Annotated in this window: 406 protein-coding genes, 10 tRNA genes, 1 rRNA gene, 8 pseudogenes, 1 riboswitch and 1 other annotated feature (1 of these 427 only partly in view); of the genes and pseudogenes, 255 read left to right on the forward strand and 170 right to left on the reverse strand. The window is 59.4% G+C overall.

What is annotated here, in order from left to right:
* Window positions 1-113: ribosomal RNA gene (gene rrf, locus ACJ8J1_RS18720) — 5S ribosomal RNA — on the forward strand; the annotation flags it as partial.
* Window positions 114-291: 178 nt separating this feature from the next.
* On the opposite strand, the gene actP is transcribed toward rrf, so the two are convergent.
* The 3 genes from actP to acs form a co-directional block, all read right to left on the reverse strand.
* Entirely contained in the window at window positions 292-1,944 is a 1,653-nt protein-coding gene (actP, locus tag ACJ8J1_RS18725; RefSeq protein ID WP_004930048.1) for a cation/acetate symporter ActP, read from the reverse strand.
* Window positions 1,941-2,252: a DUF485 domain-containing protein gene (locus ACJ8J1_RS18730; protein ID WP_004930047.1), complete on the reverse strand. Its 312-nt coding sequence runs from the start codon at window positions 2,250-2,252 to the stop codon at window positions 1,941-1,943. Before ACJ8J1_RS18730 ends, actP begins: the two co-directional genes overlap by 4 nt.
* Window positions 2,253-2,343: 91 nt before the next feature.
* The gene (acs, locus tag ACJ8J1_RS18735) at window positions 2,344-4,302 is read right to left on the reverse strand and encodes an acetate--CoA ligase (RefSeq protein WP_033641574.1); all 1,959 of its coding nucleotides are present in this window, start codon (window positions 4,300-4,302) and stop codon (window positions 2,344-2,346) included.
* Window positions 4,303-5,203: 901 nt separating this feature from the next.
* On the opposite strand from acs, the gene gltP reads away from it, so the two are divergent.
* Window positions 5,204-6,520: a glutamate/aspartate:proton symporter GltP gene (gltP, locus tag ACJ8J1_RS18740; protein ID WP_033641576.1), complete on the forward strand. Its 1,317-nt coding sequence runs from the start codon at window positions 5,204-5,206 to the stop codon at window positions 6,518-6,520.
* 275 nt (window positions 6,521-6,795) lie between these two features.
* Window positions 6,796-8,139: a condensation domain-containing protein gene (locus ACJ8J1_RS18745; protein WP_033641577.1), complete on the forward strand. Its 1,344-nt coding sequence runs from the start codon at window positions 6,796-6,798 to the stop codon at window positions 8,137-8,139.
* A 42-nt stretch (window positions 8,140-8,181) separates the two neighbouring features.
* On the opposite strand, the gene ACJ8J1_RS18750 is transcribed toward ACJ8J1_RS18745, so the two are convergent.
* Together ACJ8J1_RS18750 and ACJ8J1_RS18755 are read right to left on the reverse strand one after the other, a co-directional pair.
* Window positions 8,182-11,277 (reverse strand): amino acid adenylation domain-containing protein, encoded by a 3,096-nt coding sequence (locus ACJ8J1_RS18750; protein ID WP_033641578.1) that lies wholly within the window; start codon window positions 11,275-11,277, stop codon window positions 8,182-8,184.
* A 64-nt stretch (window positions 11,278-11,341) separates the two neighbouring features.
* Window positions 11,342-12,952 carry a condensation domain-containing protein gene (locus ACJ8J1_RS18755; RefSeq protein WP_033641580.1) on the reverse strand — a complete coding sequence of 537 codons (1,611 nt, stop codon included), beginning with the start codon at window positions 12,950-12,952 and terminating at the stop codon, window positions 11,342-11,344.
* 535 nt (window positions 12,953-13,487) lie between these two features.
* Here ACJ8J1_RS18755 and ACJ8J1_RS18760 point away from each other — a divergent pair.
* The 3 genes from ACJ8J1_RS18760 to ACJ8J1_RS18770 all read left to right on the forward strand — a co-directional run bounded on the left by ACJ8J1_RS18760 (window position 13,488) and on the right by ACJ8J1_RS18770 (window position 19,849).
* Complete coding sequence (locus ACJ8J1_RS18760) at window positions 13,488-15,581, forward strand: TonB-dependent receptor (protein WP_033641581.1); 2,094 nt, start codon at window positions 13,488-13,490, stop codon at window positions 15,579-15,581.
* A gap of 78 nt (window positions 15,582-15,659) precedes the next feature.
* Window positions 15,660-18,569, forward strand: coding sequence for a condensation domain-containing protein (locus ACJ8J1_RS18765; RefSeq protein ID WP_033641582.1), 2,910 nt, complete (start codon window positions 15,660-15,662; stop codon window positions 18,567-18,569).
* Between the two features lie 47 nt (window positions 18,570-18,616).
* Window positions 18,617-19,849 carry a YncE family protein gene (locus ACJ8J1_RS18770; protein ID WP_033641583.1) on the forward strand — a complete coding sequence of 411 codons (1,233 nt, stop codon included), beginning with the start codon at window positions 18,617-18,619 and terminating at the stop codon, window positions 19,847-19,849.
* A 57-nt stretch (window positions 19,850-19,906) separates the two neighbouring features.
* Here ACJ8J1_RS18770 and ACJ8J1_RS18775 read toward each other — a convergent pair whose 3' ends face one another.
* A complete protein-coding gene (locus ACJ8J1_RS18775; RefSeq protein ID WP_033641584.1) occupies window positions 19,907-22,189 on the reverse strand; it encodes a TonB-dependent siderophore receptor in 2,283 nt (760 codons plus the stop codon).
* A gap of 282 nt (window positions 22,190-22,471) precedes the next feature.
* Here ACJ8J1_RS18775 and fes point away from each other — a divergent pair, with 282 nt between their 5' ends.
* The 11 genes from fes to ACJ8J1_RS18830 all read left to right on the forward strand — a co-directional run bounded on the left by fes (window position 22,472) and on the right by ACJ8J1_RS18830 (window position 36,760).
* The gene (gene fes, locus ACJ8J1_RS18780) at window positions 22,472-23,851 is read left to right on the forward strand and encodes an enterochelin esterase (protein WP_080273360.1); all 1,380 of its coding nucleotides are present in this window, start codon (window positions 22,472-22,474) and stop codon (window positions 23,849-23,851) included.
* Window positions 23,826-24,032 carry an MbtH family protein gene (locus ACJ8J1_RS18785; RefSeq protein ID WP_033644173.1) on the forward strand — a complete coding sequence of 69 codons (207 nt, stop codon included), beginning with the start codon at window positions 23,826-23,828 and terminating at the stop codon, window positions 24,030-24,032. Before fes ends, ACJ8J1_RS18785 begins: the two co-directional genes overlap by 26 nt.
* A 32-nt stretch (window positions 24,033-24,064) precedes the next feature.
* A complete protein-coding gene (locus ACJ8J1_RS18790; RefSeq protein ID WP_033641585.1) occupies window positions 24,065-28,009 on the forward strand; it encodes an enterobactin synthase subunit F in 3,945 nt (1,314 codons plus the stop codon).
* A 176-nt stretch (window positions 28,010-28,185) separates the two neighbouring features.
* Entirely contained in the window at window positions 28,186-29,442 is a 1,257-nt protein-coding gene (gene entS, locus ACJ8J1_RS18795) for an enterobactin transporter EntS (protein WP_033641586.1), read from the forward strand.
* 212 nt (window positions 29,443-29,654) lie between these two features.
* On the forward strand, window positions 29,655-30,860 hold the full coding sequence (locus ACJ8J1_RS18800) for an isochorismate synthase (protein ID WP_046688082.1): 1,206 nt from the start codon (window positions 29,655-29,657) through the stop codon (window positions 30,858-30,860).
* 7 nt (window positions 30,861-30,867) lie between these two features.
* The gene (locus tag ACJ8J1_RS18805; RefSeq protein ID WP_033641588.1) at window positions 30,868-32,496 is read left to right on the forward strand and encodes a (2,3-dihydroxybenzoyl)adenylate synthase; all 1,629 of its coding nucleotides are present in this window, start codon (window positions 30,868-30,870) and stop codon (window positions 32,494-32,496) included.
* Window positions 32,497-32,499: 3 nt separating this feature from the next.
* Window positions 32,500-33,360, forward strand: coding sequence for an isochorismatase (locus tag ACJ8J1_RS18810; protein ID WP_033641590.1), 861 nt, complete (start codon window positions 32,500-32,502; stop codon window positions 33,358-33,360).
* 60 nt (window positions 33,361-33,420) lie between these two features.
* Window positions 33,421-34,485, forward strand: coding sequence for a 7-bladed beta-propeller protein YncE (gene yncE, locus ACJ8J1_RS18815; protein WP_033641591.1), 1,065 nt, complete (start codon window positions 33,421-33,423; stop codon window positions 34,483-34,485).
* Between the two features lie 121 nt (window positions 34,486-34,606).
* Window positions 34,607-35,227, forward strand: a complete 621-nt coding sequence (locus ACJ8J1_RS18820) for a DUF2238 domain-containing protein (protein ID WP_050594393.1) — start codon at window positions 34,607-34,609, stop codon at window positions 35,225-35,227.
* Between the two features lie 326 nt (window positions 35,228-35,553).
* On the forward strand, window positions 35,554-36,288 hold the full coding sequence (locus tag ACJ8J1_RS18825; protein WP_229597883.1) for a winged helix-turn-helix domain-containing protein: 735 nt from the start codon (window positions 35,554-35,556) through the stop codon (window positions 36,286-36,288).
* Window positions 36,269-36,760 carry a hypothetical protein gene (locus ACJ8J1_RS18830; protein ID WP_033641593.1) on the forward strand — a complete coding sequence of 164 codons (492 nt, stop codon included), beginning with the start codon at window positions 36,269-36,271 and terminating at the stop codon, window positions 36,758-36,760. Before ACJ8J1_RS18825 ends, ACJ8J1_RS18830 begins: the two co-directional genes overlap by 20 nt.
* 67 nt (window positions 36,761-36,827) lie before the next feature.
* On the opposite strand, the gene ACJ8J1_RS18835 is transcribed toward ACJ8J1_RS18830, so the two are convergent.
* Window positions 36,828-37,583 (reverse strand): winged helix-turn-helix domain-containing protein, encoded by a 756-nt coding sequence (locus tag ACJ8J1_RS18835; RefSeq protein WP_033641594.1) that lies wholly within the window; start codon window positions 37,581-37,583, stop codon window positions 36,828-36,830.
* A gap of 415 nt (window positions 37,584-37,998) precedes the next feature.
* On the opposite strand from ACJ8J1_RS18835, the gene ACJ8J1_RS18840 reads away from it, so the two are divergent.
* The 10 genes from ACJ8J1_RS18840 (at window position 37,999) to ACJ8J1_RS18885 (ending at window position 46,636) form a co-directional block, all read left to right on the forward strand.
* Window positions 37,999-38,559, forward strand: a complete 561-nt coding sequence (locus tag ACJ8J1_RS18840) for a fimbrial protein (protein WP_033641595.1) — start codon at window positions 37,999-38,001, stop codon at window positions 38,557-38,559.
* Between the two features lie 85 nt (window positions 38,560-38,644).
* Window positions 38,645-39,190, forward strand: a complete 546-nt coding sequence (locus tag ACJ8J1_RS18845; protein WP_033641596.1) for a fimbrial protein — start codon at window positions 38,645-38,647, stop codon at window positions 39,188-39,190.
* 29 nt (window positions 39,191-39,219) lie between these two features.
* Window positions 39,220-41,751: an outer membrane usher protein gene (locus ACJ8J1_RS18850; protein ID WP_050594394.1), complete on the forward strand. Its 2,532-nt coding sequence runs from the start codon at window positions 39,220-39,222 to the stop codon at window positions 41,749-41,751.
* 57 nt (window positions 41,752-41,808) lie between these two features.
* The gene (locus ACJ8J1_RS18855; RefSeq protein WP_033641598.1) at window positions 41,809-42,558 is read left to right on the forward strand and encodes a fimbria/pilus periplasmic chaperone; all 750 of its coding nucleotides are present in this window, start codon (window positions 41,809-41,811) and stop codon (window positions 42,556-42,558) included.
* Between the two features lie 49 nt (window positions 42,559-42,607).
* Window positions 42,608-43,222: a fimbrial protein gene (locus tag ACJ8J1_RS18860; RefSeq protein ID WP_033641599.1), complete on the forward strand. Its 615-nt coding sequence runs from the start codon at window positions 42,608-42,610 to the stop codon at window positions 43,220-43,222.
* Entirely contained in the window at window positions 43,215-43,802 is a 588-nt protein-coding gene (locus ACJ8J1_RS18865; protein ID WP_050594395.1) for a fimbrial protein, read from the forward strand. The genes ACJ8J1_RS18860 and ACJ8J1_RS18865 overlap by 8 nt, the downstream gene beginning before the upstream one ends.
* Window positions 43,803-43,813: 11 nt before the next feature.
* Window positions 43,814-44,341, forward strand: a complete 528-nt coding sequence (locus ACJ8J1_RS18870; protein ID WP_033641600.1) for a fimbrial protein — start codon at window positions 43,814-43,816, stop codon at window positions 44,339-44,341.
* Window positions 44,342-44,567: 226 nt separating this feature from the next.
* On the forward strand, window positions 44,568-45,530 hold the full coding sequence (locus ACJ8J1_RS18875) for an MrpH family fimbial adhesin (protein WP_128868668.1): 963 nt from the start codon (window positions 44,568-44,570) through the stop codon (window positions 45,528-45,530).
* 138 nt (window positions 45,531-45,668) lie between these two features.
* Window positions 45,669-46,214, forward strand: a complete 546-nt coding sequence (locus ACJ8J1_RS18880) for a helix-turn-helix transcriptional regulator (RefSeq protein WP_071845104.1) — start codon at window positions 45,669-45,671, stop codon at window positions 46,212-46,214.
* A 137-nt stretch (window positions 46,215-46,351) separates the two neighbouring features.
* Entirely contained in the window at window positions 46,352-46,636 is a 285-nt protein-coding gene (locus ACJ8J1_RS18885) for a hypothetical protein (RefSeq protein WP_046688092.1), read from the forward strand.
* Between the two features lie 644 nt (window positions 46,637-47,280).
* On the opposite strand, the gene ACJ8J1_RS18890 is transcribed toward ACJ8J1_RS18885, so the two are convergent.
* The 6 genes from ACJ8J1_RS18890 to aspA all read right to left on the reverse strand — a co-directional run bounded on the left by ACJ8J1_RS18890 (window position 47,281) and on the right by aspA (window position 53,252).
* Window positions 47,281-47,356: transfer RNA gene (locus ACJ8J1_RS18890), tRNA-Phe, on the reverse strand.
* 160 nt (window positions 47,357-47,516) lie between these two features.
* Window positions 47,517-48,092, reverse strand: coding sequence for a division control transcriptional repressor DicD (dicD, locus tag ACJ8J1_RS18895; RefSeq protein ID WP_015376374.1), 576 nt, complete (start codon window positions 48,090-48,092; stop codon window positions 47,517-47,519).
* A 42-nt stretch (window positions 48,093-48,134) separates the two neighbouring features.
* The gene (locus tag ACJ8J1_RS18900; protein ID WP_033641605.1) at window positions 48,135-49,856 is read right to left on the reverse strand and encodes a protein-disulfide reductase DsbD; all 1,722 of its coding nucleotides are present in this window, start codon (window positions 49,854-49,856) and stop codon (window positions 48,135-48,137) included.
* On the reverse strand, window positions 49,832-50,155 hold the full coding sequence (gene cutA / locus ACJ8J1_RS18905; protein ID WP_004929657.1) for a divalent cation tolerance protein CutA: 324 nt from the start codon (window positions 50,153-50,155) through the stop codon (window positions 49,832-49,834). Before cutA ends, ACJ8J1_RS18900 begins: the two co-directional genes overlap by 25 nt.
* 109 nt (window positions 50,156-50,264) lie before the next feature.
* Window positions 50,265-51,566: an anaerobic C4-dicarboxylate transporter gene (locus ACJ8J1_RS18910; RefSeq protein WP_033641606.1), complete on the reverse strand. Its 1,302-nt coding sequence runs from the start codon at window positions 51,564-51,566 to the stop codon at window positions 50,265-50,267.
* Between the two features lie 249 nt (window positions 51,567-51,815).
* On the reverse strand, window positions 51,816-53,252 hold the full coding sequence (gene aspA, locus ACJ8J1_RS18915) for an aspartate ammonia-lyase (RefSeq protein WP_004929659.1): 1,437 nt from the start codon (window positions 53,250-53,252) through the stop codon (window positions 51,816-51,818).
* Between the two features lie 369 nt (window positions 53,253-53,621).
* Here aspA and ACJ8J1_RS18920 point away from each other — a divergent pair, with 369 nt between their 5' ends.
* The 5 genes from ACJ8J1_RS18920 (at window position 53,622) to ACJ8J1_RS18940 (ending at window position 58,784) form a co-directional block, all read left to right on the forward strand.
* The gene (locus ACJ8J1_RS18920) at window positions 53,622-54,110 is read left to right on the forward strand and encodes an FxsA family protein (RefSeq protein WP_033641607.1); all 489 of its coding nucleotides are present in this window, start codon (window positions 53,622-53,624) and stop codon (window positions 54,108-54,110) included.
* A gap of 189 nt (window positions 54,111-54,299) precedes the next feature.
* Window positions 54,300-54,593, forward strand: coding sequence for a co-chaperone GroES (locus tag ACJ8J1_RS18925; protein ID WP_004929661.1), 294 nt, complete (start codon window positions 54,300-54,302; stop codon window positions 54,591-54,593).
* 44 nt (window positions 54,594-54,637) lie between these two features.
* A complete protein-coding gene (gene groL / locus ACJ8J1_RS18930; protein ID WP_004929662.1) occupies window positions 54,638-56,284 on the forward strand; it encodes a chaperonin GroEL in 1,647 nt (548 codons plus the stop codon).
* 226 nt (window positions 56,285-56,510) lie between these two features.
* A complete protein-coding gene (locus tag ACJ8J1_RS18935) occupies window positions 56,511-58,136 on the forward strand; it encodes a methyl-accepting chemotaxis protein (protein WP_122004267.1) in 1,626 nt (541 codons plus the stop codon).
* A gap of 303 nt (window positions 58,137-58,439) precedes the next feature.
* The gene (locus tag ACJ8J1_RS18940) at window positions 58,440-58,784 is read left to right on the forward strand and encodes a DUF4156 domain-containing protein (RefSeq protein ID WP_025305007.1); all 345 of its coding nucleotides are present in this window, start codon (window positions 58,440-58,442) and stop codon (window positions 58,782-58,784) included.
* An 87-nt stretch (window positions 58,785-58,871) separates the two neighbouring features.
* On the opposite strand, the gene epmB is transcribed toward ACJ8J1_RS18940, so the two are convergent.
* Window positions 58,872-59,900, reverse strand: a complete 1,029-nt coding sequence (epmB, locus tag ACJ8J1_RS18945) for an EF-P beta-lysylation protein EpmB (RefSeq protein WP_033641609.1) — start codon at window positions 59,898-59,900, stop codon at window positions 58,872-58,874.
* A 42-nt stretch (window positions 59,901-59,942) separates the two neighbouring features.
* Here epmB and efp point away from each other — a divergent pair, with 42 nt between their 5' ends.
* From efp to sugE, 4 genes are all read left to right on the forward strand, one after another.
* Window positions 59,943-60,509 carry an elongation factor P gene (gene efp / locus ACJ8J1_RS18950; protein WP_004929666.1) on the forward strand — a complete coding sequence of 189 codons (567 nt, stop codon included), beginning with the start codon at window positions 59,943-59,945 and terminating at the stop codon, window positions 60,507-60,509.
* A gap of 70 nt (window positions 60,510-60,579) precedes the next feature.
* Window positions 60,580-60,711, forward strand: coding sequence for an entericidin A/B family lipoprotein (locus ACJ8J1_RS18955; protein ID WP_004929667.1), 132 nt, complete (start codon window positions 60,580-60,582; stop codon window positions 60,709-60,711).
* Between the two features lie 120 nt (window positions 60,712-60,831).
* Window positions 60,832-60,963 (forward strand): entericidin A/B family lipoprotein, encoded by a 132-nt coding sequence (locus ACJ8J1_RS18960; RefSeq protein ID WP_004929668.1) that lies wholly within the window; start codon window positions 60,832-60,834, stop codon window positions 60,961-60,963.
* Window positions 60,964-61,155: 192 nt separating this feature from the next.
* Window positions 61,156-61,473 carry a quaternary ammonium compound efflux SMR transporter SugE gene (sugE, locus tag ACJ8J1_RS18965; RefSeq protein ID WP_033641610.1) on the forward strand — a complete coding sequence of 106 codons (318 nt, stop codon included), beginning with the start codon at window positions 61,156-61,158 and terminating at the stop codon, window positions 61,471-61,473.
* Here the strand turns inward: sugE and blc are convergent.
* From blc to frdA, 5 genes are all read right to left on the reverse strand, one after another.
* The gene (gene blc / locus ACJ8J1_RS18970; protein ID WP_033641611.1) at window positions 61,467-62,000 is read right to left on the reverse strand and encodes an outer membrane lipoprotein Blc; all 534 of its coding nucleotides are present in this window, start codon (window positions 61,998-62,000) and stop codon (window positions 61,467-61,469) included. The genes sugE and blc overlap by 7 nt on opposite strands.
* Before the next feature lie 84 nt (window positions 62,001-62,084).
* Window positions 62,085-62,444 (reverse strand): fumarate reductase subunit FrdD, encoded by a 360-nt coding sequence (gene frdD / locus ACJ8J1_RS18975; protein ID WP_033641612.1) that lies wholly within the window; start codon window positions 62,442-62,444, stop codon window positions 62,085-62,087.
* A gap of 12 nt (window positions 62,445-62,456) precedes the next feature.
* A complete protein-coding gene (frdC, locus tag ACJ8J1_RS18980) occupies window positions 62,457-62,849 on the reverse strand; it encodes a fumarate reductase subunit FrdC (protein WP_025305010.1) in 393 nt (130 codons plus the stop codon).
* A 14-nt stretch (window positions 62,850-62,863) separates the two neighbouring features.
* Window positions 62,864-63,598: a succinate dehydrogenase/fumarate reductase iron-sulfur subunit gene (locus ACJ8J1_RS18985; RefSeq protein WP_004929676.1), complete on the reverse strand. Its 735-nt coding sequence runs from the start codon at window positions 63,596-63,598 to the stop codon at window positions 62,864-62,866.
* A complete protein-coding gene (gene frdA / locus ACJ8J1_RS18990; protein ID WP_033641613.1) occupies window positions 63,591-65,387 on the reverse strand; it encodes a fumarate reductase (quinol) flavoprotein subunit in 1,797 nt (598 codons plus the stop codon). Before frdA ends, ACJ8J1_RS18985 begins: the two co-directional genes overlap by 8 nt.
* A gap of 385 nt (window positions 65,388-65,772) precedes the next feature.
* Between frdA and epmA the strand changes: the two genes are divergently transcribed.
* A complete protein-coding gene (epmA, locus tag ACJ8J1_RS18995) occupies window positions 65,773-66,750 on the forward strand; it encodes an elongation factor P--(R)-beta-lysine ligase (RefSeq protein ID WP_004929681.1) in 978 nt (325 codons plus the stop codon).
* A 70-nt stretch (window positions 66,751-66,820) separates the two neighbouring features.
* Here the strand turns inward: epmA and mscM are convergent, their stop codons facing one another.
* The 3 genes from mscM to rsgA form a co-directional block, all read right to left on the reverse strand.
* On the reverse strand, window positions 66,821-70,168 hold the full coding sequence (gene mscM / locus ACJ8J1_RS19000) for a miniconductance mechanosensitive channel MscM (RefSeq protein WP_033641615.1): 3,348 nt from the start codon (window positions 70,166-70,168) through the stop codon (window positions 66,821-66,823).
* Window positions 70,169-70,181: 13 nt separating this feature from the next.
* The gene (asd, locus tag ACJ8J1_RS19005) at window positions 70,182-71,075 is read right to left on the reverse strand and encodes an archaetidylserine decarboxylase (RefSeq protein ID WP_033641616.1); all 894 of its coding nucleotides are present in this window, start codon (window positions 71,073-71,075) and stop codon (window positions 70,182-70,184) included.
* Window positions 71,076-71,151: 76 nt separating this feature from the next.
* Complete coding sequence (rsgA, locus tag ACJ8J1_RS19010) at window positions 71,152-72,201, reverse strand: small ribosomal subunit biogenesis GTPase RsgA (protein WP_033641617.1); 1,050 nt, start codon at window positions 72,199-72,201, stop codon at window positions 71,152-71,154.
* A gap of 245 nt (window positions 72,202-72,446) precedes the next feature.
* On the opposite strand from rsgA, the gene orn reads away from it, so the two are divergent.
* From orn to ACJ8J1_RS19030, 4 genes are all read left to right on the forward strand, one after another.
* On the forward strand, window positions 72,447-72,992 hold the full coding sequence (orn, locus tag ACJ8J1_RS19015; RefSeq protein ID WP_033641618.1) for an oligoribonuclease: 546 nt from the start codon (window positions 72,447-72,449) through the stop codon (window positions 72,990-72,992).
* Between the two features lie 192 nt (window positions 72,993-73,184).
* Window positions 73,185-73,260: transfer RNA gene (locus tag ACJ8J1_RS19020), tRNA-Gly, on the forward strand.
* Window positions 73,261-73,326: 66 nt separating this feature from the next.
* Window positions 73,327-73,402 (forward strand) — tRNA-Gly (locus ACJ8J1_RS19025).
* A gap of 54 nt (window positions 73,403-73,456) precedes the next feature.
* Window positions 73,457-73,532 (forward strand) — tRNA-Gly (locus ACJ8J1_RS19030).
* A 311-nt stretch (window positions 73,533-73,843) separates the two neighbouring features.
* Here the strand turns inward: ACJ8J1_RS19030 and queG are convergent.
* Complete coding sequence (gene queG, locus ACJ8J1_RS19035; RefSeq protein WP_046688096.1) at window positions 73,844-74,983, reverse strand: tRNA epoxyqueuosine(34) reductase QueG; 1,140 nt, start codon at window positions 74,981-74,983, stop codon at window positions 73,844-73,846.
* Between queG and nnr the strand changes: the two genes are divergently transcribed.
* The 16 genes from nnr (at window position 74,982) to ACJ8J1_RS19115 (ending at window position 93,607) form a co-directional block, all read left to right on the forward strand.
* Window positions 74,982-76,496, forward strand: coding sequence for a bifunctional ADP-dependent NAD(P)H-hydrate dehydratase/NAD(P)H-hydrate epimerase (nnr, locus tag ACJ8J1_RS19040; protein WP_033641620.1), 1,515 nt, complete (start codon window positions 74,982-74,984; stop codon window positions 76,494-76,496). The genes queG and nnr overlap by 2 nt on opposite strands.
* A gap of 10 nt (window positions 76,497-76,506) precedes the next feature.
* A complete protein-coding gene (gene tsaE / locus ACJ8J1_RS19045; RefSeq protein WP_025305017.1) occupies window positions 76,507-76,977 on the forward strand; it encodes a tRNA (adenosine(37)-N6)-threonylcarbamoyltransferase complex ATPase subunit type 1 TsaE in 471 nt (156 codons plus the stop codon).
* Window positions 76,978-76,984: 7 nt separating this feature from the next.
* Complete coding sequence (amiB, locus tag ACJ8J1_RS19050; RefSeq protein ID WP_033641621.1) at window positions 76,985-78,781, forward strand: N-acetylmuramoyl-L-alanine amidase AmiB; 1,797 nt, start codon at window positions 76,985-76,987, stop codon at window positions 78,779-78,781.
* A 22-nt stretch (window positions 78,782-78,803) separates the two neighbouring features.
* The gene (gene mutL, locus ACJ8J1_RS19055) at window positions 78,804-80,687 is read left to right on the forward strand and encodes a DNA mismatch repair endonuclease MutL (RefSeq protein WP_033641623.1); all 1,884 of its coding nucleotides are present in this window, start codon (window positions 78,804-78,806) and stop codon (window positions 80,685-80,687) included.
* A complete protein-coding gene (miaA, locus tag ACJ8J1_RS19060) occupies window positions 80,680-81,621 on the forward strand; it encodes a tRNA (adenosine(37)-N6)-dimethylallyltransferase MiaA (protein ID WP_033641624.1) in 942 nt (313 codons plus the stop codon). The genes mutL and miaA overlap by 8 nt, the downstream gene beginning before the upstream one ends.
* Before the next feature lie 114 nt (window positions 81,622-81,735).
* Window positions 81,736-82,044 carry an RNA chaperone Hfq gene (gene hfq, locus ACJ8J1_RS19065; protein ID WP_004933678.1) on the forward strand — a complete coding sequence of 103 codons (309 nt, stop codon included), beginning with the start codon at window positions 81,736-81,738 and terminating at the stop codon, window positions 82,042-82,044.
* Between the two features lie 98 nt (window positions 82,045-82,142).
* Window positions 82,143-83,423, forward strand: a complete 1,281-nt coding sequence (hflX, locus tag ACJ8J1_RS19070; protein ID WP_033641625.1) for a ribosome rescue GTPase HflX — start codon at window positions 82,143-82,145, stop codon at window positions 83,421-83,423.
* Window positions 83,424-83,491: 68 nt separating this feature from the next.
* Window positions 83,492-84,742 carry an FtsH protease activity modulator HflK gene (gene hflK, locus ACJ8J1_RS19075; RefSeq protein ID WP_033641626.1) on the forward strand — a complete coding sequence of 417 codons (1,251 nt, stop codon included), beginning with the start codon at window positions 83,492-83,494 and terminating at the stop codon, window positions 84,740-84,742.
* 3 nt (window positions 84,743-84,745) lie between these two features.
* Complete coding sequence (hflC, locus tag ACJ8J1_RS19080; RefSeq protein ID WP_004933669.1) at window positions 84,746-85,750, forward strand: protease modulator HflC; 1,005 nt, start codon at window positions 84,746-84,748, stop codon at window positions 85,748-85,750.
* A 63-nt stretch (window positions 85,751-85,813) separates the two neighbouring features.
* Entirely contained in the window at window positions 85,814-86,014 is a 201-nt protein-coding gene (locus tag ACJ8J1_RS19085; protein WP_004933666.1) for a DUF2065 domain-containing protein, read from the forward strand.
* Window positions 86,015-86,112: 98 nt separating this feature from the next.
* Window positions 86,113-87,411 carry an adenylosuccinate synthase gene (locus ACJ8J1_RS19090; protein ID WP_025159583.1) on the forward strand — a complete coding sequence of 433 codons (1,299 nt, stop codon included), beginning with the start codon at window positions 86,113-86,115 and terminating at the stop codon, window positions 87,409-87,411.
* Between the two features lie 233 nt (window positions 87,412-87,644).
* Window positions 87,645-88,070, forward strand: coding sequence for a nitric oxide-sensing transcriptional repressor NsrR (gene nsrR, locus ACJ8J1_RS19095; RefSeq protein ID WP_025305023.1), 426 nt, complete (start codon window positions 87,645-87,647; stop codon window positions 88,068-88,070).
* Window positions 88,071-88,129: 59 nt separating this feature from the next.
* The gene (rnr, locus tag ACJ8J1_RS19100) at window positions 88,130-90,604 is read left to right on the forward strand and encodes a ribonuclease R (RefSeq protein ID WP_033641627.1); all 2,475 of its coding nucleotides are present in this window, start codon (window positions 88,130-88,132) and stop codon (window positions 90,602-90,604) included.
* Between the two features lie 61 nt (window positions 90,605-90,665).
* Complete coding sequence (rlmB, locus tag ACJ8J1_RS19105; protein WP_004933653.1) at window positions 90,666-91,397, forward strand: 23S rRNA (guanosine(2251)-2'-O)-methyltransferase RlmB; 732 nt, start codon at window positions 90,666-90,668, stop codon at window positions 91,395-91,397.
* Between the two features lie 116 nt (window positions 91,398-91,513).
* Entirely contained in the window at window positions 91,514-93,142 is a 1,629-nt protein-coding gene (locus tag ACJ8J1_RS19110) for an isovaleryl-CoA dehydrogenase (protein ID WP_033641628.1), read from the forward strand.
* Between the two features lie 66 nt (window positions 93,143-93,208).
* Window positions 93,209-93,607, forward strand: coding sequence for a DUF350 domain-containing protein (locus ACJ8J1_RS19115; protein WP_015376394.1), 399 nt, complete (start codon window positions 93,209-93,211; stop codon window positions 93,605-93,607).
* Here the strand turns inward: ACJ8J1_RS19115 and ACJ8J1_RS19120 are convergent.
* Both ACJ8J1_RS19120 and bsmA read right to left on the reverse strand, forming a co-directional pair.
* Window positions 93,604-93,879, reverse strand: a complete 276-nt coding sequence (locus ACJ8J1_RS19120) for a DUF1471 domain-containing protein (protein WP_025305027.1) — start codon at window positions 93,877-93,879, stop codon at window positions 93,604-93,606. The two genes, ACJ8J1_RS19115 and ACJ8J1_RS19120, sit on opposite strands and share 4 nt — an antisense overlap.
* A 123-nt stretch (window positions 93,880-94,002) precedes the next feature.
* Window positions 94,003-94,311, reverse strand: coding sequence for a biofilm peroxide resistance protein BsmA (gene bsmA / locus ACJ8J1_RS19125; RefSeq protein ID WP_033641629.1), 309 nt, complete (start codon window positions 94,309-94,311; stop codon window positions 94,003-94,005).
* 127 nt (window positions 94,312-94,438) lie between these two features.
* On the opposite strand from bsmA, the gene yjfP reads away from it, so the two are divergent.
* Together yjfP and ACJ8J1_RS19135 are read left to right on the forward strand one after the other, a co-directional pair.
* Window positions 94,439-95,191: an esterase gene (gene yjfP, locus ACJ8J1_RS19130; RefSeq protein WP_033641630.1), complete on the forward strand. Its 753-nt coding sequence runs from the start codon at window positions 94,439-94,441 to the stop codon at window positions 95,189-95,191.
* A gap of 124 nt (window positions 95,192-95,315) precedes the next feature.
* The gene (locus tag ACJ8J1_RS19135) at window positions 95,316-95,690 is read left to right on the forward strand and encodes a hypothetical protein (protein WP_033641632.1); all 375 of its coding nucleotides are present in this window, start codon (window positions 95,316-95,318) and stop codon (window positions 95,688-95,690) included.
* Window positions 95,691-95,789: 99 nt separating this feature from the next.
* Here ACJ8J1_RS19135 and ACJ8J1_RS19140 read toward each other — a convergent pair whose 3' ends face one another.
* Window positions 95,790-96,056: a DUF1471 domain-containing protein gene (locus tag ACJ8J1_RS19140; protein ID WP_033638913.1), complete on the reverse strand. Its 267-nt coding sequence runs from the start codon at window positions 96,054-96,056 to the stop codon at window positions 95,790-95,792.
* Between the two features lie 10 nt (window positions 96,057-96,066).
* Complete coding sequence (locus ACJ8J1_RS19145; protein ID WP_129993662.1) at window positions 96,067-96,273, reverse strand: hypothetical protein; 207 nt, start codon at window positions 96,271-96,273, stop codon at window positions 96,067-96,069.
* 236 nt (window positions 96,274-96,509) lie between these two features.
* On the opposite strand from ACJ8J1_RS19145, the gene rpsF reads away from it, so the two are divergent.
* The 5 genes from rpsF to ACJ8J1_RS19170 all read left to right on the forward strand — a co-directional run bounded on the left by rpsF (window position 96,510) and on the right by ACJ8J1_RS19170 (window position 98,424).
* Window positions 96,510-96,908: a 30S ribosomal protein S6 gene (gene rpsF / locus ACJ8J1_RS19150; protein ID WP_004933634.1), complete on the forward strand. Its 399-nt coding sequence runs from the start codon at window positions 96,510-96,512 to the stop codon at window positions 96,906-96,908.
* Window positions 96,909-96,916: 8 nt separating this feature from the next.
* Window positions 96,917-97,234, forward strand: a complete 318-nt coding sequence (gene priB, locus ACJ8J1_RS19155) for a primosomal replication protein N (protein WP_049233092.1) — start codon at window positions 96,917-96,919, stop codon at window positions 97,232-97,234.
* A 4-nt stretch (window positions 97,235-97,238) separates the two neighbouring features.
* Window positions 97,239-97,466: a 30S ribosomal protein S18 gene (gene rpsR / locus ACJ8J1_RS19160; RefSeq protein WP_000135199.1), complete on the forward strand. Its 228-nt coding sequence runs from the start codon at window positions 97,239-97,241 to the stop codon at window positions 97,464-97,466.
* Between the two features lie 39 nt (window positions 97,467-97,505).
* Complete coding sequence (rplI, locus tag ACJ8J1_RS19165; RefSeq protein ID WP_004933629.1) at window positions 97,506-97,958, forward strand: 50S ribosomal protein L9; 453 nt, start codon at window positions 97,506-97,508, stop codon at window positions 97,956-97,958.
* Between the two features lie 112 nt (window positions 97,959-98,070).
* The gene (locus ACJ8J1_RS19170; RefSeq protein WP_033641634.1) at window positions 98,071-98,424 is read left to right on the forward strand and encodes a DUF488 domain-containing protein; all 354 of its coding nucleotides are present in this window, start codon (window positions 98,071-98,073) and stop codon (window positions 98,422-98,424) included.
* A gap of 3 nt (window positions 98,425-98,427) precedes the next feature.
* On the opposite strand, the gene ACJ8J1_RS19175 is transcribed toward ACJ8J1_RS19170, so the two are convergent.
* Window positions 98,428-99,102: an OapA family protein gene (locus ACJ8J1_RS19175; RefSeq protein ID WP_033641635.1), complete on the reverse strand. Its 675-nt coding sequence runs from the start codon at window positions 99,100-99,102 to the stop codon at window positions 98,428-98,430.
* Window positions 99,103-99,369: 267 nt separating this feature from the next.
* Here ACJ8J1_RS19175 and fklB point away from each other — a divergent pair, with 267 nt between their 5' ends.
* Window positions 99,370-99,990 (forward strand): FKBP-type peptidyl-prolyl cis-trans isomerase, encoded by a 621-nt coding sequence (gene fklB, locus ACJ8J1_RS19180; RefSeq protein WP_004933618.1) that lies wholly within the window; start codon window positions 99,370-99,372, stop codon window positions 99,988-99,990.
* 43 nt (window positions 99,991-100,033) lie between these two features.
* On the opposite strand, the gene ytfE is transcribed toward fklB, so the two are convergent.
* Window positions 100,034-100,699, reverse strand: a complete 666-nt coding sequence (gene ytfE / locus ACJ8J1_RS19185) for an iron-sulfur cluster repair protein YtfE (RefSeq protein WP_033641636.1) — start codon at window positions 100,697-100,699, stop codon at window positions 100,034-100,036.
* 113 nt (window positions 100,700-100,812) lie between these two features.
* Entirely contained in the window at window positions 100,813-102,765 is a 1,953-nt protein-coding gene (locus tag ACJ8J1_RS19190; protein WP_033641637.1) for a bifunctional 2',3'-cyclic-nucleotide 2'-phosphodiesterase/3'-nucleotidase, read from the reverse strand.
* A gap of 255 nt (window positions 102,766-103,020) precedes the next feature.
* Here ACJ8J1_RS19190 and cysQ point away from each other — a divergent pair, with 255 nt between their 5' ends.
* A complete protein-coding gene (cysQ, locus tag ACJ8J1_RS19195) occupies window positions 103,021-103,761 on the forward strand; it encodes a 3'(2'),5'-bisphosphate nucleotidase CysQ (protein ID WP_033644177.1) in 741 nt (246 codons plus the stop codon).
* A gap of 1 nt (window position 103,762) precedes the next feature.
* Here cysQ and ACJ8J1_RS19200 read toward each other — a convergent pair whose 3' ends face one another.
* Complete coding sequence (locus ACJ8J1_RS19200) at window positions 103,763-104,320, reverse strand: YtfJ family protein (RefSeq protein WP_033641638.1); 558 nt, start codon at window positions 104,318-104,320, stop codon at window positions 103,763-103,765.
* A 330-nt stretch (window positions 104,321-104,650) separates the two neighbouring features.
* Here ACJ8J1_RS19200 and ACJ8J1_RS19205 point away from each other — a divergent pair, with 330 nt between their 5' ends.
* Entirely contained in the window at window positions 104,651-104,857 is a 207-nt protein-coding gene (locus ACJ8J1_RS19205) for a DUF1107 domain-containing protein (protein ID WP_033641639.1), read from the forward strand.
* Between the two features lie 69 nt (window positions 104,858-104,926).
* Here ACJ8J1_RS19205 and ACJ8J1_RS19210 read toward each other — a convergent pair whose 3' ends face one another.
* Entirely contained in the window at window positions 104,927-106,258 is a 1,332-nt protein-coding gene (locus ACJ8J1_RS19210; RefSeq protein ID WP_033641641.1) for a hemolysin family protein, read from the reverse strand.
* A 180-nt stretch (window positions 106,259-106,438) separates the two neighbouring features.
* A complete protein-coding gene (gene msrA / locus ACJ8J1_RS19215) occupies window positions 106,439-107,077 on the reverse strand; it encodes a peptide-methionine (S)-S-oxide reductase MsrA (protein WP_089195519.1) in 639 nt (212 codons plus the stop codon).
* Window positions 107,078-107,381: 304 nt separating this feature from the next.
* On the opposite strand from msrA, the gene tamA reads away from it, so the two are divergent.
* From tamA to ACJ8J1_RS19230, 3 genes are read left to right on the forward strand one after another with little or no spacing between them, the layout of a single operon-like run.
* Entirely contained in the window at window positions 107,382-109,100 is a 1,719-nt protein-coding gene (gene tamA / locus ACJ8J1_RS19220) for an autotransporter assembly complex protein TamA (RefSeq protein WP_169539905.1), read from the forward strand.
* A complete protein-coding gene (gene tamB, locus ACJ8J1_RS19225; RefSeq protein ID WP_033641644.1) occupies window positions 109,097-112,915 on the forward strand; it encodes an autotransporter assembly complex protein TamB in 3,819 nt (1,272 codons plus the stop codon). Before tamA ends, tamB begins: the two co-directional genes overlap by 4 nt.
* A 2-nt stretch (window positions 112,916-112,917) precedes the next feature.
* Window positions 112,918-113,265 carry a gamma-glutamylcyclotransferase family protein gene (locus ACJ8J1_RS19230; protein ID WP_025159589.1) on the forward strand — a complete coding sequence of 116 codons (348 nt, stop codon included), beginning with the start codon at window positions 112,918-112,920 and terminating at the stop codon, window positions 113,263-113,265.
* A 53-nt stretch (window positions 113,266-113,318) separates the two neighbouring features.
* Here the strand turns inward: ACJ8J1_RS19230 and ppa are convergent, their stop codons facing one another.
* Entirely contained in the window at window positions 113,319-113,849 is a 531-nt protein-coding gene (gene ppa / locus ACJ8J1_RS19235) for an inorganic diphosphatase (RefSeq protein ID WP_004933594.1), read from the reverse strand.
* A gap of 260 nt (window positions 113,850-114,109) precedes the next feature.
* On the opposite strand from ppa, the gene ACJ8J1_RS19240 reads away from it, so the two are divergent.
* Window positions 114,110-115,663, forward strand: a complete 1,554-nt coding sequence (locus ACJ8J1_RS19240) for a methyl-accepting chemotaxis protein (protein WP_033641645.1) — start codon at window positions 114,110-114,112, stop codon at window positions 115,661-115,663.
* Window positions 115,664-115,708: 45 nt separating this feature from the next.
* Here the strand turns inward: ACJ8J1_RS19240 and fbp are convergent, their stop codons facing one another.
* The gene (gene fbp / locus ACJ8J1_RS19245) at window positions 115,709-116,713 is read right to left on the reverse strand and encodes a class 1 fructose-bisphosphatase (protein ID WP_004933587.1); all 1,005 of its coding nucleotides are present in this window, start codon (window positions 116,711-116,713) and stop codon (window positions 115,709-115,711) included.
* A gap of 169 nt (window positions 116,714-116,882) precedes the next feature.
* Between fbp and mpl the strand changes: the two genes are divergently transcribed.
* Window positions 116,883-118,262 carry a UDP-N-acetylmuramate:L-alanyl-gamma-D-glutamyl-meso-diaminopimelate ligase gene (gene mpl, locus ACJ8J1_RS19250; RefSeq protein WP_033641646.1) on the forward strand — a complete coding sequence of 460 codons (1,380 nt, stop codon included), beginning with the start codon at window positions 116,883-116,885 and terminating at the stop codon, window positions 118,260-118,262.
* 197 nt (window positions 118,263-118,459) lie between these two features.
* Here the strand turns inward: mpl and yhcN (ACJ8J1_RS19255) are convergent, their stop codons facing one another.
* The 3 genes from yhcN (ACJ8J1_RS19255) to argR all read right to left on the reverse strand — a co-directional run bounded on the left by yhcN (ACJ8J1_RS19255) (window position 118,460) and on the right by argR (window position 119,981).
* The gene (yhcN, locus tag ACJ8J1_RS19255; RefSeq protein ID WP_025305042.1) at window positions 118,460-118,723 is read right to left on the reverse strand and encodes a peroxide/acid stress response protein YhcN; all 264 of its coding nucleotides are present in this window, start codon (window positions 118,721-118,723) and stop codon (window positions 118,460-118,462) included.
* Between the two features lie 120 nt (window positions 118,724-118,843).
* Window positions 118,844-119,107: a peroxide/acid stress response protein YhcN gene (gene yhcN, locus ACJ8J1_RS19260; protein ID WP_004933574.1), complete on the reverse strand. Its 264-nt coding sequence runs from the start codon at window positions 119,105-119,107 to the stop codon at window positions 118,844-118,846.
* 403 nt (window positions 119,108-119,510) lie between these two features.
* Entirely contained in the window at window positions 119,511-119,981 is a 471-nt protein-coding gene (argR, locus tag ACJ8J1_RS19265) for a transcriptional regulator ArgR (RefSeq protein ID WP_016929335.1), read from the reverse strand.
* Window positions 119,982-120,445: 464 nt separating this feature from the next.
* Between argR and mdh the strand changes: the two genes are divergently transcribed.
* Window positions 120,446-121,384: a malate dehydrogenase gene (gene mdh / locus ACJ8J1_RS19270; protein ID WP_033636811.1), complete on the forward strand. Its 939-nt coding sequence runs from the start codon at window positions 120,446-120,448 to the stop codon at window positions 121,382-121,384.
* A gap of 66 nt (window positions 121,385-121,450) precedes the next feature.
* Here mdh and ACJ8J1_RS19275 read toward each other — a convergent pair whose 3' ends face one another.
* Window positions 121,451-121,711, reverse strand: a complete 261-nt coding sequence (locus ACJ8J1_RS19275; protein WP_004933567.1) for a helix-turn-helix domain-containing protein — start codon at window positions 121,709-121,711, stop codon at window positions 121,451-121,453.
* A 180-nt stretch (window positions 121,712-121,891) separates the two neighbouring features.
* Between ACJ8J1_RS19275 and ACJ8J1_RS19280 the strand changes: the two genes are divergently transcribed.
* A complete protein-coding gene (locus tag ACJ8J1_RS19280) occupies window positions 121,892-122,248 on the forward strand; it encodes a DNA-binding protein (RefSeq protein WP_033644178.1) in 357 nt (118 codons plus the stop codon).
* A 50-nt stretch (window positions 122,249-122,298) separates the two neighbouring features.
* Here ACJ8J1_RS19280 and ispB read toward each other — a convergent pair whose 3' ends face one another.
* The gene (gene ispB, locus ACJ8J1_RS19285) at window positions 122,299-123,270 is read right to left on the reverse strand and encodes an octaprenyl diphosphate synthase (RefSeq protein WP_033641648.1); all 972 of its coding nucleotides are present in this window, start codon (window positions 123,268-123,270) and stop codon (window positions 122,299-122,301) included.
* 270 nt (window positions 123,271-123,540) lie between these two features.
* Here ispB and rplU point away from each other — a divergent pair, with 270 nt between their 5' ends.
* The 4 genes from rplU to cgtA all read left to right on the forward strand — a co-directional run bounded on the left by rplU (window position 123,541) and on the right by cgtA (window position 126,393).
* The gene (gene rplU, locus ACJ8J1_RS19290; protein WP_004933561.1) at window positions 123,541-123,852 is read left to right on the forward strand and encodes a 50S ribosomal protein L21; all 312 of its coding nucleotides are present in this window, start codon (window positions 123,541-123,543) and stop codon (window positions 123,850-123,852) included.
* 17 nt (window positions 123,853-123,869) lie between these two features.
* On the forward strand, window positions 123,870-124,127 hold the full coding sequence (gene rpmA / locus ACJ8J1_RS19295; protein WP_004933559.1) for a 50S ribosomal protein L27: 258 nt from the start codon (window positions 123,870-123,872) through the stop codon (window positions 124,125-124,127).
* Between the two features lie 105 nt (window positions 124,128-124,232).
* Complete coding sequence (locus ACJ8J1_RS19300) at window positions 124,233-125,204, forward strand: DMT family transporter (protein ID WP_033641649.1); 972 nt, start codon at window positions 124,233-124,235, stop codon at window positions 125,202-125,204.
* A gap of 16 nt (window positions 125,205-125,220) precedes the next feature.
* Window positions 125,221-126,393, forward strand: coding sequence for an Obg family GTPase CgtA (cgtA, locus tag ACJ8J1_RS19305; RefSeq protein WP_033641651.1), 1,173 nt, complete (start codon window positions 125,221-125,223; stop codon window positions 126,391-126,393).
* A gap of 36 nt (window positions 126,394-126,429) precedes the next feature.
* Here the strand turns inward: cgtA and pmrB are convergent, their stop codons facing one another.
* The 3 genes from pmrB to dacB are packed head-to-tail and all read right to left on the reverse strand — an operon-like array spanning window position 126,430 to window position 129,592.
* The gene (gene pmrB / locus ACJ8J1_RS19310) at window positions 126,430-127,491 is read right to left on the reverse strand and encodes a two-component system sensor histidine kinase PmrB (RefSeq protein WP_033641653.1); all 1,062 of its coding nucleotides are present in this window, start codon (window positions 127,489-127,491) and stop codon (window positions 126,430-126,432) included.
* On the reverse strand, window positions 127,488-128,150 hold the full coding sequence (gene pmrA / locus ACJ8J1_RS19315; protein ID WP_033641655.1) for a two-component system response regulator PmrA: 663 nt from the start codon (window positions 128,148-128,150) through the stop codon (window positions 127,488-127,490). Before pmrA ends, pmrB begins: the two co-directional genes overlap by 4 nt.
* Window positions 128,151-128,158: 8 nt before the next feature.
* A complete protein-coding gene (gene dacB / locus ACJ8J1_RS19320; protein WP_025159591.1) occupies window positions 128,159-129,592 on the reverse strand; it encodes a serine-type D-Ala-D-Ala carboxypeptidase in 1,434 nt (477 codons plus the stop codon).
* A gap of 256 nt (window positions 129,593-129,848) precedes the next feature.
* On the opposite strand from dacB, the gene greA reads away from it, so the two are divergent.
* A complete protein-coding gene (gene greA, locus ACJ8J1_RS19325) occupies window positions 129,849-130,325 on the forward strand; it encodes a transcription elongation factor GreA (RefSeq protein ID WP_004933539.1) in 477 nt (158 codons plus the stop codon).
* A 112-nt stretch (window positions 130,326-130,437) separates the two neighbouring features.
* Here greA and yhbY read toward each other — a convergent pair whose 3' ends face one another.
* A complete protein-coding gene (yhbY, locus tag ACJ8J1_RS19330) occupies window positions 130,438-130,731 on the reverse strand; it encodes a ribosome assembly RNA-binding protein YhbY (protein WP_033641656.1) in 294 nt (97 codons plus the stop codon).
* Between the two features lie 143 nt (window positions 130,732-130,874).
* Between yhbY and rlmE the strand changes: the two genes are divergently transcribed.
* The 19 genes from rlmE (at window position 130,875) to yedF (ending at window position 150,437) form a co-directional block, all read left to right on the forward strand.
* Entirely contained in the window at window positions 130,875-131,504 is a 630-nt protein-coding gene (gene rlmE, locus ACJ8J1_RS19335; protein WP_004933533.1) for a 23S rRNA (uridine(2552)-2'-O)-methyltransferase RlmE, read from the forward strand.
* A gap of 56 nt (window positions 131,505-131,560) precedes the next feature.
* Window positions 131,561-133,492 carry an ATP-dependent zinc metalloprotease FtsH gene (ftsH, locus tag ACJ8J1_RS19340; protein ID WP_004933529.1) on the forward strand — a complete coding sequence of 644 codons (1,932 nt, stop codon included), beginning with the start codon at window positions 131,561-131,563 and terminating at the stop codon, window positions 133,490-133,492.
* A 91-nt stretch (window positions 133,493-133,583) separates the two neighbouring features.
* On the forward strand, window positions 133,584-134,420 hold the full coding sequence (folP, locus tag ACJ8J1_RS19345) for a dihydropteroate synthase (protein WP_033641657.1): 837 nt from the start codon (window positions 133,584-133,586) through the stop codon (window positions 134,418-134,420).
* Window positions 134,421-134,424: 4 nt separating this feature from the next.
* Window positions 134,425-135,762 (forward strand): phosphoglucosamine mutase, encoded by a 1,338-nt coding sequence (gene glmM / locus ACJ8J1_RS19350; RefSeq protein WP_033641659.1) that lies wholly within the window; start codon window positions 134,425-134,427, stop codon window positions 135,760-135,762.
* 220 nt (window positions 135,763-135,982) lie between these two features.
* A complete protein-coding gene (secG, locus tag ACJ8J1_RS19355; RefSeq protein WP_004933519.1) occupies window positions 135,983-136,318 on the forward strand; it encodes a preprotein translocase subunit SecG in 336 nt (111 codons plus the stop codon).
* Between the two features lie 70 nt (window positions 136,319-136,388).
* A tRNA-Leu gene (locus ACJ8J1_RS19360) sits at window positions 136,389-136,475 on the forward strand.
* A 60-nt stretch (window positions 136,476-136,535) separates the two neighbouring features.
* A tRNA-Met gene (locus ACJ8J1_RS19365) sits at window positions 136,536-136,612 on the forward strand.
* Window positions 136,613-136,829: 217 nt separating this feature from the next.
* Window positions 136,830-137,282: a ribosome maturation factor RimP gene (rimP, locus tag ACJ8J1_RS19370; RefSeq protein WP_033644179.1), complete on the forward strand. Its 453-nt coding sequence runs from the start codon at window positions 136,830-136,832 to the stop codon at window positions 137,280-137,282.
* Between the two features lie 21 nt (window positions 137,283-137,303).
* A complete protein-coding gene (gene nusA / locus ACJ8J1_RS19375; protein WP_004933514.1) occupies window positions 137,304-138,812 on the forward strand; it encodes a transcription termination factor NusA in 1,509 nt (502 codons plus the stop codon).
* A 23-nt stretch (window positions 138,813-138,835) separates the two neighbouring features.
* Complete coding sequence (infB, locus tag ACJ8J1_RS19380) at window positions 138,836-141,526, forward strand: translation initiation factor IF-2 (protein ID WP_019453339.1); 2,691 nt, start codon at window positions 138,836-138,838, stop codon at window positions 141,524-141,526.
* Window positions 141,527-141,596: 70 nt separating this feature from the next.
* Complete coding sequence (gene rbfA / locus ACJ8J1_RS19385; protein WP_004933508.1) at window positions 141,597-142,007, forward strand: 30S ribosome-binding factor RbfA; 411 nt, start codon at window positions 141,597-141,599, stop codon at window positions 142,005-142,007.
* Window positions 142,007-142,951, forward strand: coding sequence for a tRNA pseudouridine(55) synthase TruB (gene truB / locus ACJ8J1_RS19390; protein WP_033641660.1), 945 nt, complete (start codon window positions 142,007-142,009; stop codon window positions 142,949-142,951). The genes rbfA and truB overlap by 1 nt, the downstream gene beginning before the upstream one ends.
* A gap of 124 nt (window positions 142,952-143,075) precedes the next feature.
* A complete protein-coding gene (gene rpsO, locus ACJ8J1_RS19395; protein ID WP_004933502.1) occupies window positions 143,076-143,345 on the forward strand; it encodes a 30S ribosomal protein S15 in 270 nt (89 codons plus the stop codon).
* Window positions 143,346-143,601: 256 nt separating this feature from the next.
* A complete protein-coding gene (gene pnp / locus ACJ8J1_RS19400) occupies window positions 143,602-145,719 on the forward strand; it encodes a polyribonucleotide nucleotidyltransferase (RefSeq protein WP_016929321.1) in 2,118 nt (705 codons plus the stop codon).
* Window positions 145,720-145,847: 128 nt separating this feature from the next.
* The gene (gene nlpI, locus ACJ8J1_RS19405; protein WP_004933495.1) at window positions 145,848-146,732 is read left to right on the forward strand and encodes a lipoprotein NlpI; all 885 of its coding nucleotides are present in this window, start codon (window positions 145,848-145,850) and stop codon (window positions 146,730-146,732) included.
* A gap of 122 nt (window positions 146,733-146,854) precedes the next feature.
* Window positions 146,855-146,929 carry a protein YrbN gene (yrbN, locus tag ACJ8J1_RS19410; RefSeq protein ID WP_223182019.1) on the forward strand — a complete coding sequence of 25 codons (75 nt, stop codon included), beginning with the start codon at window positions 146,855-146,857 and terminating at the stop codon, window positions 146,927-146,929.
* Window positions 146,919-148,841, forward strand: coding sequence for a DEAD/DEAH family ATP-dependent RNA helicase (locus ACJ8J1_RS19415; protein ID WP_033641661.1), 1,923 nt, complete (start codon window positions 146,919-146,921; stop codon window positions 148,839-148,841). Before yrbN ends, ACJ8J1_RS19415 begins: the two co-directional genes overlap by 11 nt.
* Before the next feature lie 145 nt (window positions 148,842-148,986).
* Window positions 148,987-150,201 (forward strand): selenium metabolism membrane protein YedE/FdhT, encoded by a 1,215-nt coding sequence (gene yedE / locus ACJ8J1_RS19420; protein ID WP_016929320.1) that lies wholly within the window; start codon window positions 148,987-148,989, stop codon window positions 150,199-150,201.
* The gene (gene yedF / locus ACJ8J1_RS19425; protein ID WP_033641662.1) at window positions 150,198-150,437 is read left to right on the forward strand and encodes a sulfurtransferase-like selenium metabolism protein YedF; all 240 of its coding nucleotides are present in this window, start codon (window positions 150,198-150,200) and stop codon (window positions 150,435-150,437) included. Before yedE ends, yedF begins: the two co-directional genes overlap by 4 nt.
* A 37-nt stretch (window positions 150,438-150,474) precedes the next feature.
* Here yedF and ACJ8J1_RS19430 read toward each other — a convergent pair whose 3' ends face one another.
* On the reverse strand, window positions 150,475-151,488 hold the full coding sequence (locus ACJ8J1_RS19430) for a luciferase-like monooxygenase (RefSeq protein ID WP_442520419.1): 1,014 nt from the start codon (window positions 151,486-151,488) through the stop codon (window positions 150,475-150,477).
* A 232-nt stretch (window positions 151,489-151,720) separates the two neighbouring features.
* Here ACJ8J1_RS19430 and ACJ8J1_RS19435 point away from each other — a divergent pair, with 232 nt between their 5' ends.
* The 5 genes from ACJ8J1_RS19435 (at window position 151,721) to ACJ8J1_RS19455 (ending at window position 156,878) form a co-directional block, all read left to right on the forward strand.
* A complete protein-coding gene (locus tag ACJ8J1_RS19435; protein WP_033638900.1) occupies window positions 151,721-152,692 on the forward strand; it encodes an HlyD family secretion protein in 972 nt (323 codons plus the stop codon).
* Window positions 152,674-153,828 carry an ABC transporter permease gene (locus ACJ8J1_RS19440; RefSeq protein ID WP_028127576.1) on the forward strand — a complete coding sequence of 385 codons (1,155 nt, stop codon included), beginning with the start codon at window positions 152,674-152,676 and terminating at the stop codon, window positions 153,826-153,828. Before ACJ8J1_RS19435 ends, ACJ8J1_RS19440 begins: the two co-directional genes overlap by 19 nt.
* The gene (locus ACJ8J1_RS19445; RefSeq protein ID WP_016929316.1) at window positions 153,825-154,964 is read left to right on the forward strand and encodes an ABC transporter permease; all 1,140 of its coding nucleotides are present in this window, start codon (window positions 153,825-153,827) and stop codon (window positions 154,962-154,964) included. Before ACJ8J1_RS19440 ends, ACJ8J1_RS19445 begins: the two co-directional genes overlap by 4 nt.
* A 569-nt stretch (window positions 154,965-155,533) precedes the next feature.
* Window positions 155,534-156,322, forward strand: a complete 789-nt coding sequence (locus ACJ8J1_RS19450) for an alpha/beta hydrolase (protein WP_033641663.1) — start codon at window positions 155,534-155,536, stop codon at window positions 156,320-156,322.
* Between the two features lie 13 nt (window positions 156,323-156,335).
* Window positions 156,336-156,878, forward strand: a complete 543-nt coding sequence (locus ACJ8J1_RS19455; RefSeq protein ID WP_033641664.1) for a chorismate mutase — start codon at window positions 156,336-156,338, stop codon at window positions 156,876-156,878.
* Window positions 156,879-157,006: 128 nt separating this feature from the next.
* On the opposite strand, the gene ACJ8J1_RS19460 is transcribed toward ACJ8J1_RS19455, so the two are convergent.
* Together ACJ8J1_RS19460 and ubiU are read right to left on the reverse strand one after the other, a co-directional pair.
* A complete protein-coding gene (locus ACJ8J1_RS19460; RefSeq protein ID WP_033641665.1) occupies window positions 157,007-157,885 on the reverse strand; it encodes a U32 family peptidase in 879 nt (292 codons plus the stop codon).
* 11 nt (window positions 157,886-157,896) lie between these two features.
* Window positions 157,897-158,892 carry a ubiquinone anaerobic biosynthesis protein UbiU gene (gene ubiU / locus ACJ8J1_RS19465; RefSeq protein WP_033641666.1) on the reverse strand — a complete coding sequence of 332 codons (996 nt, stop codon included), beginning with the start codon at window positions 158,890-158,892 and terminating at the stop codon, window positions 157,897-157,899.
* A gap of 258 nt (window positions 158,893-159,150) precedes the next feature.
* Between ubiU and ubiT the strand changes: the two genes are divergently transcribed.
* Both ubiT and ACJ8J1_RS19475 read left to right on the forward strand, forming a co-directional pair.
* On the forward strand, window positions 159,151-159,672 hold the full coding sequence (ubiT, locus tag ACJ8J1_RS19470; RefSeq protein WP_033644181.1) for a ubiquinone anaerobic biosynthesis accessory factor UbiT: 522 nt from the start codon (window positions 159,151-159,153) through the stop codon (window positions 159,670-159,672).
* Entirely contained in the window at window positions 159,666-160,169 is a 504-nt protein-coding gene (locus ACJ8J1_RS19475; RefSeq protein ID WP_021504238.1) for a GNAT family N-acetyltransferase, read from the forward strand. The genes ubiT and ACJ8J1_RS19475 overlap by 7 nt, the downstream gene beginning before the upstream one ends.
* On the opposite strand, the gene ACJ8J1_RS19480 is transcribed toward ACJ8J1_RS19475, so the two are convergent.
* The 4 genes from ACJ8J1_RS19480 to speFL all read right to left on the reverse strand — a co-directional run bounded on the left by ACJ8J1_RS19480 (window position 160,156) and on the right by speFL (window position 164,469).
* Window positions 160,156-160,461: a GIY-YIG nuclease family protein gene (locus ACJ8J1_RS19480; protein WP_139120340.1), complete on the reverse strand. Its 306-nt coding sequence runs from the start codon at window positions 160,459-160,461 to the stop codon at window positions 160,156-160,158. The genes ACJ8J1_RS19475 and ACJ8J1_RS19480 overlap by 14 nt on opposite strands.
* A gap of 86 nt (window positions 160,462-160,547) precedes the next feature.
* Window positions 160,548-161,864 (reverse strand): putrescine-ornithine antiporter, encoded by a 1,317-nt coding sequence (potE, locus tag ACJ8J1_RS19485; protein ID WP_033648789.1) that lies wholly within the window; start codon window positions 161,862-161,864, stop codon window positions 160,548-160,550.
* 62 nt (window positions 161,865-161,926) lie between these two features.
* Complete coding sequence (gene speF / locus ACJ8J1_RS19490; RefSeq protein WP_016929309.1) at window positions 161,927-164,089, reverse strand: ornithine decarboxylase SpeF; 2,163 nt, start codon at window positions 164,087-164,089, stop codon at window positions 161,927-161,929.
* 275 nt (window positions 164,090-164,364) lie between these two features.
* Entirely contained in the window at window positions 164,365-164,469 is a 105-nt protein-coding gene (gene speFL, locus ACJ8J1_RS19495; RefSeq protein ID WP_004933443.1) for a leader peptide SpeFL, read from the reverse strand.
* 433 nt (window positions 164,470-164,902) lie between these two features.
* Here speFL and ACJ8J1_RS19500 point away from each other — a divergent pair, with 433 nt between their 5' ends.
* Together ACJ8J1_RS19500 and ACJ8J1_RS19505 are read left to right on the forward strand one after the other, a co-directional pair.
* A complete protein-coding gene (locus ACJ8J1_RS19500; RefSeq protein WP_015376428.1) occupies window positions 164,903-165,343 on the forward strand; it encodes a YhbP family protein in 441 nt (146 codons plus the stop codon).
* 30 nt (window positions 165,344-165,373) lie between these two features.
* Window positions 165,374-166,006: an NAD(P)H-binding protein gene (locus tag ACJ8J1_RS19505; protein WP_033641670.1), complete on the forward strand. Its 633-nt coding sequence runs from the start codon at window positions 165,374-165,376 to the stop codon at window positions 166,004-166,006.
* Here the strand turns inward: ACJ8J1_RS19505 and phnP are convergent.
* The 11 genes from phnP to phnF are packed head-to-tail and all read right to left on the reverse strand — an operon-like array spanning window position 165,963 to window position 174,267.
* Window positions 165,963-166,745, reverse strand: a complete 783-nt coding sequence (gene phnP / locus ACJ8J1_RS19510; protein ID WP_033641671.1) for a phosphonate metabolism protein PhnP — start codon at window positions 166,743-166,745, stop codon at window positions 165,963-165,965. The genes ACJ8J1_RS19505 and phnP overlap by 44 nt on opposite strands.
* A gap of 13 nt (window positions 166,746-166,758) precedes the next feature.
* The gene (locus ACJ8J1_RS19515; protein ID WP_015376431.1) at window positions 166,759-167,361 is read right to left on the reverse strand and encodes a DapH/DapD/GlmU-related protein; all 603 of its coding nucleotides are present in this window, start codon (window positions 167,359-167,361) and stop codon (window positions 166,759-166,761) included.
* The gene (gene phnN / locus ACJ8J1_RS19520; RefSeq protein WP_033641672.1) at window positions 167,358-167,927 is read right to left on the reverse strand and encodes a ribose 1,5-bisphosphokinase; all 570 of its coding nucleotides are present in this window, start codon (window positions 167,925-167,927) and stop codon (window positions 167,358-167,360) included. Before phnN ends, ACJ8J1_RS19515 begins: the two co-directional genes overlap by 4 nt.
* Window positions 167,927-169,063, reverse strand: coding sequence for an alpha-D-ribose 1-methylphosphonate 5-triphosphate diphosphatase (phnM, locus tag ACJ8J1_RS19525; protein ID WP_033638888.1), 1,137 nt, complete (start codon window positions 169,061-169,063; stop codon window positions 167,927-167,929). Before phnM ends, phnN begins: the two co-directional genes overlap by 1 nt.
* Window positions 169,063-169,767, reverse strand: a complete 705-nt coding sequence (phnL, locus tag ACJ8J1_RS19530) for a phosphonate C-P lyase system protein PhnL (RefSeq protein ID WP_033641673.1) — start codon at window positions 169,765-169,767, stop codon at window positions 169,063-169,065. Before phnL ends, phnM begins: the two co-directional genes overlap by 1 nt.
* Window positions 169,768-169,783: 16 nt before the next feature.
* On the reverse strand, window positions 169,784-170,572 hold the full coding sequence (gene phnK, locus ACJ8J1_RS19535; RefSeq protein WP_033641674.1) for a phosphonate C-P lyase system protein PhnK: 789 nt from the start codon (window positions 170,570-170,572) through the stop codon (window positions 169,784-169,786).
* Window positions 170,572-171,432 (reverse strand): alpha-D-ribose 1-methylphosphonate 5-phosphate C-P-lyase PhnJ, encoded by an 861-nt coding sequence (locus tag ACJ8J1_RS19540; RefSeq protein ID WP_004933420.1) that lies wholly within the window; start codon window positions 171,430-171,432, stop codon window positions 170,572-170,574. The genes phnK and ACJ8J1_RS19540 overlap by 1 nt, the downstream gene beginning before the upstream one ends.
* Window positions 171,425-172,510, reverse strand: a complete 1,086-nt coding sequence (locus ACJ8J1_RS19545; protein ID WP_033641675.1) for a carbon-phosphorus lyase complex subunit PhnI — start codon at window positions 172,508-172,510, stop codon at window positions 171,425-171,427. The genes ACJ8J1_RS19540 and ACJ8J1_RS19545 overlap by 8 nt, the downstream gene beginning before the upstream one ends.
* Window positions 172,510-173,091, reverse strand: a complete 582-nt coding sequence (gene phnH, locus ACJ8J1_RS19550) for a phosphonate C-P lyase system protein PhnH (RefSeq protein WP_033641676.1) — start codon at window positions 173,089-173,091, stop codon at window positions 172,510-172,512. The genes ACJ8J1_RS19545 and phnH overlap by 1 nt, the downstream gene beginning before the upstream one ends.
* A gap of 3 nt (window positions 173,092-173,094) precedes the next feature.
* Complete coding sequence (gene phnG, locus ACJ8J1_RS19555) at window positions 173,095-173,538, reverse strand: phosphonate C-P lyase system protein PhnG (RefSeq protein ID WP_019453314.1); 444 nt, start codon at window positions 173,536-173,538, stop codon at window positions 173,095-173,097.
* Window positions 173,539-174,267: a phosphonate metabolism transcriptional regulator PhnF gene (phnF, locus tag ACJ8J1_RS19560; protein WP_033641678.1), complete on the reverse strand. Its 729-nt coding sequence runs from the start codon at window positions 174,265-174,267 to the stop codon at window positions 173,539-173,541. It abuts the gene before it with no gap.
* A gap of 227 nt (window positions 174,268-174,494) precedes the next feature.
* Between phnF and ACJ8J1_RS19565 the strand changes: the two genes are divergently transcribed.
* The 4 genes from ACJ8J1_RS19565 (at window position 174,495) to ACJ8J1_RS19580 (ending at window position 177,967) form a co-directional block, all read left to right on the forward strand.
* Complete coding sequence (locus ACJ8J1_RS19565; protein WP_033641679.1) at window positions 174,495-175,550, forward strand: permease; 1,056 nt, start codon at window positions 174,495-174,497, stop codon at window positions 175,548-175,550.
* Window positions 175,551-175,585: 35 nt separating this feature from the next.
* The gene (locus ACJ8J1_RS19570) at window positions 175,586-175,903 is read left to right on the forward strand and encodes a hypothetical protein (RefSeq protein ID WP_103682035.1); all 318 of its coding nucleotides are present in this window, start codon (window positions 175,586-175,588) and stop codon (window positions 175,901-175,903) included.
* An 80-nt stretch (window positions 175,904-175,983) separates the two neighbouring features.
* Window positions 175,984-176,586, forward strand: coding sequence for a hypothetical protein (locus tag ACJ8J1_RS19575; RefSeq protein ID WP_033641681.1), 603 nt, complete (start codon window positions 175,984-175,986; stop codon window positions 176,584-176,586).
* Between the two features lie 400 nt (window positions 176,587-176,986).
* Window positions 176,987-177,967: a DUF4238 domain-containing protein gene (locus ACJ8J1_RS19580; protein WP_060660022.1), complete on the forward strand. Its 981-nt coding sequence runs from the start codon at window positions 176,987-176,989 to the stop codon at window positions 177,965-177,967.
* Window positions 177,968-178,166: 199 nt separating this feature from the next.
* Here ACJ8J1_RS19580 and ACJ8J1_RS19585 read toward each other — a convergent pair whose 3' ends face one another.
* The 3 genes from ACJ8J1_RS19585 to ACJ8J1_RS19595 all read right to left on the reverse strand — a co-directional run bounded on the left by ACJ8J1_RS19585 (window position 178,167) and on the right by ACJ8J1_RS19595 (window position 180,423).
* Window positions 178,167-178,916 carry a hypothetical protein gene (locus tag ACJ8J1_RS19585; protein ID WP_071845103.1) on the reverse strand — a complete coding sequence of 250 codons (750 nt, stop codon included), beginning with the start codon at window positions 178,914-178,916 and terminating at the stop codon, window positions 178,167-178,169.
* Between the two features lie 183 nt (window positions 178,917-179,099).
* The gene (locus ACJ8J1_RS19590; protein WP_146049827.1) at window positions 179,100-179,672 is read right to left on the reverse strand and encodes a tyrosine-type recombinase/integrase; all 573 of its coding nucleotides are present in this window, start codon (window positions 179,670-179,672) and stop codon (window positions 179,100-179,102) included.
* Window positions 179,673-179,874: 202 nt separating this feature from the next.
* Window positions 179,875-180,423: a hypothetical protein gene (locus ACJ8J1_RS19595; protein ID WP_146049828.1), complete on the reverse strand. Its 549-nt coding sequence runs from the start codon at window positions 180,421-180,423 to the stop codon at window positions 179,875-179,877.
* A gap of 3 nt (window positions 180,424-180,426) precedes the next feature.
* Here ACJ8J1_RS19595 and ACJ8J1_RS19600 point away from each other — a divergent pair, with 3 nt between their 5' ends.
* The gene (locus tag ACJ8J1_RS19600) at window positions 180,427-181,467 is read left to right on the forward strand and encodes a hypothetical protein (protein ID WP_146049829.1); all 1,041 of its coding nucleotides are present in this window, start codon (window positions 180,427-180,429) and stop codon (window positions 181,465-181,467) included.
* A gap of 3 nt (window positions 181,468-181,470) precedes the next feature.
* On the forward strand, window positions 181,471-181,851 hold the full coding sequence (locus tag ACJ8J1_RS19605) for an adenylyltransferase/cytidyltransferase family protein (protein WP_071845102.1): 381 nt from the start codon (window positions 181,471-181,473) through the stop codon (window positions 181,849-181,851).
* 278 nt (window positions 181,852-182,129) lie between these two features.
* On the opposite strand, the gene nrdG is transcribed toward ACJ8J1_RS19605, so the two are convergent.
* From nrdG to ACJ8J1_RS19620, 3 genes are all read right to left on the reverse strand, one after another.
* Window positions 182,130-182,594 (reverse strand): anaerobic ribonucleoside-triphosphate reductase-activating protein, encoded by a 465-nt coding sequence (gene nrdG / locus ACJ8J1_RS19610; protein ID WP_033641682.1) that lies wholly within the window; start codon window positions 182,592-182,594, stop codon window positions 182,130-182,132.
* Window positions 182,595-182,761: 167 nt separating this feature from the next.
* Window positions 182,762-184,900 carry an anaerobic ribonucleoside-triphosphate reductase gene (gene nrdD, locus ACJ8J1_RS19615; RefSeq protein WP_442520420.1) on the reverse strand — a complete coding sequence of 713 codons (2,139 nt, stop codon included), beginning with the start codon at window positions 184,898-184,900 and terminating at the stop codon, window positions 182,762-182,764.
* Between the two features lie 244 nt (window positions 184,901-185,144).
* Window positions 185,145-186,059 (reverse strand): LysR family transcriptional regulator, encoded by a 915-nt coding sequence (locus ACJ8J1_RS19620; protein WP_033641684.1) that lies wholly within the window; start codon window positions 186,057-186,059, stop codon window positions 185,145-185,147.
* A gap of 105 nt (window positions 186,060-186,164) precedes the next feature.
* On the opposite strand from ACJ8J1_RS19620, the gene ACJ8J1_RS19625 reads away from it, so the two are divergent.
* On the forward strand, window positions 186,165-186,689 hold the full coding sequence (locus ACJ8J1_RS19625; RefSeq protein ID WP_033641685.1) for an NAD(P)H-dependent oxidoreductase: 525 nt from the start codon (window positions 186,165-186,167) through the stop codon (window positions 186,687-186,689).
* Window positions 186,690-186,717: 28 nt separating this feature from the next.
* Here the strand turns inward: ACJ8J1_RS19625 and treC are convergent, their stop codons facing one another.
* The 3 genes from treC to treR all read right to left on the reverse strand — a co-directional run bounded on the left by treC (window position 186,718) and on the right by treR (window position 190,942).
* Window positions 186,718-188,382 carry an alpha,alpha-phosphotrehalase gene (gene treC, locus ACJ8J1_RS19630; protein ID WP_033641686.1) on the reverse strand — a complete coding sequence of 555 codons (1,665 nt, stop codon included), beginning with the start codon at window positions 188,380-188,382 and terminating at the stop codon, window positions 186,718-186,720.
* Window positions 188,383-188,449: 67 nt separating this feature from the next.
* On the reverse strand, window positions 188,450-189,865 hold the full coding sequence (gene treB, locus ACJ8J1_RS19635; RefSeq protein ID WP_033641687.1) for a PTS trehalose transporter subunit IIBC: 1,416 nt from the start codon (window positions 189,863-189,865) through the stop codon (window positions 188,450-188,452).
* Window positions 189,866-189,994: 129 nt separating this feature from the next.
* Window positions 189,995-190,942: a trehalose operon repressor TreR gene (treR, locus tag ACJ8J1_RS19640; RefSeq protein ID WP_033641688.1), complete on the reverse strand. Its 948-nt coding sequence runs from the start codon at window positions 190,940-190,942 to the stop codon at window positions 189,995-189,997.
* 424 nt (window positions 190,943-191,366) lie between these two features.
* On the opposite strand from treR, the gene mgtA reads away from it, so the two are divergent.
* The 5 genes and pseudogenes from mgtA (at window position 191,367) to ACJ8J1_RS19665 (ending at window position 197,789) form a co-directional block, all read left to right on the forward strand.
* Window positions 191,367-194,075 (forward strand): magnesium-translocating P-type ATPase, encoded by a 2,709-nt coding sequence (gene mgtA, locus ACJ8J1_RS19645; RefSeq protein ID WP_033641689.1) that lies wholly within the window; start codon window positions 191,367-191,369, stop codon window positions 194,073-194,075.
* A gap of 267 nt (window positions 194,076-194,342) precedes the next feature.
* Window positions 194,343-196,744, forward strand: a pseudogene (locus ACJ8J1_RS19650) (beta-N-acetylhexosaminidase).
* Window positions 196,745-196,885: 141 nt separating this feature from the next.
* Window positions 196,886-197,188, forward strand: a complete 303-nt coding sequence (locus tag ACJ8J1_RS19655) for a hypothetical protein (RefSeq protein WP_050594396.1) — start codon at window positions 196,886-196,888, stop codon at window positions 197,186-197,188.
* A complete protein-coding gene (locus ACJ8J1_RS19660) occupies window positions 197,182-197,460 on the forward strand; it encodes a hypothetical protein (protein WP_050594397.1) in 279 nt (92 codons plus the stop codon). Before ACJ8J1_RS19655 ends, ACJ8J1_RS19660 begins: the two co-directional genes overlap by 7 nt.
* Window positions 197,461-197,522: 62 nt before the next feature.
* Entirely contained in the window at window positions 197,523-197,789 is a 267-nt protein-coding gene (locus ACJ8J1_RS19665) for a hypothetical protein (RefSeq protein WP_046688125.1), read from the forward strand.
* 47 nt (window positions 197,790-197,836) lie between these two features.
* On the opposite strand, the gene ridA is transcribed toward ACJ8J1_RS19665, so the two are convergent.
* From ridA to argF, 5 genes are all read right to left on the reverse strand, one after another.
* Window positions 197,837-198,223, reverse strand: coding sequence for a 2-iminobutanoate/2-iminopropanoate deaminase (gene ridA / locus ACJ8J1_RS19670; RefSeq protein ID WP_004933379.1), 387 nt, complete (start codon window positions 198,221-198,223; stop codon window positions 197,837-197,839).
* A 159-nt stretch (window positions 198,224-198,382) separates the two neighbouring features.
* Entirely contained in the window at window positions 198,383-198,847 is a 465-nt protein-coding gene (pyrI, locus tag ACJ8J1_RS19675) for an aspartate carbamoyltransferase regulatory subunit (RefSeq protein WP_033641690.1), read from the reverse strand.
* Window positions 198,848-198,859: 12 nt separating this feature from the next.
* Window positions 198,860-199,795 carry an aspartate carbamoyltransferase gene (gene pyrB, locus ACJ8J1_RS19680; RefSeq protein ID WP_033641691.1) on the reverse strand — a complete coding sequence of 312 codons (936 nt, stop codon included), beginning with the start codon at window positions 199,793-199,795 and terminating at the stop codon, window positions 198,860-198,862.
* Between the two features lie 289 nt (window positions 199,796-200,084).
* The gene (locus ACJ8J1_RS19685) at window positions 200,085-201,653 is read right to left on the reverse strand and encodes an ABC transporter substrate-binding protein (protein WP_033641692.1); all 1,569 of its coding nucleotides are present in this window, start codon (window positions 201,651-201,653) and stop codon (window positions 200,085-200,087) included.
* A 196-nt stretch (window positions 201,654-201,849) separates the two neighbouring features.
* The gene (gene argF / locus ACJ8J1_RS19690; protein ID WP_033641693.1) at window positions 201,850-202,869 is read right to left on the reverse strand and encodes an ornithine carbamoyltransferase; all 1,020 of its coding nucleotides are present in this window, start codon (window positions 202,867-202,869) and stop codon (window positions 201,850-201,852) included.
* A gap of 162 nt (window positions 202,870-203,031) precedes the next feature.
* On the opposite strand from argF, the gene rraB reads away from it, so the two are divergent.
* Together rraB and miaE are read left to right on the forward strand one after the other, a co-directional pair.
* Complete coding sequence (rraB, locus tag ACJ8J1_RS19695; protein WP_025305115.1) at window positions 203,032-203,457, forward strand: ribonuclease E inhibitor RraB; 426 nt, start codon at window positions 203,032-203,034, stop codon at window positions 203,455-203,457.
* 52 nt (window positions 203,458-203,509) lie between these two features.
* On the forward strand, window positions 203,510-204,274 hold the full coding sequence (gene miaE, locus ACJ8J1_RS19700) for a tRNA isopentenyl-2-thiomethyl-A-37 hydroxylase MiaE (protein ID WP_033641694.1): 765 nt from the start codon (window positions 203,510-203,512) through the stop codon (window positions 204,272-204,274).
* Between the two features lie 15 nt (window positions 204,275-204,289).
* Here the strand turns inward: miaE and ACJ8J1_RS19705 are convergent, their stop codons facing one another.
* From ACJ8J1_RS19705 to pepA, 5 genes are all read right to left on the reverse strand, one after another.
* Entirely contained in the window at window positions 204,290-205,897 is a 1,608-nt protein-coding gene (locus ACJ8J1_RS19705) for a GMC family oxidoreductase (RefSeq protein WP_033641695.1), read from the reverse strand.
* Window positions 205,898-206,122: 225 nt separating this feature from the next.
* The gene (locus ACJ8J1_RS19710; protein WP_033636872.1) at window positions 206,123-206,626 is read right to left on the reverse strand and encodes a GNAT family N-acetyltransferase; all 504 of its coding nucleotides are present in this window, start codon (window positions 206,624-206,626) and stop codon (window positions 206,123-206,125) included.
* Window positions 206,627-206,826: 200 nt separating this feature from the next.
* Window positions 206,827-209,703: a valine--tRNA ligase gene (locus tag ACJ8J1_RS19715; protein ID WP_033641696.1), complete on the reverse strand. Its 2,877-nt coding sequence runs from the start codon at window positions 209,701-209,703 to the stop codon at window positions 206,827-206,829.
* Window positions 209,704-209,715: 12 nt separating this feature from the next.
* Window positions 209,716-210,165, reverse strand: coding sequence for a DNA polymerase III subunit chi (locus ACJ8J1_RS19720; RefSeq protein WP_004933353.1), 450 nt, complete (start codon window positions 210,163-210,165; stop codon window positions 209,716-209,718).
* 84 nt (window positions 210,166-210,249) lie between these two features.
* A complete protein-coding gene (gene pepA / locus ACJ8J1_RS19725; RefSeq protein ID WP_004933352.1) occupies window positions 210,250-211,761 on the reverse strand; it encodes a leucyl aminopeptidase in 1,512 nt (503 codons plus the stop codon).
* Between the two features lie 282 nt (window positions 211,762-212,043).
* Between pepA and lptF the strand changes: the two genes are divergently transcribed.
* From lptF to ACJ8J1_RS19760, 7 genes and pseudogenes are all read left to right on the forward strand, one after another.
* Window positions 212,044-213,138, forward strand: coding sequence for an LPS export ABC transporter permease LptF (lptF, locus tag ACJ8J1_RS19730; RefSeq protein WP_033641697.1), 1,095 nt, complete (start codon window positions 212,044-212,046; stop codon window positions 213,136-213,138).
* On the forward strand, window positions 213,138-214,208 hold the full coding sequence (gene lptG / locus ACJ8J1_RS19735; protein WP_033641698.1) for an LPS export ABC transporter permease LptG: 1,071 nt from the start codon (window positions 213,138-213,140) through the stop codon (window positions 214,206-214,208). Before lptF ends, lptG begins: the two co-directional genes overlap by 1 nt.
* Before the next feature lie 151 nt (window positions 214,209-214,359).
* Window positions 214,360-215,079, forward strand: a complete 720-nt coding sequence (locus tag ACJ8J1_RS19740; RefSeq protein ID WP_033641699.1) for a LuxR family transcriptional regulator — start codon at window positions 214,360-214,362, stop codon at window positions 215,077-215,079.
* A gap of 994 nt (window positions 215,080-216,073) precedes the next feature.
* Window positions 216,074-216,158: transfer RNA gene (locus tag ACJ8J1_RS19745), tRNA-Leu, on the forward strand.
* Window positions 216,159-216,425: 267 nt separating this feature from the next.
* Window positions 216,426-217,607, forward strand: a pseudogene (locus ACJ8J1_RS19750) (tyrosine-type recombinase/integrase); the annotation flags it as partial.
* 211 nt (window positions 217,608-217,818) lie between these two features.
* On the forward strand, window positions 217,819-218,724 hold the full coding sequence (locus ACJ8J1_RS19755) for a DUF4747 family protein (RefSeq protein ID WP_181006759.1): 906 nt from the start codon (window positions 217,819-217,821) through the stop codon (window positions 218,722-218,724).
* A 1-nt stretch (window position 218,725) separates the two neighbouring features.
* On the forward strand, window positions 218,726-219,313 hold the full coding sequence (locus tag ACJ8J1_RS19760) for a hypothetical protein (RefSeq protein WP_342185932.1): 588 nt from the start codon (window positions 218,726-218,728) through the stop codon (window positions 219,311-219,313).
* Between the two features lie 64 nt (window positions 219,314-219,377).
* Here ACJ8J1_RS19760 and ACJ8J1_RS19765 read toward each other — a convergent pair.
* From ACJ8J1_RS19765 to ACJ8J1_RS19800, 8 genes and pseudogenes are all read right to left on the reverse strand, one after another.
* Window positions 219,378-220,155, reverse strand: a pseudogene (locus ACJ8J1_RS19765) (HNH endonuclease).
* Between the two features lie 33 nt (window positions 220,156-220,188).
* Window positions 220,189-220,950 (reverse strand): DISARM system phospholipase D-like protein DrmC, encoded by a 762-nt coding sequence (gene drmC / locus ACJ8J1_RS19770; protein ID WP_103681824.1) that lies wholly within the window; start codon window positions 220,948-220,950, stop codon window positions 220,189-220,191.
* A 1-nt stretch (window position 220,951) separates the two neighbouring features.
* On the reverse strand, window positions 220,952-222,814 hold the full coding sequence (drmB, locus tag ACJ8J1_RS19775) for a DUF1998 domain-containing protein (RefSeq protein WP_103681825.1): 1,863 nt from the start codon (window positions 222,812-222,814) through the stop codon (window positions 220,952-220,954).
* Window positions 222,815-222,816: 2 nt separating this feature from the next.
* The gene (gene drmA / locus ACJ8J1_RS19780; RefSeq protein WP_103681826.1) at window positions 222,817-226,815 is read right to left on the reverse strand and encodes a DISARM system helicase DrmA; all 3,999 of its coding nucleotides are present in this window, start codon (window positions 226,813-226,815) and stop codon (window positions 222,817-222,819) included.
* 62 nt (window positions 226,816-226,877) lie between these two features.
* Window positions 226,878-230,936, reverse strand: a complete 4,059-nt coding sequence (locus ACJ8J1_RS19785; protein ID WP_103681827.1) for an Eco57I restriction-modification methylase domain-containing protein — start codon at window positions 230,934-230,936, stop codon at window positions 226,878-226,880.
* Window positions 230,933-234,073, reverse strand: a complete 3,141-nt coding sequence (gene drmD, locus ACJ8J1_RS19790) for a DISARM system SNF2-like helicase DrmD (RefSeq protein WP_103681828.1) — start codon at window positions 234,071-234,073, stop codon at window positions 230,933-230,935. The genes ACJ8J1_RS19785 and drmD overlap by 4 nt, the downstream gene beginning before the upstream one ends.
* A gap of 48 nt (window positions 234,074-234,121) precedes the next feature.
* Complete coding sequence (locus ACJ8J1_RS19795; RefSeq protein ID WP_103681829.1) at window positions 234,122-235,174, reverse strand: DNA cytosine methyltransferase; 1,053 nt, start codon at window positions 235,172-235,174, stop codon at window positions 234,122-234,124.
* Window positions 235,175-235,597: 423 nt separating this feature from the next.
* A pseudogene (locus tag ACJ8J1_RS19800) lies at window positions 235,598-236,107 on the reverse strand (IS3 family transposase); the annotation flags it as partial.
* A 31-nt stretch (window positions 236,108-236,138) separates the two neighbouring features.
* Here ACJ8J1_RS19800 and ACJ8J1_RS19805 point away from each other — a divergent pair.
* From ACJ8J1_RS19805 to ACJ8J1_RS19815, 3 genes and pseudogenes are all read left to right on the forward strand, one after another.
* Window positions 236,139-237,350: pseudogene (locus ACJ8J1_RS19805) on the forward strand (IS3 family transposase); the annotation flags it as partial.
* Complete coding sequence (locus ACJ8J1_RS19810; protein WP_258040516.1) at window positions 237,336-237,497, forward strand: toxin; 162 nt, start codon at window positions 237,336-237,338, stop codon at window positions 237,495-237,497. The pseudogene ACJ8J1_RS19805 and the gene ACJ8J1_RS19810, both read left to right, overlap by 15 nt.
* Window positions 237,498-237,747: 250 nt before the next feature.
* Window positions 237,748-238,611, forward strand: a complete 864-nt coding sequence (locus ACJ8J1_RS19815; protein ID WP_146049810.1) for a hypothetical protein — start codon at window positions 237,748-237,750, stop codon at window positions 238,609-238,611.
* 869 nt (window positions 238,612-239,480) lie between these two features.
* On the opposite strand, the gene ACJ8J1_RS19820 is transcribed toward ACJ8J1_RS19815, so the two are convergent.
* Together ACJ8J1_RS19820 and ACJ8J1_RS19825 are read right to left on the reverse strand one after the other, a co-directional pair.
* A complete protein-coding gene (locus ACJ8J1_RS19820; RefSeq protein ID WP_033641712.1) occupies window positions 239,481-240,242 on the reverse strand; it encodes an HNH endonuclease in 762 nt (253 codons plus the stop codon).
* A 169-nt stretch (window positions 240,243-240,411) separates the two neighbouring features.
* Window positions 240,412-240,729, reverse strand: coding sequence for a hypothetical protein (locus tag ACJ8J1_RS19825; RefSeq protein WP_033641713.1), 318 nt, complete (start codon window positions 240,727-240,729; stop codon window positions 240,412-240,414).
* A 407-nt stretch (window positions 240,730-241,136) separates the two neighbouring features.
* Between ACJ8J1_RS19825 and ACJ8J1_RS19830 the strand changes: the two genes are divergently transcribed.
* The 4 genes and pseudogenes from ACJ8J1_RS19830 (at window position 241,137) to ACJ8J1_RS19845 (ending at window position 243,149) form a co-directional block, all read left to right on the forward strand.
* A complete protein-coding gene (locus ACJ8J1_RS19830; protein ID WP_033644185.1) occupies window positions 241,137-241,550 on the forward strand; it encodes a putative T6SS immunity periplasmic lipoprotein in 414 nt (137 codons plus the stop codon).
* A gap of 149 nt (window positions 241,551-241,699) precedes the next feature.
* Window positions 241,700-242,528: pseudogene (locus ACJ8J1_RS19835) on the forward strand (RNase A-like domain-containing protein).
* A 4-nt stretch (window positions 242,529-242,532) separates the two neighbouring features.
* A complete protein-coding gene (locus ACJ8J1_RS19840) occupies window positions 242,533-242,820 on the forward strand; it encodes a contact-dependent growth inhibition system immunity protein (RefSeq protein ID WP_050594399.1) in 288 nt (95 codons plus the stop codon).
* Complete coding sequence (locus ACJ8J1_RS19845; protein ID WP_033641714.1) at window positions 242,817-243,149, forward strand: contact-dependent growth inhibition system immunity protein; 333 nt, start codon at window positions 242,817-242,819, stop codon at window positions 243,147-243,149. The genes ACJ8J1_RS19840 and ACJ8J1_RS19845 overlap by 4 nt, the downstream gene beginning before the upstream one ends.
* A gap of 22 nt (window positions 243,150-243,171) precedes the next feature.
* Here ACJ8J1_RS19845 and ACJ8J1_RS19850 read toward each other — a convergent pair whose 3' ends face one another.
* A complete protein-coding gene (locus ACJ8J1_RS19850; RefSeq protein WP_033641715.1) occupies window positions 243,172-244,602 on the reverse strand; it encodes a 6-phospho-beta-glucosidase in 1,431 nt (476 codons plus the stop codon).
* Window positions 244,603-244,746: 144 nt separating this feature from the next.
* Window positions 244,747-246,189: a PTS cellobiose/arbutin/salicin transporter subunit IIBC gene (ascF, locus tag ACJ8J1_RS19855; protein ID WP_033641716.1), complete on the reverse strand. Its 1,443-nt coding sequence runs from the start codon at window positions 246,187-246,189 to the stop codon at window positions 244,747-244,749.
* Between the two features lie 284 nt (window positions 246,190-246,473).
* On the opposite strand from ascF, the gene ACJ8J1_RS19860 reads away from it, so the two are divergent.
* Complete coding sequence (locus ACJ8J1_RS19860) at window positions 246,474-247,496, forward strand: LacI family DNA-binding transcriptional regulator (RefSeq protein ID WP_145957376.1); 1,023 nt, start codon at window positions 246,474-246,476, stop codon at window positions 247,494-247,496.
* Between the two features lie 24 nt (window positions 247,497-247,520).
* Here ACJ8J1_RS19860 and ACJ8J1_RS19865 read toward each other — a convergent pair whose 3' ends face one another.
* The 4 genes from ACJ8J1_RS19865 to ACJ8J1_RS19880 form a co-directional block, all read right to left on the reverse strand.
* Window positions 247,521-247,943: a hypothetical protein gene (locus tag ACJ8J1_RS19865; RefSeq protein ID WP_033641718.1), complete on the reverse strand. Its 423-nt coding sequence runs from the start codon at window positions 247,941-247,943 to the stop codon at window positions 247,521-247,523.
* 56 nt (window positions 247,944-247,999) lie between these two features.
* Window positions 248,000-248,962 carry a GTPase gene (yjiA, locus tag ACJ8J1_RS19870; RefSeq protein ID WP_033641719.1) on the reverse strand — a complete coding sequence of 321 codons (963 nt, stop codon included), beginning with the start codon at window positions 248,960-248,962 and terminating at the stop codon, window positions 248,000-248,002.
* Window positions 248,963-248,983: 21 nt separating this feature from the next.
* A complete protein-coding gene (locus ACJ8J1_RS19875; protein ID WP_004953088.1) occupies window positions 248,984-249,187 on the reverse strand; it encodes a YbdD/YjiX family protein in 204 nt (67 codons plus the stop codon).
* Window positions 249,188-249,405: 218 nt separating this feature from the next.
* The gene (locus tag ACJ8J1_RS19880; protein ID WP_033631682.1) at window positions 249,406-251,586 is read right to left on the reverse strand and encodes a carbon starvation CstA family protein; all 2,181 of its coding nucleotides are present in this window, start codon (window positions 251,584-251,586) and stop codon (window positions 249,406-249,408) included.
* A 436-nt stretch (window positions 251,587-252,022) separates the two neighbouring features.
* On the opposite strand from ACJ8J1_RS19880, the gene sfnG reads away from it, so the two are divergent.
* Window positions 252,023-253,117 (forward strand): dimethylsulfone monooxygenase SfnG, encoded by a 1,095-nt coding sequence (sfnG, locus tag ACJ8J1_RS19885; protein ID WP_025305137.1) that lies wholly within the window; start codon window positions 252,023-252,025, stop codon window positions 253,115-253,117.
* Between the two features lie 3 nt (window positions 253,118-253,120).
* Here sfnG and ACJ8J1_RS19890 read toward each other — a convergent pair whose 3' ends face one another.
* The 9 genes from ACJ8J1_RS19890 to ACJ8J1_RS19930 all read right to left on the reverse strand — a co-directional run bounded on the left by ACJ8J1_RS19890 (window position 253,121) and on the right by ACJ8J1_RS19930 (window position 262,817).
* Window positions 253,121-254,005, reverse strand: coding sequence for a LysR family transcriptional regulator (locus ACJ8J1_RS19890; RefSeq protein WP_033641720.1), 885 nt, complete (start codon window positions 254,003-254,005; stop codon window positions 253,121-253,123).
* A 27-nt stretch (window positions 254,006-254,032) separates the two neighbouring features.
* The gene (locus tag ACJ8J1_RS19895) at window positions 254,033-254,725 is read right to left on the reverse strand and encodes an MgtC/SapB family protein (RefSeq protein ID WP_019453282.1); all 693 of its coding nucleotides are present in this window, start codon (window positions 254,723-254,725) and stop codon (window positions 254,033-254,035) included.
* Between the two features lie 111 nt (window positions 254,726-254,836).
* Window positions 254,837-255,616 carry an ABC transporter ATP-binding protein gene (locus ACJ8J1_RS19900; protein ID WP_033641721.1) on the reverse strand — a complete coding sequence of 260 codons (780 nt, stop codon included), beginning with the start codon at window positions 255,614-255,616 and terminating at the stop codon, window positions 254,837-254,839.
* A 585-nt stretch (window positions 255,617-256,201) separates the two neighbouring features.
* Window positions 256,202-257,284: a porin gene (locus ACJ8J1_RS19905; RefSeq protein ID WP_033641722.1), complete on the reverse strand. Its 1,083-nt coding sequence runs from the start codon at window positions 257,282-257,284 to the stop codon at window positions 256,202-256,204.
* Window positions 257,285-257,315: 31 nt separating this feature from the next.
* Entirely contained in the window at window positions 257,316-258,107 is a 792-nt protein-coding gene (locus ACJ8J1_RS19910; protein ID WP_033641723.1) for an ABC transporter ATP-binding protein, read from the reverse strand.
* Window positions 258,108-258,123: 16 nt separating this feature from the next.
* The gene (locus ACJ8J1_RS19915; RefSeq protein ID WP_033641724.1) at window positions 258,124-259,845 is read right to left on the reverse strand and encodes an ABC transporter permease; all 1,722 of its coding nucleotides are present in this window, start codon (window positions 259,843-259,845) and stop codon (window positions 258,124-258,126) included.
* A 482-nt stretch (window positions 259,846-260,327) separates the two neighbouring features.
* Window positions 260,328-261,017: a trehalose-6-phosphate synthase gene (locus ACJ8J1_RS19920; RefSeq protein ID WP_033641725.1), complete on the reverse strand. Its 690-nt coding sequence runs from the start codon at window positions 261,015-261,017 to the stop codon at window positions 260,328-260,330.
* 13 nt (window positions 261,018-261,030) lie between these two features.
* Entirely contained in the window at window positions 261,031-261,414 is a 384-nt protein-coding gene (locus ACJ8J1_RS19925) for a GNAT family N-acetyltransferase (protein ID WP_033641726.1), read from the reverse strand.
* A gap of 32 nt (window positions 261,415-261,446) precedes the next feature.
* The gene (locus ACJ8J1_RS19930; RefSeq protein WP_033641727.1) at window positions 261,447-262,817 is read right to left on the reverse strand and encodes a glutamine synthetase family protein; all 1,371 of its coding nucleotides are present in this window, start codon (window positions 262,815-262,817) and stop codon (window positions 261,447-261,449) included.
* A 236-nt stretch (window positions 262,818-263,053) separates the two neighbouring features.
* Between ACJ8J1_RS19930 and ACJ8J1_RS19935 the strand changes: the two genes are divergently transcribed.
* Window positions 263,054-263,371: a hypothetical protein gene (locus ACJ8J1_RS19935; protein ID WP_033641728.1), complete on the forward strand. Its 318-nt coding sequence runs from the start codon at window positions 263,054-263,056 to the stop codon at window positions 263,369-263,371.
* Here the strand turns inward: ACJ8J1_RS19935 and ACJ8J1_RS19940 are convergent.
* From ACJ8J1_RS19940 to ACJ8J1_RS19960, 5 genes are all read right to left on the reverse strand, one after another.
* The gene (locus ACJ8J1_RS19940; RefSeq protein ID WP_033641729.1) at window positions 263,362-263,757 is read right to left on the reverse strand and encodes a hypothetical protein; all 396 of its coding nucleotides are present in this window, start codon (window positions 263,755-263,757) and stop codon (window positions 263,362-263,364) included. The genes ACJ8J1_RS19935 and ACJ8J1_RS19940 overlap by 10 nt on opposite strands.
* A 13-nt stretch (window positions 263,758-263,770) precedes the next feature.
* Window positions 263,771-264,163 (reverse strand): hypothetical protein, encoded by a 393-nt coding sequence (locus ACJ8J1_RS19945; protein WP_033641730.1) that lies wholly within the window; start codon window positions 264,161-264,163, stop codon window positions 263,771-263,773.
* Between the two features lie 27 nt (window positions 264,164-264,190).
* Window positions 264,191-264,580 (reverse strand): hypothetical protein, encoded by a 390-nt coding sequence (locus tag ACJ8J1_RS19950; protein ID WP_033641731.1) that lies wholly within the window; start codon window positions 264,578-264,580, stop codon window positions 264,191-264,193.
* Window positions 264,580-265,584 (reverse strand): hypothetical protein, encoded by a 1,005-nt coding sequence (locus ACJ8J1_RS19955; protein ID WP_033641732.1) that lies wholly within the window; start codon window positions 265,582-265,584, stop codon window positions 264,580-264,582. Before ACJ8J1_RS19955 ends, ACJ8J1_RS19950 begins: the two co-directional genes overlap by 1 nt.
* 108 nt (window positions 265,585-265,692) lie before the next feature.
* Window positions 265,693-266,592: a LysR family transcriptional regulator gene (locus ACJ8J1_RS19960; protein ID WP_031299795.1), complete on the reverse strand. Its 900-nt coding sequence runs from the start codon at window positions 266,590-266,592 to the stop codon at window positions 265,693-265,695.
* Window positions 266,593-266,760: 168 nt separating this feature from the next.
* Between ACJ8J1_RS19960 and ACJ8J1_RS19965 the strand changes: the two genes are divergently transcribed.
* The 7 genes from ACJ8J1_RS19965 to ACJ8J1_RS19995 all read left to right on the forward strand — a co-directional run bounded on the left by ACJ8J1_RS19965 (window position 266,761) and on the right by ACJ8J1_RS19995 (window position 273,993).
* The gene (locus ACJ8J1_RS19965; protein WP_033641733.1) at window positions 266,761-267,459 is read left to right on the forward strand and encodes a CoA transferase subunit A; all 699 of its coding nucleotides are present in this window, start codon (window positions 266,761-266,763) and stop codon (window positions 267,457-267,459) included.
* 11 nt (window positions 267,460-267,470) lie between these two features.
* Window positions 267,471-268,124, forward strand: coding sequence for a CoA transferase subunit B (locus ACJ8J1_RS19970; protein WP_033641734.1), 654 nt, complete (start codon window positions 267,471-267,473; stop codon window positions 268,122-268,124).
* 14 nt (window positions 268,125-268,138) lie between these two features.
* Window positions 268,139-269,323, forward strand: coding sequence for an acetyl-CoA C-acetyltransferase (locus tag ACJ8J1_RS19975; RefSeq protein WP_033644187.1), 1,185 nt, complete (start codon window positions 268,139-268,141; stop codon window positions 269,321-269,323).
* An 18-nt stretch (window positions 269,324-269,341) separates the two neighbouring features.
* Window positions 269,342-270,265, forward strand: coding sequence for a 3-hydroxyacyl-CoA dehydrogenase family protein (locus ACJ8J1_RS19980; protein ID WP_033641735.1), 924 nt, complete (start codon window positions 269,342-269,344; stop codon window positions 270,263-270,265).
* 45 nt (window positions 270,266-270,310) lie between these two features.
* On the forward strand, window positions 270,311-271,702 hold the full coding sequence (locus tag ACJ8J1_RS19985; protein WP_033641736.1) for a GntP family permease: 1,392 nt from the start codon (window positions 270,311-270,313) through the stop codon (window positions 271,700-271,702).
* Window positions 271,703-271,714: 12 nt separating this feature from the next.
* The gene (locus ACJ8J1_RS19990) at window positions 271,715-272,485 is read left to right on the forward strand and encodes a 3-hydroxybutyrate dehydrogenase (RefSeq protein ID WP_033641737.1); all 771 of its coding nucleotides are present in this window, start codon (window positions 271,715-271,717) and stop codon (window positions 272,483-272,485) included.
* 371 nt (window positions 272,486-272,856) lie between these two features.
* Window positions 272,857-273,993: a porin gene (locus ACJ8J1_RS19995; RefSeq protein ID WP_033641738.1), complete on the forward strand. Its 1,137-nt coding sequence runs from the start codon at window positions 272,857-272,859 to the stop codon at window positions 273,991-273,993.
* A gap of 34 nt (window positions 273,994-274,027) precedes the next feature.
* Here ACJ8J1_RS19995 and ACJ8J1_RS20000 read toward each other — a convergent pair whose 3' ends face one another.
* Complete coding sequence (locus ACJ8J1_RS20000) at window positions 274,028-274,849, reverse strand: AraC family transcriptional regulator (protein WP_050594400.1); 822 nt, start codon at window positions 274,847-274,849, stop codon at window positions 274,028-274,030.
* Between the two features lie 120 nt (window positions 274,850-274,969).
* Between ACJ8J1_RS20000 and ACJ8J1_RS20005 the strand changes: the two genes are divergently transcribed.
* From ACJ8J1_RS20005 to ACJ8J1_RS20015, 3 genes and pseudogenes are all read left to right on the forward strand, one after another.
* The gene (locus tag ACJ8J1_RS20005; RefSeq protein WP_033641739.1) at window positions 274,970-275,347 is read left to right on the forward strand and encodes a hypothetical protein; all 378 of its coding nucleotides are present in this window, start codon (window positions 274,970-274,972) and stop codon (window positions 275,345-275,347) included.
* A 10-nt stretch (window positions 275,348-275,357) separates the two neighbouring features.
* Window positions 275,358-276,233, forward strand: coding sequence for a helix-turn-helix domain-containing protein (locus tag ACJ8J1_RS20010; protein WP_033641740.1), 876 nt, complete (start codon window positions 275,358-275,360; stop codon window positions 276,231-276,233).
* Between the two features lie 233 nt (window positions 276,234-276,466).
* Window positions 276,467-277,384 (forward strand): annotated as a pseudogene (locus ACJ8J1_RS20015) (L,D-transpeptidase family protein); the annotation flags it as partial.
* Window positions 277,385-277,558: 174 nt separating this feature from the next.
* Here ACJ8J1_RS20015 and ACJ8J1_RS20020 read toward each other — a convergent pair.
* Window positions 277,559-277,861 carry a DUF5862 family protein gene (locus ACJ8J1_RS20020; protein ID WP_004933246.1) on the reverse strand — a complete coding sequence of 101 codons (303 nt, stop codon included), beginning with the start codon at window positions 277,859-277,861 and terminating at the stop codon, window positions 277,559-277,561.
* 492 nt (window positions 277,862-278,353) lie between these two features.
* Here ACJ8J1_RS20020 and ACJ8J1_RS20025 point away from each other — a divergent pair, with 492 nt between their 5' ends.
* The 5 genes from ACJ8J1_RS20025 to ACJ8J1_RS20045 are packed head-to-tail and all read left to right on the forward strand — an operon-like array spanning window position 278,354 to window position 283,732.
* Complete coding sequence (locus ACJ8J1_RS20025; protein WP_021504179.1) at window positions 278,354-278,761, forward strand: ExbD/TolR family protein; 408 nt, start codon at window positions 278,354-278,356, stop codon at window positions 278,759-278,761.
* A 1-nt stretch (window position 278,762) separates the two neighbouring features.
* Window positions 278,763-279,509, forward strand: a complete 747-nt coding sequence (locus tag ACJ8J1_RS20030) for an energy transducer TonB (RefSeq protein WP_033641741.1) — start codon at window positions 278,763-278,765, stop codon at window positions 279,507-279,509.
* A 39-nt stretch (window positions 279,510-279,548) separates the two neighbouring features.
* Window positions 279,549-281,792 (forward strand): TonB-dependent receptor family protein, encoded by a 2,244-nt coding sequence (locus ACJ8J1_RS20035; RefSeq protein ID WP_033641742.1) that lies wholly within the window; start codon window positions 279,549-279,551, stop codon window positions 281,790-281,792.
* A 46-nt stretch (window positions 281,793-281,838) separates the two neighbouring features.
* Window positions 281,839-282,489, forward strand: a complete 651-nt coding sequence (locus ACJ8J1_RS20040; protein ID WP_033641743.1) for a MotA/TolQ/ExbB proton channel family protein — start codon at window positions 281,839-281,841, stop codon at window positions 282,487-282,489.
* Window positions 282,482-283,732, forward strand: coding sequence for a phospholipase D-like domain-containing protein (locus ACJ8J1_RS20045; protein ID WP_033641744.1), 1,251 nt, complete (start codon window positions 282,482-282,484; stop codon window positions 283,730-283,732). Before ACJ8J1_RS20040 ends, ACJ8J1_RS20045 begins: the two co-directional genes overlap by 8 nt.
* A gap of 34 nt (window positions 283,733-283,766) precedes the next feature.
* Here ACJ8J1_RS20045 and ACJ8J1_RS20050 read toward each other — a convergent pair whose 3' ends face one another.
* From ACJ8J1_RS20050 to ACJ8J1_RS20065, 4 genes are all read right to left on the reverse strand, one after another.
* The gene (locus ACJ8J1_RS20050; protein ID WP_033641745.1) at window positions 283,767-284,876 is read right to left on the reverse strand and encodes a DmpA family aminopeptidase; all 1,110 of its coding nucleotides are present in this window, start codon (window positions 284,874-284,876) and stop codon (window positions 283,767-283,769) included.
* A 2-nt stretch (window positions 284,877-284,878) separates the two neighbouring features.
* Window positions 284,879-286,255: an APC family permease gene (locus tag ACJ8J1_RS20055; RefSeq protein ID WP_033641746.1), complete on the reverse strand. Its 1,377-nt coding sequence runs from the start codon at window positions 286,253-286,255 to the stop codon at window positions 284,879-284,881.
* Between the two features lie 125 nt (window positions 286,256-286,380).
* On the reverse strand, window positions 286,381-287,889 hold the full coding sequence (locus ACJ8J1_RS20060) for a CoA-acylating methylmalonate-semialdehyde dehydrogenase (protein WP_033641747.1): 1,509 nt from the start codon (window positions 287,887-287,889) through the stop codon (window positions 286,381-286,383).
* A gap of 10 nt (window positions 287,890-287,899) precedes the next feature.
* Entirely contained in the window at window positions 287,900-289,240 is a 1,341-nt protein-coding gene (locus tag ACJ8J1_RS20065) for an aspartate aminotransferase family protein (RefSeq protein WP_033641748.1), read from the reverse strand.
* A 135-nt stretch (window positions 289,241-289,375) separates the two neighbouring features.
* On the opposite strand from ACJ8J1_RS20065, the gene ACJ8J1_RS20070 reads away from it, so the two are divergent.
* A complete protein-coding gene (locus tag ACJ8J1_RS20070) occupies window positions 289,376-290,305 on the forward strand; it encodes a LysR family transcriptional regulator (protein ID WP_033641749.1) in 930 nt (309 codons plus the stop codon).
* Between the two features lie 135 nt (window positions 290,306-290,440).
* On the opposite strand, the gene ACJ8J1_RS20075 is transcribed toward ACJ8J1_RS20070, so the two are convergent.
* A complete protein-coding gene (locus ACJ8J1_RS20075) occupies window positions 290,441-291,568 on the reverse strand; it encodes an iron-containing alcohol dehydrogenase (protein ID WP_033641750.1) in 1,128 nt (375 codons plus the stop codon).
* Window positions 291,569-291,797: 229 nt separating this feature from the next.
* On the opposite strand from ACJ8J1_RS20075, the gene ACJ8J1_RS20080 reads away from it, so the two are divergent.
* The 3 genes from ACJ8J1_RS20080 to ACJ8J1_RS20090 all read left to right on the forward strand — a co-directional run bounded on the left by ACJ8J1_RS20080 (window position 291,798) and on the right by ACJ8J1_RS20090 (window position 294,343).
* On the forward strand, window positions 291,798-292,556 hold the full coding sequence (locus ACJ8J1_RS20080) for a helix-turn-helix transcriptional regulator (protein WP_033641751.1): 759 nt from the start codon (window positions 291,798-291,800) through the stop codon (window positions 292,554-292,556).
* A 101-nt stretch (window positions 292,557-292,657) separates the two neighbouring features.
* The gene (locus tag ACJ8J1_RS20085; protein WP_033641752.1) at window positions 292,658-293,959 is read left to right on the forward strand and encodes an NAD(P)/FAD-dependent oxidoreductase; all 1,302 of its coding nucleotides are present in this window, start codon (window positions 292,658-292,660) and stop codon (window positions 293,957-293,959) included.
* Between the two features lie 18 nt (window positions 293,960-293,977).
* On the forward strand, window positions 293,978-294,343 hold the full coding sequence (locus tag ACJ8J1_RS20090) for a cupin domain-containing protein (protein ID WP_015376517.1): 366 nt from the start codon (window positions 293,978-293,980) through the stop codon (window positions 294,341-294,343).
* 38 nt (window positions 294,344-294,381) lie between these two features.
* On the opposite strand, the gene ACJ8J1_RS20095 is transcribed toward ACJ8J1_RS20090, so the two are convergent.
* The 5 genes from ACJ8J1_RS20095 to ACJ8J1_RS20115 form a co-directional block, all read right to left on the reverse strand.
* Entirely contained in the window at window positions 294,382-295,188 is an 807-nt protein-coding gene (locus ACJ8J1_RS20095; protein ID WP_033641754.1) for an alpha/beta hydrolase, read from the reverse strand.
* Between the two features lie 95 nt (window positions 295,189-295,283).
* The gene (locus ACJ8J1_RS20100; RefSeq protein ID WP_033641755.1) at window positions 295,284-296,396 is read right to left on the reverse strand and encodes a class II histone deacetylase; all 1,113 of its coding nucleotides are present in this window, start codon (window positions 296,394-296,396) and stop codon (window positions 295,284-295,286) included.
* Window positions 296,393-297,580: an MFS transporter gene (locus tag ACJ8J1_RS20105; RefSeq protein WP_033641756.1), complete on the reverse strand. Its 1,188-nt coding sequence runs from the start codon at window positions 297,578-297,580 to the stop codon at window positions 296,393-296,395. The genes ACJ8J1_RS20100 and ACJ8J1_RS20105 overlap by 4 nt, the downstream gene beginning before the upstream one ends.
* 140 nt (window positions 297,581-297,720) lie before the next feature.
* Window positions 297,721-298,368: a helix-turn-helix transcriptional regulator gene (locus tag ACJ8J1_RS20110; protein ID WP_033641757.1), complete on the reverse strand. Its 648-nt coding sequence runs from the start codon at window positions 298,366-298,368 to the stop codon at window positions 297,721-297,723.
* Window positions 298,369-298,696: 328 nt separating this feature from the next.
* Window positions 298,697-298,894, reverse strand: coding sequence for a hypothetical protein (locus ACJ8J1_RS20115; protein ID WP_033641758.1), 198 nt, complete (start codon window positions 298,892-298,894; stop codon window positions 298,697-298,699).
* A gap of 96 nt (window positions 298,895-298,990) precedes the next feature.
* On the opposite strand from ACJ8J1_RS20115, the gene ACJ8J1_RS20120 reads away from it, so the two are divergent.
* The 5 genes from ACJ8J1_RS20120 to ACJ8J1_RS20140 are packed head-to-tail and all read left to right on the forward strand — an operon-like array spanning window position 298,991 to window position 303,429.
* Window positions 298,991-300,484 (forward strand): APC family permease, encoded by a 1,494-nt coding sequence (locus ACJ8J1_RS20120; RefSeq protein ID WP_033641759.1) that lies wholly within the window; start codon window positions 298,991-298,993, stop codon window positions 300,482-300,484.
* The gene (locus ACJ8J1_RS20125; protein ID WP_033641760.1) at window positions 300,459-301,049 is read left to right on the forward strand and encodes a DUF3156 family protein; all 591 of its coding nucleotides are present in this window, start codon (window positions 300,459-300,461) and stop codon (window positions 301,047-301,049) included. Before ACJ8J1_RS20120 ends, ACJ8J1_RS20125 begins: the two co-directional genes overlap by 26 nt.
* Window positions 301,042-301,824, forward strand: coding sequence for an SDR family NAD(P)-dependent oxidoreductase (locus ACJ8J1_RS20130; protein WP_033641761.1), 783 nt, complete (start codon window positions 301,042-301,044; stop codon window positions 301,822-301,824). Before ACJ8J1_RS20125 ends, ACJ8J1_RS20130 begins: the two co-directional genes overlap by 8 nt.
* An 11-nt stretch (window positions 301,825-301,835) precedes the next feature.
* Window positions 301,836-302,633, forward strand: a complete 798-nt coding sequence (locus ACJ8J1_RS20135) for a MoaF C-terminal domain-containing protein (RefSeq protein ID WP_033641762.1) — start codon at window positions 301,836-301,838, stop codon at window positions 302,631-302,633.
* Between the two features lie 4 nt (window positions 302,634-302,637).
* The gene (locus ACJ8J1_RS20140) at window positions 302,638-303,429 is read left to right on the forward strand and encodes an SDR family oxidoreductase (RefSeq protein WP_033641763.1); all 792 of its coding nucleotides are present in this window, start codon (window positions 302,638-302,640) and stop codon (window positions 303,427-303,429) included.
* A gap of 56 nt (window positions 303,430-303,485) precedes the next feature.
* Here ACJ8J1_RS20140 and hpaR read toward each other — a convergent pair whose 3' ends face one another.
* The gene (hpaR, locus tag ACJ8J1_RS20145; RefSeq protein WP_033641764.1) at window positions 303,486-303,938 is read right to left on the reverse strand and encodes a homoprotocatechuate degradation operon regulator HpaR; all 453 of its coding nucleotides are present in this window, start codon (window positions 303,936-303,938) and stop codon (window positions 303,486-303,488) included.
* A 325-nt stretch (window positions 303,939-304,263) separates the two neighbouring features.
* Here hpaR and ACJ8J1_RS20150 point away from each other — a divergent pair, with 325 nt between their 5' ends.
* The 11 genes from ACJ8J1_RS20150 (at window position 304,264) to hpaC (ending at window position 314,923) form a co-directional block, all read left to right on the forward strand.
* Window positions 304,264-304,896, forward strand: coding sequence for a fumarylacetoacetate hydrolase family protein (locus ACJ8J1_RS20150; RefSeq protein ID WP_033641765.1), 633 nt, complete (start codon window positions 304,264-304,266; stop codon window positions 304,894-304,896).
* Window positions 304,893-305,657, forward strand: a complete 765-nt coding sequence (locus ACJ8J1_RS20155) for a fumarylacetoacetate hydrolase family protein (protein ID WP_033641766.1) — start codon at window positions 304,893-304,895, stop codon at window positions 305,655-305,657. Before ACJ8J1_RS20150 ends, ACJ8J1_RS20155 begins: the two co-directional genes overlap by 4 nt.
* The gene (hpaE, locus tag ACJ8J1_RS20160) at window positions 305,654-307,108 is read left to right on the forward strand and encodes a 5-carboxymethyl-2-hydroxymuconate semialdehyde dehydrogenase (RefSeq protein ID WP_033636981.1); all 1,455 of its coding nucleotides are present in this window, start codon (window positions 305,654-305,656) and stop codon (window positions 307,106-307,108) included. Before ACJ8J1_RS20155 ends, hpaE begins: the two co-directional genes overlap by 4 nt.
* A 37-nt stretch (window positions 307,109-307,145) precedes the next feature.
* Window positions 307,146-308,219, forward strand: coding sequence for a 3,4-dihydroxyphenylacetate 2,3-dioxygenase (gene hpaD, locus ACJ8J1_RS20165; RefSeq protein ID WP_087762955.1), 1,074 nt, complete (start codon window positions 307,146-307,148; stop codon window positions 308,217-308,219).
* A 50-nt stretch (window positions 308,220-308,269) separates the two neighbouring features.
* Entirely contained in the window at window positions 308,270-308,656 is a 387-nt protein-coding gene (locus tag ACJ8J1_RS20170; RefSeq protein ID WP_004933172.1) for a 5-carboxymethyl-2-hydroxymuconate Delta-isomerase, read from the forward strand.
* Window positions 308,657-308,670: 14 nt separating this feature from the next.
* Complete coding sequence (gene hpaH / locus ACJ8J1_RS20175; RefSeq protein WP_033641768.1) at window positions 308,671-309,474, forward strand: 2-oxo-hept-4-ene-1,7-dioate hydratase; 804 nt, start codon at window positions 308,671-308,673, stop codon at window positions 309,472-309,474.
* A gap of 76 nt (window positions 309,475-309,550) precedes the next feature.
* Window positions 309,551-310,345: a 4-hydroxy-2-oxoheptanedioate aldolase gene (hpaI, locus tag ACJ8J1_RS20180; protein WP_033641769.1), complete on the forward strand. Its 795-nt coding sequence runs from the start codon at window positions 309,551-309,553 to the stop codon at window positions 310,343-310,345.
* 3 nt (window positions 310,346-310,348) lie between these two features.
* Complete coding sequence (gene hpaX, locus ACJ8J1_RS20185; RefSeq protein WP_021505400.1) at window positions 310,349-311,719, forward strand: 4-hydroxyphenylacetate permease; 1,371 nt, start codon at window positions 310,349-310,351, stop codon at window positions 311,717-311,719.
* A 34-nt stretch (window positions 311,720-311,753) separates the two neighbouring features.
* A complete protein-coding gene (gene hpaA / locus ACJ8J1_RS20190) occupies window positions 311,754-312,650 on the forward strand; it encodes a 4-hydroxyphenylacetate catabolism regulatory protein HpaA (protein WP_004933161.1) in 897 nt (298 codons plus the stop codon).
* 178 nt (window positions 312,651-312,828) lie between these two features.
* Entirely contained in the window at window positions 312,829-314,391 is a 1,563-nt protein-coding gene (hpaB, locus tag ACJ8J1_RS20195) for a 4-hydroxyphenylacetate 3-monooxygenase, oxygenase component (protein WP_004933158.1), read from the forward strand.
* A 16-nt stretch (window positions 314,392-314,407) separates the two neighbouring features.
* The gene (hpaC, locus tag ACJ8J1_RS20200; protein ID WP_016929186.1) at window positions 314,408-314,923 is read left to right on the forward strand and encodes a 4-hydroxyphenylacetate 3-monooxygenase, reductase component; all 516 of its coding nucleotides are present in this window, start codon (window positions 314,408-314,410) and stop codon (window positions 314,921-314,923) included.
* Window positions 314,924-314,957: 34 nt separating this feature from the next.
* On the opposite strand, the gene ampH is transcribed toward hpaC, so the two are convergent.
* Window positions 314,958-316,100 carry a D-alanyl-D-alanine-carboxypeptidase/endopeptidase AmpH gene (gene ampH, locus ACJ8J1_RS20205; protein WP_025305189.1) on the reverse strand — a complete coding sequence of 381 codons (1,143 nt, stop codon included), beginning with the start codon at window positions 316,098-316,100 and terminating at the stop codon, window positions 314,958-314,960.
* Window positions 316,101-316,225: 125 nt separating this feature from the next.
* A complete protein-coding gene (locus ACJ8J1_RS20210) occupies window positions 316,226-316,984 on the reverse strand; it encodes a FadR/GntR family transcriptional regulator (RefSeq protein ID WP_033641770.1) in 759 nt (252 codons plus the stop codon).
* 236 nt (window positions 316,985-317,220) lie between these two features.
* On the opposite strand from ACJ8J1_RS20210, the gene ACJ8J1_RS20215 reads away from it, so the two are divergent.
* Genes ACJ8J1_RS20215 through fucP form a run of 7 tightly spaced genes read left to right on the forward strand, consistent with a single transcriptional unit; the run spans window position 317,221 to window position 323,382 of the window.
* Entirely contained in the window at window positions 317,221-317,961 is a 741-nt protein-coding gene (locus tag ACJ8J1_RS20215; protein WP_033641771.1) for an SDR family oxidoreductase, read from the forward strand.
* A 25-nt stretch (window positions 317,962-317,986) separates the two neighbouring features.
* Window positions 317,987-318,832 carry a fumarylacetoacetate hydrolase family protein gene (locus tag ACJ8J1_RS20220; protein WP_033641772.1) on the forward strand — a complete coding sequence of 282 codons (846 nt, stop codon included), beginning with the start codon at window positions 317,987-317,989 and terminating at the stop codon, window positions 318,830-318,832.
* Window positions 318,833-318,846: 14 nt separating this feature from the next.
* Window positions 318,847-320,124: an L-fuconate dehydratase gene (locus ACJ8J1_RS20225; RefSeq protein WP_033641773.1), complete on the forward strand. Its 1,278-nt coding sequence runs from the start codon at window positions 318,847-318,849 to the stop codon at window positions 320,122-320,124.
* Between the two features lie 14 nt (window positions 320,125-320,138).
* Window positions 320,139-321,002 carry an amidohydrolase family protein gene (locus ACJ8J1_RS20230; RefSeq protein WP_033641774.1) on the forward strand — a complete coding sequence of 288 codons (864 nt, stop codon included), beginning with the start codon at window positions 320,139-320,141 and terminating at the stop codon, window positions 321,000-321,002.
* A complete protein-coding gene (locus ACJ8J1_RS20235; RefSeq protein ID WP_033641775.1) occupies window positions 320,980-321,756 on the forward strand; it encodes an SDR family oxidoreductase in 777 nt (258 codons plus the stop codon). Before ACJ8J1_RS20230 ends, ACJ8J1_RS20235 begins: the two co-directional genes overlap by 23 nt.
* Window positions 321,753-322,112: an L-rhamnose mutarotase gene (locus ACJ8J1_RS20240; RefSeq protein WP_033641776.1), complete on the forward strand. Its 360-nt coding sequence runs from the start codon at window positions 321,753-321,755 to the stop codon at window positions 322,110-322,112. Before ACJ8J1_RS20235 ends, ACJ8J1_RS20240 begins: the two co-directional genes overlap by 4 nt.
* Window positions 322,113-322,152: 40 nt before the next feature.
* Window positions 322,153-323,382, forward strand: coding sequence for an L-fucose:H+ symporter permease (gene fucP, locus ACJ8J1_RS20245; protein WP_033641777.1), 1,230 nt, complete (start codon window positions 322,153-322,155; stop codon window positions 323,380-323,382).
* A 1-nt stretch (window position 323,383) separates the two neighbouring features.
* Here fucP and ACJ8J1_RS20250 read toward each other — a convergent pair whose 3' ends face one another.
* Window positions 323,384-324,586 (reverse strand): MFS transporter, encoded by a 1,203-nt coding sequence (locus ACJ8J1_RS20250; protein ID WP_033641778.1) that lies wholly within the window; start codon window positions 324,584-324,586, stop codon window positions 323,384-323,386.
* Window positions 324,587-324,694: 108 nt separating this feature from the next.
* On the opposite strand from ACJ8J1_RS20250, the gene ACJ8J1_RS20255 reads away from it, so the two are divergent.
* A complete protein-coding gene (locus ACJ8J1_RS20255) occupies window positions 324,695-325,606 on the forward strand; it encodes a LysR family transcriptional regulator (protein ID WP_033641779.1) in 912 nt (303 codons plus the stop codon).
* Window positions 325,607-325,616: 10 nt separating this feature from the next.
* Here the strand turns inward: ACJ8J1_RS20255 and ACJ8J1_RS20260 are convergent, their stop codons facing one another.
* The gene (locus tag ACJ8J1_RS20260) at window positions 325,617-326,813 is read right to left on the reverse strand and encodes an MFS transporter (protein ID WP_033641780.1); all 1,197 of its coding nucleotides are present in this window, start codon (window positions 326,811-326,813) and stop codon (window positions 325,617-325,619) included.
* 136 nt (window positions 326,814-326,949) lie between these two features.
* Between ACJ8J1_RS20260 and ACJ8J1_RS20265 the strand changes: the two are divergent.
* Window positions 326,950-327,535, forward strand: a pseudogene (locus ACJ8J1_RS20265) (TetR/AcrR family transcriptional regulator).
* Between the two features lie 45 nt (window positions 327,536-327,580).
* On the opposite strand, the gene ACJ8J1_RS20270 reads toward ACJ8J1_RS20265, so the two are convergent.
* Window positions 327,581-328,660, reverse strand: a complete 1,080-nt coding sequence (locus ACJ8J1_RS20270) for a GGDEF domain-containing protein (RefSeq protein ID WP_033641782.1) — start codon at window positions 328,658-328,660, stop codon at window positions 327,581-327,583.
* 260 nt (window positions 328,661-328,920) lie between these two features.
* Here ACJ8J1_RS20270 and ACJ8J1_RS20275 point away from each other — a divergent pair, with 260 nt between their 5' ends.
* Window positions 328,921-329,205 (forward strand): DUF1435 domain-containing protein, encoded by a 285-nt coding sequence (locus ACJ8J1_RS20275; RefSeq protein WP_033641783.1) that lies wholly within the window; start codon window positions 328,921-328,923, stop codon window positions 329,203-329,205.
* Window positions 329,206-329,294: 89 nt separating this feature from the next.
* On the opposite strand, the gene ACJ8J1_RS20280 is transcribed toward ACJ8J1_RS20275, so the two are convergent.
* From ACJ8J1_RS20280 to ACJ8J1_RS20295, 4 genes are all read right to left on the reverse strand, one after another.
* Window positions 329,295-329,381 (reverse strand) — tRNA-Leu (locus ACJ8J1_RS20280).
* 42 nt (window positions 329,382-329,423) lie between these two features.
* Window positions 329,424-329,510, reverse strand: a tRNA-Leu gene (locus ACJ8J1_RS20285).
* 36 nt (window positions 329,511-329,546) lie between these two features.
* Window positions 329,547-329,633 (reverse strand) — tRNA-Leu (locus ACJ8J1_RS20290).
* Between the two features lie 72 nt (window positions 329,634-329,705).
* Window positions 329,706-330,650: a LysR family transcriptional regulator gene (locus ACJ8J1_RS20295; protein ID WP_033641784.1), complete on the reverse strand. Its 945-nt coding sequence runs from the start codon at window positions 330,648-330,650 to the stop codon at window positions 329,706-329,708.
* A 118-nt stretch (window positions 330,651-330,768) separates the two neighbouring features.
* Here ACJ8J1_RS20295 and ACJ8J1_RS20300 point away from each other — a divergent pair, with 118 nt between their 5' ends.
* The gene (locus ACJ8J1_RS20300; RefSeq protein WP_033641785.1) at window positions 330,769-331,761 is read left to right on the forward strand and encodes an aldo/keto reductase; all 993 of its coding nucleotides are present in this window, start codon (window positions 330,769-330,771) and stop codon (window positions 331,759-331,761) included.
* Window positions 331,762-331,812: 51 nt separating this feature from the next.
* Here the strand turns inward: ACJ8J1_RS20300 and rsmC are convergent, their stop codons facing one another.
* Entirely contained in the window at window positions 331,813-332,853 is a 1,041-nt protein-coding gene (rsmC, locus tag ACJ8J1_RS20305; protein WP_033641786.1) for a 16S rRNA (guanine(1207)-N(2))-methyltransferase RsmC, read from the reverse strand.
* Window positions 332,854-332,999: 146 nt separating this feature from the next.
* On the opposite strand from rsmC, the gene ACJ8J1_RS20310 reads away from it, so the two are divergent.
* The 13 genes from ACJ8J1_RS20310 to deoD all read left to right on the forward strand — a co-directional run bounded on the left by ACJ8J1_RS20310 (window position 333,000) and on the right by deoD (window position 345,500).
* On the forward strand, window positions 333,000-333,437 hold the full coding sequence (locus ACJ8J1_RS20310; protein WP_033641787.1) for a DNA polymerase III subunit psi: 438 nt from the start codon (window positions 333,000-333,002) through the stop codon (window positions 333,435-333,437).
* The gene (gene rimI, locus ACJ8J1_RS20315; protein ID WP_033641788.1) at window positions 333,382-333,825 is read left to right on the forward strand and encodes a ribosomal protein S18-alanine N-acetyltransferase; all 444 of its coding nucleotides are present in this window, start codon (window positions 333,382-333,384) and stop codon (window positions 333,823-333,825) included. Before ACJ8J1_RS20310 ends, rimI begins: the two co-directional genes overlap by 56 nt.
* Window positions 333,826-333,976: 151 nt before the next feature.
* The gene (prfC, locus tag ACJ8J1_RS20320; protein ID WP_033641789.1) at window positions 333,977-335,566 is read left to right on the forward strand and encodes a peptide chain release factor 3; all 1,590 of its coding nucleotides are present in this window, start codon (window positions 333,977-333,979) and stop codon (window positions 335,564-335,566) included.
* 516 nt (window positions 335,567-336,082) lie between these two features.
* On the forward strand, window positions 336,083-336,697 hold the full coding sequence (gene osmY, locus ACJ8J1_RS20325) for a molecular chaperone OsmY (protein WP_033641790.1): 615 nt from the start codon (window positions 336,083-336,085) through the stop codon (window positions 336,695-336,697).
* Window positions 336,698-336,858: 161 nt separating this feature from the next.
* A complete protein-coding gene (locus tag ACJ8J1_RS20330; RefSeq protein ID WP_004933089.1) occupies window positions 336,859-337,020 on the forward strand; it encodes a DUF1328 domain-containing protein in 162 nt (53 codons plus the stop codon).
* A gap of 68 nt (window positions 337,021-337,088) precedes the next feature.
* Window positions 337,089-337,274: a CsbD family protein gene (locus ACJ8J1_RS20335; protein WP_004933086.1), complete on the forward strand. Its 186-nt coding sequence runs from the start codon at window positions 337,089-337,091 to the stop codon at window positions 337,272-337,274.
* Between the two features lie 10 nt (window positions 337,275-337,284).
* Window positions 337,285-338,403 (forward strand): patatin-like phospholipase family protein, encoded by a 1,119-nt coding sequence (locus tag ACJ8J1_RS20340; RefSeq protein ID WP_033641791.1) that lies wholly within the window; start codon window positions 337,285-337,287, stop codon window positions 338,401-338,403.
* Window positions 338,400-339,182, forward strand: a complete 783-nt coding sequence (locus ACJ8J1_RS20345; RefSeq protein ID WP_033641792.1) for a TatD family hydrolase — start codon at window positions 338,400-338,402, stop codon at window positions 339,180-339,182. Before ACJ8J1_RS20340 ends, ACJ8J1_RS20345 begins: the two co-directional genes overlap by 4 nt.
* Before the next feature lie 184 nt (window positions 339,183-339,366).
* On the forward strand, window positions 339,367-340,644 hold the full coding sequence (locus ACJ8J1_RS20350) for a NupC/NupG family nucleoside CNT transporter (protein ID WP_004933076.1): 1,278 nt from the start codon (window positions 339,367-339,369) through the stop codon (window positions 340,642-340,644).
* Between the two features lie 370 nt (window positions 340,645-341,014).
* Window positions 341,015-341,794 (forward strand): deoxyribose-phosphate aldolase, encoded by a 780-nt coding sequence (deoC, locus tag ACJ8J1_RS20355; protein ID WP_033641793.1) that lies wholly within the window; start codon window positions 341,015-341,017, stop codon window positions 341,792-341,794.
* A gap of 66 nt (window positions 341,795-341,860) precedes the next feature.
* On the forward strand, window positions 341,861-343,186 hold the full coding sequence (deoA, locus tag ACJ8J1_RS20360; RefSeq protein WP_033641794.1) for a thymidine phosphorylase: 1,326 nt from the start codon (window positions 341,861-341,863) through the stop codon (window positions 343,184-343,186).
* A gap of 193 nt (window positions 343,187-343,379) precedes the next feature.
* Window positions 343,380-344,603 carry a phosphopentomutase gene (gene deoB / locus ACJ8J1_RS20365; RefSeq protein ID WP_033641795.1) on the forward strand — a complete coding sequence of 408 codons (1,224 nt, stop codon included), beginning with the start codon at window positions 343,380-343,382 and terminating at the stop codon, window positions 344,601-344,603.
* A gap of 165 nt (window positions 344,604-344,768) precedes the next feature.
* Complete coding sequence (deoD, locus tag ACJ8J1_RS20370; protein WP_004933059.1) at window positions 344,769-345,500, forward strand: purine-nucleoside phosphorylase; 732 nt, start codon at window positions 344,769-344,771, stop codon at window positions 345,498-345,500.
* A 169-nt stretch (window positions 345,501-345,669) separates the two neighbouring features.
* Here deoD and ACJ8J1_RS20375 read toward each other — a convergent pair whose 3' ends face one another.
* Entirely contained in the window at window positions 345,670-346,353 is a 684-nt protein-coding gene (locus ACJ8J1_RS20375; RefSeq protein WP_033641796.1) for a YtjB family periplasmic protein, read from the reverse strand.
* Window positions 346,354-346,463: 110 nt separating this feature from the next.
* Between ACJ8J1_RS20375 and serB the strand changes: the two genes are divergently transcribed.
* The 4 genes from serB to ACJ8J1_RS20395 all read left to right on the forward strand — a co-directional run bounded on the left by serB (window position 346,464) and on the right by ACJ8J1_RS20395 (window position 351,745).
* Entirely contained in the window at window positions 346,464-347,441 is a 978-nt protein-coding gene (gene serB, locus ACJ8J1_RS20380) for a phosphoserine phosphatase (protein ID WP_033641797.1), read from the forward strand.
* Between the two features lie 19 nt (window positions 347,442-347,460).
* A complete protein-coding gene (radA, locus tag ACJ8J1_RS20385) occupies window positions 347,461-348,846 on the forward strand; it encodes a DNA repair protein RadA (protein WP_004933048.1) in 1,386 nt (461 codons plus the stop codon).
* 57 nt (window positions 348,847-348,903) lie between these two features.
* Complete coding sequence (gene nadR, locus ACJ8J1_RS20390; protein ID WP_033641798.1) at window positions 348,904-350,178, forward strand: multifunctional transcriptional regulator/nicotinamide-nucleotide adenylyltransferase/ribosylnicotinamide kinase NadR; 1,275 nt, start codon at window positions 348,904-348,906, stop codon at window positions 350,176-350,178.
* A 133-nt stretch (window positions 350,179-350,311) separates the two neighbouring features.
* A complete protein-coding gene (locus tag ACJ8J1_RS20395) occupies window positions 350,312-351,745 on the forward strand; it encodes a glycosyltransferase family 39 protein (RefSeq protein ID WP_033641799.1) in 1,434 nt (477 codons plus the stop codon).
* Between the two features lie 31 nt (window positions 351,746-351,776).
* On the opposite strand, the gene ACJ8J1_RS20400 is transcribed toward ACJ8J1_RS20395, so the two are convergent.
* Entirely contained in the window at window positions 351,777-352,778 is a 1,002-nt protein-coding gene (locus tag ACJ8J1_RS20400; protein WP_033641800.1) for a zinc-binding alcohol dehydrogenase family protein, read from the reverse strand.
* Between the two features lie 97 nt (window positions 352,779-352,875).
* Between ACJ8J1_RS20400 and ACJ8J1_RS20405 the strand changes: the two genes are divergently transcribed.
* Together ACJ8J1_RS20405 and ACJ8J1_RS20410 are read left to right on the forward strand one after the other, a co-directional pair.
* The gene (locus ACJ8J1_RS20405) at window positions 352,876-353,787 is read left to right on the forward strand and encodes a LysR family transcriptional regulator (protein WP_033641801.1); all 912 of its coding nucleotides are present in this window, start codon (window positions 352,876-352,878) and stop codon (window positions 353,785-353,787) included.
* Between the two features lie 107 nt (window positions 353,788-353,894).
* The gene (locus ACJ8J1_RS20410) at window positions 353,895-354,800 is read left to right on the forward strand and encodes an AraC family transcriptional regulator (protein ID WP_033641802.1); all 906 of its coding nucleotides are present in this window, start codon (window positions 353,895-353,897) and stop codon (window positions 354,798-354,800) included.
* 30 nt (window positions 354,801-354,830) lie between these two features.
* Here the strand turns inward: ACJ8J1_RS20410 and ettA are convergent, their stop codons facing one another.
* From ettA to ACJ8J1_RS20430, 4 genes are all read right to left on the reverse strand, one after another.
* Entirely contained in the window at window positions 354,831-356,498 is a 1,668-nt protein-coding gene (gene ettA / locus ACJ8J1_RS20415) for an energy-dependent translational throttle protein EttA (protein ID WP_025159620.1), read from the reverse strand.
* A gap of 142 nt (window positions 356,499-356,640) precedes the next feature.
* Window positions 356,641-357,138 carry an OmpA family protein gene (locus ACJ8J1_RS20420; protein WP_033641803.1) on the reverse strand — a complete coding sequence of 166 codons (498 nt, stop codon included), beginning with the start codon at window positions 357,136-357,138 and terminating at the stop codon, window positions 356,641-356,643.
* A 38-nt stretch (window positions 357,139-357,176) separates the two neighbouring features.
* The gene (locus tag ACJ8J1_RS20425; RefSeq protein ID WP_033641804.1) at window positions 357,177-358,424 is read right to left on the reverse strand and encodes a diguanylate cyclase domain-containing protein; all 1,248 of its coding nucleotides are present in this window, start codon (window positions 358,422-358,424) and stop codon (window positions 357,177-357,179) included.
* Complete coding sequence (locus tag ACJ8J1_RS20430; RefSeq protein ID WP_033641805.1) at window positions 358,421-359,032, reverse strand: YfiR family protein; 612 nt, start codon at window positions 359,030-359,032, stop codon at window positions 358,421-358,423. Before ACJ8J1_RS20430 ends, ACJ8J1_RS20425 begins: the two co-directional genes overlap by 4 nt.
* A 632-nt stretch (window positions 359,033-359,664) precedes the next feature.
* On the opposite strand from ACJ8J1_RS20430, the gene sltY reads away from it, so the two are divergent.
* Window positions 359,665-361,593, forward strand: coding sequence for a murein transglycosylase (gene sltY / locus ACJ8J1_RS20435; protein WP_033641806.1), 1,929 nt, complete (start codon window positions 359,665-359,667; stop codon window positions 361,591-361,593).
* Window positions 361,594-361,647: 54 nt separating this feature from the next.
* Window positions 361,648-361,977, forward strand: coding sequence for a trp operon repressor (gene trpR, locus ACJ8J1_RS20440; RefSeq protein ID WP_016929152.1), 330 nt, complete (start codon window positions 361,648-361,650; stop codon window positions 361,975-361,977).
* 11 nt (window positions 361,978-361,988) lie between these two features.
* Here the strand turns inward: trpR and yjjX are convergent, their stop codons facing one another.
* Complete coding sequence (gene yjjX, locus ACJ8J1_RS20445) at window positions 361,989-362,507, reverse strand: inosine/xanthosine triphosphatase (RefSeq protein WP_033641807.1); 519 nt, start codon at window positions 362,505-362,507, stop codon at window positions 361,989-361,991.
* 101 nt (window positions 362,508-362,608) lie between these two features.
* Between yjjX and gpmB the strand changes: the two genes are divergently transcribed.
* Window positions 362,609-363,256, forward strand: a complete 648-nt coding sequence (gene gpmB, locus ACJ8J1_RS20450; protein ID WP_025305227.1) for a 2,3-diphosphoglycerate-dependent phosphoglycerate mutase GpmB — start codon at window positions 362,609-362,611, stop codon at window positions 363,254-363,256.
* On the opposite strand, the gene robA is transcribed toward gpmB, so the two are convergent.
* Entirely contained in the window at window positions 363,253-364,122 is an 870-nt protein-coding gene (gene robA / locus ACJ8J1_RS20455; RefSeq protein WP_033641808.1) for an MDR efflux pump AcrAB transcriptional activator RobA, read from the reverse strand. The two genes, gpmB and robA, sit on opposite strands and share 4 nt — an antisense overlap.
* Before the next feature lie 342 nt (window positions 364,123-364,464).
* Between robA and creA the strand changes: the two genes are divergently transcribed.
* Window positions 364,465-364,944: a protein CreA gene (gene creA, locus ACJ8J1_RS20460; RefSeq protein WP_033641809.1), complete on the forward strand. Its 480-nt coding sequence runs from the start codon at window positions 364,465-364,467 to the stop codon at window positions 364,942-364,944.
* A 51-nt stretch (window positions 364,945-364,995) separates the two neighbouring features.
* On the opposite strand, the gene arcA is transcribed toward creA, so the two are convergent.
* The gene (arcA, locus tag ACJ8J1_RS20465; RefSeq protein ID WP_004933003.1) at window positions 364,996-365,712 is read right to left on the reverse strand and encodes a two-component system response regulator ArcA; all 717 of its coding nucleotides are present in this window, start codon (window positions 365,710-365,712) and stop codon (window positions 364,996-364,998) included.
* A 629-nt stretch (window positions 365,713-366,341) separates the two neighbouring features.
* Between arcA and ACJ8J1_RS20470 the strand changes: the two genes are divergently transcribed.
* The 5 genes from ACJ8J1_RS20470 to thrC all read left to right on the forward strand — a co-directional run bounded on the left by ACJ8J1_RS20470 (window position 366,342) and on the right by thrC (window position 372,076).
* Window positions 366,342-367,031: a tRNA/rRNA methyltransferase gene (locus tag ACJ8J1_RS20470; protein WP_033641810.1), complete on the forward strand. Its 690-nt coding sequence runs from the start codon at window positions 366,342-366,344 to the stop codon at window positions 367,029-367,031.
* Between the two features lie 212 nt (window positions 367,032-367,243).
* On the forward strand, window positions 367,244-367,312 hold the full coding sequence (thrL, locus tag ACJ8J1_RS20475) for a thr operon leader peptide (RefSeq protein ID WP_099785730.1): 69 nt from the start codon (window positions 367,244-367,246) through the stop codon (window positions 367,310-367,312).
* Window positions 367,251-367,368: a sequence feature (Thr leader region), on the forward strand. (Overlaps the previous gene by 62 nt.)
* A 24-nt stretch (window positions 367,369-367,392) precedes the next feature.
* Complete coding sequence (gene thrA / locus ACJ8J1_RS20480) at window positions 367,393-369,852, forward strand: bifunctional aspartate kinase/homoserine dehydrogenase I (protein WP_033641811.1); 2,460 nt, start codon at window positions 367,393-367,395, stop codon at window positions 369,850-369,852.
* 1 nt (window position 369,853) lies between these two features.
* Window positions 369,854-370,783, forward strand: coding sequence for a homoserine kinase (gene thrB, locus ACJ8J1_RS20485; protein WP_004932993.1), 930 nt, complete (start codon window positions 369,854-369,856; stop codon window positions 370,781-370,783).
* A gap of 3 nt (window positions 370,784-370,786) precedes the next feature.
* Window positions 370,787-372,076: a threonine synthase gene (gene thrC, locus ACJ8J1_RS20490; RefSeq protein ID WP_033641812.1), complete on the forward strand. Its 1,290-nt coding sequence runs from the start codon at window positions 370,787-370,789 to the stop codon at window positions 372,074-372,076.
* A gap of 47 nt (window positions 372,077-372,123) precedes the next feature.
* Here thrC and yaaA read toward each other — a convergent pair whose 3' ends face one another.
* Both yaaA and ACJ8J1_RS20500 read right to left on the reverse strand, forming a co-directional pair.
* The gene (gene yaaA, locus ACJ8J1_RS20495; protein ID WP_033641813.1) at window positions 372,124-372,900 is read right to left on the reverse strand and encodes a peroxide stress protein YaaA; all 777 of its coding nucleotides are present in this window, start codon (window positions 372,898-372,900) and stop codon (window positions 372,124-372,126) included.
* Between the two features lie 105 nt (window positions 372,901-373,005).
* Window positions 373,006-374,442, reverse strand: coding sequence for an alanine/glycine:cation symporter family protein (locus ACJ8J1_RS20500; protein ID WP_004932985.1), 1,437 nt, complete (start codon window positions 374,440-374,442; stop codon window positions 373,006-373,008).
* A 384-nt stretch (window positions 374,443-374,826) separates the two neighbouring features.
* Here ACJ8J1_RS20500 and tal point away from each other — a divergent pair, with 384 nt between their 5' ends.
* The 3 genes from tal (at window position 374,827) to ACJ8J1_RS20515 (ending at window position 377,951) form a co-directional block, all read left to right on the forward strand.
* Complete coding sequence (tal, locus tag ACJ8J1_RS20505; protein WP_004932982.1) at window positions 374,827-375,780, forward strand: transaldolase; 954 nt, start codon at window positions 374,827-374,829, stop codon at window positions 375,778-375,780.
* Window positions 375,781-375,931: 151 nt separating this feature from the next.
* Window positions 375,932-376,519: a molybdopterin adenylyltransferase gene (gene mog / locus ACJ8J1_RS20510; protein ID WP_015376607.1), complete on the forward strand. Its 588-nt coding sequence runs from the start codon at window positions 375,932-375,934 to the stop codon at window positions 376,517-376,519.
* A gap of 124 nt (window positions 376,520-376,643) precedes the next feature.
* The gene (locus ACJ8J1_RS20515) at window positions 376,644-377,951 is read left to right on the forward strand and encodes an MFS transporter (RefSeq protein WP_033641814.1); all 1,308 of its coding nucleotides are present in this window, start codon (window positions 376,644-376,646) and stop codon (window positions 377,949-377,951) included.
* Window positions 377,952-377,996: 45 nt separating this feature from the next.
* Here the strand turns inward: ACJ8J1_RS20515 and satP are convergent, their stop codons facing one another.
* On the reverse strand, window positions 377,997-378,596 hold the full coding sequence (gene satP / locus ACJ8J1_RS20520) for an acetate uptake transporter (RefSeq protein WP_033644189.1): 600 nt from the start codon (window positions 378,594-378,596) through the stop codon (window positions 377,997-377,999).
* Window positions 378,597-378,921: 325 nt separating this feature from the next.
* Here satP and dnaK point away from each other — a divergent pair, with 325 nt between their 5' ends.
* The 4 genes from dnaK (at window position 378,922) to nhaR (ending at window position 384,560) form a co-directional block, all read left to right on the forward strand.
* The gene (dnaK, locus tag ACJ8J1_RS20525; protein ID WP_033641815.1) at window positions 378,922-380,835 is read left to right on the forward strand and encodes a molecular chaperone DnaK; all 1,914 of its coding nucleotides are present in this window, start codon (window positions 378,922-378,924) and stop codon (window positions 380,833-380,835) included.
* Between the two features lie 106 nt (window positions 380,836-380,941).
* Window positions 380,942-382,066 (forward strand): molecular chaperone DnaJ, encoded by a 1,125-nt coding sequence (dnaJ, locus tag ACJ8J1_RS20530; protein ID WP_004932969.1) that lies wholly within the window; start codon window positions 380,942-380,944, stop codon window positions 382,064-382,066.
* 235 nt (window positions 382,067-382,301) lie between these two features.
* Window positions 382,302-383,468 carry a Na+/H+ antiporter NhaA gene (gene nhaA / locus ACJ8J1_RS20535; protein WP_033641816.1) on the forward strand — a complete coding sequence of 389 codons (1,167 nt, stop codon included), beginning with the start codon at window positions 382,302-382,304 and terminating at the stop codon, window positions 383,466-383,468.
* A 192-nt stretch (window positions 383,469-383,660) separates the two neighbouring features.
* Window positions 383,661-384,560, forward strand: a complete 900-nt coding sequence (gene nhaR / locus ACJ8J1_RS20540; RefSeq protein WP_004932962.1) for a transcriptional activator NhaR — start codon at window positions 383,661-383,663, stop codon at window positions 384,558-384,560.
* Window positions 384,561-384,631: 71 nt separating this feature from the next.
* On the opposite strand, the gene rpsT is transcribed toward nhaR, so the two are convergent.
* The gene (gene rpsT, locus ACJ8J1_RS20545) at window positions 384,632-384,895 is read right to left on the reverse strand and encodes a 30S ribosomal protein S20 (protein WP_004932960.1); all 264 of its coding nucleotides are present in this window, start codon (window positions 384,893-384,895) and stop codon (window positions 384,632-384,634) included.
* Window positions 384,896-385,285: 390 nt separating this feature from the next.
* Between rpsT and ribF the strand changes: the two genes are divergently transcribed.
* From ribF to ispH, 5 genes are all read left to right on the forward strand, one after another.
* A complete protein-coding gene (gene ribF / locus ACJ8J1_RS20550) occupies window positions 385,286-386,224 on the forward strand; it encodes a bifunctional riboflavin kinase/FAD synthetase (RefSeq protein WP_033641817.1) in 939 nt (312 codons plus the stop codon).
* A 156-nt stretch (window positions 386,225-386,380) separates the two neighbouring features.
* Window positions 386,381-389,197: an isoleucine--tRNA ligase gene (ileS, locus tag ACJ8J1_RS20555; protein ID WP_033641818.1), complete on the forward strand. Its 2,817-nt coding sequence runs from the start codon at window positions 386,381-386,383 to the stop codon at window positions 389,195-389,197.
* A gap of 13 nt (window positions 389,198-389,210) precedes the next feature.
* Entirely contained in the window at window positions 389,211-389,720 is a 510-nt protein-coding gene (gene lspA, locus ACJ8J1_RS20560; protein ID WP_025301524.1) for a signal peptidase II, read from the forward strand.
* A 1-nt stretch (window position 389,721) separates the two neighbouring features.
* Entirely contained in the window at window positions 389,722-390,192 is a 471-nt protein-coding gene (gene fkpB / locus ACJ8J1_RS20565; RefSeq protein ID WP_016929135.1) for an FKBP-type peptidyl-prolyl cis-trans isomerase, read from the forward strand.
* Window positions 390,173-391,126, forward strand: coding sequence for a 4-hydroxy-3-methylbut-2-enyl diphosphate reductase (ispH, locus tag ACJ8J1_RS20570; RefSeq protein WP_033641819.1), 954 nt, complete (start codon window positions 390,173-390,175; stop codon window positions 391,124-391,126). The genes fkpB and ispH overlap by 20 nt, the downstream gene beginning before the upstream one ends.
* 272 nt (window positions 391,127-391,398) lie before the next feature.
* On the opposite strand, the gene ACJ8J1_RS20575 is transcribed toward ispH, so the two are convergent.
* Complete coding sequence (locus ACJ8J1_RS20575; protein WP_033641820.1) at window positions 391,399-392,325, reverse strand: LysR family transcriptional regulator; 927 nt, start codon at window positions 392,323-392,325, stop codon at window positions 391,399-391,401.
* A gap of 191 nt (window positions 392,326-392,516) precedes the next feature.
* On the opposite strand from ACJ8J1_RS20575, the gene pvcA reads away from it, so the two are divergent.
* From pvcA to kefC, 8 genes are all read left to right on the forward strand, one after another.
* The gene (pvcA, locus tag ACJ8J1_RS20580; protein WP_033641821.1) at window positions 392,517-393,485 is read left to right on the forward strand and encodes an L-tyrosine isonitrile synthase; all 969 of its coding nucleotides are present in this window, start codon (window positions 392,517-392,519) and stop codon (window positions 393,483-393,485) included.
* 95 nt (window positions 393,486-393,580) lie between these two features.
* Window positions 393,581-394,444, forward strand: coding sequence for a TauD/TfdA dioxygenase family protein (locus tag ACJ8J1_RS20585; RefSeq protein WP_033641822.1), 864 nt, complete (start codon window positions 393,581-393,583; stop codon window positions 394,442-394,444).
* Between the two features lie 25 nt (window positions 394,445-394,469).
* Window positions 394,470-395,729, forward strand: a complete 1,260-nt coding sequence (locus ACJ8J1_RS20590) for a glycosyltransferase (RefSeq protein ID WP_033641823.1) — start codon at window positions 394,470-394,472, stop codon at window positions 395,727-395,729.
* A gap of 263 nt (window positions 395,730-395,992) precedes the next feature.
* On the forward strand, window positions 395,993-396,814 hold the full coding sequence (gene dapB / locus ACJ8J1_RS20595; RefSeq protein ID WP_033641824.1) for a 4-hydroxy-tetrahydrodipicolinate reductase: 822 nt from the start codon (window positions 395,993-395,995) through the stop codon (window positions 396,812-396,814).
* A gap of 470 nt (window positions 396,815-397,284) precedes the next feature.
* Window positions 397,285-398,433: a glutamine-hydrolyzing carbamoyl-phosphate synthase small subunit gene (gene carA, locus ACJ8J1_RS20600; protein ID WP_071883584.1), complete on the forward strand. Its 1,149-nt coding sequence runs from the start codon at window positions 397,285-397,287 to the stop codon at window positions 398,431-398,433.
* Window positions 398,434-398,449: 16 nt separating this feature from the next.
* Window positions 398,450-401,674 carry a carbamoyl-phosphate synthase large subunit gene (carB, locus tag ACJ8J1_RS20605; RefSeq protein WP_025301533.1) on the forward strand — a complete coding sequence of 1,075 codons (3,225 nt, stop codon included), beginning with the start codon at window positions 398,450-398,452 and terminating at the stop codon, window positions 401,672-401,674.
* Window positions 401,675-401,844: 170 nt separating this feature from the next.
* Window positions 401,845-402,402, forward strand: coding sequence for a glutathione-regulated potassium-efflux system oxidoreductase KefF (kefF, locus tag ACJ8J1_RS20610; protein WP_033641826.1), 558 nt, complete (start codon window positions 401,845-401,847; stop codon window positions 402,400-402,402).
* A complete protein-coding gene (gene kefC, locus ACJ8J1_RS20615) occupies window positions 402,395-404,248 on the forward strand; it encodes a glutathione-regulated potassium-efflux system protein KefC (RefSeq protein ID WP_033641827.1) in 1,854 nt (617 codons plus the stop codon). The genes kefF and kefC overlap by 8 nt, the downstream gene beginning before the upstream one ends.
* Before the next feature lie 34 nt (window positions 404,249-404,282).
* On the opposite strand, the gene ACJ8J1_RS20620 is transcribed toward kefC, so the two are convergent.
* The gene (locus ACJ8J1_RS20620) at window positions 404,283-404,897 is read right to left on the reverse strand and encodes a LysE family translocator (RefSeq protein WP_033641828.1); all 615 of its coding nucleotides are present in this window, start codon (window positions 404,895-404,897) and stop codon (window positions 404,283-404,285) included.
* A 128-nt stretch (window positions 404,898-405,025) separates the two neighbouring features.
* Here ACJ8J1_RS20620 and ACJ8J1_RS20625 point away from each other — a divergent pair, with 128 nt between their 5' ends.
* The 4 genes from ACJ8J1_RS20625 to ACJ8J1_RS20640 all read left to right on the forward strand — a co-directional run bounded on the left by ACJ8J1_RS20625 (window position 405,026) and on the right by ACJ8J1_RS20640 (window position 408,983).
* Window positions 405,026-405,826 (forward strand): threonine/serine ThrE exporter family protein, encoded by an 801-nt coding sequence (locus ACJ8J1_RS20625; protein ID WP_033641829.1) that lies wholly within the window; start codon window positions 405,026-405,028, stop codon window positions 405,824-405,826.
* Complete coding sequence (locus tag ACJ8J1_RS20630) at window positions 405,823-406,287, forward strand: threonine/serine exporter (RefSeq protein ID WP_033641830.1); 465 nt, start codon at window positions 405,823-405,825, stop codon at window positions 406,285-406,287. Before ACJ8J1_RS20625 ends, ACJ8J1_RS20630 begins: the two co-directional genes overlap by 4 nt.
* Window positions 406,288-406,430: 143 nt before the next feature.
* A complete protein-coding gene (folA, locus tag ACJ8J1_RS20635; RefSeq protein ID WP_033637073.1) occupies window positions 406,431-406,913 on the forward strand; it encodes a type 3 dihydrofolate reductase in 483 nt (160 codons plus the stop codon).
* Between the two features lie 180 nt (window positions 406,914-407,093).
* Window positions 407,094-408,983, forward strand: coding sequence for a PhoX family protein (locus ACJ8J1_RS20640; protein WP_033641831.1), 1,890 nt, complete (start codon window positions 407,094-407,096; stop codon window positions 408,981-408,983).
* A 46-nt stretch (window positions 408,984-409,029) separates the two neighbouring features.
* Here the strand turns inward: ACJ8J1_RS20640 and apaH are convergent, their stop codons facing one another.
* The 6 genes from apaH to lptD form a co-directional block, all read right to left on the reverse strand.
* On the reverse strand, window positions 409,030-409,881 hold the full coding sequence (gene apaH / locus ACJ8J1_RS20645) for a bis(5'-nucleosyl)-tetraphosphatase (symmetrical) ApaH (protein ID WP_033641832.1): 852 nt from the start codon (window positions 409,879-409,881) through the stop codon (window positions 409,030-409,032).
* A 2-nt stretch (window positions 409,882-409,883) separates the two neighbouring features.
* On the reverse strand, window positions 409,884-410,261 hold the full coding sequence (gene apaG, locus ACJ8J1_RS20650) for a Co2+/Mg2+ efflux protein ApaG (protein ID WP_015376624.1): 378 nt from the start codon (window positions 410,259-410,261) through the stop codon (window positions 409,884-409,886).
* Window positions 410,262-410,273: 12 nt separating this feature from the next.
* Window positions 410,274-411,092 carry a 16S rRNA (adenine(1518)-N(6)/adenine(1519)-N(6))-dimethyltransferase RsmA gene (gene rsmA, locus ACJ8J1_RS20655; protein WP_033641833.1) on the reverse strand — a complete coding sequence of 273 codons (819 nt, stop codon included), beginning with the start codon at window positions 411,090-411,092 and terminating at the stop codon, window positions 410,274-410,276.
* On the reverse strand, window positions 411,085-412,086 hold the full coding sequence (pdxA, locus tag ACJ8J1_RS20660; protein WP_369795897.1) for a 4-hydroxythreonine-4-phosphate dehydrogenase PdxA: 1,002 nt from the start codon (window positions 412,084-412,086) through the stop codon (window positions 411,085-411,087). The genes rsmA and pdxA overlap by 8 nt, the downstream gene beginning before the upstream one ends.
* Window positions 412,064-413,365, reverse strand: coding sequence for a peptidylprolyl isomerase SurA (gene surA, locus ACJ8J1_RS20665; RefSeq protein WP_033641834.1), 1,302 nt, complete (start codon window positions 413,363-413,365; stop codon window positions 412,064-412,066). Before surA ends, pdxA begins: the two co-directional genes overlap by 23 nt.
* 65 nt (window positions 413,366-413,430) lie before the next feature.
* Complete coding sequence (gene lptD / locus ACJ8J1_RS20670; protein ID WP_021505352.1) at window positions 413,431-415,791, reverse strand: LPS assembly protein LptD; 2,361 nt, start codon at window positions 415,789-415,791, stop codon at window positions 413,431-413,433.
* Window positions 415,792-416,019: 228 nt separating this feature from the next.
* On the opposite strand from lptD, the gene djlA reads away from it, so the two are divergent.
* The gene (gene djlA, locus ACJ8J1_RS20675) at window positions 416,020-416,841 is read left to right on the forward strand and encodes a co-chaperone DjlA (RefSeq protein WP_025301546.1); all 822 of its coding nucleotides are present in this window, start codon (window positions 416,020-416,022) and stop codon (window positions 416,839-416,841) included.
* A gap of 143 nt (window positions 416,842-416,984) precedes the next feature.
* Here djlA and rluA read toward each other — a convergent pair whose 3' ends face one another.
* The 3 genes from rluA to ACJ8J1_RS20690 all read right to left on the reverse strand — a co-directional run bounded on the left by rluA (window position 416,985) and on the right by ACJ8J1_RS20690 (window position 423,213).
* Entirely contained in the window at window positions 416,985-417,635 is a 651-nt protein-coding gene (rluA, locus tag ACJ8J1_RS20680; protein ID WP_033641835.1) for a bifunctional tRNA pseudouridine(32) synthase/23S rRNA pseudouridine(746) synthase RluA, read from the reverse strand.
* Between the two features lie 57 nt (window positions 417,636-417,692).
* Window positions 417,693-420,599 (reverse strand): RNA polymerase-associated protein RapA, encoded by a 2,907-nt coding sequence (gene rapA / locus ACJ8J1_RS20685; protein ID WP_047025192.1) that lies wholly within the window; start codon window positions 420,597-420,599, stop codon window positions 417,693-417,695.
* 247 nt (window positions 420,600-420,846) lie between these two features.
* The gene (locus ACJ8J1_RS20690; protein ID WP_033641837.1) at window positions 420,847-423,213 is read right to left on the reverse strand and encodes a DNA polymerase II; all 2,367 of its coding nucleotides are present in this window, start codon (window positions 423,211-423,213) and stop codon (window positions 420,847-420,849) included.
* Window positions 423,214-423,428: 215 nt separating this feature from the next.
* Between ACJ8J1_RS20690 and ACJ8J1_RS20695 the strand changes: the two genes are divergently transcribed.
* Window positions 423,429-424,199, forward strand: a complete 771-nt coding sequence (locus ACJ8J1_RS20695; RefSeq protein ID WP_033641838.1) for a DedA family protein — start codon at window positions 423,429-423,431, stop codon at window positions 424,197-424,199.
* A 27-nt stretch (window positions 424,200-424,226) separates the two neighbouring features.
* Here the strand turns inward: ACJ8J1_RS20695 and ilvN (ACJ8J1_RS20700) are convergent, their stop codons facing one another.
* The 7 genes from ilvN (ACJ8J1_RS20700) to sgrR all read right to left on the reverse strand — a co-directional run bounded on the left by ilvN (ACJ8J1_RS20700) (window position 424,227) and on the right by sgrR (window position 431,667).
* A complete protein-coding gene (gene ilvN, locus ACJ8J1_RS20700) occupies window positions 424,227-424,520 on the reverse strand; it encodes an acetolactate synthase small subunit (RefSeq protein WP_033641839.1) in 294 nt (97 codons plus the stop codon).
* Window positions 424,521-424,523: 3 nt separating this feature from the next.
* The gene (ilvB, locus tag ACJ8J1_RS20705) at window positions 424,524-426,218 is read right to left on the reverse strand and encodes an acetolactate synthase large subunit (protein ID WP_033641840.1); all 1,695 of its coding nucleotides are present in this window, start codon (window positions 426,216-426,218) and stop codon (window positions 424,524-424,526) included.
* A gap of 111 nt (window positions 426,219-426,329) precedes the next feature.
* Complete coding sequence (ivbL, locus tag ACJ8J1_RS20710; protein ID WP_154747116.1) at window positions 426,330-426,443, reverse strand: ilvB operon leader peptide IvbL; 114 nt, start codon at window positions 426,441-426,443, stop codon at window positions 426,330-426,332.
* 88 nt (window positions 426,444-426,531) lie between these two features.
* Window positions 426,532-427,236: a thiamine ABC transporter ATP-binding protein ThiQ gene (gene thiQ, locus ACJ8J1_RS20715; RefSeq protein WP_033641841.1), complete on the reverse strand. Its 705-nt coding sequence runs from the start codon at window positions 427,234-427,236 to the stop codon at window positions 426,532-426,534.
* Window positions 427,223-428,830 (reverse strand): thiamine/thiamine pyrophosphate ABC transporter permease ThiP, encoded by a 1,608-nt coding sequence (thiP, locus tag ACJ8J1_RS20720; protein WP_033641842.1) that lies wholly within the window; start codon window positions 428,828-428,830, stop codon window positions 427,223-427,225. Before thiP ends, thiQ begins: the two co-directional genes overlap by 14 nt.
* Complete coding sequence (gene thiB / locus ACJ8J1_RS20725; RefSeq protein ID WP_033641843.1) at window positions 428,806-429,792, reverse strand: thiamine ABC transporter substrate binding subunit; 987 nt, start codon at window positions 429,790-429,792, stop codon at window positions 428,806-428,808. Before thiB ends, thiP begins: the two co-directional genes overlap by 25 nt.
* A 57-nt stretch (window positions 429,793-429,849) precedes the next feature.
* Window positions 429,850-429,968: riboswitch (TPP riboswitch) on the reverse strand.
* Between the two features lie 37 nt (window positions 429,969-430,005).
* A complete protein-coding gene (gene sgrR, locus ACJ8J1_RS20730) occupies window positions 430,006-431,667 on the reverse strand; it encodes an HTH-type transcriptional regulator SgrR (RefSeq protein WP_033641844.1) in 1,662 nt (553 codons plus the stop codon).
* Window positions 431,668-431,757: 90 nt separating this feature from the next.
* Here sgrR and sgrT point away from each other — a divergent pair, with 90 nt between their 5' ends.
* The 3 genes from sgrT to ACJ8J1_RS20745 all read left to right on the forward strand — a co-directional run bounded on the left by sgrT (window position 431,758) and on the right by ACJ8J1_RS20745 (window position 434,901).
* On the forward strand, window positions 431,758-431,931 hold the full coding sequence (gene sgrT, locus ACJ8J1_RS20735; RefSeq protein ID WP_071845093.1) for a glucose uptake inhibitor SgrT: 174 nt from the start codon (window positions 431,758-431,760) through the stop codon (window positions 431,929-431,931).
* A gap of 156 nt (window positions 431,932-432,087) precedes the next feature.
* A complete protein-coding gene (locus ACJ8J1_RS20740) occupies window positions 432,088-433,284 on the forward strand; it encodes a sugar efflux transporter (protein WP_033641845.1) in 1,197 nt (398 codons plus the stop codon).
* Between the two features lie 144 nt (window positions 433,285-433,428).
* A complete protein-coding gene (locus ACJ8J1_RS20745; protein ID WP_033641846.1) occupies window positions 433,429-434,901 on the forward strand; it encodes a DASS family sodium-coupled anion symporter in 1,473 nt (490 codons plus the stop codon).
* A 37-nt stretch (window positions 434,902-434,938) separates the two neighbouring features.
* On the opposite strand, the gene leuD is transcribed toward ACJ8J1_RS20745, so the two are convergent.
* The 4 genes from leuD to leuA are packed head-to-tail and all read right to left on the reverse strand — an operon-like array spanning window position 434,939 to window position 439,621.
* Window positions 434,939-435,541 carry a 3-isopropylmalate dehydratase small subunit gene (leuD, locus tag ACJ8J1_RS20750; protein WP_025159634.1) on the reverse strand — a complete coding sequence of 201 codons (603 nt, stop codon included), beginning with the start codon at window positions 435,539-435,541 and terminating at the stop codon, window positions 434,939-434,941.
* A gap of 9 nt (window positions 435,542-435,550) precedes the next feature.
* On the reverse strand, window positions 435,551-436,951 hold the full coding sequence (gene leuC / locus ACJ8J1_RS20755; RefSeq protein WP_033641847.1) for a 3-isopropylmalate dehydratase large subunit: 1,401 nt from the start codon (window positions 436,949-436,951) through the stop codon (window positions 435,551-435,553).
* A gap of 1 nt (window position 436,952) precedes the next feature.
* Window positions 436,953-438,044, reverse strand: a complete 1,092-nt coding sequence (gene leuB / locus ACJ8J1_RS20760) for a 3-isopropylmalate dehydrogenase (protein WP_025159635.1) — start codon at window positions 438,042-438,044, stop codon at window positions 436,953-436,955.
* Window positions 438,045-438,046: 2 nt separating this feature from the next.
* Window positions 438,047-439,621: a 2-isopropylmalate synthase gene (leuA, locus tag ACJ8J1_RS20765; protein ID WP_033641848.1), complete on the reverse strand. Its 1,575-nt coding sequence runs from the start codon at window positions 439,619-439,621 to the stop codon at window positions 438,047-438,049.
* 872 nt (window positions 439,622-440,493) lie between these two features.
* Between leuA and leuO the strand changes: the two genes are divergently transcribed.
* The 5 genes from leuO (at window position 440,494) to cra (ending at window position 447,467) form a co-directional block, all read left to right on the forward strand.
* A complete protein-coding gene (gene leuO, locus ACJ8J1_RS20770) occupies window positions 440,494-441,441 on the forward strand; it encodes a transcriptional regulator LeuO (protein ID WP_033641849.1) in 948 nt (315 codons plus the stop codon).
* A 465-nt stretch (window positions 441,442-441,906) separates the two neighbouring features.
* On the forward strand, window positions 441,907-443,715 hold the full coding sequence (locus ACJ8J1_RS20775) for an AMP-dependent synthetase/ligase (RefSeq protein ID WP_033641850.1): 1,809 nt from the start codon (window positions 441,907-441,909) through the stop codon (window positions 443,713-443,715).
* Between the two features lie 316 nt (window positions 443,716-444,031).
* Window positions 444,032-445,750, forward strand: coding sequence for an acetolactate synthase 3 large subunit (gene ilvI / locus ACJ8J1_RS20780; protein ID WP_028127857.1), 1,719 nt, complete (start codon window positions 444,032-444,034; stop codon window positions 445,748-445,750).
* A 2-nt stretch (window positions 445,751-445,752) separates the two neighbouring features.
* Window positions 445,753-446,244, forward strand: a complete 492-nt coding sequence (gene ilvN / locus ACJ8J1_RS20785) for an acetolactate synthase small subunit (RefSeq protein ID WP_004932806.1) — start codon at window positions 445,753-445,755, stop codon at window positions 446,242-446,244.
* A 218-nt stretch (window positions 446,245-446,462) separates the two neighbouring features.
* Window positions 446,463-447,467: a catabolite repressor/activator gene (gene cra, locus ACJ8J1_RS20790; RefSeq protein WP_033641851.1), complete on the forward strand. Its 1,005-nt coding sequence runs from the start codon at window positions 446,463-446,465 to the stop codon at window positions 447,465-447,467.
* A 34-nt stretch (window positions 447,468-447,501) separates the two neighbouring features.
* On the opposite strand, the gene ACJ8J1_RS20795 is transcribed toward cra, so the two are convergent.
* The gene (locus tag ACJ8J1_RS20795; protein ID WP_033641852.1) at window positions 447,502-447,942 is read right to left on the reverse strand and encodes an L-alanine exporter AlaE; all 441 of its coding nucleotides are present in this window, start codon (window positions 447,940-447,942) and stop codon (window positions 447,502-447,504) included.
* Window positions 447,943-448,804: 862 nt separating this feature from the next.
* Between ACJ8J1_RS20795 and mraZ the strand changes: the two genes are divergently transcribed.
* The 9 genes in view from mraZ to ftsW are tightly spaced (at most 42 nt apart) and all read left to right on the forward strand, a layout consistent with a single transcriptional unit that may run on beyond the window.
* Window positions 448,805-449,263 (forward strand): division/cell wall cluster transcriptional repressor MraZ, encoded by a 459-nt coding sequence (mraZ, locus tag ACJ8J1_RS20800; RefSeq protein WP_004932796.1) that lies wholly within the window; start codon window positions 448,805-448,807, stop codon window positions 449,261-449,263.
* A 2-nt stretch (window positions 449,264-449,265) separates the two neighbouring features.
* Window positions 449,266-450,207 (forward strand): 16S rRNA (cytosine(1402)-N(4))-methyltransferase RsmH, encoded by a 942-nt coding sequence (gene rsmH, locus ACJ8J1_RS20805; RefSeq protein ID WP_004932794.1) that lies wholly within the window; start codon window positions 449,266-449,268, stop codon window positions 450,205-450,207.
* Window positions 450,204-450,524 carry a cell division protein FtsL gene (ftsL, locus tag ACJ8J1_RS20810; protein ID WP_015376645.1) on the forward strand — a complete coding sequence of 107 codons (321 nt, stop codon included), beginning with the start codon at window positions 450,204-450,206 and terminating at the stop codon, window positions 450,522-450,524. Before rsmH ends, ftsL begins: the two co-directional genes overlap by 4 nt.
* A gap of 42 nt (window positions 450,525-450,566) precedes the next feature.
* Window positions 450,567-452,330: a peptidoglycan glycosyltransferase FtsI gene (locus tag ACJ8J1_RS20815; protein ID WP_004932790.1), complete on the forward strand. Its 1,764-nt coding sequence runs from the start codon at window positions 450,567-450,569 to the stop codon at window positions 452,328-452,330.
* Complete coding sequence (murE, locus tag ACJ8J1_RS20820; RefSeq protein ID WP_033641853.1) at window positions 452,317-453,804, forward strand: UDP-N-acetylmuramoyl-L-alanyl-D-glutamate--2,6-diaminopimelate ligase; 1,488 nt, start codon at window positions 452,317-452,319, stop codon at window positions 453,802-453,804. The genes ACJ8J1_RS20815 and murE overlap by 14 nt, the downstream gene beginning before the upstream one ends.
* Entirely contained in the window at window positions 453,801-455,162 is a 1,362-nt protein-coding gene (murF, locus tag ACJ8J1_RS20825) for a UDP-N-acetylmuramoyl-tripeptide--D-alanyl-D-alanine ligase (protein ID WP_442520421.1), read from the forward strand. The genes murE and murF overlap by 4 nt, the downstream gene beginning before the upstream one ends.
* Entirely contained in the window at window positions 455,156-456,238 is a 1,083-nt protein-coding gene (gene mraY / locus ACJ8J1_RS20830; RefSeq protein WP_004932782.1) for a phospho-N-acetylmuramoyl-pentapeptide-transferase, read from the forward strand. The genes murF and mraY overlap by 7 nt, the downstream gene beginning before the upstream one ends.
* 2 nt (window positions 456,239-456,240) lie before the next feature.
* The gene (gene murD, locus ACJ8J1_RS20835; protein ID WP_033641855.1) at window positions 456,241-457,560 is read left to right on the forward strand and encodes a UDP-N-acetylmuramoyl-L-alanine--D-glutamate ligase; all 1,320 of its coding nucleotides are present in this window, start codon (window positions 456,241-456,243) and stop codon (window positions 457,558-457,560) included.
* On the forward strand, window positions 457,557-457,614 hold the start of the coding sequence (gene ftsW, locus ACJ8J1_RS20840) for a cell division protein FtsW (protein WP_015376649.1). The gene runs 1,145 nt beyond the window's last position; 58 of the gene's 1,203 nt are visible here — the first part of the coding sequence; it begins with the start codon at window positions 457,557-457,559; its stop codon lies off the right edge, out of view. Before murD ends, ftsW begins: the two co-directional genes overlap by 4 nt.

Raw genomic sequence — 457,614 nt, forward strand, 5'->3', positions numbered from 1 at the left:
GGCGGCAATAGCGCGGTGGTCCCACCTGACCCCATGCCGAACTCAGAAGTGAAACGCCGTAGCGCCGATGGTAGTGTGGGGTCTCCCCATGCGAGAGTAGGACACTGCCAGGCATCAAACAAAGCCGAAAGCCCTGAACTGACGTTCAGGGCTTTTTGCTGTGCGTAAAACGTAAAAAAGCGCAGCTACGCTGCGCTGCTTTCCCCTCCTTATTCTCCGTCAGCGAGCCAGAGAAAAGGCCCCGAAGGGCCTTTGGTTAGGGTGTGTTTGCTTTTTTCACTTATTATTCGGTCAATGCGAGCTGCCCTGAGAAATGCCCAGCCCGGTTTGCGAACGAACAAACTGCGCCCGGAAGCGTTCCCGCTCTTGCTGCCCGGCCAGCGAGCTGTCGGTGATCGAGAACAGCCAGGTGCCGACAAAGGCCACGATCATCGAGAACAGCGCCGGGTATTCGTACGGGTAAATCGGTTTCTCATGGCCGAGGATCTGCACCCAGATCGTCGGGCCGAGGATCATCAGAATCACCGCTGTCAGCAGGCCTAACCAGCCGCCAATCATCGCGCCGCGGGTCGTCAAACGCGACCAGTACATCGACAGGATGATGATAGGGAAGTTACAGCTGGCGGCGATGGAGAACGCCAGCCCGACCATAAAGGCGATATTCTGCTTCTCGAACAAAATCCCCAGGGCAATGGCGACCAGGCCTAATACCACGACGGTGATCTTGGAGACCTTCAGCTCATCGCGCTCGGTCGCCTTGCCGTTTTTAATCACGCTGGCGTACAGATCGTGGGACACGGCCGAGGCGCCGGCCAGCGTCAGGCCCGCCACCACCGCCAGAATGGTGGCGAACGCCACCGCCGAGATAAAGCCGAGGAAGAAGTTGCCGCCAACGGCATTGGCCAGATGCACTGCCGCCATGTTGGTGCCGCCCAGCAACGCGCCGGTGGCATCTTTGAACGCCGGATTGGCGCTGACCAGCAGGATGGCGCCGAAGCCGATGATAAAGGTCAGAATATAGAAGTAACCGATAAAGCCGGTGGCGTAGAACACGCTCTTGCGCGCTTCCTTGGCGTCACTCACGGTGAAGAAACGCATCAAGATGTGCGGCAGACCGGCGGTGCCGAACATCAGCGCCAGGCCAAGCGACAGCGCGGAAATCGGATCGGACACCAGCCCGCCGGGGCTCATGATGGCGATGCCTTTCGGATGCACCTTCACCGCTTCGGCGAACAGGGTATTGAAGTCGAAGTTAACCGACTTCATCACCATCAGCGCCATAAAGCTGGCGCCGGCCAGCAGCAGCACCGCTTTGATGATCTGCACCCAGGTGGTGGCCAGCATGCCGCCGAACAGCACGTACAGCACCATCAGGATACCGACCAGGATCACCGCCACATGGTAGTTGAGCCCGAACAGCAGCTGGATCAGCTTGCCGGCGCCGACCATCTGCGCGATCAGATACAACGCCACCACCACCAACGAGCCGCAGGCCGAGAGGGTGCGGATCGGTTTCTGCTGCAGACGGTAAGAGGCGACATCGGCGAAGGTATAGCGGCCGAGATTGCGCAGGCGTTCCGCGATCAGGAACAGAATGATCGGCCAGCCGATGAGGAAGCCGATGGAGTAGATCAGGCCGTCATAGCCCGAGGTATAGACCAGTGCGGAGATGCCGAGGAACGAGGCGGCGGACATGAAGTCGCCGGCGATCGCCAGCCCGTTTTGCAGACCGGTGATGCGCCCGCCCGCGGTGTAGTAGTCCTGACGGGAACGGGTGCGTTTGGAGGCCCAATAGGTGATGTAGAGCGTGGCGCCGACAAACAGGATAAACATCACGATCGCCTGGATGTTCAGCGGCTGACGATGCACCTCGCCGCCAATGGCGTCGGCGCAGGCCAGGCCCGGCAGCAACAGCAGCGCGGCGGCGGACAATAAGCGCTTCATTGTTTCACCTCGCGCAGAATCTCTGCGGTGAGGCGATCGAATTCGCCGTTGGCGCGGAAGACATAGATCCCGGTCAAGACGAAAGAGATCACGATCAGCCCGACGCCGACCGGGATCCCGCGGGTAATGGTCGATCCGGCGGCGATCGGCGTGCCGAGCCATTGGGGATCGAAGGCGATCAACAAGATAAAGCCGACGTACAGCGCCAGCGTAATCAGCGAAAGCAGCCAGGCGAACCGGCCGCGTTTTCTCACCAGCTCTTTAAAGCGCGGGTTTTCTTCAATCCCTTGATAAATGGTGTCATTCATCAGAGTGTCTCCAGTAGGTATTGATAGAGTACGCCGCGCCAGGGCCGCTCAACGGCGCGTTATCCGAATGAGCGGCCTGAAGCGGCGTAAATTATGACGGCACTTTCATTGATTGTTTTTCTTCCAACAGCTTGTCGACTACAGCCGGATCCGCCAGCGTGGAGGTATCCCCCAGGTTGCTGGTGTCGCCGGCGGCAATTTTGCGCAGGATACGCCGCATGATCTTGCCGGAGCGCGTTTTGGGCAGCGAGTCTGTCCAGTGCAGCACGTCCGGCGTGGCGATCGGCCCTATCTCTTTGCGCACCCAGTTGCGCACTTCGGCATAGAGCTCCGGCGTCGGTTCTTCGCCGTGGTTCAGCGTGATATAGGCGTAGATCGCCTGGCCTTTGATGTTATGAGGAATGCCGACCACCGCCGCTTCGGCGATTTTCGGGTGAGATACCAGCGCGGACTCGATCTCGGCGGTGCCCAAACGGTGGCCGGAGACGTTCAGCACGTCATCGACGCGGCCGGTGATCCAGTAGTAACCGTCCTCGTCGCGGCGGGCGCCGTCGCCGCTGAAATACATGCCTTTGAAGGTCGAGAAGTAGGTTTGCTCGAAGCGGTCATGATCGCCGAACAGGGTGCGCGCCTGGCCCGGCCAGGAATCGACGATCACCAGGTTGCCTTCGCAGGCGCCTTCCTGCGGCGTGCCGACATTATCAACCAGCGCCGGCTGTACGCCGAAGAAAGGCCGCGTGGCGGAACCGGCCTTCAGCTCGGTGGCGCCCGGCAGCGGGGTAATCATGAAGCCGCCGGTTTCAGTTTGCCACCAGGTGTCGACGATCGGGCATTTGGCGTTGCCTATCTTGTTGTAGTACCACTCCCAGGCTTCCGGGTTGATCGGTTCGCCGACCGAGCCCATGATGCGCAGCGAATCGCGTCGGGTGCCTTCGATCGCCTTGTCGCCTTCGGCCATCAGGGCACGAATGGCGGTCGGCGCGGTATACAGAATGTTGACCTGGTGTTTGTCGATCACCTGAGACAGACGATTGACGCCCGGATAGTTAGGTACGCCTTCGAACATCAGCGTGGTGGCGCCGCAGGCCAGCGGGCCGTACAGCAGATAGCTGTGACCGGTGACCCAGCCGACGTCGGCGGTGCACCAGTAAATGTCGCCGTCGTGATAGTCGAACACATACTTAAAGGTCATCGCGGCGTACACCAGGTAGCCGCCAGTGGTGTGCAGCACGCCTTTTGGCTTGCCGGTCGAGCCGGAGGTGTACAGGATAAACAGCGGATCTTCCGCGTTCATTTCTTCCGGCGGGCAATCGGCGGAAACGCCCTGGGTCAGCTCATGCCACCACAGATCGCGCCCTTCCTGCCAGTAACCCGGTTTGCCGGTGCGCTGGAACACCACGACGTTGGCCACGCTGACCACGCCGGGGTTTTTCAGCGCATCGTCGACGTTCTTTTTCAGCGGCACGGCGCGGCCGGCGCGCAGGCCTTCATCGGCGGTGATCACCAGTTTGGCGTTGGAGTCGATAATGCGCCCGGCGACCGCTTCCGGTGAGAAGCCGCCGAAGATCACCGAATGTACGGCGCCGATGCGGGCGCAGGCCAGCATCGCGACCGCCGCTTCCGGCACCATCGGCATATAGATAGCCACCACGTCGCCTTTTTTCACGCCGAGCTTTTTCAGCACGTTGGCGAATTGGCAGACATCATGGTGCAGCTGTTTGTAGGTCACTTTCTTGGATTGGGTCGGGTCATCGCCTTCCCAGATAATGGCGGTCTGGTCGCCGCGCTCGGCCAAATGACGGTCTAGGCAGTTGGCCGCCAGGTTCAACGTGCCGTCTTCAAACCAACGGATGCTGACGTGGCCCGGATCGAACGAGGTGTTTTTGACTTTGGTATAGGGTTTGATCCAGTCCAGGATTTTGCCATGCTCACCCCAGAAAGCTTCTGGGTCTTGAACCGACTGTTGATAATACTGTTGGTATTGTGCCGGATTAATCAGGGCGCGTTCTGCAATTGCAGAAGGAATAGCGTGTTTATGCAGTTGGCTCATAGCTTTTCTCCTTGAAGTTGTTAATGATATGTCAACTGAAGGTTAAGTATAGTTTGCTACGATTCTTTGTTTCTTTTTTGCGCGGCAGATCACGCAACAAAGATATTGATTTGTAATAGTTCTGTCGCATTTGCAGTACGTATCTATCTATTTGGCGTTTAAATCATCATAAACCCGCTTTTTTAGCCAAAAACACTTATCTAAAGAACAAAAAAGAATAAACAAAGGCGAGGGTATTTGCCTTGCGCTTAATAAGGGTGGGAGAGACCGACATTATTTCGCGCTATAAATCTTTTTTGATTATTTTTCGCTATTAATATTCGAAGTTGGTATTAACGCGATATAACGATGGACGGCACATCGTGAAATAACGTTCTATTAACGTTTAATTCCTGATGAAAACTCGGGAAATACCGTGTGGCATTCATCCTGCTGAATTGTTCGATTTTTAATCGGAATATAAAACGGCGCTGCATTTATGGGTGAAAATGTCACTCGGCCAATTCCCATTTATTTGACTTTTGAGTAACAAAATATAAACATTTGATGCGGACTAAATATGCAGAATGGACGAAAAATAACGCATTTTAATCGCGTTCAAAAAAACGTCGCCGGCGCGGTTATGTGCTTCATTATATGAAAAATTATGTTTTTAATAACAAGCAATTATGCCATTTGAAATAGTTGCGCGAATTTTTTGTGATTCGATTCAGCGCTCAACCCTGACAAATCAAGGCTTGCAGAGCATGCCGCCCGGATGATACAGATTTATACTGCGTCGCACCCAGGGCAGGTGAACGCTTCCACTGAATTAACATAAGCCTGTAATAAATGATTAAGTATTCTTTTCGCCGTGTTGCGACTTTGTACGGCGCAAAGAGTCTTTGAGGACTTTTTGGGTATGAAAAGTGTAAAAATTAGCCTGGCTTGGCAAATCCTGATCGCGTTGGTGCTGGGTATTATTGTTGGCGCGGTATTGCACAACCAGACAGAATCTCGTGAGTGGCTGGTGAGCAATATTCTCAGCCCGGCGGGTGATATCTTTATTCGTCTGATTAAGATGATTGTGGTGCCGATCGTTATTTCCACGCTGATCGTCGGTATTGCCGGCGTGGGGGATGCGAAAAAGCTGGGCCGCATCGGATTGAAAACCATTATTTACTTCGAAGTGATCACCACGATCGCCATCGTGGTGGGGCTCACCTTGGCCAACGTCTTCCAACCGGGCCACGGCATCGATATGTCGACGCTGACCACGGTGGACATTTCGCAGTATGAGAAAACCACCGAACAGGTGCAAAGCGGTTCGCACAGCCTGGTGGCGACCATTCTGTCGCTGATCCCGTCGAACGTCTTCTCGTCGATGGCCAAGGGCGACATGCTGCCGATTATCTTCTTCTCGGTGCTGTTTGGTCTGGGGCTGTCGTCGTTGCCGAAAGAGACCAAAGAGCCGCTGCTGAAGGTCTTCAAGGCAGTGTCCGAGAGCATGTTCAAAGTCACCCACATGATCATGCGTTATGCGCCGATCGGGGTGTTTGGTCTGATTTCGGTCACGGTGGCGAACTTCGGTTTCGCTTCGCTGCTGCCGTTGGCCAAGCTGGTGGTGCTGGTGTACTTCGCCATCGCGTTCTTCGCCCTGGTGGTGCTGGGGGCGGTCGCTCGGCTGTGCAACCTGCGCATCTGGACGCTGATCCGCATCCTGAAAGACGAACTGATCCTGGCTTATTCCACCGCCAGTTCGGAAACGGTGCTGCCGCGCATCATCGAAAAGATGGAGGCTTACGGCGCGCCCAAGTCGATCACCAGTTTCGTGGTGCCGACCGGTTACTCCTTTAATTTGGATGGTTCGACGCTGTACCAGAGCATCGCCGCCATCTTTATCGCCCAGCTGTACGGCATTGAGCTATCGTTGGGGCAGGAGATCGTGCTGGTGCTGACGCTGATGGTGACCTCGAAAGGGATCGCCGGCGTGCCGGGTGTCTCGTTCGTGGTGCTGCTGGCGACGTTGGGCAGCGTCGGCATTCCGCTGGAAGGCCTGGCGTTTATCGCCGGCGTGGACCGTATCCTGGATATGGCGCGCACCGCGCTGAACGTCGTGGGCAACGCGCTGGCGGTACTGGTTATCGCCAAGTGGGAGCACCAGTTCGATCGCAAGAAGGCGCTGGCCTACGAAACGGAGTTCCTGGCGCAGAAGGTGAAGCCGGCCAATCAAGGCTAATCACCGGCTAGCGGGATATGAAAACCGCCCCGGGCATCCGTGCCCGGGGCGTTTTGTTTTTATGCCCTTTCAGCCTGCCACTTTCTTTTCTCTGCCCCCGCTGCGTCGCTTGCATCCCCGCTTAACAGAATCTAAAGTGTTACCAAATTATTGGAAATGATAATAGATGTTATTATCATTTTCATTTGATGATGTATGGAGACACACAAAAGCCGTTGAACGGCGGGGTATCGCCCGTTCGGCGCTTTTATTCAGGCTTATCAAAGGTAGGTAACATGTCGGACACCGCTTTGGCCTCTGAATGGTTGCCGCTGGCGCCAGCGCAGCTTGATTTCTGGGAAGAATACACCTTGCACCCTGGGCAGACCTTATCCACCGTCGCCCATTGCACCGAACTGTGCGGCGCAATAGAGGAAGCGGCGCTCTGCCGGGCGATCGCCACCACCCTCGCCGAGACGCAGGCGTTTGCCCTGCGCTTTGGCGAACGGCGTGGCGACTATCCTCCGTCGCTACGGCACGAGCCACAGCGCATACCGTCATTGCAACGTATCGATCTGCAAACGCATCGCGATCCCTGGCAGGCGGCGCAAAACCTGATGCACGAGGATATCGCGCAGCACCGGGCGCTGCACCGCGAACCGTTAGCCGCCGCCTGGCTGCTGAAGCTGGGACCGGAGCGTTACCTCTGGTACGTGCGTGCGCACCATATTCTGGTCGACGGTTTCGGCATGGCGCTAATCGAACACCGCTGCGCCGCGCTATATGCGCACTACCTCGGCCAGGGGAGCGCGGGCATCCCTTTGGGCGCCTTCGCCCCCTTTCAACAGGCCGAGTTGGCCTACGTCGATTCTGAACGCTGCGAGCGCGATCGGCGCTTTTGGCAGGCCTATCTGCCGCCGTCGCAGGCGCTGCCGACGGTGCGTAAGGGCGGCGGGGAGTATGGCGTACGACGCCTGAGCGTCAACCGTCGGTTGCCGACAGAAGTCGCGCAACGTCTGGCGCAGCAGTCGGAACGCAGTGGCATCAATTGGCCCGACTTGCTGGTGGCGCTGTCGGCGGCCTGGCTGTTTCAGGTCATGCCGCGCCACGCCCGGCAGGGCGATGCGTTGCCGATGTGGATGCCGGCGATGAATCGCCGCGGGCAAGCCGCCACCAACGTCCCTTCGTTGGCGGTTAATACCCTGCCGCTGCTGGTATCGCCGGCGCCAATGGAGACGCTGGGGAGCTTTCTGACCACCCTGACGCAGCAGCTGCGCGAGCTGCGCAGCCACGCCGGCTATCGTCTGCGCCAACTGGCCGCCGATCGCGGCGTGGATCCGAACTCGCGCTTCTTTATTTCTCCCTTCATCAACGTGCAACCCTTCGACGCGCCCCGTTTTGTCGGCTGTCGCGGCGCCCGGCGCGTTTTGGCCGGCGGCTCGGGCGACGGTTTCAACCTGACGTATCGCGGCCGCACCGACGCCCGCGATCTGCAGGTGGATATCGATATTTATCTGGAACAGTTCCCGACGGAGGATGCGCTGGACTATGGCGAGGTGCTGCAAGAATTTCTGCTGCGCGCGCTGCAGCGAGAAGCCTGGGAGCAACCGCTCGCGGCCCTGACGGCATTGCCCGCCTGATAACCTGCGGGCGGGGGATATCCCCGCCCGAGTGATGTGGCTTCAGCTGGTCAGTAACGCCGCCACTTCGCGCGCATTCTTGCACGGCAAGAGCGCACTGCTCACCAGCCGGGTGCCGAAAGCGTCATTGAGGCGCTCCGCCACCTGTTTGATATGCGGCAGCTTCAGCCCCATGGCGATAAACGCCGTCTCTTCTCCCCATTCCGGGCGCGGCGTCACGCCGATCGCCTGCCAATAGATGGTCAGGATCTCTGCGCTGCGCGCCAAAGGCGCGTTCGGCGGCGGGGCTGCGCAGGCGTTCAGCGCCGGCGCGGTTTGCCGCTGGCTCAGGTCGGCGCGGATGCGATGGCGGTCGGTTTTGCCGTTGGCAGACAGCGGCAGCGCCTCGGCGTGGATAAAGCGAGTGGGAATATGGGTACAGGGCAGATAGCCGGTGGCGAAGGCGCGGATCTCGGACAGCGGCAGCGGCTTGCCGTCGCGGGTCAGATACAGGGCGCCGAGCGCCGCCTCGTTGTTCTCTCCGCTGGGATAATCCACCACCACCATATCCCGGATCGCCGGATGGCGGCGCAGCACGTCTTCGATTTCCGGCAGCGAGACGCGCACGCCGCGGATCTTCACATAGCCGTTCACCCGGGTGGCGAACATGATGTTGCCGTCCGGACGGTAATAGCCCTGATCGCCGGTACGGAAAGCGCGCAGCGGCTGCCCGTCCGGCCCTGCGAGGGTGACGAAGTCGTGCTGCTTCAGCTCCCCCTGCTCCAGGTAGCCCAACGCCAGGTTGACCCCGGCGGTATGGATGCGGCCGACCACGCCGGCCGGGCAGTGGCTGCCGTCGTCATGGCAGATGAAATAGCGGTTGGCCGGCAGCGGGCGGCCGTAAGGCACGGTGCCGCTCTCCTGCGGGGCGATCGGGTGCCAGATGCTCCAGATGGTGGTTTCGGTCGGCCCGCCGAGTGAGAACAGAGTGAGATCCGGGCGCAGAGTGCGCAGGGTTTGCACCGTCGCTGGCTTGATGTAGTCGCCACCCTGCGCCACCAAGCGCAGCGAGCGCAGGCTGTCGGCCGTTTTACAGGTGAGCAGCATCTCCAGAATGGCGGGCACCGAGCACCACAGGCTGACCCGATGTTTTTCCACCAGTTGGTTCCAACTGATGGCGTCTTTTTCCTGATGCGGCGCCGGCAGTACCAGCGTGGCGCCGGCGCACAGCGAACCGAACAGATCGAACATCGACATGTCATGGTGCGGCGGCGTCACGGAAATAAAGACGTCGTCGGCGGTGACTCTCCAGCGCTGTTGGGTTTGGTGCACGACGTTGGCGGTGGCGCGGTTGTTGAGCACCACGCACTTGGGTTTACCGGTGGTGCCGGAGGTATACAGGTAATAGCTCGCGGCCTGGCTGGCGCTGCGTTCCGCCAACGCCTGTTCATCCGGCAGCGCGGGCGCGCGATCTGTCGGCGTCAGCAGGGTAGCCGGCGTCACGCCGATCGGCGTCTCCAGATCGCCGCCGTGCACCACCAGCGTCGGCCGGCAGTTCTCCAGCAGGTAGGCGGTGCGCTCCGGCGGCGAGTTGATGTCGATAGGCACCCAGATCACCCCCTGCAGGGCGCAGGCGAGGCTGAAGATGATCTGTTCCGGGCTGCGCGGCAAATACAGCGCCACCACGTTGCCCGGCTGTACGCCGCGGCTTTGCAGGTTGGCGATCGCCGTGGCGATCCGCTGGCCCAGCTCGCGATAGGTCAGCGTCTGCTCGCCACAGATAAGCGCGTTGCCGCCGTTATGCGCGCCGAACAGCCGCTCGGCCAGCTGCGCCAGATAAGGATAAGGCGCATAATTCGCTTCGCTGTCGTTGTGGCGGTAATGCGCCAGATCGATGAAATCTCGCGGGGCGATCGCCAGATCGGCGCGTTGGCAACTGTGCAGGATGCGCCGCTGCAAGGCCGCCAGCATGGCCGCTACCTGCTCGCCGTGCAGCGCCTGCTCGGCGTAATCCACGCACAGCTGCAGGTTTTTTTCGCTGTCCAGCGTCAGACGGATATCAATGGCGACCTGCGGCGTTTGGGTCAGGCCATCGTGGAAGCGCACCGGCGCCTCGGCCGGCAGCGTTTCCCAACCTAAACAGTTGGTCAGGATCACCGGCAGCGCCGGGCCGCCCTGGCTTTGGCCGAGCAACTGCCGCGCCAGATCGACGCCGGAAAACGCCAGGTGATCGAGCGCGCCGAGCACATCGTCCTGCAAGGCTTGCGCGCGCTGGATAAAGTCTTCGCCATAGCGCGAATAGCGCACCGCCACGAAGCTGGAGGCGTTGCCCAGCGCGCCGTCGGCGGCGGGGAACGCCACCGGCACCCCGACGCACAGCTCCCCGTCGGTGGTCCAGTGGGCCAGCGTATCGAGGATCAGCGCCGAGAGCAGGCTGTTGCGCAGCAGCGCATGCGGCGATCCCAGGCGGCCCAGTTGTTTGACCGTGTCGTGCGGCAGCGTCAGGGTGGCGCGGCGATAGCGTGATGCGGTGAGATTGGCGAGCGGGGCGCGCCACGGCAACGCAGACGGGGTGGTGACATCCTGCAGCTTCTCGCGCCAATAGGCGGCATCGGCCTGGCGTTGCGCCGCCGATGCCGCAGGGGGCGGCAGCGCGGCGGCGGTCGGCGTCAGAGGGCGATCGTCGAACAGGCGCGCGATCACGGCGGAGATCCCCTGGCCGTCGAGGATCAAGGCATCAAAGCTGGTAAAGATCAGCGTATCGTACGGCGATCCCGTCGGATCCTGCTGTTCGGCAAGTTGGATCACGGCGATGCGCCACAGCGGTTGGCTCGGATCGTGGCGCTGGTGGGAGTAACGCTCGCGCAGTTGTTCCGTCTGGCGCTGCGCCGCTTCGTCATCCAGCGAGCGCAGGTCGTGGCGATCCAGATGCAGCGTGATTTCCGGGCGCACGTGCTGCGTGCCGCGCAGCACATCGATGCAGGTGCGCAACGCCGGGTAGTGCTGTACCAGCTCGGCCAGGCGCGCTTCAAGGCGCAGCACATCCCGCTGCCGGGCGCGGTATTCGCGGAAGTCGTGCATCGCCACGCCGCCGAGCGGCCATCGATCGCTGCGGCCGAGAAGATAGGCCTGCTGCAGTGCGGTTAATGGTGTCTCCATGGTGCTTCCCTATAGTCGCTAACCGATTAAAACGTGCCGGACGTCGCGCGCCCGGAAACCGATCTCAGTGCTGCGGCGCCAGCGCGGCGAGCAGCGTTTTCGCATGCCGTCCTGCCTCGGGCGAGCGTTGGCAGATCAATGCCGCCAGCGCCGCCGGAGAGGGATGCGCCGCCAGATCCTGCACCGTCAGCGCCGCCGCCAGATACCTGTTGAGCACCGTTAGCAGCGCGTTCACCCCAGCATCCGGCAGGGCCAAGCGGTGGATATCGTCGTGGTCGTGCAAGCCGGCCTCGGGAGCCACCCGCTCCAGCAGCCGGTGCAGCACCTGGCGCACCGGCGCCTGCTGCGCCAGCGCGTCGGGGGTACACTGCGCCAGCAGTTGCGACAGCGGGCGATCGAACGCCCCCGCTTGCCGCGCGGCCAGGTGCAGCAGCGCCCGGTAACAGGCCAGCAGGCGTGGCAACACGTGCTCGGGAAACGCGTCCAGCCGCACGTCCCAGTTGATCAGAATGCCGTCGTCGACGTGGGCGACCTGCGCATCCAGCGCGACCTGCGGTCCCTGAGAGATGACCCAGCCGAGAGGGCCGAAGGTGTCGGCGACTCGTTCGGAAAACAGCGTCTTGCCGCGGATGCCGAAACCGGCGGTAAACACCACCGGCGAAGGCTGCAGGCTGCCGTGCAGGCGTGACAGATCGCGCATCACGCTGACGCCGGGATAATCCGCATGCTCGATCAGCTCCGCCAGCTGCGCCATCAGGCGTTGGCAGAAGGCGTTCAGGTTTTCCGTCGGGTTCAATTCCACGCCGAGCAATACCAGATTAGAGAAGTCGCCGACGAGGCGATGCGCGTCTTCCCGTTCGCTCTCGCGGTGGAACAGCGGCACGTTGAGCCGGAAGCGCGTCATGTTCCAACCCTGGCCGACGGCCAGCGCGAACAGCGCTAAAAACAGCGTCGAGAGGGAGGTGTGGTGCCGCTTGGCCACGCTCTCCAACGCGCGGCTTTCTTCTGCATTCAACTGGATGGCCAAACGATCGCTGCGGCAGCGGTCCGGCGTGCGCAGCAGGCGCGGCGCCGGCGGCACCTGCGCCAGGCGAGCACGCCACCAACGCTGGCTGCGTTCGCGCCGCTGGTGCAGCGCCTCGTCGGCGTTGCGTCGTTCGAGGTGATCGAAGTAGGCCGGCGGCGCGTCATGGGAGGGCGCCGCCGGACACTGGTGATAAAACGCCGTCAGATCCTCCATCAGCAGGCGAAAGCTCATGGCATCGCCGGCGATCATGTCGAGATCGACGTGCAAGCGGCTGCGCCCTTCCGGCAGCAGGCTCAGGCTGATATCGCAGGGAACGCCCTGTTCCATCGGCAGCAGCTGGGTGCTTTTCGCCTGGCGTTTGGCGGCGAGCGCGGCCGCCAGCGTCGCTTCATCGGCGTGTCGCCAGTCGTCGAGATGCAAGGTATGCCGGGGACTGGGGGGCGCGATCGTCTGTTGGCCATCGTCGGTAATGCGCAGGCGCAGCAGCGGATGATGCAGGTACAACATCTCTACGGCCTGGCGGAGCCGAGCGGCATCCAGCTCGCCGCCGTCGAACTCCGCATACAGGTGGGCGGCCATGCCGCCCAGAGGGGGAGCGGACTGTCGGCCTACCCAATAGGCGGCCTGCATCGTGGTTAACGCTTTCATCGGGTATCCATTTTGATTCAGCCAACGAGACTGCAAGAATATATCCAAATGTTAATAGGAATGAAAATTATTATTATTTGATCCATTTGGCGCATGGGTGCTATCTATAAGGCGTTTTAGCAATACTGAGCAGAGAGGGCGTTGGGCGTGAGTAATTTATCTATATTATTCTTAGCATTGAAATGATTGCTTGTTATTGCAGCGCTCGTTTTTCCTGCGAAAGCATAAGGGCTTCTGGCAGTTATCTTGTCAGCCCTCACACCTTTATTGATAATGATTTGCATTAGAAAATGCAAAATATTATCATTCTTAACATTATTTTACGTTTTTATACAAGCTGCCGGCCGCTCCGCCGGCGGCTTGGCCGTGGACGGGGCCGCGCCCGTTCGGCCGCGAAAGACATGGGTTTGCCGCAGGGATAAGCAACAGCAAGGCCGGGAAGGCCGCAGCGTCATGATCTGTGTGAGTGTCGATGTAGGTTGTGTAAAAAAAAATCAAATTTTGTGCACCTCTGGGATGAAAGGAGAAGACATCTATGGGCAAGCATTTTGCGGCTCAACGGCATGAAAGCGTAGGAAACGGGGAAAAGGCGGGGTTGAAAGCCATTGGGGCATTTTCCTCCGTATTTTTAGGGGTTTGTTCACTGGCGATCGGTAACGTCAACGCGGCGGAAACGAAGAGCAACGAAACCTACCAGGACGCGGAAACGCTGCTGGTCACCGGTGAGAAGATCAAACGGTCCATTTTCGACACCGGCTCCAGCGTGCAGGTGTTCGACAGCAACCGCATCGCCTCGATGCCCGATGCGGTGCAGATCCCCGATCTGCTGCGCATGACCCCCAACGTGGTGGATCTGGGCATCGGCAACGAACTGCCGACCGTGCGCGGCATCGACGGTTCCGGCCCGAACGTCGGCGCCAACGCTTTCCTTAGCGGCACCCGCCCGCGCCTCAATCTGTCATTGGACGGCCGTTCGCTGACTTATAACGAACAGGCGTTCGGTCCGCAGTCGCTGTGGGATCTGGATCGCGTCGAAGTGTTCCTCGGCCCGCAAAGCTACATCCAGGGGCGCAACGCCATCGCCGGCGCCATCGTCATGGCCAGTAAGGATCCGACCTTCGAGTGGGAAAGCGCCTTCAAGGGCGGGGCCGGCAACCAGCACTCTTCACAGTTGGCGGCCATGGCGTCCGGCCCGCTGGTGGAAGATCAGCTGGCGTTCCGCGTCAGCGTCGATCGCCAGCGCCGCCGCAGCGAAGCCGATCTGCCGGCCTATGCGCCGGTGGGCGATCCGCGCGAAGTGGAAGCCACCACCGCCCGCGCCAAGCTGTTGTTCAACCCGGCCGGCCTGCGCGATCTGACCACCAAGCTGACCTTCAACCACTTCGGCAGCACCGCGCCGCAGAACGAAAGCCTCAACCCGCAGCCGCATCCGACCAACCCGCGCCACGATCCGCGCCGCGCCGTGTTCAAAAGCAACATGAACAGCACCATCTGGGATCTGGCCTGGGAGCAGTCCGACGCACTGACGTTGGAAAACCGCGTTATCTACACCGACTTCAACATCAACCGTCCGACCGCTTACAACATCCAATACGCCGAGATCGACGGCCAGGAAGTTCACGTGGAGCCGGTAGTGCGCTTCGGCGGCGCGGACAGCCGCCTGCACGGGCTGGCGGGGCTGCGTTACTTCCACGGCACGCAGGATGAGTTCGTCAACATCTTCGGCGGCTCGACCTTCAAGGATAAGACCGATACCCATTCGGCGTTCGCCGAGCTGACCTATGCGCTGACGCCGCAGGTGGACGTGACCGCCGCCAGCCGTCTGGAGCGCGAACATCGTCGCCGAGACGGCGGCAGCCAGGCGGTGCGCATCGATTTCGATGAAACCTACACCGTGTTCCTGCCGAAGCTGGACGTGGCCTGGAAACCGACGGATACCCAAACCTACGGCGCCAAGATCGCACGCGGCTATAACGCCGGCGGCGGCGGCATCACGATCGGCACGCCGGTGGTCAGCTACACCTACGGTTCCGAGTATGTCTGGAACTACGAGCTGTACACCCGCCATCACCTGAAAGACGCCAATGTGGTGCTGACGGGTAACATCTTCTACAACGATTACAAGGATATGCAGCTGCCGTACTCGCTGGGCGAGAACTCCAGCGTGATCCGCAACGCCGACAAGGTGGAAACCTACGGCGCGGAAATCGGCGCTACCTGGCAGCCGCGCTGGGATTTCGAACTGTTCGGCAACCTCGGCCTGTTGAAAACCGACATCAAGAAGTTCTCGGGCAGCGGCGTGGAAGGGCATGAGCTGGCGCGCGCGCCGGCTTACACCGCCAATATGGGCGCCAAATATCAGTTCCTGAAAGGGTGGGAGCTGAGCAGCAACGTGGCGTTTACCGACTCCTACTATTCGCAATACGACAACGACTCGCGCGGGCGCATCGGCTCCTATTGGACGGCCAACGCCCAGCTGGCTTACACCTTCGACTACGGTCGCGCCACGCTGTATGCGAAAAACCTGTTTGATTCCGACCGCCGCGAGATGGTCAGAAGCAATGACATTTACACGGCGACGCTCCAGCGAGGCCGCCTGGTCGGCGCAGCGGTTGAGCTGACTTTCTAACGCTATCGCGGTGACGGGGGACGAATGTCCCCCGTTTTATGCGCTATCCCGGCACGGCCGGGTAAAGGAGATAACGCAGTGATCGGTGATTTTGACAGCATTCTGAGCGATGAAGAGGCCCAGCGGCTGGAGAGCGCGTTTCAGGCGCTGGGCGCGGGGGCGGCGAACGGCGAGCGGCCGGTAAGCGAAGCCGAAGAGCGGGCATGGTTTGCCCATCTGCAGCAGGGTGACGCACGCGGGCAGCGGGCGCTAGCCTGGCGCCTGACGGGAGAGGTGGATATCGCCCAACTGACGGCGGCGCTGCAGGCGCTGGTGCGGGAAACGCCGGGCGTGAACGTGCATTACGTTTTTGATGACGAAAACGGTCTGATTAAACGCGCCGCCGATTCGGCGCCGTTGCCGGTGAGCCTGCGTCAGGTGGCGGATGAACAACACGCCATGGATTGCCTGCTGCAGGCGCAGGCGGCGCCGTTTGAACTGGAAGGCGAAGCGCCGCTGCGCTTCTTGCTGTTGCTCACGCCGGGCGGTGATGTGATGTTGGGCGCGGTATTGCATGACATCCTGGCGGAAACGCTGCCGTGGCGCCACCTGCCGGCGATGTTGTCCGCCCGTTATAACGGAGATGCGATGCCTCTGCCTTTCGCGGCGGAGCCGGTCGAGCCGCCGGAAACCCCGGAGCCACAGCTGCCCTGGGCGCGCCAGGCGGTCTCGCTGCAGGATTACCGCAGCCCGGCGCAGCGTGCTGAAGCGTTGCCACCGGTGGGCGCGCGCGTGGTCACGCGCATTGCGCGCTCGCTGTTGCCCGCCAACGACACGCCGCGGGCCTTGCTGGCGGCGGTGGCGGCGCGTTTTGCCGAGTTCGTCGCCACGCAGGCCGGCGGGCAAGCGGTGCAGCTGTGCGTGCCGGCCGCAGAAACGGCGGAGAGCGTCGGCCTGGAGTTGGGCCTGACGGCAGCGCCGCTGATGCGCCTGACCGTACGTCACGGCGACGGCGATGCCGGGCAACGGCTGCTGGCGCAGACCGTGGCTGAACAGCCGGATCGGCAGCGGGCGCAGCTGCTGGTGGCCTGGCGCGACGATCTGGCTGCAGAGTGGCGGTTGGAAGGCGTTCACGCCGAACGCCTGTTGCTGCCGCCGCTGCATACGCCGTTTGAACTGGCGCTGCTGTTGAGCTCGCCCGAGGCGGAAACGTTGACGCTGGAGCTGGTCACCGATCCGCGTCTGTCTCCGCACGCGGCGCCTTTCCTGCTGGAGCAGTTCAGCGCGTTCCTGGCCGGGCAGCGGATTGCCGTCGCATTGCCGGCGGCTGAGGCCGTTTCCCCGGCGATGGCCGCGCCGGCGGCGAACGGCGACGCGGACGAAAGCATTGCATCACTGATTTTGCAGGCGTTCCGTGAGGCGCTGGCGGCGCCGGAAATGACCCTGGATGAAGACTTCTTCGATCGCGGCGGCCATTCGCTGGTCGCCACCCGGGTGATCGGCCGCTTGCTGAGCCTGCATCAGATCGAAATCAATATTAACGATCTGTTCAGCCATCCCACGGCGCGCGGGCTGGCGGGGTACGCCAAACGCCTGAACGTCGCGCAGCCGAATGCCGCACCGACGACCGCCGACGATCATGATCGGGCGCAGGCGCCGCTGTCGTTGGCGCAGGAATCGTTGTGGAAGGTGTATGAAGCCTTTGGTCATGACGAGATCTTCAACCTGCCGTTCTCTCTGCGTTTCTTCGATGAGGTGGATGAAACGGCGCTGCGTCAGGCGTTTATCGACGTCATGACTCGCCATACCGTGCTGCGTTCACGCTTCGTCGAGCAGCAGGGCGAGGTGGTGCAGGTGGTGGTGCCGGCTGCCGAACTGTCAGATTACCAATGGTTCCGCTTCTCTCAGGAAACGCCGGCGGGCAACGCCGCCGCCCTGTTGGCCGACGCCGGCCAGCACCGTTTCGATCTGGCCGCCGAGCTGCCGCTGCGCGTCACGCTGCTGCGCGATGCGGACAACGGCCAGCAGCTGCTGTCGCTGCTGTTCCACCACGTGGTATTGGATGAATGGTCGCTCAACCTGATGATGGATGAGCTGGGCGTCGCCTACCGCCATCGCGTCGTCGGCCAGGTGCCGCAGTGGAGCGGACAGCCGCCGCAGTTCCACACCTTCGCCCGGCAGCAGCGGGCCTCGGGGGTGCAGCAGCAACATCTGGATTACTGGCTCGACGCGCTGCGCGGCGCGCCGGTCGGCCAGCCGATCTTCCGGCAAGAACCGTCCACCCATCCGGCGGTGCCGGCGCCGGCGGACGTCAACGGCGGCTGGCTGGAGTTCGAGGTCGATCCCGCCGTGGCGGAAGGCCTGTATCAGCTCGCTCGCCGCAACAACGCTTCGTTGTTTAACGTAGTGTATGCCGGGATTACCTCGGCGCTGCGCCTGCTGGGCGGCCCGGCGGATCTGCTGGTGGGCACCTCGACCTCCGGCCGTAACGACGCCGAGTTCTTCGATACCGTCGGCTACTTCACCACCGTGGTGGTGCACCGCGTGCGCTTCGACGAAGGGCTGACGGTCGCCGGGTTGGTCAGTCAGGTGAAAAACACCATCAATGGCTCGCTGCCGTACACCGACATTCCGATCGACCTGGTGGAAGAAGGGCTGTTCGGCGTGGATGCCGACCGCAAAAACCACATGTTCGAAGTGTTCATCCAGATCCACAGCCGCATCAAGCTGAACGGCGAGTTCCGGCTGCAGGACGGCCGTGCGATCGCCTACCGTCAGGTGGAGCCGGAGAAAGCCGAATCGCTGCTCGGCCTGCAGTTTGAGGTGATGGAAGACGATCTGGCCGGGAAGAAATCCCTGCGGGTGATGATGACCTATCGCCAGGATCACTACAGCCGGGAGCAGGCCACTCTGATCGCCGACGGCGTTCAGCACGTCTTTACCCAGTTTGCACAGCACATCGCTGGTGATATCGCTCTGGCGGCGCTGCCGCCCGGGCCGCAGGCATGACGTTGTTTCACTCTAACCGAAAGCATGATTTTCAAGGAGATAAAAGGATGTCTGGAACCCTAGCAACCCCGCGCGCGTTACTGTCGCTGCTGGTGGCGGCCTCTCTGGTGGTCGCCGGCGCCGCGCAGGCGGACGATGCCGGCATCAAACCGCAGGACATCAAGCGCCAGGCGCTGTCGTCGGCGGTGGTGGAGATGGCCTACAGCACCTCGCAGCAGGCGCTGTTCGTCAGTGCGCCGGACTGGAAGGAAGAAGCGCGCTCCCGCGTGCTGCGGCTGGATCCCAACACCCTGGCGATCAAGGCGGAGATCCCGCTGAAGGTGAAAGGCTTCGGCGTGGCGCTGAACGATGCGGGCAACCGTTTGTACCTGACGCAGGCCTTCAACGGCGAAGTCGGGGTGGTGGACACCACCACCAACCATGCGCTCGACAGCATCAAGCTGCTGGATAAAGCGGTGCTGGAGCAGGCCTACAAGCAGGCGGGCATCAGCGGCAAGCGCCTGGATTTCCTGCTGGCGGAGCTGAAGAAGTTCAAGATCACTGAGGACTACCTGTACCGCATCCGCGAGATTAAATATGACGCGCAAAGCGGCCGCCTGTTCCTGCCGGGGCTGGGCTTCGGCGTCGACAGCGTGCTGTACGTGGTCGATACCAAGGCCGGCAAGCTGGAGAAAGTGATCCCGGGCTTCGGTTACAACGCGGTGGGCATCACGCTGGATGAGAAGGGCCGCAGGGTGTTCGTCTCCAACATGCAGGGGCAGGTGATCACCCTGAACGCCGACACGCTGGCGATCGCCGCCACGCACGAGGTGCAGGCCGATCAGTTGCTGAACCTGGTGTATGACCCGGCGAGCAACCGCCTGTTGGGCGTCGATCAGGGCATCGACCGCGACGACTACCGCAACCATCATCTGGGGCGCGACTACGTGAAGCGCAGCAGCGGCCACCGGGTGTTTGCGCTGGATGCGGACAGCGGCAAGGTGCTGGCCAGCGAACTGACGGATGAAGTGCCGATCGGTCTGCTGCTCGACGAGCGCAGCCAGCGGCTGTATGTCGCCAACCGCAAGGGCGTGCGCGTGGATCACGGCGCCGGGACGCTGACGGTGTTCGACGCCAAGACCCTCAAGCGCCTGCAAACCGTGGACCTGCCGCCGCACCCTAACAGCCTGGCGTTGGATCCGAAAGGCGATGCGCTGTTCGTAACGGTGAAAAACGACGGCGCTGCCACCAAGGCCGGCAAAGCCGAAAGCGTGGTGCGCATTCAGCTACACACCAAATAACTGAATGGAAAGATAAAAAAAGGGCGCCGCGGCGCCCTTTGTCGTTGGTTCATGTCATCAGAAGTGGGTGTTGATGCTCATGTAGTAGGTGCGGCCCGGTTCGTTGTAGGTGGCCGCGCCCGCACCGGCGATGTTGATCGCACCGGTGTTCGGGTCGCCGACGTTCTGCGCGTTGCCGGCGCGGAACTGGCGTTTATCGAACAGGTTGTCGATGCCGGCGGTGAGGCTGACGTTTTTGGTCAGATCATAGGTCGCGCTGGCGCCGACGACGGCGTAAGGGCTAACCTCGCGGGTTTCGCCGCCGGTGGCCGGTTTACCCTGGTAGTTGTACTTCTTCGGCTTCTGACGGCCGTACCAGGTCAGGGTGGACTGCATCGACAGATCCTGCGTGGCCTGCCAGCTGAGGGTCGAGTTGACGGTGAACTTCGGGATCACCGACAGGTAATCGCCGGTGGTCTTGTTCTTGTTCTCGATCATGTAGGTGGCGTTGTTGCTCCAGGTGACGGTCTCGCTGACCGGCACGTTCAGCGAGCCTTCCAGCCCTTGCACCACCGCCTTCGGCACGTTTTCCCACTGATAGACCGCCGTACCGGTGCTGCTGGTGGCGATGCGGGAGTTACCCGCTTCAATCTTGTTGTGGTAATCGTTGCGGAAGTAGGTCACGCCGGCCAGCCAGCCGTCGTTATGGAACTCCAGCCCGATCTCTTTGTTGACGCTGGTTTCCGCCTTCAGATCGTCGTTGCCGAGCAGGTAGCAGCCGTTTCTGGTATCGCTACCGGCGCATCCCTGGCCTTTGCTGTACAGCAGATAGTTGCCGTTGGTCTGGAACAGGGTCGGCGCCTTGTAGGAACGGGCGATGCCCATCTTCAGCGTGAAGTAGTCGCCCAGTTCCTGCGACAGGTTCAGCGCCGGGCTCCAGTTGTTGCCGGATTCCGAATGCAGATCGTAGCGCAGACCCGGCGTCAGCATGGTGGTGTCGGTCAGTTCAATGTTGTCTTCGGCGAACAGCGAGAAAATATGCGCGGAAGCGTAAGGGCTGCGCGTACCGGTCGTCATGCCGGGAATGGTGCCGCCCATCAGCGTTTGGCTGGTGGAGGTGCCGTCCTTCATGCGTTGTTGGCTCCACTCGGTGCCCAGCGTAGCGGTTTGCGCGACGCCCAGCTCGAACGGCACGCTGACTTCGCTGTGCGCCAGGAAGTCATCCAGCTTGGTGGTGCCGAAACCGGTGTTCTTGGTATCGAAGATGCCTTCGGTGCCGCCGGCCAACCCTTCGTTTATACGGGTGTTGCGGGTGCGTTCGAACTGCACGTAGTTGTTGGTGCTCACGCCGTTGTCCCAGGCGCCGCGGTGGGTCAGGCCGAAGGTTTCACGGTAGATGCGGTTGGTCTCTTTGCCGTAGTTGCTCTGCACCAGGGCGTTGGTGTTGGTGTTCTGAGTATCGCCGGCGTACAGGTTGCCCTGGCGGCCATAGGCGTATTCGAACTCCAGCGACTGCAGATGGGCGAAATCCCAGTGCAGCAGGGCGTCGATGTTTTTATCGACCACCCCTTCGCGCCCGGCGGGCACGCTGTTGGCGTAGGCGCCGACGCGTTCGGATTTGTGCGATTCGTTAATGTCCCAGGCGTCGGCCTGCGTTTTGCTGTAGCCGCCGAACAGGCGGAAGCTCAGGGAATCGCTCAGCGGGCCGGACAGGCTGAAATCGGTACGCTTGGTGGCGCCTTCCTGCTTGTGCTGCGGCACGTTGAAGTAGCCGTTCAGCGAGCCGTGCAGCGCATCGCCGGCCTTCTTGGTGATGATGTTGACCACGCCGCCCGCGGCGCCGTTGCCATAGCGCGCCGCAGCCGGGCCGCGCAGCACTTCGATGCGTTCGATCATTTCCGGCGGCACCCAGGCGGTATCGCCGCGTGAGTCACGTTCGCCGCGCCAGCCCTGACGCACCGAGTTGCGGCTGGAGGCCGGTTTGCCGTCGATCAGAATCAGGGTATTTTCCGGGCCCATGCCGCGGATATCGATCTGGCGGTTGTTGCCGCGCTGGCCGCTGGTGGAGTTGCCGGTCAGGTTAACCCCGGGCATGGTGCGGATCAGTTCGCTGATGTCGCGCGCCGGCGGGCGTTTCTTGATCTCGTCGGCGGTGATGGTGGATACCCCCGGCGCCTGCAGGTTCTGCCGGGCGGCGGTCACGACGATGGTGTCTTCGCCGCGCGGCTTTTTATCCGCTGTGCCGCTGTTTTCTTCCGTGGTGGGGGTGTCGGTCTGCTGCGCGGCGTTGGCGAACGCGGACGCGCCCAATCCCAAGCCGATAAGAGTGGCCAAAGAATAACGTGATAGCTTGCTTTTCATTTGAGTGTCCTACCTTGCTGCCCTCCCTCGCCGAATGGGGGAAAGGCGGTTGTAGTTTTTGTGTAGTCGGAATAGAAAATCGGCTGCGGCAAGGGATGCCATTGATGTATCCCCGATCCCTGTCCGTTGCGCGCAATACCAGCACGATCTCCAAGCCTTACACACTATTGCAAATGCAAATTATTATCAATAGTATTTGGCCTACAGTGTGTTCGGGCGGTGGCCGGCGATAGGGAAAAGTCGACGTTCCCGGTGCCGCCAACTACAAAATGGGTAGGCGTTGTGAATACAGAACTAGAGTCAGAAAGCAGCAGATTATTGGCCAGCAGCAATGCGGGCAGTCCAGGGTGGTGGTTGACGGTGGCACGACGCGGTACGCCATGGGTAGAACCGGCGGGTAACGGCCGGTGGCGAACCACCTTTTTCTGGCGCGATCCGCAGGGATGCGAATTGACTTCCGCCTACCGCCGGGTGTGGATCAACATCAACTGCCTGACCGACCACCATCAGCCGAATCCGCCGCAAAGCCTGCTGCGTTTGGCCGGTACCGACGTATGGTACTGGCAGACCGAGCTGAACGGCGCCTGGCGCGGCAGCTACTGCTTTATTCCTTGTTTTGACGAGCGGCCGCCGGCGTTCAGCGACGACGACGCGCACGCCAACATGCACAACCTGCGTCACTGGTGGCACCAGGTGTTCGCCTGCGCCACTCCCGATCTGCTCAACCCCTATCGCTCCTGGCAAAGCGCCAGCGGCCACAGCGTTTCCGGTCTGCACATGCCGGATGCGCCGCCGCAGCCGGTGTGGCGCTCGTTCGATGAGTATGAGATCGCCAGCGGGCGCTGCACGCCGCCGCTGCCGGCGCGTTTGCAGCGCCATACCTGGCAGAGCGAGCGTCTGGGCAACAGCCGCGATGTCTGGATCTACACCACCGGCGACAGCAAGCCGGCCGAACGCCCGCTCGCGATCCTGCTCGACGGCCAGTTCTGGGCGAAGCAAATGCCGGTCTGGGCGCCGTTGATGCAACTGACCCGCGAGGGGGCGTTGCCGGAAGCGGTGTATGTGCTGATCGACATCATCGATCTGCCGCACCGGGCGCGTGAGCTGACCTGCAAGGACGATTTCTGGCTGGCGGTGCAGGAAGAACTGATGCCGCAACTGGCCGAATGGGCGCCGCACAGCGACAATCCGGCCGAGACTGTGGTGGCGGGGCAAAGCTTTGGCGGCCTGGCCTCTCTGTACGCCGGGCTGCGCTGGCCGCAGCGCTTCGGCGCGGTGATCACCCAGTCCGGCTCCTATTGGTGGCCGCGGCGCGACATGCTGCAGCTGCCGAGCATTCCCGACGACGCCTGCTGGCTGATGCAACAGGTCGAACGCCACGGCCTGGGCAACCACGGCGCGCTGAAGGTATTTATGGAAGCCGGTACGCAGGAAAAGCTGGTGCATCAGGTCAGCGGGCAAATGGCGGCGCGCCTGAGCGAAGCCGGCCATCGGGTGCACTACCGGGTGGTGGAAGGCGGGCACGACGCGCTGTGCTGGCGCAGCGGCCTGACCGACGGGCTGCAGGCGGTGTGGGCTTCCGCTTTCGCCACCGCTTATCCGGCATCGGTAACGACGGCGGCACAAGGAACGCAGGATGGAAAGCCTGAATCCGTTCGATGATCAACAGCAGCGCAGCCTGGTGCTGCGCAACGTACAACAACAATACAGTTTGTGGCCGGATTTCCGCGCCATTCCACCCGATTGGACGATCGTATTTGGCCCGGCGGCGCGCACCGAGTGCGCCGAGTGGCTGGAACAGCATTGGCAAGATATTCTGCCGGTCGCAGCACGCAAGGCGTGACCGGCGCCTGGTAATCACGGGAGCAATAAGCAGTGTCACACACCCCTAACTCTCTCAGCGGCCCGGCGCTTGCGGGCGAATGGCCGCTGGTCGCGGCGCAACCCGGCATTTGGGTCGCCGATCAAATCTCCCCGCATCGCAATGCTTACGCGGTGGCGCATGCCATCGAACTCAACGGCCCCGTCGCCGTGGAGCCCCTGCTGCAGGCCATCACCCAGGGCCTCGGCGAGGTGGACATGCTGCGGCTGCGTTTTGCGGAACGCGACGGCGTGCCGGTGCAATGGCTGGATGACTCGCTGGCGGTGCACGCGCCGGAACGGGTCGATCTGACGACGTCGCCGGATCCCGAAGCCGCCGCTCGCGCGCTGATGGACATCGATCTGGCGAGCGATCTGCGCGCCGGCAGCGGCGCACCGCTGTATCGCCATGTGGTGATGCGCCTGGCGGACGATCGCTGGTTCTGGTATCAGCGCTATCACCATCTGTTGGTGGACGGTTTCAGCTTCACCGCCATCGCTCGCCGCGTGGCGGCGATTTATACCCATCTTTGCCGCGGCGACGCGCTGGAGCCGACGCCTTTCACGGCGTTCAGCGACGTGGTGGCGGAATACCAGGCTTACCGGCAGGCACCGGCCTGGCAACGCGACGCCGATTTCTGGCGCGAAAAAGCGCGGCAGCTGCCGCCGCCGGCCACGATCTGCCCGCAGCCGCTGGCCGGGCAAACGCCCACGCCGCGCATCCACCGGCTGGAACAGCGCTGCGATCCGCAGGCCTTCGCCGAACTGGTGCAGCGTGGCGCGCAGCAGAAGCTGAACGCCGCCGATATGGCGGTGGCGCTGGTGGCGCTGTGGGTATCGCGCCTGAGCGGCCAACCGAGCTTCAGCGCCGGTTTTATCTTCATGCGCCGTACCGGCTCGGCCGCCCTGTGCGCCGCCGGCCCGGTGATCAATGTGCTGCCGATGGAGATGCATCTCGAGCCGCAGGCCACGCTGTATGAGGCCGCCGCACGCATCAGCCGCGAGCTGAAAACGGTGCGCCGCCATCAGCGCTACGACGCCGAACAGGTTCAGCGCGATCTGGGGCGCATCGGCGACGGCGAACCGCTGTACGGCACGGTCTTCAACTTCAAAATGTTCGATTACCAGCTGGATTTCGCCGGCATCGAGGGCATTACCCACGATCTGGCCTCCGGGCCGGTGCGCGATCTGGAGATTGCGCTGTTTATCGATGAACACCGCCAATTGAAGGTGGAGCTGCTGGCCAATGCCGAACGTTACAGCCGCCAGGAGCTGCAGGCGCACCTGCAACGGTTGCCGCTGCTGCTGGCGCAGTTCGCCGCGCAGGCAACGTTGCCGATCGGCGAGGCCGATATGCTGACCGCCGACGATCGCGCGCTGCTGGCGCGGATCAACGACACGGCGCATCCGGTGCCGGCGACCACGCTGAGCCAATTGCTGGCGCAGCAGGCGCAAGCCACGCCGGACGCGCCGGCGTTGGCGGATGCGCATTTCAGCTTCACCTACCGCGAAACGCGCGAGCAGGTCACGGCGCTGGCGCGCCAGCTGGTGGCGCAGGGCGTGCGGCCGGGCGACATCGTGGCGGTGGCGCTGCCGCGCTCGGTGTTCCTGTCGCTGGCGTTGATGGCGATCGTCGAAGCGGGCGCCGCCTACCTGCCGCTGGACACCGGTTATCCGGACGAGCGGCTGGCGATGATGCTGGAAGACGCCGCGCCCCGCTTGATCATCACTCACCCGGCGCAGCAGGCGCGTTTCGCCGACAAGGGCGACATGTTGCTGTATGACGCGCCGCTGGCGGCCGATCACGCCGCCGGGGTGGCGATCGCGGGCCCGACGCCGGACCATGCGGCCTATATCATCTTTACCTCCGGCTCCACCGGGCGCCCGAAAGGCGTGCTGGTCGGCCATCAGGCGATCGTCAACCGCCTGCTGTGGATGCAACACCAGTATCCGCTGGGGGCGGACGACGCGGTGCTGCAGAAAACGCCGTGCAGTTTCGATGTCTCGGTGTGGGAATTCTTCTGGCCATTGATGGTCGGCGCCCGGCTGGTGATGGCGCCGCCGGAGGCGCACCGCGATCCGCAGCAGCTGCAACAGCTGATCGCTCAACACCGCATTACCACGATGCACTTCGTACCGTCGATGCTGGCGGCTTTCGTTGCCGCCCTGGACGACGACGCGGCGGTGGCGAGCTGCGCCGCGCTGCGCCAGGTGTTCTGCAGCGGCGAAGCGCTGCCGGCGGAGCTGTGCCGCCTGTGGCAAAGCCGCACGGCGGTGCCGCTGCACAACCTCTACGGCCCGACCGAAGCGGCGGTGGACGTGACCTGGCATCCGGCCTACGGCGAGGCGCTGGCGAAGGTGACCGGCGCCAACGTGCCGATTGGCCTGCCGGTGTGGAACACCGGGCTGCGCATTCTGGACGCGCGTCTGCGGCCGGTGCCGCCGGGCGTGGCGGGCGATCTGTATCTGACCGGCGTCCAGTTGGCGCACGGCTACCTTGGCCGGCCGGATCTGACCGCCAGCCGCTTTGTCGCCGATCCGTTCGGTGAGGGCGGGCGCATGTACCGCACCGGCGACGTGGCGCGCTGGCTGCCGGACGGCGCGGTGGAATATTTGGGCCGCAGCGACGATCAGCTGAAGATCCGCGGGCAGCGTATCGAGCTGAGTGAAATCGACCACGCCCTGCTGTCGCTGCCGGGCGTGCGCCAGGCGGTGACGCACGCGCGGGTGCTGCAGGGCACGCCGGTGGACGCCGGCGGCGATGCGCGCCAGCTGGTGGGTTATCTGGTGATGCAGCCTGGCGCGAGCTGGGATGCGGAAGCCCTGCGCGCGGCGCTGGCCGACCGTCTGCCGCCGCACATGGTGCCGGTGGCGTTGGTGGAAATGCGCGATTTGCCGCTGAGCGCCAACGGCAAGCTGGATCGCAAGGCCCTGCCGCAGCCGCAGGGCGGTGAGCGCAAGGCAGGGCGTCCGCCGCAGGCCGGGTTGGAAAGCGAGATCGCCGCAGTATTTGCCCGCTTGCTGCAGCGCGAGCAGGTGTTCGCCGACGACGATTTCTTCGCGCTGGGCGGCCATTCGCTGCTGGCGATGCGTCTGGCGGCCGAGCTGCGCCGCGATCTGGGCAAGGCGGTGTCCGTCGGCCAGGTGATGGTGGCGTCGCGCGTCGAGCAATTGGCCGCCTTGCTGGCGGAAGATCGCACGCAGGAAGAGGCCGATCGCAGTGGCTTCGACAGCGTATTGCCGCTGCGCGTCACCGAGGGGCCGACGCTGTTCTGTCTGCATCCGGCGTCCGGTTTCTCCTGGCAGTTCAGCGTATTGCCGCGCTATCTCGATCAGCACTGGTCGCTGGTCGGCATTCAGTCGCCGCGGCCGGACGGCCCGCTGGCGCTGAGCGAAGACATGGACCAGGTGGTGGAGGCGCACCTGCAGACGGTGCTGCAGGTGCAGCCGCACGGGCCGTACCACTTCATCGGCTACTCGCTGGGCGGCACGCTGGCCCAGGGCATCGCCGCCCGGCTGCAGGCGCGCGGCGAGCAGGTGGCGTTCCTCGGCCTGCTGGATACCTATCCGCCGGAGACCCAAAACTGGGACGTAATGCTGGACGACAACGTGTTGAAGGAAGTGCAGCGCGAGCGCGAACAGTTCCTGGCGGTGTCGCAGGATACGCTCGATCCCGCACTGGGCGAGACGCGCACCCTGATGTTCGACAACATCGAAGCCAACTACGCCGATTCGGTGCGGTTGCTGTCGCACACGCGGACCGCCCGCTTCCACGGCCAGGCGACGCTGTTCGTCGCCAAACGCACGTTGCAGGCAGGGATGGACGTGCAGCAGACCTGGTCGCAGTACGTCGATGCGCTGCAGGCGCACGAGCTCGACTGCGCGCATGTCGATATCGTTTCGCCGGCGTCGTTCAAAGTGCTGGGGCCGCTGCTGAATCGGATTTTGCGCACGCTGTAATGACGCCCGTCATCTCGCCGCCAGGCACGGGGATTACCCCGCGTTTGGCGGCGTTTCTTGCGTCCGCTCACAATTGAATATCAATGATTTCTATTATCATTATTGATTTCGTTATCTGTGCTAGCATAGCGCTCCGCAACTGCAGAATCCCCGTTTAAAGATGTGGTGAACAACCGATGAGTAGCAAACCCTCCATCCTGCTTGATTTTAGCCTGCTGAAAACCCACCGGGCCTTTCGCGCGGTATTCTGCGCGCGTTTCATCTCCATTGTGGCGCTGGGGCTGATGGCGATCGCCATCCCGGTGCAGATCCAGGCGCTGACCGGTTCCACCCTGCAGGTCGGGTTGGCGGTGACGCTGGCCGGCGGCGGCATGTTCGCCGGGCTGCTGATGGGCGGCGTATTGGCCGATCGCTATGAGCGGCGCCGGTTGATCCTGTTCGCGCGCTCCACTTGCGGCATCGGGTTCGTCGGCCTGTGCCTCAACGCCCTGTTGCCGTCACCTTCGCTGGCGGCCATTTATCTGCTGGCGGTGTGGGACGGTTTCTTCGGCGCCGTGGGGGTGACGGCGCTGCTGGCGGCCACGCCGGCGCTGGTGGGCCGCGAAAACATCGTGCAGGCGGGCGCCATCAGCATGCTGACGGTGCGCTTCGGCTCGATTCTTTCCCCGGCCATCGGCGGCCTGGTGATCGCCCATATGGGCATCGCCTGGAACTACGGCCTGGCGGCGTTCGGCACCCTGCTGACGTTGCTGCCGCTGCTGAGCCTGCCGCAGCTGATGCCGCCGCCGCAGCCGCGGGAACATCCGCTGCGCGCGCTGGCGGGCGGTTTCGCCTTCCTGTTCCAGAACAAGGTGATCGGCATGGTGGCGCTGATCGGCGCGTTGCTGACCATGGCCAGCGCGGTGCGCGTGCTGTACCCGGCGATGGCGGAAAGCTGGCGCATCGACGCAGCCCACCTCGGTTATATGTACGCCGCCGTGCCGCTCGGCGCGACTATTGGTGCGTTCACCAGCGGGCGCGTGGCGCACGTGGCGCGCCCCGGTTGGGTGATGCTGCTGACGGCGATCGCGGCTTTCGCCTCTATTGGCCTGTTCGGCCTGATGCCGTGGTACAGCCTGGCGTTGCTGTGCCTGGTGGCGTTCGGCTACCTGAGCGCGCTGAACTCGCTGCTGCAATACGGCCTGATCCAGGGCCTGACGCCGGACAATTTCCTTGGCCGCATCAACGGCCTGTGGACGGCGCAGAACGTGGTGGGCGATGCGCTGGGCGCGTTGCTGCTGGGGGCGATGGGCGCCTTTATGCTGCCGGCAATGAGCGCCAGCGGTTTCGGCTTCGGCGCGGCGCTGCTCGGCATCCTGTTGCTGTTCGCCATGACCGGTTTGCGCCAGGTTACGCTGCACAAACCGGAGCCGCAGCCCGCCACAGAAAAGTAGTCGAACGCGTTAAAACAACGCTGTGGGATCAAATAGCAATGCTTATCATCGGCATGCGTAAAACCCACAGCGTTTATGTCATGATTTCGAAATGAAAGAAGTGCTTACGTTTATTGACATAGCAAATATCGGCGAGTAATTTAGCGCGGAATCAACTCAAATGATAATCATTATTATATTGGTTATCACTTCAAATTCTTGAGGGCGAAGCGATGGTTACTGCCGTGAACGACATCAATCGAAAGGAAATGCAGGAGCGCGAAGAACACCGGTTCGCCGCTGATTTTTCTCCGGCGTCGGGCTTCTTCTTTACCTCCCCTTACCGCAGCTTGACCACCACCGGTTGTTTCAGCCGCATTCGCCTGCCGGCCGCGGACGGCGCAGATCTGAACGGCGAGTTCCAGCGCCGCGTGCGGCAGGCGTTTGCCGAGGCCCGTCAGGCCGGCATCAAAAAGCCGCTGCTGTGTGGCGCCATTCCGTTCGATACCCGGCAGCCTTCGGCGCTGTTTGTTCCCCAGCAGAGCCGCTGGTTCGACCGCGCCGCCTTTATGGCCGGCGTTCGGCCTTCGGCGAACGGCCCTGAACTGGCCGGGGTGACGGAGCTGCCGCCGCAGCAGACGTTCATGAACATGGTCAGCGACGCCGTTGCCGCGATGAAGGCCGGTGAGCTGGATAAAGTGGTTTTGTCGCGCCTGCTGGAGATCGAAACGCGCCAGCCGGTGGATCGCCATGCGCTGATGGCGCGCGTGATCGCCCAGAACCCACACGGTTTCCACTTCCATGTGCCGCTGGAGCAGGGCGCGCTGTTGGGCGCTAGCCCAGAGCTGCTGCTGCGTCAGGACGGCGGCCGTTTCTATTCCAACCCGCTGGCCGGTTCCGCCCGGCGGGAGGCCGATCCGCAGCGCGATCGCGAAGTGGGGGAGCGGCTGATGGCCTCGGCGAAAGATCGCCACGAGCACCGCATCGTCACCGAAAGCATGCGCGACGTGCTGGCTGGCCGCTGCCGCTACCTGAACGTGCCGCACACCCCTGAACTGCTGACCACCACCACGCTGTGGCATCTCTCCACGCCGATCGACGGCGAGGCGGCGTCTCCGGACGAAAACGCCCTGTCGCTGGCTTGCCTGTTGCACCCGACGCCGGCGCTGTGCGGTATGCCGACGGCCGAGGCGCACGCCCTGATCGGCAAGCTGGAGCCGTTCGATCGCGGCCTGTTCGGCGGCATCGTCGGCTGGTGCGACGACGAAGGCAACGGCGAGTGGGTTGTGACTATCCGCTGTGGCACCGTTGACGGCAACCGGGTGCGGCTGTTCGCCGGCGCCGGCATTGTGGAAGACTCTTCACCCGAATCTGAATGGCATGAAACAGGTACCAAACTCAGCACCATTCTGCGTGCCTTTGGTATGAATCAAGGATAACGACAAGATGAGCATTGCCTTTACCCCCTGGCCGGCGGAGTTCGCCAGCCGCTATCGCGAGCGCGGCTACTGGATTGACAAGCCGCTGACCGAGATCCTCGACCGCCAGGCCAACAACGACGCTCCGGCGATTATCGACGCCCAGGGCAGCCTGACCTACCGCGAGCTGCAGCAGCGCTCCGATCGCCTGGCGGCCGCTTTGCTGCGCCGCGGCGTGAAATCCGGCGACACCGCGCTGGTGCAGCTGGGCAACGTGGCGGAATTTTATATCGTGTTCTTCGCGCTGCTGAAAATTGGCGTGGCGCCGGTCAACGCGCTGTTCAGCCATCAGCGCAGCGAGCTGAACGCCTATGCCGAGCAGATCAAACCGGCGCTGCTGATCGCCGATCGCCGGCACGCGCTGTTTGCCGACGATCAATTCCTGAACGCCTTTCGCGATGCGCATCCTTCGCTGCGGGTTGTGGCGCTGCGCAGCCAGCCCGAGGGCGAGCTGGCACTGGCCGCCTGGCTGGACGAAGCCAGCGACGGTTTCGTCGCGCAGCCTTCCGCGGCCGATCAGGTGGCGTTCTTCCAGCTTTCCGGCGGCAGCACCGGTACGCCGAAGCTGATCCCGCGTACCCACAACGACTACTACTACAGCATTCGCCGCAGCGTGGAGATCTGCCGTTTCGACGCGCAGACCCGTTATCTGTGCGCGCTGCCGGTGGCGCACAACTACCCGATGAGCTCGCCGGGCGTGCTGGGCGTATTTTATGGCGCCGGGCGGGTAGTGTTCGCCGCCGATCCTGATGCCGGGCAGTGCTTCCGCCTGATCGAACAGCATCAAATCAACGTGACGGCGCTGGTGCCGCCGGCGGTCACGCTGTGGCTGCAGGCGATCGAAGAGTGGGGCGGTAATGCCCAGCTCGCCAGCCTGAAACTGCTGCAGGTGGGTGGCGCCAAGCTGGGCGAAACGCTGGCGGCGCGCATTCAGAACGAAATCGGCTGCCAACTGCAGCAGGTGTTCGGCATGGCGGAAGGGCTGGTGAACTACACCCGGCTGGACGACGACGAACGCCACATCCTGACGACGCAAGGGCGGCCGATGTCGCCGGACGACGAAGTGTGGGTGGCGGATGACGACGGCAATTCATTGCCGGCGGGCGAGGTCGGCCGGTTGATGACGCGCGGGCCTTATACCTTCCGCGGTTACTACCAGAGCCCGGCGCACAACGCCGACGCTTTCGACGCCGACGGTTTCTACTGCTCCGGCGATCTGATCAGCATCAGCGAAGACGGCTACATCACCGTGCAGGGGCGGCAGAAAGACCAGATCAACCGCGGCGGGGAGAAGATCGCCGCCGAGGAAATCGAGAACCTGCTGCTGCGTCATCCGGACGTGATCAACGCCGCGCTGGTGTCGATGCCGGACGCGCTGATGGGAGAGAAGAGCTGCGCTTATATCATCGCCAACGCGCCGCTCAAGCCGGTGGTGCTGCGCCGCCACCTGCGCGAACAGGGCGTGGCGGACTTCAAACTGCCGGATCGTTTTATTCAGGTGGACAGCCTGCCGCTGACTCCGGTCGGCAAAGTGGACAAAAAACGGCTGCGCCAGCAGCTCGACGCGCAACTACAGACTCAGGCTCAGGGAGATTAATCGATGGCCATTCCAAAACTTAATGACTACGCGCTGCCGACGGCGGACGAACTGCCGCAAAATAAAGTCACCTGGCAGGTAGAACCGCAGCGCGCCGCGCTGCTGATCCACGATATGCAGCAGTATTTCCTCAATTTCTGGGGCGAAGACAGCGCGCTGATCAAACAGGTGGTGGAGAACATCGCCAACCTGCGTCGCTACTGCAAACAGCAGGGCATTCCGGTGTTTTATACCGCCCAGCCGAACCAGCAGAGCGATGAGGACCGCGCGCTGTTGAACGACATGTGGGGGCCGGGCCTGAACAAACACCCCGAGCAGCAGGCGGTGACCGCCGCGCTGGCGCCGGACGAAGACGACACGGTGCTGGTGAAATGGCGCTACAGCGCCTTCCACCGCTCGCCGCTGCAGGAGATCCTGCAGGAGTCCGGCCGCGATCAGCTGATCATCTGCGGCGTGTACGCGCACATCGGCTGCCTGACCACCGCTATCGACGCCTTCATGCGCAACATCCAGCCGTTCATGGTGGCCGATGGCCTGGCGGATTTCTCGCGTGACGAACACCTGATGGCGCTGCGCTACACCGCCGGCCGCTGCGGCCGGGTGGTGACCACCGCGTCTCTGCTGCCGGCGACCGGCATCGCCAGCATCGACGCGTTGCGTCAGCAAATCCTGCCGCTGCTGGACGAAGACAGCGAAGACATGGGCAACGATGAAAACCTGATCGATTACGGTCTGGATTCGGTGCGCATCATGGAGCTGGCGACCCGCTGGCGCAAGATCCGCGGCGATATCGACTTTATCGCGCTGGCGCGCAACCCGACCATCGACAGCTGGTGGGCGCTGCTTTCCGAAGAGAAAGCCTGATTTTAATAACGAGAGAGGGCGGCCGCTCGGTCGCCCCGTTGGCTCTATAAGGAGATTTTGATGAATGCTTTGATCACCAAGGGAAAACGTGCGGCATTTCCGCTGATGCTGCTGTCCACGCTGCTGTTCTCCAACTCGTTGCTGGCGCAGACCGCGCCGGAAGTGCTGCGCAAGCCGGTTGGCAAGGGCGCCTATGAAATGGCCTACAGCCCGAGCGAGAACGCGCTCTACCTGGCGACGTCGCAGAGCCGCAAGCTGGACAAGGGCGGCATCGTTTACCGCCTGGATCCGACCACGCTGGACGTGACCCAAATTATCCATAACGACATCAAGCCGTTCGGCGCCGCCGTTAATGCTAAAACCGGCACGCTGTTCTTCGGCAACACGGTCAATAACTCGGTGACCGCCATCGACGCCAAGACCGGCGACGTGAAAGGCCGCTTGGTGCTGGACGCGCGCAAGCGCTCCGAGACCGTCAAGCCGCTGGCGCCGCGCGAACTGGTGGCGGATGCCGACAGCGATACCCTGTATATCACCGGGCTGGGTGAATCCAGCGTGGTGTGGGTGGTGGACGGCAAGGATCTGACCCTGAGCGCCACCGTAACCGACACCGGCAAGTACGGCACCGGCCTGGCGTTGGACGCCGCCGCCAAACGTCTGTACGTCACCAACGCCGACGGCGAGCTGGTGACTATCGATACCCAGAGCAACAAGGTGCTGTCACGCAAGAAGCTGGATGAGACTAAAGAGCACTTCTTCCTGAACATCAGCCTGGATACCGCCACCCATCGCGCCTTCATCACCGACTCCAAGCAGCCACAGGTGCTGGTGGTGGATACCCGCAACGGCAACATCCTGAGCAAGATCGACGTGCCGGAATCGCTGGCGGTGCTGTTCAACCCGGCGCGCAATGAAGTTTACGTGACCCATCGCCAGGCGGGTGAAGTGAGCGTGATCGACGCCAAGAGCTACAAGGTGCTGAACACCATCAAGACGCCGACCCACCCGAACAGCCTGGCGCTGTCGCCGGACGGCCAGACGCTGTACGTCAGCGTCAAGCAGGCTTCCAGCCGCGAGAAAGAAGCGACCGCGCCGGACGACGTGATCCGCGTAGCGCTGAAGTAATCCCGAGCAGGGTAAGCACCCCTCGAACAGGCGAAGCGGCGACGCTCCGCCTGTTTTTTTTCGCCGTGCGATCTGCGGTATAAAGAGGGGATTGCCCTATTGACCCGAAGGAACGTTGGTTATGCCCGTCTCACGCACGCCGTTGTTGTTGTCCGTTATTACCCTGTTGCTGCTGGCCGCGCTGATCCACAGCGGCATCAGCCCTTACGATCGCGCCACCTGGCTGATGGAAGTGGCGCCGGTATTGATTGTTTTGCCGCTGCTGTGGCTGACCCATCGCCGTTATCCGCTGACGCCGCTGCTCTATACGCTGATTTTCTTCCACGCGCTGATCCTGATTTTCGGTGGCATGTACAGCTATGCCCGCGTGCCGCTGGGGTTTGAGGTGCAGCAGTGGCTGGATCTTGGCCGCAACCCGTACGACAAACTGGGGCATTTCTTCCAGGGGCTGGTGCCGGCGCTGGCGGCGCGCGAGATCCTGCTGCGCGGCGGTTATGTGCGGGGCCGCAAAATGCTGGGCTTCGTGGTGTGCTGTATCGCGCTGGCGATCAGCGCGGTGTATGAGCTTATCGAGTGGTGGGCGGCGCTGGCGCTGGGCCAGGGCGCCGATGAGTTTCTCGGCACCCAGGGCGACCCGTGGGACACGCAGTCCGACATGTTCTGCGCCTTGCTTGGCGCGATAGCCGGTCAATGGCTGTTCGGTGGCTGGCAGGATCGGCAACTGCGGCGTTTAAAGGCGTAAGCCCGGCGGCGGTTGAGCCTGGTGAAAATGGATATTTCTCGTGCCGCCCGGTATTTGCCGGGCGGCATTTTTAATATCGACATGATAAAAATCGACAATCATCAGTTAAATGTTTGGCGCCCTGTGAGACAGCGCAATGTTATTTCCTATATTTATGTTTATTTAGCTTTTTATGCGTTTTTCTAGGAATTTTCTTAACTCATGCCGTGTGCTACTATTCTCATGTTTAACAAGGGCTAATTATTATTAATTAGTTTTTTGAGCGGGGAACAATGAGATACGTAATTAATAATAAGATTAAATATCATGAGGATAGATCAGAGTTGGTGGATCTCAACGCTGAGCTGCCGCCTCAACCGCTCACCGCCACCCTGAACCGCCTGCTGTCCGCGTTGGTCAGAAACAATAATCTGGTGGTCTCCCGCGATACCCTGCTGACGCAAGTATGGGAAGCGCACGGCCAGGTGGCCTCCGGCAATAACCTCAATAACACCATTTCCATCCTGCGCAAGATGTTCGCCGCCATGGGCGAGGACGACATTATCGTCACGTTGCCGCGCCAGGGATTCATGTTTACCGCCGCTTCGTTGAAGACGACGGACAGCCTGGCGGAGAGTTTGCCGGAGATGCCGAGCCCGGCGGCTGCAGAAAACGCCTTGCCGACCAGGCCGCTGCGAACGCAGCGATTTAAGCGCTTCGGGTTGGCCGCGTTGTTGCTGTTGGCGACGGGGAGCGGGGTATGGGCCTGGCAGGATGCCGGTTATGAGCCGCTCAGCGCGGTAAGCGTAGGCAATATCGGCAGCTGTGAGGTGAAGTTCGTAGCTTCTTATCATAAGGTGGGCCCCGGCGAGGCCGATCTGGCGCATTTGAAAAATATGCTGGCGCAAAATAAGTCGGTTCGGTGTACAGAACCGGCGACGCTGCTGTACTACGACAGCGGTTCGGTGATGTCGGAGGCCGTTGGGCGAGCCCGGGTATCTTATTACTTCTATTGCCCACAGGCCGAGATGGCCGCAGGCAAAGTGCAATGTGAGAACTATTATGAAAGCCGGGTTAAGTAAGCGCCTTTGGCGTTATCGCTATGCGCTGTTGAGTGCGCTGGCAATCGCAGGCTGCGGCGTTTCCGCCTATTTCTTGTTTTTTAAACCGCAAATTCCGGAGTGCCGCGCGGTGCTGCGTTCAACCGATCAGCTGCCTGGCCAATTAATGCAGCGTGTCTTGCTGGTGAGCGTTGTACCCGAAGGCGCGCGGAGCGTGACCCTGTTGCTGAGCGGCAGTTTTTTTGACGGCGACACGCGTTATACCATCGAGCGGGCAATGATTATGGACTATCAGCGGCAGGGGAGTAACTACACGCTGCGCCGCAAGGAAGCGGTCAGAAAGCCGCAAGACAATTTGGATAATGAAGCGCTTAACCGCCGTTTGCCCATGTCGGCGCCGTTGATCCATTGGCGAATTGAAAAAATCGATGAACGCCACTATCTGTTCAGCGGCAACCATGCGCCGTTGTTCGTGTGCACCACGGCTTCCTGAGCGGAGAAGGTCCCCGGCAACGCCGGGGGATTGTTTTTCGTTGGCCCTGGGGATAAATGGCGCAATGTTATGGTTGTTTATTATTGATGTAATTGTTAATGCAGGGGCTATTGCTCGCCCGCGGGCAATAGGTTAACCACTGTTCGTCCTTTTCTGCGCCCTCATTGCGAATGTTGTCATAGTAATAGATATCCGCCCGGTATTGGCAGTTGAAGCCGGCTTGCCGTATCTCTCGCTTAATGTTTGCCAACTCACCGCTGCCTAACCGCATGGTGTAAATTTGGCAATTTTGCTCATTGCCCAACGGATAAACGCTGATGCGCGTGCTGTTTTGGTAAAGCACAATCGCGGCAAACGGCACTAAACAAGCGGCCATAATCATAATTAAGCGCTGAACAGAGCGACGAAAGTTCGGCGTTCGTGCAACCGGTGGCGGCGTTGAAGCTATTTCGGTTTCGCTATAATCATTATTATTAACTTCATCGGTATTTATATCCATCAGCTGAATGCTTGCGGCGCTAAATTTAAACCCCTGACGGGGATAGGTAACAATAATATCTTCCACGCCGAACTGCGCCAATGACTTACGCAGGCCGGAAACGTAATTATTCAGGTTGTTATTGGAGGCTTTGAGCCCATGTTCAACCCAGACGTCATTAAGCAACCTCTCTCGCAGCAGCAGCTTATCATTATTGCGAATAAACAACGAAAGCAATCTGCTGGTCGGTTTAAGTAACGCTATTTTATTACTGGCATTATCGACATGCGACAGCGTGCCCTCATCCTCATTAAAGAGGATGTCTTCATTTATGATAAAAATCATTTCATTTACCCATCAACTTTCCTGTCGAGGGATTATTCTGAGACCTGATGCGGCTTTTTTCAATCCTTCACTCTGTGTGTAAATAGGATTTTTCTCTCTATCCGTATAATTGACATGAAATGTTTATCTGCTTACAAGTTTTTTTATATAAATAGTGATAATTAACTTCTATTTTTTGGGTTTAAAATCTATTTAATTATTATTTTATCGATAATAATCCTGTGTTTTTGTCTTTTTTCGACATAACGTTTCAAACAAAGCTCGGGGAGTGTAAATTTGTTCCCACTGATACGGAACGCGGAAACGCAGCGTATTAGCCACGGATACAACGCTCAGGAATAAAGCTGCTGCATTGCATGCGTGACTTAAGAATTTAATTTACTCCACTTCTTACTAAGGAATGTAAGGGACTTCTATGAAACTGAATAAAATTATGATTGCAGCGGTATTGGCCTTTGGTGCTTCTTCCATGATGGCGCAGGCGGCAAATCAGGGTAGCGGTACTGTCACTTTCACGGGTGAAATCATTGATGCGCCATGCTCTATTGCACCGGGCAACATCGATCAAACCGTTCCACTGGGTCAGATTTCCAACCTGAGCCTGAAAGACGGCCGCGAGTCTGAAGTCAAAGAACCGTTCAGCATTAAGTTGGAAGACTGCACTAATGCTACGGCACAAACCGTCAAGACGACCTTTACCGGTGAGGCCGGTGGTTCCGCCGGTACCGATAAGAAGATGATTGCCCTGGGCAGCGGCAGCACCGCCAAAGGTGCGAGCATTGTTATTACCGATACCCTTAATTCTAACGCCGTTGTAGAGCTGGGCACAGCGACCACCGGGCAGAAGATCGAAATTGGTGATACTGGTGCCGAACTGGCATTCAAAGCCTTCCTGAAAGGGAACGGCGGCACTCTGGATACCATCATTCCTGGTGCATTCACCAGCGTGGTTAACTTCGCGCTGAGCTACCAGTAATCGTTTTACTCCATTAATGCCGGCATGCGGGATATCCCGCATGCTTTTTCCCAGTATGGAATCTTAATTATAATGGACAACGCATATGGCTCCCGTTGAAAAAAATAGAGTGGCGCCTTCCCTATTGGCCATGCTTTTTATAGCTCAGACGATGCCGGCAGCGGCGGCGGTTATTGGCTGGGGAAGAGTCAATATGGAAGGCGCTATTGTTAATGCCGCCTGTGCCATTGAATCGGCAAGCCGTGATCAAACGATTGATATGCAAACATTACCGATAGAACAAATTGCCCGGGACGGCCATGGCTTGACTAAGCCATTCAGTCTGCGGCTTTTAAATTGCAGTTTGGCAGACATGGACAAAGTGCAACCAGGCCGCCAGCATTTTCAAATGACGTTTGATGGTCGAGTCGATAGTGAATTCTTTGGGGTGACGGGGGAGGCAAAAGGAATTGCATTACGTATTTCAGATAGCCTCGGTAATGTGATTTACCCAGGTTTAGCTATGCCAATAGGCGGTACCATCATCAATGAGAGCTACTTAAATTATTCCATGCAACTGGTAGCTAATCGCCAAGTGTTACGTGCCGGGGATTATAGAACCGCTATTCGATTTAAATTGAATTACTACTGATTATAAATAAGTTAAAGGTTGGCGGAGCCATGAAATCGAACGCGAACAAATCGAAAACGCCTCTGTTAAGCCTGCTGGGAATGTGCATTTCTTTGGCGATATATAGTTTGCCTGCTCAGTTGCAGGCAAGTGACGGGGTACAGTTTAACATCGACGTGTTAGATTTAAATGACAGGAAAAATATCGATCTGAGCCAATTTTCGCACGGCGGTTTTATTATGCCTGGGAAATATATCATGTCGGTTAATCTGAACACACTGGTGTTGCCTGAAGAACCTGTCGCATTCTATGCGCCGGAAGATGAGGGCAAGGGAAGCGTGGCCTGTATTTCGCCAACACTGGTTGAAAAACTCGGGCTTAAGTCAGATGCCTTAGCGAAATTACGTTGGTGGCATGACGGGCAGTGTTTGGATCTCGGCAGCCTTAATGGTCTGGAAGCCAAAGGCGATCTGGCGTCATCTACCTTGTATTTGAATATTCCGCAGGCCTACCTGGAATATTCATCGCCGGATTGGGATCCTCCATCTCGATGGGATGAAGGTATTCCAGGGTTGTTGCTGGATTATAATCTAAATTCACAGGTGCAGCGCACCCAGCAGAATAGCCAACAATCCTATAATCTAAGCGGGAACGGAACAGCGGGGGCCAATCTGGGGGCTTGGCGTTTACGTGCTGACTGGCAGATGAATATCAATCATCAAACCGGCACAGGCTTACCAACGCAGCAAGATTTTGACTGGAGTCGATATTATGCTTTCCGCGCGCTGCCTAAGTGGGGTGCTCGCTTGACTATGGGTGAGGATTATCTGGCGACGGATATTTTCGACAGTTTCCGCTATACCGGTTTTAGCGTGACTTCGGATGACAATATGTTGCCGCCCAATCTTCGCGGTTATGCGCCAGAAGTGACGGGGATAGCCAAAAGCAATGCCAAGGTCGTTATTAGTCAGATGGGCCGTGTGTTGTATGAAACCCGGGTTGCGGCGGGTCCATTCCGCATTCAGGATATTAATGATTCCATCAACGGGCAGCTGGATGTTCGGGTAGAAGAGCAAGATGGCAGCGTGCAGGAGTTTAAAGTAGATACCGCAAATATTCCTTATCTGACACGCCCTGGTACGGTGCGTTTCAAATTCGCGGGTGGTAAACCTTCTGATTGGAATCATCATGTGCGTGGTCCTCTGTTCGCTACTGGTGAGTTTTCCTGGGGTGTGAGCAACGGGTGGTCATTATATGGCGGCGCTTTGGGTGGGGGCGATTATAAAGCGTTATCTATGGGGCTAGGCCGCGATCTATTGGCATTTGGCGCGTTGTCTTTTGACTCCACGCAATCGCGAGCGGAATTACCCCAACAGGGCGGCACCAAAACCGGCGGCTCCTATCGGGTAAGTTATTCGAAGAGTTTTGATGAATATGATAGCCAAATCACCTTCGCTGGTTATCGTTTCTCTGAACAGAACTTTATGACGATGAGTGAATACCTCGACGCCCGTTATGATGAAAGTCGCCTCGGGAAAAGCCGAGAAATGTATACCATCACGCTGAATAAGCAGTTTCGCGATTTAGGGTTAAGTACCTATCTCAACTACAGTCATCAGACTTATTGGGACCAGCCTGTTAGCGAACGTTATAGTTTGGCTCTTTCGCGGTATTTCGATTTGGGAGCCATGAAAAATATCAGTGCGTCACTCACGGCTTTTCGGAATAAATTTCAGGGTGCCAAGGATGATGGCATGTATTTATCCTTTACCTTACCGTGGGGGGTTAATTCTAACTTCAGTTACAGCAGTTCGTGGAACCGTAATGAAAATACGCAGCGGCTTGGTTATTACGAAAGGCTGGACGAACACAATAACTATCAGTTGAGCACCGGGCTTTCACGCCGGGGAGGTTCAGCAAGTGGCTTTTATACCCATGAGGGTGATAACGCGCGCATCGGCGCCAATGCCAGTTACCAGGGGGGAAGTTACTCATCCATGGGGTTCTCATTGCAAGGTGGGATGACGGCCACCGCCAAGGGCGCGGCGCTACACCGCAACAGTACTTTGGGCGGGACGCGGTTGCTTTTAGATACCGAAGGCGTGGGCGATGTGCCGGTGCGTGGATTTGGGGCGACGGCGCGCACCAATATGTTCGGTAAAGCGGTAGTGGCGGATATCAACAGTTATTACCGCAGCAAGGCGAGTATCGATCTCAACACGTTGCCGGATAACGTTGACGCTACGCAGTCGGTGGTACAGGCGACATTAACCGAGGGGGCGATTGGCTATCGGCGCTTTAATGTGATTGCCGGGCAAAAGGCGATGGCGGTGATTAGCCTGGCCGACGGCAGCGCCCCGCCGTTTGGTGCGGTGGTCTACAACAGTCGGCAGCAACAGACCGGCCTGGTGAATGATGGCGGGAGTGTGTATCTGAGCGGAATTAAACCCAATACTGAAATGACAGTGAATTGGGATGGTAAGGCCCAATGCCGGATCACATTACCGACAATTCGAACGGATATTATGTTGAGCAACTTACTGTTGCCATGCCGCGTGAATACTGAGGCGAGAGCGGAATAAGCCGCCGAACCCATGACTATTTTAGTAAGAGCAAGCTTTATAAGACGGAACAATTTTATGCAAAAGAACATGGTAAAAATATTTTCAGTCGCCGGTGTGTTGTCGGCAATGGTATTGAGCAGTCAAGCCCAAGCCGCTATTGCGCTGGATCGTACTCGCGTAATTTTTAACGGTTCCGAGAAATCGGTGAGTCTGAATATCAGCAATAAAAATACTCAACTGCCGTATCTGGCGCAGGGATGGTTGGAAGATGCCGAAGGCAAGAAGATTAACAGCCCGCTAGTGGTATTGCCGCCGGTGCAGCGGCTGGAACCTGGAACACAGAGCCAAATAAAAGTGCAGTCGACGCCAGCAGTGAATTTGTTGGCACAGGATAGGGAGACGCTGTTCTATTTCAATCTGCGAGAAATACCGCCTAAAAGCGAGAAAGCCAACACATTACAAATAGCGTTGCAGACGCGCATCAAGCTGTTCTATCGCCCGGCGGCGATTACGCCAGGCAAAGGCAGTGCTTTTACGCCGTGGCAGGAGCAGTTAACGCTGACTCGTCAGGGGACGGGCTTCCAGGTGAATAATCCAACGCCTTATTACATCACGCTGGTTGATGCCAGCAACAGCAAGAAGGGAAAAACGGCACAGGGTTTTGAACCGTTAATGGTGCCGCCTAAGGGAAGCATTGCGCTGGGTGCCTCTGGGTTAGGCAATGCACCGGTGCTGACCTACATCAATGATTACGGTGGCCGCCCAGAGCTGACATTCAAATGCGGCGCCAGTGATTGCCAGGTCGTGCCTGACGCAAAAGGATAACAGAAACCGGCGGTACGTTTTACCGGTTGAAGCGAGCGGGGAAGAAGTCATGCAAAAAATGGACAACGGTTACAGCAATCTGAAGGGCAGATCTTTGGCGTGTCAAGCAGGCATGGTCTCCATGCTGTTGTTGGTCTTGCTGGCGGCCAATTCTGCGAAAGCAGAAGACGGAAATCACGGTGTGTTGTTTGTTCATGGTGCATTGACCGAGGGGGCTTGCCGGCTGGATATGGTGTCGGCGCGCCAGGACGTTTGGTTGGGGGAAACGGCGACCGGCAACCTGGCCAAAGTGGGGGAGCGTACAGAGCCGGTCGCCTTCCAGCTTCGCCTACGAGATTGCTTGCGTACTGGGGCAGCCATGCAGGACGAACGCAGGGGCAATAAAGTTTGGGATGCTTATCAGCCAGCAGTGAGCGTGAGTTTCAACGCCCCTGCGGATGCGGACAATCCGCGCTTGGTGAAGGTACGAGGCGCTGGCGGGATAGCGTTGCGATTATTGGACAGTGACAAAAAAGATGTACGTCTGGGGCACCGTAGCCGGCCTCAGTTGTTGGCGATAGGAAGCGACGCGTTGAATTTTTACGTGATGGCGGAACGCACGCGTGCGCCTATGGTGGCAGGAGCCTATCAGGCCGCAATTGATTTTCGGATGAACTATGACTGAGGCGAAAGCAATGGGCAAGTTATGGCGCTGTATGTGGCGAAAGGTGGGGACAAGCCTACTGCTCTCTCTCTCCTTAGCGGCCACTATGACGGTAACCTCGGCCTTAACCTTATCGGGAGTGTTGTTGGTGAGCCAGGTTGGTTGGGCAGCGACGGCGACGGTTACAGTCAAAGGTGCCGTGGTTGCCAAGCCCAAGTGTGAAATTAACGGCGGCCAGGATATTTTTGTGTCCTTCAATGAACTGATCACCACAAAAATTGATGGCGAAAAATACGGTAAAAGGCTTATCCCCTACGAGGTTAGCTGTAGCGGCAATATGTCCGGCAACGCCGGGTTGTTGAAAGTGAGCCTGCAAGGGTTATCGCCGGACTTTGGGGATGGTTTGCTGCACACCAACAATAACGATTTGGCGATTAAGCTACTGCAAGAGAATGGTCAACAGCTGAGGTTGAATGCCTGGATGAATTTTACTTATCCGCTTACGCCAAAGTTATACGCAGTACCGGTGAAGCGCAGCGGCGCCACGCTGAGAGGAGGGGACTTTTCCAGTTCCGCCACATTGCTCGTAGAGGTTCAATAAAGGAGATGCAAATGAAGATAATGAATATGGAAAAAATGAATATGGTGCGTGGCTCAGGCTTGGCCGCCATGATCTGCGTGGGGTTACTAACCATGGGGGCTGCGCAAGCGGTAAATGTAAAGTTTACCGGAAAGTTGGTTGAGCAACCCACGTGTACGCTGAATGAGGGTAAAGATATTAGCGTGGATTTTGCCAACGTAGCCATCAATAAAATAGACGGCGTCGCGTACAAAAAAATGGAAATTCCGTATAGCGTATCTTGTAACGGCGGTTCTGCGGGATACGGCGATCTGAAAGTCAAACTGGGGTTTGCACCGGTGTCCTGGGGGGACAGCAAACCGCTGCAGTCAAGCGTGGGTAACCTTGGCTTGCGTATTACACAAGGTACAGGCGACACCACTTACGTCAGCGATACCAAATTAATTATTGACGCTGCCAACCCTACTAAGCTTTACGCGGTGCCTATTGCGCGGCCAGGAACCATGCTGGTGGGGGCAGATTTTACTGGAACCGCGACGTTAACGGCGGAGTATGAATAATAAGGGTTTCTGCAACTGGGTGGGCAAAGCCCGGTTGCAGGAAACAAAGGCAGCAGCGTTAAACTAACAAGAAGCCAATACGTTACTTCATTGTAAAATCGGTATGCCGTTGATGGGTAATGTTTTTTATTTCTGTGCTTAACCGAAGATAGCAAGCGCTTTTTTCGTGTGAACTAATGTCATTTTTTTATTATTTTTAATACGTCCATGAGTGCAAAGAGAATTTATGGTTAATTATAAAGCGGTTTTTTTTAAAAATAAATTCCCATGGGCGAGACGTGCTATTTTGTCTTCCCTTTTGGTTTTTATTTATATCTGCAAAGCAAATGCAGGTATGGTGTGGGAAACCACCAATGCGCCTATTGTGAATGGGCTTATTAACTCCGGGAATTATGCTGGTGCAGGCGCCTCAGGCCGGCTTGTGAGCATTGATGTTAATGATCAGACGCAGAACCCTTGTTTTCAGCGCTCTTGTATAGTCACTATTGGGGTCTTTACCAATTTCAATCAATTCCTAGCCCCTTATGTAGGGACATCCTTATCTCCTACATGGCAAGCAACTCTTTATCCTGAGATGAACACCGCCTGGACAATGGGGGAGCTATATAAAATTATAACTAAAAAAGTTAAAAACCCCATAGATGTTGGGTTTAATGCACGTGGGTACCCTAATTTTAGTTATTATTGCGATCCTGATTATAGCCCCTCATTTTGTATTATTAAAAAAAAATGGGAGGCCTACTCAAAACTGTGCTATGCGCTTGTTTATCAGTTTTCGTCATCTGTATATTATAATGCTTTCCCTGGGCAAAGCTGCATTGGTCCCACGCCGCCAAATAATGAATGCAACATCGATGCAGGGGCGGTAACACTGGATCACGGTCAGTTAAGTACTGACGAAGTTAATGGCCATAAGAAAAAAGAGAGCGTGAGGCTTTCTTGTACTTATCCGGCTAACGCGGATATTTCTGTGGTGAGCAATAATGCCAGTGAGAAAATAGAGCTAAAAGCTGACGGGAGTCTTTTCTCGACCGTCACTATCGATGGTGTTCCCGGCATCACTGGCAAGAAAATCAACATTCCTACTGGTGGGGTCGCTATTGATCTGGAATCGACCTTGCACACCACCGGAAATGTTGAGGAAGGGCCATTCAGTGGTAATGCCATACTTATCATTAATTCATATTAATTATATGGTTTTTGCGTAATTGGCTAAAGTAAGACGGCCGATTATCCTTTAATTAATTGATTAGGCATTAATAACGACAAGCGAAAGTGCCCTGCAATTTTTGTAGGGCATATCGGCATATGATTTTTTGAGGCAAAGATGAAGGTTATCAATATTATCATCGATGATGACAATCGTTATTTTTCTGCTGGTCTGAAAAGCAGTTTAAATCAGTATGCTCAAGCCAATAATAAGGTGCTTTGTTTTTTAAATCAGGATGCAGTAACCCGACCTGATGTGATATTCGTTTCATCAAGACGAATTGCTCATCGTTGGCGAAGCGCGGCGCATGAAAATGGGTGCACGCCTGTCGTCATGATAAAGGAAAGGCCGATTATTTCTGATGAAGTTTCCCGCGTGCTGTATCGAACGGATAGCATTGATAAATTGTTCGTACTGTTGGCAAAAATACTGAGTGATAGCCGAGCCACAACGCGATTTGTATATCAGCCTCTAACCCGTCGCGAGCGTCAGGTAGTGAACTATCTTAGAAGAGGGTTTGACCAATCGCAAACCGCCAGGGTAATGGGGGTGAGCGTTAAAACGGTGCACAGCCATAAACGTTCGGTAATGGGTAAGCTGATGCTAAACCGCAGCCATGATTTTATTTATTGGCTGCTATCCCCAGAGGCAGAGTATTCCTAACCGTGATGGGGAATAATTTTAGTTGTTCTCATCTGCTATCTTTATAATGCTAAAAGATAATGGATTATGATTAATATTCCCCAAGGGAATATTAAATCTTGTTTTATTCAATTGCTAAATAACACAAAGGGAAAAGTATGAAAAAGACAGCAACTTTGCTTCTCGGCGCCTGCATCATGATGGCGTCTTACGCGCACGCCGGTTTTAACGGTAATCAGAATGTGCAGGGCAATAATGGCAACGCCAGCGGTGCCGGCAATAGCGACTTTGGCCAATGCATCAATGGCCAGGGGAAAAATGGCGGGCAATGTGGTGGCAATACCAACTCAAGCGCCAAGCCAAAAGAGAAAGATAAAGGTGATATCGTGAATGCGATCTGCGAATCGCCGTTTATGAAAAAATACTCACCGATATGCCAGTAATATTGATTTTAAATGACAAGCAGGGGTATCCCCTGCTTTTTTTGTGCTCATTGACTAAATGGCCTGTTGTTTCGACTAAGACCATAAGCTCGGTGAATTTTTTCGTTGGCAGTGATGGTGGCTTGCGTCATTTTCGCTGGGCATTATCTACACCAAGGGAAAGGTGAAGTGAATTTGTTTTATTTCGCGATATTTTTATTCTGCTTAAGCATGTATTCATTCTACAAACATGCGCAGCATATGAAGAAAAGGCAGTTGTCTATTCAAGGCTACGGCCATGCTTCCAGGTGGTTGGCATTACGACGTCATCATTGACGTCGCTTCGGAAATGTATGGCGTAGCATTTTTACCAGAGAGTGAGTTCCGCCTCAACGAAATTGGGCACGACTCGCCTGGTGCCGCCACTTTCACGCTTAATGCCGAGAATACGGTAACCCGGTTATCCTTGAAGCCAACGTTTGTGTGGGGGGAGGGAGCCAAGTAGGCAAGGGAACATTCGCCCTATGTCGCTGGCGCCGGGTTGAACAGCGCTTCAGCGCTGGCCCGCAGGGTGAGGCCTTTAGGCCGAATAATCGAACGCAGTTCGATGGAGAGTCCGTATCTCAGAAAGCAAAAAACCCGCCATAGGCGGGTTCTTCTGAAGATGGTGCCCGGACTCGGAATCGAACCAAGGACACGGGGATTTTCAATCCCCTGCTCTACCGACTGAGCTATCCGGGCAACGGGCAGCATTAAACCGTATTGGCCGAAAGCCGTCAACGGCTTTATGCGTGAAATACGCGAAAATGCCTCCGGTTGCTGGCTTTTCAGGCAAAGGGCGCAAAAAATGCGCCTGTTGGGGCTATCGCCTCGGGTTGGCTGTGCCGTCAACCCTGCCGATTCAGCTCAACGCCCCGTTGCGGCGGCACTGCGCCACCTGCAAGATGTCTTCCGCCAGCCGTTTGGCGACCGATACGTCCTGGAGCTGGCGTTTTACCAGCAGTTTGCTCAGGCAGCCTTCCTGAATCAGCTCCATTTGCTGCGCCACCATGTCGGCGTCGTCGGCGTCCATGTCGCGCAGCAGCTCGCGGGTCAGCTCCAGCGAGGTCAGCTTCTGTTGCTCCGCCAGTTGGTGGATCGGGTGATCCGTTTCCGGGAAGAAGCTGCAGGCGGCGATAAACAGGCAGCCGGGGTAGCGGTCTTGCTGCACGTATTCCGCCAGCACGTCATAGCGCGCCAGCAGTTTTTGCTGCGGGCTCAGGTTTTCGTCCAGCAGCAGCTGGCGGCGCCAGGTGTCGATCTGTTGGCCGTGGTAGCGCAGGCAGTCGTACAGCAGCGCTTCGCGATCCGGCCAGAACCGTTTGAGATCGCCGGGCTGAACGTCGAGTTTTTCCGCCAGCATCTCTAATGTGGCGGTCGCCAGGCCCTGTTGTTCCAACAGGCCCAGCGCGGTATCAAGGACGTGTTCACGTTGCACTTGTGCTTCCTCCCATTCGCTTCCGATCTTCAGTGTCAGTTATCACATCACTTTCTGCAAATGCGCGTTGAAGGCTTCCGCCTTCATAAAACCGGTGACCCGCTCGGCCGTCAGCTCGCGGCCTGCCGGATCGAAGAACAGGATCGTCGGCAGCCCCAGCACCTGCAGGTGCTTCAGCAGCGCCGCTTGTTCCGCGCTGTTAGCGGTGACGTCCGCCTGCAGCAGCACCGCGTTGGCCAGGCTCGCCTGCACCGCCGCATCGCTGAAGGTGTATTTCTCGAACTCTTTGCAGGCTACGCACCAGTCGGCGTACAGGTCCAGCATCACCGGTTTGCCCCGCGCCTGTTGCAGCGCGAGATCGAGCTGTTCGACGTTGTTGATGCGGGTAAAGGCCAGATGCGGTTGAGCCGCCTGCTGCGCCTGGTCAGCACCGAAAGCCCAGTCCTGCAGCGGCCGCGCGGCGATCACCGCTGCCGCCAGCAGCAGCAGTTGCAGAGCGCGCGCCCAGCCGCGTGTGCTTCTCAGGCTCAGGGCGAAGGCCCAGCCGAAGAACGCCAGGCCGAGCAGGCTCCACAGGCGCAGTCCCCACAGGTCGCCGATCACCCGCTCCAGCAGGAACACCGGCAGCGCCAGAATGACGAAGCCGAAGGCCTCTTTCACGTACTGCATCCACGGGCCGCTGCGCGGCAGCAGGCGGTTGCCGAACAGGGTGACGATCACCAGCGGAATGCCCATCCCCAGCGCGTACAGGTACAGCGTGCCGCCGCCGGCCCACAGATTGCCGCTCTGGGCGATATACAGCAGGATGGCGCTGAGCGGCGCGGTGGTGCAGGGGGAACAGATCAGCCCGGCCAGCGCGCCCATCAGGAATACGCCGGTCAGTGAGCCGCCGCGCTGGGTGTTGCTCCAGCTCGCCAGCCGGGTTTGCAGCGCCGAGGGCAGCTGCAGGGAATAGAGGCCGAACATCGACAGCGCCAGCGCGATGAACAGCGCCGACAGGCCAATCAGCACGTAAGGATGCTGCAGCGCCGCCTGGAACTGCAATCCGGCGGCGGCCACCACCAAGCCCAGCAGGGTGTAGGTGAGCGCCATGCCCTGCACGTAAACCAGCGCCAGCGCCAGAATGCGGCCGCTGCTTTGCGGCCGGTCTCGGCCGAGGATGATGCCGGAGATCAGCGGGTACATCGGCAGTACGCAGGGGGTGAAGGCGATGCCGATACCGATCAGCAATGCCCACAGCGGCGAGAACGGCAGGCTGGCTGGTGTTGCGGATTGTTCGGCTGGCTCAGAGGCAGCCGCCGGGAGCGGCGCGGCTGCGGTGGCGCTGACCGCGTCCAGCGGGATGGTTCGGGTTTCCGGCGGGTAGCAGAAGCCGGCCTCGGCGCAGCCCTGATAGGTGACGCTGAGGCTGGCGTTGGCCGCCGCCTGTTGCAGCGGCACCTGCAGATTCAGCTGCTGTTTGAAAATCGCCACTTCGCCGAAGAACTCGTCCTTGTGGCTTAGCCCTTCGGGCAGGGTAAAGGCGCCGAGCGTCGCCTGCTGCGGCACCAGTTTGATCTGCTGGCGATACAGGTAATAGCCGGGGCGGATCTGCCAGTTCAGTGTCACCTGGCCGCCTTGCTGTTTGAAATCGAAGGCGAAGGCCTGATCGACGGGCACGAACTGGCTGCCGCCCTTCGGCGCGAACAGCGAAGCCTGCGCCGCCTGCGGCAGGAAGCACAGGCTGCACAGCAGCAAAATCAGTTTAATGAAGCGTTGATCCATAACAGGTAGTCTTTATCTCCGGCCATCACCGGCAAGACCAGCAGCTCAGGCGTCTGGTATGGGTGATGTTGTTTCAGGGTGTCGAGCAGGGCTTGCTGACGGCGGCGATCGCTTTTGAACAGCATCTGCACTTCGTATTCCTGTTCCAGTTTCCCTTCCCAGTAATACAGCGAAGTGGCGCCAGGCAGCAGCGTGGCGCAGGCCGCCAGCTTATCGCCCAAGACCCGCGCCGCCAGTTCCTGGGCGCTGGCTTCATCGGGTGCGGTACAGAGTATGACGACAGCTTCGCAATCAGACATCTTCAGCCCTCTCATCGGTTCGAATGGGCACTATACCCTGAAGGCGGATTGGCTAGAAGGCGAGTTTATCGCCAGAAGGAAAACCGGGGCCGCAGCCCCGGTCGACGCCTTACAGCATGACGCTGCCGAGCAGGAAGCCGAATACCACCGCGAAAATCACGCCCATGGTGCCGGGAATGAAGAACGGGTGGTTGAACACGAAGCGGCCGATGCGCGTGGTGCCGGTATCATCCATCTGCACCGCGGCGACCAATGTCGGGTAGGTCGGCAGGATGAACAGGCCGGAAACGGCGGCGAAGGAGGCGACGGCGGTCAGCGGCGACACGTTCAGCGCCAGCGCCATCGGCATCAGCGCCTTGGCGGTGGCGGCCTGCGAGTACAGCAGCGCCGAGCAGAAGAAGAAGATCACCGCCAGCAGCCACGGGTGCGCCTGAATGACGCTGCCGGCCGTCTCTTTGATCCAATCGATGTTGGCCTGGACGAAAGTATCGCCCAGCCAGGCGACGCCGAGGATACAGATACAGGCGCTCATGCCGGCCTTGAAGGTGCTGGAGTTCAGCACCATGTCGGTGTCGACGCGGCACAGCAGGGTGGTCAGCGTGGCGACGCTCAGCATGATGATCAGAATGGCGTTGGTGGTGTTCATCAGCGGCTTGGCCACCAGACCCAGGCCCGGGCTGTTGATGATGGCGTAGGCGACCACGCACAGCACGCCGAGCAGGAACAGCAGCACCGAGGTTTTGGCGCGTGGTTTGATCGCCAGCGCGTTGTTGCCGCGCAGGGTGATCAGGCCTTCTTCCAGGCGTTTCAGGTACACCGGATCGTTAGACAGCTTGGAATCGAACAGCCAGGTCACCAGCAGCGACATCAACAGCACCGCGCAGAAGGTGGACGGGATCACCACCATCAGCAGGTGCAGGTAGCTGACGCCGTGGCCCTCCATCACCGAAGACATGTACACCACCGCGGCGGAGATCGGCGAGGCGGTGATGGCGATCTGGGCGGAGACCACGGCGGTCGACAGCGGGCGGCAAGGCTTGATGCCCTGTTCTTTCGCCACCTCGGCGATCACCGGCAGCGCCGAGAGTGAGATATTGCCGGTGCCGGCGAAGATGGTCAGGAAGTAGGTGACGATAGGGGCGAGAATGGTGATGTGCTTGGGGTTCTTGCGCAGCAGTTTTTCGGTCTGCTGCACCAGGTAGTCCATCCCCCCGGCGACCTGCATCGCGGAGATCGCCGCAATCACCGCCATGATGATGGAGATGACGTCGAAGGGAATGTTGCCCGGTTTGACGCCGATCAGCGCCAGCGCCAATACGCCCAGTCCCCCCGCGAACCCGATACCGATACCGCCCAATCTGGCCCCTAAAAAGATGGCCAGCAGAACGATAACCAATTCTACGGCTAGCATAGTGTTTACTCCTTAAAATGAGATTTCCCGTCATCCTTGAAACTGCATCGGTGTTGGCTGCGAGCGCTCACCCCAGTCACTTACTTGAGTAAGCTCCTGGGGACTTGCGCTCTTGCCGCCTTGATGCAGTCCCAATGATTTAGGGTGTAAATTGAAAATAAAACGTTAAAATTTTGTGGGCGCCTAAAAGTAAAAAGGCACGCTATCCAGAGGATTTAGCGTGCCTTTCAGGGCTACCGGGTAGGTCTGTTATTGTTCATTTTCATCCGTATAGCGTTTGGCTTTATAGGCCGGGTGCATCAGGTTCTCCACGGAGAAGATGTCATCCAGCTCGGCTTCGGTCAGCAGGCCGCGTTCCAGCACCACTTCGCGCACGCTCTTGCCGGTTTCGGCGCAGATCTTCCCGACGATGTCACCGTTATGGTGGCCGATGAACGGGTTCAGATAGGTGACGATGCCGATCGAGTTGAAGACGTAGTGTTCGCAGACTTCTTTATTCGCGGTGATGCCGTTAATGCATTTTTCCAGCAGGTTGTAGCAGGCGTTGGTCAGGATGTGGATCGACTCGAACATCGCCTGGCCGATCACCGGCTCCATCACGTTCAGCTGCAGCTGGCCCGCTTCGGCCGCCATGGTAACGCAAGTGTCGTTGCCAATCACCTTGAAACACACCTGATTGACCACTTCCGGCACCACCGGGTTCACTTTGGCCGGCATGATGGACGATCCCGCCTGCAGCTCCGGCAGGTTGATTTCGTTCAGGCCGGCGCGCGGGCCGGAGGAGAGCAGGCGCAGGTCGTTACAGATTTTGGACAGTTTCACCGCCAGGCGTTTGAGCGCGCTGTGCACCATCACGTAGGCGCCGCAGTCGGAGGTGGCTTCGATCAGGTCTTCCGCCGGCACCACCGGCAGGCCGCTGACTTCCGCCAGTTTTTGCACCGCCAGCGGCTGGTAGCCTTCCGGGGTGTTGAGCGCGGTGCCGATGGCGGTGGCGCCGAGGTTCACTTCCAGCAGCAGCTCCGCGGTGCGGTGCAGGTTGCGGGTCTCTTCGTTCAGCAGCACGCTGAAGGCGTGGAATTCCTGGCCGAGGGTCATCGGCACCGCGTCCTGCAGCTGGGTGCGGCCCATTTTCAGGATGGTTTCGAACTCTTTCGCCTTGCGATCGAAGCCTTCGCGCAGCTGGTTGATGGCGTCGATCAGTTTCTGGTTGGAGGCGTACACCGCGATGCGGAACCCGGTCGGGTAGGCGTCGTTGGTGGACTGACACTTATTGAGGTGATCGTTCGGGTTCAGGTACTGGTATTCGCCTTTTTGATGGCCCATCAGCTCCAGGCCGATGTTCGCCAGCACTTCGTTGGTGTTCATGTTCAGCGAGGTGCCCGCGCCGCCCTGGAATACGTCCACCGGGAACTGATCCATGCACTTGCCTTTATCCAGCACCTCGTCGCAGGCCTGGATGATCACGTCGGCGATTTTGCGCGGGATGGTTTTGAGTTCTTTGTTGGCCATCGCCGCGGCCTTTTTCACCATCACCATGCCGCGAACGAACTCGGGGACATCGCTGATTTTGCTGTTGCTGATGTAGAAGTTTTCAATCGCACGCAGAGTGTGAACTCCGTAGTAAGCGTCTGCGGGGACTTCACGTGTTCCTAACAGGTCTTCTTCGATACGAATGTTGTTTGACATGAGAACCTTCTCTATGTGTTGCTGCCGAATTAATAATTTGTCAGGTCAAGGCTAGTAAGGGCACAGCCTAAATTAATATTGCCGAAGGCTTGGGGCGTGAAACGATTAACCAAATCGCCCGTAGCTGCCCAGATCATATGCTGGTTGGTAAGAAATGACTGAATCCAGATCACCTTATGGTGTTTAAGGATATGCCCTTTTTCGGTTCTGTGACTTCTTTCACGTTTGTGAACTTTAGCAATAAAAACCGGCTCTCGGTTGAAATGGTGGGGGGATGCCCTCATTGTAATAGTGTCGGCCGTTTACGGCCTCTTTTTTCGCGCCGTCGCCCCGTGGCGGCCGTGCCTTACCTACCGATAGGAGAACCAGGTGCGCTGGTTACCGCTACTGCTGATATTTCTGCTGGCTTACATAGAAATATCCATCTTTATCAAAGTCGCCGCCGTGCTCGGCGTGGCTGTCACCCTGCTGCTGGTGGTGTTCAGCTCCTGCGTCGGCATTTCGCTGGTGCGCAATCAGGGCATGAAAACCTTCGTGCAGATGCAGCAAAAACTGGCGTCCGGCGAAAGCCCGGCGGCGGAAATGGTGAAAAGCGTTTCGCTGGTGCTGGCGGGCTTCCTGCTGCTGATACCGGGTTTCTTCACCGATTTCCTCGGCCTGTTGCTGCTGCTGCCGCCGGTGCAAAAATCGCTGACGCTGAAACTGATGCCACACCTGTCGGTGTATCGCCCCGGCGGTTGGACGGGCGGCGACGCCGCCAACGGCAATACCTTCGACGGCGAATTCCAGCGCAAGGACGACGAACGCCCGGTGCTGGAACACCGCTCGGACGAGGATCGCAAACCTCACGATCGTTAAGCAAACGCGGCTCTGGCCGCGTTTTTCATCTCTGCGGCACTCGTCGGACCAAAAATGCGAAATTTTTTTTGTTCGCCCCCTTGAAGGGGGCTGGAACGCCCCCATCTCAAATGCCACGAGGCCGGTAATAACAACCATCCGGTGTACAACCCTAAATCTGATAGAGACCTTCTTACAGGAGAGCGTTCAATGAGTATTCGTCCATTGCATGACCGCGTTATCGTCAAGCGCAAAGAAGTTGAATCAAAATCTGCTGGCGGCATCGTCCTGACTGGCTCTGCTGCGGGTAAATCCACTCGCGGTGAAGTGGTTGCAGTGGGTAAAGGGCGTGTGCTGGAAAACGGCAACATCCAACCGCTGGATGTGAAAGTTGGCGATATCGTGATTTTCAACGACGGCTACGGCGTGAAAGCAGAGAAGATCGACAATGAAGAAGTGTTGATCATGTCCGAAAGCGACATTCTGGCAATTGTTGAAGCGTAATTGCGCTTTATCTTCTGAACTGAACGAGTTGAAGGGAAATACCAATGGCAGCTAAAGACGTAAAATTCGGCAATGACGCTCGCGTGAAAATGCTCCGCGGCGTGAATGTTCTCGCTGATGCAGTAAAAGTGACCCTGGGCCCGAAAGGCCGCAACGTAGTGCTGGATAAATCTTTCGGCGCACCGACCATCACCAAAGACGGCGTTTCCGTTGCGCGTGAAATCGAACTGGAAGACAAGTTTGAGAACATGGGCGCACAGATGGTGAAAGAAGTGGCCTCCAAAGCGAACGACGCGGCGGGCGACGGCACCACCACTGCAACCGTACTGGCTCAATCCATCATCACCGAAGGCCTGAAAGCGGTTGCTGCAGGCATGAACCCGATGGATCTGAAGCGCGGCATCGACAAAGCGGTTGTCGCTGCGGTTGAAGAACTGAAAAAACTGTCCGTACCTTGCTCCGATTCCAAAGCTATCGCTCAGGTCGGCACCATCTCCGCCAACTCCGACGAAACCGTGGGTAAACTGATCGCGGAAGCGATGGAGAAAGTGGGCAAAGAAGGCGTTATCACCGTTGAAGAAGGCACCGGCCTGCAAGACGAGCTGGACGTGGTTGAAGGTATGCAGTTCGACCGCGGTTACCTGTCCCCATACTTCATCAACAAGCCGGAAACCGGTTCTGTTGAGCTGGAAAGCCCGTTCATCCTGCTGGCTGACAAGAAGATCTCCAACATCCGCGAAATGCTGCCGGTGCTGGAAGCCGTTGCCAAAGCAGGCAAACCGCTGCTGATCATCGCTGAAGACGTTGAAGGTGAAGCGCTGGCGACCCTGGTGGTCAACACCATGCGCGGCATCGTGAAAGTGGCTGCCGTTAAGGCGCCTGGCTTCGGCGACCGTCGTAAAGCCATGCTGCAGGACATCGCTACCCTGACTGCCGGTACCGTTATCTCTGAAGAGATCGGTCTGGAGCTGGAAAAAGCCACCCTGGAAGACCTGGGTCAGGCGAAACGCGTTGTCATCAACAAAGACACCACCATCATCATCGATGGCGTGGGCGACGAAGCGACCATCCAGGGCCGCGTTGCTCAAATTCGTCAGCAGATCGAAGAAGCGACCTCTGACTACGATCGTGAAAAACTGCAGGAGCGCGTAGCGAAACTGGCCGGCGGCGTTGCCGTTATCAAGGTTGGCGCAGCCACTGAAGTTGAAATGAAAGAGAAGAAAGCCCGCGTTGAAGACGCCCTGCACGCGACCCGCGCCGCAGTGGAAGAAGGCGTGGTTGCCGGCGGCGGCGTAGCGCTGATCCGCGTTGCAGGCAAAATCGCCGCGCTGAAAGGCGACAACGAAGACCAGAACGTGGGTATCAAAGTTGCGCTGCGCGCAATGGAAGCCCCTCTGCGTCAGATCGTGGTCAACGCCGGTGAAGAAGCTTCCGTTATCGCCAACCAGGTGAAAGCGGGCGAAGGCAGCTACGGCTACAACGCTTACTCTGAAGAATACGGCGACATGATCGCGATGGGTATCCTGGATCCAACCAAAGTGACCCGTTCTGCTCTGCAGTACGCGGCTTCCGTGGCTGGCCTGATGATCACCACCGAATGCATGGTCACCGACCTGCCGAAGGCTGACGCACCGGATCTGGGCGCAGCAGGCGGCATGGGTGGCATGGGCGGCATGGGCGGCATGATGTAATCATCCCCCCACAGGCTTGTGTGCTGAGAACCCCGGTCAAATGACCGGGGTTTTTTTTAGCTTAAAAATCAATAAAAAGAATGTTTATTTAGCTTGTTATTAGTTCACCGAATGAATTATTGCATTATTTTGCTTTTACCCTAAACCGTTGTCGTTTCGTACCGATATAGCCCTTACCGAGCGGGGAATTTCCCCTCGCCGGTGTGACTGTCAACGGAGACGACTTATGCTGAAAAATATGAAAATAGCCACCTGGCTGATGTTGATGCTGTTGCTGCTGGGCTTGATGCCCATGGGAACCGGCGCCATCGCCTTCTATTTCATGCAGCAAAACGGCCACAGCATCGACAGGATGAGCACCTTCTCCGACGAGGAAGCGGCGCTGAACCGCAGTTGGCGTGCTTTGCTGCAAACGCAGACGCTGATCGACAACATGGCGTTCGAGCGCTGGGCGCAGACCAGCAGAGCCGATATTCAACAGGGTATCGATGAGGCGCGCGGTGAGCTGCGCAGCGCCGACGTCGCTTTCAATCTGTTTTGGGAGACGCCGGGCCTGACGGTATCGCGCCCGGATCTGGGCGAGGCGATGAAAAAGGTCTATCTGGCGCAGCAGGCGGTGCTGAAGCAAGAACTGACGCTGTTGGCCGACACGCCGCAGGCGGCGCTGATCGAGCGGCTGCACGCCATGGCGGCAGAGAAGCGCCAGGTGCGCCAGCGGCTGGATAACCAGTTTGCCGACTACATGCGGGCCACGGTGGCCGCCCACCGTCTGGCAGTGGAAGAGGCGGAGCAGACCCAAAAAGTCTTCGCCCGTCTGCTGAGCGGCACCCTGGCGGCGATCCTGCTGCTGCTGGTCGCCGTGCAGCGTGATTTCCGCCGGCGCTTGATTCTGCCGCTGCGCCAGATCGCCGAACACTTGCAAAAGGTTGGGCGCGGCGATCTACGCAGCGAGATCGCGGTACGCAACAACAATGAGATCGGCATGCTGTTCGCCAGCCTACGCGCGATGCAGCAGGAGCTGAGTGCCACCGTGCAGCAGGTGCGTGACGGTGTGGAGTCGATCAACCACGGTACGCACGAGATCGCCGTCGGCAACGCCGATCTCTCCAGCCGCACCGAAGAACAAGCCAGCGCGCTGACGGAAACCGCCGCCAGCATGGAGCAGATTACCGCCACGGTGCGGCAAAACGCCGATAACGCCACTCAGGCCGCCGGCATGGTCAATCAGACCGCCGCCATTGCCCGCAACGGCGAAACGCTGATGGCCAGCGCGGTCGACAAGATGCGGGCGATCAACGACAGCGCGCGTCAGGTGGGGGATATCACCAGCGTGATCGACGGCATCGCCTTCCAGACCAACATTCTGGCGCTGAACGCCGCCGTCGAGGCCGCGCGTGCCGGGGAGCAGGGGCGGGGTTTTGCGGTGGTAGCCGGCGAAGTGCGCAATCTGGCGCAGCGCTGCGCGACTTCGGCCAAGGAGATCAGCGGTCTGGTCGACGGCGTAACCGGCGATATCGCCGCCGGCGTGCGGCTGGTGGAACAGGCGGGCGAGACGATGAATGCCATCGTCGGCTCGGTGAACCAGGTGACGTCGCTGATGGATAACATCTCCTATGCGTCGGAAGAGCAAAGCAAAGGCGTCGAGCAGGTCGGGGTGGCGGTGACCCAGATGGATCAGGTGACCCAGCAGAACGCCGCGCTGGTGGAGGAGGTGGCGACCACCGCCGTCGGCGTGGAGGAACAGGCGGCCCTGCTGGCGCAGGCGGTGGCGGTATTCAAACTGGCGGAGGGGGAACCGCGTCAGGGCGAAGAGCAGGCGCAGCCATCGGCGGCCGTTGCCGGTTGGGTATAACGCCGCCGCACTGTATTTGATGATATTTTTGCCGCCCGGGGCGATTTAGCTGGTAAACTGGTAAGTCATCAGCTGTCGCTCAAGACGTTGGCCCGCTCGCGCGGCAACGGATGCTTAAGAGATGGCATCGCTTTCTGATATACCCTATGAATTTCAAGTTGTAGCTAGGCGGCCAGCTCGTGAGTCCCCAGGCGCTTACTTGAGTAAGTAACTGGGGTGAGCGAGTGCAGTCAACAACGCTACAGCTTGAAAGGCGACGGGTAGAAGATTTTGCGTAATTCTCAACATCGAATGGGGAACAAGATGCGGATTAAAGCCTTACTGGGTCTTTCGGCAGCGATGCTGCTGGCGGGTTGCAGCACCACTCATGAACTGACCGCTGCGGGTCAGCAGATCAAGTTCACCGACAGCAAGCCGGCGGCGGAATGCCAGCTGCTGGGGGAAGTGACCGGCACCCAGAGCAACTGGCTGTCCGGCAACGGCGGTGAAGGCAGCTCCATGCGCGGTGCGGCCAACGATCTGCGCAACAAGGCAGCGGCGATGGGCGGCAACGTCATTTACGGCGCCAACAGCCCAAGCCAGAACCTGCTCTCCAGCTTCGCGCCGCTGGACAGCAAAATGGTCGGCCAGGTTTACAAGTGCCCGTAAGGCGCTGAGGCCTAACGCCGCGAAGAGATAAAAAAGAGGAATGCCACGGCATTCCTCTTTTCGTTTCGTCGAGCCCTGTGGCGCGCGTCACTCCTGCATCAGGCGCAGGTCGATCGGCGTTTTGCTCGGTTCGCCGCCTACTTCACGCGTCAGGCGCGGCACCAGATAACCGGACACCTTGCTCAGCAGCGCCTGCATGATGACGCGCGCTTCATCGTCGCTGACCATGAAATGCGCCGCGCCCTGCACTTTGTCCAGCACGTGGATGTAATAGGGCAGGATGCCGGCGTCGAACAGCGCGTTGCTGAGCGCCGCCAGCGTATCGGCATCGTCGTTGACGTCGCGCAGTAGCACGCTCTGGTTGAGCAGCGTGACGCCGGCGAGGCGCAGCTGGGCCATGGCGTTCTGCAGCTTGCGGTCGATTTCGTTGGCGTGGTTGATGTGGGTGACCATCAGCACCTGCAGGCGCGAGGCCGACAGCAGGCGGCACAGCGCCGGCGTAATGCGCGCCGGGATCACCACCGGCAGACGGGTGTGAATGCGCAGGCGTTTCAGATGCGGGATGGCCTCCAGCTCGCCGACCAGCCACTCCAGCTCGCTGTCTTTGGCCATCAGCGGATCGCCGCCGGAAAAAATGATCTCGTCCAGTTCCGGGTGTTGGCGGATATAATCCAGCGCCTGCCGCCAGTTGTTCTTGTTGCCCTGATTATCTTGATAGGGGAAGTGACGGCGGAAACAGTAACGGCAGTTGACCGCACAGCCGCCTTTGACCAGCAGCAGCGCGCGATTGCGGTATTTGTGCAGCAGGCCCGGCACCACGCTGCGCTGTTCATCCAGCGGATCGGTGGTGAACCCTGGGGCGTTGATGAACTCCTCTCTGGCGGTCAGCACCTGGCGCAGCAGCGGGTCGTTGGCATCGCCGGGGCGCATGCGCGCAGCGAAGGCGCGCGGCACGCGCAGGGCAAACAGCCGACGGGCATCGCGCCCCTGCGGCAGTTCCGGGTGCGTATTCAGTGACAAAAGCTGCAGTAATTCATCGGGATCGGTAATAACATCGGCGAGTTGATGCAACCAATCTTCTCTATGTGCCGTACTTTGGGTTATAATGTGTGCCATTTTTTTGGCTAAGCTACCAGTTCAAATATTCAGAGGGCCATCATGGCGACTTATTCTAGCAACGATTTCCGTCCGGGTCTTAAAATCATGTTCGAGGGCGAACCTTACGCCGTCGAAGCCAGTGAGTTCGTTAAGCCGGGCAAAGGCCAGGCGTTCGCGCGCGTGAAAATGCGCCGTCTGCTGACCGGCACCCGCGTGGAAAAAACCTTCAAGTCTACCGATTCTTGCGAAGGCGCAGACGTGATGGACACCAACATGAACTACCTGTACAGCGACGGTGAGTTCTACCACTTCATGCACCCTGAGTCTTTCGAACAGCATCAGGTTGACGGCAAAACCGTCGGCGACGCGGCCAAATGGCTGCAGGATAACGCAGAGTGCATCATCACCCTGTGGGATGGCCGTCCAATCGCCGTTCAGCCGCCGAACTTCATCGAAGCGGAAATCACCGATACCGATCCTGGCCTGAAAGGCGATACCGCAGGGACTGGCGGCAAGCCGGCTACCCTGAGCACCGGCGCCGTGGTTAAAGTGCCGTTGTTCGTCCAGATCGGCGAAGTGATCAAGGTTGACACTCGCTCTGGCGAATACGTCTCTCGCGTCAAGTAAGTTTCAAAACAGAGGAACCCCCGCGGTTCCTCTGTTTTATCCCATCCCCGTTCGTTGGCAGAAAATCCGCATGTTCAAGAAAACGCTGTTGGCCGTGCTCTCCCTGTTGTTCCTTTTCTCCCTCAGCAGTTGCAATACGTTTCGCGGTTTCGGCGAAGACGTTCAGCATCTCGGCGGCGCTATCTCCCGCACGGCCAGCTGATCCCGCCTTTAACCCGATGTATTTGCGCCACAAAGCCGGTCACGATCCCACACCCTCCGTCAATTTTGACTACGCTTAGAAAGCCGTACTTTTTCATCAACGACAAATAAGGACTTTCTTATGCTGAAGAAAAGTATTATCGCGATCTTCTCTTTGATGATTTTGAGCTCGCTGACCGCCTGTAATACCACCCGCGGTGTGGGTGAAGACATTCAGGCCGGCGGCAAGGCTATTCAGCGCAGCGCGGAATAATCCGCATTCCACCCGGCGGCGTTCCGGCTGCGGAGAGCCGCCACATTTCTATCCCTTGCCTGAGCGTTAACGCTGCTGCTATCCTGCCGCAGTGCGGGTGAGGTTACCCGTCATGCATCACCTCGCTAAACGGGACGACCCGTTTACGCGTCATTTTATCGGGGACGACCCCAGTGGTAGGGAGGCCGTCTCATGGCCTGGATTATTCTGCTTATCGCCGGTTTGCTCGAAGTGGTTTGGGCTATCGGTCTGAAATACACCCACGGTTTTACCAGGCTGACGCCGAGCATCATCACCATCGCCGCGATGGTGGTCAGCATGTTGCTGTTGGCCAACGCTATGAAAACGCTGCCCGCCGGCACCGCCTACGCGGTGTGGACCGGCATCGGCGCGGTGGGCGCGGCCATCATGGGCATGGTGCTGTTGGGCGAATCGACCAATATCGCGCGCATCATCAGCCTGTGCCTGATCGTGGTCGGCATACTCGGGCTGAAGTTCAGCAGTCAGTGATCGGCGGACTGCTGCACCCAGATCAGCTTGTCGGTGGCGAAACCGTAGCCTTTGGCTGTCTGCAATAAACGGTCGCGCACGGCGGCGTCAAGCGTCGGCGTGCGCGACAGGATCCACAGATAGTCGCGGTTCGGGCCGCAAACCAGCGCGTAGCCATACGCCGGATCCAGGGCAATCACGTTGTAGCCGCCATAGAAAGGGCCGAAGAACGACACTTTCAGCGCCGCGACCTGCGGTGAACCGATAAAGTAGGCTTTGCCTTCGCTTTCTTGCCATTGCTGTTTCTGCGGATTGAAGCCGCGATTGATGACGTTCAGTCCGCCGTCGGCGCGCGGGCTGTAATGGGCGGTCACCTGCTGCAAACCGCGTTCAAAACGATGATCCAGACGTGCGATCTCATACCAGGTGCCGAGATAGCGCTGGCTGTCGAAATTGTTCACGACCTTGATGTCTTTAGGCGGGGAGACGCTGCAGGCGACGGAGAGCAGGGCGGAAAGCATGACGCAAAGCTTTGACCATAAACGCATCGGTGACTCCTGTTTACCGGGGGCGAGTAGACAGTGTAGCCGATGAGAAAAGGGCGGCCAACGGGCGTTGGCCACCCGAGCGGTTTACAGAGTGACGACGCCGATGACGGTGACGACGCTGAGGATTGCCGCCAGACCGTAGAACACCCACTTGCCGGCCGGCACGTGGATCTTCAGATCGTGCATCGCATGGTGGATGCGGTGCAGGCCGCACCACAGCGGCAGAATGATCATCAGCAGCAGGAACAGGCGGCCGATCAGGCTCTGGCAGAACGCCAGCACGCGCTCGTAACCCAGCGCTTCACTGGGGAACAGCCCCAGCGGCAGCAGAATGCCGACCAGCAGTACGATAGCCGGCGCGACGATCGCGCCCCACATGCCGCCGGCGCCGAACAATCCCCAGAAAACCGGCTCGTCGGAGCGTTTAGGTGCTTGATTTATCATGTTTCCTCCGGATTAGAACAGGGCCACGGCCAGGATGACCACGCTGACGACGATCGTGACGGCCCACAGCCCTTTCACGATGGGGCCCGGTCCCATTTTCTCGCTGTTGACCACGATATTGGCGGCCTTCGGCGCCAGATCGAACCAGGTTTTGGTGTGCAGCGCCGCCGCCAGCAATGCGACGACGTTGATTAACAGCACCAGCGGATTCTGCAAGAAACCGACGAAGCCGGCCCAGCTCTCGGCGCCGCCCTTCAGCGCGAACACGCCGTAGAGCAGCACGATGCTGAACCAGACCGCCAGCACCGAGGTGCCTTCGCGCAGCATGTAGAAACGGTAGAAGCCGAGCTTTTGCCACCAGGTGGGCGTCATGGTGCGCACATAGGGCTTACGTTGAGTTGTCATGGCAATTTTCTCCCTTATTGCGGCTTCAACATGGCGATCATGAAGTCTTTGGCGCTCTCCACCTTGCCTTGCTGGATAGCGGCGGCGGGATCGACGTGTTTCGGACAGACTTCGGAGCAATAGCCGACGAAGGTGCAGCTCCAGACGCCGTTTTGGCCGTTGAGCTGCGGCATGCGCTGTTTCTTGCCGTGGTCGCGGTTGTCCAGGTTATAGCGGTGCGCCAGCGTGATCGCCGCCGGGCCGATAAACTCGGGGTTGAGGCCGAACTGCGGGCACGCCGCGTAGCACAGGCCGCAGTTGATGCAGCCGGAGAACTGGTGGTATTTGGCCATCTGTGCCGGAGTCTGCACGTTCGGGCCATCCTCCGGTTTGCGATCGTTGCCGATGATGTACGGTTTGATCGCCTCCAGGCTTTCGATGAAGTGGGTCATGTCGACCACCAGATCGCGCTCGATCGGGAAGTTGCCCAGCGCTTCGACCTTCATGCCGCCGACGTAGTCGCGCAGGAAGGTTTTGCACGCCAGCTTCGGCACGCGGTTGACCATCATGCCGCAGGAGCCGCAGATCGCCATGCGGCAAGACCAGCGGTAGGAGAGGTCCGGCGCCAGGTTATCCTTGATATAGCCCAGCGCGTCGAGCAGCGAGGTCTGTTCGTCGTAAGGCACGGCGTAAGTGACGAAATGCGGCTCGGCGTCGCTTTCCGGGTTATAGCGCATGACGTCGATCTTCAGGGTTTGCATCTCAGCCATTTGCCTGCTCCTTATTCTTTTTCTCCTGCGCTTCGGCTTCTGCGCCGTAGACGCGTTTGGCCGGCGGCAGCTTGGTGATTTTCACGTCGCTGTATTCAAGACGCGGCGCGCCCTGCGGATTGTGGAACGCCAGCGTATGCTTGAGGAAGTTGACGTCGTCACGCTCGGTGCAGCCTTCGTCCAGGCGCTGGTGGGCGCCGCGCGACTCTTTGCGGTTAAATGCGGAGTGCGCCATGCATTCAGCGACGTCCAGACCATAACCCAGCTCGATGGTGTACAGCAGATCGGTATTGAACACGCTGGTGTTGTCGGTGATTTTGACGCGCTTGAAACGTTCTTTCAGCTCGGCCAGCTTATCGATGGTTTTTTGCATCAGCTCCGGCGTGCGGTAGATGCCGCAGCCTTCTTCCATCGACAGCCCCATTTCGTCGCGGATCTTCGCCCAGTTTTCGTTGCCTTCCTGCTTCATCAGGTTGCTCAGGCGGGTTTCGACGTCGCGGGTTTGCGCATCCAGCGCGCTGCCGTTGGCCGGCGCGGTTTCCAGCACGCGGCGCGCGGCGTGTTCACCGGCGACGCGGCCGAATACCACCAGTTCCGCCAGCGAGTTGGAACCGAGACGGTTGGCGCCGTGCAGGCCGACGGAGGAACATTCGCCGACTGCGAACAGCCCTTTGATGCGGGTTTCGCAGTTCTGGTCGGTTTCAATGCCGCCCATGGTGTAGTGCGCGGTAGGGCGCACCGGGATCGGATCTTTCACCGGATCGACGCCGACGTAGGCTTTGGCCAGTTCGCAGATGAACGGCAGCCGCTCCAGCAGCTTTTTCTCGCCCAGGTGGCGCAGATCGAGGTAGACCACGTCGCCGCGCGGGGTGGCGATGGTGCGGCCGGCGCGCCATTCATGCCAGAAGGCCTGGGACACTTTATCGCGCGGGCCCAGCTCCATGTATTTGTTCTTCGGCTCGCCCAGCGGGGTTTCCGGGCCCATGCCGTAGTCTTGCAGGTAACGGTAGCCGTCTTTGTTCACCAGAATGCCGCCTTCGCCGCGGCAGCCCTCGGTCATCAGGATGCCGGAACCGGGCAGGCCGGTCGGGTGATACTGCACGAACTCCATGTCGCGCAGCGGTACGCCGTGGTGGAACGCCATGCCCATGCCGTCGCCGGTAACGATGCCGCCGTTGGTGTTGTAGCGATAAACGCGCCCGGCGCCGCCGGTGGCCATCACCACCGCGTTGGCGCGGATCTGCACGCGGGTGCCTTCCATCATGTTGAGCGCCACCAGGCCGCGCGCCTGGCCGTCATCCACCAGGATATCCAGCACGAAGTGCTCGTCGAAGCGTTGGATTTGCGGGTATTTCAGCGAGGTCTGGAACAGGGTGTGCAGCATGTGGAAGCCGGTCTTGTCGGCGGCGAACCAGGTGCGTTCGATCTTCATGCCACCGAAGCGCCGCACGTTGACCGAACCGTCCGGTTTACGGCTCCACGGGCAGCCCCACTGCTCAAGCTGGGTCATCTCGCGCGGGCACTGATGCACGAAGTGATCGACCACGTCCTGCTCGCACAGCCAGTCGCCGCCGGCGACGGTGTCGTGGAAGTGATAGTCGAAGGTATCGTGATCCTGGGTGACGGCGGCGGAGCCCCCCTCGGCGGCGACCGTGTGGCTGCGCATCGGGTAGACCTTAGAGATCAGCGCGATTTTCAGTTGGGGATTGGCTTCCGCTGCGGCTATTGCTGCACGTAAACCAGCGCCCCCGGCCCCAATAATGGCAAGATCGGCGTTAAAGGTTTGCACTGCATTCCTCCAATGTTCTTGTTAAGAACGGCAAGTTAAATATCTATGCTTAAAATTTAGCGAACTCTTCGGGTGCTAACTAATTGAACCGATTAATGTTGCTTAAAGGTTAAGGATAGATATCTCCCACCAATAATGGGGAATTAACTATACCTAAAGTTAAGTAGTCGAAATTTGATGTGATCGATTGTTTTGTCGATTAACGCTTGCCCGGCAGGCTTGTCTGTTTTTTTGCGCGTTCGGCCGGCTTTACCCTTTTTAACGCGCTTTTGCCGCCCTTTTATCGGAAATTGGCGTTATCGCCGGTTGCGCATCGTGAAGAATTTGTTTGGCTGCAAGGATGCGAGTAGACTGCATCCCCTGTTTGATTTCGGAGTTAATTACCATGAGCGAAACGGCAAGCTGGCAGCCTAGTGCACCCATCGCCAATTTGTTGAAACGCGCAGCGATTCTGGCTGAGATCCGGCGTTTCTTCGCCGATCGTGGCGTGCTGGAAGTTGAGACGCCCACCATGAGCCAGGCGACGGTCACCGACGTTCACCTGTTCCCGTTCGAGACGCGTTTCGTCGGGCCGGGAGCGGCAGAGGGCCTGACGCTATACATGATGACCAGCCCGGAATATCACATGAAGCGCCTGTTGGCGGCGGGCAGCGGCCCGATCTACCAAATGGGGCGCAGCTTCCGCAATGAAGAAGCCGGGCGGCATCACAACCCGGAATTCACCATGCTGGAGTGGTACCGTCCGCACTACGACATGTACCGCCTGATGAATGAGGTGGACGATCTGCTGCAACAGGTGCTGGACTGCGAGAGCGCGGAGACCCTGTCCTATCAGCAGGCGTTCCTGCGCCATCTGGACATCGATCCGCTGTCGGCGGAGAAGGCGCAGCTGCGCGAAGCGGCGGCCAAACTCGATCTGAGCAACATCGCCGATACCGAAGAAGATCGCGATACGCTGCTGCAGCTGCTGTTCACCGTGGGCGTGGAACCGCATATCGGCCGTGAAAAACCGGCGTTCGTGTACCACTTCCCGGCCAGCCAGGCGGCGTTGGCGGAGATCAGCACCGAAGACCACCGCGTGGCGGAGCGTTTCGAGGTGTACTTCAAGGGTATCGAGCTGGCGAACGGTTTCCGCGAGCTGACCGACGGCCGTGAACAACAGCAGCGCTTCGAGCAGGACAACCGCAAACGCGCGGAGCGCGGCCTGCCGCAGCAACCGATCGACTACAACCTGTTGGCGGCGTTGCAGCACGGCATGCCGGAGTGTTCCGGCGTGGCGCTGGGCGTGGATCGTCTGGTGATGCTGGCGCTGGGCGCCGAGAGCCTGAGCGACGTATTAGCCTTCCCGGTCGGGATCGCCTGACGTTTCAGGCGGCGAAAAAGCAAAAAGGGGGTCGGCATTTGCCGACCCCCTTTTTTATCGCGAGAAGCGCTTATAGCCCCCCGGCGTCGCGCTTGGTGTTCGGCGCCGGCGTGGACGGCGGCGTGCGGCCGTTGTTGGTTAGCCGCGACAGCGTCTCGGTACGCACCTGGAACGGCGGGTACGGCAGCGTGATGCCGTGCTCGCGGTAGCCCGCCAGGATCAGCTGGTGGATCTCATGGCGCAGCGGCATACGGTGGCCCATCTCGGCGGCGTAAATACGCATCTCGAAGATCTGAATGCCTTGCTGCAGATCGACCAGATAGACCTCCGGCGCCGGGTTATCCAGCACCAGCGCGCAGCGCTCGGCGGCGTTCATCAGGATCTTGGTCACTTCTTCGCTGTTGGCCTCGCCCGGCGCCGGTACGGTCAGCACCACACGGGTCAGGGTATCCGACAGCGACCAGTTGACGAACTGCTCGGTGATAAACGCTTTGTTCGGCACGATGATCTCTTTGCGGTCCCAGTCCGAGATGGTGGTGGCGCGGGTATTGATCTTGGTGACGGTGCCGGTCAGGTTGCGGATCGTCACGGTGTCGCCGATGCGGATCGGTTTCTCGAACAGGATGATCAAGCCGGAGATGAAGTTGGAGAAGATCTCCTGCATGCCGAAGCCCAATCCCAGACTGAGCGCGGTAACCACCCACTGCAGTTTCGACCATTCGATGCCGATCCAGGCGAAGCTGAGCACCGCGCCGAACAGCAGCAGCAGGTACTTGGTGATGGTGGTGATGGCGTAGCCGGTGCCTGGGGACAGATCCAGGTGCTGCAGCACCGCCAGCTCCAGCAGCGCCGGCAGGTTGCGCACCAGCTGCATGGTGATGATCAACACCAGAATGGCGATCAGAACCGCGCCGAGGGTGATCGGATGGGCGGTTTCCACGCCGTTCACCGTTGAGGTTACGTCCCACAGCGAGATGTTTTCCAGGAAGGCGAACGCGGAGTGGATCTCCGACCACAGTACGATCACCGACACCAGCGCGATCAGCGTCAGGATCGAACGCACCAGCCGCAGCGACTGGGCGCTGATGGTGTCCAGATCGAAGTCCGAATCGTCCGGATCGATGGCGCCTTCGGTGCTGTTCGGGGTATGTGAAGTTTCGTCTTCGCCGCGGGCGCGCTGGGCCAGAATGTCGGCGCGGCGCTGCTTGGCGCGATCGAAGGCGATGCGCCGCCGCTGGATCAACATCCAACGGCGGATGATGTGGTAGACGACCAGCAGCAGGAACCAGATCGCCACCGAAGTTTCCAGACGCGCCAACAGCGCCTGCGCGGTGGTGAGGTAACCGACGGTCGAGGCCAGCGCCGCCAGCAGCGGCGCCGACAGCAGCAGCCCCCAGAAGGCGCTGTTGAGCATGTTGTCGCCGGAGCCGTTTTTATCCAGATACAGCGGAATGCCGGCGCGTTTCAGGCTGTGGGTGACCAGCGCCAGCGCCAGACACAGCAGGATGAAGCACAGCCGCCCCAGGGTGTTGGCGAACTCGCGTTCTTTCAGGCTATCGAAGGTGATCAGCGCCATGATCAGCGGCACGATCAGCCAGATCGACATCTTGTAGTAGCGCATGGCGCGCGAAACCTGCTTCGCCGGCCAGCGGAAGTGCACGATGAACAGCCCCTGCGGGTGGGCGAAGGCGGCGCAGATCATGCAGATCCACAGGATCGGCAGCGTGGCGGTTACCCCTTTGCCGATCGCTTCCGCCACCGGGTAGTTCCAGGCGCTCTGCAGGCCGTAACCGAGCGCGGCCCACAGCACCGGCAGCGGCATCGCCACCAGAATCGACCAGAACACGGTGCGCACCGTCAGGAAGAATTCGTCCTGCGTCACCTTGCCGACGCGGCTGCTCGCGCGCTCGAGGAAGGCGTGGTAGTGCTTGCGCGAGCTGATGCTGAAAATCACCAGCAGCAGGGCGCCGAAGATCGGGATCAGCGTTTCGCGGCTGGTCACCATCATCATGAAGGCGCCGCCGAGTTGAGACAGCGTGTCCAGCGACAGGACGCGCGTCAGATCGTGCGCCACGTTGAGCGGGTAGGAGAAGTTGATCGGATTGACGTCCGGCACCCAGAACAGATAGCGGTGGGTGGCGTCGCGAATTTCGTTCAACGCTTCGATCAGCTGGGTGTTGGCCACCTTCAGCTTGGTCAGCTCGAGGATTTGGGTGTCGCACCCGGATAACAACGAGTTGAGCAGCTCGCGCTGGGTGCGCAGCTGGGCATCGACGATGCGTTGCTCCTGGTTGGTCAGCGCGCTGCCGTCGTCGCGTTTGAATTCGCGCTGCGACAGTTTTTCCAGCTGGTTTTCAAACTGCAGGCGCTGCACGCGCAGCTGGGCCATGTCGCCGTCCAGCTGTTGCGGCTTGGGCATTTCCGGCAGTGTCGCCACCTGGGCGCGCAGGGTTTCCCCCAGCGCCGACGACGAACCGAGCCACTGGGCCTGCTCGATGATGGTGCTCAGCGCCTGGCGCACCTGCAGCGTCTGCGCCGCCGCCTGCCGCTGCTGCGATGAAATCAGATCCATGCGCTGCGCCTGGCTGTTCAGCGCGGCGGACAGTTCGCGGTTGATCTGCAGCTGCTGGCTGATGCTTTTTGGCAAATCGCCGTTCTGCTCGGCTAACTGCTCGGTTTTTTCCAGCGCCAGCTCTGCTTCGCGTTGGCGTTGGGCGTTGAGGTTATTGCGCAGCGCCTGCAGCTGAACGTCTATTTTCTCGTGGCGCTTTTTATAGACCTCGGCGCGCATGCGCGCCAGCTCCTGACGGTTGTTGGCCGACAGCTGCGCCAGCTCCAGCTCGTCCACTTTGGCTTTGCGCGCCGCGGCTTCGGTCTGCAGCAGGGCCAGGGCGGCCTGCGCATACGGCGTGGTCGGGTTGGCGGGCTGCGCCTGCAGGCGGCGCTGCACTTCCGTCAGCGCACGGCGGGCGTCGGTCTGCTGCTGCGGCAGCTGGCCGAGCGAATCGCTGATCTCCCGCGTGCGATCCTGTTCTTGCTGCAGCAGGCGCGCCTGTTCCAGCAGCAGGCTGCTGGTTTGCAGGATCTGCTGTTCCAGCTCGGCGGCCGGCAGATCGTCGCCGTTAGGCAGGATCTTGTTGCTTTCCAGCACCAGCTGACGGCGCAGCTCCTGCGTCATCTTCGGAAAATCGTCGATCACCCTCTGATACTGCTCGGAGCGAGTCTGCGACTCTTTGCGCTCCGTCAGCCAGTTGAGGGCGCTTTGCAGCGCCTCGGTGGTTTCCGCCTGATTCGGCGCGTTTTTGCTGCTTTCCGCCTGCTTCAGCTCCTGTTTGAGCTGGGTCTCGGTCGGCACGGGGGCGGCCAGCGCCGGTTGCCACAGCAGGCAACCGAGCAAAAGCGTGATGAAAAGGCGCACGGCGTCGATTCCTTTAGAGCGGGGTCTGTGGCGTTTCAGCGGCGGCCGGGATTTCGGCGAAGGCTTCACCCATGCGGGTGACGGTGCCGTTATGCAGCTGCGGCGCAAACTGCACGCTGCCTGCGGTAAACAGGTTGATCACCGTGGAGCCGAGTTTGAAACGGCCCATCTCGGCGCCTTTTTCCAGCGCGATGGCGCCTTCTTCGCCGGCGGCCGGGTAGGTCCAGCGCTTGATGATGCCTTCGCGCGGCGGCGTGACGGTGCCGGCCCAGACGGTTTCGATGCTGCCGACGATGGTGGCGCCGACCAGGATTTGCACCATCGGCCCGATGTCGGTGTCGAATACGCAGATCACGCGCTCGTTGCGCGCGAACAGATTAGGCACGTTGGCGGCGGTGAGCGGGTTGACCGAGAACAAATCGCCCGGCACATAGATCATTTCGCGCAGCACGCCGGCGCACGGCATGTGTACGCGGTGATAGTCGCGCGGCGCCAGATAGGTGGTGGCGAACAGGCCGTTGCGGAACGGCTCGGCCAACAGATAGTTGCCGGCCAGCAGCGCTTCGAGGCTGTAGTGGTGGCCTTTGGCCTGGAAGATTTGATCGTCGCGGATCGGGCCGAGCTGGCTGATGGCACCATCGGCAGGCAGCGCCAGCCAGTTGGCGTCGGCGACGATGGGGCGCGCGCCGTCGCGCAGCGGGCGCACGAAGAAATCGTTGAAGGTGGCGTAAGACGCCAGGTCCGGATTTTGCGCTTCCTGCATGTCCACGCGGTAGAAGCGGGCGAAGGTTTTGACCACCAGTTGGGTCAGCCAGCCGGCCCGTTTGTCGGCGCCCCAGCCCGCCAGGCGGGTCAGCGCCAGCTTCGGCAGCCAATATTGCAGTTTAATCTTGATGCTATCCAGCACGTTAACCTCGTGAATCAGGGTAAAGGGCGCGCATTGTAACGAGGGCTCCGCCGTCGTCAATGCTCGCTCGTCAGTGTCAGTCTGCGGCGTCCGTGAAGTTCTTGCGAACCTTCACCTGCGCCATGCTTTCCAGAATACGGTGATAGTTGTCGAACCGCTCTTGCGCGATATCGCCTTTCTCCATCGCCGCGCGAATGGCGCAGCCGGGATCGGTATCGTGGCGGCAGTCGCGGAATTTGCAACCGCCTAAATAATCACGGAATTCGACAAAGCCGCGGGTGATTTGTTCCGGCTCCAGGTGCCACAGGCCAAACTCGCGCACCCCCGGGGAGTCGATCACGTCGCCGCCGTGCTGGAAATGGTACAGCCGCGCGGCGGTGGTGGTATGTTGCCCGAGGCCCGAGACGTCGGAAACCTGATTTACCAGAATTTGCTCTTCAGACGGCGGCAGCAGCGCGTTCAGCAAGCTGGACTTGCCGACCCCGGACTGACCGGCGAAGATGCTGATGCGCCCGGCCAGCGCCTGTTCGAACTCCGCCATGCCTTCCCGCGTTTGGCTGGAGACTTCCAGCACCCGGTAGCCAATCTTGCGATAGATATCCATCATGCCGTCGACCAGCTTGCGCGCTTCGGCGTCCAGCAGGTCAATTTTGTTGAGCACGATCAGCGGCTCGACTTCGAGCGTTTCGCAGGCCACCAGATAACGGTCGATGATGTTCAGTGACAGCTCGGGCAGGATCGCCGACACGATGACGATCTGATTGATATTGGCGGCGATCGGCTTCACGCCGTCATAGAAGTCCGGGCGCGTCAGCACCGAGGTGCGTTCGTGCACCGCTTCCACAATGCCTTTTACCCCTTCATGGGCGCCCAGGCCGGGGCGCCACACCACGCGATCGCCGGTCACCAGCGAACGCAGCGTGCGGCGGATGTTGCAGCGGTGCTGAGTGCCATCCGGCGCCTCAACGTCGGCGTGCATGCCGAAACGGCTGATGACGACGCCTTCCTGCGGCTCGCCCAGCTGGGAATCATCCGGTTCCGGTTTGTTATCGGCGCGCTTCAGACGGCGCTGATGGTTCGCCTGCACGCGGCGTTGCTGACCTTTGGACAGTTTGTTCTTACTCACTGCGCCTCACTTGAATCGGTTTTATACCTTTACGTATACGCACAGCCGCGGCGGGGGACTTGCCCCGGGCGCAGCCTTGAACCCGTCAGGGTATATGTCGCCCATGGCGACCAAAAAGACTATGATACACGCTATTTTATATTAAATAACCGTTGTTAGCCGCCGGCTGCGGCGCGTCGCCATCGGCGGCGGCCGTCGTCTCGTCCGCACAGCGTTTTTCTCTCGGCTTTTAGGCAGGAAACATCATGACAGCAAACGAAAATAACCTGATTTGGATCGATTTGGAGATGACCGGGCTGGATCCCGAGCGTGACCGCATTATCGAGATCGCCACGCTGGTCACTGACGCCAATCTGAACATCCTGGCGGAAGGGCCGGTGATCGCCGTGCACCAATCCGACGAGCAGCTGGCCTTGATGGACGAGTGGAACGTGCGCACCCATACCGGCAGCGGGCTGGTGGAGCGGGTGAAAGCCAGCCGGCAGGACGATCGCGCCGCCGAGCTGGAAACCATCGCCTTCCTGCAGCAATGGGTGCCGGCCGGCAAATCACCGATCTGCGGCAACAGCGTGGGCCAGGATCGCCGTTTCCTGTTCCGCTACATGCCGGAGCTGGAGGCCTACTTCCATTACCGCTACCTGGACGTCAGCACGCTGAAAGAACTGGCGCGCCGTTGGAAGCCGGAAATTCTCGGCGGCTTTAAGAAGCAGGGCACCCATCAGGCGCTGGATGACATCCGCGAATCGGTGGCCGAACTGGCTTATTACCGCGAACATTTCATTCAGCTTTAAGGCGATGGCGGCCTCTGCGGGGAAAAAACGCCGTTTTTAGCCGCTTAATTCGCCAATCTGGCGCTTTAATCGGCAATCAAACAAAAATCGCGTTTTTTTGCTTTCAGGGGCTTGCGACAAAAAGGATTTCTCGTATAATGCGCACCCCGTACCGATGAAGAATTTCGTAACGTTCCACCATCGATACGCCGGGCGGGAATAGCTCAGTTGGTAGAGCACGACCTTGCCAAGGTCGGGGTCGCGAGTTCGAGTCTCGTTTCCCGCTCCAAATTCAACAATGTCGCGATGCGGCATGATGAATAAATAAAGCAGTATCAAGCAGTACCTATGCGACGCGGGAATAGCTCAGTTGGTAGAGCGCAACCTTGCCAAGGTTGAGGTCGCGAGTTCGAGCCTCGTTTCCCGCTCCAAAAATTCAAAGGTCACGCCAGTGTTTGGTGACCGGATGCCAAAAGCATCTCAATGCGGGAATAGCTCAGTTGGTAGAGCACGACCTTGCCAAGGTCGGGGTCGCGAGTTCGAGTCTCGTTTCCCGCTCCAATTTTCTCTTCGTTTCAAACTCAAATCCAACGCCTTATCCGGCGCGGGTTTTTGTCCCGTTTTACACACCTGCTAAAAACGTTGTGAACAGAGTTATCCACAGCCTCTGTACATAAACCCGCCAGCCTGAAAAATCAACGTCATACAAATTAAATATTTATACATTTGATTTATAAGCTTATTTATTTATCCCAAAACGTTATGCCGATCACTTGCTCTTTTTGTTGCAGTTGAAAGACAACGTGTTTTTATTTTTATGCACAAATCCACAGAGTGAGATTTCGGGCGATACGCCCGCGCGGCGCACCCCGTCAGGCATCCCTTGGCAAACCTTTTTCCACAGCCCGTATCAACCGTTTTTTCTGCGCCGTTTGCACCTCGATGCCCTGTGCTTCACGGCGAGCGAGCTGTTGCGCCAGTGCCCAGTGGATATGTTCGTCCAGCATGGCGTCCTGGCCCAAACGCGTGCGCAGCGCGAGCACGATGCTGTCCTCATAAGGCGCATTGCCCAGCGCCACGGCGATATTGCGCAGCCAGCGCAGGTGACCGATGCGGCGTATCGCCGAGCCTTCGGTGATGCGCAGGAATTTTTCTTCCGTCCAACTGAACAGATCGATCAGCTGCGGCGCATGCAGCGCGGCACGCGGGCTGAAATCGTCTTCGTCGGTGAGTTGCGAAAATCGGTTCCACGGGCAGATCAGCTGGCAGTCGTCGCAGCCGTAGATACGGTTGCCGAGCAGCGGCCGGAATTCCTCCGGGATCGCGCCTTCCAGTTCGATGGTCAGATAGGAAATGCAGCGCCGGGCATCGACGGTGTAGGGCGCGACGATGGCCCCGGTCGGGCAAGTGGTGATGCAGGCGACGCAGCGGCCGCACTGCTCTTCCTGCGGCTGATCCACCGGCAGCGGCAGGTCGATCAGCAGTTCGCCGAGGAAAAACCAGGATCCGGCTTCGCGGTTAAGAATTAGTGAGTGTTTACCAACCCAGCCGATGCCCGCCTTGGCGGCCAGCGCGCGCTCCATGACCGGCGCCGAGTCGACAAAGGGGCGGAAATTCAGTTCGCCGCAGTAGGCCTGGATCTGATCGCCCAACTTTTTCAGGCGCTGACGCAACAGCTTGTGATAATCGCGCCCCAGCGCATAGCGGCTGACGTAGCCCAATTGCGGGTTTTGCAGGGTGCTGGCGAACGCCGCCTTGGCCGGCAGGTAGTTCATGCGCACGCTGATCACCCGCAGCGTGCCCGGCAACAGCTCGTGAGGGCGCGCGCGCAGCATACCGTGGCGCGCCATCCACTCCATCTCGCCGTGGTACTGTTTGTCGAGCCAGGCCTGCAGCTTCGGCTCTTCCAGGCTGAGATCGGTATCGCAGATGCCAACCTGCTGGAATCCTAGCGATTGCCCCCATTGCTTGATATGTTGGGCGAGTTGATGGAGATCGAGGGGGTGCGTCATGACGGGCCACAGTGAAAAAGCATACGCTGACAGTTTACCACACTCTGTCTGGCCTGCGGATTGGATCCGTCGTTCGGAACCTGCGGCGGCGGCCTCGCTCGGTCTTTCTCTTTACGATTTAATGCTGTGCGCCGGTCAGGCGGCCTACGTACTGGCGCGCGACACTTATCCCTGCTGCAACCACTGGCTGGTGCTCTGTGGCCACGGCAACAACGGCGGCGACGGCTATGTGGTGGCGCGTTTGGCGAAGGCGGCGGGCGTGCAGGTGACGGTGATCGCCTGCGAAGGCGCACGCCCTTTGCCGCCGGAGGCCGCAGCGGCCCGCGAGGCCTGGCTGGCCGCTGGCGGCGATATTCTGCCGGCGAACAGCCGCTGGCCGGCGTCCGTCTCTCTTATTATCGACGGTCTGTTAGGCACCGGCCTGGGCAGCGCGCCGCGCGCGCCTTACGATGCGCTGATCGAGGCCGCCAACCGCCATTCGGCGCCGGTGGTGGCGCTCGATATTCCGTCCGGGCTGCTGGCGGAAAGCGGCGCGGCGCCGGGCGCGGTCGTGCGTGCCGCGCATACCGTCACGTTCATTGGCCTCAAGCCGGGCTTGCTGACCGGGCAGGCGCGCGACTGGGTCGGGCAACTTCATCAGAATACGCTAGGCTTATCGGATTGGTTGGCGAAGCAACCGGAACAGATTCAGCGGCTTACCGCCGAGGCGTTGCCGCGCTGGCTGCATCCGCGGCGCCCCTGCGCCCATAAGGGCGAGCATGGCCGTCTGCTGCTGGTGGGCGGCGACCGCGGATTCGGCGGCGCCATTCGCATGGCGGCGGAAGCGGCGCTGCGCAGCGGGGCTGGATTGGTGCGAGTGCTTACTCACATTGAGCACGTCGCGCCGCTGCTGGCGGCCAGGCCGGAGTTGATGGCGCAGGCGCTGGACGAGACGACCTTGCGGCAGGCGATGCAATGGGCGGACGTGCTGGTGATTGGCCCGGGGCTGGGCCAGGCTGAGTGGGGCAAAAAGGCCTTGAACGTGCTGCAAACCAGCGATAAACCGGCCTTGTGGGACGCCGATGCGCTGAACTTGCTGGCATTAAATCCCGAGAAACGGCAGAATCGCGTGATGACTCCGCATCCCGGAGAGGCGGCGCGGCTGTTGAGCTGCAGCACTGCCGACATCGAGAGTGATCGCTTACTTGCCGTGCGTAACCTGACGGCGCGCTATGGCGGCGTGGCGGTGCTGAAAGGCGCCGGCACGCTGATCGCCGATGAGCAGGGCCAGATGGCGATCGCCGACGTCGGCAATGCCGGCATGGCCTCCGGCGGCATGGGCGATGTGCTGTCGGGCATCATCGGCGGTTTGCTGGCGCAAAAGCTCTCGCTGTATGATGCCGCCTGTGCGGGCTGCGTCGTACACGGCGCGGCCGGCGATCGCGTAGCGGAAAGACAAGGAACAAGAGGCATGTTGGCGACCGATTTACTGCCGGACATCCTTCATTTCGTTAACCCTGAGTGGGCAAAATAGACTTTATCGAATGAAAGAACTCGTTTTACCTCTGCCGGACGAGGCAGCGACTGTCGCTTTGGGCACCACTTTGGCCAAGGCCTGCGATCGCGCCAGCGTCATCTATCTCTACGGCGACCTGGGCGCCGGTAAAACCACCTTCAGCCGTGGCTTCCTGCAGGCGTTGGGGCATCAGGGCAATGTCAAAAGCCCGACCTACACGCTGGTGGAGCCCTATGCCTTGCAGCCCTTGGCGGTATATCACTTCGATCTGTATCGCCTGGCCGATCCGGAAGAGCTTGAATTTATGGGCATTCGCGATTACTTCGCGCAAGACGCCATCTGCCTGGTCGAATGGCCACAGCAGGGCACCGGCGTGCTGCCGGAGCCGGATCTGGCGCTGCACCTCAGCTATCAGGGCGAGGGGCGAGAGGCGAAGATCGAGGCGATTTCTGCTTACGGCAGCCAGCTGTTAGACCGTATTCATGGATCACAGGGATGATGCTGCAATGACGCATGCGTTGAAAAAATTTGCGGTCATCATGCTGATCGCCGTGCTGGGGCCGCTCGGCGCGTTGAACGCGCTGGCGGCGTCCTCGCTGTCCGATATCAAAGTGTCCAACGCCCAGCGCGAAGCGACGGTGTCGGTGAGCTTCAATGGCCCGCCGGACTACGCGTTTTTCCCGCTGCACGGCCCGGAGCGCGTGGTGCTGGACGTCAACCAGAAAGGCAAGGTCGGCGGGCTGCCGCTCAATTTCAGCGGCCAAAACCTGGTGAAAAGCATTCGCTCCAGCGCGCCGAAAGACGCTCAGAGCGTGCGCCTGGTGTTTGATCTGACTCAGCGCGCTAAAACCCGCGTCTCCACCCGCCAGAACGGCGGCGTGCACACCGTGGTATTCACCCTTACGGCCGAAGGCGGCGTCAATACCGTGGCGCGTAAAGCGCCGGTCCAAACGCCTGCGCCGGTCGCCGTCAGCCAACCGCCGCGTCAGGCGCCGGTCGCGGTGCGTGAAGCGCCGGAGCCGCCGCTGCGCAAAGCGCCGACGGGATCGAATCCCTTTACCAATAAACAGAGCGTTGTCGCGGGCACCGCCACTGAGGTGACGCCACGCAGCAGCCGCGTTTCCGCCGGTTCCGGCGATCGGGTGGTAGTGGCGATTGACGCCGGCCACGGCGGCCAGGATCCGGGCGCCATCGGCCCGAGCGGGTTGAAAGAAAAGAATGTCACTATCGCCATCGCGCGCCGCCTGCAGGCGATGCTGGACGCCGATCCGCAGTTCAAGCCGGTGCTGACACGTAACGGCGACTATTTTATTTCGGTGATGGGGCGTTCCGACGTTGCGCGTAAACAGGGCGCCAACGTGCTGGTCTCCATCCACGCCGACGCCGCGCCAAACCGCAGCGCCAGCGGGGCTTCCGTCTGGGTGCTGTCCAATCGCCGCGCCAACAGCGAAATGGCCGGTTGGCTCGAACAGCATGAGAAGCAGTCCGAGCTGCTCGGCGGCGCCGGCGACTTGCTGGCCAACAGCCAGGCCGACCCTTATCTGAGCCAGGCGGTGCTGGATCTGCAGTTCGGCCACTCGCAGCGCGTTGGCTACGATGTGGCGGTGAAGGTGCTGCAGCAGCTGCAGAGCGTTGGATCGTTGCATAAACGCCGTCCGGAACACGCCAGCCTGGGCGTGCTGCGTTCGCCGGATATTCCATCGTTGCTGGTGGAAACAGGATTTATCAGTAATAGCACGGAGGAGCGGCTGCTGGGCAGTAGCGCGTATCAGGAGAGGATTGCCAAGGCCATTCATAACGGCTTGCGCAGCTACTTCCTGGCGCATCCGCTGCAAGCCGACCCAAAGGTGGAAAACCGACCGCTGGACGTCGCAGCGGCGGTTAACACCTCAACACCAGACGTGCGCCAGCCTGAGCCTATCGTCAGCTCGGCCGGCGTGAGCCGCAGCGTAAGCGGCAAGACCCAGATCCACGTGGTGAAACGGGCGGAGACGCTGTCCGGCATCGCCGACAGCTACGGCACGACCATGGCGGCGCTGCGGGATCTGAACAAACTGAAGAAAGACGGCGTGTGGGTCGGGCAACGCCTGAAGGTGCCGGCGGGGAAAACCGCCGCCGTCACCGCCGTCGCCAAAGCGAAAACGCCGGCGAAGAAGCCGTCTAAACATAAAGTGGCTCGCGGGGACACGCTGTCCTCCATCGCTTCTCGCTACGGGGTCAGCGTCGGCGATTTGAAACGTGTCAATAATCTGAAGTCGGACGTCGCGCCGCTGGATCGGACGCTGACCATTCCGCAGGCCTAGCGCCACCGCTACAGGAGTCAGCATGCCTATCCAGGTGTTACCGCCACAGCTCGCCAACCAGATCGCCGCCGGAGAGGTGGTCGAACGCCCCGCGTCGGTCGTCAAAGAGCTGGTGGAAAACAGCCTGGACGCCGGTGCGACGCGCATCGATATCGATATCGAACGCGGCGGCGCCAAGTTGATCCGCATTCGCGACAACGGCTGCGGCATCGGCAAGGACGATCTGGCGCTGGCGCTGGCGCGGCACGCCACCAGTAAAATCAGCACGCTCGACGACCTGGAGGCGATCGTCAGCCTCGGTTTTCGCGGCGAAGCGCTGGCCAGCATCAGCTCGGTTTCCCGTTTGACCCTGACGTCGCGCACAGCAGACCAGAGCGAAGCGTGGCAAGCCTATGCCGAAGGGCGCGAGCAGGCGGTGACGGTCAAACCCGCCGCGCACCCGGTCGGCAGCACGCTGGAAGTGCTGGATCTGTTTTACAACACCCCGGCGCGCCGCAAATTCATGCGCACCGAGAAAACCGAATTCGGCCATATCGATGAAGTGGTGCGGCGCATCGCGCTGGCGCGCTTCGATGTGGCGATCAACCTCAGCCACAACGGCAAACTGATCCGCCAATATCGGGCGGCGAAGGAAGAAAGCCAGCACGAGCGCCGTTTGGGCAGCATCTGCGGCCCGGCGTTTTTGCAGCATGCGCTGAACATCGACTGGCAGCACGGCGATCTGAGCATCCGCGGTTGGGTGGCGGATCCGGACGGGGCGCGCCAGCTGGGTGAAATGCAGTACTGCTACGTCAACAGCCGCATGATGCGCGATCGCTTGATCAACCACGCCATTCGTCAGGCCTATCAGGATCAGCTGAAAGACGATCAGCAGCCCGCTTATGTGTTGTATCTGGAGGTGGATCCGCACCAGGTGGACGTCAACGTTCATCCCGCCAAGCACGAGGTGCGTTTCCATCAGGCGCGGCTGGTGCACGATTTTATCTACCAGGCGGTGACCACGGTGCTGCAACAGGCCGGGCAGACGCCGTCGCTGCCGCTGGCGGAAACGCCTGACGAGGCGCCTGCGCCGGTCTGGCAGCAGGAAAACCGCGTCGCCGCCGGCGGCAACCATTTTTCACAGCCGGCGCCGCGTCGCGAAACGCCGCCACCGGCCGGCGCTGCCCGCGAGCGCGCGCCGCAGCCCGGTTGGCAAACGGCGGGCGGTTACCAGAAACGCGAAGGCGAGCTGTACGGCAAACTGATGCGGCCTGCCGCCGAGCCGCAGGCTGAGGCCGCGCCGGAAGCCCCGAGTCGGCCGCCGCTGTTCCCACCGGTGAAAGCCGCCGTGGAAACGCCGTTGGCGAGCGGGCAACACAGCTTTGGCCGGGTGCTGATGATCCATCCGCCGTGCTACGCACTGATTGAACAGCGCCAGCAGCCGGCGTTGCTCAACCTGACGGTGGCCGAGCGCTGGCTGCGCCAGGCGCAGCTCAATCCGCCGACGGAAGGGCTGCGGCCGCAGCCGCTGCTGATCCCAGTCAAGCTGACGTTGGACAAGAACGAAGCGGCGGCCATCGCGCGGCATCAGGCGCTGCTGACGATGATGGGGCTGGATTTGCAGACGGATCACGGCCGTGTGACGCTGCGCGCAGTGCCTTTACCATTACGCCAACAAAATTTACAAAAACTGATACCCGAACTGTTAGGCTATCTGGCCGAGCATCAGGAGATGTCGCCCGCGGTGTTGGCCACCTGGCTCGCTCGCCGTCTCGGCAGCGAACATGAACAGTGGAACACCTCGCAAGCGATACAATTGCTGACCGACGTTGAACGACTTTGCCCGCAGCTGGTCAAATCGCCACCGAACGGACTTTTACAACCCGTTGATTTACAGGCCGCACTGGCGGCCCTCAAGCATGACTGAAACTGAAATGACATCACGTCCCCCGGCTATTTTCATTATGGGGCCGACCGCCTCGGGCAAGACCGCGCTGGCGATCGCGCTGCGCGAGCGCCTGCCGGTGGAACTGATCAGCGTCGATTCCGCGCTGATTTATCGCGGCATGGATATCGGCACCGCCAAGCCGAGCACCGAAGAATTGGCGCAGGCGCCGCATCGGCTGATCGATATTCGCGATCCCGCCGAAGCTTACTCGGCTGCGGAGTTCCGCGCCGATGCGCTGAAAGAGATGGCCGACATCACCGCCGCCGGCCGCATTCCGCTGTTGGTGGGCGGCACCATGTTGTATTTCAAGGCGTTGCTGGAAGGATTGTCGCCGTTGCCGTCCGCCGATCCCGCGGTGCGCGAGCGCATCGAACGGCAAGCGGCGGAGCAGGGCTGGGAGGCGCTGCACCGTCAGTTACAGGCGATCGATCCGGTCGCGGCAGTGAGAATTCATCCGAATGATCCGCAGAGACTGTCCAGAGCACTGGAAGTTTTTTTTATTTCGGGTAAAACTTTAACGGAACTGACTAAAATTTCGGGTGAATCGTTACCGTATCAAGTTCACCAATTTGCGATAGCGCCGACCAGCCGTGAGTTGATCCATCAACGCATCGAGCTGCGGTACCATCAAATGTTGGCGGCGGGTTTTGAGACGGAAGCGCGTGCACTTTTCGCACGGGGTGATTTGCATACGGACTTGCCCTCCATTCGCTGTGTCGGTTACCGCCAGATGTGGTCATACTTGTCTGGTGAAATTAGTTACGATGAGATGGTTTATCGTGGTATTTGCGCAACACGTCAGTTGGCTAAACGCCAGATGACCTGGTTACGGGGTTGGGAGTCGGTCCATTGGTTGGACAGTGAAAAGCCGGGAGAGGCTTTGGACTCGGTGACACAGGTTGTTAGTGCATAGGTTGGGTGATTGTGTACAATTGCTGAGTATTCAGCGCGCAAATTTTTTACGTCGTTTATTTTAGAGCCGACAGGTTCTTAGTTACAAACAACAAGCAAATAAGGAAAAGATAGAATGGCTAAGGGGCAATCTTTGCAAGATCCGTTCCTGAACGCATTGCGTCGTGAACGTGTTCCGGTTTCTATTTATTTGGTGAATGGTATTAAGCTGCAAGGCCAGATTGAGTCTTTTGACCAGTTTGTCATCCTGTTGAAGAACACGGTTAGCCAGATGGTGTACAAGCACGCTATCTCTACCGTTGTCCCGTCACGCCCGGTCTCGCATCACAGCAACAATCCGAGCGGCGGTTCAAGCAACTATCACCATGGTAACAATCCGTCTGCGCAGCAACAGCCGCAGCAGGAAAGCGATGACGCTGAATAAAGCGCGTTGCAAGTCAACCATGACGGGGAGCATAAGCAGCCGCGTGCTGTTTATGTCCCCCAAACTCACGGTGAGTGTCCGTTTGAGAGGTTGCACGCTTGTTTGACCGTTATGAAGCCGGTGAGCAGGCCGTACTGGTTCATATCTATTTCTCGCAAGACAAAGATACGGAAGATCTCAGCGAGTTCGAATCGCTGGTCTCCTCAGCCGGTGTCGAAGCTTTGCAAGTGGTGACTGGTAGCCGCAAAGCCCCGCATCCGAAGTACTTTGTCGGCGAAGGAAAGGCCGAAGAAATTGCAGATGCGGTGAAAGCCAGCGGCGCGTCTGTTGTCCTGTTTGATCATTCCCTTTCCCCGGCGCAGGAAAGAAACCTCGAGCGCCTGTGCGAATGCCGGGTGATCGATCGCACCGGGCTGATTTTAGACATTTTCGCCCAGCGTGCCCGCACCCATGAAGGTAAGCTGCAGGTGGAGCTGGCGCAGCTGCGTCACATCGCCACGCGTCTGGTACGCGGCTGGACGCACCTGGAGCGGCAAAAAGGGGGGATAGGCCTGCGCGGGCCGGGGGAAACCCAGCTTGAGACCGACCGTCGCCTGTTACGCGATCGCATCAGCTTGATTCTGCGCCGCCTGGAGCGGGTAGAGAAGCAGCGTGAACAAGGCCGACGTGCGCGGACCCGCGCCGATGTGCCGACCGTATCGCTGGTGGGCTATACCAACGCCGGCAAATCCACCCTGTTTAACCGAATAACGTCTGCCGAGGTGTATGCGGCGGACCAGCTATTTGCCACCCTGGATCCTACGTTGCGGCGCATTGATGTGCCGGACGTGGGGGATACCGTGTTGGCGGATACCGTAGGCTTTATCCGGCACCTGCCGCACGATCTGGTGGCCGCCTTCAAGGCGACGCTGCAGGAGACGCGCCAGGCCTCTTTGCTGCTGCACGTCATCGACGCGGCGGATCCGCGCGTCGACGAGAACATCGACGCGGTGAACACCGTGCTGGCGGAGATAGACTCGGATGAAATCCCTACACTGTTAGTGATGAACAAAATAGATATGCTGGACGATTTTGTGCCGCGTATCGACCGCAACGATGAAAACCTGCCGATCCGGGTGTGGCTGTCCGCCGCCAGCGGAGAGGGTATTCCGTTGCTGTATCAGGCGTTGACGGAGCGCTTATCGGGGGAGATCGCGCATTACGAATTGCGCTTACCGCCACGGGCAGGCCGTCTTCGCAGCCGTTTTTACCAGCTTCAGGCGATTGAAAAAGAGTGGAACGAAGAGGACGGCAGCATTGGCGTGGTGGTGCGAATGCCGATCGTCGAATGGCGTCGTCTCTGCAAGCAAGAACAGGACCTGATTGACTTTATCGTATGATCATATCCTGTTACATTTATGCTTCGCGAAAGCCTGAAGTACCCAATCACAGAATATGGAGCTAAAACATGGCGTGGAATCAGCCCGGTAATAACGGACAGGACCGCGACCCGTGGGGGAGCAGCAATAACAATGGCGGCAACTCTGGCGGTAACAACAAAGGCGGTCGTGATCAAGGGCCACCTGATTTGGATGATATCTTCCGCAAACTGAGCAAGAAATTGAGCGGTTTTGGCGGGGGCAAAGGCTCCAACAGCAATAGCGGCGGCACCGGGGCCTCCGGTCCGGGCTTCAGCGGCCGCATTATCGGTATCGCGGCGGTTGCCGTGGTGGTGATCTGGGCCGCCAGCGGCTTCTACACCATCAAGGAAGCCGAGCGCGGCGTTGTGACGCGTTTCGGTAAGTTCAGCCACCTGGTGCAGCCGGGCCTGAACTGGAAGCCGACCTTCATCGACGACGTGCGTCCGGTGAACGTGGAATCCGTGCGTGAGCTGGCGGCGTCCGGCGTGATGCTGACCTCCGATGAAAACGTGGTGCGCGTGGAAATGAACGTGCAGTACCGCGTGACCAACCCGGAAGCGTACCTGTTCAGCGTCGTCAATGCCGACGACAGCCTGAGCCAGGCGACCGACAGCGCCCTGCGCGGCGTGATCGGCAAATACTCGATGGATCGCATCCTGACCGAAGGCCGTACCGTGGTGCGTAACGATACGCAGCGCATGCTGGAAGAGACCATTCGTCCTTACAACATGGGCATCACGCTGCTGGACGTCAACTTCCAGGCGGCGCGTCCGCCGGAAGAGGTGAAGGCGTCGTTCGACGATGCGATCGCCGCGCGTGAGAACGAGCAGCAATACATCCGTGAAGCGGAAGCTTACGCCAACGAAGTTCAGCCGCGTGCGAACGGCCAGGCGCAGCGTCTGCTGGAAGACTCCAAGGCTTATAAAGACCGCACCGTCCTGGAAGCTCAGGGTGAGGTGGCGCGCTTTGCCAAGCTGTTGCCGGAATACAAGTCCGCCCCGCAGATCACCCGCGAGCGTCTGTATATCGAAACCATGGAAAAAGTGCTGGGCCATACCCGTAAGGTGTTGGTGAGCGACAAAGGCAACAACCTGATGGTGCTGCCGCTGGATCAGATGCTGCGCGGCCAAGGCGCGGCGACGGAGAGCGGCAACAAGGATACCAGCCTGATTCGCCTCAATCCGAATCCAGCGCCGGCTGCCAACAGCAGCACCCCGCGCACCAGCAGCGGATCGGTTATGGATCAGCGCCGGGCGAATGCGCAGCGTGACGACACCACTCGCGTAGGGAGAGAGTAATCAATGCGTAAGTCTTTTGTAGTTATTGTCCTCGCGGTGCTGGTGGTGCTGTACGCTTCGCTGTTCGTGGTGCAGGAAGGCCAGCGCGGCATTGTGCTGCGCTTCGGCAAAGTGCTGCGCGACGGCGAAAACAAGCCGCTGGTGTATGCGCCGGGTCTGCACCTCAAGATCCCGTTCATTGAGACCGTGAAGAACCTGGATGCGCGTATCCAGACCATGGACAACCAGGCCGATCGCTTCGTGACCAGCGAGAAGAAAGACCTGATCGTTGACTCCTATCTGAAGTGGCGCATCAGCGACTTCAGCCGCTACTATCTGGCGACCGGCGGCGGCGACGTCTCCCAGGCCGAAGTGCTGCTGAAGCGTAAGTTCAGCGACCGTCTGCGTTCCGAAATCGGCCGCCTGGACGTGAAAGACATCGTGACCGACTCGCGCGGCAAGCTGATGTCTGACGTGCGTGACGCGCTGAACACCGGCACCGTGGGTGACGGCGAAGAAGTGGCGACCACCGAAGCCGATGACGCTATCGCCTCTGCGGCGGCGCGCGTTGAGCGGGAAACCACCGGCAAACAGCCGCAGGTGAACCCGAACAGCATGGCGGCGTTGGGCATCGAAGTGATCGACGTGCGTATCAAGCAGATCAACCTGCCGGCCGAAGTCTCCGACGCCATCTACCAGCGTATGCGCGCCGAGCGTGAAGCGGTAGCCCGTCGCCTGCGCTCGCAGGGCCAGGAAGAAGCCGAGAAACTGCGCGCCAGCGCGGACTACGAAGTGACCCGTACCCTGGCGGAAGCCGAGCGTCAGGCGCGTATCACCCGTGGTGAAGGCGATGCTGAAGCAGCCAAGCTGTTCGCCAATGCGTTCAGCCAGGATCCGGACTTCTATGCCTTTATCCGCAGCCTGCGTGCCTATGAAGCCAGCTTCAAGGACAACCAGGACGTGCTGGTACTGAGCCCGGACAGTGATTTCTTCCGCTACATGAAGTCGCCTGATACCCTGCGCAAATAAGCGCGGCAGGCAATCTGATCGAGGGCCCGTTTTCGCGGGCCCTTTCTCGTTTTTGGGGGATGCATGAACTCAACGATTTGGCTGGCGCTCGGGCTGGTCCTGGTGCTGGAAGGACTGGGGCCGATGCTGTTTCCGCAGGCCTGGCGCAAAATGATTGTGGCGATGTCGCAGTTGCCGGACGCGACGCTGCGGCGATTTGGCGGTGGAATAGTGGTTGCGGGCTGCGTGATCTACTACATGTTGAGCGGCCGCACGGGTCTTTAAAGTCTAGCCCAAAATTTATGCAATCGTATGCTAAAAGTGCTGAAAATCGAAAATTACGGTGGTAGAATCCATTTTTAAGCAATCGGTGATTTTGAAAAATGGGTAAGAACGTCGTCGTACTGGGCACCCAATGGGGTGACGAAGGTAAAGGCAAGGTTGTAGACCTGCTGACTGAACGGGCTCAATATGTTGTGCGCTACCAAGGTGGCCATAACGCTGGCCACACTCTGGTAATCAACGGTGAAAAAACCGTTCTTCATTTAATTCCTTCAGGCATTCTGCGTGAAAACGTCACCAGCATCATCGGCAACGGTGTTGTTCTGGCGCCGGACGCGTTGATGAAAGAAATGGGTGAACTCGAAGCGCGTGGCATCCCGGTACGCGAACGTCTGTTACTCTCTGAAGCTTGCCCGTTGATCCTGCCTTACCACGTTGCGTTGGATAACGCGCGTGAGAAAGCGCGCGGCGCGAAAGCGATCGGCACCACCGGTCGCGGCATCGGCCCGGCTTACGAAGATAAAGTGGCTCGTCGCGGTCTGCGCGTCGGCGATCTGTTCAACAAAGAAACCTTCGCCGTTAAGCTGAAAGAGATCGTCGATTACCACAACTTCCAACTGGTCAACTACTACAAAGTTGAAGCCGTCGATTATCAGGCGACGCTGGACTACGTGCTGTCTATCGCCGATATCCTGACCGCGATGGTGGTTGACGTTTCCGAACTGCTGGACGGCGCGCGCAAGCGTGGCGATCTGATCATGTTCGAAGGCGCTCAGGGCACCCTGCTGGATATCGACCACGGTACTTACCCGTATGTGACCTCTTCCAACACCACCGCCGGCGGCGTGGCTACCGGTTCCGGCATCGGCCCGCGTTATGTGGACTACGTGCTGGGCATCGTGAAAGCCTACTCCACTCGCGTGGGTGCAGGCCCGTTCCCAACCGAACTGTTCGATGAAACCGGCGAGTACCTGTGCAAGCAGGGTAACGAGTTCGGCGCCACCACCGGCCGTCGTCGTCGTACCGGCTGGTTGGACGCGGTAGCGGTGCGTCGCGCGGTGCAGATCAACTCCCTGTCCGGCTTCTGCCTGACCAAACTGGACGTCCTGGACGGCCTGAAAGAAGTGAAGATCTGCGTGGGTTACCGCATGCCGGACGGCCGTGAAGTGGACACCACTCCGCTGGCGGCTGAAGGCTGGGAAGGCATTGAGCCTATCTACGAAACCATGCCGGGCTGGAGCGAAACCACCTTTGGCGTGAAAGAGCACAGCAAGCTGCCTCAGGCTGCGCTGAACTACATCAAGCGCATCGAAGAAGTGACCGGCGTACCGGTAGACATCATCTCTACCGGCCCGGATCGCAGCGAAACCATGATCCTGCGCGACCCGTTCGACGCATAATCAGGCTTTGCGGCATTAAACAAACCGGGCGCGTCCCGGTTTGTTTTTATCCTGACTCCCTCCGATTGCGGTTTCACGTCAAAAAATCCTTTCATAAACCCGCCTTAGGGCGCGGGATTCGCTAAATAATTAGCGACGAACTCTCCGGCTGGTTTATTATCCAATGAGTAATCTTTTGAATAGCGCCGAAAAGCGGCGTATCAGACGGGTAAAGTCATACCCAGAGGTAAGATGTGCAGTTAACAAGTTTTACTGATTATGGCCTGCGGGCGTTGATCTACATGGCCTCGTTGCCGCAGGACAAGATGACCAACATCTCGGAAGTGACCGAGGTTTATGGCGTGTCCCGCAACCATATGGTGAAGATCATCAATCAGTTGAGCCGGGTAGGTTTTGTCACGGCGGTGCGCGGCAAGCATGGCGGCATTCGCTTGGGCAAACCGGCCGAGAGCATTCGCCTCGGTGACGTCGTGCGGGCGCTGGAGCCGCTTGCGCTGGTTAACTGCAGCAGTGATTTTTGCCACATCACCCCTGCCTGCCGATTGAAGCAGGTGCTCCAACAGGGCGTACAGAATTTCCTTGAAGAGCTGGATAAGCATACGTTGGCCGACATGGTCGAAGACAATCCGCCGCTCTACAAGCTATTGCTTGTCGAATAAAACGACGTTGAGAAGACAAGGCTCAACGTCATCCTGCTGATGACAACGGAGGAACCGCAATGTCACAAGATCCATTCCTGGAACGAGAAGCAGAAAAATACGAATCTCCCATCCCCAGCCGTGAATATATCCTGGCCCATTTGGCGAAACGAGAAACGCCGGCCAGCCGCGAAGAACTGGGCAACGAATTGGGCCTCAGCGGCGAAGAACAGCTGGAAGCGCTGCGCCGCCGCCTGCGCGCCATGGAGCGCGATGGCCAGTTAGTGTTTACCCGCCGCCAGTGCTACGCGCTGCCGGAGCGTTTGGACCTGCTGCGCGGCACGGTGATCGGCCACCGCGACGGCTATGGCTTCCTGCGCGTTGAAGGCAGCAAAGACGATCTCTATCTGTCCGCCGAACAGATGAAAATGGCGATCCACGGTGACGTGGTGCTGGCGCAGGCGCTGGGCGCGGATCGCAAAGGGCGTCGCGAAGCGCGCATCGTGCGCGTGCTGGTGCCGAAAACCAGCCAGATCGTCGGCCGCTTCTTCATGGATGCCGGTACCGGCTTCGTGGTGCCGGACGACAGCCGTCTGAGCTTCGATATTCTGATCCCGGCGGACAGCGTCAGCGGTGCGCGCATGGGCTACATGGTGGTGGTGGAGCTGACTCAACGCCCAACCCGCCGCACCAAAGCGGTCGGCAAGATCGTCGAGATCCTCGGCGACAAAATGGGCACCAGCATGGCGGTGGATATCGCGCTGCGCACCCATGAGATCCCGCATACCTGGCCACCGCAGGTGGAAAAGCAGGTGGCCGATCTCAGCGAACAGGTGCCGGAAGCGGCCAAGAAGGGCCGCGTCGATCTGCGCAAGCTGCCGTTGGTCACCATCGACGGTGAAGACGCGCGCGACTTCGATGATGCCGTGTACTGCGAGAAAAAACGCGGCGGCGGCTGGCGCCTGTGGGTAGCGATCGCCGACGTCAGCTACTATGTGCGTCCACGCACCGCGCTGGACGACGAAGCGCGCAGCCGCGGCAACTCGGTGTATTTCCCGTCGCAGGTGATCCCGATGCTGCCGGAAGTGCTGTCCAACGGGCTGTGCTCCCTGAACCCGCAGGTCGATCGCCTGTGCATGGTGTGCGAGATGACCATCTCCGCCCAGGGGCGCCTGTCCACGGCCAAGTTCTACGAGGCGGTGATGAGCTCCCACGCCCGCCTGACCTACAACAAGGTGTGGCACATTCTGCAGGGCGATCAGGAGCTGCGCGAGCATTACCACCCGCTGGTCAAGCACCTGGAAGAGCTGCACGCCATGTACAAGGTGCTGGATAAGGCGCGCGCCGAGCGCGGCGGCATCGCGTTTGAAACCGAAGAAGCCAAATTCATCTTCAACGCCGAACGCCGCATCGAGCGCGTGGAGCCGACGGTGCGCAACGACGCCCACAAGCTGATCGAAGAGTGCATGATCATGGCCAACGTGGCGGCCGCGCGCTTCGTCGAGAAACGCAACGAGCCGGCGCTGTACCGCGTGCACGATCGTCCGAGCGATGACCACATCTCCGCGCTGCGCAGCGTGCTGAGCGAGCTGGGGCTGACGCTTGGCGGCGGCAACAAGCCGCAGCCGAAGGACTATGCGGTGCTGATGGATGAAGTGTCCGAGCGCCCTGACCACGAAATGCTGCAAACCATGTTGCTGCGCTCGATGAAGCAGGCGATTTACGATCCGGAAAACCGCGGCCACTTCGGCCTGGCGCTGGCCTCTTACGGCCACTTCACCTCGCCGATCCGCCGTTATCCGGATCTGGCGTTGCACCGCGCGATCAAATACCAGCTGGCTAAAGAACACGGCGAGCCGAAAGAGCGCTGGACGCCGACCGGCGGCTGGCACAGCGAATTCGAAGAGATGCTGCAGCTGGGCGAGCACTGTTCGATGACCGAGCGCCGCGCGGACGAAGCGACGCGCAACGTCGCCGACTGGCTGAAGTGCGACTTCATGCAGGATCACGTCGGTGAAGTGTTCAGCGGCATCATCTCCAGCGTGACCGGCTTCGGCTTCTTCGTGCGCCTGAACGATCTGTTCATCGACGGGCTGGTGCACGTATCAACGCTGGATAATGATTACTATCGCTACGATAATATCGGCCAGCGCCTGATCGGCGAATCTTCCGGCACGGTCTATCGCCTGGGGGATACGGTGGAGATCCGCGTGGATGCGGTGCATATGGACGAGCGCAAGATCGACTTCGCGCTGGTATCCAGCACCCGTAAAGCGCGCGGTGAAGGTAAAACCGAGCGCGATCGCGCCAAGAAGGGCGGCCAGCGCACGTTGCGCGACAATGGCAACGCGGGGCGCGGCAAGCGCCGCGGCGGCAAACCGCCGGCCAACTTCGAGCCGGACAGCGCCTTCCGCAAGCAGGATGACGCCAAGCCCGCGGACAACGTGAAGAAGGCGAAGAAGAAAGCCAAGAAAGCGTCCGACAAAACGCGGAAAATCGCGGCGGCGACCAAAGCCAAACGCGCAGCCAAGAAGAAAGGTGCCGAGCAGGCTTAACCTGCCGCACATCGTTACCATTGGCCGGTTATCGCCGGCCGCACGACTTTAAAAGAGCATCATGAGCGAAATTATTTACGGCATCCACGCCGTCAAAGCCCTGTTAGAGCGCGACCCGCAACGCTTCCTGGAAGTGTTTATCCTGAAAGGCCGCGAAGATCGCCGTCTGCAACCGCTGATCGCCGAGCTGGAAGCGACCGGCATCGTGATCCAGGTGGCGAACCGCCAATGGCTGGATGACAAGGTTGAAGGCGCGGTGCACCAGGGGATCATCGCCCGGGTGCGCGAAGGGCGTCAGTATCAGGAGAACGATCTGCCGGGCCTGTTGGAGAGCGTGGAAACGCCATTCCTGCTGGTGCTGGACGGCGTGACCGACCCGCATAACCTCGGCGCCTGCCTGCGCAGCGCCGACGCGGCCGGCGTGCACGCGGTGATCGTGCCCCGCGATCGTTCCGCCCAGTTGAACGCCACCGCCAAGAAAGTGGCCTGCGGCGCCGCCGAAAACGTGCCGTTGATCCGCGTGACCAACCTGGCGCGCACGCTGCGTCTGCTGCAAGAGATGAATGTCTGGGTCGTCGGCACCGCCGGCGAAGCCGACCATACGCTATATCAGAGCAAAATGACCGGCCCGATGGCGCTGGTGATGGGCGCGGAAGGCGAAGGCATGCGCCGCCTGACCCGCGAACACTGCGATGAGCTGATCAGCATCCCGATGGCCGGTACCGTCTCTTCACTGAACGTGTCGGTCGCCACCGGCATCTGCCTGTTCGAAGCGGTGCGCCAGCGCGGCTGATTCTTCTGACGGGGGCGCCGTGCTCCCGTTAATTCCCCCTCTTGTGATCCCGCCTGCGGCAGAAATCTCTGCGCCGACCATACTTACTCCTGACGCTTTTTTCAGGGAGCACTCTCATGGTCTGGACTACGCACACCGTTTTTAACCAACCCAAGCCGCTGGGCAACAGCAACCTGTTTCTCTCCGATACGCCGCTGCGCGAAGCGTTGCAGCGCGAGCAAGGCGGTTGGGACGCCGAGGTATTGGCTTCGCTGGGCCAGCAGCTCGGCACGCAGGAGTCGCTGGAGCTGGGGCGGCTGGCCAACGCCAACCCGCCGGAGCTGCTGCGCTACGACGCCACCGGCCAGCGGCTGGACGACGTTCGCTTTCACCCGGCCTGGCATATCCTGATGCAGGGGCTGATCGCCAACCGGGTGCACAACCTGCCCTGGCAGGAGGATGCGCGCATCGGTTCCTTCGTGGCGCGCGCCGCGCGCTTTATGCTGCATGCGCAGGTCGAGGCCGGCACGCTCTGCCCGGTGACCATGACCTTCGGCGCCACGCCGCTGCTGCTGCAGGCGTTACCGGCCGAGTTTCGCGCCTGGCTGACGCCGCTGCTGTCGGATCGTTATGACGCTCACCTGCTGCCGGGCGGGCAAAAGCGCGGCCTGCTGATCGGCATGGGCATGACGGAGAAGCAGGGTGGTTCCGACGTTTTGAGCAATACCACTACCGCCGCGCCGCTCGGCGCGCGCGGGCCGGGTGAAGCCTACCGGCTGGTGGGGCACAAGTGGTTCTTCTCGGTACCGCAGAGCGATGCGCACCTGGTGCTGGCGCAGGCCGAAGGCGGGTTGTCCTGTTTCTTCCTGCCGCGCATTTTGCCGGACGGCAGCCGCAACGCCATTCGCCTGGAGCGGTTGAAAGACAAACTGGGCAACCGCTCCAACGCCAGCAGCGAAGTGGAGTTTCAGGACGCCACCGCCTGGCTGTTGGGGGATGAGGGGGACGGCGTGCGGCATATCCTGAAGATGGGCGGCCTGACCCGTTTCGACTGCTCGCTCGGCAGCCACGGCCTGATGCGCCGCGGGCTGTCGGTGGCGCTGTATCATGCGCTGCAGCGGCAGGCGTTCGGCAAGCTCCTGATCGAACAGCCGCTGATGCGCCAGGTTCTGGCGCGCATGGCGCTGCGGCTGGAAGGGCATACCGCGTTGCTGTTCCGGCTGGCCCGCGCCTGGGAAAGCCGCAGCAATGAGGGCGAACTGATCTACAGCCGCCTGCTGACCCCGGCGGCCAAATACAGCATCTGTCGCCAGGGCATGCCGTTCATCGCCGAGGCGATGGAGGTGCTGGGCGGTATCGGCTACTGCGAAGAGAGCGAACTGCCGCGCCTGTATCGCGAGATGCCGGTCAACAGCATCTGGGAAGGTTCCGGCAACATCATGTGTCTGGACGTGTTGCGCAGCCTGCACAAGCTGCCGGGCGCGCTCGAAATGCTGCAGTTCGAGCTGCAGCCGGTGCGCGGCCAAAATCGCTTGTTCGATCACGCCTGGCGGCAGTGGCAGCAGCGTGCCCGGCAACCGCGTGAAGAGATGGGGCGGCTGCTGACCCAGCAGCTGTTCGACCTGTGCTGCGCCGCGCAGCTGCTGCAGCATGCCAGCCCGCAGATAGCCGACGCCTGGTGCCACCTGACGCTGGATCACCGCGGCGAGAGCCTGCTGTCGGCTGAGGTGTGCGAACTGCTGCTCAACCGCGCTATCGGCGGTTAGGGAAAAGGGTGGCGCGCGGCGGCGAAAACCTTTTTAATTCAGCCTCACTCTGACAGGAAAATGCACATGGATATTCTCAGCGCGTTGGCGGCGTTCGCCTCTTATTTCTTCAGCGGTTTCGCCATGATTTTGGTGTTTCTGTTCGTCTATACCCGCATCACTCCGCACGACGAATGGGCGCTGATCAAGGCCGATAATCAATCCGCCGCCTTTGCTTTCATCGGCGCTTGCCTGGGGTATGTGATCCCGTTGGCCAGCGCGGCGATCAACTCGATCAGCCTGCTGGATTACCTGCTGTGGGGCGTAGTGGCGCTGGTGGTGCAACTGCTGCTGTTCGCGGCCGTGAAGATCTACATGCCACGCATCAGCGACAAGATCGAAGCGAACCACCTGGCCGCCGGGATTTTCCTGGGGGGCGTCTCCGTCAGCGGCGGCGTGTTGAATGCGGCTTGCATGAGCTACTAAAGGTATAAGATGGCCGAGGCGCGCCAGCCAAGCGGGTGCGCCTGCTCTTCCATCCGCAGGATGCGGTAATAGCTGGCGCCGTGTTGGTCGGCGGTGCGGGCGATGGCCAGTTCCGCCTCCTGCGGTGAGCCGGGCAAATCGTTGAAGGTGATCTCGGCGATTTCACTGAGCGGCGTCACGCGATCGGCGGGCGCCAGCTCGGCGGACTGTGCGCCGGTGCTGAGCAATCCCATGGAAAGCAAGAGGGAGGTGAGTGCGGTGGAGCGTTTCATGGCGTTCCCCTTCGTCAGATCCTGAATCGACACCCGCAACATGCGGCATGCTGTCCCTCAGTGTGCAACACCCTTCTTCAGCCAGTGCAAAGCCAGTGTAAAGCTGCTTAAAAAATCCCCGCCTTAGCGATACAGGATCGCCTGGGAATACCATTGGCCCGGCACGACGGTTTCGCTGTTCATGATGATCATGTAATAACGGGCGCCGGCGGCGGTGGCCTTGCGTTGGATCTCCGCTTCCACGTCCATCGGGCTGCCGCGCACCACGGCGGTGACGGTGCCCATTTTCACCAGCTCGGCGGTCTGCGCGCGGACGATCTCCTGCGCCTTAGCGGTGGGGGGCGGCGGCGGTTTCGGCGTGGTGGTCATGATGCCGCAGGCGGAAAGCTGTGCGGCCAGCGTCAGGGTAATGAGTGTGCGGGCAATCGTCATGGTGACCTCGTAAGCGCCGGTGCGATGGCTTCAGTGTAACGCAATATAAGCTGTAACAGATTGAGCTAACGCTGCTTCGCGCAAGTTTGTCATGATGAATGCCAACAGGTGAGTTGAGGATGAACGGATGATCGAAATTCATGACGAGCGGGTTGGCGATATCGCGGTGATCCATGCGGTGCCGGCGGGGCAGTATCATCGGCCGCTGCCGACGGTGTTCTTCTGCCATGGCTATACCTCGTCGAAAGAGGTGTACGCTTATTTCGCCTATGCGCTGGCGCGCGCCGGTTTTCGGGCGGTGTTGCCGGATGCCGATCGGCACGGCGAGCGATTCGACGGCGATGAGGCGCGGCGCCTGGCGTCATTCTGGGAGATCCTGCGCAGCAATATCGATGAATTGCCGCAGATCAACGCGCATTTTGAGCGGCTTGGCCTGATCGCCGACGGCCGCATCGGCGTCGCCGGCGCCTCAATGGGCGGCATGACCGCGCTTGGCGCCTTCGCGCGCTTTCCGTGGATCCGTGCGGCCGCCAGCCTGATGGGTTCCGGCTATTACCGTGCGCTGGCGCAAACGCTGTATCCGCCGTTGGGCGAGACGGGCGAGGCGCTCTCGCCGGCGGCGTTTGCGGCGCGCACCGCCGTGCTGGCGGAGTATGAGCTGGAAGGACGTTTGGCGCAGATTGCAGGGCGGCCGCTGCTGCTGTGGCACGGCGAGACGGACGACGTGGTGCCGGCGGCGGACAGCCTGCGTTTGGCGGCTGAACTGCGGCAGCAAGGTGCGGACGGCCGTTTGACATCGCTCGTCGAGCCGGGCGTGAAGCATCGCATCACGCCGCTGGCGCTGTCCGCCACCACCGATTTCTTTCGCCGCGAATTGTAATGCGCCTCCGGGCGCGATGCGTGGAATTGCGGTGCTCTCTGTAGGCTGTTTCGGTCATTGTTTGACGCATGGCGGAGGAGAATGTCAGCGTGAATTCTTTCAGGGGCGGCAAGGAGCGGAGAGCATGATAAAGGGTATCAGCAATACGGCCGAGACAGCGCGCGGGCTGGCGGGAACGATGAAAGCGCGCGCCGATCTTAACTCAATGGCCTTCAGTGAGATGCTGGGGGCAGCCGACGGCAAGGCGCGGCAAAACAAGGCAAATCCGCTGTCGCGCATCACCGCGCATACGGTGCAAAACATGACGGCGCTGTTCGCCTCCGCGCCGAAAGCGGCGGCCGCGCAAACCGCGAAGGCCGGCTCGCTCTCCTTCGAGCAGCGGGCGACGCTGGAGGAAAGCGCCGAACTGCTGCAGGCACGGACAAACTATCTGCGGATGGCGCTGCAATTGCACAATCCGGGCAAGGCGTTCAGCGCGCCGACGTTGCTCAAACTGTGATGGGTGAGGAAGTGGAGCGCCCGACAGGCGGCGCTCCGGTGCGGACTGAACGGGCTTTCTGATGAAGCCCTGGGGATTTCCCTGGCGTGGCGCGTCTTTTTAACGGTACAGCTCGGCGCTGACGTGCATCGTGCTGTTGTCGCCCGGTTCGTGCAGGGCGATGATGCGATAAGAGCTTGCACCGCGTTGATCGGCGATTTTACTGACCTGGCTGCTGGCGTCATCCGGCGAGACCACGTTCTGGTTCAGGGTGACGAAGCCAACGCTCTGGCGTTGATCGGCCTGGTGCGAGGAGATCTCCGTCGCGGCCATCACGTTGGCGGAGAACAGGGCGGCAAGCGCCGTCGCGAGAATGATGCGTTTCATAGTGCCTCTCTTACTTTTTGCCGTTACGGCCTGACAGCGAGTGTCGCTGCGGCAAAAAGTCATTTATCTGCATTGAATAACCTGGAATCTTTTTCGTCGCGCTGTCTGCGGCGGATAAGGTTAATTTTAGTCGGTTGCGGCGGATTAAAAAGCGGGGCGTTTTGATGGCCTTTTTCAAAAAAAATGAAATAGATTTGTGACTCAGCGCTGATTTCATTGAAAGATTTTTGAAACTGATGGATTGGCGTACATAGGTTTCCCCGCCAGCAAATCGTGCTATTTCCCATACCCCCTCTCAATAACGCGAATAAAACCCACGCAGTCCTTGAGTTTCCCGCCCTGCGTCAGTATGATTACGCGTCATTTTTCAGCCGCACACTAAACACGTTCCTTGCTTCCATGGGCCGCGGTTGACCCTGACAGGAGGCTGAATAATCCGTAAGGAGCAATTCGATGCGTCATTACGAAATCGTTTTTATGGTCCATCCTGACCAAAGCGAACAGGTTCCGGGCATGATCGAGCGTTACAGTGCTACCATCACTAACGCGCAAGGTCAGATTCACCGTCTGGAAGACTGGGGCCGCCGTCAGCTGGCTTATCCGATCAACAAACTGCACAAAGCTCACTACGTTCTGCTGAACGTTGAAGCGCCGCAGGAAGCGATCGATGAGCTGGAAACTAACTTCCGCTTCAACGACGCCGTTATCCGCAGCATGGTTATGCGCGTTAAGCACGCGGTAACTGAAGCATCTCCGATGGTTAAAGCGAAAGACGAACGTCGTGGCGATCGCCGCGAAGACTTCGCTAACGAAACCGCAGATGATGCAGATGCTGGGGATTCTGAAGAGTAATTGCCGCCGTGACGGCTAATCGTCTGGTTTTGTCGGGCACTGTGTGCAAGGCGCCGGTTCGAAAAGTGAGTCCTTCCGGGATACCGCACTGCCAATTTGTGCTAGAGCACCGTTCGCAGCAGATGGAAGCCGGATTCAGCAGACAAGCATGGTGCCGAATGCCCGTGGTTGTCAGCGGACAACAGTCACAAGCACTAACTCAAAGATTAACGGTCGGCAGTCAGATTACCGTGCAAGGCTTTGTAAGCTGCCATCAAGGGCGCAACGGGCTGAGCAAATTGGTTCTGCATGCCGAGCAGATTGAATTGATAGATTCTGGAGACTAGCCAAATGGCACGTTATTTCCGTCGTCGCAAGTTCTGCCGTTTCACCGCGGAAGGCGTTCAAGAGATTGACTATAAAGACATCGCTACGCTGAAAAACTACATCACCGAAAGTGGTAAAATTGTACCGAGCCGTATCACCGGTACTCGTGCAAAATATCAGCGCCAGCTGGCCCGTGCTATCAAGCGCGCGCGCTACCTGTCTTTGTTGCCGTACACTGATCGTCATCAGTAATCGGCCACTGTCCATTAACGACTTTGAGAGGATAAGGTAATGCAAGTTATTCTGCTTGATAAAGTAGCAAACCTGGGCAGCCTGGGTGATCAAGTTAACGTTAAAGCGGGCTACGCTCGTAACTTCCTGGTACCACAGGGCAAAGCTGTTCCTGCTACCAAGAAAAACGTTGAGTTCTTCGAAGCACGCCGTGCTGAACTGGAAGCCAAACTGGCTGACGTTCTGGCTGCTGCTGAAGCTCGCGCAACCAAGATCAACGAACTGGGTTCAGTGACCATCGCTTCCAAATCTGGCGACGAAGGTAAACTGTTCGGCTCTATCGGCACCCGCGACATCGCTGACGCAGTGACTGCGGCAGGCGTTGAAGTTGCCAAGAGCGAAGTTCGTCTGCCGAACGGCGTTCTGCGTACCACTGGTGAGCACGAAGTGCACTTCCAGGTACACAGCGACGTGTTCGCACAGCTGAATGTAGTTGTGGTTGCAGAAGCGTAATTTACGCTGCTGTTAACCCGGTTAAAACGCCAGCCTCGCGCTGGCGTTTTGCTTTTCTGCGCCCGGCAAAACGCGCTACGCTAGAAGACGGGATGAAAAGGGAGAGCGTGTGATGGCAACGATTACGCTACAGCGGGTTTACGATTTCAGCGCGCCGGCGCCGGCGCATTGCTATCTGATAGACAGGCTATGGCCGCGCGGCATCAGCAAGGAGAGGCTGGCGGGCGTGCAGTGGTTGAAACAGGTGGCGCCGGATGACGAGCTGCGCAAGTGGTTCCATCAGCATACCGACCAGTGGGAAGCCTTCGAGGCGCGTTACCGCCAACAGCTGGCGGCCAACGACGCCTGGCAGCCGCTGGTGGCGCTGTTGCGGCAGGGGGAGGCGCTGACGCTGCTGTATGGCAGCAAAGATACCGCGCACAACCAGGGCGTGGTGCTGCGCGAGTTTCTGCTGGCGCAGCTTTAGCGATTAACGTTCCCGGCGGTAGCTGCCGTCGGCCTGGCGGCGGAACAGCGCCTGGCTGTTGTCCACGGTGGTGACCGACAGCGCGTTAATCACGCCGTTGGCGTCGCGTTCGATGCGCACTTCCTGACCGGCTTTCATGTTGCTCAGCGGCTTGTCGCCGCCTTCCACCTGCGCCATGGCGAACACCTCATTCACCGGCAGATTGTTGTCGCGAAACAGCTGGGCCAGCGTCTGGCCGGGCTGGATCTGATAACGCTGCCAGTTGCCCGCCGGCGTCGGTTCGTTGGCCGGCGTGGCGGCGCCACCGCCGTTTTGCAGCTCGGCCTGCAGCGGCACGCTGGTTTCTTGGTGGGAAACCGGGAACGGCTGTCTTTCGGGCGAGTAGGGCCACAGCAACGCCAGCAGCAGAATGATGCCGAAGATCAGCACCCAGCGACGGTGAAAGTAGGGCAGTGGTTCCATCCAATGGAAACCGTCCGGCAGATGCCAGACTTTGGCCAGCAGCGCTTTGACCCGCTGCATCTTGTCGTTGGCCGACGGCGGTTCCGATGGCGACTCCGCGTCTTCCTGCGTGGGTGCGGCGCCGGGTTTCAGGCGCTGGCTGATGTTCAGCCAGGTGCGCAGCAGCGGCTGGTAGATGCGGGTGGTTTTCCTTCTCCTGGGCGCGATTCTGCCCATGGTGACCTCTCTTCGACGGCGTAATAATAAGCGCGGCGCGGCAAGCGCGTCGCCTGCCCGATATCCTGCTTTCAGTATAGTCCGCTAACTGATTGAAGTGAAAGGCGGCTGAGCGGCAGGGCCGGAGTTTGCGGCTGCGGGCGTTAACAGAAGGTTATTGTTTCTTTTTCTACGACAAAAGTCATCATTCTCCACACAAGATTTTACCCGGCATTGACGCGCTGTTATGCTGCGCTTTCGACTTTTTACAGACTTAAGGAAAACCCCATGACAACCCCTTCTTTTGACAGCGTTGAAGCGCAAGCAAGTTACGGGATTGGTTTACAGGTCGGCCAGCAGCTGCAAGAGTCCGGGCTGGAAGGTTTGCAACCGGAAGCTTTGCTGGCGGGTCTGCGCGACGCGCTGGAAGGGAATGCCCCGGCGGTTCCGGTAGACGTGGTGCACCGTGCGCTGCGTGAAATCCACGAGCGTGCGGATGCGGTGCGCCGCGAGCGCCAGCAGGCGATGGCCGTTGAAGGCCAGAAATTCCTGGACGACAACGCCAAGCGCGACGACGTGACGCTGACCGAGTCTGGCCTGCAGTTCTCCGTACTGGAGCAGGGCAACGGCCCAATCCCGTCCCGTCAGGATCGCGTGCGTGTGCACTACACCGGCCGTCTGATCAACGGCGACGTGTTCGACAGCTCGGTTGAACGCGGCCAGCCGGCAGAATTCCCGGTCAGCGGCGTGATCCCAGGCTGGATCGAAGCGCTGACCCTGATGCCGGTCGGTTCCAAATGGCAGCTGTATATCCCGCACAACCTGGCCTACGGCGAGCGTGGCGCAGGCGCGTCCATCCCGCCGTTCAGCGCGCTGGTGTTCGACGTCGAGCTGCTGGAAATCCTGTAATCCCACCGAGGATTACTCTGGGCGCCTTCGTGGCGCCCTTATTTTATGCGCCGCTCAGCGCGCGCGGGAACAGCAGATTGTTTTCCAGGCTGATGTGCTCCATCAGATCGCCGATGAACTCATCGATGCCGTTATACAGCGCTCGCCAGGTGGTACAGGCGCCCTCCGGCGGCGTCACGTTATCGGTGAGGAATTTCACCACCTCCAATTGCTCACCCGCCTCGTCATGCTCGTGTTCCATCACCGAGATCGGTCCGGCGGCCTGCGGCCCCATGCCCTGCTTGATCAGCGGGAACAGGATCTGCTCCTCTTTCATCATGTGATCCTCCAGATCCAGACGGATCAGGTTCAGCTGCTTCGCCAGTCCGCGCGGGCAGGTGGGTTTGTCGCCATGCACGCGTTCGACTTTTTCCGCCATTAGCACCAGTTCGGACAACTGCTCGCGGTGCCGCTGATGAAAGCGCGGCAGAATGTAATCGATCACCTCACCGAGCGGCGCCGTGCGCCAGTCCCGACTGTGCGCCGGCGTGGCGGCCAGGGCGGCCAGTTCGTTTTCCAGTCTGTCGATATCCAGCCCTTTGCGCTCGGCGGCGCGTGCCAGCGATTGCCTGCCGCCGCAGCAGAAATCCAGCTGATGCTGGCGAAACAGGCGGGATGCCCGGGGAATGGCGATAGCGAGCGCGCCAAGGGATTGATTGCGGTAATCCATGGTAGTGCCTCTTTAAACGAAGGAATTTTATAACATGCATTTTAAATGCAATTTAATGGGCGCGCCAGCGGGAAAATAGAGGAGATGGCCGGGGGATTGCCCCGGCCTGGCGATTATTTCGCGCTTAAATCGATGCGATAGACCGCGAAACCGATATGGTCATGGCCTTCGGCGGTCATCGGGTATTGGGCGTGCTCCTTGATAAACGCCGTCGCTTTGTCCGATGGCGAGGTCTCGAAGCGGATATCCAGCGGCTGCTTGCTGCTGAAGTTAGCCAAACGCCAATTGTTGTCCGCCTGCGGGCGCACCGCGCCATGCCGCTGTGTTTCGGCGGTGATGTAGGCCGCCAGCACCGAGCGGTTTTCATCCGGCGAAGCGAAGGCGATATGTTTGTCGCCGGTGCCGGCAAACTTGCCGCCGTAGGCGCGGTAGTTGTTGGTGGCAACCAGGAAGGTGGCGTTCGGATCGATCGGCTTGCCGTTGAAGGTCAGCTGCTTGATGCGCTCCGCCTTAGCGTTGATCAGCTGGCATTCGCCGTCGTAGCGCGCCGGTTGGCTGACGTCGATCTGGTAGTTGACGCCGTCGATCACGTCGAAGTTATAGGTGCGGAAGCCGTCCCAGTTGATCAAGCCTTGCGGCTTGGCGCTGTTGACGTCGATCTGGTTGAACTGGCCGGCGGAGCACTCCAGCCACTCTTTCACCTCTTTGCCGCTGGCCTTCACCACTACCAGCGTATTGGGATAGAGATAGAGATCGGCGGCGTTGCGGAAGGTGAGCTGGCCTTTTTCCACTTCGACGAAGCTGGCGGGGTCGTTCTTGCGGCCGCCGACCTTGAACGGGGCCGCCGCGGACAGCACCGGCAGATCGGCCAGGTCCGGGTCGCCCTGGATGTAATGTTCGACGTAGGCCTTCTGCGCATTGTTGACGATCTGCACCGTCGGATCGTCCTGCACCAGCGCCAGGTAGCTGTACATGTTGCCGTCGGATTTACCGATCGGCTGGCTGACGAACTCGCGCGTGCCTTTGTGATCGTCCGCCAACACCTTCACCAGCGCGGCATCTTCCGCCGCCAGCGATTTCTTGTTCTCTTTGTCGTAGATCGGCCGTGCTTCCGCTTTGGCGGCGGTCACTTTCCAACTGCCGCCATCGTTGTTGAGCTGCAGATCGACCACGCCGAGATGGTCGCCCCATTGGCCCGGCATCACTGCCGGTACGCCATTCAGCAGGCCTTTGTCGATATCCGCGCCTTTGATGTTGGCGAAGTCCTTGCTCGGGAACACCGCGTGGGCGTGGCCGAACATGATGGCGTCGATGCCGGGCACCTGGCTGAGGTAATAGACCGAGTTTTCCGCCATCGCCTTGTAAGGCTCGCTGGACAACCCGGAATGCGGGATTGCCACCACCAGATCGGCGCCCTGTTTACGCATCTGCGGCACGTAGCGCTTGGCGGTGGCGGTGATGTCGTCCACCGTCACTTTGCCCTGCAGGTTGGCTTTGTCCCACACCAGGATCTGCGGCGGCACGAAGCCGATGTAGCCGATGCGCAGCGTATGCGCCTTGCCATCGCGATCCTTCACCGGGGTATCGACGATGATGTACGGCGTGAACAGCGGTTTTTGCGTTTTGGCGTCGATGACGTTGGCGTTGATGTACGGGAATTTGGCGCCGGCGATGGCGTTCTTCAGGTAGTCCAGCCCGTAGTTGAACTCATGGTTGCCGATGTTGCCGACCACATAGTCCAGCGTGTTCATCGCCTTATAGACCGGGTGCACGTCGCCCGGTTTCAGCCCTTTGGCCGCCATGTAATCGCCGAGCGGGCTGCCCTGAATGATGTCGCCGTTATCCACCAACACCGCGTTGGCGGCCTGCTGGCGCGCCTGTTGGATCAGGCTGGCGGTGCGCACCAGGCCGAACTTGTCGGTCGGCGTGTCCTTGTAGTAATCGAAGTCCATCATGTTGCTGTGCAGATCGGTGGTTTCCAGCACGCGCAGATCGACGGTGGCCGCCTGCGCCGAGGCGCACACCAGCAGCGCAAGCGCGGACAGCGTCAGTGGATGCTTCATCATTTGGGGTTCTCTCCATTCCATTATTCGAGTGTTATCGCAGAGGGAAATGTAATTAACATTGCTTGCCACAGTAAACTGTGAAGTGTGGCAGAAAACGGCGGCGGGTAACGCGGGGAAGTTCACAGTTGTGCCCAACAAGATCTGAGGAATTCCCGCGGCTTAGCCGGTTGAGATGGATATTCGGCGTAAAAAAAACTAGTCTGCTAGCAGAGACAGAGGGAAATTTCCCACGGAGATGCAGAGTTGAGGTGCATGATGTTAGAGCGAATTTGCCAACTGTCCCGCGAGGCGGGGGCGGCGATCATGGCGGTGTACGACGGTGAACAACCGCTTGATGTCGCACAGAAAAAAGATGACTCACCGGTGACGGCGGCCGATCTGGCGGCGCATCACATCATCAAGCGCGGCCTGGCGGCCCTGACGCCGGAGGTGCCGCTGCTGTCGGAAGAGGATCCGCCGGCGTGGGAAGAGCGCCGCAACTGGACGCGCTACTGGCTGGTCGATCCGCTGGACGGCACCAAAGAGTTCTTGCATCGCAATGGCGAGTTCACGGTCAATATCGCCCTGATTGAAGACGGGCAGGCGGTGATGGGCGTGGTGTACGCCCCGGCGATCGACGTGTTGTATCTGGCGGAGCGCGGCAAGGCCTGGAAAGAAGAGAAGGGCGTGCGGCAGGCGATCGGCGTCAGCAACGCGCATCCGCCGCTGGTGGTGGTGAGCCGCTCGCATATCGACGACGAATTGAAAGACTATCTGCAGCAGCTGGGCGAGCACCAGACCGTGTCCGTCGGTTCCTCACTGAAGTTCTGCCTGGTGGCGGAAGGCAAGGCGCAGCTCTATCCGCGCTTCGGGCCAACCAATATTTGGGATACCGCCGCAGGACACGCGGTGGCGGTGGCCGCCGGGGCGCAAATTCACGATTGGCAGGGCAAGCCGTTGCTCTATACCCCGCGTGAATCTTTCCTCAACCCCGGCTTCCGGGTTTCGCTGTTCTGAGTCAGTTCGCCAACAGCTGGTGCAGCTTGGACATCACCTGCTGCACCTCTTCCGGCGTCAGCGCGCCGTCTTTGGCGAACTGAATGCGCCCTTGCTTATCCAGCACCACGATGGCGGAACCTTTCGGCTGCAGATCCCAGGCTTTGCGCACGTTGCCGTCGCTGTCGACGATAAACTGCGACCACGGGAACTCTTTCTTGCTGTCTTCGATGCTGCTGCGCACGAACATGGCGGTGCCCATCAGGGCATCGTCGGTGTTGACGATTGTCGTCGTTTGGTAACGATCGTGTGGTAGCTTCGCCTTCTTAATCGCTTCAATCAGTGGGTCGTTCATGTCTTTGGCGGAGCTGCGGCCGGCAATGTGCTGTATCACCCGCACTTTTCCACTGAGCTGCGCGCTGTTCCAATTCTGGTAGCTAAAATTACCGTCAGCGTAATTGAGCTCTCCTTTATCGCTGACGCCAACCGGCGCCACGCGCTGTTGGAGCTGGAAGTTGTGCGCGGAAGCGAAAAGCGGGGCGAGCAGCAGGGTTACCATCAGCATGCGACTTGTTTTCATGCTTTCTCCTTGTAAATGGGGGAATTTGTGCGACAGCACTTCGACAGCCTAAAGCATAGGATGTGATAAGAGGTCTGTCCTGTTAACCGGATCGCAGTTTTTCCCTTGGTTCGCTAATCATCAGATTTTGAAGGGATATCCTGAAAACGTTATAAATCATCATATACAATTCTGTCAAAAAGTGTAAATCCAGTGCAGATCACCGGGCGGAAGTGAACGATCTGGTCTTTACTGGGTCTACTACATGCAATCAAGTTGCGTTCTGAATTTCGAGGCTGCCACCTTTGGCGGCTCGCTGAGCGCATGGATCAACGGGAGGAGCGTAAAAGAATGAGAATCTTCCAGCGTTATAACCCTTTGAAAGTGGCGAAGTACGTTAAGACCCTGTTTCGCGGAAGGCTGTATATCAAGGACGTGGGCGCATTTGAATTCGACGAGGGGAAAATCCTGCCGCCGAAGATTCGCGACAAGCGCCATTTCAGCGTGATGTCCGAAGTGAACCGCCAGGTGCTGCTGCTGCAGGCCGAGGTCGGCTGAACACGGCGCTGACAGCGGTAAAAAAATGCGGCCCCGATGGGGCCGCTGATGTTTTTGTCCTTCGCGCCGTCAGGCCGCAGGCGTGTCGTCCGGCGCTTTCGGCAGCACCGCCGCCGGTTTGTCGCTCAGTCGGGTGACCAGCAGCTGATCTATCTTGTAGCTGTCGATATCCACCACTTCGAACTTGTAGCCGGCGTATTTGACGAAGTCGGTGCGTTTCGGGATCTTGCGCAGCATGTACATCATAAAGCCGCCAATGGTTTCGTAGTTGCCCGCCTGCGGGAACTCGTCGATATCCAGCACGCGCATCACGTCGTCGATCGGCGTGCCGCCTTCAATCAGCCATGAGCTTTCGTCGCGCGCCACGATCTGCTCTTCCTGGCCCTGGCCGACCAGATCGCCCATCAGCGTGGTCATCACGTCGTTAAGGGTGATGATGCCCACCACCAACGCATATTCATTGAGGATCACCGCGAAGTCTTCGCCGGCAGTTTTGAAGCTTTCCAGCGCTTCGGACAGCGTCAACGTGTCCGGCACGATCAGCGCCGAGCGGATCTGCACGCCGCTGCTCAGCACCAGGCTCTGATTGCCCAGCACGCGGTTCAGCAGGTCTTTGGAATCGACGTAACCCACCACCTGATCGATATGGCCGTCGCACACCAGGAACTTGGAGTGCGGATGGGTCGAGACCTTTTCCTTGATGCTCTCTTCGCTTTCGCGCAGATCGAAGTACACCACGCTTTCGCGCGAGGTCATCGAAGACGGCACGGTGCGCGATTCCAGTTCGAACACGTTTTCAATCAGCTCGTGCTCCTGCTTGCGCAGCACGCCCGCCAGGGCACCGGCTTCCACCACCGCGTAGATGTCATCGGAGGTGATGTCGTCTTTACGCACCATCGGCAGCTTGAACATGCGGAAGATCAGGTTGGCCATGCCGTTGAAGAACCACACCAGCGGGCGGAAGATCATGATGGAGAAACGCATCGGGTTGATGATCCGGACGGCGACCGTCTCTGGTGCAATCATACCGATGCGCTTCGGGGTCAAATCGGCGAACAGGATAAACAGGCTGGTCACCAGCACGAAGGAGCAGATGAAGCTGACCTGTTCCGCCAGTTCGGGCGACAGGAAGCGAATAAAGAACTGTTGGAAGGTGCCGGAAAACGCCGCGTCGCCGACGATACCGCCGAGGATGGCCACGGCGTTCAGGCCGATCTGCACCACGGTGAAGAAGATGCCAGGGGTTTCTTGCAGTTTAAGCACTCTGGCGGCGTTGATGTTGCCTTCGTCCGCCATCAGCTTCAGTTTGATCTTGCGCGAGGCGGCCAGAGAGATTTCCGACAGTGAGAAAAACGCACTCACCGCGATCAGAAAAAGAATCAGTAAAATACTGTTTAACATAATCTATCCATACGTGCCGACGGGATGCCGGCGCTCTTGAGGAAGGGTAGTACATAGTAAAAAAAGCAGCGATAACAACCAGAAGGGAAGCTATCGGGCCGCAGAAGCGGCCCGTACAGTATAGCAGTTGCCCCACAGGGGCCGCCAGCGGTTAAAAAAGTGCCGCCGGCCGGCATCGGATCAGCCCTGCGGCGGCAGGCAAACGCCGATGCCGCCCAGCCCGCAGTAACCTTCCGGGTTTTTGAACAGGTACTGCTGGTGATCGTCTTCCGCATAATAGAACGGCAGCGCCGGCGCGATCTCGGTGGTGATGACGCGCTTGTCGCCCGCCGCCGCCATCGCCTGCTGGAAGCGTTGCAGGCTGCTTTCCGCCTCGGCCTGCTGCTCTGGGCTCAGCGTGTAAATCGCCGAGCGGTACTGCGTGCCGACGTCACCGCCCTGGCGCATGCCCTGCGCCGGATCGTGATTTTCCCAGAACACCTGCAGCAGCTGCTTGTAGCTGACGACCTGCGGATCGAACACCACGCGCACCACTTCGGCGTGGCCGGTCTGGCCGCTGCACACTTCGCGGTAGGTCGGGTTCGGCGTGTAGCCGCCGCTGTAGCCGGCGGCGGTGCTGTAGACGCCCGGCTGTTGCCAGAACAGACGCTCAACGCCCCAGAAACAGCCCATGGCGAAGATCGCCACTTCCATGCCGGCCGGCACCTGAGTCATCGAGTGTTCGGTGACGACGTTGAGCGTTGCGACAGGCATTGGCGTGGTGCGGCCAGGCAGCGCGCTTGCCTTATCGACGGTTTGTGATTTATCAAAAAATGGCACCACGGTTGACTCCTGTTGTCACAGTAAGAATTGACCCTACATGGCGGCGGTTCGGTTGTATCTCACCGCGTCTTTGCCCACAATAAGCGGCAAGTGGGATTTTGTATAAGCTTAACGCAGTATTTTGAGCGCCAAAAGTGAAGAATTCGCCTGTTGCGCGGCGGCAAAGCGCAGCGGGCGGCGTCCGGAAGAAGGTTGAAGAGGGCTGCCGTCATGATAGCGCGGAGTCTGCCCTGGCCCCGGAGCGAACACCATAACAGGAAAGTAAAATCAATAAGGAGAACACGTGCCAAAGTACCCGGTCATGTGCTTGATATCTGTGTTGCTTGCGGCACCTGCAGCCTATGCGGCCAACGTGCGGCTGCAGGTGGAGGGGTTAAGCGGAGAGTTGGAAAAAAACGTCCGGGTGCGGCTGTCGTCGATCACGCCTGAAGAGGTCGGCACCGACGGTCGCTTCCGCGCACGGGTGGATGAGGCGGTGCGCCAGGGGCTGCGCGCGCTCGGCTATTACCAGCCGACCATCGAGTTTACGCTGGACGATCGGCCGGGGATGTCGCGTCCGGTGCTGCATGCCAAGGTCAATCCGGGCGAACCGGTGCGCATCGCCGGCGCCAACATCGTGCTGGAAGGCGGCGCGAAGACCGATGAGGACTACCTGGCGCTGGTAAAGAAGGATCGGCCGACCATCGGCGAGATCCTCAACCACGGCAAGTATGACAGTTTCAAAGGCTCGCTGACCGGCCTGGCGCTGCGCAAAGGTTACTTCGACGCCGATATGACCAAAAGCCAACTCGGCGTGGCAGAAGATCTGCACAAGGCGTTTTGGGATATCGATTTCAACAGCGGCGAACGTTACCGCTTCGGCAAGGTGAAATTCACCGGTTCGCAAATCCGCGAAGACTATCTGCAAAATCTGGTGCCCTTTCATCAGGGGGATTACTACAGTTCGGAGGATTTGGCCGAGCTGAACCGCCGTTTGTCCGCCACCAACTGGTTCAACTCGGTGGTGGTGTCCCCTGATTTCAACGATGCCAAAGAGAACAAGATTTTGCCGTTGGACGCGCTGGTAACGCCGCGTACGCGCAATACCATCGAAACCGGTATCGGTTACTCCACCGACGTCGGCCCGCGGGTGAAAGGCACCTGGAAAAAGCCCTGGCTCAACGATCGCGGCCACAGCCTGGAAACCAGCGCCAGCGTGTCGGCGCCGGAGCAGCAGCTGGATCTGACCTATAAGATCCCGCTGCTGAAGAATCCGCTGGAGCAGTATTACCTGCTGCAGGGCGGGCTCAAGAACGTCGACCTTAACGACACCAAATCCGTGACCTCCAAAGTGGTGGCTTCGCGCAACTGGGATCTCTCCAGCGGCTGGCAGCGGGCGATCAACCTGACCTGGCGCTGGGATAACTTTACCCAGGGCAACGTCAGCAACACCACCATGCTGCTGTACCCCGGCGTCAGCTTCAACCGCACCCGCTCGCGCGGCGGCCTGATGCCGACCTGGGGCGACAGCCAGCGCTACTCCATCGACGTATCCGACACCACCTGGGGCTCGGGCGTGGACTTCGCGCTGATGCAGGCGCAGAACGTCTGGATCCGCACGCTTGCCGACAAGCATCGTTTCGTGGCGCGCGGGCAGGTGGGATGGATAGAAACCAACGACTTCGACAAGGTGCCGCCGGATTTGCGCTTCTTCGCCGGCGGTGACCGCAGCATTCGCGGCTACAAGTACAAAGACATTTCTCCGCGCGGCGACGACGGCAAGCTGACCGGCGCCTCCAAGATGCTGACCGGCTCGCTGGAGTATCAATACAACGTGACCGGCAAATGGTGGGGGGCGATGTTCGTCGATTCCGGTGAAGCGGTGAACGATATCAAGCAGAGCAACTTCAAGACCGGCGCCGGCGTAGGCGTGCGCTGGCAGTCGCCGGTGGGGCCGGTGAAGCTGGATATCGCCGCGCCCGTGGGAGACAAGGACACTCACGGGATGCAGTTCTACATCGGTTTGGGGCCTGAACTATGAGCCTGGTTAAAAAGATTTGTCTCGGATTTCTGGTCGTTCTGCTGCTGCTGATCGGCGGACTGGCCTTTCTGGTGGGGACCACCACCGGTTTGCATATGGTCATCAACGGCGCGGCGCGCTGGGTGCCGGGGCTGGAGATCGCCGGCGTCAGCGGCGGCTGGCGCGATCTGACGCTGAAGGGCGTGAAGTATCAGATGCCGGGCGTGACGGTCAACGCCGGGCAATTCCATCTGTCCCTCGATCTCTCCTGCTTTAAACGCAGCTCGCTGTGCGTCAACGCCTTGACTGCTCAGGACGTGGACGTGGCGGTGAACACCAAAGAGATGGCGCCCTCCGCGCCGGTGGAGGAGAGCAGCGAGCCGACCACCAATCTCAGTACGCCTTATCCGATCACCCTGCGCCTGTTGGCGCTGAACAACGTCAAGGTCACCGTCGACGACACCGCCATTTCTCTGGCCGAGTTCCGCACCGGCGCACAGTGGCAAGAGCGCGCGCTGACGCTGATGCCGACCAAGATCGGCTCGTTGCTGATCGCCTTGCCGAAAACGCCGCAAAATCCGTTGCCGGAAGCGGTGCAACCGGCGGTCGAGGTGGCGAAAAAGGTCGGTGAGCAGGTTACCGACGCGGCGAAACCGGCGCCGCAGCCGGAAGAGAAGCCGCTTGGCGAAACGCTGAAGGAACTGTTCGCCAAACCGCTGTTGCCGGATCTGCCGGACATCCGCCTGCCGCTGGATATCACCGTGAAAGAGATCAGCGGCGAACAGCTGCGCTTGACCGGCGATACCGACGTGCTGATCACGAGTCTGTTGCTGCAGGCCAGCACGCAGGATCAGCATATCCAGCTGGACAACTTCGACGTGAAGTCGCCGCAGGGTACGCTGTCGGTGCAGGGGCAGGCGACCCTGACCGGCGATTGGCCGGTGGCCCTGACCGCCAACAGCGCGTTGAACATCGACCCGTTGAAGGGCGAGAAGGTGAAGCTGAACATCGGCGGCGGGTTGCGTGATGAGCTGAAGGTCGCGCTGAACCTGTCCGGCCCGGTCGGCGCCCAGCTCGATGTGCAAACCCGGCTGGCCGAAGCCGGCCTGCCGCTGGCGCTGACGCTGCAGAGCAAACAGCTGAAATGGCCGCTGAGCGGCGAGGCGCAGTACCAGGTTAACGATTTCCGCCTGCGCTTTAACGGCAAGGCGACCGACTATGCGTTGTCGACGCGCGCTAATCTGAAAGGTCAGGATCTGCCGCCGGCGGTGCTGACGCTGGACGGCAAAGGCAACGTCGAGCAGTTCAAGCTGGAGCGTCTGCGGCTGGCGGCGCTGCAGGGTAATACCGATCTCACCGCGCTGGTGGACTGGAGCAAGGCCATCAGCTGGAACTCGCAATTGACGCTGAGCGGCATCAATACCGCCAAGCAGTGGCCGGAATGGCCGGCGAAACTCGACGGCAAGATCACCACGCGCGGCAGCCTGCACGGCGGCAGCTGGCAGCTGCAGGTGCCGGTGCTGCAGCTGGACGGCAACGTGAAGCAGAACAAGGTCACGGCGCGCGGCACGCTGAGCGGCAACGCCGCCGGGCAGTGGAAAATCCCCGGCATCGATCTGACGTTGGGGCGCAACCAGCTGAACGTCAAAGGACAGCTGGACGAGAAGAGCTGGAACCTGGACGCCAACATCGACGCGCCGCGTCTGGACGGCGCGCTGCCGGGCCTGGGCGGCACCGCCAAAGGGCTGCTGAAGCTGCGCGGCAATCTGCAGGCACCTCAGCTGCTGGCGGATTTGACCGCCTCCGGTTTGCAGTGGCAGGCGCTGCGCATCAACCGGGTGAAGATCGACGGTGACGTGCGCTCCACGGATCAGATCCAGGGGCAGTTGGCGGTTCGCGTCGAGCAGCTGAAGCAGGACGCGCTGGAAGTCAGCCTGCTGACCCTGGACGCCAAAGGCAGCGAGAAGCAGCATCAGCTGCAGTTGAAGATCGACGGTAAGCCGGTCTCCGGCCAGCTAGCGCTGCAGGGCAGCTTCGATCGTCAGCAGCAGCGCTGGCGCGGCAATCTGAACAATACCCGCTTCGATACGCCGGTGGGGGAGTGGCGCCTGACGCGCGCCATCGCGCTGGACTACCTGAACACCGCGCAGAAAATCAGCATCGGGCCGCACTGTTGGCAGAACCCGAACGCCGAGCTGTGCGTGCCGAAGACCATCGAAGCCGGCCAGAGCGGCCAGGCCAGCGTGGTGCTCAACCGGTTCGATCTGGCGATGATCAAGCCGTTCCTCGGCCCGGAGACCGCCCTGAGCGGCGTGTTCACCGGCCGGGCCGACGTCAGTTGGAAACCGGGCGGCGCGCTGCCGGAGGCGAAGGTCACGTTGGCCGGCAACGGCGTCAAGGTGGTGCAGCAGGTGCAGGGCAACGCGCTGCCGATCGCCTTCGATACGCTGACCCTCAACGCCGGTCTGAACAACGGCCGCGCGCAGGCCGACTGGCGGATCAAACTGACCAACAACGGCCAGTTCGACGGCAATATCCAGGTGGCGGATCCGCAGGTGCGGCGCACCATCAGCGGCAACGTCAATATCACCAACATTTCGTTGGCGCTGATTAACCCGGCGCTGATGAAGGGCGAAAGCGCGGCGGGCATGCTGAACGCCAACCTGCGTCTGGGCGGCAGCGCGCAGAAGCCGCTGGTGTTCGGGCGTCTGGCGTTGGATCGGGCGAAGGTGCAGGGCCACTGGATGCCGTTCGATATGACCGACGCGCGGCTGGCGGTGAATTTCAATGGCATGACCTCGACGCTGGAAGGGCTGCTCAGCACCACGCGCGGCCAGCTGAATCTGGCGGGCGATGCCGACTGGCGTGACATCAACGCCTGGCGTGCGCGCATTGCCGCCAAGGGCGACAAACTGCGGGTGACGGTGCCGCCGATGATCCGCATCGACGTGTCGCCGGATCTGGTGTTCGAAGCCACGCCGCAGCTGTTCTCGCTCAACGGCAAGGTCGACATCCCTTGGGCGCGCATCACGGTGCAGGAGCTGCCGGAAAGCGCGGTGGGCGTCTCTTCCGACGAAGTGATGCTGGACGACCAGCTGAAGCCGATTCAACCGAAGACCGCCTCGATTCCGATCAACAGCAACCTGATGATCCACGTCGGCAATGACGTGCGGCTGGACGCCTTCGGCCTCAAAGCCCGCCTGAAGGGTGATTTGAAAGTGGTGCAGGACAAGAAAGGGCTGGGCCTCAATGGCCAGATTGACATCCCTTCCGGTCGCTTCCATGCTTATGGTCAGGATTTGATCGTGCGTAAAGGGCAGCTGATGTTCTCCGGCCCGCCGGATCAGCCGCTGCTCAATATCGAAGCGATCCGCAACCCGGAATCCACCGAGGACGACGTGACCGCCGGCGTGCGCGTGACCGGCCTGGCGGATGCGCCGAAGCTGGAAGTGTTCTCCGATCCGGCCAAATCGCAACAGGAAGCCCTGTCTTATCTGCTGCGCGGCCAGGGCTTGAACAGCTCAGGCGCCGACGGCAACGCCATGACGTCGATGTTAATCGGCATGGGGGTTGCACAAAGTGGTCAACTTGTGGGTAAAATCGGCGAGGCATTCGGCGTGAGTAATTTGGCTCTGGACACTCAAGGGGTTGGCGACAATTCCCAGGTTGTCGTGAGCGGCTATGTCCTCCCAGGCTTACAAGTAAAATATGGGGTGGGCATTTTCGACTCGCTGGCCACGCTGACGTTGCGTTATCGCCTGATGCCTAAGTTGTATCTTGAAGCGGTGTCTGGTCTCGACCAGGCATTAGATTTGCTCTATCAGTTTGAGTTTTAGCGATGCGAATAATTGTCTACGGCAGTTTACGACGCAAACAGGGAAACAGCCATTGGATGACCAACGCCCAATGGCTCGGCGAGCACGAGCTCGAAGGCTATCAGATTTACAATCTGGGCCATTACCCGGCGGCGATCCCTGGAGAGGGCACGATACATTGCGAGGTGTATCGTATTAACTCATCGATTCTGGCAGAGCTGGACGAACTGAAAAGCAACACCAAGGACTATAAGCGCGAGCTGATTCAGACGCCTTATGGGAGTGCGTGGATCTACCTGTACAAACACAGCGTGGACGGTTACCCGCGAATTACCAGCGGTGACTGGCTGAAGCGTCTCGAAGAACAGTAAGAAAAAAAACACCGCTCAATGAGCGGTGTTTTTTCATCGGACGGCGGCTGGAATTACTTCTTGGCAGCGCGTTCGAAGGAGGCGATGATTTCCGCTTTAGCCGCGGCAGCGTCTGCCCAGCCTTCCACTTTCACCCATTTGCCTTTTTCCAGATCTTTGTAGTGCTCGAAGAAGTGAGCGATCTGGGCTTTCAGCAGTTCCGGCAGGTCGTTCACGTCTTTCACGTGATCGTACTCTTTGGTCAGCTTGCTGTGCGGCACCGCAACCAGCTTGGCGTCTTCACCGGCTTCGTCGGTCATTTTCAGCACGCCAACCGGACGGCAGCGGATCACGGAGCCCGGCTGCAGCGGGTATGGGGTTGGAACCAGTACGTCAACCGGGTCACCGTCCAGAGACAGGGTGTGGTTGATGTAGCCGTAGTTGCACGGGTAGAACATCGCGGTGGACATGAAACGGTCAACGAACAGCGCGCCGGTTTCTTTGTCGATTTCGTATTTGATTGGATCGGCGTTGGCCGGGATTTCGATTACTACGTAGATGTCTTCCGGCAGGTCTTTGCCAGCAGGGACCAGATTCAAGCTCATGTCGGTTTCCTTTAATCATCAAACCAGAAATGGAGTGGCGGCTATTATAGCGGACTCTTTTGCGATTTCCTGCCCTTTTCATCGTCGAAAACCCCGCGCGCCGACGCAGGGATAATTTCCAGATTAATCCCGCCACGGCATGAAGTTTTGCCTCCGCCTGCCGATAACTTCAACAAACAATAATGAGCCAGCAAAGCTGGCTCCGCGTTTTGCCACCCCTACTACGTCTGATCTCACTATTCTGAAGCCGGGAAGAACTCATGCTAAAAAAGATTACGGTGAAGGCTGGGCTGATCGCCCTGCTGAGCCTGATGACCATGCTGCTGATCATGGTCAGCGTTATTGGCGTCAACGCGATTAACGAAGGATCGCGCTCGATCCATACCTTAAACCAGATCCTCGGCGAAGAGCTGGGCTCGCTGGCCAACAGCTCCAACCTGACGCTGCGTGCCCGAACCGCCGCCTCGCTGGCGGTGCGCCAACGGGAGATCGGCCAGACTGATGTCTCCGACGCCACCGTGGGCCGCATCTACGGCTACCTCGAGCAGTCGAACAAGGAAATGGCGCGCTTTGTCGGCGTCGGCACCGTGACCGAGCGCGGCCGCGAACTCTCCAGCCGCCTGCAAAACAGCTATCGCGCCTATCTGGAGCAGGGCGTGAAGCCGATGGCCGCCGCCATCAAGGCCGGCAAGATCGATGAGTATTACCATATCCAGGAGACGCGTATTTCCGCCTTGAGCATCGCGTTTGAAAAGGATCTCACCGATTTCCGCAGCTTCGCCATGAAGCTCGGCGAGAAGCAGGTGTATGAGGCGGAAAGCAACGCCAGCACCAAGATCTCGCTGATCGTGGTGGCGGGCCTGCTCAGCGTGCTGTTGGCGTTGCTGGCCTGGTTCGCGCTGCGCGTGATTATTCTGCGTCCGCTGGATGAGTCCATCGCGCAGTTGGAACACATCGCCGGCGGCGATCTTACCCACGAGATCCGTGGCGAGGGCGATACCGAGATGGGGCGCCTGGTGCGGGCGATGCTGCGCATGCAGCAGGCGCTGGCCAGTTCGGTCAGCAAAGTGCGTGACGCCAGCAGCCAGATCGACACCGGTTCGCGCGAACTGGCGGCCGGCAACCTGCATCTGGCGCAGCGCACCGAAGAATCGGCCGCGTCGCTGGAAGAGACCGCCGCCAGCATGGAACAGCTGACCTCGACGGTGAAAATGAACGCAGAGAACTGTGAACAGGCCAACCAGCTGGCGCTGAGCGTGTCCGATATCGCCAACCAGGGCAGTGAGGTGGTCAGCCAGGTGATGAGCAAGATGCAGGCGATCACCGACAGCTCGCGCCGCATCGCCGATATCATCAGCGTGATGGACGGCATCGCCTTCCAGACCAACATCCTGGCGCTGAACGCGGCGGTGGAAGCCGCGCGCGCCGGCGAACAGGGCCGCGGTTTCGCGGTGGTGGCCGGTGAAGTGCGCAACCTGGCGCAGCGCAGCGCCCAGTCGGCGAAAGAGATCAAAGGGCTGATCGAAGCGTCGCAAAACCGGGTGCAGGAAGGCGAACAGATGGTGGAGTCGGCGGCGCAGACCATGAGCGGCATCACCGGTGAAGTGGGCCGGGTGACGGCGTTGATGCGTGAGATCTCGGCGGCGACGCGCGAACAAAGCAGCGGTATCGAACAGGTGAACCTGGCGGTGGCGCAGATGGATCAGGTGGCGCAACAGAATGCGGCGCTGGTGGAGGAGTCTGCGGCGGCGACGCGCTCGCTGGAAGATCAGGCTCAGCTGCTGGCGCAGAGCATGGCGGCGTTCAAGCTGTAAGGCAATAAGGGTTCGGCAAGGCGCCGAACCCTGGCAAAGAACGCGTTACTCGTCCGGGTTTTCGGCGATGAAGCGTTCTGCGTCTTCCACCATCGACTTGGTGCCGACGAAGAATGGCGCGCGCTGGTGCAGTTTCACCGGCGTGATGTCCAGAATGCGGTTTTTGCCGTCGCTGGCCTTGCCGCCGGCCTGTTCGGCCAGGAACGCCATCGGGTTGCATTCGTACAGCAGGCGCAGCTTGCCTTGCGGGTGGCTGGCGGTGCTTGGGTAGATGTAGATGCCGCCTTTCAGCAGGTTGCGGTGGAAGTCCGCCACCAGAGAACCGATGTAGCGCGAGGTGTAAGGGCGCTGCGTCGCTTCATCCTGCTCCTGGCAGTACTTGATGTATTTCTTCACGCCGAGAGGGAACTTGATGTAGTTGCCTTCGTTGATGGAATACATGTTGCCGCTCGCCGGGAAACGCACTTTCTCGTGAGAGAGACAGAACACGCCCAGAGACGGATCGTACGTGAAGGCGTGGACGCCGTAACCGGTGGTGTACACCAGCATGGTGGACGAACCGTAAACCACGTAACCCGCTGCGACCTGGGCGCTGCCCGGCTGCAGGAAGTCTTCTTCGGTCACCGGCGTGCCGACCGGCGTGATGCGACGATAGATAGAGAAAATCGTACCGACCGAGACGTTGACATCAATGTTGGACGAACCGTCCAACGGATCCATCAATACGACATACTTGGCATTTTCAGCTCGCTCGCCGTCGAATATCACGATTTCATCTTCTTCTTCGGAAGCGATACCCGCAACTTCACCACGCGCTTTCAACGCCGCTTTCAGTTTTTCGTTCGCGTACAGGTCCAGTTTCATCTGAACTTCGCCCTGTACGTTGGACACCCCGCTGGTCCCCAGAATATCAACCAGGCCGGCCTTGTTGATGTCGCGGTGAATGATTTTGGCGCCCAGTTTAATGGCAGAAAGTAACGCGGTCAGCTCGCCGGTGGCGTGCGAGAAGTCGTGCTGTTTCTCGACGATAAATTCGCCTAACGTTTTCATGACACAATCCCTGAATCTACGGATGGATAGCGGCCTGTTAACAAACCGCCAACGTTTTCGCGAGCAGTGTAGCCCAAAGATGCGCGCCATTCATAGGCAAATCCATTTCTTCTGGACGATTCTGAGCGTTAGAATATGCCGACATTCGATGCACTCACATGAGAAACCTATGCGCATTCACATTCTTGGGATCTGTGGCACCTTTATGGGCGGGCTGGCGATGCTGGCGCGCTCACTGGGGCATGACGTCACCGGTTCGGACGCCAACGTCTATCCGCCGATGAGCACGCTGCTGGAGAACCAGGGGATCGATCTTATTCAGGGTTATGATCCGGCCCAGCTGGATCCGGCGCCGGATCTGGTGATCATCGGCAACGCCATGACGCGCGGCAACCCGTGCGTGGAGGCGGTGCTGGAGCGTGGTATCCCTTACGTTTCCGGCCCGCAGTGGCTGCACGACGCCGTGTTGCGCGATCGCTGGGTACTGGCGGTCGCCGGCACCCACGGCAAAACCACCACCGCTGGCATGGCGACCTGGATCCTCGAAGCCTGCGGCTACCAGCCGGGCTTCGTCATCGGCGGCGTGCCGGGCAACTTCGACGTCTCGGCTCGCCTCGGCGGCAGCCCGTTCTTCGTGATCGAGGCCGACGAGTATGACTGCGCGTTCTTCGACAAGCGCTCCAAGTTCGTGCACTACAGCCCGCGCACGCTGATCATGAACAACCTGGAGTTCGACCACGCCGATATCTTCGACGATCTGAAAGCCATTCAGAAACAATTCCACCACCTGGTGCGCCTGGTGCCGGGCAAAGGCAAGATCATCCTGCCGGACAACGACAGCCACCTGAAGCAGGTGATGGCGATGGGCTGCTGGAGCGAACAGGAGCTGGTGGGCGAAGAGGGCACCTGGCGCGCGCAGAAGCTGACGCCGGACGCCAGTCATTACGCGGTGTTCCTCGACGGCGAGCAGGTTGGCGAAGTGAACTGGGCGCTGGTGGGCGAGCACAACATGCATAACGGCCTGATGGCCATCGCGGCGACCCGTCACGTTGGCGTGCAGCCGGCGGACGCCTGCCGCGCCTTGGGCGACTTCATCAACGCCCGTCGCCGCCTGGAGCTGCGTGGCGAAGCCAACGGCGTCACGGTCTACGACGATTTCGCGCACCACCCGACGGCGATCCTGGCCACTCTGGCCGCGCTGCGCGGCAAGGTAGGCGGCACGGCGCGCATTCTGGCGGTGCTGGAGCCGCGATCCAACACCATGAAAATGGGCATCAGCAAAAACGATCTGGCGCCTTCGCTCGGCCGTGCCGATGAAGTGTTCCTGTTCCAGCCGCATCATATTCCGTGGCAGGTTGCGGAAGTGGCGGATGCCTGCGTGCAGCCGGCGCACTGGAGCGCGGATCTCGACACGTTGGTGGAGATGGTGGTGAAAAATGCACAGCCGGGCGACCACATTCTGGTGATGAGCAACGGCGGTTTCGGCGGCATTCACGATCGCCTGTTGGACGCGTTGGCGAAAAAGCAGGAACCGAAGGTGACCTACTGATTGTTCAGCCGCATAAGCCAACCTAAGGGCCGCATTCGCGGCCTTTTTTACGCCCATAAAAAAGCCCTCGCGAGCGAGGGCAACGGGGTTCGTCGGATAGGACGACGAGAGGGTCTCTGGGAAATCGGCGTTTGCGTCAGAACTCGGCAGTGGCAGTGACGAGGGTAATCAGCTCTGCAAAGCCGTTCCCAGAGTTGTTATTTGTAAATCTCGGCGGTGGCGTGGTAGTTGCCTTCGTTACGCGCTTCGATCACGCGGTAGGCGGTCGCGCCTTTAGCATCGGCTTTCTCCGACAGCGCCTGGCGAATGTCGGTCGGTGCGCCGTCGATACCGCTGACGGTAATGGTGCCGATAGATTGCAGATTGGCGGTCTGATCGTTAGTCACCAACTGGGCGGCAGACGCGCCAAAGGAGATGACAGACAGCAAACCGAGTGCAGCGAGAGTAGTTTTCATGTTCATGATAGCGATCCTTGGTCATAACAGCCTGGAAGGGCTTGGCAGCGATTTTTATTCTTGAAGGCTGTTATGACAGCGTTTGATTCCAGAGATGTATTGCCCGTTGCCGGGTAATGCCGGTACTTATTTGTAGATTTCAGCGGTCGCGTGGAAGTTGCCGTCGTTGCGCGCTTCGATCACGCGGTAAGCGGTCGCCCCTTTGGCGTCGGCTTTATCGGACAGCGCCTGACGAATGTCGGAAGGCGCAGCGGCGACGCCGCTCACGGTGATCACACCGGCGGGCTGCAGTTTTGCGGCCTGGGTTGCGTCAACAGATTGTGCTGCGAATGCGCCAAAGGAAAGCATGGACAGAACGCTCAGGGTTGCAACGGTAGCTTTAATTTTCATCATCTCACCTCATCGTATTCTTTTATCAGTTCCAACGAACTGTGATTCAGTTCACGAAAATGAGTATACAGCTAGTAACGCCAAAAATTAATAGTTCGCTAACAGTTGCTAGTGAAACTTTAAACCGATGAACCTTATTTTTTATAACTACAAGGAATAAAAAACGCTCATAAAACGATCTTTCGATGTTAAATTTATGTAATTTCAATAAGGTAAGTGCTTTTGACCAAAAGTGCGGAAGATCACAGTGGGTACTGCTGGTTACATGGATATGTCATGGAAATGTGTTGTTGCGGGATAAAAAAGCAGTGTTAAACGCGGTTGAAGGCCGGAAAGGTAACGCGAGGGTTAAAGAAGCGCTAACAAAATGCGGGCGGTAGCCGCACTTTGTTAGCGCCAGGTTTCACAGCTCTTGCTCGAACACGCCCAGGATCGCTTCATGCAGCTTCTGAGCGGTAAAGCCGCTGGACGGCGTGACGAAAATCGTGTCGTCGCCGGCGATAGTGCCGAGGATGCCCTGGGATTTGCCCAAGGAGTCAAGCAGGCGGGCGATCAGCTGTGCGGCGCCCGGACTGGTGTGGATCACCACGACGGCGTCGTTATGGTCGACGTCCAGCACCAGGTTCTTCAGCGGGCTGGTGGTGGTCGGCACGCCGAGTTCGGCAGGAAGGCAATACACCATTTCCATTTTGGCATTGCGCGTACGTACCGCACCGAACTTGGTCAGCATGCGCGATACTTTGGATTGGTTAATGTTTTCGAAGCCTTCTTCTTGCAGCGCCAAAACGATCTCGCCTTGAGAACTGAATTTTTCTTCTTTCAATAACGCTTTGAACGTCTTGATCAGATCTTCCTGTTTTGCGGGATTACGCATTTTGCACCGTGGAATGTTGATAATGGAAGTCATGATTATGCATATAGATGAATTTTTATGCAACAAAGGCCGACCCAAAGAAAATAAACATGACCGGGCGGCGAGGAAAGGGCGGCATTTTAACAAAATCCGGCCGTGATGAATATGCCCTTTTGACGTCGGAAAATCGGCCTGCGCTGGTAAATAAAATGTTATTAAAATGATGTTGTTCTGATGTTGCGTAAGGGTGTAATGTAACGGCCGGTTAACTTGCTCGTGAATAACCTCGCACTATTTTTGATTAGTGTGCGCTATGCCCTTCATGCGTAAGCGATTTAATCTAAAATGGGCGCGACAGCGGTCATTTTATTGCACCTGCAGGCAACAATTAGCTAATTTATTGTTTTTAAAGGTGTAATAATTTAAGGTCCGTCACCAACACATTCACGGCGCTTTATATATTTAAGACAATAAAGGAGTATAGGATGAAAGTTGCAGTTCTCGGTGCTGCTGGCGGTATCGGCCAGGCCCTCGCCCTTCTACTCAAAACCCAGCTTCCTTCAGGTTCTGAACTCTCTCTCTACGACATTGCCCCCGTTACCCCAGGCGTTGCCGTCGACTTAAGCCACATCCCAACCGCAGTTAAAATCAAAGGCTTCAGCGGCGAAGACGCGACCCCGGCTCTGCAGGGTGCGGACGTGGTGCTGATTTCCGCCGGCGTGGCCCGTAAGCCAGGCATGGATCGCTCTGACCTGTTCAACGTTAACGCCGGCATCGTGCGTAACCTGATTGAGCAAGTGGCGAAAACCTGCCCGAAAGCCTGCATCGGCATCATCACCAACCCGGTTAACACCACGGTCGCCATCGCGGCGGAAGTGTTGAAAAAAGCCGGCGTTTACGACAAGAACAAACTGTTCGGCGTGACTTCGCTGGATATCATCCGTTCCAACACCTTCGTGGCCGAGCTGAAAGGCAAGCAGCCGGAAGAGTTGAACGTGCCGGTCATCGGCGGCCACTCTGGCGTGACTATCCTGCCTCTGCTGTCGCAGATCCCTGGCGTGAGCTTCACCGATCAGGAAGTGGCGGATCTGACCAAACGCATTCAGAACGCCGGCACCGAAGTGGTGGAAGCCAAAGCCGGTGGCGGGTCTGCTACGCTGTCCATGGGCCAGGCGGCCGCGCGTTTCGGTCTGTCTCTGGTGCGCGCACTGCAGGGCGAGAAAGGCGTTGTGGAATGCGCTTACGTTGAAGGCGACGGCAAATACGCTCGCTTCTTCGCACAGCCGCTGGTACTGGGTAAAAACGGCGTTGAAGAACGCAAGGATATCGGCACGCTGAGCGCCTTCGAACAGAAAGCGCTGAATGAGATGCTGGACGTGCTGCACAAAGATATCGAACTGGGCGAGAAGTTCATCAATAACTGATCGTCGCCGATAGTCAGCCGATAAACGCCGCCGGACGCTGTTCCGGCGGTTTTTTTTGCCCCGCGTTCACGATTTGATGCGGGCTTTTCGATCCAGCAGGCAATCGCTGTGCGGATCATAATAGCGGCTTGGCCAGATCTCCGATGGGTGGATGCCGATTGCTTCGGCGATCAGCCATTCCCCCTTCGGCCAGGGACGCGACAGCGCGTTGGCCAGCGTTGATGAGCTTAATCCGGCCTTGCGCGACACCGCCGCCAACGTGGTGCCCTGTTTGCGTAACGCCGCGATGATATCTGCCGGATGCCAATCTGGGTTCCTTGAATTCATGTTTACATTCCTTTTCTGATTAGCCAAAGTTGCGTTAGTGGTATAACTAACGGATCAGGGTTAGGCGTTTGAACAACGTGAAACGCTTATTCGGAAACAAGAATACCATTAAATTTCCTAAAAAATACCCAAGTAATTTCCAAAAATGACTTTGCCCACTATTGCCCAGAGATGATGGCTATGAAAAACGAGTGGTTTGCCGCCAAGGAACTGACAGGCATCGCAGGATTACCTTCCTCACCACAGGGAATCAATCTGATGGCCCGGCGCGAAGGCTGGATAAGCCGCAGGCGTAAAGGCGTGCAGGGAAAAGCGTTGGAGTATCATATCGACAGCCTGCCGCCTGGTGCACGCAACCTGCTGATGCTGAAAGAAGATGGGGCGGCGTATGACGTAGAACGCCAGGATCCGTTAGCGGTATGGATCGAGTATTACTACCATTTGACGGAGAGCGAGCGCGAGAGAATGGTGGCTTTCCTGATGCGGGAAGGGATAGGCGGCCTGCTGGCGCGTATTGACGAAGAGAACAATACCTAGACAGGCCCGCCTCAGCGGGCCTGATAAGAATGTTAAGAAACTTTTATTTCTTAAAAGTCGCGTTGCACTGCCAGATGCGCCAGGCCTTCCAGCGCCGTGCGGTGCTCCGAGGCCGGCAAGACCTGCAGCGCGGCGATCGCCTTGTCGGCTTCTTCCTCGGCGCGTTGGCGAGTGTATTCCAGCGAACCGCATTGTTGCATCGCCTGCAATACCGGCTCCAGCAGATGACGACCGTTGCCTTGCTCAATCGCGCCGCGGATCATCTCACGCTGTGCGTCGTCGCCGTTGTGCATCGCGTGCAGCAGCGGCAGGGTCGGTTTCCCTTCATTCAGATCGTCACCGGTGTTTTTGCCCAGGGTGCTGCCGTCGGCGCTGTAGTCGAGCAGATCGTCGATCAGCTGGAAAGCGGTGCCGAGGTAGCGGCCATAATCTTGCAGCGCCTTCTCTTGCTCGGCGTTGGCGCCGGACAGGATCGCCGACGATTGCGCCGCCGCCTCAAACAGACGGGCGGTTTTGCTGTAGATCACCCGCATATAGCTTTCTTCGCTGATGTCAGGATCGTGCACGTTCATCAACTGCAGCACTTCGCCTTCGGCGATGACGTTGACCGCCTCCGACATCAGCGCCAGCACGCGCAGCGATTCCAGGCTGGTCATCATCTGGAAGGCGCGGGTATAGATAAAGTCGCCGACCAGCACGCTGGCGGCGTTGCCGAACGCGGCGTTGGCGGTGGCTTTGCCGCGGCGCATGTCCGATTCGTCGACGACGTCGTCATGCAGCAGCGTGGCGGTATGGATGAATTCGATCAGGGCGGCGACGGTGACGTGCTTGTTGCCTTCATAGCCCAACGCTCGCGCCGCCAGGACGGCGATCATCGGCCGGATGCGTTTACCGCCACCGCTGATAATGTAATAGCCAAGCTGATTGATGAGCGTGACATCGGAATTCAGCTGTTCGAGAATTGTTGCGTTCACGGCCGCCATATCTTGCGCGGTTAACTCGGTAATTTGCTCTAGGTTCATTGTGTTTTTTTCAGCTGTGTTTCTCTTCACCGCGTTGAGATCGCTGCTCACATCGGTACATGGCGGTAACTGTCCCTATGATTGTACTTGAAAAACGGTTCAGATAAACGCCACGAAAGAAACTGTGTTTTTTTTCTTCTTTTTTGTACATCTGGTCTTATTCTGCTCTTGTCATGCGCCGCTTTTTTGCGTAGAATTCGCGCCCTATTGTGAATATTTATAGCGCGCTCTGAACTAACACAGTCGGGCACGCGGAAAGCGGAGTTTTATATGTACGCGGTTTTCCAAAGTGGTGGTAAACAACACCGAGTAAGCGAAGGTCAGACCGTTCGCTTGGAAAAGCTGGACATCGCAACTGGTGAAGCGGTTGAGTTTGACCAGATTCTGATGATCGCTAATGGCGAAGATATCAAAATCGGCGTTCCTTTCGTCGATGGCGGCAAGATCAAAGCTGAAGTCGTTGCTCACGGTCGTGGCGAGAAAATTAAAATTGTTAAGTTTCGTCGTCGTAAACACCACCGTAAGCAGCAGGGCCACCGTCAGTGGTTCACTGACGTTAAAATCACCGGCATCAGCGCTTAAGTTAGGAGAGCGGATTAATGGCACACAAAAAGGCTGGCGGCTCGACTCGTAACGGTCGCGATTCAGAAGCTAAACGTCTGGGCGTAAAACGCTTTGGCGGCGAAGCAGTACTGGCAGGCAGCATCATCGTTCGTCAGCGCGGCACCAAATTCCACGCTGGTACCAACGTGGGTTGCGGCAAAGACCACACTCTGTTTGCTTTGAAAGACGGTAAAGTCAAATTCGAAGTTAAAGGCCCGAGCAATCGTAAATTCATCAGCATCGAAGCTGAATAATTTTTCGAGCCTTACGAAATAGATGTAAGCCCCGCAATTCGTTGCGGGGCTTTTTACATTTATGGGTTGCCTGCGGGCAGCCCTGTCAGCGTTGGCGAAGGTAATATGGATACGAAGCAGCAGGTCGGCGTGGGTATTTCCCTGGCGTTAACCACGGCGGTTTGCTGGGGCGCGTTGCCGATCGCGATGAAAGAAGTGTTGGCGGTGATGGAGCCGTTTACCGTCGTTTGGTATCGCTTTACCATGGCCGCCATCGGTTTGGGCGTGATCCTCGCGGTGCGCGGCAAGCTGCCGCCGCTGAAGATGTTCCGTCAACCGCGTTGGCTGCTGCTGTTGGCGATCGCCACGGCGGGGCTGTTGGGCAACTTTGTGTTCTTCAGTTCCTCGCTGCAATACCTGAGCCCGACGGCGTCGCAGGTGATTGGCCAGCTGTCGCCGGTGGGCATGATGTTCGCCAGCGTGCTGATTTTAAAAGAGCGCATGCGCATCACCCAGGTCATTGGCGCCTTGATGCTGATTTGTGGACTGATGTTGTTTTTCAACGTCAGTCTGATAGAGATCTTTACCCGGCTGACGGACTACACGCTGGGCGTCATGCTGGGCGTGTGTGCGGCGATGGTCTGGGTGAGCTACGGCGTGGCGCAGAAGGTATTGCTGCGACGGCTGGCTTCGCCGCAGATCCTGGTTATGTTGTACACTTTATGTGCGATGGCGTTGTTCCCTCTGGCCAAACCCGAGGTGATTTTCCAGCTTAGCGGCTGGCAATTGGCGTGCCTGCTGTTTTGCGGTGCCAACACGTTGATCGGCTATGGCGCGCTGGCGGAAGCGATGGCGCGCTGGCAGGCGGCGCAGGTGAGTGCGTTGGTGACGCTGACCCCGCTGTTTACCCTGCTGTTTTCTGATTTATTGGCGCTGGCCTGGCCCCAGGCGTTCGCCGCGCCGACGTTAAATCTCGTCGGCTATGTTGGCGCGTTTGTGGTAGTGGCGGGCGCTATGTTTTCCGCAATTGGTCACCGGTGGTGGCCGCGACGGGCAGAACCCCCCCAGGTTGCTCCTTTGAAGCAGCCCGGTGAATGATTTACGGAGACGGTAAATGAAGTTTGTAGATGAAGCAGCGATTCTGGTCGTTGCAGGCGATGGCGGCAACGGATGCGTCAGCTTCCGCCGCGAAAAATATATCCCTAACGGCGGGCCTGACGGCGGCGACGGCGGCGACGGCGGCGACGTCTACCTGCTGGCGGACGAGAACCTCAATACCCTGATCGACTACCGCTTTGAGAAGTCTTTCCGCGCCGAGCGCGGTCAGAATGGCCAGAGTCGCGACTGTACCGGTAAACGCGGTAAAGACGTCATCATCAAGGTGCCGGTCGGCACGCGCGTGAAGGATCAGGGCACCGGCGAGATCCTCGGCGACATGACCCGTCACGAGCAGAAACTGATGGTCGCCAAAGGCGGCTGGCACGGTCTGGGTAACACCCGTTTCAAATCGTCGGTCAACCGTGCGCCGCGTCAGAAGACGCTGGGCACCGCCGGCGAAGCGCGCGATCTGTTGCTGGAGCTGTTGCTGCTGGCCGATGTGGGCATGCTGGGGCTGCCGAACGCCGGCAAATCGACCTTCATCCGCGCGGTGTCCGCCGCCAAGCCGAAGGTGGCCGATTATCCGTTTACCACGCTGGTGCCAAGCCTGGGCGTGGTGCGCATGGACCACGAGCAGAGCTTTGTGGTCGCCGACATTCCGGGTCTGATCGAGGGCGCCTCCGAAGGCGCGGGCCTGGGCATTCGCTTCCTGAAACACCTGGAGCGTTGCCGCGTGCTGCTGCACCTGGTGGACATTGCGCCGATCGACGAATCCGATCCGGTGGAAAACGCCAAAGTCATCATCAACGAGTTGAACCAATACAGCGAAAATCTGGCGCAGAAGCCACGCTGGCTGGTGTTCAACAAAATTGATGTGATTGGTGAGGAAGAAGCCGCCGAACGCGCCAAGGCGATTGTGGAAGGCATGGGCTGGGAAGGAAAGTACTACATGATCTCCGCCGCCAACCGCGAAGGCGTCAACGCGCTGTGCTGGGACGTGATGAACTTCATCAACACCCAGCCGAAAGCGATGGCGATCGAAGAAAGCGCGCCGGAAAAAGTCGAATTCATGTGGGACGACTATCACCGCGAACAGCTGGCGGAGATGGAATCGGAAGCGGATGACGACTGGGATGACGACTGGGACGAAGACGACGACGAAGGCGTCGAAATCATTTACCAGAAGTAATTCGATGATAAAGGGCTCAGCAACGCTGGGCCCTTGTTATTTGAGCGCCTTTTCCGGCAGCCAACACTGGGCATTCAGGCCGCGCGCATCGCGGCGGTTTTCCAGCGTCAAGCGCCCCTGGTGCAGCTGCACGATGCGGATCACGATATTCAAGCCCAGTCCGCTGCCGCCGTAGCGTTGATCCATGCGGCGAAACGCCTGCGTCAGCTCCCCGACCATCTCTTCCTTGATCCCCGGGCCATCGTCGATGACCTGCAGCAGATAACCGCGGTCCTGCGGCGTTAACCGCACCTGTATCGCGCCACCTTCCGGGCCGTATCGGTGGGCGTTTTCGACCAGGTTGCGCAGCAGCAGCCGCAGCAGCACCGGATCGCCGTTCACCGCGGCGGCGGCCGGCAATTGCCAGGCCAGCGTTTGCCCGCGTTGGGCGGTCATTTCGTCGAGCTCTTCACGCAGCGGCTGGATCACATCGGCTACCCAATCGAAATGCTGGTAATGGCCGCTGGCAAAGTCTTGCCCGGCGCGCGACAGCATCAGCAGTTGCTCGACGGTGTGCATCAGTTGATCGATGCGGGCGATCAGCGCCTGGCTGCCCTTGACGCCCTGTTTTTCCATCAGTTCCAGATGCAGGCGGATGCCGGCCAGCGGCGTGCGCAGCTCGTGGGCGGCGTCGGCGGTGAACAGGCGTTCCTGCTGAATGGTGTTGTCCAGCCGCGAGAACAGCTGATTGAGCGCATTGGTGACCGCCACCATTTCCTGGCTGTCGCTGGTGATCGGCAGCGGCGTCAGGTTATCGGCAGAGCGCTTTTCCAGCCGCTGCTGCAATTGGTTGAGCGGGCGGGTGATCCAGCTGATGGCCCAGAAAGACGCCAGCAGGGTCACGATCATCATGATCAGCGAAGGCGCCAACAGCGAGGCGATGGCTTCGGCGATCTCGGTATCGACGCGCTCGCTGCGCACTTTGGCGGACAGGGTTTCGTCCACCAGGAAGCTGATCTGTTCCTGGCTTTCGTGCCACAGCCAGAAGGCGCTGATGAGTTGCGTGACCAGCAGGATCAGCGCCAGCATCAGCAGCAGGCGGCGGCGCATGCTGATCATGACGAGGGTTCCAGGCGGTAGCCGATGCCGCGCACGGTGCGGATACGATCCTTGCCCAGTTTGCGGCGCAGGTTGTGGATGTGCACTTCCAGCGTGTTGGAACCCAAGTCGTCCTGCCAGGTGTAGAGATCCTGCTGCAGGAGTTCACGGTTGACCGTCTGCCCGGCACGCATGATCAGGCGCGACAGAATGGCGAACTCTTTTGGCGTGACTTCCACCGGCTGTTGCTGCAGGTAGACCTGCTGGCTGGAGAGGTTCAACTGCAGGTCATCCACCTGCATCAGATTGTCGCTGTGGCCCTGGTAGCGCCGCAGGAGGGCGCGCACGCGCGCCTGCAGCTCAACCAGCGCGAAGGGTTTGACCAGGTAGTCGTCGGCGCCGGCGTCCAGCCCGTCGACGCGATCTTCCAGGGCGTCGCGGGCGGTCAGGATCAGCACCGGCAGATCGATCTGCTGGCGGCGCCACTGCCGCAGCAGCGCCGCGCCGTCCATATCCGGCAGGCCGAGATCCAGGATCACCATGCTGTATTGGCTGGTGATGAGCAGGCTGTTGGCCTCCGCCGCCGTGGCGGCGCAGTCGCAGACGTAACCCTCGCCGGTCAGCGCCAACGCCAGCCCCTGTTGCAGCAGTTCATCATCTTCAACGACCAGCAGCTTCATGATGACCCTCAGTTGTTTTGGTAAATATCCCGATACAGGCGGCTTTCGAAGCGCACCAGCGGCGCGCGGCGCTGTTTCTGATCTTCCGGCGGCACGGCGTAGCCGGAGAGATACTGCACGAAGGCCATGCGCTGGCCGCTGGCGGTCGTGATGAAGCCCGCCAGGTTGTAGACGCCCTGCAGCGCGCCGGTCTTGGCCGACACCTTGCCGTCGACGCCGGCTTCATGCAGGCCGCCGCGGTAGCGCAGGGTGCCGTCATAGCCGGACAGCGGCAGCATCGAGATAAAGTTCAGCTCGTTGTCGTGCTGCGCGATGTACTGCAGCGCCTGCATCATGGTCGCCGGGGCCAGCAGGTTGTGGCGCGACAGGCCGGAACCGTCGGCGATGATGGTATTGCCCAGATCGATGCCGGCCTTTTGGCGCAGCACCTGGCGCACCGCATCGGAGCCCGCTCGCCAGGTGCCCGGCACGCCGAAGCGCTCATGGCCGATGGTGCGGAAGACGGTATCGGCAATCATGTTGTCCGACTTTTTCAGCATGATCTTCAACAGATCGTGCAGCGGTGCCGACTGGGTTTGCGCGATCACCGTGCCGGTAATGCCGGGACGCGTCTGGCGTTTCAAATGCCCGTCAATCTGGATGCCGGCCTGCGTCAGCTCGTCTTTCAAGATGGCGCCCGCATAGCTGGCGCCGTCCTGGATGGCGAAGGCCAGCGGCAACGGCTCGCTGCGCTGCGTCAGGCAGCCGGTCAGGGTAAAGCGGTTCAGCTCGCCCGGCACCACGTCCAGCTCGCAGTACTGTGCGTCTGCCGAGCCGCGCGCCAGGGTGCGCACCTGGCTAAACATATTAACCGGATAATAGGAGGCGACGCGGATAAACGCCATGTCGCCCGGATTCGGCGCGCTGTACAGCGAGACCGAGAAACAGTTGCGATCGACGATGGCGGCGGCCGGCGGCGCGCTGAAGCACTGCGTCAGATCGTTCCACGGCCAACCGGGCGCTTTGTCATGGCTGGCGAAGACCGAGGTATCGACCAGCACATCGCCGCTGATTTGGCGCACGCCTTGCTTTTTCAGGACGGCCACCATATTGCGCAGGCTCTGGCGTTTGAAGGTCGGATCGCCGCTGAAGCGAGCGATCAGGTTGCCGCGCAGCACGCCGTCGCGGATATCGCCCTGGCTCTCCAGCGTGGTGGTGAAACGGTAATCGGGCCCGAGTTGCAGCAATGCCGCCAGCGCCGTCAGCACTTTTTGGGTACTGGCCGGCAGCGCCATTTGCTGAGAGTGGTAATCGATCGTCGGCGAGCCGGCGCCGATCTTCTGAACGACCAGGGCAAGGTTGGCCCCATCAGGCAGATATTGTGTGTACTCTTCAACCGGGGCCGCATTCGCATTCAGAACAAATGCGCAAGCCAATGCACTGACAATTCGTGAAAAACGCATAATCTCGGGATAACAGCTGGATAACGTGCCGTCATACTACGGTGCAATCAGGGAAAAAGTAAACGATGACCCTCAAGGAACTCTAGGCTAAAATGCGTATCAAAATGCAAAACCGATCTTGGCTTGGGCTCCGTTCCGAGTCAGGTTTCTTTTGTTTGTCGCCTGGAGGCGGGGGGCGGTATGCCAACCGTGTTTTCATACGAATACGTCAGGATGACGGTTATTTGAACAGGAAAGATTTAGAGGTATTTATACGATGAACCAAATTCCGATGACCTTGTTTGGCGCTGAAAAACTGCGCGAAGAGCTCGAATATCTGAAAAGCGTGCGCCGCCCGAAAATCATTGCGGATATCGCTGAAGCGCGTGAACACGGCGATTTGAAAGAGAATGCCGAGTACCATGCCGCCCGCGAACAGCAGGGTTTCTGTGAAGGCCGCATTCAGGAAATCGAAGCCAAGCTGTCCAATGCTCAGGTGATCGACATCACCAAGATGCCGAACACCGGTCGGGTGATCTTCGGCGCCACCGTATCGGTGATGAATCTGGACAGCGAAGAAGAAGTGACTTACCGCATCGTTGGCGACGATGAGGCCGATTTCAAGAAAAATCTGATTTCGGTAAACTCGCCGATGGCGCGCGGCCTGATCGGCAAAGAGCAAGACGATGTGGTGGTGATCAAAACCCCAGGCGGCGACGTGGAATACGAGATCCTGAAGGTCGAGTATCTCTGATCGGGACCGTTGGTCATTAATGCGCCAACGTTTTGTAAAGATAGGAAAAAGGCCGCAAGCGGCCTTTTATCTTGGTCAGGCGCATGGCACCTTTTCGTTAACCTGATGGTTATTAACGCGGTAGACTGATCTTGCGCTCTTTCGACGGGCGGTAAAGAATAAGCGTACTGCCGATAACTTGCACATTGCAGGCGCCCGTTTCACGCACGATAGCGTCGGCGATCAGGGTCTTGGTTTCGCGATTTTCAGCGGCGATTTTTACCTTGATCAGCTCATGATGCTCCAGAGCCTGTTCAATTTCAGCCAGCACCCCTTCGGTAAGACCGTTATTGCCCAGCATCACCACCGGTTTTAACGGATGCGCCAGGCCTTTCAGGTGCTGTTTTTGTTTATTATTCAGATTCATTGTCTTTTTTGCTTAAGTTGGGATTGAAAACGGTACATTCTACCGCCATCTCATGTATATCACCAAATCGGTCTTCACCGGTGTGAGTCTACGTGAGCAGCGACCCTGACATAAGACTCTTTTTATGATAGTTGGAAAACGAGATGGCTAATAAAAAGCGTTCGGCTAGCTCCAGTCGCTGGTTACAAGAACACTTTAGCGATAAATATGTACAGCAGGCGCAGAAAAAGGGACTGCGTTCCCGTGCCTGGTTTAAACTTGATGAAATACAGCAGAGCGACAAACTGTTCAAACCGGGCATGACCGTGGTTGATCTGGGCGCCGCACCGGGCGGCTGGTCGCAGTATGTGGTCACCCAAATCGGCGGTACCGGGCGCATCATCGCCTGTGATATTTTGCCAATGGATCCTATCGTTGGCGTCGATTTCCTTCAGGGCGATTTTCGTGATGAACTGGTGCTGAAGGCACTGTTGGAACGAGTAGGCGAGAGTAAGGTTCAGGTGGTCATGTCCGATATGGCCCCGAATATGAGTGGCACCCCGGCGGTCGATATTCCAAGGTCGATGTATCTGGTGGAGTTGGCGCTGGATATGTGTCGTGATGTCCTCGCACCAGGCGGAAGTTTCCTGGTGAAGGTGTTCCAGGGAGATGGCTTTGACGAGTACCTACGGGAAATTCGCTCCCTGTTTACGAAGGTTAAGATTCGTAAGCCAGACGCTTCCCGCGCCCGTTCGCGCGAAGTGTACATTGTAGCGACAGGGCGCAAACTGTAGTACCCTAACGCTGTTTGTTAACACAGTTGTAAGATGAGGTTAATCCCTTGAGTGACATGGCGAAAAACCTAATTCTCTGGTTAGTCATCGCGGTAGTGTTGATGTCTGTATTCCAGAGCTTTGGGCCCAGCGAGTCGAATGGCCGTAGGGTGGATTACTCTACCTTCATGTCCGAACTGACCCAGGACCAGGTTCGCGAAGCGCGAATCAACGGACGTGAAATTAACGTTACCAAGAAAGACAGTAACAAATACACGACCTACATCCCTGTCAACGATCCTAAGTTGCTGGATACGTTGTTAACGAAGAATGTGAAAGTTGTCGGCGAGCCGCCTGAAGAGCCGAGCCTGCTGGCTTCTATCTTTATCTCTTGGTTCCCGATGCTGTTGCTGATCGGGGTCTGGATCTTCTTTATGCGGCAAATGCAGGGCGGCGGCGGCAAGGGCGCGATGTCCTTCGGCAAGAGCAAGGCCCGCATGCTGACGGAAGACCAGATCAAGACCACTTTCGCCGATGTCGCCGGGTGTGACGAAGCGAAAGAAGAGGTGAGCGAACTGGTGGAATACCTGCGCGAACCGAGCCGTTTCCAGAAGCTGGGCGGCAAGATCCCGAAAGGCGTGCTGATGGTTGGCCCGCCGGGGACCGGTAAAACGCTGTTGGCGAAAGCGATCGCCGGCGAAGCGAAGGTACCGTTCTTCACCATTTCCGGTTCCGACTTCGTCGAAATGTTCGTCGGCGTGGGTGCATCCCGCGTGCGCGACATGTTCGAACAAGCGAAGAAAGCCGCGCCGTGCATCATCTTCATCGATGAAATCGACGCCGTCGGTCGCCAGCGTGGCGCCGGCCTGGGTGGCGGTCACGATGAGCGCGAGCAGACCCTGAACCAGATGCTGGTTGAGATGGACGGTTTCGAAGGCAACGAGGGCATCATCGTCATCGCGGCGACCAACCGTCCGGACGTGCTTGACCCCGCGCTGCTGCGCCCGGGCCGTTTCGACCGTCAGGTCGTGGTCGGGCTGCCGGATGTGCGTGGCCGTGAGCAGATCCTGAAGGTGCACATGCGCCGCGTGCCGTTGGCGGCCGACATCGACGCCTCCGTCATTGCGCGCGGCACGCCGGGCTTCTCCGGTGCCGATCTGGCCAACCTGGTCAACGAAGCGGCGCTGTTCGCAGCCCGCGGCAACAAGCGCGTGGTGTCGATGGTGGAGTTCGAGAAAGCCAAAGACAAGATCATGATGGGTGCGGAACGTCGCTCCATGGTGATGACTGAAGCGCAGAAAGAGTCGACCGCGTATCACGAAGCGGGCCACGCCATCATTGGCCGCCTGGTTCCTGAACACGATCCGGTGCACAAGGTCACCATCATTCCTCGTGGTCGGGCGCTCGGCGTGACCTTCTTCCTGCCGGAAGGGGATGCGATCAGCGCCAGCCGTCAGAAGCTGGAGAGCCAAATCTCCACCCTGTACGGCGGTCGTCTGGCGGAAGAGATCATCTACGGGCCGGAAAAAGTCTCTACCGGTGCGTCGAACGACATCAAAGTGGCGACCTCCATCGCCCGCAACATGGTGACCCAATGGGGCTTCTCCGAGAAGCTGGGGCCGCTGCTGTATGCGGAAGAAGAGGGCGAAGTGTTCCTGGGCCGTTCCGTGGCCAAGGCGAAGCACATGTCGGATGAAACCGCGCGTATCATCGACCAGGAAGTGAAGTCGCTGATCGAACGTAACTACACGCGTGCTCGCTCGCTGCTGATGGAAAACATGGACATCCTGCACTCGATGAAGGATGCGTTGATGAAGTATGAAACCATCGATGCGCCGCAGATCGACGATCTGATGAACCGCAAAGACGTGCGTCCGCCGGCGGGCTGGGACGATGCGAACAAAGGCAACAGCTCCGACAACGGTGGCACCCCGAAAGCCCCGACGCCGGTAGATGAGCCGCGCACCCCAACGCCGGGCAACACCATGTCCGAACAGCTCGACAAGTAACAGCGGCTGTGTAATAACATCAAACCCCGGCATGCCGGGGTTTTTTTTGCCCGGCGGGCAGTGAACCAGGCAACAGTAAGGTGGACCAACCATGCAGTTAACCGTGCGCGACATGACGCTCAATCTTTCCCATCCGCAGGTGATGGGCATCCTCAACGTGACGCCGGATTCGTTTTCTGACGGCGGCCGCCACAACACCCTGAACCAGGCGCTGGTACATGCGCATGCGCTGATTTCGGCCGGCGCCACGATGATTGATATCGGCGGCGAATCGACAAGACCGGGGGCGGCGGAAGTGAGCGAAGAGGAGGAGCTTGAGCGGGTCGTGCCGGTGGTGGAAGCGCTGGCGCAGCGTTTTGAAGTCTTTATCTCGGTCGATACCTCGAAAGCGGGTGTGATCCGCGAATCGGCGCACGCCGGCGCACATTTGATCAACGACATCCGTTCGCTGCAGGAGCCGGGCGCTCTGGCGGCGGCGGCGGAAAGCGGTTTGCCGGTCTGCCTGATGCACATGCAGGGGCAGCCGCGCACCATGCAGCAGGCGCCGCACTACAACGATCTGATCGCCGACGTTCAGACGTTTTTCGAGCACCATATCCGGCGCTGTAACGAGGCGGGGATAACAAATCAGAAATTGCTGCTCGACCCAGGCTTCGGTTTCGGTAAAAATTTGTCGCACAACTATCAGCTTCTGGCCCGGTTGTCGGAATTTCATCGTTTCGGTTTGCCGCTGTTGGTCGGCATGTCGCGCAAATCGATGATTGGACAACTGCTGAACGTGCCGCCGGATCAACGGGTTATCGGCAGCGTGGCCTGCGCGGTGATCGCGGCGATGCAGGGGGCGCAGATTGTCAGAGTGCATGACGTTAAAGAAACCGTCGAGGCGATGCGTGTCGTCGAGGCAACACTTTCAGCTAAAGGACAGTAGAGACATGAGCGAGCGCAAATATTTTGGCACCGACGGCATCCGAGGCAAGGTCGGGGACAGCCCCATCACGCCGGACTTCGTGCTGAAACTGGGTTGGGCGGCCGGTAAAGTGCTGGCGCGTCACGGTTCCCGCAAGATCATCATCGGTAAGGATACGCGCATCTCCGGATATATGCTGGAGTCCGCTCTGGAAGCCGGTCTGGCGGCCGCCGGATTGTCCGCCTCCTTCACCGGGCCGATGCCCACGCCGGCGGTGGCCTACCTGACGCGCACCTTCCGCGCGGAAGCGGGCATTGTCATCTCCGCTTCGCACAACCCGTTCTATGACAACGGCATCAAGTTCTTCTCGATCGACGGCGCCAAATTGCCGGACAACGTCGAAGAGGCGATCGAAGCCGAAATGGAAAAACCGCTGACCTGCGTGGAGTCCGCCGAGCTGGGTAAAGCCAGCCGTATCATCGATGCCGCCGGCCGCTATATCGAATTCTGCAAAGGCACCTTCCCGAGCGAGCTGAGCCTGAAGGGGCTGAAAATCGTGGTTGACTGCGCCAACGGCGCGACTTACCACATCGCGCCGAGCGTGCTGCGCGAGCTGGGCGCCACGGTGCTCGCCATCGGCGTTGAGCCGGACGGGATGAACATCAACGAAAAATGCGGCGCTACCGATGTGCGTCAGCTGCAGGAGCGAGTGTTGCAGGAAAAAGCGCACGTCGGCCTGGCGTTCGACGGCGACGGCGACCGCGTGATGATGGTGGATCACCTGGGTAACAAGGTGGACGGCGACCAGATCCTGTACATCATCGCCCGTGAAGGCCTGCGTCAGGGCCAGCTGCGCGGCGGCGCGGTCGGCACACTGATGAGCAATATGGGGTTGGAGCTGGCGCTGAAACAGCTGGGCATTCCGTTCGCTCGCGCCAAAGTGGGCGACCGCTACGTGCTGGAGAAGCTGCAGGAGTTGGGCTGGCGCATCGGCGCGGAAAACTCCGGCCATGTGATCCTGCTGGACAAAACCACCACCGGCGACGGCATCGTGGCCGGGCTGCAGGTGCTGACCGCCATGGTGCGCAACCACATGAGCCTGCATGACCTGTGCAGCGGCATGAAGCTGCTGCCGCAGATCCTGGTCAACGTGCGCTTCGCCGGCGAGCACAATCCGCTGGAGTCCGACGCGGTGCGCAAAGTCACCGAGCAAGTGGAGGCCGAGCTGGCCGGCCGCGGCCGGGTGCTGCTGCGCAAATCGGGCACCGAGCCGCTGATCCGCGTGATGGTGGAAGGCGAAGACGAGCAGCAGGTGACCGCGCTGGCGCATCGCATCGCCGACGCGGTGAAATCCGCAGGTTAAAACAGACAGTTAGCCGCCGGGCTTGGCATCGCTGAGCCCGAACAGGCGATTGTTGGCGTTTTTTTCCGCAAACGCGCCGGCGGCTGCAAATTGCCCTTGCGCGGGTTGGCGGCTTTGGTTAGTATTCACACCCGCTTCAGTAGGCAGTTTATAAAAACGCCTGCTTGATGAGTGTGAAGCATTTGGCATGCGGTAAGGCCGCAAGGATACGGGTACTACTATGTACGAAGCTCTTCTGGTAATTTTCCTGCTGATCTCAATCGGGCTGGTTGCTCTGATTATGTTGCAGCAAGGTAAAGGCGCTGATATGGGAGCCTCTTTCGGAGCAGGTGCATCAGGCACATTGTTCGGTTCGAGTGGTTCCGGTAACTTTATGACCCGCATGACTGCTGTGCTGGCGACGCTGTTCTTCGTCATCAGCCTGATTCTGGGCAACCTCAGCAGCAACCAGAGCAAGAAAGGCAGCGAGTGGGAAAACCTGGGTCAGCCAGTGAAAACTGAGCAGACGACCGCGCCGGCGGCACCAGCCAAGCCGAGCAGCGATATCCCGCAGTAAGCCGTAACAAAGTTTGAAAGCGGTGGTTGTGAACTCGAAAGAACAACGGCCGTTAGCAGTAAGAATCAGTACCGAGGTGGTGGAATTGGTAGACACGCTACCTTGAGGTGGTAGTGCCCTAACGGGCTTGTGGGTTCGAGTCCCATCCTCGGTACCAAATCCCAGAGATAACTTGCAATTTTGCGATTATCGGCGTAGTATTTGCCACGTTTTCGGACGCGGGGTGGAGCAGCCTGGTAGCTCGTCGGGCTCATAACCCGAAGGTCGTCGGTTCAAATCCGGCCCCCGCAACCACTTTCCTTTAAGTGTTTATTTTCAAATACACTTTTCGATTGAAACCCGCTTTTCTCGATCAACATTTGAAAATGACACTTGCTCGAAAGTTGTACCGAGGCCGCCTAGCGGCAAACAGGGTCCAGTTGCATAAAGCCCCGATTTTTCGGGGTTTTTTGTTATTTGGCAACAGAATCACTGGGCTATTTAGCCCTTTTTTTATGTCTTGGGGGTGGGCTTGTCCACATTAGAGCAAAAGTTAACAGAGATGCTTTCGGCACCGGTAGAAGCGTTGGGCTTTGAGCTTGTAGGCATCGAATTCATTCGTGCGCGCCAATCGACGCTCCGCATCTATATTGATAGTGATAACGGCATCAATGTTGATGATTGCGCTGATGTCAGCCACCAGGTCAGCGCTGTATTGGACGTCGAAGATCCAATCACGGTCGCTTACAACTTGGAAGTCTCCTCTCCTGGCCTTGATCGCCCGATGTTCACCGCAGAACACTATACGCGTTACCTCGGTGAAGAAGTCAGCCTGGTCCTGCGCATGGCGGTACAGAACCGTCGCAAGTGGCAGGGTATTATCAAGTCTGTCGAAGGCGAGATGATCACGGTTACTGTGGAAGGGAAAGATGAAGTGTTCGCGCTGAGCAACATCCAGAAAGCGAACCTGGTACCCCACTTTTAAAGTTTGGAAGAGGCAACTAGGATGAACAAAGAGATTCTGGCTGTTGTTGAAGCAGTTTCCAATGAAAAATCCCTTCCGCGCGAGAAGATTTTCGAAGCGCTGGAAACTGCATTAGCCACCGCAACCAAGAAAAAATACGAGCAGGAAATCGACGTGCGCGTCAGCATTGACCGCAGAACCGGCGATTTCGATACCTTCCGCCGTTGGGTCGCCGTAGACGAAGTGACTCAGCCGACGCGTGAAATCACGCTGGAAGCCGCTCAGTTTGAAGATCCGAGCATCGAGCTCGGCGGATACGTCGAAGATCAGATCGAATCCGTGACCTTCGACCGCATCACCACCCAAACCGCCAAGCAGGTTATCGTGCAGAAAGTGCGCGAGGCCGAGCGCGCGATGGTGGTCGACGCTTTCCGTGAACACGAAGGTGAGATCGTCACCGGCGTGGTGAAGAAAGTGAACCGTGACAGCATCGCGCTGGATCTGGGCAACAACGCCGAAGCGGTCATTGGCCGTGAAGACATGCTGCCGCGCGAAAACTTCCGTCCGGGCGACCGCATTCGCGGCGTATTGTATGCCGTACGTCCCGAAGCTCGCGGCGCGCAGCTGTTCGTCAGCCGTTCCAGCCCGGAAATGCTGAAAGAGCTGTTCCGCATCGAAGTGCCGGAAATCGGCGAAGAAGTGATCGAGATTAAAGCGGCAGCCCGCGATCCAGGCTCCCGTGCGAAAATTGCAGTGAAAACCAACGACAAGCGCATCGATCCGGTCGGCGCCTGCGTAGGTATGCGCGGTGCGCGCGTTCAGGCCGTGTCGAGCGAGCTCGGCGGCGAGCGCATCGATATCATCCTGTGGGATGATAACCCAGCGCAATTCGTCATCAACGCCATGGCGCCGGCCGACGTCGCGTCGATCGTGGTAGACGAAGATAACTGCACCATGGATATCGCCGTTGAAGCCAGCAACCTGGCGCAGGCGATCGGCCGTAACGGCCAAAACGTGCGTTTGGCTTCCCAGCTGCTGAAACAACACCGCGGCGACGATCGTTGGGAACTGAACGTGATGACGGCGGACGACCTGCAGGCCAAGCACCAGGCCGAGGCTCATGCCGCTATTGATACCTTCACCAAGTATCTTGATATCGACGAAGATTTCGCCACCGTACTGGTTGAAGAAGGCTTCTCCACGCTGGAAGAGCTGGCCTACGTGCCGATCAAAGAGCTGTTGGAAATCGACGGTCTGGATGAAGATACGGTTGAAGCATTGCGCGAACGCGCCAAAGCTGCATTGACCACGCTGGCCCTGGCACAAGAAGAAAGCCTGGGCGACAACAAACCGGCCGACGATTTGCTCAACCTGCCGGGTCTTGAGCGCAGCATGGCCTTTAAACTGGCCGCGCGTGGGGTTTGTACGCTGGAAGATCTTGCCGAGCAGGGTGTTGACGATCTGGCTGATATTGAAGGGCTTAGCGATGAGCAAGCCGGCGAGCTGATCATGGCTGCACGCAATATCTGTTGGTTTGGCGACAACGCGTAATAACTGTAGCAGGAAGGAACAGCATGACGACAGATGTAACCGTAAAATCGCTGGCAGCAGAGATTCAGACTCCGGTTGATCGCCTGGTACAGCAGTTTGCTGATGCAGGGATCAACAAGTCCGAGTCGGACTCTGTTACCCAGCAAGAAAAAGAAACATTACTGGCGCACCTGAACCGTGAACACGGCAGCGCGCCGGGTAAACTCACTTTGCAGCGCAAAACGCGCAGCACCTTGAATATCCCGAGCACCGGCGGTAAAAGTAAATCGGTGCAAATTGAGGTCCGCAAGAAACGCACTTATGTAAATCGCGATACGCAGGAAGCCCAGTTGGCTGAAGCGGCAGAGCAGGCACAGCGTGAAGCGGAAGAGCAGGCACGGCGCGAAGCGGAAGAGCTCGCAAAACGCGAAGCGGAAGCGAAGCGCGCAGCCGAAGAGCAAGCCAAACGTGAGGCCGCGGAGATTGCTAAGCGTAATTCAGCGGAAAAAGAAAAAGTGACCAATCAACATACCGACGAAATGACCAAGCCAGCTCAGGCGGAAAAAGCACGCCGTGAAGCCGAAGCCGCTGAACTGAAACGTAAAGCGGAAGAGGAAGTGCGCCGCAAGGTTGAAGAGGAAGCCAAGCGCGTGGCGGAAGAAGCCCGTCGCATGGCCGAAGAGAACGGCGAGAAGTGGGCCCAGGCCGACGCGGCTAGCGCTGCGGTTGAAAGCGCCGACTATCACGTGACCACCTCTCAGCACGCCCGTGCCGCTGAAGATGAAAACGACGCCAAAGTTGAAGGCGATCGTCGCAGCCGCACCCGCGGCGGCAAAGCCACCAAGCAGAAGAAAGGCAACAAGCTGTCCGAATCCAAAGCGGATCGCGAAGAAGCGCGTGCCGTTACCCGTGGCGGCAAAGGCGGCAAACGCAAGCCTAGCGCTCTGCAGCAGGGCTTCAACAAGCCGGCGCAGGTGGTTAACCGTGACGTGGTGATCGGTGAAACCATCACCGTGGCCGAGCTGGCCAACAAGATGGCGGTCAAAGGTTCTCAGGTCATCAAAGTGATGATGAAACTGGGCGCCATGGCCACCATCAACCAGGTTATCGACCAGGAAACCGCACAGCTGGTTGCCGAAGAGATGGGCCACAAAGTTATCCTGCGTCGTGAAAACGAGCTGGAAGAAGCGCTGATGAGCGACCGTGATACGGGCGCTGCGGCCGAGCCGCGCGCGCCGGTCGTGACCATCATGGGCCACGTTGACCACGGTAAAACCTCTCTGCTGGACTACATCCGCTCCACCAAAGTGGCGGCGGGCGAAGCCGGCGGCATTACCCAGCACATCGGTGCCTACCACGTAGAAACCGAGAACGGCATGATCACCTTCCTGGACACCCCGGGCCACGCCGCGTTTACCTCGATGCGTGCTCGCGGTGCTCAGGCGACTGACATCGTGGTTCTGGTGGTGGCGGCCGACGACGGCGTGATGCCACAAACCATCGAAGCTATCCAGCACGCGAAAGCGGCGCAGGTGCCATTGGTGGTTGCGGTGAACAAAATCGACAAACCGGAAGCCGATCCGGATCGCGTTAAGCAGGAACTGTCTCAGTACGGCGTTATGCCGGAAGAGTGGGGCGGCGAAGCGCAGTTCGTTCACGTGTCCGCGAAAGCCGGTACCGGTATCGACGAGCTGCTGCAGGCCATCCTGCTGCAGGCCGAAGTTCTGGAGCTGAAAGCGGTTCGCAGCGGCATGGCGAGCGGCGTAGTGATCGAGTCCTTCCTGGATAAAGGCCGTGGCCCGGTTGCTACCGTGCTGGTTCAGGAAGGTACGCTGAACAAGGGCGATATCGTCCTGTGCGGCTTCGAATACGGCCGCGTGCGTGCGATGCGTGACGAGCTGGGTCGTGAAGTGACCTCCGCCGGTCCGTCTATCCCTGTGGAAATCCTCGGCCTGTCCAGCGTGCCTGCAGCGGGTGACGAAGCGACCGTGGTGCGTGACGAGAAGAAAGCGCGTGAAGTGGCGCTGTACCGTCAAGGCAAGTTCCGCGAAGTCAAACTGGCGCGTCAGCAGAAGTCCAAGCTGGAAAACATGTTCGCCAACATGACCGACGGCGAAGTGTCCGAGCTGAACATCGTACTGAAATCCGACGTACAGGGTTCTTGCGAAGCGATCAGCGACTCGCTGCTGAAACTCTCCACCGACGAAGTGAAGGTGAAGATTGTCGGCTCCGGCGTAGGTGGGATCACCGAAACCGACGCGACGCTGGCTGCGGCTTCCAACGCCATCATCCTGGGCTTCAACGTGCGTGCCGACGCTTCTGCGCGCCGCGTGATCGAAGCGGAAAGCCTGGATCTGCGTTACTACTCCGTGATCTATAACCTGATCGACGAAGTGAAGCAGGCGATGAGCGGTATGCTGGCGCCGGAATACAAGCAGCAGATCATCGGCCTGGCCGAAGTGCGCGACGTGTTCAAATCGCCTAAGTTCGGCGCTATCGCCGGCTGTATGGTTACCGAAGGGACCATCAAGCGTCACAACCCAATCCGCGTACTGCGCGACAACGTGGTTATCTATGAAGGCGAGCTGGAATCCCTGCGTCGCTTCAAAGATGACGTTAACGAAGTCCGTAACGGCATGGAATGTGGTATCGGCGTTAAGAACTATAACGACGTGCGCGTCGGCGACATGATCGAAGTGTTCGAAATCATTGAGATCCAACGCACCATCGCTTAACGATTGCACATCTGCTTATATCTGTTTACGGGGGGCCTTTGTGCCCCCCGATTTGTCTGGAGAATCCAAAATGGCAAAAGAATTCAGCCGCGGTCAACGCGTGGCGCAAGAGATGCAGAAAGAGATTGCGATCATTCTGCAGCGTGAAGTGAAAGATCCGCGCGTCGGCATGGCGACCGTTTCCGGCGTGGAAGTGTCCCGCGACCTGGCGTATGCCAAGGTTTACGTCACCTTCCTGAACGTGCTGACCGAGAACCACGATCCGGATCTGGTCACCAACGGCATCAAAGCGTTGCAGGACGCTTCCGGCTATATCCGCACCCTGCTGGGCAAAGCGATGCGCCTGCGCGTGGTGCCGGAGCTGACCTTCGCTTACGACAACTCCTTGGTGGAAGGCATGCGCATGTCCAACCTGGTGACCAACGTGGTGAAGAACGACGCAGAGCGCCGTTCCGCCTCAGGCGATGACAAGGAGGATTAATGAGTCGCCCTCGTCGCCGCGGCCGTGACATCCACGGCGTGCTGTTGCTGGACAAGCCGCAGGGGTTGTCGTCCAACGATGCGCTGCAAAAAGTAAAACGTCTGTACAACGCCAACCGAGCGGGCCATACCGGCGCGCTCGATCCGTTGGCGACCGGCATGTTGCCTATCTGTCTGGGCGAAGCGACCAAGTTTTCGCAATACCTGCTCGATTCCGACAAGCGCTATCGGGTGATCGCCAAGCTGGGGCAGCGTACCGATACCTCCGACGCCGACGGGCAGATCGTGCAGGAACGCCCGGTGAACTTCACCCAGGCGCAGCTCGACGCGGCGCTGGACACCTTCCGCGGCGACATCCAGCAGGTGCCGTCGATGTATTCGGCGTTGAAATACCAGGGCAAGAAACTCTACGAGTATGCGCGCCAGGGCATCGAAGTGCCGCGCGAAGCGCGCAGCATTACGGTGTACGAGCTGCAGTTTATCCGCTGGGAAGGGGATGAACTCGAGCTGGAGATTCACTGCTCGAAAGGCACCTACATCCGCACCATCACCGACGATCTCGGCGAGCTGCTGGGCTGCGGCGCGCACGTGATCTATCTGCGCCGCCTGCAGGTGGCGACTTATCCCATCGCGCGCATGGTGACGCTGGAACAGCTGAACGCCTTGGTGGCGCAGGCGCAGGAACAAGCGATCGCGCCCGGTGAGCTGCTCGATCCGCTGCTGATGCCGATGGACAGCCCGGTTGAGAACTATCCGGAAGTGAATTTGCTGCCGGTGGTGGCGGGTTACGTCAAGCAGGGGCAACCGGTGCAAGTGGCCGGCGCGCCGGCATCCGGCCTGGTGCGCATCACCGAGGGTGAAGAGCGGAAATTCATCGGCGTTGGCGACATCGCCGAGGATGGTCGCGTGGCGCCGCGCCGCCTGGTGGTCGAGCATTTCGACTGACGGCGGGGCACTGCGTCGCCTTGCGATCGCACTGCGCTAAGAGTAGAATGGCGCAGCTTATGCATTGGGTTGCTGAATTAGAGATCGGCGCCTGTTTTTATTATCTATAATCTGGAGTATTACAATGTCTCTAAGTGTTGAAGCTAAAGCTCAAATCGTAGCTGATTTCGGTCGTGGTACTAACGACAGCGGTTCTACCGAAGTTCAGGTTGCCCTGCTGACTGCGCAGATCAACCATCTGCAAGGCCACTTCTCCGAGCACAAAAAAGATCACCACAGCCGTCGTGGTCTGCTGCGTATGGTTTCTCAGCGTCGTAAGCTGCTGGACTACCTGAAGCGTAAAGATGTAGCACGTTACACCAGCCTGATCGAGCGTCTGGGTCTGCGTCGCTAATCTAGCAAGTTTCAGTGGAAAGGGGCCTATTTTGGCCCCTTTCTTCTAGGAAGCATAAGCAAATCAGGTTAATGTATTACTGATGTTTCCAAACAGGTTCTTCCGTTACAGAGGTTCGCGCGGCTAATGAGAGGCTTTATCTCCCGCCTGAGATAAGGATTGTCATTAGTCGCGAGGATGTAGTGAGAAGGCAAATCGAGTCACAGGCGTGTCGAGTCGTCAATGCGATTGCGCGCCGTTAATCAAGGATATAATTTTGCTGACACCGATCATTCGCAAATTCCAATATGGCCAGCATACCGTCACCATCGAAACCGGTATGATGGCGCGTCAGGCCACCGCCGCCGTTATGGTGAGCATGGATGACACCGCCGTATTCGTTACCGTCGTTGGCCAGAAAAAAGCCAAGCCGGGCCAGAGCTTCTTCCCGCTGACGGTGAACTACCAAGAGCGTACCTACGCCGCCGGCCGTATCCCGGGCAGCTTCTTCCGCCGCGAAGGCCGTCCGAGCGAAGGCGAGACGCTGACTTCCCGTCTGATCGACCGCCCGATCCGTCCACTGTTCCCGGACAGCTTCCTGAACGAAGTTCAGGTGATCGCGACCGTGGTTTCCGTTAACCCGCAGGTGAACCCGGACATCGTTGCGATGATCGGCGCCTCTGCCGCCCTGAGCCTGTCCGGTATTCCGTTCAACGGCCCAATCGGCGCCGCGCGCGTAGGTTACATCAACGATCAGTACGTACTGAACCCAACGACCGACGAACTGAAAGAAAGCCGTCTGGATCTGGTGGTTGCCGGTACCGCCGGCGCGGTGCTGATGGTGGAATCCGAAGCTGACGTGCTGAGCGAAGATCAGATGCTGGGCGCCGTGGTGTTCGGCCATGACCAGCAGCAAGTGGTTATCGAAAACATCAACGCGCTGGTTGCCGAAGCCGGCAAGCCGAAGTGGGATTGGCAGGCGCCTGCGGTCAACGAAGCGCTGCACGCGCGCGTGGCTGAACTGGCTGAAGCTCGCCTGGGCGACGCTTACCACATTACCGAAAAACAAGAGCGTTACGCTCAGGTTGACGCGATCAAAGACAGCGTGGTTGAAACCCTGCTGGCGCAGGACGAAACGCTGGACGCCGGCGAAATCCAGGACATCCTGGGCACCGTCGAGAAGAACGTGGTGCGCAGCCGCGTATTGCGTGGCGAGCCGCGTATCGACGGCCGTGAAAAAGACATGATCCGTGGCCTGGATGTGCGCACCGGCGTACTGCCGCGCACCCACGGTTCCGCGCTGTTCACCCGTGGCGAAACTCAGGCGCTGGTTACCGCGACCCTGGGCACCGCGCGCGACGCACAGAACCTGGACGAGCTGATGGGCGAGAAGACCGACAGCTTCCTGTTCCACTACAACTTCCCTCCGTACTCCGTAGGCGAAACCGGCATGGTCGGTTCTCCTAAGCGTCGTGAAATCGGTCACGGTCGCCTGGCGAAACGCGGCGTATTGGCTATGATGCCTAAACCGGAAGATTTCCCGTACACGGTTCGCGTGGTGTCTGAAATCACCGAATCCAACGGTTCTTCTTCCATGGCTTCCGTGTGCGGCGCGTCTCTGGCGCTGATGGACGCCGGCGTGCCAATCAAGGCTGCCGTTGCGGGTATCGCGATGGGCCTGGTGAAAGAAGCCGACAACTATGTGGTTCTGTCCGACATTCTGGGTGACGAAGATCACCTGGGCGACATGGACTTCAAAGTGGCCGGTAGCCGCGACGGTATCACCGCGCTGCAGATGGACATCAAAATCGAAGGCATCACCCGCGAAATCATGCAGGTGGCTCTGAACCAGGCCAAGGGCGCGCGTCTGCACATCCTGGGCGTAATGGAACAGGCTATCAGCACTCCGCGCGGCGATATCTCCGAATTCGCACCGCGTATTCATACTATCCGCATCAACCCGGATAAAATCAAAGACGTGATCGGTAAGGGCGGTTCCGTTATCCGCGCGCTGACCGAAGAGACTGGCACTACCATCGAAATTGAAGATGATGGTACAGTTAAAATCGCTGCGACCGACGGTGAGAAAGCGAAATTCGCTATCCGTCGCATCGAAGAGATCACGGCAGAGATCGAAGTGGGCCGTATCTACCAGGGTAAAGTGACCCGTATCGTTGATTTCGGCGCATTCGTCGCTATCGGCGGTGGTAAAGAAGGCCTGGTGCACATTTCTCAGATCGCCGACAAGCGCGTTGAGAAAGTGACCGACTATCTGCAGATGGGTCAGGAAGTGCCGGTTAAGGTACTGGAAGTTGACCGTCAGGGCCGCGTGCGTCTGAGCATCAAAGAAGCGATGGCGCCGGAAGCAGGTTCACCTGCGCCTGAAGCAGAATAACTGTATAGATAGTTTTACAGCTCCCCGCCACGGGGTTGGGAGCTGTTCGTATCGCGCGGGTAGGATGCCCGCGTTTTAGCAAACGGAGGACAGGACGTTCATCCAATGTTTGTCTTCGGGAGTGGGAAATGAAGCCTTTCTTGCGCTGGTGTTACGTTGCGACAGCACTCATGCTGGCAGGATGCAGCAACCATGATTGGCGTAAAGACGAAGTTTTGGCAATCCCGTTGCAGCCTACGTTGCAGCAGGAAGTGATCCTGGCGCGCATGGAACAAATTCTTGCCAGCCGGGCACTGACGGATGACGAACGCGCACAGCTTTTATATGAGCGCGGTGTGCTGTATGATAGCCTCGGGTTACGTGCATTAGCGCGCAATGATTTCTCGCAGGCGCTGGCGATACGTCCCGACATGCCGGAAGTTTTCAACTACCTGGGCATTTACTTAACGCAGGCAGGCAATTTTGATGCTGCCTATGAAGCGTTTGATTCTGTACTAGAGCTTGATCCAACTTACAATTACGCGCGTTTAAACCGGGGCATCGCACTGTATTATGGCGGCCGCTTCCCGTTGGCGCAGGATGATCTGCAGGCGTTTTATCAAGACGACCCAAACGATCCCTTCCGTTCGTTATGGCTGTATCTGGTGGAGCGAGAAATCGATCCCAAGAAGGCCGAGGTAGCGCTTCAGCAGCGCTATGACAAAGCGGACAGAGGGCAATGGGGATGGAATATTGTCGAATTCTACCTGGGCAAGATCAGCGAAAAAACGCTGATGGAACGCCTCAAGGCAGATGCAACGGATAACACTTCGCTCGCTGAGCATCTCAGTGAAACTGACTTCTATTTGGGTAAACACTACCTGAGTCTGGGGGACAAGGACACCGCTTCGGCGCTGTTCAAACTGACGGTGTCTAACAACGTTCACAACTTCGTTGAGCACCGCTATGCATTGTTGGAATTGGCGCTTTTGGGCCAAGAGCAAGACGACCTATCGGAATCGGACCAGCAATAGCTGACGAACACCTATCAGCCTGATGAACATTGGTTTTTAACCAAAGTTATCGCCTTAACGGGCGAGGGCTTTTTTGTTCGTTTTATAATCTAATTTGAGCCGGTTCACACTTTTCAATGAAAATGACTGAAAATTTTCTCGACGAGTTATGTAGACTGGCTGCCATTATTAATGAGGCACGTGTACATGACGACTGAGTTTGAAACCTCTTTTGCTGATCTGGGGCTGTCTGCTCCAATCATTTCCGCCCTGAACGATCTGGGCTATGAAAAACCATCTCCGATCCAGGCTGAGTGTATTCCTCACCTGTTGAACGGCCGCGACGTGCTGGGCATGGCACAGACCGGTAGTGGTAAAACTGCAGCGTTCTCGCTGCCGCTGCTGCACAACCTGCAGGCAGACCTGAAAGCACCTCAGATCCTGGTGCTGGCACCGACCCGCGAACTGGCGGTTCAGGTTGCTGAAGCGATGACCGATTTCTCCAAACACATGAACGGCGTCAACGTGGTAGCCCTGTACGGCGGCCAGCGTTACGACGTGCAGCTGCGCGCTCTGCGCCAGGGCCCGCAAATCGTTGTGGGTACCCCAGGCCGCCTGCTGGACCACCTGAAGCGCGGCACCCTGAACCTCTCTAACCTGAGCGGTCTGGTGCTGGATGAAGCCGACGAAATGCTGCGCATGGGCTTTATCGAAGACGTAGAAACCATCATGGCTGAGATCCCGGCTGAACATCAGACCGCGCTGTTCTCCGCCACCATGCCGGAAGCGATCCGTCGCATTACCCGCCGCTTCATGAAAGAGCCGCAGGAAGTGCGCATCCAGTCCAGCGTGACCACCCGTCCGGACATCAGCCAGAGCTACTGGTCGGTCTACGGCATGCGTAAAAACGAAGCGCTGGTGCGTTTCCTGGAAGCCGAAGACTTTGACGCGGCGATCATCTTCGTCCGTACCAAGAACGCGACCCTGGAAGTGGCCGAAGCACTGGAGCGCAGCGGTTACAGCAGCGCCGCGCTGAACGGCGACATGAACCAGGCGCTGCGTGAGCAGACCCTGGAGCGCCTGAAAGACGGTCGTCTGGATATCCTGATCGCGACCGACGTTGCGGCCCGTGGCCTGGACGTCGAGCGCATCAGCCTGGTTGTCAACTATGACATCCCGATGGACTCCGAGTCTTACGTTCACCGTATCGGCCGTACCGGTCGTGCGGGTCGCGCCGGCCGCGCGCTGCTGTTCGTGGAAAACCGCGAACGCCGCCTGCTGCGCAACATCGAACGCACCATGAAGCTGACCATCCCTGAAGTGGAGCTGCCGAACGCAGAACTGCTGGGCGAGCGTCGTCTGGCCAAGTTTGCCGCGAAAGTTCAGCAGCAGCTGGAAAGCAGCGATCTGGATCTGTACCGCGCACTGCTGACCAAACTGCAGCCGGAAGAAGAGCTGGATATGGAAACCCTGGCCGCAGCGCTGCTGAAAATGGCTCAGGGCGAACGTCCGCTGATCCTGCCGCCGGATCCGGTCTTCAAGCCGCGTCAGCGTCGTGAGTTCAACGACCGTGACGATCGCCGCGGCGACCGTCGTGACAGCCGCGACAGCCGTGACGGCGATCGTCCGCGTCGCGAACGTCGTGACGTTGGCGAAATGCAGCTGTACCGCATCGAAGTGGGCCGTGACGATGGCGTAGAAGTCCGTCATATCGTTGGCGCTATCGCTAACGAAGGCGACATCAGCAGCCGTTACATCGGCAACATCAAGCTGTTCGCTTCCCACTCCACCATCGAGCTGCCAAAAGGCATGCCGGGCGAGATCCTGAATCACTTCACTCGCACTCGCATCCTGAACAAGCCGATGAACATGCAGCTGCTGGGCGATGCACAGCCGTTCGAACGTCGCGAGCGTCGTGACGGCGGCAACGGCGGCGAGCGTCGCGGCAACGGTCGTCCGTTCAACGGCGAACGTCGCGAAGGCGGCCCACGTCGTTCCTTCGGCGAACGTCGTGAAGGCGGTAACGGCGGCGAGCGTCGTGGCGGTAACTACAACCGTGACGGCAAGCCGGCGCCACGCCGTGATGACGGCGCACCGGCGGCACCACGTCGTCGTTTCGGCGACGCGTAATCGCCGATTCTCCGTTCGCGGTGAGCGCTCTGAAAAACCAGCCTGCGGGCTGGTTTTTTTATGCCTGAAAATTGCCGTCAAACGCCCCTGAATGGCGTATCATTCATAAGGTTTTTTCTTACGGATGATATGCACGGGAGATGCCATGAGTTGGCAGCAGTTTAAATCTCAATACCTGGTGCGCTTTTGGGCGCCGCTGCCGGCGGTGATCGCCGCCGGGATCCTCTCTACCTACTACTTCGGCATGACCGGCACCTTCTGGGCAGTGACCGGCGAATTCACGCGCTGGGGCGGCCATGTGCTGCAGTGGTTCGGTCTGCACCCTGAACAGTGGGGCTATTTCAAGGTGATCGGTTTGCAGGGCACGCCGCTGGAGCGCATCGACGGGCGCATGATCATCGGCATGTTCGCCGGCTGTATCGCCGCCGCGCTGTGGGCCAACAACATCAAGCTGCGTCAACCGCAGCATCGCATTCGCATCGTGCAGGCGCTGCTGGGCGGCATCATCGCCGGTTTCGGCGCGCGCCTGGCGATGGGGTGCAACCTGGCGGCCTTCTTCACCGGCATTCCTCAGTTCTCGTTGCACGCCTGGTTTTTCGCGCTGGCGACCGCCGCCGGCTCTTACTTCGGCGCCAAATTCACGCTGCTGCCGATGTTCCGCATCCCGGTTAAATTGCAAAAGGTGAAGGCCGCCGCGCCGCTGACGCAGAAGCCTGAGCAGGCGCGCCGCCGCTTCCGGCTGGGCATGGCCGTCTTCGGCCTGGCGGTGGCCTGGTCGCTGTGGACACTGTTCGATGCGCCGAAGCTCGGCATCGCCATGCTGTTCGGCATCGGCTTTGGCCTGCTGATCGAGCGCGCGCAGATCTGCTTCACTTCGGCGTTCCGCGATCTGTGGATCACCGGCCGCACCCACATGGCGAAAGCCATCATCATCGGCATGGCGGTGAGCGCCATCGGCATCTTCAGCTACGTGCAGCTCGGCGTGGCGCCGAAGATCATGTGGGCCGGCCCGAATGCGGTGCTGGGCGGTTTGCTGTTCGGCTTCGGCATCGTGCTGGCCGGCGGCTGCGAGACCGGTTGGATGTACCGCGCCGTGGAAGGGCAGGTGCACTACTGGTGGGTGGGGCTGGGCAACATCATCGGCGCTACGCTGCTGGCCTATTACTGGGACGACCTGGCGCCGGCGCTGGCGACCGACTACGACAAGATCAACCTGCTCGATACCTTCGGCCCGATCGGCGGCCTGCTGGTGACTTACCTGCTGCTGGCGCTGGCCTTCGCCGCCATGCTGTGGTGGGAGAAACGCTTTTTCCGCGCCCGGCCTGAGGCGCAGGTGGTGAATTTGAGGAGCATGCCATGAAAGCAACAACGATAGTGCCGGACTACCGGCTGGACATGCTGGGCGAGCCTTGCCCATACCCGGCGGTGGCGACGCTGGAGGCGATGCCGCAGCTGAAACCGGGGGAGATCCTGGAGGTGATCAGCGATTGCCCGCAGTCGATCAACAATATCCCGCTCGATGCGCGCAACCACGGCTACAAGGTGCTGGATATCCAGCAGGACGGGCCGACCATTCGCTACCTGATCCAGCGTTAACGCCAAGGCGGTGGGGATCCCACCGCCTCTTCGCTTTTTAGCCCTTCACGATGTCGCCCTTCACGCCAGCGACGATCTCGAACGAACGCAGCCGCGCCTGATGATCGAAAATCTGGCCGTTGACCATGATCTCGTCGGCATCGGTTTCACGCAGCAGCGTTTGCAGCCCGTGGCGCACCGTTTTTTCATCGCCGACGATCGACATCCGCAGCGCCTGCTCGACGCCGTATTGCTCGCCGGCGGTCCACAGCGCGTGAATGTTATCCACCGGCGGCGGCAGCGGGCCGGGCGAACCGCGACGCAGATTGATGAACTGCTGCTGCATCGAGCTGAACAGGAAGCGCGCATCGCGGTCGCTGTCGGCGGCGATCACGTTGACGCACACCATGGCGTGTGGCTGCGCCAGCTGTTTGGACGGTTTGAAGTTCTCGCGGTACAGCTGCAGCGCCTGGAACAGCATATCCGGGGCGAAGTGTGAAGCGAAGGCGAACGGCAGGCCAAGCTGCGCCGCCAGCCGTGCGCTGTAGAGGCTGGAACCGAGCAGCCAGAGCGGCACATGCAGCCCCTGGCCCGGCACCGCCTGCACCGGTTGCCCGGGCTGCGCGTCGCAGAAGTAGTTTTGCAGTTCCTGCACGTCGCGCGGGAAAGTATCCACGTCGCTGGACAGGTGGCGGCGCAGCGCCATCATGGTGCGCTGATCGGTGCCGGGCGCGCGGCCCAACCCCAAATCGATGCGCCCCGGGTAGAGCGACTCCAGCGTGCCGAATTGTTCGGCGATCACCAGCGGCGCATGGTTTGGCAGCATCACGCCGCCGGAGCCGAGGCGAATGCTCTGGGTGCCGGCGGCCAGATAGCCCAGCAGCACCGAGGTGGCGGCGCTGCCGATGCCGGTCATGTTGTGGTGCTCGGCCAGCCAGTAGCGCTGGTAGCCCCAGCCTTCGGCGTGCTGCGCCAAATCCAGCGAACAGTGGAAAGCGTCGCGCGCCTTGGCCCCTTGCGGGATTGGCGATAAATCCAGTACCGAAAGCGGTACGGCAGTGTGTTCAGTCATGACATCGTCCATCAGAGAGTGGATCGCTTAAAGGGCGATTGCAGGAGTCTGCATACTAAAAGGCCGAAAAAAAGATGCTTTTTAGTGTTAAAAGCATAATCCAATTTATAGTTATAAAAGAGGAGATATGTGCTTGTGATATCCTCATGAGTGCAATGGTGTTTTTTGGAGCAATTTGAGACATGGAAATGATTATCCCCGCCCGCCGCTTACCGTTCCGGGAGCTGACATAATGAAAAAAAAGACGCTGTTTACCCTGTTGCTGATGTTGGCGGCGATCGCATTGGCGATCCTGTTCCGCGCGCACAATCAGGATCTGTTGCTGCAGGGTGAAGTGGATGCCCCCGAAGTGATCGTCGCATCCAAGGCGAAAGGCCGGGTCGTTGAACGCCTGATCGAACGCGGCGACGACGTGAAAAGCGGCCAACTGATCATTCAACTTGATAGCCCCGAACTGATGGCGCAACTGCGTTCCGCACAGGCGACGCGCGACGAGGCCAAGGCACAGCTCGAGCTGTCGCTGCACGGCACCCGTGAAGAGAGCATCCGCAACCTGCGCGCCAACCTGGCGCAGGCCGAGGCGCAGTACCGCAATGCGCAAAACGACTACAACCGGAACCTGAGCGTGGCCGGCAAGGGCTATATCTCGAAGTCCGAGCTGGACGCTTCACGCCGGTCGCGCGACACCGCCTTCCAACAGGTGCAGGCCGCCAAGGCCAATCTGGATGAAGGCATCAACGGCGACCGCGTTGAGCAGCGGCAGCAATATGCGGCGGCGCTGCGGGCGGCGGAAGAGAACCTGCTGCAGATCCAGGCGCAGAGCGACGATCTGCAGGTGAAAGCGCCGGTAGACGGCGAAGTGGGGCCGATCCCGGCCGAAGTGGGCGAATTGCTGAACGCCGGCAGCCCGCTGGTGACGTTGATCCGGGTGCCGGACGCCTACTTCGTGTTTAACCTGCGTGAAGACATCCTAGCCCACGTGCGCAAAGGCGACAAGGTCAAGCTGCGGGTGCCGGCGCTGAAGGACAAAATGATCGACACCGAGGTGCGCTACATCGCGCCGCTGGGGGATTACGCCACCAAACGCGCCACCCGCGCCACCGGCGACTTCGACCTGAAAACCTTCGAAGTGCGCCTGTATCCGTCACAGCCGGTGGACGGCCTGCGTCCGGGGATGAGCACTTTATGGCAATGGAAAGAGTAAGGGCCGGCTGGCGCTGCTTCAGTCACGCGTTCGACAAAGAGTGTCGCGTCGCCTTTCGCAGCCCGGTGGTGCACTGGCTGAGCTGGATCTTTCCGCTGATCCTGTTTGCGCTGATCAGCAGCAACTTCTCCGAAGGCACGCTGCTCGATCTGCCGGTCTCGGTGGTGGACAGCGATCACAGCCCGCTGTCCAAATCGCTGACGCGGCGGCTGGACGCCGGTTCGCACGCCCACGTCGAGGCTTACGGCGGTGGGTTGCCGGAGTCGCTGAGCCGCCTGCGCAGCGCGCAGGATTACGCGTTGCTGTATATCCCGCCGGACCTTGAGGCCAACGCGCTGTCGGGCAAACAGCCGAGCGTGGTGATGTACTACAATGCGTTGTTCTACGGCGCCGGGCTGTACTCCACCCAGGACTTTGGCGGCCTGATGAACGAAATCAACGCCAGCACCCGCAGCATCATCGCCACCGAGATGGGCAAGACGCTGCCGCCGTTGGCGGACGTGACGCTCTCCTACGGCAGCCTGTTCAACGCCAGCGGCAGCTATATCTATTACCAGCAGTTCGCCGCCACCATCCATCTGCTGCAGCTGTTCGCGGTGACCTGCATGATCTACGTGCTGGCGCGCAGCAAGTCGCTGCTGCAGGCCAAGCCGTTCAGCCTGGCGCTACTCGGCAAGCTGGCGCCGTACACGCTGTGTTTCACCACCCTGCTGATGGTCGAGATCGCGGCGCTGGTGGGCATCTTTGACGCCCGCGTCAGCGGCAACCCGCTGTTTATGCTGATGATTGGCCTGTTCTACGTGATGGCGGCGCAGAGTATCGGCCTGCTGCTGTACACCTTTACCGGCAGCACCATCACCGCCTACAGCCTGATCGGTATTTTGGTCAGTATCGCGATGACCTTCTCCGGCATGGCGGTGCCTGAGCTGTCGATGCCGCTGCCGGCGCGCATCATTTCCAACATCGAACCGCTGACCCACGCGCTGTACGCGATGTTCGACGTGTTCCTGCGGCAGGTGCACGCCAGCGCCATCTTCAGCGTGTGCGCGCTGCTGGCGGTCTATCCGCTGGTGGCCGCGCTGCTGGTGCGCAATCGCCTGCCGGCGCGGTTGGCAAAAGAGGGGAACGCCGGATGAAGCTCTATTGGCAAACCTTCGTTAAGGTGCTGCTCGGCATGCTGGAGCGGCCGGTGTGGCTGATGCTGATCCTGTCGCTGTGCATCATGAGCCTGGTGTACGCCAACCGCACGGTGTGGGATCTGCCGGTGGGGGTGGTCGATCAGGATCACAGCACCGCCAGCCGCCAGCTGATCCGCCAACTGGACGCCACCTCCAAGATCGCGATTGAAACCTACGACAGCCTGGAACAGGCGCAGCGCGATCTCAGCTGGCGCAAGCTGTTTGCGGTGATCATCATGCCGGTGGATCTGGAGAAGAAAATTCTCAGCGGGCAAAACATCGTGGTGCCGGTCTACGGCGACGCCACCAACCGCCTGGCCAACGGCCAGATCCAACAAGACGTGGTGGCGGCCTATCAGCAACTGCTGACGGAGTACAACAACGGGCTGCTGCTGCGCAGCGGCTTCAGCGAACGGCAGGCGCAGATACTGCTGACGCCGATACTGGGACAAACGCTGGACGTGTTCAACCCCGGCATCAGCTTTGCGGCGATCATCTTCCCCGGGCTGTTGGTGATGCTGTTGCAGCACTCGTTGCTGATCGCCTGTATCCGCGTCAATATCGCCATGAAAAGCATGCCCGGCGGCAAAGCGCCGCTGGCGGCGCACCTCGGCGGGCTGACGGCGCTGCTGCCGATCTGGCTGTTCCTGTCGATCGTGCTGTTCGTGCTGTGGCCGTGGGTATTGGGCTATAGGCAGACGGCGAACATCGCCGAACTGCTGCTGCTGACCTTCCCGTTCCTGCTGGCGGTATTGGGGCTGGGCAAGCTGGTGACCGAGTGCCTGCGCAGCGTCGAGATGATCTACCTGACGCTGGCGTTCATCACTACGCCGGTCTTCTACCTGTCCGGCACCATCTGGCCGCTGCAGTCGATGCCGGCCTGGGTGCGCGCCATCTCGTACAGCATTCCCTCCACCTGGGGCACCAAGGCGATCGCCGGCGTCAACCAGATGGGGCTGTCGCTGAATGAAGTGTGGGGCGACGTGGTGATGATGCTGATACTCGGCGTGGTCTACACCCTGCTGGGCTTCGGCGTGGCCTTCTTGCGCAACAGCGTGGCGCTGCGCGGGATGTTCAGGAAGCGGCGGGCGTAAGGGGGAGGCATTGATGCCTTTCCCGGTGACGTCAAAAGATAATTAATCCAATGGGTTATTGCGTTATTCCCGCGGCCGGCGGGGATAACGCAAAGCGACCACAACCCGGCAATCGGGTTTCGGCCGCGCATAAACTCTCCTCGCTAACGACACGCAGCAACCCCTTCTTGAAATTCGGTCTGGCCCGCCGACAATCACGCACGCCTTCAATCACGCCTGTTTGTGTTGCAGTGTTATGTTCTCTTTTTGATAAGGCTATTCCTAATTCTTTCAACCTTATCATCCCTAAAAAATAACCCTTCGACTATTTAGCCAAAAGTGATATTTGCCGGGATAGAACATTGCTTATCCAATTTTAATTGTTATATTTCTATTTCGCTCAAAATGATTAGATCTTCTTAATTGTTGATGTGTGTGATGAACTCCTCGGGATTTACGATCTTAGCGTGCGGAAATCATTAATTGTAGGGTAATTAAATGGATTGCTCGCTCATAGTCATGAGATTGGTCTGTAAACGGGATGTTTCAGATAGGTGCCGTTATGTAATAAATATGAAGGAGCATGATGTATGACGGGTAAGTTAAGCGTTCAAACGGTTCTGTTTGAATATCATGGACAAAAATATAAGGTCTTCCTGGCATGCGATAAACGGCATGTTGGGTGCAACGAATTAAATCCGTTGTATTTTTTAGATGCCAACAGACACTTTGAGACCCTAATTAAGGCGGGTTATCACGGTGATGATGTATCCCCTGTGCTTTATATTGGAATCGGTTATCAGGAGGGGGTCGATATTAAGGCGGCTCGCACATTTGACTATACGGTGAGCGATGGCAGCGAGCGCTTTAAAGACGGGGGCGGAGCGGAGCAATTTTATCGATTTATTCAGGATGTCGTCAAACCGTGGGTCGAATGTCGTTTTAAGGTCAATAAGCAAATGCAAACGCTGGCGGGGCATTCGTTTGGCGGGCATTTCACCTTATACGTGGCGTTTCATCATCAAACGGCTTTTCAGCGCTATGTTGCCGCCAGTCCCGCGCTCTGGTGGGCGAATGGCGCGGTGCTGCCCGAAGGCGACGTTAAGCTTGCCGCAAGCATTGATTGGTTATCGCTGCTCTTAGGCAGCCGCGAGGAGCGGGCGGAGCCGGACAGTACCGATCTTGAGAAAGAGATCTTCCAGCGCATAGGGGATAACCCAAGGTTGAATGTCAGGAATCTGGCGTCGCAGTTAGTGAAAGACGGCGAGCGCTGCAGCTTCGAGTTTCTTCCCGGGCGCAAACATCCGGCGGTGGCAAAAGATTATGCACGCATAGCGAATTTCGTTGCGAGCCAAAAACCACTGCCAACAGGGCTGTGACAGGAGAGGTTAAATGGATTTTAAAGTGACGAGAGGGTTGCTGCTTTTGGCTGGATTATTTTTCTCTATCACGGCGGTGGCAAAGCCTATTCAAACCGATGAGACCGCCTCATTGATTAACCAGCGATTGTCTTACATGAAAGACGTTGCCGGGTATAAGGCAAACAACCATCTGGCCATTGAGGATTTGCCTCAGGAGGCCAACGTATTGGCCAACTCAGTCCGCGAGGCGGAAGCATTGGGATTGGATGGCAAGTCGGTGGCTCCTTTTATACAGGCGCAAATGGATGCGGCCAAAGCGATTCAGTATCGCTACCGGGCAGACTGGCTGTCGGCGCCGGAAAACGGCTGGCAGCCTGAATCGCTGGACAGTGTGAGAGCGAAAATCAGCCGGCTGAATACCCAAATTTTGACCAGCGTCAGCAATAAATTGAAGAAAGGCGAGCGCTTTAATGACAGGTTTGTTTTTATGAAATCCCTGGAACAAACCCACCTGAAAGTTGGCGATAAAGAACGCCTGTGGCAGTCATTAAAGCGAATTGCGTTGAAAGGGTAATCGCCTGCCGTTGTTCTGGCTGAATGCGCCCGATGTGTGGTTTCGGGCGCATTCTCCTCGCGGGCGGCCAGCCGAATAATGGCGTTGAAAGGCCCCTCAGGCGAGGGAAAGCCCGGCGCCGGCCTCCATCATCCCACCAACGCCAACCCGGCCACGCGGCGCCAGTAGCCGTTGCAGTCGGCGTGGTCGGTCAAGGCCAGCGGCTGCTCGCCCCGCTCGTTGGCGCGGAAGGCATCGATCTGCGCCAGCGTCTCGGCGCCCTGCGGCGACAGCCGCACGATGTCCACCAGCCCCTGCATGTTCGGCAGCTCGTTGCCGAGGTTATAGCAGTAACCGCTCATCGTCTGGATGCCGTTGAGTACGAACACCTGCTGTTGTTCCTGCGAACGCATCATGCGGCCCTGCGGATACTTGATGCAGCAGGTTTCGCACTCGTCCTTGCCGCGGTTCTCCGAGCGGGCGGTGAAGCAGCGCGCGGAATAGGCCAGCGGCAGATGGCCGTAGCTCAGCACCTCCACCTCGAAGTCGTGGCGGAAGCCCAGCTCGTCGCACTGCGTCAGCAGATTGGCCAGCCAGTCGCGCGACAGCTCGACCGGCATGCACCAGCGGATCATGCCCTGGCGGCGCAGCAGGCGCAGGGTATAGGCGTTGTAGCAGTTCAGCGCATGGCCGGCGACGAACGGCAGGCCGCGCTCCGCCGCCATGTTCACCGCGCCCAGATCGTTGGCTTCAAACAGGAACTCGCCGTTTTCCACATAGCGTTTCAGCTCATTCAGTTCCGACGGCGCCTGCAGCAGCGCCAGCGTGGAGATCACCACCTGTTTACCGCTGCGGGCGATTTCGCGCGCCAGCGCCAGCCAATCGCCGACCTTCATCTCGCGGCGCTTGGCGCAGACGCTCTCGCCGAGATAAATGATGTCGGCGCTGCTGTCCGCCGCCTGTTGATAGAACGTTGCGATGTCGTTTTTCGGCCAGTAGTAGAGTACCGGCCCGAGTGCGTATTTCATGTTTCCTCCGGCTACTGCCATTTGCGGTGATAGGCGCCCAGCGTGGTTTGGGTGCCTTCGGACATCGCGCCCAGCGTCTCCATCCAGGCGGCGTCGGCGCGATAGGCGGCCGGATCGGCCTGGCAACGGTCGATCGCCTGGCGCCAGACGCGCGCCACCTGGCTGACGTAAGCCGGGCTGCGCTGGCGGCCTTCGATCTTCACCGAAGCGATGTTGGCGGCCAGCAGCTCCGGCAGCAGCTCCAGGGTATTGAGGCTGGTGGGCTCTTCCAGCGCGTGGTAGCGCACGTCGTCCACCAGATAGCGGCCCTTGCACAGCGTCGGGTAACCGGCGTTTTCGTGGTCCTGATAGCGGTCGATCAGCACGTCGTTCAGGCGCGACTCCATGCCCTGTGCGGTTTGCTGCCAGCGCACGAAACGCGCCGGCGAACAGGCGCCGACGGTGTTCGGCGACTCGCCGGTCAGGTAGGAGGAGAGGTAGCAGCGCCCCTCGGCCATGATGCACAGGCTGCCGAAGGCGAACACTTCCAGCGGCACCGGGCTGGTGCGCGCCAGCTGTTTCACCTGGTGCATCGACAGCACCCGCGGCAGCACCACCCGGCCGACCTCGAAGTTGCGCTGGTAGAAACGGATCGCCTCCTCATTGGTGGCGGAAGCCTGCACCGAAACGTGGCGTTCCAGCTGCGGGTAGCGCTGGGCGGCGTATTCCAGCATCGCCAGATCCGCCAGAATCAACGCGTCGGCGCCCAGTTGGGCGGCCATGTCCACCGCGCGCTGCCAGCGGGCGTAGCCGTCGGGATGGGCGAAGGTGTTGATGGCGATATGCAGTTTGCGGCCGTGGCGATGCACGTAATCGACCGCTTCCTGCAGCTTTTTCTCGGTGAAGTTGAGGCCGGCGAAGTGGCGCGCGTTGGTATCGTCTTTCAGCCCGATGTAAACGGCATCGGCGCCGTTATCCACCGCGGCCTTCAGGGCCGGCAGGTTGCCGGCGGGACAAAGCAGCTCCATAGATTTATCCTGGCTTAGCCGTACGCCCGGCCGGGCGCACGCTGTCTTTAAAGGTTGCCGACGACGGTGTTCCGCCGGCAAACGCGAATCGGGGAGGCCATTTTAGGCAAAGGGGCGCGCACGGGTTTTGATTTGAGGCAGCTTATGGCGTATTGATAAACATGGCGGTGAAATGCACTATTTGTTGATATAGACCGCTGAAGCCGCGCGTCAGTGTGGCAAAATAGCGGTAGTCCGTATTGAAAGGAGTGGATGACCGTGTTGGAACAACTACGAGCACGTCTTGTGCGCCAGGGGCCGTCGCTGCTGCGCATCCCGCTGAAATTCACGCCGTTCGCTCTGCAGCGCCAACTGCTGCAACAGGTGCTGAGCTGGCAGTTCCGCCAGGCGTTGGCGGATGGCGATCTGGAATTTCTCGAATCGCGCTGGTTAAAGATCGAAGTTCGCGATCTGGCGCTACAATGGTTTATGACGGTAGAAAACGACAAACTGGTGGTCAGCCAGCACGCCGAAGCGGACGTCAGCTTCAGCGGCGACGCCAACGATCTGATCCTGATCGCGGCGCGTAAGCAAGATCCGGATACGCTGTTCTTTCAGCGTCGGCTGCAGATTGAAGGGGATACCGAATTGGGCCTGTATGTGAAAAATTTGATGGACGCCATTGAGCTGGAAAGCATGCCTGCGCCGCTGCGCATGGGGCTGTTGCAGTTGGCTGATTTTGTCGAAGCAGGGCTGCAGGAGGGCACGGCGTCGGCTTCCCGTGTGGCGGCATCATGCTGATCCGCGTAGAGATCCCGGTAGACGCGGCGGGCATCGATGCCTTGCTGCGCCGCGCCTTTGGCCGCGACGACGAAGCCGATCTGGTGCAGCAGCTGCGCGAAGACGGCCTGCTGACGCTGGGCGTGGTCGCCACTGACGACGAAGGCGGCGTGGTGGGTTATGCCGCGTTCAGCCCGGTGGATGTGGCCGGCGAAGATCGCCAATGGGTGGCGCTGGCGCCGCTGGCGGTAGATGAAAGCCTGCGCCGTCAGGGGCTGGCTGAAAAGCTGGTGTACGAGGGGTTGGATTCGCTGAACGAATTCAGCTACGCCGCGGTGGTGGTGCTGGGCGATCCGGCCTATTACGGCCGCTTCGGTTTCAAACCGGCCGCCGCCTATGGCCTGAATTGTCGCTGGCCGGACACGGAAAGCGCATTCCAGGTGTATCCGCTGGCGCAAGACGCTCTGAATGGCGTCAGCGGCGAAGTGGCGTTTTCGGCGCCGTTTAATCGCTTTTAACGACCGGCAATAGAGACTCCAACGACAGCGGCGGGTGATTCACCAGCCGCTCTTTTTGTATTTTACTCAGCTGTTTGACGCGATATTCCAGCTTCAGCGCCGTTGAGCGATCCCCCACCTGGCAGTGAAACGCCAATGTCAGTTCCCCTTTACCGCGCAGCGCCTTGGCGCCTTTGCCGGCCTGATGTTGCGCCAGGCGGCGCGCCACGTCGGTGGTGATGCCGGTATACAGCATGCCGCTCGGTAAACGCAGCATGTAGAGGTGCCAGGGAGTGGGGGTAGTGTCGGTCATCGTACGCCGTTTCGGTGGCCAGGGTCGGCGTATGATGGCATGTTCGCCGTCACAATCCCATCCCCGGCCGCCGGAGCCTTACCGCTTTACCCCTTTTTTCCCGCCAGCTCGAAGCGCGGCGAGACAATGCCGTACAGCGTCCAGCCGAGGAAGGTGGCGATGGCGCCCCACATCATCGCTTCCTCACCGGAGCTGTAAAGCGCATAGAAGCTGTACAGCGCGCCGATGCCGGCGATGATATTGGCGATGCGCGCCTTGTTGTCCGGCACCTTCGCCACTTTCTGAATAATGACCAGCGCCGCCATCGACAGGATGTAAGGGATGATGTTGGTCACCACCGCCAGGTTCACCAGCACGTTGAACTGCTTGTTCAGCGACGGGCTGATGGTCATCAGAGACAAACCGCTCTGGATGACGACGATGGTCAGCATGCCTTTGACCGGCGCGTCGGCCTTGCTCAGCTTGGAGAAGATTTTCGGGAAGAAGCCGCTGTCGGCGGAGGATTTGAACACCTGGGCGATGGTGAACTGCCAGCCGAGCAGCGAGCCGACGCAGGACATCACCATCAACGCCATGATGATCTTGCCGACCGTCGGGTTGAACATGTGGGAGAACGCCAGCCCGAACGGGGCGGTGGAGTTGGCCAGATCCATGTTCGGCACGATGCCGGCGATCACGTTGGTCGAAACGATATAGATCACTGCCGCGCTGAGTGTGCCGCCCAGTACGGCGATCGGCACGTTGCGCTCCGGATTTTCCACCACGTCGGTGTTGGCGCAGGCGGATTCCAGCCCCAGGAACGCCCACAGGGTCATTGAGATCGAGGCGCCAATGGCTTCGAAGGTCGGCACCTGATGCGGGTTCCAGGCGGCGACGTAGGCGCTGCCGCTGAACCAGTACCAGCCGATGACCGAGATGCCCACCACCGGAATGATCACGCCCCAGACGGTGATGCCGCTGATTTTGCCGGTGATGCGCGCGCCGCCGAAGTTAGCGACGGTCGCCAGCCACAGCACGCCGATGGTGGCGATACAGATCCCGAGCGGGCTGAGCGTGGTGTCGAACAGCTCGGTGCCGTAGCCGACGGCGGAAATGGCGATGGCGATATTGGCGATCAGCAGCGAAACGCCGTAGGTGTAGTTCGCCATGAAGTTGCCTGATTTACCGAAGGCGTATTCGGCGTAGCCGCCCATGCCGCCGGATTTACGGCTGAACATGCCGCATTTGGCGAACGCGTAGGCCAGCGCCATCGAGCCGACGGCGGTCACCAGCCAGGAAACGATCGAAATCGTGCCCACTTCGGCCAGCTTGGTCGGCAGCATAATTATGCCGGAACCCATCATATTCACGGCGGTCAGGATCGTTAATTGCACGACCCCCATTTTATTGTTGGACTTACTCATGATCATTTTCTCTTTTAGGATGCGATCCGGGCGGCGAGAATAATCGCCGCCCCGTAAGGTGATTAATTTTTCATGACGTAGCCGTAAGCGCGGTTCCAGCCGTCCTCATCCTGTTGGATATAAACGCCCTGCAGTTCCGGCGCGAATCCCGGCAATAAGTTGATGCCTTCTTCCAATGCCAGGAAATAACGCTGCGCGGCGCCGCCCCAAATTTCACCGGGCACGACGCACAGCACGCCAGGCGGGTAAGGCAGGGCGCCTTCGGCGGCGATGCGGCCCTCGGCCTTGGCCAGCGAGACCAATTCCACGTTGCCGCGTACAAACTCGGTATTGGCGTCCTGCGGATTCATCACCACGCGCGGGAAATAACTTTTGCGGAACATCTCTTTTTGCAGTTCTTTAACGTCGTAGCTGACGTAAAGGTCGTGCATTTCCTGGCACAGCTGGCGGATGGTGTAGTTTTTGTAGCGCTGCTGGTGGTTTTTATAGACCGCAGGCAGCACCTCGCTGAGCAGGGAGTTTTGCTCGATGTGCTTCTCGAAGCGGGCGATCAGGGCCACCAGGTGTTGCATCTTGGCGATGTCTTCCGCCGGCGTCAGCAGGAACAGGATCGAGTTGAGATCGCATTTTTCCGGCACGATGCCGTTTTCGCGCAGGTAGTTGGCCAGAATGGTCGCTGGGATGCCGAACTCGCTGTAGCTGCCGGTCGCGGTATCGATGCCCGGCGTGGTGAGCAGCAGTTTGCACGGATCGACGAAGTACTGCGATTCGGCATAGCCCTCAAAAGCGTGCCATTTTTCGCCGGGCACGAAGTTGAAGAAGCGCAGATCGTTGGCCATCGCCGCGGTGTCATAGGCTTGCCACGGCTTGCCGTCGATCTGATCCGGCACGAACGGTTTGATCATCGTGCAGGTATCCAGCAGCATTTTGCGCGCTTCGATGCCCACGCGCACGCACTCCTGCCACAGGCGCTGGCCGCTCTTGCCCTCGTGCATCTTGGCGTTGACGTCCAGCGCGGCGAACAGCGGATAGAACGGGCTGGTGGAGGCGTGCAGCATAAAGGCGTTGTTGAAGCGCTTGTGGTTGCAGTAGCGGCTCTGCCCCTTGATATGCTTGTCTTTTTTGTGGATCTGCGAGGTCTGCGAGAAGCCGGCCTGCTGTTTGTGCACCGACTGGGTGACGATGATGCCGGGATCGTTCTCGTTCAGCTCCAGCAGCAGCGGCGAGCAGTCTTTCATCATCGGAATGAACTGCTCATAGCCCACCCAGGCGGAGTCGAACAGGATGTAGTCGCACAGGTGGCCAATCTTGTCGACCACCTGACGGGCGTTGTAGATAGTGCCGTCGTAGGTGCCGAGCTGGATGATCGCGAGGCGGAACGGGCGGGCTTCGTTGGCGCGTTCCGGCGCCACTTCGCGGATCTGCTGGCGCAGGTAGCGCTCGTCGAAGCAGTGCGCGTCGATGCCGCCGATAAAGCCGAACGGGTTACGGGCGGTTTCCAGATACACCGGCGTAGCACCGGCCTGGATCAACGCGCCGTGGTGGTTGGATTTATGGTTGTTGCGGTCGAACAGCACCAGGTCGCCGCGCGTCAGCAGGGCGTTGGTCGCCACTTTGTTCGAGGCCGAGGTGCCGTTGAGCACGAAGTAGGTTTTGTCGGCGTTGAACACCTTGGCGGCGTGCTGCTGCGCGGCGCAAGGCGCGCCTTCGTGGATCAACAGATCGCCCAGTTTGACGTCGGCGTTGCACATGTCGGAGCGGAAAAGCGTTTCGCCGTAGAAGTCGAAGAACTGGCGGCCCGCTGGGTGTTTGCGGAAGAACTCGCCGCCCTGGTGGCCGGGGCAGGCGAAGGTGGCGTTGCCCATTTCCACGTACTGCGTCAGCGTGTTGAAGAACGGCGGCAGCAGCTCGCTCTCATATTTTGCGGCGGCGGCCTCCAGCTGTTTACCGTAGAACTGGGTATTCTTGCCGCACAGCTCAAACACGCCATGCAGCGCCGGCAATACGGCGTTATCCAGCTCTTCTTCGCAGCAGACGGCGACGAACAGCGGAATGTTCAGGCCGTGCTCTTCGATGCGCGCCACCATGCCTTGCGCGACGTCTTCTACCGACAGCACGATGGCGGCGACGTCATTGAAATCGCTGTGATGCACATCGACGATGTCGCGTTCAGTTTCAAAGCAGCCGAGGGTTTGGGTGTTGGCGGCAATTTTTAATTTTTTCATTTTTCTCATTCTTCAGGCAAAGGCGCACCGTCGGCAAATAATTCCATTTGCCGCTAACGCCTTCACGAAAATAAAGATGTACGAGAACCCAGCGATGCCCTAAGACATTAACTGTGTTCTTTGTTTTATTTTTCTTGGAGGCTCTTTGACGGTATTAAAAATGTATTGCGCGCCCTTCCCGGTTTGCGGGGGAAAGACATTATCACCGGAGTGCGGAGAATAAAGTGAAACGCAAAGACACTCTTAACAACGGCGTAAGAGCGAGGGGGTGAGGGTTATCTGTAGTTGAAGAATGCGAAACTAAAGCAGCTGCGATGAGCCATCATCATAATATGGGTTGTGCGCCTGATGTGCGCCATTTTTCGGTTATTGTTTTCCATTTTCTAATCCACCTTGCTGAGTGAAAAGATGGCGCTATTTTAGCGCAAGATTCGCTAAAAATCGTGATGAAAATCACATAAATGCCGGTTTTGATAAATAACTATTCACCGGTTATGCAATGAATTGCATAAGTATCATCCGGGCCCAGAGGTTGGCATGTAAATGAATTGCTAATGCTCGCGGCCCTTAAGCGCTTAATTTCAATGGCGCTCGGAAAGGAATAAAAAAAGCGGTCAAATAACCGGCTACATAACGATCAAATAAATCCGCCTTGTGTTTTTTATGTTATCAATCTGCTTTATGAAAAAATAAATAAAAATTCATTATTGTTGTGTTTATATTCATGTGTGATTTTTGGTGATTATCGTTATTTGTGACTCGCCTCAACAACGCAGGGTAAGATGAAGTGAGTGAACCGGGAGGCGAGTAACCTTGAATACCCCAGAACAACGGCAACAGATTGCGGATTTCATCGGCAAGCAACATGTCTTAACGCTGTGCGCCGGCGACGGCCTCGACATGTGGTGCGCCAACTGTTTTTACGTGTTCGACGCCGCGACGATGGCGCTGTGGCTGATGACCGAACCGCACACCCGCCACGGTGGGCTGATGCTGAACAACGGCCGGGTGGTCGGCACCATCGCGCCGAAACCGAAAAGCATCGCGCTGATCCGCGGCGTGCAGTACCGCGCCGAGGCGGTGCTGCTGAGCGGCGAAGAGGCCGAGGCGGCGCGCGCGCGTTACTGCAAGCGCTTCCCGATCGCCAGGGCGATGAAGGCCTCGGTATGGCGGCTGGATCTGCACGAGGTGAAGATGACCGACAACACCCTCGGCTTCGGCAAGAAGCTGCACTGGGCGCGGTCTATACTTTAAGTCGACGTATTGATTACAACGGGAGATTGCATGGCGCGAGCACTGTTAGTCGGCGCAACCGGGCTGGTGGGGCGCGAGTTGCTGCAGCTGTTGCAAAGCGATCCGCAGGTAACGGCCATCGTGGCGCCGACGCGCACGCCGCTGCCGCCGCACGGCAAGCTGACCAACCCGGTCGGCGATGCGCTGTTCGAACTGCTGAGCGGCCTGCAGCAGCCGGTCGATCTGGTGTTCTGCTGCCTGGGCACCACCCGCCAGGCGGCGGGCAGCGCCGATGCCTTCCGCTACGTCGATTACCAACTGGTGGTGGAGAGCGCGCTGACCGGCCGCCGGTTGGGGGCGCAGCACTGTCTGGTGGTGAGCGCGTTGGGCGCCAACGCGCATTCCACCTTCCTGTATAACCGCACCAAAGGCGAGATGGAGCAGGCGCTGCGCGAACAGCGCTGGCCGCGCCTGACGCTGGTGCGGCCTTCCATGCTGGTGGGGGATCGCCCTGCGCCGCGCCTGATGGAGCGCCTCTCGCTGCCGTTGTTCAGGCTGCTGCCCGGCAAATGGCGCGCCGTCTCCGCCAAAGACGTGGCGCAAACGCTGCTGCAGCAGGCGTTCACGCCGGGCGAAGGGGTCAGGGTGCTGGAGTCGGATCGGCTGCACTGCTACCGAGGCTGACGCTGAGGTGGTCGAACGCCAGCTCCAGCCCGGCGGGCAGTTCATTGTCCAGCAGCCACAGATCGAGATGATGGCTGATGTGCGTCAGCAGCGTGCGTTTGGGCTGCAGCAACCGCTGCGTCTCCTGCGCGCGGGTCAGATCGTTGTGGTTGCGCGGCGCCTGCGGCTGAGGCGGCAGGCTGCAATCGAGCACCAGCAGATCCAGCGCCACGTTCTGCAAATAGTCGGCGGTGGCCGGCGGCAGGCCGACGGTGTCGGTCAGGTAGGCCAGCGCAGCGCCCGCCGCCTGGATCAGATAGCCGTGGGTCAGTTTGGAGTGTTGCAGCGGCAGCGGGGTGATGCGCATGCCGCCCAGTTCGACGGTGGCGAAGGGCGCCAGCGGCGGCTGAAACGCCAGAATGCCCGGGTGTTTGAACAGGTCGTCGCAGCCCTGTTCATCCGGTGGGCCATACACCGGAATGGAATTTCCGCACCCCCAACGCAAAGGAAATAACCCCTGAACGTGATCCATGTGGTAATGTGTCAGTAAAAAACGTTGAATTTGCCCCGCCGAAAATCGCCGCTCCAAAGCCGGCAATCCCGCATCCAATAAGGTCGTTTCCCCCTGATAGTTAAGCATGGCGCTGCACGCGCGCCGCCGAAATGCCGGCTCGCGCCGCGCCCGTTGGCAGATCAGGCAGTCGCAGCCGAACACCGGCACCTGCTGCGCGCCGCCGGTGCCGAGAAAGGTCAGTTGCATCGCTCCCCCTCCGTTAAAGGTACTTCTGCGCAAAGCGGTTGATGTCGCGAAAATCCGCCAGCCGCGCCTGCAGCGTGGCGTGATCCCAGTGCCACCACTGGCTGCGTTCGATACGCTCTATCAGCGCATCGTCGAAGCGCATGCCGATCTTCTTGGCCGCCACGCCGGCGACGATGCTGTAAGGCTCCACGTCCTTGGTGACCACCGCTGCGCTGCCGATCACCGCGCCGTTGCCGACGCTGACGCCCGGCATCAGGATGGCGTTATGGCCGATCCACACGTCGTGGCCGACGGTGACGTGGTGCTCGCGCCGCCAGTCGAAGAACGCCGCGTCGTCTTCCCCCAGCCCGTATTCGGAAGCGCGATAGGTGAAGTGGTGCTGCGCGATGCGCTGGTAGGTCGGGTGGTTGCCGGGATTGATGCGCGCATAGGAGGCGATGGAAACGAACTTGCCGATAGTGGCGTAAAAGATCTGGTTGTGCCCGGCGGTGTAGGAGTAGTCCCCCATCTCCACCTCTTCCAGGATCGCATCGTCGGCCAGATGCACATACTGGCCGAGCCGGGTGCGGTTAAGGGTCACGTTGTCGCCGATTTTCGGCTGGGCAAAGTCGTTCATGGCATCGCATCCTGAGCTTGTCGGGTGGCGGTAGGCAGCAGCGCCAGCAGCGCCGCCAGGGTATCGTCGAGTGGGCCGTCGTTGTGCAGCACCCGGCAGCCGGCGGGCAGACTCTGCTGATATTCCGCCGCCCGCGCCAGCCGCTGCTCGATCTGTTCAGCGCTTTCCCGTCCGCGATCCTGCAGGCGCCGGCGCAGGATCGCGGCGTTGACCTGCAGGCATACCGGCAGCAGCTGCGCACCGTAGCGCTGCTGCGCCTGCGGCAGGTGGGCGCGTGAACCGTTGACCGCCACGTCGATCCCCTGCAGCAGCCAAAGATCCACTTCGATCCCGAACGCGTAGCGCTGCTGATGGGCCTGCCAGTCGAGCGCGAACAGCCCCTTGGCGCGGCGGCGCAGAAATTCGGGTTCGCTCAGCGCGATGTGATTCTCGCAGCCGGCGTCTGCCGGCCGGGTGATGTAACGGTGCGCCACCAGCGGCGCGCGGTCGGCGTCGGCCCGCAGCGCGGCCAGCAGGCTGTCCTTGCCTGCGCCGGAAGGCCCCATCAGATAGATGAGCCGCGCCATCAGAACACCTGCCTGCCCTGGCGCCACACGTTCTGCACGTAAACGTGCTCGCCGTGCGGCCGTGCCAGCACCAGATCCGCCCGCAATCCTTCGGCGATGGCGCCGCGATCCTGCAGATCCAGCGCCCGCGCCGGGTTGCGGGTGATCATGCGCACCGCCTGGGGCAGATCGTAGGCGTTGCGCTCGTCCGCCGCGAGGCGAAACGCCGCGTCCAGCAGGCTGGCCGGGTAATAATCGGAAGAGAGGATATCCAGCACCCCCAGCGCCGCCAGGTGGTGCGCCGCCACGTTGCCGGAGTGGGAGCCGCCACGCACGATGTTCGGTGCGCCCATCAGCACCTGCAGGCCCTGCTGGTGCGAAGCGCGGGCGGCCGCCTCGGTGGTGGGGAACTCGGCGATGGCGCTGCCCAGCGCGCAGGATTCGGCCACGTGCGCGGCGGTGGCGTCGTCATGGCTGGCCAGCGAGATGCGGCGCGCGCGGCAGTGGGCGGCGATCGCCTCGCGGTTCGGCGCGGCCCAGCGGGCGGACAGGGCGACCTGCTGCGCCTCGTACTCGCTCATCTGCTGATCGTTGAGGTGGTATTTGCCCTGATAATATTCGCGGTACTTTTCGCGCGAGGCGAACTGGCGCTGGCCCGGCGAATGGTCCATCAGCGACACCAGCGACACGCCCGGCTTGTCCATCAGCTGTTCGAACAGCGGCAGCGTGCTCTCGTGCGGCAGCTCGCAGCGCAGGTGCAGCCGGTGCTCGGCGCGGTTCACCCCGGCGCGCTGGCTGTGGATCACCGCATCGATCATCTTCTGCAGGTTTTCCAGCCGGTGGCCGCCGTCGCGCACGTCGCCTATCGCCACCGCGTCCAGCACCGTGGTGATGCCGTTGGCCACCATCAGCGCATCGTGGCTGCTCATCGCCGAATGGGCCGGCCAGTCGACGTTCGGGCGCGGGGTGAAAAACTTGTCCAGGTTGTCGGTGTGCAGCTCGATCAGCCCCGGCAGCAGCCAGCCGCCGTCGCCGTCCAGCGCCTGCGGCAGCCGGCTCGGGCCGTCGGCGAAGCTGCGGATCACGCCGTCCTGCATCTCCAGCGAGCCTTGCACCACCTGGTCATCCAGCACCAGCTTAACGTTATTGACGATCATCAGAGGGCCTCCAGCGCCTGTGGCGCCTGCATGTCATAAAGCCGGTCGGCGACCTGTCGGCGGACGCCTTCATCATGGAAAATGCCGACGATCGCCGCGCCGCGCGCCTTGGCGCGTTCGATAAGCTGTACCACCGCCGCGCTGTTGCGGCTGTCGAGCGAGGCGGTCGGTTCGTCCAGCAACAGAATGGGGTAATCGACGATAAAGCCGCGCGCGATGTTCACCCGTTGCTGTTCGCCGCCGGAGAAGGTGGACGGCGCCAGCGGCCACAGGCGATGCGGCACGTTGAGCGCGGCGAGCAGCGCTTCGGCGCGGTCGCGGCATTCGGCGCGCTCGACGCCCTGTTCCAGCAGCGGCTGCATCACCACCTCCAGCGCGCTGATGCGCGGGATCACCCGCAGGAATTGGCTGACCCAGCCCAGCGTATGGCGGCGCACCGCCAGAATCTGGCGCGCGTCGGCGCTGACCATGTCCAGCCAGTCGCCCTGGTGGTTGATCCAGATATGGCCGCTGTCCGGCAGGTAGTTGGCGTACAGCGAGCGCAGCAGGGTGGACTTGCCGCTGCCGGAGTGGCCGTGCAGCACCACGCATTCGCCGCCGTGGACCGTCAGGTTGGCGTCGTGCAGCACCGGCAGGCGGGTGCCGTACTGCTGATGCAGCACAAAGGTTTTACTGAGATGTTCAACTCGGATTTGCATAGTCATCTGTTATCGCCTTGGGTTACGACAGCACCGAAGAAACCAGCAGCTGGGTGTAAGGATGGTGTGGATCGTCCAGCACCCGATCGGTCAGGCCGCTCTCCACCACTTCGCCCTGTTTCATCACCAGCAGACGGTGGGCCAGCAGCCGCGCCACGCCGAGATCGTGGGTGACGATCACCGCCGCCAGCTGCATCTCCACCACCAGGTTGCGCAGCAGATCGAGCAGGCGCGCCTGCACCGACACGTCCAGCCCGCCGGTCGGCTCATCCATAAACACCAGCTTGGGGTGGGTCACCAGATTGCGGGCGATCTGCAGCCGCTGCTGCATGCCGCCGGAGAAGGTGGTCGGCAGATCGTCGAGGCGCGACAGCGGGATTTCGACGTCTTCCAGCCACTGGCCGGCCTGGCGGCGAATGTCGCCATAGTGGCGCTGGCCGATGGCCATCAGCCGCTCGCCGATGTTGCCGCCGGCGGAGACCTGCGGCCGCAGCCCGTCGAGCGGGTGCTGGTGCACCACGCCCCAGTCGGTGCGCAGCAGGCGGCGGCGATCGCTCTCCGCCATGGCATACAGATCGTGTTCCTTGCCCGCCTGTGGGCGGTAAAGGATCTGCCCGTGCTGCGGCGCCAGCCGCGCCGAGATCGACTTCAGCAGCGTGGTTTTGCCGGAGCCGGATTCGCCGACGATGCCCAGCACTTCACCGGGGTAGATATCGAACGACACGTCGCTGAAGCCCTTGCCGGGGGCGTACAGGTGGGTGAGCCGGTTCACCGACAGCAGCGGGGTGGTGCTCAAAGGGGTGGAAGTCATCAGTGCTGCGCCTCTTGCGAAGATTGCGCCAGCTGCTGCCGGCAGTAGTCGGTGTCCGAACAGACGAACATGCGGTTGCCCCGATCGTCGAGCACCACCTCGTCCAGATAGCTGTGGCGCGAGCCGCACAGCGCGCAGGGTTCGTCCCACTGCTGCACGCTGAACGGATGGTCGTCGAAGTCCAGGCTCTCCACCTTGGTGAACGGCGGCAGGGCGTAGATGCGTTTCTCGCGCCCGGCGCCGAACAGCTGCAGCGCCGGCATCATGTGCATTTTCGGGTTGTCGAATTTTGGGATCGGCGACGGATCCATCACGTAGCGATCGTTGACCTTCACCGGGTAGGCGTAGGTGGTGGCGATATGGCCGTAGCGCGCGATGTCTTCATACAGCTTCACCTGCATCACGCCGTACTCCTCCAGCGCGTGCATCTTGCGGGTCTCGGTTTCGCGCGGTTCGATAAAGCGCAGCGGCTCCGGGATCGGCACCTGATAGATCAGGATCTGGTCTTCGCGCAGCGCGGTTTCCGGAATGCGGTGACGGGTCTGGATCAGCGTGGCCTCCGGCGTGCGTTCGGTGGTTTCCACCCCGGCGACGCGCTGGAAGAAGCGGCGGATCGACACCGCGTTGGTGGTGTCGTCGGCGCCCTGGTCGATCACCTTCAACACGTCGGCGCGGCCGATGACGCTGGCGGTGAGCTGAATGCCGCCGGTGCCCCAGCCGTAGGGCATCGGCATCTCGCGGCCGCCGAACGGCACCTGATAGCCGGGGATCGCCACCGCCTTCAGGATGGCGCGGCGGATCATGCGCTTGGTCTGCTCGTCCAGATAACCGAGGTTATAGCCGGTCAATACTTCACTCATCGCGGGCCTCCTGACGCTCGCTGTATTCCTGCCGCAGCCGCTTGAGCAGTTCCAGTTCAGCCTGGAAGTCGACGTAGTGCGGCAGCTTGAGATGGGAGACGAAGCCGGCGGCCTCGACGTTGTCGGCGTGGGCCAGCACGAACTCTTCGTCCTGCGCCGGGCCGGCGACGCCTTCGCCGTAGTCGGGGCTCTGCAATGCGCGATCCACCAACGCCATCGCCATCGCCTTGCGTTCGGCGCGGCCGAACACCAGCCCGTAACCGCGGGTGAAGTGCGGCGGATGGTCCTTGGGATCGACGAAGCCGTTGACCATTTCGCACTCGGTCAGCAGGATTTCGCCGATATCGATGGCGAAACCGAGCTCTTCAGGCACGATCTCCACCGAAACGTGGCCGGTGCGGATCTCGCCGGCGAACGGGTGGTTGCGGCCGTAGCCGCGCTGGGTGGCGTAGCCGAGCGCCAGCAGAAAACCTTCGTCGCCGCGCACCAGCTGCTGCAGGCGCGCCGAGCGCGAGCAGGGGTAAACCGGCGGATTGCGGGTGATGTCGTCCGGCGCGCTGCCGTCGTCCTGTTCCTCCCGCGCCAGCTGCTGGCGGCACAACAGATCGAACACGTGGCTGCAGTTGTCCGGCAGCGGTTCGTCGGCCTGCGGCGCACGTGGCGCTTCGCCCTCCGCCAGCAGCGCGAAGTCCAGCAGCCGGTGGGTGTAGTCGTAGGTTGGCCCCAGCACCTGCCCGCCGGGCAAGTCCTTGTAAACCGCCGAGATGCGCCGCTCCAGCCGCATGTTTTCGCTGGCCAGCGGCTCGCTGACCGCCAGGCGCGGCAGGGTGGTGCGGTAGGCGCGCAGCAGGAAGATCGCCTCCACCAAATCGCCGCTGGCCTGTTTGATGGCCAGCGCCGCCAGCTCGCGATCGTAGATGCCGCCTTCGGTCATCACCCGATCCACCGCCAGCCCCAGCTGCTGTTCGATGTGTTCCGCGCCGATCGCCGGCAGCGCCTCGTCGCCGCGCCGCAGCTGTTCCTGCAGCTGATGGGCGGCCTCAATGGCTTTTTCGCCCCCTTTTACCGCTACGTACATCAGCACACCTCCACGCGGGTGGTCCGCGGGATCGCCAGCAGGCGATCGCCGCAGGTCAGCAAAATATCCAGCCCCAGCGGGAAGCGCTGCGGACGGTTGACCAAGTAATCGAGCAGCGCCGGCGGCAGGCGCGGCGCAATCAGGCGTTGGCTCTCGATGCCGGGGCCGGTCAGGCGCAGCGCGGCGCCGTTCTCCAGCTCAGCAAGCTGCACCACCACCGTGGCGCCGCATTCCGGCGAGATTTCCGTGCCGTGCGGTAAGGCCTGCAGATCGGCGGCCTGCAGTTGTTCATCGAACAGGGCAAAACAGACCTCCTGCGCCGTGGTGGCCAGCGGCGCGCCACTGTGAAAACGAATGTTTGTTAGCACTTGCTCACTTTTAAGCACCGCACACAGCTGCAGCGGCGTTTCCTGATCGGCCAGCGTCAGCAGCGCGGCGGTGCTGGCGGCGTTCAGCGGCGCCCAGGCCGGGCCGGCCGGCAGCGTCACCCGGTGGCCCGGTTCGCTCAAGGCTTTAAGAATCAAACGAAAAGCGTGCTGCGATTGGTCTATCGGTTGTTCAAAACCGGTCAATAAACTCATGGCTTAATCCCCTCGCACCAGCGTAAAGAAGTCCACCCGGCTGGCGGCGATCGCCCGGGCGCGCAGCTGGCGCTGTTCGTGCTGCAGCGCGGCCAGCGGCGCGATCAGCTGTTGTTGCAGGCGTTCGCCGTGTTCCGGCTGTTGCAGCAGCGCATCGGCCAGCGCGCACAGCTCGGCGTGCGCCTTGTCGCGCCCGGCGATATAGCTGTAGCCGTAGCCGCCGTTGTCCAGCTGCACCACCGCGCGGGTGACCGTCATGTCCCCCAATACGAAGCGGCGGCCGGTGGCGCCCATGCGCCCCTGCAGCTGGGCCAGACCGATCTCCGGCGCGCGGATGCTGCGGTAACCCGGGCTGAGGTTCAGCGCCTGCCAGTGGCTGCGCAGCTGCTCGGGCCGGCTGTGCGCCAGCACCGACATCCAGCGTTGTCTCGACTCTAAGGCTTGCATTCAGTGCTCCATCGTCAGTTCAATCATGTCGGCGCGGGCCAGGCTGACGGAGTATTCCGCCACGTCTTCGCCGCCGCTGCGGACGTTAAGGGTGCGCACGCACAGCAGCGGCGCGTGGGTGGCGATCTCCAGCAGCCGGCTCTCTTTGGCCTGCGCGCGGCGCGCGCTGATGCGCGTCTGGCGGCGGGTCAACGGCTGCTGGAGGTGCTGTTCGATAAACTGGTGCAGCGAACCGCTGTGGAACTGCTGCAGCGCCGGCCACCAGTCCAGATCGGGCAGATAGTGGTCGATGACGCTCATCGGCACGTCGTTGACCCGGCGCAGGGTGCGCAGGTGGATCACCATTTCGCCTTCTTCACGCGAGAGTGCGCTGGCGACATGCCCATTGCACGGGCGCAAGACAGCGAGTAAGCGCTCACTGGTGGGGTGGCTGCCCTGCTCGAACAGGTTCTGGCTGAAGCGGGTGTTGGCGTGCAGCGGGTAGTCATAAGGCCGCATCAGCACCAGAATGCCGACGCCGTGGCGGCGCTGCAGCCAGCCGCGCTCCACCAGCTGATCCACCGCGCGGCGCAGGGTGTGGCGATTGACCTGATAACGCTCGGCCAGCTGCTGTTCCGAAGGCAGGTAGTCGCCGCAGCGGTATTGCGTGCGCAGCTCCTGTTCCAGCTGTGCGGCGATCTGCTGATAGCGCGTGGGGTAAGTGGTCGGATGTCTAGATAACTCCATCATAATAAAAACCTCGTCATACCGATGGCTGTGCGATGAAGGTGGAAGCGGTGCATTTCATCGTGCGTCTACCCTGTGGTTTTCACGTTGGCATCATGGTGCCGGGCGCAGATGACAATCGCGTTACGCGTCGGTGGCGAACAGATGAACTATTTAGGACAGCCCGGGCGTGCACGGGCGACGGCGGCGCGCTATGCTGGCGCCACTGTTGACTGACTCTGGCCGCTACCATGCCGCAACCTCTGAACGCCCCTGAACACGCCCCACGCGCCTGGCCGCTGTGGAAACCGATCCTGTTTCTGCTGGTGGTGGCCGTCGGCCTCTACTACGTCAAATGGCAGCCTTACTACGGCAAGGCGTTCGTGGCGGCGGATAGCCACTCGATCGGCAAATCGATCCTGGCCGACGGCGCTGCGAGCCCCTGGCTGGCGGCCTGGCAGTACGCGCTGGTCTACTTCACCGCGGTGTGGAAGGCGGCGCTGCTCGGGGTGCTGTTAGGTTCGCTGGTGCAGGTGCTGATCCCGCGCGACTGGCTGGCGCGCACGCTCGGCCACCGGCGTTTTTCCGGCACCGTGCTGGGGGCGATGATCGCGCTGCCGGGCATGATGTGCACCTGCTGCGCCGCGCCGGTCGCCGCCGGCATGCGCCGCCAGTCGGTGTCCAGCGGCGCCGCGCTGGCCTTTTGGCTCGCCAACCCGGTATTGAACCCGGCGACGCTGGTGTTCATGGGGTTTGTGCTCGGTTGGCCGTTTGCCGCCATCCGCCTGCTGGCGGGCGTGGTGATGGTGCTGGGCATCGCCTGGCTGGTGCAGCGCGTGACCGCCAACGATCCGCAGCCCGCCGCGCCGCAGCCTTTGGTGCTGACGGCGCAGAGCGATGAGCGGCCGTTCCTTGCCCGCTGGGGCAAAGCGCTGTGGGCGCTGTTTTGGTCGACCATCCCGATCTACGTGCTGGCGGTGCTGGCGTTGGGCGCGGCGCGGGTCTGGCTGTTCCCGCACGCCGACGGCGCCGTCGACAATAGCCTGCTGTGGATCGTTGCTCTGGCGATCGTCGGCTGCCTGTTTGTTATCCCCACCGCGGCGGAAATTCCGATCGTACAGACCATGATGCTGGCGGGCATGGGCGCCGGCCCGGCGCTGGCGCTGCTGATGACCTTGCCGGCGGTCAGCCTGCCTTCGCTGCTGATGCTCAACAAGGCCTTCTCCGCCCGCGCGCTGTGCCTGACGGCGGCGCTGGTGGCGCTGTGCGGCATGCTGACCGGCGTGGTGGGGATGGGGTTGGTGTAACTAATTCATGACCTGATGCTGTCTCAATGGAGGAGATGGAAATGGAACCGCGGAATAAACCTGAAATGGACGTAGAGGCGATGTTGCTGGAGCAAGCGTTGCGTGAAAGGGTGGATGCCGCCCTTGAACGCTTAAGAAACGGCACCGCGGTTTATCTAAGCCATTCGGAGGTAGAAAAACGAATGGCTGTATTCAAAACGAGAATCCGGGGTGCTATCGGCGAGGATGTTGAGCAGTACTCGTTCAGAGCTGGGCTGGCAGGTTCTGTGGATAGAACAGAGTGTTGTCTGACAGTCGGCTTTGAGCGGGGATTGGACCAAGACCTAGATAACGAGCGTGGCAAAAACAGATGAGTTCACGACAACATTTGGAAGGTATCAGCGTATCATGTTGTGGTTAAATAGATATAATTTAACCTAATGGAATTGCAGCCATGCTAGCCTTCTGGCACGAATACTCAGGTCTCATCACCGCATTTTTGGCGGCTCTTTTAGGTGGTTGGTTCACGATGAAAGGAGTGACAGTTCAGGTGAAACAACAGGCAAAACAGCAGGCAAGGGCGGCCAGAGAGAAACGTATAACAACGCTATTGGGTATCAGAGAGGAAATAGACTCACTGATTAAATTGTATCTAGCCAGGATGGCAGAAGAAATAGAAAAATACGACCGGAACTCACCGTTCGATAACATTTTTCCAATTACCCAAAACTACTTCACGTTCTATGAAGCGAACTCGGCATCCCTAGCTGAAGTTCATAGAGAAACACTCTCAAAAATTGTGGCGTTTTATACAAATGCAAGAAGCCTGATTGATTCCTATCGCGGTAATAATGCACTTATCGAAAGGCTCGACTCCACACTGGTTGCCAGTGACATTACTGGCAATAGAGAGCATCTCGCACACCTGAAAAGATACACAATCCTAGCTACAGAGTACGGCCGCGGGTTAATGGTGATTCATGAAGAAGTTATGCTGAGCTATAAACAGGTTATAGAAGCCATCAATGGTGAAATCGCACAACTACAATGCAGTTAGCACCAAAGTCTGTCCGCTCATTGCACGACGCGAACTGATTGACTGGCTGTCGCGTCCGCGATGAGCGACAATCGGAAATTAACATATCTGTTAAAGTGGTCAAATTTAGCTATCCAATACATTCCCGCCGTCATGCTCCCATACCTGTGCGGTAGCCTGCGGCCATGTCATTTCAGTCATGGATCGCCAGTACTAGAAGAATTTTGTTTAGCTTAATATGAAAGCCTATAGGCTAGCCAATCCATTGTTATTAAAATATTTTTTCCAAAATGCATATGCGTACACCCATGGGAACACAAAAAACGGCTATCAAAATCATTATGAATACCTAGTTGACCGTCGACACCAAGTGTAAGATTGCTTTAAAAGTGCCTACTGCCTTGTCATCGAAGGGAATACAATGAAAATTTTTGAGAAAAAAACTAAACATCACTATGTATGGGCTCATTACCTTCGAGATTGGACAATCGATGGAACCAACATTTGGTACATTACAAAGAAATCTAATATCGCTTGCGACAGTGTTAGAGGTCTCGGTTTTGAGAGAAACTTCTACAAGATGGGGGAACTCAAAGAAAGCGACAAAGAGTTAATTTCTCTTATAATAAATAAATCAAATGAAACATTAAGGGGGATTCATTGGGATTTTGTGGATATGATATTTAAAACCCAGAGAATCATTTCACTATTATCACCAAGCGTTAAAGAAAAGTCAGGGTTAAACCCAGAAGAAATAATGCGAAGCAATCTTTTTGAAAATTATTTATCTAAACAAGAATCGAGAGCTATAGAAATATTAAGTGAATTAAAAAAAGGTAATCTACTTTGTTTAGAGGATAAAAAAACTTACTATGACTTCTGCTATTTCTTAGGTTACCAGTTCTCTAGAACCTTAAAGATGAAGAAACTATTAATTCTGGCACTGGATAAAACTCCTGGGCAAATTAATGTCCGTGAGCGCCTTAAAGATTTTTATGAGAGAAATTGGTGGTTTATGTGTTCATTCATGGCAACTAACCTTTCGTACGACATGTCATTGAATACTGAACGAAAGTTAATGCTCCTTGAAAATGAATCGAGCATTGATTTCCTAACATCTGATCAACCACTAATAAACATAAATCCAGAAGGAAGTGAAGGTGAATCTGTTGATTATTACTATCCCCTATCCGGCCGTAAGGCGCTTTTAATACTTACTAGTGGTGAAAGCTATTTTTCAAGTAATCTGCTAAATGATGATGCCGTACATATGCTTAATTCTAAGATGGCAAATGCCTCATGCAACACCATATTTGGGAAAAAAAGAGAAGATATCAAGATGTATTCAAAAGAATTTAATCAGCGTAAATACTTAGAATTTGTAGGAAACCTAACAGACTGAAGTAACTGTCACTTAGATAGCGTACAGTCAAGAATCCCGCTGGCACAGAGCGCACAAGCTAACTGAGGCAAAGGTCTGCCATGAGCGAGGAGCAGACGTTTGTACTTTTGCCCTCCCCATAGACTGACAACATAATGGCGGAATTTCATTCTTGCTAATGATCATTTGCCCATTTTTTTGCATTTACTTTTTATCTTTCCTACCGCATCCATACATATGAACTATTTTTCAAGTGTTTATTAAAGTATTCATATCCATCTTTGTTGCTGGCAACATGCAAACTTTCATTGTTTGTAATATCAAAATAATCGAAACCGACTAAAAAGAAACCCTCACGAATTTTGTATGGGTTAATGTTTATGCTTATAGAGTTTTTTTCGGCCCAACCGACCCAAGAATTATCATTACTTTGATGCCAGATTCTAATGCTATGATTAAAGTTAGTGTTGTTAAATGTTGAGAAGTAATGCTTAAATAAATCCTTCTTGTTTTTGAATAGATCTTCAATTGCTGTCCGCTCTGAATTTACATCAATTAGACTAATGTTTTTCCCATAATCAATTAGACCATCTCGCATTACTTTGCTCTTAATTATTGACTCTTTTATTTCACGTGATAAGTGATATGAGAAATCAATAATTTCATGGCTATGTTTGTTAAATTCATTGTCGCAATAATGCGCTATTGCAATATTAATTGCAACAGCGATATCCATTGTAGAAAAGTGATAGTCACCAGGTTGGAAAAGTGAATTTATTATCCCTCTAAACTCTCTGGTATCAATCAAATCGAGCGGTCTATAACGTTCTCGTAGCTTTTTATCATTAACACTGGTTAGAATCCCAATAATATTTTTTTGATATAAATAATGAGAGAGTTTCCTCTTGAATATGTAGTGGAACGGAGATGTAATTGATTCAGATATTTTAAGTATGTCATTTAAAATCACTTTGGCTACCAGGGATGTTTAGATTAGGCACATGCAATAACCATATCAAACTATTACAAAAAATATAAGTTGCATCAGGAGTTGATATGCAAAAGGATTTTTTAAATAATATATTGTAATTTTTTAGAAAATATGCCTGGCTCCCACTTCTGGCACAGGACTGCTGTTGCAGCCCTGGCAACCTTAGACTTCAATCGATTCAGAGATCTCTAACGCATCATCGACTTCAATGCCCAGATAACGGACTGTGCTTTCCAGTTTCTTATGACCCAACAGAAGTTGGATCACCCGGAGATTCTTGGTTTTCTTGTAGATCAGGTAAGGTTTTGTTCTTCTCATGGAATGTGTGCTGTAAAGCGAATCCTCGTGACCAAGCTTATCTACCCACCCATGAAAGATTCGGTTGTATTGCCGGGTTGAAATGTGCTGGTTAGTTCCGACCCGAGACCGAAACAAGAAGTCTTTACTGTACAAATTGCTAAGCTTTATCAATGCAGCAACAGCTTCTCTTGTCCCTTTGGTTATCTCAAATTGCACAGGGCTACCGGTTTTCTGTTGCAACACCGTTGCTCTGCTTGAAACAGAGCTACCATATGCAACATCAGAAACTTTTAGCTTAACCAGATGACAGCCCCGAAGTTTACTGTCCAGGGCCATATTGAACAGAGCTAAATCGCGCGTTTTACCTTCCAGTTCAAGTCGGATTCGGATACCCCAGATATGAGATATCTGAAGTGGTCTTTTTTGGCCTATGATACGGTCTTTGTTTCACGGTGACTTGTTCATACTCAAATCTCCTGCAATGTGGGAGATTTGAGTATGGTTGTCCCTTATGAGCGAAAAGCGGACAGATTGACTAGTAACAGATTCATAATCTACTAAATTGGCATACTAGAAAATTTGGTACTCTATTCAGTCAGAATTATTTATACAGAAGTAGAATGTGTCAATCTTCAAATTAAATATTTAAAAAATCAATAATCTCTATACAGGAAGGTTCATTTACACATAAAACAGTACTATTTGGATAGCTTGATTCCAGTGCAAGTTTTCTTTGGTGTTGATTCTTTATATAAACATTATGGATAATTACTTTATGCTTTAAACTTTGCTGCAAAAGGCCCATAATTATACAATCATCTACTCTTGCATCTTTTCTTTTTTTTATATTGATGTCACGTCTCTTGGCTAATTCATTATAGTAATTGTCAATGATGCTATCTCTGTGTAAGTTATATATATTCAATCCATTGTTAGTTCTCAAGTCTAAAATTTCTGAATCATCTACTTTAATCTTAGATTTTATTACGCAGGTGCCACCGTGTCTGTTTTTAGACCATTCAATTGCGTTTTTAAGAGGGTCTGATATACCATCTGTAAAAAAATATACACCGTGTCCTAACCAATCCTCATTTGATTGACTCAATTTAAACCCATCATTTATTATAGACAGCATAGCACTCGGCGTGGTACCATGATAACAAATAAATTCCTTTAAAGTTAACAACTTATGCTCACCTATTGTATTGTCTCTGCTACATCAATCATTGTGCTGTGTATTATACTATATAAAATTAAGCCTAAATATATTTATTATTCTTTTTTATACTATAAGAAAAAAATAACCCAAGATAAGAATTTATCTAGCCGTTGCATTCAGTATGTAGCCACCATTTTTTTATTTACAGTTCTGTATTTTTTTATAGATTACGTTCCATTCCCAGATTTTATTGGCAAGATTATGCCGTTATTGCCTGATTATATTAGTGCCTTGTTAGTGTCTCTAAAAGGGAAAGGCGCTTCAATAACACTCATACTGGCATTAATAGAACTTGTAATTTTAATATTTTTGTTTTTTATTTTCATGAAAACCCCCACATCTCCAAAAAACAAGATAGTTAATGAGTTGAGTTTAGATAAAATCATAAATTATAAGAATGTAAATATATTCTCATTCTTTGGTTCTATAGAAGACATAAGTAATATTCAAGTAATTGTGACATCTGAGAATAGTGATTTAGAATTAGCGAGTTTTTCAAGCACATCAATATCTGGCAGGGTAAGAAATATGGCGTCATCTAAGGATGATGTTGGAAATGTTATATCTGACCCACTGTATGAAAATATTTATATTTTTAAAAGTAAGCATAATAAGTATAACGATTTTAATCTAGGGACATGCATTCCTTCGCAACCTTTTAAATTACAGAATCATGGGGTGAAGTGTGTTATTCACGCGGTCGCAATCAAAAAAAATAATGACAATACAATAAGTTGCGATAGTTCCGCTATAAGGAAAATAATTTCCTATTCAATAGGGAAATGCATCAATAACTCTTTCGAAAGTATTTTTATTCCTATTTTTGGTATAGGGAGTGCTCAGCAAGACCCTACCTATTTAATTAATGATCAGTTAGAATCAATAAAGTCAGTATTAGATTGCGAGTTAATGAATGCCCCATCTACTTTAAGTATGAATATTTATTTAGGTGTTTATCGCGAATTAGATTGTTTATTCTTAAAAAAATCAGCAATAAAAACGTTTAGGTAGCATATGATAATTGGATATACATCTGGAATTTTTGATCTTTTTCATCAAGGTCACAAAAACTATTTGCTAGCTTGTAAGGAATTATGTGACTTTCTAATTGTCGGTGTCGACTCGAATTACAGAGCTAAAATATTAAAAGGTGACACTAGACCCATTGACGATATTTCAACTCGTCTAAAGAGCGTTAGCGTTTATTGTGATTATGCGTTCGAAAAAATAGAACAATCTGGTGTATATATCAACAAGTATCACCCTGAGGTTTTCTTTCGCTCTAGAGATAATATAATGAATGCTCACAAAATAAACAACAAAACTATATATATACCGTATACCGAAGGAGTGTCTACGACTATGTTAATATCCCAGCGCTTCATACTGAATTGATATTTTATAATAGTGGTGTTTATATATTTTCATCAAGTTATACTTTGGTATTTCATAAACTAAAAATAAAAAAAGATAGAAGTGTGCAGTTCTGTTAATAATTAAATCCGTAAGTCTTAAATGAATTTAATGGCCATATAACTACATCAAAGTGTTAACTTTCTTCAGTAGCAGCAACGTCCGCTTCTGGCACAAAGCCGCCTATCAGATTTAGCTCTGTGCCGTAGCCGTATCATGCCGACTTTGTATTAACGCACGTCGAGACACGAGCTATCAGCTCAACGCAACCTATGCACCACCTGGTTGCTGCTGCCGCGCCAGATCAGCGCCGGGTCTTTCAAATCCTGCACGAACTTGCCGTCGATCAGCACGTTGATTCTGTCCACTATCTGCATTTGCTGTGCGTCCAGTTCCGCCAGTCGGTAGCCGGTCCACAGCCAGATATCCTTGCCGGGGGATTCGGCGCGCACCCGTTTCACCAGTTGCAAGATGCTCGGCACGTTGGCCGGGTGCAGCGGATCGCCGCCGGAGAGCGACAGCCCCTGGCGCGGCACGCGCGTATCGTTCAGATCGGTGATGATGCGGTCTTCCAGCGCCGGGGTAAACGGCTGGCCGGAGTTGAGCCGCCAGGTGCTTTTGTTGTAGCAGCCGGGGCACTGGTGCACGCAGCCGGCGACAAACAGCGTGCAGCGGGTGCCGGGGCCGTTGACGACGTCGATCGGGTAATACTGGTGATAATTCATGTGAGGCCTGCCCATCAGGCTATTTTACTGGCCATTTTGCCTCCGGCAGGGCTCCCAATCCTCACGTACTGCGTGTACGCTGCGGTTGGTGCGCGCTGGCCGAAGGCAAACCGGCTGCGACAATCACGCCTGATGAACAGGCTTTTGCCTAGGTTGCACGGCGTTTCTCAGCCGAGCTGCCCGTTGCCGAGGTGCTTCACCCGGCGTTTCACTTCTTCCTGCTTGCCGGCGTTGAACGGCCGGGCATCGGGGCTGCCGAGATAGCCGCACACCCGGCGGGTGACCGAGACCTTGGCCGAGTCGTGGTTGCCGCATTTCGGGCAGGTGAAGCCTTTGCTGGTGCAGGAAAATTCACCGGTGAAGCCGCATTCGTAGCACTCGTCGATCGGCGTGTTGGTGCCGTAGTAAGGCACCCGGGTGTAGCTGTAGTCCCACACGTCTTCCAGCGCCTTCAGGTTGTGCTGCAGGTTCGGGTATTCGCCGTAGCAGATGAAGCCGCCGCTGGCCAACGGCGGGTAGGGTGCTTCGAAGTCCAGCTTGTCGTACGGATTGACCTTCTTCTCCACGTCGAGGTGGAAGCTGTTGGTGTAATAGCCCTTGTCGGTGACGCCCGGCACCACGCCGAAATCGCCGGTGTCCAGCCGGCAGAAGCGATCGCACAGGTTTTCGCTCGGCGTGCTGTAGAGGCTGAAGCCGTAGCCGGTCTCGTCTTTCCAGGCGTCGACGGCGGCGCGCAGCCGCGCGACGATCGCCACCGCTTTGGCGCGCAGCGCCTCGTCGTCATACACGTGGTTTTTGCCGCCGAACAGCGCGTTGATGGTCTCGTGCAGGCCGATGTAGCCCAGCGAAATCGAGGCGCGGCCATTCTTGAAGATATCCGCAATGTTATCGTCGGCCTTGAGCCGCACGCCGCAGGCGCCTTCCATGTACAAGATTGGCGCCACCCGCGCCTTGATGCCTTCCAGCCGGGCGATGCGCGTCATCAGGGCCTTTTTCGCCAGCTGCAGGCGCTGTTCCAGCAGCGCCCAGAAGCGCGACTCATCGCCCATCGCCTCCAGCGCGATGCGCGGCAGGTTGAGGCTGATGACGCCGATGTTGTTGCGGCCGTCGTGCACCAGCTCGCCGTCCTGCTCGTAGGTGCCGAGGAAGCTGCGGCAGCCCATCGGCGTTTTGAACGAGCCGGTGACTTTCACCACCTGATCGTAGTTGAGGATGTCCGGGTACATGCGCTTGCTGGCGCACTCCAGCGCCAGCTGCTTAATGTCGTAGTTCGGATCGCCGTACTGGTGGTTGAGGCCGTCGCGGATGGCGAACACCAGTTTGGGGAACACGGCGGTCTTGCGGTTTTTGCCCAGCCCGGCGATGCGGTTTTTCAATATCGAGAGCTGGATCAGGCGCGACTCCCAGCTGGTGCCGAGGCCGAAGCCGAAGGTGACGAACGGCGTCTGGCCGTTGGCGGTGTGCAGGGTGTTGACCTCGTACTCCAGCGACTGGAAGGCGTCGTAACACTCTTTCTCGGTGCGCGCCATGGCATAGCCTTTGGCATCCGGGATCTGCCATTCTTCCGCCACCTGCAGGTGTTTGCGGAAGCTCTCGTCGACGAACGGCGCCAGAATTTCATCGATGCGGTTGATGGTGGTGCCGCCATAGATATGGCTGGCGACCTGGGCGATGATCTGCGCGGTCACGGCGGTGGCGGTGGAGATCGACTTCGGCGGCTCAATCTCGGCGTTGCCCATCTTGAAGCCGTTGGTCAGCATGCCTTTCAGATCGATCAGCATGCAGTTGAACATCGGGAAGAACGGCGAGTAGTCGAGATCGTGGTAGTGAATTTCGCCGCGTTCATGGGCCAGCACCACGTCGCGCGGCAGGATGTGCTGCTTGGCGTAGTGTTTGGCGACGATGCCCGCCAGCAGGTCGCGCTGGGTGGGGATCACCTTGCTGTCCTTGTTGGCGTTTTCGTTCAGCAGCGCGCGGTTGCTTTGCTCGACCAGGCCGCGAATTTCCTGATTCAGGCGGCCGCGCAGCTCGCGCGCCACGTCGCGATCGTGGCGGTATTCGATATAGGCGCGCGCCAGCTGTTTGTACTCGCCGGCCATCAGCTGGTTTTCCACCGCCTGCTGGATCTCGTGGATATCGACGCGCGGCTGCTGCTCCATGCGCTGAGCGACCACGCGGGCGACGGTGGCGCAGTAGTCGGCGTCGACCACGCCCACCGCCAGCGCGGCGCGCTCGATGGCCTGCGCAATGCGCGCTTCGTCAAAAGGTACCTGGCAACCGTCCCGCTTAATCACTACTGGTTTCACGTTGTACTCCTTGTTCCCCGAGGGAGCGTTCATACCCGCCTGGCGTGGCGAGCAACCGTCAAATTTCGCTTATCCACAGGGCAAAGCCGCAGCGCGCAAGGGCTGTGGCGGCGTGTGGATGATTTTGTGGATAACTACTATATATAGGTGTTCGCAATTCTTAATGCACTATATATAGATATCGGCGCGATTCTTTTGATGTAGAACAAGGAAAACGGAAGAGCGTGCGCAAGCTGAACAGTCGTCAATCGCCCGCCGGCCGATCGCGAAAATGTTCCAGCAGAAAATCCACCCAGACGCGCACCCGCGGCGGCAGATCCGCCGAAGCGTAATAGAGCCACAGCTGCACCGGGCGCGGCCAGCATTCCGCCAGCACCGGCCGTAGCGTGCCCTGCTCGAAGTGTTTCTCGACGTACCAGCGCGCCAGGTTAACGATGCCCAGCCCGGCCAGCGCCGCATCCAGCAACATCTCCGGGCGGCTGACCACCAGCCGGCCGTTCAGATCCAGCGCCAGCGTTTCGCCCTGATGGCGCAGCTGCCATTTGACGTGGCGGCCGTTGGCCGGGTTGCGGTGCAGCAGGCAGTCGTGCCGCAGCAGATCGTGCGGCGTTTGCGGTTCACCGCGCCGCGCCAGATAGTCGGGCGACGCCGCCAGCACCATGTGCATCGGGTAGAGCGGGCGGGCCACCAGCCGGCTGTCGGGATCGACCCGGCTGCCGATGCCGACGTCGAAACCTTCGCCCACCAGATTCACCACCCGGGCGTCCAGCGACAGATCGAGATCGATCTGCGGATAGCGCGCCAAAAATTGCGGGATCAACGGCATCAGCATCCGGCGGCCGAAGCCGGGGATCATCGTGACGCGCACCACCCCGGCAGGCGCCTGCCGTTCGCCGCCGGCGCTTTCCAGCGTCGCCGCCAATGCCTGCCACAGCGGCGCTACCTGCGCCAGCAGCGCTTTGCCCTCGTCGGTCAGCAGCACGTTGTGGGTGTTGCGCTGAAACAGCCGCAGCGCCAGCTTCTCTTCCAGCGCGCGGATGTTTTTGCTGACCGCCGCCGGCGTCACGCCCAGCTGGCGAGCGGCGGCGGAGAAATTTTGCGCCTGCGCGGCGGCGAGGAAGGCCGGCAACAGGCGGTGTACGTCAAAGGGCAGCGACATAGTGGTTGATACTTTCAGTTGAAATTGAAGTGACCTCTAACAGCCTACACCCGCCGCGGCGGAAATGGAAAAATGCCTCATCTTCTTATGACCGAGGAATCATGTATGTCGCGCATTTTAGTGTTAACCGCCCACCGCACCCCCGACGAGTCGCGCATTAATAAGGCGCTGATCGAGGCCGTACGCCCGCTGCCCAACGTGACCGTTCACGAACTGATCCGCGCGTATCCGGATTACCGCATCGACGTGGCGCGCGAACAGGCGCTGCTGCAGAGCCATGATGCGGTAGTGATGCTGTTCCCGTTTTACTGGTACAGCTCGCCGGCGATCCTCAGCGAATGGCAGGATGCGGTATTAACCTACGGTTTTGCCTACGGCAGCGAAGGCACCCAACTGCACGGCAAGCCGCTGCAGCTGGTGGTGAGCACCGGCGGTAACGCGCAGGCTTATACGGCGCAAGGGTATAACCGTTATCCGGTGCAGGATCTGCTGCTGCCGTTCCACGCCATGGCCAACCTGACCGGCATGGATTATCTGCCGCCGCATCTGGTGCAGGGCGTGAGCGACATGAGCGATGAGCAGTTGGCGCAAGAGGCCGCCGGCGTGGCGGCGCTGCTGGGGAAATGGTAGGGCGCAGCGTTCGCCGCGCCCTGCGGGGTCAGTCTTCGAGCAGCCACCACACCGCTTCGAACGGCCGCAGCGTCAGCGCCTGCGGCTGGTCCGCCGAATCGGCGTAGTTGCTCATCAGCGGGCGCCATTGCGCGGAGGCTTCCACGCCTTCCGCCGCCCAGGCCAGCGGTTCGCGGCTCAGGTTGGCCGCCACCAGCAGGCGCTGGCCGTTCCAGCTGCGCTGATAGCACCACAGCGCCGGGTGTTCCGGCGCCAGATCCTGATAGTCGCCGTGGGTCAGCAGCGGATACTGCTTGCGCAGGGTGATCAGCTGGCGATAGGCGTAAAACACCGAGTCGAGATCGGCCAGCGCCGCGTCGGCGTTGATCTGCGGGTAGCTCTCGGCGCAGCCGATCCACGGCGTGCCGGTGGTGAAACCGGCGTGCGGCGCGGCGCTCCACTGCATCGGCGTGCGGCCGTTGTCGCGCGATTTGTCGGCCAGGATCGCCAGCAGCTCGGCGTCGCTGCGGCCCTGGGCGCGCAGTTCGGCGTACATGTTCAGGCTTTCCACGTCGCGATACTGCTCGATGGCGCAGAAGCCGGGGTTGGTCATGCCGAGTTCTTCGCCCTGATAGATATAAGGCGTGCCCTGCATGCCGTGCAGCACCATCGCCAGCATTTTGGCGGCGGGCACCCGCAGTGCGCCTTCATCGCCGAAGCGCGACACGATGCGCGGCTGATCGTGGTTGCACCAGAACAGCGCGTTCCAGGCGCGGTTATGCATCCCTTGCTGCCAGTGGCGGAAGATCTGCTTCAGTTCCACGTAATCCGGCGCCGCCCGCGTCCATTTTTCGCCGCCGGCGTAGTCCACCTTCAGGTGATGGAAGTTGAAGGTCATCGACAGCTCTTCGCCGCTCTGCGCCGCGTAGCGCTGGCAATGCTCAAGCGTGGTGGAGGACATCTCGCCCACCGTCATCAGGCCGCGCGGCTGAAACACGTCGCGGCTCATCTCCTGCAGGAACTCGTGGATGCGCGGGCCGTCGGTGTAGAAGCGGCGGCCGTCGCCCTGGCTGTCGGACGGGAAGTCCTGCTGTTTGGACACCAGGTTGATCACGTCGAGACGCAGCCCGTCGACGCCTTTGTCCGCCCAGAACTGACACACTTTCTTCAGCTCTTCGCGCACCGGCGGGTGCTCCCAGTTGAGATCCGCCTGCTCGGCGGCGAACAGGTGCAGGTAGTACTGGCCGCTGTCGGCGTGCCACTGCCAGGCGTTGCCGCCGAACTTGGAGCGCCAGTTGTTCGGCGGCGTTTCACCCTCGCCGTCGCGCCAGACGTAGAACTGACGATACGGGCTGTGGCGATCCTGCGCGGCCTTGAACCACGGGTGCTCGGTCGAGGTGTGGTTGAACACCATGTCCATCACGATGCGGATGCCGCGCTGGTGGGCGGCGGCGACCAACTGCTCGAAGTCCGCCATCGTGCCGTAAGCCGGATCGATGGCGCAGTAGTCCGCCACGTCATAGCCGTTGTCCACCTGCGGCGATACGTAGACCGGCGTCAGCCAGATCGCGTCCACGCCCAGTTCCTGCAGATAGTCCAGCCGCCGGGTTACCCCGGCCAAATCGCCGTAGCCGTTGCCGGTGCTGTCCTGAAAACTCTTCGGATAAATTTGGTAGATGACGCCGTTCTGCCACCAGGGGGTTGGGTTGCTCATAGATCAATACCTTTGAATCGTGACCACGGGCCTGCGCAAGCAGGCCCCTACATTCATCTTGCGTCAATTAAACCGGCAGCTCGCCGCGGGCGGCCTTGCGTTTGTAGACCATGATGGTCAGCACCAGCGGGATGACGATCGCCACCAGAATCGCCAGCGAGTAAATCAGCCAGAACTGCGGCTTGATAGACAGGATGCCCGGCAGGCCGCCGACGCCGATGCCGTTGGCCATCACGCCGTCCAGCCCGCAGATAAGGCCGGCGAAGGCGGAGCCGATCATCGCGCACAGCATTGGGAAGCGGTATTTGAGGTTGATGCCGTACATCGCCGGTTCGGTCACGCCGAGGTAGGCGGAGATCGCCGCCGGCACCGAGATTTCACGCTCGTTGGCCTTGCGGCTGATGATGATGATGCCGAGCACCGCCGAGGCCTGCGCGATGTTGGACAGCGCAATCAGCGGCCACACCGGGGTGCCGCCCATGCTCTGGATCATCTGCATGTCGATAGCCAGCGTGGTCTGGTGCACGCCGGTGATCACCAGCGGCGCGTACAGGAAGCCGAACAGCGCGGCGCCCACCGGCGCGAAGCTGCCGGTCATCACCGATTTCACCGCCCAGGCGACGCCGTCGCCGATCATGCGGCCGAACGGCCCGATCAGCGCGTGCGCCAGGAACACCGCCAGCAGCAGCGAGACCACCGGCACCACCACCAGATAGAGATAGTCGGGAACGATCTTTTTCAGCCGGGTTTCGATCCAGCCCAGCGCCATGCCCGCCAGGATCGACGGGATCACCTGCGCCTGATAGCCCACTTTCTGGATCACGAACCAGCCGAAGTTCCACACTTCCGGCGTTTGCTGGCCGAGCAGGTAGGAGTTCATCAGCTGTGGCGACACCAGGGTGACGCCCAGCACGATGCCGAGCACCGGGGTGCCGCCCATCTTTTTCACCGTCGACCAGCAGATGGCCACCGGCAGGAACATGAAGATCGCTTCACCGAGCAGCCACAGGAAGTCGTAAACGGTTTTCCACGCCGGGTGCATCTGCGCCAGCGTTTGGCCGCCGGACATCGGGATGTCGCCGATCACGTTGCGGAAGCCGAGGATCAGACCGCCGCTGATCAGCGCCGGCAGCAGCGGGAAGAAGATCTCGGCGAAGTGGGAGATGGTGCGCTCGGTCCAGGTCATGTTCTGGCGCGCGGCCACCTTGGCCTGCTCCTTGTCGGCCTCGTTGACGCCGGTGCTGGCGATCAGCGCCTGATAGTAGTCGCCGACGTCGGTGCCGATCACCACCTGGAACTGCCCGGCGTTGGTGAAGCACCCTTTGACCATAGGCAGCTCTTCGATCTCTTTCGGTTTCGCCTTATTGGGATCGTTGAGGACGAAACGCAGCCGGGTAATGCAATGGCTGACGGTGGCGATGTTCTCGCGGCCGCCGACCAAAACAATCAGGCGATCAATATCCTGCTGTTTTACTTTGCTCATTATGGGATACCTGCAGAGGTGTTGACTGAGTAATGATCAAAGCTTAGCCACTCGGCATTTTGAATGAAATGGGAACGTTCCCGGTTTGGGGCGAGGATCACAAAATGACGAAAAATGGTCAACTTCCGATCAGGAAAGTTTGCTGGGCACCACCAGGCGGCGGATCCCCTGCTCGCCGCTGAGCTGCGCCAGCAACTGCTGCGCCGCCAGCAGGCCGGCGCTGCCGTAGCCGAACTCCACCGACAGGGTGTCGGGGAACAGGAAGCTGAGCAGCGGGGTGTTGCCGATGGCGCATACCTGGATGGCGCGCGTCGGCTGTTGTTGCAGGTATTTGATCGCCCCCAGGGCGATGCTGTCGGAGGCGCAAATCAGCGCGCTGGTGTGCGCGTCAATCACTTCGGCGGCGTGCTGGAAACCGCTCTGGTAGCTCAGTTCGCCCAGCGTGGCGCGCGGCGTGAGCGTGAGGCGTTCACAGGCGTCGAGATAGGCCTGATAGCGGCGCTGGCCGGTGGTGGCGTCGCTGAGCTGCACCCCCAGATAGCCGATATGCCGATGCCCTTGCCGGTATAGACGGTCCATCAGCAGGTTCACCGCGCCGGCGTCGTCGTAGCAGACGGACGAGAAGCCGTCGTATTCGCGCACCATCACCACCATTTTTTCCTGCCACGGCTTGAGCATCGCCGCGGTCAGGCCGGTGAAGCCGAACAGGATCACGCCGTCGACGTTGCGCTGATGCAGTACGTGCAGATGCTCCTGCACCAGGCGGGTTTCGAACTGGCTCTCCATCACGATCGGATCGAAGCCTTGCTGATACAGCAGCGGCAGCATGGTGCGCACCGCCTGGTTTTCCGACGGCGAGTCGAGACGGGAAACGATGATGCCCACCACTTTGTCGCTTTGGCCGCGCATGGCGCGCGCCGACTTGGAGGGCGTAAACCCTTGCTGACGGATCACCGCTTCCACCCGTTCACGGGTTTGCGGGCTCACGCTGCCTTCATTATTCAGCACGCGTGAGACGGTGGATTTGCCTACGCCGCTCAGGCGCGCGATGTCCTTGATGGTCAGCCGGTTTTGCATGGTTTACTTTTCGTTGAGGTGGACAGGCGTAACATAAAGGCCTGTAAAACAATGCCCGTCAGCATAGCTCATTTTCCGACGCGGATCTTGATGCAAAACGGGATTGTGACATTGCGATGAACGGCCGCTCCTGCCGCTCTGTTTTTCCCTTTACCGGAGGTTATTCCCCATATGGACCCCGACCCGACTGCTTTAGACACTCACTCGGTTCTCCGGTAAAACCTCTCCGCCTGGCGCTGCTGTTTTACCGGTGAAGTACATCACGGTAACCGGTAGCGCGCGCTTCGTCGTTCGCTCCTGCTGCTGAAAAAAAGAATAAGGATCTGCGTTGGCAGAGGCTTTTTGGCGCACCCGCCATCCGCCCGGCCGATGACGATCCCCGTTTACCCGCTGCCGTGAGGCACCGGGCGACGAGGTGCGACCCATGAAACTGAAAAAACTCCCCCGTCAGCTGCTGGGCCTGTTCGCCCGCGGCCTCCCGCGCCGTTTGGTGCGCCGTGACAGCCTGCTGGACAGCGTCGGCGGCGCTGCGCGCGACATGCCGGCCGGCCTGGCGCAGCAGCGGCTGGAATGCGCCGCCGCAGAAACGATGCAGCTCTTTGAGCGTTTTCACAGCCACCCGGAAGGCATCACCGCCCATGAGGCGGAACAGGTGCGCCAGCGCTGCGGTGAGAACGTCATCGACGATCAGCAGAAAGAGGCCTGGTGGCAACACCTCTGGCACTGCTACCGCAACCCGTTCAACCTGCTGCTGACCGCGCTCGGCATGATCTCTTACGCCACCGAGGATCTGACCGGCGCCTTGGTGATCGCGCTGATGGTGCTGATCTCCACGCTGCTGAACTTCATCCAGGAGGCGCGATCCAACCGGGCGGCCGACGCGCTGAAGGCCATGGTGAGCAACACCGCCACGGTGATCCGCAGCGATGCGCTCACCGGCAAGAGTGAGCACGTGGAGCTGCCGATCGCGCAGCTGGTGCCGGGCGACATCATCAAGCTGGCGGCCGGCGACATGATCCCGGCGGATCTGCGCGTGCTGTCGGCCAAGGATCTGTTCATCAGCCAGGCGGCGCTGACCGGCGAATCGCTGCCGGTGGAAAAATCCGCCGCGCCGCAGTTGCCGGCGGCCGATCCGCTCGACTGCCAGAACCTGTGCTTCATGGGCACCAACGTGGTCAGCGGCACCGCGCTGGCGATGGTGATCGGCACCGGCGGCGGCACCTATTTCGGCCAGCTGGCGCAGCGCGTCACCAGCCAGGATGAGCAGCCGAACGCCTTCCAGAGCGGCATCAGCAAGGTCAGCTGGCTGCTGATCCGTTTTATGCTGGTGATGACGCCGATCGTGCTGCTGATCAACGGCTACACCAAGGGCGACTGGTGGGAGGCGGCGCTGTTCGCGCTGTCGGTGGCGGTCGGGCTGACGCCGGAGATGCTGCCGATGATCGTCACCTCGACGCTGGCCAAAGGGGCGGTGAAGCTGTCGCGCCAGAAGGTGATCGTCAAACGGCTGGACGCCATCCAGAACTTCGGCGCGATGGACATTCTGTGCACCGACAAGACCGGCACTCTGACCCAGGACAAGATCGTGCTGGAGCGCCATACCGACGTGTTCGGCGCCAGCAGCGAGCGGGTGCTGCGCTACGCCTGGCTGAACAGCTTCTACCAGACCGGGCTGAAAAACCTGCTCGACGTGGCGGTGCTGAGCTGCGCGGAGCAAAATCAGCAGCCGCAGGCGCTGCAAAACTACCGCAAGGTGGATGAGATCCCGTTCGACTTCGTGCGCCGCCGCATGTCGGTGGTGGTGGCCAAAGACAACGAGTATCACGAGCTGGTGTGCAAGGGCGCGCTGGAAGAGATGCTGGCGATTTGCAGCCACGTGCGCCACGAAGACGAGGTGATCCCGCTGAGCGAGGCGCTGCTGGCGAGGATCCGTCGCATCACCGACGATCTCAACCAGCAGGGGCTGCGGGTGGTGGCGGTGGCCAACAAGATCCTGCCGGCGCAAACCCATGAATACGGCGTGGCGGACGAGTCGGATCTGATCCTCGAAGGCTACGTCGCCTTCCTCGATCCGCCGAAGGAAAGCACCGCGCCGGCGCTGGCGGCGCTGAAACAGAACGGCGTCACGGTGAAGATCCTCACCGGCGACAACGAACTGGTGGCCGCCAAAGTGTGCCGTGACGTCGGGCTGGAGGCCGATCATCTGCTGCGCGGCAGCGAGATCGAGCAAATGGACGACGAGCAGCTGGCGCAGGCGGCGGCGCGCACCACGGTGTTCGCCAAGCTGACGCCGCTGCACAAGGAGCGGATCGTCAAACTGCTGCGCCGCCAGGGGCACGTGGTGGGCTTTATGGGCGACGGCATCAATGACGCGCCGGCGCTGCGCGCGGCCGATATCGGCATCTCCGTCGATTCGGCGGTGGACATCGCCAAGGAAGCGGCGGACATCATCCTGCTGGAAAAAAGCCTGATGGTGCTGGAGCAGGGGGTGATCGAAGGGCGCCGCACCTTCGCCAACATGCTGAAATACATCAAGATGACCGCCAGCTCCAACTTCGGCAACGTGTTCAGCGTGCTGATCGCCAGCGCCTTCCTGCCGTTTCTGCCGATGTTGCCGCTGCACCTGTTGATTCAGAACCTGATGTACGACATCTCGCAGATCGCCATCCCGTTCGATAACGTCGACGACGATCAGATAACCCAGCCGCAGCGCTGGAACTCCGCCGATCTGGGGCGGTTTATGGTGTTCTTTGGGCCGATCAGTTCGATCTTCGACGTGCTGACCTTCAGCCTGATGTGGTGGGTATTCAAGGCCAACACGCCGGAAATGCAGACGCTGTTCCAGTCCGGCTGGTTCGTGGAAGGGCTGCTGTCGCAAACGCTGATCGTGCACATGATCCGCACGCGCAAAATTCCGTTTATCCAGAGCCGCCCGTCCTGGCCGCTGTGCATCATGACGCTGGCGGTGATCGCCACCGGCATCGGCCTGGTGTTCTCGCCGCTGGCTGGCTTCCTGCAGCTGCAGGTGCTGCCGCTCGGTTACTTCCCGTGGCTGGTGCTGATCCTCGCCGGTTACATGGTGCTGACCCAGTGCGTGAAAGGCTGGTTCGTGCGCCGCTACGGCTGGCAATAACCCGTTCGCCCCCTCCGGCCGGGAGGGGGCAACTGTGATCCCGTCCGCTTTTTCACCGCAACGGTTGGACATCTGTTCTGTGCTGAGTCTTTATCTACAGCGTTGGCTGTTTTCCCCTGCGCCTTTCAAGCCACCGCGTTGTTGGCTGTACGCCCGCCCCCCAGTTACTTAGCAGACCTAAGCGCCTGGGGATGCGGGCGCTTGCCGCCTAGCGGTGGTTTGAAATTCATTGGGGATATTTTGTTTTTTTCCTCTGAGGAATTTCCGATGCACAGACCTTTCCGTTATACGCTACTGGCTTCATCGTTATGGTTTTCTTGCGGCGCGCTGGCGCAGCCGGCGGGTGATTTGCCGCTGATGCCCTGGCCGCAGCAGGTGGAAGTGACGCAACCGGCGGGCAAACTGATTTTGGATCACCGGCTGTCGTTAAGCCTCCAGGGCGATGATTTGGGTGACGCGCTGCCGCGCTGGCGCCAGCGCATCGAGTTGCAGACCGGCTGGACGCTGGCGCCGAGGGAAGAAGCAAACGGCGCGGCGATCAAGGTGGTGATCAAGGATCGGGTGGCGGCGCAGCCGCTGCCGGGCAGCGATGAGAGTTACTGGCTGCTGGTCACGCCGCAGGGCGCCACGCTGACCGCCAACACCCGCTTCGGCGCGCTGCGCGGCATGGAAACCCTGCTGCAACTGCTGCAGACCGACGGGCAAAACACTTTCCTGCCATTGGTGGATATTCGCGACGTGCCGCGTTTTCCGTGGCGCGGCGTGCTGCTGGATTCGGCGCGCCATTTCCTGCCGCTGCCGGACATTTTGCGCCAGCTTGACGGCATGGCGGCGGCCAAGCTCAACGTATTCCACTGGCACCTGACCGACGATCAGGGCTGGCGCTTCGCCTCCGAGCATTACCCCAAATTGCAGCAGCAGGCCAGCGACGGCCAGTTCTACACCCGTGAGCAAATGCAGCAGGTGGTGGCTTACGCCACGGCGCGCGGCATTCGCGTGGTGCCGGAGATCGACATGCCGGGGCACGCCTCCAGCATCGCGGTGGCCTATCCCGAGCTGATGAGCGCGCCGGGGCCGTATCGCATGGAGCGCGAGTGGGGCGTGCATAAGCCGACGCTCGATCCGACCCGCGACGAGGTTTATCAGTTTGTCGATACGATCGTCGGCGAGCTGGCGGCGATCTTCCCCGATCCTTATCTGCACATCGGCGGCGACGAAGTGGACGCCAGCCAGTGGCGGGCGTCGCCGTCGATTCAGGCGTTTATGCAGCAGAACGGGCTGGCGGATACCCATGCGCTGCAGGCTTACTTCAACCAGAAGCTGGAAAAAGTCCTCGAGAAGCACCAGCGGCAGATGGTCGGCTGGGACGAGATCTATCATCCGTCGCTGCCGCGTTCGATCGTCATTCAGTCCTGGCAGGGGCAAGACTCGCTGGGCGCCAGCGCGCAGGATGGCTATCAGGGCATTCTCTCCACCGGTTTCTATCTCGATCAGCCGCAAAGCATCGCCTATCACTACCGCAATGAAATTCTGCCGCAGCCGCTGGGGGTCGAAACGGCGGTGCAACCCGGCGAGCAGGCGCAAAGCTGGCGTTTCAGCATGCCGCGCCTGAAGGGCAGCGCGGTGGAGGGCAGCTTCACGCTGATCGAGGGCAAGCAGGGCTGGCGCGGCTTTATCGATTTCAACGGCAAGTCGCGCCGCGCGGTGCACGATATCGTCTGGCGCACGCCGCAGCAGGTGACGTTCCGCGTCGATACCTGGATGGGCGACACGCGGCCGGTATTTACGCTGCAACAGGACAAGCTCAGCGGCTATACGCTGGTCGGCAACGTGCGTTACCCCACCCAGGGCGAGAAACTGGCGGCGGCGCCGGCGGGCAAGATGCCGGTGGTGCCGGATGAGAAGGGGCAGGCCAAGATCCTCGGCGGGGAAGCGGCGCTGTGGGCGGAAAACGTGCGTGCGCCGCTGATCGATCTCAAGCTGTGGCCGCGCGCCTTTGCGGTGGCGGAGAGGCTGTGGTCGGCGCAGGACGTCACCGACGAAAGCAACATGTACCGGCGGCTGGCGGCGATCGACGCCTGGTCGGTGGTGTCGGTCGGCCTGCAGCAGCACGCGGAAACGGCGCGCGAATTCACCCGGCTGAGCAACAGCGTGCAGATCATGCCGCTGCAGATCCTGGCCGAGGCGGTGGAACCGGCGCAGTATTACACCCGCCAGCACCTGAAGTTCCAGGCCGGCAACTATCATCAGTTCGAACCGCTGAACCGCTGAACCGCTTTGCCGATGCGCTGCCGCCGGAGAGCGAGGCGGTGCGCGCCATGCATGCGCAGGTCGCGGCTCTGCTGAAGGATAAGCGCGATAAGGCGACGGCGCAGGCGCTGCGCGAACGGTTGCAGCGCTGGCAGGCGAACGGCGCGGCGCTGCAGACGGCGATCGCGGGCAACCGCACGCTGCGGGAGCTGGCGCCGGTGGCGCAGGACGTCGATGCCCTGGCCGCATTGGGGTTAACGCTGCTGGAGCGCTATCAGCAGGATAAACCGCTGAGCCGAGCTGAGGCAGAACAAGCGCAGCGCCGGCTGGATGCGGCGGCGCAGACGCGCGACGAAGTGGTGATTGCGGCGGTGTACCCGCTGGAGGCGTTGCTGCGGGGGTTACAAACGGCTCCGTAAGGAGAGGTGGCGAATAAACTGCGGGGCGTATTCCATATCTCGACATTGCGATGTGGTTGAAAGAGCAGAAACGACGGGCTGGTTGTAAAATCCAGCCCGATTTGTTCATTCAATACGGTTTACGCATTCAAAGGATTGATAATGCCGCAGGTTTTTAATGTCCGATTGATTGGAGAACGCGCACTGGCTGCAACCAATGACCTCTTTGCTGAGGCCGGGTATGGAGTCCGGGTGCAAATGATGAAGGCTGAAGATTTTGAGTGGTGCGTTGCGTTGGCTCGCCAACAACCTGAAGAGCGCCGTATTCCCTGGGCGTTGAATGGCGCCGCGTTGGACGATCCTGACGGTTTTACGTTTAGTTTTAAGATACAGGGCATCGATGACCGGCCGGCGCCTGTATCTGCCGATTTTGTCCGGCGGCTGGCGAGCAACTGGCGATGTTAAATATTGAGATGCTGCAAAACTTTCGGATTAGAGACTCGAGCCTTGATGGCAATACGCTGCGTTTTGCGCTCTATGTCGCCGTGCTCTTTATGGTGGATACGGCATGCGCAGGTTTGCGTTTAATATCGCCGATTAATACGGAGTTGGCTGATTATTATATAAATTATCATCAATTTGTTGACCTCACCGGAGGGCTCAAACAGATACTTTATCGAGATGCTGAGGCGCTTTTCCTGTGGTTCCAGGAAGGTTTTTTGCCGCCGGCCTCATAATTGAAGGTGGATGAAATTTGCGCAATAATGACGAAATGCCGGTGGGGTCACAGGAGGTTCGCATGGTGATAAAGTCAACAAAACGTCAGGTAACACAACCTGCCTCTTATGAGCTGAAGGTGTATAAATTCGGCATGGAAGGTGTAGATGCAGTGAACACCTATACATCTGAACAGATTGACCGCATAACGCCTCGCGGCAAACCGATTACGGCTTCGCGAGAAGAGGTTATCGCCGTTTTAAAACAGGCGGTAAAACAGGTTAACGCTTCATCCTCTCCAGCAGCGGAAACTCTGGGTTGTGTCCGTCGGCGCCCAGCATTCAAGTAATGTAAAAACGGCCAGTCTGCACTGGCCGTGATGCGCGTGACCGTCGATTAACGACGCACGGCGATGGCTTCGATTTCGATCTTCACGTCTTTCGGCAGACGCGCCACTTCCACGCAGGAACGGGCCGGGAACGGCGCGCTGTGCTCGGTGAAGAAGGCTTCGTACGCGGCGTTGACGGTGGCGAAGTCGTTCAGGTCTTTCACGAACACGGTGGTTTTCACGATGTCGGCAACGATCAGGCCGGCGGCTTCGACGATCGCTTTGACGTTTTCCAGTGACTGGCGCGCCTGAGCGGCGACGTCGTCGGCGACGGCGCCGGTTTTCGGATCAACCGGGATCTGGCCGGAAGTGATGATCATGCTGCCCAGATCAACGCCCTGCACGTAAGGACCAATGGCTGCCGGGGCGAGTTCAGTGCTGATGTTACGTGACATGTTTTCTCCTGATAAACCCGTTGTCTTTCACGCCGCCGCGCGGTCGGCCGCAGCGTAAAATTCGGTGGGTAGCAACGTGGGTAGAGTGATTTTCAGAGGACCCATTATAGGGCGTCACCGGGAGAATAACAGCGCCATCTCCCGGCGCCCATGCCGGGATTAGTCCGCCTGCAGCACCACCTGATGCTCGAACTCTTTTTCGCAGTAGCGGCACTTCAGGTGTACTTCACCGTCGCGCGATTTGACGCTGAAGCTCGACGCCACCGGCTCGCTGCGGCTGATGCAGTTGCCGTTCGGGCAGGTCAGCACGCCGTCGATGTGGTCCGGCAGGCTGAGGGTCAGCTTGCGCACCACTTCATAGTTGTCGATGCGGTTTACCGTGGCCTTCGGCGCGTACATCGCCAGCTGGTTGGCCTGCTGCTCGGTCAGGAAGGTGTTCTCGATCTTGATCAGATCCTTGCGGCCCAGCTCGTTGGAGGGCAGGTTCAGGCCGATGGTGATGCGCTGGTCGGTGGCGGTCAGCTTGAACAGCGTCAGCAGTTTGAAACCGATCTGCGCCGGAATGTGGTCGATCACCGTGCCGCATTTGATCGCTTCGACCTGCAGTTTGTTGTCGTGAGTCATGGCGGTTCCCCCTTAAAGAGCCAAATCTGCGTTGAGCACCAGCGCCAGCAGCGCCTGACGGGCGAAGATGCCGTTGCCCGCCTGCTGGAAGTAGTAAGCGTGCGGCGTTTTATCCACGTCGGTGGCGATCTCGTCGATGCGCGGCAGCGGGTGCAGCACCTTGAGGTTGGCGCGCGCGCCGGCCAGATCCGCGGCGCGCAGCACGAACTGCGCCTTCACGTTGGCGTACTCGGACGGATCGAGGCGCTCTTTCTGCACCCGGGTCATGTAGAGAATATCCAGCTCCGGCACCACTTCTTCAATGCTGCCGTGCAGGCTGTACTCGATGCCTTTCTCTTCCAGCATTTTCAGGATGTAGGCCGGCATCGCCAGCGCGTCCGGGGCGATGAAGTAGAAACGGTTGCCTTCGAATTTGGCCAGCGCCTGGGTGAGCGAGTGCACGGTGCGGCCGTATTTCAGGTCGCCGACCATGGCGATGCTGAGGTTGTTCAGGCGGCCCTGGGTTTCCTGGATGGTGAACAGATCCAGCAGGGTCTGGGTCGGGTGCTGGTTGGCGCCGTCGCCGGCGTTGAGCACCGGCACGTTGCCGGAGAACTCCGAGGCCATGCGCGCCGCGCCTTCCTGCGGATGGCGCATCACGATGGCGTCCACGTAGGTGCTGATCACCGAGATGGTGTCGGCCAGGGTTTCGCCTTTTTTGCCGAGCGAGGTGTTGCTGCCGTCGGCGAAACCGACCACCGAGGCGCCGAGGCGGTGCATCGAGGTTTCGAACGACAGGCGGGTACGGGTCGAGGCTTCAAAGAAGCAGCTGGCGATCACCTTGTGTTTCAACAACTCCGGCTGCGGGTTGGCTTTCAGACCGGCGGCGGTGCGCAGCACCAGCTCCAGATCCTCGCGGCTGAGATCGTTAATAGAGATGATGTGTTTGTGATACAGCGGGTTGGCCATTTTTCACTCCTCCTCGACGCGTGCCCGTGGCGCGGGACTTTTTAAGGCAAAAAAAAGCCCCTCAATGAGGGGCTTGAAACGATCGGTTTAGCAACAGGAGAAACAACGGCAGCTGGCCGCCGATAGGCAGTCGGTTTTGTCGATTGCGGCTAACAAAACAAACGTCGTTTTTCATGCTTTCTCCTGGCAAATTGTGGCGCATTATACTCGCGCTTTTCGCCACTGCAAGCGTTAAAACGCCGTTTTTTGCCGCCCCGCAATCGATTGGCCGGCGATGGCCGCCTGCGGGCTATTTGCTGACGCGATCGTAGTAGACCATGTCGGCGTTCAGCCCCTGCTGGTAGCCTTTGACGTTGTCGCGCAGCACCACTTCGGTTTTGGCCTGATCGATAAACACGTACGGCGAACTGCGCTGCAGCTCCTGCTGCATGGCGGTGTACAGCGCGCGGCGCTTGGCCGGATCGGCTTCGGCCAGCGCCGCCAGCGTCTGCTTATTCAACTGCGGGATCTGCCAGCCGTTCAGCCCGGCCACCGTGCTGCTCTTGCCGTCGTTGTAGGCAAAGGCGCTGGCGTTGGAGTGGGCGTCGAAATAATCCGGGATCCACAGGCGGATTGCCGCCTGATGCTGCCTGGCGCGCACGCGGGAGTAAACCTGGCTGCCCGCGGCCGGCAGCAGCTCGACCTTCACGCCGGCGGCGGCGAAGCTGCCCTGCAGCGCCTGCGCGATGGTGATGAACGGCGGTTTGTTCTCTACGTCCAGCGTAAAGGCGGCGTGGGTGATGCCCGCCTTGGCCAGAATGGCTTTCGCCTTGGCCGGATCGTAGCGGAACGGGTTGGTCTCCAGCGCGCCCGGCAGCCCGACCGGCAGGAAGCTCTGATGCACGAAGTATTGGCCCTTCAGCAGATCCTGGGTGATGCCCTGATAATCCACCAGATAGCGCGCTGCCTCCCAGAAGGCCGGGTTGTTCAGCAGCGGATTGGCGCCGTTGCCGGTGTTGAATACCAGGTAGTTTTGCTCGGCGGACGGGATCTCCAGCACCTTAACCCCCGGCTGGTTCTTCAGCGTGTCGGTCTGGTCGGCGCCCAGTTCGCGGGCGATATCGGCGTCGCCCTGCTGGACCAGCAGGCGGCGGGTGGCCGGATCCGGCACGTTCTTGATGATGATGTTTTTCAGCTGCGGCTTGTCGCCCGGCGTCGTGAGGTTGGCGTCCAGCACGATCGCCTGATGCGGCTGATAGACGCGCATCTTGAACGGGCCGCTGCCGGCGGAGTGCATTTTCAGCCAGGCGTTGCCGAAGTCGCCGTCTTTAACGTTGGCCAGCGCCGCTTTGCTGTCGACGATCGAGGCGATCGGCGTCGAGAGGATATTCAGCGCCACCGCCGGGCTGACGTCCGCCGTCCAGCGCAGCTGCACGGTATGGTCGTTGATCTTCTTCAGCTGCGCGTCGATGTTGTCCGGCTGCCAGCCGAGCACGTTGAGGATGAACGCCGGCGACTTGTTCATTTTCACCGCGCGGCTGTAGGAGAAGATCACGTCGTCGGCGGTCAGCGGGTTGCCGGAGGCGAACGCCGCCTGCGGCCGTAGTTTTACCGTCAGCGTTTTGGCCGCCGCATCGCTCTGCCAGCTTTCTGCCAGCACCGGTGCCACCTTGGCCGGATCGTCGCGATCCGCCTGTACCAAGCGCTGGTACAGGCTGGGCACCGTCTGGATGCTGGAGAGTTCGTTGGCTTCCGCCGGATCGAGGCTGACGATGTCATCCAGCGATTGCACCACCACCAGCGTATTCGGCGGCGTGGCGGCTAACGCGGCGGCGGGCAGGGCGGCGAGCAGGAACAGCGGCAAGAGTTTGGTTTTCATCGGTGTGTATCCCCTGAAGGCGCCGCAAGGCGGCGCTGAGAACGGTTTGTTATCGTTGGTTTTTACGGCGCGGGCGCCGTCGGCCTGTCACGGTAGAACCTTTGTCCGCGGCGGGCAAAGGCCAATGCGCTATTTGATATTCCAGGAATATATTAGCCGCCCTGGCCGGGGGCGCCAGGGCGGAGGGAGAGGCGTGTCAGAGCGTTGCGCTCAGCGTGGCGACCAGCACCGCCTTGATGGTATGCAGCCGGTTTTCCGCCTGATCGAACACCACGCTGTGCGCCGACTCGAACACCTCGTCGGTCACTTCCATGCCGCCGTGCAGATCGTACTGCTGCGCCATCTGCTTGCCGAGCGTGGTTTGATCGTCGTGGAACGCCGGCAGGCAGTGCAGGAACTTCACGTTCGGGTTGCCGGTCAGTTTCAGCATCGCCATGTTGACCTGATACGGCCGCAGCAGCGCGATACGCTCCTGCCAGGTCTCTTTCGGTTCGCCCATCGACACCCACACGTCGGTGTAGAGGAAATCGGCGTCTTGCACCCCTTCGGCGATGTCTTCGGTCAGGGTGAGTTTCGCGCCGGTTTGCTGCGCCAGCGCCTGGCATTCGGCCACCAGCTCCGGCTGTGGCCAACAGGCCTTCGGCGCCACCAGCCGCAGATCCATGCCCGCCAGCGCGGCGGCTTCCAGCAGCGTGTTGCCCATGTTGTTGCGCGCGTCGCCGACGTACGCCAGCTTCACTTCGTTCAGCGCCTTGCCCGGCAGGTGTTCCTGCACGGTGAGCAGATCCGCCAGCAATTGGGTAGGGTGGAACTCGTCGGTCAGGCCGTTCCACACCGGCACGCCGGCGTGTTCCGCCAGGGTTTCCACCAGCGCCTGGCCGTAGCCGCGGTACTGAATACCGTCGTACAGGCGGCCCAGCACCCGGGCGGTGTCTTTCATCGACTCTTTATGGCCGATCTGGCTGCCGCTCGGGCCGAGGTACGTGACCTGCGCGCCCTGATCGAATGCGGCAACTTCGAAAGAGCATCGCGTGCGGGTTGAGTCTTTTTCGAAGATGAGCGCAATGTTTTTGCCCTGCAGCCGGCGCTGTTCCTGCCCCTGCTTCTTGGCCTGCTTCAGATCGGCCGAAAGCTGCAGCAGCGCCTGCAGCTCGGCGGGGGTGAAATCCATTAACCTCAGAAAGTGACGTTGGTAGAACGTATTGCCGGTGCTCATAGTCCGATTCCCTGATTGCTCAATTGAATTAAAATTCACTTTATATGTATGAATATTCAATTTCAACCCCGGCGAGGAAATCTTTCATGTTTATCGTGGAAGCAATGTCGGCGGTGTGTGAAAATAGAAGGAATGAAGGCCATTTGACTTGAGGATATAGGCATGGCAAACCGCGAATTGCTGGAAGAACAACGTGAAGAGACCCGCCTGATCATCGAAGAGCTGCTGGAAGACGGCAGCGATCCGGACGCGCTCTACACCATCGAGCACCATCTGTCCGCCGAGAAATTTGAGGTTCTGGAGCAGGCCGCCGTTGAAGCCTTCAAGCTGGGCTACGAAGTGACCGACGCCGAAGAGCTGGAAGTGGAAGACGGTTCGATGGTGATGTGCTGCGACGTGATCAGCGAAGTCGGCCTGAACGCCGAGCTGATCGACGCTCAGGTCGAGCAGCTGGTGGCGCTGGCGGAGCGCTGCGGCGTCAACTACGACGGCTGGGGCACCTACTTCGAAGATCCGAACGGTGAAGACGGTGAGGATGACGAAGACGGCGACTACATCGACGAAGACGACGACGGCAAACGCCACTAATTAACCCCGCTTATTCACATGGGCCGGCTCTCGCCGGCCCCTGATAAACGCTATGACATACCAATCCCTGTTAGCCCCGATTTTAAGCTTCCTGCACTGTGAAACTCCCGACGCCTGGATCGACGCCGCGCGCCGTCCGGAAAACCTGCAGCTGTTGCTGACTGACCACCTGGTGTGCGAGCTGAAGGCCGCGCAGACCGGCATGTGGCTGATCCGCCGCTACGTGGCGGACAAAGAGAGCGGCGACGCGCTGTTGGCGCTGCTGCGGCCCTACGAGGCGTTTCTGCACGAAGCGCAGGGCGCGCCCGACACATTGTTCCGCCAGGGCCAGTTCACCCGCAAGATCCTGCCGAAAAACGGCTCGGCCTACGGCCAGGATCTGGCGGATCGCATGGTGCTGCTGATCAAGGAAGAACTGCATCATTTCTCGCAGGTGCTGGAGATCATGCAGGCGCGCGGGATCCCGTATCGCAAGATCACCGCCAGCCGCTACGCCAAGGGGATGATCCGCGAGATCCGCACTCACGATCCGGCGACGCTGATCGACAAACTGATCTGCGGCGCCTACATCGAAGCGCGATCCTGCGAACGCTTCGCCAAACTGGCGCCGCACCTGGACGATGAGCTGAACCGCTTTTACGTCTCGCTGCTACGATCCGAAGCGCGTCACTATCAGGACTACCTGACATTGGCCGAGCAGATCGCCGGCGACGACATCAGCGAACGGGTGGCGCATTTCGGCCGCCTCGAAGCTGAACTGATCCTGTCGCCGGACAGCGAGCTGCGTTTCCACAGCGGCGTGCCCACCGCCGCCTGACGTTGAGGCGCGTCCTTACTGCGGCGCGCCCAGCAACAGATCCACCGCCTTTTCCGCCAGCATAATGGTCGGCGCATTGGTGTTGCCGCTGGTGAGCTGCGGCATCACCGAGCCGTCGATCACCCGCAGCTGTTCAAAACCGTGCACCCGCAGCTGCGGATCGGTCACCGCGTCCTGCGGCGACGGCCCCATGCGGCAGCTGCCCACCGGGTGATACACCGTCTTGCAGAAGTTGCGCACAAAGGCTTCCAGCTGTGCGTCGTCGCGCGTCCACTCCGGCTGCGGCATCAGCAGATCTTTGATCAGCGGTTTCAGCGCCGCGGTTTGCAGGAAGCCCAGGCCGAACTTCACCGCGCGCACGCTACCGGCCAGATCGTCCGGGTGGCCGAGGTAGTTAGCGTGCAGCTTGACCGGATCGCGCGGGTTGCTGCTGCGCAGCAGCACTTCGCCGCGCGCCTTCGGTTGCAGATAGCCGACCTTGAGCGTGAAGCCGTGAATGTTCGGCAGCGGCTCGCCGGGCACGTCGTCCCAGCTGTCCAGCAGCGGCAGGAAGTGGATCTGCACGTCCGGCCGGCCGTCGCCCTGGCTGTCGGTGAAGGCGGCGCCTTCCAGCACGTTGGACGAGAGCACGCCGCTGCGAAACGCCAGCCACTGCGCGCCGTGGCTCAGCGCCTGCAGGCCGCGATCGGCGCCGAACAGGCTGATCGGCTCGCGGGTGCTGACGTTGATCGACATGTGCAGATGGTCGTGGAAGTTTTTGCCCACCGGCAGATCCGCCCGCACCTCGATGCCCAGCTGCTGCAGGTGGTCGCGCGGGCCGATGCCGGACAGCATCAGCAGCTTCGGCGAACCGACCGCGCCGGCGCTGACGATCACCTCTTTGGTGGCGCGTGCGGTCACTTCCACGCCGCCGTTCTGGCTGTAAACCACGCCGGTGGCGACGTTGCCCTCGAAGGTCAGCCGGTGCGCCAGGGCGTTCAGTTTCACCACCAGCCGCCGTTCGTCGCGCACCGCCTTCAGGTAGGTGCGGGCGGTGCTGGCGCGTTCGCCGTTGTGGGTGGTGGTTTGGTAGAAACCGACACCGTGCTGGCTATCGCCGTTGAAGTCGTTGCGATAGGGCAGGTTCAACTCCTGGCCGGCGCGGATAAACGCCATGCTCAGCGGGTGGCGGTAGCGGTTCTCGCTGACCGGCAGCAGCCCGTCGGCGCCGTGGTAGTCGTCGGACAGGCTTTCGTTGGCCTCGGCGCGTTTGAAGTAGGGCAGCACCTCCCGGTAGCTCCAGCCGGCGCAGCCATAGCGCTCGGCCCAGTCGTCGTAATCTTGCGGCTGGCCGCGCAGGTAGATCATGCCGTTGACCGAACTGCTGCCGCCCAGCACCTTGCCCTGCGCGATCTGCATGCGGCGGTTATTGGCGTGCGGTTCCGGTTCCGTTTCGTAGGGCCAGCTCTTTTTGGCGATGATCTTGGCCACGCCGGCCGGCATCTTGATAAACAGGTTATTGTCGTCGCCGCCGGCTTCCAGCAGCAGCACCCGCGCCTGGGTGCGGCGGATCAGCTGCGCCGCCAGCACGCAGCCGGCGGAACCGGCGCCGACGATAATGTAATCAAAGGTGTTTTCCGACATGACAGCTCTCCGTGCGCGATTGGGATACTGGCAGAGTAGCGCGGGGGAGCAAGTGGTCAATTTGCGATCGTTAATTTATTAACGAACTTCACATTAAATTTACATCGCGGTTTTTAACGTCAGTTTATCTGCTTGAAAAACGGCGTTATAGCGAGTTTTACTGATTGATTGCGATATTAATAAAAAAGGCGCAGCAAGCTGCGCCCTGATGAAGAGGCGGGACGATTACAGCGTTTTCAGCATGGTGACTTCGCAATCGACGTGGCCGGTGGCGCCCATCGCGTGGTCGATGTGTTCGAAGCCCAGGTGTTCGTACAGCGCAACGGCCTGCGTCAGGCTGGCGGTGGTCTCGAGGTAACAACAGCGGAAGCCGTGCCGGCGGGCGAAATCCAGCGCCTGCAGCGCCAGGCGTTTCGCCAATCCCTTGCCGCGCAACACCGGCAGGAAATACATCTTCTGCAATTCGCAAATATCGTCTGCGCCGCCCTGCAGCGGCGCGATGCCGCCGCCGCCGGCGACCTGGCCGTCCACCTCGATCACCCAGTAAGCGCTGCGCGGCAGGCTGTAGAGCTGATACAGGGCGTCCAGATTGGGATCGGAGACGGTATAGCCTTTATCCGCCGTCAGGCCGTGCTCGGCGGAGACTTCGCGAATGACGTGAGCAATGGCGGCATTGTCTTCCGCCGTGATGGGGCGCACCAGCAGGCGCGCCGGGGTTGCTGTTGTCATGTTTACACTCGCCATTGAAAGAGACCACGTTCGTTTTTCGTTTTTATCGCAGCACGAAACGCGCCGGGGATTATTTCCCGGCGGCGTCCCTGCGGCAGTAATATCTTGTAATAACATCTAACCCGGCCCGGATGCAACGGCGATAAAAAAACAGCGGGGAAGACCCCGCTGTTTTTCAGGCGTTGGCGTGAGCCGGTGGATTACAGCGCGGCGATGGTCGCCTGCTGTTCCTGCAGCTTCACTTTGCCTTCTTTGCAGGCCGCCAGGCGATCGCGTTCTTTGGCGACCACCGCTTCCGGCGCGCGCGCCACGAAGCCTTCGTTCGCCAGCTTGCCCTCGATCGCGGCGATTTCCGCATCCAGTTTGCCCATCTCTTTGGCCAGACGCGCGATCTCGGCGTCCTTGTCGATGAAACCGGCCATCGGGATCAGCAGCTCGGCGCCGTCCACCAGCTTGGTGACGGAGACCGGGCCTTTCTCACCGGCCGGCAGCAGCGCGATGGATTCCAGGCGCGCCAGGCGGGCGATAAAGCTTTGGTTCTCCTGCACGCGGCGCTGGGCGTCGGCGCTGCAGTTGCGCAGCAGCACGTCGAGCGCTTTGCTTGGCGCGATGTTCATCTCGGCGCGGATGTTGCGCACGGCGATGATGGTTTGCTTGATCCACTCCAGATCGTTCAGCGCCTGCTCGTCTTCCAGCGCGGCGTCGTAGGCCGGGAACGGCTGCAGCATGATGGTGTCTGCGGTCGTGCCGGTCAGCGGCTTCACGCGCTGCCAGATGGTTTCGGTGATGAATGGAATGATCGGGTGCGCCAGGCGCAGCAGCGCTTCCAGCACGGTGATCAGCGTGTGGCGGGTGCCGCGCTGTTCCGCTTCGCTGCCGTTGCTCACCACCGGCTTGGTCAGCTCCAGATACCAGTCGCAGAACTGGTTCCAGGTGAATTCGTACAGGATGTTGGCCGCCAGATCGAAGCGGTAGGTGTCCAGCGCTTCGCGGTAGGCTTTCACCGTGCGGTTGAATTCGGCCAGGATCCAGCGATCCGCCAGCGACAGCACTTTCTCGCCGCCGTTGAAGCCGCAGTCGTGCGCTTCGGTGTTCATCAGCACGAAGCGGCTGGCGTTCCACAGCTTGTTACAGAAGTTGCGGTAGCCTTCCAGGCGCTTCATGTCCCAGTTGATGTCGCGGCCGGTCGATGCCAGCGCCGCCAGGGTGAAGCGCAGGGCGTCGGTGCCGTGCGGCTCGATGCCGTTCGGGAATTGCTTCTCGGTGCGCTTGCGGATTTTCTCCGCCAGCTGCGGCTGCATCATGTTGCCGGTGCGTTTTTCCAGCAGATCTTCCAGCGAGATGCCGTCGACCATGTCCAGCGGATCGATCACGTTGCCTTTGGACTTGGACATCTTCTGGCCTTCGTCGTCGCGGATAAGGCCGGTCATGTAGACGGTCTTGAACGGCACCTGCGGCTTGCCGTTTTCATCCTTGATGAAGTGCATGGTCAGCATGATCATGCGCGCGATCCAGAAGAAGATGATGTCGAAGCCGCTGACCATCACGCTGGTCGGGTGGAAGGTTTTCAGCGCCTCGGTCTGCTCCGGCCAGCCCAGGGTAGAGAAGGTCCACAGGCCGGACGAGAACCAGGTGTCCAGTACGTCTTCGTCCTGGGTCAGCACCACGTCGGCGCCCAGGTTGTTCTCGCTGCGCACTTCTTCTTCGCTGCGGCCCACGTAGACTTTGCCGTTCACGTCGTACCAGGCCGGGATGCGGTGGCCCCACCACAGCTGACGCGAGATGCACCAGTCCTGAATGTCGCGCATCCAGCTGAAGTACATGTTTTCGTACTGCTTCGGCACGAACTGGATATCGCCCTGTTCGACCGCTTCCACCGCCACTTTGGCCAGCGGCGCGGTGCGCACGTACCATTGGTCGGTCAGCATCGGCTCGATCACCACGCCGCCGCGGTCGCCGTAAGGCACCGTCAGGTCGTGCGGTTTGATCTCGTCCAGCAGGCCCAGATTATCGAAGGCAGCAACCACCGCTTTCCGCGCCGCGAAGCGCTCCAGGCCGCGGAACTCGGCCGGGATCTCGTTGCAGTAGTCGGTGCAGACTTCGCCCAGGGTGTTGAACACTTCCGCTTCCTGACGGATGTCGCCGTCGAAGGTCAGAATGTTGATCATCGGCAGGCCGTGGCGTTTGCCGACTTCGTAGTCGTTGAAATCGTGCGCCGGGGTGATCTTCACGCAGCCGGTGCCTTTTTCCATATCGGCGTGTTCGTCGCCGACGATGCGGATGCGGCGGCCGACCAGCGGCAGAATGATCTCTTTGCCGATCAGGTCTTTATAGCGCGGATCTTCCGGGTTGACCGCCACGCCGGTATCGCCCAGCACGGTTTCCGGACGGGTGGTGGCGACCACCAGGTAGTCTTTGCCCTCGGCGGTTTTCGCGCCGTCGGCCAGCGGGTAGCGCAGGTGCCACATGGAGCCTTTGGATTCGCGGTTTTCCACTTCCAGATCGGAGATGGCGGTGCGCAGCTTCGGATCCCAGTTCACCAGGCGCTTGCCGCGGTAGATCAGGTCTTCTTTGTGCAGACGGACAAACACTTCGCGCACCGCGTTCGACAGGCCTTCGTCCATGGTGAAGCGCTCGCGCTCCCAGTCCACGGAGTTGCCCAGACGGCGCATCTGGCGGGTGATGGTGCCGCCGGATTCCGCCTTCCACTGCCAGATTTTGTCGATGAACGCGTCACGGCCGTAGTCGTGGCGGGTTTTGCCTTCTTCCGCGGCGATCTTGCGCTCCACCACCATCTGGGTGGCGATGCCGGCGTGGTCGGTGCCCGCCTGCCACAGGGTGTTTTTACCCTGCATGCGCTGATAGCGAATCATGGTGTCCATGATGGTCTGCTGGAACGCGTGGCCCATGTGCAGGCTGCCGGTGACGTTCGGCGGCGGGATCATGATGCAGAAGCTTTCCTGGCTGGTGTCGCCGTTCGGCTTGAAGTAACCCTGACTCTCCCAGTGATCGTACAGCTTCTGTTCGATCTGTTTTGGGTCGTATGCGGTGTCGAGCTGACTGTTTGTCTTTTCCATTCTTTATCGTATTCAGTGAGTTGGCGGCGTAGCCGTGGTCAAATGGAAGCCGACGCTGCGATAGGCCTTGTAACGGTCGCGCGCCAACTGTTTCAGAGTGTCTTCGTAAGGAACGAAGTCTACCACTTCATGGAAAGCGGTAGCAAAATCGGCAAACTGCGGCAGCAGGGCGATCAGCAGATCGCGCGGGGCATTGCCGCGCTTGCCGGGCCAGCACAGTTCCACCGGCGCGCCGTAGTGCGGCCCTTCGCCGGCCAGGTTGTGTGGCACGAATTCATGCGGCTCGCGCTGCCACAGCGCTTCGTCCAGCCGCTGGGCCTGCTCCTGGCTCTCGCAGGCGATCAGCACCCGCTTGCCGGCGCGGAAGCCGTTGGCGGCAACGGCGCAGGCCACGGCCTCATGGGCGCTGAGCGCGCCTGACGGTTCCGCGTTGTCGAGCAAATAAAACGTCGCCTGTTTCATTAAGGATCCACCGCTGCCGATAAAAAAATGTAGGGGCACAGCATGCTGTGCCCCTTGGGATTATACCTGAATTACCGCTCAGATTTAATCGTCGCCGTTGAGTCCGGCCCGATTCAATAGGAACTGCGACAGCAACGCCACCGGGCGGCCGGTCGCGCCCTTGGCTTTACCGGAGCGCCAGGCGGTGCCGGCGATGTCCAGGTGCGCCCAGGTGTACTTGCGGGTGAAGCGCGACAGGAAGCAAGCGGCGGTGATGGCGCCGCCAGGGCGGCCACCGATGTTCGCCATGTCGGCGAAGTTGGAGTCCAGCTGCTCGTAGTACTCGTCGGCCATCGGCAGGCGCCAGGCGCGGTCGCCGGCCTGCTCGGAAGCGCCCAGCAGCTCGTGCGCCAGCGGGTTGTGGTTCGACATCAGGCCGGTGATGTGGTGGCCCAAGGCGATCACGCAGGCGCCGGTCAGGGTGGCGATGTCGATCACCAGCTCCGGTTCGAAGCGCTCGACGTAGGTCAGGGTGTCGCACAGCACCAGACGGCCTTCGGCGTCGGTGTTCAGCACCTCGACGGTCTGGCCGGACATGGTGGTCAGCACGTCGCCCGGACGATACGCCCGGCCGCCCGGCATGTTTTCACAGCCGGCCAGCACGCCGATCACGTTCAGCGGCAGGTTCAGCTCCGCCACCACGCGCATCACGCCGTACACGGTCGCCGCGCCGCACATGTCGTATTTCATCTCGTCCATGCCGTCGGCCGGTTTGATCGAGATGCCGCCGGAGTCGAAGGTCAGCCCTTTGCCTACCAGCACGATCGGCTTAGCGTCCGGATTTGGGTTGCCCTTATATTCCATCACCGACATCAATGATTCGTTCTGCGAACCGGCTCCAACCGCCAGATAGGCGTTCATGCCCAGCTCTTTCATCTGCTGTTCGCCGATGACGCGGGTGGTGATGTTGGTGCTGAAGGCGTCCGCCAGCTGACGGGCCTGTGAGGCCAGGTAGCCGGCGTTACAGATGTTCGGCGGCATGTTGCCGAGATCTTTGGCCGCCTTGATGCCGGAAGCCACCGCCAGGCCATGCTGGATGGCGCGCTCGCCGCTGGTGAGCTCACGGCGGGTCGGCACGTTGAACACCATTTTGCGCAGCGGACGACGCGGCTCCACCTTGTTGCTTTTCAGCTGATCGAAGGTGTAGAGCGTCTCTTTGGCGGTTTCCACCGCCTGACGCACTTTCCAGTACGTGTTGCGGCCTTTCACGTGCAGCTCGGTCAGGAAGCAGACCGCTTCCATCGAGCCGGTGTCGTTGAGGGTATTGATGGTTTTCTGGATCACCTGCTTGTATTGGCGCTCATCGAGCTCGCGCTCTTTGCCGCAGCCGATCAGCAGGATGCGCTCGGAGAGAATGTTGGGCACATGGTGCAGTAGCAGCGTCTGCCCGACCTTGCCTTCCAGTTCGCCACGGCGCAGCAATGCGCTGATATAACCATCACTGATTTTGTCGAGTTGTTCTGCGATAGGGGACAGGCGGCGCGGTTCGAAAACGCCGACTACAATACAGGCACTGCGCTGTTTTTCCGGGCTACCGCTTTTTACACTGAACTCCATGCACTCTCCTGAATCTTAAAGACAAAGGCGGACGCTACGGCTAGAATAACCGACTCCGTAACGATCTCCTGCCATTTGAGTTAACGGATTATGTTAACCTGAACGGCATAAATTGCTCTGTTTTGGCGACTATAAGCAAGTTCCTATAGGACACCCAAACGGCTTGATGTTGTAATACTATTTTAGCTGTGAAGGTTGCCATATGATGAGAATAAATGGCGGATTAACGATGAAATTATCGATTTTCCTGCAAAAAGACAAGTTTTCACAGGCGTAATAAGCGTGATCATCATAAGATATCTGGTACGGGAAACGCTCAAGAGCCAAATCGCCATCCTGTTCATCCTGCTTCTGATCTTCTTTTGTCAGAATTTGGTCAGGGTGTTGGGCGACGCGGTGGACGGCAATATCCCGACAAACTTAGTACTTTCTCTGCTCGCGTTGGGCGTGCCGAAAATGGCGCAGCTCATCCTGCCTTTGAGCCTGTTTCTCGGCTTGCTGATGACGCTTGGGCGGTTGTATACCGAGAGCGAAATCACCGTCATGCACGCCTGCGGGCTGGGTAAACGCACCCTGATTATCGCCGCTATGATCCTGGCGCTGCTCACCTCTGCGATCGCGGCGGTGAACGTATTTTGGGCCGGCCCCTGGGCCTCGCGCTATCAGGACGTGGTGGTGAACGAAGCCAAGGCCAACCCGAGCATCGCCGGGCTGGCGGAAGGGCAGTTCAAACCCTCGCAGGACGGCAACGCGGTGCTGTTTATCGGCAACGTGAAGGGTAGCACCTTCAACGACGTGTTCCTGGCGCAGCTGCGGCCGAACGGCAACCAACGCCCGTCGGTGGTGGTGGCCGAGCACGGCAACATCGTGCAGCAGAAAGACGGCTCGCAGGTGGTGACGCTCGACAAGGGCACCCGCTTTGAAGGCACCGCGCTGCTGCGCGACTTCCGCATTACCGACTTCACCGACTACAAGGCGGTGATTGGCCACCGCACCGTGGCGGCGGATAACACCGAATCCGAACAGATGTCGATGCAGACGCTGTGGGAATCCGACGATCCGGACGCGCGCGCCGAATTCCACTGGCGCCTGACGCTGGTGGTGTCGGTGGCGCTGATGGCGCTGCTGGTGGTGCCGCTCAGCGTGGTGAACCCGCGCCAGGGCCGCGTGCTGAGCATGCTGCCGGCCATCCTGCTGTACCTGATCTTCTTCCTGCTGCAGACCTCGCTGCGCTCCAACGCCGGCAAGGGCAAGCTGGATCCGATGCTGTGGCTGTGGCTGGTTAACGGCGTTTACTTCGCGCTGGCGCTGGCGCTGAACCTGTGGGATACCGTGCCGATGCGCAAGCTGCGCGCACGCCTGAGAGGAGCGGCCTGATGTTTGGCGTATTAGACCGTTATATCGGTAAAACGATTTTCAACACCATCATCATGACGCTGTTCATGCTGGTGTCGCTGTCAGGCATTATCAAGTTCGTCGATCAGCTGCGCAAGGTCGGCCAGGGCGAATACACCGCGCTGAGCGCCGGCATGTACACCCTGCTGAGCGTGCCGAAAGACATCGAGATCTTCTTCCCGATGGCGGCGCTGCTCGGCGCGCTGCTCGGCCTGGGCCAGCTGGCGACGCGCAGCGAACTGGTGGTGATGCAGGCTTCCGGCTTCACCCGCCTGCAGATCGCCGGCTCGGTGATGAAAACCGCCATTCCGCTGGTGCTGCTGACCATGGCGATCGGTGAGTGGGTGGCGCCGCAGGGCGAGCAGATGGCGCGCAACTACCGCGCCCAGCAGATGTACGGCGGCTCGCTGCTCTCCACCAAGAGCGGGCTGTGGGCGAAGGACGGCAACGACTTCATCTACATCGAGCGCGTCTCCGGCGATAAAGAACTCTCCGGCGTCAACATCTACCACTTCAACGATCAGCGTCGCCTGGAGACGGTGCGCTATGCCGCCACCGCCAGCTTCGAGAACGGCCTGTGGCAGCTTTCGCAGGTGGACACCTCGGATCTGACCAACCCGAAACAGGTGACCGGCACCCAGACGCTGACCGGCGAATGGAAAACCAACCTGACCCCGGACAAGCTGGGCGTGGTGGCGCTGGATTCGGATTCGCTCTCCATCAGCGGGCTGCACAACTACGTGAAGTACCTGAAGCAGAGCGGCCAGGAATCCAACAAATACCAGCTCAACATGTGGCGAAAAATCTTCTCGCCGCTGTCGGTGGCGGTGATGATGCTGATGGCGCTGTCGTTCATCTTCGGCCCGCTGCGCAGCGTGCCGATGGGCATCCGCGTGGTGACCGGCATCAGCTTCGGCTTCCTGTTCTACGTGCTGGATCAGATCTTCGGCCCGCTGAGCATGGTTTACAGCATGCCGCCGGTGCTGGGGGCGCTGCTGCCCAGCATGCTGTTCCTGCTGATCAGCGTGTATATGCTGCTCAAACGCAAGTAGCGGGGCGAGCGGTATGGGAAAAGGCGTGGCCGCGGGGCCGCGCCTTTTTTGTGGGTGCGGCATGCCCCCGGTGAACCACTCCCCCGACCTGTCGCTTTTCGTCGTGCTATAGTCAACCCTGCGGCATGCGGATAGAGGGAGCGGGCAGTCAATGGAAGACGAATACAATCTCAGCAATATCATCGGCAAGCGCCTGGAAGCGGCGTTGGGGGAGTTGGGCGAGCTCCTGTGGGCGTATGTGGTGTTATCCAAAAAAGACATTTCCTGTATTTTTGGCGTCACCAACTACCCGACTGAATGGGTCAACAAGTATCAAGAGCAGGGTTTGCAGTACATTGATCCGGTGGTGATTACCGCCCGCAACCGCCTGACCCCCTTCGCCTGGGACGAGCAAATCATGGCCGACTCAGGGCTACATTTTCCCGAACTGTTCGAGCAGGCTCGCGAGTTTGGCGTGACGCACGGCTATACCTTCGTATTGCACGATTACAACAACAATCTCGTCACGCTTTCCTTTGCCTTCAGCGCAGAACAGAAAGCGGAAATCATCCCGGCGCTCATCGAACGTAAAGGTGAAATCTCGGTATTGCTGGCCTCAATCCATGAGTCGTATCTGGCGCTGGCCCCGCCGTCAGATAAAAACGCCGCAGCGCTGGAAGGCAACGCCCGCTTTACCGACAGGGAAAACGAAATCCTCTATTGGGCCAGCGTGGGTAAAACCTACCAGGAAACGGCGATGATCCTGGGCATAAAGACCGGCACCATCAAGTACCATATGTCCAACGTCGTCAAAAAGTTGGGGGTCACGAATGCCCGACATGCCGTGCGCCTGGGGATGGAGCTGCGGCTGATTAAACCGGTGGATGGATAGGCTGCTCGCTCACGGCAGCTTTCGAACCGGGAAATGACGGGCGTTAATCGGTATTGAGTGGGCAGCGTGGCGGCTTACGAGAGGGAAGCAATACAGCACCGGCCCCGATCTCTGCGCTTTGAAATAATAACCTGCATGAACTGATAAAGGTCTAGTAAGGGACTGTACTTTAGTCTAACTAGTTTCTCACCCCTTAAGGCGATACACTTTCCCGGTAATGTTTTGATAAAAAATATAAAAAAAAACCTGACCGCGTAGGTCAGGCTGCCAATATTGGCCAACACCAGGGAAAATTTTCTTACATCATCTTAAAGCTATTAACTCTGCAGAGGCAAGTGTTCTCTGCTGGTTTTTACGCCTTGAGTTGCTATTTTGTTACGTATGTACGCTATTTTCTGGTGATTTTAGATAACCCCCCCATCTAACCGAAATAGCGTCTCTCCCCTGAAGGCAGCATTCCGCTTCTTTATTTCCCCATCTGACATTCATTAATGAAAAAATACTGTTCTCGGAATGTTGCGCAACCTCATTCTTTATTCGCTGACACATTGGCGTGCAATTATTTGCAGCATTGCCATTGCGGCTGGGGATTATTTTGTTTTTGCCAGGCGCAGGGTGAGACAGTGGCGATGGGGGAGGCGGTTGCGGCCTGCGGCGTGCCGGGCTCCTGAACCTGTTTCGCTAGCAGGGCGAGCGGTTCTGGTTCGTGGGAGTGAATGACGTCCGGCACAGGAGCCATCATTGCTCTGTGCAACGATGCTAGAACCTGGGATCGGATGGTATTGCGTGAGTGTGGCGCCTTATCCTGGATGCTCGTTGCAATGCAGTATGCTCATCGTCAACGTGGTTGGGAAGGGCGTACAGCAAGAGGATGGGGCGTGCAAACGCGCGTGGCGGCGGTTTTTTCGACACTTAACTCATTGAACAACGGATAAGTGTTGCGTGCTGGTCGCGGGAAGGTATAATTCACCCGTTTTCCGCATACTACTTCAGTGCCGAAGTGGCGAAATCGGTAGACGCAGTTGATTCAAAATCAACCGTAGAGATACGTGCCGGTTCGAGTCCGGCCTTCGGCACCATTAAGTACCGCGCGAACAAGAAGCCACCGAAAGGTGGTTTTTTTGTGCCTGGAATTTGGTATTCGTAAGGCTTTCCTCGTCTTTTCACTCAACCTGAGTCAACCCTGGCTCAATCTGCATCAACTTACTGATGTGGGCACAACTGGAGGTATATCCCGGTTCGATAATGTTTGTACCCACACAGAACCCTTGAAAGGATACTCATCATGGCTCTGAGTGATGTGAAAGTTCGTACCGCCAAACCTGAAGCAAACGCTTATAAGCTGATTGACGGTGAAGGCATGGTTTTGCTGATTCACCCTAACGGCTCCAAATACTGGCGGCTCCGTTATCGCTTCGGTGGTAAAGAGAAGATGTTGGCGCTTGGGAAATACCCTGAGGTTTCGCTGGCGGATGCCAGGGCTCGTCGCGATGAAGCGCGTAAGCTGTTAGCTAACGGCGTCGATCCCAGTGAGAACAAGAAAGCCGTTAAGGTAGAGCGGGAACAAGAGGCGATAACGTTTGAGGTAGTCGCCAGAGACTGGCACGCCAGCAATCAAAAGTGGTCTGCATCGCATAGCGCTCGTGTATTGAAAAGCCTTGAGGATAATCTCTTTGATGCCATCGGGTCAGTCCAAGACTCGAGATCTGCTTGTCCCCATCAAAGCGGTGGAGTCATCCGGGCGTCTTGAAGTCGCCGCTCGTTTACAGCAGCGAACTACTGCGATTATGCGCTTTGCCGTTCAGAGCGGCTTAATCGACTACAACCCTGCGCAAGAAATTGCCGGTGCGGTTGCTACTGCTAAAAGACAGCATCGTGCGGCTCTGGAGCTTAACCGCATACCTGAATTACTTCACCGCATTGATCATTACTTCGGCAGGTCGTTAACTCGACTGGCTGTCGAACTCACGTTGTTAGTTTTCATCTGTTCAAGCGAACTGCGCTTTGCCCGCTGCTCAGAAGTCGATTTTGAAAAGGCTATGTGGACGATTCCCGGAGAGCGTGAACCGCTGGAAGGTGTTAAGCATTCTCAGCGTGGTTCAAAGATGCGGACACCTCATCTTGTTCCCTTATCGCGTCAGGCCTTAGCTATTCTGGAAAAGATCAAAAGCATGAATGGGAACCGAGAGCTGATCTTCGTTGGCGATCACGATCCCCGTAAGCCGATGAGTGAGAATACGGTTAACAAGGCTTTGCGAGTGATGGGGTATGACACGAAAAAGGAAGTGTGTGGGCATGGTTTCAGGACAATGGCCTGTAGCTCATTGATTGAATCGGGTCTATGGTCGAGAGATGCCGTAGAGCGGCAGATGAGCCATCAGGAGCGTAGCTCTGTGCGAGCAGCTTACATCCACAAGGCAGAGCATCTGGGAGAGCGCAGGTTAATGCTGCAGTGGTGGGCTGATTTTCTGGATGCGAACCGGGAGAAAGGGGTTAGTCCGTTTGATTTTGGAAAGCAATCTCCAGATTAAGCTAAACATGTGTGCTGCACGGTTTGAGTGAACCATGCAGCACACAAGTTCGAGGATATGACAAATTAGCATAATCCTAGAATTTATCCGTTCGGATAGTTATTAGCACAATACGATGTAGAACATGCGATGTTCACTTTTATTTGTTGACCATATAGTGCTTATGAATATACATTAAGCCATGGTAATAATGAATGGAATCATGTATATGGCTAGTTTTATTTTCTATAACATTCAAGTTCTTCCTAATGAAACCGCTGAAGAAATAGGTGTTAAAGGATACAAAAAAATCTTCAGCTTATTAAAAGAAAAAAACAATGAAGAGCTGAAGTCTGGGAATCATTTAAGTTATCATTTTAAAGTTGGGAAAAACTCATATTTCGGCCCGTATGAGTTTTTTAGTGAGCAGGGTGGGGTTAATGGAAACTTCATAAAATATAACGACAGTGATGATGTAACTGATTTGTTGACAGATAAGGTTTTATTTTCAAAAAGTAAAAAAAATGCTGCTGTTTCAGGTAAAAAGAAAATCCCTTTCGTGTTTGATGCCAAAACCCATATTCTAGCAATAGATCAATCTGCGGCACCATCTCAAGAATATGATAAGTTACTTGAAATATTAATGTATTACATTAACCCAATAGTAAAAAACTTATTCCCTGAATATACATTAACTATCAACTTATTATCTCTCCCTAGTGCTCTTGATGAAGTTTTTGCAAATGCTATATCCTATAAAAATGTTGAAGTTAGCGTTTTCGCCCCTAATGGAGATGATGCAGAAGATATTTTAGAAGAAATGAGAAAGAGCAAAATGCAAAAACTACAATTGAGTGGTTCAAGCGGCGATAGTAGTATGATTAGCATACCTAATTTCTTGAAGAAAATTCTAAAATCAGCACAAACTCATGGGAAGATAAAATTAAGATATAGAGTTCAATTGCAAAATTCTAATGAAACAAAATTAATGACATATGACTCTGAAAAATCTCCACTAAAACTTAATCTCCGCCATAATAAATCTGATAAAGACGACCGAGGTTTCTTAAGAGGTTGTTTAAGAAAAATCAGAGAGTTTTGTGAGCTGAAAAATGATGAGATACAAGGGGATTAATATGTTCAAATTATTCAGAAAAATCCCTGTCGTTGGGACAATGATTTTTATTATCAACAGTTATGTCTACAATGGCGACCTTAGTTCAGGCGATAAGTTTGCTCCACTTGCCATGTGGATAAAAAAGCTTTTTGGTAAGTTCGTCGTGGCTTCACTTTTAACAGGTCTTGTTTTTTGTAATGAAATAACATCATATTTAAACATAAATACTTTTATTGAAGGTACTATCAATGCTAAAAACCCAGGCAGCATAATCGTATCTACTTTTCCATCTCTCATAGGCTTTGGGATAGGAGTGTATGCTTTAATATTGGTACTTAGTGAATCAGTTGTAAGTAACTTTCAAAAAATAATATCAGGAAAAAATAATACGTCTGGCAGTGTTTTGATGTTGAGCTCAGATTTAGCATATCCTATGTTAATTCTTGTGCTAACACTTTCTGTTGGTATTTTACAGGGTGTGTTTATCGACAGTTATAAGTTATGTGTAGTAACATGGTTTATGCTCTGGTATAGCTTTGTTGTTATTATTGAGATGCTGGGGGTATTATTCGGTTTGTCAAATAATAGCTTGCTGGATAAGCTTTAGCGTCGTTTGCTAATTAATAATTCGGTTATAATGTGATTCTTCTTATTGTTGTAAGAGTGTACGACTACCTCAGTATATTATCCCTATGCCATTCAAGATCATTATGTGATAAAATCGAAAATAGTGATATTTTTTCTGGAAGACTTAGGTATTCTTTTACTTCATTGTTGAGTTCAGTATTAATTAATATTTGACCATTATTTCTAAACGAAAGCCATCCTTGATCAAAAAGGGTATCAATGTGTGCAGCAAGCATTATTCCATTATAGGGGCTAAACGGTCATGAGCATTCTCACATACAGACCAGGGTCTAATATCGCTGGCTCTTAGTAATGGATGAAAAAATATTCCTGTAACTGGGCAAACTGGAAATAATGGTAGACAATTTTTTCTGAACTCTCCCTGCCCAAGTCGTGCTGAGATTAATCGCTCTCTCATTGTTTCATTCAGATTTTCATCCTCTGGAAGGCAAGAGAAATCGGCCGCTTCTTGTATGAAAGGGTTTGGAGATAGCCAATATAAAATTTTTTATTCAACTATGGAAATAGGTAACCCCTTCATTTTGTTCATAACATCAATAGCAGGTAATGAAAGATCACCCGGCGAACCATCAGCGTCTCTCCAACCTCTGCGCACATCACTCAGCCAGGAATCAAAACGATCCCTATAGTTTTTCATACTGTTATAGAATTCGACTTCAGTTTTACCTGCACCAAATTTTGGATAAAATAACAATATCGCATCCTTTAATGAGTCAACGCCAAGTAATACCGGTGGCTTTTTTTTCCATACTTTGATAAATACCAAGCAACTTCAAGTAATCCATTTTGAACTTGTCTCATTATATTACCCCTTAATATCGTTGAGTTAATTATTCAAACAGGAGTGATTACCTTGGTGCTTATAAGGTAATTCAGATGTTCATGCAACAATGCAGGAATACTTCCATTTGTAATAAGCACACCGACTTCTATATTTTTTTCCATTGCATATCCAGTGAGATTTGCACTTGTGATAAAACATGTATTACTATCGGCGACGATCACTTTTGCATGTACGCGACCATCTGAAAACTCAGAGGGTTTATTTTCCCATAAGTAGATTCGAGCATGAGGCATAAGTGTTTTCATCTTGGAAATATGATCGAAATTAATAATTCCGCCATATTCTGATGATAATTCCAATAACATGGTGATAACCACTCCACGTTTTATTGCTACGTTCAAAGCATTGACAATACTAGATACATCATAAGCCACAAAACTAGTAATAAATAATGACTGTTTGGCATTGCTAATGATTTGTAGAAGAGCTTGTTCGGTACGGCGAGCTGATACGAAAGGTGTTGTTGGGCCAGTCCATACGAGCTCAGTTGATTGTTCTGCCGTAACTTTTGTATATATATAGCTCGCAGCGAGGAGCATGGACGCAAGCTCATCTGAACTAATCTTTGTATTTTCCCAGTCGATTATAAGCTGCTTAATAACAATATTTGCTGCAGGTGTTCCTACCACGCCTGATAACGATGCTGTGGCTTTGCAAGCTTCGGTTTGACGAATACGTGCAGCAATAGCCTCAACTTTTTCCAAAGAAATCAGACATATTAACGTCGTTATTGTATCTAGTAGTTTATGCAATTCAGAAATCCTTGAAGAACGCGGCGGCAGTATGCTCAAGTGTCGGCACGAGTAATGCGCGATCTAAATAACGGTTACCACGCTCACACGACGTTTCGGCTACAAAGCTGCACGCATGGCATGCGGCACCGTGTAACGAACGGTCCTTCTCAGGATCATGTTCAGAACATAGAGGATCAGAGGAGCAAATCGTTGAGCGATTCAGCGCTTGTTCCAGTAATCTTCCAAGATTTTCTGGTTTACCAAGATCGACTAGGCCACCCAAAGTTCCATCTGAATCTGCGGCAGCTGTATAGATAAGGATACCAGCTTGAGGGTTATCATTGCTTGTATTGGCATAGATTCGCTCACGAATACTTGAGGCGTTGTATCCACATTCCAGTGCCATCTCACGAATCAATAAGTGTGAAAGTGTGTGTAGCATGGCAAAGCGAATACCCGGATAGCCCTCCTCGGGATCAAGATGACGTGAATTTCGCCATCCGGTATGTCCACCACGGAGCATTCTGTCAACTTTTTTGACTGCATCCAGAGACTCCCAGGCAACTAGGGCTTCTTCATTAAATTGGAGGAAGATGCCTTCGCCATGTACCTGGCTGGCTGGTACCCAGTCAGGTCTGTTTCGTGATAGATTAGCCATTGGAACACGTTCACTAGGATCGTCAGATTCTTCAGGCGCTTCAACTCGAGTAAATCCTATTAATGCATTGACCTCACGTAAGCGTTCTAGGAGCAATACGCGTTCGATAAATGATGAAAAACGTGGCGGTGTGTGGGTCTTCTTACTCATGAAATGTGGGTAGTCTGCGGGGGGATTCGGTTCTATTAGAACATCCCACTCTGGCCCTTTGATATCGATCTCACCGACAGATTCTTCACTACTATCGGACCGATTTGCTTCAATAGCTTCCCAAATTGCCTCAAGGTCATGTTTCTCAATGCCTTGGGCCTCCCCCCTTTTATTGAGTGCTTTGAGAATCCCTTTCAACTCAGAACGATCCTCTACATCAGCGAGATCATCCCAATAATCAATAATAATTTGATGCAATGGTGATACATGTAGTAGAGGGATCGCGAGTGCAGACAGCGTCATAGGAAACCAGCTATTTGTGGATCCTAACAATACTGCACGTGGTTCCACATTGCATTCGGTGTCGAAGTAATCTAGGTGAGGGTGACGTCCTCTGCATGCAGGAAGATTCTCTTTTCCTGCCTTACCAAACGCATGAGCCATACTCCTTGATGCCCCACATTCATCACATTTTACCCATAGATTTTCGGTTTGTAGCGAGGCTCCACTTTCAAAGAATCGCAGCGTCCCTTTGCACGAGTTGTTGCCGCCGTGAACAAAGTAATGCCATGGAAAATCATCAAGATGACCATCACGGCAGGCCAAGAGGAAGCGGGCAGGTACGGCATCCGCGTCCCTGGCAGGCTGATCGCCTTTAGAACCTCGGCAGCCTTTGTGGCGAAAGCGAGTGCGTTCGGGTCTATACCGATTTTCTTTGATCTCAAATAATCCAGTATCATAAGGTGAAAGAAGCCCGCACTTTACGCAACGTAGCCATCGCGGGAAAGGACGTACGGGAACTCCTATATTTGCTTCAGCAGACCACTTGTCGGCCACTTCACCTTTCTGAAATGGTGGCATACGCAAACTTTCGACTTGATCTCCCAATTTCATCCGAACCGCCTCAAGCAGCCGGGTTTCCTGAATTGGCTGGCAACGATTCTTTTCCCACCGATCTATTCCAAGCGTTATGACAGATAGGTTTGGAAGATCAATTAGTGCTCCAGGCCCATAGGTCCAAAGTATTTGGCTAGGGCGTACTTCACCAACGGGGGTTTTCTCATCAAGACTCATATTCAATCCTCATCCTTCGTTGTTGGACGTGGCTTCCAATCTTTACCATCAGTGATATGACTTTTGTTCATTATCAGTCGTACACCAGGTTCGACTTCTCGCATTGACATTGGAACCGTCCAGTTATTCCAGGGCTTCAGACCTGGTGATTCAATTAAATTAACTGTCTTATCCTTTTCAGGCCCACGCTTTTCATATCCGAGAATTCTTCCACCCATAGATGCTTTTTTCGTCCATTCGTCGGCGCGCTCTTTCAATTCATTCTCTGCTAATTTTTTACGCGAGTTGTCTTCCGCAACATTCCCAGCCCGTGTTGCCAGCACTTTGATGGCATTGCTGACCTCGAATTGATTAGACGTACTCAATTGGCCAGCACCTTCATTCGGGCTGAATGCATCATTCTCCAGACGTACAAGACTTAACAGAGTTCCTGTTAAACCGCGATCCATTGCTCGAGGAGAGAATGGGGTGACCGATTGAGCCTCTACATGTTTGTAGAAAGTGGCGTGATAATGTTCAAATGTTTCGTAGTGAGATAAGTCTCGCGGACGAGCCCATGTGAGTACTGTGCAAACTAAACCAGGAAATGAGCGTCCCACGCGACTGGTAGCCTGAATGTATTCCGCTGTTCCTTTGGGTTGGCCATTCACTGCCATGAGGCCAAGTCGATTGATATCAACGCCTACTGATAACATGTTGGTGGCGAGTACTATATCAATGGCTCGAGTATCACCCTCCTGCCATCTGGTAACATATTTACCGGTAGTTGTATCAAATTCAGACTTGAATTTAACCTCTAAGTTATCAAGGTATTTAGGAATGTCTTGACTGGATACACGGGAAGTTAGTTCGCGAATGTTGCTTATGCTGCGTTGTGCCAGTGCAGGCCGCTCAACCATACTCATTTGGACCCGATAAGAACGTGTCTGTACATCATCCTCTGCAAGTCGTTTCATCCCACCTAATTCACGTAGCGAGTTGAAATAACCGACCATAGTCATGTAGGGATCGGCTGGTTCACCGAAGTGGTTAAATAACTCTTGTGCAGCGGTCAAGAAAGCAGTGTAAACGCGAATCAGCATTGCAGGCCTTGAGCTACCGGGTGAACATACGCCGAGGTAACGACGACCATACTTCTCTTTTATTGCACGTTGAACCGAGAAAAAGTTATCTTCAACATCTAATCCATGTGGTGGAAACACTGCTACTTGGCGCATGAAGACGCTGTTTACTTGTTCTTTAGCTTTTCGGACGGTTGCTGTAGAAGCGATGACTTTCGGTTTGACGTTCTTGTCATCAAGTGTCCAACTACATAACTCATCAACAGCGGTTTCGTATAACCCTACCATGGTGCCCAGAGGCCCACTGATTAGATGGAATTCATCTTGGATAATCAGGTCTGGTGGCCGGATAGGGCCGATAGTTTTCGCCTTGGTGGAAGGTTGCCCCTTGGCGGCTGGATGATTGCCGTTGCAGTTGGCTCCTGGCCAGAGCAAACCATGTCGCGGACATTCCTGTCCCACCCGGCCAAAAAGTGTCCGTACCTGACCGCGCCACGCCATCATGGCGAACTTGTCCACTGTGGCAATCATCATCGTCGGAGGGCGGTGATAGATCTCTTCATCCACTACCAATACTGGAATACCTGGATGTGAATGATTGCTTGATTTGCCCTTTGAAAAATCACAACGCCCTTTTTTGTCACCGCAGTAAACGAAGGTTTGGCCACCCGATTTGTCCTTGCGAACTTCAACATCCTGCCCTGGTACTATTTCGCTACCACACCAAGGACAGCTTGTTAATTGGGCGGGTGACGCTGCTGCAGCATTGTATTTGTCTGGATTACGGGCATCTTCTACGGCTCGATGACTGTCTTCGGTAGTACCAGGAGTCACCTTATTTCCGACCCAAAGCCCGATAGTGAATGGCTCTATGCCGAGGGATTTATCTCCATTATCAATTGATTCGCGGCGCAATACTTCCATTGCGCAAATCAATGCAGTTGCACGTTGAAATTGCTGCAGTGTTAGCAGGCGAAGTGTGTAGCGCATGATCACGGCCAAGCCGCGTGAGCTGTCATACCCGCCTAAATTACCCTGTAGGCGCCGTATGGCCATAGTGAAGGCTGCTACGCCTAAATAGGCTTCGGTCTTGCCACCACCAGTAGGAAACCACAACAGGTCAGCATAAGCATTTACAGGTTGTACTCGATCAGGATGGCGTGGATCCGCCAACGATGGGATGGAAAGCAACAGAAATGCCAACTGAAAAGGGCGCCAGCTGCGGTTTTTTTCTTCATTATATTGTTCGACCGTAACATCTTTTCCACGACGTTTTTCCAGTGCGTACAAACTGCGTATGCGCTGTATTGCCATTGCCCGGTTAGCGAAACGGAAAGCCGTCAACGCTTTTTCATTATGTTTAAGGGTGTCGATACCTTGTTGTAGGCGGATAAGAATCTCTTTGCATCTATCCATGGCTGCTAGGGCTTGGGCGTCAAATCTTGTAGCCTTGGTTCCTATGCTTGAGTACTGTTCACATATCCAAGCATCATAGTCCTTGGTCAGCATACTCAATGCATTGACGAGCGCATCTATATCCAAAGTCGCCAGTGTCTGCATGTCAAGGAAACCACTACTTACCATTTTCTGCAGCGCTGGCCGATCAGATATATCAAGACCTGGAGTCTCAGTTCTTTGTACCTCGTACTGAGGTATCACCGTCGTACGAATTTCTGTTGCTAGTTCTACGTTATCTGCAGTTTCAGCATGCACCGCAACACCATGTCCTACTGCAAACTCTACGCGGTTCAGGTAAATCATTTCCAGTGCTTCGCGTTCTGGATCCATACCGTTAGCGTCCAGAACGGGCTTACGTCTGAAAATAGCTTGTTCGTTTGCATCCTTTTCGGGACGAACGATCAATTCGGGTTGGAAGATCCATGCTGTATCACGGTTGGTTTCTGGCTCTTTTTGCGTATTTACAAGGAATAGTGTGACCAGACGATCGCCATTAGGATTCTTGGAACGGATGGTGCCTTGTACCAATACTTCTGGGGAGGAACTGTCCAGTGATTGAGGTGAAATTACCCCTTCTTTTAACAATAAGGATAATTTTCCACCGCAAGGGATGCGCTGCCACACCTTGGCTTTCGTCTGTTCTTCGACTCCAGTTTCCTTATTTTTTCGAGTCCGATAGATCTCATGATCTTCGCTGCGTTCGTAACGACCCCAACGAGCTTCGATTTCAATTTGAACAATATCACCATCTACACAGAAAGTCATTCCGAGGCTGCTTGGTACCAATGATTGGTTGCTAGCGGCATCAATTTCCTCTTGTGTATCGGGCTCCCCACGACCAGGTTCTGTCGGAGATTTAACTTTTACCGTCTGAGCCTTAACAATTAGGTCTGGAGGATTATCAACCGCATCCTCAGGATTTACTGGAATCTCCATTCCTTTTTCCGCAGCTTCACGTGGCGCAAGCTTACCAACCAAATAGCGGTCTCTCACTCCCATATCAACTATAAGTTCATTAGGACCGGCTGCCGGACCGAGCAAGTCATCCATCACAGCCAACTGCAGTAATTCACGGATGTAGGTTTGATCTTCGATCGTTGGTATTTCAGCAATGCTCGTGTGCAGCACATCGGGGAGAATTTCAATGAAATCTTTCCATTGAATGCGACCAGAGCTTCCTTTAGCAGGTAATTTGATGGAGGTCATACCAATTGAAACCGATGGCTCAACCTGCAACATTCGATCGAAAAAGAGTGTGGTGGTTTCGAGATCAGAGCGAATACGCAGAATACGCCCAACTCGGGTGATATGACCTGTTTTATCTAGGATCAATACCCAATCGTCATTGGATATACCTTGATTAAGGGGACGTCCACCTTTTAATTGCAGTGCAAAGGAGGCTAAGGCGGGCTCTTTCACTCGGTCACGGTCAATAGCGAACCATGCATTAGGCGATATAGTTGATTTGCTTTTCTCTGTCATACGGGCTCCTTACCTAAAATACTGCCTTATACACGGTTCCGATGGTCTATTGGTTTGGGGACCTATTTTCTCTTATAAATAGATCCTTCTCTTTGTTCTTCTTCATGCCGAATTCTGTTCAGGTTAGCCAAGCGATAGAGCAATTCTTCTCTGGCAAACTCACTGATGGTATAGCGAATGTTTTTTCCTTCTGGTAAGTATGCCACTTCATGAAAACCATGGCTTAAGTCCAGGTCATCGAAACCATAGGCATGTAACACCGCTAAATTTATTTTTACTTGCAGTTTGCGAAGCTCGCTCAGCGATGGAGAATATATATCAGGGCTGTGAAATGCATTGTAAAACTTGGTCATTCCCAGATTTTCATTTACCATATATTTCGATCTTAATTCGAAGAAATTTTCTCCAAGAGTAGATAGAGATTTCTCGTTCTTATCAAAAATATTTATTGGTAAAGGGAAAGTCTCAAAGATATCACCATGAGTATATCGAAGTCGTTCATGAAGTCGTGAGCCTTGTTCGAACGCCCATATCCCATGAATATCGGATGACAGGCAAGCAAACAATGAAAAACTATCGCTAGCAATTACACAAAGCGAGTGTGAATAAATATAAGTGTTTGGAACAAGCGTAAAGCAAGGGAATTTTGTTGCACCCGTTGCAAAAACTATAACTCGCTCAAGAGGGTTTTTGTTTTTATCCCATTCTTTGGGATGTTTTTCAAATGTATATCCTCTACCCAAGGCATGAAATAATGCTTTTGCATCTCGTCCATACTTCCACCAGTTTTTTCTCCTCCCCTCTGCGGTTGCGTTACCTTTAAGCTTATCACGTTCAGGTTTTACTTTACTTTGGACCAAACCAAAAGCAGACCCATAGGTTTTCGATTTTTCCAATGACCAATCGAAAAAACTTATAACCTTTCTGCTTGGGCGATGAGTTGGAGATTGATTAACTTCTTTACCTATCAAGTAGTCAAAAACTACTGAGCACGATTTATCATTATTTGAATTCCAAGTAGCATAGGTTTCTTCATCGACTAAAAATCCATCACCAAGAATGTTGGCACCCTGAAATACTAAGCCGCAACTATTAGATAGTCTAACTGGTTGCCAGTTTTCTCTATGCGTTAATGCCGCACTAATGATTGAAACTGGATGTTCTGAAATGTATAAGGGGCCGTTCCATTTTGATTTTGAAATAAATACACTACTCGTAACAACATTGGCTTTTCCTGGCCAAACTAAATTTGGGTTTGCTCTATAAATGATTGAGCCTAAATTAAGTATTGAATCAAGCCCAACTTCTCTGGTATTTCCTTCAGATATGGTATTCACCGCGATCAACCCAAAAAATCCGTTAGGACCAAGTAAAGAATTAGCTTTAATAAAGAAGTAGGCAACCAAATCAGCAGAGCCCCGTTTGCCGCCTGCGATTGCGTTTACCAAATACTCTCGGTAGCAATCACCCATGGTACCAGTGATCTTTTGCCCACCTAAAAATGGTGGATTACCGACAATACAGTCAAATCCTCCACTAAACTCAAACACTTCTGGGAACTCTAATGGCCAATGGAAAGGTTTACGAGGCAGCTTACTGGCTGGTAAATCAGTAGAAAAAGTAGTAATAGCCCTTTGCTGCATTAATATAAGTTGTTCTTTATCACCTTCCATCGCTTGCTCGGCTTGGATGGCAAGAGATACTAAAGCGGTTTCCAATGCTACGGCATTGCCTCTCGCTGCTAATACTTCCCCGATAAACGCATCTGCAATACTTCCCGGCACATCTAATCTGACTCGTGCATTGGTGTTCAATTGTGCCATAGACTCCACGTCGTGGACATCGCGGATAGGTGTCTCACGTAATTGCTGGCGCAGCGCAATGGCTTCGTGTACAGCTCGCTTAATATCTTTGCCGAACAGACGCAGCTGTCCTTGAGTTGTAGGATTCATCGAAAGCTGGGTGAGCTGATCAATCCTATGGATGCCAAGCAAACTATCCCCACAGCGTAAGTTGTGGTCAAGAAACCCAAAGGGTCGACCCTTAGCTAACGTTACTAGCCAGATGGAAAGCTTGGCAAGCTCAACTGCCAGTGAATTCAAGTCAACACCATACAGGCAGCGTTCGGCGATAAGGCGGCGGGCGATGACGATGCGAGCATCGGTATCGCGTGGCAGTAGCTCTTTTGTGTCAGGCATCTCCAGTACGTAGCCATCCGCACTCACCGTTTTTCCTGCTTCTTCAGTCAGCGACCAAGCCTCAACGAGACGATCGGCCAGCCAGCGGCAGGCTTGTACAAGAAAAGCACCCGAACCCATAGCTGGGTCGCAGATCTTAATATCAAGAAGTTCGACGGGGGATTTAAGTTTCCACGCTTCACGTGGAGTACCTTCCACTGGCCCGATATAGACCATCGGCGTTAGCGTTTCAGTAACAATGGTTTCGGTAAGCGATTTCGGTGTGTAGTGAGTGCCAGTCTCGCGTCGATTAGAACCGCTGGTGACGATGAAAGCCCCGGCAGGATAGACCAAAGGATAACCCCAGGGATCGGTTCGAAGTAGGTGAACGTAGGGTTTGATTCGGTCGCGTAGTTGTACGTCGCCTTGGCAAGTTGTTAAGAGGCGATCGGCTAAGGTGTCGTCGACTGCCTTAGTCAGATCTTTTCGTACCCTACTGACAGAACTACCAGAGCGTTCTTGCAGCAATTCGACCAAGCACTCAATACCATCCATGTTTGCAGAATCCAGCTCAGCCAATTTGACCCAAGGTGATTGCGCTTTTTTTGTTGCATCTAGTTCTAGCGTGACTTCACCGATGCGCCTGACGGTGCGTTCAAGCAGCCCTTCGTAGACATAACCTATTTGTTCTACGTCCAATGCACGGTAAGAGAGTGTGCGGCCCTGGAACTGTTGAATAGCTTCCAGTAGGAGCAGAACAGTACGGTTATCAATTGGCAATGGTTTAGCTGTATCTGTTCGCCAATTAGAACCTTTGGCCCTTCCCTCAAGGAAAGGGAAGTGGTCGGGATCGAACAGTGAGCTACCCAATGCGGGTAGACGCAAGTTCTCGTGCTCTACGCCGCAGTAAACTGCACGAAAGATTGCCAGCAGGCGTGACCAGGCATCCCAACGTCGTTCGAGGATTTCTGAAGACTCTTTACGTAACTGCATGCGTAGAGTTGAAATCGCATAGTTGGTCTCGTAGCGTTCGTCGCCCAAGAGTAGTAGTCCGCGCTCCTCAGCCGAGAGAAGGAATACCAGACGCATCATGACAGTCAGTGCGGCTTCATAAAGCTCAGTCTCTTTGACGTTGTGCAGCAGTTCGCGATTACGATCTTGATCCGCTTTGTCGAGGGACTGTATTAATACTTCTATGGCGCGGCGGACTTGTTCACCTAAAGCGTCGGTCACCTCGTCCTGGTATTGCAGCGAACAGTCGAACAATGCTGGTAATTGCTCGGATTCATTAACGAAGAAACGACGGATTCCGAGCAAGTGCACAAAAGCCTGCAACGTAATTGGCTCTTGGTTCCATAGGCGTGCATACCAGCTGGCGAAGGAGGTAACTGCACCAACTGGCGCATCTACTAACATCCAGCGTTCACCGTTAGTCACTAACCCGAGACGACAATCAAGAGAGCGGCATAACTGGACCATGCGGTCTGCCGGGGTAGTTAGCCATCCATCCCTTTTCATTGTGGCCTCAAGCTCCACGTCCGGTGTATAGGTGTGGATGAGCATCAATGGCTTGTTTGCATGTTGCTCATCAACAACGGCTAAATCTGGATACTGGGCTACACCATGATCCGGTAACACAGATTCCAGATGGTTTGCGCACCATTCTACGCGTTTTAGTACATCACTTTTACTATCTTCATCAAGATCAAGAACTCGAGATAGGACCTCATCAAGCCATGCATAGTGCAATTCAATTAACTGAGGATCGTCCTGTTCCAGTGCTTCACGCCATTCATCATAGGCCTGCCGTACCCGTTTGCGTTTGGTTCCGTTGAGTTCTTCCAGCCCCTGAGGGAAGGCTTCCATCAGTACGGGGATTGCGAGAAAGGGGCCTGAAATGTCGATCAGTGATAGCCAATCAGCGTGTAAATTAGTCATACTCATACTACACCCCTCTGAATAGAAGATTCAGGAACGAGAAAAATGACTGCAACCGGGAAAGTGCAGTCATCAATTTTGGTGTAGCGAGTTTCAATAGCTTGTATTTCCTGTTCGCGCTCTGTCGGTATGCGCGCAAGACGAGCTTCCAAGGCAGCATTATCACGTCTGAGTTGTATTCGTTCATCTTCTGAGAATAGTGAAAACTGCATAGGTTGTTGATCTTTCGCCAACTCAGCAGTAATAGTTCTTTCAAGTTCATTGAGAACATTACTGATATCAGCCAATTCACGATTTTTACGGGTCTGAAGGGTATTAGTTAAATTTTGCAGACGGTCTTTTGATCTTGCCTCAACAGACTGAAGAATGCTGTTTTGTGCACGATTAAAACGAACGCGGAAGGCATCAAATAGCGCAAATTCAGTGGTCAATGATTTAGCTTGTTCCAACCATTGTTGAATTTTATTGACGCCTTCTTCACGTCGAAAAGCTTTGTCACCAAGATAGCCCCCCGCTACTGTCAACTCTTCATGAAGTCGATGGTGATTACCTCCAGTGATGACCAATCGGGAGACGACGGCCACAGCAGGACTATCAAGTAATGTGTCTGGTACTGAGCGTACTGTAACTCGATGCAAGTTCTTTACATCATCATGTGCCCACACCTCGGCTCGTAGTAAACGCAGGCACATCTGTACCAAACGGTGATTCAAGTGGACCAGTACGACATCATCGCGGCCTTTAGCTACTGAGTGATCAAATGTTATGGGGCGAATCTGTTGGGTGTAGGGGTGTTGCAATCCTTCAAGACAGCGTGCCCATGTACCTGACAGAGCAGGCATCTTGAATACAGAGCCAGGAGGTATATCCGGTAGCTCAAAATGCTCTAGATTTGGACGGCCTGCAAGTGTGAGACCGGTATTAACGGCCATGTGGATATGCTCAGGAGTAAGATGAAAATCATGCTTAGCAGACAGAAGTCGATCATGTAGCTTAGCAATTCGTTCTTTTAGTTCGCGCTCAGCTGTAATAAAGCGTTTGGTTTTTGCGATTCTGGATTCAGCTAGACGAGTATCAATTTCTTTGATAGAGCCTTCAATCAAACCTGACATTTGTGGTGCGATAACTGGATTGACACTGCCCATGTCTGCTCGCATTGATTCGAGTTTTCGTAGAGCTCGAAGGATGTCGTCACCGTGACCACCGATACGAAGATCACCGTTTTCACTTCCATCCACGGGATGCCAGATCACGACTTCTTTCTGGCGCTGTCCGTGGCGATCGATACGTCCATTGCGTTGTTCCATTACATTAGGGTTGTAAGGAATCTCTAAATGGATCAGGTAATTACAGTAATTTTGAAGATCAATACCTTCTGAAGCGGCATCAGTAGCAAGTAGGATGCGAACGGGAGAGGTTTTAGGTGATGTCTGGAATGCTGCTTTGACTTTCTCGCGTTCATCCTGCGGCATGCTTCCATGAAGAATAGCCAAGCGCTCGCCACCAAGCCCATGACTGGCAAGAATCTCGTGCATCCATTGATGAGTGGTTCGATATTCGGTGAACAGAATCACCCGTTGTTCATTCCACTGACCATGTGTTTTTAAATTTGTGTCAATCCAATCAAGAACACCCTTAGCTTTAGAATCTACTTGGTTCTTGGCTATTTGTGCCCATTGGCGCAGATCATTCAATATCTGTTTCTGGTTGGGCGTGAGCGGTAGGGTGTGACGAGAGGCTTCTTCAACGGCCTCTGCTTGGGCATTCTCTACCTCTTGATCGTCGGCGTAATCTTCTTCGGCCCGAAGAATTGCTTTACGTAGAATACGCTCTGCCATAGCGTTCTTGTCACTGGTTTGTTTGCCATGAGTTAAAGTTGCTATGTGTTTTTCAAGCGTGGATGCGAAGGCTGCAGGTGAGGAAAATAGTCGTTTCTTCAGTAGCTGATTGACAAAGGCAGTCCCAAAGATTTTATTAGCTTTCTCTGCACCTTGTTCTCTACTTTTGCAGTATTCATTTAGTTGATCGTGGATGGAGCGCTCTTGCGCTGAGTATGCGACGGATAGGGCTTCGAGTTTGCGTTGAGCGTAGAGCAGCTTACCCTCAGAATCGACTAAATCACTTTTGAGTCTACGTACCATTACCTGATTCAGCAGTTTCTCGTCTGGAAGTACGTTCCTAGCGAAGCGTTGATCGTCCAGCAGTTCTAGCAAAGAAGTGAAAGATTCGGTATAGCCATTATGTGGTGTAGCGGTTAGAAACAATCGATGCTGGAAGTGAGGGCTGATCGAACGGATGAATCGAGTCCTCTGACTTTCCATGGCGTAGCTTGCTCCACCTACTGGTGCGATGTTGTGTGCTTCGTCAATAACCAGCATGTCAAATTTGCGTGGATAGCTGGTCTTTAGGGGGAGAACATCACGCATGGCGCGTAGGCCCTCTCCGCTCTTGGCCCAGTCCATCGAAGTGATTAATCGTGGATGCGATGTCCACGGATTCGCATGAATTCCTCGTTCACGTCTTAATGTCTTGATATAATCGGTGTCGACTATATGAAATTCTAGACCGAATTTTTCCAGCATTTCCAAACGCCACTTCTCCTGCAACGATGCAGGACAGACAATCAAAACCGTACGAGCACGATGTCGAAGTAACATCTCTTGAATGATTAACCCAGCCTCGATGGTTTTACCAAGGCCTACGTCATCGGCGATGAGTAAATTGACACGAGCCATGTCAATTGCACGTACCAAAGGATCCAGTTGGAAGTCCTCAATGCTGACGCCACTACGAAAAGGTGCTTGTAAGAAATTACGGTGGTCTGCTTTGGTAACTGCCCCCCAGCGCACAGCATCAAGAAAGGCCTCAAGGGTGTCTGAGTCATCTAGACCAGTAATTGATGGCAAACCAGCACGTTCAATTACTTGAGCCCCTGGTTCAATTTCCCAGATGACCTCAAGTAGTTCCCCTAAACTATCTTCATCAATAGAAGAAAGAGTCACTGAATGCTGCTGAAATGAAGCAGTTGGTAATTGAGAGGATGAGACTTCTACAACGAGCCATTGGCGTCGGCGAACTTCAACGAGCTGTCCTGGTTCAGGAGTAATTTGTTGAGACTGGTCTGCTTGATTTGAAATATCCATAAGATGTTCAGATTCCGGTTCAGTACCGCCCATTGGCTGTTTAAAGTTTCACTTTGTTGCGACTAAGTTCAAATCATCAAGGTGTGAATTTATACTGCGAGCGATTGCCTGACCGAGCTTTACCGGAACTGCATTTCCGATCATTCGACCCAGAACTCTAAGATTTACATTACTTTCATTGGGTATAAATACGTAGTCTTGGGGAAAACTCTGAAGAATAGCCGCTTCTCTCAACGAGATAGCGCGATCTTGTTCTGGGTGACCAAAGCGGCCATTTCCAAAACCATAACACTGAGTAGTCATAGTCGGAGCCGGTTTATCCCATTCCATTCGACCATAGACACTAGAGTACGTTTTGCCTCGATCCGTTCGATGGCAATCAGCAATTAAATGTTCAGGCCAGTCACGCCATGTTCCACCCGGTTTTGAGGCTTTGATACGTTGCATATTCTTTTCCGACAACATTGAAGTCACATGTAGCTTATCCCCAGTACCAGTTTCTCCTGCTTTTAAAGCAGGCAAATCACTTATGGCCTGTCTTACGGTAACAGGCTGAGTACATGTTGACTCAGAGAGCTTTATCTCACCATGTAAAGAGGCAAGCAGTACCATGCGCTTACGCATCTGAGGCACGCCATATTGAGTACAATCAACAACACTAAACCAAACGTGGTAACCAATGCGTTCTAAGGTGTCGACAAAGTCGTTAAAAACTTCATGTTTTGCAACTGAGGGGACATTCTCCATGGTGATCAAATCGGGGCGCGTTTCCTCAGCCAAGCGAGAAAACTCGTACAATAACCCCCATTTTCCATCCTTACCACCGTGCTCATAACGTCTTGCATAGCTTGAGAAAGGTTGGCAAGGTGCACAGCCAGCAAGAATCCTCACATCAGAATCAGCGTAAAGGTCATTCAAGTCTGAAGATGTGAAATCGCTTACGCTTTTCTCAATAAATTTTGCTTGATTATTAGTCTCATAGGGAAATTTGCAGGCAGGATCAATATCAATACCTGCGACAACAGGTACTCCCTCAAGCACAAGACCATGTGTTAACCCGCCTGCACCACAAAATAAATCAACACAAGATACTTTTTTCATCTAACAATCTTCTCGTTTATAAAGAAATTAATATAAGCTGATCTGATAACGTATTGTAAATTAAGGTTTTTTGTTTGGGTGACGATCTGCCAATGTGCTTAGTCGCTCGAATTCCAAACGATGTATCAGCAAATTTAATCGATAGTCCCATGGCTAAGGTTTGTTTACATGATCTCATGAACAGTCAGTGGCGTAAACGCTTGTGTGATAATGGTACCTACAGAAAAACAGCAGCAAGGATTAACATTTTACGTATTGGCTAAGTCTATGTTATATTTGAAATTATTTAGCAGAAGCGAACGTTAACTGTGTGGTCGGTTCATGGATAGAGGTTACATGGATGATTTCGATGCTCAGAGCTGATGGGCTGATGGGCTGATGGGCTGATTGGACTGACCCCACGACTGTAGACATATCCTGTCCTCACGACGAAGCCTGTTCAAAGGCCTCCGGACTGACGCCGCCAAGGTGACTGTGACGCCGGGCCCGGTTGTAGAACACTTCAATGTAATCGAAGATATCCGCCCGGGCCAGATCCCGGGTTTTGTATATTCTCTTCCTGATGCGTTCTTTTTTCAGTGAACTGAAGAACGATTCGGCCACTGCATTATCCCAACAGTTACCACGCCGGCTCATACTGGGTGCCAGGTTATTGGCCCGACAGAACCGTTGCCAGTCGTCGCTGCCGTACTGGCTGCCCTGGTCTGAGTGCACGATGACCTCGCTGTCCGGTGTACGTCGCCAGACTGCCATCATCAGCGCATCCAGTGCCAGTTCGCGAGAGAGGGTCGGCTTCATCGACCAGCCCACCACGTTACGGGCGAAGAGGTCGATAACCACCGCCAGATACAACCAGCCCTGCCAGGTGCGGATGTAAGTGATGTCGGTGACCCAGACCTGATTGGTCCGGACAACGGTAAACTGCCGCTGTAGTGGCACAGTAAATTTGGCCACCTGATTAAAGGTGATACCCTCACCTCAACACACAACAGGTGACTTAATGAACAAGAAAACCAAACGTACATTCACCCCCAGAGTTCAGGCTGGAATGTGCACAGCTGATTGTTGATAAGGGCTACTCATATCGACAAGCCAGTGAAGCAATGAATGTCGGTTCTACCACGCTTGAGAGCTGGGTGCGCCAGCTCAGGCGAGAGCGTCAGGGAATTACACCCTCTACAACACCCATTACTGCAGAGCAGCAACGTATTCGCGAGCTGGAAAAGCAGGTTCGCCGCCTGGAGGAACAGAATACGATATTAAAAAAGGCTACCGCACTCTTGATGTCCGACTCGCTGAACGGTTCACGATAGTCGCCAGACTGAGTGAAAGCCATACGGTTGTCAGCCTTTGTTCTGCTCTGGAAATACACCGCAGTAGTTACCGGTACTGGCGAAAACGAAGCGATACGGTTAATCCGGCGCGTGTCAGGCTGTACAGCGAAATAAGACGGGCGTGGAACCAGAGCCGGGGCTCTGCGGGGGCGCGCACTATAGCTGAGATGCTGGTCCAAAATGGCGTCCCGATGAGCCGCTATCGTGCCGGGCGTCTGATGAAATATCTGAACCTGAGCAGTTGTCAGCCCGGAAAACATCAGTACAAAAATGCTCGTCAGGTGCATACCTGCCTGCCGAATCTGCTCGAGCGTCAGTTCACTGTACCGGAGCCAGACCGGGTATGGTGCGGAGATATTACGTATATCTGGGCAGGAAATCGCTGGTGCTATCTGGCGGTTGTTATGGATCTTTTTGCCCGCAGGGTTATCGGCTGGAGTCTGTCAGCACATGCCGATACCGCACTGATAAGCAGTGCCCTGCGGATGGCCCATGAAACGCGTGGTCAACCGCGTGATGTCATGTTCCATAGCGACCAGGGAAGCCAGTATACAGGCCTTAAATATCAACAACTTATCTGGAGTTACAGAATAAACCAAAGCGTCAGTCGGCGGGGAAACTGCTGGGATAACAGCCCGATGGAACGCTTCTTCCGCAGTCTGAAAACAGAATGGGTGCCGACGGATGGTTACGCAGGTAGGGACGAGGTCCGGCAGCAAATTAATGATTACATATTGAACTACTACAATAGCGTCAGACCACACCACTATAACGGAGGGCTGACGCCGGAAGAGTCCGAGAACAGGTATCATTTTTACTGTAAAACCGTGGCCAGTATTACTTGGCCACTACACTACACACCTGCCTCTATCTGGCAAATGTTACTTACCCATCTGCTTGAACAGCACTATGGTCTAACGCTAAACGACACACCTTTCAGTGATGAAACCTTTACACAGGAACATTTCACTATAGGTATCCATCTCTGATGATTTTCAGTTAGTTCAAACTTCTAAAGTTCGTCTGCTATCGCATAGTCTTTGCCAAGATGACCGTAAACGGTGACTTAAAGTCCGCTTCGTGCCAGAAGCGGGCTTTGTTTATTTTACTAATGCTATTGATTCTAAATGCGAGTGAATTTAAATTAGAATGTAATGTCACTGGTATGATGAAGGGTAGTACTCGTTTCAGAGCCTGTATTGGTTTTTTGATTATTATAGATAATATATAGGATATACTTTGAAGGAATATACTGGAGCGGTTTTTTTTGTAGATATTCTTGGCGTTGGCGCTTTAACTCAAGGTAAAATAGAAATTAGTGAAAAGGATTTCTCAGCACATAATTTTAGATATGACAGTAAGTTTTCAGAGCATCAGTTTTGCGCAAAATTACTATTGAAATTTAGGAGGGTATTAATATCATCCACTACACATGTAAAAAACATTAAAGTGGCTCAACTATCTGATTGTGCATTCATCTGGTCTGATGATCCAGATATAGTAGTTAATGTCGCAAGGGATATAATGTGGAAAAGTGTACTAGGTGGACTTCTTTGTAGGGGCGGGTTGGCAAATGGACAGATCGTTGAGCCTGATAAAATAAACACTAAGTTAGGTATGTTTATTTGTGGCGGTGCAGTAACCGACGCGGTAAGACTTGAAGGAACAGGTAAAGGTGCAAGAGTATTTGTCAAACAAGAGTTAGTATCAGAGTTAAAAAAAATCCCATATACAGCATTTGTTCCAAGAAAGAGTCTAATTGATTTTTCCACAATAGATGAGTTTAAATGGTATCGATATCCTGATGTTATCAAGTCGGCTAATGAAAACTTAAATAAAAAATTAGTCATGAATGAGATTGTAAAACTTATAGCCATGCTTAAGCACTCTCCAAAATATATATGGAATGCGTCAAACCCTTTAGGGCGAGTTCAACTAGCTAGTTCGATTGATATCATCTCATCTGAAACCGAAGTACTTGCAGGAAATTCAGATTTAAAATTTGATTATGAAAATATGGTTGATAATTTAAATAACAGAAGTGAAGAGAAATATAAAAAAACCCTAATCAATTACCATAAGTTAATTAAGTCATCAGTTTGATTTTATTTAAGGTGTATTTTCTTAACTTGAAGTACTCATCATCAGGAACTGCTTATATAAATAATAGAATTCTCAGTCCACTTCTCTATGGTAGAGAACATGAAGAATTTTCGGCTTGTCCGCTTCTCAGCTCATAGCTGACAACAAGCGCTTAATTTCTGCCCACCTTGTACCAGAAGCTGTCAATGCCTAATATTGCGAGGTATAGATCAACGAGTAAAGATCAGGATATATGATGGTAACTAGGGAAAGCATGAAACAATGGATCATTGAGTGTCTTCGGGAACGTGATGGTAGTGCTTGGCCACGCGAAGTTTCAAAGTACGTATGGGACAGCTACGAGGCTGAGATTAGAGATTCGGGCGATATGTTGTATACATGGCAATATGACATTCGTTGGGCCGCTCAACAATTGAGAAACGAGGGTGCTCTGAAACCAGTAAATAGACGCAGAGATTTACCATGGGAACTAGCATAGCAAGATTCATTTTAATGTTATCGTTCATTTTGCGACCACGTCTGACTTTGTTCTGAGTTGATGCGAACGATATCCCTAATGAAACCGTTCCTACCTGCCTGAATCTTGCTTTGATAGCCATATCGGTGTTCTACTGGTATGGCTTTATACCCACTGGTGATGTCTATTTTTTATACGGATTTTAACTTGTGGGTACAAGTGCGGGTATAACTTTTTATTCCTGTTTATAAACTACATTGATATCAGTCTATTGGGTGTGAAATTCGAGTCCGGCCTTCTCAAATGATGGACGCCGAAAAATGTTTCTTGCGCCCCAAGTCGGTCTTTCGTAACTACCCATTCTGATAATGCTCATTTAGCAACATTGGATCTGTAGTAATGATATGTAAGCCTAATTTCCAATGAAGATATTCTCTCTATGAAAAGCAAGATGAGCTTTATCTGGAGAATGATTTATAGGCGTGCTAATTATTTCACCCTCATATTTCTCGAAGTTTTCCACATAGATACTGCTTTTCAATAGCTTGATTTTATTTGATAGTACCAGTCTCAAGTCTTCGTCGAAAGTGATTAGCCCACGGTCAAAAGCCTTGTCATGCAGGCTGGACAGGCACAATCCGTTACTAGGGTTAAGGCGTTGTTCGATTGAGTGGCTCCAAGGTAGGATATGGCTAGCAACGAGTAATGCTGGTTCTTCTAATCCGGTTATGCAGCAACGATATTCGTAAGCTTCCAATACATTTTTGCGGAACAGGTTTTGGTCTACACGTGTTTTGACTGTAGAGAACTTATCTCTGCCACTGAAATCTTTTGGCTCTTCATCAAACTCAGGTGTGGCTGGTTTCTCCAAGTGTTCCATTGCGGCTTGGCATTGCTGATTGAATAAATCCATATCTTGGCTCATTTCTTTCCACAGCTCACGATCGGCATTGGAGGCCCCTTTCAAACCGCTACGGCCAGATTCGATAATGTATGGATCCAAGCTAGCGAGGTTAACGAGCTTCATGGCTAGTGCTGATGGCGTGCGTCCAATCAATTTTGCATAGTGGATTATTTCGGGATTTTTTGAGTGAAGTTTGCCAAACGGTATTTGGCTATACAGAGTGAAGGCGATCAGTAATTCTTCTCTAGTCCAAAGTTTTGCAGCAGCCATACATCAATACCCAGCAGTTAACTCATCGATTTACCGAATGCGTTAACTATGCCAGGTAGGGGAGGAAATGCCTACCTTGATGAATGTTTTTATTGTGATATGTCAGTCAGATCTATTGGAAAAGTGTGGTTGGGAAGGGCGATGAGCATCGCCCTGATTGCCATTTACGTTAGTCGCAGGCTTCCATCTCCCGCAGAGCCCGCCCATAAAGGTTACACAGTGCAGGAACCAGATGCGCCGTGGCGTTGAGGTAGCGATTCAGCTGCTCCCAGCCTTCAGCGTCCAGCTGTGGGTGCTTTTGCAGCAAGTGGCCGAACAGCATCAGGCCATGGCACAGTCCTTCAGCCTGCTCGGCAGAGAGTGCGGCCAGGTCTAAAAGTTCTGAAGGGGTAAAAGCGCTGAGATCGAGGTGGTTAAACAGTTGGCGATAGAGGGTGAGGGTGTTGGGGATGGTTTCAGAAGCGTTGGGTAAGTAAGTGTTTTCCATATCGGCTATTTCCATTGGGTGAGAAATACCGCTACCAGAAGAGACGCTAAACTCGGGTGGTAGCTCGAACGGCGTTAGCGTACCGGCCCCAACGGATACCGGCCTTCCCGAAGGAAGCACCGTCCGAGCCACCATTGTTTGGGTGCGCATCGGCATGCTCGAATTTATACCATATTCGAACAGGGTTGGGGGATTCGGAACGCTAACTCCGGCTGCGGATTTTGCCGCAGCGAAAAAACTATAACGTTATCAGTAAAAGGAAAAAATAAGCTGTATGGAATTACAGTTTATTTACTTTTAGGATTGGAATGTACCTCGCAATTCGGCATATCATCTTTGCGTTGAACTATCAGTCATCCATTCATGGATAATATTTCCTCATTAAGATTTATAAATAATGGAATATGATGAAAGCTAATTTCTTACTGGCCATTGCAGGATCGATATTGCTAAGTGCCTGTACTGGCGATCGTCTCGATCAGCGCTATGTGCCGGACATCCCTATCACCGCCCATACTAAAGCGAATGGCGACATCTGTATCTATCCGTCACCAAAGGAAAATGAAAGGCCAGATACGCTCTTTATCAGTGGTGATACGGATGAGAAATTGATTGAGGTAGCGAGTCAGGATCTGAAAAATGGCATTTGCGTTACGCAGAACGATTACATTTTTCAGGAAAACCAGACCTATAACATAAGGCTAAATTTCGTACCGATTGATAAGCGCCGAGATCTGCAGGATGTTTCCGGCAGAGCCTTTATCGCCCACTTCAAAGTGAGAAAATTTAATAATCACTTTGTTATCGAAAACACCCAATAACGAGGCGTTCTATTGAAATAACAGTGCTTCAGCACTGTCCGAATCTTGCAGATAAGGTGCCGATTAATTTGGCGTTAACCGTTCCAGTATTTATCCTTTCTAGAGCTTATGTTAATCATACGGCTTTGCTAATTCACGGATGAACGAACATGGCGAATGAAGATGAGTTGCGTATTGCCTTGTCGCCAGTGCAGCTTGCGGCGGTGCTGTCTGATGAAAGCGTCACTGAAGGTGAAACGCTCAGTAACCGTCTGCTTGGTGGTTTGGGGCTTGCCGGTGGTGTCGTTGAGCTGATGGGGGCAGGGGTGTTGTGCTATGCGCCGGATCCGACGTTTATCACCAAAGTTGGGTGTGTGGTGGTGGGAACGCATAGCCTGGACAGCATCAAGGCCGCTTCCAATCAGATGATTACCGGGCAGCCAACGACGACTGACACTTATCAGTCTGCCGTTGTGTTGGCGCAAGCATTGGGTGCCGATGGGGAAACGGCCTATAACGTCGGTTTAACGGTCGATATTGCCGTGCCTTTAGTCTTTGCCGGAGCGGTTGGCGCAGCCAGAGCCGCATCCGTCCGCATGGGGCGGGTTAAGCTGATTGAGCATGAGTCCGTTAGCGGTAAATATCCGGGCGGGCACACATTGGCTCGGCATATCAACATAGCTCCGGAAGCGCTTATTGCCAGGCTAGCCAGGCGCCCGAGACTGATCGCGGCAAGTACCTTCAGATCGGTATAAAGAGGCCGAAAAGTATGTATCTGTCACGGTCAAGGCGAACCGTGCAGATATTATGAATTGGGTAAAGTACGCATCTCCCGGCAGCCGTTTGAGCGTGTATCATAATTTTTCAGAGTCAGTGGGTTACGGCGTGCTACGCGGCAGCACTGACGTCTATCAATGTCATCGGGTTGGCGTCGTGATTGAATTTACCCGCTATAATGGCAAACCTTACTTTATCCTTAGCGCCTTCCCTGCGAGATAAGCCGATGAAAACCAGCGAACTTGATAACCTGATCGTTGTTTATTTTGGCCAAGATTATGACCTGATAAATGCAGAGGGCGATATTACTACGCTGATCGCAGAGTACATTCGTCTGGCGACTTATCAGCAGCGCGAGGCTTTGGTCAATGAGATAGATGCGTTATTGGCGCAGGATGATGTGGAGTTCTTATTCAACCAACGTTTCGGCTTTACCTTCAGTCCGGAGCTATGGGGAACCACGGTTTCCGCATTCCTGCAACAGGCCAGAAGCGCTGCAGTGAAAGCGCTTTGAGCACCATCATGATTCGCAATCACTTTAGCGAGCTCAGTAGCCTATTCAGTATTTACTTCGGTCAGGATTATGATCTGTTTACTGATGCCGAAACGGCCGAGGAGGTGATTGACGGCTTCCTTGAGCAAAACGGCAGTCAGGTCATCCGCGATATCCTTGAGGAGACTAAAGAGTTTCAGGTTACTTATGCAGGGCGTATAGACGAAGGCATGATGGAGCATTTTTCAGATGAGTTTGTGCCTGAAAGCTGGGACATTACAGCGGTAGCATTCTTTGCCATGTTGCAACGAAAAGCAGAGCAAAAGCTGGGGCAGCTTAAACGAATTTAAGCCCCCCTACCCCAGCCCAAACCTACCCCAAATCCCCCCCATTGCTGGCGATCACCTTCTTATACCACCAGAACGATTTCTTGCGGGTGCGGGCGAGGGTGCCGTTGCCCTGGTCGTCGCGATCGACGTAGACAAAGCCGTAGCGCTTGCTCATTTCGCCGGTCGAGGCGGCCACCAGGTCGATGCAGCCCCAGGTGGTGTAACCCAGCACCGGCACGCCGTCGGCGATGGCGTCGGCCATGGCGCGGATGTGCTCGCGCAGGTAGCTGATGCGGTAGTCGTCCTCAATCTCGCCTGCTGCATTGAACTCGTCGTGTGCGCCCAGGCCGTTTTCCACCAGGAACAGCGGCTTTTGGTAACGGTCGTACATCATGTTCATGGTGATGCGCAGCCCCAGCGGATCGATGCCCCAGCCCCAGTCGCTGCGTGGCACGTGCGGGTTCGTCAGCGATTTCACCACGTTGGCGGCGCTGCTGTTGTTGTCGTTCATGTCGGCGGAGGCGCAGCGCGAGGCGTAGTAGCTGAAGGAGACGAAGTCGACGGTGTGCTTCAGGATGTCGGCGTCTTCCGGTGCCATCGCGATGCTCACGCCTTTCTCGCGGAAGACGCGGGCGGCGTAGGAGGGGTAAGCGCCGCGCGCCTGCACGTCGATAAAGAACAGGTTCTCGCGGTCTTTCTCCAGCGCAGCCCACACGTCTTCCGGCTTGCTGGACCACGGGTAGAAGTTGCCGCCGGCCAGCATGCAGCCCACTTGGTTGGCGGGGTTCACTTCGTGGGCGATGTGCGTCGCCAGCGCGCTGGCCACCAGTTCGTGGTGTGCGGCCTGGTATTTCACCTGTTCGGGGTTTTCGTCCGCTTCAAACACCAGCCCGGCGCCGGAGAATGGGCTGTGCAGCAGGATGTTGATCTCGTTGAAGGTCAGCCAGTATTTCACCAGCCCGTCGAAAGCCTCGAAGCAGGTGCGGGCGTAGCGAGTGAAAAACTCCACCATCCTGCGGCTGCGCCAGGAGCCGTATTCGGTCACCAGGTGCATCGGCACGTCGAAATGGCACAGGGTCACCAGCGGCTCGATGCCGTATTGGCGGCACTCTTCGAACAGGTTGCGGTAGAAGGCGATGCCCTCGGGGTTGGGCGTCAGCTCGTCGCCGTTGGGGTAGATGCGGCTCCAGGCGATGGAGGTGCGGAACACGGTAAAGCCCATCTCCGCCATCAGCGCGATGTCGTCGCGGTAGCGGTGGTAGAAATCGATGGCGTCATGGCTGGGATAGAACTCGTCGTCGCGCAGGCTAAAGCGCTTCTCCAGCCCGAGTTTGACCGCCATGCGGTTGGCGCCGTGCGGGAGCATATCGACGGTGGTCAGCCCTTTGCCGCCCTCGCGATAGCCGCCTTCCGCCTGGTTGGCGGCTAAAGCGCCGCCCCATAAAAATCCTTTAGGGAATGTTGAATCGGACATGCAATCCTCAATACCCGTCATATTTGAAGCTGCATCCGTGTTGGCTGCGTTCACTCACCCGAATCACTTACTTGTGTAAGCTCATCGGGATTCGCTCTCTTGCCGCCTTGATGCCGCTCCAACTATTTAGGGTATAAATATACGTTAATGCGTTGCGCTGGCGGCGTTCGCCGCCGGTGCGGTTTGGCCGGGCGCGGCGGCGTTTTCCGGCAGATCCTCGAAGCCCAGCATCAGCGTGAGCGCGAACGACAGCACCACCGAGAGCGCCATCACCGCCACCACCCACACGATGCTCATCGGGTTGGCCGGATCGAAGAACTGCACGCTGGTGAACAGCCCGGGCGAGGCCATCGAATGGCTGGCCAACCCGCCGATGCCGGCGACCGCGCCGCAGACGAAGCCGCTGATCAGGCTGGCAACCAGCGGCCGCTTCAGGCGCACCGCCACGCCGTACAGCGCCGGTTCGGAAATCCCCGCCACGATGGCGGAGGCCGCGGCGGCCAGCGCGGTCTGGCGCAGCTCGCGGTTCTTGGTTTTCAGCGCCACCGCCAGCGAAGCGCCGCCCAGCGACAGGTTGGCGCCGATCTCCGAAGGCATCACCATGCCTTCTTTGCCGGTCTCGGCGATGGTCTGGATGATGGTCGGGGTGAATACCCGGTGCATGCCGGTGATCACCAGCAGCGGCCAAATCGCCCCCATGATGGCCACGGAAAGCCAGCCCAGGTAGCCGTGCACGGTGTAGACCAGCGCAGAGATGCCGCTGCCGATCCAGATGCCGAGCGGGCCGATAAGCAGAATGGCGATCGGCGCGGCGATCAGCACGATCAGCATCGGCTTGAGGAAGTTCTTGGTCACCGCCGGGGTGATGCGATCCACCCCGCGTTCGATGTGCGACAGGATCCAGGTCATCACCAGCGCCGGGATCACCGTGTAGGTGTATTTCACCGCCGTCACCGGGATGAAGGCGAATTCCACCGCCTGGCCCTGCGCCGCCTTGGCCATCAGATCGATAAAGTTGGGATGCACCAGCACCCCGGCGATGGCGATCGCCAATGACATGTTGGTTTTGAACTTCAGCGCCGCCGAGGCGGCGACCATCACCGGCAGGAAGAAGAACGCGCCGTCGCCGATCACATTGAGGATGACGAGGGTCGAGGAGCCTTTCTCGAATACCCCGGCCATGTCCAGGATCATCGCCAGCAGCTTCACCATCGAGCCGCCGATGATGGCGGGGATCAGGGGCGACATGGTGCCCACCAGCGCGTCGAGAATGCCGGCGCCGATGCCCTTAAGGGTGAGTTTGTGCTTCACCGGGGCGGCGGGGGATGCTGCGCCCGGCATGCCGAGCGCCAGCACCGCCTGATAGGCCTTGGCCACCTCGTTGCCGATGATCACCTGGCACTGCTCGCCGCTGTGCACCACGCCCAGCACGCCGTCGATGGCCTTCAGCGCCGGCGTGTCGATTCGCGCTTTGTCTTTCACCACGAATCTCAGGCGGGTCATGCAGTGGGTCACGGCCTCGATATTGCCCGTGCCGCCCAGGGCGGCCACAATGGCGTGCGAGATCTCTGCGTAGTTCTTCGGCATGGCGTGTCGTCTCTCAGATAGCAATTCGGATAGCCCAAAGGCGAATATTTACTGCCTGGGCGATCCGTCGTTCCATTCGTATGAAACGCCCATAAGAAACCGGTTTCACAAAATCATGTATTGGTGTTTTATTCTTGGCAAGAACTATGATTTTTGGCGTTGCGTTTTCGTGATCTGGATCGTCAGGGGTAAGCGCATACCGATGTGCAGGGGCGTGAAAACGTTCCAAACGCCGGGCGTCTTGGGTAGACTGCGCTGAACCCATGGATTTTGGCGGCGCACAGATGGCAACGATACTCGAGGTGGCGAAAAAGGCCGGCGTTTCAAAGGCGACGGTGTCGCGCGTTTTATCCGGCAGCGGCTATGTCAGCGAGGAGAAACGCGCATTGGTGGATAAAGCCATCGCGGAAACCGGCTATCGGCCCAACCTGCTGGCGCGCAGCCTGGCGACCAACACCACCCAAACCCTCGGCCTGGTGGTCACCAACACCCTCTACAGCGGCAACTATTTCAGCGAACTGATGGCGCAGTCGGCGCGCATCATGGAGGCGAACGGCCGCCAACTGATCCTGGCGGACGGCAAGCACACCGCCGAAGAGGAGCGGGCCGCCATTCAGTTTTTGCTGGATCTGCGCTGCGACGGGGTGATCATCTATCCGCGTTTTCTGTCGATCGCGGAAATGGACGAGATCGTCTCCCAACACCGCCAGCCGATTCTGGTGATCAACCGGCGGCTGCGGCTGAACGACAGCTACTGCATCTTCAGCGATCAGCACGCCGCCGGCGCGGCGGCGGTGGCGCACCTGATCGCGCGCGGCCATCGCGACATCGCCTTTATCACCGGTTCGCTCGATTCCCCCACCGGGCTGGAGCGGCTTTCCGGCTACAAATCCGCGTTGGCGCAGCAGGGCATTGCGGTTAACGAGGCGTTGATCGTCGAAGGAAAATGGCACGCGCAAAGCGGCGTGGCGGCGGTCGATGCGCTGCTGGCCGGCGGGCAGCCGTTCAGCGCCATCGTCGCCGGCAACGACGAAATGGCCATCGGCGCGATGAAGCGGCTGGCGGAGCGCGGCGTGGCGGTGCCGGAGGCGGTATCGGTCATTGGCTTCGACGACATCCCGCTGGCGCCCTATACCGTGCCGTCGCTGTCGAGCATGAAGATGCCGGTCACCGAGATGATCCAGGAGACCATCAACCGCCTGCTGTCGATGCTGGACGGCGGCGAGCTGAGCAAGCGCCCCAGCTTCCCGGCCAGCCTGATCGAGCGCGAATCGGTGGCGGCGGGGCCATATTGGGGAAAGGCATAAGCGCGTACCCGTCTTTTTCAGGCGCTACAACGCTTGAATCCGCCTCTTCGACAAAGCAAAAATCCCCAGCGCGCTGCACAATGCCAGGGCGCTGGCGGCTGCCGTGGATAGCGCGAACTCGCGTGTGTAGGGTAGCAGCAGGCCAACCGCAGAGATGCTGCCCAACAGCAGGCTAAAGAACAGCGCTTTTTTACGATAGGGCGCCTTTAGGTTGAGATAGGCGGCGACGGCGCAGACGATAAGCGTGCCACCGACGACGACCAACAGCGGCAGGATGATGAGCGCCCCGGCGAGGAGATTGGACAGCTCAACGTCCTCCACGCCGGCGTAAGAGACAATAAGAAACATGATGCCGATGGCTAACACCGTGCTCAGTTTGATGACGATATAGGCGCTCGCGCACAGGTTAAGCGCCTTTAATCCTACTATCATCACGTTGTTTGCCATCGTTCATCCTTGAGTTTGCTGGATATAGGCCGTGTTGGCCTGGGGAATGGTTTATCTTACCCCAACCCCCCAATCCGCTCCCGAATCTCCTCCTCCGGCAGATCCACCCCGATAAACACCAACGTGCTCTTGCGCTCTTCCTCAGGCAGCCATTCCCGATCCCAGTCGGCGTTATACAGCCGCTGCACGCCCTGGAACAGCAGGCGGCGCGGCTCGTCTTCGATAGACAGAATGCCTTTGTAGCGCAGCAGGTTGTCGGCGTATTCCAGCAGCAGGCTTTCCATCACGTCGGAGATTTGCATCAGCGGCAGCGGGCGCTCCAGCGTCACGACAATTGAGCGGATGTCGCTCTGTGGCTGCGGGATACGGCGGAACAGCGGGGTGGCTGGCGTCAGGTTCAGCTTGTCGTTCAGCGTGAAGCCTTCGATGTCGAACAGCACGCTCAGATCGATATCGCCGTGCGTGACCTTGTAGACCGGCGCGCGGGCGTTCATCCGCTGCAGCCGCTGGATCAGCGCCTCGCAGTCCGGCGCCACGTCGGTTTTGGTCAGCAGGAGGCGGTCGGCGTAGCCCACCTGCGCCTGGGCGATGCTGAACTGGCTCAGCTGCTGCTCGGCGTGCGCCGCGTCCACCAGGGTGATGATGCCGTCCAGCAGGAAGCGCTCGCACAGGATCTCGTGCGAGAAAAAGGTCTGGGTAATCGGGCCGGGATCGGCCATGCCGGTGCATTCGATGATCAGCCGATCGAACGCCAGCTGGCCGCTGTCGACGCCGTCAAGCAAATCCAGCAGCGCGTCCGCCAGTTCGTTGGACTTGCTGCAGCAGATGCAGCCGTTGCTCAACGTGGTGATGCGACTGGCGCGATCGCCAATCAGCGCGTCGTCGATCGGCACTTCGCCGAACTCGTTCTCGATGACCGCGATCTTATAGCCGTGTTCGGCGTTCAGGATGTGGCGCAGCAGGGTGGTTTTGCCGGCGCCCAAAAAGCCGGTCAGGATGGTGACTGCAATGGGTTTCATACGGGTCCTTGTGACTGCGGGTTAACAGCAGCGCATGCCGCCTTTGCCGTCGCCGCCGTAGCGCGCTTGCTGGCGCTCGCGGAAAAATTCTTTATAGGTCATCACCGGCTTGTCCGGGTGGTTGTCTTTCATATGCTGGACGTAGGTATCGTAGTCAGGCACGCCCACCAACATGCGCGCCGCCTGCCCGAGGTACTTCCCCGCCTGGCCGAGATTTCCGAACATAAGCCTTCTCCAACTCTACCCTGCATCACTACAGCGCTTGCTTAAGCCTGATATTAGGGGAATCCGGGGGATGGGGTTCCCGCAGGGATGCCCCACCTCCGGGTCGCCCCGGGTATCTCGATTGCATCGCGCCGCACGCCTGGCATCTTGCGATACGCAGGCCGTGCGGCTTTGGGTATTACTTAACGTTTATTATGCAGGGTATCCGTTAAATCACATCAATGCTGGGTCGAAACTTTGACCTCCCCCTCAGTTACGCCGTCGGCGGGCGCGGCCTGCGGCACCGGCACGTAAGGCGTTTCCTGATCGGTGCGTTTCGGGTTCTTGTGCGCCGCCATCGCGGTTTTCACCCCGTAGAAGATGATGCTGTACACCACCAGCAGGAACAGAATGCTCAGCCCGGCGTTGGTGTAGTTGTTCACCACGATGTGGTTCATGTTGGCGATCTGCTGGGCGCTCAGCTCGGCGCCGCCCTCGGCGATTTTGCGTTTGTATTCGCCGGCCAGGAAGAAGAAGCCTTCCAGCTGCGGGTTGTCGCTGAACAGCTTCAGGCCCAGCGCGTAGGTGGTGCAGATCAGCAGCCACACCGCCGGCAGCACGGTCACCCAGATGTATTGGGTGCGCTTCATCTTAATCAGCACCACGGTGCCCAGCACCAGCGCCACGGCGGCCAGCATCTGGTTGGATATGCCGAACAGCGGCCACAGGCTCTTCACGCCGCCGAGCGGATCCACCACTCCCTGATACAGCAGGTAGCCCCACAGCCCGACGCAGCCGGCGGTGCCGATGATGCCGGCCACCAGCGAGTCGGTTTTCTTCAGGAACGGCACGAAGTTGCCGAGCAGATCCTGCAGCATAAAGCGGCCGGAGCGGGTGCCGGCGTCCAGCGCGGTCAGGATGAACAGCGCCTCGAACAGAATGCCGAAGTGATACCAGAAGCCCATGTTGGCGCCCGGAATGATCTGGTGGAACACGTGGGCGATGCCCACCGCCAGCGTTGGCGCGCCGCCGGCGCGGTTCAGCACCGAAGGTTCGCCGATGTCGGTGGCGGTCTGCAGGATCTGTTCCGGGCTGATGACGAAGCCCCAGGAGCTGACCGCCGCCGCCGCATGCACGGTCACGTCCTTCAGCGAAGCCATGATCATCGGCGCGTCTTCGGTGCCCAGGCGGTGCAGATCCGGCATGGTGATGCCCAGCGCCGCCGGCGGGGTGTTCATGGCGAAGTACAGGCCCGGCTCGATGATGGAAGCCGCCACCAGCGCCATGATGGCGACGAAGGACTCCATCAGCATCGCGCCGTAGCCGATAAAGCGCGCGTCGGTCTCATTGGCCAGCAGCTTCGGCGTGGTGCCGGAGGCGATCAGCGCGTGGAAGCCGGAGACCGCACCGCAGGCGATGGTGATGAACAAGAACGGGAACAGCGTGCCTTTCCACACCGGGCCGGTGCCGTCGACGAACTGGGTCACCGCCGGCATTTTCAGCTCGGGATTGAGGATCACGATGCCGATCGCCAGCCCGACGATCACGCCGATTTTCAGGAAGGTGGCCAGGTAGTCGCGCGGCGCCAGGATCAGCCACACCGGCAGCAGAGCGGAGACGAACGCGTAGCCGATCAGCGTGAAGGTGATGGTGGTGTCTTTAAAGGTCAGCGCCGGGCCCCAGTACGGGTCGTGCGCCACCACGCCGCCGAACCAGATGGCGGCCACCAGCAGCACGATGCCGATGATTGACACTTCACCCACGCGGCCGGGGCGCAGGTAGCGCATGTAGATGCCCATAAACAGCGCGATCGGCACCGTGGAGCAGACGGTGAACACGCCCCACGGGCTTTCCGCCAGCGCTTTCACCACGATCAGCGCCAGTACCGCCAGGATGATGATCATGATCAGGAAGCAGCCGAACAGCGCGATGGTCCCTGGTATCGGCCCCATCTCTTTTTTGATGATCTCACCGAGCGAGGCGCCGTTGCGGCGCGAGGAGATGAACAGCACCATAAAGTCCTGCACCGCCCCCGCCAGCACTACGCCGCCCAGCAGCCACAGCGTGCCGGGCAGGTAGCCGACCTGCGCGGCCAGCACCGGCCCCACCAGCGGCCCGGCGCCGGCGATGGCGGCGAAGTGGTGGCCGAACAGCACGTTCTTGTTGGTCGGCACGTAGTTGAGGCCGTCGTTGTTGACCACCGCCGGGGTGGCGCGGCCGGCGTCCAGTTTCATTACCCTGGTAGCGATGTACAGGCTGTAGTAGCGGTAGGCCACCAGATACACCGCCACCGAAGCGACGACGATCCACAGCGCGCTGATGTGTTCGCCGCGGCGCAGCGCCACCACGCCGAGGCAGGCTGCGCCGAGTATCCCCAGCAGCATCCACGGAATGTGCTTTAAAATCCCCTCTCGTTTCATGAGGTATCCTTAATTCCAGTCTGCAAAATATGAATGAACTCATCCGCTTGTAAGAGATGTCAGAGTGGCGCGGTGAGCCGTAGCGTCTTTCCCGAGGTAAGGCGGGTTTAGGAACAGCTCATCATCGCCGGGGGTTAGGGGGGAAGACAGGCGTATTTCGGTCAGCGGTCAGATCCGCCGGGTGAACGGTTGGATTGGCGGGGTGAGCGGTTTGTTGCATAACCAACAGCCGCCCGTCAGCCGCTGTTGCCAATGCAGCACCCGCCCGCACCCGTCGGCTTTAAACGCCCGGTTTTTCAGCCAGATGCCTTAACGTGGCGATTGGCACGCATCCTGCTATCGGTTTTATAACCAAAACAAGGTTTTCAATATTTGGAAATCAATAATGGTTATATGCGCGCCGCATAACGGCGCCGACGGTCAGAGGGAGAGAAGCATGTCAGCAGCAAACCACTCGCAGCAGCCGATTCAGTTCGCCTACTGGGTGCCGAACGTTTCCGGCGGCCTGGTGATCAGCAATATCCCGCAGCGCACCGGTTGGGACATCGGTTATAACCGCAAGCTGGCGCAGATCGCCGAGCGCGCCGGTTTCGACTACGCGCTTACCCAGATCCGCTTCACCGCCGGTTACGGCGCGGAGAACCAGCACGAGTCGGTGTCGTTCTCACAGGCCCTGCTGGACGCCACCGAAAAGCTGAAAGTGATCGCCGCGCTGCTGCCGGGGCCGTGGAACCCCACGCTGGCGGCCAAACAGATCGCCACCATCAGCCATCTTTCCAACGCGCGCATCGCGGTGAACATTGTCAGCGGCTGGTTCCGCGGCGAGTTCAAGGCCATCGGCGAGCCGTGGCTGGATCATGAGGAGCGCTACCTGCGCTCGGAAGAGTTTATCCGCTGCCTGCGCGGCATCTGGACTGAGCCCAGCTTCACCTTCGCCGGCGATTTCTACCGTTTCCGCGACTACTCGCTGAAGCCGAAGCCGCTGGCGCCGTTGCCGGAAATTTTCCAGGGCGGCAGCTCACGCGCGGCGCGCGACATGGCGGCGCGGGTCTCGGACTGGTATTTCACCAACGGCAACAGCGTGGAGGGCATTCGCCGGCAGGTGGAGGACATCCAGAGCAAGGCGCAGGCCAATCACCATCGGGTGAAGGTGGGGGTGAACGGTTTTGTCATCGCCCGCGAGAGCGAACAGGCGGCGCAGGCGGTGCTGCAGGAGATCATCGATCACGCCAACCCGGAGGCGGTGCAGGGCTTCGGGCACGAGGTGAAAAACGCCGGGGCGGCCTCGCCCGAGGGCGAGGGCAACTGGGCCAAGTCCACCTTCGAAGATTTGGTGCAGTATAACGACGGCTTTAAAACCAACCTGATCGGCACGCCGCAGCAGATCGCCGAGCGCATCATCGCGTTGAAAGACGCCGGGGTGGATCTGCTGTTGCTGGCGTTTCTGCACTTCCAGGAAGAGGTGGAGTACTTCGGCCGCGAAGTGATCCCGCTGGTGCGCGAACTGGAGCGCCAGCGGGCGGCGGCCTGAGCGTTAACCCGTTTGCAGGGTTTGCAGCAGGTGGATAAAGGCGGCGCTGAGCGGCGGCGTGGCCGGCTCATGGCGGGTAAAGACATAAAAGCGCGCGCTGATGTCGATCCCCTGCGTCGGGATTTTCTGCAGGTGCAGCTGCGGGGCGTAGTGCGCGACGACCCGATCGCTCAGCAGCGCGATATAGCCCTGCTGCCTGACCAGGCACCAGGTCGCCAGAAAGGAGTCGGTCTCGACGATCTGGCCGTGCGGCGTGTAACGCTCGGCGATCTCGCGGATGGCGGCGTGCCCCACCGAGCAGGAGCGCGGCACCACCCATTTGGCTTCGGCCGGCGGCTGCCCGGCGGCGGTCAGGTCGCCCCCTTGATAGAGCGAGAAGCGCTCGCTCTTCAGCGCCTGCATGGCCAGATCGGCGCCGCCCGCCGCGCCGTTCAGGCTGCTGACCGCCAAATCCAGCTCGCAGTTTCTCAGCCGGGCGAGCAGGCCTTCCGGGCCGTCTTCCACCACCGTCACCCGGGTATGCGGGTAGCGGCGGTTGAAGCCTTCGAGCACCTGGGGCAGGTAGCACAGCAGCGGATCGACGCTCATCCCCACCCGCAGGCGCTTCTCGCCGCCGGCGCTCATGCCGCGCAGCTCGTCAAACGCGCTGAGCAACTGATTGGTGGCGGCGTCTATCCGCCGGTAAAACAGCTCGCCGACCGCCGTCAGGCGCACGCCGCGGTTGCTGCGCTCCAGCAACCGCGCGCCGATGGACATTTCCAGCTCTTTGAGCACCCGGCTGAGCGTCGGTTGCGAGACGGCCAGTTTTTTCGCGGCATCGTGCAAACTTCCGCAGTGAACGATGTCTTTGAACATCGTCAGATGAGCCAGTTTCGGCATGGTTTTCATGGTGGATCTCCCTGGAAGTGAACGGCATTAGCCGGAGCCGGCGATGCGGCTGTAATAGGCCTGTTTCATCATGCTGTCGTTCAGCAGTTTATTGATGGTCTGGTCGAGCACCGGCGTGGTGACGGAGGCCGGCATCAGCGTGGCGGTGATCTCCACGTCGTCGTCGCCAAAGGGTTCGATATCCAGATGCGAGATAAAGCAGTTTTCTCCTTGCAGCACCTGTTTGAATTTGGCCAGCGCTTCACGCTGTTCATGCTCGAAGGCAATGACGCAAATCTGGTAGGTGGATTCGCCGTTAACGTCATTGAAGGGCTGTTTGTTGACCATATTGACCAGCGGGCGCAGCAGGGTGTTGGCGGCGAGCACGAACAGCGTGGCGGCCAGCGCATCGCCGTACAGGCCGCAGCCGGCGCAGGCGCCGACCGCCGCGGAGCCCCAGAGCGTGGCGGCGGTGTTCAGGCCGCGGATGTTCATCCCTTCTTTCATGATGGCCCCGGCGCCGAGAAAGCCGACGCCGGAGACCACGTAGGAGATGACGCGCACCGCGCCGCCGCTGCCGTCGATGGTCATGGCCAGGTGGACGAAGATCGCCGCGCTGGTGGCCACCAGCGTATTGGTGCGCAGCCCGGCGGTGCGCTGGCGGAATTGTCTTTCGTAGCCGATGGCGGCGCCCAGGACGGACGCGGTCAGCAGCGTCAGCAGTGTATGAATGAAATGCATGATAATAACTCGATGTATTATCCGCTTATCATGAGCCACCCGTGGCGGGGTGACTCTTGATAAACAGGTAGTTAAGTTGGCGGGATCCGTCCCGCCAGGCCAGGGCGGCGCTCAGTGCGCGGCGGCGATCTGCCGGCTGAGCGTCTCGCTGATTTTGTCCGTCAGCGGCTGCATCCCCTCGCGGGTGCGCGTCTCGCGGCGCTGCGCGATGTGATAGCAGCCGTCGAGGGTGCCGGCGCCCAGCAGGAGGATGCGATCAGACATCATCACCGCTTCCTCTACGCTGTGGGTCACCAGCACGATGGAGCGGGTTTTGATCTGGCGCGTGCTCCAGATGCGCAGCAGATCGCTGCGCAGGTGTTCGCCGGTATAGACGTCCAGCGCGGAAAACGGCTCATCCAGCAACAGCAGCATCGGTTCTACCGCCAGCGCGCGCGCAAAGCCGACCCGTTGGCGCATGCCGCCGGAAAGCTCGCGCGGGTAGGCGTCGCGGTAGGGTGCGAGCCCGACCAGATCGAGCATTTTCAGCGTCTGGGTTTCGACCACCTGCGGCGGCAGATCCTGCGCCTGCAGCCCGAAGGCGATATTTTGGTAGACGTTCAGCCACGGGAAAATGGCGAAGGTCTGGAACACCATGTTGATCTGCGGATTCGGCCCCGAGACTTTTTTATCCCCCAGCATCACGGTGCCCAGATCCGGCGCGATCAGGCCGGAAAGTATGCGCAGCAGGGTGGACTTGCCCGAGCCGGACTGCCCCAAAATGCTGACGACCTCGTTATCGTAGAGGCGCAGGTTGATTTCATTCAGCACCAGGCGTTTTTCTTTACCGGTAGGCTGAACGCTTTTGCTGACGTTATTAACCGTCAGCAGCGTGGTTTTTTTTACCATCATGATGTTTCTCCACTCAATTAAAAATATGAGCATGGAAAAATGGCCGATAGTTATCGCCGCGCAGGGGTAAAATAAATGCGAGCGCAAATAAGCCTGAGCGTTATCGGACTGTTAATAAGCGTATGCTGGAAGGATTAGCCTGTCAGGCGCGCCGGAGCGGCGTGCGCGGAGGCCATGCGCTGAAGGGGTAAAGCGAAGGGATGTGGTAACTGACGCATATCCTGACACTTTCAGGATGCAATGGGATGACTATTGCTCCTGTGACCTCAGCGATTCCAACAATAAAATAAACAACCAACTGTCGCCGTCCATATCATTTCCCCGTTATTTTTCGTGTGGCCATAATACGCGTGATATTGCCTGTGATTCAATGTGGTTAGGCGGAATTATCGCGGCAAAATGTAATTTAATATGAATGCGGGAAAGTTTTTCTTTATTTATTAAACGGGGCGTCAACGAAAATCATGAGAATGAATATAGGCGCTATTTTATGGAAATATAAACCTGAATTAAACGAGAGAATAACAGGGCGGGCGCGAGACAAATAATGAACCGGCCGCAGCGCGCGCTGCGGCCGGTATCGGGTCAGAACTGATACATGATGCCGGTTTCGACAATGTCGTCGGCGCCGGCGCCGACGGCGTTCTGCCGTTGCAGCAGGTTGAGCTTGTACTCCACGTAGGTCGACATATTGGCGTTGAAGCTGTAGTTCAGCGCCAGATCCAGGTATTTGACCAGATCGGCGTCGCCGATGCCGGGCAGGTTACGGCCGCGCGTTTGCAGGTAGGCCACCGAGGGCGTGACGCCGGAATCGAAGTGATACTGCGCGACCGCCTCGACGGCGTCCGCGCGGGGGGCGAAGCCGGCGTAGCGATCGCCGTCGACATAGGTCATGTTTTCGGTGCGCGCATAGCTGGCCGCCAGGTAGAGGTTGTCCAGATCGTATTTCAGCCCCAGCGTCCAGGCCCGGGCGCGATCGCCGTCAGCCAGGCCGAAGCGCTGCTGCGCCAGAGTGCGCGCAGAGTTGGCGTAGGCGGCGCCAAAGTTTAGCCCCGCGCCGGTGTCGTAGGTGGCGGAAAAGGCGTAGCCATCGCCGTTTTGCGTCTGAATATCCTTCGCCCGCAGAGCGTCGCCCCCCCGATTCTTCCCCTGATATTGCAGGCCGAGATCCAGACCGTCCAACAGCCCGCCCAGGCTGCGGTTGTGGTAGGTCAGCAGGCCGTTGGCGCGGCCGGTCATAAAGTTGTCGGCCGCTTCGTAGCTGTCGTTGCCGAATTCGGGCAGCACGTCCGTCCAGCCGGCCACGTCATACAGCAGACCGTAGTTGCGGCCGTAGTCCAGGCTGCCCCAGCGGCCGAACGTCAGCCCGGCGAAGCCCAGCCGGGTATAGCTATTGCCCGGCCCGGCGCTTTCCGGCTGATCGAGCCCCGCCTGATATTCCCATTGACCATACCCTGTCAGCCCGTCGGCGATCTGCGTCTCGCCTTTGAAACCGAAACGGGTGTAGGAGCGATCGCCGTTATTGTCGGCATCGCTGCTGAAGTAATGCACTCCGTTCAGTTGGCCGTAGAGATCCAGTTTATTGCCGTCTTTATTGACGATTTCTGCCCCGGCGGCGGCTGCCGGTATCAGGATGACCAGCGCCATCAGTAAGCTTTTATGTTTCATTTCACGACCCTGAGTTAACGAAAATGCGGCCTTATCCGGCCGGTTGCGCCTGCGCGATTTTTTTGTACAGGCAGCTGCGGATCCGATCGGTGAGGTGCCGCAGGCTGTCCCGGTTGCGCGCCGCGCGGGGAATATTGATGCTGAATTCGTCATCGATCCGTTTGCTGGTTGCGTCCAGGATCAGCACCCGATCGGACATCAGCACCGCCTCTTCGACGTCGTGCGTTACCATCACCATGGCGCGCGTGCGCAGCCGGTTGTCTCCCCACAGCGCCAGCAGATCGCTGCGCAGTTTTTGCGCGGTAAAGATATCGAGGGCGGAGAAGGGCTCGTCCAGCAGCAAGACATCGGGCTCTACCGCCAACGCCCGGGCGAAGCCCACGCGCTGGCGCATGCCGCCCGACAGCTCGCGCGGCCAGGCGTGCTCATAGCCGCTCAGCCCCACCAGGCGCAGCAGCGCCTCCAGCCGCTCGGCGATCGTCTGCGGCGGCAGCTTTTGCGCCAGCAGGCCGAAGGCGATGTTGTCGTACACCGTCAGCCAGGGATAGAGCGCGTAGGATTGAAACACCATGCCGGCGTTGGCGCTCGGGCCGCAGACCGGTTTGCCCGCCAGGGTGAGCGTGCCGCTGTCCGGCGGGATCAGCCCGGCCAGCATGCGCAGCAGCGTGGACTTACCCGAACCGGATTGCCCCAGAATGGTGACGAACTCGCCGGCGTGCACGGTCAGCGACACGTCGCGCAGCACGGGGGTGGGGCGCTTGTTTTCGCCGATAAACGTCTTGTTCAATCGACGGGCGCTGATAATCACGTCTTGAGTCAGCATGTTGTTCCCCCTTTGATCAGTCATATTTGAATTTGGTTTCCGCGATGCGATACAGCGGTTGCCAGACGAAGATGATGCACAGCGCCACCAGCGCGCACATCGCGGCGCAGCCCAGCGCGGACTCCGGGTTCTTGCCGGCGTCGGTGACGACGGAAATGAACGCGCCCAGCCCGGTGGCGCTGAGGGTGGTGCTGCCCCACTGGATCACTTCGGCGGCGATGGCGCTGTTCCAGGCGCCGCCGGCGGCGGAGATGATGCCGGTCACGATGTAGGGGAAGATCGCCGGCAGCATGTAGTAGCGCCACCAGCGGAAACGGCGCAGGCCGAAGGTTTCGCTGACCTCGGTGATCTGCGTCGGAATGGCGGAAACGCCGGCGATCACGTTGAACAATACGTACCACTGGGTGCCCAGCATGATCATCGGAATGGCCCACCAGCCGAGATCCTGATGATAAATGGCGATGAAGGCGGCGATCAGCGGGTAGAAAATGTTGGGCGGAATGGCCGCCAGGATCTGGATGATCGGCTGGAAGATCTTCACCAGGCGCGGATTCAGGCCGATCCACACCCCCAGCGGCGTGAAGATCGCCACGCTGAGCAGCATGGCCGCGGCCACGCGCGCGGTGGTGAGCAGCATCCACTCCGGCAGCATGGCGAAGTACTGTTTGGGGAAGTATTCCCACAGCCGGTAACCGAACCAGACGCAGGCCAGCACCACGCCGAGATACCACAGGCTGCGCCACAGCCAATTGCCTTTGGCGGCGAGGCGAAACAGGCGGTGCAGGCCGAGGGCGTACCACAGCCGCGGCAGCTTGAACAGCCACAGATCAGCCAGCGCGCGCAGCGTGCGGCCGAGCGCCGCGCCGACGTGCGAAAAGGCCAGACTGTTGTAGAACCACGGATTGCCGAGCGCCCGATTGGCGGTGACGTCTTCGTATTTGAAGCGGGCGGTGTAACGCACCAGCGGGCGGAAAACCAGCTGATCGAGCAGCACGATGTTGGCGGCCAGCGCGACGATCGCATACAGGATCGCCGGCACGTTTTGCTGCGCCAGCGCTTCGGCGATATAGGAGCCGACGCCGGGCAGTTCGACCGAGCGATCGCCGACCGGAATGGCTTCGGAGGCCACCAGGGCGAACCAGGCGGCGGATTGCGACACCATGGCGTTCCACAGCAGGCCCGGCACCGAATAGATGAATTCCAGCCGCCAGAAGCGTTGCCACGGGTTGTAATTGAAGCTGCGGGCGGCTTCGTCCAGCTCCTTGGGCACGATGCGCAGCGTCTGATACAGCGTCAGCATCATGTTCCAGGCCTGGCCGGTAAACACCGCGAAGATGGCGGTGCACTCCAGCCCCATCACGCTGTGCGGGTAGAGGTTGAGAAAGTACACGGTCGTGAAGGTCAGGAACCCCACCAGCGGCACCGACTCCATAAAGTTGACGAAGGGCAAGATCACCCGGCGCAGCGGCGCATAGCGCGCGGCCAGCACGGCGAACACCACAGAAAACAGCAGCGACCAGGCCATGCCGAGGAGAAAACGCATGCTGGTTCTGAGCGAATAATAAAGCAGGTTCCAGGCATCGAGACTAATGGCAGAGACGTTTTGTTCATTGAAGTCGCCGTGCATGTCGCCCCACGCGCGAATAAAAAAGGCAATGAAGAAAACGCCGATGGCGATAACGATAAAGTCATTTAAATAAGACTTTCTGAAAACAGATGTACCCCGGTTATTTTGCATAACGCAATACCTTATTTTTCCCATAAGAAATCCGTCGGCGCTCGGGTAATAGGCCCGGCGACATCAGATAAATACCGCCACAGCGGTTGAGACAAACGTTGTTTTCGCAGCGGGGCGATGGGCGGGCAGGCAGAGCGGGAAAGGCCGTCAGAAGGGGAGCGGTTGCCGCATTCCGTGTCTTTCAGAATGCAACGTGGATGGCATTACTGAAAGGTGCCCAATAGCATTAGCGTAAAACTAAAACTTTCATCGCCCATAGGGCCCTCCTCGGTTTAAATATGGCACGGAGAGGGTAATGTGTTTTGCTAATAAAAAGCAATTGGCGGCGCGCGGTTTTTACGGTTGATATGTAACAGGATGAATATTCATTTTTTAATCGCTATATTCAGAAAATAAAATAACCTATTTTGATGGCGGTAAATGCGGTGAAAATAAATCGCGGCGAAATAAAACGGCGCGCCTGAATACCGCGCGCCGTAACATTAATAAACCTGCCTGCCGTTGATGCCGGCGGGGAAAATGCCGGTGGCGAAGAGATGCCCGTTGGCCTGGATCTGGTCGTCGGGCAGCATCTCCAGCGGAAACTCGGCCGCCAGGCAGTTGAGAAAGGCGTTGCGATCGTCGGTGGTGGTAAAGCCGATCAGATCGTAGAACAGCAGCGAAGCGATCAGCTGGCGATGTTCCGGGATGCGCCGCAGCAGCGCCGCCGACGGGAACGGCAGATGGAAAAAGAACGCGCAGTCGTTCAGCAGCCCCTGTTCCTTCAGCGCCTGGGCGCAGGGCAGCAGTTGGTAATCGTCGATGCAGACGATGTCGCCCGGGCACAGGTGTTCGCAGGCGATATCGGCGAAACGGCGATTCAGCTGCCGGTAGGCGCGGTAGTTTTCCGGCGTGAAGTGCGCCTTCTCCGGCTGGTTGTGGAACACCGGCCACAGGCCGTCGTGGTAGTAGCCCTGATAGTGGCGGCGGAACTCTTCGATCGACAGCGGGAAGGTCACCTGATCGTAACCGGCGTCTTGACGGCAGTGGATCGGGCGCTGCGCGAAATTCTGCACGTCGCCGTTCCAGCCGAGCCACAGCCCCGGTTCGGCGTCGGCCGCCAGCGTCCGGCCGGCGCAGGCCAGATCCTTACCGTCGCACTGCTTGTTGGAAATCAGCACCAAACGAGACATGGGGGTCTCCTTATCAGTGAAGGGCGCGCCAGGGCGCTTGCAGCGCGGGCAGCGTGACGCGCAGGCCGCGCAACGCCGGATGCGCCAGGCAGCAGCGCGTCAGCCAGCTTCCCAGCCCGACGCCGCGGTATTCGGCGCTGACGAACAGTTCGCTCACCGAGGCGAAGGTGGCGTAATCGGTCACCATGCGGGCGAAGCCGAGCTGGTGGCGTTTGCGATACAGGCCGAAGCACAGGCCGTGGCGCGCCAGGCGCTCCGTCGCCGCCCGATCCGGCAGGCTGAGAAAACGCTGGATCGCGTCGATATCCAACAACTGCCGATCGGTGCTGATATGAAAAACGCCTTTGCGCCAGCAGAGCAGCGGCTGTGCGGGCGCCCGTTGCGGTTGCATATTCATGATTATCCTTAGGTTAACGAATCAGTGGGCGGTTACAGCATCCAGCCGAGTTCGGCGGCGGTGACCTGTTCCTCGAAGCGGCGCAGTTCGGCGCTTTTGCAGGTGTGCCACAGGGTGCAGAACGCCGGGCCGAGCAGTTCGCGCAGCGGATCGCTGTGGCGGAACAGCGCCAGCGCCTCCTGCTGGCCGAGCGGCAAGGGCGCGGCGTTGTCGCTCTCGCAGCCGTTGGCGGCGGGCGGCAGCGGCAGCGGGTGTTCCAGCCCGTGCAGCAGGCCGCCGAGCATCACCGCCAGCGCCAGATAGGGGTTGGCATCGGCGCCGGCCAGGCGGTATTCGATGCGCTGGTTGGCGCTGTCGGCGCAGGGCAGGCGCAGCGCCACCGTGCGATTGTTGTGGCCCCAGGAGGCGCGCAGCGGCACGTGCATGCCGGGGCGGAAGCGGCGAAACGCGTTGATGTTGGGCGCCAGGATCGCCATCGACGCCGGCATCAGCGCCAGCATGCCCGCCATCGCCTGCTGCATGTTGTCGCTCAGTTCGCCCGGCGCGCCGGTCAGCAGGTTCTCGCCGTGCTCGTTCTGCAGGCTGATGTGAAAATGCAGCCCGCTGCCGGCGGCATGGGCGCAGGGCTTGGCCATAAAGCAGGCGTGCTGGTGATGTTGCTCGGCAATCTGCCGCGTCAGGCGCTTCAGCGCCATGATCTGGTCGCAGGCTTCCAGCACGCGCCGGCTGTGATGCAGGTTCAGCTCGTACTGGCCGGAAGCGGCTTCGGCCACCACGCCGGTCAGCGGCAGGCTTTGCAGCCGCGCGTGCCGTTCGATGTCGCTCAGCAGCGCATGGTGGCGCTCGGGCGCATCCACCGCGAAGCTCTGCGTCGGGCAGGCTTCCGCCTCGGCGGGGCGCTGCGGATCCTGCAGGTAGAACTCCAGTTCGGCCGCCACCACCGGGAAGCAGTTGCGCTCGTGCAGGCGCTTCAGCACCCGTTGCAGCACCACACGCGGCTCCAGCTCGCAGGCGTCGCCGTCGGCGTTTTGCATCGTCAGCAGCAGCTGGGCGTGGCGTTCGGGATCGCGCGCGCAGGGGCGCAGCGTGCCGGGCACCGGCAGGCACAGCCGATCCGGCTCGCCCGCCCGTTGCCCCAGCCCGCTTTCTTCAATCACCCGGCCGTGCAGATCCAGGGCGTAGATCGACAGCGGGAAGTAGCAGCCTTTTTCCAGGCCAAAGGCTTCGGCGATCGGCAGGCGCTTGCCGCGCAACTGGCCGTTCAGATCGTGCAGATAAATATCCAGCTGTTCGGTATCCGGATAGCGCTGCAGGTAGTGTTCCAGCTCTTTGCGGAAGGTGCGCGTCGGCGATGCGGGCAGCTCTGCCAGCAGAGGATTGAACCCGATGATATTAGAATGCATGGCGCGCTCCAGAACGAAGACCGGTCACGGCCAGAGGCAGGGATAAACGCATGAGACAACTCTCTTGTGAGGCCATAGCGGCGATGTGAAAAGGGTATCTGCGGCGACAAAAACTGTCTGTAAAAACGCCGTAACGTTAACGGGGCGCGGAATAAAAATGCCGTAAAGAGCGCGGCGGGTTGGCCGGGGCGGCACGGTCTATACTGGCGAGACGGGCCGTAGAAGGAGAGATAACGATGAAGAGAATAGGGTTGCTTATCGCCGCGCTGGCCGCGTTCCACGCCACCGCGTCTTCCCCACAGGCGTGGGCCGAGAGCGAACGGGCGATGCGCGCCGCCTGCCTGAAAGCCAGCGGGCTAAAAAACGCCAGGGTGGAAGGGGAGATTATTCACTACGGTGATGACGTCGGCTATTCGGCGCTGTTTATCGGTGGGCGCTACCCACAGCCGTTTATGAAAAACCAGCCGGGCAGGGAGCTGTGCTTATATCAGCGCGCCACGCAGAAGGTGGCGGTGCAGGCGGTGGAAGGGAGCAAGGCGTCTGCTCAACCTTGATGCTTGATGAGGTAAATAAAAATACAGCCCACGGTGGTAATAATGGCCTCTACGAGCAAAAGTATAAAATCCATCGTCAGCCACTTCTGTAGCTCAGGAGAGGCGGTTTTTTGCACGAAATCGTAGGTTTTCGCATCGAGCCAAACTTGATCCCTTATTTTTATTTTTTTCCTTTTCAGGATCCAAAGAAACCACTGTGCTTTCAATGAGGTTCCAAGCATGCCGAGGCTATCGGCAAAGGCGACGTAGGGCGGAATAAAATGTCCGCTACCGGCGTAACGCTGATAGAACGCGTCAAACTCTTTTTTATGGCGCCGGTAGCCAATGAACTGAATGAAAGCGCTTAAAACCAGCAGCGTTAAGCATAATATGACAAGGGGTTTCATTGAGTAGCCTGAATCACGATATTCTCGCTATCATCATAAAGATCAATGCCATGATGAAGAGCACGCCTTCCAGCGCCAAAAGCGTGCCGTTGTTTTTCATCCAGGTCTGCAAGCGTTCAGATGATGAAAGACGAACAAATTCATAGGTCTTGGCGGGAAGATATTGGTTTTTCTTCACCTTGATTTTCTTGCCGCAAAGGATCCATCTGAACCATTGGACTTTGATGGAAGTACCTAAAGAGCCAAGGCCATCGGCAATCGCGACGTGAGCAGGGACAAAGTGGCCCTGTTGGGTATAGCGTTGATAAAAAACATCGAACTCGCGTTTATAGCGACGAGAGTAAATATATTGAACAAGCCAACAAAGTAAGAGCAGCGCGGCTGCAATAAGTGATGCTGTTTTCATAAGCCACCGGCTAAGGTTCAAGGGGCGTTATGCCTTGCTTAAAAAAGCAAAGATACACATCAACGCCAAACACCCCATTTTCAGCACGCTTAAGATGAAGTCTTTTTGAAGCCAGTTTTTGAGGCGTTGAGATGTGTTTTCATTCACGAATTCGTAGGTCTTTGGGCTCAGAAAAGCGTTTTTCCCTATCTTTATTTTTCTGCCATTCAATATCCAACGGAACCATTGCGCTTTAATAGATACACCGAGCAAACCAAGGTTATCCGCGAAGATGACAAATGGAGGCAAGGGATGGGCGCTTTGCACATAACGTTGATAGAATTCAGTAAATTCGTCTTTATAGCGCCGATAGTAAAGGTACTGCACCAGGGCGCTAATCAATGTCAGAGTGAAGAACAGGACGATAGCGATTTTCATTATTCACCAAAAATGAAACCAGTAATGCTGTCGGCGGCTACACCGCCACCCCAACTGCCAGCTGCGCCGCCCAGAGCAGCGCCTGCTATACCACAAGCTAAAATACCGGTACCAAACGTGGAGGCGCCTAAGACGATACTGCAAGCCGTCATTGCTAACATTGCACCGCCTTCACCCCCCCAAATTCCCGCCGCAGTACTTGCCGCAAAATGACTGTATCCCTTCACCGCGATCTTGGCGCACTCCTGTTCGCGACCGGTGGTGCAGGCGTTGTAGACGTCGTTGGTGGTATTCAGCCCACTCAATCCGATGCCGATCCAGCCGCCGGCTTTCATAAACTTGGCCGCCCGGCTGGCGCTGTCGACGTAGTTCGAATAACCCTTGATGGCGCCGACGCCGGCGGTGCTCCATTCATGCACCAGCGATTTACTGGAGAGCCCTAGCGCGTGTTTGATTTGCGCATACTCTTTCATATTGAGTTGAGCACGAGTAAGGCGATTCAGTAACGGTTTTAATGTACCGAACAGCCGCGCTCGTTCCACCTGAAACTGGGTGCCAATCAACGCGCCACTCGTGCGGAACTGATTTTGGTAGGTTTTTTCAATCTCGACCAGGATATTTTTGATCTGGCTGAAGTAGCGTTCTCCGGCATCCGAAGCCAGCCCGACGACCGTTTCCCCATAGCTGGTGAAGGCGGCGATAGCGGCGTAATTGCGGTGCAAGAAGGTGGAGAAATCGCTGTCACCGGCTTTCACCGCTTTGCTGGTGCGGCTCTTGGCCTGCATCAGGGCGGCGATCTGCGTAGATTGATTATGATTGCGCGGATCGGCGACGATCAGCATTTGCCCCGGTTGAACCAGCGGCGTATCGGCATTGAGCTGCATAAAAAAGCGTGCCGCTTCTGATGGCTTGCCACCGAACAGATAGTTGGCGTGGAAGGCGAGCGGGCCGGTTTGTTGGGCGATGCAATAGCCCGGTGCGATGCTGCTGGACTTCTGTTCCATGTCGAAAAGCCTCCTTATTTTTAGGAAACTTAACATTTTCTACAGGGTGGTAACAGGTTCTGGCTCACGCTCTCGATCGGAGAATCATCTGAAAATGCTGGTGCCGCCTTACCCGCCACTCCCCGCCATCTCCCGTTCGATCACCGTCGCCAGCGCCTGCGCGGCGGAAGAGAGTTGGTGCTGCGCCAGGCGGATCAGGCCCACGCGCCGTTCGATGATCGGGCCGATCAGCGGCACGCACACTGCCCCCAGTTCATCCATCTGTTGCTCGCACAGCGCCGGCACCGCGCTGGCGCCGAGGCCGTTGGCGACCATGCGCCCGACCGTCACCAACTGGTGGCTCTCAAACGCCACCTCCAGCGTTCGCCCGCTGCGGGCCAGTTCCTGCTCCAGCAGCAGCCGCACCGCCGATGGCCGCTGGAGGGTGATGAAATCCAGCGTCAGCAGCTCCTTCCAGCTCACCTGCGCCTTGCGCGCCAGCGCCGAATCCTTCGGCACCACCGCCAGAAAGCGATCGCGGCACAGCGGGGTGAAGTGCAGGGTGTCGCTCGGCTCCGGCTCGAAGGCGATGCCCATCTCCACCCGGCCTTCGCGGATCATTTCAAACACCTGTTCGTTGATGACGTCGTGCACCGCCACGTTGATGCCGGCATAGCGATCGCGAAACGCCTTGAGGATCGGCGGCAGCGGGTTGCCGGCGAACGACGGCATGGCGGCGATCGCCACCTTGCCCATCTGCAGGGTGAAGCGCTGACGCATCGCCTCTTCCGCGTTGTCCCAATCCGCCAGCAGCTGGCGCGCCATCGGAAAGAAGGTTTCCCCCTCCGGTGTCAGCGTCACCCGACGGGTGGTGCGCAGCAGCAGCGGCCCGCCCAGCGCGTCTTCCAGCCCACGGATCGCCAGGCTGAGCGCCGGCTGAGAAATATTCAGCCGCTCGCTGGCCTGGGCGAAATTCAGAGTGTGAGCTACCGCTAAAAACGCGCGTAACTGTTTGATGCTCATTTTCATTTTGGTTGGTGTTAACTCTTTGTTAATTGTCGGTTAACGACTGATTAATAAAAATTCTAAATGAATGCGGCATAAAAACAAAATTAACAAATCATTTTTGTGACCTGAAGATGCCCCCACGCAAGCCAGGGCATTTCGCCCTGCGCCGCAACATGCAGGGGCAACGATATGGCAGGGCTCGACAAACGCGTCGGCAGCTACCAGGAAGCGCTGGCAGGCCTGACGGACAACATGATGGTGCTGGCGGGCGGCTTCGGCCTGTGCGGCATCCCGGAAAACCTGATCGAAGAGATCCGCCGGCGCGGCGTGCGCGGGTTGACGGTGGTCTCCAACAACTGCGGCGTCGACGGGTTCGGCCTCGGGCGCCTGCTGGAAACCCATCAGATCCGCAAGGTGGTGGGATCTTACGTCGGTGAAAACGCGCTGTTCGAGCAGCAGGCGCTCAGTGGCGAGCTGGAGGTGGATCTCACGCCGCAGGGCACGCTGGCGGAGAAGATCCGCGCCGGCGGCGCCGGCATCCCGGCGTTCTTCACCGCCACCGGTTACGGCACGCCGATCGCCGAAGGCAAAGAGGTGCGCGAGTTCAACGGCCGCCCTTACATCATGGAAACCGCCATCACCGGCGATTTCGCCATCGTGAAAGGCTGGAAGGCCGATCACTTCGGCAACGTCATCTACCGCCACACCGCGCAGAACTTCAATCCGCTGATGGCGACCGCCGGGCGCATCACGGTGGTGGAAGTGGAAGAGATCGTGGCGCCGGGCGAGCTGGATCCGGCGGCGATCCACACCCCCGGCATTTACGTCGATCGGCTGATCCAGGGCACCTTCGAGAAGCGTATCGAACAACGCACCCTGCGGGCATAAGGAGAATTCGCATGCTTACCCGTGAACAAATGGCGCAGCGCGTGGCGCAAGAGTTGAGGGACGGTTACTACGTCAACCTGGGCATCGGCATCCCGACGCTGGTGGCCAACTACGTGCCGGCGGGCATGGACGTGATGCTGCAGTCGGAAAACGGCCTGCTGGGGATGGGCGAGTTCCCGACCGAGCAGCAGCTGGACGCCGACATGATCAACGCCGGCAAGCAGACGGTCACCGCGCGCCTCGGCGCGTCGATCTTCGATTCGGCGCAGTCGTTCGCCATGATCCGCGGCGGCCACGTCGATCTGACCGTACTGGGGGCGTTTGAAGTGGACGTCGAGGGCAACATCGCCTCGTGGATGATCCCCGGCAAGATGGTCAAGGGCATGGGCGGCGCGATGGATTTGGTGGCGGGGGCGGAGAACATCATCGTGGTGATGACCCACGCCGCGAAAGGCGGCGAGTCCAAGCTGCTGCCGCGCTGCACGCTGCCGCTGACCGGCGCCAACTGCATCCGCAAGGTATTGACCGATCTGGCCTATCTGGAAATTGAAGACGGCGCCTTCGTGCTGCGCGAACGCGCGCCGGGCGTCAGCGTGGCGGAGATTGTCGCCAAAACCGCCGGCCGGCTGCTCGTGCCGGAGCATGTGCCGGAAATGCGTTTCTGAAACGGGAGGTGAATGTGCAACAACGTGAAGTGGTGATTGTGGCGGCGACGCGCACGCCGGTCGGCAGTTTTCACGGCGCGCTGGCGCCGCTGACGGCGGTGGAATTGGGCACGGCGGCGGTGCAGGGGCTGCTGGCGCAAAGCGGCGTGGCGCCGCAGCAGATCGATGAAGTGATCCTCGGCCAGGTGCTGACCGCCGGCTGCGGGCAGAATCCGGCGCGCCAGACCGCGCTGAACGCCGGGCTGCCCGTGACGACGCCGGCGCTGACCATCAACAAAGTGTGCGGCTCCGGTTTGAAGGCGGTGCATCTGGCGGTGCAGGCGATCCGCAGCGGCGACGCCGACGCGGTGATCGCCGGCGGCCAGGAGAGCATGAGCCAGTCGCCTTACCTGATGGCCGGCGCGCGCGTCGGCCTGCGCCTCGGTCACGCGCAGATGGTGGACAGCGTGATCCACGATGGCCTGTGGGACGCCTTCAACGACTACCACATGGGCATCACCGCCGAGAACCTGGCGGAGAAATACGCCATCAGCAGGGAAGAACAAGACAGGTTCGCGCTGCGCTCGCAGCAGAAGGCGCAGGCGGCGCAGCAGGCCGGGCGTTTTGTGCAGGAGATCACGCCGGTGACGGTGCCGAAGCCGAAGGGGGAAGCGCTGAGCGTTGAGCACGACGAACAGCCGCGCGACACCAGCCTGGAGGCGCTGGCGCGGCTGCGCCCGGCGTTTCGCAAGGAAGGCACGGTGACCGCCGGCAACGCCTCGTCGCTCAACGACGGTGCCGCCGTGGTGCTGCTGATGAGCGCGGAAAAAGCCGCCGCGCTGCGCTTGCCGGTGCTGGCGCGCATCGCCGGTTACGCGTCGTCGGGCGTCGATCCGGCGATCATGGGCATCGGCCCGGCGCCGGCCGCGCGCCGCTGTCTGGAAAAAGCCGGCTGGCGGCTGGAGGAAGTCGATCTGATCGAAGCCAACGAAGCCTTCGCCGCGCAGGCGCTGGCGGTGGGCAAAGAACTGGGCTGGGAGGCGGAGCGGGTCAACGTCAACGGCGGGGCGATCGCGCTGGGGCATCCGATCGGCGCCTCCGGCTGTCGCATTTTGGTGTCGCTGCTGTACGAAATGCAGCGCCGCGGGGTGAACAAGGGGCTAGCGATGCTGTGCATCGGCGGCGGGCAGGGCGTGGCGCTGGCGGTAGAGCGCCCGTAAACAACCGAGGAGGGCACCATGCAGTCATCTGACTATGCGGTACTGGGCGCCGGGCTGATGGGGGTGGGTATCGCCACCCACTTTATTCGCCACGGCCATGAGGTGCTGCTGTATGACCCGGATCCGCAGCGGCGGGTGGAAGCGCCGGCGGTGGCGAGCGGCATTCTGGCCGAGCTGAGTGACGTCGGGCAGTTTGATAACGCTGAGCGCGATGCGGCGCTGGCGCGCCTGCGTGTGACCGGCGATCTGAACGACGTGGCGCGCGCCCGGCTGCTTATCGAGGCGATCCCGGAACGGCTCGAGCTGAAGCACGCGCTGTATGAGCAGTTGGAAGGGCTGATCGCCGACGACGCGGTGATTGCCAGCAACACCAGCGGCCTGCCGCCGGACGAGTTGGCGGCGCGCATGACCCATCCGCAGCGCCTGCTGATCGCCCACTTCTGGCACCCGCCGCACCTGATCCCGCTGGTGGAGATCGTGCCCGGCCGCGCCACCGATCCGCGCCATCTGGCGGCGGTGCAGGCGCTGCTCGGCGGGATGGCGTTGGAGGCGGTGCTGCTGGAACGCGCCGCGCCGGGGTTTGTCGGCAACCGGCTGCAGTTTGCGGTGCTGCGCGAGGCGCTGCACATCGTCCACAGCGGCATCGCCAGCGCCGAGGTGGTGGATCAGGTGATGCGCGCCTCGCTGGGGCGGCGCTACGCCATGGTCGGCCCGCTGGAGGCCGCCGACATGACCGGGCTGGCGACGGTGGCGGACATCGCTCGCCACCTGTTCCCGGAACTGGCGACCGGCGACGAGATGATGGCGCTGGTGGAACAGCGGCTGCAGCGCGGCGATACCGGCCAGCGCAGCGGCCGGGGATTTTATCTTTGGGATGACGCACGCAGGGAACGCATTCAACGGCGACGGGCGCATCAGCTGCGCTTTGCGCTGAAACCGTAATTTCGCACTCCGTACCTGACAATAACAACGATACTGAGGTGACCGATGAGCGTTTTGATTGCCCTGGCAGCACTGGGATTACTGATGCTGGCCGCCTATCGCGGCTACAGCGTGATTTTGTTCGCCCCGATCGCCGCGCTGGGCGCGGTGCTGTTGACCGATCCCGGCGCGGTGGCGCCGACCTTCACCGGGCTGTTTATGGAGAAGATGGTCGGCTTCGTGAAGCTCTACTTCCCGGTGTTCCTGCTGGGGGCGGTGTTCGGCAAGCTGATCGAGCTGTCCGGCTTCTCCCGTTCGATCGTCGCGGCGGCGATCCGCATTCTCGGCCGGCGTCACGCCATTCCGGTGATCGTGCTGGTGTGCGCGCTGCTGACCTACGGCGGGGTGTCGCTGTTCGTGGTGGCGTTCGCGGTCTATCCGTTCGCCGCCGAGCTGTTCCGCCAGAGCGGTATCCCCAAGCGGCTGATCCCGGCTACCGTGGCGCTCGGCGCCTTCTCCTTCACCATGGACGCCTTGCCCGGCACGCCGCAGATCCAAAACATCATCCCGACCAGCTTCTTCGGCACCAATGCCTGGGCCGCACCCTGGCTGGGGTTGATCGGCTCGCTGTTCATCATCGCGGTCGGTCTGCTGTATCTTGAACGCCAGCGGCGCAAGGCGCAGCTGAAGGGAGAAGGGTACGGCACCGATCTGCTGAACGAGCCGGAAACCCCGGACGACATCAACCTGCCGAATCCGCTGATCGCCATCCTGCCGTTGATTTTGGTCGGGGTATTCAACCTTGGCTTCACCCATTGGATCCCGCAGTGGTACGGCGCCAGCCACGAGCTGACGCTGCCGGGGCTGGCCAAGCCGATCACCACCGACGTGGCGAAGATCACCGCCATCTGGGCGGTGGAAGCGGCGCTGGTGTCGGGTATTCTGCTGGTGGTGGTGTTCGGCTTTCGCAATATTCGCGGCCGGCTGGCGGAAGGCAGCAAGACGGCGGTCGGCGGCGCGATCCTGGCGGCGATGAACACCGCCTCCGAATACGGCTTCGGCGCGGTGATCGCCGCGCTGCCGGGCTTTTTGGTGCTGTCGCAGGCGCTGTCGGCGATCCCCAACCCGCTGCTGAACGAAGCGATCAGCGTCACCCTGCTGGCCGGCATCACCGGATCGGCCTCCGGCGGCATGAGCATCGCGCTGGCGGCGATGTCCGACAGCTTTATCGCCGCCGCCCATGCGGCACAGATTCCGCTGGAGGTGCTGCACCGGGTGGCCTCGATGGCCAGCGGCGGCATGGACACCTTGCCGCACAACGGCGCGGTGATCACCCTGCTGGCGATCACTGGCCTTAGCCACCGGCAGGCCTATGGCGGCATCTTCGCCATCACCCTGATCAAGAGCGCCGCGGTGCTGTTCGTGATCGGCGTGTTCTACCTGACCGGCATTGTTTAAAGGAGCGATACCATGAGTGTACAAGGCAAAACCGCGCTGGTGACCGGCTCGACCAGCGGCATCGGCCTCGGGATAGCGTCCGTGTTGGCCGCCGCCGGCGCGCGCGTGATCCTCAACGGCTTCGGCGACGTGGCGCAGGCGCAAATGCAGGTCGCGCGGCTGGGCGCCGCGCCGGGGTATCACGGCGCCGATCTCGGCGATGCGGGCCAGATAGCGGACATGATGCAGTATGCCGAACGCGAGTTCGGCGGCGTGGACATTCTGGTGAACAACGCCGGCATTCAGCACGTGGCGCCGCTGGATCAGTTCCCGGTGGAGAAATGGAACGCCATCCTCGCCATCAACCTGTCGGCGGTGTTCCACACCTGCCGATTGGCGCTGCCGGGGATGCGCGAGCGTAACTGGGGGCGCATCATCAACGTGGCGTCGGTGCACGGGCTGGTGGCGTCGAAAGACAAGTCGGCCTATGTGGCGGCCAAGCACGGCGTGGTGGGGCTGACCAAGACGCTGGCGCTGGAGACCGCGCGCACGCCTGTCACCTGCAACGCCATCTGCCCCGGCTGGGTGCTGACGCCGCTGGTGCAGCAGCAGATCGACAAACGTATCGCCTCCGGGACCGATCCGCAGCAGGCGCGCGATGAGCTGTTGGCGGAGAAGCAGCCTTCGCAAGCGTTCGTCACGCCTGAGCAGCTCGGCGAGCTGGCGCTGTTCCTGTGCAGCGATGCGGCGGCGCAGGTGCGCGGCGCCGCCTGGAACATGGACGGCGGCTGGCTGGCGCAGTAGTGAATTCTTTCTCCCGGAGCGCGCGACGCGCTCCGTCGTTATTTCCCGCCTTTAGTTAATTCCCCTGCGTGACGATTTACCTGTGGCAATAATATTTATTTGTTATTTGCTATCTTTATTCCCGGATAATCGCGCCGGGTTATTTTGGATGAAACGTGCGGATTGGTTTATTTCGTGCTGCAGTTATTACATTGTTTTTCTTCGCGTTACAGATGAACACGTTTATGCTGAAAATAAAGCCAACCTGGAATAATGGCAGATTATGACGTGAATTTTTATATCTTGCGTGCGCTGTTTACATCGGGTAATTATTTCCGCGTGGCTTAAGACCACCGTGTTTATAACAATAATTTTTTCGGGCAGGGGTAATAATGAGAAAAAATACAACGCCAATATTCATTGGCGGCGTCTTGCTGTCGGCGTTATCCGCCGGCGCACAGGCCGAGATCACCATTCTGGATAAAAACCCGCAGAGCAATGTGTTGCTGGCGCCGCTCAGTGTCAAGGTGGGCGGCAGCATTCGCCCCGAGTGGATCTTCAATAACGGCCCGGAGCCGGGCTATGACAAAAATGGCCACGACGGCGGCACGCGTTTTCGCTTCAGCGGCGACTATGCGCTGACGCAGGACACCTCGATCATCGGCTATTACGAGTGGGGCGTCGATCTGGCGCACGCGCTCAGCTGGGACGGGCACTATAACGAAGACGGTAAGCGCGACTATCAGCGCCAGCTGTACGCCGGTTTCAAAGACGATCGTTACGGCACCCTGACCTACGGCCATCAATACGGCATCTATTATTCGGTGGTCGGCATCAAAAGCGACGTCTGGGATAACGATGGCCATGCGGGCGGCACCGGCATCGGTATTTCCGGCGATTATGACGGCGGCAATAAACCGAAAAACAGCCTCAAGTACACCAATGATTTCGGGCCGGTGACGCTGTACGCCAACTATTTATTGCCGGAAGACGATCTGCACACTGCGGATAACCTGATTTATCGCCGCAAGGGCGGGGGTGGGTTGGGCTTCGATTACAAGGTGACGAAAGACTTCACCTTTAGCGCGGCCTACAGTTATACCGACGCGAAGATCAAAGACAATCTGTACAGCGAAAAGGATTATCACCAGCAGCTGTCCGGCACCGCGTTAACCTGGCAGCCGAACAACTGGTACATCGTCGGCACCGCCAGCTATTACAAAGACTATGTGCCGAGCACCCGCCAGCGCACGCTGTCGCACTTCTTCGCCGGTGACGGCTACGGGCTGGAAGGCTTTGTCGGTTACACCTTCAATATCGACAAGCCGTTCCTCAAATCCGTCCAGCCTTACGTGGCGGCGGACTCGCTGCGGCTGAAGGGGGACGAGGCGTATCACGCCAACCACGTCTATCTCGGCGCGGGCACCACCATCGGTTACGGCCTGTCGGTGTATGTGGAGCGCACGCTGGCCAACAGCAGCGACAACGAGCCGGATTCCACCTGGATTACGGTGTTCTACGACTTCTGATCGGTGTCTTGCCGGGCCGGCATTCGCCGGCCGTTCACATGCTGATCGCGCCGCCCAGGGGTTGCCCGGAGGCGTTGCGTTCCGCCAGATAACGCGCCGGCGGTTTGCCCACTGCCTTTCTGAACATAGTGACGAAGCCGCTGGCGCTTTCGTAGCCCAGATCCAGCGCCACCGTCTGTACGCTCTCACCCTGCGTCAAGCGCTGCAGCGCCAGCATCACGTGTAGCTGGCGCCGCCAGTGGCCGAAGCTCATGCCCATCTGCTGTTGCAAGGTGCGGCTGAGGGAACGCTCGCTCATGCCGATGCGCTGCGCCCACTGCCCGAGGGTGGATTTGTCCGCCGGGCTGTTCAGCATGCCTTCGGTCAACTGCCGGATGCGCGCGTCGTCGGACACCGGCAGGTGCAGATTCTCGATCGGCGCGGCCACCAGCTGATCCAGCAGTACCGCCGTCAGGCGCCCTTCGGCGCCCTGTTCGTCGTAGAGCGGCTCGAAGGTGGTGGCCTGCAGCAGCAGTTCGCGCAGCAGCGGCGAGACCGACAGCGTGCAGCAGCTTTGCGGCAAGCCGGCGACGACGTGTTGATCGACGAACAGGCAGTAAGCTTCCGTTGAGCCGGCGCCCTGGGCGTTGTGCAACACGTTGCCCGGCATCCACAGCGCGCACTGCGGTGGCACCAGCCACAGGCCGTTTTCCACTTCGCAGCGGATCATGCCGCGCACGGTATAGATCAGCTGCGCCTTTTGATGACGGTGCGGCTCGACTTCCCAGTCTTGTTCGATAGTGGAACTCTGTACGGCGAACAGCGGGCGTGGCACCTGATCGATATCGATATTGCGGCGAGGGATCTGTACTTTCATGAGAACAATTCTCAATTTGGCGGAATTGAAAAGTATTATGTCCTGATTGCGCAATGTGGTCTAGCGCCGGTGCCGATAAAGTAAGCGCCAGTCCTAAACCCTTTCGCGAGGAAACTGATTATGTCACTCGATACCGCCACTTTTCCGCTGGTGTGGATGCGCCGCAACGGGCGCGATACCCAGGCCGAGCTGGCCGAATTCAGCGCGCTGCTGGCGCGCGCCGAACCCTTTGTCTTGATGACCGACCGCAGCGTCGGCGATGAAGGTGAAGAACACGATCGCGATGCCCGCACCCAGGTGGCGCTGTGGAAACGCGATAACCGCGAGGCGCTGAAGCTGTGGGTGAAAGGCATGATCATGCTGGAGCCGGACGATGCCAAACGCGCGGCGGCGGAAGAATTCGCCGAATACGGCGCCAAATTCTGGGGCTATCCGATACTGGTGGCCGCCGATGAAGCCGCAGGCCGGATGTTGGCGCTGACATTACTGAGCAAATAAGGGGAACACCATGCACCAGCAACAGGTGATTGAGCAGCTGCTGGCCTGGATCGAGCAGAGCCTGGATCAGCCGCTGACGCTGGACGACATCGCCGCCAGGTCCGGCTATTCCAAGTGGCATTTGCAGCGGATGTTCAAGCAGCACACCGGCCATATCCTCGGCACGTACGCCCGCCGCAGAAGGTTGACCGCCGCCGCGCGCGAACTGCGCCTGACCGGCACCAGCGTGGCCTGTATCGCCGATACGTACCAGTTCGATTCGCAGCAGACCTTCACCCGCTGCTTCCGCAAGCAGTTTGGTCTGCCGCCGGCCAGCTATCGTCGCAGCCAGGATTGGTCGAGCTACGGTCTGCAGCCGCCGCTGCGGCTGACCGAAGCGCCGCTGCCGCAGGCCGACATCGTGACGCTGCCCGCCATGCAGCTGGTGGGCAACACGCAACGCCGCAGCTTTACGCTGGGGCAGTTGGCGGCTTCCAAATGCGAGCTGCGTCGCCATGCCTGGCGGCAACTGCTGCGGCCGCAGACGCTGCCCGAGGTGATGTATGGCCTTACCAGCCTGGAGATCGACCGGCAGCGTCGGGGCTGCCCGCGCATGGCGTATACCGCCGCTTTGCCGGACGAAGGGGCGGTGGGGGAACGGGTGACCATCGAACAGGGGGAGTACGCCCGTTTCACCTATCAGGGGCAGGCGGAAGGGTTACAAAACTTTATTGTCCGGCTGTATGACACCGCCATGCCGCAGATGAACGCCATCCGCCGGCCAGGGCAGGATATTGAGCGGTTCTACCCGGCGCAGGAGGGCAGTTGCCCGCTTGGCGGCGCGGCGATCCGTTGTGAATATCTGATCCCCATTCGGCGGGCGGAGGCGCTGGCCGCCGCCAGTTAGGCGGCGGTTCTCGCAGAAAATCGCCTTCGTGGCGCGTCAGGTTACAAAAAATTGCGATATTACATCGGTAATGGTTCACACTTTGATTGATGTGCACATATAATGCGCATCCGGTCAAATCCCCCCTGGTTTTTCAGGCCGCAGCGCCGTTGGCTGCCGGCTGAAATTCAACGGGGCAAAGTGGCCGTAGAAACCAATACCCATAATCGCCAGTGGCCTTGACCAACACGAAGATGAAAATGAGCATTCGCGCGTTATTAACCCTGTTTACGGCACTGGTTGCATTCAGCCAGGCTGCCTTCGCCGTCGTCTACCCGCTGCCGCCAAAAGACAGCCGTTTGGTGGGCGAAAATATCCAAATCACCGTACCGGAAGACAGCAAACTGCCGCTGGAGAGCTTCGCCGCCCAGTATCAGATGGGGCTGAGCAACATGCTGGAGGCCAACCCGGGCGTGGATCCGTTCCTGCCGAAGGCCGGCAGCACCCTGACCATCCCGCAACAGCTGATCCTGCCGGACGCGCCGCGTGAAGGCATCATCATCAACAGCGCCGAAATGCGTCTGTACTACTACCCGAAAGGTTCCAACACCGTCGTGGTGTTGCCGATCGGTATCGGCCAGCTGGGTAAAGACACCCCGCTGAACTGGACCACCACCGTGCAGCGCAAGAAAGACGGCCCAACCTGGACGCCGACCGCCAAAATGCGCGCCGAATACGCGGCTGACGGCGAGATCCTGCCTGCGGTGTTCCCGGCCGGCCCGGATAACCCGATGGGGCTGTATGCGCTGTATGTTGGCCGCCTGTATGCCATTCACGGCACCAACGCCAACTTCGGCATCGGCCTGCGCGTGAGCCACGGCTGCGTGCGTCTGCGCGCCGACGACATCAAGTACCTGTTCCAGAACGTGCCGGTCGGCACCCGCGTGCAGTTCATCAACGAACCGATGAAGGCCACCGTCGAACCGGACGGCTCGCGCTACGTGGAAGTGCACAACCCGCTGTCGGCCAACGAAGAGCAGCTGCAATCCAAGGATCCGGTGCCGCTGACCATTTCCGCGCCGGTCGGCAAAGTGCTGATGGACGCCGGCGTCAACCAGAGCGAAGTGGATGCGGCGATCAAGGCCCGTTCCGGTATGCCGGTGAAAGTGAACTGATCGCCTCGGGCTTCAGTGACAATACCAAGAAGACGCCTGCGGGCGTCTTTTTTTATGAACCGAAGTGCTGTCAGGATATTTGCGCCGGCGCGTCTCCGGGATTAACGGTTTTTTTATTCCCCGCGCGTCAGAAATAAAATAGCCGCCGCGCCGGCGGCCATTTTATTTCTATTACAGGCTGCCGCCGACCGAGGTCGAGGTGGAGCCGATAGTTTCGCGGAAATGTTTTGCGTAGTCCGCCACTTCCTGCTGCGTATGCGTCAGGCCATACAGCCCCAGCCCCACGCCGCCTGCGACGCCGCCGATAATGGTACCGACCAGTTGGCCGACGGCGCCGGCAATAAAGCCGCCGGCCCCTGCGGATTTGCCTGCAATCAGCGCGCCGGTCATAGCGCCGTCCAGCAACCCATCCCAGGCCGCGTTCAGATCGCCACCGCTAACGTACTGCTCTTCATATTGACTAAGTACTTTCATATACAATCCTTATAAATAAAAGGGTGACTTAGTGAGTTTAATTAAATTCTAAAATAACGCCGTAGCGCTATTTCACTTTAAAAATATAACAGCTGATATTTGATTGGCAATATTCTATTCAATGAAGGGTATTATTTGGTTAAATATAGGCACATTCATTTTTGGCGAGTGTTTTAAAGAGGGGGATTGGGAATGTTCTTGGGAAAAATAGCAGATATCGCTGGAAGGTGAGAGGCAAAGCCGCCGCCGGTTGGCGCAGCTTGTCACTATTTTCACATTTATTGTCTCGTCATCCGCACGGCGTTAGGCCCACATTGCAATTATTCCGATAAAAACTATCGCTAATTAATGGGTTATATAGCCCTTGCCGTCGTTAGCCATTGAAAAAATTCTCGCAAAAAATCCGCACTGTGAAAATAAGATCACACAAGCGTAACAAAAGGTAAACAAACCCCTCCTATATTGGCTGCTTCGCTTTTGTGAGGGAGTGTCATGCGTAACTGGAACGAACCGAAAAAGAACAAAGCGCACATCGAACTGATCCCGATGATCGACGTGATGATGTTTTTATTGGTGTTTTTCGTCTTGATCAGCCTGAACGTCATTCCGGCGCTCGGGTTGAAAACGCAGCTGCCGTCCGCCGGCAGCGCGCAACAGCTGAAACCGCAGAAGAAAGCGATTATCACGCTGGGGGCCGACGAACAGCTGCAGCTGGATGGCCAGCCGATCGCGCTCGACGCGTTGGTCACGACGCTCAAGCAACAGCAGCAGGCCAACCAGACCACCACCATCATCGTCAACAGCGACAAAGGCGTGGCGGTCGAGCGGCTGGTGGCGGTCATGGATAACCTGCGCCAGGGCGGTTTCTTCTCCGTCTCCATCGCGACACGGAAGCTGTGACATGTATCTGCTCTATCGCTCACGTCATCTTTTCAGCTGGTTGCCGGCGCTGATTGTTGCCGGCTGTCTGCTGTTCGCCAGCCAGCAGGCGGCGCTGAAGATCCAGCCGCGCTACGACGAAACCGCCATCGAACTGGCGCTGGTGGAGCCTGAACCGGCGCCTGAACCTCAACCGCAAACGCCGCCGGACCCCCAGCCCGAACCGCCGCCGCCCGAGCCGGAGCCGATCCCCGAACCGGTGGTGCCGGCGCCGGAACCGATCGTGGAAGCCAAGCCGGTGCCGAAACCGCAACCGAAGCCCAAACCCAAGCCGGTGAAAGAGAAAGCCAAACCGGTGGAAAAGCCTAAGCCGACGCCGGCGCCCGCCGCGCCGCGCGCGCTGGTCAGTAAACCGGCGGCGCAACCCGCCCCGGCCGCCCTGGCGGCGCCGAAGGTGAATGCGCAGGCGATTGAAAACGGCTATCTGCTGGCCTTGCGCCGCGAACTGGAACAGCGCAAGCGCTACCCGACCGGCCGTCAGGCCTCCCTCGAGCGCCCGCAGGGCAACGTCGAGGTATGGCTGGAGGTCGATCGCAGCGGGCGGGTGGTCTCTTCCGGCATCGCCAACAAAGCCGCCAGCATGCTGCTGAATCGCGCGGCGATGAGCAGCCTGCAAAGTATCAGTTCAGTAAAGCCATTCCCGAGCGACGCGTTCGCCGGGCAAACAACCAAAAGATTTACCGCGACGTTCAATTATCAGGCGCCTTAGCGCAAGGGTTAATCGTTTGATTTTTAAGGGATGCACACCATGAAATCGTTCAATCGTTCTGGGATCTATCTGGCGGTGATGTCGGCGATGCTGCCGGGCGCCGCGTTGGCGGCCGACGGCACCGACGTCGGCACCATCAGCGTCAAGGGGCAGTCGCTCGGCGGCGGCATGATGGTGCAGGACGACAGCGCCAAGGCGCGCTCCACCGTCACCAAAGAGGCGATGGATAAAATGCCGTCGGCGGCCAACGCCATCGACAAGCTGAAGTTCACGCCGGGCCTCAACGTCAACAGCAATGACGCCAGCGGCCTGAGCGGCGTGGACTACACCATGCGCGGCATGAACTCGGATCAGATCGGCCTGTCGATGGACGGCATCCCGATCAACGACTCCGGCAACTACGCGGTATACCCGAACCTGCTGGGCGATGCGGAGAACCTGGAAGAGGTGTTCGTCACCCAGGGCTCTTCCGAAGCGGACGGCCCGCATATCGGCTCCAGCGGCGGCAACATCGGCCTGGTAACGCGCCGCCCGGCGAAAGACTTCGGCGGTTTCGTCAAGCAAACGCTGGGCAGCAACAGCCTGAGCAAAACCTTCGCCCGCCTGGACACCGGCGAGTACAACGGCTTCAGCAACTGGCTCTCCTATTCGCACACCGAGGCGAAGAAGTGGCGCGGCGAGGGGCGGCTGTACTCCGACAAGTTCGAGATGAACTCGCTGTACGAAGACGGCAACGGCAACAGCAGCAATCTGGTGATGAAGTACAACCGCCAGAACAACACCAACTACAACACCCTGAGCAAGGCGCAGTTCCAAAACGACGGCCGCGACACCGACTATGCCACCACGCCGGAGTACAACAGCCGCGGACAGTTGAACAAGTATTACAAGCTCGAGCGCAACCCGTTCGAGAACTTCACGCTGTCGTTCACCCAGAAGCTGCAGCTGCGCGACAACCTGTCGCTGACCCTGCAACCGTATTACTACTGGGGCAACGGCGGCAGCTTCAACGGTCAAACCGCGTCGGTATTGTCCAGCACATCGGACAGGGCAGGGCAGTACAATCTCAGCAACCTGAAATCCAACACCTACTACCGCCCGTCGTGGACGCAGACCTGGCGGCCGGGCATCACCACCAAGCTGAAGTGGGACATCAACGATCAGCACAGTCTGGATATCGGTTACTGGTATGAACGCGCGCGCCAGCTGCAGACCCAGCCGTTCATCAGCATCAAGGGCGACGGCAACCCGTCGCAGATTTGGGGGCCGCCGGGCGGTTCCGATCAGGTGAAGGATGCCAACGGCAACACCGTTCAGGGGCGCAACCAGTACACCATCACCCCGGCGCAGAAGGTGTGGCTGCAGGATACCTGGTTCGCCACGCCGGACTGGACTTTCGTCGGCGGCCTGGCCTATCAGTACGTGGAACGTAAAGGGGACAATCGCGGCAGCCTGTACAACGCGCCGGAGAAACGCAAAGCCACCTATCATGAATTCCTGCCGAACTTCAGCGCCAGCTATAAGGTGAACCAGGAAAACCAGGTGTTCTACAACCTGACGCGCAACATGCGCACGCCGCCGAACTATGTGCTGTACAACGTCGGCGATTCGCTCAGCACCAAGCCGGAGCTGAGCTGGAACCACGAGCTGGGCTGGCGCTTCCAACAGGAAGACATGCTGCTGAGCGCCACGCTGTTCTACATGCGCTACAGCGATCGCCAGATCTCCACCACCAACGCGGCCGGCGACTACGAGATGATGAACATCGGCAACGTGGAGAACAAAGGGCTGGAGCTGGAGTGGAGCGGCCAACTGCCGCATAACTTCAACTACTACACCTCCTATACCTATACCCAATCGAAGCAGAAGAGCGACATCGTCAGCAACGGCGGGTTGCCGCTGCCGACCTCCGGCAAAGAGGTGCCGAACGTGCCGAAAAACCTGCTGAACATGACGCTGGGTTATGACGACGGCCTGTACTACGGCAGCGTCAGCGGCAAGTACGTCAGCGCGTTCTATGGCGATCTGACCAACGACGAGAAGATCGGCGGGCGCACGGTGTTCGATCTGGCGGCGGGGGTGCATCTGCCGGTGGACAAGAAAATCGTCAAAAGCGCCGCGCTGCGTTTTGGCATCAGCAACCTGTTTGACAAGGAATACCTGACCTCGGTGCGCACCACCACCTTCAACGCGGCGCCCTACGGCGGCGTGAAGGCCAGCACCCCGTATTACAACGTCGGCGAAGAACGCACCTTCAGCGTCTCGCTGGAAGCCACCTTTTAACTGAATGCCCCGCCGTCTGCCCGGCGGCGGGGAAGAGGAACCCTGTATGGACGCCAATCTGTTGCACGACATTATTTTCTACGTGATGTACGCCGCGCTGGCGATCGCGCTGGTGATCATCATCGAACGTACGCTGTACTTCGCCTATACCCAGCGCCAGGCGCGCAGGCTGGAGCAGGCGCTGACGCCGGAGGTGCGCCGCGCCGCCGATCTGCCCGACGCGCTGACGCAGCGCAACAGCCTGCCGATGGCGGTGATCGCGCCGGTATTGGCGCAGAAGCACCGCGCCGGCGATCGTGAAACGATCGGCGATCTGATCGATGCCCAGTACCTGCTGAGCAAGCCGCCGATGGCGCGCGGCCTGTGGCTGCTGGAAACCGTGGTCACCGCCGCGCCGTTGCTGGGGCTGCTGGGCACGGTGATGGGGATCATCGAAACCTTCAAGGCGCTGGCTGCCTCGGGGGTGTCCGAGCCGAGTCTGGTGTCGGCCGGCATGGGCACCGCGCTGTACGCCACCGGGCTGGGCATCGCCATCGCGTTGCTGTGCCTGGTGGCCAACAATTTCCTGCAGAGCCGCATGGAGCGCATCAACGAACTGCTGAAGGTGCTGCTGATCCGCGCCGGTCAGCCGGCCAGCCGTCCGGAGAGCGGCAGCGGCGAACAATGGGTTGACAGCGGAGCGCCGCGCTATGCCTAATGGCCATCCAGTACGGCGGCCGAGAGGCCGCCTTTATACGGCATTGTGGAGCGGTTGTTTGTTGATGTTGAGCCAGAGCGCTGCGGCGCGTTTTGCTATTCCCGGTTACGAGCTGGTGTACACCGCACCGGTGGAAACCGCGCTGCAGGCCGACGACCTGCGCAACACCGCCGAGGTATGGCGCGAGATGTTCGACGCGGCGAAAACCCGCATCGATCTGGGGCAGTTCTACGTGGCGAATCAGGACGGTTCGCTGCTGGACGGCGTGCTGCAGCACCTGAAGGCGGCCGGCGAACGCGGGGTGAAAATCCGCTTTTTGCTGGAAGAGAAGGGCATTCGCCTCTCCACCGCCGAAACGCTGGAACAGCTGAAGGCGATCCCCAATCTGGAGCTGCGCATCATCCCATACCAGAAGCTGAGCGGCGGCATTCTGCATGCCAAGTATCTGCTGGTGGACGGCGAGCAGGCGTTCGTCGGCAGCCAGAACTTCGACTGGCGCGCGCTGGAACACATTCACGAAACCGGGCTGCGCATCAGCGACGCCAGGGTGGTGGGGCAGATCCAGGCGATCTTCGAACAGGATTGGCGGGCGCAGGCGCTGCTGGCGCAGGATAAGCCGGTGCCGACGCTGCCCGATTCGCCGCCGACGGCGCCCCCGCAGGGCAACTATCTGGTGGCCAGCCCGCGCGCCTACAACCCGGCGGGCGTGCTCGATTCGCAGGCCGAGCTGCCGCGTCTGCTGGCCGACGCCAAACGGCGGGTGCGGGTGCAGGTAATGGATTACGCACCGCTGTCGTTCGGCCCGGAGCGCAGTCGCCCCTTCTATGCGGTCATCGACAACGCGCTGCGCGGTGCGGCGGCGCGCGGCGTGCAGATCGAGTTGATGGTAGCCAACTGGAACACCAAAAAGCCGGATATCGCCTGGCTGAAGAGCCTGGCGCTGGTGCCGAACGTGCAGATCAAGGTGGTGACCATTCCGCTGGCCAGCAGCGGCTTCATCCCGTTTGCCCGGGTGATCCACAGCAAGCTGATGACCATCGACGATGAGATTGCCTGGGTGGGCACCAGCAACTGGACCGGCGGCTATCTGGACAACTCGCGCAATCTGGAGTTGGTGCTGCACAGCGCGGCGATGAGCGGGCGGTTGGACAGGCTGTACCAACAGCTGTGGGACAGCGTCTACGCCGAGCCGTTGAAGCTGGATTACGATTACCCGACGCCCAAACCGGGCGGCGAATCCTGACGGTCAGGGCGCGTTAACCCGCGCCCCGCGTTGTTTACCGCCGCCAGCCGGCCTTCTCCAGCGCCGTCACCAGCTGTTCGGCGCTCAATCCTTCCGCCCGATGGCCGTTGCCGCTGACGGTATTGGCCGCCAGCAACGCATTGACGATCGCCTCTTCCACCGCTTCCGCCGCCGCGGCGAACAGCGCCGAAATGTAGTCGTTGTTCACCATGCGCAGCGGCGTGGTGAAATTGCCTTTATTGGCGTAGTCGGCGGGCGGCAGGCCGTCGTTGCCGGTGGCGAAGGCGATAAAGATATCGCCGCTCGAATCCTCGGTGCCGCCGCCGGTGCGGGCGATGCCGATGCTGGCGCGCTGCGCCAGCCGCGCACACTGGTGCGGCAGCAGCGGCGCGTCGGTCGCCAGCGCCACCACGATGGAGCCCATGCCGGGATGCGGCAACTGCGGCGTGAACGGCGAGGGGAGATGCCCCAGGTGGCGGCCCACCGGGTAACCGCCGACCAGCAGCGACTCTCGCTTGCCGTGGTTGGCCTGCACGATGGCGCCCACCGTCCAGCCGCCTTGATCGGCGGGCAAGCGGCGCGATGCGGTGCCGCTGCCGCCCTTGAATTCATGACAGATCATGCCGCTGCCGCCGCCGACCGCGCCTTCCTGCGGCAAGCCGCCTCGGGCCGCCTGCTGCGCCTGGCGTACGTGCTCGGCCTTGACGTGAAAGCCGTTGATGTCGTTGAGCAGGCCGTCGAAGGTTTCCATCACCACCGGCATATTCCAGTACACCGCGTTGTCGCTCGCGGGCAGCGTTTCACGCTCCAGCGCGATCAGCGCATCGCGCACTACCCCCACGCTGTGGGTGTTGGTGAAAGCGATCGGGCTGGTCAACAGGCCCGCTTCTCGCACCCATTCCAGGCCGGTGGCGTCGCCGTTGCCGTTCAGCACGTGCACGCCGGCGAAGCAGGGCGCGTGGCGAGCGGAGCCGGGGCGCGGTTCGATCACCGTCACGCCGGTGCGCACGCTGCGCCCGTCCGCCAAATCGGCATGAAGGCTGGCATGGCCGACGCGCACGCCGGGCACGTCGGTGATGGCGTTCAGCGGGCCGGGCGTGCCCTGGCCGATGGTGATGCCCAGATCCTGAGCGCGCTGCGTCATGGTTATTCTCCTTCTATTGAGGGGGTGGCGAGGGGCGCCGTCTGGCGGCCGCGCAAGTGGTTCAGCGCCAGCCCGAAGCCGATGATGCCGGCAATGATAATAAAGTCTTTCAGGCTGCTGGCGATCAAAATCGTCCACAGCACGTACAGGCAGCACAGCAGCGCCGCCGCCACCGGCAGCGGCCACAGCGGCATCAGGTACGGGTGATGGAAGTGGCGGCGACGGCGGCTGATCAGCGCCGCCACCGCCATGATGATGTACACCAGCAGCAGCAGGATCACGGTGAATGAGGTCAGCGATTCGAGGTCGGAGCAAAACGCCAGCAGCGCCGAGGGGACGCCGAACAGCAGGGTGGCGATCCAGGGGGTGCCGAAGCGCGGGTGGATGATTTTCAGCGCGCGGTTGAACGTCGGCAGCCAGAAGCCGTCGCGCCCGCTGGCGAACATCATGCGGCTGAACTGCGCCACGATGGCGATGATGGCGTTGAATACCGACAGGTAGATCGCGCCGCTCACCACCCGCGCCAGCGTCGGGCCGCCGAGCTGGGTGACCACATAACCGACCGGATCGGCCTGTTTGGCCATCTCCGCCAGCGACGGCGAGCCGATCAGCAGGGCGGTGAACGGCACCAGTTCCACCAGCACCACGATGACCAGCGTCAGCATGATCGCGACCGCCATCGGTTTGCCCTGCTCGCGCATATCTTCCGCCATGTACACCGCCGCGCCGTAGCCGTTGTAGGAGAACAGCGCGACCCCGACCATGGCGACGATCAGCGGCAGCGAAACCGGCGCCAGGCTGCCCTGCGCGTCCAGCATCACCGGCGCGGTGAGGATCTCCGCGCTTTGATGCGGATGGCTGAAACCGAGCCAGGCGATCAGCGCCAGCACCGCCACTTCCACCACCAGAAAGGCGCCGGTCAGTAGGGCGTTGGCCTTGATGTTGAAAATGGCGCAGGCGCCGCCGATCAGCACGGTGATCATGCCAGCGGTGGAGGCGTCGAATGAGGTGCCCAGCGCGGTATTCAGATAGGGCACGGCGCCGGTGGCCAGCACCGCCGGCACGAACAGCGCGGCGCTGAGAATAAACAGATAGGTCTGCAACCCGCACAGGGTGCCGAACAGGCGTTTGATGATGCTGTATTCGCCGCCGGCGCTGGGGTGCGCGGCGCCGAGCTCGGCATAGCACAGCGCGATGGTGGCGGCGACGCAGGCGGCGATCAGAAACGACAGAAAGGCGCCGCTGCCGGCGCTGGCGATCGCCAGCGGCGCGATGACGAAGATCGAGCTGGCCGGCGTCACGCCGGAAGCGGTAATCATCACCACGTCGAGGACACTGAGATTGCCTTTGAAAGTGTGTTCAGGGGCGGACTCTTTCATGGTTAACGACTCCATTAACGTGTGAGTGAGTAATTGTTTTGCTGCACAGGCTGTACGCAGAAATCAAATGGAGCGCGCTAAATGCCGGGGAGCGTTGCTCCCCGGAAGTTTATTGTTCTTATGTGTTACCCCTGCCCCGACGGGAAGCTGAAGCTGGCGCGGCGGGCATCGCCAGAGGCCGGCCAGCGCTGGGTAATGGTCTTGCGTTTGGTGTAGAACCTGACCGCGTCCGGGCCGTAGGCGTGCAGATCGCCGAACAGCGAGCGCTTCCAGCCGCCGAACGAGTGGTAGGCCACCGGCACCGGCAGCGCCACGTTGATCCCCACCATGCCGACCTGAATGCGGCTGGAGAAGTGGCGCGCCGCTTCGCCGTCGCGGGTGAACAGGCAGGTGCCGTTGCCGTATTCATGGGCGTCGATCAAGGCCATCGCCTCCTGCAGCGACGCCGCGCGCACCACGCCGAGCACCGGGCCGAAGATCTCTTCCTGATAGATGCGCATGCCGGGCGTCACGCGATCGAACAGCGTCGGGCCGAGGAAGTACCCCTGGCTGGGGCGGCCGTCGGCGCCGATCACGCTCAGTTCGCGGCCGTCCACCAGCAGCTCGGCGCCTTCGGCCACGCCCTGATCGATATAGCCTTTCACCTTCTGATAATGCTGCCGGGTCACCAGCGGCCCCATGTCGTTGCGGTTGTCGCTGCCGGGGCCGACGCGCATGGCGGCCATCTGTTGCCGCAGCCCGGCGATCAGCGCTTCAGCGGTGCCGTCGCCCACCGCCACCACCAGCGGGATGGCCATGCAGCGCTGGCCGCAGGAGCCGAAGGCTGCGCCCATCAGCGCGCCGACCGCGCCGGGGATATCGGCGTCCGGCAGCACCACTGCATGGTTCTTGGCGCCGCCCAGCGCCTGTACCCGTTTGTTCTGCGCGCAGCCGGTGTGATAGATGTGTTCTGCGACCGGCGTCGAACCGACGAAGCTTATCGCCTTCACGCGTCCGTCATGCAGCAGCGTCTCCACCGCTTCGCGATCGCCGTTGACCACGTTGAGCACCCCCGGCGGCAGCCCGGCCTCCGCCGCCAGCCGCGCGATATACAGCGCGGCGGAAGGGACGCGCTCGGAAGGCTTCAGCACGAAGGTATTGCCGCAGGCGACCGCCATCGGCCACATCCACAGCGGCACCATCGCCGGGAAGTTGAACGGGGTGATGCCCGCTACCACCCCGAGCGGTTGAAACTCGCTCCAGCTGTCGATGCCCGGGCCCGCCTCTTTGCTGTGTTCGCCTTTCAGCAGTTCCGGCACATAGCCGGCGTATTCGATATTCTCGATGCCGCGTTGCAGTTCGCCCAGGGCGTCGCTGAGCACTTTGCCGTGCTCGGCGGTGATCAGTTGGCAGATGGCGTCGGCGTGCTGCTCCAGCAGATCCTTGAGCTTCATCATGATGCGCGCGCGCTTCAGCGGCGGCGTGTCGCGCCAGGCGGGGTAAGCCTGCTCGGCGGCGGCGATGGCGCGCTCCACCGTGGCGCGATCGGCCAGCAGCACCTCCTGCGCCGATTGGCCGGTGGCCGGGTCGTAAACCGGCTGGCTGCGTTCGCCGCCGGCGGCGGGTTCGCCGTTGATCCAATGGGTAATGGTCATGGTTCGCTCCTTATTCGGTGGCGTTGAGGGCATCGCCGACGGCGTTGATCAGCGCATCGATCTGCGCTTCGCTGCTGATGAACGGCGGCGCCAGTTGCAGGGTGTCGCCGCCGTAGCGCACGTAAAACCCGCTTTCCCAGCAGCGCATCGCCGCTTCGAAGGGCCGCCGCGCCGGTTCGCCGGGCCGCGCCGCCAGCGTGATGCCGGCCGCCAGGCCGATATTGCGAATGTCGGCGACGTGTTTGGCCCCCTGCAGGCTGTGCACCGCGCGCTCGAAGTAGGGCGCCAGCGCCTGTACGCGCTCCACCATTTGTTCGCGCTGCAGGATGTCCAGCGTCGCCAGCGCCACCGCGCAGCTGACCGGGTGGGCGGAGTAGGTGTAGCCGTGCGGGAATTCGAGCTGGTAGTCCGGCTCGCCGCCGTTCATGAAGGTTTGGTAGATCTCCGGCCGCACCACCACGGCGCCCATCGGCTGCGCGCCGTTGGTCACCTGTTTGGCGATGTTCATGATGTCCGGCGTGACGCCGAACGCCTCGGCGCCGGTCATCGCGCCGCAGCGGCCGAAGGCGGTGATCACTTCGTCGAAGATCAGCAGAATGTCATGCTGGGTACAGATCTCGCGCAGGCGCTGCAGATAGCCGACCGGCGGCACGATCACCCCGGCGGAGCCGGAGAACGGTTCGACGATCACCGCGGCGATCGTCGAGGCGTCGCGCAGCGCGATGATGCGGTTGAGCTCTTCCGCCAGCTCCGCCCCCTGTTGCGGCATGCCGCGCGAAAAGGCGTTGCCGGCCAGCAGGGTGTGCGGCAGATGGTCCGCCTCGGCGCCGGCGCCGAACGCCTTGCGGTTGCCAGCGATGCCGCCGACCGAGATGCCGCCGAAGTTAACGCCGTGATAGCCCTTTTCCCGGCCGATAAAGCAGGTTTTGCCCGCCTGGCCTTTGGCGCGCCAGTAAGCGCGCGCCATTTTCAGCGAGGTGTCCGCCGCTTCCGAGCCGGAGCCGGTGAAGAACACGTAATCCAGCCCCGCCGGCGTCAGCGCCTTGATTTTGTTGGCCAGCTCGAACGACAGCGGGTGGCCGAACTGAAACGCCGGCGAGTAATCCAGCGTCGCCAACTGGCGCTGGGCGGCGTCGGTGATTTCCTGCCGGCCGTGCCCCAATCCGCAGCACCACAATCCGGACAGGCCGTCGAAAATCTTTCTGCCGTCGTGGCTGGTGTAATACGCCCCTGCGGCCTGAGTAATGATGCGCGGCTGCGCTTTAAAATTGCGGTTGCCGGTAAAAGGCATCCAATGGGCTTCTAACCCTTCGGCATCGAGACGATTAAGCGAATAATTTTCAGCGGCCATGTTTTCCTCCGGGCAGGAAAATAAGTGCGATTAATTAAATAAAATGAGTTGTTAACGAATTGTTGTACGAAATTGACTATGTACCGCTTGTTCTCTACTGTGAATAATCATATGTCGAAACTTACTTAAGGTTTTATGCAAGTAAAAAAGCGCGCGTTGCTGGGACAATTGTCGGATATGGATCTGCGTTTGCTGCGGGTATTCAAGGCCGTGGTCGACTGCGGCGGCATGAGCGCCGCCGAACTGGAGCTGAATATCAGCCTGTCGACCATCAGCAAGCACATCAAGGATCTGGAGCAGCGGCTGGGCCTGACGCTGTGCCAGCGCGGGCGCGAGGGCTTTGCGGTCACCGACGAGGGGCTGATTATCTACCAGGAAACCGTCAACCTGCTGGCGGCCACCGAGGCGTTCCGGCGCGGGGTGGACGAGGTGCACCAGCGCATGGGCGGGCAGCTGCACGTGGCGATATTCGACCATACGGTCAGCAATCCGCAGGCGCAGATCGGCCGGGCCATCGCGTTATTCAGCGAGCGCGCGCCGGAGGTTTCTTTGCAAATGTACGTGGAGCCGATTAATACCATTGAACGTGGCGTTATTGACGGGCAATTTCAGGTTGGCGTTATTCCCATGCACCGCAGCGCGGAAAGTTTATCTTATCATTCGTTATTCAGTGAGAGGATGTTCTTATATTGCGGCGCGCAGCATGAATTATTTTCCGCCCGCCATGAAACATTAAATTGGGATCTGCTGCACAATTATGCTTTCGCCGGATTGGGCTACCATTCGCCGAATATGGAACTGAGCCTGCAGCAACATTTGCATCGCAAGGCGACGGGGTTCGCGCAAGAGTCGATCGCCACGCTGATCCTGTCCGGCAGATACGTCGGCTTTTTGCCGGATCACTACGCGGCGTTTTTTGTGGCGCAGAACCTGATGCGGGCGATCAAACCGGCGCTGTTCCGCTATCACTGCGAGTACTCCAGCGTGCTGCGCCGCTCGCCGGTGCCGCAACGGGTGGTGAAGCTGTTCCATGAGTGCCTGCTGGCGGCCCACGGAACAGCGTAACGCTTACTGCTCTTTCTTCTTGCCGAAGATTCTGATCAGCGCGCCGACCAGGATGCCGACCGCGATGCCGGCGAAGATCCAGCCGATGATGCCCATTTCCTTAACTCCTGCTAGTGCGTTGATCTGATTATATAATCATTCGACGCGAAACGCCTCTTCGATCATCCGTTGCCGCTGCGCCGGCGCATAGTCGATCCAGGAATTCTTGCTGTTGGATTTCTCCAGCGCTACCGCCAGCTCCTGGCCGGAAATCGGCAAATCGTCCTGCCAGAACGGCGCGATGGCGTGGCGGGTGATGAAATCGGTCAGGTAGCTCTCCGGGCTGCCCTGCCAGTGCGGGTACAGTCTGGCGGCCAGCTCGGCCATCAGCGCGCGCTGCTGCGGCTGTTCGCTGGTTTCCAACAGGGCGAGGAACGGCAGCAGTAGGCGACCGCAGACCTGCCCGTGGTGGTAGTCGCGCAGCGCGCCGATCTCGCCGGCGATGCCGTGAATGACCCCCAGCCCGGCGGCGCTCAGCGTCAGCCCGCCGAGGTAGGAAGCCTGCATAATGGCTTCGCGCGCCGCGTCGCTGCGGTTAAGCGCCGGCCAGGCGGCGAGGAAGTGGCGGATGCCGCTCAGCGACATATCGCGCGTCATGGCGCCGGCGGTTTTCGACAGATAGGCCTCGAACAGGTGGGTGAAGGCGTCGATGGCGCAGTAGGCCAGCACCTTGTCCGGGGCGCCCGTCAGCAGCTGCGGGTCGAGAATGGCGGTGTGCGGCACGAAGTTGTTATGGCGCAGCGAGGCTTTCACCTTGCTGACCTGGGTATCGGTGATCACCGCGTTCTGGGTCACCTCGCTGCCGGTGCCGGCGGTGGTGGGAATGGCTATCAGCGGCAGGGTGGCGCCGCTGATTTTGCTGTCGCCCACCTTTTCCATATAGCGCAGCGTTGGCAGCGGGTGCTCAACCAGCGCGGAGAACGCTTTGGCGGCGTCCAGCACGCTGCCGCCGCCGATGGCCACCACGCGCCGCGCCTGGCCGCGCCAGCGTGCCACCCAGGCGTCGATTTCCTGCGGCGACGCCTCGTGGCTGACGATTTCGGTGCCGATGAGCAGCGGCGCCAGCGCTTCGCGCAGGCCGGCGTACACCGGGCCGTTGAGAAAAGAGCGGCAGCTGAATAGCAGCGTCGGCTGCGGGTCGGCAAGCAGCAGCGGCGGCAGCTGCTGGATGCTGCCGCGGCCGAACCAGGTCTGGCGGTTGGCGATGATGTGGCTGACGGACATGAGGTCTCCTTGACGGCGTTGCAGGTCGCGATGCCACAGCATAAGCCAGCGGGCGCGGAGCGGCCACCGCTTTCCCCGCTGCGGCAACCTGTGAGTTGTTTAACATGTAAACGATCGCGCTCTTGCATTTCGGCGCTGCGGATGCTTTTTTTAACAGTACCGGCCGTCGTGCGGCCAACCCCATCCGAAATCGGTAGATTGTTAATGTGTTAATAATGGCGAGGCGGGTATGGAAATTCAGGTTGAACGCTTGTCTGCGGTGATCGATGCGGTGGCCAGCCCATGCTTTTATCCCAGCCTGTTGAACTGGCTGGAAGGGTTTTTTGCCTTCGACAACGCCATCGTCTATGCCTTCGAACGCGGCCGGCCGCCGCGCTGCCTGATTAAAACCGAGCGCGAAAACAGCGACGCGATCAATCAGCTCTACCAGCAGGGCGCCTACCTGCAGGATCCGTTTTACCGCGCGCTGAACGACGGCGGCGAAGGCGAGGTGCTCACGCTGCGCCAGCTGGCGCCCTGCGGGTTTTATCACAGCGACTATTACCGTAATTTTTATCGCAAGACCGGCTGGCACGACGAGGCCGGCGTGCTGCTGCAGCTGACGCCGGAGCGCGGGCTGGGCGTCTTTTTCGGTTCGGCGCGCCGCACGGTGGCGGTGCGTTACCCGCAGCGGGCGGATCTGCGCAGCGCGTTGACGCTGGTGAAAAGCGTGGCGCGGCTGCACGGCGAAGTGGTGGCGGCGCCGGCCGAGGCCGCGACGGTGAACGATGACGGCGCCCAGGCGCGCTATCTGCTGACGCCGCGCGAGCGCGAGATTGTCGATCTGATCCTCGCCGGCTGCGGTTCGCAGCAGATTGCCGACCGGCTGTTCATCAGCCTCGGCACGGTAAAAAACCACCGCAAGAACATCTACGGCAAGCTGAACATCGGTTCGCAGGCCGAACTGTTCAGCCTGCTGCTGGCCGCCCCGCAGCGGCGCAGCGCGTGAATGTTAATTTTTTGTAGCGAATGTCCCTAAGGGGACATAGCGGACGATCCCACCGCTCCCGATAATCCGATGTCATGGCATAGGCAATCGGGAGTGCGGCAGTGAACAACGAAATCGAGTCCTTAACCTACTACGCGGCGACCAAAAAATACGATCTGCGCTTCCCGACGCTGGAAGAGGATCTGGACGTTGACGTGGTGATCATCGGCGGCGGCTTCTCCGGCATCAACACCGCGCTGGAGCTGGCGGAGAAGGGCATCACCAACATCGCCATTCTCGAGGGTCGTTATCTGGGCTACGGCGGCACCGGGCGCAACGGCGGCCAGGTGATGGCCGGCATCGGCCACGATCTGGAGAAGATCAAACGCCACGTCGGCCCGTCCGGGCTGGAAACCATCTTCAAGATCAGCAACCTCGGCGCCGGCATTATCCGCGAGCGCATCAAGAAATATGACATCGACGCCGACTTCTGCTTCGGTTACGGCTACCTCGGCAGCAACGCACGCCAGGAGAAGACCCTGCGCGGCTGGCTGAAGGAGTTCAGGGCGGTGGCGCCGCAGGAAGAGATCGAACTCTACACCGGCGCGGAAGTGAAGCAGGTGGTGGGCTCCGACGCCTACACCTGCGCGCTGAAACACATGGGCGGCGGCCATGTGCATTCGCTCAATCTGTTGCTGGGCGAGGCCAAGGCGCTGAGCGGCTATGGGGTGAAAATCTTCGAGAACAGCAGCGTGCTCGACGTGGAGTATGGCCCGCGCATCACGGTGCGCACCGCCATGGGCTCGGTGCGCGCCAACAAGATGCTGTGGGCCTGCAACGGCTTTCTCAACGGCATGGAGCCGCAGATCTACCGCAAGACTATCAATACCTACGCCTTCCAGCTGGCCACCGAGCCGCTGTCTGACGATCTGATCCGTCAGATCAGCCCGATCCGCGGCGCCTACAGCGACATCCGCCCGGTGATCGACTATTACCGGGTGACCAACGAGAACCGGCTGCTGTTCGGCAGCGCCACCCGCCTGATCGAATACTTCCCGTCGGATCTCAAGGCCTGGAACCGCAACCTGATGCTGAAGGTGTTCCCGTACCTGAAAGACGTGAAGATCGATCTGGCCTGGGGCGGCCCGCTGTGCTGCAGCGCCAACCTGTTCCCGCAGATAGGCACACTGCCGGATCGCGACAACGTATTTTACGTGCAGGGCTACTCCGGCTTCGGCGTGACGCCGAGCCACATCGTGTGCAAGGTGCTGGCGGAGGGCATGAGCGAAGGATCCGATCGCTACGATCTGATGAGCTCGATCCCGCACGTCAACATTTTCGGCAAGGACAAGCTGCGGCGGGTGATGACCACCGCCGGCAAGGTTTGGCACCAGACATCCGGCTACTGGAAAGGCCGCCGTTAACCCTCAGAGGAGAATCACATGAAACCGTTACTGCTTAAACAACCGCTGCCGGAACTGCTGGAGATCGGTAGCGTCAGCAACCTGGGCGCCACGGTGATCGCCGGCACGCCAAACGTCGGCGTGGCCAGCATCTTCGGCGAACCGACCGACAACCTGAACTGCGGCGTGTTCAGCTGCACCCGCGGCAGCTTCGTGATGGAGTATCCGTTCGCCGAGCACGCCACGGTGTGGGAAGGCAGCGCCACCCTGACCAACGAACGCACCGGCGAATCGGTGCAGTATCAGGCCGGCGACTCCTGGTTCGTCGAGAAGGGCACTCCGGTGCGTTGGGACATCACCTCGGATCGCTTCGTCAAACACTACCTCGCCATCGTCGAGGGCTGACGCTTTTATGCCCCCTCAGTATGCTGAGGGGGAACGCCTTAGCCCAGCGCCCGCGCAATAAAATCGGTCACCCGCTTGAGGATCTGATCCTTATTGGTTTCGTTAAAGCTCTCGTGCCGCCCGCCTGCATTGATCAGCTGTTCGAAGTCGTCGCCCTGCAGACGATCGAGCGCGGTTTGCGTTTCGCTCATCAGCACCAGCCGATCGTCATCGCCGTGGATCCACAGCGTGGGCAGCGCGCCGAAGCCCGGCCCGGCGTTGATGGCGGCGAGCATCCGCTGCATGGCGCGCAGGGTGGGGCGCTTGAACGGCCCGTGCCACACCAGCGGATCCTCCTGATAGGCCGCGCCGACCGCCGGATCGCGCGCCAGGGTGGCGGTATCCAGCGGCGAGTCGGGGATCGTCGGCAGTTCGGCCAGATCGGAAATCGCCGTTCTGTCGCCGAGCAGCGGGCCGGACAGCACCAGCGCGCGCACTTCCTCGCCATGGCGCTGCACGTAGCGGGTGGCAATCATGCCGCCCATCGAGTGGCCGATCACCACCAGCGGCAAGGTGGGATATTGCTGCCGGAAATGGCTGACCACGCGCTGCACGTCGTCGACCACGGCGTCATAATCTTCGATCAGCACGCGTTCGCCCTGTGACAGGCCGTGGCCGAGATGGTCGGGGCCGAACACCCGCGCGCCCTGCGCCTGCAGCGTGCGCGCCACGTATTGATAGCGGCCGAGGTGCTCGCCGTAGCCGTGCACCAGCAACGCCAGATAGCGCGGCTTGTCGTTTCCCCAGTCGTGCACGGCGATATCGCCGTGACGGCCTTTGATAAAGCTGACGGTTTGTTCGGACATGTTATTGTTCTCATGGTGGTAGGGTTGCCCTTCAGCGTAGCGGCTGGCGGCGAGGTTGTCAGGGGCGCCGGGTGCGGCGCCCGCAGAGAGGGGGGTTACAGGCCGAACTGGCGCGCCAACGCGTCGAGCGCTTCGCGCTGGAAGCGGTTGAACGCGTCGCGCGGCTGCTGTTGCTGGATGAACGCCAGCAGCGGATCCTGCACTTCCGTGCGCACGCCGCTCAGCTGTTCCATCACCGCCAGCCCGCAGAACGGCACGTAGGATTCGGCGTAGCCGCCTTCATGCACCATCACCAGTTTGCCGCCGCACAGCCGATCGGCGGCCTCCTGCACCAGCGCGGTCATGGCGCGGAAGCTGTCGCTGTGCAGCTGCATGCGCGCCAGCGGATCGAGCGCGTTGGCGTCGTAACCGCAGGCGACGATGATCATTTCCGGCTCGAATTTTTCCAGCGCCGGGATGATGATGCGCCGCATGGCGTGCAGGTAGCCGTCGTCGCCGGCGCCGGCCAGCATCGGCACGTTGACGTTGCAGCCCGCCCCGGCGCCTTCACCGCGATCCTGTTCGCCGGAATAGCCCGCCGGGAAGCAGCCGTCCTGATGCAGCGACAGCGTCAGCACGTCGCCGCGCCGCCAATAGATGTGCTGGGTGCCGTTGCCGTGGTGCACGTCCCAGTCGAGCACTGCCACTTTTCCGAGGCCGTAACGGGCCTTGGCGCGCTCGATGGCGATCGGGATATTGGCCAGGAAGCAGAAGCCCATCGATTGATCCGGCAGGCAGTGGTGGCCCGGCGGGCGCGACAGCGCATAGGCATTATCCAGCTCGCCCTGCAGCACCGCCTCCACCGCCGCGCAGGCCAGCCCGGCGGAGAGTTTGGCGATTTCATAGCTGCCCGGCCCCAGCGGCGCCTCTTCCCCCAGCAGGCCGCCGCCGCTGTCGCTCACCTGTTTGAAGCGCTGCAGATAGTGGGCGGGGTGGATGCGTAGCAGGTCTTCTTCCGTCGCTGGTTCGGCGCTCAGCAGGGTGAGCTGGCGCGACAGGCCGGACACGTCCATCAGGTTCTTCATGCGCCGTTTGGTTTCCGGCGATTCGGCATGGCCGGCGCCCGAGGGCGGTTGCACCCAGCCGCCGACCGGCAGGGTGGTGGCGTGCAGGCCGGTGCTGTGCCAGAAACAGCGTTCATCAAACAAGAAACCGGTTGTTCTTTTCACCTTTCTCCTCCTGTTATACGGCGCGGTGCGCGCGGTGCAGCCAGCGAAATCAACAGCAGCGACAGCAGCGCGCAGCCCAGCGCGCCGAACAGCAAGGCGTTGAAACCGCCGGAAGATTCGATCAGATAGCCGGCCAGCGTCGGGCCGATGGCCATGCCGCCGCCGATCACCAGGTTGATGCCGTTCATCAGCTTGCCGTCGTTATCCAACCCGGCGACCCGCGCCAGAATGAACGGCAGCACGAAGGTCCAGGTGAATTTGAACAGCAGGGCCGCCAGGGCGAAGCGCAGCAGCAAGGGTTGACCCACCAGCAGCGCCACGCTGGCTAGCAGCAGGGCGTAACCGAGCGCGATCGGGCGCCCGCCGCCGAAGCGCGCGCCGATCAACGCTGCGGCGCCGGCGCCGACGATGCCGAGCAAGGTGGCGACGGCCAGCACCTGGCCGCTGTGGGCCGGCGACAGCCCGGCGCCGGCGGCGATGCCGCCGATAAAGGTCCAGACCGCGCTCAGGCTGATGTAAAAGGTCAGCACCGCCAGCACGGCGCACAGCTTGCGCGTCGGCGAGGCGGCGGCTCCGCTGCGGGCGCTGCGCGCGGCGGTGAAACCGTTGGGAAACGCCGGGATGAGCGGCAGGCAGCACAACATGATGGCGGCCAAAATCAGGTAGACCGCCATCAGGCCGAAGTGCGCGAACAGCGGCGGCAGCGCCAGCAGCCCCACCGCGCCCAGCACCAGCTGGCCGAGCACCCAGAAGGCATAGACGCGGCTGGGATTGGCGGTGCCGGCGGCGCAGGTGATGCACAGGATCATCAGGGTGCCGCCCGCCAGCGAGGCGATAAAGCGCAGCGGCAGCAGCAGGGTGAAATCCTGCACCAGCGCCGAAGCCAGGTTGCCGGCGATAAACACCAGCGCCGACAGCGCAGCGACCCGCCGCCAGTTGATGCGCCCGATCCACCACCACGCCGGCAGCGTGGCCAGGCTCATGGCGCCGAGTTCGGTGGAGAACAGGCGGCCGATCTGCGCCGGGCCGAGCTGCCACTGCGCGGCGAGCTGGGCGGCCACGGCGGGGGCGGTCATCAGAATGCCCGGCGCGATGGCGGCGAAGACGATAATGGCGGTCAGCAGCCGCGGCGGGCAGGGGAGCGCCGCGCTGGCGGCGGGCGCGGAAACCGAATCACTGGACATAAACCTTATTCCCCAAGCGTTGAGTGACGATGAAATATCCCGCCCGGCCCGATTGCGGGCAGGGGGGAGCCGCGCCATAAATGGCGAATACGTTTTGGCGTTATTTTCCGGCCGCCGGCAGCGGCGGCCGTTATCGGACGTTAACCGTGGGCGAGAAAGCCGCTGGCGACCAGTTCGGTGCGGTTCACCACGTCGGTTTTGGCGAAAATGTTGCGCATATGGGTTTTCACCGTGGACAGCGAAATGCCCAGCTTCAGGGCGATGCGCTTATTGCTGGCGCCTTCGCGCACCAGGTTGACGATCTCTTGTTCCTTGGCGGTCAGCAGCTGCGCCTCGCTGTCGGGCAGCAGATCGCGCGTCGCCAGCTCAATCAGCGGCAGCACCGCGCGCAGGCGGCCGCGCTCCAATTCGGTAAACGGCGTATCGCGGATCAACGACACCCCGGCGACGATGCGTTTGCGTTGGCGAATGAAAATCTCCGTCATGTCGCGCATGTCGTTCGGCAGCATAAAGTCGTGGTAATAGCGGCGGTTGTCGGCGATCGCCGCCGGGCTCATGCCGACCATGGTGATGTCTTGCCGATGGAAGTTGGCTGGCTGCAGCGGGTCTATTTGCTGAAAGTGGTTCAGGTATTGCTGATGCGTTTTATCGGGCATGCCGTGCAGGATGTAGTGATCCGGCCGCAGGTCGCGATCGACCAGATAAAACACTCCGGCGGACACCGGGATCAGGTGCGTGATGGTCGCCAAACAACTGTTGATAAAGGCATCGGATGCTGTGCTGTGCATGATTCGTATTCCTCCCTTTATCGTTCAATCTGGAGAATGTTGGCGGTCAATATATGAACGATACAAGCATAGTTGTAGCAATTTGGCAACACAATAAAAACATATTAACAACGTGAGGCCGATTGCAATAAAACACAGAAATAACAAGATGACACTGCAATGGTCAGGGGTTTTCAGGTCGGATTTTTTGCGGTTTTCATTAATAGGTTAATGAAATAATTCACCGCTTTTCCCGCTGAATTTACAGCGCTTTTCACTGCTTGCCTGGACGAAGCCCTCGCCGCCCTGCGCGTGCTACAACCGGCACGACCGTCGCCGCCCCTCGTTCTTAAGAACGATAGCCAGGCTTTTCCACCGCTTCCTGTATTGCGCATTGAAGATAGCGCCAGTCGGCGCCAAACGTATAAGACGAAAAAATGATGACCTTGCTTGGGCTGAGCCGATCCGCTTCATGCTGAGCGAGCGCGCCGCCGTGAGCGCGGCCGCAGGTTGAAAGCGTCTCGTCCTTAAGGACGATAGTCAGCATTTTCCTTTCCTCTCTATAGTGAGATTACCGCCGCTGGCGGTGAAAAACCTGCAAGCACCTGCATGCATCAGGCCAAAACTATAAGAGGAAATAACCATGAACCTGTCGTCGCGGTTGCACGCCCACCTGGCTCGAGGCAAGGTCGGCTTTCCCACCACCCTGGCCAGTTCGGTCGGGGTGATCATGGCCAGCCCGGTGATCCTGACGGTCACCAGCGGCTTCGGCATCGGCGGCGACACCTTCGCGCTGGCGATGCTGATCGCCTTCATCATGATGCAGGCGCAGCTCACCACCTTCTCCGAAGCGGCGGCGCTGCTGCCAACCTCCGGTTCGGTTTACGACTACATCTCCTGCGGCATGGGGCGCTTTTTCGCCATCACCGGCGCGCTGTCGGCCTACCTGATCGTGCACATCTTCGCCGGCACCGCCGAGACCATTCTCTCCGGCATCATGGCGCTGGTGAACTTCGAGCACCTCAACACCCTGATGGAAAGCCACAACGCCTCCTGGATGGTCGGCGTCGGGCTGGTAATCGTGTTCGGCCTGCTCAACGCGTTCGGCATCGAGGCCTTCGGCAAGGCGGAGATCGTGCTGACCTTCGCCATGTGGAGCACGCTGGTGATTTTCGGCATCGTCGGGCTGCTGTCGCCGCATGCGGTGCCGCTCGAGGGCTGGTTCGGCAGCACGCTGAGCCTGAACGATCCCTTCGCGGTGTTCAGCCTGATCGGCATGGCGATGTTCATGTTCGTCGGCTGTGAGCTGGTGACGCCGATGGCGCCGGAGATCAAACGCTGCGATCGGGTGATCCCGCGCGCGATGGCGCTGGGGCTGTGCGGCGTGGCGGTGTGCATGGCGCTGTATGGCGCGGCGCTCAGCCACCAGGTGGAAAACGTGGTGATCGACGCCGCCAGCGGCACACGCCTGCTGGAAACGCCGATGGCCATCCCGGCGTTCGCCAGCCAGGTGATGGGCCAGTTCGGCAAATATTGGCTGGGCGTCGGCCTGCTGCTGGCGGGTGCCGCGACCATCAACACGCTGATGGCGGCGGTGCCGCGCATTCTGTACGGCATGGCGCTGGATGGCGCGCTGCCGCGCATGTTCGCTTATCTGCACCCGCGCTTTAAAACGCCGGTGGTCGGCATTCTGGTGGCGGTGTTGATCCCCTGCGTACACGCCTTCGCCATTCAGGGCAACCTCGACAGGATCATTCCGCTGGTGCTGGCGGCGGTGTGCGCCTGGGGCGTGGCCTACCTGCTGGTGACCTGCTCGGTGGTGATCCTGCGCGTGCGCCGCCCCGACCTGCCGCGCGCCTATAAATCGCCGTGGTTCCCGCTGCCGCAAATCGTCTCCAGCGTCGGCATCGTGCTGGCCATCGTCTACATCACGCCGCCGGGGATGAACCCGAGTGACATCTACATTCCCTTCGGCTGGATGATCGGCCTGACCGCCGCCTATGCGCTGTTCTGGACGTTGTGCGTGCAGAAAGTGAACCCGTTCAAGCCGGTGCCGGTCGAGCAGGTGCTGGAGAACGCATTTGCCAAGGGTGAAAACGAGGAGGCGCAGTTTGATCGGCTTACTTCCCTCACTTAATCGCGCCTGGCGGCGCGCGCCGTCGGGCTATCGGCCGGGCGCCGCGCTGGATCGCCTGGCGCGCAATCTGGAACCCTACGCGTGCGAACGCCTGGCGCCGGGCCTGCTGCGGCTGACGCTGCCGCAGGGGCCGCAGATCGAGATCGGCGAACAGGTGCAGGGGCTGTTTATGGCGCATATCGTCAGCCACCGCTTTCGGTTGCAGGGCACGTGCGCAGCGCAGCCTCCGCTGACGCTGGACGTGGTGACCAGCGGCTGGCTGCGGCGGCGCGGGGTGCGTTATCTGTTGCGCCAGCGCCATGCGGCCGCGCAGCGGGTGCTGGACGGCCTGCAGCGCTACCCGCAGATCGGCGAGACGCTGGCGCAGCTGGATTTTCGCCGCGTGCGGCTGACGGTGAACGACGGGCGCTGGCAGGTGGATATCGAGCATTTCGCCGCGTCGGAGGTGGTCAGCCGTTTACCGGCCGGCCGCCGCTATCTGCGGCTGGATGCCGAACAGCGGCGGCTGCTGTTGAGCAGCCTGCTGATGATCGGCCAACTGATGGAGAAGCTGAATCATGAATAGAGTGGTTGTGATTACCGGCGGCGGTACCGGCGTCGGCGCCGCCTGCGCCCGCCTGCTGGCGGCGCAGGGCGATCGGGTGTTCATCATCGGCCGCCGCCCGGAACCGCTGGCGGCGCTGGCGCAAGAGATCGGCGCGCAGGCGCTGGTGGGCGACGCTGCCAGCGGCGAGAGCTGGGCCCACACGCTGCTGCCGGCGATTCTGCGCGACGCCGGGCGCATCGACTGCCTGATCGGCAGCGCCGGCGGCATGGGCTTCAAGCGCATTACCGAGATGAGCGACGCGCAGTGGCAAGGGGCGATGGACAGCAACCTCAACAGCGCTTTCGCCAGCGCGCGCGCCTGCCTGCCGGAGCTGATTAAAAGCGGCGGCAACCTGCTGTTCGTGGCCTCGATCGCCTCGCTGGCCGCCGGGCCGGAGGTCTGCGGCTACGTTACCGCCAAACATGCGCTGATCGGGCTGATGCGTTCCATCGCCCGCGATTATGGCCCGCTGGGCGTGCGTGCCAACGCGGTGTGCCCGGGCTGGGTGACCACGCCGATGGCGGACGAAGAGATGCAACTGCTGATGGACGCCCATCAGATTTCGCTGGAGCAGGCCTACCAAATGGTCTGTCGCGACGTACCGCTGCGCCGGCCGGCCAGCGCCGAGGAGATCGCCCGCGTCTGCCGTTTCCTCTGTTCCAGCGAGGCTTCAATCATAACCGGCGCGGCGCTGGTGGCCGACGGCGGCTCCACCATCGTCGATGTGCCGACCCTGGCTTTCACTTCCCTGTAAGGAGCATTTCCATGAGTTCAGAAGCGGTATTCATTCAGGTTGGCGCGCTGGCGGAAGGCTTTGCGCCGCACAGCAATACGCTGGAACGCCAGCACGGCCTGGCGGGCACCACGCTGACGCTGCGCTTTAGCGACGGCGCGACGCAGCGCTGTCGGTTTACCGACGAGCAGACGCTGGAGTGGGGGGCGCGGCGCGGCGTCGCCTATCGCGCCACCAGCATTCGCCCCGGCGTGTTGTTCATCGATTTTCTCGATCCTGCCCGCGCCAACGCCAGCATTACGCTGGTATGCGACCGCAATCAGGGTAACTTCACTGCGGTATACGGCCAGCTGCCGGACGAAGCGCAGACGCGGCTCGATGCCTTCAGCCGGGTGGAGCAGGGGCTGCCGCTGACCGCGGTCGAGGCCGAATTCCGCTTCGGCACGCTGGACGACGCCGACGCGGCACCGCCGGGCTTTACCGACGAGCTGATCGGCATGCGCAATATGTACACCTACAGCCCGACCGAGCGGTACGAGCATATCTACCTGAACGACAACTTCTACGCCTGGCAGTGTCTGGACGGGGTGGAGAAAGGGCTGGCGGACGTCGATCGCTGCCACTACGTGAAGGTGGCGGAGCAGCTTTATCTGTTCGTCTGGCGCGAGAAGATCATCCCGACGCTGGGCGTGGTGGTGATCGATCTGCAGGGCATGCGCACCGACGGCAAGATCCTCGGTTATCAGGGCAGCGATTTCAGCGCGCTGAGCAACTTTGCGGTCGGCGCCCACGCGCAGGTGCTGAACACCACGCACCACCCGCGAGGATAGGCCGATGAGCGCAACCTATGCGGCCAATGCCTTCGCGGGGCAGGTGGTGCTGGTGACCGGCGGCGCTCAGGGCATTGGGCTGGCGATCGTCAGCGCCTTTGCTCGGCTGGGCGCCGAGGTGACGATCGCGGACGTGCAGCTGCCGCAGGCGCAGGCGGCGGCGCAAACGCTGCGGGACGAAGGGCTGAGCGTACAGGCGCTGGCCTGCGATCTGGCCGAGCCGGGGCAGATTGCCGAGGGAGTGGCGGCGGTGGGTGAGCGCCGTCAACGGTTGGACGTGGTGATCCACAACGCCGCCTATTTTCCGCTGACGCCGTTTACCGCCATCGACGCGGCCCTGCTGCAACGCACGCTGAGCGTCAATCTGATGGCGCCGTTCTTTCTGGCGCAGGCGGCGCTGCCGTGGATGCGCCGTCGGGGCGGCGGCTGCATTCTGGTGACCTCGTCGGTGACCGGCCCGCGGGTGGCCTACCCGGGGCTGGCGCACTATGCGGCCTCCAAGGCCGGGGTGAACGGATTTATTCGCGCGGCGGCGCTGGAGTTGGCGGCGGAGAACATTCGCGTCAACGGCGTGGAGCCGGGGATGATCCGCACGCCGGCGATGGCCAACCTGGGCGACGCGCAGGTGAATCAGGCGATCGCCGCCTCGGTGCCGCTCGGGCGGCTGGGGGAACCGGAAGACATCGCCGCGGCGATGGTGTTTCTCGCCTCGCCGGCGGCGGCCTACATCACCGGCCAGACGCTGGTGGTGGACGGCGGCGCGCTGTTGCCGGAAACGAATTCTCTGCTGACTTGACGCTGCAGCGTTGTTGGCTGCAACGCCAATTAATTTGAGAATTCCGGTGGGTTAAATCACTGCTTGGCGGGATGCGCGGTGACGTTGGCAGGCAGGCTGTCGCCCAGGGTGATCAACTCGTCCAGCAGCGTCATCAACTGGTCCATTTTCTGCCGCGAGAAAGCGGCTTCAATCTCGGCGTAGCCCTGTTCCACCTGGTGGCGCGCCTCTTCATACAGATCCTGACCCTGCTGGGTCAGCGACACGTACAGCTTGCGCTGATCGTTGACCGGCTTGAGGCGGAAGATCAGCTTATCACGCTCCATGCGCGACAGAATGCCGGTCAGGCTGGGGCGCAGGATGCAGGTTTCCGCCGCCAGTTCGTGGAATTCGATCGAGCGGCTGTTGGCCAGCACGCGGATGATGCGCCACTGCTGCTCGGTCAGGTTGTGGCTTTTCAGGATCGGGCGAAAGAACCCCATGGCGGTTTCGCGCGCCTGCAGCAGGGCGATGGTTAACGATTCATGCATAAGTTTGGCCTTAGCTATCAAGGTGTTCGTTGTCACGGCGCTTACCGCAGGGCTGTTACCCCGCAGGCCCGATTTTGTTAATAACTTAATAGTAGCCAAAGTTGCCCGCAGGGATAAAGCAAAAATGCGCGGCGCAGCGAAAAATGGCGAGAAAAATGATTAATACGCTGAATAATCACGCTAATGTTCGTTGTTTGTGAATATTTTGTTATCACGATCACAAATCACTCCAAGCGCGTTGCGTAAAAGCTGCACAGCGTATAAAAGTAATCATTAATATGTTAATGAATGCCGGTTGTCATGTTTTGCCATTGGAGGAGTTCGCATGAAAGGCACCGTATTTTCCGTTGCGCTGAACCACCGCAGCCAACTGGACGCCTGGGATCAGGCGTTTCACCAGCCACCGTATCAAACCCCGCCCAAAACCCCGGTGTGGTTTATCAAACCGCGCAACACCCACCTCGCCAACGGCGGGGCGATCCCGTTTCCGGCCGGTGAAACCGTGCAAAGCGGCGGCACGCTGGCGGTGATCATCGGCGACACCGCGCGCAAGGTGCCGGCGGCGCAGGTGGGCCGTTATCTGGCCGGTTACGCGCTGGCCAACGACGTCAGCCTGCCGGAAAGCAGCTTCTACCGCCCGGCGATCAAGGCCAAATGCCGCGACGGGTTCTGCCCGCTGGGGGAGATCGGCCAGCTGGCGACTGCCGATCGGCTGGAGATCGTCACCGAGATCAACAGCGTGGAGCGGGATCGCTGGTCCACCGCCGATCTGGTGCGCTCGGTGCCGGAGCTGATCGCCGCCATCAGCGACTTCATCACTCTGCAGCCGGGCGATGCGGTGCTGATCGGCACCCCGCACCAGCGGGTGGAGATCAAACCGGGGGATGAGGTGACGGTGCGCGCCGCCGGCCTGCCCACTCTGACCAACCGCGTCACCCAGGCAGGAGCCGCATCATGAAACATGCTCGTATTCGCCATCATGGCCAGGTCTTCAACGTGCAGGTGGATGACCAGCTGCGCGTCACGCTGCCGAACGGCGAGGTGCTGCAGGAGCGCGAAGTGGAATGGCTGCCGCCGGCGCAGGGCACGGTGTTCGCCCTGGGGCTGAACTATGCCGACCACGCCAGCGAGCTGGAATTCAAGGCGCCGGAAGAACCGCTGGTGTTCCTCAAGGCGCCGAACACCCTGACCGGGCACCGTCAGGTGTCGGTACGCCCGGCCGGCGTGGAGTACATGCATTACGAAGCCGAGCTGGTGGCGGTGATCGGCAAGACCGCGCGCAACGTCAGCCGTGAGCACGCCATGGAGTACGTGGCGGGTTACACCCTGTGTAACGACTACGCCATCCGCGATTACCTGGAGAACTACTACCGGCCAAATCTGCGGGTGAAGAGCCGCGACACCCTGACGCCGATCGGGCCGTATATCGTCGATCGCGACGATGTCGCCGATCCGCACCGGCTGGCGCTCGGCACCTATGTCAACGGCGAGCTGCGCCAGCGCGGCAGCACCGCCGACATGATTTTCGACATTCCGTTCCTGATCGCCTACCTGAGCGAATTCATGACGCTGCAGCCGGGCGACATGATCGCCACCGGCACACCGAAAGGGCTGGCCGACGTGCAGCCGGGCGATGAAGTGGTGGTGGAGATCGAGGGCATCGGCCGTCTGGTTAACCACATTATCAGTGAAAAAGATTACGAGGAGAGCCTGCGATGAAAACCATCAACCACTGGATCAACGGCAAGAACGTCGCCAGCAAAGAGTACTTCACCACCACCAACCCGGCGAACGGCGAGGTGCTGGCGGAGGTGGCTTCCGGCGGTCAGTTGGAGATCGACCAGGCGGTGGCGGCAGCGAAAGAGGCGTTCCCCAAATGGGCCAACACGCCGATGAAAGAGCGCGCGCGCCTGATGCGTCGTCTGGGGGAGCTGATTGACCAGAACGTGCCGCAGATCGCCGAACTGGAAACCGCCGACACCGGCCTGCCGATCCACCAGACCAAAAACGTGCTGATCCCGCGCGCCTCGCACAACTTCGAGTTCTTCGCCGAGGTGTGCCAGCAGATGAACGGCAAGACCTACCCGGTGGACGACAAGATGCTCAACTACACGCTGGTGCAGCCGGTGGGGGTATGCGCGCTGGTGTCGCCGTGGAACGTGCCGTTCATGACCGCCACCTGGAAAACCGCGCCTTGCCTGGCGCTGGGCAACACGGCGGTGCTGAAAATGTCCGAACTGTCGCCGCTGACCGCCGATCGCCTGGGCGAGCTGGCGCTGGAAGCCGGCATTCCGGCCGGGGTGCTGAACGTGGTGCAGGGCTACGGCGCCACCGCCGGCGACGCATTGGTGCGCCATAAAGATGTGCGCGCGGTCTCCTTCACCGGCGGCACCGCCACCGGCCGACGCATCATCGAAAGCGCCGGGCTGAAGAAATTCTCCATGGAGCTCGGCGGCAAGTCGCCGGTGCTGATCTTTGAAGACGCCGACATCGAGCGGGCGCTCGACGCCGCGCTGTTCACCATCTTCTCGATCAACGGCGAACGCTGCACCGCCGGTTCGCGCATCTTCATTCAGGAGAGCATCTACCCGGAATTCGTCAAACGTTTCGCCGAGCGCGCCAACCGCCTGCGCGTGGGCGATCCGCAAGATCCCAACACCCAGGTGGGGGCGCTGATCAGCCCGCAGCACTGGGAAAAAGTCTCCGGCTATATCCGCCTCGGGGTGGAAGAAGGGGCGACCCTGCTGGCCGGCGGCCCGGACAAACCGGCCGGCTTAAGCCACGGCAACTTCCTGCGCCCGACGGTGCTGGCGGATGTCGACAACCGGATGCGCGTGGCGCAGGAGGAGATCTTCGGGCCGGTGGCCTGCCTGTTGCCGTTCAAATCAGAAGAAGACGGCCTGCGCATGGCCAACGACGTGGAGTACGGCCTGGCGTCGTACATCTGGACGCAGGATGTGAGCAAGGTTCTGCGCCTGGCCCGCGGCATTGAAGCGGGCATGGTTTTTGTCAACACCCAAAACGTACGCGATCTGCGCCAACCGTTCGGCGGCGTGAAAGCCTCCGGCACCGGCCGCGAAGGCGGCGAATACAGCTTCGAAGTGTTCGCCGAAATGAAGAACGTGTGCATTTCCATGGGCGACCACCCGATCCCGAAATGGGGCGTTTGAGCCTCAGGCCACAATAATAACGAAAGAGATGAGAACAATGACGACAAAACTGACCACTGATGCTGTCCCTGCTCCCGACGTCGTGCGCTGTGCCTACATGGAAATTCAGGTCACGAACCTTAAAGCCGCACGCGAATTTTACGTCGATATCCTCGGCCTGGTCGTGACCGCCGAAGATGACAAAACCCTCTACCTGCGTTCGATGGAAGAGTTCATTCACCATAACCTGGTGCTGCGCGAAGGCCCGGTCGCCGCCGTGGCGGCGTTTGCTTTCCGCGTGCGCACGCCGGAAGACGTCGATCGCGCCGAAGCGTATTTCAAGGCGCTTGGCTGCCGTACCGAGCGGCGGGTGAACGGGTTCGCCAAAGGCATCGGCGATGCGGTGCGGGTAGAGGATCCGCTCGGTTTCCCGTATGAGTTTTTCTACGACGTGCAGCACGTCGAGCGCCTGGCCTGGCGCTACGATCTGTATACGCCGGGCGCGCTGGTGCGCCTCGACCACTTTAACCAAATCACCCCTGACGTGCCGCGCGCCGTGGAATACATCCAGGGGCTGGGCTTCCGCGTGACGGAAGACATCCGCGATGAAGACGGCGTGGTTTACGCCGCCTGGATGCGCCGCAAGGCCACGGTACACGATACCGCGATGACCGGCGGCGCCGGGCCGCGCATGCACCACATCGCCTTCGCCACCCATGAAAAGCACAACATTTTGGCCATCTGCGACAAGCTCGGCGCGCTGCGCAAATCCGATTTGATCGAACGCGGCCCCGGCCGCCACGGCGTCTCCAACGCGTTCTATCTCTACCTGCGCGATCCCGATGGCCACCGCGTGGAAATCTACACGCAGGATTACTACACCGGCGATCCGGACAACCCGACCGTGACCTGGGACGTGCATGACAACCAGCGCCGCGACTGGTGGGGCAATCCGGTGGTGCCGAGCTGGTATACCGAAGGATCGCTGGTGCTGGATCTCGATGGGCAGCCGCAGCCGGTCATTGAGCGCAGTGCGCCCAGCGAAATGGCCGTCACCATTGGCGCAGACGGTTTTTCCTATACCCGTGAGGGCGATACGGAAAAAGGTTTCAAACTTGGCAATACGCTGTAAATGCCGCTGCGCGGGCCGCGCTCGCGCCTATGCGCCGTCTGGAGAACGTTATGCCCCATTTTTACGCTGAATGTACCGACAACATCCGCCGCGAGGCGGATTTGCCCACCCTGTTCGCCAAGGTCAACGAGGCGCTGGCGGCGACCGGCATCTTCCCGCTGGCCGGCGTGCGCAGCCGGGCCATCTGGCTCGATACCTGGCAGATGGCCGACGGCAAGCAGGATTACGCCTTCGTGCACATGACGTTGAAAATCGGCCACGGCCGCAGTCTGGAAAGCCGTCAGCAGGTGGGCGAGATGCTGTTTGCGCTGATCAAGGAACACTTCGCCGCGCTGATGGCGCAGCGCTACCTGGCGCTCTCTTTCACCATGGAAGAGCTGGATCCGGTGCTGAATTACAAACAGAACAATGTCCACGCGCTGTTCAATAAAGCGTGAATAAGGGGTCGTAAATGCTGGATAAAGAGCAGGTTAACCGCGCCGTGCAGCGCCTGCATCAGGCGGAAAAGAGTCGTGAGCAGATCCGCGCGCTGTCGCTCGATCATCCCGAGATCACCATCGAAGACGCCTACGCCATTCAGCGGCAGTGGGTGGCGCTGAAGATCGCCGAGGGGCGTGCGCTCAAAGGCCACAAGATCGGCCTGACGTCGCGCGCCATGCAGGTCAGCTCACAGATCACCGAACCGGACTACGGCGCGCTGCTGGACGACATGTTCTTCAACGACGGCAGCGACATTCCGATCGATCGCTTCATCGTGCCGCGGGTGGAGGTGGAGCTGGCGTTCGTGCTGGCCAAGCCGCTGCGCGGGCCGAACTGCACGCTGTTCGACGTCTACAACGCCACCGACTACGTCATTCCGGCGCTGGAGATCATCGACGCGCGCAGCCACAACGTCGATCCCGAGACGCAGCGGCCGCGCAAGGTGTTCGACACCATCTCCGACAACGCCGCTAACGCCGGGGTGGTGATGGGTGGGCGGCCGATCAAGCCGGATGCGCTGGATCTGCGTTGGATCTCTGCGCTGCTGTACCGCAACGGCGTGATTGAAGAGTCCGGCGTGGCGGCGGCGGTGCTCAATCATCCGGCCAACGGCGTGGCCTGGCTGGCCAACAAGCTGGCGCCGTATGAGGTGGAGCTGGAAGCGGGGCAGGTGATCCTCGGCGGTTCTTTCACCCGGCCGGTGCCGGCGCGGCGCGGCGATACTTTCCACGTCGATTACGGCCCGATGGGCTGCATCAGCTGCCGCTTCGTCTAATAAGCAGGCTCGGCGAACCGAGCCGCAATAACCGGGCGGGGGCCACGCGCCGCGCCCGCTTGTCAGGGAGAATGCGATGTTAACCAACCACTTCAAGCGAGCGCTGCAGGAAAAACGCCCGCAGATCGGGCTGTGGCTCGGGCTGTGCAGCAGCTACAGCGCCGAACTGTTGGCCGGCGCCGGTTTCGACTGGCTGTTGATCGACGGCGAACATGCGCCCAACAACGTGCAGACGGTGCTCGGGCAGCTGCAGGCGGTCGCCCCTTACCCGAGCCAGCCGGTGGTGCGGCCGCCGTGGAACGACGCGGTGATCATCAAGCAGTTGCTGGATGTCGGCGCGCAAACCTTATTGATCCCGATGATTCAGAACGCCGAACAGGCGCGCGACGCGGTGCGCGCCACGCGCTATCCGCCGCATGGCGTGCGCGGCGTCGGCAGCGCCCTGGCGCGCGCCTCGCGCTGGAACCGAGTGCCCGATTACCTGCAGCAGGCCGACGAGCAGATGTGCGTGCTGGTGCAGATTGAAACCCGCGAGGCGGTGAAAAACCTGGAGGCGATCCTGCAGGTGGAAGGGGTGGACGGCGTGTTTATCGGCCCGGCGGATCTCAGCGCCGACATGGGCTTCGCCGGTAATCCGCAGCATCCGGAGGTGCAGCGCACCATCGATGACGCCATTGCGCGCATCCGCGCTGCCGGCAAGGCGCCGGGCATTTTGATGGCCAACAAGGCGCTGGCGCAGCGCTATCTGGAAGCCGGCGCGCTGTTCGTCGCGGTAGGGGTGGATACCACCCTGCTGGCGCGGGCGGCGGAAGCCCTGGCGAACGAGTTCAAACAGGGCGGGGCGCAAGCGCCTTCATCGGGAGTCTACTGAACCATGAACCACGTCGATTCGCTGCCGCCGGCCAACCCGGCGCAGCAACATAAAGCGTTAACCGCCGCCGAGCAATCGGTGATTAAAAAGTTGTTTCGGCGCCTGATTATTTTCCTGTTCGTGTTGTTTGTTTTCTCTTTCCTCGACCGCATCAACATCGGCTTCGCCGGGCTGACGATGGGCAAGGATCTCGGCCTCAGCTCGACCATGTTCGGGCTGGCGGCGACGCTGTTCTACGCCACCTACGTGATCTTCGGCATTCCGAGCAACATGATGCTGAGCCGGGTCGGCGCGCGGCGCTGGATCGCCACCATCATGGTGCTGTGGGGCATCGCTTCCACCTGCACGATGTTCGCCACCGGGCCGACCAGCCTGTATGTGCTGCGCATGATCGTCGGCATCACCGAGGCCGGCTTCCTGCCGGGCATTCTGGTGTACCTCACCTACTGGTTCCCGGCGTTTTACCGCGCCCGGGCCAACGCCTTGTTCATGATCGCCATGCCGGTGACCATGGCGATCGGTTCGCTGGTCTCCGGCTATATTCTGGCGCTGGACGGGGTGATGAACCTGAAGGGCTGGCAGTGGCTGTTCCTGCTGGAAGGGATCCCGTCGGTGCTGTTGGGCGTGGTGGTGTGGTTCTACCTCGACGACACCCCGGCCAAGGCCAAGTGGCTGACCGACGAGGAAAAAGCCAGCCTGAAGGCGATGATGGAGGCCGACAAGCTGCAGCTGGTGCAACCCAACGGGCCGAGCAGCCACCGCGCGCTGCAGCAGCGCAGCCTGTGGCGCGAGATCTTCACGCCGATCGTGCTGATGTACACGCTGGCCTATTTCTGTCTGACCAACACCCTGAGCGCGATCAACATCTGGACGCCGCAGATCCTGCAGAGCTTCAACCAGGGCAGCAGCAACGTGACGATCGGCATTCTGGCGGCGATCCCGCAGATCTGCACCATCGCCGGCATGGTGTGGTGGAGCAAACGATCCGACAGGCTGCAGGAGCGTAAGCATCACACCGCGCTGCCGTATCTGTTCGCCGCCGCCGGCTGGCTATTGGCTTCCGCCACCGATCACAGCCTGATCCAACTGCTGGGGATCGTGATGGCGTCGGTCGGTTCCTTTACCGCCATGGCGATCTTCTGGACCACGCCGGATCAGTCGATCAGCCTGGAAGCGCGGGCGGTGGGGATCGCCGTGATCAACGCCACCGGCAATATCGGATCGGCGCTCAGCCCGCTGTTGATCGGCTGGTTCAAGGACATGACCGGCAGCTTCAACTCCGGGCTGTATTTCGTCTCGGCGCTGTTGATCGTCGGCGCCGTGCTGGTGTGGCGCATCCCGATGAAGGATTCGCGCCCGAGAGCGACGCCTTGATACGCAGATAGGCAGGATTGCAGGAGGTAATGAGGTGCGGAAAAGTACCGGTTTTATCGCCAACATCGATATTTGCAAAGAGTATGACGCGCGCTACGCCGCCGACGAGGTGCACTACGAAACCTTCGCCGGGCTGGCGGCGTTCTTCGGCCGCGACATGCAGGTGCACTGGCACGACTGCTTCTTCCAGGTGCATTTTCTGGAGACCGGCAAGATAGAGCTGCAGCTCGACGATCAGCACTATTCGGTGCAGGCGCCGCTGTTCATCCTCACGCCGCCGTCGGTGCCGCATGCGTTTTTCACCGAACCGGACAGCGACGGCCACGTGCTGACGGTGCGTCAGGAGTTGATTTGGCCACTGCTGGAGCGCCTGTATCCCGGCAGCAATCTGGCGCTGGACATGCCGGGCATCTGCCTGTCGCTGGCCGATGCGCCGCAGGAGCTGACGGCGCTCAGCCATTATTGGGCGCTGATCCGCCGCGAGTTCGCGCAGAACCTGGCCGGGCGCGAACAGACGCTGGCGCTGTTGGCGCAGGCGGTGTTCACGTTGCTGCTGCGCAACACCGCGCTGGAAGACAGCGCCAACAGCGGCGTGCGCGGCGAACTGCAGCTGTTTCAACGCTTCAACAAGATGGTGGACGAGCGTTTCCGCGAGCATCTGCCGGTGCCGGAGTATGCGCAGGCGTTGGGCGTGACCGAATCGCGGCTCAACGACCTGTGTCGGCGCTTCGCCAACCGGCCGCCCAAGCGGCTGATCTTCGATCGGCTGCTGCGCGAGGCCAAGCGCATGCTGCTGTTCAGCGCCTGCACGGTGCATGAAACCGCCTACAGCCTCGGCTTCAAGGATCCGGCCTATTTCGCCCGTTTTTTCAATCGGCTGGAAGGCTGTTCCCCTTCAACCTACCGCGCGGCGCAACACGCCCTTTCGTAACCGCGATCACAGTTTGCCGCGAAAGCGGCAAACTGACCTGAAAAGTACCGGCGATTGCCGCAAAAGTCTCTTCTCGAAACCGGCTTTGGCAGCTTCAATTAAGCAACCAAAAGAAAACATTATTTTAACAAATGGCCGACTCCACGGCCTGAAAAATGCCGATTACGAGGAAGACCCGATGAAACCAGAAGACTTTCGTGCCGACAGCAAGCGTCCGTTCACCGGCGCCGAGTACCTGAAAAGTTTGCAGGACAGCCGCGAAATCTACATTTACGGCGAACGCGTAAAAGACGTCACCACCCACCCGGCGTTCCGCAATGCGGCGGCCTCGGTCGGCCAGCTGTACGACGCGCTGCACGATCCGGCCAGCCAGGATCGCCTGTGCTGGAATACCGACACCGGCAACGGCGGTTACACCCACAAGTTCTTCCGCTATGCCCGCAGCCCGGAGGAGATGCGCCAGCAGCGTGACGCCATCGCCGACTGGTCGCGCCAAAGTTACGGCTGGATGGGGCGCACGCCGGATTATAAGGCGGCCTTCGGCTGCGCGCTGGGCGCTTATCCGGAGTTCTACGGCCAGTTCGCCGACAACGCGCGCCACTGGTACAAACGCATTCAGGAAACCGGGCTCTATTTCAACCACGCTATCGTCAACCCGCCGATCGATCGTCATAAGCCGGTCAACGAGGTGAAGGACGTCTACATTCAGGTGGAGAAAGAAACCGACGCCGGCATCATCGTCAGCGGCGCCAAAGTGGTGGCTACCAACTCGGCGTTGACCCACTACAACTTCATCGGCTTCGGTTCGGCGCAGGTGATGGGCGATAATCCGGACTTTGCGCTGATGTTCGTGGCGCCGATGGACGCCGAAGGGGTGAAGCTGATTTCGCGCGCCTCCTACGAGCTGGTGGCCGGCGCGACCGGTTCGCCGTTCGACTACCCGCTGACCAGCCGCTTCGACGAGAACGACGCGATCCTGATCATGGATCATGTGCTGATCCCGTGGGAAAACGTGCTGATCTACCGCGATTTCGACCGCTGTCGCCGCTGGAGCACCCAGGGCGGTTTCGCCCGGCTGTTCCCGCTGCAGGCCTGCGTGCGTCTGGCGGTGAAGATGGATTTCATCACCGCGCTGCTGCAAAAGAGCCTCTCGTGCACCGGCGTGCTGGAGTTCCGCGGCGTGCAGGCCGATCTGGGTGAAGTGGTGGCCTGGCGCAACCTGTTCTGGTCGCTGAGCGACGCGATGTGCGCCGAAGCCACGCAATGGGAAAACGGCGCCTACCTGCCGGATTCCGCTGCGCTGCAAACCTACCGCGTGATGGCGCCGATGGCCTACACCAAGGTGAAACACATCATCGAGAAGAACGTCACCAGCGGCCTGATCTACCTGCCGTCCAGCGTGCGCGACATGAACAACCCGGAGATCGACAAGTACCTGGCGCGCTACGTGCGCGGATCGGACGGCATGGATCACGTTGAGCGCATCAAGATCCTCAAACTGATGTGGGATGCGATCGGCAGCGAGTTCGGCGGGCGCCACGAGCTGTATGAGATCAACTACGCCGGCAGCCAGGATGAGATCCGCCTGCAGTGCCTGCGCCACGCGCAGGGATCCGGCAACATGGATCGCATGATGCAGATGGTCGACAAGTGCCTGGCCGATTACGATCAGCACGGCTGGAAGGTGCCGCACCTGCGGAACAATGACGATATTAATCAGTTGGATAATCTGCTGAAGTAATTCAGGAGGAGGTTGTATGTCTCAGGAAAATGAACAGCGGCTGCGCTTTCGCGACGCCATGGCCAGCCTGTCGGCGGCGGTGAATATCGTCACCACCGACGGCCCGGCGGGGCGCTGCGGCATCACCGCCACGGCGGTGTGTTCGGTGACCGATACGCCGCCGACGCTGCTGGTGTGCATCAACCGCAACAGCGCGATGAACCCGGTGTTTCAGGAAAACCGCAGGCTGTGCGTCAACGTGCTTAACCACGAGCAGGAGCTGATGGCGCGCCACTTCGCCGGCATGACCGGCGTCAGCATGGAAGATCGTTTCCGGCTGGAAGAGTGGCAGCTCGGCGCGCTGGGGCAGCCGGTGCTGCGCAATACCCTGGCCAGCCTGGAAGGGGAGATCGAGCAGATCCAGAGCATCGGCACCCACCAGATGTACCTGGTGCAGATCAAGCAGATCGCGCTGAGCGAAGCGGGCAACGGCCTGATCTACTTCAAGCGTAACTTCCATCCGGTGATTCATCAGATGGCAGTGCCGGCCTGACGCCTAGGGGCGCAGCCAGCTGCGCCCCCCCATCTCAACTCTTGTTGGCCGCCAGATCGCTCACCAGGCGGTTGACCGGATCGCTCATGTTGGTGAACTTGCTCAGCTCCGAACGGGTCACCACCACGAACACCCCGACGTTTTTCGCCGGGATCATCGCCATGTAGGTGATGAATCCGCCGCCGCCGCCGGTCTTCTGAATGATGCCCGGCAGCCCGTCCTTCGGCGCCATATACACCCAGCCCAATCCCAATGCATCCGCTTGCCCCGGCACGTCCATGCCCTTCAGCGACACCAGATCGTGGCGCTGGAAGTACATGGTTTGCTCGCTGGCGGCGGTGGCTTTGCGCGGGCCGCTGGCGCTGGAGGAGAGGAACTGCTGCATCCAGCGCTGCATGTCGCGCGGGGTGGAGTAGACGCCGCCGCTGCCGGCCGCGGCGGTGGTGTCGCGACAGGCGCTTGGGCCGGCCGCCGCCACCATCAGGCGCGAGCATTGTTCAGGGCTCGGCGTCAGCGTGGTGTCGACCATGCCGAGCGGCGCGGTGATTTTCTCTTTCAGCAGCGCGTTGTATGGCTTGCCCGCGGCGCGCGACAGCGCATCGGCCAGCAGATCGTACGCCAGGTTGGAATACGCGGCGTGCACGCCCGGCGGCGTCGTGATGTTGGCATGCGCCAGCCACTGCCAGCGCTGGGCCTTGGTCGGCCAGGTGAACACCGGCGTTTTCGGCGGCTTCTTGCCCGGCTGCTCGCGCGGCAGCGCGCTGGTGTGGGTCGCCAGGTTCAATAAGGTGATCGGCTGGCCGGCGTTGTAAGCCGGCACATAGGCGCCCTTGGGGGCATATTTGCGCAGCGGGTCGGTCAGCTTGACCTGGCCTGCCGCCGCCATCTTCACCATCACTTCGCTGGTCATCAGCTTGGTGATCGAGGCGATGCGGATCAGCGAATCCGGGCGCGGGCGCAGGTTGTTGCCGGGCTTGGTGTCGCCAAAGCTGCGGTTAACCACTTGATTGCCGTCGATCACCACCAGCGCCATGCCGGTGGCGCCGCTGTTGTAGAAAATATGTTCGGCATACTGGTCGACGATTTGCGAAGCCAGCTGCGGGGGCGCGGCCTGCACGGCCAGCGGCGCGGCGCACAGGCCCAGCGCCAGCAATAAAGCGGAGACAGAGTTCTTCAACGGTCGTTATCCATTTAACAATGCAGCGGGAAAGGGCGTTATTCGTCGCCCAGTGTAATGCCCCCAGGCCCCTGCTGCATGTAGAAAAAAGAGCGGTGGCGATAAAAATTTTTAACCGCCGCGGCCTATTGCGCGCGGGCGAAAATGGCGATCACTTCGTCCAGGTGCGCCTTCATCGCCTTGCGGGCGCCGCGCACGTCGCGCGCTTCAATTGCCGCCAGGATCGCCCGGTGTTCCAGCTCGGAACGGTGCGGCATGTCGTCCGGCGTATAGTGGCGCTGCAGCACGCGGAACATGCTGCCGTAACGGTGGCCGAGCAGGTGCCCGATGATGAACGCATAGGCCGGGTTGCCGCTGGCCTGGGCGATGCGGATGTGGAACAGCCGATCGCCGGGGTGGGTGGCGGAGCCGGCCCGGTTATCGCGGCAGTTCTGCTCATAGGCGGCGCGGATGCCCGCCAGCTCTTCGTCGGTGGCGTGGCGCGCGGCCAGCGCGGCGGTCTCCGGTTCGATCAACAGGCGGGTTTGCAGCAGTGAAAACGGCGGCAGCTCGGCGTTGAAATCCAGCTCGATATTCAGTTCGTCGTCGATTTCCGCCCACTGGTTGCGGCCGGCCTGGGCCATGACCGGTTCTTGCGACGCCGGCGGCGGCGTTTGCGAACGCACGATCACCCCGTTGCCCACCTTGACGTCCACCAGGCCAATCACTTCCAACGCGATCAGCGCCTCGCGCACCGACGCGCGGCTGACCTGCAACTGCTGCGCAAGATCGCGCTCCGAGGGCAGGCGGCTGCCCGGCGGAAATTCGTTGTTCTCGATAAGACGTTTGAGCTGGTCAGCTATCTGTCTGTAAATCCTTGGGTTTTCCAGTCGGGTAATCGGCATTTTTGACCTTTGACGATTCGGCGTTCAGTGATTTGGCGCACAATTATGCGACAAGGCGCTTGAGTAATCGTTATTCAAGTGTAAAAAAATGGTTAATTGAAATGCAGTTTCAAGGCTGTTTTTATTAACTTCTTCCCCCAACGATAACGCGTAAAGCGTCTTTTGTCATGTTAGAGGCCTGACCTTTAACCGCCTTTAGTGGCCTGACCATTAGACCTTTAGGCCGAGGAGTCAAGATGGATTTAACCGGGAAACGCGTACTGATCACTGCCGCCGGGCAAGGGATCGGATTCACCACCGCCAGGCTGTTCGCCGCCGCCGGCGCCGACGTGATCGCCAGCGACATCAACCTCGAGCGCCTGCAGGACTGCGCCGGGATCCGCGCGCTGACGCTAAACGTCACCGATCCGGCCGCCATCGCGGCGGCGGCGGAAGCGATCGGCCCGATCGACGTGCTGTTCAACTGCGCCGGCGTGGTGCACAGCGGATCGATCCTCGATTGCAGCGAAGATCAGTGGGCGTTCGCGCTCGATCTCAACGTCACTGCGATGTTCCGCATGATCCGCGCCTTCCTGCCGGGCATGTTGGCGCGCGGCAAAGGCTCGATCATCAACATGTCTTCGGTGGCCTCGAGCGTGAAAGGGGTGCCGAACCGCTTCGCCTACGGCGCCAGCAAGGCGGCGGTGATTGGCCTGACGCGCTCGGTGGCGGCGGATTACGTCACCCAGGGCATCCGCTGCAACGCCATTTGCCCCGGCACGGTGGAATCGCCGTCGCTGCGTCAGCGCATCGCCGAGCAGGCGCGCGAGCAGGGGCGTAGCGAGCAAGAGGTGTATCAGGCGTTCGTCGCCCGCCAGCCGATCGGGCGCATCGGCACCACCGAGGAAATTGCCCAGTTGGCGCTGTATCTGGCCTCCGACGCCAGTTCGTACACCACCGGCACGGTGCAGATCATCGACGGCGGCTGGAGCAACTGAGCCGCCATTTTTGAGAGAGGAAGGCATGAAACTTTTACGTTACGGGCAACCCGGGCAAGAGCGCCCCGGCATGTTGGATGCGCAAGGCCGCCTGCGCGATTTGTCGCAGCATATCGCCGACGTGGGGGGCGCCGCGTTATTGCCGGCGTCGCTCGCCAAACTGCGCGCGCTGGACAGTGCCACGCTGCCGCTGGTCGAAGGGCAGCCGCGCCTCGGCGCCTGCGTCGGCAGCATCGGCAAGTTTATCTGCATCGGCCTGAACTACGCCGATCACGCGGCGGAGACCGGTGCCGCCATTCCTGAGGAACCGGTGGTGTTCAACAAATGGACCAGCGCGGTGATCGGCCCCCACGATCGGGTGGAGATCCCGCGCGGCTCGCAGAAAACCGACTGGGAAGTGGAGCTGGGCGTGGTGATCGGCCAGGGCGGACGCTACATCAGCGAAGCAGACGCGATGCGCCACGTCGCCGGCTACTGCGTGATCAACGACGTCTCAGAACGCGAATATCAAATTGAGCGCGGCGGCACCTGGGACAAGGGCAAAGGCTGCGACACCTTCGGGCCGATCGGCCCCTGGCTGGTGACCGCCGACGAAATCGCCGATCCGCACAGCCTGAACCTGTGGCTGGAGGTGGACGGCAAGCGCTATCAGGACGGCAACACCAGCACCATGATCTTCCGCATTCCGCAAATCGTCAGCTACCTCAGCCGCTTTATGAGCCTGCAGCCGGGCGACGTGATCTCCACCGGTACGCCGCCGGGCGTCGGCATGGGGCAGAAACCGCAGCCCGTCTATCTGCGGGCGGGCCAGACGATGCGTCTGGGCATCGAAGGGCTGGGCGAACAGCGCCAGCAAACCGTACAGGCTTAACCGGGAGCGCCGCCATGACCACCATTACCGCACTGCGGGTTGAAGACATTCGTTTCCCCACCTCGTTGGGGCTGGACGGATCCGACGCCATGAATCCGGATCCCGACTATTCCGCCGCCTACGTGATCCTGGAGACCGATCGCGCGGATCTCAGCGGCCACGGGCTGACGTTCACCATCGGCCGCGGCAACGAGATCTGTTGTGCGGCGATCCGCGCGCTGGAACATCAGATCGTCGGTGAGCAACTGGAGACGATCGCCGCCGACATGGGCGCCTTCTGGCGGCGCTTCACCAGCGACAGCCAGCTGCGCTGGATTGGGCCGGACAAGGGCGCCATTCACCTGGCGACCGGCGCGGTGGTCAATGCGGTGTGGGATCTGTGGGCCAAATCGGTCGGCAAGCCGGTGTGGCGGCTGGTGGCGGAGATGACGCCGGAGGAACTGGTGCGCTGCATCGACTTCCGTTACATCACCGACTGCATCACGCCGCAGGAAGCGCTGGCGCTGCTGAAACAGCGGGCCGAGGGCAAAGAACGGCGCCTGGAGCGGCTGCTGCAGGAAGGGTACCCCTGTTACACCACCTCCGCCGGCTGGCTGGGTTACCCGGATGACAAGCTGCGCCGCCTGTGCCAGGAAGCGGTCGACGCCGGTTTCTCCTACCTGAAGCTGAAGGTCGGGCGCGATCTGGAAGACGACATTCGCCGGGTGCGCATCGCCCGTGAGGTGATCGGCCCGGATCGCCGGCTGATGATCGACGCCAACCAGGTGTGGGAAGTGGGCGAGGCCATTCCGTGGGTGAAACATCTGGCGTTCGCCAACCCCTGGTTTATCGAAGAACCGACCAGCCCGGATGACGTGGAGGGGCATCGCCGCATCCGCGAAGGGGTGGCGCCGGTCAAGGTGGCCACCGGTGAGATGTGCCAGAACCGCATCATGTTCAAGCAGTTCATCATGCGCGGCGCGGTGGACGTGGTGCAGATCGACGCCTGCCGCCTCGGCGGCGTCAACGAAGTGCTGGCGGTGATGCTGATGGCGGCCAAATACCAGCTGCCGGTCTGCCCGCACGCTGGCGGCGTCGGGCTGTGCGAATACGTGCAGCACCTGTCGATGATCGACTACCTGTGCATCGCCGGCACCCACGAAGGCCGGGTGATCGAGTACGTCGATCATTTGCATGAACACTTTGTCGATCCCTGTGTGATCAAGGGCGCGGCCTACATGCCGCCGAGCCGTCCCGGCTATTCGATCGAGATGCATCCGTCTTCGATCGAGCAGTATCGGTTCCGCGGGTGAGCCGGGAGGATCGCATGCCGCGCATCGACGCTCACCAGCACTACTGGCGCTACCACCCGCAGCACTACCCGTGGATCGACGAGCGGATGCGCGTGCTGCGACAGGATTTCGATCCGCCCCGGCTGCGGCCGCTGTTGCAGGAACACGGCTTCGACGGCGCACTGGCGGTGCAGGCGCGCCCCAGCGAGGACGAGACGCTGGCCCTGCTGGCGCTGGCTGAGCAGAGCGAGGGCGTATGCGGCGTGGTGGGCTGGTTGGATATCGCCGCGCCGCAGCTGGCGCAGCGTCTGGAGGCCTTGCGGCCTTACAGCGCGCTGCGCGGGGTGCGTCATCAGGTGCAGGACGAAGCGGATCCGGCGGCCTGGCTGGCGCGGCCGGAGGTGGAACGCGGCATGCAAACGCTGCAGCGCGCCGGGTATGTGTACGAGATCCTGGTGACGCATCGGCATCTGGCGGCCGCGGCGGCGTTCGCCGCCTGCCACGATGAACACTGGCTGGTGTTGGATCATCTCGGCAAGCCGGACATCGCGCGCGGCGCGCGGCACTGGGCGCAGCAAATCCGGCCGCTGGCGGCGCTGCCGCACGTGGTCTGCAAGCTGTCGGGGCTGATCACCGAGGCGCCGGGTGGCCGGTGGCGGGCGGAAGAACTGCTGCCGTTCTTCGACGCCGCGCTGGAGGCGTTCGGCCCGCAGCGGCTGATGTTCGGCTCCGACTGGCCGGTGTGCCTGCTGGCCGGCGACTACCGCCAGGTGGTGCAACTGTGCGAACGGGCGCTGTCGACGCTGGGGGCCGCCGAGCAGGCGGCGATTTGGGGCGACACCGCCTGGCGAATTTACGGTTTAACGGAGTCTGGTTATGGATCTGTATCTGCAAGATAAGGTGGTGCTGGTCACCGGCGGCGGTGCCGGCATCGGCGCGGCGATTGCTCATGTGCTGGCCGAAGAAGGCGCGATCCCGGTGCTGGTCACCAACGCCGCGCCGGAGGCGGCGCTGCTGGCCGATTTGCAGCGGCTGCAGCCGCGCACCGAGGTGATCCTCACCGAATTGTGCGACGAGGCGGCCTGCCGCCGGGCGGTCAGCCAGACGCTGGCGACCTTCGGCCGCATTGACGGGCTGGTGAACAACGCCGGGGTCAACGACGGCGTCGGGCTAGAGGCGGGGCGCGAAGCGTTCGTCGGCTCGCTGGAAAAGAACCTGGTGCATTACTACCTGATGGCGCACCTGTGTCAGGCGGCGCTGCGGGAGAGCCGGGGCGTCATCGTCAACATCGCCTCCAAGACTGCGCTCAGCGGCCAGGGCGGCACCAGCGGCTACACCGCCGCCAAGGGCGCGGTGCTGGCGCTGACGCGCGAATGGGCGGTGTCGCTGCGCCATGATGGGGTGCGGGTGAACGCGGTGGTGCCGGCGGAGGTGATTACCCCGCAGTACCAGCGCTGGCTCAACACCTTCGCCGACCCGCAGCGGCAGATGGAGAAGATCACCGCGCGCATTCCGCTCGGGCAGCGCATGACCACGCCGCAAGAGATCGCCGACACCGTGGCGTTTCTGCTGTCGTCGCGGTCGTCGCATACCACCGGGCAATGGCTGTCGGTGGACGGTGGCTACCTGCATCTCGATCGGGCGCTGACGTGAGCGGCGCGGCGGCAGGGCGGCGCCGTTTCTGCCAGGCGCTCGATCTGATTGACTCACCGGCGCTGATTGCGGAGTACCAGCAGCAGCATCAGCGCATCTGGCCGGGCATCGCCGCGCATTTGCGCGAGCACGGCATTCTGGACATGGAGATTTACCGGTTGGGCACCCGGCTGTTCATGATCGTGGAGGTCAGCGCCGATTTCGATGCCGTGCGTTTTGACGCCGCCAGCCTGAACAACCCCGAAGTACAGCGATGGGAAGCGCTGATGTGGCACTACCAGGCCGCCACCCCCTGGACGCCGCAGGGCGAAAAATGGGTGGAAATGGCGCGGATATTTTCTCTGCAACAGCAATAACGCCAACATCATCATCGCCAGACGATACGAGGGTATCACCATGCTTGCTGAAAAAAGTGCGGCCTCCGCGCAGCCGGGCGTCGCCGTGACCGCCAATCTGCGCTGGGCCTTTATCCTGGTCACCAGCCTGTTCTTCATGTGGGGGCTGTCCTATGGCCTGCTGGACGTATTAAACAAACATTTTCAGGAGACGTTGCACGTTACCAAGGCGCAGTCGGGGCTGTTGCAGGCGGCCTATTTCGGCGCCTATTTCCTGGTGGCGCTGCCCGCCGGATACTTTATGGACCGCAAGGGCTATAAGGCGGGCATTCTGGTCGGGCTGTGTCTGTATGCGCTGGGGGCGCTGCTGTTCGTGCCGGCGGCGTCGGCCAACAGCTTCGGCGTGTTCCTGTTCGCGCTGTTCGTTATCGCCAGCGGTTTGGGCTGCCTGGAAACGGCCGCCAACCCGTACGCCACGGTGCTGGGCGACGCGCAGGGCGCCGAACGGCGGCTCAACCTGGCCCAGTCGTTCAACGGCCTCGGGCAGTTTATCGGCCCGTTGATCGGCGGCACGCTGTTCTTCTCCGCCAGCCAGTCCGCCGGCGGCGGCGATCAGAGCGCGGTGAAGATGACCTATGTGGCGATCGCCGTGCTGGTGCTGCTGATCGCGCTGTTGTTCAGCCGCACCCGGCTGCCGGCGATCCGCGAAGAGGAAAAACCGGTACACGGCGTGATAGCGCAGGGATTGTGGCAGCATCCGCATTTCGTCGGCGGGGTTATCACGCAGTTCTTTTACGTGGCGGCGCAGGTGGGCGTAGGGGCGTTCTTCATCAACTATGCCACCGAACACTGGCGCGAGGTGTCTAACCAGAGCGCCTCTTACCTGCTGTCGATCGCCATGATCTGCTTTATGGTCGGGCGCTTCTTCAGCACCTGGTTGATGGGGCGAGTCAAGCCGGCGACGCTGTTGGCGGCCTATGCGCTGATCAACATCGCGCTGTGCGGCGTGGTGATGCTGAGCGTTGACGGCGTGTCGGTGGTGGCGCTGATCGCGGTATTCTTCTTTATGTCGATCATGTTCCCGACCATTTTCGCCCTGGGGGTGAAAAACCTGGGTAAACACACCAAGCGCGCCAGCTCCTTTATGATCATGGCGATCGTCGGCGGCGCCATCATGCCGTACTTTATGGGGGCGCTGGCTGACCGTTACAGCACCGCGCTCTCTTATCTGCTGCCGCTGTTGTGCTTCGCGGTGGTGCTGGTTTACGGCCTGCGGCAGCGCCGCGCCTGATTCAACCCGGCGGCGAATCGGCCTTCGCCGCCGTTTTCGGCATCTGCCGCCGGGTCCCCATCAGGATGGCCAACGCCAGCAGCAGCACCAGGCCGGACAGCGCGCCGTTTATCGTCAGGCCGCCGGCATCCACCACCAGCCCGCCCAACAGCGAACCGCAGGAAATCGCCAGGTTAAACAGCGCGATATACAGTGAAGAGGCGACCTCGGCCGCATCGGGAGCCGCCTTGAGCATCCACGCCATCAGCGCAACGGAAACGCCACCGTAGGCGATGCCCCACAGCAGCAGGAAGGCGCCGCCGCTCAGCGGCGTGTGGCCCAGCAGCGGCAGCAGCAGGACGGCGAGCGCCAGCCCGAGGGCGATCAGCGCCAGGGTGCGGCGCAGTCGTTTAGCGGCGGCCTGGCCGGCGATAAAATTCCCGACGAGGCCGGCGATGCCGTAGGCGAACAGCAGCGGCCCCACCCAGCGGCTTTCGATGCCGGCGACCGTCTGCAGCAGCGGACGGACAAAGGTGTAAGCCATAAAGTGACCGGCGACCAGCAGAAACGTCAGCAGCAGCCCGGTCAGCAGCTGGCGATTCGCGCGTTGCGCGGTGAACGACCGCCAGCCGATCGCCTGCGTGACCGGCAGCGGCGGCAGCACGCACACCAGCAGGAGCAGGGTCAGCGCCGCCAGAACGGCGACCGCCAGAAACGCCATGCGCCAGCCCAGCGCTTCGCCGAGGAATACCCCGAGCGGCACGCCGAACACCGAGGCCGCCGCTACGCCGCCGAAGATGATGGACAGCGCCAATCCGACGGAGGCCGGCGGCACCAGGCGTTCTGCCAGCCCGCCGGCGATGGCCCAGATACCGCCGATGCAAAAGCCCAGCAGAATGCGCGCAGCGAACAGCAGCGCCAGGGAGGTGGCGGCGGCGGCCAGCAGGTTGGCGGCGATCAGCAGCAGCAGAAAGCCCGCCAGCAGGTTGCGGCGGTCCGTGCGCCGGGCGCCCAGCACCACCAGCGGGGCGAACAGCGCGGCGAACAGGGCCGGCAGGGAAATCAGCAGCCCGGCGCGGCCGATCGATGCGTTCAGGGTGCTGACGATCGGGGTCAGCAGCCCGACGGGCAGCATTTCTGCGGTGACGACGGTAAAGGTGGACAGGCCGACCGCGAAGGTCGCCAGCCACGCTTTTGCGCCGCCGTCGGCGTGTAAGGCACTCATAATGACTCTCCCAACAGATGAAGAACCCCAGTGTATCCGCGCCAAAATGGCTGATAAACTGGCCTGAATGCGCAACATTGGGGACAAAGCGTGGCTAATTTACCGTCTATGCCGTTGGATAACCTGACCGACCTGCTGGTATTCATTCGCGTCGCCGACGCCTGCAGCTTCACGCTGGCGGCCGAGAGACTGGGCATCTCCCGATCGGCGGCGGGCAAATGCGTGAACCGATTGGAGGCGCGATTGGCGACCCGGCTGCTGCAGCGCACCACGCGCAGCGTCAGCCTGACCGAAGACGGCGCAGTGTTTTACGAATATGCGCAGCGCATCCTGTCGCAGGCCGAAGAGGCAGAAACGGCGCTCAATACGCGGCGGCAAACCCCGCGCGGGCGGCTGCGGCTGGATGTGCCGGTCTCTTTGGGGCGGTTGCATATTTTGCCGATTCTGCGGGAATTTTTGGCGCAGTGGCCGGAGGTGGACGCCGACGTCAGCTTCTCCGACGATTACAGCGATTTGGTGCGCGACGGCATCGACATGGCGATCCGCGTCGGCGGCAGCGACGACAGTCGGCTGGTGCGGCGGGTGCTCGCGCCGCACCGCCTGATCACCTGCGCGGCGCCGGACTATCTGGCGCGCTACGGCACGCCTGCGACACCGGAGGCGCTGGGCGATCACGAGACGCTGGTCTTCAGCCACCAGGGATTGCCGGCGCCCTGGCGCTATCGGATTAACGGCCAACTGCACGAACAGCCGGTGCGCGGCCGGATGCGTTTCAACAACGTCGAGGCATTGCGGGATGCAGCCGTCGCCGGGGCCGGTCTGTGTCAGGTAGGGGCGTTTCTGGTCGGTGAACAGATGGCGGCCGGCACGCTGGTGCCGGTGCTGGAACGCTATTGTCGCCCGGGGCCGCCGATCTGCGCCGTCTATCCCAGCCGACGCCATCTCTCCCCCAAAGTGAAACTGTTTCTGGCGGCGATCGAACGGCGCTGGCAGGGCAACGCGATTTGGGAAACCGTTTAGCGCAGGCGGTTCACGCCGCTTTCAAGGCCAGCGTTCGCCGCATTAGGCGATAGCCGCCGGCCGCCACCAGCAGTACGACCAGGCCGGCCGTGAGCGTGACGCCAAAGCCGGCCGTTATCCCCGCAGCGTCGATCGCCAGGCCCGCCAGGGCTGCGCCGAACGCCACGCCTATCCCCAGACCGGTGACCATCCAGGTCAATCCCTCCGTCAGCCTGGCGGGGGGCACGATGTTTTCAACCAGCCCCATGGCAATGATCATGGTCGGCGCGAAAAACAGTCCGGCGACAAACATCGCCGCCGCCAGCGTCAAGACATTGTGCACCCACAGCAGCGGCAGGGTAGTGAATGCGGTGGCGAACGCCGCGTATAAGAACAGGCGGGGCAAGGGGACGGGGATCTTCATTGCGCCGAAAATCAGCCCGGCGAGGCAGGAGCCAAACGCGTAAACCGACAGTACGATGCTGGCGGCGGCTGGCTGGCCTTGCTGCTCGGCGAAGGCCACGCTGATGACGTCCACGGTGCCGACAATGGTGCCCAGGGCGATCAGCGCCAGCACCAGAATTTGCATTGACGGCATAGCCAGGATGGCGCGCTGCCGCTCGCTGTTGCGGGTGTAAACCGGGGGCTGTGTGCTTTTTTGCAAGGCGAATGCCGTGACGCCCGCCACCAGAAGCAGCGCGGCCACCAGAGGGCCGGCTTCTGGGAAAAGTGAAACGCTGAGCCCCACGGCGATCGGCGGGCCGATGATAAAGGCGACTTCGTCCAACACCGACTCGAATGAAAATGCCGTGTGCAGCTGCGGCGTGCCGCGATAAATTTCGCTCCAGCGAGCTCTGACCATCGCAGAGATGCTGGGCATGCCGCCCGCGAGCGCAGCGAAGACGAACAGCGCCCAATCCGGCGCCTGGTAGCGAGTGCAAATCAGCAGCAGCAAGAGGGCGATCGCGCTGGTCCCGGTGGCATACGGCAGCACTCGGCGTTGGCCGAAGCGATCCGCTGCGCGCGCGATCTGCGGCGCGAGCAGCGCCATGGAAAAGGCGAACGTCGCCGCCACCGCGCCCGCTAACCAATAGGAGCCGCGTACCTGCGAGAGCATGGTAATGATGCCGATACCGGTCATCGAGACCGGCAGGCGCGCGATTAGCCCGGCAGAGGAAAACGCCTTGCTGCCCGGGGCGGTGAACAGTTTGAAATAAGGATTTGCCATAAAATGGGCTCCGGAATGTTGCGGCTCGGTATTCGCTCAATGTCCATCATTGACATACGCCACGTATGTTACGTTAATTGACATACATGGCGTATGTCAATTATAACGTCATCAATAACGAGGCGGGAGTGAACCCATGGCACGTAAAGCGCGTACCGAAATGATTGAAGAAACCCGACAAAAGCTGGTGGCGGCGGCCCGCCTGCAATTCGGCAACGTGGGGTATGCCGAAACGGTGATGGATGATCTCACCGCCCAGGCCGGCCTGACGCGCGGCGCGCTCTATCACCATTTTGGCGATAAAAAGGGGCTGTTCCTGGCGGTGGTGCAGGCGATAGACGGCGCATCTGGCTGAGATAACCGCGAGTACTGCGGATGACTGGGAGGCTTTTGCGGCGCGTTGCCGCAGTTATCTGATCATGATGACGGAGCCGCAAGCGCAACGCATTCTGTTGCGTGATTCACCTTCAGTGCTGGGAGCTGAATATCTGCGGGCCAGCAAGCTGGCGTGCATCAGCTGGATGACGGGCGCATTGGAGGTATTGATGGCGCAGCGGCGTATCGCTATCGCCGAGCCGGAAGCGCTGGCGCATTTAATCAACGGCGGCCTGATGGATGCCGCGCTGTGGGTCGCCCATCATCCGGAAAAAGACGTGGGGCTGGAACAAGCCTTGGCCAGTTTGAACCTGTTGCTGAACGGGCTGCGTTCCACCGCCGTATAGCCGTATAAGTGTTGATGTCAGCCGCCGCGCCGTTACCACGGCGGCTTAAGAGTGAACGGCAGCGGGCTCGACGTTTTGCGCCAACTGAATATTGTTGCGGCCGCTGTGCTTCGCCAGATAGAGCGCGGCGTCGGCCGCGCCTATCGCCGATTCGATGTCCAGTTTTTCCAACGCGGAGATGCCGGCGCTGAGCGTCAGCGTGCCGCTGTGCTGCGGACTGGCGCCGTGCGGGATGTTCAGCTCCGCCACCCGCTGGCGCACCCGTTCGGCCAGTTGCGCCGCGTAGCCTTCGTGCACGTTGGTCAGCAGCACCAAAAATTCTTCCCCGCCGTAACGCACCACGATGTCGCGCGAACGCACCGCATCGCGGATGGCGACCGCCACCTGCACCAACGCCCGATCGCCCATGGCGTGGCCGTAGCTGTCGTTATAGACCTTGAAGTGGTCGATATCCAGCAACAGCACGTAATGATGGCCGGTTTGCGGTTCCAGCAGCATCGTGATCTTATTCTCCAGCCCGCGCCGGTTATAAAGGCCGGTCAGAGGATCGATCATGCTCAAATTATTGAATTTATCTCGCTCGTTATACAGGTTGGCCACCAGCGCGTGAGTAAAGATTTCACTGCGTTTCAACATCAGGTGGTGGATGGAGAAAGCGATAATAGGTAATAGCGTGGTGAATAATATCCGCAGGGTATTATGCATGCCGTCTAAAGCCAGGATCACCATTGCGGAAGGCACGGCGTGTAAACAAAAGGCGGTAAAGTTGTCCGTCAGGGAAATAGCGCTGATAAAAAAGATGCTAAACAAACTAATTAATAAAAAATCTTGGTTATTCGGTAGGCAATATTGACTTTTAACGTAAATATGTGCGGCCCAGAGCAGGCCGAGCACGCCGGCGAACAGGTTGAGTTTGCACAAGTATTTGCGTGGCGTTTGCAGGGACAATAGCGCGGCTACCAGACAAAATAGCGGTATACATAATAAAGGTAGGGTAAATGCGGGCGTATCCCTAAAAGGGAACAATAATGTAAATACGGAAGAGGCGGCATTCATTATCAGAAAAAGAAATAATGCCAGGCGCTGCTTGCTGTTCAGTAATTCCTGATAAGAACGGGCGTTCATACGGAGGTCACTCTTTGCAAAGTCGTTCTGTCGAATAATTAAGGTTGAGAAGCATTCCTTTGGCGCGAATATCCACTTGAATTGCATGGTTGAGGATTGTGATTATTATCATGCAAACAGGACTAGGAATTTTCTTATGTCAAATTATCATTTTTTCATGCTGGTGTCATCTGGGTTTGGTCAGCGCAGTGAAAATGATGCGGCGGCCAAAAAAGTGTTATATGATATTGGTTATCATTATCACTTGAAGGGGGGTTGTCATGCTCACCGCCATGATTGCCGCGTGCGGGCTGTGGGGCGTCAGTTGGTGCCTCGGGGATCGCCTGGCCAGCGCCTGGGGCGTTTTGCTGCCTTGTGCGCTGATGCCGCTGCTGGCCTTGATCGACCTGGATATGGTGCAGTTGCGCACCCTGATCGTGATAGCGATGTTGGCCACGCTGGTCATGTTGTTCAACAGCCGGCTGCGCCACTATTTGCTGCTGCCTTCCTGTATGGCGCTGGCGGGCGGCCTGGCGGCTGTCAGTCTGAACTTCAGCTTCGGGTGAAACGCCGGAAACGGCAAAACCACGCTTAAGCGTGTGATTCATCAATGCGTTGGGATTTTTTCGAGGATACTGCCGGGGAGATCATCAATTGGTGCGAAGAGAGGGACTTGAACCCTCACGTCCGTAAGGACACTAACACCTGAAGCTAGCGCGTCTACCAATTCCGCCACCTTCGCACAGTCGATGTTGTTGCTTTGATTTATATTACGTCGCCAGCGTGGTGCGAAGAGAGGGACTTGAACCCTCACGTCCGTAAGAACACTAACACCTGAAGCTAGCGCGTCTACCAATTCCGCCACCTTCGCATCGATGCTGAGTGCAATATAAATCATGTGGTTATTTGGTGCGAAGAGAGGGACTTGAACCCTCACGTCCGTAAGGACACTAACACCTGAAGCTAGCGCGTCTACCAATTCCGCCACCTTCGCGTACCAGAAACATTACCGGAGTAACGTTACCACGGAGGCGAATTCTAGAGATTTTGGCGGACACGTCAACAGTTATTTCCCCGCTTTGCGGGCGTTTGCTGGAAAAACAGCCATATCGCCGCTTTTCTGCTGGTCAAACAGCCAAATCAGCCAATCAATCAACACTCTGACCCGCGGCGCCAGGAAACGGCCGGGCGGATACATGATGTAAATCGGCATCGGCGGAGGCGGCGTTTCCGCCAGCACTTCCACCAGTTCGCCCTGTTCCAGCCAAGGGGCAAGCGAATAGCGCGCCGCCTGTATCAATCCCATGCCGGCACGCGCGCCGGCGATATAGGCGTCGGCGCCGCTGACGCTCAGCCGGGCGGGCAGTTCGCGCAGTTCCAGCTTGCCGCCGCGGCAAAACTCCAGCGGGTAATCGCGGTTGCTGGCCAGCGAAAAATACCCCACCGCGCGGTGCGGCGCCAGGCTATCGATGTCGAGCGGCGTACCTTGGGCCTGCAGGTAAGCGGGGGAAGCGCAGGTGACCTGCGGCAGCTGGGCGATCCGCCGCGCCACCAGGCTGTCGTCTTCGGTTTCCCAGGCGCGCAGCACGCAGTCCACGCCTTCGCGCAGCAGATCGACGTGGGTGTCGTTGGCGCCCAGCGCTAGCGTAATGTCGGGATAGCGCCGGTAGAAGTCGTCCAGCGCCGGAATGACGACCTCGCGCGCCAGCGAATGGGGCATATCGATGCGCACTTTGCCGGACGGCTGCAGCTTATGGTGGCTGAACAGCGTGTCCGCCTCCTCCAGCGCGCCCAGCAACTGCACGCAGCGTTGATAGTAGAGACTGCCTTCGCTGGTCACCTGCACCTGGCGGGTGGTACGGATCAGCAGGCGCACGCCCAGCCGCTGTTCCAGCCGTTTCAGCGCGTTGCTGACCGTGGCGCGCGGCAGCTGCAGGCGTTCGGCCGTCCGGCTGAAGCTGCCCAGTTCGACGATGCGGGTAAAAATGCGCATGGCTTGAACCTGATCCATGTCCACTCCGGATTGTTGGTGATTTTTGAACAGTGATGTGCAATCTGCATTATTTATCTTTGTCGCGTAAACAACCAGACTTTGCTGCGTTATCCATTCACCGCATGAGGGCAGCACAATGCAACAACGTAAACTCGGTTCCCACGGTCCCGTCGTCTCCGCCCTGGGGTTGGGATGCATGGGCATGAGCGACTTCTACTCCACCGGCGCCGATCGGCAGGAAGCCATCGCCACGCTGCACCGGGCGCTGGAGCTGGGCGTCACGCTGCTCGACACCGCCGACATGTATGGCCCGCACACCAACGAAGAGCTGGTGGGGGAAGCGATCAAAGGCAAGCGGCAACAGGTGTTCCTGGCCACCAAGTTCGGCATTCTGCGCGATCCGGCGGATCCTTCGGCGCGCGGCGTCAGCAGCCGGCCCGAGTATATCCGGCGCTCCGTCGAGGGCAGCCTGCGGCGCTTGGGCGTGGAGGAGATCGATCTTTATTATCAGCACCGGGTCGATCCGCAGGTGCCGATCGAGGACGTCGTGGGCACGATGGCGGATCTGATCCGCGAAGGCAAGATCCGCCACATCGGCCTGAGCGAGGCGTCGGTCGCCACGCTGGAACGGGCGCACAAGGTGCATCCGATCACCGCGCTGCAGACCGAATATTCGCTGTGGACCCGCGACGCCGAGCAGGGCGTGCTGGCGGCCTGCGAGCGCCTGGGCATCGGCTTTGTGCCCTACAGCCCGTTAGGGCGCGGTTTCCTCACCGGCGCTATCCAGCGGCCGGAGGATCTGGCCGAGGACGACTTCCGCCGCAGCAACCCGCGCTTCCAGGGGGAAAACTTCAGCCGCAATCTGGCGCTGGTGGAGAAGGTGAGCGAGCTGGCGGCGCAGAAGGGCGTTAAACCTTCGCAGCTGGCGCTGGCCTGGGTGTTGGCGCAGGGGGAACACATCGTGCCGATCCCCGGCACCAAACGCCGTCGTTACCTTGAAGAGAACGTCGCGGCGGCGGAGATAACGCTGAGCGCGGCTGAGCTGGCGGCGATTGAAGCGGTGTTCCCGCTGAGCGCGGCGGCCGGCGATCGCTACGGCTCGGAGTCGATGACCTACATCAACGGTTAAAAAAAAGCGCGGCCTGCAGGCCGCGCTCTGTCGTTTTCCGCCAACGGCGAATTATTTCTTCTTCGGCGCGCGCGGCGGACGGCCGACGGTCGCCTGGTACACCTTGAAGCGGCCGTTCTGCGCCAGCACTTCGTGGCTGCCGAAGGTGGCGTCCAGAATGTCCGGGTATGGCAGGAAGGCGTTGGCGACAATGCGCAGTTGGCCGCCGATCGGCAGGTGCTTCACCGCGCCGCGGATCAGAGTTTCGGCGGCGGTCAGGCTGGTCTGCAGCCCGTCGTGGAACGGCGGGTTGGAGATGATCATGTCGAAACGGCCGGTGATGTCGGAGTAAACGTTGCTGACGATCACTTCCCCTTCGATGCCGTTGGCGGCCAGCGTCGCGCGGCTGGATTCCACCGCGGCGGCGTTGACGTCGCTGAGGGTCAATTTGACTTTCGGCGACAGCTTGGACATTACCGAGGCCATGACGCCGGCGCCGCAGCCGATGTCCAGCACCTTGCCTTTCATGTGTTTTTCCAGCGTCGACAGCAGCAGCGAGCTGCCGACGTCCAGACCGTCGCGGCTGAACACGCCCGGCAGCGTTTTCACTTCCAGATCGTGCAGCTGATAGCTGTCCCACCAGTCGTTCAGGTCGAACTCGGTCTGCGCATCCAGGCGGCCGTGATACAGGCCACAGCGGCGCGCGCTGTCGATTTTCACCAGCGTGACGTGGCCTTCCAGCGTTGGCTCGGCGCTGCGCACGCCGCTGCGGTTTTCACCGACCACGAACACGTCCGCGCCCACCGGCAGCAGCGCCAGGATGTTGCACAGCTGGAATTGCGCTTCCTGCTTGCTCTTCGGCCAGTAGTAAACCAGCGTGTCGCAGTCGGCGACGAAAGCGGGATCGACGGTCAAACCGAACTGCACGTTATCGCCCATCGTCCGGTTCAGTAACTGCCAGTGATGGTATTGCTGAGTGTGGACGCGCACGTCCGCGGCCTCGAATTGGGCCGGCAGGCTGTCCTGCAGGTCGCCGGCAAACAGCACGCGGCGTTCGATAAATTCATCACTGTGGCGCAGCATGACTTCACTGGCGGGGGTTAATGCAGACATCAGATATTGGCTCCTGGAAATGAGACCGGGGATTATAGAGCTTTGTGGCGATATGTTCGACGGGTTTGTTGGCGCGGGCTGCGCGGGTTTGTTAGCATAGCGCGGCGCATGGCAGGCATGGCGCACCACAACGGGTAGGAATCGGCATGGCATCAAAACGCGACTGGCTGTTACAACAACTGGGTATTACGCAGTGGACATTGCGCCGCCCGGGCGTGTTGCAGGGCGAAGTGGCGGTCAGTCTGCCGCCCGAGACGCGCCTGCTGGTGGTGGCGCAGACGCAGCCGGCGCCCGACGATCCGCTGTTTTGCGACGTGCTGCGCAGCCTGGGGCTGACGCCGGCGCAAACCTACAGCCTGACGCCGGAACAGGTGGCGATGCTGCCTGAAGAGACCGCATGCAACAGTTGGCGGCTGGGCGTGACTGAACCGCTCGCGGTCGCCGGCGCGCAGCTACACAGCCCGGCGCTGGCCGAGCTTTCCCAAGACGCGGGGGCCAAACGCGCCCTCTGGCAGCAGATTTGTCATCATGAACACGATTTCTACCCTGACGGCGGCCGACCTGGCCACGGCCTTCAACATTGAGCAAGCCAGCCACGCTTTCCCCTGGACGGAAACCACCTTTGCCAGCAATCAGGGCGATCGCTACCTTAACCTGAAGCTGAGCGCCGATGGGGAGATGGCGGGGTTCGCCATCACGCAGATCGTGCTGGACGAAGCCACGCTGTTCAACATCGCCATTCATCCGCAGCACCAGCGCCGGGGCTTTGGCCGCCTGCTGCTCAACGCGTTGATCGAACAGCTGGAGAGCCGCGGTGTGGTTACGCTGTGGCTGGAAGTCCGTGCCTCCAACCAGGCGGCGATCGCGCTGTATGAAGATCTCGGTTTCAACGAAGTCACCGTGCGCCGCAATTATTACCCGAGCGCCCACGGCCGCGAAGACGCGATCGTGATGGCGTTGCCGCTGGGGTAATCAGCCCGGCCGGAAAAAGCATTGATTGTCACCGGTTGGCAAATCGGCGAAAATGCCCGGCTGTTATCTTTTATTCACCGCTTTGCCCGGCGCCGCGATCGGCGCGTTCTGATGATGTCGCAGGGCGGACTAACCGTAGAACCTGAAAACCATGTCTCCTAGTGAATTTGCCCGCGAAGTCTCCAAAAGAAGAACTTTCGCCATCATCTCGCACCCCGATGCCGGTAAAACCACCATTACCGAAAAAGTGCTGCTATTCGGACAGGCGATCCAGACCGCCGGTACGGTAAAAGGCCGCGGCTCCAGCCAGCACGCCAAATCCGACTGGATGGAAATGGAAAAGCAGCGTGGGATCTCGATCACCACCTCGGTGATGCAGTTCCCGTATCGCGACAGCCTGGTCAACCTGCTGGATACCCCGGGGCACGAGGACTTCTCCGAAGATACGTATCGCACCCTGACCGCCGTGGACTGCTGTCTGATGGTGATCGACGCCGCCAAGGGCGTTGAGGATCGCACCCGCAAGCTGATGGAAGTCACCCGTCTGCGCGACACGCCGATCCTGACCTTCATGAACAAGCTGGACCGCGACATCCGCGATCCGATGGAAGTGATGGACGAAGTCGAGCGCGAACTGAAAATCGCCTGTTCGCCTATCACCTGGCCGATCGGCTGCGGCAAGCTGTTTAAAGGCGTTTATCACCTGTACAAGGATGAAACCTACCTGTACCAGACCGGTAAAGGCCACACCATTCAGGAAGTGCGCATCGTCAAAGGCCTGAACAACCCGGAGCTGGATGTCGCCGTAGGCGAAGATCTGGCGGCGCAGCTGCGCGATGAGCTGGAGTTGGTGCAGGGCGCTTCCCACGAGTTCGATCAGGCGGCGTTCCTGAGCGGCGAGCTGACCCCGGTGTTCTTCGGTACCGCACTCGGTAACTTCGGCGTGGATCATATGCTGGACGGTCTGGTGGCCTGGGCGCCGGCGCCGATGCCGCGCAAAACCGACACCCGTGAAGTGACGGCGGCGGAAGAGAAATTCACCGGCTTTGTGTTCAAGATCCAGGCCAACATGGATCCGAAACACCGCGACCGAGTGGCCTTTATGCGCGTGGTGTCCGGCCGCTACGAGAAGGGCATGAAGCTGCGCCAGGTGCGCACCGGCAAAGACGTAGTGATCTCCGACGCGCTGACCTTTATGGCCGGCGACCGTTCGCACGTGGAAGAAGCCTACCCGGGCGACATCATCGGCCTGCACAACCACGGCACCATTCAGATCGGCGATACCTTCACCCAGGGTGAAGACATGAAGTTCACCGGTATTCCGAACTTCGCGCCGGAGCTGTTCCGCCGCATTCGCCTGCGCGATCCGCTGAAGCAGAAACAGCTGCTGAAGGGGCTGGTGCAGCTGTCCGAAGAGGGCGCGGTACAGGTGTTCCGTCCGATCGCCAACAACGATCTGATCGTCGGCGCGGTCGGTGTGCTGCAGTTCGACGTGGTGGTGGCGCGTTTGAAGAGCGAGTACAACGTGGAAGCGCTGTACGAATCGGTCAACGTGTCGACCGCGCGCTGGGTCGAGTGCGACGACGTGAAGAAGTTCGAAGAGTTCAAGCGCAAGAACGAGATCAACCTGGCGCTGGACGGCGGGGACAACCTGTCCTACATCGCGCCGACCATGGTGAACCTCAACCTGACGCAGGAACGCTATCCTGACGTGACCTTCCGCAAGACCCGCGAACACTGATACATCGGCAGGGCGCCCGGTGCGCCCTGCCAATTCCCCGTATTCTCACTCCGCTAATTAATAAATCTTCCTCATATTTTATCCTGCGAATCGATGTCGCCCAGGCGAGACGCGATTGGCCTGCGTTTTCCGCCGCATGGTCTATCTTTAACGAGATGTCCGCACATTGCTTGAGAGTAAATCACTGTAATACGCTTATTGTTTGGTGAGTTATTCTGATGTGTTGCCGATAGGAGACAGTCTGTTTCCTTAAATATCAATGAGATGACTGTTTTACCGTTTCGTGTCACTTAGTCTGTCGTCAATAGGCGACAGTTTTTTGATTAAAAATCCGACTCAACGCTTTTTTTGTTTGATTTTTAAGGCGTTTATGGAGTTGGCACGGCGGTTGCAATATTCCTGTCGTGAACGCTTAATCGTATAGCGATGATGAAGTATTTACCGAGAGGCCGCGTGAAGGCGGCTGAAGGGTTCCGGCGCTCTGGCGCTGGGGCCCCCAACAAAAGGAAGAGATCGATGAAAAAGACCAAATTTGCACACTCGCTGATGGCTGTTGTTTTGGGTTCTGCTTTGGTGAGCGGCACTGCGCTGGCCGAAGACAGTCTGCTCAACAAGGCGTCTAACGCCGCGGACAGTGCCGGTGCCAAAATCGATAGCTCCATGAAAAAAGTTGACGGTTACATGGATGACAGCGCGATAACGGCTAAAGTTAAAAGTGCATTGGTGGACGATAAGAGCATCAAAAGCACTGACATTTCGGTGAAAACCGAAAAAGGCACCGTGATCCTGAGCGGGTTTGTCGGCAGCCAGGCGCAGGCAGAGCATGCGGTTGCGGTTGCCGGCAAGGTGGAAGGCGTCAAAACCGTCAGCGACAAGCTGCACGTGAAAGATGAAGCCAACCAGTCGATCAAATCGTATGCCGGCGACACCGCCACCACCAGCGAGCTGAAAGCCAAGCTGCTGGCCGATGACATCGTGCCGTCGCGCAATGTGAAAGTGGAAACCACCGATGGCGTGGTGCAGCTTTCCGGTGAAGTGAAAACGCAGGCGCAGTCTGAGCGTGCCGAAAGCATCGCCAAGGCTATCGACGGCGTGAAAAGCGTGAAAAACGACCTGGTGGTCAAGCAGTAATCCCGCCAGGCGCCCGTAACAAGTAACAACAAGCCGCATCTGTCGGGCCGTCAAGGCGGCCCGACGTGTACCACCAAAAAAAGAAACTGATTTGCCGTCGATGTCCCGTTGTCGGGGCGGTAGACGGCAGCGAATTTTTTCACAATGGTAAGGAGAAGCTTATGTTTCGTTGGGGCATTATCTTTTTAGTCATCGCGCTTATCGCTGCGGCACTGGGGTTCGGTTCGCTGGCGGGCACCGCCGCCTGGGCCGCCAAAGTCGTGTTCGTTGTCGGCATCATCCTGTTCCTGGTCAGTCTGTTCACCGGCCGTCGGCGCCCTTAGCCGGCCGGCATTTTCCTGCAAACTGTAACAAAGCTTAATTCCTTTTCTCACGTCGGGGAGGGCCGGCCATGAACAGCGACATCATCGTCGGGCGCTGGAAACAGCTGAAAGGTCAGGTATGGCAGGCTTGGGCCGAATGGTCCGGCAGCGATGGTGCCTGGTTGGCCGGCAGCAATGATTTCCTCGTCGGCGTGCTGCAAGAGGATTACGGAAGAGAGCGAGACGCGGTATCCTCGGAGAAAACGTCTCACTGAGGATGCCAAGTTGGGATACAGAATACCCATCACGCTCGGCAATATAGAACCGCTGGCGTCTAAACCTTTTCGACCAGGAAAAATGGCGTTGGTCTGCGAAGGCGGCGGCCAGCGCGGCATTTTCACCGCCGGCGTGCTGGACGAGTTTCAGCGCGCGGGCTTTAACCCTTTCGATCTGCTGATCGGCACATCGGCCGGCGCTCAGAATCTGTCTGCCTATATCTGCGGGCAGATGGGCTACGCGCGCCGGGTGATCACCTGTTACACCACTTCGGCACAGTTCTTCAATCCGCTGCGCTTCGTGCGCGGCGGGCATCTGATCGATCTCGATTGGCTGGTTGATACGGCGGCGGCGCAGATGCCGCTGGCGATGGACGTGGCGGAACAGCATTTTACCGACGGGCGCGAATTCCTGCTGTGCGCCTGCCGCAGCGACGATTTCGAGCCGACCTATCTGCCGGCGCAGCGCGAACGCTGGCTGCCGGCCATCAAGGCGTCCAGCGCCATTCCCGGCTTCTACCGTCAGGGCGTGGAGTTGGACGGCGTCAGCTATCAGGACGGCGGCATCAGCGATGCGATCCCGGTGGAAGAGGCCTATCGTCGCGGCGCCGACACCATCGTGGTGATCCGCACCGTGCCTTCGCAAATGTACTACACCCCGCAGTGGATGAAGCGCATGGAGCATTGGCTGAGCGACAGCAGCCTGCAACAGATGGTGCGCATCCTGCAGCATCACGAGCAAAGCTATCACCGCATCCAGCGCTTTATCGAAAAGCCGCCGGGCAAGCTGCGCATCTTCGAGATCTTCCCGCCGAAGCCGCTGGCCAGCAATGCGCTGGGCAGCCGATTGGGGGCGCTCAATCAGGATTATCACCTGGGGCGCCGCTGCGGCCGCTACTTTCTGGCCACCGTCGGCCAGTGGATGGCGCAGCAGGAGCCCGACGGCATGAAGGTGCGAAAAGCGTTGTCGCGCCGCCTGATCCAGCCGGAGAACGTCAGAATGCCTTCGCCGATCGTGACCGACATCGCCATGCCCACCGAGCGGGCGGCGCAGCCGGAGGCGGCGGTAGCGGCGCCGAAAATCATCCTGCCGGGCGATCTGCCGCCGGGTGAAGGGGGGGCGCTGTGAGTTACGCCTTTACCGACACCCACTGCCATTTCGATTTCCCGCCCTTTACCGGGCATGAGGCCGAGAGCCTGGCGCGGGCGGCAAGCGCCGGCGTAAAGCGCATCATCATCCCGACCGTCACCGCCGATCGCTTCGCGCGGGTGTTGCGGCTGGCGCAGGAGCATGCGCCGCTGTTCGCCGCACTGGGGCTGCACCCGCTGTATATCGCGCAGCATCATGAGCCGCAGTTGGAACAGTTGGCGGCGCTGCTGGCCGAACGGCCGCACAAGCTGGTGGCGGTGGGGGAGATCGGGCTCGATCTGTATATGGATAACCCACAGTTCGAGCGGCAGCACAGCGTGCTGCTGGCCCAACTGAAGCTGGCGAAACAGCATGACCTGCCGGTGATCCTGCATTCGCGCCGCACCCACGACCAGCTGGCCGCCGCGCTGCGGCGCATGCAGCTGCCGCGCCGCGGCGTGGTGCACGGCTTTGCCGGCAGCCTGTCGCAGGCGCAGGCGTTTATCCGCCTCGGCTATTACATCGGCGTGGGCGGCACCATCACCTATGAGCGGGCGCAGAAAACGCGCGCCGTGATGGCGCAGCTGCCGCTTGAGGCGCTGCTGCTGGAGACCGATGCGCCGGACATGCCGCTGGCTGGCTATCAGGGGCAGCCGAACCGCCCCGAGCGCGCCGCCGAGGTGTTTCACGCGCTGTGCGAACTGCGGCCGGAACCGGCCGATGAGATAGCCGCCCACCTGCAACGCAATACCCAAGCGCTGTTCGCCATGCCGAATTGAGGTCTGCATAACGTGACTTGCGTCACGTTATAAGATTTTCATTTGCGTCTCGTTGTATACATTTGTGACATAAATCGGTGCGAGGGTGACCTCGCTCAGTATAATCCCCCCCGAAACACTCCAATAGCAGACCTCTCTTCATGAGCAGGGATGTATTTTATTTTTTGCAACAGGGAAACTTTGCATGCAACTCATCATGAGTCTGGTCGGGATGGCGGTGCTGATCGCCATTGCGGTGCTGCTCTCCAGCAACCGTCGGGCCATCAAACTGCGCACCGTGGTGTGGGCGTTCATCATTCAGGTCGGTATCGGCGCGCTGGTGCTGTACGTGCCGCTGGGCCGCAGCATCCTCGGCAGTATGTCTAACGGCGTGGCAAACGTTATCGCTTACGGCAATCAGGGCATTTCGTTCATCTTCGGCGGGCTGGTGTCCGACAAGATGTTCGAAGTGTTCGGCGGCGGCGGCTTCGTGTTCGCGCTGCGCGTCCTGCCGGTGATCGTGTTCTTCTCCTCGCTGATTGCGGTGCTGTACTACCTCGGCATCATGCAGTTGGTGATCCGCGTGCTGGGCGGCGGCCTGCACAAGTTGCTGGGCACCTCGCGCACCGAATCGCTGTCGGCGACCGCCAACATTTTCGTCGGCCAGACCGAAGCGCCGCTGGTGGTGCGTCCGTATATCGCCACCATGAGCCAGTCAGAACTGTTCGCCGTGATGTGCGGCGGCCTGGCTTCGGTGGCCGGTTCGGTGCTGGCGGGATACGCGCAGATGGGCGTGCCGCTGGAATACCTGATCGCCGCGTCCTTCATGGCCGCGCCGGGCGGGCTGCTGTTCGCCAAGCTGATGGTGCCGGAAACCGAGCAGACCCACGATAAAGACGATGCGATGAAACTGATCGCCGAAGAGGATCGTCCTGCCAACGTGATCGATGCGGCGGCTTCCGGCGCGGCTTCCGGCATGCAGCTGGCGCTGAACGTCGGCGCGATGCTGCTGGCGTTTATCGCGCTGATCGCCTTGCTCAACGGCATTCTCGGCGGCATCGGCGGCTGGTTCGATTACCCGCAGCTGTCGCTCGAGCTGATCCTCGGCTGGGTGTTCTCGCCGATCGCCTTCCTGATTGGCGTGCCGTGGAGTGAAGCGATGACCGCCGGTTCGTTTATCGGCCAGAAGATCATCGTCAATGAGTTTGTCGCCTATATGAACTTCGGCGCCTATCTGCGTCCGGACGATGTGGTGGCGGCGGAAGGCCTGCAGGTGCTGTCAACGCACACCAAGGCGATCATCTCCTTTGCGCTGTGCGGTTTTGCCAACCTCTCCTCGGTGGCGATCCTGCTGGGCGGTTTGGGCAGCATGGCACCCAACCGTCGCCATGACATCGCGCGTTTCGGTCTGAAGGCCGTGGCGGCGGGCACGCTGTCCAACCTGATGAGTGCCACCATCGCCGGCTTCTTCCTGGCGCTGTAAGCCCTCGCTGAGCCCGCGTCGGCGCGACCGATCGCGGGACTCCGCCTATACTCTAAGCAACGCGGGTGCTTGCCGCATCCGCGATCTTCAGCCGCTTCTTTAGCGAATTTGTGAACGATATCGCGTTATTTTGTGATGTTCTTCACATATAATTCCGGTCTGTTACAGTGCTATTTCATATAGTGTGACGATGAACGCGAATCGCCCCCGGCATTCGTGTTCAAATAGCTATTACTGGCCGGCCGCAAGGCGGGTGGCCATGTGCGGTGAGAAGGATCTCAGTTGCCGCCGCGGGAACGCCGTTCCCCTGCGCTATCTTCATGGAACCAAGTCCGCTCGCCAACACCCAGGTACTCAGTTGGAGAGTTTTATGACCGAATTAACCGCAGCAGCGCAACGTGCGCTGAACTTGATGGATTTAACCACGCTGAACGATGATGACACCGACGAGAAAGTGATCGCCCTCTGTCGTCAGGCCAACAGCCCGGCCGGCCACACGGCGGCCATCTGCATCTACCCGCGTTTTATCCCGGTGGCGCGTAAGGCGCTGCGCGAGCAAGGCACGCCGGACATCCGTATCGCCACCGTGACCAACTTCCCGCATGGCAACGACGATATCGACATCGCGCTGGCGGAAACCCGCGCGGCCATCGCCTATGGGGCGGATGAAGTGGACGTGGTGTTCCCTTACCGCGCGTTGATCGCCGGCAACGAACAGGTCGGTTTCGAGCTGGTGAAACAGTGCAAACAGGCTTGCCAGGCGGCCAACGTGCTGCTGAAAGTGATCATCGAAACCGGTGAGCTGAAGCAGGCCGATCTGATCCGCAAGGCGTCCGAGATCGCCATCAAGGCCGGCGCCGACTTTATCAAGACCTCCACCGGCAAGGTGCCGGTCAACGCCACCCTGGAGAGCGCCGAGCTGATGATGTCAGTGATCCGCGATATGGGCGTGGCGAAGACGGTGGGCTTCAAGCCGGCCGGCGGCGTGCGCACCGCGGAAGACGCGCTGCATTATCTGCAACTTGCCGATCGTATTCTGGGCGAAGGGTGGGCCGACGCGCGGCATTTCCGCTTTGGCGCTTCCAGCCTGCTGGCCAGCTTGCTGGCCGCGCTGGGCCACCAAACCCAGACCGCCGGCGGCGGCTACTGATCGATATCGTTGGCGGGCGCCAGGCGCGCCCGTCTGCACCGACTCTCGGCGACACAGGGGGATGCCTTGTTCCTGGCTCAAGAAATTATTCGTAAAAAACGCGACGGCCAGCCGTTAAGCGAAGCGGAAATCCGCTTTTTCATCAACGGCATTCGCGACAATGTGGTGTCGGAAGGGCAGATCGCCGCGCTGGCGATGACCATTTATTTCCATGACATGAGCATGCCGGAGCGCGTGGCGCTCACCATGGCGATGCGCGATTCCGGCACCGTGCTGGACTGGAAGAGTTTGGCGCTGAACGGCCCGATCGTCGACAAGCACTCGACCGGCGGCGTGGGCGACGTGACTTCGCTGATGCTCGGTCCGATGGTGGCGGCCTGCGGCGGCTATGTGCCGATGATCTCCGGCCGCGGCCTGGGGCATACCGGCGGCACGCTGGACAAACTGGAAGCCATTCCGGGCTTCAATATTTTCCCGGACGATAACGCCTTCCGCAAAATCATTCAGGACGTCGGCGTGGCGATCATCGGCCAGACCAGCTCGCTGGCGCCGGCGGACAAGCGTTTTTACGCCACCCGCGATATCACCGCCACCGTGGATTCTATCCCGCTGATCACCGCCTCCATTCTGGCCAAGAAGCTGGCGGAAGGGTTGGATGCGCTGGTGATGGACGTGAAGGTCGGCTCCGGCGCCTTTATGCCGACCTATGCCCTGTCGCAAGATTTGGCGCAGGCGATCGTCGGCGTGGCCAACGGCGCGGGCTGCAAGACCACCGCGCTGCTGACCGACATGAATCAGGTGCTGGCTTCCAGCGCCGGCAACGCGGTGGAAGTGCGCGAAGCGGTGCGCTTCCTGACCGGCGAATACCGCAACCCGCGCCTGCTGGAAGTGACGCTGGCGCTGAGCGTAGAGATGCTGTTGTCCGGCGGCCTGGCGCAAGATGAGGCCGACGCGCGCGCCAAGCTGCAGGCGGTGCTGGATAACGGCAAGGCGGCGGAGGTGTTTGGCCGCATGGTGGCGGCGCAGCAGGGTCCGATAGACTTCGTCGAACGCTACGATAGCTATCTGCCGGCGGCAACGCTGAGCAAGCCGGTGTATGCTGAAAAGCCGGGCATCATCAGCGCCATGGATACCCGTGCGCTGGGCATGGCGGTGGTGTCGTTGGGCGGCGGCCGCCGTCGGGCGAGCGACGCCATCGATTACAGCGTCGGCCTGACCGAGATGGCGCGCCTGGGCGATACGGCGGATTCCCAGCAGCCGCTGGCGATGATCCACGCCAACGATGAAGAGAGCTGGCAGCAGGCGGCCGATGCGGTGCGCAGCGCAATGACGCTGAGCGACAAGGCGCCGGAGGCGACGCCGGTGGTGTATAAGCGCATCACTCAAGCGTGATGACCCTCGTCTTTCAAGCCGTAGCGTTGTTGGCTGCACGCGTGCACCCCAGTCACTTACTTGAGTAAGCTCCTGGGGATACACGCGCTAGCCGCCTAGCTACAACTTGAAATCCATTGGGTATAAATTTAGAGAATAAGGGCGATTGCAGTTTTGCGGTCGCAATAGCGTGAGAACACGCAGGAGAGCACAGATGAAACGCACATTTATTATGGTATTGGACTCCTTCGGCATCGGCGCCAGCGAAGACGCCGAACGTTTTGGCGATCAGGGTTCCGACACCCTGGGCCACATCGCCGAGGTTTGCGCGCGCGGTGAGGCCAACGTGGGCCGTCAGGGCCCGCTGACGCTGCCTAACCTGAGCCGTCTGGGCCTCGGCAAAGCGGCGGAAGAGTCGACCGGCAACTTCCCGCAGGGGCTGGATCGCAACGCCGACATCATCGGCGCCTACGGCTACGCCAGCGAGCTCTCTTCCGGTAAAGACACGCCGTCTGGCCACTGGGAAATCGCCGGCGTGCCGGTGCTGTTCGACTGGGGCTACTTCAAGGACGAGCACAACAGCTTCCCGCAGGCGCTGCTGGATAAGCTGGTGGAGCGCGCTAATCTGCCGGGCTACCTGGGCAACTGCCACTCATCCGGCACCGTGATCCTCGATCAGTTGGGTGAAGAGCACATGAAAACCGGCAAGCCGATTTTCTACACCTCCGCCGACTCGGTATTCCAGATCGCCTGTCACGAAGAGACCTTCGGCCTGGAGCGCCTGTATGAGCTGTGCGAAATCGCGCGTGAAGAGCTGACCGAAGGCGGTTACAACATCGGCCGCGTGATCGCGCGTCCGTTTGTCGGCGACAAGCCGGGCCACTTCCAGCGCACCGGCAATCGCCACGATCTGGCGGTAGAGCCGCCGGCGCCGACCGTGCTGAAAAAGCTGGTGGACGAGAAGGGCGGCGAAGTGGTGTCGATCGGTAAAATCGCCGACATCTATGCCAACGTCGGCATCACCAAGAAGGTGAAGGCGACCGGCATCGACGCGCTGTTCGACGCGACCCTGATCGAAATGGAAAAGGCCGGCGACAACACCATCGTGTTCACCAACTTCGTGGACTTCGACTCCTCCTACGGTCACCGTCGCGACGTGGCGGGCTACGCCGCCGCGCTGGAGCTGTTCGACCGCCGCCTGCCGGAACTGCTGAAGCTGGTGAAAGACGAAGACATCATCATCTTCACCGCTGACCACGGCTGCGATCCGACCTGGAGCGGCACCGACCACACCCGCGAGCACATTCCGGTGCTGGTTTACGGCCCGAAAGTGAAACCGGGTTCGCTGGGCCACCGCGAGACCTTCGCCGACATCGGCCAGACCGTCGCCAATTACTTTGGCCTGTCGCCGATGGATTACGGTAAGACCCTGTTCTAAGCCCTGTCTTTCAAGCCGCAGCGTTGTTAGCTTCACGCGTGAACCCCAGTCGCTTACTCAAGTAAGCTCCTGGGGATTCCCCGCCAGCTGCCTGGCTGCAACTCGAAATTCAAGGCTTGGATGTTTGACGTTTTTATTAAATAAGATTTCTAAAGGAAGAAAATTATGGCTACGCCGCACATTAATGCTGAGATGGGTGATTTCGCTGACGTAGTACTGATGCCGGGCGACCCGCTGCGCGCAAAATACATCGCCGAAACCTTCCTGGAAGGCGCGGTGGAAGTGAACAACGTGCGCGGCATGTTGGGTTTCACCGGCACCTACAAAGGCCGCCGCATCTCCGTAATGGGCCACGGCATGGGCATTCCGTCCTGCTCCATCTACGCGCGCGAGCTGATCGCCGAATTCGGCGTGAAGAAGATCATTCGCGTGGGGTCCTGCGGCGCGGTGCGTGACGATATCAAACTGCGCGACGTGGTGATCGGCATGGGCGCGTGCACCGACTCCAAGGTGAACCGTCTGCGCTTCAAGGACAACGACTACGCGGCGATCGCCGACTTCGACATGGTGCGCAACGCGGTCGACGCGGCGGCGGCGCAGGGCATCCCGGCGCGCGTGGGCAACATCTTCTCCGCCGATCTGTTCTACACCCCGGATCCGGATATGTTCCAGGTGATGAAGAAGTACGGCATCCTGGGTGTGGAAATGGAAGCGGCCGGCATCTACGGCGTGGCGGCGGAGCTGTACGAAGAGTTCGGCTGTAAGGCGCTGACCATCTGCACCGTGTCCGACCACATCCTGCGTCACGAAGCGACCACGGCGGCGGAACGCCAGACCACCTTTAACGAAATGATCGTTATCGCGCTGGAATCCGTGCTGCTGGGCGACAAAGCGTAATACCGCGGCGGGCGTCGTCATGGCGCCCGCCCGTCAATCTATTCATTCCGCATGGCCGTTTTTGGCTAACGCTTTACCTTTCAATTGGATGTGGATCCCGTTGTTACGGACAATCTATTCACCGAAAGGACAAGAAAACGGCACGAACGCATTCAACGCCTGGCCTGAATTACCCCTGCTTAGGCGCTTCCTGTTTTTTCTCCGGCGCATCGTCTTCATCGTCTTCCACCGTATTGCCTTCTTCCAGTGGTGTGTTGGCGGTCAACAGGTAGGGCGACTGCTGCCAGCGGCTGCGGCGGTGTTGCAGCAGGGTACGCGCCAGAATGATGCCGATCGCCAGCGCCAGCAGGATCATCAGGCGCAGCAGGTTGGTGGTATTGTCCACCTGCTTGGATTCGGTCGCCAGCACGTGGGTGTCGAGGGTGATGCGGATAAAGCCGATCGGGCCGTCTTTGCCCTGAATGGATTCGACCAACTGGTGGTTGAAGTAGCTGCCGGCGCGTTTGCCGTCGAGCGACAGGCGATCGCGTATACTTATCTGTTCCCCGGCGTGGGAGACCAGCGTGCCGTCCAGCTGATACACGCTGACGTCGAGAATGCGGCTGTGATCGGTGAGCTGCTTGAGGATGGCGTCGATGCGCGGATTGTTGCCGTCGTCGTCCAGCAGCGGCGCCAGGCTGTAGGCGACCTGTTTGGTCAGCGTTTGCGCCAGCTCTTCAACCTGCTCGGATCGCGCCATTTGGTGACTCAGGCTAAAATAAGAGGCGCCCTGCATCAGCAGCACCAGCAAAGCCAGGCAAATCAGGATAATAGCGGTGCGGTGCAGGCGAAATTTCAGTTTAGCGCGAGCCATGCAGGTTCCTTGGGCATCGGGGACACTTTATGTTGCCAGAACCGCTGGCGATAGGATAGCTTGATGCGTCGTTTTATCATGCAGCGTTTTTGTCCATTCAGGAGTCAATGATGTCAAACAGTCTGACCTATTGCGATCTTCCGGCGGAGATCTCTCAATGGCCGGGTCTTCCGCTTTCGCTCAGCGGCGACGAAGTGATGCCGCTGGACTACCGGGCGGGCAATACCGGGTGGCTGTTATATGGCAGGGAGCTGGACAAGGCGCGCATTACCCAATTCCAACGCAAGCTGGGCGCGGCGATGGTGATCGTCACCGCCTGGGGCGTGGACGACTATCAGGTGGTGCGGCTGGCGGGCACCTTGACGCCGCGCGCCAAGCTGCTGGCGGCAGAGAGCGGGCTGGATGTGGCGCCGCTCGGCAAAATCCCGCACCTGCGCACGCCGGGGCTGCTGGTGATGGACATGGATTCAACGGCGATCGAGATCGAGTGCATCGATGAGATCGCCAAGCTGGCGGGCGTCGGCGAGCAGGTGGCGGAAGTGACCGAACGCGCGATGCGCGGCGAGCTGGACTTTACCGCCAGCCTGCGCCAGCGCGTCGGCACGCTGAAAGGGGCCGACGCCAACATCCTTAAGCAGGTGCGCGACGAGCTGCCGCTGATGCCGGGGCTGACCAGCCTGGTGGGCAAGCTGCAGGCGATGGGCTGGCATGTGGCGATCGCCTCCGGCGGCTTCACCTACTACGCCGAATACCTGCGCAACCGGCTGCGGCTGGTGGCGGCGGCGGCCAACGAGCTGGAGATCCGCGACGGCAAGCTGACCGGCGAAGTGCTGGGGCCGGTGGTGGACGCGCAGTTCAAAGCCGATACGCTGCTGCGGCTGGCGGAGAAGCTGGAGATCCCGCTGGCGCAGACCGTGGCCATCGGCGACGGCGCCAACGATTTGAAAATGATGCAGGCGGCGGGGCTGGGCATCGCCTACCACGCCAAACCGAAAGTGTATGAAAAAGCGCAGGTGGCGATCCGGCATGCGGATTTGATGGGCGTGCTGTGTATTCTTACCGGCAGCCTGAAACACGAAGTGCGATAACGAAAGATTGAGGTAAGACGTGGCAAAAGCGGCAAAACGGGCATTTGTGTGCAATGAGTGCGGGGCGGACTATCCGCGTTGGCAGGGGCAGTGCAGCGCCTGCCATGCCTGGAACACCATCACGGAAGTGCGTTTGGCCGCGTCGCCCGCTGCGGCGCGCAACGATCGCCTCAGCGGCTATGCCGGCGACGCCGGCGTCAGCAAAGTGCAGAAGCTGTCGGAAATCAGCCTTGAGGCGCTGCCGCGCTTCACCACCGGCTTTCTCGAGTTCGATCGCGTGCTGGGCGGCGGCGTGGTGCCCGGCAGCGCGATTCTGATCGGCGGCAACCCCGGCGCCGGCAAGAGCACCCTGTTGCTGCAGGTGCTGTGCAAACTGTCCGAACAGATGAAAACCCTGTACGTCACCGGCGAGGAATCGCTGCAGCAGGTGGCGATGCGCGCCCACCGTCTGGGGCTGCCGACCGGCGGCCTGAACATGCTGTCGGAAACCAGCATCGAGCAGATCTGCCTGATCGCCGAGCAGGAACAGCCGAAGCTGATGGTGATCGACTCGATTCAGGTGATGCACATGGCGGACATTCAGTCTTCGCCGGGCAGCGTGGCGCAGGTGCGGGAAACCGCCGCCTATCTGACGCGCTTCGCCAAGACGCGCGGCGTGGCGATCGTGATGGTCGGCCACGTCACCAAAGACGGCTCGCTGGCCGGGCCGAAAGTGCTGGAACACTGTATCGACTGTTCGGTGCTGCTGGACGGCGACGCCGATTCCCGCTTCCGCACCCTGCGCAGCCACAAGAACCGCTTCGGCGCGGTCAACGAGCTGGGGGTGTTCGCCATGACCGAACAGGGGCTGCGCGAAGTGAGCAACCCTTCGGCTATCTTCCTCAGCCGCGGCGACGAAGTGACCTCCGGCAGTTCGGTGATGGTGGTGTGGGAAGGCACCCGGCCGCTGCTGGTGGAGATCCAGGCGCTGGTGGATCATTCGATGATGTCCAACCCGCGCCGCGTGGCGGTGGGGCTGGAGCAGAACCGGTTGGCGATCCTGCTGGCGGTGCTGCACCGGCACGGCGGGCTGCAGATGTCGGATCAGGACGTGTTCGTCAACGTGGTCGGCGGGGTGAAGGTCAGCGAGACCAGCGCCGATCTGGCGCTGCTGATGTCGCTGGTCTCAAGCCTGCGCGATCGGCCGCTGCCGAACGATTTGGTGGTGTTCGGCGAAGTGGGGTTGGCGGGTGAGATCCGTCCGGTGCCGAGCGGCCAGGAGCGGATCGCCGAAGCGGCCAAGCACGGTTTCAAACGCGCCATCGTGCCGCACGGCAATATGCCGAAAAAGCCGCCGGCCAATATGCAGGTGTTCGGGGTCAAGAAGCTGGCGGACGCGCTGGACGTGCTGGAAGGGTTTTATTAATGTCGCCGACGGCGAGAAAGATATGCTATTTGTTTAGCATACTAAACGGAGGTGGCCATGCCGCAATTTGATTACCTGAAGACGTCCATCAAGCAAAAGGGCTGCACGTTGCAGCAGGTGGCGGATGCCAGCGGCATGACCAAAGGCTATCTCAGCCAGCTGTTGAACGACAAGATCAAAAGCCCGAGCGCGCAAAAGCTCGAGGCGCTGCACCGTTTTCTCGGGCTGGAGTTCCCGCGCAAAGAGGTCAAAGTCGGCGTGGTGTTTGGTAAATTTTACCCGCTGCATACCGGCCACATCTATCTGATCCAGCGCGCCTGCAGCCAGGTGGATGAGCTGCACGTTATCTTGTGCCACGACGAGCCGCGCGACCGTGAGCTGTTCGAGAACAGTTCGATGTCGCAACAGCCGACGGTCAGCGATCGCCTGCGCTGGCTGCTGCAGACCTTCAAGTACCAGAAAAACATCCATATCCACTCGTTCGACGAGCAGGGCATCGAACCGTACCCGCACGGCTGGAACGTGTGGAGCGACGGCATGAAGGCCTTTATGGAACAGAAAGGCATCGTGCCGAGCTTCATCTATTCCAGCGAAGCGCAGGATGCGCCGCGCTACCGCGAGCATCTGGGCATCGAAACCATTTTGGTCGACCCCGAACGCTCGTTCATGAACATCAGCGGCAATCAGATCCGCCAGGATCCGTTCCGCTATTGGGATTACATCCCGACCGAGGTGAAACCGTTCTTCGTGCGCACCGTGGCGATCCTCGGCGGCGAGTCGAGCGGCAAATCGACGCTGGTCAACAAGCTGGCCAACATCTTCAACACCACCAGCGCCTGGGAATATGGCCGCGATTACGTGTTCTCGCACCTGGGCGGCGACGAGATGGCGCTGCAGTACTCCGACTACGACAAAATTGCCCTCGGACAGGCGCAATACGTGGATTTCGCGGTCAAGTACGCCAACAAGGTGGCGTTTATCGATACCGATTTCGTCACCACCCAGGCGTTTTGCAAAAAGTACGAAGGGCGTGAGCATCCCTTCGTGCAGGCGCTGATCGACGAATACCGCTTCGATCTGGTGATCCTGCTGGAAAACAACACGCCGTGGGTGGCGGACGGCCTGCGCAGTCTTGGCAGCACCGCCGATCGCCTGGCGTTCCAGCGCCTGCTGGAGGAGATGCTGCGCGCCAACAACATCGAGTACGTGCACGTTGAGTCTAGCGATTACGAAGAGCGCTTCCTGCGCTGTGTCGAGCTGGTGCAACAGCTGCTGGCGGCGGACGCCGGCCGGCTGGCGAATGCGCCCGCCCAGCGCCACGCCGCAGGCTGAGAAAAATTAGCGTAATGTGCGATCGCGCGGCAGAAACGGCCGCACGGACGCACATTTAAAGGCCTGTTTAAACATGGTTCATTCGGTAGCGACTACGTTAAGGTTTTCTTTACAATAACGCTCAGAAGAAGACATGTCTTATCGCTTACTCGCTCTCTGGTTGATCTGCTATGCCGCAGCCTGGACGCTGCTGACCGTTCATCTCGATCCTACCCTGCCTTACGACGCCGTCGAGGCGCTCAATTGGGGCCTCAACGGCGAGTGGGGCTCACCGAAAAATCCTTGGTTGGTCGGTGCGGCGATGCAGCCGGCGATCTGGCTGTCGTGGCTGCCGCTGAACGTTTACTGGTACGGCGGGCACTTCATCGCCATCGCCATCGGCATGTTGGGCGTCTGGCTGTTGGCGCGACGCCTGAGCGGCAGCACTTCGCTGGCCTGGATGGCGCTGCTGACGCTCAACCTGTCCGGCATCATCAATTTCGACATCATTCCCTACAACGACAACTACCTGTTGGTGATGCTGTGGCCGTGGATGGCGCTGTTCTTCCACATGGCGATTTCCCGTTCGGCCAACTGGTGGCCGGCCTTCGCGTTGGCCGCCGGTCTGGCGATGATGGCGAAGTATTCGACCTTCGCCTTCGTCTATTTCGCGGCGCTGTCGACGCTGTTCGTGCCGCAGATCCGTCGCTGCTATCGCCAACCGCAGTTCTATCTGGCGGTGGCGATCTGGCTGGCACTGGTGTTGCCGAACGTATTCTGGCTGTGGAACCACGACTTCGCCGCCTTTAAGTGGGTGGATTCGCAGATCAAGATGCAGCTCAATCTCGACATGCTGCAGTCGCTGCTGCTGGTGTTCTATCCGTCGCTGGTGCTGTGGTGGATCCTGCGCCGCAGCGGGGCGGTGCTGGCCTGGCCGAAAGCCTTGCCGATGCGGGTGCTGCTGTGGATCTACCTGCTGCCGCTCGGCATCATTACCTTTTGGTTCTCCTTCAACGTCGGCGGCCGCTTGACCGAGTGGCTGCAGCCGTTCTTCATGCTGGCGCCCGCGCTGCTGGTCGGCTGCGTGCGTCAGCCGCCGGTGCGTTCGCTGCGGGCGGCGACTATTGGGCTGATGTGCGCGGCGCTGGCGGTCTATCTGGGGTATGCCGCGGTGATGCTGGGCAACGTGCGCAATGCCGGTCAGAAAATGGTGGGCATCAAGGCGTTCAGCGCTGGAGTGGAGCAGCTGTGGCAGGAGCGGTATGGCGTCAGTCTGCGTTACGTCGGCGGCGAATACCTGTCGCAGTGGATGACGGTGTATGCCGGTTCCCGGCCGCAAACCATTACGCGCTGGTCCAATCATACGCGGCCGAACATCTACAACGTCAACATCAGCTATCCGCAGATTGCGCAGCATGGCGTCGCCCTGTTCGGTCGGTTGGGTGAAGACTGCGCGCACAGCGACTTCGGCGGCGAACTGGCCCACTGGCCGAAGATGCGCCTCGACTGGCAGCAGACGCTGACCTTCCGCGCCGATCCGCAGAGCGACGAGCAGGTGCTGTGCGTTGGCTTTGTTCGCCCGCAGTAACGGCGGCGCAGAGCACCGCCGCGATGCGAACTCAGTAAGCGATAACCAGCTTGCCTTGCATATGGCCGCCGAGCAGCTGTTGGTGCGCGGCGGTCAGCGTGTCTACCGACAGCCCGTGCAGGGTTTCGCTCAGCGTGGTGCTCAGTTTGCCGTCGTCCAGCAGTTGCGCCACCTGCTGCAGGATCCGGCCTTGCTGCGCGATGTCCGGGGTGGTGAACATGCTGCGGGTGAACATGAATTCCCAGTGCAGCGCGGCGCTTTTCAGCTTCAGCGCGTTTTGATCCAACGGCTGCGCGTTCTCGACGATGGTGCAGATATGGCCGAGCGGTGCGATCAGTTCGGCCATCGCCGGCCAGTGGCCGTCGGTATCGTTCAGACAGAGGATGTAATCCACCTGCTCGATGCCGTGTTGCGCCAGGTTGCCCTTCAAATCGCGGTAGTCCACCACCAGGTCGGCGCCCCGCTCGCGGCACCAGGCGGCGGATTCCGGCCTGGACGCGGTGGCGATCACTTTCACCTTGCTGCGCAGCGCGGCCAGCGGAATGGCCAGCGAGCCGACCCCGCCGGCGCCGCCGATGATCAGCAGCGTCTTGTGCTCGGGCGCATCCTGAATGTTCAGGTGCTCGAACAGCGCCTCCCAGGCGGTGAGGGCGGTGAGCGGCATGGCGGCGGACTCCGCCCAGTTCAGGCTGCGCGGTTTGTGCGCGGCGATGCGAGAGTCGATCAGTTGGTGGCTGCTGTTGCTGCCGGGCCGGGTGATATCGCCGGCGTACCACACTTCATCGCCGGGCTTGAAGCCGCTGACGCCGCTGCCCACGTCCAGCACGACGCCGCTGGCGTCCCAGCCGAGGACGCGCGGCTGCTGCAGGCCGCTTTTCTGCAGACCGGCATGTACTTTGGTATCCACCGGGTTGACCGAGGCCGCTTTCACTTCCACCAGCAGATCGTACTGGCCGGGCACCGGCATCTCCGGTGAGATTTCGATGAAACCGGCGGGGTTCTGCGGGTCTACGGCAATGGCTTTTATCGACATGATTGTGCTCCTTTCAAATGATGTCCCCAGTGTAGACCCGCAGCAGTGGGGTGATAAGATGGACAATATCTAACTGAGTGTTCGTCAGGGGTGAACAATGGAGTTCAAACAGCTGCAGGACATGGCGCTGTTCGCGCTGGTGGCGGAGTGCGGCAGTTTCACCGCCGCCGCGCAGCGTGTCGGGTTGCCGAAGTCCAGCGTCAGTCAGCGCATCAGCCAGCTCGAACAAACGCTGGGGTTGCGTTTGCTCAACCGCACCACGCGCCAGCTGAACCTGACCTTCGCCGGCGAGCGCTATCTGGAACATTGCCAGGCGATGATGTCCGCCGCCGAGCGGGCCGATCTGGCACTGCAGCGGCTGCGCGACAACCCGAGCGGCCGCCTGCGCATCTCGACGCCGGCCGGGTTGGGGGCAACCCTGGTGGCGCGGCTGGCGGCGGATTTTCAGCGCCAGTACCCGGACGTATCGCTGGAGGTGTCGGTATCCGACGCCATGGTGGATCTGGTGCAGGAAGGCTTCGACGCCGCGCTGCGCACCGGCAAGCCGCAGGATTCTTCGCTGATCGGCCGCCGCCTCGGGTATGCGCCGCGCTATCTGCTGGCTGCGCCGTCCTATCTGGCGCAGCACTCGCCGATCGAGCACCCGCAGCAGCTGCAGCAACATCGCTGCATTGCCCACCGCGCCTGGACGGCCTGGAACCTGCGCTGCGGCGACGATTATTACCGCTGGCAGCTGCCGCTGGCGCACACCACCGACAATCTGCTGTATGCGCGCGAATGCGCTATCGCCGGCGCGGGGATCACGCTGCTGCCGGCGTTTCTCAGCCGCGAGGTGGTGGCGCAGAAGCTGTTGGTGGAGGTGTTGCCGGCCTGGCGCGCAGAAGGGAATGAACTGTATCTGGTCTACCCGAGCCGCAAGCTGAATTCCCCGGCGCTGGCCTGTTTCATCGATGTGGTATTGCAGCACCCGGCGTTTGACGACTACGCGCGCGAGCTGACGCGGGAGTAGGCCTGGCAGATGACGCCGACGCCTAATTTCTGTCGCCATCGTCCTAAAACCTTTGGCTGGAGCATGGCGCGGGCTATGCTCATGAAAGGGGCTTAGGGGGAGAGGGTATGGATCCGTTATCGGAAGTGCTTGCGCCATTGAACAGCCAGAATGCGTTTTTCGGCGGCCTGAAGGCCGGCGGCGACTGGGCCGTTCATTTTCCTGCGCCGCAGAGCGGGAAATTCAACGCGGTGGTGCGCGGCGGCTGTTGGCTGGCGGCGGAAGGGTTGGCCGAACCGCTGCGGCTGGCGGCCGGCGACTGCTTGCTGCTGACCCGCAGCCTGCCGGTCACTGTCGGCAGCGATCTGTCGCTGCCGGCGCTCGATGCTGACGTACTTTATCTGCAGGCGAAAAATGGTGTGGCGAGCTGCGGCGAGGCGGAGGATTGCCTGTTTATCGGCGGGAGTTTTACCTTCGGTGAGGAAGTGGAGCGGTTGTTGGGGAGTTTACCGGCGTTGATGGTGATCCGAGGCGGCACCGAAGAGGCCGCCGTGTTGCAATGGGCGTTGCAGCGGCTGGCGGACGAGCTGTTAAAGCCTTCGCCGGGTAGCGCGCTGATGACGCATCACCTGGGGCAAATCATGTTGACCCAGGCGCTGCGGATTTACCTGACGGGGGAGGAGAGCGCGGCCTCCGGCTGGCTGCCCGCCTTGTTCGATCCGCGCATCGGCGCCGCGATGCAGGCAGTACACGCCGATCCAGCCCGTCGCTGGACGGTGGCGTCATTGGCCGATGCGGCGAGCGTTTCCCGTTCGACGTTGGCGCTGCGCTTCAAGCAGAAGGCGGGAATGGCGCCGCTTGAGTATGTGTCGCGTTGGCGCATGTTGCTGGCTGCGCGGGCGCTGCGTACCGGTGTTGAACCGGTATCCATCATCGCGCAACGTTTGGGGTACGATTCCGACAGCGCGTTCAGCCATGCTTTCAAGCGCGTGATGGCGTGCTCACCGCGCGATTATCGCCGGGCGCGGGCATAAAAAAAGGCGCCGCATGCGGCGCCTTGGGGATTACTTGGCGATCTTTTTGTACTTGATGCGGTGCGGCTCGAGCGCATCGGCGCCCAGCGTACGCTTCTTGTACTCTTCGTACTCGGTGAAGTTGCCTTCGAAGAATTCCACTTTGCCCTCGTCCTGGTAGTCCAGGATGTGGGTGGCGATACGGTCGAGGAACCAACGGTCGTGCGAGATCACCATGGCGCAGCCAGGGAATTCCAGCAGGGCGTTTTCCAGCGCGCGCAGGGTTTCGATATCCAGGTCGTTGGTCGGTTCATCGAGCAGCAGCACGTTGCCGCCAACCTGCAGCAGCTTGGCCAGGTGCAGACGGCCACGCTCACCGCCGGACAGCTCGCCCACGCGTTTGCCCTGATCGACGCCCTTGAAGTTGAAGCGGCCGACATAGGCGCGGCTCGGCATCTCGGTGTTGCCGATGCGCATGATGTCCTGCCCGCCGGAGACTTCTTCCCACACGGTTTTCGAGCCGTCCATGCTGTCGCGGAACTGATCGACGGACGCCAGCTTGACGGTATCGCCCAGCACGATGCTGCCGGAGTCAGGCTGTTCCTGACCGGACATCATGCGGAACAGCGTGGATTTACCCGCGCCGTTCGGGCCGATGATGCCGACGATTGCCCCTTTCGGCACCGAGAACGACAGGTCGTCGATCAGCAGGCGGTCGCCGTAGGACTTGCGCAGGTTGCTGACTTCGACCACTTTATCGCCCAGGCGTGCGCCAGGTGGAATGAACAGTTCGTTGGTTTCGTTGCGTTTCTGGTATTCGGTGTTGTTCAGCTCTTCAAAGCGGGCCAGACGGGCCTTGCCTTTGGACTGGCGGCCTTTGGCGCCCTGGCGCACCCACTCCAGCTCTTTCTCGATCGACTTGCGACGAGCGGCTTCGGCGGACGCTTCCTGCGCCAGACGCGCGTCTTTCTGCTCCAGCCAGGACGAGTAGTTGCCTTCCCACGGAATGCCTTCGCCGCGGTCCAGTTCGAGGATCCAGCCGGCCACGTTATCCAGGAAGTAGCGGTCGTGGGTGATCGCCACGACGGTGCCTTCGAAGTCGTGCAGGAAGCGTTCCAGCCAGGCCACGGACTCGGCGTCCAGGTGGTTGGTCGGTTCGTCCAGCAGCAGCATGTCCGGCTTTTCGAGCAGCAGGCGGCACAGCGCGACGCGGCGGCGTTCACCCCCGGACAGATGGGCGATTTTGGCGTCCCAGTCCGGCAGGCGCAGCGCATCGGCGGCGCGTTCCAGCTGCGCGTTGAGGTTGTGACCGTCGTGCGCCTGAATGATCTCTTCCAGGCGGCCCTGTTCCGCGGCCAGCTTGTCGAAGTCTGCGCCTTCTTCCGCGTACAGCGCGTACACTTCGTCCAGGCGTTTCAGCGCGCCGACCACTTCCGCCAGCGCTTCTTCCACCGACTCACGCACGGTGTGTTCGAGGTTAAGCTGCGGCTCCTGCGGCAGATAACCGATCTTGATGCCCGGCTGCGGGCGCGCTTCCCCTTCGATATCGGTATCGATGCCGGCCATGATGCGCAGCAGGGTGGACTTACCGGCGCCGTTCAGGCCCAGTACGCCGATTTTTGCCCCAGGGAAGAAGCTCAGGGAGATGTTTTTCAAAATATGACGCTTCGGCGGTACCACTTTGCCGACGCGGTGCATGGTATAGACGTATTGAGCCACGTTGCTCTAAGCCTCTCTATATCAGTATTTATAGGATGTCTGGCGGCATGAGTGTAGCCCGTTTCGATCTTGGATCCCAGACATCGCTCAGCGATCGCTAAGTATAACCGTTTATGCGCCGATAAAGGCGCATATTGGTGGCTTATGGCGTGACGACGATCGCGACGCGGCGGTTTTCCGCGCGGCCGCTGGAGGTGCGGTTGTCGGCGACGGGATCGCGCTTGCCCATGCCGCGGGTTTCGATATTGGCGCGCGGAATACCGACGCTGGCCAGCAGATCGGCGACCGCATCGGCGCGGCGCAGGGAGAGCTGATCGTTATAGCTGTCTTCGCCGTAGTTGTCGGTATGGCCGTCCAGACGGAACTTGGTGATGCCGACGCTCAGCAGCGCGCGGCCCATCTTCTGCACCGTCTCGGTGCTTTCCGGGTTCAGCTTGCCGATGTTGTTGCCGAACAGCACTTTATCCGACAGGCCGAATTCCCAACCGTTGTCGGTCAGTTTGAAGCCCTGCGATTGCAGCAGCGCAACCTGCTCGGGCGTCAGGCCTTGCGGCTTGCTCTGGCAACCGGCGAGCGCCAGCAGGGCGACGAACGCCATCGTCAGCAGTGAAAAACGACCTTTAAACAGTTGCTGTATCATAGTCAAAATCCCTAGTTCAAGTGTTATAGCCGGGGCTCTTATTTATGTATAGCCAGCCGCCAGCCTCCGTTATAACGATGCTTTGCCTGATACATCGCATCGTCAGCTTCGTGCAAAAGACCCTGAGGCGTCGACGCGTGATCAGGGTACAGCGCAATGCCGATACTCAGAGAGGTAATGATTGTCTCGTCGTTCGGTAAAATAACCGGTTGCGTCATGCAATCGATGATGTTGTCGGCGATCTGCAAGACATCTTCCGTGCTGTGCACCGGCGCCAGCAGCACGGCGAATTCATCTCCTCCCAGGCGTGCGACCAGATCGGTTTCGCGCAGCTGCGCGCGAATGCGTCCGGCAATGGTGGTCAGCACCGCATCGCCCGCGGCGTGACCGTAACTGTCGTTCACTTCCTTGAAGCGATCGCCGTCGATAAACAGCACCGCCAATTTCGCCGGCGGCGCGATATCGCCCAGGGCGCGGCTCAGCCGGCCTTCGAAGAAGGCGCGGTTCGGCAAGCCGGTCAGGCTGTCGTGCGTCGCCCGGTGGGCCAGCGAGTCGTTTTCCTGCTTCAGATGGGCCTGCCAGGCCTCCAGTTCATCGAGCAAGCCATTGAAATCATTGCTGAGCTCATGCAGCTCGGCGATCGGCGCCGAGGGCACCCGCAGGCCGAAGGTGCGATCTCGCCGCACCGCATGCGCCACGTTGGCGATGTCGTCCAACGAACTGACGATGCCGACCAGCATGCGGCGCGACAACACCAGGGCGCACAGGGTACTGAGCACCATGCAGGCGATCATGCCGACCAGCCCGCGCAACAGGAAACGCAACAGGCTGCCGCCGTTGCCGCTCAGCCAGACCTGGCCGACCTGTTTGCCCTCGTGGGAGATAGGCAGGATGACCGGCTCGGGCAGCGCCCAGTGGGCGATAACCTGCTCCATGCCATGCAGCGGGCCATCTTTGGGACGATGCCAACTGACCAGCACGTCACCGGCGTTGTTCAGAATTTTGGCCTCCGACACCTCTTCTTTGGCGGCGATCAGCACCATCGCCTCGCGAATGTAGGGGCGATCGCCAAACACCACTGCCGCTTCAACCGTATAGCTGATGGAGCGCGCGATCAGGTGCAGGTTGTGGTTGGCATAGGCGCGCAGCGCGAACAGCGCCACCAGCGTCAGAAAGATGCCGGCGGTGCCGACGGCGATCAACGCCAGCCCAAGATGCACCCGCTGCAGCACCCGGCCCAACGTCGGGCGCGCATTGCCGGAACGGTTTCTACGCAACAGCCTCATAGCGGCGGCGCCTGTTTGCGCGCCAGCTGCAGCACGTTGGGGTGAACGCGCACGCCGCTGCGCGCCAGGGCGTCCAGGTTGACCTTGAAGCCGGCCTGGTCGCCGTTGATCTGCAGGCAAAATGCGCTGCCGGCGGAGCATTCGCTATCGTTCTCGCTGATGCTGAGAATGGAGTTGCCGGAAATGCGCTGCATGAAATTTTGTCTCTGCGCGGCGTTGATGTTCCCTAAATAGATGACATCGCAGCCGGTACTCAGCGTCGGGCTGTCGAACGGCACGCGTTCGGTTTTAATCGGACGCGGCGCGCTGAGCAGGATCGGATCGAACAGCCCCTCGGCATACTGGGTGGGTGCGGTCACGCACAACCGGATCGGATTGGGTTCACGTGACCAGCGGGCGTAGCTGATGATGCCTACCACCACGGTCGTCACGGCGTGCGTGCGCTGTTGATAGGGATCATTGGCGGCGCGCGCAGGCCCGGGCAACGTCAGCAGCGCCAACAAAACGATCAGCAACAGGCGGCCGATATTCAGGCGTGCGGCAAGGAAGCCCGGCACCGGGCTTTTTGCGCAACGCATCGTTATCGCGGTATTACTCGCCATCTTCACCCGCCATTCCGGCCTGATCCACCGCCCGCAGGCCGTGGCCCGACAAGTAAAAATCCGGCCCGCTTGAAGGGACAATCGTTTTGCTGAAAGCTGTCAGTCGCACTGCCTAATGAACACTATCTACCCATAATTGGCGCGGATTGTATTATAAGATGTCTTCGTTGGGCGCTTTATGTGCTGTTTTCTCGGAATTATCCTACTTATTTTTGATAGTATAAAAATGCCCTCTCGGGTTTGCCACCGCTTTTCTGCAAAGTTGGCGCGTTTGGCCAGCTGTCAGGCGATTTGCGCAACGTCGGCGTTATCTCTTAAATGCAATAATGTGATAACTAATAATTAGAAAGTATTTTACTTTTCCAATAAATGCCGTTGCGGCTAATAAAAATCCGGCCGGCGATAATATCCCGCCGCCCTGATTTGTCAGCCAAAGTAAACGTTTTTTACCTGGCTCCGATCATGGCGATACACTTCTTCTTCTACAGTATTGAATGGATGAGCGATTGCGCTGTCTATGGTAGATATCTGCGTCCGGGCCGTGCGCCCGGTTTTATTTTGTTCTGCGGCGCCGTGGCGCGGCGGTTACCGGGGAGCTGGGCGGCTCCCGCGGCACAATCAGTGAGGAAAGAGCGAGGATGGTCAAGGTGGACAAGCGACGGCTGTTGGCGATGGGGCTGTGCCTGACGGCGTTTTCCGGCGCGGCGCTGGCGGATTCTCTGGATGCGCAACGTCAGCGCTACCAGCAGATCAAGCAGGCGTGGGACGGCAATCAGATGGACGTGGTGGCGCAGCTGATGCCGACGCTGCGCGATTACCCGCTTTATCCTTATCTGGAATACCGCGAGCTGACTCAGGATCTGAGTCAGGCGGGGTTCTCCGAAGTGAACGATTTTATCAAACGCAACCCGACGCTGCCGCCGGCGAAATCGCTGGCGCCGCGCTTCGTCAATGAACTGGCGCGGCGCGAAGATTGGCGCACCCTGCTGGCCTTCAGCCCACAGCCGCCCAAACCGGTGGCGGCGCGCTGCAACTATTACTACGCCAAATGGGCTACCGGCGACCAGCAGGCGGCCTGGAGCGGCGCCGACGAGCTGTGGCTGAACGGCAAAACGCTGCCGAGCGCCTGCGATCGGCTGTTCAGCGTCTGGCGCGGCGCAGGCAAGCAAACGCCGCTCGATATTCTGGCGCGCATGAAGCTGGCGCTGAAAGAGGGCAACAGCTCGCTGGTCAGCAACCTCTACAGCCAACTGCCGGCCGACTATCAAACCATGGGCAACGCTCTGGTGCGCTTGCAAAACGATCCGACCACCGTGGAAGCCTTCGCCCGCAGCGTAGGGCCGACCGACTTTACCCGTGCCGCCACCGGCATCGCCTTTGAGCGCCTGGCGCGGCAGGATGTGGAAAACGCGCGGGCGATGATCCCGACGCTCGCGCGGCTGCAGAAAATGAGCGACGAGGAGCGGCTGGGGCTGGAAGAGGCGGTGGCCTGGCGCCTGATGGGCAGCGACGCTACCTATGAACAGGCGCAGTGGCGCGATCAGGTGATTCTGCGCAGCCGTTCGCCTTCGCTGCTGGAGCGTCGGGTGCGCATGGCGCTGGGCAACGGCGATCGGCAGGGCGTCGCGACCTGGCTGGCTCGCTTGCCGGAAGAGTCGCGCAACAAGGATGAGTGGCGCTACTGGCGCGCCAGTCAGCTGATGGACGAAGGCAAACGCGCCGAAGGCGAGGAGATGTTGCGCAACCTGATGACCGAACGCGGCTTCTATCCGATGGTGGCGGCGCAGAAGCTGAACGCAACCTATCCGGTGATGGTGGCGGTGGCGGCCAAGCCGCGCGCGTCGCTGACCGACGGGCCGGAAGTGGCCCGAGTGCGCGAGCTGATGTACTGGAATATGGACAACCTGGCCCGCAGCGAGTGGGGTTCCTATGTCGCCAGCCGCAGCCGGCCTGAACAAGAGGCGCTGGCGCGTTACGCCTTTGAGCAAAAATGGGCCGATCTGAGCGTGCAGGCGACCATCGTCGGCAAGCTGTGGGATCATCTGGAAGAGCGTTTCCCGGTCGCCTGGCCGCAGGAGTTCCGCCGCGCCACCGATGACAAGGGGATCACCAGCAGCTATGCGATGGCGATCGCGCGTCAGGAGAGCGCCTGGAATCCGAAGGCGCAGTCGCCGGTCGGCGCCTCCGGCCTGATGCAGGTCATGCCGCGCACCGCGCAGCATACGGTGCAGATGTACAATATTCCCGGCTATGTCGGGCCGAGCCAATTGTTCGATCCGCAGACCAACATCACCATCGGCACCAGCTATCTGGAGTCGGTCTATCAGCAGTTCGGCCGCAACCGCATTCTGTCGAGCGCCGCTTATAACGCCGGCCCGTCGCGAGTGAACACCTGGCTGGGCAACAGCGCGGGGCGGATCGATCCGGTAGCGTTCATCGAAAGCATTCCGTTCTCGGAAACCCGCGGCTACGTCAAGAACGTGCTGGCTTACGATGCGTTTTACCGCTATCTGACGCACCGGCCAGCCAAGGTGCTGACCGACGCCGAGTGGCAGAGACGTTATTGATTTTGACGGCCCTATGGTATGCTGCTGTACTAGTTAAATAGTATGGTGGCTGCCATGACGCAATTATCGTTAAACGACCCCGCTCTTTCAGAACAAGGCAATGAGGATTGGCTGCGCTTCGTCGCGCTGCTGCAGAATTCGTTTGCGCAAGAACTGCATCAACCGCTGTTGCAATTGATGCTGACGCCGGACGAGCGCACCGCGCTGGGCACCCGGGTGCGGATCATTCAGGAACTGATGCGCGGCGAGATGAGCCAGCGCGAGCTGAAAAATGAACTGGGCGCGGGGATCGCCACCATCACCCGCGGTTCTAACAGCCTGAAAGCGGCTTCACCCGCGCTGAAACAGTGGCTTGAGCAGCAGCTGCTGCACGACGCGCCCTAGCAGACTCTGCGTTATTGCTGATAGATGGCGTTGTGGAACGGCACCAGCGCCAGCAGCAGCGCCTGATGATAAACGCTGGTGCGGCTCAGCCGGCCGTCGGTGAAGACGCCGATGGCGCCGCCCTGGCGCTTCACCTCGGCGTTGCCGGTGATCGTCGCCATTTCGCTGCCCAATTCGCGGCCTTCGCGAATACCTTGTAAGATGACTTCCGGCAGCATCAGGCTCGCCGAGCGGGATTCACCGCGGATGGACGGGTTCTCGATGGTCATCCAGGCGAAGGTCATATTCTCTTCAATCCCGGCTTCCACGCCGACCCAAAAATCGGCCTCGGGCCTGACCTGGCGCGCTTCCATCACGCGTTGACGCGCACCGGTGCGCGTTTCGTGATTGCCTATCGGCTGCAGCGAAACGCCGCTGGCGACGTCGACGGGTTCAATGCGGTATTGGCCTGCGCCGAAGACGTCATCGAAGGCCAATTGAATAGCCTTGATCTTTGCCGGGTTGGTAGTTGCAGCGACAACATGGTACATAACGGGTTTGATATCCTTCTGGCCGATACGCCGGGCAGCGGCAAAAGCGCCGCCGGGCCGGGGATAAACGCAAATTTCACGCAGTATAACGGAAAACAAAAATGTTACAGGTATACCTCGTTCGCCACGGCGAAACGGAATGGAACGCGGCTCGCCGCATCCAGGGTCAGTCCGACAGCCCGTTAACCGCCATGGGGGAACACCAGGCCCGTCTGGTCGCCAGGCGCGTCAGCAAAGAAGGCATTACGCATATCATTACCAGCGACCTGGGGCGCACGCGCCGCACCGCGCAGATCATCGCCGAAGCCTGTGGCTGCGAAGTGATTGGCGATCCGCGTTTGCGTGAGCTGCACATGGGGGTTCTGGAAGAACGCCTGATCGACAGTTTGACGCCGCAGGAAGAACAGTGGCGCAAACAGATGGTCGATGGTACTCCTGACGGCCGTATCCCTCAAGGCGAATCCATGGAGGAGCTGGGCGAGCGCATGCGCGCTGCGCTGGAGAGCTGCCTGATGCTGCCGGAGGGCAGCAAGCCGCTGCTCGTCAGCCATGGCATCGCGTTGGGGTGTTTGATCAGTACGGTGCTCGGGCTGCCGGCCTATGCGGAACGTCGCCTGCGCTTGCGCAACTGCTCACTGTCGCGCGTCGATCACCAGCAGAGCCCGTGGCTGGCTTCCGGCTGGATCGTCGAAACGGCGGGCGATGTCACGCATCTGGACATGCCCGCGTTGGACGAACTGCAGCGTTAACGTCGAATCGGGATCAGGTAATCGCACTTGATCTCGGTAGGCGCCTGATGCGGACGGCGCTCGCCTTTCGGGTAGAAGCGCTCGATGTCGTGTCCTTTGCGGCGCGTCAGTTTGAGCTCCGGCAGGCAAGTGCCGTAGACCGTCAGGATAAAGTCCTGCAGGCCTCCGATGGGCCCTTCATAGCTGAACATTGCAAATTCGCCGCCCGGCAGCACCAGCGGTTGAACTTCCTGCACTTTATCAGGCACCTGATCCGGCTCCAGCGCCGTGGTGTACAGCACTTCCTGTTCGTCGTCCTTCTCCTGGCTCGGACGCGAGTGGTGCAACCCGTACAGCACCGGCGGCAAGGTTTCGACTTCGCCGAGGAACTGGCGCCAGAACTGCGAGCGCAGCTCGGTGCGCACGGTGGTGATCTGTTCCAGCGTGCAGGAGTAGCTTTGGGTCAGGCCGACCAGATGCTTATCCGGCAACGAGAGGAACTCGGGCTGCGGCAGAGTGAAGGCCCCCAGACGGATCGGCGGGCAGATGCCGAACGCGTTCCAGTCTTCGGCGCGGCGGTACAGCGCCGGCGTTTGCGCAAACTGTTTCTTGAAGGCGCGCGTGAAGGTCTGCTGCGAGTCGAAGCGATATTGCAGAGCGATATCCAAAATCGGCCGGCTGGTCAGGCGCAGCGCGACGGCGGCCTTGGACAGCCTTCTTGCCCGGATGTAAGCACCGATGGCATTACCGGTAATATCTTTGAACATCCGTTGCAGGTGCCATTTGGAGTAGCCAGCCTTGGCCGCCACGTTATCCAGCGACAAGGGTTGGTCCAAATGGCTTTCCAGCCAGCTAAGCAGATCACGAATGATACCGGCTTGATCCATAGAACTTCCTCGTAAAGCTTGGGGGTAGGAACCCGAACTGTTGATTCGTCACGCTGGTGCTGCGCTATCAGACCGATCCATGAGCCATTATGGGTTGCACTCTTTGCCTCTGCTGCGCATGCCGCGCCAGAGTTGGATTGGGGTACACCGTAGTGGGCGCAAAGAAATAACGACGCCGCATCATAGCAATTTTTTTCCTCCGCGACTCTCAAAGATTTTTGTCACGCTCTGTGCTAAAACGGACGGTGCGGACCCGTAAAAACCCAATTCCGTGAGCTTAGACATAAATAATTGTGATCGCCGAGCCCATTTTCGCGGCAAGGTTATATCGGAGTTAAGTAAATGAAAAAAAGCTGGATATTTTTATTCGGTTTGGTTTGCGCAACCGTGGGAAGCGCACAGGCGGAGCAAGTGGGTTCCGTTGATACGGTGTTTAAATTGTTGGGGCCGGACCACAAAATCGTGGTCGAAGCGTTCGACGATCCGGATGTTAAAAATGTAACTTGTTATATCAGCCGCGCCAAAACCGGCGGCATCAAAGGCGGGCTGGGCCTGGCGGAAGATACCGCCGACGCGGCCATTTCCTGCCAGCAGGTCGGGCCTATCGAGCTGAGTGACAAGATCAAAAACGGCAAGGCGGAAGGCGATGTGGTGTTCCAGAAACGCACGTCGCTGGTGTTCAAGAAGCTGCAGGTGGTGCGCTTCTACGACGCCAAACGCAATTCGCTGATCTACCTGAGCTACTCCGACAAGGTGATCGACGGCTCGCCGAAGAATGCGCTGAGCGCGGTGCCGATCATGCCGTGGGCTGAGGCAAAATAAAAAAACGGGGTTCAGCATGCTGAACCCCGTTTTCATGACGGCAGGCTGGAATTACTCTTCCAGATCGCCGCAGAAGCGGTAGCCTTCGCCGTGGATGGTGGCGATGATTTCCGGCGTGTCCGGCGTCGATTCGAAGTGCTTGCGAATGCGACGGATGGTGACGTCCACGGTGCGGTCATGCGGTTTCAGCTCGCGGCCGGTCATCTTCTTCAGCAGTTCGCCGCGGGACTGGATCTTGCCCGGGTTTTCGCAGAAGTGCAGCATGGCGCGGAATTCGCTGCGCGGCAGCTTGTACTGTTCGCCGGCCGGGCTGATCAAAGAGCGGCTGTTGATGTCCAGCTCCCACCCGTTGAACTTGTAGCTCTCGACCAGGCGGCGCTCTTCGCCGAGGCTGCCCAGATTCATGGTGCGCGACAGCAGGTTGCGCGCGCGGATGGTCAGCTCACGCGGGTTGAACGGTTTGGTGATGTAATCGTCGGCGCCGATTTCCAGGCCGAGGATTTTATCCACCTCGTTATCGCGGCCGGTCAGGAACATCAAGGCGACGCTGGCCTGTTCACGCAGTTCGCGCGCCAACAGCAGGCCGTTTTTGCCTGGCAGATTGATGTCCATGATGACCAGATTGATATCATTTTCAGACAGGATATTGTGCATCTCTGCACCATCATTGGCTTCATGAACAATGTAGCCTTCCGCCTCGAAAATGCTCTTCAGGGTGTTACGAGTGACTAACTCGTCTTCGACAATCAGAATGTGCGGGGTCTGCATATTTGCTACCTAAAATTGCCAACAAAATAGAAAATAGGAAGTACAGAAGTCTCTGTTTTCTTAGAGGAGGGCAGAGATAGCGCCACGTTCCCTCTCAGCAAATGACTAAAGTACGTAAACTCGTTCTTGATGCACTTTCCATCTCATGTCAACAAGATCGCTAGCCTGGTGGGGATGCCGTTCCCTACAACCCCTTGGGTGCCAAAACGGCGCATATCCTAACCCCATTAACAGCAATATAACAGCGCGTGCCGAATTCATCACCCAACAAAACTACGCTTTGTTGACATATATCAAATTCAATTGTAGCACGTTAACAGATTTGTGAAAAACACTTACAGAAATGCCAGTTTAAGTCACAGAACCTCAAATTCTGTGAACGATTCAGCATTATCCGGCCCGATAGGATACAATTATTCGCTTATTGATCATTGCGTTGTTTTAACTCATTGATAAATAAATGCAGTAAAACATAAGCATGAATAATGACTATTACGACAGGTTTATTAGCTCAACGAGCCGTTTAATCTTGTTTGTTGCTATTAACGCGTTTATTGTTACGCAATTGTAAATACATGCGGGCGCTGCGCTATCGTCAAAAACGCAGGCCCGCCTTCGGTGGAAGAGTGATGCAGCTTCATATTGTTCTAGTGGCTCCGGCGCGGCCGGAAAACGTCGGCGCGGCGGCGCGCGCGATGAAAACCATGGGTTTCGCTTCGTTGCGCATCGTCGACAGCGAGGCGCATCTGCAGCCGGCGGCGCGCTGGGTGGCACATGGGGCCGGCGAGATCCTCGACGGCGTGCAAACGTTCGCCACGCTGGAACAGGCGCTGGCGGATGTGGATTTCACCGTCGCCACCACCGCCCGCAGTCGCGCGCGTTTTCACTACTACTGCACGCCGCCTGAGCTGCTGGAACAGCTGAGTGAGCGTAAGCAGTGGGTCGGCCAGGCCGCGCTGGTATTCGGCCGCGAAGATTCCGGCCTGACCAACGAAGAGCTGGCGCTGGCGGATTTGCTGACCGGCGTGCCGATGCAGGCGGACTATCCGTCGCTCAACCTGGGCCAGGCGGTGATGGTGTACTGCTACCAGTTGGCGAGCCTGATGGGCGTCAACGCCGCGCCGCAGGAGGCTGCGGCGCCTGAAGGGCAACTCAGGGCGTTGCGCCGCCGCGCCGATGCTTTGTTGGATGCCCTGGAGGTCGGCGATGACCAAAAATTGCGCGACTGGCTGCACCAGCGCCTCGGTGCGTTGCCGCAGCGAGATACGGCGATGCTGCATACGCTGCTGCACGACATCGAAAAAAAACTCGCCAAGTGATAGCGGCTCCAGCAGGCGGTTACTCAGTGTGATCCACTATTAAACCGGCTTTAGGTTGTTTTTTTGTTCTGTCATTTCGCTTTTCACCTGTTGCATCGCGCATTACCGCCGCTGAACGGAAAATAAGCAAAAAAAAGAAATCGTTTGACTTGGGATAGCGATTGCTTTAACCAATAGAGGGGACAGAGTATTTCATGAGACAGACAGACAACATGCGCAATATCAGCCTGACTACCACAATTATTACCACCACCGATACCACAGGTAACGGGGCGGGCTGACGCGCACAGGAAACACAGAAAAAAGCCCGCACCTAATCAGTGCGGGCTTTTTTTTCGGCTTAAATTCGGAGAGATCACAAATGCGAGTGCTGAAATTTGGCGGAACCTCGGTAGCGAATGCGGAACGTTTTCTGCGCGTCGCCGACATCATGGAGAGTAACGCGCGTCAGGGACAGGTAGCCACGGTCTTGTCCGCCCCCGCAAAGATCACCAACCATCTGGTGGCGATGATCGACAAAACGGTGGCGGGCCAGGACATTCTGCCGAATATGAGCGACGCCGAGCGGATCTTTGCCGACCTGCTGAGCGGGCTGGCGCAGGCGCTGCCGGGCTTTGAATACGATCGTTTGAAAGGCGTGGTCGATCAGGAATTCGCGCAGCTCAAACAGGTGCTGCATGGCGTCTCGCTACTGGGGCAGTGCCCGGACAGCGTGAACGCGGCGATCATCTGCCGTGGCGAAAAGCTCTCCATCGCCATCATGGAAGGGGTGTTCCGCGCCAAGGGTTATCCGGTCACGGTGATCAACCCGGTGGAGAAACTGCTGGCGCAGGGCCACTACCTGGAGTCCACCGTGGACATCGCCGAGTCTACGCTGCGCATCGCCGCCGCGGCGATCCCGGCCGATCACATCGTGCTGATGGCCGGTTTCACCGCCGGTAATGACAAGGGCGAGCTGGTGGTGCTGGGCCGCAACGGCTCCGACTATTCCGCCGCGGTGCTGGCCGCCTGCCTGCGCGCCGACTGTTGCGAGATCTGGACCGACGTCGACGGCGTTTATACCTGCGATCCGCGCACCGTGCCGGACGCCAGGTTACTGAAATCGATGTCGTACCAGGAAGCGATGGAGCTTTCCTATTTCGGCGCCAAAGTGTTACACCCCCGCACCATCACTCCGATTGCCCAGTTCCAAATCCCTTGCCTGATTAAAAACACCTCCAACCCGCAGGCCCCCGGCACGCTGATCGGCAAAGACAGCACCGATGCCGATATGCCGGTGAAGGGCATCACCAACCTGAACAACATGGCGATGATCAACGTCTCCGGCCCGGGCATGAAAGGCATGGTCGGCATGGCCGCACGGGTCTTCGCCGTGATGTCGCGCGCCGGCATTTCGGTGGTGCTGATCACCCAATCCTCTTCCGAATACAGCATCAGCTTCTGCGTGCCGCAGGGTGAACTGCAGCGCGCTCGTCGCGCGCTGGAAGAGGAGTTCTATCTGGAGCTGAAAGACGGCGTGCTGGATCCGCTGGACGTGATGGAACGCCTGGCGATCATCTCGGTGGTCGGCGACGGCATGCGCACCCTGCGCGGCATTTCGGCACGCTTCTTCTCCGCGCTGGCGCGCGCCAACATCAATATCGTCGCCATCGCCCAAGGGTCTTCGGAGCGTTCCATTTCGGTGGTGGTCAGCAATGATTCCGCCACCACCGGCGTGCGCGTCAGCCACCAGATGCTGTTCAACACCGATCAGGTGATCGAAGTGTTCGTCATCGGCGTCGGCGGCGTTGGCGGGGCGTTGATCGAGCAGATCTATCGTCAGCAGCCGTGGCTGAAGCAAAAACATATCGATCTGCGGGTGTGCGGCATCGCCAACTCGCGCGTGATGCTGACCAACGTGCACGGCATCGCGCTCGACAGCTGGCGCGACGCGCTGGCCGGCGCGCAGGAGCCGTTCAATCTCGGCCGTCTGATCCGGCTGGTGAAGGAATATCACCTGCTGAACCCGGTGATCGTCGACTGTACCTCCAGTCAGGCGGTGGCCGATCAGTACGTGGACTTCCTGGCGGACGGTTTCCACGTGGTGACGCCGAACAAAAAGGCCAACACCTCGTCGATGAACTATTATCAGCAGCTGCGCGCGGCCGCCGCCGGTTCGCACCGCAAGTTCCTGTACGACACCAACGTCGGCGCCGGTTTGCCGGTGATTGAGAACCTGCAAAACCTGCTGAACGCCGGCGATGAACTGGTGCGTTTCTCCGGCATCCTGTCCGGCTCGCTGTCCTTTATCTTCGGCAAGCTGGACGAAGGGCTGTCGCTGTCGGCGGCGACCCTGCAGGCTCGGGCCAACGGCTACACCGAGCCGGATCCCCGCGACGATCTGTCCGGGATGGACGTGGCGCGCAAGCTGCTGATCCTGGCGCGCGAGGCCGGTTATAAACTGGAACTGAGCGATATCGAGGTCGAGCCGGTGCTGCCGCCATCCTTCGACGCGTCGGGCGACGTGGACACCTTCCTGGCGCGGTTGCCGGAGCTGGATAAAGAGTTCGCGCGCAACGTGGCCAACGCCGCCGAGCAAGGCAAGGTGCTGCGCTATGTCGGCCTGATCGACGAAGGGCGCTGCAAGGTGCGCATTGAGGCGGTGGACGGCAACGATCCGTTGTATAAAGTGAAGAACGGCGAGAACGCGCTGGCCTTCTACAGCCGCTACTATCAGCCGCTGCCGCTGGTGCTGCGCGGCTACGGCGCCGGTAACGATGTGACCGCAGCGGGCGTATTCGCCGATCTGCTGCGCACACTGTCATGGAAGTTGGGAGTTTAATATGGTTAAGGTGTATGCACCGGCCTCGATCGGCAACGTCAGCGTCGGTTTCGACGTGCTGGGCGCGGCGGTTTCGCCGATCGACGGCACGCTGCTGGGCGACTGCGTCAGCGTCGAAGCCGCCGAGACGTTCAGTTTGCAGAATGCCGGGCGCTTCGTCAGCAAGCTGCCGGCCGAGCCGAAAGAGAACATCGTTTATCAATGCTGGGAGCGCTTCTGCCAGGAGATCGGCCGCGAAGTGCCGGTGGCGATGCGTTTGGAAAAGAACATGCCGATCGGATCGGGGCTGGGTTCCAGCGCCTGTTCGGTGGTCGCCGGGCTGATGGCGATGAACGAATTCTGCGATCGTCCGTTGGATAAGACGACGCTGCTCGGCCTGATGGGCGAGCTGGAAGGGCGCATTTCCGGCAGCGTGCATTACGACAACGTGGCGCCTTGCTATCTGGGCGGCCTGCAGCTGATGCTGGAAGAAGAAGGCATTATCAGCCAGGAGGTGCCGTGCTTTGACGATTGGCTGTGGGTTATGGCCTATCCGGGCATCAAAGTGTCCACCGCCGAAGCGCGCGCCATTTTACCCGCGCAATACCGTCGTCAGGATTGCATCAGCCATGGCCGCTATCTGGCCGGCTTTATTCACGCCTGCCATACCCGGCAGCCGCAGCTGGCCGCCAAATTGATGCAGGACGTGATCGCCGAACCGTACCGCACCCGGCTGCTGCCGGGCTTCGCCGAAGCGCGCAAGGCGGCGCAGGAGATCGGTGCGTTGGCCTGCGGCATCTCCGGCTCTGGCCCGACGCTGTTCGCCGTCTGCAACGACGGCGCCACCGCGCAACGCATGGCCGCCTGGCTGCAACAACACTATCTGCAAAACGACGAAGGTTTTGTTCATATTTGCCGTCTGGATACCGCAGGCGCTCGACTACTGGGATAACGCATGAAACTGTACAACCTTAAGGATCACAACGAGCAGGTCAGCTTCGCGCAGGCGATCAAACAAGGCCTGGGCAAGCAACAGGGGCTGTTCTTCCCGTTGGAGCTGCCGGAGTTCGAACTGACCGAAATCGACCACCTGCTGGAGCAGGATTTTGTCACCCGCAGCAGCCGCATTCTGTCGGCCTTTATCGGCGAAGAGGTGCCGGAAGCGGCGCTGAAGAAACGCGTGCAGGCCGCCTTTGAGTTCCCGGCGCCGGTGGCGAAAGTGACCGATGACGTCTCCTGCCTGGAGCTGTTCCACGGCCCGACGCTGGCGTTCAAAGACTTCGGCGGCCGCTTTATGGCGCAGATGCTGGCGGAAGTGGCCGGCGAGCAGCCGGTGACCATTCTGACCGCCACCTCCGGCGACACCGGCGCCGCCGTGGCGCACGCCTTCTACGGCCTGAAAAACGTGCGGGTGGTGATCCTGTATCCGCAGGGCAAAATCAGCCCGCTGCAGGAAAAGCTGTTCTGCACCCTGGGCGGCAACATTCACACCGTGGCGATCGACGGCGACTTCGATGCTTGTCAGGCGCTGGTGAAGCAGGCGTTCGACGATCAGGAATTGAAAGACGCGCTGCACCTGAACTCGGCCAACTCGATTAACATCAGCCGTTTACTGGCGCAGATTTGCTACTACTTCGAAGCGGTGGCGCAGCTGCCGCAGGAAGCGCGCAATCAACTGGTGATTTCGGTGCCGAGCGGCAACTTCGGCGATCTGACCGCCGGGCTGCTGGCCAAATCGCTGGGCCTGCCGGTAAAGCGCTTCATCGCCGCCACCAACGCCAACGACACCGTGCCGCGCTTCCTGACCAGCGGCCAGTGGCAGCCGCACGCTACGGTCGCGACGCTGTCCAACGCCATGGACGTCAGCCAGCCGAACAACTGGCCGCGCGTGGAAGAGCTGTTCCGTCGCAAGGTCTGGCAGTTGAAGGAGCTGGGTCACGCGGCGGTCAGCGACGAGACCACCAAAGACACGATGCGTGAGCTGGCCGAGCTGGGCTATATCTCCGAACCGCACGCGGCCATCGCCTACCGTGCGCTGCGTGACCAATTGCAGGAAGGGGAGTTCGGCCTGTTCCTCGGCACCGCGCATCCGGCCAAGTTTAAAGAGAGTGTGGAAGCGATACTCGGCCAGGAGCTGCCGTTGCCGAAAGCGCTGGCGCTGCGGGCTGAGCTGCCGCTGCTGTCGCACACGCTGCCGGCCAACTTCGGCGAGCTGCGCAAGTTCCTGATGGGGCTGCCGGCCTGAAGTTCGGCAGGGTAAAATGCGAAAAGCCGTCTTGCGACGGCTTTTTTTTATGCCTGCTCCGGGCGTTTGAACACCAGTTCATTGCCTTGCGAGGCGGCTTCGTCGAAGGCGTAGCCTTCCAGGTTGAAGTCCGCCAGCTGCTCGCTGCGCGTCAGGCGGTTTTTGATGATAAAGCGGCTCATCAACCCGCGCGCTTTCTTGGCGTAGAAGCTGATGACCTTGAACTTGCCGTTCTTCTCGTCGAGGAACACCGGTTTGATCAGCGAGCCGTGCAGCTTGGCCGGCTTCACCGCTTTGAAATACTCGTCTGACGCCAGGTTGACCACCACGTCGTCGCCCTGTTGCTCCAGCGCTTCGTTGAGCTTTTTGGTGATCTGATCGCCCCAGAAGCTGTACAGATCTTTGCCCTTCGGGTTTTCCAGCTTGATGCCCATCTCCAGCCGGTACGGCATCATCAGATCGAGCGGGCGCAGTACGCCATACAGGCCGGACAGCATGCGCAGATGCTGCTGGGCGAAGTCGAAATCGGCTTCGTTGAAGTCCTGCGCCTGCAGGCCGGTATATACGTCGCCCTTGAACGCCAGCAGCGCCTGACGGGCGTTGTCCGGGGTAAATGTCGGTTGCCATTCGCTAAAGCGCGCGGCGTTCAGCCCGGCCAGCTTGTCGCTGATGCTCATCAGGCTGGCGATTTGCGCCGGCGTCAGCTCGCGGCAAATGTTGATAAGCTGCTTAGACTTGTTCAGCAGTTCGGGCTGCGTGAAGCGTTTTGTCGCCAGCGGGCTGTCGTAATCGAGCGTTTTTGCAGGTGAAATAATAACGAGCATGGCCAGATCCTGTTTATCCAAGTGCGCATACTGTAGCAAAAAGCGCGGGAAAAAGGGGCTATCGGTCCAATAGGCGGGGCGCGCATCGCACGCGCCCCGGAATACTCAGCGCGGCGGCTGCTTGTCGTCCCACACGCCCGGCTCCAGCTGCGATTTCAGCTCCGGGTAACGGTTGGCGTCGAAGGTCGGCAGCTTGCCCAGGCGGCGCTGGCGATGGTAGTCGTCGGCCAGCTTCAGCGCGACCCGCGACAGCAGCAAGATAGCCGTCAGGTTGGTGATCGCCATCAGCGCCATGGAGGTATCCGCCATTTTCCACACCAGCGGCAGCTCCGCCAGCGCGCCGAACATCACCATGCCCAGCGCCACGCAGCGGAAAATCAACAGGCCGCCTGGGTGGTTGTGCTCGAGGAACACCAGGTTGCTCTCGGCATAGGCGTAGTTGGCGATGATCGACGTAAAGGCGAAGAAGAAGATGGCGATGGCGACGAACGGAGTCCCCCAACTGCCGACGGCGGTCGACAGCGCGCGCTGGGTCAGATCGATGCCGCTGATGCTGTCGGTCGGCTGATCGAGAATGCCGGAAGAGAGGATGATCGCCGCGGTGGCGCTGCAGATGACGATGGTGTCGATAAATACCCCGAGCATCTGCACGTAGCCCTGTGAAGCGGGATGCGGCGGATAAGGCGAGGCGGACGCCGCCGCGTTGGGCGCCGATCCCATGCCGGCTTCATTGGAGAACAGGCCGCGCTGCACGCCCTGGGTCATCGCCTGGGAGATACCGTAACCGACGGCGCCGGCCGCGGCTTCCTGCAGACCAAAGGCGCTTTTGAAGATCAGCGTCAGGATCGCCGGCATGTGCTCGATGTTATGGCCAATCACCCAGAGAGCCAGCAGCAGGTAGGCGCCGGCCATCAGCGGCACCACCAGCTCGGCCACTTTGGCGATGGAGCGGATGCCGCCGAAGATCACCACGCCGCTCAGCAGCACCAGGCCAATACCGACGTGCAGCGGCTGTAAATGGAAGGCGACGGCGGAGGCCTGCGCGATGGAGTTGGCCTGTACGGCGTTGAACACCAGGCCGAAAGCGATGATCAGGAAAATGGAGAACAGCACGCCCATCCAGCGCATGCCGAGTCCCTTTTCCATGTAATAGGCCGGGCCGCCGCGGTAGTTGCCGTTGTCGTCTTTGGTTTTGTAGAGCTGAGCCAGCGAGCTTTCCACAAATGACGTGGCCATGCCGATAAACGCCACCACCCACATCCAGAAGATGGCGCCGGGGCCGCCGGCGGTGAGGGCAATGGCGACGCCGGTCAGGTTGCCGGTGCCGACGCGCGCCGCCAGCGTGGTACACAGCGCCTGGAAAGAGGAGATGCCGGCGCTGTCGCTTTTATTGCTGTTTTTCAACACCGAGAACATGTGGCTAAAGTGGCGGAGCTGGATAAAACGGGTGCGCAGCGTGAAGTAAATGCCGGTGCCGAGCAGCAGATAAATCAGCACCGACCCCCACAAAATGTTGTTTATAAAATTCATCAGGTCCGTCAAGGGATCCCTCCTCCTTATCGAAATGTCATGCGCACCTGGCAGCATCCACCGCAGGTGAGAAATATTGGCCTATTTTTTACAAGAGCTTAGCTGGAATCGGTCCGGCTTCAGGCGATTAAGATTTTTCGCAGATTGGCGGACGAATTGCATCAATTTTTTCGAATTTAACATAATTTATTCGGGCGATAGCACGTTATTGCCTTTCCATCCGCTCGGTAATGGCGAAAGATATCGGCGTAAACGGTTGCTCGCCCAAGGATAAAACAGATGCTTGCGCGCCGCGGTTTTCCAGCCTTGCACCGGGCTTGGCGCATGTTATTATCAGGGCAGGGCATGGTTGAACAATGCCAAAAGTTCATGCACAAACGATGAGATAATGCCAACATGACCGACAAATTAACTTCCCTGCGCCAGCTGACTACAGTGGTTGCAGATACGGGTGATATCGCGGCAATGAAGCTGTATCAACCGCAGGACGCCACAACCAACCCTTCGCTGATCCTCAATGCAGCCCAAATTCCTGAATACCGCAAACTGATTGACGAAGCCATCGCCTGGGCGCGCGGCCAGAGCAGCGATCGCGAGCAGCAGATCGCCGACGCCGCCGACAAGCTGGCGGTCAACATCGGTCTGGAGATCCTCAAACTGGTTCCGGGCCGCATTTCCACCGAGGTTGACGCGCGTCTGTCTTACGACACCGTCGCCAGCGTGGCCAAGGCCAAGCGCCTGATCAAGCTGTACAACGAAGCCGGCATCAGCAACGATCGCATTCTGATCAAACTGGCCTCGACCTGGCAGGGCATCCGCGCGGCGGAGCAGCTGGAGAAAGAAGGCATCAACTGTAACCTGACGCTGTTGTTCTCCTTCGCTCAGGCTCGCGCCTGCGCCGAAGCCGGCGTTTACCTGATCTCGCCGTTCGTCGGCCGTATCCTCGATTGGTACAAAGCCAACGGCGACAAGAAAGAGTTCGCGCCGCACGAAGATCCGGGCGTGATCTCCGTGACCGAGATTTACCAGTACTACAAACAACACGGTTACAACACCGTAGTGATGGGCGCCAGCTTCCGCAACGTTGGCGAAATCATCGAGCTGGCCGGCTGCGACCGCCTGACCATCGCCCCTGCGCTGCTGAAAGAGCTGGCGGAGAGCGAAGGCGCGCTGGAGCGCAAACTGTCTTACACCGGTGAAGTGAAGGCGCGTCCTGCCGCACTGACCGAACCTGAGTTCTACTGGCAGCACAACCAGGATCCGATGGCGGTCGAGAAACTGACCGACGGCATCCGCAAGTTCGCCGTAGACCAGGGCAAACTGGAAAAAATGATCGCCGACCTGCTGTAATTCCCGCAGATCGCGCAGTAAAAAGGTGGCTCAGGCCACCTTTTTTTATGCCCGACGCTCCCGCCGGCGGGGGAAGCCCTTATACTCTCGGCAATGACAACAGAACGGGAGACGAACCCGTTCGGACCCCATCAGGCTGTAGAGGTTACGCATGGATATTTTACGTATTGGTTTGGTTTCCGTTTCTGACCGCGCTTCCGGCGGCGTATACCAGGATAAAGGCATTCCGGCGCTGGAGGAGTGGCTGGCCGGCGCGCTGGCGACGCCGTTCAAGCTGGAAACCCGGCTGATCCCCGATGAGCAGACGCAAATTGAACAAACGCTGTGTGAGCTGGTGGACGAAATGGGCTGCCATCTGGTGCTGACCACCGGCGGCACCGGGCCGGCGCGTCGCGACGTCACCCCCGACGCCACGCTGGCGATCGCCGATCGCGTGATGCCCGGCTTCGGCGAGCAAATGCGCCAGATCAGCCTACACTATGTGCCAACGGCAATTCTTTCTCGCCAGGTGGGGGCGATCCGCAAGCAGGCGCTGATCATCAATCTGCCCGGCCAGCCAAAGTCGATCAAGGAAACGCTGGAAGGGGTGAAGGACGAGCAGGGCAATGCGGTGGTGCACGGCATCTTCGCCAGCGTGCCTTATTGCATTCAGCTGCTCGACGGGCCTTATGTCGAAACGCATGCCGCAGTGGTAGCAGCATTTCGGCCAAAGAGCGCGCGTCGCGAGATAAACCTCTAAATTTCAGCAATCTGCGAGATCGGCTTCAGCCCGTTTGGTGTGAAAATAATTTGCCGCTATAGTAAGGATTCTTTTACAGAAAGCCTGCGGCTTTTATTTTTACAGCCTTTACCGACGGTGCCCTATGCCTCACGACACTAATCGCCGGCTGAACCGGCAAGACTACAAAACGCTGACGTTGGCCGCGTTGGGCGGCGCGTTGGAGTTTTACGACTTCATTATCTTCGTATTCTTCGCCGCCGTGGTCGGCGACCTGTTCTTCCCGGCGGACATGCCGGAATGGCTGCGGCTGGTGCAAACCTTCGGCATTTTCGCCGCCGGCTATCTGGCCCGCCCGCTGGGCGGCATCGTGATGGCGCACTTCGGCGATCTGGTCGGCCGCAAAAAGATGTTTACCCTGAGCATTCTGCTGATGGCGTTGCCGACGCTGGCGATGGGCCTGCTGCCGACCTACGCCAGCATCGGCATCGCCGCGCCGCTGTTGCTGCTGCTGATGCGCGTGCTGCAGGGGGCGGCGATCGGCGGTGAGGTGCCGGGCGCCTGGGTCTTCGTCGCCGAACACGTGCCGCGCCGGCGCATCGGTTTCGCCTGCGGCACGCTGACCGCCGGGCTGACGGTGGGTATCCTGCTGGGATCGGTGGTGGCGACGGTGATCAACACCACGCTTAGCCCGCAGAGCATTGCCGGCGGCGGCTGGCGTATTCCATTCCTGCTGGGCGGCATGTTCGGCCTGGTGGCGATGTACCTGCGCCGCTGGCTGCAGGAAACGCCGATCTTCATCGAGATGCAGGCGCGCAAAGCGCTGGCCGAGGAGCTGCCGCTGAAATCGGTGGTGCTCAACCACAAACGGGAAGTGGCGGTGTCGATGCTGCTGACCTGGCTGCTCTCCGCCGGTATCGTGGTGGTGATCCTGATGACCCCGACCTATCTGCAAAAACAGTTCGGCATTGCGCCGGCCCTGACGCTGCAGGCCAACAGCATCGCCACCATCATGCTGATCGCCGGCTGCATCGTCGCCGGTTTGTCGGCCGATCGCTTCGGCGCCAGCAAAACGCTGGTGGTCGGCAGTTTGCTGCTGGCCGGCTGCAGCTGGCTGTTCTATCAGACGGTGGGCGTGCGCCCGGAAATGCTGTTCGCCTGCTATGCGTTGGTGGGTTTCAGCGTAGGCGTGGTGGGGGCCGTGCCGTACGTGATGGTGCGGGCCTTCCCGGCGGAAGTGCGGTTTACCGGCATCTCGTTCTCATATAACGTCTCGTACGCTATTTTTGGCGGTTTAACCCCTATTTTTGTGACGCTGATCATGAAATTAACCCCGTTAGCGCCCGCTTACTATGTGCTGGCGCTGTCGCTTATCGGGCTGCTGCTCGGTGTCTACCTGCATCGCGACCTGAACAGCGAAGCCGGCGAGCGGCGAGCCGGTTCCTACAGCTAAAAAAAAAGCCCTGCATTGCAGGGCTTTTTCGTCAGGGGCGGGCGATTACGCCGTGACCGGCGATGCCGCGACGCGGGCCGAGGCCGGTTCGCCAATCGGCAGCACGGTGCGGCCGTATTGCTCGTTGAGCACTTCGGCCATCGCCAGGTAGATGGCGCTGGCGCCGCAGATGATGCCCTCATAACCGGCGAAGGTCAGCAGCGCGTGGTTGCCGGTGATGTTGCCGACGGCCAGCAGGGCGAACAGCAGCGTCAGGCTGGCGAACACGAACTGCAGCACGCGGTTGGCGCCCAGGGTGCCGAAGAACATGAACAGGGTGAAGACGCCCCACAGCGCCAGGTAGATGCCCAACACGTGCGCTTCGGTGGCTTCCGCCAGGCCCAAACGCGGCAGCAGCAGCAGGCCGACCAGGCTCAGCCAGAAGCTGCCGTAGGCGGTGAATGCGGTCATGCCGAAGGTGTTGCCCTTCTTGTACTCCAGCAGACCGGCCAGGATCTGGGCCAGGCCACCGAAGAAAATCCCCATGCTGATGATGGCGGAGTTCAGTGGGAAAAAGCCCGCGTTGTGCAGGTTCAGCAAGACGGTGGTCATCCCGAAGCCCATCAGGCCGAGAGGGCCGGGATTCGCCAACTTGTTGGTGTGCATAAGTCCTCTGCGATAACAGAAAATTAACGGAAACAGCGAAGTAAAATCATAAATGGTCTGAATGGCCAAAAAATCGAAGTTTTCCATCAGAGCGCGCGCATCATAATGATCCCCGCAGCCGGAAACAATGATCTGAATGACGATAAAAAAAGAAATTTTTTTTGCCTTGCCCCTTGATGCCGAGCTGGATGGCCCCATCTTATTTGCAACCGCAGCTGCTAACCGCGGGTCGCACTGAGATATCGGGCAGTTGAAAAGCAAAAAATCGCCCGCATATAGGTTAGCAACCTGACTGACTTATGAATTTTTTAGTGGAGACGTTTAGATGGGCAAAATTATTGGTATCGACCTGGGTACTACCAACTCTTGCGTAGCAATTATGGATGGTGCCAAGGCACGCGTGCTGGAAAACGCCGAGGGCGACCGCACCACTCCTTCTATTATCGCATATACCCAGGACGGTGAAACTCTGGTTGGCCAGCCGGCTAAGCGTCAGGCAGTGACCAACCCTGAAAACACCCTGTTCGCCATCAAGCGCCTGATCGGCCGCCGCTTCCAGGATGAAGAAGCGCAGCGCGACAAAGCGATCATGCCTTACAAAATCATCGAAGCCGACAACGGCGACGCCTGGCTGGAAGTGAAAGGCCAGAAAATGGCTCCGCCGCAGATCTCTGCGGAAGTGCTGAAGAAAATGAAGAAAACGGCGGAAGATTACCTGGGCGAACCGGTAACTGAAGCGGTTATCACCGTACCGGCTTACTTCAACGACGCCCAGCGTCAGGCGACTAAAGACGCCGGCCGCATCGCGGGTCTGGAAGTCAAGCGCATCATCAACGAACCGACCGCGGCGGCCCTGGCCTACGGCCTGGACAAAGAAGTCGGCAACCGCACCATCGCGGTTTATGACCTGGGCGGCGGTACTTTCGATATCTCCATCATCGAAATCGACGACGTTGACGGCGAAAAAACCTTCGAAGTGCTGGCGACCAACGGTGACACCCACCTGGGCGGCGAAGACTTCGACAGCCGTCTGATCAACTACCTGGTGGAAGAGTTCAAGAAAGATCAGGGCATCGATCTGCGCAACGATCCGCTGGCGATGCAGCGTCTGAAAGAAGCCGCCGAGAAAGCGAAGATCGAACTGTCTTCCGCTCAGCAGACCGACGTTAACCTGCCGTACATCACGGCAGATGCGACCGGTCCAAAACACATGAACATCAAGGTGACTCGCGCCAAACTCGAGTCGCTGGTTGAAGATTTGGTGGCGCGCTCCATCGAGCCGCTGAAAGTGGCGCTGAAAGACGCAGGCCTGTCGGTTTCCGACATCCAGGACGTGATCCTGGTGGGCGGCCAGACCCGTATGCCAATGGTGCAGAAGAAAGTCGCAGACTTCTTCGGCAAAGAGCCGCGTAAAGACGTGAACCCGGACGAAGCGGTTGCCGTGGGCGCTGCGGTACAGGGCGGCGTGTTGGCCGGTGATGTGAAAGACGTTCTGCTGCTGGACGTTACCCCGCTGTCGCTGGGTATCGAAACCATGGGCAGCGTGATGACGCCGCTGATCACCAAAAACACCACGATCCCGACCAAGCACAGCCAGGTGTTCTCTACTGCGGAAGACAACCAGTCTGCGGTCACCATCCACGTGCTGCAGGGTGAGCGTAAGCGCGCCAGCGATAACAAATCTCTGGGCCAGTTCAACCTGGACGGCATCCAGGCGGCACCGCGCGGCATGGCGCAGATCGAAGTCACCTTCGACATCGATGCCGACGGCATTCTGCACGTGTCTGCCAAAGACAAGAACACCGGTCGTGAGCAGAAGATCACCATCAAGGCGTCTTCTGGCCTGAACGAGGACGAAATCCAGAAAATGGTGCGCGACGCCGAGCTGAACGCTGAAGCTGACCGCAAGTTCGAAGAGCTGGTACAGACTCGCAACCAGGCGGATCACCTGATCCACGGCACGCGCAAACAGCTGGAAGAAGCGGGCGACAAACTGCCGGCGGAAGACAAAACGGCGATCGAAGCGGCGCTGAAAGATCTGGAAGCGGCGGTGAAAGGCGAAGACAAAGCCGAGATCGAAGCGAAGACCCAGGCGTTGGTGCAGGTTTCCGGCAAGCTGCTGGAAATGGCTCAGGCGCAGCAGGCTCAGCAGGGTGCTGACGCCGGCGCGGACAACGCGGCGCAGAAAGAAGACGACGTGGTTGACGCCGAGTTCGAAGAAGTTAAAGACAAAAAATAATCGCCCTTAAGCGGGCACGGGGCGGCCGAGATGCCGCTCCCGGAAACCAGCACGGGCGTCGAGGCAACTCTGCGCCCGTGCACGCATGTTAAGGGTAAGCGAAAGAATGGCGAAGAAAGACTATTACGAGATTCTCGGCGTCAGCAAGACGGCGGATGAACGTGAGATCAAAAAGGCGTACAAACGCCTGGCGATGAAATACCATCCTGACCGCAACCAGGAGCAAGACGCCGAAACCAAGTTTAAAGAAGTTAAAGAAGCTTACGAAGTCCTGACCGACGACCAGAAACGCGCGGCTTACGATCAGTACGGGCACGCGGCCTTTGAACAGGGCGGCATGGGCGGCGGCGGCTTTGGCGGCGGCGCCGACTTCAGCGATATCTTTGGCGACGTGTTTGGCGACATCTTTGGCGGAGGCCGCCGTCAGCGCGCCAGCCGCGGTTCCGATCTGCGCTATAACATGGAGCTGACCCTCGAGGAAGCGGTACGTGGCGTCACCAAAGAGATCCGCATCCCGACGCTGGAAGAGTGCGACGTCTGCCACGGCAGCGGCGCCAAGCCGGGCAGTTCGCCGGTCACCTGCCCAACTTGTCATGGTCAGGGCCAGGTGCAGATGCGTCAGGGCTTCTTCACCGTGCAGCAGGCGTGTCCGCATTGCCATGGCCGCGGTCAGATCATCAAAGATCCGTGCAACAAATGCCATGGCCACGGCCGGGTAGAAAAATCCAAAACGCTGTCGGTGAAAATTCCGGCCGGCGTGGATACCGGCGATCGCATCCGCCTGGCGGGTGAAGGCGAAGCCGGCGAGCACGGCGCACCGGCGGGCGATCTGTACGTTCAGGTGCAGGTGAAGGCGCACCCGATCTTCGAGCGTGAAGGCAACAACCTGTACTGCGAAGTGCCGATCAACTTTGCCATGGCGGCGCTGGGCGGCGAGATTGAAGTGCCGACGCTGGATGGCCGGGTGAAACTGAAGGTGCCTTCGGAGACCCAAACCGGCAAGCTGTTCCGCATGCGCGGCAAGGGCGTGAAATCGGTGCGCGGCGGCAGCCAGGGCGACCTGCTGTGTCGCGTGGTGGTGGAAACCCCGGTCAATCTGAACGACAAGCAGAAGCAGCTGTTGCGTGAGCTGGAAGAGAGCCTTGGCGGCCCGTCCGGCGACAAGAACAGCCCGCGTTCGAAGAGCTTCTTCGACGGGGTGAAAAAGTTCTTTGACGATCTGACTCGCTAACCTTCTGTTTCTGTTAGCTTATGCGCGAACCCCGGGCTTCTGTCCCGGGGTTTTTATTTGCGCGCCAAACCGCTAATCCCTTATATAAATGTGACTTATTCGTGCTTTTTATCGGTTTTTTCGAGCTGTTTAGCATTTATAAACTTATTTTTTCGAACTAAAACGCCCTCTATACTCACTTCATGACTGTGCTTCGCAGGGCGCTACGCCTTGCTCAGATTTGGAGAGACGTATTGTGACCAACATCATTCGTCAATTTTTACGTCAGGAAGCCGCGGGCGGCATCATCCTGATCGCGGCGGCGATCGTCGCTTTGATCATGGCCAACAGCCCGGCGCAGGGGATCTACCAGGCATTCCTTAACCTGCCGGTGATGGTGAAGGTAGCTTCGCTGGAGATCGCCAAGCCGCTGCTGCTGTGGATCAACGACGGGCTGATGGCCATCTTCTTCCTGGTGGTGGGGCTTGAGGTCAAGCGCGAGCTGATGCAAGGCTCACTGTCCGGGCGTGACAAGGCGGTGTTTCCGGCGATCGCCGCACTGGGCGGCATGCTGGCGCCGGCGCTGATTTACCTGTTGTTCAACGGCGCGGATGAAGTTACCCGCCAGGGTTGGGCGATCCCGGCCGCGACCGATATCGCCTTCGCGTTGGGCGTGATGGCGTTGCTGGGCAACCGCGTGCCGACCAGCCTGAAAGTGTTCCTGTTGGCGCTGGCGATCATCGATGACCTGGGCGTGATCATCATCATCGCGCTGTTCTACACCCACGAAGTGTCGATGATCGCGCTGGGCGTGGCGGCCGCGGCGACGGTGCTGCTGGCGGTGATGAACTGGCGCGGCGTGGGCAAAACCTCGTTGTATATGATGGTCGGCCTGGTGTTGTGGGTGGCGATCCTCAAGTCCGGGGTGCACGCGACGCTGGCCGGGGTGATCGTCGGCTTTATGATCCCGCTGAACGTGAAGAAGGGGCTATCGCCGTCGGAAACGCTGGAGCATGAGCTGCACCCGTGGGTGGCGTTCATGATCCTGCCGCTGTTCGCTTTCGCCAACGCCGGGGTCTCTCTGCAGGGCGTATCGCTGGAGGGATTGACCTCGCTGCTGCCGGTTGGGATTGCGGCCGGTCTGTTTATCGGCAAGCCGCTGGGGATTTTCCTCTTCAGCCTGCTGGCGGTGAAAATGGGCATTGCCCGCTTGCCTGAGGGGATCGGCTTCAAACAGGTGTTTGCCGTTTCGGTGCTCTGTGGTATTGGTTTCACCATGTCGATTTTCATCGCCTCGCTGGCGTTCGGCGAGGCCGATGCGGCGCTCAGCACCTATTCCCGTCTGGGGATCCTGTTGGGCTCCACCGCCGCGGCGGTGGCGGGGTACGGATTACTGCGTCTGGCGTTGCCGCGCGTGCGTTAATCCTGCCGGTGCCCGGCAGGGGCGCACAATAAAATGGCTGGTCGGAGCTGTGCGGTATAAAATATGTGCAGCTTCGGCCGTTCTTCGTTGGGACTAATGGGGCTATACGTTGTCTGAAGCAGGGAAAGGAAGTTTGTCGCTCGTCACGGCACACCGTTTGCCGCTGCGAAACGTTGTTAAGGAGAGCCGCTCGTGAGGATGTCGCATATCAACTTTAATCACCTTTACTATTTCTGGCAGGTCTGCAAGGCCGGTTCCGTGGTCGGCGCCGCTGAAGCGTTGTTCCTGACGCCGCAGACCATCACCGGCCAGATCAAAGCGCTGGAAGAGCGGTTGGACGGCAAGCTGTTCAAGCGCCAGGGGCGCGGGTTGGTGCCTTCGGAGCTGGGGCAGCTGGTGTTCCGCTATGCCGACAAGATGTTCATGCTCAGCCAGGAAATGCTGGATATCGTCAACTACCGCAAAGAGTCCAACCTGTTGTTCGACGTCGGCGTGGCGGATGCGCTGTCGAAGCGGCTGGTCAGCCAGGTATTGGAAACGGCGGTGGTGGTGGACAACGAGCAGATCCACCTGCGTTGTTTTGAATCGACACACGAGATGCTGCTGGAGCAGCTCAGCCAGCACAAGCTGGATATGATCCTGTCGGATTGCCCGGTGGACTCCAGCCAGCAGGAAGGGCTGTTCTCGCTGAAGCTGGGCGAGTGCGGCATCAGTTTCTTCTGCCGCCAGCCGGCGCCGGAGTTGCCGTTCCCGGCCTGTCTGGAGCAGCGCAAGTTGCTGATCCCCGGCCGCCGCTCGATGCTGGGGCGCAAGCTGCTTAACTGGTTCAATACGCAGGGCATTCAGGTGGAGATCCTGGGCGAGTTCGACGATGCGGCGCTGATGAAGGCCTTCGGCATGTACCACAACGCGATTTTCGTGGCGCCGACGCTGTATGCGCAGGATACCTACAACGATGACAACGTGGTGGAGATTGGGCGCATCGACAGCGTGCAGGAGGAGTATTACATTATCTTCGCCGAGCGCATGATCCAGCATCCGGCGGTGCAGCGGGTGTGCAACAAAGACTTCTCGGCGCTGTTTTCCTGCTAGCGGTTCACTGAACGCAGGGCGTAAAAAAACCGGCCTGAGCCGGTTTTTTTATCAAGCAGATAACGAAATGCTTATTGCATTGCGTTGATGCGTGCAGTCAGGTTTGACTTATGACGCGCTGCTTTGTTTTTGTGGATCAGGCCTTTAGCTGCCTGACGGTCCACCAGTGGCTGCATTACCAGGAATGCATTTTGTGCTGCTTCTTTGTCGCCAGCTGCGATAGCTGCGTCTACCTTCTTGATGAAGGTACGCACCATTGAGCGACGGCTTGCGTTATGCTTGCGGCGTTTCTCAGACTGTACGGCGCGTTTCTTAGCTGATTTGATATTAGCCAAGGTCCAACTCCCAAATATATTCTATTGAGGACAATTCAAAGGCCGAGGAATATGCCCTTTTAGCCTTCGTTTGTCAATGGATTTGTGCAAATAAGCGCCGTTTGTACAGGCGGCACTCGCTACGTTGTGATGGCGCAGGATTTTACCAGCTTCGCTCTTGGGAATACAGTGTTTCGCGAGAAAATTCGCCAATGATTTGCCGCGGCGGGCGCAAGCCGTTGGCCGCGGTCGAGAATCGGCCCGGCGGCGCGGGATAAACTGCGGTGAAGCCGTTTCACGCGCAGATTATCTCCGGTATGGTATGTCTATTACATAAAGGCACCAATCGCGGGTTAACCTTACCGGCTGTACAAGGTATAATCCGCCGATTTCCACTGTTTTGAGCCAGCTATGGAGCTAATTCGCGGCATTCACAATATCCGGGCGCGCCACCATGGTTGCGTGCTCACCATCGGCAACTTTGACGGCGTACACCGCGGTCATCAGGCGCTGCTGGAGCAGTTGAAGCAACAAGGGCAACGCCTCGGGCTGCCGGTGATGGTCATGATCTTTGAGCCGCAGCCGCTGGAGATGTTCGCCGCAGACAAGGCGCCGGCCCGTTTGACGCGCCTGCGCGATAAGGCCAACTATCTGGCGCAGGCGGGCGTTGATTACCTGCTGTGCGTCAAGTTCGATCCGCGTTTTGCCGCCAACACCGCGCAGGCGTTCGTCGCCGAGCTGCTGGTGGAGAAGCTCGGCGTCAAATTCCTGATGGTGGGGGATGATTTTCGCTTTGGCGCCGGGCGTCAGGGCGATTTTCCGCTATTACAGCAGGCCGGAAAAGAGTACGGCTTCGACGTGGTCAGCACCCCGACCTTCCGCGAAGGCGACCGGCGCATCAGCAGTACGGCGATCCGCACTGCGCTGAGCGAGGACGATCTGCCGCTGGCGGAGACCCTGTTGGGCCACCCGTACAGCATCTCCGGGCGCGTGGTGCACGGCGATGAGCTGGGCCGCACCATCGGCTTCCCGACCGCCAACCTGCCGCTCAAGCGCCTGGTGGCGCCGGTGAAAGGGGTGTATGCGGTGGAGGTGTACGGCCTGGGGCCGCAGCCGCTGCCGGGCGTGGCCAACATCGGCACGCGCCCGACCGTCGCCGGCGTGCGCCAGCAGCTGGAAGTGCATCTGCTGGATGTCACAATGGATCTTTACGGGCGCCATATTGAGGTGGTGCTCCGCGCAAAATTGCGCAACGAACAACGGTTTGCTTCGCTCGATGCCCTGAAGCAGCAAATCGCCAATGATGTGGTGACGGCCCGGAAGTTCTTCGGGTTAAAAACACTGGTTTAATCGTTTACCCTAAACAATTCGAGTTGCACCGCGGCGGCAACCGCGCGAACCCCGATGAGCTTGCACAGGCAAGTGATTCGGGTGAGAAAGGGCGGCCGACAAAGATGCAGCTTGAAGTGTGACGGGTAAATAGCCGAAAACGGAAACGAGAATCTCATGAGTGACTACAAGAATACCCTGAACTTGCCGGAAACAGGGTTCCCGATGCGCGGCGATCTCGCCAAGCGCGAGCCTGGCATGCTGCAACGTTGGTATGAACAGGATCTGTACGGGATTATTCGTACTGCCAAAAAGGGCAAAAAAACCTTCATTTTGCATGACGGCCCTCCGTATGCGAACGGCAGCATTCACATTGGTCACTCGGTTAACAAGATTCTCAAAGACATTATCATCAAGTCGAAAGGGATGGCCGGCTTCGACTCGCCTTATGTGCCGGGTTGGGATTGCCACGGCCTGCCTATCGAACTGAAGGTTGAGCAGCTGTACGGCAAACCGGGCGAGAAGCTGACGGCGGCCGAGTTCCGCCAGAAGTGCCGCGAGTACGCGGCCGAGCAGGTTGAAGGCCAGAAGAAGGACTTCATCCGCCTGGGCGTGCTGGGCGACTGGGATCGTCCATACCTGACCATGGACTTCAAAACCGAAGCCAACATCATCCGCGCGCTGGGCAAGATCATCAGCAACGGCCACCTGCTGAAAGGCGCCAAGCCGGTTCACTGGTGCACCGACTGCGGCTCGTCGCTGGCGGAAGCGGAAGTGGAGTATTACGACAAGACTTCGCCGTCGATCGACGTGTCCTTCCATGCGGCCGACGCGGCTGCCGTGGCGGCCAAGTTCGGCGTGAGCCACTTCAACGGCGCCATCTCGCTGGTTATCTGGACCACCACGCCGTGGACCTTGCCGGCCAACCGCGCGATCTCGCTGCACCCGGACTTCACCTATCAACTGGTGCAGGTTGACGGCCAGTGCCTGATCCTGGCGGCCGAACTGGTGGAAAGCGTGATGAAACGCGCCGGCATCACCGAGTGGACGGTGCTGGGCAGCTGCAAAGGCGCCGATCTGGAGCTGCTGCGCTTCAAACACCCGTTCATGGACTTCGACGTGCCGGCAATCCTCGGCGAGCATGTGACCCTGGACGCCGGTACCGGTGCGGTGCACACAGCGCCGGGTCACGGCCCGGACGACTTCGTGATCGGCCAGAAATACGGCCTGGAAGTGGCCAACCCGGTAGGGCCGAACGGCTGCTACCTGACCGGCACCTACCCGCTGCTGGACGGCAAGTTCGTCTTCAAGGCCAACGATCTGATCGTCGATCTGCTGCGCGAGAAAGGCGCGCTGCTGCACGTCGAGAAGTTCCTGCACAGCTATCCGTGCTGCTGGCGCCACAAGACGCCAATCATCTTCCGCGCCACGCCGCAATGGTTCATCAGCATGGATCAGAAAGGCCTGCGTCAGCAGTCGCTGGAAGAGATCAAGGGCGTGCAGTGGATCCCGGATTGGGGCCAGGCGCGCATCGAGATGATGGTGGCCAACCGCCCGGACTGGTGCATCTCGCGTCAGCGTACCTGGGGCGTGCCGATGTCGCTGTTCGTGCACAAAGAGACCGAGCAGCTGCACCCGCGCACCGTTGAGCTGATGGAAGAAGTGGCCAAGCGCGTCGAGCAAGACGGCATTCAGGCCTGGTGGGATCTGGACGCGGCCGACATCCTCGGCGCGGAAGCCGCCGACTACGTGAAAGTGCCGGATACGCTGGACGTGTGGTTCGATTCCGGTTCTACCCACGCCTCCGTTGTCGACGTGCGTCCTGAATTCAACGGCCACGGCGCCGACATGTATCTGGAAGGCTCCGACCAACACCGCGGCTGGTTCATGTCATCGCTGATGATTTCCACCGCGATGAAGGGCAAGGCGCCATACAAGGAAGTGCTGACCCACGGCTTCACCGTCGACGGCCAGGGCCGCAAGATGTCCAAGTCGATCGGCAACACCGTCAGCCCGCAGGACGTAATGAACAAGCTGGGCGGCGACATTCTGCGTCTGTGGGTGGCGTCGACCGATTACACCGGCGAGATCGCGGTGTCCGACGAGATCCTCAAGCGTTCCGCCGACTCTTACCGCCGCATCCGCAACACCGCGCGCTTCCTGCTGGCCAACCTGAACGGGTTCGAGCCAAGCACCGATTGCGTGGCGCCGGAAGACATGGTGGTGCTGGATCGCTGGGCGGTCGGCCGCGCGCTGGCGGCGCAGCAGGATATCGAGCAGGCTTATGCCAACTACGATTTCCACGAAGTGGTGCAGCGCCTGATGCAGTTCTGTTCGGTCGAGATGGGCTCCTTCTACCTGGATATCATCAAGGATCGTCAGTATACCGCCAAGAGCGACAGCGTCGCCCGCCGCAGCTGCCAGACCGCGCTGTATCACATCGTCGAAGCGCTGGTGCGCTGGATGGCGCCGATCATGTCGTTCACCGCAGACGAGATCTGGGGCTTCATGCCGGGCAAACGCGCGCAGTACGTGTTCACCGAAGAGTGGTACGACGGCCTGTTCGGGCTGGCGGAAGGCGAGCCGATGAACGACGCTTTCTGGGCTGAGCTGCTGAAAGTGCGCGGCGAAGTGAACAAGGTGCTGGAGCAGGCGCGTGCGGACAAACGCCTCGGCGGTTCGCTGGAAGCGGCGGTGACGCTGTATGCCGACAGCGAGTTGGCGGCGCGTCTGAACAGCCTGCAGGATGAGCTGCGCTTTGTGCTGCTGACCTCTGCGGCAAGCGTTGCGCCATTGGCGGAGGCGCCGGCCGACGCGCAGGCCTCCGAGCTGCTGAAAGGGCTGAAGATCGCCTTCAGCACGGCGCCAGGTGAGAAGTGCCCGCGCTGCTGGCATTACACCACCGATATCGGCCTGGTGGCGGAGCATGCAGACATCTGCGGCCGCTGTGTGAGCAACGTCGCCGGTGACGGCGAGAAGCGTAACTTTGCCTGAGAACTTGCGCCTGATGAGTAAACCAATTTGTTCGACCGGCCTGCGTTGGCTGTGGGTTGTAGTGGCGGTGCTGGCGCTGGATTTTGGCAGCAAACAGTGGATCCTCGCTAACTTTACGCTGGGCCAGTCCCAGCCGTTGATCCCGTCGTTCAACCTGTTTTACGCGCGCAACTACGGCGCCGCGTTCAGCTTCCTGGCCGATCATGGCGGTTGGCAACGCTGGTTCTTCGCCGGCATCGCCATCGCCATCGTCGCGGTGCTGCTGGTGATGATGTACCGCAGCGCGGCGCAGCAGAAGCTGAACAACATCGCCTACGCCTTTATCATCGGCGGGGCGTTGGGCAACCTGTTCGATCGCCTGTGGCACGGTTTCGTGGTCGATTTCATCGACTTTTACGTCGGTGACTGGCACTACCCGACCTTCAATCTGGCGGACAGCTTTATCTGCGTGGGCGCGGCGATGATCGTGCTGGAAGGTTTCCTGTCGCCGGCGAACAAAGGCGCAAAGAGCAAAGGTGAGTAATATGACGGCTCAGGTTATCAGTGACAGCGCGGTGCTGGTTCACTTTACGCTGAAACTGGAAGACGGTTCGACCGCCGAATCCACCCGCAGCAGCGGCAAACCGGCGCTGTTCCGCCTGGGTGACGGCAGCCTGTCGGCGCCGCTGGAAGAGCAGCTGCTCGGCCTGCGCGCGGGCGACAAGCGCGCCTTTACCCTGCAGCCGGAAGCGGCGTTCGGCGCGGAGAACCCGGATCTGGTCCAGTTCTTCTCGCGCCGCGACTTCGCGGAAACCGGCGTGCCGGACGTGGGCACCATCATGCTGTTTACCGCGATTGACGGCAGCGAAATGCCGGGCGTGGTGCGCGCGGTGGCGGAAGATTCGATCACCGTCGATTTCAACCATCCGCTGGCGGGCCATCCGGTGACCTTCGACATCGAAGTGCTGGAGATCGATCCGCAGCAGGAGGAGACGCATGCAAATATTGCTGGCTAACCCGCGCGGCTTCTGCGCCGGGGTTGATCGTGCGATCAGCATCGTGGAACGCGCGCTGGAGCTGTATGGCGCGCCGATCTACGTACGGCATGAAGTGGTGCACAACCGCTACGTGGTCGACAGCCTGCGTGAGCGTGGCGCCGTGTTTATCGAAGAGATCGCCGAAGTGCCGGACGGCTCTATCCTGATCTTCTCGGCGCACGGCGTGTCTCAAGCCGTGCGCGCCGAAGCCAAGGCGCGCGATCTGACCATGCTGTTCGACGCCACCTGTCCGCTGGTGACCAAGGTGCATATGGAAGTGGCGCGCGCCAGCCGCCGCGGCACCGAAGCGATTCTGATCGGCCATGCCGGGCACCCGGAGGTGGAAGGCACCATGGGCCAGTACAGCAACCCGCAGGGCGGCATGTACCTGGTCGAATCGCCGGAAGACGTGTGGAAGCTGCAGGTGAAAGACGAAAACAACCTGTGCTTCATGACGCAGACCACGCTGTCGGTTGATGATACCTCGGACGTGATCGATGCGCTGCGTCAGCGCTTCCCGAGCATTATCGGTCCGCGCAAGGATGACATTTGCTACGCCACCACCAACCGTCAGGAAGCGGTGCGTAACCTGGCCGGCGATGCGGACGTGGTGCTGGTGGTGGGGTCGAAGAACTCTTCCAACTCTAACCGTCTGGCCGAACTGGCGCAGCGCGTGGGCAAACCGGCTTATCTGATCGATTCGGCGGCGGATATTCAGGAAAGTTGGCTGAGCGAAGCGCGCAACATCGGCGTCACCGCCGGCGCTTCGGCGCCGGACGTGCTGGTGCAGGAGGTGATCTCTCGCCTGAAAGCGCTGGGCGGTGTCGACGTGCATGAAATCAGCGGGCGTGAAGAGAACATCGTGTTCGAAGTGCCGAAAGAGCTGCGCGTGGACGTCCGGCAGATTGACTGAGGTGCGTGAGTGAATGACAACGGGGAGCTTAGGCTTCCCGTTTTTTTTGGGAATGCCAACGGCATTAAAAATAAAATGCTGAGCATATTCAAATTTTCTGCTAACTAAAGCCAAATTTATTCTGAGTATTTGAAATAGCGGTGGCGTCATTAATTATATAGGCTGAATGAAGTCATTAAATAGAATATCATTAGGCTGCAATCTAAATAGGGCCTGGTGTCGTCAACGTGATTACAATAATTACAATAGTAGTCTTGCAGATGTTTCTTATTTTATTCTTGTCGAATCTGTTCTAGGTCGTTTAATCCTTTCTCCTTTAAATAGAGCTTCATATGCTCCAGCAATCGCCGGACTTTTAATGGCTGGATCTCCCGTCGCGGCATAATGGCATAGCAATTAATTTCCGGTAATCGCCAGTCGGGCAATATTTCAATCAGCTCGCCGCTGCGCAACTCTCGCTCGACGTTGGCGAAGAAATTGCGAATGATGCCTTTGCCGGTCAGCGCCAGCTCCTTCATCGCCATGCCGCTGTTGGTGAACAGTCGCCCGGTCATGCGCATGCGGTGCTCGCCGCCGTCGCGATGGATCAGGCGAACAAACTGCGGATTGCCGAGCGGCGTAAAGGTGACCCAGTGATGTTGCGTCAGCGCCTGTGGCGAATCCGGCACCCCGTAGTTCGCCAGGTAGGCCGGGGAGGCGCACAGCACTTCGCGGCAGCGCGCCAGCCGCGTGGAGACGTAGCTGGAGTCAGCCAGCGCGCCGCCGCGTATCGCCAGATCGATGCGTTGCGCGATGAGGTCTATTCTCTCATCGTGGATTTCCAACCGCAGCGTGATGCGCGGGTGTTCGTCGAGGAAGCTCTGCAGCGCCGGCACCAGATAATGGGTGGCGAATTCGGTCGAGGTGGCGACGCGCAGTTCACCGACCAGCTCGCCGCGCAGCGCGGCGATCCGCTGTTGCCCGCGCTCGGCGGCGTGGATCATCAGCAGACAATCTTCATAAAAGCACAATCCGGCTTCGGTCAGGCTCAATGAGCGCGTCGATCGCAACAGTAATTGAATACCCAGATGTTCCTCCAGCTGGCGAATATGCTGGCTGACGGCGGAGGTCGTCATGCCCAATTCTTTTGCCGCCATGCTGAATGCGCCACAATCGACCACTTTTGAGAAAATGGCCATGCGTTTTAAAATATTGCTCATAGTTTGTTAAGCACAACTTAACCTAGATTGTGAGTTATACGGGCTAATAATATAGCACCATCTTTCCTATATTACCTGAAGCATATAAACGCCGGGCTGATTATTATTTTGCATGCGCTTTATCTCTTTTTGATAAATCTTATTGCGCTTGCCAATAATACACCCGCGCCACATCGCAACAGGAGCTCATTGTGGATAGCGCACAGAAAAAAGAAGAGATAGCATTAAAAATCCTACGTGAATTATTGCAATATCGACGTCGCCTCATCGCCGACGATGCTTCTCTGGCTGAAGAGGAGCGGCAGGTCACTCAGGTGCAATTGCCGCGCATTCGGGCATTCATTGAAAACGACCAGCGCATCGAATTCGTGCTGCCGGCTTTTCCGACCAAGTCACCCAACGCCAATAAAGTGATAGGCGCGGTGCCGGACATGGCGGAGCGGCTGTCGCTGATCTTCCTCAACTCGCTGTGCCAGCGCATTCAACTCTATTACCCGCCGGGCGCGCATATCGTTATCTGTTCCGACGGCCACGTGTTCGGCGATCTGATCCGCGTCAGCGACGAAGCGATCAACCATTATCAACGAGAGATTGAAAACCTGCTGCATGAAGTGGGCGCAACTCACCTGAGCGTGTTCAACCTTGGCGATGTCAAAGGCCTGGCGGAGCATACCGATGACTACGATCTGCTGCGCCGGCTGTTGGTGGACGGTTATGCCGAATCGGAAGAGGCGATCAAGCGCCAGCTGATGCAGGACGAGCAGGGATTAATGCTGTATCGCGCCATCACGCGCTTCTTATATGAAGACAGCCTCCTGCCGGGCTACAGCGGTTCCAACGCCGCGCTGCAAAAAGACGCCAAACGGCGCGCCTGCGGCGTTATCCAGCGCAGCTGGGCCTGGGGCAACCTGCTGGCCCAGCATTTCCCGGCGGCGATCCGCCTGTCGATTCACCCGCAGCCGGCCGACAGCCTGAAGATAGGCATCCACATGATGCCGACCAAAGACGACTGGCTGACGCCGTGGCATGGCGTGGCGGCCAACGTGAACGGCCAGTTCGTGCTGATGAAGCGTAAAGACGCGCAGAGCCTGGACGGCGAGTTGGTTGAGATCCGCGGCACGCCGAGCCATTACCTGATCGAACAACCGCAGATGGCCTGAGGCCGCTGCATGCTTTTGCGCCCGAAATCCTGACGGGCGCCTTTTTGACGGCACGTTGCCATGTGAGCAGCACATTCGATGCAAGGAGAATCACTATGAACAACCAACCGCTTAATTGCCACATTCAACCGAACACCCCGTTCGGCGCGATCCTGACGCCGCAGCATCCGGGGCAAAAGGTCAGCGAGCTGCCGGTGGCGGCGCTGCGAGCGCTGGCGCAGGAGCACCACTTGCTGGTGCTGCGCGGATTCGACTCCGGTTTCAGCGAGCCGGAAGTCCTGACTCGCTATGCCGAACAGTGGGGCGAGATCATGATGTGGCCGTTCGGTGCGGTGCTGGACGTGAAGGAACATCCGGACGCCAAGGATCATATCTTCGACAGCAGCTACGTCCCGCTGCATTGGGATGGCATGTATAAGCCGACCATCCCCGAGTTCCAGTTATTCCACTGCGTGGCGGCGCCGTCGCCGGACGAAGGCGGATGTACCACCTTCGTCGACACCACGCGCTTGCTGGCCAATGCGGACGAAGCGTTGCTGGAGCAGTGGCTGTCGGTGTCTATCACCTACCGCATCAAGCAGGTGGTGCATTACGGCGGCGAAGTCTGTTCGCCGCTGGTGGTGCAGCACCCGAACGGCAGAGGATTGATCATGCGCTACAATGAACCGCCGACGGAGGGAAAAAAATTCCTCAACCAGCACGCGCTGGAATATCACGGCGTGCCGGCGCAGCAGCAGGAACAGTTCCACCGTACTCTGCAGCAGCACCTGTACGATCCGTGTCACTATTATGCCCACCAGTGGCAACAGGGTGACGTGGTGGTCGCGGACAACTTCTCGCTGCTGCACGGCCGCGAGGGCTTTACCGCCCGTTCCGCGCGTCATTTGCAGCGCGTGCATATTCAAAGCAATCCGGTGTGCGCCAATCTGGCGCTGAAGCCGGCCAACGCAGAAGCTTAAAAGGAGCATTATGGCAAGGATACTGATGGCGGCGGTCGCCACTCCGGGGCACGTCTACCCGATGTTAGCCATCGCTCGCCACCTGATCGCCCAAGGGCATCAGGTGCGGGTGATGACCGGCGCGCTGTTCCGCGAACGCGCCGAAGCGGCTGGGGCGAGCTTCGTGCCGTTCGACGCGCAGGTGGACTTCGACTATCGCCACCTGGAGGCGCATTTCCCCGAGCGCGCCGCGCTGCCGCCGGGCAATGCGCAGATGGCGCTGGCGCTGAAAGATTTCTTCGCCGCGCCGATCCCACTGTTGGATCGTCAGCTGCGTGCGGCCATCGCCGCCGAAAAGACCGATCTGCTGATGGTGGAGAACTGCTTCTACGGCGTGCTGCCGCTGCTGCAGTCCGCCGAACGGCCGCCGGTCTTCGGGATCGGCGTCACGCCGCTGTCGTATTCTTCGCGCGACGCCATTTTCTATGGCCCGCGCATCCCGCCGGCGCTGCTGCCGCGGGCGCTGACCCGCGAGCAATTGGTGGATGAAGCGACGCGGGTGTTGCTTGATGAGGTGCAGCAAAGCTTTGATGCCGCGCTGGTGCAAGCGGGCGGGCGGCCGCTGAATCGCCCGTTTACCGATGCGTTGATCGGCGGCTGCGAGCGTTTCCTGCAGTTGGCCACCACGGCGCTGGAATATGAGCGCGACGACCTGCCGAGCGGCGTGCGCTTCGTCGGGCCGCTGCGCAGCGGTGGTCAACCGGCCGCGGAAGAGGCGCTGTGGGAGGAGGACGATCGTCGGCCGCTGGTGATCGTGTCTCAGGGCACGCTGGCCAATGTCGATCTGCATCAGCTGATCGTGCCGACGCTGCAGGCGCTGGCGCATCTGCCGGTGCGGGTGTTGGCCACCACCGGCGGGCGGGCGACCGAAGGGCTGATGGACGCGTTGCCGGACAACGCCCGAGTGCGGGCGTTTATCTCCTTCGAACACTGGTTGCCGCAGGCGGCGCTCTTGATCACCAACGGCGGTTACGGCTCGATCAACTATGCGCTGGACAGCGGCGTGCCGCTGATTGTCGCCGGCACCGGTGAGGACAAGCTGGAGGCGGCCGCGCGCGTGGTGGCCGCCGGTTGCGGCATCAGCCTGCATACCAGCACGCCAAGCGCGGAACAAATACTGGCGGCAGCGACGCGCATTCTGCAACAGCCGATCTATCGCCGGCGCGCGGCGCTGGTGCAGGAGGACTATGCTCGCCACGATGCGCTGACGGCGATAGCCAACGAAGTGGCCGCCATTACCGCTTGACCCCGCCGCACTCCGTTCCTCAGGCGCCGTTTTCGGCGCCTTTTTTCTGCATTTTCTTGCAATGAAAACTGCATGATTATGTACAATCGTCGCAGGCCGCCAAATCGGTTGAATGTTAATCTCATGACAGCGCCGCTGATGAAAGAAGCGCAATATCATAATTTTCTAATTATGAAATGAATCCTCTGGCGGCGCTGCAGCGGGGCAGTTACCCTGAATCGATAGGTTAATGGGATACGCGTTACATCAAGAAGAGAGCAAGCATGAAAGATTCACAAATCCGCATTGCGATTGCGGGCGCCGGCGGCCGGATGGGCCGTCAATTGATCCAGGCGGTACAGCAGGCGGAAGGCGTGGTGTTGGGGGCGGCGCTGTCACGACCGGGATCGAGCCTGGTCGGCGTTGATGCCGGCGAGCTGGCGGGCATCGGCGCGCTGGGCGTCAAGGTGAGTGACAGTCTGGATAAAGTGGCGAGCGAGTTCGATATTTTGATCGACTTCACCCGCCCTGAAAGCACCCTGGGCTACCTGGAATTTTGCGTGGCGCACCACAAGGCGATGGTGATCGGCACCACCGGCTTCGATGACGCCGGCAAACAGGCGATCCGCGCTGCGGCGCAGCACATCGGCATCGTGTTCGCCGCCAACTTCAGCGTCGGCGTCAACCTGGTGCTGAAACTGCTGGAGAAGGCCGCGCAGGTGATGGGCGACTACACCGACATCGAAATCGTTGAGGCGCACCACCGCCACAAAGTGGATGCGCCGTCGGGCACGGCGTTGGCCATGGGCGAAGCGATCGCCGGCGCGCTGGGGCGCGATCTGAAAAACTGTGCGGTCTATGCGCGCGAAGGCCATACCGGCGAACGCGATCCGAAAAGCATCGGCTTTGCCACCATTCGCGCCGGCGACATCGTCGGCGAGCACACCGCGATGTTCGCCGACATCGGTGAACGGGTGGAAATCACCCACAAGGCCTCCAGCCGCATGACTTTCGCCAGCGGCGCGGTGCGCGCGGCTTCCTGGCTTCGGAGTCGGGATAAAGGTCTGTTTGATATGCGAGATGTATTGAATTTGGACCAGTTATAATTGATTTGTATACCATCGTGATGTGGTTGTATTGGTCGTAATGCTATGATAATAGGGCAATAATTTTATTGTCCTTTTTTTTAACATGATAAATATCATGTTGGATTTGTTTTATTGTCAAAGATGTTATTTATCTATATTTACTTTGCTAATCATCTCCTTTTTTTCCACTCTCGGCTTTTTTAGCGTCTTTTTTGTTCCATTCCGGCGCCGTTTTCCGTCATTCTTCCCCGCAACCGTTTTCCAGCCCCGGTTTTCTGTGTTTTTATCGGCGCTCAAGCCGCATGCGCGCCGAGAACTGCAAAAATAAAACAAAAAACGGCAGTTTGGGTAGACAAGCCAGGCACTCATCATTAAAATGCGCCCAATTTGCCAAAAATTGGCCTCGCGGACGGTTTTTGCATTGATTTAGATCGCGATATCTGAATTAATATGCAAATATTGTGATTGATTATTCCTCGGAGGATGTTTTGATAAAGTCAGCGCTATTGGTTCTGGAAGACGGAACCCAATTCCACGGTCGGGCCATCGGGGCAGAGGGAACGGCAGTGGGGGAAGTGGTCTTCAATACGTCGATGACCGGTTATCAAGAAATCCTCACTGATCCTTCCTATTCCCGCCAGATCGTTACTCTTACTTATCCTCATATCGGCAATGTCGGCACCAATGCTTCCGACGAAGAATCCTCCGCAGTACACGCCCAAGGCCTCGTCATTCGTGACCTCCCGCTGATCGCCAGCAACTACCGCAGTGAAGAAAGCCTGTCCGACTACCTCAAGCGTCACAACATCGTGGCGATCGCCGATATCGATACCCGTAAGTTGACTCGCCTGCTGCGCGAAAAAGGCGCCCAGAACGGCTGCATCGTCGCCGCCGATTCGCCGGATGCCGCGCTGGCTCTGGCCAAGGCGCAAGGTTTCCCGGGGTTGAAGGGCATGGATTTGGCGAAAGAGGTCACCACTCAAGAGGCCTACAGCTGGCAGCAAGGCAGCTGGACGCTTGAAGGCGACCTGCCGGAAGCCAAAACCGCCGCGGAACTGCCGTTCCACGTGGTGGCTTACGACTACGGCGCCAAGCGCAACATCCTGCGCATGCTGGTGGATCGCGGTTGCCGCCTGACCGTGGTGCCGGCGCAGACCCCGGCCGACGAGGTGCTGAAAATGAATCCGGACGGCATCTTCCTGTCCAACGGCCCGGGCGACCCGGAGCCGTGCGACTACGCCATCGCCGCCATCAAGCAGTTCCTGGAAACCGACATTCCGGTATTCGGCATCTGTCTGGGTCACCAGCTGCTGGCGCTGGCCAGCGGGGCGAAAACCATGAAGATGAAGCTCGGCCACCACGGCGGCAACCACCCGGTGAAGGATCTGGACAACAACACGGTGATGATCACCGCGCAGAACCACGGCTTCGCCGTCGATGAAAACGACCTGCCGGCGAATCTGCGCGTGACGCACAAATCGCTGTTCGACCACACGGTGCAGGGCATTCACCGCACCGACAAGGCGGCGTTCAGCTTCCAGGGGCACCCGGAAGCCAGCCCAGGCCCGCACGACGCCGCGCCGCTGTTCGATCACTTTATCGAACTGATTGAGACTTACCGTTCTAACGCCAAATAATCAGGAGCAGTAAAAAATGCCAAAACGTACAGACATAAAAAGCATCCTGATCCTCGGCGCTGGCCCGATTGTTATCGGCCAGGCGTGTGAGTTCGACTACTCGGGCGCCCAGGCGTGTAAAGCGCTGCGCGAAGAGGGTTACCGCGTCATTCTGGTCAACTCCAACCCGGCGACCATCATGACCGACCCGGAAATGGCCGATGCGACCTACATTGAGCCGATCCACTGGGAAGTGGTGCGCAAGATCATCGAAAAAGAGCGTCCGGATGCGGTTCTGCCGACCATGGGCGGCCAGACGGCGCTGAACTGCGCGCTGGAGCTGGAGCGTCAGGGCGTGCTGGCCGAGTTCGGCGTCACCATGATCGGCGCAACTGCCGATGCCATCGACAAGGCCGAAGACCGCCGCCGTTTCGACGTGGCGATGAAGAAAATCGGTTTGGATACCGCGCGTTCCGGCATCGCGCACACCATGGAAGAAGCGCTGGCGGTAGCCGCTGACGTCGGCTTCCCGTGCATCATCCGTCCTTCCTTTACCATGGGCGGCACCGGCGGCGGCATCGCCTACAACCGCGAAGAGTTCGAAGAGATCTGCGAACGCGGTCTGGACCTGTCGCCGACCAACGAGCTGCTGATCGACGAATCGCTGATCGGTTGGAAAGAATACGAGATGGAAGTGGTGCGTGATAAGAACGACAACTGCATCATCGTTTGCTCCATCGAAAACTTCGACGCCATGGGCATCCACACCGGCGACTCGATCACCGTTGCGCCGGCCCAGACCCTGACCGATAAGGAATACCAAATCATGCGCAACGCCTCGATGGCGGTGCTGCGTGAGATCGGCGTTGAAACCGGCGGCTCCAACGTGCAGTTCTCGGTTAACCCGAAAACCGGCCGCCTGATTGTCATCGAGATGAACCCGCGCGTGTCGCGCTCTTCGGCGCTGGCGTCGAAAGCCACCGGCTTCCCGATCGCCAAGATCGCCGCCAAACTGGCGGTGGGCTATACCCTCGATGAGCTGATGAACGACATCACCGGCGGCCGCACCCCGGCGTCGTTCGAGCCGTCCATCGACTACGTCGTGACCAAGATCCCGCGCTTCAACTTCGAGAAGTTCGCCGGCGCCAACGATCGCCTGACTACCCAGATGAAGTCGGTCGGCGAAGTGATGGCCATCGGCCGCACTCAGCAAGAGTCGCTGCAGAAAGCGCTGCGCGGTCTGGAAGTGGGCGCCACCGGCTTCGATCCGAAAGTGAGCCTGGACGATCCGGAAGCGCTGACCAAAATCCGCCGCGAGCTGAAAGACGCCGGTTCCGACCGCATCTGGTACATCGCCGACGCCTTCCGCGCCGGTCTGTCGGTCGACGGCGTCTTCAACCTGACCAACGTCGATCGCTGGTTCCTGGTGCAGATTGAAGAGCTGGTGCGCCTGGAAGAGCAGGTGGCAGAAGCGGGCATCAACGGCCTGGACAAAGACTTCCTGCGCACGTTGAAGCGCAAGGGCTTCGCCGATGCGCGTCTGGCCAAGCTGGCCGGCGTCGCCGAGAGCGAAATTCGCAAGCTGCGCCACAGCCACGGCCTGCATCCGGTGTACAAGCGCGTGGATACCTGCGCGGCGGAATTCGCTACCGACACCGCCTACATGTACTCCACCTATGAAGAAGAGTGCGAGTCCAACCCGACCAACGACCGGCCGAAAGTGATGGTGCTGGGCGGCGGGCCGAACCGTATCGGCCAGGGCATCGAGTTCGACTACTGCTGCGTGCACGCTTCGCTGGCGCTGCGTGAAGACGGCTACGAGACCATCATGGTCAACTGCAACCCGGAAACCGTCTCCACCGACTACGACACCTCGGACCGCCTGTACTTTGAGCCGGTGACCCTGGAAGACGTGCTGGAAATCGTGCGCATCGAGAAACCGAAAGGCGTTATCGTGCAGTACGGCGGCCAGACCCCGCTGAAGCTGGCGCGCGAGCTGGAAGCCGCAGGCGTGCCGATCATCGGCACCAGCCCGGACGCCATCGACCGTGCCGAAGACCGCGAACGCTTCCAGCAGGCGGTCAACCGCCTGGGCCTGAAGCAGCCGGCCAACGCCACCGTCACCGCCATCGAGCAGGCGGTCGAGAAGGCGGCGGGCATCGGTTATCCGCTGGTGGTGCGTCCTTCCTACGTGCTGGGCGGCCGGGCGATGGAAATCGTCTATGACGAAACCGACCTGCGCCGCTACTTCCAGACCGCGGTCAGCGTGTCCAACGATGCGCCGGTGTTGCTGGATCGCTTCCTGGACGATGCGGTGGAAGTGGATGTCGATGCTATCTGCGACGGCGAGCGCGTGCTGATTGGCGGCATTATGGAGCACATCGAGCAGGCGGGCGTGCACTCCGGCGACTCCGCGTGTTCGCTGCCGGCGTACACCCTGAGCCAGGAAATTCAGGACGTGATGCGTCGCCAGGTGGAAAAACTGGCGTTCGAGCTGCAGGTGCGCGGCCTGATGAACGTGCAGTTCGCGGTGAAGGACAACGAAGTTTACCTGATTGAAGTCAACCCGCGCGCCGCGCGTACCGTGCCGTTCGTGTCCAAAGCGACCGGCGTGCCGCTGGCCAAAGTGGCCGCGCGCGTGATGGCGGGCAAAACGCTGGTTGAACAGGGCGTGACCGAAGAGATCATCCCGCCGTACTACTCGGTGAAAGAAGTGGTGCTGCCGTTCAACAAATTCCCGGGCGTCGACCCGATTTTGGGGCCGGAAATGCGCTCTACCGGGGAAGTGATGGGCGTGGGCCGCACCTTCGCGGAAGCTTTCTCCAAAGCGATGCTGGGCAGCAACTCGGGCATGAAGAAACAGGGCCGCGCGCTGCTGTCGGTGCGCGAAGGCGACAAGGCTCGCGTGGTCGATTTGGCCGCCAGCCTGCTGAAGCAGGGCTTTGAGCTGGACGCGACCCACGGCACCGCGGTGGTGCTGGGCGAAGCGGGCATCAACCCGCGCCTGGTCAACAAGGTGCACGAAGGGCGTCCGCACATTCAGGACCGTATCAAGAACGGTGAGTACACCTACATCGTCAACACCACGGCAGGCCGTCAGGCGATTGAGGACTCCAAGCTGATTCGCCGCAGCGCCCTGCAGTACAAGGTGCACTACGACACCACGCTGAACGGCGGCTTCGCCACCGCGATGGCGCTGAAAGCGGATCCGACCGAGCAGGTTACATCGGTGCAGGAAATGCACGCGCGTATTGGTAAGTAACCGCGCGAGAACGCTACGCCAGGGCGCTGCAGATGCAGCGCCCTTTTTTATTCAGTGAATTTGTAGGCTGGCGTTAAAAATTTCCGCTATCAATCAGTGGGCAAACTGTCACTCTGTGTGATTGGTATATGCTTGGTGTATTGGCAAGGAACGAAGGAACGACGATAACAATGATTCTGATAATTTATGCTCACCCGTATCCCCGGCATTCGCATGCCAATCACCGCCTGCTGCAGGCGGTGAGGGATCTTCCCGAGGTGGAGGTGCGCTCGCTGTATGAGCTGTACCCCGATTTCAATATCGATATCAACGCCGAGCAACAGGCGCTGGAGCGCGCCGACATGGTGGTGCTGCAGCATCCGATGCAGTGGTACAGCTTCCCGCCGCTGTTGAAGCTGTGGATCGACAAAGTGCTGGAGCACGGCTGGGCCTATGGCCACGACGGCAACGCGCTGGTGGGCAAAGACTGCCTGTGGGCGGTGACCAGCGGCGGTGACGAGCACCATTTCGAACTGGGCGATTTTCCCAACTTCGCTGCGCTGGCGCAGCCGCTGCAGGCCACGGCGATTTATTGCGGCATGAACTGGCAGCCGTACTTCGCCCTGCACAACACCTTTACCTGCAACGAACCGGCGCTGATCGCCGCCGGCGAAGCCTACCGGCAGCGGTTGGTCGACTATCTGATGGAACATGCCGAAGCGGAAACCCGGGAGGCCAGCCATGGATAACCACCACATGATGATCGAGGGGCTGATCTATCTCGGTTCCGCCGCGCTGTTCGTGCCGATTGCGGTGCGCCTGGGGCTGGGTTCGGTGCTCGGTTACCTGATCGCCGGCTGCATTATCGGCCCCTGGGGGCTGAAGCTGGTGTCGGATGCCGAGTCTATCCTGACCTTCGCCGAGATCGGCGTGGTGCTGATGCTGTTTATCATCGGCCTGGAGCTGGATCCCAAACGGCTGTGGACGCTGCGCGCCTCGGTGTTCGGCGGCGGCAGCATTCAGATGGTGGGCTGCGGCCTGGCGCTGAGCGCCTTCTGCTACTTCCTCGGCCTCAACTGGAAGGTGGCGCTGCTGATCGGTTTGACGCTGGCGCTCTCATCGACCGCCATCGCCATGCAGGCGATGAGCGAACGCAATTTGACGCCGTCGCCGATCGGCCGCAGCGCGTTTGCGGTGTTGCTGTTCCAGGATATCGCGGCGATCCCGCTGGTGGCGATGATCCCGCTGCTGGCCAGCAGCGGCGCCACCACGACGCTGGGCGCTTTCGTACTGTCGGCGGCCAAAGTGGTGGGCGCGTTGACGATGGTGGTGCTGCTTGGCCGCTACGTCACCCGCCCGCTGCTGCACTTCGTCGCCCGTTCGGGCATGCGCGAGGTGTTCAGCGCCGTGGCGCTATTCCTGGTGTTCGGCTTTGGCATCCTGCTGGAGATGGCCGGGTTGTCGATGGCGATGGGGGCGTTCCTCGCCGGGGTGCTGTTGGCGAGCTCGGAATACCGCCACGCGCTGGAGAGCGATATTCAGCCGTTCAAAGGGTTGCTGCTGGGGCTGTTTTTCATCGGCGTCGGCATGTCAATCGACTTCGGCACGCTGTTCCATCATCCGTTGCTGATCGCCTCGTTGCTGCTGGGCTTTATGCTGATCAAGGCGGCGTTGCTGTGGCTGGTCGGCCCGCTGCTCGGGGTGCCGAAGCGCCAGCGCGGCCTGTTCGCCATTCTGCTGGGGCAGGGCAGTGAGTTCGCCTTCGTGATCTTCAGCGCCGCGCAGCTGGCCGGCGTCTTGCCGGTTGAATGGGCCAAGTCGCTGACGCTGGCGGTGGCGCTGTCGATGGCGGCCACCCCGCTGCTGTTGGTGATCGCCGCGCAGCTGGAAAAAAATGCGCCGAAAGAGGATCGCCCGGCTGACGTCATTGATGACGAGAACGCCAGCGTGATCATCGCCGGCTTCGGCCGTTTCGGCCAGATCGCCGGTCGTTTACTGTTGGCCAACGGCGTGCACACCGTGGTATTGGATCACGATCCGGACCATATCGAAACGCTGCGTAAATTCGACACCAAGGTGTTCTACGGCGACGCCACGCGCGCCGATCTGCTGGAGGCGGCCGGCGCCGCTCACGCCAAGGTGCTGATCAACGCCATCGACGATGTGGAGGACAGCCTGGCGTTAACCGAGCTGGCCAGGCAGCACTTCCCGCATCTGAAAGTGGTGGCGCGGGCGCGCGACGTCGATCATTGGTATCAGTTGCGGCAGTTGGGGGTGGAAAAACCGGAGCGCGAAACCTTCGAAAGCTCGCTGCGCGTCGGCCGTGAAACGCTGGAGCTGCTGGGGCTGGACGCCTATGAGGCGCGCGAGAAAGCGGACACTTTCCGCCGCTATAACCTGAAGATGCTGGAAGATACGCTGGATAATTACCAGGATACTGAATTCCGTATCGCCAGCCTGCAGCGGGCCAAGGAGATGCTCAGCGCGGCCATCGAGCAGGATCAGAATCGGCTGGCGCGGGTGCAGCAGACCGGCTGGCGCGGCAGTATCGACGGCAAGGCGCCGGAAGACGAAGTGGTGGAAGCCAAAGGATAAGGGGAGGGGCGCCGTGATGGCGCCCCTTTTTTGCTTAGCTCAGCGCGACCTTGATGCCTAAGGCGATCAACATGCCGCCCAGCAATTTGTCGACGATCTTCTGCGTCTTTTCCAGCCCGCGGCGCACCGGCCCGCTCTGGATCAAAAACACCAGCAGCGGCCACCAGATGACCGACAGGCCGAGAATAATCCCCGCGTACCACAGCTTGTCACCCAGACCGGAATCGATCTGCAACACCTGGGTGAAGACCGCCAGGAAGAACAGGGTGGCTTTCGGGTTCAGCAGGTTGCACAGGTAGCCTTGCGCAAAGGCGCTCTTCAGGCTGACCTGTAGCTGCGGCAGATTGCTGACGTTCATTTTGCCGCCGCCGCGCGACAGCAGCGCCTGGATGCCGATCCACACCAGATAGACCGCCCCGGCGTATTTCAGCAGGTTGAACAGCCACGGCGTGGTGGTGATCACCACCGCCAGCCCGGCGACGCAGTAGGACATGTGGGTGGCGACGCCGCAGATCACGCCGAAGGCGGTCATCATGGCGGCCAGACGCGGGTAGCGGGCGGCGTTTTTGATCACCAGGAAAAAATCCGGGCCGGGGGAAAGCATGCCGAGGGCGGCAATGCCGGCGACAAACAGTGAAGTTTCAAGCATGGGAGGCGTCTCGCGCAAAAGGCAGCATGTTGGCGATAATAACGCCGCTTCCTCTGATGCGCATCAACCCAATGAGGTATTGTTAGGCTCTATGATAATAATTCATCTATCGCCAGCGACGGAGCAACATGCAGCAGACTACCGCCACAGACAGGCCGGAACCGCACCGGCAACAGCGTGAAATCACCCGCTTGTGCATTCAATGCGCGCTGCTGCTGTTGCAGCACGGCGCCGAGAGCACGGTGGTGGAGCAGTTGTCCACCCGCCTGGGGTTGGCGCTGGGGATGGACAGCGTGGAAAGTTCAATCTCCGCCAATGCGGTGGTGTTGACCACCCTCAGCCACGGCGCCTGCCTGACCACGACCCGCAAGAATGTCGATCGCGGCATCAATATGCAGGTGGTGACGGAAGTGCAGCATATCGTGATCCTCGCCGAGCATCATCTGGCGGATACGCACGACGTGGCGCGGCGCTTCGAAAAGATCCGGCCGCTGCGCTATCCGCGCTGGCTGGTGGTGCTGATGGTGGGGTTGTCCTGCGGGTGTTTCAGCATGCTCAACGGCGGCGGCGGTGACGCCTTCCTGGTGACTTTTATCGCCAGCGGCGCGGCGATGCTGGTGCGCCAGATCCTCACCGCCCGCCATATGAATCCGCTGATCAATTTTTGCCTGACGGCGTTTGTCGCGACGTCGATATCCGGGCTGCTGCTGCGCCTGCCGGTGTTTAAAGAGACTTCGAGCGTGGCGATGGCCGCCAGCGTGCTGCTGCTGGTGCCGGGCTTCCCGCTGATCAACGCGGTGGCCGACATGTTCAAGGGGCACGTCAACACCGGGCTGGCGCGCTGGGCGATGGCCAGCCTGTTGACGCTGGCGACCTGTATCGGCGTGGTGATGGCGATGTCGCTGTGGGATCTGCGGGGGTGGTCATGAGTCTGCTGTGGGCATTGTTGCAGGAGATGCTGTTGGCGGCGGTGCCGGCGCTGGGCTTCGCCATGGTGTTCAACGTGCCGCTGCGCGCGCTGCGCTATTGCGCGTTGCTCGGGGCAATCGGGCGCGGCTCGCGCATGCTGATGATGCTCGTGGGCATGAACATCGAGTGGGCGTCGCTGCTGGCGGCGATCCTGATCGGCATCATCGGTATCTATTGGTCGCGCTGGCTGTTGGCGCATCCGAAGGTGTTCACCGTGGCGGCGGTGATCCCGATGTTCCCCGGCATTTCCGCCTATACCGCGATGATAACTGTGGTGGAGATCTCGCATCTGGGCTACAGCGAGGCTTTGATGGAGACCATGATCACCAACTTCCTCAAGGCCAGTTTCATCGTCGGCGCGTTGTCGATCGGCCTGTCGTTACCGGGTCTGTGGTTGTACCGCAAACGCCCCGGCGTGTGAAATTCCCCGGCAAAAGAACGTTGGTTATTAGATATGCTGATAAGAGCTATCTTATATATTCATCTTGCTTGATTAGCCTATCGACGGCACTCAGGCCTTTACGTATAGTGTCACCAATTTTGCTGCCTACACAGGGTTAAACAATGATTATCAGCCTGATCGCTGCCTTGGCGGCGGATCGCGTTATTGGCATGGAAAACGCCATGCCGTGGCACCTGCCGGCGGACCTTGCGTGGTTTAAACGCAACACGTTGAATAAGCCGGTTATTATGGGCCGCAAGACCTTCGAGTCCATCGGCCGCCCGCTGCCGGGCCGTCACAATATCGTTTTGAGCAGCCGCCCGGGCAATGCCGCCGGGGTGACCTGGGTGACCTCGCTGGATGAGGCGCTGGCCGCCGCGGGTGAGGTGGAAGAAGTAATGGTGATCGGCGGTGGGCGCATCTATACCCAGTTGCTGCCGCGCGCCGATCGCCTGTACCTGACACACATCGACGCCGAAGTCGGCGGCGATACTCACTTCCCGGATTACGAGCCGGACGAGTGGGAAACCACGTTCAGCGAATTCCACGACGCCGACGATCTGAACTCGCACAGCTACTGCTTCGAAATCCTGCAGCGCCGCTGATCTCAGCGCGTTAGCCAGTCATCCCCGGGGGCGCAAGCAATTGCGCCCCCGGTCTTTTTACGCCGGTCATTCGTAACCTTTCCGTCACATTACCTGATTAGTATGAAGCCCAACTCCGAGCGCCACGGCAACTCTGGTGAATCTTGACCGCGGCGCCATAACTAAAAAGGTAACCACGTTATGACCAAGCAAATTGAGCAATTAGACGCCGACCGCCTGATCGATCCCACTCGCCGCAAGCTGCTGCTTGGCAGCGCCGGCGCCGTCGGCCTGGCCGGTTTTCTCGGCGGCGGCATTTGGTCGGTCTCCACCGAGGCGTTAGCCGAGGATCTGCCGCCGAACACGCTGCTGGGCTTCCGGGGCATCGCCGCGTCTACCGCCGATGAAGTGACGATAGCGCCGGGCTACCGCGCCGAGGTACTGATCTCCTGGGGCGAGCCGCTGGTGGACGGCGCGCCGGCCTTCGATCCGCAGGGCAACAACAGCGCCGCCGATCAGGAAAAACAGTTTGGCGACAACAACGATGGCATGAGCTTTTTCCCTATCGATGACAATCACGGCGTGATGGCCATCAATAACGAATACGTTAACGAGCAGTACCTGTTCGCCCACGGCGGCGCCAAGGCCACCAGCCTGGAAGAGGTGCGCAAATCGCAGGCGGCGCACGGCGTCTCCATTGTCGCGGTCAAGCGGCTCGGCGACGGCCAGCGCTGGGAGGTGGAGCGCCCGTCGCGCTATAACCGCCGCATCACCGCCAACAGCGAGATGCAATTCAGCGGCCCGGCCGCCGGACATCCGCTGTTGCAGACCGCCGCCGATCCGAGCGGCCGCAAGGTGCTGGGCACCTTCGGCAACTGCGCCAACGGCAAGACGCCGTGGGGCACCTACCTGACCTGCGAGGAAAACTTCGACACCTATTTCGGCACCCGTCAGGCCGATTATCGAACCACGCCGGAACAGAAGCGCTACACGCTGAAGGTCAGCGAACCGGAACGCAACTGGCCGGACTATGACGAGCGTTTTGATGTGGCGAAGAATCCCAACGAATTCAACCGCCACGGCTGGATTGTCGAGATCGATCCGTTGAATCCGACCTCGACGCCCATCAAGCACACCGCGCTCGGCCGCTTCAAACATGAAAACGCGGCGGTGACCGTGGCCAAAGACGGCCGTCTGGTGGTGTATATGGGCGACGACGAGCGCGGCGAACATATCTATAAGTACGTCTCCAAAGGCGTGGTCGACGCCGCCAATCCGGCCAACAATCGCACGCTGCTGGACGAGGGGACGCTGTACGTGGCGCAGTTTGACGGCGATGAAGCCGGCACGCCGCTGAAAGGCAAAGGGCGCTGGATTGCGCTTGAGTTCGGCAAGAACGGCCTGACGCCGGAGAACGGTTTCCGCGATGAGGCCGAAGTGCTGATCTTCGCCCGCAAGGCGGCGCAGCAGGTCGGCGCTACCAAAATGGATCGCCCGGAGTGGATCGCGGTGAACCCGCATGACGGGCGCGCGTACTGCACGCTGACCAACAACAGCAAGCGCGGCGAGGAAGGGATGCCGTTGAACGCCGCCAACCCGCGACCGAACAATATCTACGGCCAAATCATTCGCTGGGACGAGGGCGGCGACGCCACCGCCGACGTCTTCGCCTGGGACATCTATGCGCTGTGCGGCAACCCGATTGCCCACCCCGAAGGCGTCAACCGCGGCACGCCGAACATTACGGCGGAAAACACCTTCAACAGCCCGGACGGGCTGGGCTTCGATCGCGCCGGCCGTCTGTGGATCCTCACCGACGGCAAGTACAGCAACAAGGGCGATTACGTCGGGCAGGGCAACAACCAGATGCTGGTGGGCGATCCGGTCAGCGGCGAGATCCGCCGTTTCATGGTGGGGCCGAAATCCTGCGAACTGACCGGCATCACCTTCACCCCGGACTACAAGACGATGTTCGTCAACGTACAGCATCCCGGAGAAGAAGGCGATTCGCACTTCCCGAACAACAGCCCGCGCCCGCGTTCATCGGTGTTGATGATCACGCGTGAAGATGGCGGAGTGATTGGGGCGTAAGGCGGCAATACAGAACCAAGGCGGCCACCGGGCCGCCTTTATCGTTTCAGGATGCGGCTAATCTGCCGGCGTGGTCAGGCGCTTCGCCGCGATTGGCGGGCTGCGTGAAGTAACGGCGGTCTTCCCAGCGCAGCATCGTCAGATCGCCGCCCCAGCAGCAGCCGGTATCCAGCCCGATCACGCCCTCCGGCGTACCCTTGCCTTCCAGCGAGGCCCAGTGGCCGAAGATGATGGTGTATTCCGGGTCCACCAGGCGCGGCAGCTCGAACCACGGTTTCAGCGGCGCCGGCGCGCTGCCCGGCGCATCTTTGCAGATCATGTCAAGCTGGCCGTTGGGGAAGCAGTAGCGCATGCGCGTCAGCGCATTGGTGCTGAAACGCAGACGCGCCAGGCCGCTCAGCTCCGGCGCCCAGTTGTTCGGCATGTCGCCGTACATGGCGTCGAGGAACAGCGGATAGCTGTCGCTGCTCAATACCGCCTCCACTTCGCGAGCGCACATTTTCGCGGTGTCGATGTCCCACTGCGGGGTGATGCCGGCGTGGGCCATCACCAGTTTTTGCTCATCATCCACCTGCAGCACCGGTTGGCGGCGCAGCCAGTTGATCAGCTCGTCGGCGTCCGGCGCTTCCAGCAGTGGCGTGATGCGATCTTTGGGTTTGTTGCGGCTGATGCCGGCGTAAACCGCCAGCAGGTGCAGATCGTGGTTGCCCAGCACCATGCGCACCGCCGGGCCGAGCGAGCGCACATAGCGCAGCACGTCCAGCGAGGCGGGGCCGCGCGCCACCAGATCGCCGGTCAGCCACAGTTGATCGCGCTCGGGATCGAACGCAACCTGAGCCAGCAGCGACTTCAGTTCATCGAAACAGCCGTGAACGTCGCCGATAAGGTATGTCGACATAATTAATGGATCAGCGTTGGAATGGCTAAGCGGAACACGGGAATAGCGGTGCGGAACGGCTGACCCTGATGGTCAACCATTTCGTAATGGCCTTCCATGGTGCCCAGCGGCGTTTCCAGAATGGCGCCGCTGGTGTACTGAAACTCTCCACCGGGCGGAATGACGGGCTGTTCGCCGATCACGCCTTCGCCCTGGACTTCGGTTTGGCGGCCGTTGCTGTTGGTGATCAGCCAGTAACGGCCCAGCAGTTGCACGTTGGTCCGCCCCAGATTGCGGATGGTAATGGTATAGGCGAAGACGTAACGCTCTTCTTCAGGGATCGACTGTGATTCCACATAGATGCTCTGAACCTGAATACACACGCGGGGCGAATCAATCATGACAACAACTCCTTATTGCTGCGGCGCCGGATTGGCTGACAGCCAGTTCGCCAGCTTGCAGTACTGCGCCACAGAAATATTCTCTGCTCTGAGCGAAGGATCGACGCCCAGCTCCGTCAGCTGCTCCGGCGTGAACAGATCGCCCAGGCTATTGCGGATGGTTTTCCGCCGCTGGTTGAACGCCTGCGTGGTGATGCGGCTCAGCATGCGCACGTCGCCCACCGGGTTCGGCAGCTCGGTGTGCGGGACCAGGCGCACCACGGCGGAATCGACCTTCGGCGGCGGCGCGAACGCGGTCGGCGGCACTTCCAGCACCGGGATGACGTTGCAGTAGTACTGCGCCATCACGGTTAAACGCCCGTAGGCCTTGCTGTTCGGGCCGGCCACCAGACGGTTGACCACCTCTTTCTGCAACATAAAGTGCATGTCGCGGATTGCCTGAGTATAGCTGAAAAGGTGGAACATCAGCGGCGTCGAAATATTGTACGGCAGGTTACCAAATACGCGCAGCGGTTGGCCAGCCTCCTCGGCCAGTTCGGCGAAATTCACCGTCATGGCGTCCTGCTGGCGGATGGTCAGCTTGTCTTTCAGCTGCGGGTGATTCTCCAGCCGAGTGGCCAGATCGCGGTCCAGTTCGATCACCGTCATGCGGTCCATGCGTGCGCCGACCGGTTCGGTCAAGGCGCCGAGGCCGGGGCCGATCTCGACCACCGCTTCGCCCGGCTGCGGGTGAATGGCGGAGACAATGCTATCGATGACAAACTGATCGGTTAAAAAGTTTTGTCCAAAGCGTTTGCGGGCAAAGTGCCCTTGGTGGACTCTGTTATTCATTACAATTAATTATCATTTTAATGGCGAGATTCAGGGCCGTTTGGAAACTGCCGACATCGGCGGTGCCGGTGCCGGCCAGTTCCAGAGCGGTACCGTGGTCGACCGAGGTGCGTATGAAAGGCAAACCGAGGGTGATATTCACCGCGCGGCCGAACCCTTGGTATTTTAGCACCGGCAGCCCCTGATCGTGATACATCGCCAGCACCGCATCGGCATCTTGCAGATATTTGGGCTGGAACAGGGTGTCCGCCGGCAGCGGGCCGACAAGATGGATACCGTCAGCGCGCAGCGCGTCGAGCGCCGGGATGATGGTGTCTATCTCTTCGCGCCCCATATGGCCGCCTTCCCCGGCGTGGGGATTCAGACCGCAGACGTAAATGTGCGGCTGGGCGATGCCAAATTTGGTTTTCAGATCGTGGTCGAGGATGCGAATGACTTCGAACAGGCTCTGCTGCGTGATGGCGCCCGGTACCGCCAGCAGCGGCAGGTGGGTGGTCGCCAGCGCCACGCGCAGCTCTTCGGTCGCGAGCATCATCACCACGCGATCGCAGCGGCTGCGATCGGCAAAGAATTCGGTATGGCCGATAAACGGCACGCCGGCGTCGTTGATCACGCCCTTGTTCACCGGGCCGGTGATCAGCGCAGCGAATTCGCCGTTCAGGCAACCGTCGCAGGCGCGTGCCAGGGTTTCCACCACGTAGGCGCTGTTGCCGACGTTCAGTTCACCGGCGGTAACCGGCTGAGCGAGCGGCACCGGCAGCACAGTCAGCGTGCCGGCGCGTTGCGCCTCGGCCGGCTGCTGCGGCTGGTAGTCGCGCAGCGTCAGCGGCAGGTCCAAACGCTTGGCGCGTTCAAGCAACAGGGCCGGATCGGCGCACACCACCAGCTCAACAGGCCAATCCTGTTGCGCCAGGGCGGCTACCAAATCCGGCCCCACCCCGGCGGGTTCGCCGGGGGTAATGACGACGCGTTTATTGCTGTGCATCGCTGCCATCGAGGATCTTCACGTAAGCCTGGGCGCGCTGTTCCTGCATCCAGGTCTGCGCCTCTTCGGCGAACTTACGGTTGAACAGCATGCGGTAAGCGCGATCTTTCTGCGCGGCGTCGGTCTTATCCACCTGACGGGTATCCAGCAGCTGAATCAGGTGCCAACCGAAGGAAGAGTGCACCGGCGCGCTGATCTCACCTTTGCTCAGCTTCAGCAACGCATCGCGGAAGGCGGGATCGTAGATGTCCGGGGAAGCCCAGCCCAGATCGCCGCCCTGCATGGCGGAACCCGGATCCTGCGACAGCTGTTTGGCTTCGTCGGCGAATTTGGCGCGGCCGCTCTTGATCGCTTCCGCGACGGATTGCAGTTTGGCGCGCGCCTGGTCGTCGGTCAGCACCACCGAAGGTTTCAGCAGGATGTGACGAGCGTGCACTTCGGTGACCGACACCGACTGGCTGGCGCCGCGGATGTCGTTGACTTTCAGGATGTGGAAGCCGACGCCGGAACGGATTGGGCCGACGACGTCGCCTTTCTTGGCGCTGACCAGGCGTTCAGCGAACAGGGTCGGGATCTCTTGCAGCTTGCCCCAGCCCATGTTGCCGCCTTTCAGCGCCTGAGAGTCGGCGGAGTAGGTGATCGCCAGCTTGCCGAAGTCGGCGCCGCTGTTGATCTCGCCCACCAGGCGTTTGGCCAGCTCTTCGGCTTTGTCGACCTGCTGCTGCGACGGGTTCTCCGGCAGCGGGATCAGGATGTGGCTGATGTTCATTTCGGTGTCGCTGCCGTTCTGCGCGCCCACCTGTTTGGCCAGCGCATCCACTTCCTGCGGCAGGATGGTAACGCGGCGGCGCACTTCGTTGTTGCGCACTTCGGAGATCAGCATCTCTTTGCGAATCTGCGCGCGGTAGGTGTTGTAGTTCAGCCCTTCGTACGACAGGCGGCTGCGCAGCTGATCGACGCTCATGCGGTTCTGCGCGGCGATGTTGGCGATCGCTTTGTCCAGATCGGCGTCGGAGACGGTGATGCCCATTTTCTTGGCCATCTGCAACTGGATGTTATCCATGATCAGACGTTCGATGATCTGATGGCGCAGCGTCTTGTCGTCCGGCAGTTGCTGACCGGCCTGCTGGGCGTTGAGCTTCACCGACTGCAACAGTCCGTTGACGTCGCTTTCGAGTACCACGCCGTTATCCACGACGGCGGCGACTTTATCCACTTCTTGGGGTGCTGCGAACGCGGCATTGGCGCAAACCACCAATCCGAGAATAAGCGTTCTCCAGTTCTTCATACATTTCCCATTATGTAATCCGCAAATGCGGGTGAAAGTTCTCGTTTTCAAAGTGTTGCAAAGCGTCAGAATGCGCGCTGATACGGCAGAATGCCGGAGCGCAGCATTTCTGCGGAGCCGAGACTATGATCGCTGCTCAGGCCGCGCAGTTCGACGTTGAACGAAACTCTGTTGTCGTAAACGCTGGTATTGTTGCTGTTGTTCCAGTCGGTGATCTTGCGCTCATAGCCCAGCGTCACCGCCCAGCAGCAGGTGTTGTACTTCAGCCCCACCAGCTGATCGGCGGATTGTTTGGCGCGGGTGTCGTAGTAGTACGCCCCGACCACCGCCCAACGATCGGCGATCGGCCAGCTGCCGGTGATGCCCACCTGCGAGATGCCGTCCTGGAAGGCCGGAACCGTTTTGGTGTTCAACGCCGTCTGGATATATTCCGGCGTGGCGTAACGGTAGTTCAGCTGCACTACGCGCTCGGCATCCTGGCGGTATTCCACCACGCCGTTGCCCAGCGAGACGCTGTTCAGGCGGGTGTCGTACTGCAGGCCGCCGCGCAGGCCCCAACGATCGTCGATTTTCCAATAGGTATCGCCGGCCCAGGCCACGCTGCCGGTATCGTCGTTGTTGTCGTACCCGGTTACCCGATCGCCGGTACGCGAACGGCTGAAGTAGTAGATTTGACCCACGGAAGCGTTAAAACGTTCAACCAGCGCGTCATCATAAATGCGCGTGGTCAAACCGGTAGACACGCGGTTCTGCGAAGCGATGCGATCCAGGCCGCTGTAGGTGCGATCGCGGAACAGGCCTGAGTAGTCGGTCTGCAGCAGCGTGGTGTCGTAGGTGTAGATGTTGCTCTGGTCGCGGTACGGCACGTACAGGTACTGCACGCGCGGCTCCAGCGTCTGGGTGGCGCCTTCGGCCCAGATCATCGGCCGCTCGAACACCAGCTTGCCGTCGACTTTGAACTGCGGCAGTACGCGGTTGACCGAATCATCGAGCTCCGGCGCGGCAGCGTTTTTGCGGCTCTGGTAGTTGGCGGCGAAACCGTCAGGAATATCCTGCTGGTAATGGGTCGCCATCACCTTGGCTTCGGTGTTCAGGCTGGCCCAGCCGTTGGTGAGCGGCAGACTCAGCGTCGGTTCCATATGCAGACGGGTGGCGTCCGGGCTGTATGGGTTGACGCTGGTGAACTTGGCCGCCTGGCCGTAAATATGGAAGTCGAACGGACCGAGGTCGTTCTTGTAGTAGTTCAGATCCAGCTGCGGCTGGACTTTATACGAGTCCGACTGTGAGCGATCGGTATCGTCGTAAATCTGGAACTGCTTGGAGCTCAGCGTGGCGTTCCAGTTTTCGTTGGCGTAGCCGAGGCTGAATTTCTGCGTGGCGTAGCCGTCGGTGGTGGAGCCGTATTTGGAGTCCAGATCGGTGAAGTACTTGGAATCGCTGACCTTGGTGTAATCGACGTTGAAGCGCCACACCTGATCCATAACGCCGTTGTGGTTCCAGTAGAACAGCCAGCGTTTGTTGTCGTCATGATCTTTGCCGTATTCCTTGTCGTCCGGCAACCAGTCGAACTCCATCAGGCCGAGGCCCGGCTGCACCAGATAACGGAACTCGGTCTGCCACTGCAGGCCGCGCTTGGACATATAGTGCGGGGTAATGGTGGCGTCGTAGTTCGGCGCGATGTTCCAGTAATACGGCAACATGAACTCGAAGCCGTTGTTGCTGCCGTACTTGGCGTTCGGGATCAGGAAGCCGGAACGGCGCTTGTCGCCGACCGGCAGCTGCAGGTACGGGCTGTAGAACACCGGCACGCCGCCGATGCGGAAGCGGGCGTTCCATATTTCCGCCACCTGCTCTTCGCGATCGTGGATCACTTCGGAACCGACCACGCTCCAGCTGTCGTCGCCCGGCAGACAGGAGGTAAAGGTGCCGTTTTCCAGGATGGTGTAACGGTTGGCGCCGCGCATTTTCATCTTGTCGGCGTCGCCGCGCCCCTGACGGCCTACCATCTGGTAGTCGCCTTCATAGACGTCGGTATCTTTGGTATTCAGGTTAGACCAGGCCTTCGGGCCTTTCAGTTTGATCTGATTGTCGCTGTAGTGCACGTCGCCGGTGGCGGTGACGGTACGCACCGGTTCCGTCTGGCCGGGGTTTTGCGTCTGATTCAGCTCAACTTCTTTGGCGGTCAGGGTGCTGTTGCCCTGCTCGATATGCACGTTGCCGCTGAACAGGGCGCTTTTCGGGTAGTCGGCGCGCGAGTCATCGGCATTGATGGTCACCGGCTGGCTGTTCGGATCGCCGCTGACCAAAGGCTTGTCGTAAACAGGAACGCCAAGCATGCATTGCTCGGCCAGATCAGCCAGCGCATGCTGACTGTAGAGTGCCGTCCAAATCATCGTGGCCAGCAGTGTTGGGAAACTTTTTTTCATACGCGGTTTTGGTGTTCCGTCATCAGAGGCGTCGTGTCCGGCAAACGGTCAGAGACTATATTACTCATCTGCGTTGCGCTAGTGCTAAATCCAGCCGTTTACTTGCGTCGTCGTTAGGCGCAAAGATAAATGACAGGTATGATAATCCAAATTCTAGGAAAAATCGCCTGCGCCCTTTCCTGAAACGGAGGAGAGCGGGCGGCTTTCGGCATGATAATTGAGGAGTATATGCAGTATTGGGGAAAACTGCTCGGCGTCATCGTCGCCATCTGGTCTGGCGCGGGATTCTGGGGTGTAGTTCTGGGGCTGATTATCGGTCATATGATCGATACGGCGCGCAGCAACAAGCGCAGCCGGGGGTTTTTCACCGACCAGCAAACGCGGCAAACGCTGTTTTTCCGCACCACTTTTCAGGTTATGGGCCACCTGACCAAATCCAAAGGACGCGTCACCGAGGCGGATATCCAGATCGCCAGCCTGTTCATGGATCGCCTGCAGCTGCACGGCGAAGCCCGCACTGCGGCGCAGCAGGCGTTCCGCGAGGGCAAACAGAGCCAGTTCCCGCTGCGTGAGACGCTGCAGCAGTTCCGCAGCATCTGTTTCGGCCGCTTCGATCTGATTCGGATGTTTCTGGAAATTCAGATTCAGGCGGCGTTCGCCGACGGCTCGCTGCACCCGAACGAACGTCAGGTGCTGTATGTCATCGCCGAAGAGCTGGGCATTTCGCGCGCGCAGTTCGATCAGTTCCTCAGCATGATGGAGGGCGGGCGTCAGTTCGGCGGCGGTCAGCAGGGCGGGTATTCGCAGGGCGGCTATCAGCAGGCTCAGCGCGGCCCGACGCTCGACGATGCTTGCAAGGTGCTCGGCGTGCGCAGCAGCGACGATGCCGCCACCATCAAACGCGCCTACCGCAAGCTGATGAGCGAACATCATCCGGATAAGCTGGTGGCGAAAGGCTTACCGCCGGAGATGATGGAAATGGCCAAGCAGAAAGCGCAGGAGATCCAGGCGGCGTACGACCTGATCAAACGCGAGAAAGGTTTTAAATAACGATACCCGTCATACTTCGAGCTGCAGGTGTGTTGGCTGCCCGCGCTTACCCCGGTCACGTACTTTTTGTACGCTCCCGGGGCTGCGCTTAGTTGCCGCCTTCCTGCAACTCGAATTATTTAGGGTATCTCAGGGTGATGAGCTCAGAAATCCGGCTCGGCGCGAAAGTGCATCGGCGTCTGGAAGGCGGGGTGGGTGATGCGCAGCTCTTGCGCATGCAGCTGCAGCCGCGGCGCCATCGCTTTGGCTTCCGGCGGAGCGTAGAAACCGTCGCCGAGGATCGGGTGTCCCAGCGCCAGCATGTGCACCCGCAGCTGATGCGAGCGGCCGGTGATCGGCGTCAGCTTCACGCGGGTGCTGCCGTCGGCGTCGCGCGACAGCACCAAATATTCCGTCTGCGCCGCTTTGCCGGTGTCAAAACACACCTTTTGTAGCGGCCGGTTCGGCCAGTCGCAGATCAGCGGCAAATCCACCAACCCTTCGTCATGCGCCATATGCCCCCAAACGCGGGCGATATAGGATTTCTTCGGCTCGCGTTCGCGGAACTGACGCTTCAGCTCACGCTCGGCGGCCTTGTTGAGCGCCACCACGATCACCCCGCTGGTGGCCATATCCAGCCGGTGCACCGATTCGGCGGCCGGATGATCGGCCTGAATGCGGGTCATCAGGCTGTCTTTGTTTTCCGGCGCGCGGCCGGGCACCGACAGCAAGCCGCTGGGCTTGTTGACCACCATGATGTGTTCATCCTGATACAGGATGTGCAGCGGGTCCTGCGGGGGATTGTAGGGTTCCATCTTGGCTCCGCGAAAAGGGCCGAACGGGGAGGCAACCACCTCCCCGCGTCGCGCCGGTTACTGGTGGGTGACCACCACCAGACGAATGGCGTCGAGACGCCAGCCGGCTTCATTGAGGTTGGCCAGCACCTGACGGCGGTTGAACTCCAGCGTCTCGACTTCGTCGTCGCGGATGTTCGGGTTGACCGCCTTCAGCGCTTCCAGACGCGCCAGCTCGGCGCTCAGCTTGTCGTCCGCCTCTTGCTTCGCCTGTTCGATAAGCGTGCGTGCCTGCGCTTCCACCAGGCTTTCCGCCTGCTGCAGCATGGCGTGCACGTCTTGCTGCACGGCGTTGACCAGCTTGCTGGAGGTGTGGCGGTTGACCGCGTTCAACTGGCGGTTGAAGCTTTCGAACTCGACCTGCGCCGCCAGGTTGGTGCCCTTGCGGTCCATCAGCATGCGGATCGGCGTCGGCGGCAGGAAGCGGGTCAGCTGCAGGTGCTTCGGCGCCTGGGCTTCCACCACGTACACCAGCTCAACCAGCAAGGTGCCGACCGGCAACGCTTTGTTTTTCAACAGGGACACCGCACAACTGCCGGTATCGCCGGACAGGATAAGATCCAGACCGTTGCGGATGATCGGGTGTTCCCAGCTGACGAACTGCGCGTCTTCGCGCGACAGCGCCTGATCGCGATCGAAGGTGACGGTGCAGCCGTCCTGCGGCAGGCCCGGGAAGTCCGGCACCAGCATATGGTCGGACGGCGTGAGCACGATCAGGTTGTCGCTGCGATCTTCCTGATTGATGCCGACGATGTCGAACAGGTTGAGCGCGAAGCCCACCAGGTTAACGTCGTTATCTTGCTCGGCGATGGCGGCGGCCAGCGCCTGGGCTTTGTCGCCGCCGTTGGAGTGCATCTCCAGCAGGCGGTCGCGGCCTTGTTCCAGCTGCGCTTTCAACTGGTCATGCTGTTGGCGGCAGGCGTGGATGAATTCGTCCAGGCCCTCCTGCTCGGTCGGCGCGGCCAGATAGCCGATCAACTGCTCGTAGCAGCTGTCGTAGATGGTGCGGCCGGTCGGGCAGGTGTGTTCGAAGGCGTCGAGCCCTTCGTGGAACCAGCGGCCCAGCACCGCCTGTGCGGTGTGCTCCAGGTAAGGCACCATGATTTGGATATCGTGCATCTGGCCGATACGGTCCAGACGGCCGATGCGCTGTTCCAGCAGATCCGGGTTGAACGGCAGATCGAACATCACCAGTTGGCTGGCGAACTGGAAGTTGCGGCCTTCGGAACCGATCTCGGAACACAGCAGCACCTGCGCGCCTTCCTCTTCGGAGGCGAAGTAGGCGGCGGCGCGGTCGCGCTCGATGATCGACAGCCCTTCGTGGAACACCGCGGCGCGGATCGCTTCACGCTCGCGCAGCACCTGCTCCAGCTGCAGCGCGGTATCGGCTTTGGCGCAGATCACCAGCACTTTTTCGTTGCGGTTGGCCAGCAGGTAATCCAGCAACCATTCGACGCGCGGGTCGAAGTTCCACCAGGTGGCGTTTTCGCCTTCGAATTCCTGGTAGATCTGCTCCGGATACAGCATGTCGCGCGCGCGCGCTTCGACGGATTTCTTGGCGCCCATGATGCCGGACACTTTGATCGCGGTCTGATACTGGGTTGGCAACGGCAGCTTGATCTGGTGCAGGTTGCGGTGCGGGAAGCCCTTCACGCCGTTGCGGGTGTTGCGGAACAGCACGCGGCTGGTGCCGTGGCGATCCATCAGCATGGCCACCAGCTCCTGGCGCGCCTGCTCGGCGTTGTCGCCTTCGCTGTTGGCCGCTTTGAGCAGCGGTTCGATGTCCTGCTCGTCGATCAGCTCGCCCAGCAGGTTCAGCTTGTCGTCGGCCAGGCGTTCACCGCTCAGCAGCAGGGTGACGGCGTCGGCCACTGGACGGTATTTCTGCTGTTCGGCGACGAACTCGCCGTAGTCGTGGAAACGGTTCGGATCGAGCAGGCGCAGGCGCGCAAAGTGGCTCTGTTGGCCCAGCTGTTCCGGGGTGGCGGTCAGCAGCAGCACGCCGGGGATATGCTCGGCCAGCTGTTCGATTACCTGATATTCGCGGCTCGGCGCTTCTTCGCTCCAGGCCAGGTGGTGCGCTTCATCGACCACCAGCAGATCCCACTGGGCGTCCGCCAGCTCTTCCAGGCGCTGCTTGTTGCGGCGCACGAAGTCCAGCGAGCAGATCACCAGCTGTTCGGTCTCGAACGGGTTGCTGCTGTCGAGCTTGGCTTCGGCGTAGCGGCTGTCGTCGAACAGCGAGAAGTAGAGGTTGAAGCGGCGCATCATCTCCACCAGCCACTGGTGCTGCAGCGTTTCCGGCACCACGATCAGCACGCGCTCGGCGCGGCCCGCCAGCAGTTGCTGGTGGATGATCATGCCGGCTTCGATGGTTTTGCCGAGGCCGACTTCGTCCGCCAACAGAACGCGCGGCGCATGGCGCTGGCCGACTTCATGAGCGATGTGCAGCTGGTGCGGGATCAGGCTGGCGCGCATGCCGCGCAGGCCGGCGAACGGCAGGCGATACTGCTCGCTCTGGTATTTGCGGGCGCGAAAACGCAGCGCGAAACGATCCATGCGGTCGATTTGGCCGGCGAACAGGCGATCCTGCGGCTTGCTGAAGGTCAGTTTGCTGTCCAGCAGCACTTCGCGCATCGCCACGCCGCTTTCCTGGGTGTCCAGGCGGGTGCCGATATAGGTCAACAGACCGTTTTCCTCTTTCACCTCTTCCACCTGCAGCTGCCATCCCTCGTGGCTGCTGACGGTATCGCCCGGGTTGAACATCACGCGGGTGATCGGCGAATCGTTTCTGGCATAGAGGCGGTTTTCACCGGTGGCGGGGAAAAGCAGGGTAATCATGCGCGCATCCAGCGCCACGACGGTGCCCAGTCCTAATTCGCTTTCCGTGTCGCTGATCCAGCGTTGACCAAGAGTAAAAGGCATATATTGTCGGCTCGATTCTTTGTAAGTAAGTCTTGTTACCGGGCGGGAAGGGCCGCGGCACCTGTACTGAACATCGGTTAATCCCGGTTTGTTTTAAATTTGACGGGCAATAGCCGTTCACGCCATGCAGACGTCGCTAGACGGCAGGGCTAAGCGTGGTTCAGTTTTGGGAAGGGCGCTATGGTAATGGAAGGCGGCGCGTTCGTCACCTGCAAAACCGGATGATTTTTCTTAACCTGGCGCAATCTCAAAACAGCCCCATCTGCCCGGTGACCAGCGTGGTGAAGTCGTCGTGCAAGAAAGGGAGTATAGCGTCTGCCACCGGTTGCAGCTGACGTTCGAGGTAGTGCTGATAATCGATGGGCGAATGGCGGGTTTCCAGCGGTTCCGGCCCGGCGACGGTCATCACGTAGCTGATCCAGCCGCCGTTCTGATACTGCAGCGGCCGCCCCTGGCTGCGGTTGTAGTCGTCGGCGATGCGCGCGGCGCGGGCGTGCGGCGGCACGTTGCGCTGATAGTCGTCGAGCTTTCTGCGCAGCCGTTTGCGGTACACCAATTGATCGTCGAAGTCGCCGTTCAGGGTCTTGCCGACGTAGTCACGCACATAGTCCTGGTAGGGCTGTTGTTTGAAGATGCGCTGATAGAGCTGCTGCTGGAACTGCTGCGCCAGCGGCGTCCAGTCGGTGCGCACCGTTTCCAGGCCTTTGTACACCATCTCTTCCTGGCCGTCGGCGCGCGCGATCAGACCAGCGTAGCGTTTCTTGCTGCCCTGCTCGGCGCCGCGAATGGTCGGCATCAGGAAGCGGGAATAGTGGGTTTCGAACTCCAGCTCCAACGCGTTCTCCAGCCCGAACTGCTGCTGCAGATGCTGTTGCCACCAGGCGTTGACCCGTTGCACCAGCGCCCGGCCGATCTGCGCCGCCTGTTGCTCGTCATGCGGCTGTTTCAGCCAGACGAAGGTGGAGTCGGTGTCGCCGTAAATCACCTGATAGCCTTCGGCTTCGATCAGCTCGCGGGTTTGGCGCATGATCTCGTGGCCGCGCAGGGTGATCGACGACGCCAGCCGCGGATCGAAGAAGCGGCAGCCGCTCGATCCCAGCACGCCGTACAGCGCGTTCATGATGATCTTCAGCGCCTGCGACAGCGGCTTATTGTGCTGGCGTTTGGCGGCCTCGCGCCCCTGCCAGATCTGTTCGACGATCGCCGGCAGGCAGTGTTTGCTGCGCGAGAAGCGGGCGTTGCGAAAGCCGGGCACCGAGTTGGCGTCGCTTGGGTGGCGCATGCCCTCCACCAGTCCGACCGGATCGATCAGGAAGGTGCGGATGATCGACGGGTACAGGCTTTTATAGTCCAGTACCAACACTGAATCGTACAGGCCGGGCCGGGAATCCATCACGAAGCCGCCGGGGCTGTGCTCTTCCGGCTGTTCGCCGAGGTTGGGGGCGACAAAGCCCAGGCGATGCATGCGCGGCATATAGAGGTGGCTGAAGGCCGCCACCGATCCGCCGCTGCGATCGGCCGCCAGCCCGGTGACGGTGGCGCGTTCCAGCAGGAAGTTGAGCAGGTCGGCCTTGGCGAAAATCCGCGTCACCAGCTCGCAGTCCTTCAGGTTGTAGCGGGCCAGCGCCGGCTTGTCTTCGGCGAAGCGCCGGTCGATCTCCGCCATGCGCTGATAAGGGTTGTCGATCGCCTTGCCTTCGCCCAGCAGTTCCTGCGAAACGTATTCCAGGCTGAAGGAGGGAAAATTCCAGGTGGCGGATTTCAGCGCCTCGATGCCGTCGATGATCAGGCGGCCGGCGGCGGCGGCGAAAAAGTGATTCTGCTTGAAGCCATGCTCGCGCCATTCCAGCAGGTTGCCGCCGCGCCCCAGCCGCAGCGGGATTTGGTAGCGTTCGGCGTGCTTTTGCAGCACCCGCAGATCGAACTGTACCAGGTTCCAGCCGATGATGGCGTCGGGATCGTGACGCTCCAGCCACGCGTTCAGCCGTTCCAGCAGTTGAGGGCGGCTGGCGCAGTATTCCAGATCGAAATCCAGCGGCTCATCGCCGCCGTTGGCCGGCCCCAGCATGTAGACCTGCCGCTGGCCGCAGCCTTCCAGCGCGATGGAGTAAAGCTCGCCGTGGGCGGTGGTTTCGATATCCAGCGACACCAGTTTTAGCGTTGGGCGGTACTCCGGCGCCGGCTTCATCTGGCCGCTGAGCAACGGCCCATTGCCGTCGCCCTGGCCGTTGAACCATACCGGCGCGGTAATGAAGCGTTCCATCAGGTAGCGCTCGGGCGGGCGAATGTCGGCCTCGTAGACCGCAACGCCGCCTTCCCGCAGCAGTTTTTCCAGCTTGATGAGCTGACGGTGCTGGCGGCAGTACAGCCCCAGCATCGGGCGGTGATGAAAATCCGTCAGCGCCAGCGGTTTCAGTTCGACTTGCCGCTCTTCTCGCAGCAGCAGTTCCGCGCGCTGCCTTTGTTCGGCGGGGATAAACGCCACCGAGGTTTGCGGCGGCAGACGCAGCTGGCGCGGGCCCGCGTCGGTCGCCAGCCAAAATTCGACCTCGGTGCCGGCGGGCGTGTCGCGCCAATGGCGAGTGAGCAGGAACCCCTGTTGCAGTGCTGTCATAACCCCTTCGTTTTCCGCCGGGCGGCGTGTGCGACGTTCAGCGTGATGTCGGTTTTGGCGCTAATATAGATAAATTACAGTATGGGTTTTTATACAGTCATTGTCCATTGCCGCGCGGCGTTGCCAAATACGCATACAATTCATCGATTGACTCGCCAGCGGCGGCGCTGGAAAATCCTCGGCCCCGTTTGGCCCGAATAATCCACAGAGGTGTAATGGAAGCCTATTTACAAGATTTGATCACCCAGTCACTGGCTTTCACTCTGATGGTCGTTCTGCTGGTCGCTTTTCTGGAGTCGTTGGCGCTGGTGGGGCTGCTGTTGCCCGGCACGGTGATGATGGCCAGCATCGGCGCGCTGATCGGCAGCGGCAAGGTGGATTTTTACTACGCCTGGGTGGCGGGCATCGTCGGCTGCCTGCTCGGCGATTGGATCTCCTATTTCGTCGGCCGCGCCTTTAAGGGGCCTTTGCATCGCTGGTCGTTCCTGAAGAAGAACAAAGCGCTGCTCGACAAAACCGAACATGCCTTGCACCAGCACAGCATGGCGACCATTTTGATCGGTCGCTTCGTTGGCCCGACGCGCCCGCTGGTGCCGATGGTGGCCGGCATGCTCGATTTGCCGCCGTACAAGTTCGCGCTGCCGAATATCATCGGTTGCCTGACCTGGCCGCCGGTCTATTTCTTCCCCGGCATTCTGGCGGGGGTGGCGATCGATATCCCAGCCGACGCCAACAGCGCGACGTTCAAGTGGCTGTTGCTCGCGGCGGCGCTGCTGGTCTGGCTGGCGGTGTGGCTAAGCTGGCGCTGGTGGCGCGAGGGCAAGCGCAACGCCGATCGGCTGAGCCGTTGGCTGACGCCGCTGCGGCTGCGCGTGGTGTGCGGATTGAGTTGGCTGGCGGCGTTGGCGGTCGGCTATTTGCTGAGCCAACAGCCGCTGATGCCGGTGTACCGGCATCTGTTGTGGCAGGTGCTGTCCGGGCAATGATTGCGGGGGCATTAGCCCCCGTTCGCCTTACTGGAAGAACGCTTCCAGCTGTTCAAATACCCGCACGTCTTCGCTGTGGCGCTTCACCCGCAGCACGTCTTCCAGCTTTTCCACCTGGCTTATCATTTGTTCCAGCCGCTGATCGTCGGCGACCAATAGCCAAATGCGGCTCTGTTGGCCGTCTTTCAACGGCAGACACAGAATGCCTTCGACGTTGAACGCGCGGCGGGCGAACAGCCCGCAAACGTGCGACATCACGCCGGGATGGTTGCGCACCGCCAGCTCCAGGATCACCTGTGGTTTATCTTGTGGTTGCAGCATGGCTTATTCTCCAATCATGTCGATGTTGGCGGCGCCCGGCGGCACCATCGGGAACACTTTTTCGTTGATATCGATCAGCGCGTGGATCAGGCAGGGACCCGGGCGCTGGATCGCCTCAGCCAGTGCCGCCTGAGGATCTTCCGCGGCGTTCAGATCGCAGGTATCCAGCCCGAATCCGGCGGCGATTTTCAGGAAGTCGGTACGCTTCGGATAGGCGGCGGCGAAGATGCGCTGTTGGTAGAACAGGGTTTGCTGTTGGTGCACCAGCCCCAGCGCCTGGTTGTTCATCAAAATGATTTTCACGTCCAGATCGTGCTCGACCGCGGTGGCCATTTCCTGAATGTTCATCATCAGGCTGCCGTCGCCGGAGAAGCACAGCACTTTACGTTCGGGCTCCGCCAACGCCGCGCCGATCGCCGCCGGCAGACCGAAGCCCATGGTGCCCAGGCCGCCCGACGTCAGCCACTGGCGCGGCCGGCTCAGCGGATAGGCCTGCGCTACCCACATCTGATGCTGACCCACGTCGGTGGTGATGATGGCGCTGTCGTCCACGCAGCGCGCGGCGGCCAGCACCAGGCCGTAATGGCTCAGCGGATCGTCGGCGTTCGGCATGTTGAACGGGAATTCGCGCTTCAGATCGTTGACGGTGTTCAGCCACGCGCTGCGCGGCTGCGTGTCGATCTGCGGCAGCAGCTGTTGCAGCACCTGGCCGACGTCGGCATGGATCGCCACGTTGGCCTGTTTGACCTTGCCCAGCTCGGCGCGGTCGATATCCACATGAATGATGGCGGCGTTAGGGCAGAACTGCTCGGTTTTGCCGATCGCCCGATCGTCGAAGCGCGCGCCCAGCACGATCAGCAGATCGGCCTCCTGCAGAATGAAGTTGGTGCTGCGCGCGGCGTGCATGCCCAGCATGCCCAGCGACAGCGGGTGTTCCACCGGCATCGCGCCCAGCGCCATCAGCGTCATGGTGGTGGGCAGACCGGCGCGCTCGGCCAGTTCCAGCGCCTGCCGGTGAGCGTCGGCGCAGATGATGCCGCCGCCCAGGTAGAGGATGGGGCGTTTCGCCTGATTGATCATCGCGGCGGCCTGCGAAACCAGCGCCGGATCGAAGCTCGGGGCGGCGTCCGGCACGGCGATTGGCGGCAACTCTTCCAGGGTGATGGTGGCGGTCTGCACGTCTTTCGGCACATCGATCCAGACCGGGCCGGGGCGGCCGGACTCGGCGATGCGGAACGCGTCGCCAATCACCTGCGGCAGCTCGCGGATATCGCGCACCAGATGGTTGTGCTTGGTGATCGGGATGGAAATGCCGTAGGTGTCCACTTCCTGGAAGGCGTCGGTGCCGATCATCGAGGAAGGCACCTGCCCGGTGATGCACACCAGCGGAATGGAGTCGAGCTTGGCGTCGGCGATGGCGGTGACCAGGTTGGTGGCGCCCGGCCCGCTGGAGGCTATGCACACCGCCGCTTTGCCGTTGGCGCGCGCCATGCCTTGCGCCATAAAGCCCGCGCCCTGTTCGTGGCGCGCCAGCACGTGGTGAATGCGGGTGCTTTGGCTCAGCGCGTCATACAGCGGCAGCGCGGCGCCGCCAGGGATGCCGGCGACGGTGGTGATGCCCTGACGCTCCAGCAGATGAACGATCAATTGTGCGCCGGTGAAACTGGTGCCCGGTTGAGGCGTGCCCGAAGTTGCCATGTTCCTGTCCTTTCTCAAGGCCGGTGAGTTTTTCTGGGCAGGGTGCTAAAACAAGAAACCCCGCCCGGTTTGCGCCGGCGGGGTTTGGGAATCGATGCGTTGATTCGGACCCTACGGCGCATTGCCGACGACCACCACCACACGCACGACGACCACCGCGGCTGGTAGCGCGGTAACTAGTAGGGTCGAAGTCAGCGAGGATGCGATCACAGGGAACCTTATCATCAGTAAAAAAAGTCAGGTTTTTATAAAAACACAGGCGCAAAATTCGCACAACAGGTTTATTGGCGCAGCATAAAAAACGCGCGTCAGATCACGCTTTACCCGAAATGCCCAGCACGTGCGCTTCGGGGGCGCTGCCGTCCAGTAGGGCCTGCGTCGGGCCGTCGTAGTAGATGCGGCCGTCGACCACCAGCAGCGTGCGCGGCGCGATGCGCGCGGCGTCGTCGAGGTTGTGCGACACCATCAGCAGCGTCAGGTCGCGCTGTTCGCACACCGTCTGCAGCAGCTGCAGCATCTCGTTGCGCAGCGCCGGATCGAGCGCCGAGAAGGGTTCGTCGAGCAGCAGGATCGGCCGCCGGCGAATCAAACAGCGCGCCAGCGCGGCGCGCTGACGCTGACCGCCGGAAAGCTGCGCCGGCAGGCGATCCAGGTGTTCTTCCAGGCCGACCTGACGGGCGATGTGTTCTCGCTGTTGACGCTGCTGCGCAGTCAAGCGCAGACCGGGATCCAACCCCAACCCGATGTTCTGCGCCACCGTCAGGTGCGCGAACAGGTTGTTTTCCTGAAACAGCATCGACACCGGCCGTTTGGCCGGCGGCGTGGCGGTGTGGTCTTCGCCGTTCAGCAGCAGCCGGCCGCTGGCCGCCGGTAGAAAACCGGCGATCAGGCTCAGCAGGGTGCTTTTACCGGCGCCGCTGGGGCCGAGCACCGCGACGCGCTCGCCCGGCTGGATGCGCAGATCAAAGCGCATCGGCAGGTGTTCATACAGATAGGTCAGTTTTTCAAGCGTCAGCATGGCGGCCCGGTAAGCGTTCAATCAGGGTAAACAGCAGGAAGCACAGCAGCAGCAACAGCAGCGCGGTCACCGCTCCGTCCTGGCTGCGGTAGGCGCCAATCTGCTGATACAGGTAAAAAGGCAGGGTACGGAAATGCTCGTTGCCAAACAAGGCGACCACGCCGAAATCGCCGATCGACAGCACGCAGGCGAAGGCCAGCGCCTGCGCCAGCGGGCGGCGCAGGGCGCGCAGTTCAATCAGCCGCAGCCGTCGCCAGCCGCGGATATCCAGCGACAGGCACAGCGGGTTGTAACGTTCGGCGAGGTCGCGCATCGGGTTCTCCAACACCTTCAGCGCATAGGGCACCGCCATCAGCGCATTGGTGAGGATCACCAGCGCATAGGGCGACTGCGGCAACCCGATCGTATCGTTCAGCAGCAGGAAGAACCCGGTGGCCAGCACGATGCCCGGCATCGCCAGGATCACCATGCCGCTCAGCTCCAGCGCTTGGCCGCCGCGCAGCTGCTGCCGCAGTTTCAGCTCGCGGCTGCTCCACAGCAGCATCATCGTGAGCGCCACGCACAGCGCTCCGGCGCCAAGGGCGATGCGCAGCGACGTGAACAGCGCCTGCCACAGCACCGGCTGGCGCAGCACGCTGACGATAGCCTGATTGGCGCCGTCGGCGATCACCGCCAGCAGAGGCGGCAGCAGCAGCAACAGCGCGGCGGCGATCAGCAGAAAATCGCTGATGCGCCGCCACAGGCTGTCTTCCGGGTTGCGCCAGCGCTGGGCGTGGGTATGCCCTACCGGCAATGCCTGGCTCAGGCGTTGGCTGATCAGCACCAGCCCCAGACAACAGCCCAGTTGGATCAGCGCCAGCAGGGCGGCGCGGCCCAGATCGTAGTCGTAACTCAGCGCCTGGTAGATCGCCAGCTCGATGGTGGTGGCCTGCGGCCCGCCGCCCAGTGACAGCACGGTGGCGAAGCTGGCGAAGCACAGCATGAAGATCAGCGCGCCGCTCGGCAGGATTTGGCGGCGCAGCGCCGGCCATTCGACGAAGCGGAACTGCTGCCAGCCGTTCATGCCCAGTTGGGCAGCCAGCTGGCGCTGTTCCACCGGAATATTCTCCAGCGCTTGCAACAACAGGCGGGTAGCCAGCGGCAGGTTAAAGAACAGGTGCGCTAGCAGAATGCCCTGCAGCCCGTAGGGCGAGAAATCATACTCGACGCCCAGCCAGCCGCACAGCGTCGCCAGCCAGCCCTGGCGCCCATAGACGCTGAGCAGGCCGAACACCGCCACCAGCACCGGCAGCACCAGCGTCATGGCGCACAGTCGCAGCAGCAACTGCCGGCCGGGGAAACGACGCCGGTAGAGCGCGCGCGCCAGCAGAATGGCGGGCAGCACCGAAATCAGCGCCGACAGCAGCGCCTGCAGGAAAGTGAAGCGCACCACGTGCCACAGGTAGCTGTCCTGCCACAGGTCGCGCCAGTCGCTGTCCGGCGCGTGACGCCACAGCGAGCCCATCGCCAGCGCGGCGACCAGCAGGATCATGCCGGCGGCCAGCAGCCCCGGCCAGAGCCAGCGGGGGATCAGCGGCTGACGGCGGTTTGCCATGCCCGGATCCAGCCGCCGCGTTGTGTGGCCACCTCTTCGGCGCTGTATTGCAGCGCGGTATGCGGCACGTTCATCTGTTCAAAGCCGACGGGCAGCGGGGTGTTGATCACCGGGTACATCCAGTTGCCGGTCGGGATGGTGTTCTGGAACGCCGGCGTCACCATGAACTGCATGAAACGCTCCGCCAGCTCAGGCTGTTTGGCGGCCTTCAGTTTGCCGGCCACTTCCACCTGCAGGTAGTGGCCTTCGCTGAACGTGGCGGCGGCGTAGCGGTCTTTTTTCTCGGCGATCAGATGATAGGCGGGGGAGGTGGTGTAGCTGAGCACCAGATCGCCTTCGCCTTTCAGGAACAGGCCGTAGGCTTCGCTCCAGCCTTTGGTGACGGTCACGGTCTTTTTCGCCAGCTGCTGCCAGGCGGCCGGCGCCTTGTCGCCATACACTTTTTGCATCCACAGCAGCAGGCCGAGGCCCGGCGTGCTGGTGCGCGGATCTTCGTAGATCACCTTCCAGTCACGATCGCTGCTGACCAGCTCCTGCAGGCTTTTCGGCGGGTTCTTCAGTTTTTCCTTGTTGTAGACGAAGGCGAAATACCCGTAGTCGTAAGGCACGAAGGTCGCGTCCTGCCAGCCGCCCGGCACCGTCAGTTTGGCGGTGTCCACGCCGCTCGGCGCGAACAGGCCGGTTTGCTGCGCCGCCTGCAGCAGGTTGTTGTCCAGCCCCAGCACCACGTCGGCGGCGCTGTTCTTGCCTTCCATGCGCAGGCGGTTCAGCAGTGAGACGCCGTCTTCCAGCGCCACGAACTTCAGCTCACAGTCGCACTCGGCTTCGAAGGCTTTTTTCACCGCCGGGCCTGGGCCCCAGTCGGCGGCGAAGGAATCGTAGGTGTAAACCGTCAGCGTCGGCTTGGCGAACACCGGTGCGGCGCACAGCAGCAATAAGCAGGGCAGATATTTTTTGACCACGTTGCACTCCTGAAAAATAAGGGGGCAAGGGCATCTGAGGGGGCGAGGCGGCGTCGCCGGTTCGCTGGGCTCAAATCCCTCCGCCGGTATTGACCGGATCAGGTTCGACGGGTGTGCTCTCAGCGGAAAATCGGGCTTATCACGCGGCCCGACTCTCCGCACCCCGTTGAGACGGCGCTATTGTAAAGATTAACCGACCCGGGCGAAAGGCGCTTATGCCTCCGGCGGGGCAAACCAGGCTGACTTGAAGTCGAACCAGCCGAGGGTGTTCATTCGCACGCCGCGCATGCTGCGCTGGCCGTGCAACTGCAGCCAGTGGTGGAACAGCGGATGCAGTTGGTGATTGCTGACCAGGCGCTGGCAGAACTCCGCCAGCGGCAGACGGTTGGCGCGCCACAGCGCCGCATCCTGCGCCAGGTCCTCGCTCATGCAATGCTGCATCAGCGGCAGCTCGTACAGCGTGGCGAACAGCGAAAACTCCAGCGGCAGATAGAAGTTGGCGCTGCCGAGCCACAGATCGCTGCGCGCGTCGCCCTGGTGCCAGGTCGCGTAATCCACGCTTTGCACGATCAGGCGGATGCCGTGCTGCGCCAGCAGCGGCTCGATCGCCTGGCGGATGGCGTGGAACTCCGAATGCTCATTGAAGTGAGTCAGCGTCAGTTCGGTCAGCCCCGCCGGTTTGGGCTGCTGCGCCAGCGCGCGGTTGTGGTGCCAGCGCGGCAGCAGGCCGTACGCCGGCGACCAATAGCGCTGGTAGAGCGGCCCGGCGTGGCTCAGCAGCGAAATGGGGTTGATCAATTCGCACAGCCAGCTGCGCATGGCGGGATCGGCCGCCAAGGGAGAGCGCTGATCGAACAGCAGGAAGTAGCAGCCTTCTTCCAGCCGGCTTTCCAGCTCGCTGTTGCCGGTTTCATCGCCCTGCAGCTGTACGCCGGAGTGCACCAGTTCTTCGGAGAACTCCGGCAGCACCCAGATGTTGACCTCATCGATCAGCGCCCGGTAGCCGAAATAGTCATCGAAGGCGTGGATCTTCATCTGGCTGGGAAGGTTGCGCACCACGCGGTAGGGGCCGGTGCCGATCGGATGGCGGGTGAAGTCCGGCAGATCGCGCCATTCGCGCGGCAGGATCATGGCGTGCACGCTGCCCAGCAGCCAGGGTAACCAGTGGTCGGGGCTGCGCAGATGCACGTCGACAACGAACGGCGTCGGCGAGGTGACGCTTTCGATATGCGAGAACAGCGGTTGTGAGGTCAGACGCGAAAGCGAGCTGATGACGTCCGCCATCTCCAGCTCGCGGCCATGATGAAAATGGATCGCCGGGCGCAGGTAAAACCGCCAGTGCAGCGGCGTCAGCGCCTGCCAATGGTGGGACAGATCGGATTCGAGTTCCCCGTTTTCCTCATTTATGCGCGTCAGGCCGTTGAAGATCTGACGCGCCAAATGGGTCTCGGAACGCCGCAGCGCCGAGCCGGGCAGCAGGTTGTACAACTGCCGATAGTAGAGCACCCGCAGGATGTGTTTCCCCTGACGGAAGCTGCGCCCCAGCTGCGACAGCAGCATTTGGCGCACCACGTTTTTGTCGCCCACCAGCTGCACCAACTGATCGATGCGATCCTGCTCCAGCAGCTCCTCGGCCCGCTGTTGCTGCAGCGCCAGGCCGGTGTAATGAAAGGTTAGCCGCGAACGCTTGCCGCGTCCCGACTCCGCCTGCCAGGTGAGCCAGCCCTCCCGCTGCATAGCGCTCAACAGGGAGCGTACGTGGCGCCGCGAGCAGCTCAGCGCCTCCGCCAGCGCCTGCAGCGTGGTGTCGGTGGTTTCACCGTGGCAGCGCTGCCACAGACGGATGAACTGCTGCTGCAATCTGGACGTGGACATAAAAGAGGAACACTCCTGTCTCAACTCGTCAATTTTTCTTTCCCTATATTACGCCGATAATTTTCATCAATGAAAGGGGAGGGCGTAATCATGAAAGCTTTCTTATCCAAATCGTTCTATCAGCGCTATTTCAGCGCGGTGCGTCGGCAGCACGCTGACTGGCTGAACGTGGTGCCTGAGCAGGCGCGGCTGGCAATATTGGCGCACCTGACGCAATGGGATATCAAAGAGATGAGCGACAAGCAGTATCGCGAGCACCTGTAAGGCGCTGCGGCATAAAAGTTTCTGAGTAATGGTGCTGTTTCACCAGCCAGTGGGTCGCCCCACTGGTTTTTTTATTTGCGGTTAGGGCGATGGACTTGCATTTTCCTCGCCGTGGCCTAAGGTTTTTGCTTCTGCTTTGGGATCAGGGAAGAGGATATGGAACGCCTGAGACGGTTATCACTGCGCATCAACCCCATCTTTGCCGCCTTCCTGCTGATCGCTTTTCTCTCCGGCATCGCCGGCGCGCTGCTGACGCCGACGCTCAGCCTGTTTCTGACCACCGAAGTTAAGGTGCGGCCGCTGTGGGTCGGGTTGTTTTACACCGCCAACGCGGTGGCCGGCATCGTCGTCAGCTTCCTGCTGGCCAAACGTTCCGACACCCGCGGCGATCGGCGCAGGCTGATCCTGCTGTGCTGCCTGATGGCGGTCGGCAACTGCCTGCTGTTCGCTTTCAACCGCGACTACCTGACGCTGATCACCGCCGGGGTGTTGATGTCCGCCGTTGCCAACACCGCCATGCCGCAGATCTTCGCGCTGGCGCGGGAATACGCCGACAGCGAGGCGCGTGAAGTGGTGATGTTCAGTTCGGTGATGCGCGCCCAGCTTTCGCTGGCGTGGGTTATCGGCCCGCCGCTGTCGTTTGCGCTGGCGCTGAATTACGGCTTTACCGTGATGTTCCTGATCGCCGCCGCCACCTTCGCCATCTGCGTGCTGCTGGTCGGGTTCATGCTGCCTTCGGTGCCGCGCGCGGCGGACGGCGACGGGCTGCGGGACGGCGCTTCCGCGCCGATTGCGCCCGCCAGCGCCTGGCGCAATCGCGACGTGCGTCTGCTATTCATCGCCTCGATGCTGATGTGGACCTGCAACACCATGTATATCATCGACATGCCGCTGTATATTACCGCCGATCTCGGCCTGCCTGAGGGGCTGGCCGGGGTGCTGATGGGCACCGCTGCCGGGCTGGAGATCCCGGCGATGCTGCTGGCCGGTTACTACGTCAAACGTTTCGGCAAGCGCAACATGATGCTGCTGGCGGTGGCGGCGGGCGTGCTGTTTTACCTCGGGCTGACGGTGCTGGCGACCAAGCCGACCCTGATCGCATTGCAGCTGCTCAACGCGGTGTTTATCGGCATCGTCGCCGGTATCGGCATGCTCTATTTTCAAGATTTGATGCCGGGCCGACCGGGCGCCGCCACCACGCTGTTCACCAACAGCATCTCGACCGGGGTGATCCTGGCCGGGGTGCTGCAGGGCGCGCTGGTGGAGAACCTCGGTCATGGCTCGGTGTATTGGATGGCGGCGCTGCTGGCGCTGGCGGCGCTCTGGATGAGCGCCAAAGTGCGTGAAGTGTGAGGTCAAACGACGGCATTCTTGATGCAAGTCATTGAGAAGGCTGAAGCGGACGCCCAAGCTGAAGGCATATGGAGCGCGATCGTTGCGTCCACGCCCGTCTCGCTATTGAGATGCCGCCTTGTTGTTTAGAACAGTGGGAACGTTATGGATAAACTCACACCGCTCAAACCGCTTCCTTCCCTGTGCGCCCTTGCCGCCACGCTGATCATCTGGTTCCTCATTCCCGTGCCGGAGGGCGTTGCGCCCAACGCCTGGCAGCTGCTGGCGCTGTTTATCGGCACCATCATCGCCATCATCGGCAAGGCGATGCCGATCGGCGCAGTCTCGGTGATTGCCATCGCCCTGGTGGCGGTGACCGGCGTCACCAATCCCGGCAAGCCGGGCGCCGCGCTGGACGACGCGCTCAGCGGTTTTTCCAACCAGCTGATCTGGCTGATCGGCTTTTCTATCATGATCTCCCTCAGCCTGAACAAAACCGGGCTGGGCGCGCGCATCGGCTACTACTTTATCTCGCTGTTCGGTAAAAAAACGCTCGGCATCGCCTACGCATTGACGTTGGCGGAAACCACCCTGGCGCCGGTGACGCCGAGCAACACCGCGCGCGGCGGCGGCATCATTCACCCGATCATGAAATCGATCGCCGACAGCTTTGGTTCCAAACCCGAGCTCAATACCTCCGGCAAGATCGGCCGCTATCTGTCGCTGGTGAACTACAACATTAACCCGGTCACCTCGGCGATGTTTATCACCGCCACGGCGCCTAACCCGCTGATTGTCAGCCTGATCGCCAAAGGCACCCACGGCAGCTTCGAACTGTCCTGGTCGATGTGGGCGATCGCCGCCCTGGTGCCGGGGCTGTGTTCGCTGATCGTGATGCCGCTGGTCATTTATCTGCTGTACCCGCCGGAGGTGAAAAGCACCCCGGACGCGCCGCGTTTCGCCTGCGAAAAGCTGCAGGCGCTGGGGCCGGTGACGCTGCCGGAGAAAATTACTCTCGCGGTGTTCGCGCTGCTGTTGGTGCTGTGGGCCGGCATTCCGGCGATGATTTTCGGCCCGGCGCTGGCGGTCAATCCTACCACCGCGGCGCTGATCGGCCTGGCGGTGCTGCTGGCTACCGGGGTGTTGAGCTGGGAGGATGTGCTGAAGCATAAAGGGGCCTGGGATACCGTCGTGTGGTTCTCGGCGCTGGTGATGATGGCCAGTTTCCTCGGCAAGCTGGGGCTGATCGGCTGGCTGTCGCAGACCGTCGGCAACGGCATCGACCATATGGGCATGAGCTGGGTGGGCGGCACGATCTTGCTGACCATCATTTATCTGTATTCTCACTATTTCTTCGCCAGCACCACCGCACACGTAACGGCGATGTTCGCCGCCTTCTTCGCTGCCGGCATCGCGCTCGGCGCGCCGCCGGCGCTGCTGGGCCTGATCCTGGCGTTCTCTTCTTCGCTGATGATGTCGCTGACGCATTACGGGACCGGCACCGCGCCGATCATCTTTGGCTCCGGCTATGTGACGTTGGGGGAGTGGTGGAAAGCGGGGTTGGTGATGAGCGTGGTTAACCTACTGATCTGGATAGTGATCGGTGGCGCATGGTGGAAGCTGCTGGGCTACTGGTGAGGAAAAAATTCACCCGCCGGGCGGCGGGTGAAGGGGATTAATTCAGAAACGCCGGCTGCTGCGCTTCGTAGCGGGAGATGTCCGCTTCATGCTGCAGCGTCAGGCCGATGCTGTCCAGCCCGTTGATCATGCAGTGGCGGCGGAAGCTGTCTATTTCGAACGGATAGCTTTTGCCACCGGCGTTGACCGTCTGGTTCTCCAGATCCACCACGAACTCCGTACCTTCATTGGCGTCCACCAGTTTGAACAGCTCGTCCACCTGCTGCTCGCTCAGCGTGACCGGCAACAGCTGGTTGTTAAACGAGTTGCCGTAGAAGATATCGGCGAAGCTCGGCGCGATCACCACTTTGAAACCGTAGTCGGTCAGCGCCCATGGGGCGTGTTCGCGCGAGGAGCCGCAGCCGAAGTTCTCCCGCGCCAACAGGATGCTGGCGCCTTTATAGCGCGGTTTGTTCAGCACGAACTCCGGGTTGGGTTGCTGGCCGGCATCGTCGAGGAAGCGCCAGTCGTTGAACAGGTGCTGGCCGAAGCCGGTACGGGTCACCTTCTGCAAAAACTGCTTGGGAATAATGGCGTCGGTGTCGACGTTGGCCGCATCCAAAGGCACCACTAAGCCGGTATGTTGAGTAAATTTAGCCACGTTAGCCCCTTAGTGAATATCACGGATGTCGGCGAAGTGACCGGCGACGGCGGCCGCGGCGGCCATCGCCGGGCTGAGCAGGTGGGTACGCCCACCGCGGCCCTGACGCCCTTCGAAGTTACGGTTGCTGGTGGACGCGCAGCGCTCGCCCGGATTCAGACGGTCGTTGTTCATCGCCAGGCACATCGAGCAACCCGGCAAGCGCCATTCGAAACCGGCTTCAATAAAGATTTTGTCCAACCCTTCGGCTTCCGCCTGGGCCTTCACCGGGCCGGAGCCCGGCACCACGATGGCCTGCACGCCGTTGGCGACCTTGCGCCCCTTGGCGATCGCCGCCGCCGCACGCAGATCTTCGATGCGCGAGTTGGTGCAGGAACCGATGAACACTTTGTCGATCGGCACTTCGGTCAATTTGATGCCCGGCTTCAAATCCATGTAGGCCAGCGCTTTCTCGGCGGAGGCGCGCTCAACCGGATCGTTAAACGATTCCGGCGCCGGGATCGCCTGATTGACGGCGATCACCTGGCCAGGGTTGGTGCCCCAGGTGACCTGCGGCGCGATCTCTTCGGCGCGCAGCGTCACCACGGTATCGAACTGGGCGTCGGCGTCGGACTTCAGCGTGCGCCAGTAAGCGACCGCCTGCTCCCAGTTTTCACCGGTCGGCGCGAACTGACGCCCCTTCAGGTAGGCGAAGGTGGTGTCGTCCGGCGCGACCAACCCGGCTTTGGCGCCCATTTCGATCGCCATGTTGCACAGGGTCATGCGGCCTTCCATGCTCAATGCCTCGATCGCCTTGCCGCAGAACTCCACCACGTGGCCGGTGCCGCCGGCGCTGCCGGTTTTGCCGATCACCGCCAGCACGATGTCTTTGGCGGTAATGCCCTCGGCGGCATCGCCGGTGACCTCAATCTTCATGGTTTTGGCCCGGCCCTGCTTCAGGGTCTGGGTCGCCAGCACGTGCTCCACTTCGGAGGTGCCGATGCCGAACGCCAGCGAGCCGAAGGCGCCGTGGGTCGCGGTGTGTGAATCGCCGCAGACGATGGTCATGCCCGGCAGCGTCATGCCTTGCTCCGGCCCGATCACGTGCACGATGCCCTGGAACGGGTGGTTCAGGTCATACAGCGAAACGCCGAATTCCGCGCAGTTCTTGATCAGCTCCTGCATCTGGATGCGCGCCATCTCGCCGCTGGCGTTGATGTCTTTGGTCTGGGTCGACACGTTGTGATCCATGGTGGCGAAGGTTTTGCCGGGCTGGCGCACCTTCCGGCCCATGGCGCGCAGGCCGTCGAACGCCTGCGGCGACGTGACTTCGTGCACCAGGTGACGGTCGATATACAGCAACGGCGTCTCGTTCGGCGCTTCGTGCACCACGTGGGCGTCATACAATTTCTGGTATAAGGTCTTGGCCATGTTATGCCCCCTGAGCTACAAAGCGAGCGATGATGTCGCCCATTTCATCGGTGCTGACGGCTTTGCCGTCACCGGCCAGATCGGCGGTGCGGTAGCCCTGTTCCAACGCCTGGTTGATGGCGCGCTCTACGGCGTCGGCCGCTTCATCGGCGCCCAGGCTGTAACGCAGCAGCAGGGTGGCGGACAGGATCTGCGCAATCGGGTTGGCGATGCCTTTGCCGGCGATATCCGGCGCGGAACCGCCCGCCGGTTCGTACAGGCCGAAGCCTTGCTCGTTCAGGCTGGCGGACGGCAGCATGCCCATCGAGCCGGTAATCATCGCGCACTCGTCGGACAGGATGTCGCCGAACAGGTTGGAACACAGCAGCACGTCGAACTGGGACGGATCCTTGATCAGCTGCATGGTGGCATTGTCGATATACATGTGCGACAGCGACACGTCCGGGTAATCCTTGGCGACCTGATTGACCACTTCACGCCACAAGATGGAGCTTTGCAGCACGTTGGCCTTGTCGATCGACGTCACCTTGTGGCGGCGCTTGCGGGCGGATTCGAAGGCGATGCGCGCGATGCGTTCAATCTCGAAACGGTGATACACCTCGGTGTCGAAGGCGCGCTCCTGCATGCCCTGGCCTTCGCGCCCCTTCGGCTGGCCGAAATAGATGCCGCCGGTCAGTTCGCGCACGCACAGAATGTCGAAGCCGCGGGCGGCGATATCGGCGCGCAGCGGGCAGAACGCCTCCAACCCTTGATACAGGCGGGCCGGGCGCAGGTTGCTGAACAGTTTGAAGTGCTTGCGCAGTGGCAACAGCGCGCCGCGTTCCGGCTGCTCGGCCGGCGGCAGGTGTTCCCATTTCGGGCCGCCCACCGAACCGAACAGGATGGCGTCGGCCTGCTCGCAGCCGGCGACGGTCGCCGCTGGCAACGGGCTGCCGTGGCGATCGATGGCGATGCCGCCGACGTCGTACTCGGCGGTGGTGATGCGAATGTCAAAGCGTTGACGCACCGCGTCCAACACTTTGCGCGCCTGAGCCATTACTTCCGGGCCGATACCGTCTCCGGGCAAGACGGCAATGTGATAAGTCTTCGTCATGTTCACACCGTTTCCTGATTATTTTGATGTTTGTTTTGCTGCAGACGCTGTTTTTCTTTTTCTACCTGCTGTGAGCGCCAAATATTGTTCAACACGTGCACCATCGCCTTGGCGGAGGATTCGACGATGTCGGTCGCCAGACCCACGCCATGGAAACGGCGGCCGTTATAAGAGACGACGATATCCACCTGGCCCAGCGCATCGCGCCCATGGCCTTTGGCGGTCAACTGGTACTTCACCAGTTCGATCGGGTAATCGGTGATGCGATTGATCGCCTGATAGACCGCATCTACCGGGCCGTTGCCGGTGGCGGCTTCGGCTTTCTCTTCGCCGCCGCAGATCAGTTTCACCGAGGCGGTGGCCATGATGCTACTGCCGGACTGCACGCTGAAGTAACCCAGGCTGAAGTGCTCCGGCTCTTCCTGTTGTTTGTTGATGAAGGCCAGCGCCTCCAGGTCATAGTCGAACACCTGGCCTTTTTTGTCGGCCAGCTTCAGGAAGGCGGCGTACAGGGTGTCCAGGTTGTAGTCCTGCTCCTGGTAGCCCATCTCTTCCATGCGGTGTTTCACCGCCGCGCGGCCGGAGCGGGAAGTCAGGTTCAACTGCACGTCTTTCAGGCCGATCGACTGCGGGGTCATGATTTCGTAGTTTTCGCGGTTCTTCAGCACGCCGTCCTGGTGAATGCCGGAGGAGTGGGCGAAGGCGTTGGCGCCGACGATCGCCTTGTTGGCCGGGATCGGCATGTTGCACAGCTGGCTGACGATCTGGCTGGTGCGGAAGATTTCCTGATGATTGATGTTGGTGTGCACGTTCATGATGTCCTGGCGCACCTTAATCGCCATGATCACCTCTTCCAGCGAACAGTTGCCGGCGCGCTCACCGATGCCGTTCAGGGTGCCTTCCACCTGACGGGCGCCGGCCTGGACCGCGGCAATGGAGTTGCCGACTGCCATGCCCAAATCGTCGTGGCAGTGTACGGAGATGATGGCTTTGTCGATGTTCGGCACGCGGTCATACAAGGTGGTGATGATGCCGCCGAACTGGTTTGGCGTGGTGTAGCCGACGGTGTCCGGAATATTGATGGTGGTGGCGCCGGCGTTGATGGCGGCTTCGACCACGCGGCACAGGTTGTCGATCGGCGTGCGGCCGGCGTCTTCGCAGGAGAATTCCACGTCGTCGGTATAGTTGCGGGCGCGTTTGACCGAGCGCACCGCCATCTCCAACACTTCGTCGAACGAGCGCTTCAGCTTCGATTCGATGTGCAGGGTGGAGGTGGCCAGGAACACGTGGATACGGAACGCTTCAGCGACGCGCAACGCTTCGGCGGCCACGTCGATGTCTTTGTCCACGCAGCGGGCCAGGCCGCAGACGCGACTGTTCTTGATCTGGCGAGCGATGGTTTGCACCGATTCGAAATCGCCTGGCGAAGAGACCGGGAAGCCGACTTCCATCACGTCAACGCCCATTCTTTCCAGCGCCAGCGCAATCTGAATCTTCTCTTTTACGCTCAGGCTGGCCTGCAATGCCTGTTCGCCATCACGCAGCGTGGTATCGAAAATAATGACTTGTTGGCTCATCGGTGCATTCCTTATCGTGTTGATTTCACGCTAAGCGGGCAAAAAAAAACCCGCGCAGTAGCGCGGGTTTCTTATGGGTGATCGGCTGAGTCAGTTCCGAACTTCGTCCACAGGCATACCGCGCAAACAAGATGCGTTGAGTAGTAGGCCTAGTAGACGGTGAGTACGGATCATAATGGTTCAGCTTCTCTTAAATTGGGTGTCTGCCTAATTTGATACGTGATTGGCCTGGCGATGTCAACACCTGATTGAATGCGGGGACAATGCACCGGCTATCCGTCCAAACAGAGGATCATTCGGTAAAAATGCAGCGCTATAGAGAAAAAATGGGAGCAGTTTGCGTGCTGCTTAGCATAAACGAATCGAATATATACTGCGCTAATTGCTTCTGGATTTTGTTGGGTTAAGATTTGTGATGAAAAAATAAGGAGGATTAATCACGGGAGGAAACAAAATAATATTTTTAATACGAATGATTTAAATTGAATTCATATGATTAATTGATTGTTTTAGTCATAATATAACAAAATAATGCGATTTTACACAAAGCGATTGATGTTTTTAGATGGTTTGATTGCTTATGATGTGTTTTTATAGTTTGTCTCATACAGTGGGGTTACGTTGTTTAATTGTATTAATTATTGTTAATACCTAATTATTAGTACCACCCAGGTGGCATTTTTCCTGCTGACGGTAGAAGTGACTGATATGCATTCCATATACGACTTAAATCGTGTCGATAACACGAGGTTTTTTATCGGCTGATGACGGTAATGGCAGGATTTGTCGTGCAAAGATAAGACAATGCGGCGTTTCATTGTTTGTCGAGCATAAGGATTAGATTATCTACACAGGATTTAGTGGAGTGAAATATGGCTGAATATGATTCAGAAATCGCCATGGTCAAAGAGCCGGCGGACATCCATTTGCGCAGCGTCGATCTTAATTTGCTGACGGTGTTTGACGCCGTGATGCAAATGCAAAATATTACGCGAGCCGCTAATTCGCTAGGGATGTCGCAGCCGGCGGTGAGCAACGCGGTAGCGCGTCTGAAGGTGATGTTCAACGACGAGCTGTTCGTGCGCTGCGGGCGCGGGATCCAGCCCACCATGCGGGCCAGACAGCTGTTCGGGCCGGTGCGGCAAGCGCTGCAGCTGGTGCAAAATGAGTTGCCGGGATCTGAGTTTGAGCCGCTGACCAGCACGCGAGCGTTCTCCCTGTCCCTGTGCAGCCCGCTCGATTTGCGTCTGGGCGCCGGGATAATCAATCACGTCAAACAGATAGCGCCGCAGCTTAACCTGCAAATAAAGTCATACATTAACAATAATATTGAACATCAATTACGTTATCAGGACGTCGAATTTGTCATCGGCTACAGCCGTTTCGAGTCGGCGGAGTTTCGCAGCCTGGCGATGTTCGACGACGAATTAGTGCTGGCGGTTGCGCAGGCGCACCCGCGAATAGGGGAGGAGGTGACGCCGGAACACATGTTGGCCGAACAGCACGCGGCGGTTTCCCTGGAAAGTTTTGGATCGTTCAGTAAACCTTTCTATTTAGAGGAGCCGATGCTGCGCGCCGTGACACAACAGTGCACGGATCTCTACAGCGTGTTGAATATGGTGTCGCAAACGGAAATGGTGGCGATTGCGCCCGCCTGGTTGGTGCGGCAACAGACGGAGGCGTTGAAAATAAAGGCAGTTCCTTTGTGCGCCAATCACAATAAAGCGACCTGCTATCTTTCCTGGCATGAATCCTCCGAACGGGATAAAGGGCACCAGTGGATGAAGTCCGTCCTGATTGAGGCGGGTAACCCAAAGTAAAGCGATAAAAAATGGGGATATATAAAGATAATATTCAACTGAGCGTTTTTTTTTCATGATAAAAACTAAGAACTATCTGGGTTTTTATTAAGATGTTTCTTGGTTTTGCGGCGATTAAATAACTTATTTTCAGGGTGAGTTGGTTCGTTTACCAAAAATAATTAATATAAATTAATATTCTGATTTTTACTTTACGACTGGTATTTTAAACTAACTCGATGCGGCGGCCCAGATGGGCCGCGTTTTATTGCCGCCAGCAAACCTTTTCCTTCCCGTTCTGTCCAACCCATGAAAGCGCGAAAGCCGGCCTGAGTTTTGGCTCACACTTCTACGCTGAAATCGCTTTTCCCCCTGCCTGAGAGTAGGTAGACTGCGCGGAAAAAAGTAAACACGTGTAAGCTGAGATGAGGGCCGTAAGGCGTCGTTCAGGCTTAACTGTATGATTCATTTCAGGCTTAGAGCACTATGATCACTAATCTGCTGCAATACCATTTGATCCATCGTATACAGCATCAAATCACCCACCGAGCCGATCGCACAGCTTTTCGCCAATGGTCGCCCAACGGCGAGTTTCAACTGACCTGGGAAGAGGCCGCCGTTCGCATCGATCGCATTGCCGCCGGGCTGTTGGCCCTGGGGGCCGAAGTGCAAGAGCGCATCGGCATTTTCGCCAATAACGGCATGGCCTGGTCGCTGGCCGATCTCGCGATTCTCCACCTGCGCGGCGTCAGCGTGCCGCTCTATTCCACCAATACGCCGGCGCAGGCGGCCTTCGTCATCAACGACGCCGACATTCGCATACTGTTCGTCGGCGAACAGGCACAGTTGGACGCGGCCATCGCGCTGCGCGGCGTTTGCCCACAGCTGCGCCATATTATCGTGTTTGACCAAGATGCCGATCTGCGCGGCTGCGAGATAGCGCGACACCTGAGCGCCTTCGAGCATGCCGCCGATCCGGCGGCTTTTATCGCTCAACGTCGGCAGCGCATTGAAGAGTGCGACCTGCAGGACCTCTTCACCCTGATCTATACCTCGGGCACCACCGGCGAGCCGAAAGGGGTGATGCTGGATTACCGCAACCTGGCGGCGCAGCTCTACCTGCATGATGAGAGACTGACGGTTGGCGAAGAAGATGTGTCGCTCAGTTTCCTGCCGCTGTCGCATGTATTCGAGCGTGCCTGGAGCTTCTTTGTCATGCATTCCGGCGCGCAGAACGTCTTCCTGCCGAACACTGACTGGGTACGGGAAGCGATGGGGCAGGTCCGCCCGACGCTGATGTGCGCGGTACCGCGTTTCTACGAGAAGATTTTCAGCGCGGTGCATGAAAAAGTGGCGCGCGCGCCTTGGCTGCGCCGCGCGCTGTTCCACTGGGCGATCGTCTGCGGGGAGCGCAAGTTCCTTCAGGAGCGGGCCGGCAAACCGTTGGGTAAACTGTTCGAACTCTCTCATCGCTGGGCCGACAAGCTGGTATTGAGCAAGCTGCGCGGCATCCTCGGCGGCCGGGTGCGCTTCCTGCCGGCGGCGGGCGCCAAGCTGGATGACAATGTGATCCTGTTTTTCCAGGCGATGGGCGTCAACATCAAGTACGGCTATGGCATGACCGAAACCTGTGCGACCGTGTCCTGCTGGGAAGAAGGGCATTTCCGCTTCGGCTCTATCGGCAAACCGCTGCCGGAGGTCGAGGTGCGCATCGGTGAAGAAAATGAAATCCAGGTGCGCGGGCCGATCGTGATGCGCGGCTATTTCAACAAACCGTTGGAAACCGCCGCGACCTTTACCGCAGACGGCTGGTTGAAAACCGGCGACGCCGGGGCGATCGATGAAGAGGGCAATCTGTTCATCACCGAGCGCCTTAAGGATTTGATGAAAACCTCCGGCGGCAAATACATCGCGCCGCAGATGCTGGAAGGCACGCTGGCGCAGGACCGCTTTATCGAGCAGGTGGCGATCATCGCCGATGCGCGCAAGTTCGTTTCCGCGTTGATCGTGCCGTGCTTTGAGTCGCTGGAAGAGTACGCGAAGTCAGTCAACCTGAAGTATCAGGATCGCCTGGAGCTGCTGCGCAACGGTGAAATCCTCGAGATGTTCGAAAAGCGTCTGCGCGAGATGCAAAAGGAGCTGGCGCGCTTCGAGCAGGTGAAGAAGTTCACGCTGCTGCCGGCGGCCTTTTCCATGGAGCTGGGGGAGCTGACGCCAACGCTGAAGCTGCGCCGCAAAGTGATCCTGCAGCGCTATCAGCGTGAAATCGACTCCATGTATCAGGAACAGGGCTGAGGCCGCCGCCGGACCGCGCGTTCGGCGAAAAAAACGGCATATTCTTCGCCTGATTTAGTTCTGTAATTTTCCCTCTGTTCGAAACAATGCCTAGCCTGACGCCCCTGGGGCTAGCGCATTGTTTTTATAAAGTCGCGATCTCCAGCCGCTTGGCAATAACCCCGCCGTCGTTAAGCCATTTTGCCGTTTGCCTGCCCCATATTCTGACGTTATGTTAATTCGATAGCGACAACCCATAAAAATTTAGGGGCATTGCCCCGCAGCAGGCGCTACGTTCCGGCGCCAGAGAAGAATAAGCAAGCCTGGAGGCAAACCCATGGAGATGTTGTCAGGAGCCGAGATGGTCGTCCGATCGTTGATCGATCAGGGCGTTAAACATGTATTCGGCTACCCCGGCGGGGCGGTGCTCGATATCTACGACGCCCTGCATACGGTCGGAGGGATCGATCATATTCTGGTGCGCCACGAGCAAGGTGCGGTGCACATGGCCGACGGTTACGCGCGCGCCACCGGCGAAGTGGGCGTGGTGCTGGTGACCTCCGGCCCCGGCGCCACCAACGCCATTACCGGTATCGCTACCGCTTATATGGACTCGATCCCGATGGTCGTCCTGTCGGGGCAGGTGCCCAGCTCGCTGATCGGCTACGACGCCTTCCAGGAGTGCGATATGGTGGGGATTTCTCGGCCGGTGGTGAAACACAGCTTCCTGGTGAAACGCACCGAAGACATCCCGGCGGTGTTGAAGAAGGCCTTTTACCTGGCCTCCAGCGGCCGCCCCGGCCCGGTGGTGATCGATCTGCCGAAAGACATCGTCGGCCCGGCGGTGCGGATGCCTTATGCCTATCCGCAGGACGTGAGCATGCGTTCTTACAACCCGACGGTGCAGGGCCACCGCGGGCAAATCAAACGCGCGCTGCAAACCATTCTGGCGGCCAAAAAGCCGGTGATGTACGTCGGCGGCGGCGCGATCAACGCTGGCTGCGAAGCCGAACTGTTGGCGTTGGCGGAGCAGTTGAACCTGCCGGTGACCAGCAGCCTGATGGGGTTGGGGGCCTTCCCCGGTACCCACCGCCAGAGCGTTGGCATGCTCGGCATGCACGGCACCTATGAAGCCAATAAAACCATGCACCATGCCGACGTGATCTTCGCCGTCGGCGTGCGTTTCGACGATCGTACGACCAACAATCTGGCCAAATACTGTCCGGATGCCACCGTGCTGCACATCGATATCGATCCGACCTCGATCTCCAAAACGGTGGACGCCGATATCCCGATCGTCGGCGATGCCAAGCAGGTGCTGGTGCAGATGCTGGAGCTGCTGGCGCAGGACGAGAAAGCGCAGGATCACGATGCGCTGCGCGATTGGTGGCAGTCTATCGAGCAGTGGCGCGCCCGCGACTGCCTGGGCTACGACAAAAACAGCGGCACCATCAAGCCGCAGGCGGTGATTGAAACCCTGCATCGCCTGACCAAAGGCGACGCCTATGTGACCTCGGACGTCGGTCAACACCAAATGTTCGCCGCGCTCTATTATCCGTTCGACAAACCGCGCCGTTGGATCAACTCCGGCGGCCTCGGCACCATGGGCTTCGGCCTGCCGGCGGCATTGGGCGTCAAGCTGGCACTGCCGGAGGAAACCGTGGTGTGCGTGACCGGCGACGGCAGCATTCAGATGAATATTCAGGAGCTGTCCACCGCGCTGCAATATAACCTGCCGGTGGTGGTGGTGAACCTCAACAACCGCTATCTGGGCATGGTCAAGCAATGGCAGGACATGATTTATTCCGGCCGTCATTCGCAGTCTTACATGGATTCACTGCCGGACTTCGTCAAGCTGGCCGAGGCTTACGGCCATGTCGGTATCGCCATCCGCACGCCGGATGAGCTGGAAAGCAAGCTGGCGCAGGCGCTGGCGGAAAAAGAGCGGCTGGTGTTCGTCGACGTGACCGTCGATGAAACCGAACATGTCTACCCGATGCAGATCCGCGGCGGAAGCATGGACGAAATGTGGCTTAGCAAAACGGAGAGGACCTGATCATGCGCCGTATTTTATCTGTCTTGCTGGAAAACGAATCCGGCGCCCTGTCGCGCGTGGTGGGGTTGTTCTCCCAGCGCGGTTACAACATCGAGAGCCTGACGGTGGCGCCGACCGACGATCCGACGCTGTCGCGCATGACTATCCAGACCGTCGGCGACGAGAAAGTGCTGGAGCAGATTGAGAAGCAGTTGCACAAGCTGGTGGACGTGTTGCGCGTCAGCGAGCTGGTGCAGGGCGCTCACGTTGAACGCGAGATCATGCTGGTGAAGCTGCAGGCCAGCGGCTACGGCCGTGAAGAGGTGAAACGCTGCGCCGATATTTTCCGTGGCCAGATCGTCGATGTGACGGCGACGCTGTATACGGTGCAGCTGGCCGGCACCAGCGACAAGCTGGACGCCTTCCTGAGCGCGGTGCGTGAAGTGGCGGAGATTGTGGAAGTGGCCCGTTCCGGCGTGGTCGGCGTGTCGCGCGGCGACAAAATCATGCGCTGAGCGCGGTCTGGCGGCGAATAATCGGGGGCGCGGCGTGGCTGCGCCCTTTGTTTTTCGGCCTTTTTTGCCCGATTGCCGGCACCTTTCGGCAAAAGCGGTTGCTAGGTAGTGTTTTCTGCTGTTAGATCGCAGAGGCTGGATTGAATAACCGCACGGGATGCCATGGTTAATCCGAGCACAGCCTTCACTTCTATTTTCAGCGTCATTAAGGGGTTAATGTGAAACTGGATGAAATCGCGCGTCTCGCGGGCGTTTCGCGCACGACGGCCAGTTATGTCATCAACGGCAAGGCGAAGCAGTATCGTGTCAGCGATAAAACCGTCGAGAAAGTGATGGCCGTGGTCAGGGAGCATAACTATCACCCGAATGCCGTCGCGGCGGGGCTGCGCGCCGGGCGCACCCGTTCTATCGGCCTGGTGATCCCGGATCTGGAAAATACCAGCTATACCCGCATCGCCAACTACCTGGAGCGCCAGGCGCGCCAGCGGGGTTACCAATTGCTGATCGCCTGTTCCGAAGATCAGCCGGACAACGAAATGCGCTGCATTGAGCACCTGCTGCAGCGTCAGGTGGACGCCATCATCGTCTCCACCGCCTTGCCGCCGGAGCATCCTTTCTATCAACGCTGGGCCAACGATCCGCTGCCGATCATCGCGCTGGACCGCGCGCTGGATCGCGAGCATTTCATCAGCGTTGTGGGCGCCGATCAGGAAGACGCTTTTGCGTTGGCGCAGGAGCTGCGCACCTTCCCGGCGGAGTCGGTGCTGTACCTGGGCGCCTTGCCGGAGCTTTCGGTCAGCTTCCTGCGTGAGCAGGGCTTCCGTCAGGCCTGGCAAGAGGATCCCCGCCACGTCGATTACCTGTACGCCAACAGCTACGAACGCGAAGCCGCCGGCGCGTTGTTTGCCGAATGGTTGAAAGCGCACCCGATGCCGCAGGCGCTGTTTACCACGTCGTTCTCTTTATTGCAGGGCGTGATGGACGTGACGCTGAAGCAACGCGGCCGCTTGCCGACCGATCTGGCGATTGCCACCTTCGGCGATCATGAACTGTTGGATTTCCTTGAGTGCCCGGTATTGGCGGTAGCGCAGCGCCATCGCGACGTGGCCGAACGCGTGCTGGAACTGGTGCTGGCCAGCCTGGACGAGCCGCGTAAACCCAAGCCGGGGCTGACGCGCATTCGCCGCAATCTGTTCCGCCGCGGCAGTCTGAGCCGCAAGTAGTTTGGCTGACAGGGGCCCGCGTTGGCGGGCTCCTTTAGACGTAATCCGCTACCCGAAACAGCCGCCGGCAGTACTCCAGGAAGTAACCATACACCACGCCCATCGCCATGGAGACCAGCGCATTGCTGGTTACCGCCGCCAGCATTTGTTGGCCGTCGGCGCCCACGCTCCATAAAATTGCAGCATAAACCGGCGACTGGAAGCTGACATAGGCCAGCAGATCGGCGAGATTGCGCAGTAGGAACTGGCCGTGCGGGCAGCGGCGCGCCGTGCGGATAAACAGATCGCGATAGCGGCCATAAGGCCAGGCGATCAGAATGTTGACCGGGATCGACAACAGGCGTGAAGAGAGGGATTGCTGGAAGCTCATGCCGGAGATCAACACTTCAATCGCCATACCGGCGATAAAGCAGTACACCACCAGTGCAAACGTATCGGCAGCGGCGCTGCGCCAGTGTGCGGCGGGCGAAAGCATGTATCTCTCCTTTGTGTTAATGTGCTGTTAATTTTATAATTTGTGGTTGTTAATTCTGGTTTTTTGCTTTTTATATAGTTTACTGATCTGGTTTGTGTTTTTTAACTAGGTTTATATTTTTATTTTTAACATTTGTTCGGTTTTTGTCCCGCAGGGCCGGGGCGCAGGAAGGGATGGAGAGATTAAAATCGGTGTTTTTAAATAAACCTATTAAAAACATGCTGTTGCGATTTTTTGTGTCCGCGGGGGGATTTTTCCGGCAAAAATTGTGGAAATAAAGGTGTAAGAAAATGAAACCATAATTGTAAACAGGTGTTTTGGGAATAATCTTACCAAATTGATTTAAATCGAAATTACTTCTGCTCGTAATATCCGAGCCATTTATTTTCGCCGTGCTCTCATCATGGCGCTGCAAATTGAAGTAAAATAGCGCGCAGTTTCACGGTGAATAACGATTGAGCGTTATTAACTCAAGGAGTTATAGCCTTATTCTGCGGTCGACTCGTCAGGCGCCGAGCCTTGGCGCGCGCGGGGCGGCAGCGGTTACAGCCCTGAGATTGCCGAGCTGAAAAATGAGACATGGCTTGCAGAAGGAAGTAATGAGTTAATTAATCGCCAGTTCGTCAGGTTTTTAATCAGATTCTTTCCGCCTAGAAAATTCTCTCCGTTTATCATGGTGTTAATTTTTAATCGTCGAATAATCAGAGTTTCTTTCGCGAGTCAGCTCCCAAAATGACCAGAGAAATATTGCCAAAGCGCTGGCGCTCTGGCTTGACAAGGTTTTCATACCCTCCGTAAACTCCATTGTGTGGGAATTTGTGGGGTAAAGTGGTGAAAACGGTCACTAAGGGGTAGCTCAGGAATGTTCCGTGGAGCGACGATGGTCAACCTCGACAGCAAAGGGCGGCTCGCCGTACCTACCCGATATCGGGAATTGCTCAACGAGGAATCGCAAGGCCAAATGGTCTGTACCATTGACCTCCATCAGCCCTGCCTGCTGCTTTATCCTTTGCCCGAATGGGAAATTATTGAACAAAAATTATCACGTCTGTCGAGCATGAATCCCGCCGAGCGCCGCGTTCAGCGCCTGCTGTTGGGACATGCCAGTGAGTGTCAGATGGATAGTGCCGGTCGTTTGCTGTTAGCCAGTACGCTGCGGCAACACGCCGGGCTCACGAAAGAAGTGATGCTGGTCGGTCAGTTCAACAAGTTTGAACTGTGGGATGAACAGACCTGGTATCAACAAGTCAAGGATGATATTGACGCTGAACAGTCGACTCAGGAACCGTTGTCTGAGCGGCTACAGGACTTGTCGCTATAAGCATGTTGGAAAACTATAAACACACCACCGTCCTGCTGGACGAAGCCGTCAACGGCCTCAATATCCGCAGCAACGGCATATATATCGACGGTACTTTTGGTCGCGGTGGCCATTCTCGTCTGATTCTGTCCCAACTGGGGCCGGAAGGGCGTTTGCTGGCAATTGACCGTGACCCTCAGGCGATTGCAGCCGCCAAATCTATTGAAGATCCTCGTTTTACCATCGTACACGGCCCATTTTCCGAGTTGTCGCACTATGTGCGGGAGCGCGAGCTGGTGGGCAAGATCGACGGCGTTCTGCTCGATCTGGGCGTTTCCTCGCCGCAGCTTGACGACGCGGAGCGCGGGTTCTCCTTTATGCGCGACGGTCCGCTGGACATGCGCATGGATCCGTCCACCGGCCTGTCTGCCGCAGAGTGGCTGATGAAGGCCGAAGCGGACGACATCGCCTGGGTGCTGAAAACCTTCGGCGAAGAGCGTTTCGCCAAGCGCATCGCGCGCGCCATCGTCGAAAGAAACCGCGTGGAGCCGATGACGCGCACCAAAGAGCTGGCGGATCTGATCGCCGATGCCAGCCCGTTCCGTGAAAAGCACAAGCATCCGGCGACGCGCAGCTTCCAGGCGATCCGCATTTATATCAACAGCGAGCTGGAAGAGATCGAGCGTGCGCTCGACGGCGCGCTGGAAGTGCTGGCCCCGCAGGGCCGTTTGTCGATCATCAGCTTCCATTCGCTGGAAGACCGCATCGTCAAACGCTTTATGCGACACCACAGCCGCGGCGCCCAGGTGCCGGCGGGCATTCCGTTGACCGAGGAGCAACTGCGCGGCATGGGCGGGCGAACGCTGAAAGCGCTGGGCAAAATGATGCCGTCGGAAGCGGAAGTGGCGGACAACCCGCGTGCGCGCAGCTCGGTGCTGCGCATTGCTGAGAGGATGCCCGCGTGATTGGCAACGAACGTCACGGCCTGGTCGGGGTGATTGGCGGCGATCTGCTGCGCAACGCCAAGATCCCCCTGATTTTACTGATTGCGTCACTGGTCTCCGCGATTTTCGTGGTGACCACCGCGCACCGCACCCGCCTGCTGACCGCCGAACGCGAGCAGCTGGTTCTGGAGCGCGATGCGCTGGATATCGAGTGGCGCAACCTGATTTTAGAAGAGAACGCCCTCGGCGATCACAGCCGGGTTGAACGTATCGCGACAGAAAAACTGCAGATGCAACACGTTGATCCATCGCAGGAAAATATCATCGTTAAACAATGAATGGTTTAACCGGAATAATGACACGGAGTAGAAAGGAAACGCATGAAAGCAGCGCGCCCCGGTAAGTTGAGACGCCAGGAAGATCAGGCCAGCTTTGTCAGCTGGCGTTTTGCGTTGCTGTGCGGCTGCATTTTGCTGGCGATGGTTGGCCTGATGCTGCGCGTCGCGTACCTGCAGGTCATCAACCCCGATCGTCTGGTGAAAGAAGGCGACATGCGTTCGCTGCGCGTGCAGGAAGTGCCGACCGCGCGCGGCATGATCAGCGATCGCGCCGGCCGCCCGTTGGCGGTCAGCGTGCCGGTGAATGCGGTGTGGGCCGATCCGAAAGAGCTGAACGAACGCGGCGGCATCACGCTGGACAGCCGTTGGAAAGCGCTTTCCGATGCGCTCAACATCCCGCTGGACCAGCTTTCCAACCGCATCAACGCCAACCCGAAAGGGCGCTTCGTTTATCTGGCGCGCCAGGTTAACCCGGCGATCGGCGACTACATCCACAAACTCAAGCTGCCGGGGATCTACCTGCGGCAGGAGTCGCGCCGTTACTACCCGGCGGGGCAGGTGACGTCGCACATCATCGGCGTGACCAACATCGACGGGCAAGGCATCGAAGGCGTCGAGAAGAGCTTCGATCGCTGGCTGACCGGGCAACCGGGCGAGAGAACGGTGCGCAAGGATCGCTTCGGCCGAGTGATTGAAGATATCTCCTCCGTCGATAGCCAGGCGGCGCATAACCTGGTGCTGAGCGTCGATGAGCGCCTGCAGGCGCTGGTGTATCGCGAGCTGAACAACGCCGTGGCGTTCAACAAGGCCGAATCGGGCACTGCGGTGCTGATCGACGTGAACACTGGCGAAGTGCTGGCGATGGCCAACAGCCCGTCTTATAACCCGAACAACATGGCCGGTACGCCGAAAGAAACCATGCGTAACCGCGCTATCACCGATATTTTTGAACCCGGTTCAACCGTGAAGCCAATGGTGGTGATGACCGCGCTGCAAAACGGCGTGGTGAGAGAAAACAGCGTGCTGAACACCATCCCGTACCGCATTCAGGGCCACGAGATCAAAGACGTGGCGCGGTACTCGGAGCTGTCATTGACCGGGATCTTGCAGAAGTCGAGTAACGTCGGTGTTTCAAAGCTGGCGTTAGCGATGCCGTCCTCAGCGTTAGTAGATACTTACTCTCGTTTTGGGCTGGGAAAAGCGACCAATTTGGGGCTGGTCGGAGAAAGCAGTGGCATATACCCAAAAAAACAACGGTGGTCTGACATAGAGAGGGCCACCTTCTCTTTCGGCTACGGGCTGATGGTAACTCCGTTACAGTTGGCGCGAGTCTATGCAACGATCGGCAGTCTGGGCGTGTATCGCCCATTGTCGATCACCAAGGTTGACCCTCCGGTCGCCGGCGAACGCGTTTTCCCTGAACCTCTGGTGCGCACCGTGGTGCACATGATGGAAAGCGTGGCCTTGCCGGGCGGCGGCGGCGTGAAAGCCGCCATCAAGGGATACCGTATCGCCATCAAAACCGGTACCGCGAAAAAAGTGGGCCCGGACGGCAAATACGTCAACCGATACATCGCTTATACCGCCGGCGTCGCGCCGGCAAGTAACCCCCGTTTTGCCCTGGTGGTCGTCATCAACGACCCGCAGGGTGGGAAATACTATGGTGGCGCAATCTCCGCGCCGGTGTTCGGCGCCATCATGGGCGGCGTATTGCGCACCATGAACGTCGAGCCTGACGCGTTGCCCACCGGTGACAAAAGCGAATTAGTGATTAACAAGAAAGAGGGTTCAGGTGGCAGATCGTAATTTGCGCGACTTACTCGCCCCGTGGGTGCCGACGGCGCCCGGGCGCGCGCTGCGGGAAATGACATTAGACAGCCGTGTGGCGGCTGCCGGGGATCTGTTTGTCGCCGTGGTTGGCCATCAAACGGATGGACGCCGCTATATTCCGCAGGCCATTGCGCAGGGCGTCGCCGCCGTGATCGCCGAAGCTGAGGGTCAGGCCGAAGACGGCGCCATCGTTGAGATGCACGGCGTGCCGGTGATCTACCTGAGCCAACTGAACCAGCGCCTTTCCGCGCTGGCCGGGCGTTTTTACCATCAGCCGGGCGAGCGTCTGCGCCTGGTCGGCGTGACCGGCACCAACGGCAAAACCACCACCACGCAGTTGTTGGCGCAGTGGAGCCAACTGCTGGGCGAAACCAGCGCGGTGATGGGCACCGTCGGCAACGGTCTGCTGGGCCAGGTCTGCCCGACCGAGAATACCACCGGTTCTGCGGTGGATGTTCAACACGTATTAAACGACTTGGCGGAACAGGGCGCGACCTTCGCCGCGATGGAAGTCTCATCCCACGGTTTGGTGCAACACCGGGTGGCGGCGCTGCCGTTCGCTGCCGCGGTCTTCACCAACCTGAGCCGCGATCACCTGGATTACCACGGTGACATGGCCAATTACGAAGCGGCCAAATGGTCGCTGTTCGCCGCCCACAATGTGGGGCAGGCGATCATCAACGCCGACGATGAAGTCGGCCAGCGCTGGCTGAGCAAGCTGCCGGATGCGGTGGCGGTGACGATGCAGGGCAACCTGCAGCCGGGCTGTCACGGCCGCTGGCTGAAAACCACGGCGGTCGATTATCACGACAACGGCGCCACGGTTCGGTTCAGCTCCAGCTGGGGCGACGGCGAGATCGAAAGCCGCCTGATGGGCGCTTTCAACGTCAGCAATCTGCTGTTGGCATTGGCGACGCTGCTGTCGCTGGGCTACCCGCTGGAGGCGCTGGTGGAAACCGGCAACCGTCTGCAGCCGGTCTGCGGCCGCATGGAAGTGTTTAACGCGCCGGGCAAACCGACGGTCGTGGTGGATTACGCCCACACGCCGGATGCGCTGGAGAAAGCGCTGGAAGCGGCGCGCCTGCACTGCCAGGGGCAGCTGTGGTGCGTCTTCGGCTGCGGCGGCGATCGCGACAAGGGCAAGCGTCCGCTGATGGGCGGCATCGCCGAGCAGTTCGCCGATCGCGTGGTGATCACCGATGACAACCCGCGTACCGAAGAGCCGCGCGCGATTATCAACGATATCCTGACCGGATTGCTGGATGCCGGGCAGGCGCTGGTGATCCACGGCCGCGCCGAAGCGGTGACCAGCGCCATCATGCAGGCGCAGGAGCAGGATGTGGTGTTGGTGGCGGGCAAAGGCCACGAAGATTATCAGCTGGTGGGCAACCGCCGCCTGGATTACTCCGACCGCACGACGGTCGCCCGACTGCTGGGGGTGCTGGCATGATCCCTGTCTCTCTTCAGACACTGGCTGAGGTATTGAGCGCTGAACCGATCGGCGCCGATTGCCAAATTGTCGAGGTGACGACAGACACCCGCAAGGTGACCGCCGGTTGCCTGTTTGTGGCGCTGAAAGGCGAGCGTTTCGACGCTCACGACTTCGCGGCGGATGCCATAGCCGCAGGCGCCGGGGCGTTGCTGGTCAGTAAGCGCTTATTGGTGGACGTGCCGCAGCTGGTGGTGAAAGACACCCGTCTGGCGCTGGGGCAGCTTGGCGCCTGGGTGCGTCAGCAGGTGCCGGCGCGCGTGGTGGCGCTGACCGGCTCCTCGGGCAAGACATCGGTGAAAGAAATGACCGCCGCCATTCTGCGTGAATGCGGCGAAGTGCTGTATACCGCCGGCAACTTCAATAACGACATCGGCGTGCCGTTGACGCTGTTGCGTCTGGAGCCGCAGCATGATTTTGCCGTGATAGAGCTGGGCGCTAACCACATTGGCGAAATTGCTTACACCACCGCATTGACGCGTCCGCAGACCGCTTTGGTGAACAACCTGGCGGCGGCGCACCTGGAAGGCTTCGGCTCGCTGGCCGGCGTCGCCCAGGCGAAAGGTGAAATCTTTACCGGCCTGCCGGCCGACGGCATGGCGATCATCAACGCCGATAACAACGACTGGCCGCACTGGCAGAGCATGCTGGGCGGCAAAACCGTCTGGCGCTTCTCGCCGCAGGCGGCCGAAGGCGTGGACTTCTTCGCGCACGACGTGCGGGTGAACGGCGCAGGTACGCAGTTTACGCTGCACAGCCCGTTCGGCACCGCCGAGATCGCGCTGCCGCTGCCGGGGCGCCACAACGTGGCCAACGCGCTGGCGGCCACGGCGCTGGCGATGTCGGTGGGCGCCACCCTCGAAGCGGTGCGTCAGGGGTTGAAACAATTGCAGGCGGTGCCGGGGCGTTTGTTCCCGGTGGCGCTGGCCGAAGGCAAGCTGCTGCTGGACGACAGCTACAACGCCAACGTCGGGTCGATGACTGCGGCGGCGCAGGTGCTGGCGGAGATGCCGGGCTACCGCGTGATGGTGGTCGGCGATATGGCCGAGCTGGGCGCAGAAGCGGAAGAGTGCCACCGTCAGGTGGGTGAAGCCGCCCGCCAGGCCGGGGTCGATAAAGTGATCAGCGTCGGCGGGTTGAGCCGCGTGCTGAGCGAGGCTTCCGGCAACGGCGAACATTATCAGGACAAGACAGCAGTGATCGCGCGCGTGGCGGAATTACTGTCGGAACATGCGGTCATCACCGTGTTAATCAAAGGTTCACGTAGTGCCGCAATGGAGCAGGTAGTACGCGCGTTACAGGAGAAAGCACCATGTTAGTTTGGCTGGCCGAGCATTTGGTCAAGTATTACTCAGGCTTCAACGTCTTTTCTTATCTGACGTTCCGAGCCATTGTCAGCCTGCTGACCGCGCTGTTCCTGTCGCTGTGGATGGGCCCGCGGGTGATCAAGCGTCTGCAAGAAATGTCCTTCGGCCAGGTGGTGCGTAACGACGGCCCCGAGTCGCACTTCAGCAAGCGCGGCACGCCGACCATGGGCGGCATCATGATCCTGACCTCCATCACCATTTCGGTGCTGATGTGGGCCTACCCGTCCAATCCGTATGTCTGGTGCGTGCTGTTTGTGCTGGTGGGTTACGGCATCGTCGGTTTCGTCGATGACTACCGCAAGGTGGTGCGTAAGGACACCAAAGGGCTGATCGCCCGCTGGAAGTATTTCTGGCAGTCGGTGATTGCGCTGATTGTCGCATTCGCCATGTACGCCGTAGGAAAAGACACGCCAGCCACCGAGCTGGTTGTGCCGTTCTTTAAGGACGTGATGCCGCAGTTGGGCTTGCTGTACATCCTGCTGGCCTATTTCGTCATCGTCGGCACCAGCAACGCGGTCAACCTGACCGACGGTCTGGACGGCCTGGCGATTATGCCGACGGTATTCGTGGCGGCCGGTTTCGCGCTGGTAGCCTGGGCGACCGGTAACATGAACTTCGCCAACTACCTGCATATTCCGTATCTGCGTCATGCCGGTGAGTTGGTGATCGTCTGCACCGCCATCGTCGGCGCCGGCCTCGGCTTCCTGTGGTTCAACACCTACCCGGCTCAGGTGTTTATGGGCGACGTCGGTTCGCTGGCGCTGGGCGGCGCGCTGGGCACCATCGCGGTGCTGCTGCGCCAGGAGTTTTTGTTGGTGATCATGGGCGGCGTGTTCGTGGTAGAGACGCTGTCGGTGATCCTGCAGGTGGGATCGTTCAAGCTGCGCGGACAACGCATTTTCCGCATGGCGCCGATTCACCACCACTATGAATTGAAAGGCTGGCCGGAGCCGCGCGTGATCGTGCGCTTCTGGATCATTTCGCTGATGCTGGTGCTGATTGGCCTGGCAACGCTGAAGGTGCGTTAATCATGGCAGACTATCAGGGTAGAAAAGTCGTCATCATCGGGTTGGGCCTCACCGGCCTGTCCTGTGTCGATTTCTTCATGGCACGCGGCGTGACGCCGCGCGTGATGGATACCCGTATCGCGCCGCCAGGCTTGGACAAACTGCCTGAAAGCGTGGAGCGCCATCTGGGCGATCTGAACCAGGACTGGCTGCTGGCGGCGGATCTGATCGTCGCCAGCCCGGGCGTCGCGCTGGCGACCCCGGCGTTGAGCGCCGCGGCTGACGCCGGCGTGGAAATCGTCGGCGACGTCGAACTGTTCTGCCGCGAGGCGCAGGCGCCGATCGTGGCGATTACCGGCTCCAACGGCAAGAGCACCGTCACCACCCTGGTGGGCGAGATGGCGAAAGCCGCCGGTTGGGCGGTGGGCGTGGGCGGCAATATCGGCCTGCCGGCGCTGAGCCTGTTGCGCCAGGAATGTCAGCTTTACGTGCTGGAGCTGTCCAGCTTCCAGCTGGAAACGACGTATAGCCTGCGGGCGGCGGCGGCGACCATCCTGAACGTGACCGAAGATCATATGGATCGCTATCCGTTCGGCCTGCAGCAGTATCGCGGCGCCAAGCTGCGCGTGTATGAAAACGCCGCGGTGTGCGTGGTGAACGCGGACGATGCGCTGACCATGCCGGTGCGCGGCGCCGACGAACGCTGCGTTAGCTTCGGGGCGGACGTGGGCGACTATCACCTGAACCGTCAGCAGGGCGAAACCTGGCTGCGGGTGCGCGGTGAGAAGGTGCTGAATACGCGCGAGATGAAGCTGACCGGCCGCCACAACTACACCAACGCCCTGGCGGCGCTGGCGTTGGCGGATGCGGTCAATATCCCGCGTGCCTCCAGCCTGAAGGCGTTGACCACCTTCACCGGCCTGGCGCACCGCTTCCAGCTGGCCTGGGAGAACAACGGCGTGCGTTGGATCAACGATTCCAAAGCCACCAACGTCGGCAGCACCGAAGCGGCACTGAACGGCCTGCAGGTGGACGGCACGCTGCATCTGCTGCTGGGCGGCGACGGCAAGTCCGCCGATTTCTCGCCGCTGGCGCGCTATCTGCAGGGCGATAACGTGCGGCTGTATTGCTTTGGCCGCGACGGCGCCCAGCTGGCGCAGCTGCGGCCGGAAGTGGCGACGCTGACCGAGACCATGGAGCAGGCGATGCGCACCATCGCCGGCCGCGTACAGCCCGGCGATATGGTGCTGTTGTCGCCGGCCTGCGCCAGTCTCGATCAGTTCCGTAATTTTGAAGTGCGCGGCGATGAGTTCGCCCGCCTGGCGCAGGAGCTTGGCGGATGAAACTACGCTTGCCGAACTTCGGGCTGACAGAACGGCTGAAAGACTGGGTGACCG

The organism is Serratia sp. CY37869 (assembly GCF_052168895.1).
GTDB lineage: Bacteria > Pseudomonadota > Gammaproteobacteria > Enterobacterales > Enterobacteriaceae > Serratia > Serratia ureilytica.

Excerpts from the sequence above, each read along its gene's own strand:
- ACJ8J1_RS19230 (WP_025159589.1), top strand. The coding sequence starts at position 112,918 with ATGCGAATAATTGTCTACGGCAGTTTACGACGCAAACAGGGAAACAGC.
- ACJ8J1_RS18805 (WP_033641588.1), top strand. The coding sequence starts at position 30,868 with ATGAGCATTGCCTTTACCCCCTGGCCGGCGGAGTTCGCCAGCCGCTAT.
- ACJ8J1_RS20055 (WP_033641746.1), bottom strand. The coding sequence starts at position 286,255 with ATGAAAGAGTCCGCCCCTGAACACACTTTCAAAGGCAATCTCAGTGTC.
- ACJ8J1_RS19140 (WP_033638913.1), bottom strand. The coding sequence starts at position 96,056 with ATGAAACGCATCATTCTCGCGACGGCGCTTGCCGCCCTGTTCTCCGCC.
- phnH (WP_033641676.1), bottom strand. The coding sequence starts at position 173,091 with ATGAGTTTATTGACCGGTTTTGAACAACCGATAGACCAATCGCAGCAC.
- hpaB (WP_004933158.1), top strand. The coding sequence starts at position 312,829 with ATGAAACCAGAAGACTTTCGTGCCGACAGCAAGCGTCCGTTCACCGGC.
- ilvN (WP_033641839.1), bottom strand. The coding sequence starts at position 424,520 with ATGCTGCAACCACAAGATAAACCACAGGTGATCCTGGAGCTGGCGGTG.
- treB (WP_033641687.1), bottom strand. The coding sequence starts at position 189,865 with ATGAGCAAAGTAAAACAGCAGGATATTGATCGCCTGATTGTTTTGGTC.
- ACJ8J1_RS18755 (WP_033641580.1), bottom strand. The coding sequence starts at position 12,952 with ATGAAAGCGTTAACCACGATGCAGGCCGCCTATTGGGTAGGCCGACAG.
- ACJ8J1_RS19570 (WP_103682035.1), top strand. The coding sequence starts at position 175,586 with ATGGAAATGGAACCGCGGAATAAACCTGAAATGGACGTAGAGGCGATG.
- folP (WP_033641657.1), top strand. The coding sequence starts at position 133,584 with ATGCAGTTAACCGTGCGCGACATGACGCTCAATCTTTCCCATCCGCAG.
- ACJ8J1_RS20210 (WP_033641770.1), bottom strand. The coding sequence starts at position 316,984 with ATGCCGATTACCCGACTGGAAAACCCAAGGATTTACAGACAGATAGCT.
- ACJ8J1_RS19085 (WP_004933666.1), top strand. The coding sequence starts at position 85,814 with ATGAACTCAACGATTTGGCTGGCGCTCGGGCTGGTCCTGGTGCTGGAA.
- yncE (WP_033641591.1), top strand. The coding sequence starts at position 33,421 with ATGAATGCTTTGATCACCAAGGGAAAACGTGCGGCATTTCCGCTGATG.
- ACJ8J1_RS19240 (WP_033641645.1), top strand. The coding sequence starts at position 114,110 with ATGCTAAAAAAGATTACGGTGAAGGCTGGGCTGATCGCCCTGCTGAGC.
- ACJ8J1_RS19415 (WP_033641661.1), top strand. The coding sequence starts at position 146,919 with ATGACGACTGAGTTTGAAACCTCTTTTGCTGATCTGGGGCTGTCTGCT.
- ACJ8J1_RS18760 (WP_033641581.1), top strand. The coding sequence starts at position 13,488 with ATGGGCAAGCATTTTGCGGCTCAACGGCATGAAAGCGTAGGAAACGGG.
- ACJ8J1_RS20295 (WP_033641784.1), bottom strand. The coding sequence starts at position 330,650 with ATGGATCAGGTTCAAGCCATGCGCATTTTTACCCGCATCGTCGAACTG.
- ACJ8J1_RS19600 (WP_146049829.1), top strand. The coding sequence starts at position 180,427 with ATGCTCACCTATTGTATTGTCTCTGCTACATCAATCATTGTGCTGTGT.
- ACJ8J1_RS18730 (WP_004930047.1), bottom strand. The coding sequence starts at position 2,252 with ATGAATGACACCATTTATCAAGGGATTGAAGAAAACCCGCGCTTTAAA.
- ACJ8J1_RS19545 (WP_033641675.1), bottom strand. The coding sequence starts at position 172,510 with ATGTACGTAGCGGTAAAAGGGGGCGAAAAAGCCATTGAGGCCGCCCAT.
- ACJ8J1_RS19985 (WP_033641736.1), top strand. The coding sequence starts at position 270,311 with ATGAGCGTTTTGATTGCCCTGGCAGCACTGGGATTACTGATGCTGGCC.
- potE (WP_033648789.1), bottom strand. The coding sequence starts at position 161,864 with ATGAGTAAGTCCAACAATAAAATGGGGGTCGTGCAATTAACGATCCTG.
- ACJ8J1_RS19890 (WP_033641720.1), bottom strand. The coding sequence starts at position 254,005 with ATGAAAACCATGCCGAAACTGGCTCATCTGACGATGTTCAAAGACATC.
- treC (WP_033641686.1), bottom strand. The coding sequence starts at position 188,382 with ATGAGCAACCCAACCCCCTGGTGGCAGAACGGCGTCATCTACCAAATT.
- ACJ8J1_RS20575 (WP_033641820.1), bottom strand. The coding sequence starts at position 392,325 with ATGAGCAATATTTTAAAACGCATGGCCATTTTCTCAAAAGTGGTCGAT.
- ACJ8J1_RS20260 (WP_033641780.1), bottom strand. The coding sequence starts at position 326,813 with ATGGCAAATCCTTATTTCAAACTGTTCACCGCCCCGGGCAGCAAGGCG.
- ACJ8J1_RS20095 (WP_033641754.1), bottom strand. The coding sequence starts at position 295,188 with ATGTCCGAACAAACCGTCAGCTTTATCAAAGGCCGTCACGGCGATATC.
- frdD (WP_033641612.1), bottom strand. The coding sequence starts at position 62,444 with ATGATAAATCAAGCACCTAAACGCTCCGACGAGCCGGTTTTCTGGGGA.
- ACJ8J1_RS19200 (WP_033641638.1), bottom strand. The coding sequence starts at position 104,320 with ATGAAAACAAGTCGCATGCTGATGGTAACCCTGCTGCTCGCCCCGCTT.
- osmY (WP_033641790.1), top strand. The coding sequence starts at position 336,083 with ATGAAAAAGACCAAATTTGCACACTCGCTGATGGCTGTTGTTTTGGGT.
- ACJ8J1_RS19440 (WP_028127576.1), top strand. The coding sequence starts at position 152,674 with ATGGCAATGGAAAGAGTAAGGGCCGGCTGGCGCTGCTTCAGTCACGCG.
- miaE (WP_033641694.1), top strand. The coding sequence starts at position 203,510 with ATGACATACCAATCCCTGTTAGCCCCGATTTTAAGCTTCCTGCACTGT.
- arcA (WP_004933003.1), bottom strand. The coding sequence starts at position 365,712 with ATGCAGACCCCGCACATTCTGATTGTCGAAGACGAGTTAGTCACTCGT.
- ACJ8J1_RS18955 (WP_004929667.1), top strand. The coding sequence starts at position 60,580 with ATGTTCAAGAAAACGCTGTTGGCCGTGCTCTCCCTGTTGTTCCTTTTC.
- ACJ8J1_RS20115 (WP_033641758.1), bottom strand. The coding sequence starts at position 298,894 with ATGCTGACTATCGTCCTTAAGGACGAGACGCTTTCAACCTGCGGCCGC.
- ACJ8J1_RS20395 (WP_033641799.1), top strand. The coding sequence starts at position 350,312 with ATGTCTTATCGCTTACTCGCTCTCTGGTTGATCTGCTATGCCGCAGCC.
- rplI (WP_004933629.1), top strand. The coding sequence starts at position 97,506 with ATGCAAGTTATTCTGCTTGATAAAGTAGCAAACCTGGGCAGCCTGGGT.
- ACJ8J1_RS19950 (WP_033641731.1), bottom strand. The coding sequence starts at position 264,580 with ATGAAAATCGCTATCGTCCTGTTCTTCACTCTGACATTGATTAGCGCC.
- rlmE (WP_004933533.1), top strand. The coding sequence starts at position 130,875 with ATGGCTAATAAAAAGCGTTCGGCTAGCTCCAGTCGCTGGTTACAAGAA.
- ACJ8J1_RS19135 (WP_033641632.1), top strand. The coding sequence starts at position 95,316 with ATGATAAAGGGTATCAGCAATACGGCCGAGACAGCGCGCGGGCTGGCG.
- ACJ8J1_RS20120 (WP_033641759.1), top strand. The coding sequence starts at position 298,991 with ATGAACCTGTCGTCGCGGTTGCACGCCCACCTGGCTCGAGGCAAGGTC.
- ACJ8J1_RS19280 (WP_033644178.1), top strand. The coding sequence starts at position 121,892 with ATGAAAAACGAGTGGTTTGCCGCCAAGGAACTGACAGGCATCGCAGGA.
- rpsO (WP_004933502.1), top strand. The coding sequence starts at position 143,076 with ATGTCTCTAAGTGTTGAAGCTAAAGCTCAAATCGTAGCTGATTTCGGT.
- ACJ8J1_RS20630 (WP_033641830.1), top strand. The coding sequence starts at position 405,823 with ATGAGTCTGCTGTGGGCATTGTTGCAGGAGATGCTGTTGGCGGCGGTG.
- infB (WP_019453339.1), top strand. The coding sequence starts at position 138,836 with ATGACGACAGATGTAACCGTAAAATCGCTGGCAGCAGAGATTCAGACT.
- ACJ8J1_RS18750 (WP_033641578.1), bottom strand. The coding sequence starts at position 11,277 with ATGGAGACACCATTAACCGCACTGCAGCAGGCCTATCTTCTCGGCCGC.
- ACJ8J1_RS20090 (WP_015376517.1), top strand. The coding sequence starts at position 293,978 with ATGAAACCGTTACTGCTTAAACAACCGCTGCCGGAACTGCTGGAGATC.
- ACJ8J1_RS19940 (WP_033641729.1), bottom strand. The coding sequence starts at position 263,757 with ATGAAACCCCTTGTCATATTATGCTTAACGCTGCTGGTTTTAAGCGCT.
- trpR (WP_016929152.1), top strand. The coding sequence starts at position 361,648 with ATGACGCAATTATCGTTAAACGACCCCGCTCTTTCAGAACAAGGCAAT.
- mog (WP_015376607.1), top strand. The coding sequence starts at position 375,932 with ATGGATATTTTACGTATTGGTTTGGTTTCCGTTTCTGACCGCGCTTCC.
- rnr (WP_033641627.1), top strand. The coding sequence starts at position 88,130 with ATGTCACAAGATCCATTCCTGGAACGAGAAGCAGAAAAATACGAATCT.
- ACJ8J1_RS19825 (WP_033641713.1), bottom strand. The coding sequence starts at position 240,729 with ATGGAAAACACTTACTTACCCAACGCTTCTGAAACCATCCCCAACACC.
- ACJ8J1_RS19955 (WP_033641732.1), bottom strand. The coding sequence starts at position 265,584 with ATGGAACAGAAGTCCAGCAGCATCGCACCGGGCTATTGCATCGCCCAA.
- leuA (WP_033641848.1), bottom strand. The coding sequence starts at position 439,621 with ATGAGCCAACAAGTCATTATTTTCGATACCACGCTGCGTGATGGCGAA.
- ACJ8J1_RS19875 (WP_004953088.1), bottom strand. The coding sequence starts at position 249,187 with ATGTTCGGAAATCTCGGCCAGGCGGGGAAGTACCTCGGGCAGGCGGCG.
- ACJ8J1_RS19860 (WP_145957376.1), top strand. The coding sequence starts at position 246,474 with ATGGCAACGATACTCGAGGTGGCGAAAAAGGCCGGCGTTTCAAAGGCG.
- ACJ8J1_RS19840 (WP_050594399.1), top strand. The coding sequence starts at position 242,533 with ATGAAAACCAGCGAACTTGATAACCTGATCGTTGTTTATTTTGGCCAA.
- ACJ8J1_RS19455 (WP_033641664.1), top strand. The coding sequence starts at position 156,336 with ATGGATTTTAAAGTGACGAGAGGGTTGCTGCTTTTGGCTGGATTATTT.
- ACJ8J1_RS19710 (WP_033636872.1), bottom strand. The coding sequence starts at position 206,626 with ATGACAACAGCAACCCCGGCGCGCCTGCTGGTGCGCCCCATCACGGCG.
- hfq (WP_004933678.1), top strand. The coding sequence starts at position 81,736 with ATGGCTAAGGGGCAATCTTTGCAAGATCCGTTCCTGAACGCATTGCGT.
- ACJ8J1_RS20230 (WP_033641774.1), top strand. The coding sequence starts at position 320,139 with ATGCCGCGCATCGACGCTCACCAGCACTACTGGCGCTACCACCCGCAG.
- aspA (WP_004929659.1), bottom strand. The coding sequence starts at position 53,252 with ATGTCAAACAACATTCGTATCGAAGAAGACCTGTTAGGAACACGTGAA.
- ACJ8J1_RS19970 (WP_033641734.1), top strand. The coding sequence starts at position 267,471 with ATGCTTACCCGTGAACAAATGGCGCAGCGCGTGGCGCAAGAGTTGAGG.
- ACJ8J1_RS19795 (WP_103681829.1), bottom strand. The coding sequence starts at position 235,174 with ATGAAAAAAGTATCTTGTGTTGATTTATTTTGTGGTGCAGGCGGGTTA.
- hpaI (WP_033641769.1), top strand. The coding sequence starts at position 309,551 with ATGTTAACCAACCACTTCAAGCGAGCGCTGCAGGAAAAACGCCCGCAG.
- ACJ8J1_RS20270 (WP_033641782.1), bottom strand. The coding sequence starts at position 328,660 with ATGAACGCCCGTTCTTATCAGGAATTACTGAACAGCAAGCAGCGCCTG.
- rapA (WP_047025192.1), bottom strand. The coding sequence starts at position 420,599 with ATGCCTTTTACTCTTGGTCAACGCTGGATCAGCGACACGGAAAGCGAA.
- miaA (WP_033641624.1), top strand. The coding sequence starts at position 80,680 with ATGACTGAAACTGAAATGACATCACGTCCCCCGGCTATTTTCATTATG.
- ACJ8J1_RS20775 (WP_033641850.1), top strand. The coding sequence starts at position 441,907 with ATGATCACTAATCTGCTGCAATACCATTTGATCCATCGTATACAGCAT.
- serB (WP_033641797.1), top strand. The coding sequence starts at position 346,464 with ATGTCAAACAGTCTGACCTATTGCGATCTTCCGGCGGAGATCTCTCAA.
- murD (WP_033641855.1), top strand. The coding sequence starts at position 456,241 with ATGGCAGACTATCAGGGTAGAAAAGTCGTCATCATCGGGTTGGGCCTC.
- ACJ8J1_RS19895 (WP_019453282.1), bottom strand. The coding sequence starts at position 254,725 with ATGCATTTCATTCATACACTGCTGACGCTGCTGACCGCGTCCGTCCTG.
- ACJ8J1_RS20000 (WP_050594400.1), bottom strand. The coding sequence starts at position 274,849 with ATGAAAGTACAGATCCCTCGCCGCAATATCGATATCGATCAGGTGCCA.
- sltY (WP_033641806.1), top strand. The coding sequence starts at position 359,665 with ATGGTCAAGGTGGACAAGCGACGGCTGTTGGCGATGGGGCTGTGCCTG.
- ACJ8J1_RS19665 (WP_046688125.1), top strand. The coding sequence starts at position 197,523 with ATGGTGATAAAGTCAACAAAACGTCAGGTAACACAACCTGCCTCTTAT.
- ACJ8J1_RS19820 (WP_033641712.1), bottom strand. The coding sequence starts at position 240,242 with ATGGCTGCTGCAAAACTTTGGACTAGAGAAGAATTACTGATCGCCTTC.
- dnaJ (WP_004932969.1), top strand. The coding sequence starts at position 380,942 with ATGGCGAAGAAAGACTATTACGAGATTCTCGGCGTCAGCAAGACGGCG.
- ACJ8J1_RS18770 (WP_033641583.1), top strand. The coding sequence starts at position 18,617 with ATGTCTGGAACCCTAGCAACCCCGCGCGCGTTACTGTCGCTGCTGGTG.
- ispB (WP_033641648.1), bottom strand. The coding sequence starts at position 123,270 with ATGAACCTAGAGCAAATTACCGAGTTAACCGCGCAAGATATGGCGGCC.
- ACJ8J1_RS20235 (WP_033641775.1), top strand. The coding sequence starts at position 320,980 with ATGGATCTGTATCTGCAAGATAAGGTGGTGCTGGTCACCGGCGGCGGT.
- drmA (WP_103681826.1), bottom strand. The coding sequence starts at position 226,815 with ATGACAGAGAAAAGCAAATCAACTATATCGCCTAATGCATGGTTCGCT.
- ACJ8J1_RS18910 (WP_033641606.1), bottom strand. The coding sequence starts at position 51,566 with ATGCTAGCCGTAGAATTGGTTATCGTTCTGCTGGCCATCTTTTTAGGG.
- yhbY (WP_033641656.1), bottom strand. The coding sequence starts at position 130,731 with ATGAATCTGAATAATAAACAAAAACAGCACCTGAAAGGCCTGGCGCAT.
- ACJ8J1_RS19660 (WP_050594397.1), top strand. The coding sequence starts at position 197,182 with ATGTTAAATATTGAGATGCTGCAAAACTTTCGGATTAGAGACTCGAGC.
- ACJ8J1_RS20025 (WP_021504179.1), top strand. The coding sequence starts at position 278,354 with ATGCGTAACTGGAACGAACCGAAAAAGAACAAAGCGCACATCGAACTG.
- ACJ8J1_RS18885 (WP_046688092.1), top strand. The coding sequence starts at position 46,352 with ATGAAAAAGACAGCAACTTTGCTTCTCGGCGCCTGCATCATGATGGCG.
- ftsH (WP_004933529.1), top strand. The coding sequence starts at position 131,561 with ATGGCGAAAAACCTAATTCTCTGGTTAGTCATCGCGGTAGTGTTGATG.
- ACJ8J1_RS19755 (WP_181006759.1), top strand. The coding sequence starts at position 217,819 with ATGGCTAGTTTTATTTTCTATAACATTCAAGTTCTTCCTAATGAAACC.
- mraZ (WP_004932796.1), top strand. The coding sequence starts at position 448,805 with ATGTTCCGTGGAGCGACGATGGTCAACCTCGACAGCAAAGGGCGGCTC.
- ACJ8J1_RS20010 (WP_033641740.1), top strand. The coding sequence starts at position 275,358 with ATGCACCAGCAACAGGTGATTGAGCAGCTGCTGGCCTGGATCGAGCAG.
- ACJ8J1_RS20620 (WP_033641828.1), bottom strand. The coding sequence starts at position 404,897 with ATGCTTGAAACTTCACTGTTTGTCGCCGGCATTGCCGCCCTCGGCATG.
- ACJ8J1_RS20740 (WP_033641845.1), top strand. The coding sequence starts at position 432,088 with ATGGAACGCCTGAGACGGTTATCACTGCGCATCAACCCCATCTTTGCC.
- nlpI (WP_004933495.1), top strand. The coding sequence starts at position 145,848 with ATGAAGCCTTTCTTGCGCTGGTGTTACGTTGCGACAGCACTCATGCTG.
- ACJ8J1_RS20590 (WP_033641823.1), top strand. The coding sequence starts at position 394,470 with ATGGCGGCGGTCGCCACTCCGGGGCACGTCTACCCGATGTTAGCCATC.
- sgrT (WP_071845093.1), top strand. The coding sequence starts at position 431,758 with ATGAAAGCTTTCTTATCCAAATCGTTCTATCAGCGCTATTTCAGCGCG.
- ACJ8J1_RS19705 (WP_033641695.1), bottom strand. The coding sequence starts at position 205,897 with ATGTCGGAAAACACCTTTGATTACATTATCGTCGGCGCCGGTTCCGCC.
- ACJ8J1_RS20690 (WP_033641837.1), bottom strand. The coding sequence starts at position 423,213 with ATGACAGCACTGCAACAGGGGTTCCTGCTCACTCGCCATTGGCGCGAC.
- ACJ8J1_RS19655 (WP_050594396.1), top strand. The coding sequence starts at position 196,886 with ATGCCGCAGGTTTTTAATGTCCGATTGATTGGAGAACGCGCACTGGCT.
- apaH (WP_033641832.1), bottom strand. The coding sequence starts at position 409,881 with ATGTCGACATACCTTATCGGCGACGTTCACGGCTGTTTCGATGAACTG.
- ACJ8J1_RS20300 (WP_033641785.1), top strand. The coding sequence starts at position 330,769 with ATGCAACAACGTAAACTCGGTTCCCACGGTCCCGTCGTCTCCGCCCTG.
- deoB (WP_033641795.1), top strand. The coding sequence starts at position 343,380 with ATGAAACGCACATTTATTATGGTATTGGACTCCTTCGGCATCGGCGCC.
- mutL (WP_033641623.1), top strand. The coding sequence starts at position 78,804 with ATGCCTATCCAGGTGTTACCGCCACAGCTCGCCAACCAGATCGCCGCC.
- hpaE (WP_033636981.1), top strand. The coding sequence starts at position 305,654 with ATGAAAACCATCAACCACTGGATCAACGGCAAGAACGTCGCCAGCAAA.
- greA (WP_004933539.1), top strand. The coding sequence starts at position 129,849 with ATGAACCAAATTCCGATGACCTTGTTTGGCGCTGAAAAACTGCGCGAA.
- phnG (WP_019453314.1), bottom strand. The coding sequence starts at position 173,538 with ATGCAAGCCTTAGAGTCGAGACAACGCTGGATGTCGGTGCTGGCGCAC.
- ACJ8J1_RS19435 (WP_033638900.1), top strand. The coding sequence starts at position 151,721 with ATGAAAAAAAAGACGCTGTTTACCCTGTTGCTGATGTTGGCGGCGATC.
- ACJ8J1_RS19120 (WP_025305027.1), bottom strand. The coding sequence starts at position 93,879 with ATGAAACGCTCCACCGCACTCACCTCCCTCTTGCTTTCCATGGGATTG.
- phnM (WP_033638888.1), bottom strand. The coding sequence starts at position 169,063 with ATGATCGTCAATAACGTTAAGCTGGTGCTGGATGACCAGGTGGTGCAA.
- gpmB (WP_025305227.1), top strand. The coding sequence starts at position 362,609 with ATGTTACAGGTATACCTCGTTCGCCACGGCGAAACGGAATGGAACGCG.
- ACJ8J1_RS19715 (WP_033641696.1), bottom strand. The coding sequence starts at position 209,703 with ATGGAAAAGACAAACAGTCAGCTCGACACCGCATACGACCCAAAACAG.
- ACJ8J1_RS20020 (WP_004933246.1), bottom strand. The coding sequence starts at position 277,861 with ATGAAAGTACTTAGTCAATATGAAGAGCAGTACGTTAGCGGTGGCGAT.
- yaaA (WP_033641813.1), bottom strand. The coding sequence starts at position 372,900 with ATGCTCGTTATTATTTCACCTGCAAAAACGCTCGATTACGACAGCCCG.
- tal (WP_004932982.1), top strand. The coding sequence starts at position 374,827 with ATGACCGACAAATTAACTTCCCTGCGCCAGCTGACTACAGTGGTTGCA.
- creA (WP_033641809.1), top strand. The coding sequence starts at position 364,465 with ATGAAAAAAAGCTGGATATTTTTATTCGGTTTGGTTTGCGCAACCGTG.
- ACJ8J1_RS19605 (WP_071845102.1), top strand. The coding sequence starts at position 181,471 with ATGATAATTGGATATACATCTGGAATTTTTGATCTTTTTCATCAAGGT.
- ACJ8J1_RS19620 (WP_033641684.1), bottom strand. The coding sequence starts at position 186,059 with ATGTCGCTGCCCTTTGACGTACACCGCCTGTTGCCGGCCTTCCTCGCC.
- ACJ8J1_RS19915 (WP_033641724.1), bottom strand. The coding sequence starts at position 259,845 with ATGCAAAATAACCGGGGTACATCTGTTTTCAGAAAGTCTTATTTAAAT.
- deoC (WP_033641793.1), top strand. The coding sequence starts at position 341,015 with ATGACCGAATTAACCGCAGCAGCGCAACGTGCGCTGAACTTGATGGAT.
- speF (WP_016929309.1), bottom strand. The coding sequence starts at position 164,089 with ATGAAAAAATTAAAAATTGCCGCCAACACCCAAACCCTCGGCTGCTTT.
- tamB (WP_033641644.1), top strand. The coding sequence starts at position 109,097 with ATGAGCCTGGTTAAAAAGATTTGTCTCGGATTTCTGGTCGTTCTGCTG.
- ACJ8J1_RS19945 (WP_033641730.1), bottom strand. The coding sequence starts at position 264,163 with ATGAAAACAGCATCACTTATTGCAGCCGCGCTGCTCTTACTTTGTTGG.
- lptG (WP_033641698.1), top strand. The coding sequence starts at position 213,138 with ATGTTTGGCGTATTAGACCGTTATATCGGTAAAACGATTTTCAACACC.
- dapB (WP_033641824.1), top strand. The coding sequence starts at position 395,993 with ATGAAAGATTCACAAATCCGCATTGCGATTGCGGGCGCCGGCGGCCGG.
- ACJ8J1_RS20695 (WP_033641838.1), top strand. The coding sequence starts at position 423,429 with ATGGAAGCCTATTTACAAGATTTGATCACCCAGTCACTGGCTTTCACT.
- pyrB (WP_033641691.1), bottom strand. The coding sequence starts at position 199,795 with ATGGCCAACCCGCTGTATCACAAACACATCATCTCTATTAACGATCTC.
- ACJ8J1_RS19450 (WP_033641663.1), top strand. The coding sequence starts at position 155,534 with ATGACGGGTAAGTTAAGCGTTCAAACGGTTCTGTTTGAATATCATGGA.
- ACJ8J1_RS20130 (WP_033641761.1), top strand. The coding sequence starts at position 301,042 with ATGAATAGAGTGGTTGTGATTACCGGCGGCGGTACCGGCGTCGGCGCC.
- ACJ8J1_RS19110 (WP_033641628.1), top strand. The coding sequence starts at position 91,514 with ATGGTCTGGACTACGCACACCGTTTTTAACCAACCCAAGCCGCTGGGC.
- ACJ8J1_RS18900 (WP_033641605.1), bottom strand. The coding sequence starts at position 49,856 with ATGGATCAACGCTTCATTAAACTGATTTTGCTGCTGTGCAGCCTGTGC.
- rraB (WP_025305115.1), top strand. The coding sequence starts at position 203,032 with ATGGCAAACCGCGAATTGCTGGAAGAACAACGTGAAGAGACCCGCCTG.
- ACJ8J1_RS20170 (WP_004933172.1), top strand. The coding sequence starts at position 308,270 with ATGCCCCATTTTTACGCTGAATGTACCGACAACATCCGCCGCGAGGCG.
- ACJ8J1_RS19965 (WP_033641733.1), top strand. The coding sequence starts at position 266,761 with ATGGCAGGGCTCGACAAACGCGTCGGCAGCTACCAGGAAGCGCTGGCA.
- rpmA (WP_004933559.1), top strand. The coding sequence starts at position 123,870 with ATGGCACACAAAAAGGCTGGCGGCTCGACTCGTAACGGTCGCGATTCA.
- pmrB (WP_033641653.1), bottom strand. The coding sequence starts at position 127,491 with ATGATCAGCATGCGCCGCCGCCTGCTGCTGATGCTGGCGCTGATCCTG.
- yhcN (WP_004933574.1), bottom strand. The coding sequence starts at position 119,107 with ATGAAAATTAAAGCTACCGTTGCAACCCTGAGCGTTCTGTCCATGCTT.
- ACJ8J1_RS18840 (WP_033641595.1), top strand. The coding sequence starts at position 37,999 with ATGAAACTGAATAAAATTATGATTGCAGCGGTATTGGCCTTTGGTGCT.
- ACJ8J1_RS18810 (WP_033641590.1), top strand. The coding sequence starts at position 32,500 with ATGGCCATTCCAAAACTTAATGACTACGCGCTGCCGACGGCGGACGAA.
- ACJ8J1_RS18935 (WP_122004267.1), top strand. The coding sequence starts at position 56,511 with ATGCTGAAAAATATGAAAATAGCCACCTGGCTGATGTTGATGCTGTTG.
- ACJ8J1_RS20375 (WP_033641796.1), bottom strand. The coding sequence starts at position 346,353 with ATGGCTCGCGCTAAACTGAAATTTCGCCTGCACCGCACCGCTATTATC.
- ACJ8J1_RS19850 (WP_033641715.1), bottom strand. The coding sequence starts at position 244,602 with ATGTCCGATTCAACATTCCCTAAAGGATTTTTATGGGGCGGCGCTTTA.
- yjiA (WP_033641719.1), bottom strand. The coding sequence starts at position 248,962 with ATGAAACCCATTGCAGTCACCATCCTGACCGGCTTTTTGGGCGCCGGC.
- cgtA (WP_033641651.1), top strand. The coding sequence starts at position 125,221 with ATGAAGTTTGTAGATGAAGCAGCGATTCTGGTCGTTGCAGGCGATGGC.
- phnN (WP_033641672.1), bottom strand. The coding sequence starts at position 167,927 with ATGGCGCGGCTCATCTATCTGATGGGGCCTTCCGGCGCAGGCAAGGAC.
- sfnG (WP_025305137.1), top strand. The coding sequence starts at position 252,023 with ATGTCAGCAGCAAACCACTCGCAGCAGCCGATTCAGTTCGCCTACTGG.
- speFL (WP_004933443.1), bottom strand. The coding sequence starts at position 164,469 with ATGGAAAACAATAACCGAAAAATGGCGCACATCAGGCGCACAACCCAT.
- fucP (WP_033641777.1), top strand. The coding sequence starts at position 322,153 with ATGCTTGCTGAAAAAAGTGCGGCCTCCGCGCAGCCGGGCGTCGCCGTG.
- ACJ8J1_RS18860 (WP_033641599.1), top strand. The coding sequence starts at position 42,608 with ATGCAAAAAATGGACAACGGTTACAGCAATCTGAAGGGCAGATCTTTG.
- ACJ8J1_RS20220 (WP_033641772.1), top strand. The coding sequence starts at position 317,987 with ATGAAACTTTTACGTTACGGGCAACCCGGGCAAGAGCGCCCCGGCATG.
- ACJ8J1_RS18870 (WP_033641600.1), top strand. The coding sequence starts at position 43,814 with ATGAAGATAATGAATATGGAAAAAATGAATATGGTGCGTGGCTCAGGC.
- ACJ8J1_RS19980 (WP_033641735.1), top strand. The coding sequence starts at position 269,342 with ATGCAGTCATCTGACTATGCGGTACTGGGCGCCGGGCTGATGGGGGTG.
- ACJ8J1_RS18880 (WP_071845104.1), top strand. The coding sequence starts at position 45,669 with ATGAAGGTTATCAATATTATCATCGATGATGACAATCGTTATTTTTCT.
- hpaR (WP_033641764.1), bottom strand. The coding sequence starts at position 303,938 with ATGCATGAATCGTTAACCATCGCCCTGCTGCAGGCGCGCGAAACCGCC.
- ACJ8J1_RS20795 (WP_033641852.1), bottom strand. The coding sequence starts at position 447,942 with ATGCTTTCGCCCGCCGCACACTGGCGCAGCGCCGCTGCCGATACGTTT.
- rluA (WP_033641835.1), bottom strand. The coding sequence starts at position 417,635 with ATGGAACCCTACAATCCCCCGCAGGACCCGCTGCACATCCTGTATCAG.
- ACJ8J1_RS19960 (WP_031299795.1), bottom strand. The coding sequence starts at position 266,592 with ATGAAAATGAGCATCAAACAGTTACGCGCGTTTTTAGCGGTAGCTCAC.
- kefC (WP_033641827.1), top strand. The coding sequence starts at position 402,395 with ATGGATAACCACCACATGATGATCGAGGGGCTGATCTATCTCGGTTCC.
- ACJ8J1_RS19830 (WP_033644185.1), top strand. The coding sequence starts at position 241,137 with ATGAAAGCTAATTTCTTACTGGCCATTGCAGGATCGATATTGCTAAGT.
- hpaH (WP_033641768.1), top strand. The coding sequence starts at position 308,671 with ATGCTGGATAAAGAGCAGGTTAACCGCGCCGTGCAGCGCCTGCATCAG.
- gltP (WP_033641576.1), top strand. The coding sequence starts at position 5,204 with ATGAAAAGTGTAAAAATTAGCCTGGCTTGGCAAATCCTGATCGCGTTG.
- ACJ8J1_RS20070 (WP_033641749.1), top strand. The coding sequence starts at position 289,376 with ATGCAAGTAAAAAAGCGCGCGTTGCTGGGACAATTGTCGGATATGGAT.
- ACJ8J1_RS19190 (WP_033641637.1), bottom strand. The coding sequence starts at position 102,765 with ATGATGAAGCATCCACTGACGCTGTCCGCGCTTGCGCTGCTGGTGTGC.
- cysQ (WP_033644177.1), top strand. The coding sequence starts at position 103,021 with ATGTTAGAGCGAATTTGCCAACTGTCCCGCGAGGCGGGGGCGGCGATC.
- ACJ8J1_RS18800 (WP_046688082.1), top strand. The coding sequence starts at position 29,655 with ATGGTTACTGCCGTGAACGACATCAATCGAAAGGAAATGCAGGAGCGC.
- ACJ8J1_RS19785 (WP_103681827.1), bottom strand. The coding sequence starts at position 230,936 with ATGAGTATGACTAATTTACACGCTGATTGGCTATCACTGATCGACATT.
- ACJ8J1_RS20075 (WP_033641750.1), bottom strand. The coding sequence starts at position 291,568 with ATGTCCGTCAGCCACATCATCGCCAACCGCCAGACCTGGTTCGGCCGC.
- apaG (WP_015376624.1), bottom strand. The coding sequence starts at position 410,261 with ATGATTGATTCGCCCCGCGTGTGTATTCAGGTTCAGAGCATCTATGTG.
- ACJ8J1_RS19900 (WP_033641721.1), bottom strand. The coding sequence starts at position 255,616 with ATGATGGTAAAAAAAACCACGCTGCTGACGGTTAATAACGTCAGCAAA.
- ACJ8J1_RS18855 (WP_033641598.1), top strand. The coding sequence starts at position 41,809 with ATGCAAAAGAACATGGTAAAAATATTTTCAGTCGCCGGTGTGTTGTCG.
- ACJ8J1_RS18845 (WP_033641596.1), top strand. The coding sequence starts at position 38,645 with ATGGCTCCCGTTGAAAAAAATAGAGTGGCGCCTTCCCTATTGGCCATG.
- ACJ8J1_RS20275 (WP_033641783.1), top strand. The coding sequence starts at position 328,921 with ATGCTCACCGCCATGATTGCCGCGTGCGGGCTGTGGGGCGTCAGTTGG.
- murF (WP_442520421.1), top strand. The coding sequence starts at position 453,801 with ATGATCCCTGTCTCTCTTCAGACACTGGCTGAGGTATTGAGCGCTGAA.
- ACJ8J1_RS19115 (WP_015376394.1), top strand. The coding sequence starts at position 93,209 with ATGGATATTCTCAGCGCGTTGGCGGCGTTCGCCTCTTATTTCTTCAGC.
- satP (WP_033644189.1), bottom strand. The coding sequence starts at position 378,596 with ATGCACACCAACAAGTTGGCGAATCCCGGCCCTCTCGGCCTGATGGGC.
- ACJ8J1_RS20420 (WP_033641803.1), bottom strand. The coding sequence starts at position 357,138 with ATGATACAGCAACTGTTTAAAGGTCGTTTTTCACTGCTGACGATGGCG.
- efp (WP_004929666.1), top strand. The coding sequence starts at position 59,943 with ATGGCGACTTATTCTAGCAACGATTTCCGTCCGGGTCTTAAAATCATG.
- ACJ8J1_RS18865 (WP_050594395.1), top strand. The coding sequence starts at position 43,215 with ATGACTGAGGCGAAAGCAATGGGCAAGTTATGGCGCTGTATGTGGCGA.
- ACJ8J1_RS19760 (WP_342185932.1), top strand. The coding sequence starts at position 218,726 with ATGTTCAAATTATTCAGAAAAATCCCTGTCGTTGGGACAATGATTTTT.
- robA (WP_033641808.1), bottom strand. The coding sequence starts at position 364,122 with ATGGATCAAGCCGGTATCATTCGTGATCTGCTTAGCTGGCTGGAAAGC.
- ACJ8J1_RS20335 (WP_004933086.1), top strand. The coding sequence starts at position 337,089 with ATGAACAGCGACATCATCGTCGGGCGCTGGAAACAGCTGAAAGGTCAG.
- ytfE (WP_033641636.1), bottom strand. The coding sequence starts at position 100,699 with ATGGATTACCGCAATCAATCCCTTGGCGCGCTCGCTATCGCCATTCCC.
- ACJ8J1_RS19575 (WP_033641681.1), top strand. The coding sequence starts at position 175,984 with ATGCTAGCCTTCTGGCACGAATACTCAGGTCTCATCACCGCATTTTTG.
- ACJ8J1_RS20410 (WP_033641802.1), top strand. The coding sequence starts at position 353,895 with ATGGATCCGTTATCGGAAGTGCTTGCGCCATTGAACAGCCAGAATGCG.
- queG (WP_046688096.1), bottom strand. The coding sequence starts at position 74,983 with ATGACGCACCCCCTCGATCTCCATCAACTCGCCCAACATATCAAGCAA.
- ACJ8J1_RS18820 (WP_050594393.1), top strand. The coding sequence starts at position 34,607 with ATGCCCGTCTCACGCACGCCGTTGTTGTTGTCCGTTATTACCCTGTTG.
- pepA (WP_004933352.1), bottom strand. The coding sequence starts at position 211,761 with ATGGAGTTCAGTGTAAAAAGCGGTAGCCCGGAAAAACAGCGCAGTGCC.
- ACJ8J1_RS19300 (WP_033641649.1), top strand. The coding sequence starts at position 124,233 with ATGGATACGAAGCAGCAGGTCGGCGTGGGTATTTCCCTGGCGTTAACC.
- epmB (WP_033641609.1), bottom strand. The coding sequence starts at position 59,900 with ATGGCACACATTATAACCCAAAGTACGGCACATAGAGAAGATTGGTTG.
- ACJ8J1_RS20470 (WP_033641810.1), top strand. The coding sequence starts at position 366,342 with ATGCAGCTTCATATTGTTCTAGTGGCTCCGGCGCGGCCGGAAAACGTC.
- ACJ8J1_RS20110 (WP_033641757.1), bottom strand. The coding sequence starts at position 298,368 with ATGCACAGCACAGCATCCGATGCCTTTATCAACAGTTGTTTGGCGACC.
- phnL (WP_033641673.1), bottom strand. The coding sequence starts at position 169,767 with ATGACTATGCAAATCCGAGTTGAACATCTCAGTAAAACCTTTGTGCTG.
- nnr (WP_033641620.1), top strand. The coding sequence starts at position 74,982 with ATGACGGGCCACAGTGAAAAAGCATACGCTGACAGTTTACCACACTCT.
- rplU (WP_004933561.1), top strand. The coding sequence starts at position 123,541 with ATGTACGCGGTTTTCCAAAGTGGTGGTAAACAACACCGAGTAAGCGAA.
- ACJ8J1_RS20040 (WP_033641743.1), top strand. The coding sequence starts at position 281,839 with ATGGACGCCAATCTGTTGCACGACATTATTTTCTACGTGATGTACGCC.
- ascF (WP_033641716.1), bottom strand. The coding sequence starts at position 246,189 with ATGCCGAAGAACTACGCAGAGATCTCGCACGCCATTGTGGCCGCCCTG.
- yedF (WP_033641662.1), top strand. The coding sequence starts at position 150,198 with ATGAAAGCAACAACGATAGTGCCGGACTACCGGCTGGACATGCTGGGC.
- ileS (WP_033641818.1), top strand. The coding sequence starts at position 386,381 with ATGAGTGACTACAAGAATACCCTGAACTTGCCGGAAACAGGGTTCCCG.
- deoD (WP_004933059.1), top strand. The coding sequence starts at position 344,769 with ATGGCTACGCCGCACATTAATGCTGAGATGGGTGATTTCGCTGACGTA.
- entS (WP_033641586.1), top strand. The coding sequence starts at position 28,186 with ATGAGTAGCAAACCCTCCATCCTGCTTGATTTTAGCCTGCTGAAAACC.
- pmrA (WP_033641655.1), bottom strand. The coding sequence starts at position 128,150 with ATGAAGCTGCTGGTCGTTGAAGATGATGAACTGCTGCAACAGGGGCTG.
- ACJ8J1_RS20255 (WP_033641779.1), top strand. The coding sequence starts at position 324,695 with ATGCCGTTGGATAACCTGACCGACCTGCTGGTATTCATTCGCGTCGCC.
- ACJ8J1_RS18875 (WP_128868668.1), top strand. The coding sequence starts at position 44,568 with ATGGTTAATTATAAAGCGGTTTTTTTTAAAAATAAATTCCCATGGGCG.
- rpsF (WP_004933634.1), top strand. The coding sequence starts at position 96,510 with ATGCGTCATTACGAAATCGTTTTTATGGTCCATCCTGACCAAAGCGAA.
- ACJ8J1_RS19210 (WP_033641641.1), bottom strand. The coding sequence starts at position 106,258 with ATGTTAAACAGTATTTTACTGATTCTTTTTCTGATCGCGGTGAGTGCG.
- ACJ8J1_RS20585 (WP_033641822.1), top strand. The coding sequence starts at position 393,581 with ATGAACAACCAACCGCTTAATTGCCACATTCAACCGAACACCCCGTTC.
- ACJ8J1_RS20105 (WP_033641756.1), bottom strand. The coding sequence starts at position 297,580 with ATGTCCAGTGATTCGGTTTCCGCGCCCGCCGCCAGCGCGGCGCTCCCC.
- ACJ8J1_RS19625 (WP_033641685.1), top strand. The coding sequence starts at position 186,165 with ATGTCGCGCATTTTAGTGTTAACCGCCCACCGCACCCCCGACGAGTCG.
- ACJ8J1_RS18775 (WP_033641584.1), bottom strand. The coding sequence starts at position 22,189 with ATGAAAAGCAAGCTATCACGTTATTCTTTGGCCACTCTTATCGGCTTG.
- ACJ8J1_RS18925 (WP_004929661.1), top strand. The coding sequence starts at position 54,300 with ATGAGTATTCGTCCATTGCATGACCGCGTTATCGTCAAGCGCAAAGAA.
- treR (WP_033641688.1), bottom strand. The coding sequence starts at position 190,942 with ATGCAAAACCGGCTGACCATCAAGGACATCGCGCGCCTGAGCGGCGTA.
- thrB (WP_004932993.1), top strand. The coding sequence starts at position 369,854 with ATGGTTAAGGTGTATGCACCGGCCTCGATCGGCAACGTCAGCGTCGGT.
- ACJ8J1_RS20045 (WP_033641744.1), top strand. The coding sequence starts at position 282,482 with ATGCCTAATGGCCATCCAGTACGGCGGCCGAGAGGCCGCCTTTATACG.
- ACJ8J1_RS19720 (WP_004933353.1), bottom strand. The coding sequence starts at position 210,165 with ATGAAACAGGCGACGTTTTATTTGCTCGACAACGCGGAACCGTCAGGC.
- ubiU (WP_033641666.1), bottom strand. The coding sequence starts at position 158,892 with ATGGAGCTGCTTTGTCCCGCCGGCAACCTGCCGGCCCTGAAGGCCGCG.
- ACJ8J1_RS20405 (WP_033641801.1), top strand. The coding sequence starts at position 352,876 with ATGGAGTTCAAACAGCTGCAGGACATGGCGCTGTTCGCGCTGGTGGCG.
- kefF (WP_033641826.1), top strand. The coding sequence starts at position 401,845 with ATGATTCTGATAATTTATGCTCACCCGTATCCCCGGCATTCGCATGCC.
- prfC (WP_033641789.1), top strand. The coding sequence starts at position 333,977 with ATGTCTCCTAGTGAATTTGCCCGCGAAGTCTCCAAAAGAAGAACTTTC.
- ACJ8J1_RS20815 (WP_004932790.1), top strand. The coding sequence starts at position 450,567 with ATGAAAGCAGCGCGCCCCGGTAAGTTGAGACGCCAGGAAGATCAGGCC.
- ispH (WP_033641819.1), top strand. The coding sequence starts at position 390,173 with ATGCAAATATTGCTGGCTAACCCGCGCGGCTTCTGCGCCGGGGTTGAT.
- drmB (WP_103681825.1), bottom strand. The coding sequence starts at position 222,814 with ATGAGTCTTGATGAGAAAACCCCCGTTGGTGAAGTACGCCCTAGCCAA.
- argF (WP_033641693.1), bottom strand. The coding sequence starts at position 202,869 with ATGAGCACCGGCAATACGTTCTACCAACGTCACTTTCTGAGGTTAATG.
- ACJ8J1_RS19685 (WP_033641692.1), bottom strand. The coding sequence starts at position 201,653 with ATGAAAACCAAACTCTTGCCGCTGTTCCTGCTCGCCGCCCTGCCCGCC.
- ACJ8J1_RS19460 (WP_033641665.1), bottom strand. The coding sequence starts at position 157,885 with ATGAAATACGCACTCGGGCCGGTACTCTACTACTGGCCGAAAAACGAC.
- ACJ8J1_RS20005 (WP_033641739.1), top strand. The coding sequence starts at position 274,970 with ATGTCACTCGATACCGCCACTTTTCCGCTGGTGTGGATGCGCCGCAAC.
- ACJ8J1_RS19880 (WP_033631682.1), bottom strand. The coding sequence starts at position 251,586 with ATGAAACGAGAGGGGATTTTAAAGCACATTCCGTGGATGCTGCTGGGG.
- ACJ8J1_RS20155 (WP_033641766.1), top strand. The coding sequence starts at position 304,893 with ATGAAACATGCTCGTATTCGCCATCATGGCCAGGTCTTCAACGTGCAG.
- hpaX (WP_021505400.1), top strand. The coding sequence starts at position 310,349 with ATGAACCACGTCGATTCGCTGCCGCCGGCCAACCCGGCGCAGCAACAT.
- ACJ8J1_RS19145 (WP_129993662.1), bottom strand. The coding sequence starts at position 96,273 with ATGAAATCAGCGCTGAGTCACAAATCTATTTCATTTTTTTTGAAAAAG.
- ACJ8J1_RS20140 (WP_033641763.1), top strand. The coding sequence starts at position 302,638 with ATGAGCGCAACCTATGCGGCCAATGCCTTCGCGGGGCAGGTGGTGCTG.
- ACJ8J1_RS20625 (WP_033641829.1), top strand. The coding sequence starts at position 405,026 with ATGCAGCAGACTACCGCCACAGACAGGCCGGAACCGCACCGGCAACAG.
- fbp (WP_004933587.1), bottom strand. The coding sequence starts at position 116,713 with ATGAAAACGTTAGGCGAATTTATCGTCGAGAAACAGCACGACTTCTCG.
- nadR (WP_033641798.1), top strand. The coding sequence starts at position 348,904 with ATGCCGCAATTTGATTACCTGAAGACGTCCATCAAGCAAAAGGGCTGC.
- fkpB (WP_016929135.1), top strand. The coding sequence starts at position 389,722 with ATGACGGCTCAGGTTATCAGTGACAGCGCGGTGCTGGTTCACTTTACG.
- yhcN (WP_025305042.1), bottom strand. The coding sequence starts at position 118,723 with ATGAACATGAAAACTACTCTCGCTGCACTCGGTTTGCTGTCTGTCATC.
- ACJ8J1_RS19935 (WP_033641728.1), top strand. The coding sequence starts at position 263,054 with ATGAAGAGAATAGGGTTGCTTATCGCCGCGCTGGCCGCGTTCCACGCC.
- acs (WP_033641574.1), bottom strand. The coding sequence starts at position 4,302 with ATGAGCCAACTGCATAAACACGCTATTCCTTCTGCAATTGCAGAACGC.
- pdxA (WP_369795897.1), bottom strand. The coding sequence starts at position 412,086 with ATGGCAGCGATGCACAGCAATAAACGCGTCGTCATTACCCCCGGCGAA.
- ACJ8J1_RS19930 (WP_033641727.1), bottom strand. The coding sequence starts at position 262,817 with ATGCATTCTAATATCATCGGGTTCAATCCTCTGCTGGCAGAGCTGCCC.
- rpsR (WP_000135199.1), top strand. The coding sequence starts at position 97,239 with ATGGCACGTTATTTCCGTCGTCGCAAGTTCTGCCGTTTCACCGCGGAA.
- ACJ8J1_RS18835 (WP_033641594.1), bottom strand. The coding sequence starts at position 37,583 with ATGATTTTTATCATAAATGAAGACATCCTCTTTAATGAGGATGAGGGC.
- rimI (WP_033641788.1), top strand. The coding sequence starts at position 333,382 with ATGAACACGATTTCTACCCTGACGGCGGCCGACCTGGCCACGGCCTTC.
- ACJ8J1_RS19170 (WP_033641634.1), top strand. The coding sequence starts at position 98,071 with ATGGCAACGATTACGCTACAGCGGGTTTACGATTTCAGCGCGCCGGCG.
- sgrR (WP_033641844.1), bottom strand. The coding sequence starts at position 431,667 with ATGTCCACGTCCAGATTGCAGCAGCAGTTCATCCGTCTGTGGCAGCGC.
- argR (WP_016929335.1), bottom strand. The coding sequence starts at position 119,981 with ATGCGTAATCCCGCAAAACAGGAAGATCTGATCAAGACGTTCAAAGCG.
- ACJ8J1_RS19205 (WP_033641639.1), top strand. The coding sequence starts at position 104,651 with ATGAGAATCTTCCAGCGTTATAACCCTTTGAAAGTGGCGAAGTACGTT.
- ACJ8J1_RS19580 (WP_060660022.1), top strand. The coding sequence starts at position 176,987 with ATGAAAATTTTTGAGAAAAAAACTAAACATCACTATGTATGGGCTCAT.
- nrdG (WP_033641682.1), bottom strand. The coding sequence starts at position 182,594 with ATGAATTATCACCAGTATTACCCGATCGACGTCGTCAACGGCCCCGGC.
- ACJ8J1_RS18830 (WP_033641593.1), top strand. The coding sequence starts at position 36,269 with ATGAAAGCCGGGTTAAGTAAGCGCCTTTGGCGTTATCGCTATGCGCTG.
- ACJ8J1_RS20425 (WP_033641804.1), bottom strand. The coding sequence starts at position 358,424 with ATGAGGCTGTTGCGTAGAAACCGTTCCGGCAATGCGCGCCCGACGTTG.
- drmD (WP_103681828.1), bottom strand. The coding sequence starts at position 234,073 with ATGGATATTTCAAATCAAGCAGACCAGTCTCAACAAATTACTCCTGAA.
- ACJ8J1_RS20215 (WP_033641771.1), top strand. The coding sequence starts at position 317,221 with ATGGATTTAACCGGGAAACGCGTACTGATCACTGCCGCCGGGCAAGGG.
- leuB (WP_025159635.1), bottom strand. The coding sequence starts at position 438,044 with ATGACGAAGACTTATCACATTGCCGTCTTGCCCGGAGACGGTATCGGC.
- ACJ8J1_RS19990 (WP_033641737.1), top strand. The coding sequence starts at position 271,715 with ATGAGTGTACAAGGCAAAACCGCGCTGGTGACCGGCTCGACCAGCGGC.
- rsmC (WP_033641786.1), bottom strand. The coding sequence starts at position 332,853 with ATGTCTGCATTAACCCCCGCCAGTGAAGTCATGCTGCGCCACAGTGAT.
- ACJ8J1_RS20065 (WP_033641748.1), bottom strand. The coding sequence starts at position 289,240 with ATGGCCGCTGAAAATTATTCGCTTAATCGTCTCGATGCCGAAGGGTTA.
- ivbL (WP_154747116.1), bottom strand. The coding sequence starts at position 426,443 with ATGATAAGGTTCCCTGTGATCGCATCCTCGCTGACTTCGACCCTACTA.
- rsmA (WP_033641833.1), bottom strand. The coding sequence starts at position 411,092 with ATGAATAACAGAGTCCACCAAGGGCACTTTGCCCGCAAACGCTTTGGA.
- thiQ (WP_033641841.1), bottom strand. The coding sequence starts at position 427,236 with ATGCTGACGCTTGAAAAACTGACCTATCTGTATGAACACCTGCCGATG.
- ACJ8J1_RS19865 (WP_033641718.1), bottom strand. The coding sequence starts at position 247,943 with ATGGCAAACAACGTGATGATAGTAGGATTAAAGGCGCTTAACCTGTGC.
- rsmH (WP_004932794.1), top strand. The coding sequence starts at position 449,266 with ATGTTGGAAAACTATAAACACACCACCGTCCTGCTGGACGAAGCCGTC.
- ilvI (WP_028127857.1), top strand. The coding sequence starts at position 444,032 with ATGGAGATGTTGTCAGGAGCCGAGATGGTCGTCCGATCGTTGATCGAT.
- sugE (WP_033641610.1), top strand. The coding sequence starts at position 61,156 with ATGGCCTGGATTATTCTGCTTATCGCCGGTTTGCTCGAAGTGGTTTGG.
- rlmB (WP_004933653.1), top strand. The coding sequence starts at position 90,666 with ATGAGCGAAATTATTTACGGCATCCACGCCGTCAAAGCCCTGTTAGAG.
- tsaE (WP_025305017.1), top strand. The coding sequence starts at position 76,507 with ATGAAAGAACTCGTTTTACCTCTGCCGGACGAGGCAGCGACTGTCGCT.
- ACJ8J1_RS20030 (WP_033641741.1), top strand. The coding sequence starts at position 278,763 with ATGTATCTGCTCTATCGCTCACGTCATCTTTTCAGCTGGTTGCCGGCG.
- epmA (WP_004929681.1), top strand. The coding sequence starts at position 65,773 with ATGAGCGAAACGGCAAGCTGGCAGCCTAGTGCACCCATCGCCAATTTG.
- ACJ8J1_RS19740 (WP_033641699.1), top strand. The coding sequence starts at position 214,360 with ATGGAAGACGAATACAATCTCAGCAATATCATCGGCAAGCGCCTGGAA.
- groL (WP_004929662.1), top strand. The coding sequence starts at position 54,638 with ATGGCAGCTAAAGACGTAAAATTCGGCAATGACGCTCGCGTGAAAATG.
- ACJ8J1_RS20035 (WP_033641742.1), top strand. The coding sequence starts at position 279,549 with ATGAAATCGTTCAATCGTTCTGGGATCTATCTGGCGGTGATGTCGGCG.
- ACJ8J1_RS18745 (WP_033641577.1), top strand. The coding sequence starts at position 6,796 with ATGTCGGACACCGCTTTGGCCTCTGAATGGTTGCCGCTGGCGCCAGCG.
- tamA (WP_169539905.1), top strand. The coding sequence starts at position 107,382 with ATGTGCTTGATATCTGTGTTGCTTGCGGCACCTGCAGCCTATGCGGCC.
- leuC (WP_033641847.1), bottom strand. The coding sequence starts at position 436,951 with ATGGCCAAGACCTTATACCAGAAATTGTATGACGCCCACGTGGTGCAC.
- yjfP (WP_033641630.1), top strand. The coding sequence starts at position 94,439 with ATGATCGAAATTCATGACGAGCGGGTTGGCGATATCGCGGTGATCCAT.
- surA (WP_033641834.1), bottom strand. The coding sequence starts at position 413,365 with ATGAAGAACTGGAGAACGCTTATTCTCGGATTGGTGGTTTGCGCCAAT.
- ACJ8J1_RS18940 (WP_025305007.1), top strand. The coding sequence starts at position 58,440 with ATGCGGATTAAAGCCTTACTGGGTCTTTCGGCAGCGATGCTGCTGGCG.
- ACJ8J1_RS19995 (WP_033641738.1), top strand. The coding sequence starts at position 272,857 with ATGAGAAAAAATACAACGCCAATATTCATTGGCGGCGTCTTGCTGTCG.
- ACJ8J1_RS19480 (WP_139120340.1), bottom strand. The coding sequence starts at position 160,461 with ATGACCGACACTACCCCCACTCCCTGGCACCTCTACATGCTGCGTTTA.
- ACJ8J1_RS19430 (WP_442520419.1), bottom strand. The coding sequence starts at position 151,488 with ATGACTGAACACACTGCCGTACCGCTTTCGGTACTGGATTTATCGCCA.
- blc (WP_033641611.1), bottom strand. The coding sequence starts at position 62,000 with ATGCGTTTATGGTCAAAGCTTTGCGTCATGCTTTCCGCCCTGCTCTCC.
- ribF (WP_033641817.1), top strand. The coding sequence starts at position 385,286 with ATGGAGCTAATTCGCGGCATTCACAATATCCGGGCGCGCCACCATGGT.
- ACJ8J1_RS19275 (WP_004933567.1), bottom strand. The coding sequence starts at position 121,711 with ATGAATTCAAGGAACCCAGATTGGCATCCGGCAGATATCATCGCGGCG.
- ACJ8J1_RS19090 (WP_025159583.1), top strand. The coding sequence starts at position 86,113 with ATGGGTAAGAACGTCGTCGTACTGGGCACCCAATGGGGTGACGAAGGT.
- nusA (WP_004933514.1), top strand. The coding sequence starts at position 137,304 with ATGAACAAAGAGATTCTGGCTGTTGTTGAAGCAGTTTCCAATGAAAAA.
- phnF (WP_033641678.1), bottom strand. The coding sequence starts at position 174,267 with ATGATGGAGTTATCTAGACATCCGACCACTTACCCCACGCGCTATCAG.
- mdh (WP_033636811.1), top strand. The coding sequence starts at position 120,446 with ATGAAAGTTGCAGTTCTCGGTGCTGCTGGCGGTATCGGCCAGGCCCTC.
- orn (WP_033641618.1), top strand. The coding sequence starts at position 72,447 with ATGACAGCAAACGAAAATAACCTGATTTGGATCGATTTGGAGATGACC.
- amiB (WP_033641621.1), top strand. The coding sequence starts at position 76,985 with ATGACGCATGCGTTGAAAAAATTTGCGGTCATCATGCTGATCGCCGTG.
- lspA (WP_025301524.1), top strand. The coding sequence starts at position 389,211 with ATGAGTAAACCAATTTGTTCGACCGGCCTGCGTTGGCTGTGGGTTGTA.
- ACJ8J1_RS19540 (WP_004933420.1), bottom strand. The coding sequence starts at position 171,432 with ATGAGTGAAGTATTGACCGGCTATAACCTCGGTTATCTGGACGAGCAG.
- phnP (WP_033641671.1), bottom strand. The coding sequence starts at position 166,745 with ATGCAACTGACCTTTCTCGGCACCGGCGGCGCGCAGCAGGTGCCGGTG.
- ACJ8J1_RS19475 (WP_021504238.1), top strand. The coding sequence starts at position 159,666 with ATGCTGATCCGCGTAGAGATCCCGGTAGACGCGGCGGGCATCGATGCC.
- mraY (WP_004932782.1), top strand. The coding sequence starts at position 455,156 with ATGTTAGTTTGGCTGGCCGAGCATTTGGTCAAGTATTACTCAGGCTTC.
- hpaD (WP_087762955.1), top strand. The coding sequence starts at position 307,146 with ATGACGACAAAACTGACCACTGATGCTGTCCCTGCTCCCGACGTCGTG.
- yedE (WP_016929320.1), top strand. The coding sequence starts at position 148,987 with ATGAGTTGGCAGCAGTTTAAATCTCAATACCTGGTGCGCTTTTGGGCG.
- carB (WP_025301533.1), top strand. The coding sequence starts at position 398,450 with ATGCCAAAACGTACAGACATAAAAAGCATCCTGATCCTCGGCGCTGGC.
- bsmA (WP_033641629.1), bottom strand. The coding sequence starts at position 94,311 with ATGACGATTGCCCGCACACTCATTACCCTGACGCTGGCCGCACAGCTT.
- ACJ8J1_RS20050 (WP_033641745.1), bottom strand. The coding sequence starts at position 284,876 with ATGACGCAGCGCGCTCAGGATCTGGGCATCACCATCGGCCAGGGCACG.
- ACJ8J1_RS20250 (WP_033641778.1), bottom strand. The coding sequence starts at position 324,586 with ATGAGTGCCTTACACGCCGACGGCGGCGCAAAAGCGTGGCTGGCGACC.
- dacB (WP_025159591.1), bottom strand. The coding sequence starts at position 129,592 with ATGCGTTTTTCACGAATTGTCAGTGCATTGGCTTGCGCATTTGTTCTG.
- ACJ8J1_RS19445 (WP_016929316.1), top strand. The coding sequence starts at position 153,825 with ATGAAGCTCTATTGGCAAACCTTCGTTAAGGTGCTGCTCGGCATGCTG.
- ACJ8J1_RS20060 (WP_033641747.1), bottom strand. The coding sequence starts at position 287,889 with ATGACCATTACCCATTGGATCAACGGCGAACCCGCCGCCGGCGGCGAA.
- ACJ8J1_RS20150 (WP_033641765.1), top strand. The coding sequence starts at position 304,264 with ATGAAAGGCACCGTATTTTCCGTTGCGCTGAACCACCGCAGCCAACTG.
- ACJ8J1_RS18850 (WP_050594394.1), top strand. The coding sequence starts at position 39,220 with ATGAAATCGAACGCGAACAAATCGAAAACGCCTCTGTTAAGCCTGCTG.
- ACJ8J1_RS20515 (WP_033641814.1), top strand. The coding sequence starts at position 376,644 with ATGCCTCACGACACTAATCGCCGGCTGAACCGGCAAGACTACAAAACG.
- ACJ8J1_RS18960 (WP_004929668.1), top strand. The coding sequence starts at position 60,832 with ATGCTGAAGAAAAGTATTATCGCGATCTTCTCTTTGATGATTTTGAGC.
- leuO (WP_033641849.1), top strand. The coding sequence starts at position 440,494 with ATGGCTGAATATGATTCAGAAATCGCCATGGTCAAAGAGCCGGCGGAC.
- actP (WP_004930048.1), bottom strand. The coding sequence starts at position 1,944 with ATGAAGCGCTTATTGTCCGCCGCCGCGCTGCTGTTGCTGCCGGGCCTG.
- ACJ8J1_RS20745 (WP_033641846.1), top strand. The coding sequence starts at position 433,429 with ATGGATAAACTCACACCGCTCAAACCGCTTCCTTCCCTGTGCGCCCTT.
- ACJ8J1_RS19920 (WP_033641725.1), bottom strand. The coding sequence starts at position 261,017 with ATGTCTCGTTTGGTGCTGATTTCCAACAAGCAGTGCGACGGTAAGGAT.
- dnaK (WP_033641815.1), top strand. The coding sequence starts at position 378,922 with ATGGGCAAAATTATTGGTATCGACCTGGGTACTACCAACTCTTGCGTA.
- cutA (WP_004929657.1), bottom strand. The coding sequence starts at position 50,155 with ATGTCTGATTGCGAAGCTGTCGTCATACTCTGTACCGCACCCGATGAA.
- thiP (WP_033641842.1), bottom strand. The coding sequence starts at position 428,830 with ATGGCAAACCGCCGTCAGCCGCTGATCCCCCGCTGGCTCTGGCCGGGG.
- ACJ8J1_RS20400 (WP_033641800.1), bottom strand. The coding sequence starts at position 352,778 with ATGTCGATAAAAGCCATTGCCGTAGACCCGCAGAACCCCGCCGGTTTC.
- fklB (WP_004933618.1), top strand. The coding sequence starts at position 99,370 with ATGACAACCCCTTCTTTTGACAGCGTTGAAGCGCAAGCAAGTTACGGG.
- ACJ8J1_RS19905 (WP_033641722.1), bottom strand. The coding sequence starts at position 257,284 with ATGAAACATAAAAGCTTACTGATGGCGCTGGTCATCCTGATACCGGCA.
- pyrI (WP_033641690.1), bottom strand. The coding sequence starts at position 198,847 with ATGACTCACGACAACAAACTGCAGGTCGAAGCGATCAAATGCGGCACG.
- mpl (WP_033641646.1), top strand. The coding sequence starts at position 116,883 with ATGCGCATTCACATTCTTGGGATCTGTGGCACCTTTATGGGCGGGCTG.
- folA (WP_033637073.1), top strand. The coding sequence starts at position 406,431 with ATGATTATCAGCCTGATCGCTGCCTTGGCGGCGGATCGCGTTATTGGC.
- yjjX (WP_033641807.1), bottom strand. The coding sequence starts at position 362,507 with ATGTACCATGTTGTCGCTGCAACTACCAACCCGGCAAAGATCAAGGCT.
- ridA (WP_004933379.1), bottom strand. The coding sequence starts at position 198,223 with ATGTCACGTAACATCAGCACTGAACTCGCCCCGGCAGCCATTGGTCCT.
- ACJ8J1_RS19505 (WP_033641670.1), top strand. The coding sequence starts at position 165,374 with ATGGCGCGAGCACTGTTAGTCGGCGCAACCGGGCTGGTGGGGCGCGAG.
- ACJ8J1_RS20330 (WP_004933089.1), top strand. The coding sequence starts at position 336,859 with ATGTTTCGTTGGGGCATTATCTTTTTAGTCATCGCGCTTATCGCTGCG.
- secG (WP_004933519.1), top strand. The coding sequence starts at position 135,983 with ATGTACGAAGCTCTTCTGGTAATTTTCCTGCTGATCTCAATCGGGCTG.
- ACJ8J1_RS19515 (WP_015376431.1), bottom strand. The coding sequence starts at position 167,361 with ATGAACGACTTTGCCCAGCCGAAAATCGGCGACAACGTGACCCTTAAC.
- hpaC (WP_016929186.1), top strand. The coding sequence starts at position 314,408 with ATGTCTCAGGAAAATGAACAGCGGCTGCGCTTTCGCGACGCCATGGCC.
- ACJ8J1_RS19925 (WP_033641726.1), bottom strand. The coding sequence starts at position 261,414 with ATGAATATGCAACCGCAACGGGCGCCCGCACAGCCGCTGCTCTGCTGG.
- phnK (WP_033641674.1), bottom strand. The coding sequence starts at position 170,572 with ATGACTTCCACCCCTTTGAGCACCACCCCGCTGCTGTCGGTGAACCGG.
- ACJ8J1_RS18785 (WP_033644173.1), top strand. The coding sequence starts at position 23,826 with ATGGAAAGCCTGAATCCGTTCGATGATCAACAGCAGCGCAGCCTGGTG.
- ACJ8J1_RS20640 (WP_033641831.1), top strand. The coding sequence starts at position 407,094 with ATGACCAAGCAAATTGAGCAATTAGACGCCGACCGCCTGATCGATCCC.
- rbfA (WP_004933508.1), top strand. The coding sequence starts at position 141,597 with ATGGCAAAAGAATTCAGCCGCGGTCAACGCGTGGCGCAAGAGATGCAG.
- djlA (WP_025301546.1), top strand. The coding sequence starts at position 416,020 with ATGCAGTATTGGGGAAAACTGCTCGGCGTCATCGTCGCCATCTGGTCT.
- ACJ8J1_RS20080 (WP_033641751.1), top strand. The coding sequence starts at position 291,798 with ATGGAAATTCAGGTTGAACGCTTGTCTGCGGTGATCGATGCGGTGGCC.
- frdC (WP_025305010.1), bottom strand. The coding sequence starts at position 62,849 with ATGACAACTCAACGTAAGCCCTATGTGCGCACCATGACGCCCACCTGG.
- glmM (WP_033641659.1), top strand. The coding sequence starts at position 134,425 with ATGAGCGAGCGCAAATATTTTGGCACCGACGGCATCCGAGGCAAGGTC.
- ACJ8J1_RS19565 (WP_033641679.1), top strand. The coding sequence starts at position 174,495 with ATGCCGCAACCTCTGAACGCCCCTGAACACGCCCCACGCGCCTGGCCG.
- thrC (WP_033641812.1), top strand. The coding sequence starts at position 370,787 with ATGAAACTGTACAACCTTAAGGATCACAACGAGCAGGTCAGCTTCGCG.
- mgtA (WP_033641689.1), top strand. The coding sequence starts at position 191,367 with ATGAAACTGAAAAAACTCCCCCGTCAGCTGCTGGGCCTGTTCGCCCGC.
- ACJ8J1_RS20225 (WP_033641773.1), top strand. The coding sequence starts at position 318,847 with ATGACCACCATTACCGCACTGCGGGTTGAAGACATTCGTTTCCCCACC.
- ACJ8J1_RS20135 (WP_033641762.1), top strand. The coding sequence starts at position 301,836 with ATGAGTTCAGAAGCGGTATTCATTCAGGTTGGCGCGCTGGCGGAAGGC.
- hflC (WP_004933669.1), top strand. The coding sequence starts at position 84,746 with ATGCGTAAGTCTTTTGTAGTTATTGTCCTCGCGGTGCTGGTGGTGCTG.
- ACJ8J1_RS19175 (WP_033641635.1), bottom strand. The coding sequence starts at position 99,102 with ATGGGCAGAATCGCGCCCAGGAGAAGGAAAACCACCCGCATCTACCAG.
- ppa (WP_004933594.1), bottom strand. The coding sequence starts at position 113,849 with ATGAGCTTGAATCTGGTCCCTGCTGGCAAAGACCTGCCGGAAGACATC.
- ACJ8J1_RS20350 (WP_004933076.1), top strand. The coding sequence starts at position 339,367 with ATGCAACTCATCATGAGTCTGGTCGGGATGGCGGTGCTGATCGCCATT.
- ACJ8J1_RS20310 (WP_033641787.1), top strand. The coding sequence starts at position 333,000 with ATGGCATCAAAACGCGACTGGCTGTTACAACAACTGGGTATTACGCAG.
- ilvB (WP_033641840.1), bottom strand. The coding sequence starts at position 426,218 with ATGGCAACTTCGGGCACGCCTCAACCGGGCACCAGTTTCACCGGCGCA.
- thrA (WP_033641811.1), top strand. The coding sequence starts at position 367,393 with ATGCGAGTGCTGAAATTTGGCGGAACCTCGGTAGCGAATGCGGAACGT.
- lptD (WP_021505352.1), bottom strand. The coding sequence starts at position 415,791 with ATGAAAAAAAGTTTCCCAACACTGCTGGCCACGATGATTTGGACGGCA.
- hflK (WP_033641626.1), top strand. The coding sequence starts at position 83,492 with ATGGCGTGGAATCAGCCCGGTAATAACGGACAGGACCGCGACCCGTGG.
- ACJ8J1_RS18985 (WP_004929676.1), bottom strand. The coding sequence starts at position 63,598 with ATGGCTGAGATGCAAACCCTGAAGATCGACGTCATGCGCTATAACCCG.
- truB (WP_033641660.1), top strand. The coding sequence starts at position 142,007 with ATGAGTCGCCCTCGTCGCCGCGGCCGTGACATCCACGGCGTGCTGTTG.
- ilvN (WP_004932806.1), top strand. The coding sequence starts at position 445,753 with ATGCGCCGTATTTTATCTGTCTTGCTGGAAAACGAATCCGGCGCCCTG.
- ACJ8J1_RS19910 (WP_033641723.1), bottom strand. The coding sequence starts at position 258,107 with ATGCTGACTCAAGACGTGATTATCAGCGCCCGTCGATTGAACAAGACG.